The sequence below is a fragment of the Streptococcus downei MFe28 genome (assembly GCF_900459175.1).
Classification (GTDB): Bacteria; Bacillota; Bacilli; order Lactobacillales; family Streptococcaceae; genus Streptococcus; species Streptococcus downei.
Genome location: NZ_UHFA01000002.1, coordinates 864,071 through 1,325,443, shown reverse-complemented (window position 1 = coordinate 1,325,443; position 461,373 = coordinate 864,071). Strand labels below are relative to the sequence as shown.

Here is a 461,373-nt window from a genome sequence, read left to right as displayed (position 1 = left end):
AGAACTGGTACCTCAAGTTTTTTATTAGAAAAAAAGAGGTCATGTCCCCCTTTTTACTTATTTCACTTTTTCTTCCTGGTAGTCACAATCGCTGTTGCTACAGATGACCTGTTTGCCACCACCACGAACCTTCTTTTCGACCAGATAGTGGTCGCATTTAGGACAGTTGCGGCCAACTGGCAGATCCCAAGAGGTAAATTCGCAGTCAGGATAACGGTCACAGCCGTAGAAAATTCGATTGCGTTTAGTCTTGCGTTCAATAACTTGGCCCTTACCACAGGTTGGACAGGTCACGCCAATTTCCTTGGTGATGGCCTTGGTATTGCGACACTCAGGAAAATTGCTGCAGGCGTAGAATTTGCCATAGCGACCCAGTTTGATAACCATAGGGTGACCACAGAGGTCACAGTCAAAGCCAGCTGGCTCGTCCTTGATTTGGATTTTTTCGATTCCTGCTTCAGCCTTTTCCAATTCCTTTTCAAAAGGTTTGTAAAAGGCATCAATGACCTTCTGCCACTGCTCCTTGCCAACTTCAACCGCATCCAACTTGTCTTCCATCTCAGCCGTGAAGGCGACATCAACAATGTCAGGGAAGAATTCGACAATGAGATTATTGACAATTTCTCCCAGCTCAGTCGGTTCAAAGCGTTTGGCCACTAGTCGGACATAGTAACGTTTTTGGATGGTTTCCAGAGTTGGGGCATAGGTTGACGGTCGACCAACACCATTTTCTTCCAGAGTTTTAATCAAGGTCGCTTCGGAATAGCGAGCAGGGGGTTGGGTAAAGTGTTGCTCAGGATTGGTGGAAACCTTCTTAACCGTATCACCTTGGGCCATGTCTGGTAACATCTTATTCTTATCAGAGTCATTGTAGACGGCCAGATAACCATCAAATTTGACCTGGCTACCATTAGCTGTAAAGATGACACCGTTTTGATCTAGGGTTACTTTCATGGTATCAAAGACCGCCGCCGTCATCTGGCTGGCCACAAAGCGATTCCAAATCAGGGTATAAAGCTTGAGTTGGTCCTTGTTGAGGTATTTGGCGATGGATTCAGGCGTGTTAAAAACGCTGGATGGCCGAATGGCTTCGTGGGCATCTTGGGCACTAGAGCTATTGCGAACCTTGCTACCATGCTTAGAGTACTTGGCACCAAAGCGATCACTAATGAAATTAGCCGCATCATTTTGAGCGACTGGACTAATCCGAGTCGAGTCGGTCCGCATATAGGTAATGAGACCTTGCTGACCGCCCCGTCCCAGACTGATACCTTCATAAAGTTGCTGGGCCACCATCATGGTCTTACGCGTTCTAAAGTTTATCTTATTGGCCGCATCCTGTTGCATGGATGAGGTGGTGTAAGGCAGGGGAGCATTGCGACGACGCTCCTTCTTTTCTACCTTGTCAACCTTAAACTCATCGCTAGTAATCTTAGCCAGAACCTTTTTGACATCCTCATTGGTCTCTAGCTTCAACTTCTTGCCGTCTAGGCCATAAAAGCTGGCTTGGAACTTCTTATTGCCCTTCTTAAAGGCACCATCAATAGTCCAATACTCTTGGGGTTTAAAGGCCTTGATTTCATTTTCCCGGTCAATAATCAGCTTGAGGGCAACCGATTGCACCCGGCCAGCAGACAAGCCCTTCTTGACCTTCTTCCAGAGGAGAGGTGAAATCGAGTAACCCACAATTCGGTCCAAGACCCGGCGGGCTTGTTGAGCATCGACTAAATCCATATCAATGGCTCTGGGCTCGACAAAGGCGTTCTTAACGGCGTCCTTAGTAATTTCATTGAAGACAACCCGATTCTTGCCCTTTTCATCCAAGTCGAGAATATGGGCCAGGTGCCAGGAAATCGCCTCTCCTTCACGGTCCGGGTCACTTGCTAAATAGACTTGCTTGGCCTTCTTGGCCTCTTTTTTCAAATCATTGATGAGAGGACCCTTGCCACGAATGTTGATGTACTGAGGCTCATAGTTGTTTTCAAAATCAATGGACATGGAGGACTTCTTCAAATCTCGAATATGTCCGACCGAAGCCACAACCTTATAGCTCCGCCCTAGATATTTTTCAATGGTTTTCGCCTTGGCTGGCGACTCAACGATAACCAAGTTTTTCTTTGGGGTTGCTCGTTTTTTGCTCTTGGTCGTGGCCTTTTTACTAGTCGTTTTTTTACTTGTTTTGGCCTTAGTTGCTACTGCCATCAGCATCACTCCCTCAATCTTTCAAATAAACTCCTAGCATGATAACCCACTTTTTAGGGACTGTCAATAAAAAACTTTCTCCTATAGGAAAAAGCAAAAGGTCGAAAGTTAAAAATAAGTTAACAGAAGCCCATGAATTGGGCGTTTAAATGGAAATCGAAAAAATAAGCCCCTTTAAAAGTCGCTTGGATAAGTTGCAATAATCGGCTGACATTCGTAAAAACCAAGGTCAAATTGTTAGGTAGCATTTGTCAAAGAAAGTCTCAAACCCTGAACTATGAAAGGATTGGATTTCAACTCGGCCCTCATTCGTATTCGGCAAGTATATCCTGACCTGACAGGATACATTTTGCCCCTTCTTGAATCAAATGATGGCAACCATCAGACCTGCCATCCAGAATATTTCCAGGAATGGCGAAGACATCCCGTCCTTCTTCCATAGCTCGCTCACAAGTGATGAGACTACCCGAGCGTTGCTTGGCCTCAGCAACGACTGTCCCTCTTGAAAGGCCTGCGATAATCCGATTGCGCTCAGGAAAATGGAATTTCAGAGGTTGTTGGCCAGCTTCATATTCAGACAGGAGCAGATGATGTTTAGCCAAATATTCCTGCAAGTCCCGATTTTCCTTAGGATAAAAGACATCTAGTCCCGTCCCGACAACCGCAATCGTTTTACCACCATTTTTTAGGCAGGCAATGTGGGCTGCTGTGTCAATTCCCCTGGCCAGACCTGAGACAATGACAAACTGATTATCCAATTCCTTAATAATTTTTTGAAGGGACTTAGTTCCAGTTGTCGAACAATTTCGGGAGCCAACCATTGATAATTTTGGCGCATCCAAGAGAGTCAAATCGCCTTGATAAAAGAGGAGAACAGGAGGGTTATAGATATTGGCCAAATCACTAGGATATTCTTTGTCTAAAATCGAAAAAGAGGGAAAGCGATTAAATTGTTGGCGAAGCTCCTTCAGGTCTAGGTGCTTGTAGCTTTCCATAAAATGACCGGCCTTGCTAGTCTGAGAGACCACGGCCATATCCCTTAAGGATAAAGATTTGCCAACCTCTTTTTGATAGTCTAGAATATTGAGGATTTGCAAATTGGTCAAGCCAGCCTGCTTGAGCTTGAAGAGTTCAAAATTATTCATAAAATCACCTCTACCTATCTATACGAAAAGCCCTGCAAAAAATGCAGGACTCGACGAAAATATCTAGGATGATAAAGCAGAGGCAAGGACAAAATCAATTTGACGAAATCATGACTTCTGGTACGTAATCTTACAAGATTACAAGGTTTGTGGGTGGGGAGGAACTCCTCATGACTGCCTGTCTCGCTCTCAAATACCTATTTTCGATTAGTCATTAGATAGAGATAGGCACCAATTAGATTGGCCTTGTTGCCATTGGTCGCTGCCTCAATTTCCAACTGTTCGAAATGTTGGAAGGCTAAAACACTGGTAAAGAGCTTGTCGTATTGCTCAGCGATGGACTTGACCAAGAGAGGCTGGGCGCTAATGCCGCCACCGATGGCCAGATTTTCAACCTTGAGGAAGGTTTGCAAGTTTAGGATTAAATAGGCAATATCTCGGCAGTAGGTTTCAAAAAGCTCCTGTAGCTCCTCTGATGGCTCATTTTCCAGCGCTTTAAAAACTTTTTGGCCATCTGCTTCTTCCAAACCCAAGACTTGGCTGGCATCCTCTACAAATTTGACAGCGGATCCTGCATTGGAGAAGAGACTCTCTATACCGATACGATTAAGTTCCAAGGTGTGACTAATCTGCCGCCAGACCGATTGGTCGTTGGCTCTTAAGTCGGCAGTGCTGGGCCGTAGGTCTCGTGAGGGGAAGGTTACCAGGCGATTCTCTGAGACCACTCCTAGGCCGACGCCAGTTCCTAGCACCAAGATTGCTCCACAATGGCTGTCTTTGAGAACGCCCGATTTGGCTTCTGCTAAAGCTGCTGCATTGGCATCATTGAGAACACTCATCGGCATAGAAAATTGCTCAGACAGTTGCTTAGCTAGGGGAACATTCTTGAGGTAGGGGATAAGTCCGCCCCGATAAACACGGCCATTTTTACTGATTTCACCTGGACAGGAAATGGCAATGGCCTTAATTTTATCCTGATAGGATTCAACGATAGTCGTCAAACTAGTCCAAAATTCTGCCAAACTAGCTGGAGTTGGAACTTTACCTTCCTCGGTGACAACCAGGCGTTCATCAATTAAACCATACTTGATAGCGGACCCACCAATGTCAATGGTCAGACAGCTAGTCTCTGTTAAATCCTTAATGACCCGAGCTGGATTACCAGCCAGAACGACATTATCGCCAAAAGACTTGGTGACAACGGAGCCTGCTCCGACAACGACATTGTTCCCTAGGGTGACCCCAGGTAAAATAGTCGCACCAGCACCACACCAGACATTATCACCAATGGTAATAGGACTACCGTACTCCTTACCCCTGATACGTTCCTCAGCATCCAAGGGATGAAGGGCTGTCAAGAGTTGACAGTTAGGGCCAAACATGGCATTGTCGCCAATCCTTATCTCGCAGACATCCAAAAATGTACAGTCATAATTGGCATAGAAATTCTCACCGACATAGATATTGCTACCATAGTCGCAGACAAAGCGAGGATGGACGGTAATATTTTGTCCGGTTTTCCCAAAGAAGGTCTTAAGCAGGGCCTGAGCCTGCTCCTCATCTTCTTCAGCATTAAACATCCGCGTAATGACCCGAGCCTGTTGGCGAAGGTCGACTAATTCTGAATCGGAGGCATCGTAAAGAAGGCCTGCCAACATTTTTTCACGTTCTGTTACTTTTCCCATACGTTTTCCATTCTAGTTCAAAGGCTACCTGAGCCAGTTACTTATTCTTCTACGTCAATATTTTTAATCACATGAGCTGGTACCCCTCCAACGACTGTATTGGCTGGGACATCTTTTGTAACTACTGCTCCCGCAGCAATCACCGCTCCCTTACCAATGGTCACTCCCTGAGTCACGGTAGCATTGGAGCCAATCCAGACATCTTGACCAATTTTAATGGGAGCTAGGTGGAGACCCCCACGTTTTTGAGGGTTCAAATCATGATTGAGGGTGGCCAAGACGACATTGTGATCAATGAGGCAGTTATCGCCAATGCTAATGCCGGCCTGGCCTTGAAAGCGGCAGCCAGCATTAATGAAGACATTCTGACCAAATCTAGTATTGATAGCACAGTCTGTCGAAAAGGGCGGAAAAATTCGTAAATTATCAGGAACTTCCTATCCTGTCAACTCTCTCATAAGCCCAACAATTTCCTCCGGACTGTGATAACCTCCATTCATTTGACTGGTAATTTTCAGAGCCCTTTGGCTGTAAAAGTGAAACTGCTGGGCAAGTTCTGAGCCAGCTGGAATCATCGAGGTCTCGTTCAATGCCTGACGAAAGTCTTCTATTTTCACGATCTTTCCTCCTTAAACCTGGCTGACCAATCAGGACTTAACCATGGACTTTACAGGTTCAAAACTGCGCCGATGAATGGGGCTAACTCCCCATTTTTTCAAGCCTTCAAGATGGGATTTAGTGCCATAACCAGCATTGTGACTAAAGTCATAGCCCGGAAATTTTTCGTCATAATCAGCCATCAGCCGGTCCCTAGTTACCTTGGCTACAATAGAAGCTGCAGCGATGGATAAGCTAGAAGCATCCCCCTTGATGATAGAGGTCTGAGGAATTTCTAAATCTAGATCCATAGCATCAATCAGTAGGTGTTGCGGACGCAATGCCAACTGCCCTACTGCTTCTAGCATGGCTAACTTGGTTGCCTCATAGATATTGACGTGGTCGATGACCTCATTGGACTTAAGACCAATTCCGACCGCCAGAGCCTGGTCCATAACCTGATTATAGATGAGCCCATGCCTTTTCTTGGGAATCTTCTTGCTGTCATTGAGACCCTTGATTTTACAATCCTTAGGCAGGATGACCGCAGCTGCTACAACAGGACCAGCCAAGGGGCCACGCCCCACCTCATCAATTCCAGCGATTAGCTCAAGTCCATCAGCATAGAGGGCCTTTTCATAGGCTAACATGGCTTCCAAACGTTGGTCCTCCGCCAGTTCCGCCTGAATTTCTCGCTGACGTTTTTTGATTGCTGCCTGGACACCGGCCCGTCCATCACTAGCCAATTGGGCAAAGACAGGGCTGGCTAGCTCAGTCACATCGGCTAGTTGCTCCTTAATTTCCTTAATGGTTGCCATCTAAATCACTGACCTTATCTAGGGTGTAGCGACCCAGTTTGCCATCTCGGACGTCCTTGACAAAGAGATTGTAAAAGCGGTCATAATCATCGCGAAAGCCCAATTTTTGAGTTAAGTCCATGATGATTTCTGGCGCCTCCTCTTCCAAGTTAATTCCCTTGAAGCGCTCCATTAATCGCTGGGGATAATTTTCCTTAAAATAGTTGAGACCAAAGATGGTGACCTCATCCATAGGTAATAGATTATCTTTGATGGCCCCCGTCAGGGCTAATTTCAGGCCCACCTCTTGGTCCTCAAACTTAGGCCAAAGAATTCCTGGCGTATCCAGGATTTCCAAATCCTTATTGGACTTGAGCCATTGCTGTCCCTTGGTCACCCCTGGCTTATTGCCGACCACAGCGATTTTTTTACCAGCTAGACGGTTCATCAAGGTTGACTTGCCAGCATTGGGAATCCCAATAATCATCGTCCGTAGGCCTTCTTTTTGAATGCCTTTCTCCCTGAGACGCTCCAACTTGTCTGACATCAGGTTCTTGGCTGCATCGGTCAATTTCTTAACCGTTGACTGCTCCTTGGCATTGATAAGCAGGGTCTTGATTCCCTGCTTTTCAAAATATGCCTGCCAGTCCTTAATCAAAAGGGGATCGGCCAAATCGGCCTTGTTTAGAATTAGTAGCTTGGGTTTATCGCCAACAATCTTGGTCAACATAGGATTCTGACTGGATAAGGGTAGACGGGCATCAACCAAAACTGTCACAAAATCCACGAATTTAAGATTTTCCTGAACCTGTCGCCTGGCCTTCGACATATGACCAGGAAACCATTGAATACTTGCCATGACACTCCTCAACTAATTTCAAATATTACTACCATTATAGCATGGAATACCCCAAAAAAGCCCGACTAGTAACTTTAAAATCAGATTAAAAAAAGAAGTGACCCTTTAAATAATCACTTCTTCTGGATCCATGCCATCTCCTAAAATTTCCACTTGCCTTACTACAATTGGGACAAGGCAAATAAGATTTTGGAACTAAGTAGACTCTCCCACCTATCGATTTCCCCAAGCCTGCTTAAACATGCTAACAAATCTGGTATGGTAGTAAAGGAGGTAAACGACTAAGATAGAAATGACCAAGGCAAAGCCATCAAAGGGCAATTTCATCAAAGCCGTTAGCAGATTGGCATAGAGGAAGGACCGCCCCAAAAAGTAACCGAGCAGATTAAGAAGTCCACCCACAATCAGGGCTGTAAAAAATCTGGTCTTTGAGAGCTTTTCGTAGGCCTGTTTGACCAAGAGGCTGATGACCAAGACTTGTATACTATGGCTAATCAAGGTCACAAACATAGGTGCTGGATAAAAGAGAAAATCGCCGATGAAAGAACCAATCCCAGCAACGATGACACTCTCAGTTGGTGGAAAAAGCAGACCAACTAGACAGATGACAATCCCATTGATATAAAAATGCCCACCAGGAACTGGTACTGATAAATATGACGAGCTCAAGATAATGACCAGAGCCATAAAGAGAGCCGCTAGTGTTATTCTTTTAGTTGACATGAAAACCACCTCACTTATTTGGAAAAACCACATTCTCGTGATTTCCCTTATGGCTACCATTGTAAACCTGCTTAAAATAAGATACAATAGAGTCATCACAAAACTGTACGGGGACAGATTATGCCAAGTAAATTTCAAATGATTACTCAGAGTCTCACTCAAGCCATCCAAAAGGGACAGCTCAAAAAAGGAGAGAAACTACCGTCTGTTCGCCAGCTGAGCCAGGACTATAAGTGTAGCAAGGATACCGCCCAGCGTGCCCTCCTTGAACTCAAGTACAAAAAACTGGTTTACCCTGTCCCCAAGAGTGGCTACTATGTTTTAGAAGGCCAAGAACAAGAAGAGGAATCCCTTGTCATTAACCCAGAGTCCTATAATAAGTTAGCCTACCAGGACTTTAAAACCTGCCTATCAGAGACCCTAGTCGGAAGAGAAAACTTCCTCTTCAACTACTATCAGCAACAAGAAGGATTGAAACAGCTACTCAACTCCTTGCAGGCCCACCTCTTTGACCAGGATATCTATACTAAGGTGGAGAATCTGGTGGTCACATCGGGAACCCAACAAGCCCTCTATATTCTCTCACAGATGAGCTTCCCTAATCAAAAAACAAAGATTTTGCTGGAACAGCCCACTTATCACCGGATGAATAACTTGGTTCGCCAACAACAGCTCCCCTATTTAAGCATTGAGAGAGGCTTTTCTGGCCTTGACTTGGACCAGTTAGAAAAGCTCTTCAGGCAGGAAGCTATTAAATTCTTTTATACCATTCCTCGCCTCTCCAATCCTCTGGGTCTATCCTATAGTCCTCAGGAAAAAGAGGCTCTTGTTGATTTAGCCCAGCGTTATGACGTCTACATCATCGAGGATGACTATATGGGAGATTTTGCTAGATCGGACAACCTCCCCCTCCACTACTACGACACTCACGAGCGGGTCATTTATCTCAAATCGTTTTCAACTACCCTCTTTCCAGCCCTTAGATTGGGTCTTTCGCTACTTCCTCAGGATTTAGTAGCTGACTTTTTGGCCTACAAGAAATTGATGGATTACGATACTAGTCTGATCATGCAACAAGCCCTCTCCTTGTATTTAGATAACGGTATGTTCAAGAAGAATCTGAGCCAACTCCAGCACTTCTTCGACCAACGTCAAGAAAGTGCTAAAGAGCTTTGTCACAAGCTCCCCGACAAACTTAGTTATCAAGTCAGCCCCAAGAATCTTAGTATTCAACTACCAAGTCAAGTCAAATTGGGACCTTTTAGAGAAAGGGGGCTATCCCTCTTAGATACAGCCTGTCGAATAGACCAAGAGGAATCCGCCTATCTCCACCTGGCTAACGATCAGTCCTTGGCCAGAGAAATCAATAAAGTTAAGCGAGTTTTTGAAAATCTGGAAAAAATTAAGCAGTAAAAAAGAGCCGTTAAAGGAAGACAAATCCTCTTCCTTTAACGGCTCTTTGTCCTTATTTTAATTTTTCAAAACGCAGGTGGACAGCAATTTGATCACCATAACCATTACGTTCCAAATCTCTTTGCAGGCGATAGGAAATATAGTGCTCAGCAATGTTGATGTAACCAGCATCCATGAGACGATTTTCAACCTGAGATTGAACCATAGAAATGGTTGGTCGGTCGGCATGGGCCTCTTCCAGGTCAATAACAACCTTCTTTGTCACTTCTGCCAATTCTTGACGAAGCTTGTCATCCAGAACATAGACAGACTGTGCTGCCTTGAGGATAGCCTGATAAATTTTATCTGGATCAAATTCAACAACCTGACCACTACGTTTGGTAATTTGCATGTAATCGCCTCTTTTCTATTAGGATAGCTAGGCCCACCTAGGACTTTTGAAAAACTGAACATCTAACAGCTTGACTTTTTCCTTCTGATAGCTGGGCCTAAATCCTTTGCTTTATCTTTTCTTCTTTCATTATGCTGGCCACAAAGGGATTTGTCAAGCCAAGTGCCTGCTAGACTCTAATAATCTGGTCGGACAACACCTGTTACGGTCTGACGGGTAGCTTCAATATCTTCCTCTAGGACGACTTTGATAATACGTTTTTCTTCTTCAGGCGTGCAGGCTACCAATGGCAGTCGCAAAGGTCCAACTTCAAAGCCCAGATGGTTGAGAACAGCCTTGACAGGCGCTGGACTAGGAACTGAGAAGAGGGCATTGACCTTAGGAATAAACTTACGCTGGATACTGGCAGCCTTTTTAATATCATTGTCCGCAATAGCCTGTAACATCTGGTGCATTTCTTGGCCATTGGAATGACTGGCCACAGAAATAACACCGTCAGCCCCAATATTCATGGCATGGAAGGCCTCACCGTCTTCACCAGTATAAACTAAGAAATCATCTGGTTTATGCTCAATCAGATAGGCCATATTATCCAGACTGGTGCATTCCTTAACCCCGATGATATTAGGGTGCTCTGCCAAGCGGAGCATGGTATCTGGTGCCATCTCTACTACAACCCGTCCTGGGATGTTATAGATAATAATTGGCAAGTCACTAGCATCGGCGATAGCTTTGAAATGCTGATACATGCCTTCTTGAGATGGTTTATTGTAATAAGGAACAATGGCTAAGCCAGCTACGAAGCCACCAAAGGCGACCACTTCTTTGGCAAAATCAACAGAATCTCGAGTGTCATTGGTACCCACACCAGCAATCAAGGGAACACGCCCCTTAACAATCTCTTGAACAGCCTTAAATAGCTCCAATTCCTCATCATGGGTCAAGGTTGGACTTTCGGCCGTTGTACCAGCCAGAAGCAAACCTTGGGTGTGGTTGCTTAAGAGATGTTCCACCAAATCAGGCAGAGCATCAAAATTGATAGAACCATCTGGCTTAAAGGGTGTAATCATAGCCGTAATCAATTTGGCCTGACGCAGTTGTTGGATAGAATCTTGTGCAGTCATATTAACCTCCTAAAATCATTGTAGCAAGAACTGACATCATCACGCCATCCCAAGTGCCTAATACCAGTCCTGTGCAAGACTAGATAAACTCCTCAATGAGGGTCATCACTAGCCTCCCAATCTTCTCGACAAAAAGAAGGTTGGGACAAAAAGTCCTAGCCTCGTTACTTTTTCAACATTGGACACATTGACGCAGTGGTTGATTGGAAGTCCTTATCCCTTGCTAGGCAAGTGATAGCGGCCATCCTAATCAACTGTGCGGAGGCGGGACGACAAAATCGATTTCTGGGAAATCGCAATTTTTGTCCCGCTCTCTCCTCGTCGTAATCACTTATTTCAATTCAAATTTTAATTCTTTTGTAGATCGAACAAGCCCTTTTTCATGGAGGGTTTCTGCGATTTGAACAGAGTTCCAAGCAGCACCCTTGAGGAGGTTGTCAGAAACCACCCACATATGAAGACCCTTAGGCGCATCCAAGTCCTTACGAATTCGACCGACAAAGGTTTCCCGTTTACCGACAGCATTGACAGCTTGGGGATAAACTTGATGGACAACATCATCTTCTAGGACAGCACCTGGGAAATTGGCAATAGCTACCTTGACCTCATCAACTGGAGCCACTTCTTTGGTTTCAATGTAAACAGACTCTGAGTGGGCTAAGAGGACAGGAATCCGAACGCAGGTCGCTGAAACAGCGATGCTATCATCTTCCATAATTTTCTTGGTCTCATTGGTCATCTTCATTTCTTCATAGGTGTAGTCGTTATCGGTGAAGACATCAATTTGCGCTAGGGCGTTAAAGGCAATTGGGAAGTGCTTCTTATCACCACCTGCTGGCAAAATATCTGCCTGAACATCTTTAGGGTCCTTACCATCATTAAGGACTTCCTTAAGTTCACGCTGGGTTTCATTAATGGCAGATTGACCAGCACCAGAAACCGCCTGATAGGTCGAAACGATAATCCGTTCTAGGCCCCATTTTTGCCGAATAGGCTCCAGAGCCACCATCATCTGAATGGTTGAACAGTTAGGGCAAGAGACAATCCCATTATGGGCTTCCAAAGCATGAGCATTTACTTCGGGAACAACCAAAGGAACGTCAGGATTTTGCCGGAAGTAAGAGGTATTGTCCACCACAACTGCTCCTGCCTTAACGGCATAAGGCGCAAACTTGGCGGACACAGACCCCCCTGCAGAAAAGAGGGCAATGTCAACACCAGTAAAAGAATCCTCAGTTGTCAATTCAACGGTTACATCTTGACCCTTGTATTGGAGGACCTTGCCAGCTGAGCGACTGGATGACAAGAGGCGAACCTTGTCAATTGGCAGATTGGACTGCTCCAATTGTTGAATCATGCGAGTTCCGACGGCACCAGTGGCACCAACAACAGCGACTGTGTATCCCATAGCTTAGACCTTCCTTACAAAACTGTTCGTCAAAATTTTCTAAAAATTTATAATAGCTTCATTATACACTTTTTATAGAGGAATGAAAAGGTGAAATGAAAAGTTTTAACATTTAAGAATACCCTAGCAGCTTGATGATCCCTTTCTCGAGAATTCGGATTTCCAATCAAAATCCTATTTTTATTTTACACATTACGGAATGGCATACATAAGAAATGAATCATCATTTTTCCTTTATCTATTACGAGTTTAATATCTTCATCTTGAAATATGTAAGATTTCAAATAGTTGTATATTTTCTTGTTTCTGAGGTTTGTCAGCATAGAAAGTGAAAATGTTCTTTTTCCACTTATCGGGATTGTAACTAATGACTTTTCCTAACTCCTCTTCTTGGATTTTTTCATGAAGGGGAAAAGACTCTAAACTTTCTGTGGACGCTATGTCAATAACTTCTAAAGTTACAAATTTGCTGGCTTCAAAATTTTCTTTTAAAACGACTGAGGCGGTTACACCAATTTCGATAGGTCGCCAACCAAAGTCTCTTAGGATATTGTCGAAATAGCCATTAAAGATAAAATCAGTCATCCCCTTATCATCTTGCCAGACATAGAGGGGACAGTAACTATTGTGCTGCTCACCTTGTGCCTTTTCGCCGATTAAAAAAGCTTTAAAGAGCAGGCCGGGAAAGCCATCCATTAGATGGCCGGTTTGACCCACCCTTTGCCTGATAATCACCATATCATAATCAGATGGCAGAGTGATGTGATATTGCATCGCTTGCATCAGTTGTCCTCCTAAAAATTTGATATCCCCATAGTAACCTCTGGAAAGAATTTTGCATAGTACCAATTTATGATATACTTATCAAAAAAAGTGATAAGAGGTGGCGCATGAATCTTAATGACTTAAGTATATTTATCAATATTTATGAGACTGGTTCTTTAAATCAAAGCGCTAAAGCCTTGGGATATGCGCAATCCAATATCAGTGCCAGACTACAAGCTATCGAGAGGGAAATGGGCGTACAACTTTTTTCAAGAAAGTATACCGGTGTCGTGCCAACAGTAAATGGTCGAGAATTTTATCGATTTGCTACAGCAACACTCACGAATTTGAAGGCTCTTCAAGCCAATATGCATCCAACCAAAAAATCTGTGCTGATTTCAGAGCTTCTACTGGACTGGGATATTCACTATAAAAAAAGAGTGGACATAGGCAATGATGATATTGATATTTGCAAGAGTTCCGATATTTTTACTAGACTGCGAGAAAAAGAATTTGATAAAATTTTCTGCTATCAAGCCCTAACTAATTTAACAAATTATAGAGTTCAATCAAATAAAATTGTAGCCTCCTATCTATCCTTGGAAGAACCAGGATCTCAAGAGGAATTACCCCTGATTGTCAGTAAGGATAAGTCCTGTCCATTTAGGAAAAAATCTTTGATTGACTATCCAAGCTCAAAACAAATTATCGAACTGGACTCTTTTAAAAATATTATGAACTTAGTCGAGCAAGGGAGTGGTTTCGCTCTACTTCCTGAATGGATGGGGCAGACAAAGAATTTTAAGCGTTTCAATGACCAGATAATTGGAATCCCTTTTTATTTTTACGAAAAACTTTAAATCAAGAGATGAATAACAGTATGTCTGACCGTCCTCATCAATATCTATAAATCGTTGTCAAACAATAAAACTAGAGCTTGGGACAAAACCCATTTGCCCCCATAAAAACAGAGGATCGCTTGTTGGTGACCCTCTATTTTTTAGGTTCGGTTGCTTCTCCTGTTATATTTGATGAGATTATTGGCCATAAGGGCCAATCCCATGTCAATCTTGACCTGCCGTTTCCCCCGCAGATTACACCTTTTGTAACCCAAACAAGCCTTTATCTGCCCAAAGACAGGCTCCACATCAACCTTGCGTTGTGCGAAAACTTGACTGCCCTCAGGAGATAAAAGCGCTTGAGCTTCTTTTTGCTTTAAGTATTGGTACCGTTCATTGATGTAAAGCCCCTTTTGAGGAGCTAATTCAGGCTCCTCAGCCTGGTAGACCTTAATCTCTTGTTCAAAACCTGTTTGCGTTTTCTGGTGTTTGAGATGATGAAACACCTATTTCCAACCCTTTGGATGGGTGTAGCTATCCTCTTTTTCATTATAGTGCCAATTGGCTAGATTCTTGTCAGACTTTCTGTAGGTCCTCTTTTGTTCCTTATCAAACCTGCCATACTTAATCAAGTGATTAATTTCCTCTTGGTCAAGAGTTAGTAGGTTCTCTTCACTACCATAACCAGCACCTGCGACAATAGTCTTGGCGTCATGGGGATAGGAGTCTAAAAATGGTAAGAGGGTCTTGGTGTCTGTCGGATTTAGGAAGCTATCATAGTGGAGAACAAATTGATTCTCAGTAGCGATTTGGAGATTGTAGCCAGCCTTCAGTTGACCATTTCTCATGTGGTCGTCTTTCATCCGCATAAAAGTGGCGTCTGTATCTGTCTTTGAAAAACTATTGCGACCAGTGAAAGTGGCTTGATAGGTCTCATACTTTTGTGCACGGGCTGAAAAATCATCCCTTACCTTTCGAAGGACTTTCTTGAGTTTCCGACGCTTTGTTTGACGCTCATCCTTTCCTTTGACAGGATTTTCTTCGATGGCTTGGTTAACTGATTTCAATTCTTCCTCAAGGATTTGAGAAAACTCTGTCAATTGTTCAGAAGTTACAGGCTCTTGGTCATCTAAGAAAGACAATGGCCTCTTGAATCAAAGGATTAATTTCCTCTTGAAAATAGGTTTTTAGAGTCGCTTGAAGTTTGGCAGAAAATTTATCAACAGCCTTCCGCCAAACAAAACTGTACTTGTTAGCGTTAGCCTCAATCTTAGTCCCGTCAATAAACAAACACTCTAAGGACACTAATTCCTCCATTTTCAACTGAAGGTTGAGGTCAATAAAGAGATTACGAATCAGCTCCTCCATCCCAGGAGCCACACGAAAACGATTGATTGTCCGATAAGAAATCACCAGCTGACCTGTTAAGTATTGCATGGCAAGATTTTCCACCATCATTTTTTCTATCTTTCGTCCGGAAAAGATCCCTTGAGAATAAGCAAATAAAAGGGCTGCTAGGAGTAATTGGGGAGGGTAAGAAGGCCGCCCAACCTCATGATAAAAGTTTAGAAGGGCATTATCATCTAGTTTATTGACCACCTTTTCAATCGTAAAAACGAGATGGTTGTGGGGTAAGAATGCGCTTAATTCTAGTGGCAGAGTCGTTTGATTTGTGTTATAGTGACTGTACATGAGGTAGCCTTTCTATTATTTTTTTGTCAACGATATTTTATCAAGACTACCTATGTCAAGCAAAAAGCAACGGCATCAAAACCGTTGCTTTTTCGTTGGCTTAGGGATAGTTTTGTCCCAACCTCTTTTTTACGAAGAAAATTTTCTTGAAGCTATGTTAAAAAGCCTAGGTTTCCACCTAGGCTCAAGGGCACTTATAAAGTGTGATAGAAAGGTTCACACAGACTATCAAGGTCCGCTCCTGCGTTAATGACCTCCCAGCGAAAATGGTCTTAAAGACCAAATCGACTCATCGCATGCAATCATTCTAACATATAATCAGATTTAAAGCAAAGGAGCGACGGCCTTTACTACTGCTCCAATTGCTTTTTCTGAGAAAGGCAATTTCTTGAGGGTTTCTGGAGTAACCTGACGGCATTCTTCAAGGGTCGCCTGGAAATCCCGCTCAATCTTAGGAATTTCCGAAGAATGATAGAGATAAGTGGCACATTCAAAATGGTGATAAAGACTGCGATAATCCAAATTGATAGTACCGACAACGGCCCGACTATCATCAGCCACAAAGACCTTGGCATGAACAAAGCCAGGACTGTATTCGTAAATCTTGACACCAGATGCCAAGAGAGGTCTGTAATAGGTCTTGGCCAAGAAGTAAGGAACTTGCTTATCAGGAATTCCTGGCATAATGATTCTCACATCCACGCCCCGCTCAGCCGCAAACCTGAGAGCGTGCTCCATTTCACTATCCAAAATCAAATAAGGGGTCATGATATGGACATAATCACGGGCGTGATTAAGAATATCAATGTAGACGTTCTCTCCGACCTTTTCATTATCCAAGGGAGAATCCCCGTAAGGAATAACAAAGCCGTCAGTTGTCAATTTGTTTTCATGGTGACTCAGGTAGGCTTGAACTTCCTTGTGCTCATCCTTAATAGTCCCCCACATTTGCATGAAGAGAATCAAGAAGGTATCGACCGCCCGGCCACGCACCATGATGGCCGTATCCTTCCAATGACCAAAGCGTTCAATCTCGTTGATGTATTCATCCGCCAGATTAACACCACCAGTAAAGGCCACCTCACCATCAATGACCACAATCTTACGGTGGTCCCGATAGTTATAATAGGTTGATAGGAAGGGGGACAGAGGTGCGAAAGCCTTGGACTTAATCCCCAATCTTTCCAGCCGTTTGCTGTAATCAAAACTCAAGGTTGTCATCTCAATCATACCATCATACATGACCCGAACCTCAAGCCCTTCTGCTACCTTTTCTTCCAAGATAGAGAGAATTTCTCCCCACATCATGCCTTCATCAATGATGAAGTATTCCATAAAAATATAGTGTTTGGCCTGACGCAATTGCTTTTTAAGCTCGGCAAACTTGGCTTCGCCAGATGGAAAATAGGTAACCTGACTATTCTTATAGACCGGAAAATGATTATCGCCAAAGCTGAGGTACTTGGCCAAATTAAAGGCTGTGCTGTGGGAAGTCTTCAATTCTGCTAAGACCGAATCATTTTGATGGAGTAAAGGTGACGTTTTTTCGACATTGCCCATAATTTGCCGCTTCATGCCATTGTAGCCCCAGTCAATCTTGGTGTAGAGCAAGAAAAGTCCACCCAGGATAGGCATGGGCAAGACTACCAACATCCAAGTCAACTTGGCCGTACTATCCATGTCACTGTTAATCAAATAGAGGACCGAAGCACTGGCGATAATTAAGCCAGCCACTTGAATATGAATTTGGTATTGTTGGAACCAAATGTAACCGGCTGCAATTACATAAATTTGCAAAATTAAAAGCAAAACAATAACAGTCGTCCGGCTAAAAATCCCTCTCAGTAAGCTTCGACGCCCTCTTTTAAGGAGTCTAGTTGTTTTTCCTTCTTCGTCTATGATAATCTCCCCTCTCAGGTTAAATATATGCTCCTAATTATAACATAGAATCGAGACAAAAAAAGACGGAGAAAAATATTTTTTCCCTCAATAAAAAAATGGCTCAAAACTAAAAATAGAGACTCACCCAAAAGTGAACCTCTATTTTTTGAGCTGAAACTAGCTTTGTTTCAAACTCATCTTTTTTAAAAATTAAAAACATCATTAAGATTCTCAGCCATGGTCGGATGTGTAAAAATTTGCTGTTGAAAGTAAGTATAAGGAATACCATTATCCATAGCCAAAGTAATGAGATTAATCAGTTCATGCGCCTCTTGACCAAAGAGAGTTGCCCCTAAAATCTGCTGACTGTCTACATCAATAACCACCTTAAAAATACCGCGTAAGTCTCCATTGACATGTCCTCTTGGCATACCAGCAACCGGTAGGCTATTGGCCTTGTAATTGAGACCCTGTTTCTTGGCAGTTGCTTCATCAATTCCTACACGCGCCAGCGGCGGATTGATAAATGTCGTGTTTGGAACATGGTGGCGATTAGCTGCAGAATAAGATCGATCGCCATTAAGGTAATTCCAGACAATACGGAAGTCATCTAATGAGACATAGGTAAATTGAAGACCGCCATTAACATCACCAACGGCAAAGATATTTTCAACGCTGGTTTGACAAAAATCATCTACCTTTATAGCACCGCGGTCAGTAAGTGCAATGTCAGTATTTTCAAGACCAAGACTATCTGTATTTGCTCGCCGTCCAGTCGCATGAAGTACTGCATCAAACGAATAATCGCCATTCTGTGTGGTGATAATAACAGAGTCATCCTTATTAGATATTCGAGAGATATTAGAGTTAAGCTCAAAAGCCACCCCTGCTTCTTCCATGTATTCTTTGGCAAGTAAGGAGATTTCCTCTTCTTCACGTACAAAAATCCGAGACATAGGATCAAAGACAGTCACCTCTGAACCGAGTTTTGCGTAGAGACTAGCAAATTCTAAACCAATATTACCACCGCCAATAATGCCCAGACGTTTTGGCTGTTGCTCCAAATTTTGAATCTCTGTGCTATCGTAGACATGCTTGCTGTCTTTCAATCCAAGGATTGGCAATCTATTTGAAACTGCACCAGTATTGATGATAATAACTTGGGCTGATAACTGTTTGCTCTCACCGTTCGAAGTAATTTCAACTACTTTATTGGAAACAAATCTGGCAGTAGCATTGTATACATCAGCCGTTGGAGCCTTGTCTAGCATAGCAAAGTTTTTAGCACGCAGGCGCTCCGTTACTTTTTTACGCTCGGCCATTGCTTCTGAAAAGTTATGACCAGTTTCGGCTGAATGTATCAAGACTTTTGTAGGAATACAGCCAACATTTATACAAGTTCCACCGTACATATTAGCATCTTTCTCAATCATGGCCACCTTTTTACCCTGCGCTGCAGATTTTGCTGCGAAAGTTTTTCCAGCCTTGCCAAAACCGATAACAATAATATCATATAGTTCCATAAGAATCCCCTTTTTATTGATGTTCCAATTGTATCAAAGGATCAATAGTTGCGTCAATTAATTGCTATGAAGCCACTTCTCTGGCCAATGGATAATGATAACTAGCACTCCTCTACCTGTATCAATAGCTTTTTAGGTGTTGCCCATTCATCAATCTTGTCGGGAATTTCATTTTCCCATTTCGGTATTATACTCGATGAAAATCAAAAACAGGATGGAGCAAAGACCGCAACCACTAAAGTGGCAGTGCTCTAACGAGGCTGGGACAAAAGTCCTCACTTCATTACTTTTTCAACATCAACCACTTTGACCCAGTGGTCGATTTGTAATGAGTGACTTGATACTTCAGTGTTTAGTCACTCACATGCCAGTGAAACGGCGGTAAGGTCCTTATCTCCCTTGTTAAACCAGTGATAGCGGTCATCCTAATCAACTATGCGGGGGTGAGAAAGAAATAGTCTGGGAATAGACTATTTCTTATCGAATCTAAAAAATAAGAGAGTGAGTAAAATCGATTTGACGAAATCACGATTGTCTCACTCCCTAGCTCCCTTACTACCTTCACAATGTTAGTGAAATCGACCAACTTTATTCAGTATCGCCGAGCCGAAAGAGCATAAACAGTGCTTGGATAACTAGGCTAAAGTCAGCAAAGTGTGCTCATTGGATATTAGACTTCTTTCCTGCATAGCTGCGTGGGATAAACCAGAACAGAAGATACTCAGGCATAATTTCATAGCATTATAAAAAGCCAATCAAAGTTGGCTTTTTAAGTGATGATGTAGTATAACGCATTTTTGAAGATTAGAACAATCCAAGAGCCGTACCGTCTTCAGCAACATCCATCTTGAGAGCAGCTGGTTGCTTGGGCAGGCCAGGCATGGTCATGACATTGCCAGTCAGGGCAACGATGAAGCCAGCCCCTGTCTTAGGAACTAATTCACGGATGGTAATGGTGAAATCTTCTGGAGCCCCCAGCAAGTTTTGGTTGTCTGAAAAAGAATACTGGGTCTTGGCCATGCAGACCGGTAGCTTATCCCAGCCATTGGCCTGGAACTGCTTGATTTGCGTCTTGGCTTTGGCTGCAAACTCGACACCCTTACCACCGTAAATTCCTGTGACAATGGTCCTAATCTTATCTTCCAAACTTGCTTCATTATCATAGAGACGAGTATAATGGCTATCTTGACCTTCAACCAAGTTGACCAAGCTTTTAGCTAGGTCTTGACCACCGTCGGCTCCATGGGCCCAGACACTTGCTAGTTCAACTGGCACATCAATGTCAGCACAGAGTTCCTTGAGGGCTTGAATTTCTGCTGGTGTATCTGAGACAAACTCATTGATAGCCACGATAGCGGGAAGACCAAATTTCCGAACGTTTTCCACATGGCGTTTGAGGTTGGCAAAGCCGTCCTTGACTGCCTGAACATTTTCTTCAGTCAGGTCTGACTTGGCAACCCCACCGTGCATCTTGAGGGCCCGCAAGGTTGCTACAATAACTACTGCATCCGGTGCCTTGGGCAGACTTGGGGTCTTGATGTCAAGGAATTTCTCTGCTCCCAGATCCGCTCCGAATCCAGCCTCGGTAACCGCATACTCAGCCAAACCAAGGGCCGTTGTCGTCGCTAGGACAGAATTACAGCCGTGGGCAATATTAGCGAAAGGACCACCATGAACCAGGGCCGGCGTACCGTAGATAGTCTGAACCAAATTTGGCTTAATGGCATCCTTGAGAATTAGAGTCAGGGCACCTTCAACCTTGAGGTCACGCACATAAACGGGACTTCTATCATAGTGATAGCCAATAACAATTGAAGCCAGACGTTCCTTAAGGTCCTTGAGATCTGTTGCCAGACAGAGAATCGCCATAATTTCTGAAGCAACGGTGATGTCAAAGCCATCTTCGCGAGGAATCCCATTGACAGGGCTACCCAGACCAATGGTCACATGCCGCAAAGCCCGGTCATTGAGATCAAGGACCCGCTTCCAGATAATCCGACGTTGATCAATGCCTAGCTCATTACCTTGATGGAGATGATTATCAATCAGGGCTGATAGGGCATTATTAGCGGTGGTGATGGCGTGCATGTCTCCCGTAAAATGGAGGTTGATATCTTCCATAGGTAGAACTTGGGCATAGCCACCCCCTGCTGCTCCCCCCTTAATACCCATGACAGGCCCAAGTGAAGGTTCCCGCAGGGCAATCATAGTCTTCTTACCCAATTGATTGAGGGCATCTGCCAAACCGATAGTGACGGTTGACTTGCCTTCGCCAGCTGGTGTCGGATTGATAGCCGTGACTAAGATTAACTTACCAGGCTCATTGGCCTTACTGGATTTGATTTTATCAAGGGAAATCTTAGCCTTGTAGTTGCCATAGAGTTCCAAATCCTCGGCTTGGATACCTACTTTTTGAGCAATTTGGCTGATGGGTTGGAGCTCAACTTCCTGTGCAATTTCAATATCAGTCTTCATGGAATACCTCATTTAAAATAGAATAATCCCATTATAACAAAGATTATAGAAATGCGCACGTTTCCTTTTGTTTATTTTATATCGTTCGGATTTGAGACCTGCCGTCTACTGACTAAATCATCATTCCTTCCTAGCAAATCATTTACTAAGAAAGGACTTTTTAGTATAATTTTCCTATGAAAATCCTAATTACATCGGGCGGAACGTCCGAAAAAATTGACCAGGTTCGCTCAATTACCAACCACGCTTCAGGAAACTTAGGTAAGATTATGGCTGAGCTATTCTTGAAAAATGGCCACCAGGTTACCTTGGTGACCACCAAATCAGCTGTCAAACCGGATGCTCAAGCTGGCCTAAATATTAAGCTGGTCAGCGACGTTGCCAGCCTGCAGGAGACTTTAGAACCCTTGGTCAAGAGCCATCAAGTCCTCATCCATTCGATGGCGGTTTCTGACTACAGGCCAGTCTATATGACTGACCTAGCTGAACTTCAGACGACCAAGGACTTTTCCCAACTTCTCAATAAGAAAAATTCTGAGACAAAGATTTCCTCAGCCGCTGATAATCAGGTTCTCTTTCTCAAGAAAAACCCAAAAATTATCAGTTTAGTTAAAGAGTGGAATCCCGATATTCGTCTCATTGGCTTTAAACTCTTAGTCGATGTTCCCAAGGAAGAACTTTGGGAGGTTGCTAGAAGTAGCCTCAAGAGAAACCAAGCCGAGTTAATTGTCGCCAATGATTTGCTTGATATAAATGAAGACCAACATCTGGGCTACCTAGTTGACGAGAATACTCAGGAACCTGCCCGAACCAAGCAAGAAATTGCCCAAAAAATATATGAAAGGATTAGCAAGCATGACTAAAACCATTTTGCTGGCCGTCACCGGTTCCATCTCTGCTTACAAGGCCGCGGACTTAAGCAACCAGTTAAAAAAGTTAGGCTATAATATCCAGGTTATCATGTCCCAGGCGGCTAGTGAATTTATCACCCCCTTAACCTTGCAAGTTCTCTCAAAAAATCCTGTTTATCTGGATCTTATGACCGAGGACCAACCAGGACGTATCAATCATATTGATTTGGCTAAGGAGGCTGACCTCTTTATTGTCGCACCTGCTTCTGCCAATACGATTGCCAAGTTAGCCCACGGTATGGCGGACAACCTTGTAACTGCAACAGCTCTGGCCCTGCCAAGCGACACGCCTAAATTACTGGCACTAGCCATGAATACTAAGATGTATGACAATCCCCTAACCCAGCGAAATTTAATGACCTTAAAAGAAGTTGGTTATAAAGAAATTGAACCTCGCTCCGGTAAATTGGCCTGTGGAGATGTCGGTCGAGGCGCTTTAGCAGATTTACCTACCATCATCAAAACTATTGAGGAGACCCTAAATGAATCGCAGAAATAAGTCCCGTCAGGTCGCACAGATTGCCCTACTTTTAGCGACCATGGTCGTTGTTGAATTTGTCAGTCAGATGATTTTTTCAGCCGTTGTGCTCCCTATAAAACCAACTCTGACCATGATTCCTGTTATTGTGGCTTCCATCATCTATGGCCCTAAAATTGGAGCTGGTCTAGGAGCTTTTATGGGCCTCATGAGCGTAATCAGAAATTCCCTTGTCCTCCTACCAACCAGTTACCTCTTCTCGCCATTTGCTCCTAATGGTTCTTGGCGTTCCCTCATCATTGCCCTGATTCCAAGAATCCTGATTGGAGTTTTCCCTTATTTCATCTACAAACTCATGCATAATAAAGCAGGTCTGGCCCTCTCTGGAGTCGTCGGCTCACTAACCAATACAATTTTTGTATTCTTAGGTATCTATCTTCTTTTTTCTGGAGTCTATACCGGAAATGTCCAGCACCTTCTAGCTCTGGTCTTCACCAATAATGCTATCGCTGAAATGATTATTTCTGGTATTGTCATTCTAGCTCTGATTCCTGTTTTGGAAAGGATCAAAAGCTAGGTCTGATAAAAAGATTTTATAAGCTAAAAGAGCCTCTACATCAAGGATTAGGGGCTCTTTTTTGACCCTAGGCTTCGCTGTCTAACCTTGAAGCCGCCTTAATGATATGGTATAATGAAAGCGGTTAAAATATAGAGGAGGCAACTATGACTTATACAGAAAACTATCAACAATGGCTCAATTATAAGGATCTTCCTGACTATCTCCATGACGAGCTCGTTCAAATGGATGAGGCATCCAAGGAAGATGCTTTTTATACTAATCTTGAATTCGGAACCGCCGGTATGCGGGGGGTTATCGGAGCTGGTACCAATCGGATTAATATCTATGTAGTTCGTCAGGCCACCGAAGGTTTGGCAAAACTTTTTGAAACCAAGGATCAAGCAACCAAAGATCGTGGCGTAGCCATTGCCTATGACTCCCGCCACTTCTCTTCTGAATTCGCCTTTGAATCAGCTCAAGTCCTAGCTCAACACGGCATTAAGTCTTATGTTTTTGAAAGTCTGCGGCCTACACCAGAACTTTCCTTTGCCGTTCGTCATCTGGGGGCCTTTGCTGGTATCATGGTGACTGCCAGCCACAATCCTAAACAATTTAATGGTTACAAGGTTTATGGGGAAGATGGGGGACAAATGCCACCCCATGATGCCGATGCCCTGACCGACTTCATTCGTGCCATTGACAATCCTTTTGCCATCCAATTGGCTGACCTAGATCAAGCCAAGGCATCTGGACTGATTACTGTTGTCGGCGAAGATGTCGATAAGGAATACCTCAAGGAAGTTAAGGGTGTCAATATCAACCAAAAATTGATTGATGACTATGGTAAGGACATGAAGATTGTCTACACGCCACTTCACGGTACTGGGGAAATGCTTGCCCGCCGCGCCTTGGCTCAAGCTGGCTTTGACTCTGTCCAAGTTGTTGAAGCCCAAGCCGTTGCAGATCCTGACTTTTCAACCGTTAAGTCACCAAACCCAGAAAACCAATCAGCCTTTGCCCTCTCAGAAAAATTGGGACGGCAAGTGGATGCTGATGTTTTGGTAGCAACTGACCCCGATGCTGACCGTCTCGGTGTAGAAATCCGCCAACCCGATGGCTCTTATCTCAACCTCTCAGGTAACCAAATCGGCGCTCTTATTGCCAAGTATATCTTGGAAGCCCACAAGACAGCAGGCACTCTGCCTAGTAATGCAGCCCTATGTAAATCCATCGTTTCTACAGAGTTAGTGACCAAGATTGCTCAAAGTTACGGGGCAACCATGTTTAACGTCCTGACTGGTTTCAAATTCATCGCAGAAAAGATTCAAGAATTTGAAGACACAGACAACCACACCTATCTCTTTGGTTTTGAAGAAAGCTTTGGCTACCTGATTAAACCATTCGTTCGGGACAAGGATGCTGTTCAAGCCGTTCTGATTGTTGCCGAAATCGCTGCCTATTACCGCTCCCGAGGTATGACGCTGGCTGATGGTATCGCTGAAATCTACAAAGAATACGGCTACTATGCTGAAAAGACCATTTCTGTTACCCTATCAGGGGTTGATGGAGCTTCTGAAATTAAGAAGATTATGGACAAGTTCCGCAACAATGGTCCTAAAGACTTCAACAATACGCCTATTGTTAAGACTGAAGATTTCTTAGAATTGACAGCTACTAGCCAAGATGGTAGGGTTGAAAAATTGACCACTCCACCAAGTAACGTCCTTAAGTATCACCTGAGCGATGATTCTTGGATTGCCGTTCGCCCATCTGGAACCGAGCCAAAAATCAAGTTCTATATCGCTACAGTTGGTGATTCTGAAAGTCAAGCAAAGGATAAGATTACAGCTATCGAAGCCCAAATCAAGGACTTCATCAAATAGACTTCTACTCTAGACTAGACCTTGATTAGAAATCATGGAGCTGGGCAAAAACTCAAAATCTCACTAATTTTCTCAGATTTTAAAAATAAGAAATCGCATGAAATCAGCGTTTTTAAACGAAAGATTTCATGCGATTTTGTTAATTCAGGACTTTTTGCCCAGCCCCTTGTTCTGCGACTGTAATACTCAATAAAAATCAAAGATAGCCAAGGCAAGGAGCAAAGCTATCAGCCACTTTAGCGGCTTGATAGCTAACGGCAATCACTATAGCGATTGCCTAGCTCCCTTACTAACCTCACAAAGTTGGTGAAATCGACCAACTTTGCTCCGCATCGCACGAACTGAAGGTAGCTCAAAAGGTATGGTAGACCTTTTGAGGTTGGAAATAGGGAAAGCTTCGCTTTCCTCAGTAAGTACGGCAAAGTGAGTTAACGATGGATAGTTTTGATTTTTGAAGAGTATAAGTCGCTATTACCAGCCAGGACCAAAGGCCCACCGAAAAAAATCAGCTCCCAAAAATGAGGAGCTGATTTTTTCAATGAATTTGCAAGAAGAAACTGAGGCAACTATTACATAAGGAAAATTTATAAGGATAATTGATTGTAGGACCGATTAAAGGCCTCAATCATCTTTTGCGAAGCCTTGTCGTAAGAAACCTCTTCCTTATAGTTGGCAGAAACAATAATCCGATTAGTCGCTTCTGCATCATCACAGGTCACTAGGGTTAGATTTTTTGCCCCAGGAGTATCATTAATAACGGCGACATCAGATGGCTCTACTGTCTTAACTTCGGAAATGATATAGGTGTAGACCTTATTCTTGTCGGTCAGATAGATTTCCATCCCATTCTTAGCATTCTCTAGAGGGGAGAAGAGCATCTTGGAAGCACCGTTGACACCAAAGACATGGTGACTAGCCAAGGCATAATTGTTCTCGCCACCCATGACCTGGCTCTCCTTCATAGTGCCCGCCCCATAGGAAAGCTCCGTATTACCTAGGCCTTTAAAAATCGGCAGGTTAAGCTCCAAGTCTGGAATGGCAATACCTCCGATAACGGGTAGGTCTTGCGCATCCATCTGGGAACTGATAACGGATTGGGCTGATATGGACTTGACCGAGTCAAAATCGTAATTGACCTTGGCCTTTTTATTTTTCGTCAAGGTCTTTTTATCAACCTTAGAAACCTGATATTTATTCGTATTCCAAGCAATAACTGAATTACGGATTGAGCGGTTAAAAACCAGAGCCAAGCCGACTACCATCAAGAATAGGACAAGAATGGTCCGCAACCAGTGGTGCTTCTTTTTTGAAGACTCCTTTTCCTTTCGCCCTTTAGAATTTCGAGAGCTAGTTCTCTTCATTTACCCCTTGTCCCTTCTCTTCTTCATTTGCTTCAGCTTCCTCATCTGCTTCAGGCTCAGGCTCAATTAGCGCGAAGGTCACAATCTTGGCATTTTCATCCAAGCGCATAACCTTAACCCCCATGGTTGAACGTCCTGTTTGCGAAATGTTAGAAACACCAGTCCTGATAATGACGCCGGTGTCGGTCATAATCATAATATCCTCATGGCCATCAACTGTCACCAATCCAGCCAAAGAGCCATTTTTATCAGTGATATTGGCAGTCTTGATACCTTTACCACCACGCCCCTTGGTTGGGTACTCGCTGGCTAGGGTCCGTTTACCATAGCCCTTTTCGGTGATGACAAGAACTTCCTGGTCATCTCTAATGACAGACGCGCCAACAACCTGGTCAGCGTCACGCAAGGTAATCCCCTTGACCCCTGTCGCACCACGGCCCATATTACGAACCACTTCTTCCTTGAAGCGCACGGAGTATCCGAAATGGGTACCGATGATAATTTCATCTTGGCCAGTCGTTAAGAGCACATTAATGAGCTCGTCGCCGTCCTTGAGGTTGAGGGCCCGCAATCCATTTTGACGAATATTGGTGAATTCTGAAATGCTGGTCCTTTTAACCAGACCCTGTCTAGTCGTAAAGAAGAGAGATTTTTCATCAATCTCATTTTGGTTGAGACTGATGATGGTTTGAATGGTTTCCCCATCTGTTAACTTAAGGAGATTGACAACTGGCAGTCCCTTGGCCGTCCGGCCATACTCAGGAATCTCATAACCTTTGAGACGGTAAACCCGACCTTGATTGGTAAAGAAGAGGACCACATCGTGGGTGCTGGTCGAAACCAAATCCCTGACAAAGTCATCATCGTTGACCCCAGTACCTTGGACACCACGACCACCCCGCTTTTGAGAACGAAATTCATCTTGAGCCAAACGCTTGATGTAACCTTTATTGGAAAGGGTAATTAAGACATTTTCTTCTTCGATTAAATCCTCATCCTCCAGGGAGAGAACTTCCCCGACCATGAGCTCAGTCCGACGAGGGTCAGCATATTTACGCTTAATCTCATCCATCTCATCCTTGATGATGGTCACAACCCGTTCTGGCTTAGCTAGAATATCGGCTAAGTCAGCAATCAGGGCAAGTAGATCATTGTATTCATTTTGAATCTTGTCGCGTTCCAAACCAGTCAGACGGCGCAGACGCATATCCAAAATGGCCTGACTTTGGCGTTCTGACAGGTCGAAACGAGACATGAGTTGAGCCTGAGCCTCAGCATCGGTCTGACTACCACGAATAATGGCAATGACTTCGTCCAAGTGATCCAAGGCAATCAGCAAGCCCTCTAAAATATGAGCTCGTGCTTCTGCCTTTTCCTTGTCAAAACGCGTCCGACGAACGATAACTTCTTTTTGGTGCTCGATATAATTATCAATGATTTGTCGCAAGGACAAAATCTTGGGCACACCTTTTTCAATGGCCAACATATTGAAGCTAAAGTTGGTCTGCAGGCTAGTCAGTTTAAAAAGATTGTTGAGAATGACATTGGCTGAGGCATCTCGACGGACTTCAATGATGAAGCGCACACCTTCTCGACTGGACTCATCTCGAACTGCAGTAATACCTTCTACCCGCTTCTCTTGAGCTAGGCGAACAATATGCTCATGAACCTTAGTCTTATTAACCCCATATGGGAATTCCGTCACAACAATGCGTTCACGACCAGACTTGGTTGTTTCAATCTCGGTTCTGGAACGTAGAACGATGGAGCCCTTCCCCGTTTCATAAGCACGGTGAATACCTGATTTCCCCATGACTAGAGCACCAGTTGGAAAATCTGGCCCAGGCATAACTTCCATGATTTCCTTGGTGGTTGCCTCTGGCTTATCCATCACCAGTTTGACAGCATCAATGGCCTCACCTAGATTATGAGGGGGGATGTTGGTCGCCATCCCAACAGCAATCCCAGTCGCCCCATTAACCAAAAGATTGGGGAAACGAGATGGGAGTACCAAAGGTTCCTTCTCGCTACCATCGTAGTTATCTTGGAAGTCAACCGTATTTTTATTGATGTCCCGTAGCATGTCCAAGGCAATCTTGGACATGCGGGCTTCGGTATAACGTTGTGCCGCTGCCCCATCACCGTCCATGGAACCAAAATTTCCGTGACCATCAACTAGCATATGACGGTAGGACCACCATTGAGCCATCCGAACCATGGCTTCGTAGATTGAGGAGTCACCATGGGGGTGATACTTACCCATGACATCCCCTGTAATCCGCGCCGACTTCTTGTGAGGCTTGTCTGGCGTTACCCCCAATTCATTCATACCATAGAGAATACGACGGTGAACTGGTTTGAGACCGTCTCTGACGTCTGGTAGGGCCCGAGCGACAATGACACTCATGGCATAGTCAATGAAGCTGGTCTTCATTTCACTAGTCAGATTCACATTTACGAGATTTCTGTCTTGCATTAAATCTATCTCTTTCTTGTTTAAATATACCTTACTATTATAGCATATCAAGGGGATTATTTCAGCATTTTCGCCCGTGAAACCAAGCTTTCATTGATTTGCAAATCTTGCTTTTCCCTTGATTTATTAGTGACAATTCTATCAAAAGGTGGTAAGATAATACTGTATGGGCTTAGGCCTAAAAAAATTAAGGAGATGTTTAGACATGACTGCAACTAAACAACATAAAAAAGTCATCCTCGTTGGTGACGGTGCCGTAGGTTCATCTTACGCATTCTCACTTGTTAACCAAGGTATTGCTCAAGAACTTGGTATTATTGAAATCCCACAATTATTTGAAAAGGCTGTCGGTGATGCTCTTGACCTCAGCCACGCCCTTGCATTCACTTCTCCTAAGAAGATTTATGCTGCTAAATACGAAGACTGTGCGGATGCTGACCTCGTTGTTATCACTGCTGGTGCTCCTCAAAAACCAGGTGAAACTCGTTTGGACTTGGTTGGTAAAAACCTTGCCATCAACAAATCAATCGTCACTGAAGTTATTAAATCTGGCTTCAATGGTATCTTCTTGGTTGCGGCTAACCCAGTTGATGTCTTGACTTACGCTACTTGGAAATTCTCAGGCTTCCCTAAAGAACGTGTTATCGGTTCCGGTACTTCTCTGGACTCAGCTCGTTTCCGTCAAGCCCTGGCTGAAAAACTTGATGTCGATGCTCGTTCTGTCCACGCCTACATCATGGGTGAACACGGTGACTCAGAATTTGCTGTTTGGTCACACGCTAACGTAGCTGGTGTTAACCTTGAACAATACTTGGAAGAAAACCAAGGTCTCCAAGGTGACGAATTGGTTAGCTTGTTTGAAGGTGTTCGTGACGCTGCTTACACCATCATCAACAAGAAGGGTGCTACCTTCTATGGTATCGCTGCTGCCCTTGCTCGTATCACTAAGGCAATCTTGGATGATGAAAATGCTGTTCTGCCATTGTCAGTATTCCAAGAAGGTCAATACGAAGGCGTGACAGATTGCTACATCGGTCAACCTGCCATTGTCGGTGCTCATGGTATTGTTCGTCCTGTTAACATTCCTTTGAATGATGCGGAATTGCAAAAGATGCAGGCTTCTGCAACTGAATTGAAGGGAATCATTGACGAAGCCTTCAGGAACCCTGAATTCCAAGCTGCTTCTAAAAACTAAGCCACCGATAAACTAGTTAAAAGAGGCTGGGACATCCATGATGGCTGTCCCAGCCTCTTTTCGTTTCTCACAGAAACTCATCCCCCTTAAATCAGAGAATTTCATAATTACCAGTTTGCTTGACATTTTAGAGAAATAGCGAACGAAGTGAGCTTGATCTAATGGTTTCGCCCTACCGATTACCGTAGTTTATCAGTGATTAAAATCACTGATAAAGGGGATTTCATTGAGTATTAATGCTTTACTTCCATTTCATCCTCTCGGTTCTATTAAGGAAAGAGCAAACTCCCAAAAGCAGCTAACATATTTATTAGCTGCTTTTGTACTTTTTATTTCTCTGCTCCAAGAGCTGCCATGGTAATGTAATTGTAGGGTTTATTAAAATGAGGCAGGAAAAAGATATCCATCAAGGCTAATCTATCAATAGTAACACCTTCTTGAATAGCCAAGGAAAACATGTGAATTCCCATAGAGATATTTTCTTTAGATGCCATCTGAGCTCCCAGAACTCGACGATTGTCCTTATCATAGACAACCTTAAGTGTTACAGGCTCATTCTGTGTCTCCATAAATTCAGGTTTTTGCAAATCGGTAATTTCTGTCACATCGGCATTAAAGCCCAAGCGCCGTGCTTTTTCCAAAGTCAATCCTGTCGAAACCATATTAAGTCCATAAATAGAAATGCCATTAGAACCCTGTACCCCAATTCCTTCTAATTCATGACCAGCGGCATTATGAGCTGCAACAATACCGGTCCGAAGAGCGTTAGAGGCCAAAGCAATATAATTCGTCTCTCCAGTAGCATTATCATAGATAGTCGAACAATCACCGATAGCATAGACATCTTTTATATTGGTCTCTTGTTTCTTGTCAACAATCCAGGCCCCATTGCGAAAAGTTTTGAGTTTGCCTTCACCCAAGGCTGTATTAGGCCGAAAACCAACTGCCATAAGAACCATATCCACATCAAATTCGGCCTTATCAGTAATAATTTTTTCAACCTTACTCTGACCGGAAATTTCCTTAACTGTTTGGCCAAAGGCTAATTCAATACCATGATCTGAAAGATTTCTAGACATCAAGTCTGTTAGATCCTTATCATAATAGCCTGCCATACAGGTATCAGCTACATCAATAAGGACAACCTCTTTCCCTTTACGTTGGAAGGCTTCAGCTAATTCAACCCCTATATAACCAGCTCCCACAACAGCTACGCGATTGATATTTTTATCTTTAAGTCTTTCAATAACATCCTTAGCATTTTGATAAAGCTTTATAAATTGAAGATTATCCAGAGTTGATTCAAACTCTCTTGAGCCCTCTTTAATAGCAGCCCCTTTGATAGGAGGAAGAATAGGCTGAGACCCAGTAGCCAAAATCAATTTATCATAGGACTCCTGACGTTCCTTGCCATCAACAATGGCAGTGACAACCTTTTTGTCATAGTCAATATGAGTCACAGGTGAATTCATATAAACCTTAGCACCAAGGCTTTCGAGTTCTTCCTTGCTTGAATAAAATAGACCATCACCAGTTGAGATTTGGTTACCAATCCACAGGGCCATACCGCAGCCCAAGAATGAAATATTTGAGTTCTGATCAAAAGTAACAACTTCATTTTCAGAACCATAATGACTCAGAATCGTTTTAACAGCTGCTGTACCAGCATGATTGGTTCCGACAACAACAACTTTTGACATAGCTTATCCAACTTTCTATTAGTGTTACACTTGGAGTCTATCACAAAGTGCAAACGATTACAAAATATTTGCTCAAAGCCTTACACAAAGTAATGAAAAAAGTTTAAAAAATAGATCTTATAGATAAATAAGTTAATGCCATCCGATATTTTTACGACTTGCTTCCCCAATCTTTTACAACTGGACTAATCCAGACAGGTATAAACCAAATAACCCTTCCCTTCCCCTATTTCACAGGCTTCCCTACTACAAGTTACAATAGAGAGACAACGCCAAGAAGCAAGCCAAGAGCTGTTTATCCAGCTAAGTATGGACAGAAGCTCCTTTAGGTTCTAACAATCTTTGAATAAATCCCAAAGCTAAATCTGAAACGACAGCCATCAAAGCCGTTGGCAAAGACCCTGCTAAAATGATCGCTCCGCCATTTGTGGCATTTGTTCCTCGAACAATAATATCTCCCAAACCGCCACCGCCTACAAAGGCACCAATAGCAGTTATGCCTACTGCAATAACCAGTGCATTTCGGATACCTGCCATAATAACGGAAAGCGATAATGGGATTTCTACCATGAATAATCTTTGTAACTTTGTCATTCCCATACCTCTCGCTGCATCAACGAGATCATCGTTAACACTCCTGATGCCAGAATAAGTATTGCCAATGATAGGCAGTAAAGAGTATAAGAATACAGTTGCAACAACGGTTTTCATACCCAAGCCCAATCCCAACATAAGAATTGAAATCATAGCCAAGGACGGAATGGTCTGCAGAACATTGGCTATTCCCATAACAACACTTCTTAATCTGCTTCTTCGTGCGATCAAAATTCCCAAAGGAATACCGACAATTGCTGCTAACAGGACACCATATATGGAAATTAGAAAATGTCTAATAAATTGAGTAAAGACGTAATCGCCATTGTGACTGAAATAATAGAAAAACTGCTCCCACATAGTCATATCTTTCATTTAATCACCTGCCTCCCTAAAATAATTATGTTCCCTTAAAAAGTTATGGGCCACAACAGAAGGTTCCAATAATTTATCATCTACCTGATAGTTTAATTGCTGCATCATTTTCAAGTTAATCTTGCCATCTAGACGGTGTAAGACCTTCTTTAACTTGGGGTATTTTCTCAAGAGATTATTGTTAACAACCATTGAAGCTTCATAAGGAGGGAAGAAACGTTTATCATCCTCCAATATCGTTAAGTCATAGCTAGAAATGCGCCCATCAGTTGAATACCCCAGAACTGTCTGCATTTTATCGCTTTCCACTGCGTCATAAACCAGACCAATTTGCATAGGATAGATGCTTTTAAAATTAAAACCATAGGCTTTAGCAAAATCACGGTAGCCATCGCCCTCACGGTTCATCCAAGTGCTGTCCACTCCTACTTTTGCACTTGATTGAACTTTTTTTAAATCAGAAACAGTCTGGAGATTATATTTTTTTGCGTAATCCGATGTTACCATAAAGGCATAGGTATCAGAAAAACCATAAGTCGGGAACCAAGTTTGATCAAATCGCTTTTGAAACTCTTTTTTGACCGTCCTAGAAGCTTTTTGCGGATCCTTTTCCGCCGGCAATGATAAAGTTCCTGTTAAATCTGTCCCTGTATAGCGTATAGAAGCGATATCTGCATCTCCTCTCAAGAGAGCTTGATGCTGAACATTGGCAGAACCCAAGTTTGTAATCAGGGTAGTCTGATAGCCTAATTCATGATTAATTAACTCAGAAATCATATTAGCCATGATACTAGATTCCGTTGATGTCATAGAGGTTATTTTTATATCAACCCCTTGAGATTTTCTCATTGTCTTGTAGCCAACAAAAGACAGCAAAGGAACTAAGATGATAAGGACTAGGCCAATCAGTCGCCAAAACGTCTTTTTTCTTTTCATCACTGCAATGCCTTCCTTTCTTGTCTGGGAACAATATATTTCTCTAACAATCCCAATAAATAATCTGAAACAAGAGATAATAGGATAACTGGTAGTGTCCCACCAATAATCAGTTTAGGCTGAAAGAGATTTAAACCGCTGAAAATCAAATCTCCTAAACCTCCAGCACCTATATAAGAAGCCAAAGTTGCCCAAGCAATAACATAAATCGCTGACAGTCTAATCCCTGTCATGATAACCGGCATAGCCAAGGGCAATTCAACTTGAAGGATAGATTGAAGCGGAGCCATCCCCATTCCTTTGGCACTGTCCGTCAAACTAGGATCAACATTCTGAAGGCCGACATAGGTGTTTCTCAAAATAGGTAATAAAGAATAGATAAATAAAGCGGCAACAGCAGGAGCTTTTCCGACTCCAAAAAGAGGAATCATCATAGCCAAAAGTGCTAAGCTAGGAATTGTTTGCAACATTCCAGTGATACCGATAACTATTTTGGCTGTTTTCGGAAATCGTGTCAGAACTGTTCCTAAGGGAATGGCAATAAGAATCCCAAAGGCAAGCGCTAAGGCAGAAATATAAATCTGCTCCCAAGTTTTCACCAGTAATTGATGACCGTACTGCGCAAAAAAGTCATTCATCATTCCACCTCCGTCTCTTCTTCCTGAGTTCCCCAAATAATGTCATACAGCATATCTACCAGAGATGATCGTGTGACAATCCCTTTTAAATGATTTTCTGAATCAACAACCGGAGCGTAATCATGTCCACGTTTCAAGATTTTCTCAGCCGTATCACGAAGAAGATCATCTTCCTTAACATAAAAATTGATTGTAGAAATGACATCGGAAATAAGTAAGTTTTTCTGATAATGCTGCCCTAATGTTTCAATATCAATCCACCCCACCAACTTGTCATCTTCAGTGACCAATAGTGAGTCTACACGCTTTCGCCTCATCAATGCAATTGCTTCAGCAAATGTCTTATCAGGTGTAATAGAAACAGGATTTTTTAGCATCACGGATTTAACAGGAGTGATATCTGCTTGAGCATGCATCAGTCGCTCCTCACCAATCATTTTCTCGACAAATGATGTAGCTGGATGACGCAATAAGCCAGTTGGAGTATCTTTTTGGATCATTTTCCCTTCATTCATGACAACTATTCTGGTAGCCAATTTTAAGGCTTCATCCATATCGTGCGTCACTAGGACAATTGTTTTCCCCATTTTTTCCTGAAGCGATTTCACTAAATCCTGAATCCCTTCACGAGTAATCGGATCAAGAGCACCAAAAGGTTCATCCATTAAAATAATATCCTGATCAGCAGCAAGGGCCCTGATTACCCCGATACGCTGCTGCTGCCCTCCAGACAATTCAGACGGATAGCGTTCTAAAAATTCTTCAGGCAACTCTACCAGTTCAAGAAGTTCTTTAGCTTTAGCCCTTTTAGCTTTTTCGGACCACTTTAAAAGTTTGGGGACCAGTGTAATATTTTCGTAGATTGTCATATGAGGCATGAGGCCAATGTTTTGAATGACATAACCAATCTTGCGTCTTAATTCAACGGGATTGAAGTGGCTAATGTCTTCTCCTTTAAAGAAGATAGTTCCATTAGTGGGTCTTAACATACGGTTAATCATTCTCATCAAGGTCGTCTTCCCTGAACCACTTGTACCAATAAAGCAGATAAAATCACCCGGCATAACTTTTAGACTGACATTATCTACAGCTGTATTTCCACTGTAGACTTTACTAACATTTTGAAACTCAATAATAGGTGTATTGTCCATAGCTCCTCCTCATGCTTGAAAATTGAAAACTTGCAATATGCATATATTTTATATTAACATTTCTTCATTGCGTCAAAATGTCATCATTAAAAAAATGTATCATCTTTGTAATACAAACGATACACTGCTTCTATATCTTTCTGTTATGTAAACTTCTATATGATTTGCTAACCGTGTAAAAGTCCCACGAAATTGATAAAGACAAACAATATAATAGCTGCTATCCTATCGTCTGAAAGATTATGAAGACGCTGTAGGAGTAAAACTTTAAACGCCACCATAAAATTATAGTAAGGACGGTCAATCATCTTTTACTTGAAGCTTCAAAGTATTCGAGAAGATAGCCGTCAGGATTGGTTCGAATTGTAATATTATTCAAAAATCAGATAGTCTATAATTACCAGTTTGCTAGACATTTTAGAGGGGGAGCGAACGAAAGTAAGCTTGAAGTGATAGTTTCGCCGTAGGGATACGATTAGCAATCACTGTGCGGTTGCTAATCACGGAATTTTCGATCCCCTATTAAGGGGCTCATCATCAGCAAGGGAGCAAAGACATCAGCTACTAAAGCAGCAAATGTCGCAGTAGTTGACTGCTGTCTTGACACCACTTCAAGGTGCAGCGAAACAAGCTAGTCGCCCTTGCCGGGGTAATCAAATAGTCCGGTGGACTATTTTAGCCCGACACCTTGAAATTGGAAAGTGAGGGACCATGAAGGTTTTGACGACTGTCAAAGCTTTTTCTGTCTGACTCCCTAATGCCAATCTCTATAACGGTGGGCTAGCTCCCTCACTAACTCAATTAGGCCAGTAAAATTGACTGTCCTAACTTCGTGTCGCCATGAAACGCCTTTGGATTTAACAACCCCTTCTCCAAACAGTTTGTTCTTGCGTCCGCACGACTAACGCCATGGTGTTTTCAAAAACGATGCTCTATTTGAAAATGGAAGAGTCAGGCAGTTAGGTAAGTCTCCCTAGTGCTTACCGTAGCGTATCAGTGATTAAAAATCACTGATAAACTTGCTACGTTAGAAACTATCAAATTTTGAATTTGGTTAAGTATAAATGGTTTGTAAATACAGATTTCAAAAAACTTTGGCACTTTTGAAATCAAGATACTGCCTGCCCTGAACACTAAAAAAGAGAGAATCCATCCGATTCTCTCAACTATATTCTCTTATCACCCACTGTGTAGCTTACATTGTTAGGAAAAGTGGCAAAATCAACCGTACAGAAATAAGACCGTAAAAATGACAATCTTGTCATCACCATTGTCTCCAACTCTTCAAATGCTAAGCTTTTCAACCCACTACTTTTTTAGTTCCCAAATTTCTTTGGCGTATTGTTCGATGGTATCATCGGCAGTAAACTTGTGGGACTTGGCAATATTTGTCAAACTAATCCGAGCCCACTTCTTCTTATCACGATAGAGACGACCAATCTTCTCTTGAGCCTTAACGTAAGAATGGAAGTCTTCCAGCAGGAAGTATTCGTCATTGTGTTGAATCAAGGCTTCATAGATTTCCATACCTTCACTTTGAATGTTTGGAATGGTGCCATTAACAAAACTGTCAATTACTCGGTGGATGATTGGATCATTTTCATAGAGGTCACGTGAATGATAATCATTCAGGCGATAATGGTCATAGACGGCATCCTTATCCATACCAAAGATGACGATATTGTCATCCCCTACTTCATCCTTAATTTCAATATTAGCCCCGTCAAGAGTCGCTAGAGTAATGGCTCCTGTCATCATGAACTTCATATTTGAGGTCCCCGAAGCTTCCTTGGAAGCCAGAGAAATCTGCTCAGAGACATCGGCTGCTGGAATAATCAATTCAGCCAGGCTAACATTATAGTTTTCCAGGAAGAAAAGATGGAGCTTGCCTTGCAAACTGTCATCATTATTGATGAGGTTGGCCAGTTCATTGATAACCTTAATAACAGACTTGGCAAAATGGTAACCCGGTGCCGCCTTAGCCCCGAAAATAAAGACACGAGGAACCATATCCTTGTCTGGATTGTCTTTTAAATCCAGATAAAGTTTGATGATATGAAGAAGATTGAGAAGTTGGCGTTTATAGGCATGAAGTCGTTTGACCTGAACATCGAAGATAGCATCTGTTGATACTTGGAAACCAGTTGTTTCCTTAATATAATTAGCCAGACGCTCCTTGGCATCCTTCTTAACTTGATAGAAAGTTTCGAGGGCTTGTTGATCATCTAGGTAGGTCTCAAGACCACCCAAGGAGTGGATATGACTCCGCCAGTCGTCTCCGATAAACTGGTCAATAGCACTAGATAACTCTGGTGCTGCAATCTGGGTCCAGCGACGAGGGACAATCCCATTGGTCTTATTATTGAACTTTTCTGGATAGAGCTTATAGAAACTCCTCAGGGTATCTTCTTTTAGGAGCTCCGTATGCAATTTAGCAACCCCATTCACAGAGTGGCCACCAATAATAGCCAGATTGGCCATGTGAATTTGGTCATCTTTAACAATGCGGGTGTTGTTAACAAGGTGAGCATCGTAACCAGCCTTACCTAACTCAGCTACAAAACGGTTATCAATCTCCAAGATGATTTGATACACCCGAGGCAGAACCTTCTTAAAGAGCTCAGCATCCCATTTTTCTAGGGCTTCCGACATAATGGTATGGTTGGTGTAGCTCATGGTATTAACCGTCGCCTTCCAGGCGGCATCCCATTCTAGACCATAGTCATCAACCAAGAGCCGCATAAACTCGGCAGGCGCGACCGCAGGGTGGGTATCATTGATATGGACAGAAACCTTCTTATAAATGTCTTCCAGAGGCGTGCCTTGCTTGAGATAGTGTTTAATGATGGTTTGCAAGCCTGCACTAGTCATGAAATACTCTTGAATCAGGCGCAATTGCTTCCCTTCAAGAGTCGAATCATCCGGATAAAGGATGGCCGTAATATCCTGAATGGCACGGCGAGATTCTAGGCTTGGATAGAGAGTCTCCTGATCCTCAGGAATTTCGACATCCCAGAGACGCAAGTTATTAATCGTATCATTTTGGAAACCAATCTGAGGCACATCATAAGGGACAGCCCTGAGCACCTGGCTATTCTGATAGGTCGGTACCAGATTTCCTTCTTGATTTTGCTCCAGATAAACATCACCAAACAGGCGGACATCTACAGCATCATGCTCCTTGCGAATTTCCCAGACATTACCCAGACTACCAAACCAATCATCGGGCAATTCTACCTGATAACCATCAATAATCTTTTGTTTGAAGAGACCATAGCGATAACGAAGACCATTACCAAAACCTGGATAGCCAGTTGTCGCCAAAGAATCCATAAATGCCGCAGCCAAGCGACCAAGGCCACCATTCCCTAGGGCCATATCGTGTTCGGCATTCTTGACATTTTCAAAATCAACACCTAGTTCAGCAAAGCCTTCTTTAACGACATCCAAAATACCAAGATTAAGTAAGTTGGTCTCCAACATCCGTCCTGGCAAAAACTCAATAGAGAAGTAATAGGCAATCTTCTCCTTATTGGCTGTCAAACTACGATTACGCTCCAACCACAGGGGCGTGTAATATTTTCGAATGACCTTAGCCAGGGCTGCAAAGAGTTCGGTCGGTGTGGCATCTGAAACCTTAATCAACTGCTCTTCATGGAGGGTATCTTTAAAGTCGCGAATAAATTGGTCTTTACTTAGTGTCATTGTTAAACGCCTTCTTCACTATATATTAAGAATATAATTCGTGGTATAAATGGTCGTAAGCCCCACTAGCTGTGTCCCAAGAGAAGTCCTGAGACATAGCGTTCTTTTGGAGCATCTTCCAGTCATCCTGACGATTAAAGTATGTCTCTAAGGCATATTTTAGGGTATTGGTCATTAAATAACCTGAAAAACCATGGAAGGAAAAGCCGGTCCCACTATGATTGACTTCATCATAAGCTTGAACGGTATCTTTTAGTCCTCCAACTTCATGAACAAGAGGAAGACTACCATATCTCATGGCCATCATTTGTGAAAGGCCACAAGGCTCAAAGGCAGACGGCATGAGAAAGAGATCGCTTGCCCCATAGATCTGTTGTGCCAGACCCAGGTTAAAGGTTATGTTGGTGGAAATCTTATCAGGGTACTGGCCAGCAAACCAGGAGAAACCATTTTCATAGTCGGCATAACCAGTTCCAAGTACAACAATTTGTAAATCGAACTGCAGGATATGCTGAAGCTCACTAACGACCAAGGAGAAGCCCTTCTGATCAGTTAGGCGAGATACAATCCCAATCAAAGGGATATCATCCCTGACGGGCAAGCCCAGCCGTTCTTGCAACTTAGCCTTATTAACCGCCTTGCCTGATAAATCCTCAAGCGAAAATGGGGCATCCAAGTATTGGTCTGTCATTGGATCAAAGAGTTCAGCATCAATCCCATTGACGATACCAGAAATCTTGCCAGACTCCATCCGCATAATTTGATCCAGGCCCTTACCAAATTCTGGTGTCATAATTTCTTGGGCATAGGATGGAGAAACTGTCGTCACACGGTCGGCATAAAGGACTGCTGCCTTCATCCAGTTGAGGCAATCATTCCAGCGCAAGGTCCCATCGGCATAACGCTCATAACCGACGCCAAAGAGATCCCAGAGAATTCCTGAGTCAAACTGGCCTTGAAATTCAATATTATGAATAGTGAACACGGTCCGGATATTACGGTAGGCTTCAATCCAATGATACTTTTCCTTGAGGAGGAAAGGAATCATGGCTGTGTGATAATCGTGGACATGGAGAATATCAGGAATAAAGTCAATCTTTTCCATCAGTTCAAGGGCTGCCAATTGGAAGAAGGCAAAGCGTTCCCCATCATCCCAATCACCATAGACATGGCCACGGAAGAAATAGGACTGATTATCTAAGAAATAGAAGGCCACCCCATCTTTGACCAGTTTCTTGACACCGACATATTGGTGGCGCCAACCGACATTGGTAAAGTAATACATGACATCTTCGACGTGGTCACCAAACTTACTGTCTACCACATCATAATAGGGTAGGACAACCGCAACCTCATGCCCCTTTTTTACAAGTGACTTAGGTAGGGCTCCGATGACATCACCCAAGCCTCCGGTTTTTGCAAAAGGTGCTCCTTCTGCTGCTACAAACATGATTTTCATTGAATAATATCTCCAGTAACTTCCTGTCCCTTACCAATAACTAATGGATTATCCGCACTTCCCCGCAAGGTGACTCCTGCAGGAACTGTAACCGTCTTGTCAACAATAACGTGCTCCAGAACAGCTCCTTGACCAATCTTAACCTTAGGGAAAATAACCGAATCACTGACCTTGGCATTTTCATCAATATAGCAGGACCGAGAAACGATGGAATGTTGGACACTACCCTTGATGATTGAACCCGAGGCCAATTGGGAACGCTTAACGTCTGAGCTTGGTGCAAAGTAGCTGGCTTCTTCGTTTTTGACCTTAGTATAAACCTTTTGGTTACTATAGAAGAGAGCATAGAACTTTTGTGAATCCAGCATATCCATATTCGCATCATAATAGGACTTAACTGAGCTGATATTGGAGAGATAGCCTGTGTGTTCAAAGGCCAAGGCTCCTGCCTCAACTAAGAGATCACGTAAGAGGTAACGAATTTTTCTTGGACGTTCTTGCTTGGCTTCCTTTTCCAGTTGTTCAATCAACCAAGGTGTATTGACCACAAAGATGTCAGCAGACATAGGCACAGGCTCTTGGACATTGGCTAAGTCCAACTTTCCTGTCACATGGTCAGTCTCGTCAATTTGCAAGATTTCATTAGCCTCAGAGATATGGTCCTTAGGAACCTTTTTATAAACCACTGTCACTTCCTGATGATTGACATTGTGGAGATGGATAACCTGTTGCAGATTAATATTGCAGAGGATGTCACTTGACATATAAACAGTCTGGTCTGAGTTGGCTCGTTTGAGATAGGTTAAAATTTGACCATAATAATCTGAATCGGAAATATGGGTTTGATCATCATTTTCATAGAAACCAAGGAAATAATGACTCAAAAGAGTGTTGAGCCCCCACTCACGACCTGATCGAATATGGTCAAAAATGGAGCGGATATTTTGACCTCGGAAAATGCCATAAACACTACGGATACCTGCATTGGCTAAACTGGACAGCTGAAAGTCCAAGAGACGATATTTCCCGTCAAAGGGCAGACTAGCCAATGGCCGATTTTCAGTCAATTTACCCATATCATGGTAGCCAACTGCATTACCTAAAATGGCAGAATACTTATCAATCTTCATTTGGAACCCCCACTACTTCGTTATAACCCACTACTTGAACCTCATCGCTACCATCGATGACAACATTTTCGCCAATGACAGCTCCTTCACCGACAATGGCCCGAGTAATCTTAGCCCCCTTCTTAATGGTGGCACCACTCATGATGAAACTGTCCTTAATTTCAACACCTTCTTCGACCTTAACGCTGGTTGAAAGGATGGAGTGGTCAACCCTTCCGGAAACAACACAACCGTCAACAATTAAGGAATCTGCCACTTGAGCTTGTTCCGTAATGAAGTTCGGCGGAGCAATCAAATTCTTAGAATATATCTTCCAGCTACGGTCACGGCTATGGAGCGCATTATCTTCACCAATATACTCCATATTGGCTTCCCAAAGGGAGTCAATGGTTCCAACATCCTTCCAGTAGCCTGAAAAGTTGTAAGTATAAACAGGCTCACCTTGTTCTAAGTAAGCAGGAATAACATTCTTACCAAAGTCAGACATATCAATATCATTCTTTTGGGCATCTAGAAGCATTTCTCGTAATTTCTTCCAATCAAAAATGTAAATTCCCATTGACGCTTTGGTTGATTTAGGATGCTCAGGTTTCTCTTCAAATTCAACAATACGATCATTGGTATCAGTATTCATAATACCAAAACGGCTTGCTTCCTTAAGCGGAACATCAATGACAGCAACAGTCAAACTAGCTAAATTATCTTTATGGGTTTGCAACATGTCATCATAATCCATCTTATAGATATGGTCACCCGACAAAATTAAGACATATTCGGGATTCATGCTGTCAATGTAATCAATATTTTGATAGATAGCATGGCTAGTCCCTTGGAACCAGCGATTACCTTCCGTTGCTGAGTATGGCTGAAGGATAGTTGCACCACTGTCAATGCCATCCAATCCCCAAGCAGAACCATTACCAATATGGCTATTGAGGGCTAAGGGTTGGTACTGAGTGATGACACCAACATTATTGATACCGGAATTAGCACAGTTGGAAAGGGCAAAGTCGATAATTCGATAACGGCCCCCAAATTGGACAGCTGGCTTTGCAATACTTTGGGTCAACTTACCCAAACGTGTACCTTGACCGCCTGCCAAGATAAGTGCTAACATTTCATTTTTCATATAGAAAACTCCTTCCATTAATGATGATTAAATTATTTGAACCTACGACCATTGAGCAGGCCTCATATTATTAATCCGAATTTTTTCTTGCGTGTCTTTTCACGCGCCAAATACTAGCTCCTAACGCTGGCATAGTAAAGGTAAGGGTCTGCTGATAATCCTTCCAAAGTCCTGTTCGAGTCTTCGTTTCAGGATTTTTCTCCTTCCAGACACCGCCGAATTCCTCTAATTCAGTATTGAAAACTTCTTCATAGAGTCCAGATACAGGAACACCAATCGTAAATTCCTTGCGTTCAACCGGCGCCATATTGAAAACACAAACCAGAAGATTCCCCTTCTTATCACGCCTGATAAAGGAAAGAATAGATTCCGCTGTATTATCTGCATCAATAATTTCAATGCCGTCATAAGAATCATCAATCTGCCAAAGAGCTTTATAATCCTTGTAAAATTGATTCAACTCGGAAGTATAATGCTGCATTTGATGATTGAGCTTATCTTCTAAGTTTCCCCACTCAAGCTGATAGTCGTACTTCCATTCTAAAAACTGACCAAATTCAGACCCCATAAAGAGTAATTTCTTACCTGGATGGCACATCTGATAAGCATAAAGACACCGCAGACCAGCAAATTGATTGTAACGGTCTCCCCACATCTTGTGCATGAGGCTCTTCTTGCCATGAACTACTTCATCGTGAGAAAAAGGTAGAATAAAGTTCTCAGAAAAAGCATACATGAAGCTAAAGGTAATGAGATTAAAATCATACTGACGATAAATAGGATCCTCTTCAAAGAACTTGAGGGTATCATTCATCCAGCCCATATTCCACTTGTAGTCAAAGGAAAGGCCACCAGACTCTATTGGAGCTGTGATTGGGGTTGCAGCCGTGGACTCTTCTGCAATCATCATAACATTAGGATGATTGTAATGAATAACCCCGTTCAACTTTTGCAAGAAGTTGAAACCTTCTAGGTCTCGATTGCCACCAAAGACATTAGGAGTCCATGGGCCATCATCATAGTCACGATAGAGCATATTGCTAACGGCATCTACCCTTATTCCGTCAATATGGTACTGCTCAATCCAATACATGGCACTTGAAATCAAGAAGGATTGGACTTGATTCTTACCGAGGTCGAAATTGAGGGCGCCCCAACGGCGATTGTGGGCCCTGTCGCTATCCGCATATTCAAAGGTCGGTGTGCCATCAAAATAAGCCAGAGCATCATCATTCTGGGTGAAGTGACCTGGAACCCAGTCAACAATGACCCCAATATTATTGAGGTGACAAGCTTCGACAAAGTCTTGGAATTCCCCAGGCTTGCCATAGGTGTGCTCAAAGGCAAAATAACCCATCAATTGGTAACCCCATGACATTCCCAAGGGATGAGCCATCAAGGGCATGAATTCGACATGGGTATAGTTCATCTCAACCAGATAAGGAATTAGGTCCTTGGTTAAATCCTTGAAGGTTAAAAGCTGGCCATCAGGCCCTAATTTCCAAGAGCTAGAATGAACTTCATAGATATTGACAGGACGTTCCTTGAAGCCGAAGCGTTTGCGCCGTCCCATCCAGAGGCTATCCTTCCACTTCTTTTCCTCAAAGGTCTTGATAATAGCCCCTGTTCCTGGTCGATCTTCCAAATATAGGGCACAAGGGTCAATCTTCTCAACAAGCTGACCACCACGACGCTTAACCAAATATTTGTAGATTTGACCTTCTTCAGCCTTATCAGTTTCTGCCTCCCAGACACCAGCCTGATTCATGACCATATCTAGAGGGGCATCAAACCATCCTGTAAAATCCCCAATGACTTGGACGTGCTCAGCATGAGGAGCCCAGACCCTAAAACTGTAACCCCCATCCTTTTCTCGATGGACACCCAAGTAATCTTGTAGGTGAAAATTTTCACCAGTCCCGAATGTATAGAGTTCTAAATCTTTTGTCATCCTTTCACCCGCCTTTTGCTATTTCTGTATAAAAATAAAAGCAACCTCACAAAAAGGTTGCTTGAATTGTCAACGACCAAAAACTAACAAACGTAAAGATTATTAGCCTTTCAATTATTAACTTTATTTTAACATAAACAATTAACTTTGTCAGTAGGATTCGAAAGATTTTTCATGATTATTAAAGATAAAGCTAGTTTTTTCTGGTTTTTCAATAGAAACTTTAACAATTCCCGAACAATATCCGTTTTCTTCAATAGTTTCATTGTGAATTATATCTTCATACCGTGTTTGTGAAAGTAGTCGTCCGCTTTTTTTAAAACTAACAAGTTTTTTAATTTTTTTGATGAGATCCTGATGTTCGCTGACTAAGGACCAATCAAGACTGTTAACGCTATCTGGGGCATTATAGCTATTGCTAGCCCGCAAGTAATCTCCTTCGGTTATTTCTCCATTTTGACCAGTTGGGTAAAGCTTGCTTCGCATAAATTCTTGACCCAACTGCATAAAACACAGTCCCTGCATGGACAAATTTAGGGCATTAGCCAGATAGACTCTGGCCTTCCTATCTTCTTTACCGTCATCTGGGTGGAGAACCTTGAGCAGATCATGGAGGTTATAGTTGTCATGCGCTTCGATATAATTTAAGACCTGTCCAGGCATGAGGTAGGGAGCAAAGGCCTGACTGCCAATGAGAGCTTGAGAGACCTCCCATTCCAATGGAGCTCCTGAGACAAAACCTGCCTCAATATCCCCATAGACCTCACGCCCCTTGACGGCATCCCTTGCGTTATCATTGAAGAAGGCAATTCTCGGCATCTGGTCAGCATTGGCCTTGCTAGCCTTCTGCTTGAAGGGAAGGCCGACGCCCATATCCCAACCCTCACCGTAGACGAGAATTCTCGAATCAATGCCGTCCAAGGTATCGCGGATCAGGTTCATGGTGGCGACATCGTGGAGCCCCATTAAATCGAAACGAAAACCATCAATATTGAACTCCTCAACCCAGTAGAGAATTGAGTCCAACATATATTTACGGAACATCTCCTTCTCACTAGCCATCTCATTGCCACAACCAGAGCCATCTTGGAAGGAACCGTCATTATGCATCCGATAGTAATAATAAGGTGAGGAAAGTTGAAATGGTGAATTATAGGAGGAATAAGTGTGGTTATAGACCACATCCATGATCACCCCAATACCGGCATCATGATAGGTCTGCACCATCTCTTTAAATTCTAGGATGGGTGCCAGCGGGTCTTCTTGATCAAAGGCAAACTGGCGATCAGGAACATTGTAGTTTTCTGGGTCATAGCCCCAATTATAGAGAAGTTTTCCCTTATCGGAGTAGGTCTTATGGTGGTCAAATATGGGTTGCAACTGAACATATGAATAGCCCATGGACTTGATATAATCAATGCCTGTTGGATGACCTGCAGGGTTTAGACTATTGTGGCGACAGGCGCCTAAAAATGTTCCCCGCAAGGACTGCTCTAGGCCAGACGAAGCGTGGCTGGTAAAATCTCTGATATGCATCTCACAGATAACTGCGGAGCAGGCATTATCAGTCCGCCAGACGGCCTCCTTGTCCTGTTTTACAGAGAAACCTTCAGGTCGCATGGCTTGATTAGAAGCAATTAAGGACCTCTTGTTATCCAAGCTCAGAGCCCTACTATAGGGATCTCTGGTATCCTGGTAGAAATTTTCCTCGTGGTAGATGCGATACTGGTAAGACCAGCCATTCAAATCACCATCTACTGTGACAGACCAAACCCCCTGATTATTTAATTCATGGTGGTCGGTATTAACCCGATGTCCCCTTTTCATGGGGATAATCTTGGCAGGCTCCTGGTCATTTTGATAGAGCAAAAGGTAAATCCGATCGGCTAAGGGAGACCAAAGTTTAAATTTAGTCTTCTCCTTCTGGTAACGAAAACCTAGCCAACCTTGGTAGGCCCAGCGGTGGTCAAAATCATTGGCTCTGATTCCCATATCAAAGGCTGTATTATCCCTTCCATTATAAAAAGGGCTAGTCAGGGCCACCTGTTTGGAATAATAGACATTGCTGTCTCCCTCAATAATCCAAATATTATTGGGGGCATCCCCTAAAAAGCGTCTAACGGCATAGTCACAGGTTTGTGACGACCAATCGGTCGTTTTGACTAAAAGATTGACCTGTTGGACAAAGTTTTCCGAAGGGTAGTTGATTTGGCCAACCAAGCCAAAATCATCTTGACCACTAAAGAAGGCATCCTCTCCCCAGTAGCCATCCAACCACTTCCACATACTGTAATTCTGATAATGCTCATTTTTGGTATGAAAATGAACCGTAATTTGATTCTTCAACATTTATAAAAACTCCCAATTCTATAGATGCGTGATTCCTTTATCTCACCTATATTTTATCACAGTTAAAAGCTAAAAAATAGATGAAAAAAGCAAGAATATCACAAGAGAGCTTGGGATATTGTTCACCTAGGTCAGGCGATAAAATAAAGGGTCAAAAAATAGAGAGCCACTTCATGACTCTCTATTTTTGAGAAGAAACTAGGAAGTCCCAGCTTCCTCTCGGCTATCCTATTTGGATTTTATATAATTGACACCATCAGCCTTAGGGGCAACCGCCTTACCAAAGAAGGCTGCCAAAACTAGGATGGTAATGATGTAAGGAATGGTTTTCAGGTAAGGTCCAGGGATATGGGCCAAAAATGGAATTTGGCTGGTACTGTTGACCAGGGACTGAGGAAGCCCAAAGAAGAGACTGGACACCATGGCTCCGATTGGATTCCAGCGACCAAAAATCATGGCTGCCAGGGCGATAAAGCCAGGTCCAACGATGGTACCGATACTGAAATTATTTGAATTCAGTTGGACATAGGCAGCACCACCGACACCACCGAGGAAACCTGAAATCAGGACACCAGCATAACGCATTAGCGAAACATTGATTCCTAAGGTATCTGCAGCTTGGGGATGCTCACCGACAGACCGTAGGCGCAAACCAAAGCGAGTCTTAAAGATAATAAAGTAGGCCAAGAAAGAAAAGACAATGGCCACATAGGCTAGGAAGGGAATGTTGGTGAAGAAAATTCGACCTAGAACAGGAATATCTTTCAGAACTGGCACGGAGCTGGTACTGAAGTTGATCTTAATGGTTGGCGTTTGCCCATTACCATTGTAGAGGAAACGACAGAGAAAGACCGCCAGGGATGGCGCAATCAAATTAAGGACCGTACCTGAAACGACATGGTCTGCTCGGAAGTTAATGGTAGCCAGGGCATGGAGGCAGGAATAGACCAAACCAACTAGACCTGCAACCAAGCAAGCTATCCAAGGCGTAGCCTTCCCAAACTGGTCGGCGAAAGTTAGGTTAAAGACAACACCCGAGAAGGCTCCCATAACCATGATACCTTCTAGGCCGACATTAACGATACCACCTCGTTCGGAAAAAGTTCCTCCGATAGAAGTAAAAATCAAGGGGGTCGCATAACTAAGGGTTGAGGCCACAATTGTGGCAATAACTGCTATCATGATTTTCCTCCTTTGCTAGCTGCTTTTTGACGAGGTTTAATGTAGCGACGAATAATATAATTAGAACCAACAAAGAAGATAATCAAGGCAGAGACGACATCAATAACTTCTTGGGGAACATCCTGCATCCCGGTTTTCCCGATGGCTAAAATACCATAAAGCAAGGCCGCAAAAGGAATGGCAACCGGATTATTAGAAGCCAAGAGGGCCACCGCCATCCCATCCCAGCCAATTTGCAAGGAAGAATACTGTTCAAAGAAATTCTCGAAGTAACCCAGACCATAGACGGCCCCTCCCAGTCCAGAGAGGGCACCTGAGATGACCATGGAAAGCGCAATGGTCCGTTTGGCAGACATCCCAGCATATTGAGCGGCATCAGGGTTGAGCCCAACAGCCGTAATCTCATAGCCAGTCTTGGTCTTCTTCATGAGGAACCAGACAAGGACTACCGCAATCAAGGCCATAAAGAAGCCAAGATTGAAGTGGGAACCTCCCGTTAGATTTCTCAGAAGTTCTGTTTGATAGGAAGCTGATTGGGAAACCTTTTGGGTTGCTTCTGTTGTTCTCATAATTGATTTGGAGAAATTACCGATCAGCCCTTGGGTTACATAAAGAACGATGTAGTTCATCATGATGGTGACAATAACTTCGCTGGTTCCAAGATAGGCTCTTAAGATACCAGGGATGGCGCCAATAATCCCACCAGCTACCAAGGCAATGACTACCGTTGCAAGAAGGGACAAAGGTTTGGGCAAGTCTGGATGCATGAGAGCAAACCAAGCAGCCACGAACCAACCAGCCAGTGCTTGACCAGGTAGGCCGACATTAAAGAAACCAGCCTTAGAAGATACAGCAAAGCCAAGCGCAATAAGAATCAGCGGCCCTGTTTGCGCCAGTACTTCGCCGATATTCTTAACAGAAGAAAAGAGAGACGTATAAATCAAGTCATTGTAGGCAAAAAGGGGATTGTAGCCAAAGGCCAGCATGAGGATAGCTCCTGCTATCATCCCCAAAAAGACAGCAATCAGCGGAACTGTCCAATTCTGCATTTTACTAGACATGTGCTTCCTCCTTGTCTAATTGGCCACCTGCCATGAGAATACCAAGTTCCTGCTTATTGGTTTGACTAGGGTCTAAAATCCCTTGGATTTTACCATCGTGAATAACAGCAATCCGGTCAGATAAGTCCAAGATTTCATCCAATTCAAAGCTGACAACAAGTACAGCCTTGCCCTTGTCCCGTTCAGCTACCAGTCGCTTGCGGATATACTCAATGGCACCGACATCCAGGCCACGTGTTGGTTGACTAACGACCAGCAAGTCTGGGTCTCGATCAATTTCCCGAGCGATGACAGCCTTCTGCTGGTTCCCACCAGAAAGAGAGCCTGCAGAAACTAATTCACTAGCAGCTCGGACATCAAATTCCTCCATCAGGCGTCTCGCATTTTTGTTAATATAGTTATAATCCAAAACACCATGATGACTAAAGGGCTCTTTGTAGTAGGTTTGTAGGGCTAGATTTTCAGCTAGGGTCATCTCTAAAATCATACCATCGCGATGACGGTCTTCGGGAATATGACCAACACTCAATTCTGTAATCTGACGAGGACTGGCATCTGTGACTTCCTTGCCCTTAATTTTAATGGAGCCTGACTTAACCTTGCGCAATCCAGTAATGGCCTGAATCAATTCGGTCTGGCCATTACCATCAATCCCAGCGATACCAACAATTTCGCCCCCCTTGACATCAAGGGAAAGCCCCTTAACCGCAGGCACACCACGATTCTCATTGACATGCAGATCCTTGATGGCTAGGATGGTATCCTTGGGTTGGGCAGCCTTTTTGTCAGTCTTGAAAGAAACAGCTCGTCCTACCATCATCTCAGCCAGCTCCTTGCTGCTGGTTCCTTCTACTGAAACCGTCTCAATTGATTTTCCGCGACGAATTACGGTCACGCGGTCAGCAACAGCCCGAATTTCATCAAGTTTGTGGGTGATGAGGATGATGGATTTGCCTTCCTTGACGAGGTTGCGCATAATTTCCAGTAAATCAGCAATTTCAGCTGGTGTCAGAACAGCCGTAGGCTCGTCAAAAATCAAAATATCGGCCCCACGATAGAGGGTCTTAAGAATTTCCACCCGCTGTTGGGCACCAACAGAGATATCGGCAACTTTGGCATCAGGATCAACAAGCAGACCATATTTCTCCGAAAGCTCCTTAATCTCCTGACTAGCCTTCTTCAGGTCTAGCATGCCACCCTTAGTGACTTCACTACCAAGAATAATATTTTCGGTAACACTAAAAGCATCTACCAGCATAAAGTGTTGGTGAACCATGCCAATCCCTAAATTAGCAGACTTGGAAGGTGAATCCAACTTAACAGATTTTCCTTTGAGAAAAATCTCTCCCTCGGTTGGTTCCAGCAAGCCTGATAGCATATTCATCAGGGTTGATTTGCCCGCACCATTCTCACCGAGTAAGGCGTGAATTTCTCTAGACCTAACGTCAAGATTGATATGCTCATTGGCAGTAAAATCACCAAACTTTTTAGTGATATTTAGCATTTCAATGACAGTTTCTTGTGTCATAGATGTTCCCTTTCTTCTTAATTTTTAGGACAGTTAAGAGACCCATTGAAGTTATGATTTTAAAAAATTCATTTCTTATACTCTTCAAAAATCAAAACTATCCATCGTTAACTCACTTTGCCGTACCCAAGTACAGCCTGCAGTTCGTTGCCTTGACTATTTTTGATTTTTATTGAGTATTAATCCAGTCTCTTAACTGAGATAAAAATCTCAGCCTTACCCTGAAAAAGCGACCCATTAGGTCGCCCTTTCAAGACTAAGGAATTAGGAAGGAGCTAAATCCATTTGGCTCAGCCAGTGATTTTGCTCTCCTCTTTTTAATTCACTTATTTATTTTTGACACCGTCTTTAACGGTAACCTTACCGTCAATGATGTCCTTCTTAGCAGATTCAACAGCTTTTTTAGTCTTTTCTGGTAGGTTGTTGGTAACGATATCAACACCCTTGTCTTTCAAGCCATAAGTTGTTGTCTTAGCTTGGAATTTCTTACCATCCAATTCATCGTTGGCAATATCCTTAACAACCGTACCAACTTCTTTGATGGTAGAGGTCAAAACAAAGTTAGATTCTTTATCGCTAGCCTTGTAATTACCTTCATCTGTTTGGTCACGGTCAACACCGATTACCCAAACCTTGTCCTTGCTATCTGCAGAAAGTTTTTGGTCAATATCTTTAGCAGCGGTGAAGACACCTGTTCCTGAAGCACCAGCAGCGTGGTAAATGACATCTGCTCCACTTGAGTACATAGAGTCTGCGATACCCTTACCGTTGGTAGCATCATTGTAGGAACCAACATACTGGACGTCTACCTTGATATTTTTATCAACGGAAGCAACCCCTTCTTTGAAACCAACTTCAAAACGCGTAATGGTATCAGACTTAACCCCACCGACAAAACCAACGTGGTCAGTCTTGGTTTGCATAGCTGCTGCAATACCAGCTAGGTAGGCTCCTTCATTATCCGCAAAGAGGACACTAGCAACATTCTTTTGACCAGTAACTTCTGAGTCAATCAAAACATAATTCGTTTTTGGATTAGCCTTTGCTGCATCGTTGATAGCATCATGCAAGTTGTAACCAATACCAAAAACGAGGTTGTATCCCTTGTTTTGAGCAGCATCAAGGTTAGTAGCGTAGTCTGACTCACTCTTAGATTGGAAGTAAGTGTAGTCCGTCTTTTCTTTGAGCTTGTTTTCCTTACCCCAGGCCTTCATGCCTTCCCAAGCTGACTGGTTAAAGGACTTATCATCAACACCACCAGTATCTGTAACGATGGCAGCCTTCACCTTACTGGATGATGACTGAGACGAACGGCTACATGCACCAAGTGATAGGATGGCAACAGCTGCCAAACCTAAGCCAATAAGTTTTTTGTTCATCTTCATGAATGAACTCCTCCTTAAAAAGTCGCAACTAAGTTGCAAAATATCTTAAACCCGAAGGTCTAATCCAAATCTTTCGCAGGTCCTAATTCACGGCCCTGGAATGAGTATGGTAATAACTCACCGACTGTCATCTCGACTGTCGCACCATCTTTAGCAATTAAAGTCACTGGGCAAGCCAAGTCAAAAAACTCAGCCATTACCTGACGGCAAGCCCCACAAGGTGAAATTGGACGATCTGTCTGGCCATAAATAGCCAGTCCAGCGAAATCCCGATAGCCTTCAGAGATAGCCTTAAAAATAGCAGTCCTTTCGGCACAATTGGTTAAACCAAGGCTGGCATTTTCTATGTTACACCCCTCAAAAATCTGCCCGGATCTAGTCAGTAAGGCTGCTCCGACTGGAAAACCCGAATAGGGGACGTAGGCTCTTTGGCTTGCCTGCTTAGCCAGCTGGACTAGGTCTAGATTACTGGTCGCCACTTGCCTTTTCTCCTTCAACAATAGCGACACCTGCTGATGCCCCAATTCGACTGGCACCAGCCTCTACAAAAGCCTTGGCATCCTGGTAAGTCCTTGCCCCACCAGAAGCCTTGACACCGACCTGATCACCAACAGTCTGACGCATCAAGGTCACATCAGGAATGGTGGCCCCACCAGTTGAAAAGCCGGTTGAGGTCTTGACATAATCTGCACCAGCCTTAACGGCCAGTTGGCAGGCTCTGACCTTTTCTTGATCCGTCAAGAGACAAGTTTCAATGATGACCTTGAGCAGCTTGTTGCCACTTGCCTCAGCGAGAGCATGAATGTCTGCTTCTACTGCAGCATCATTTCCAGCCTTTAATTCACCGATATTGATGACCATATCAATTTCGTCTGCGCCATTAGCAATAGCTTCCTTGGCTTCAAAAACCTTAGTCGCTGTGGTATTGGCTCCCAGAGGAAAACCAATGACGGTACACACCTTAACATCTGAATCTTTCAGCACTTGAGCACAGTAGGCAACCCAATAGGGGTTGACACAGACCGAAGCGAAATCATATTCCTTGGCCTCAGCCAGCAATTTATCAATCCCTTCCTTGGTTGCATCTGGTTTTAACAAGGTATGGTCAATGTATTTATTAATTGCCATTTCTCTCCCCTAATCAATAATTTTTAATATCTCTTTTGTCTGCACTTTTTCGTTACTTATTGTAACATTTTTTGCGAATTCTGTAATCTTTTTTTGAGGAATTTCTTGATTTGAATAGATTTTTGCCAACAAATCTCCTTTTGTAACCGCATCCCCCAGTTTTTTATCGAACAAAATCCCAGCATCATAGTCTAAATGGTCGGTTTTTACCGAACGACCAGCTCCAATTTCCATGGCAAAATGACCAAAGTAGAGCGCAGGAAGTTTAGCTAGATAACCACCTTCATCAGCCCTGACTTCATAAACAAAAGCAGTCTCGACCGGCCGGTAAATATCCTGCACCTGGCCCCCTTGGGCAGCAATCAGCTCTTCAAACTTTTGTAAGGCCTGCCCCTGGGTCAAGTGCTCTTTGATTTCTCTCAGACTTATTCCTTTGCCACCAAGCTTTAACATGATTTGTGCCAGTTGACAGATGAAATCCCTTATATCCGAACGCCCCTGCCCCTTCATGATTTGAACCGCTTCAAGTATCTCTAGCCGGTTGCCAATGGCTTGCCCCAGTGGCTGACTCATATCGGTCATGACGGCAATGGTCTGACGTCCAACTTCTTTTCCTAGACTAACCATGGTTTTAGAGAGTTCTTCTGCTTGCTCCAGAGTCTTCATAAAGGCACCGTCACCAACTGTAACATCCAGCATAATAGCATCGGCGCCAGCAGCAATTTTCTTGGACATGACTGAGCTGGCAATCAGAGGCATGGTATCGACAGTAGCCGTCACATCGCGCAGAGCGTAGAGCATCTTATCCGCCTTGACCATTTGCTCCGACTGACCAATGACAGCAATCCCCTTTTCTTGCACCTGCCTGATGAAGTCAGCTTCTGGAACTTCAACCTTAAAACCCTTGATGGATTCTAACTTATCCAAGGTTCCACCAGTATGCCCCAGACCTCGCCCACTCATCTTAGCCACGGGCACTCCAAAACTAGCCACCAAGGGGGCTAAAATCAAAGTCACCTTATCTCCGACCCCACCGGTTGAATGCTTGTCCACCTTGATACCAGGAATTGCTGATAGATCTAGTTGATCTCCTGATTCGACCATGGCCATGGTTAAATCTCTGGTTTCCGCCAGGGTCATTCCCTTAAAATAGGTCGCCATGGCAAAGGCTGACATTTGATAATCAGGTACTTTTCCTGCCACATAGGCAGCAATCAGCCATTGGATTTCCTCAGTACTTAATTGGCCACCATCACGTTTTTTTTGAATTAAATCAACTGCTCTCATTCTTTAATGCTCCTCAAAATATAATATCCCTTGTCCTTCTTGACTACTTCGACATTTCCAAAAACCTGCGCCATCTTAGCTTTGGCACTGGGTGCCCCCTGCTTCTTTTGAATGACAGTGGTTAAGCTACCACCTGGCTTAAGATGATCGTAAGCTCCCTCTAAAATATCATGCACTACCCGCTTGCCAGCACGTATAGGGGGATTACTGATAATCTGATCAAACTGTCCCTTTACCTGGTCGTAAATATTGGACTGATAGGTGTCCACTTCAACCCCATTGCGCTTGGCATTCTTTTGGGCTAATTCCAAGGCACGCTGGTTAATATCAACCATGGTTACTTTTAAATTTTGAACCTTGGCCAAACTGATTCCCAGGGGACCATAGCCACAGCCAAGATCGAGCAAGCTTTGGCCAGCAGAAAAATTCAGGACGGACAAAAGGGCCTGACTGCCATAATCAATCATCTTCTTAGAAAAGACGCCGGCATCCGTATAGAAGTGAAAGTCTTCCCCTAGTAACTGGACTCTCAAATCATGAATATCGTGCTCGGCATCTGGATTTTCGGCGTAGTACATCTTGCCCATATTCTTTACTCACTCCATTTTTAAAGTCACTCCATTTTAACATAATTTGTGCTACAATAAGCCTATGTCTCATGAATTTATCAATTTCGAAGAAGTCAGCAGACAGACCTGGCAAGGACTGCACCAAGCTGAACAGGCCCTACTGACGCAAGCAGAGTTGGATTCCATCAAAAGTCTTAATGACAAGATCGATATTCAGGATGTGAGAGAAGTCTACCTGCCCCTCATTAGCCTGATTCAGATTTATAAAAATGCCCAAGAAAACCTCAGCTTCGCCAAGGGAATTTTCTTGCAGAAACAGGCTAAAAAGAGGCCCTTCATCATTGGCATTTCAGGCTCAGTTGCGGTCGGCAAATCCACCACTAGTCGTCTCCTTCAGCTACTCTTGGCCCGAACTTTCAAAAATAGCCAGGTCCAAATGGTGACAACAGACGGCTTTCTCTACCCCAACCAAGTTTTAAAACAAAAGGGGATTCTGGACAAGAAGGGATTTCCCGAAAGTTATGATATGGAAAGCCTCATCAACTTCTTGGATGGTGTAAAAAATGGTCAGACCATGTCCATCCCTGTCTACTCCCATGAAATTTATGATATTGTCCCACAGAAAAAAGAGACCATTGAGGCGGCAGACTTTCTCATTGTTGAAGGTATCAATGTTTTTCAAAACCAACAGAACCATCGTCTTTATATGAATGACTACTACGACTTCTCAATCTATATTGATGCAGAAGTCGCTCATATCGAGAAATGGTATCTGGAGCGTTTCCAAACCCTTTTGAAATTAGCCCAGGCGGATAAGAAAAACTACTACTATTCTTTGACAAAATTGAAGCTGGAAGATGCCCTGGCCTTTTCTAAAGAGACCTGGGAAAAAGTTAATTTGGTTAATTTGGAAAATTATATCGAGCCAACCCGTAATCGAGCTGAACTCATTCTTCACAAATCCCAAAATCATAGGATTGATAAAATTTACCTGAAAAAGTGATAAAGGCTTGTCAAACTTGGCTATTTCCTTTATAATGGAATGGTTAGTAAAAATGGAGGTGAAAACTTTGGCAAATATTAAATCAGCTATCAAGCGTGCTGAACTTAACGTTAAGCAAAACGAAAAGAACTCAGCTCAAAAATCAGCTTTGCGTACTGCAATCAAAGCTTTTGAAGCAAATCCATCTGAAGAACTTTTCCGTGCTGCTAGCTCAGCAATCGATAAAGCTCAATCTAAAGGATTGATTCACAAGAATAAAGCTAGCCGTGATAAAGCTCGTCTTGCAGCTAAACTTGGCTAAAATTCACCTCCTTCTGGAGGTTTTTTTATGGCTCAAAATCGGGATACTAGTGCGCAACAAAAATCGTCCTTGCTAATAATGGCACTACGCAGAAAAAAATTGGATAATCACTTACTGGTTCGCTAATAAATCCAATTGCTTGGTATAACTTTCAGGTTTTGAGTTTAAATCAGTATAAAAGGCCCTTCGCAAGCAATGGCGAAGAGGCCTTTTAAGCATTTAATTTAATTTCAAAAACCGTTCCCTTGGGGTCATTGTCTCGGACGCTAATCGTCCCCTTTAGGGCTTCGACAATCTGCTTAGCCAAGGAGAGTCCTAGACCAAAACCACCCGTTTGCCGGGTTCTGGCCTTATCAATCCGATAAAAGCGATCGAAAATCTTTGTCTTATCTTCTTCACTAATTCCTGAGCCATTGTCTGCGACCCTGATGACCAGCTTCCTATCACTACTAGCCACATCAATACTGATGGCACCATCGTCTCCAGTATACTTAACCGCATTATCAAAGAGGATGGTCATGACTTGTTTAATCAAGGTCTTATCAGACTTGATGGTCGTCTCTAAGCCATTGTGGCAGGATAAGTCTTTTCCATTTTTCTCAGCGATGAGGCCATAATTCTCAAAAATCTTATCAAAGAATTTTGGCTCAATTTCTTCAATCTCAGGATTAAGCAAATCATCCCGTCGGGCTAAATTTAGCAGGTTGGTGGTTAAAATCCGCATATTGCGGACTTCTTCCAAGCTTGAGGCCACTGTCTCGTAATTGTCTAAGATGGTTTCATCAGGCTTACGAAAGAGGCTCTCAAGCCGATTCTGGAGAACCGTCAGAGGCGTTCTCAACTCATGGCTGGCATCCTCAACAAAGTTCTTCTGCTTCTCATAGCTTTCTAAAATTGGCTTGCGAGACCAGTTAGCCAGATAAACACTAGCAAAGACAGATATGAGCCAGAAAACAATCATCACCGTAATGATAATAATTTGATAACGAGAATTGGCACTATCTAACTGGTTGACACTAATAGCAATAGTCGCATAGGCCACCTTGGGGAATTGCTTATCTTTAACCGCTACGGTCTTATAGCGGTAATGCTCCTTCTCACGAAAGCTACCACTAACACTAATCTCATTCACTTCGCCAAGCTCGCTCTTATCAATTTGTAGCTTGTTAAGACCTGAAAGAATCTCTGAGCTATTAAGAACCTTACCATTCTTATCGTAAATGATGGTTTCAATGGTGGCATTTAATTCCACATGGGATTTGTTGGAACTTTGATAGAGACCCGAATTGGCATTGCCCGGCAGGGTTGTCCCATTTCCCAAAAATTCATCACCGTCAGTAAAAACAGATAAGTCTGCATTATTCTTACCATCAAAGGCAGAGTAAAGACTGGCCCGATACATATTCATATAGACATAAGAATCAATGCTATCGACAGCCTTGTTGAGATTATCATCTACTGACGAGTAAATTCCTATCCGCATAATTTGCAGAATCAGGATAGTCATGACCAAGAAAATGACTGTGAAGACGGATAAAAAGTGAAGAAAAGTCGAGAAACCTTCAGAAAAGATTCTCTTCTTCAACCTATTTAACATCCTTTAGAATATACCCCACACTGCGTAGTGTTTGAAGACATTTTTCAAAATCAGTTCCCTTTAATTTTTTACGAATTTTAGAAACATAAACTTCGACAACGGATACGGTTGTATCACTATCAAAGCCCCAAATTCGGTCAAAAATTTGCGTTTTAGGCAAGATGACATTTTGATTTTGAAGGAAATAAACTAGAAGGTCAAATTCCTTACCCAAGAGTTCAACAACCTTACCGTTTACTTTAACAGTATTGGTTGATGTATCACATTCTAAATCACCGTAGGTCAGCAACTTATCGTTAATTTTACCTGAGCGCTTCAAGAGAGCTTGAATTCGCATCTTCAATTCTTCCAAATAGAAAGGCTTGGTCAAATAGTCATCCGCCCCAAGTTCGAAGCCATGCCCCTTGTCATCCAGAGCTTCTTTGGCTGTAGTAATCAAGACAGGGGTAACGACACCCTTATCGCGCAACTCCTTAAGGACGGTAAAGCCATCTTTTTCTGGCAACATCAAATCAAGCAAAATCAAGTCATAAACACCTGTTTCTGCTTCAAATAGACCTTCTTCTCCATCAAAAACTTGGGTGACTTCAGCAAAATCATCCAGGAAATCATAAACGGAATTTGAAAGGCTCAAATCATCTTCTACCAACAAAATTTTAATCATTGAACAATACTCCATTCTTCACTCTATCTTACCATATTTCTAAGAACTTGTCCCAGTCCATTGCGACTGAGAAAGATAAAATATCAGCCGAGATTGACTCCCAAATCCTAACAGGACTGGTAGAATTATCTCATTAAATTTTTGAGATTTGTTTCAGTCTAACAATACTAGCTGAAATAGGTCTAAAACCCTTACAAAAAAGGGCCTAGAAGACTTTCTAGACCCTCCTAATCTTATTTCGCAACTGCCATGTCAATAGCAACTTGAACGGCAGCCTTTTCTTTCTCAATTAAATCAACCCGAGCAGCAATTTCTTTAATCCCCATGGTGATGTTTCGGGAAATCGCCATATCGTCTAATTGAGGCTCAAAGAAATCCTTATAGTCCTGCAGGCTCTCCTGAGTCTTGAAGCTATTGGCTGGATAAATGACAAACTTGTCAAAGCTCATATCACCGCCGAGGGCCGCCTTAATCCATTCCCAATTCTCTTTGGCCCAAGTCCAAACCTTGGTCTGAGTGAAAGGATGTTGCAAGAAGTAAGCATACCAAGTCGATAGGTCTTGGGGTTTGACCGCATCCTTGTTTTGCCATTGTGTCAAAATATGGTCCAGACTGGCCCCATCCTTAGTATTGGCTAAGGCACTAGCAACTTGTCGTTTGAAAATACCATCAGAGCTTGCGACATAAGCATCCAAATACTCTTGAACAAGTTCAGGAGATTCGGCATGTTTCATCTCGTTGATGAGGACTGAGGCACGAATGGCAGCTGGAATGGACTCAAGTCTGCCTTCATAGCTTTGGAAAATCTCATGAGCCTGAGCTACTGCCTTTTCATCATCTGCCTTGAGTATGAGACGGATAGCCGCTTGGCGAACCATTTCATCCTCATCAGCTTCCCCTGCTTGTTTTTCAAAACCTAGACGGGCAAAGTTCTGCTCGGCAGCCCTTCTAATCAACTCCTTAAAATTGGCCTCACTATCAGAACCTTCATCAATGAAGCGATCCAAGCCTGAGATAATCTGCTCACCAGCCGCTGCAACCATATAAGAAGTTTGGTCAGACAGCATGGCTAACAGGGGGACCAAATCTGCGTAGGAAATTTCCCCACTTTCTGCCAAGAGGCGACGCTCCTGAAGGACCTGCAACTGGCTGGTCTTATCCAAACCAGCAAAGTCTGCCAGTAGGCTATCCAAAAGTTGCCCCTGATAATTGGTGATATAGTGGGCTGTATTATCGGTATTTAATCGAAGTGCCCCTTCATTTTTCGCTGCCAATTCGGAATAGTTAGGAATGCTAATGCTAGCTTCTGAAAGAGTGTCTGGCAGACCAGACCAATTACTATTGAGAGGGATTTGCCAGAGACGGTTTTTATCCTCATGCTCCCCAATAAAGAATTGCTTCTGGCTGAGAATAAGCGTATCATCCTGAACTTGCGCACTTACAAGGGGATAACCTGGTTGCTCCAACCAAGCATCCATAAAACTAGCGACATCCTTACCTGAACTTGCCGAGAGCGCATTCCAGAGATCCCGACCGATAGTATTACGATACTGGTGTTTCTCAAAGTAGGCCTTGAGGCCAGCCGCAAAATCTTTGTCCCCTAACCAGCGACGTAACATATGCATGAGGCGACTGCCCTTAGCATAGACGATAGCTGGATCAAAGAGGGTATTGATTTCATCGGGATGATTGACAGCAACATGGACGGATTGAACCCCATCGGTGGCATCGCGCTTGAGAGCCAAAGGAACCCCCGTCGTTTGGAAATCTTCAAAGATATTCCAGGATGGTTCTATGGCATCAACAGATACATATTCCATCATATTGGCAAAGGATTCATTGAGCCAGAGGTCATCCCACCACTTCATGGTAACCAAATTACCAAACCATTGATGGGCTAACTCGTGGGCAATGACGAGAGCAACCTGCTGGCGACTTTCAGCAGTTGAGTTCTCGTCCAGGACCAAATAGATTTCTCGGTAAGTAACCAGCCCCCAATTTTCCATAGCACCTGCTGAGAAGTCAGGCAGGGCCAAGTGATAGGAATGGGGAATAGGATAGGCTACCCCATAGTAATCTTCGTAGAAATCAATGACACGAACAGCAATATCCAAGGCAAAGTCCAAGGACGAGGCCTTGTGGGCTTTAGTGGCAAAGATAGCGACCTCTGTACCATTTTTGGTTGCAGCCTTTTTGGCTTGCAAATCCCCCAGAGCAAAAGCTAAGAGATATGAAGACATCCTTGGGGTCGTCTCAAAGGTCCAGACTCCAGTTTCCTGACGTAGGTCAACGTTGGTCTCTGGCATGTTGGAGATGACCACTTCACCTTCTTCTTGATCAAACTTAATGGCCAAGTCGAAGCTAGCCTTGGCTTCTGGTTCATCAATGGCAGGAAAGGCTTCGCGAGCAAAATGGCTTTCAAATTGGGTCGCAATGACTTCTTTCTTCACCCCATCAACCTTATAGTAGGAGGGATAAATACCTGTCATATTATCCGTGATATGACCAGAAAATTCCAGAACCAGGGTCATACTACCCGTTTCAGGTAACTTGAGGTCAACAGCTTCTCTGGCATCATCCTCTTCAAACTCGACGGGCTGATTATCCAAAAGGACGGAGGAAATGGTCAGATTTTTCTGGTGGAAAGAAACCTGGTCACTAAGGGCTTCACCACTGATAGCGACGTTACCTGAGAAGGTCTTCTCTTTGCGATTAATCTCTAGAAAAATATTGTAGTTTTCAGGTACAAACTTATCAATAAAGCGTTCTACTGAATTCATAAGACTCCTTAATTATTGATGATTATAATTTACACTCCTCAAATGACATCATAGAGACAGTTAGAATACCCCTAAGGCGGACCCTACCAGCTCAATCCCACTTTCTTGGCCAAAATTTGAAAAAAGTGATGGGGCTTGCTTGGATAGATTGTCTTCCTTTAGATGACATGAGGATTATCGGTACTGATAGGCCAAAAAAAGATTGGCCAAAACCAATCCCAATTATAACATATTCATTACTAAAGTTCGATAATTTTTCCTGTTTTGAGATAGACAACCCACTCACAGAGATTACGGGCATAATCACCGATTCGTTCTAAGTACATCAAAACTTGGAAATATTCCTTAGCCGCAAAAGCCGCATCAGGATTAGCCTTGATAGCTTCAACTGTCATATTTTGTGTCTCAACGAAGAGATTGTCAATATATTCATCATTAGCGGCCACTGTATAGGCAGCTCCTTCGTCTGCCTTGATATAGACATTCATAGCTTCTTCAACCATATCACGGACAGCCCGACCCATCTTATTGATAGACTCTTCTACTTCTTCAATCCGTTCTTCACCCTTCATCCGAATAGTTGCCTTAGCAATGGCTGAAGCGTGGTCACCCATACGCTCAACATCGCTGGAAGCCTTGAGCACTGTGACAACGGAACGTAAGTCTGTAGAAACTGGCTGTTGAAGGGCGATAATCTCTAAGGACTTCTTCTCCAACTTAGTTTCATAATTATTGACAATTTCATCAGACTCAATGACTTCCTTGGCCAACTGACGATCATGACTGATAAAGGCACGAACTGTCTTACTGATTTGAGAACTGACTTCCGTTCCCATCGCATAAAACTGATTATGCAACTTATCTAATTCATCTTCAAATTGTGTACGTAACATAAGCAAATTATTTCTTTCTATCTATTTAGTCGGTAGACACTAACCAAATTTACCGCTAATGTAATCCTCAGTTTCTTCATGAGCAGGATTGAGGAACATTTCTTTAGTTGAGTTAAATTCAACCAAATCTCCAGCAAGGAAAAAGCCAGTCTTATCAGAAATTCGCGAAGCCTGCTGCATCGAACGAGTTACAATTAACATGGTGTATTTATCTTTAAGCCCATATAGGGTTTCTTCAATTTTACCAGAAGAAATCGGATCAAGGGCTGAAGTTGGCTCGTCCATTAGAATAATTTTGGGACTGGTTGCTAAAACCCGGGCAATACATACCCGCTGCTGCTGGCCGCCTGAAAGCCCCAAGGCAGAATCATGGAGACGGTCCTTGACCTCATCCCAGATGGAAGCACCAATTAGGGAAGACTCAACGGCTTCATCGAGAACTGCCTTATCATGAACCCCCTTAATCCTAAGACCATAGGTCACATTTTCGTAGATGGTCATGGGGAAGGGATTCGGTTGCTGGAAGACCATCCCGATTTCCTTACGTAGGGCGACCGTATCCGTCCTAGGACCATATATGTTATGACCATTGTAGGTGATTGCTCCGGTCAAGGTAACCTCTGGATTGAGATCCCCCATCCGATTGATAGACCGCAACAAGGTAGACTTTCCCGAACCCGATGGCCCAATCAAAGTTGTAATTTCATTGGGCATGAAATCCATATTAATATTGTTCAGAGCTTTTTTCTTATTATAGTAAACAGATAAATCTCTGACCTGCAATATTGGTTCTGTCATAAGGTCCCTTTCTAACCAAAGCGTCCAGAAACGTAGTCGCTTGTTGACTGACATTGTGCATTTTGGAAGATATGTCTGGTCTTATCATACTCAATCAAGTCACCCAAATAAAAGAAGGCGGTATAATCACTGACACGAGCGGCCTGTTGCATATTGTGGGTCACAATGATGATGGAATAATCTTTCTTGAGCTCAGCCATGGTTTCCTCCAATTGCATGGTTGCGATGGGGTCAAGAGCTGAGGCTGGCTCGTCCATGAGTAAAATATCTGGTTTTACTGAGATTGCGCGAGCAATACATAGTCTTTGTTGCTGACCACCTGATAGGGTAAAGGCTGATTTGTGCAGGTCATCCTTGACCTGGTCCCAAAGGGCAGCCTGTTTTAGCGAGGTCTCAACAATCTCGTCCAAAACCTTCTTATCCTTCACTCCTGCTCTTTCATGGGCAAAGGTAATGTTTTTATAAATAGATTTGGCAAAGGGATTGGGTCTTTGGAAAACCATGCCGATATGCTTACGCATTTCGTAAACATTGATTTCTGGACGATTGATGTCAATTCCCTCATAGAGGATTTGACCGATTACCTTGGCAATATCAATGGTATCATTCATCCGGTTAAGGCTGCGTAAGAAGGTAGATTTTCCACATCCTGAAGGCCCAATAAAGGCCGTAATTTTATTTTTCTCGAACTGCATATCAATGCCTTTGATGGCCTCTTTGGAACCATAGTAGACATGAAGATCCTTGGTTTCTAGGGCCAAATCCTTGCCCTCAAAACTCATGATATAGCGTTCGTCCCAATTGTATTCAGTCATTAGTCATCCTCTTATTTTGCAGAAGTTAATCTAGCATGGAGTTTCTTTCCAAGATAGCGGGCGGATAGATTGAAAATCAAGATGAAAATCAAAAGCACAGCTCCACTACCAGCAGAAACCATGGTAGCATCTGGGATAGTCCCTTCACTATTAACCTTCCAAATATGAACAGCCAGGGTTTCCGACTGACGGAAAATTGAGATAGGGCTATTGATACTTAAAGGATTCCAATTGCTCCAATCAACCGCTGGTGCAGATTGTCCCGCTGTATAAATCAGGGCAGCAGCTTCACCAAAGATACGACCAGAAGCCAGAACGACCCCAGTAATAATACTTGGAATGGCTTCTGGAATCACCACATGAATAACAGTTTCCCAGCGCGATAGACCTAGAGCCAGTCCTGCTTCCCTTTGGGTATGGTGGATATTGCGAAGACTATCTTCAACCGTCCGAGTCATCTGCGGTAAGTTGAAAACGGTCAAAGCCAGGGCACCAGAAATAATGGAGAAGCCATAATGAAATTGGACAACAAAAATCAGATAACCAAAGAGACCAACAACTACCGATGGCAGAGAGGACAAGATTTCAATACAGGTCCTGACAAAGTTAATTAGGCGCCCCTTCTTGGCATACTCTGATAAATAGATTCCTGCCCCCATAGAAAGTGGGATGGAAATGATCAAAGTAATCAAGAGCAAAAAGAGAGAATTATAGAGCTGGATACCAATACCACCGCCAGCCTGATAGGCTGAGGATTTCCCTGTCAAAAAGTGCCAGCTTACATGAGGTAGTCCACGCACCAGAATATAAAGAATTAGGGCTGTTAAGACTGCCACGATGATCCCTGCAATGGCATAGAGACAGGCAGTCACCAGCTGATCAATTTTTTTAGCGTTCATAATTTACTTTTTTCTCCCTAGTGATGAACTTCATCAACATATTGAAGGCCAGACTCATAATCAAGAGAACCAAGGCAAGGGACCAGAGTACATTATTTTGCACCGTTCCCATGACCGTGTTTCCAATACCCATGGTCAAGACCGAAGTCAAGGTTGAGGCTGGTGTAATCAGAGAGGTTGGCATAACCGGTGAGTTTCCGACAACCATTTGAATGGCCAAGGCTTCACCAAAGGCTCTAGCCATACCAAAGACGACAGCTGTGAAAATACCAGGCTTGGCTGCTCTCAGAACAACCCGCCAGATAGTTTGCCAGCGGGTAGCTCCCATGGCCAGGCTCGCTTCCCGATAGTGACGGGGCACTGAGCGCAGGCTATCGGTTGTCATAAAGGTCACCGTTGGCAGAATCATGACAAAGAGGACAAAGACCCCTGAGAGAATCCCAAAACCAGTCCCACCAAAGAGGGTCCGAACAAAGGGCACAACAACCTGTAAACCGATAAAACCGTAAACAACGGATGGAATCCCTGTCAGCAATTCAATGGTTGGTTGCAGTAATCTAGCCCCACGTTTGGGCGAAATCTCTGTCATGAAGATGGCCGCCCCAATGGCAAAGGGAGTGGCAATCAAGGCGGACAAGATGGTAACAATAAAGGAACCCGTAATCATGGGCAAGGCGCCCATAATATAATTACCGTGGGCATCCTTAACCGTCGGTTGCCAATTTTTTCCAAAGAGGAAATCAAAGATATTGACCCCATTAACGAAGAAGGTCGAAAGGCCCTTCTGGGCAACAAAGATCAGAATCATAGCTACGATAAAGACGATCAAGATTAAGCATAGAAATGTGATGGTCTTTCCGAATTTTTCCAGCCGTGAATTTTTCGATGGCGAGGTCAGTTGCTTCGCCAAATCTTGTTTTTTCATGAAAACTCCTTAGAAGAGATGGTGGGCTATAAAAGCCTATTGGGTTGGCACTAACTCTTCAAAAATCAAAACTATCCATCGTTAACTCACTTTGCCGTACCCAAGTACTGCCTGCAGTTCGTTGCCTTGGCTATTTTTGATTTTTATTGAGTATATAATGTCACCCACTCATCGTCCAATCTAGACTTATTTGGGGGTTACCTTGCCTTGGGCATCCTTTTTGACCTTCATCTCATTAATTGAGATATAACCCATTTTCTTAACCACCCGTTTTTGAACCGTATCACTATAGACATAATCCAAAAACTCCTTGGTCAAGCCCTTAGCCGGGCCCTTGGTGTACATATGTTCGTAGGACCAAAGGGGCCAGTCATTCGTTGTGACGTTTTTAGCATTAGCTTCGTGGCCATTTAACTTGATGGTGGCAACGGAATTGTCAACATAGGCAAAGGCCAGATAAGAAATCGCTCCTGGCGTTTGAGCAACAATTGAGCGAACCATTCCATTTGAGTCCTGCTCCTGGCTCTGCTTGCTAGCCTTATCCTTCATAATGACACTATCAAAGGTCGAACGCGTTCCAGACCCTGCTGCCCTATTGATGATGGTAATCTCAAGGTCCTTACCACCCAGTTGTTTCCAGTTGGTGTATTGCCCACTGAAAATCTTCTGTAACTGCTGGCTGGTGATATTCTTCATGCCGACTTTCTTGTTGACAATCACCGCAATCCCAGCGACAGCAACCTGGTGGTCGACTAATTGACTAGCATCAATACCATCCTTTTCCTCGGCAAAAACATCGCTATTACCGATTTGGACTGCTCCAGACTGGACCTGAGAAAGGCCTGTACCAGAGCCACCCCCCTGGACATTGACGGTCTTCCCTTGGTTTTCCTCAGAGAAGATATCTGCTGCTCCTTCAACCATCGGTTGTAGGGCGGTGGAGCCAACGCTAGTGATATTCTCCCCTCGGTCAATCCAAGAGGCACAAGCCGATAGACAAAAAAGAGCTGCCCCCATCATGGTCAGGAAAAGAAGACGCTTTTTATTCCATTTTTTCATTTTTAAATCCTGTAATTGTTTTCAAAATCAAGCATAATCAGTCTGTTATTAGAAGCATCAAACTTCTTATCTAATCATATCATATTAGACTTATTTTTGATATATGGCACATCAATGTAACAAAACTGTTACATCAGGAGAAAAAGCGCAGGCCCTTGGGAAAATAATTCTTCAAGGTTCCATTGACCAGCTTGGCAAAGCCAAGGCCATTTCCCTCTACCAAAATCTGATACCAGCCATTGGCTAGATTGCTATCCACGGTCAGGGTATTACCAGAAACATAGGTTTTAAAATCTGTCTCAGTCAAGGTCAGACTATGTTTGACCTGGTCACTAGCAAGGGCTAAACCGAGGGCGAAGGCTGGCTCAAAGCGCTTCTTTTTAAAGGTTCCCAAATGCAGACCATTGCGAGCAATTTTAATCTTGGCCAAATCTGGCAGGCCCTCAGGCAAGCAATAGAGCTGGTCACCAAAGACCTGGAGTAGACCAGATAGTTCCACCAGAAGGTTCTCCTTAGCAAAGTCCTGCCAAAGCCTCTTTTGCTCGGGGGTCAAATTACTCCTAGCTGGTTTGAGCTTTTGTGGCTTGCTAGGAGTTGGTCGCCTATCCTGAAAGTGGGCAAGGAATTGTCCCTCGCCTTTAAAACGATGGGGATACATCCTTGCCACCTGGGGCATGCCTATGCCTCCAACCATGCCATTAAGTTTCTCAACAGGCAGGAGCTCAAGGTCTGGGTAGGTCTCTAGTAGCCAAGTCACTACGGCTTCGTTTTCTTCTGGGGACCAGGTACAGGTCGAATAAACTAAACGACCACCAGGCGCCAGCATGGTCATGGCCTCAGTCAAAATCTCTTTTTGGAGGCGAGCACATTGATCTGGATAGTCCCCACTCCAATACTGACAGGCATCTGGGTCCTTGCGAAACATCCCTTCACCTGAGCAAGGGGCATCTAAAACAATGAGATCAAAGTAATTTTTAAAGACCTTAGCTAGACCTTGTGGACTTTCATTGGTTACCACGACATTGCTTGCCCCGAAACGCTCGACATTCTCAACTAAAATCTTACTGCGTTTTTTGGAAATCTCGTTACTTATGAGAATCCCCGTATTATCCATATAGGAGAGCAAATGGGTCGTCTTCCCACCGGGGGCAGCAGCCAAATCCAAGACTCTCATACCTTTTTGCGGTGCTGCAACTTGAGCCACCATCTGAGCAGCTGGCTCCTGCGAATAAACCAGCCCAGTTACGTGCTCAATGGATTTGCCAGAGACCTTACCATAATGTCCCCAAAGACTATTGGGAATAGGCTGAGGAAAGGATTTTTGAGCTTTTTTCAAAGGGTTGGTTCGAAAGGCTGAGACTGCTTCTTGCTGGAAAGAGGCCAAAAAATCAGCCGCCTCATCACCTAGTAAGTCTTGATTATTTTCAATAAATTCCTTGGGCAAAGTCATAGTTTTATTATAACAAAAAGGCTAGAGGTTTACAGCCATCTAGCCTTTTTTACCTATTCTGGACAATAGATTTTTGTATTACTTCCTCTAAAAGAATATTTAGAATCGGAAGCCATTCCATCCAGAATAAAACCGATTAGTATAGTGTGATCGATAGGTTGGTCGTCGGTAACCGGTAAAGTCATTCCATCCAGAATAAAACCGATTAGTACAGTGTGATCGATAGGTTGGTCGTCGGTAACCGGTAAAGTCATTCCAGCTATATTCTCTGATTAAAACCCCTTTGTCATTGAAGTAATAGGATTTTCCATCAATAACATGGTAGCCTGTAACGGCTACACCATCTTGATCGAAATAAAATCTTTCGCCGTCCGAATTTTTGATAAATTGATTGGAAACCATGTTTCCGTACTTCTTGTCGAAATATCTCACTTTTCCATCTTCACCAGTAACAAAGTCTCCCTTGACCTGGATTCCTTGGGCATCATAGTACTGAGTATAAGTGTTAGCTTTGCCCTTAACTTTGGTTAGTCCAACGGCCATCACACCATTTTCAAAATGACGCCACTTGTCAACGCCAAAGGAGTAATACCCATTTTCTAGGCGTTTGCCGTCATTATTGAAGTAATAGCTCTTACCGGCTGCATCCGTATAGATACCGTTCTTCAAAGCCTTGCCATCTTTACCAAAGTAGTAGGTCGCCCCTTTTACCTTCTGCATACCTGTGACCATGTAACCAGTCTTACCGAAGTAATAGAGATTGCCCTTATCGGTAACTAAGCTGTCCTTGACCCGTTGACCAGTTGCCAAACGATAAATGTATCCCTTGCCATCGTAAGAAATACCCGCAGATTTTGTCGATGGCTTAGATGGTTGAGTAGGTTGGCTAGGAGTGGATGGCTGAGTAGTCGTCGTCGCATTACTCAACAAAGCAGTTGGCAAGTAAAGTTTACCACTAGTTAAATTGAAGTACTGCTTACCATCACTAAGGACATACTTAGCTCCGCGGCCCAAGATATTAGAACCATTGAAGTACTTAGCTGACCAGTTGGTAATCTTAACTGATGGATCAATTGCCTTGCCTGTTGAGATTTGCTTAGTCGTGAAGAGACTTGGGTAGAGCTTTTGCAACTCATCCAAGAATTTACCACCATACTGCTCTTGGTAGTCGCCATAAGTCCGAGTGTTGACCACGTAAGGGATCTTATTGATGGCTGCCCTTGCGGTTGTTTGACCATATTGGTTAACCCGAGTTGCCGTAACAACCTCTTTTCCTGGCAGGTTATACATTTGGTCTGGCACCCAATCAGACAGAACCTTGATACCTGCGGCATGCAAAGCCTTAATAGCATTGGCCAAGTCTTGCTTAGAGCCATACTTGTTATTCTTGCTCATGGCCAAATCATAGCGATCACTGAAGGCATAACCATTCAAAATAACGGAGTCGAGGAAGGTGCCATCTTCTGATGATACATACTGCGGCGCCATTTCAAATTGAGTGATTCCCCATGACTTGAAAAGATCTGCATGCTTAGCAATCACCGCATTGGTATATTGTTCAGGCGTTTGAGCAAAGGCTTGGAAGTTTGAGAAACCTTCGTAGATAACCTGAGAATCCAAGGCGTCAGATTGATGATAAATATTACCATCTTTAGTAGCACTGGTACTTGGCGCTGTGCGAACATCTTGGTTATCGGCTGCTCCTACTGGCACCCAGACTTGAATCATCCCTGAAACTTGGACATTAGCAACACTGCGCAGTTCAGAAGCACTAAAACTCAAACGGCCTTCGCTATCAGTATATTTATACTGATTACTGTTGACATCGCGATCGTTAAAATAGGTCGCAATGCCATCTTTAGTTGACAAAAGAAGAGGACGGTAGGCCTGACGCTTATGGGCTGCTCCCATACTCAGGGTTACCCCACTGGAAGCTTGGAAGTTAGGCATATTGTTAATCAAGACAGCCATACCAGACGTGCGGGTTTCGCTAGATCCACGGTCTGTAACGCTATCAGCTCCCTTACCATAACGAACAGATGTCAAGATTCCGCCATTCCATCCTTGATTATAGCCTGCTTGTTGACCACCGGCCACATATTTGATACGAGCTTTAAGCATGGTTTCAATGGCATTGTAGAATGGGGTTTTAGTTGCCATATACTGACCGTTGTCAGTATACATATCACCATAATAAACTCGAGTAACCGTATCCTTGTTTTGCAACATCCAAGTATAGGCCATAGGTAGGTTGTTGATATAATACTGCTTATCAACTGAGTACATATCCTGATTATAGATAGCAAAGGCTTTTTCCAAATCATCCAAAGTGATATTGGTCAAACCGTCAACATTACCCATTCCTAATCTTTCTCGAATAACAGTGGCAATACGTGTTTGAACTTCAGAATCATGAGCCCGAATAAAGACATAGTTAGGAATTGGATCCCCACTACTGTTTTTGCTGCGGTTTTTCAATCCAGCAGTCACAAGTCTACTCAAATTGCCACGGTAGGCAGAAGCATAGCCAAAAGCTTTCAGCATACCTGAACGTTGATCATTATCAATAGAGAGAGAAAAGTTGTTTTGATCCTTGACGTAATCATTATCATTGCCTGACCAAGCTTCCAAAATAGATAAGTGATCAATAGCATTCTTCTCATTTTTGTCAACACCGTATTTAGCCTTGTAGTAGTCGCGTTGAATTTGGAGGAGGTCGGCATCAACATTATCAACCGCATCGACACGGACACCATCAAAATTGGCATCCTTATCTCCCATAACGATTTCCCCCCAGTTCATGAGGTAGTGGAAATGATTGAGCTGCTCGGCTTGGACGATTGGATTCGAGTTGTCCACGTCATTGGCTAAGAGCAATTCATAACCACCATAAGATGATTTATGGTAGTTCACACGACCATTTTGTTGAGAGGGATTGCGATTGAGCAAACGCCAGTCTGAATTAGCATGCCCAGTATCCTTACTGTTTGAAAAGAGCAGGGCACCACCTTGCAAGTGGTCTTGGTTAGGATAACTTGTTGGATTTTCCGAATTGATATTCCATTGACTTTGTGATTGCACAAATTGAGTCATCTTGTTGCGCAACCAAGCCGTGTTTCCTTCAGTGGCAATTTTCTTTTCAATAGCGGTTTGAATAGCTTGAACCGCTGTATCTAAATTTCTTGCTGCTTGACTAGAAATCAGACCTTCCTTAGCCCAGAAATTGACATAGGCTGTCTTAGTGACTGTATCTGGCCACCATGACATCAGGACCGGTCGGAAATCACTCTCACTACTTGTAGTCCAAGTTTTTCCATCCTTCAGGATGGCCTTGGGCCGATACCAAGAATCTGCAGTCAGGTAATTATCGACGGTTTCAAAGCTTTCAGCCTGATTGCTGTAAGCTTGGTTATTCTTTGCAAAATTATTCTCTTGTGGCTGAACTACTGAATTTTTCAGATTAAGATTATTGAGATTTGTGCCAGTATTTTTAAAATCGGGCCTTGTCGTCACCAACCTACTTACTTCTGTTTTAACAACTTTTGGTTGAGCTTGAGCCTGCCTTGTCGCTGCTGTGGTTGCTGTATTAGTTGGAACCATGCGATTTACTTGAGTTCTAACAGCAGATGTTCGCACTTGGACTTTCTCATTAGAAGAGACAGCATCACTAGTTTGGACACTATTATCAGGGGTGACAGCAATGTCAACACTTTTGCCGACTTTAAGGTAATCTTGATCAGCTTGAATTGAAACAGCATCCGCTGTTGTTTCAACTGCAGGAGATACCTGATTATTAGTAGCTGTAATAGTTCCTTGGTTAGACTGATCGGTCGTAAGGCTTGTTTGATTGGCTACTGCTACACTGTCATCTGCACTCGCAGAGGGTGCTAACAATAGAGACATAGGTAGGGCGACCGTAGCAATCGCTACAGTTACCCATCTCTTTTTGACTTTACGCATTTTGTAGCGTAGTTTTGTTTCTCTCTCCATGAAAAACTCCTTTATGATTATTTATTCGATATGTGAAATTGTATCTCTCTTCAAATTATTTCAATATCCTAATCATAATAACATATTGTTCGAATTATTACTAGTTAATTATTTTAACTTTACGAAAATATATCTCATTTTTAAGATAATTTAATTTTCACAAAATACTTACCTCTCACGCTAAAAGCCTGTGAGTATTAAAAAAGAGCGGGATAGAGCTTACTACAGCAACACCGTCAAGTTCCCCCACACTTCTTAGTTTCAAGGCTCAAGGAAGGTAAGAGGGCAGTCGCCAGTATAACCTGCCTGCCTTCACTTACTAACTTCACAGGTAAACAAGCACCAAGTTTACCTGTGAAGTGTCGCGGGATTCAAGGTGCATTGCACCTTTTTATTTCCCACCCCACAGACTTACACTTGCCTAGCTTTCGAAAATACGGACACGACACGGCAATAAAATTATTATTATCGTTTTATCCTAGCTAGTAAGGGGACTAGGCAAGCATCACAGTGCCTTACCGTTAGTCATCAGCTGCTTTAGCAGCTAGATAACTTTGCTGTCTTGCAACCACTGCGTCCAAAGCGTTTGAGGTTGAAAAAGTAACGAGGCAAGGACTTTCGTCCCAGCCTCGTTAATCTTTATCCTTAGAAATTATCGTTTCCTGCTACCTAAGTAGGACTGGATTTTGTCAGACTCTGCTTGAGGAATAAACATTACAGCTTGGCGACTCTTGTAATCAAGAGGCTCTCCGGTCATGGTCAAGAGTTGGTAGCCCAACTTCTCTCCCATGATACTAGCCGCCGCATAATCCCAAGGAGAGATAGAGGAAAAATAGCCCAGTAGTTGGCCCTTTAGGACCCGACTCATACTAATACCGGCGCTCCCTAACACCCTGACTCCCAATAAATGACTGGCCAAGTTGGCTAATCCTCTATAGTTATTGGCATACATGCTACCATTTGCTCCGAGCAGTTGACGATTGAGAGGCCGTGGCTGGTAGGCTGGAAGAGGCTGACCATTGCAGGTCACTTGGAATGGACCACCCCCGCAGAAGAGTAAATCTGAGCTGACATCATAAATAAGGCCAAATTTACCGATGCCTTCCTCATAATAGGCCATCATAACAGCAAAATCCCGGCCTTGGGCAATGAAATTAACGGTTCCATCAATTGGGTCCAAGACCCAGACCCGACCTTCCTTGACATCATGGTAGAGGTCGTTTTCCTCACCCAAGATAAAATCATCAGGATAGGCCTCTTGAATCCGCCTAACCATCAGGTCTTGGGTATCCTTATCAATATTGGTCACTAAGTCATTGAAGCTGGATTTTTCTTCAATTTCTAAATCTTCTGTCATCCGCTTTTTGACGTAGGCCACAGCTTCACGGATGAGCATTTGGGCAAATTCAAATTTAGCTTGCAAGGGAAATCCACCCTTCTACTTTAGCTTTGGCAACCTGCAGGGCTCGATAGCTCGAATAGCCACTAACCTTCTCAAAGTCCCGGTCAATCTGTTTTTCCTGCATCTTGCTAGGAACGATCTCCTTAAAAGCCTCGTAGGCCTGCAAGAAGTTTTCAGCCTTGACCTTGGATTCGTAGGCAGCTTCTACACAATTCAAAAAAGAAAGCACTGATGAAATCTCCTCAGTGCTCCATGAAAAATCTAGCGGATAGGAATAATTCTTAGTCATGGTCACCCTCTAATTCTGCCCTAATCGTAGCCAGACGGAGTTCCTGTTCCCGATAGTGGCGAGGCAGGAAGGCCCGAATTTCATCTTCATTGAAACCAATCTGCATCCGCTTTTTATCCAAGATAATGGGCCGACGCAGGAGGCTGGGATTTTTTGCAATCAAATCAATCAGTTGCGAGATAGAGAGGTCATCAACGTCCACATCTAATTTTTGAAAGACCTTCGAACGGGTTGAAATGATGTCCTCAGTCCCGTTCTCCGTCAAAGCCAAGATAGCTCTGAGCTCCTCAGCCGATAGGGGACTGGTTATAATATTATGTTCCTGAAATGCCACCTCATGGTTGGTCAACCAAGCTCTTGCCTTTCGACAACTGGTGCATGACGGAGATAAGAATAGTGTAATCATAAAGTTGTTTTTAAAACCCTTTCACCCTGACATTATACACAAAAAACAATAAAAATGCTAGGTAGGTTTGAAGCGGCTATCGCTAGAAACTCTCAAAGGTTAACTCTCAGAGAAAGTTCCAACCCTCCTGTCAAATTGGATCGTAGTCTGAACGTTTCAGTAGCCTATTCTCTGTCAAGTAGCTAGACTAGCACTTAGACCCAACCTTGCTTGAAGACTCTCTTTAAAGGGCACCTCTAAATACTCAATAAAATTGCGATTTTGTCGTTACAATTGTTGCTAAATCAACACTTTAATTTAAAAGTTTGGGGTTTTTAGAGGTGCCCTAAAATTAGTTTAAATTCAAATGAAGAACTTTACAGTATTTGCGATTTTTATAGGTCTAAAGTTTCCACTCTTGAGCTATCTTTTGGTCCTTGTGGAGCTGGTCAACAAGTTCATCAATTCCATTGAATTTAACCATCTCACGAATCTTATCCAGCCAGATTAGCTCCAGTTGTTCGCCATAAATATCGCCAGAAAAATCGAAAAGATTGGCCTCCAAGCGAAGCTCGGTGCCACCAAAAGTGACATTCTTTCCGATACTTGTCATAGCCCGATAGCGCCTGCCCTTGAGCAAGACATCCGTAACGTAGACGCCATCTGCTGGTAGAAAGGTGGCATCAAGCGGGGCCAAATTGGCAGTTGGAAAGCCGATAGTCCGTCCCCTAGCATCTCCGTGAACTACGATTCCCCGAGTGGAAAATTCATAGCCTAGCAGTTGATTAACCTGGGCAATATTTCCTTGGGCGATGAGACCACGGATACGAGTGGAGGAAATCTTCTGACCGTCCTGGCTGACCTGGGGCACCGTCAGAACCTGACCAGGAAAATTTCTGACCAGATAATCTGCATCCGTTCGATTATGGCCAAATTTGTAATCAAAGCCAACCACCAGTGCTTTAGCCTTGAGCCCTCCAATGTAGTTCTTGATGAAATCATCTGAAGAAACTTTGGAAAAGGCCGAGGTAAAATTGGTCAGGTAGAGATAATCTACCCCATATTCAGCAAACTTCGCATAGCGCTTCTCTGGGTAGGTAATATGCTTGAGCAAATCAGGCTCAAAGCGAGAGAAAACCAGTTTGGGTGATTCGAAAAAGGTTAGAACAGCGATTTTTAAGTGCTTTTCTTTGGCAATTTCTTTGGCTCTATCAAAAAGAACCTTATGCCCCTGATGGAGGGCATCAAAATAGCCCAGAACAAGAACCGTCTCCTCCTCTTGCTCAATGGCTTGATAATTTTCTATCTCAATAATTTTCATCGTTTCTATACTAAAACCTTTCGCGGTTTATATAAGTGGCCCCTTCTTTCCAGAATGGCTTGGACCGCATCTCCATAGAATGCAGCCAAAAGGGGCTCCTGGGAGTCCAACTTAATAAAGCGACCAAAGGAAATCTCGGTCTTTTGTTCTTGATTTAGATCCACTCTGGGCAAATCTAGAACCCCGTATTCCAAGGGCAAGAAGAAACTAAAATCTTCTTTTACAACCCGATTAGCGATGTCTTCTAGGGTCAGAGCATCTTCCAAGACTAGGCCTGCTGAAGCTGTCCTTTTGAGGACTGACATATGGCTGGCCAAGCCCAATTTCTCCCCCAAATTAACGGCTAGGGTTCGAACATAGGTCCCCTTGCCACAGGCCACGCGGAAATCAAAGCGACAGAGTCCCTTGTCAAAGGTCAGAGGAGAAGTCCGAGTGAATTCTTTAATGGTTACCTGTCTTTGGGGGCGCTCAACAGTTTGGCCAGTCCTGGCATATTCGTAGAGCTTGCGACCATTGACCTTAACGGCCGAATACATGGGAGGAACCTGCGTGATTTCCCCTAAGAAAGTTGCCATAGTCTGGTCAACTTCTTCTTGGGTCAACTGCTCTTGGGAAATCGGTGTCTCAGACACGATTTCCCCACTAGCATCCTCTGTTGTGGTTGAATATCCCAGGGTAATTTGACCTTCATAGACCTTACCACTATCAGTCATGTATTCCAACACCCGAGTAGCCTTACCTAGGGCAATGGGTAAAACACCTGTAACATCAGGGTCCAGGGTCCCACCATGACCAATCTTCTTTTGGCCCAGAATTTTTCGCAGTTTAAAAACCGCATCATGACTAGTCATGCCAGCCTCTTTTTTGAGATTAATAATACCGTTCATCATTCTGCTATTATACCTTTTTTTAGACCTAAAAGAAAGAAGCCAAACCGGCAAGGCTTGACTTGAAGTCAGGAGTTTCCGTGTCCCTCGAGGGCTTATTCTGGTTAGAAAGTGGGAATAGTCGCTCCAAAATCAAAACATAACTTAGTCTGAGACAGAATCCTGTTGATTTACGGCTATTTTCTTAGACTTCTTTTCAGCTTCAAAACTCCCAGAAAAATCTGAGAATTTAGCGACTTTCTAGCACTTCTTGGCCAAATCAATCAAAAGTGACTTCCTTTGGCCTTTAATTTCCAAACTATGTTTCCCACTCAGCGAAAATCAAAGCCAACAATATGATGGGAATTAGGTAATATCCCTATGACTGTCCTCTTCTAAGTCAAAGAAGGGTTGAATATCTTGAACATATTCCAGGACACCTTGAAATTCTCCTGCTTGGTCTCGGACAGCCGCATAGGTCACATAGACGAACTTACCTTTCTTTTGTGATTTGAACCACATGGTCACCTTGTCCTTCTGGCCAGACTTTAAAACTTCAAAGACCTGCTTAACCTTATCAAGAACTCTTGGCGGATGGCAGAGCTCAACATTACGGCCAATCTGACTAGGCATTCGTTTAAAAATCATTTCCTTAGCTGGAACGCTATTGTTGTAGTATTGGAAAATATCATCCTTATTGACAAAAGTGATTTCCAAAGGGAGATGGTCCAAAATGAGATTAGCCTGGTCCAAGGAAAGATAGCCATTGGTAAATTGTTGTGGCTCTTGTCGATTTAGAGACTCTTTCTTTGGCTCAAAACTAATGGTAAATTGACCAGCTGGGGTCTCAATGACCTGCTCTCGCTTTTGGCTGGAAGCCCAGTCTAAGGAGCCCTGCCCAGTTGTTGGCTCTGACTTTTTGGACGCTTTCGGCTCTAGACTTGCCCCTGCTTTCGCTTGTGAATCCTCTGAGTCCAAGTCCGAACATGGCTCAAACTTCTCACGCTGAGGAATCCATTCCTTCTCAGGCTTAACAATAGCATAGCCGATAGCCTGACTTTCTTTGGCAATCTTGAGCCAGTCATCCTGGGTAAAAATTTCTAAGAGAATCATTAAAAGGATAGACTCTTCCTTGAAAATCATCTGTTCGAACTCATCCGCAAAGACCTCAAAAGACTCTTTGACAACTGCTAGCTCGACTTCTGGCAAGTCTTGGACCTTAGCTTGCAGGTCCTTAAAAAGCTGACGGATTTCATCGTCAACACCCCACATGACTCTGGGTGGAGAATCATGTCCATAGGACTCCATAATTGGAAAGAAGAGCTCTTCCTTGCGTTGGTAGTGGCGTTGAAATTGTCCTAAGAGTCTCATCTGATTTTTCAGGCCCTTAAGAAGTTCAGCCTGAAACTCCCTATTTTCTGGCTGGGCCAAATTATCCAGAATACGACGAATTCTTAAGAGGGCACCACGCAGGGCTAGGTTTTCCTGCTTAAAGACATAGACCGGATGCCCTGGCTGGTCGCTATCAGCCACTTCTACGCCCTGAACAGCATTCTTAAAGAGATTGGCATGGACATCGCAGAGCTCCATGACATCTTCAAAAGTCACGCCCGACTTTTCATCGGACATCAGTTCATGCTCCATGAGAGAAATTTCCAGTGCTGAAACGCCTTGGAAATGTTGATTAAAACGCTCCTGAACCGACTCCTGACTGGCACCGTGGTGAAGATCCACCAAAATGTTTTTTAGTATCTCAATCCTTTCCTCTGCCATCTCAATCCCCCTTAACCTCGTAGCCGTTAAATTCTAGTGTTTGCTTGATTTTCTCCAAAGGAATCTTGGCCAACTTGGAACCTGCCTTAAGGCTAGTCGCCTGACCCAAAGTTTTTAACATCAAAGGATTAGCCAGGGGTTTAAAGCCCAAATCAATCAGAATTTCCTTGAGCTCGGGATGCTCCTCCAAGGTCTTGGCAACCGGTTTGGATAAATCTATGGTATTGGTCATAACATGTGACTCACTTTCTCTAGTAATGTCTCCATTATATCAAAGGACAGGTCCTCGCGGGACAATCAGACTAAATCCGCAGACACAAAAAAAGGACCCCAAGCAGACTTGAGGTCACAATTTCGATTATTTAGCTTCCCAGTAACGGATGGTATAGTAGGTGGTCGTTGTGACATGGGTATTTTCATCATAGCTGGTTGACTGGCCAGATTCATCCCCTCGCCAATAATATTGGCTAAAGTCTGTCCCCTCTTCCTGAATAGGGTTGCCCTCAATGTCCATATTATGAACCTTGAAATCATATTGGCTCCGATAGAAATTAGGGTTCTGAGCCCGACCATAACGGTTGGTTTCTGTTAAACCGAGGGCAGAAACGCTGGAACCCGTTGCAAAAAGGGCAGCGACAAGGGCTGAGGTAAAGAGGGCTTTCTTAATTGGTGATTTCATTTCATTTTTCCTTTCAAAAAGTAAACTATCGCAAGGTTGTGAAACCTCGACCTCTCTAGTCTACTAGAGAGAGTAAGTCCTGTCTAGACACTTATCCGCAAATGTTTGGATACTATCCCGAAATGTACCTAACACTGTTTTTTTCAGCAAAAAGCGATTCATTAAGGAAGCTCCTTGTAGTCACCAATCTCTTGTTGGACTTTCTCAAAATTTAGCGATTTTACCTTCCCATTAGGCCACCTCTTATTACTTTCATGGCAAAAATATTTCTAGTAGAGGTCTGAGGTCTTTGTATACCTCTATAGTTAGCTATTATCTCCATTTTACCGCCCAACCTTAGCATATGGTCTAAAAAGGATTTAAGAGCCTCACTTTATATAAACCAAGTGAATTTTAGTCCAGATTCCATTTCTAATGTAATTCCTGATATAATATTGCTAAATCTGGTAAAAGGAGACAAAATATGAAAACAATCGGTTTAATCGGTGGCATGAGCCGGGAAAGTACTATTCCTTATTATCAATTGATTAACGAGACCGTTAAGGAAGAACTAGGAGGTCTCCATTCAGCTAAAATCATTCTTTTTAGTGTTGATTTTGATGAAATTGAAAAATGCCAAACTCAAGGTGACTGGGAGAAAAGCGGTGAGATCCTTGGTCGAGCTGCATAAAAGTTAGAAATGGCTGGCGCTGAGATGATTGTTATCTGCACCAATACCATGCATAAGGTCGTACCAAAAGTGACATCAATGATTAATATTCCTCTAGTTCACATTGCTGACGCTACAGCTGATGCCTTGGAAGAAGATAATATTGGAACAGTTGCTCTGCTTGGAACAAGATACACTATGAAACAAAAATTATTTGATAGAGGATTAACTGTTTTGATTCCAGAAGATGAACAAGTTGAAGAAGTTAATCGCATTATTTTCGAAAAACTCTGTTTAGGAGCTATCAAAGATGACTCACGCCAGTATTTTGCTAAAGTCATTAATCAACTAAAAGTAAAGGGAGCCCAAGCCGTCATCTTGGGATGCACGGAAATCGGTCTATTAATTTCTCAAGAAGATTCATCACTACCGGTTTTCGATACGACAGTCATCCATGCAAAACGTGCAGCTCAACTAGCTTTAGCAACTGATTAACCCTTGCAAAAGTAATTCAAGAGAAGCTTGAGTATACTTCGGAAGTTGTATAGGCTTCAATTTGTATCTATGGATTCCTTCTAATACTGAGTTAAAATCAAAGCCTGAAATCTATATAGAAAAGCTTTATCAAAAATTTAGGTTTACAAACAAACGAAGTAAGTCTAATTTGATTTTTGTTGAGTATAACTCCTCTTTTTCATATATCAAAAAAGAACCGAGCAGGCTCGATTCTTTTCTTTGCAGTCTGATAATCAGCCATAATGAACAGATGTCAGCTCACCAGTGTGAGCATCAAAGGTATAGCTGCGATTGCCAATTTTTACCGTAGTCCCTTTGGCCTGTGTTCCATCGGAATTGAAGTAAAGGTGTTGTCCCTTGATATCATGGAAACCTGTTACTGCAGATCCGTCATAACCAAAGAAATACCAATTTCCATTAACCAAAACAAATTGGTTTACAACACGACTGCCAGTAAAAGTATCATAGAAATACTTGCGACCATTGGCATCTGTCACTATAATTCCCTTAGCTTGTTGGCCAGTTTCAGCATCAAAATACATGTGCTGATTTTTTATGGTCTGGTTCCCCTTGACAGCATAACCATCTGCTCCCATGTAATACCATTGGTTAGAACCAGCCTTAGTTTCAAGGAAAGCGTTGGTTACCAAGGCACCTGTGTCAGCATCATAGTAACGAACCCCCTTGTCATCACGGATAAAGCGTCCCTTAGCTTGCTGACCTGTTTTTGTATCAAAGTAGAGCTTCTGACCTCTGATAGTCTTAGCTCCCTTAGCGACATGACCATTTTCATCGGCATAGAACCAAGCATTATTTCCTGTTGAGAAGAAATCACTTTGAACCATTTGACCACTATCACCACTATAGAAGGTCAGGTTGCCATCCTTGTCGGCAACAAAGTCACCCTTGACTTGGGCACCGGTCTTGGTGTCAAAGTAGAGTTTTTGACCCTTAATGGTTTGAGCCCCCTTGACCAGCAAGCCTTTATCATCAAGATAGTACCACTTGCCATCCTTATTGAGGAAGCGGTCCTTAACCAGATTACCAGAACCTTCGTCAAAGTAACGGGTTTGACCATCCTTATCAGTGACAAATTCGCCCTTAACTTGGAAGCCTTCTTCATCGTAATATTGAACACTACCATTGATGGTAACCAGTCCTACAGACATGATACCGAAGCGGTCAAAGTGACGGAAGCGTTGTTGACCCTTAGAGTCGGTCATGGCAAACCATTGAGATTTATCTGTCGCCTTGTACATGGTACCAGTTTTACCATAGTAAACCGAACGGCCCAACTCATCTTGCTTAATAGCATCCTTGAGCATTACCCCATTTGGCAGGAAGTAATAGAATTTGCTGTTAATCGTGTTTGGTCCTGTTACCATATAACCAGTATAGTCAAAGTAATAGGTATTTCCAGCTACGGTTACAAAGGCAGATTTAGCCTTGTTACCAGCCGTTGTATAGTAGGTCATTCCCTTACCATCATTGTAGAAACCAGTCTTGGCTTCCCTATCACCTGTCAGGGCTGCTGGTAGGAAGTCACCCTTTTCATTAACAGTGAAGTATTTGCCAGTTCCTTCATCGCTGAGGACATAGTCTGTACCACGACCCAGAACATTTGTTCCGTTCAAGTACTTAGCTGACCATTCCTTCAATTTGACAGATGGATCAATGGTTTTACCGGTTGAAATCATCTTAGCGGTAAACATTTCAGGGTATTGCTTTTGCAGGTCTTCTAAGAATTCACCACCATATTTAGCCTGGAAGTCTTTTCCTGAGCTCTTGGTATTGGCCAAGTAAAGTTTTTCAACCAATGGTTGGTCAATCTTAACACGGCCATAGTTATCAACACGACTTGCAGTTACCACTTCCTTACCTGGGAGTTGGTAAATTTGGTCTGGAACCCAGTCTGCGATAGCTTGGATACCAGCAGCGTGGAGGGCCTTAAGAGCATTGGCCAAGTCTTCCTTAGAACCGTACTTGTTGTTCTTGCTCATGGCAAGGTCATAACGGTCGGTGAAGGCATAACCATTTTCAATAATAGAATCCAGGAAGGTACCATCAGTTGCGGAAACGTATTGTGGCGCCATTTCAAATGAGGTCACGCCCCAGGCCTTAAAGAGGTCGGTATTTTCAGCAATCTTCTTATTGGTATATTGGGAGTCCTTCTTAACGAAATCTTGGAAGTTTGAGAAACCTTCGTAGATTAATTGTGATTCTAAGGCTTGACTAGCTGTATAAGTCTTGTCATCCTTACCATTAACCTTAGTTGAAGCTGCCACACGAATATCTTGATCTGCCTTTGCGCCGACTGGTACCCAAACAGAAAGGTAACCATTGACTTCAACCTGCTTGTAGCCCTTGATTTCACTGCCCTTGAAGGTGATATAACCATCCTTATCGGCAACCTTGGTCAGCTTAGTATCAGAATCATTGAGGTACTTTTGCAGACCCTTATCGGTTGTCAAAAGCAATGGACGGTAGGTTTGACCAGCATGAATCTTACCAACATTGACCCTGATTTCTTCATTGGCATCCAATTCTAATTCAGGGTTGTTGGAAATCAGGCTGAACATACCAGAGGTTTTAGCCAGCTTACCACCAGTCATATCGTCAGCAGACATCACATCTTGACCAAAACGAACAGAGACAAGAACTTCGCTGTTGCCAAGCACACTACCACTATCAGGATTTTTAGCTTTCATAGCTGCTGATGCCTTATAGGAATTGTGTTCCATGGTTTGACCACCAGCGGCGTAACGAATCCGGGCCCTAAGGAGGGTATTGATAGCATCGTAGTAAGGAGACTTGGTTTCCATGTATTGACCATCATCGGTAAAGAGGTCTCCATAGTAAACCCGAGTTACTGATTCCATGTTGGACAACATAACAGCGTAGGCTGCTGGAATATTGTAGTGGGTATAGTGCTTATCAACACTATTCATATCCTTATTGTAGATGTCAAAGGCCTGTTTCAATTGGTCCAAGGTGAAGGTAAAGCCATCAGTCGTTGGATCAATTTTTTTCTTGATGATTTGCGCAATAACGGTTTGCACTTCTGAGTCATGAGCCCGAACAAAGACATAGGATGGCTGAGTATCGCCATACTTGTCATCCTTGGTCCGGTCAGTCAAACCATATTGTGACTTAATCAAGGTTGACATACCAGGAGTCCGCTCATTAAGTGGACGTGTCAGGGTATAAAGCAGGGAGAAGCGTAGACCATTGTCCATAGCCAAGGCCGCACCATTGGTATCTTGGTTATAGTCATTATCATTATAAGACCAAGCTTCTAATACTGAAATGTGAGCTAGGGCTTGGGCTTCTGACTTGTTGACACCATAAACCGAATTAAAATAGTTAGTGTAGAGTTGCAGGGTATCCGCATTGACATTATCCACCGCATCCACACGGATACCATCAAAGTTGGCATCCTTGTCATTCATGACAATAGAGCCCCAGTTCATCAGGTAGTGGATTTGGTTGAGCATTTCCGCTTGAACGACTGGGTTGGAGTTATCCACGTCATTAGCCAAGAGGAATTCGTAACCACCGTATTCGTCAGCTTTAGAATAATGAGGCTTGCCATCCTGTCGGGTAGGGGTGCGGTTAAGCAAACGATAGTTAGAATCTGCCCATTGGGTCAATTTATTATTAGTATAAAGGAGAGCACCACCTTGCAAGTGGTCGTTTTTATCAAATTGCTCACTAGCGTAACTCCAACGAGACTGAGTCGCTACAAAAGCAGCCATAGCTTCACGAAGCCATTTGGTCCCTTGTTCCTTAGAAATACGAGCTTCAATCTTGGTTTGAATCAACTCAGCAGCTGTATTCAAGGTTGTTTGAGAGGTTTCTGTTGTAAACTCTTCCTTGCCACCAAGCGCCTTGGACATATAGTTGAGGTAGGCAACTTGGGTATCCTTGTTTGGCCACCAGCTCATGAGAACTGGACGAAGGTCAGTTTCTTTGGAGTCCACCCAGGTCTTGCCATTTTCAAGAATCTTAGCAGGACGGTACCAGCTTTCAGCTGTCAGGTAACCATCTACCAGTTCAAAACTCTTTTCAGAAGAATCGAAAGCCTTATTGTTGACTGAGAAATCAGAAACAATTGGTGTCAAACCTTGACTGAAAGAATAGGTAGAGGTTGAAGACAGGGCACCTGTTTTGGCATCAAAGTAAAGCATTTGCCCATCAACAGTAATGGCAAAGTTCTTCTTATAAGAGCCGTCTGCCATAACATAGTAATACTTTCCATCAATCTTCTTGATATTATCAAGCGAAAGAACTGCTGCTTCTTCTTTTTGGCTTAAGGCACCAGTTTCAGCTGTCTCACTTGCTTGATTGCTTGTCGCTGGTGCTTCTGAACTAGCTGTTTGGCTGTTTTTTGCACCAGTCTGTGGAGCTGGTGTCGCTGTCGCAGGAGCAGCTGCCTTTTCAGCCTTCTTTTCTTCTTGGGCTGGAACTTGGTTGGCTTCTGAACTAGTGTCCGAAGCTTGAGCAACTTCCTTCTCAGAGGTTGCTTTGGCACTGGTCGTGTCAACCTGATCAGAAACTACTTCTTCTTTTTCCTGATTGGCTGATGCCTTTTGCTCAGTCGCTGCCGCTTGGTCCTTAGCAAGATCGTCAGCAGAAACGGTTTGGCTCAAGGAGCCAGCACCGACTACGCTGGCCAAACCAGCAGAGGCGACAGCGATGGTCACCCACTGCTTCTTGACCTTGTGTAATTTGTAATGTAATTTTCTTTCCATGAAAATCATTCTCCCATAATATTTTTACTAGTAAAATAATCATGACCTGTAAATTATTTCACTTACCAAACTATAGTAGCACTTTTTCAAAAAAATTACTAGTTATTTACATTTCACTTACTCAAGAAAGCGTTTTTCTCCCAGAAACAGTCTAATTCTGGGGTTTTCTCCAGTCATCTTCCGTTACAGTTCTGTTACCTAGTCCCAAAGGGGCTCGGCTAGATATAAAAATAGCCCTCCTTCCCAAGCAAAGATTAGAAAACTAAGCTTGCTAGAAAGAGAGCTCTTTTAATATTTAGCGAGTATTAGGCTTACCACCTCGTGGCTAGGCCATTGCGGTTGAAGTAATACCAGTTTCCGTCAACGTTCTTCCAACGGTCCCGAAGCATATTACCTGAATCGGCATCAAAGTAACGCAGGTTGCCATTTTCATCCCAGACAGCCTTGCCCTTGGCCTGGATACCCTTGTCATCGAAATAGACCGTCTGACCATCAATGGTTTGTAAGCCTGTCAGAACTTGACCGGATTCATTGACATAGACCCAATTATCGTCGGAGGTTGAGTACCAGCCCTTGCCAACTTGGTGGCCCTGGTCACGGTCGTAGAAACGCAAGACACCTGAAGCATCTGTCGCAGTTCCACCTTTGACTTGGACGCCATTATCTTGGAAGAAGACCTTTTGACCATCAATAGTTTGCTCACCCGTCAAGAGTTGACCGTCCTTGCGGTAGCCCCACTGGTTATCTCCTAGGAGTTTCCAGCCTGCTTGACCCTGAGGAGCTGGATTGGCATTGTCTGTTTGGACCAAGTCACCCTGATCGGCATCAAAGGTATAGGACTTACCATTAATCGTCACGGTTTGTCCCTTGACTTGATAGCCATAGGCATCAAAGTAGAGGGTGCGATTATCTAGACTAACTAGTCCAATGGCGATAGTGCCATCACCATTGAAGTAACGCCACTTGTCTTGACCGTCAACTCTAAATTCAACGAAGCCCTTATTGGTCCACGTCCTACCATTATCATCATAATAGTAGGCCTTCTTACCATCATACCAGACACCTTCCTTAAGTTGTTTACCATTAGGCATAAAGAGGTAGGTATCATTGCCAATCTTCGTTTTTCCAGTAGCCATCTTACCGTCAGAATCGAAGTAATACCAGCTGCCAGAAATTTCCTTGAACCGATTCTTGACTTCCTGACCATTTTTATCAAGATAATGAATACCGCCATTCTTAGAAATAAAACCATTAGCCGATACTTGCGGCTGACCATAAGTATTATTGAGGACCGTTGGCAAGAAGAGCTTGCCATCAGCCAAGTTGAGATACTTATTGCCCTCACTCAGAACATACTTGGCACCACGCCCCAAAATATTGGAGCCATTGAAATACTTAGCCGACCAATTGGTAATCTTAACAGATGGATCAATTGGTTTGCCCGTTGAAATTTGCTTGGTGCTAAAGAGTCTTGGGTAGAGCTTTTGCAAGTCATCCAAGAATTTTCCACCGTACTGTTCTTGGTAGTCACCATAGGAACGGGTATTGGCCACATAAGGAGTCTTATTGATGGTCGCCCCTGATTTGGCTTGACCATATTGATTGACCCGGGTTGCCGTTACCACTTCTTTTCCAGGCAGATTATAAAGTTGGTCTGGTACCCAGTCTGACAAGACCTTGATACCTGCAGCATGAAGTCCTTTAATGGCATTGGCCAAATCCTGCTTGGAGCCATATTTATTATTCTTACTCATAGCCAGGTCATAGCGGTCTGAGAAGGCATAACCATTTAAAATAACGGAATCAAGGAAAGTTCCATCTTCTGATGACACGTACTGCGGAGCCATTTCAAATTGGGTAATGCCCCAAGACTTAAAGAGGTCGCCATTTTTAGCAATGACAGCATTGGTATATTGGTCAGGACTTTGGGCGAAGGCTTGGAAATTAGAGAAACCTTCATAGATGACTTGGGAATCTAGGGCGTCACTTTGATGATAGATATTGCCATCCTTGGTCGCTTGTGTACTTGGAGAAGTACGGACATCTTGGTTATCTGCCGCACCGACGGGTACCCAAACCTGAATCATACCTGAGACTTGGGCGTTAGCAACACTTTGCAGTTCAGAGGCACTAAAGCTTAAGTTCCCCTGACTATCGGTGTACTTGTATTGGCGAGAATCCACATCGCTATCATTAAGGTAGGTGGCAATGCCATCCTTGGTAGACAGCAAGAGAGGACGGTAGGCTTGGCTCTTATGGGCTGCCCCCATGTTCAAGGTCAAGTTCCGATAAGCCCTGAAGTTAGGTCGATTGTTAATCAGGAGGGCCATACCAGAATTGCGGGTTTCCGTGTTCCCAGCATCACTAGCCGAATTAGCTCCCTTACCATAGCGAACCGAGGTCAAAATTCCACTAGACCAATCTTGCTTGTAGGAGACCGCTTGACCACCAGCAACATACTTAATCCGGCCCTTAAGCAGGGTCTCAATAGCATTATAAAATGGGGTCTTGGTCGCCATATACTGGCCATTATCGGTGTACATATCACCATAGTAGACCCGAGTGACCGTATCCTTATTTTGCAGCATCCAAGCATAGGCCATCGGTAAATTATTAGGATAATAAACCTTATCGGTGGCATTCATATCCTGGTTGTAGATGTCAAAGGCCTTGTTTAAATCATCTAAGGTCAGATTGGTCAAACCATCAGCATTGGTCTTACCCAATTTCTCACGAATAATCTTAGCAATCCGTGTCTGTACCTCAGAGTCATGGGCACGAATAAAGACATAGTTTGGAACTGGGTCACTATCAGGATTTGCACTACGGTTTTTCAAGCCAGCAGTTGCGAGATTACTCAAATTACCACGATAGGCAGAAGCATAACCGAAAGCTTTCAACATACCACTGCGTTGATCATTGTCAATAGAGAGAGAAAAGTTGTTTTGGTCCTTGACGTAGTCATTGTCGTTGCCAGACCAGGCTTCTAGGATAGAGAGGTGGTCAATGGCATTTTTTTCATTTTGATCGGTGCCATATTTGGCCTTATAATAATCCCTCTGAATTTGTAGCAGGTCGGCATTGACATTATCAACCGCATCAACTCGGACACCATCAAAGTTAGCATCCTTATCCCCCATAACAATGTCACCCCAGTTCATAAGGTAGTGGAGGTGATTGAGCTGTTCGGCTTGGACGACCGGGTTAGAATTATCAACATCATTGGCTAAGAGCAATTCATAACCCGCATAGTTGGTTGTAAAATACTTTTGTTTACCAGTTTGGAAGGTTGGATTGCGGTTGAGCAGGCGCCAGTCTGAGTTAGCATGCTCGGTATCCTTACTGTTTGAAAAGAGCAGGGCCCCCCCTTGCATATGATCCTGATTAGGATAGACAGTCTCATTTTCAGAAGCAATACTCCACTGGTTTTGTGACTTGACGAATTGGGACATCTTGTCGCGCAACCAGTTGGTATTGCCTTCACTGGCAATCTTCTTTTCAATGGCAGATTGAATATTCTGGGTAGCCGCATCAAGATTGGCAGAATTTTGCCTGTAAGAACCTGAAATCAGGCCTTCTTTAGCCCAGAAGTTGGCATAGGCTGCCTTGGTGGCCGCATCTGGCCACCAGGTCATGAGAATAGGACGCAGGTCACCTTCTGAACTAGCCTGCCAGCTCTGGCCATTTTTCAAAATCTTGCGAGGGCGATACCAGGAATCCGCTGTCAGGTAATTATCAACTGTCTCAAAGCTAGAAGCCTCATTACTATAGGCTTGATTATTGGCCTGATAGCTATCGGGCACATTGTCTTGATTAGCTTGACCGGTCTTAGGCAAGTCGGTTTGCGCTTCGCCTGTCTGACCGTCAAAGTAATAGGTCTTGCCATCAATGACCATTGAATAGTTTTTCAACCGTTGACCATTGGCATCCACATAGTAAGTTTTGCCATCAACTGTTTCCAGATGACCTGGTTGGTCACTAGTCTGAGGTACAGCCTTACCATCTGTTGACGTATCAGCGGCCGATTGGCGATTAAGTGCTCCGGCATCAGTCGCTGGATTGGCCACATCTTGATTGGCCACATTAGCCGCAGGTTGATTAGCTGCTGGTGTCACCTGGTTATCAACCCTGCCATCTGTTGCTGGGCTAACTTGACTTGTAGCAGTTTGATCTGCTTGATTAGCAGCCTTAAACATAGCTTGAGCAAGTTGACCGTTTTGGGCTTGAGCGTCAAACTTGGGATCACTTGGCACCATTTTGTTGACCTGAACACTTGTCCCGTCATTATTGTTTGTGTCGGCTGCAACGACTTGGCCTCCAGCTAGAAAGCTAAGCGTTACGGTCGTCACACCAATGGCTACCCATTGCTTTTTAACCTTATGCAATTTGTAGCGCAAATTTTTTTCCATGAATATCATTCTCCTTATAAAAAAATTCGACAATTAAAACTTTAATAACCAAATAATTTTAATTATCAATTTATTTTAACATGTTATTTAAGTTTAATCTCAGAAATCCTAAATTTGTCATTAGATTGTAAAACAACATAAAAATCTCTTTAAATTTATTCTTTAAAGAGATTCATATTTATTGGAACAAATCAATAATTAACTTGATGTTCAAGATGGTGAGAATGACCGCTACTCCATAGGCCAGGGCCGTGTTCCAGATGGCATTCTTGTGTTCGCCCATCAATTTCTTACTAGAGGTGAAATAAATGAGGGGGAAGATCGAGAAAGGCAGAGCCAGTGAAAGGAAGACCTGGGAATAGACAATCAGTTGATCCAGAACCTTTTCCCTGCTGCCCCAAATCAAAGCAGCAAGAATCACTGGCAAGAGGGCTAGTAGCCTGGTCACCAAACGAATAAACCATTGAGGCAAGCGCAGATGGACAAAACCTTCCATAACGATTTGACCAGTCAGGGTTCCCGTAATGGTCGAATTCTGGCCGCTGGCCAGCAAGGCCACTGCAAAGAGGGTCGAGAGCAGGCCGCTAGCAACACTCCCAGCAATCTTGGGATCCGCTAAGGCGTTATACATTTGCGCAAAGGCAGAAATTTGACTGGCATGACCATAAAAGAGGGCCGCTCCCAAAATCAAAAGCAGGGAATTGACAACAAAGGCTAGGCTGAGTTGAATATTAGAGTCCCAGGTCATGAAACGAACCGCCCGACGAACGGATTCGGGATTGTCATAATCCACCCGTCTGGTCTGAGAAATGGAGGAATGGAGATAAAGATTGTGGGGCATAACCGTTGCCCCAATAATCCCCAGGGCCAGGGTCAGCTTGGTATTTCCTCCTCTTTGATGGAGATCAAAAATCGAGCCACTCGGAAGGAATCCCTTGAGGATACCTGAGATACTAGGCTGTGAGATGACTGTTAAATAAAGGAAAATCAGAAGGATGGTCATTATCAAGGTCGAAACCACTGCCTCAATCTTGCGAAAGCCCAACTTCATTAGACCTAGAAGGAGAAAGACATCCAGAACAGTAACAAATATGGACAACATGAGAGGCCAACCAAAAAGTAAATGGAGGGCAATCCCTGAACCAATAACCTCTGCCAAATCCGTCGCCATCAGGGCTAGCTCAATAATGACAAATAAAAGATAGCGGAGCCAACTGGGCAAATGGGTTGCCGTCGCTTGTGCCAAATCTTGACGGGTTACGATACCTAGCTTGCCGGCCATCTGTTGCAGCTGCATGGCCATGAGCGACGAAATCAAGACGATGGACAAGAGGAGGTACTTATAACTTGCGCCACCGACCACGCTGGTAATCCAATTGCCGGGATCCATGTAACCGACGGCTACCAGAGCTCCTGGCCCAATAAAGGCCTTGAGGGTGCGCCAAAAGGAGGTGGTCTCTGGCACCTCTACACTCTGGTTAACCTCACTCAAGGAAGCCCCTTTATCTATCTGCTGCTTCTTTTGCACTTCCAAAAGAATGCCTCTTTTCTAAGTTCTTAATTGCCTTCATTATAGCACAAAAGAAAAATTAAGCAAGCCTAAGAAATGAATAAACACAACTGAATTAAATTGAATCTTTCAATAGATTTTCTCATCTAACCGCCCATTTTACATCCGATAGAACGGCTGAAAAAAGAGGCAAGCCTGTTAGCTCACCTCTTCAGTATCCGTTTTTGCGCAATCTTATAAACTTCATTGTCACTACGTTTTTCGACTACGACAATTTCAATAATTTCTATTCCTGATGCTTTCTGTCTAAAGACAATCCGCAAGCCTAGCCGTTTATGCTTTAATTTACGACAACCAGATAATGCCCCATGTAAAGCCTGACCAGCTTCCATACCAAGCGTTTCTAGCTTAACAAGAGATTTACGAATCTGAATCCTCTGACTATTATCTAATCGCCTTAAGTCCTTGGCAGACTCTTTTGTAAATTCTACTTGATAGGTCATTCCCACTCATCCTCTACTGCATCAAGCCCTTCTCGCCAATCAGGCCCCAAAATCTCATCAGCAGTATAATGTGTCTTTTCGAGCGTCAAATCGAAAGGAATACCATTTTTTTGAATCACTTGATTAAGATAAATAGTGACAGCAGTCGTCATATCCAGTCCCAATTTAGAAAAGACTTGACTGGCCCTTTCTTTCACATCGGAATCAATATTGACATTTAATCTTACTTTAGACATTTTGGCACCTCACTTGTTTTTCATACACTCATTATACTCTTTTTAGGTGTATAAAACAATTCTCATAGATGCCTAAAGTTATTATTTCCTTCATGATTACCCCTGCCCCCCTTCGTGTGCGGGGAAAACTTAGCTTGACAACCTTTTTATCGCTAGCTACGTGGAAAATCGGTTGACGTTTTGACAATTCTCCTCCGGTTATGGTAAAATGCGGTAAACGAGGGAATAACGTTGGGCGACTGGTAACAGAGCGTTCAAAGGAATTAGAGTTTTCTAATTCAGGCATGGTACTGCCTTCAGCTTCGAGCTGTAAAGACCCCTTACTACCATTGGTCCCCTCATTCATGAGCTCTTGACTTCAGTCAAGGGCTATTTTTTGGTTTCCAAAAACACGTGTTTTATACAAGAGCTATAAACCCCAAAAAAGCCACCCTGCTTAGCAGGATGGCTTAGTTAAGTCTGGTTTAGCGTTAGCTCAATCAAGCTTATAGATTGGCTGCAGCGCCATCATTGCCGAAATAGATCCATTGATCACCGATACGGACGAAGCGATTCTTAGCCATGTTACCGGTGTCACCATCGAAGTAATAGCTACGACCATCAATAGAAATGAGTTGGCCCTTGACTTGCTTACCAGTTGCAGGATCAAAGTAGAGGTCTTGATTGTCAATAGACTTGCGACCCTTGGCTAGGTTGCCTTGGCTATCAGCATAGTACCAAGCATTGTCACCAGTTGTAAAGAAACCATTGACCTTCTTATCACCTGTATTGAGGTCATAATAAGAGGTGTTTCCTTGACCGTCTGTCACAAAGTCTCCCTTAACTTGGATACCTGAGTTGACGTCAAAGTAGAGGTTTTGACCATTGACTTGAACGGCTCCCTTGGCTTGGCGACCAGTTAGATCATCAAAGTAATACCAGTTACCCTCCATTTCTCTGAAGCCTTTGGCCACATTACCATTGGCGTCGGCATAGTACCAAGCGTTATTGCCAGTTGTAAAGAATCCGCCAGCAAGCTTGTTGCCGTTGTCGCCACGGTAGAAGCTGGTATTACCAGCATCATCGGTCACAAAGTCTCCCTTGACTTGAACACCAGAGTCCTTATCAAAGTAGAGATTTTGACCATTGACTTCTACTGCTCCCTTGGCTTGTTTACCGGTCGTTTGGTCGAAGTAATACCATTGGTCTTGGTTTTCTGCGACTTGTTTGAAGCCCTTGTAGACATAGCCATTTTCAGCATAGTACCAGTCATTACCATTTGGTGTGAAGAAGCCACTAAACTTGAGGGCACCAGAGTTTCCATCATAGTAAGAAATGCGACCTTGGGCATCTGTAATAAATTGTCCCTTAACTTGGACACCTGTTTCTGGATTGAAGTAAAGGATTTGATTGTCGACAGGGTATTGACCCTTGACAGCATTACCATTACCATCCATGTAGTACCAATCGTCACCAACATTGACAAATTTATTCTTAGCCATGGCACCATTATCTTCATCGAAATAATGGGTTCCCTTAGCGTCTGTCAGGAGTTCGCCCTTGGCTTGGTAACCATTTTCGTCAAAGTAGTAGGTTTGACCGTACATGTCCTTATAGCCGATAGCCATGACATTATTGGCATCAAAGTAACGGAAAACTGTCTTGTTGGAATTCTTAGGATCGGTAAATGGATACCAATTGTCCCCCTTGTAGAGGATACCTGTGCGACCATAGTAGTAACTATTGCCCTTGTCATCTTGGTAGATGGCATCACGCATTTGGATACCGTTTGGCAGGAAGTAATAGTCATTACCATCAGCAGCCTTGTAGCTACCAGTTACCATATGACCGTCTTTATCGAAGTAATAATAGTGGCCACCTTCATAAACAAAGCTGTCTACCGCCTTATTACCTGACGTTGAGTAATAGGTCATGCCGGTGCCATCATAGTAGAAACCAGTCTTAGCATTTTGGTCACCTGTGAAGCTGGCTGGCAGGAAGTCTCCATTTTCATTGACGGTGAAGTACTTACCAGTAGCATCATCGCTGAGGACATAGCCAGAACCCTTGCCTAGAACATTGGTACCATTGAAGTATTTAGCTTCCCATTGTTTTATCTTGGTTGATGAATCAATTGGCTTACCGGTTGAAATCATGTTGACATTGAACATGTCAGGATATTTAGCCTTGAGTTCATCCAAGAAGGCTCCACCATACTGGGCTTGATAGTCACTACCGCTACTCTTGGTATTGGCTGCATAGAGGGTGTTATTGATGAAGGCATCAAAGGTCGGCTTACCATAGCTATCAGTCCGTTTAGCGGTGACCACTTCTTCGCCTGGCAATTGATAAATTTGGTCTGGCACCCAGTCAGCAATGGCTTGAATACCATTAGCATGAAGGGCCTTGAGAGCGTTAGCCAAGTCGTCCTTAGAACCGTACTTATTGTTCTTACTCATGGCCAAGTCATAGCGATCCGAGAAGGCATAACCATTTTCAATGATGGAATCCAAGAAGCTACCGTCGGTTGCTGAGACGTATTGTGGTGCCATTTCAAAGGAGGTAATACCCAATTTCTTGAAGAAATCGGCATTTTCAGCAATCTTCTTGTTGGTGTATTGGGAGTCATTGTTGACAAAGTCTTGGAAGTTAGAGAAGCCTTCAAAGATAACTTGGGAATCCAGCGCAGCTGAGGTCTTGAGGAATTTACCATCGGTCTTTTGTGAACTATCTGCTGCTACACGGACATCTTGACCATCCTTAGCACCAACTGGTACCCAAACAGCTAGGTAACCACTCATATCAACAGTTGAGTAACCCTTGATATCATCAGCCGTAAAGGTCAGATTACCATTAGCATCGGTATATTTAACCAGATTGGTATCTGAGTCCTTGAGGTAGGATTGAACGCCGTCGCTGGTTCCCAAAAGCAATGGACGATAGGCTTGGTTGGCATGGGCCTTACCCACGTTAACGGTTAAACTATCGCTACCAAGGTTGAGGTTAGGATCATTGCTGACCAAGGTCACCATGCCAGAAGTACGACTGAGGTCGGTTCCTTGGGTATCATCAGCAGACATGAGGTCTTGACCATAGCGGACAGACGACAGAATTTGATTGTCGCCATTTAGCTTATGGACCTCTTCACTTTGACCACCTGAAACATAGGCAATCCGACCTTGCAACATGGTTGCAATGGCATCGTGGTAAGGAGACTTCTTAGCCATGTATTGGCCGTCATCGGTATAGAGGTCACCATAATAAACCCGTGGAACAGACTCCATATTGCTGAGAAGCAGGGCATAGGCCGCTGGAATATTGTAGTGGGTGTAGGTCTTATTGACCTTGTTCATGTCTTCGTTGTAGACCTTGAAGGCATCTTTCAGTTGGTCGAGGGTAAAGGTGTAACCATCTGAATTGTTATCAATCTTTTCCTTAACGATTTTAGCGATAACAGTTTGCACTTCTGAGTCATGAGCCCGAACGAAGGAATAAGTAGGAATGGTATCGCCGTAGGCCGTATCATTGGCGCGTTCCTTATTGGTAGACTCGCTAATCAGGTTTGAAAGGTCAATACGTTGACCAGGTTGTTTGGTCAAAACAGCCAGAGAAGTAAGACGTGATGAATTATCAATAGACAGGGCTGTACCATTGGTGTCTTCATTGTATTGATTGTCATTGCCCGACCAAGCTTCAAGGATTGAGATGTGAGCCAGGGCATTGGCTTCAGAATCAGTTACCTTGTAGTTGTCCTTGAAGTAGTTGCTGTAGACTTGCAACAAGTCAGCATTGACATTATCAACCGCATCGACCCGAACACCGTCAAAGTTGGCATTCTTGTCACCCATGACAATGTCACCCCAGTTCATCAGGTAGTGCAACTGGTTCAGTTGTTCTGCTTGAACGACAGGGTTTGAGTTATCAACGTCATTAGACAACAGGAATTCATAACCCCCTTCACCAGCTTCAGTAAAGTACTTCTTGGTGCCATCTTGTTGGGTTGGGGTGCGGTTAAGCAGACGGTAGTCAGAATTTGCCCAAGGAGTCAAGTCAGAATTAGTATAGAGCAGAGCTCCACCTTGTAAGTGGTCTCCCTTGTTGTAGTTTTCTGTGCTCATATTCCATTTTGGTTGGGTAGCCACGAAGGCTTCCATGGCTGTCCGCAACCACTGGGTGCTGTTATCAGCGGTGATCTTTTGCTCAATCTTGGTTTGAATAGATTGGGCTTCCTTATTGAGATCTGCTTGAGGGGTCTCATTGGTCACTTCTGTCTCGTTGGCACTTAGATACTTATTCATGTAGTTGACGTAAGCTACTTGAGTATCCTTATCTGGCCACCAGCTCATCAAGACTGGTCGCAAGTCATTTTCATTTGAAGCTTCCCAGGTTTGACCATTGCGCAGAATAGAAGCCGGACGGTACCATGAGTTAGCTGTCAAATAGCCATTGACCAATTCAAAACTCTTAGCGGTCGAATCGTAGGCCTTGTTATGGCTTGAAAAATCATCCACCAAATTGGTTGTTCCTTGTGAGAAGGAATAAGTTGAGGTTGATGAGAGGGCACCAGTATCCCCATCAAAGTAGAGCATTTGACCATTGACCGTAATGGCAAAGTTCTTCTTATAAGAACCATCAGCTTGGACGTAATAGTACTTACCATCAATCAACTTAACATTGTCAAGTGACAGGGCTGCTGATTTTTCTTGTTCAGAAGGGCCTGTTTGAGCCACTTGATCTGCCGCCGCAACATTAGCAGCATCGCGAGGTTGGACCCTGTTGCCTTCTGTAGCTTGATTCTTATCCGCTTGGTTGTCGCTTACCTGATTATCAGTAGTTTGATTGTTATTGCCTTGAGCTTGATCAGTGGTGGCGGAGTTTTGGCCAGCCTGTGCTTGATCAGTGGTCTGATTTTGAGTCGTTTGACCTTGATCTAGGGACTGGTCATTTGTGTTGGTATCACTAGATGTCGCCTGGTCCCCTTGATTCGTGTCGGCTGCTTGACTGGTTTGAGCAGCAGTATCGTTAGCCACCTTATCTTCTGCGGAAACGGTGCCAGCCCCTATGAGACTGACTAAACCAATTGAGGCTACTGCTATCGTAACCCAATGTTTTTTAACCTTGTGAAGCTTATAATGTAGCTTTTTTTCCATAAAAAAACACTCCTTTAGCTATGAGCTTAAAATTATTTAGTTATCAGCGGAGACCAGATGGTCCCCACTAAACCATGAATTATATGATAGCACTTTCATATTTACAAACTGAGAATCTAAAATAACAGTTATTTTGAATATTATTTCAAATTAGTAACATTACAAACAATTAACTTTCATGGCAGTTTCACATCAATAGGTGTTTGGTTTCACCTTCCCTATGCAAGTTTCAGTAACTTTCATTTTAAAAGAAAAGGGAGCGAGGCAAAAACTGGTACGGCAATTCCGTCAATTTTGTTGTCTCGCCCCCGCACAGTTGATTTTGGTTTCCTCCAAGGGTCTCCCAGACCCTTGGACCTATCCCTTGCCTAGCAAGGGATAAGGACCTTACCGCCACTTCGTTGGCATGTGATTGGCTAAATGCTGAAGCATAAAGCCAATCATCACAAATCAACCACTGCGCCAATGTGTCTGATGCTGAAAAAGTAAAAAGTTAAGGACTTTTGTCCCTAACTCTGGCTTAATATAAATTCTTGGCAACGTCTTGCTTGATGTGTTCCCACTCCTGCTGGGCCCTGGCCAATTTACGTTGGTAGTCGGCCTGTCCCTTGTAGGCATATTGAACTAAATAATTCTGCTTCACTAGGGGAATATGAGGAACAGGGATTTCTAAAAGTTGGGCTGTTGAGATATTCAAGACAGCCTTACCCTTATCAGTCCTATCAAGCAGGGCTTGACCTAGGTCAGATTCTAAAAATAATTTGAGGTAAAACCCACTCAATTCCTCGGTCGGTCTTAGGACTGTGATATTGGAGGAGGCGACAACGGGGAAATCCTGTGATTCGAATACAGCAACCTTTTTGACCGTCCCCTTGGAGGCCACCAAGACATCCCCAGTCTCTAGGAGGTACTTCTGCACCTTATCTAAATCTTCTGCGAAGGTCTTGAGATGGTCATAATCAATACCGAATTCTGTCATGTCCGACAGATTAATGTAGCTTATCCGACCAGGATCAGCCTTGCCAGATACAGCCTTACCCTTGAAAGCCCTTGCCAGCTGACCCAAGGGTAGTTTAGCTACTGGATTAGCAAGATAGTCTTCAATCAGCCTCATGGTCTGCCTCCTTCTCCCTCAACTTCCATGGAAATTCATGAAAATAGCTCATTCTTCTGCTCTATCATACCTTAAATTTTCAAGAAAATCAAAGGGAGCTAAAAAGAAGGTAAAATAACCAGAGATCCACAGCTACTTCTGGGTGTTAGTTTGATTTTCTTGTCCCACCAGAACAAATCAATTATTTTCTATAGATTTCAGCTCTCTCAACCTCTCCTGTTCAAACTTCAACATCTCTTCTTCCACCTTGCTCCATTTACCAAAGAGACAGTTTTGTAGAACGTCTCCTGCTGAAGCCTCATCAATTTCTGAATCGTAGATGCAAGTTCGATCTCTTTGATAAATTTGAATCTGGTCAAAGGGTTTGTCATTTTCTAACTCTCGCAAGTTATCAATCAAGTGGTTGACAATGCCATCATGATGTTCTTTTGGAGTGGCTCTAGCTTGGTTTGGATCTATGGCATGGAGTTCCTCGTAGCGTATGAGGGTGCTGAGGTATGACAATTCTGGTTTTGTGGCAATCAGCGATAATGATACTCGGTAATTCCTTGATTTCAAGAGCTGTGTTGTTTCCCTAGGAACTTCTGTCGTTCTCAAGGTCCCCTCAATTAACAGATGATAGCCTTGTTTACTGAGTTCATCGGCGAGGTGCTCAACCATTTTTCCCGCAAAAGATTTTGTGTAGTCCACACTATCTTTACCATATTTTTTCTGTAAGGAAAGATAATTGGGGTGCTGGGAACGGTAGCTATCGCCATCAATAATGATAATATTGCCTTGAAATTCCTTTTGCTTAATTCGGTGTATGGTTGTCTTTCCTGCTCCACTCTGCCCACCTAATAGGATAGCTCGGGGCTTGGCCAAGGCTACTTTTCCTCGACTTAGGGAACGAATGGTTCTCTTCAGGGCTAGGTCAAAATCTGCCTGGCTAAATTCTTCTAGCGACATTAGGCAACCACCTGGTGACTCGCCAACTCCAACATACGCTCAATGCCATCCAAATAACCATTATAGCGATCTAGCTCATCAAAACTAGCCACAAGATAAATCTTGCTATTGATAAGGTCAGACAAGTCATCACTCATTAAAATCCAAGGATTGCTCACATCGTCAAAATCAATCCCTTGACTATCCTGGTAACGATAAAGTTGGGATAAGATACCTGCGCCCCGCTCCTTGATAATTTCAATTTTTAAAGTCAGTTGATAGTCTTCCACAGGTCCTAGCATTTTTTCTTGACCCACAAGGTCAATATAAGAAACATTGAATTTCTGACAGATACGATCAAGGAGCTCTGTCGATACCGAGCTTGTCCCGTTTTCATAACGGCTCAGACTATTTCGAGAAATTCCAATCATTGCCGCAAATTCTGGTTGGGTCAAATGATGCGACTTTCGTAAAGCTTTTAGGTTATCTCCAATCATGGGCTTCCTCCTCTTATTTGCTTTTTAGTATAACATAAAAAAGCGGCTAACGCACCAAAATTGGTGCGTCGGCTACTTTCACTTCAGGTTTTCGAATCATCAGCGGAGCTTTTGATTATCTATTGTTTTCGAGGGCTTGAATCCGATAGAAAGTAAGCAAATCACGGGTTTGCTTACTTGTCTCTCTTTTTTTCTACAGGTCTTATAGGTATAAATTTAGATAGCCTTGACCGCCTCAATGGCCGCCTGGTAGTCTGGCTCGGCATTGATATTGTCCAGATATTGGGTGTAGGTGACTTGGTTCTGTTGGTCCAGGACTAGGACAGCCCGAGCTAACAGGTGCCACTCTTCCATCAGGACTCCATAGGCCTGACCAAAACCATTGTCATAGTAATCCGATAGCATGATAGCTTCATCCAATCCTTGCACCCCACACCATTTTTGCTGAGCAAAGGGGAGGTCGGCCGAAATGGTAATGACAACCGTATCCTCAAGGTTTGACAGTTCCTGATTGAAGGTTCGAGTCTGTGTTGAACAAAGTCCTGTATCAATGGAAGGTACAATACTAAGGATCTTCTTTTTACCAGCAAAGTCTGACAGGCTTTTTTGGCTCAAATCCGAAGCCATCAGGGTGAAATCTGGCGCTGTATCTCCTACTTGCAGCTGTTTATCTGCTGCTACCGTCACTGGTTTTCCTAAAAATGTTAGCATAGTATCTCGCTTTCTAGCCGTCACCTAACGGCACTTCATCATAACGCTTTTGAAAATAGATTTCTAAAATTTTGTTTTGGGCTCCCCAAAATTCGAAATAACCTTTTGAACTCAAAAGAGTAATATACCTCCTTTTATGAGTAGAAAATTGACTTTCATTAGGTCTAGCCTAGGCAAACTCGCCTAATCAAAAAGCCCAGAAGAGCTACTTCCAGGCTGGGTTTTAGCATATTAAAAAATTTATGAGCCCCAAACACTCACTTTTCTTGAAAGTTCTGAAAGAGTTCCAAAATTTTTGCTGCAACTGCTTGGCTGTCAGCTTCAACTTGGTCATCCGCATAAGTCTTCAAGTAAGGGTAGTGTCCCACCTGAACAGCGTAGAGAGCCTCCTTAAACATATTGATGTCATTTTTATCATTGCCAAAGGCGATATAAGGCTCCTTGATAACCTCCTTGATAGTAGAGGCTTTACTGATATTACTTGGATTGAGATAGAGACACTTTTCATTTTCGTGGTAGGTGATCTCAAACTTGTTCATTTCCTTAGTCCGATAGGTAATATCCGCCAGTAAATCTTCGTGGTTGCCCAGATAAACCACCATTTTGATAGGATTCTTTAGGTCGTCAGCGGAAACCTTCTGAGCTAAATTCAGAGGATCAACCATTTTTATAAAGGGAATATAGTCCTCAATTCCCGTTGCATAGTTAAAGGAATTGTCCACAAAGAAAGGCAAATTGTAATAGCGACAGTACTTAAGAGCTTCCTGGTAACCTTCGTAGTCCAGCTTGTGCTCCAGAATCAACTGGCCCTTTTCATAGACCAAGCCACCATTCAGTCCAAATACTCGTTCCTTGGCTAGGTCTTGACCTAACATATCAAGCGAATCACGATAAGAGCGAGCTGAAGCAAAATTGATTTTATGACCGTAGTTACTGGCCTGGGCTAGGACCTTCCTGCTTTTTTCATCAATACTAAGACCATCAAACGACAGAGTTCCATCCAGGTCAAAAATAAAATTCATAGCAAACTCCTAATTGAGTATAGCTCAGAAATGGCCATACCCACCATTATTAAAGCACTTACAATTATAGCAAAAAACTAGGCCGAAACCTAGCTTTTACTGGATATTTGTGGCCTGACTGCCACTTTCTTACGAATTTTCAGGTAGAGGAAAAAACAAACAGATGCATAAATGACTAAGGTCACCAAGCTTCCCTCAATACCAAATTTACCACCGGTTAAAAAGTCTGGTCCAGCCAACTTGAGCTTAATAATAGCTGACGGCAACACACCTAAACCAGAAACCTGAACACCAAAGATGGAACCCTGAAAACAGTTCCAAGCCGCATGAATACCAAAAGCTCCCCAAAGATTACCTTTCCAAATAAGGTAAAGACACATCATGAGACCAAAAAGAGTTGCATTGGCAAATGAAATCAGGGTCACATTAGGATTCAATAAATGCATGGCCGCAAACAGGACTGATACAATGGAGACGGCTGTTATCCTGCGGTGATGACTGGCTAAAACCGGCAATAACCAGCCCCTGGTCATCAATTCTTCACCAGCACTTTGGACCTGCCAAGCCAGGATAAAAAGAATGAGAAACCCTAGACTTGAGACCGTCAGATTTATTTTATCAATCTGAACAATACCAAAAAGACCAAGTAAGAAGATAATCAAAGTAAACATTGCTCCACCTAGGAGCCAACCTTTTAGCAATTCCACTCCTGCTCGATTCTTAAAGAGACCCATAGAGGAAATGGGACGCCTTTCAACCCATTTGACCCAGGCAAAGAAAACCAAGAAAACACCAAAATCATAGTTCAAAAAGGCCAACGCCGTTATAGCTGTCGTTTGGCTGGCCAAGCCAAGCAGGGATAAAATCTTGACAAAAATAGTTACGATACCAATTCCCAGCAATTGACCAACAATAAATAACAGAAGGCCAAGTGGGAGCACAAAAACAATAGGTCTAATAAGTCTACCTTTAGCAGTCTCTATAAAAATATTCTGCTTCATATTGTCACCTCCGCAAATTAGGTTTAATTATGTTGTACCATTTTGATATATATATATATATTTAATATATACTTTTTTAACATAACAGATTCTACCAAAATTTGCAAGGGTAATCAAAACAAAAAGGCACAGACTAAAACTGTACCTTAATATCTAAATAGGTATTTAACACCATTCATCAACAGCGGTTTGGGCTGCGATGCGGCCAAAGGTGAAGATGTCGGTCAGAGAGTTACCGCCTAGGCGGTTACCGGCATGGAGACCACCAGCAACTTCTCCTGCTGCATAGAGACCGGAAATTGGCTGAGCCTTTTCGTTGAGAACATGAGCCTGAGTATCAATTTTCAGACCACCCATGGTGTGGTGAACAGCTGGCTTACGAGGGGTCGCATAGAAAGGTGCTTTTTCAACCTTGAGGTCAAAGGCCCCCTTGTCAAATTCAGGGTCATGACCCGCATCTACATAGGAATTGTAGTTGTTAATGGTTTGGACAAAGACCTCTGGATTGACACCGATTTGTTTGGCCAGGCCTTCCAAGCTATCATCCCTAAAGAGGGTTCCAGCAGCCACCTGAGCATCAATCTTTTCTTGACTGGTATTATAGGCCGTTGCCTTGATATTGTCATCGGAAATCAAATAGAAGAGACCACCATTATCAATGGCTGCTTGAGCTAGTTTATCCCTGCTACCATATTCATCGACAAAGCGTTTACCCTCTTGATTGACCATGATAAAGTTAGCCGGTGGCACTTGCAGACCTGAGAATAGGGCACCAGTATTGGGGTCGGAAACTGGCATCATTTGGGTGAAGCCCATGCCGACAAGGTCTGCTCCTACCGATCGGCCTAGGATAATACCATCACCTGTAATGGCTGGTGAGTTAGAGGTCTTAATGTCATCATCAATTTCAGTCCAATAGGTATTGTACTTTTGGAGCATCTTGGTATTGGCACCAAAGCCACCTGATGCCAGAACAACAGCCTTGACATGAACTGTAATCGTCTGATCGTTGCGTCCGGTCGCGATGGCTCCCTTAACCTGACCGTTTTCGACGATTAGCTCCTTAACTGGGCTATCGGTCAAGATAAAACCACCTTGCTGGCGCACATAGTCGTCAAGGACAGAAATGTAGGCAAAGCCCAGCAGAAATTCATTCCCTGGCATAACGGTCGCATTAACCCCAGGAGCATCCAAAATTTGGCGCAGGTGGAGCTGGGCCCGTGAAGACCCCTGCTCAGAATAGGAAGCCCCAACAATCATAACTGGCTTGCCATCCAGCGGATGGATATTGAAAGACAGCCATTCCAAGAGACTATTGAGGCTGGAAGGAATGGTATGGTTGTGTTCGGGAGTCGCAATAATGACCCCGTCCGCTTGACTAATCTTTTGGTTGAAGGTCTGAATGACTGGGGAGTCTGTTTGATCATCAGTCTCATCAAACATAGAGACCTGGTCAATATCCAAGACTTCAATGTCGGCCTTTTTGGCAAAATGTTTGGCCATGAACTGCAATAATTTTCGATTATAGGAATGCTTGGCATTGGTTCCTGTAATAGCAACTAATTTCATGATTTCTCCCTTCTGTCCTAGTCCGCGGCTTCCCAAGCGAAGGCTTGCTTGCGTTTGGTATCAGCTTCCTTGACCAGTTGATTGGTCAGGCTGACAAATTCTAAGAACTCAGCAAAGCAATCTTCTAGCTCAGCCACCTTATCAGCATTGGTCAGCTCTCCCTCATCGGTCAAGACTTGTTCGGAATGACCCAGTAGAAATTCATTCCCTGGCATCAGCCTTGCCTTAAGTTCAGGCGCATCTAAAATCTGTCGCAAATGAGCCTGGGCACGTGAAGTTCCCAACAGCCCCAGCGAAGCCCCTACAATCATGACAGGCTTATTTATCAAAGGACGACTCGTATAGGCAATCCATTCCAAGGCTGAGGACAGCGGGGCTGGAATGGTGTGGTCGTATTCTGGTGTCGCAATAATGACCCCTTGAGCTTGGACAATTTTTTCAGTAAAGCTTGCCACGGCTTGAGGAGCTATCTTATCCTCTGGCTCATTAAAGGCTGGCAAATCCTTGATTTCAAGAATTTCAATGTCCGCCTGCTTGGCAAAATGCTTAGCCATGAACCTTAGTAATTTTCGGTTGGTTGACCGTTTGGAATTGGTTCCAACAATAGCAACTAATTTCATCTTGTTACCTCTTTCACACTTTTTCACCCTCATTGTACTACGCTCCAATTTTTTTGTAAACGCTCTCTTTTGATTTTTAAAACAAAAACATTTATTTATCGTACAATAGTATTGGTTTTTTGATAAATCCCGAATTTTTATCCAATAGCATTGACGGCGTTTTCAAAAGATAGTATACTTTGTGAAAACACAAACAAAGTCACAGAAAGGACTATTGCTATGACAAAATCTATCAATCGTTGGCATACCTTGGCCACCTCTGCTGCCATCTTACTCTGTACGGGTGCCATCTATGCCTTTAGTGTCTTCGCTGGACCTCTTAGTAAAGAGACTGGCTGGACCATGCCAGAGATCATGTTGGCCTTCACCATCAATAATGCCATCGGCTCCATTCCTATGATTCTTGGAGGTTATTTGGTCGACAAGGGTTATGTGAAATGGACAATCTCCCTGGGTGCCCTTTTATTTGCTGCTGGCTTTTGCCTCAGTGGCTTTGCAACCAGCCCTGGTATGCTCTATCTGACTTACGGCCTCATGGCTGGACTGGGACAGGGATTTGCAGCCGTTATCGCGTCTCCTATCGCCAATCTCTTAATTCAAAGTCACGATGCTAAATTTGCCTTTCGTATTTTGGGTCTGGCCTACATTATTGTTGTCCTTCTTGCCAGCCTCTTCATCAAAGCTGTTCCAGCAGGCTATAAGCCTGAAGGTTGGAACCCACCTCAACAAAAACAGGCTGGTTCCCGCAATATCAACTGGCTGGGTATGCTTAAATCACCGATTTTCTATGCGATTATTTCCATGTTCTTTGTCGGTTCATTCTCCGGCCTCATGATTGCTTCGCAAGCCGCCACAATCGGTCAGTCCATGTTCGGATTGTCAGCAGGCACCGCTGCCCTCAATGTTAGCCTCTATTCTATTTGTAATTCTAGCGGTCGCTTTATCTGGGGTACGGTTTCCGATAAACTGGGACGTAGCAAGACCTTGACTATTATTTATTCCGTTGTTGCCCTAGCCTTATTGGTTCTGACCTTCATCCCAGGCCAATTTGGTTTTGCCCTCGGCATTATTGGTCTAGGGATTTGCTTCGGTGGTGTTATGGGCGTCTTCCCATCCATGGTTATGGAAAATTATGGTCCCGCCAATCAAGGTACCAACTACGGTATCGTCTTTACTGGTTACTCTCTGGCAGCCTTCTTCGCTCCTCGTGTTGCTGTCCAAATAGCTGGTAGCAACCACGGTAATTATAGTTACGCCTTCTACGTAGCAATTGCCTTAGCCCTAATTGGTTTAGCTCTTAATTTTGTTTATGTGAAATTAAGCAAGAAAAATGCCTAATGATTAATGGAATAGAAATTTCCTTGCACTCCTTTTTTATCCCCAAATTTTTTAGTACTGATGGTTCCGTCTCAAGCAGAGGTAGAGGTATCATATTCAATAGCTTATATTATAATGAGCTTATAAGATTGATTAGAATGAGGCAGATTATGGTTCAAGAATCTTCTTATATCAAAGATAATCCATCCGGCTTTCCCTATAAATTTTATCAGACCCGCTTAGCCTATGGACAGCCAGGAATCATGTACCACTGGCATCCTGAATTGGAAGTTTCTTACATCAGCAAGGACAAAGGGACCTATCTCATAAATTATGAAGCTTTTGACTGTCAAACAGGGGATATCATGTTGATTCAACCCAATAGCATGCACTCTATTCAAGCAGCAGCCCAGCAAGAATTGATTAGTGATACCTTTAGTATTCATCTGGACAATCTCGGCCGCTCAATCATTGATAAATACGGCCAACGCTACTTACAGCCCCTGCACAATGCTCACTTTAAAATCATCCCTCGCATTCAACCAGGTATGTCTGGTTACCAAATCATTAAAGACTGTGTTTATTTGAGATTTTTGAATTAGTCAGGGTTCAATCTCTTTATTTTGATATGTTATTAAAATCAAAATGTCATGAATTTCTCTATCTACTCTTTAAATACCGCCATATTAATCGTCACTATACAGATAACACTTACCAAAATTATCAAAAACTCAGGGAATTAATTGACTATATTAATGACCATTATGCCGAACATCTGACTATCTCATTTTTAGCTGACTACTTCGGCTACAGTCGTACCCACTTCATGAGTATCTTTAAACAGCACACCGGCAGTAGCTGCCTTGAGTTCACCCTACAGTTGAGGCTCAACAAGGTCTGTGAACTGCTTGTGCAGACTAGCCTCACTATTCAGGACATTACGAGTCAAGTCGGCTTCTCCAACCAATCTAACTTTAATCGTCAGCTCAAGAAATACTATAAGCTGACTTCCAGACAATATCGGCAAGAGTTTTCAGGAAAAATTTTGCGAGAATAGTGTTCCACTCCAAAACAAGATTACTCTATTCTGGGAAAACACAAAAAGGCTCTATATATCCTAAAAGGGATAATGAGCCTTTTCTTATCAATACTATTTGAAAATCAAAATCAGATAATTTGTGCTTACTAGTTTGCTTGACATTTTTAGAGGAATAGCGAACGAAGTGAGCTTGAAATGATATCTTCGCCCTAGTGGTATGATTCACAACACCTGCGGGGTTGCGAATTACGGGAAATTGAGACCTTTAATAGAAGCTCATCATCAGCAAGGGAGTAAAGACATCAGCTGCTAAAGCAGCAAATGCCGCAGTAGTTGATTGCAGTCTTGGCACCACTTCAAGGTGCAGAAAGGACAGCTAGTCACCCTTACTGGGGTAGTAAAATAGTCCGGTGGACTATTTAGCTCAACACCTTGAAATTGGAAGTGAGGGACCACGAGGGTTTTGGAAGGTTTTGACGACTGTCAAAGCCCTTTCTGTCTGACTCCCTAATGCCAATCTCTATGACGATTGACTAGCTCCCCCACTAACTCAGTTAGGCCAGTAAAATTGACTGTCCTAACTTCGTGTCACCATGAAACGCTTTTGGATTTAACAACCCCTTCCTCAAACGGTTTGTTCTTGCGTCCACACTAGTTAAAGAAAGCATCCAGTGGCTGTTTTTTGCCTGAGCCTAGAAATGAAAAAGCGAAGGCTATCGAATTTTGAATTTGGTTAAGTATAAAAAGCTGTTATGGCATTACTACTGTCATCAAAGTCAGAGTGGTACTCAAAAATTATAAACCTTTCCTTTTATCGCATGACAATGCAGCTCCTTCAGCCTTACCATGATAGAATGGAGGCATAATGCTTTTTCTTAAGGAATACGATCAGCAGTATAGCTATCATCCGATAAAATACGGGACAGAAAACGACGTGTCCGCTCTTCTTTAGGCGCTGTGAAGAACTCCGGAGGAGGAGCTGATTCAATGATATGACCACCATCCATAAAAACGATATGACTGGCAACATCTCTTGCAAAACTCATTTCATGTGTCACTACAATCATGGTCACACCTTCCTCAGCCAGTTGCTTCATAACCCCTAAAACATCTCCAATCAATTCTGGATCCAATGCAGATGTTGGTTCATCAAAAAAGATAACATCAGGCTTCACTGCAATCGCACGCGCAATACCGATACGCTGCTGCTGACCACCAGACAACTGATTAGGATGATAATCTTTATAACTTAGCAGTCCTACCTTCTCTAAAGCTTTTAAAGCTACTGTTTCTGCTTGTTCCCTTGGAATTTTTCTAGCAATAACAAGACCTTCCAAAATATTTTCCAGGGCTGTTTTATTAGCAAAGAGATTATAATGTTGAAAGACAAAAGCTGTCTTCTTCCGAATAGTCAATATCTCTTTACGATTCAGGTCAGCTAGGTCATAAGACTGATTATCCAAAGTTAGCCGACCTTGATCGGCCTTTTCGAGATGATTGAGACAGCGCAATAAGGTTGTCTTCCCTGAACCACTAGGTCCCAGTATAACAATAACATCTCCTTTATTAACTTTTAAATCAACCTTGTCAAGGACAGTCTTATCTCCAAATTGCTTTGATAATTTTTTAACATCTAACATAGATCCTCCTTAAGAAAAGCGCTTCTCTAAGGCTGAGAAGCCCCATTGGATGAAACCGCAGATAATAATATAAATAATGAAAATTACCAAATAAGATTCAAAATATTGGTAACCGTGAGCTGCTTCTACCTTGGCAATCGCCGTTATATCCTTAACCGTCATCACAAACACCAATGATGTCCCCTTAACGATATTAATGACTAGATTACAGAGATTGGGCAGAGCGTTTCGTAAAGCCTGAGGAAAGACAACCCTAAAATAGCTCTGAGTAGTGGTTAAACCAATAGACTGAGCCGCCTCTAGCTGTCCTTTATCAACAGTTAAAATAGCCGCACGTAAAATTTCTGATAAAGTTCCCGTTGCCATTAAGCTAAAGATAATAAAAGCATAATAAATAGGATTAAGTTTAAAAATATCAAGGCCGCTTGATTTTAAAAACACATTTAAAACACTGGGTAAAAGACTGTAGAAAAATAAGATTAGGAGTATCGGCGGGGTTGCACGGATAAAGGCCAAATAGACTACCGAAAAAGCCGTCACACCTTTGATTTTATAAATTCTTCCTAATGCCAAAAAAAGGGCCGGTAAAAAACTTAATAGAAGCGAGACGACCATGATAGCTAAAGTAACAGGAACACCTTTTAAGGAGAGTAAAAAAGTATGAATAATATAGTTAAAATCCATAAGCCCTCCTAACTATTTTCTAGATCTAGATGATGCTCCAGCAGATGAGAAGCCACTGATAAAATCAAGGCGAGTCCCCAATAAATAAAGGCAACAGCTGTATAAGTTTCCAAGGAATAATTGCCCAGATTGCGGCTGATTAGTAAATTACCTGCTCCCATGACATCTACCAAACCAATCGTATAAGCTAAGGCAGCATCCTTCATCAAATTTAAAATAGCTGTTATAATATTGGGCAGGGCAATTTTAAAAATCTGCGGTAACAAAATTCGTCTAAAGGTCTGATAGCCTGTCAAACCAATACTGAGGCCAGCTTCCATTTGTCCCTTAGGTACCGCTAAATAAGCAGCTTTAAAAACTTCTGACACAGATGCAGCAAAGAGTAACACCATGGTTACAACAACAAAAATCGTTCGTGACCAACCATCAACATCCAAATGGAGCCACCATGTCAAAAATTGAGGCAATCCATAAAAAACCAGAAAAAGCAAGACAATCGGCGGAGTACACCTTAGTGTAAATACATAAGCCCTAGCAAAACCAGCTAAACCAGTATCAGAACCTACCTGTGCCCAAGTCAGACTAGCTCCCAAAAGTGTTCCTAAGAACACCGTTAAAGCAATAACCCACAAGGTCACAGGGAGGGCAGACAAAATAATTGGAAGAACCTTAAAAATATAAGACGGTGTATAAGGAACCATGGCTTCCCCCCTTTATTTTGTTACATAATTGAAAACATCTTCTCCAAAATATTTCTTTGATAGCTTAGCCAGAGTTCCATCATTTTTCACTTCTTTAATAGCTTTGGTATAGTCCTTAACAAATTTTTTGTTGGATGTATTGCGATGAATCAAAGGGTAAGTCTCAATTCCTTTATAGGGAACCCACGTCAGCTGATCAGCGTATTTATGGTAAGCACCGTCCTTATCCTTAACAGCTTGTTCAAATGACAGCTTTATATCAAAATAAGCATCATAGCGTCCCTCAAGTACCCAAGCATAGGCATCCGCCATGGTAAAGCTTTCAGCAGCTTTAAGGTCTATGGTATGTTCCTTGTGTTTCTTATTATAATCTTCAATTACGTTCCATTGGGCATTTTGAGGAGAAATAGGAACTAATTTGCCGCTTGATTGGGCAAAGGAATCAATATCTTTAAATTTTTCTTTATCGTCCTTGCGAATAGTAAAGCCAATAACACTGGCACCAATCGGATCATCAGGAATAATAAATTTCTGCGCCCGCTCCTTTGTATACCAAGCACCCTTAATCCCGATATCATATTTTCCAGATTCCAAACCAATTAGCAAATCTTCATCACTTGTACCGGTATAATCGAACTTATATTGAGGTAACTTCTTATCAATCGCTTTTAGAACCTCAACTTCATACCCCGTATGTTTTCCTTTATCATCAACATAATCATAAGGAGCATAATTCTGCGTATGGGCAATTTTTAAGGTTGTTACCTTATTGCTATTAACTCCTTGTCCTGCAAAATGACGGCCGATAAAGGTACCGCCAATAAGTAAAACAAGAATTCCGCCTGCTATGAACCATTTTTTTGTGTTATTTTTTTGTGCCATCCATTGACCTCCATTCTACCAAGCAGCTGCTTCTTTTACCCAAGCTATGCGCTCAGCGCCGATATTACTTGGAATCGTGCAGTCAGCACCAATAATAGTGGCTCTCGTACCTGCTTCTTGTAAAAGTTCTTTCACACGCGCTTGAACTTCCTCTTTACTGCCACTGTACAACACTCCCTCTTGAGTATTGACAAAACCACCTAAAACAGGTTTTCCGCCAAAGAGCTCTCGTCCCTTGGACAGACTAACTCCTTCAGGCTTTACTGCCCAGTTATATACCTGCGCTGGATAGTCTTTAAAGAAACCGATATTGTTAGTAGCACCCTCATAGCCACAAATGTGAAGCACACTCACCCCGTCTACCTGATGAGCTGCTTCAAGAATTTTTAAATCACTCGGAGCTATGTAATGGCGGTAATCTTCGTCAGAAACTCTATCATCTTGAATAGACTGCACACTGAGATAAATACCATCAATTTTAGCTTCAGTAATTATCTTTCTGACTAAAATGGCAATATCACCAGCAATCGTATTTAGCACCCTTTTCAATATTTGTGCATTTTCATGCAGAAAATCAGCAATAAAAGTATCTCCACTTGCTATCTGGCCAGCTAACTGCCATTTGAGATAAGTTACAGGAGCGAAAATATTATAAATCGCAACGATGTCCTCCGTAAAACTATTTTTAATAGCCTTAACCAGCTCTACCTGTTGCTCAAACCAAGGATGGTCTTCACCAATAGAACTGATTTCAGATAAGTCTTGAATAGAGGAGACTCCTGTAGTGATTAGAGGGTTGGGATAAGTGAAAAAGCCATCGCTCATAATCTTAATAAAGTCAGGATCTACTTCCTTAATAAATTTACGATGTCCTTCAAGGTTCTTCTGAAAAATAGTGTGGTTATTAAGCCCTTGACCTAATTCGTCTTCTGGCAAAAAATGGTACCAAAAACCGACCGGCACTCTATCCACAGATTCTCCATGAAAGGCTTTTATGACTCTCTCTTTTCTACTGATAACCATAGACTTCCTCCTATAACATCCATTGCTTTTCTAAAAATATAAGTGTATTGAAACACCTACAAAACTTATTTTCATTCTATCACCTTCTAAGAATCTGTCTAATCTATATTTTTTATTCTCCGCTATAAATTTTTCTTATAGATAGCGTCGTGAGGCTAAAGTATTTTCAAGCGAGAACTATTGAACCAGTCTCCAATCACAAGCATTCAAAGAAACCTGATCCCCTGTTAAATCAGACGCCAATAATTGTTACCTCACCTTGGTAAACTTGTTGTCTTCTATTTTTTTCTGCAACCTCAAACAGTGCTCCTAGACTGGCACAAAGCTAAGACTTTAGAGAGCCCCAATAATATTGACTTCCTTTGCTTTTATTCCTTCCTATTCCCCTGAAATGAAGCCCATTGAACAGGTTTGGGCGGAGATTCGTAAAGACGGCTTCAAACACAAGGTCTTTAAAAACCTTAGAGAATGTCATTAATCAGCTACAAGCGGCATCCAAGGACTTCATTGGCAGGATTTACAAACGATTGTCCACCAAAAGTGGACAGCCACTCTTTTCGAAAATATGACTTTCTTAAAGAGGAAAAAGATTTTCAGATTGTGATCTTATACTCTTTGAAAAACAAAATTAGCATTTGGGATATTTCTTAGGTTGTGCGGACGCAAGAACAAACAGTTTGGGGAACTGTTTGCTAAATCCAAAGGAGTTTCATTGCTAATTCTTGAGCTTAGGGTCTCAAAATTTCCGTTATTCGTAACAGCGCAACTGTTACGAATAATACCACAAGGGCGAAAGTATTCCAATTTGTCTATTCTGTTTACATAAACTGAGATGAGAACAGTGGATATTCTTTTGTAATAACTGCTATTTTTGAATTTAAATGAGTATTAACTAGAATCTTGGTTAAAATTTTTAAAAGGATGGTGGGGTTAGCTAATGACTATCTCAGTATCATGAGTATACATAAAAAGCCACTAGGAAACCTAGTAGCTCTTTTTATCCAAACTCAGCTACAAGCTTACTTTTTAAGGTTGTAGAATGAGTTAATACCTTTGTATTGAGCAACTTCACCAAGTTGATCTTCGATACGAAGCAATTGGTTGTATTTAGCCATACGGTCTGTACGTGACAGTGAGCCTGTCTTGATTTGACCAGCATTAGTTGCAACTGCGATGTCAGCGATTGTTGAATCTTCAGTTTCACCTGAACGGTGTGATACAACGGCAGTGTATCCAGCTTCCTTAGCCATTTCAATAGCTTCGAAAGTTTCTGTCAAAGTACCGATTTGGTTAACCTTAATAAGGATTGAGTTTGCGGCACCTTCCTTGATACCACGTGCAAGGTAGTCAGTGTTTGTAACGAAGAAGTCGTCACCAACCAATTGAACACGGTTACCAAGACGTTCTGTGAGGGCCTTCCAACCTTCCCAGTCGTTTTCATCCATAGCATCTTCGATTGTGATGATTGGGTATTTGTTTACCAAACCTTCGATGTAATCAATTTGTTCTGCTGCAGAACGTTTAGCACCTTTTTCACCTTCGAATTTAGTGTAGTCGTAAACGCCATCTTCGTAGAATTCAGATGAAGCACAGTCGAAACCAAGCATGATTCCGTTTTCACCAGCTTCATAACCAGCAGTTTCGATAGCCTTAAGGATAGTTTCTACACCATCTTCAATTCCGTCGAAACGAGGTGCGAATCCACCTTCATCACCAACGGCTGTTTCAAGACCACGTTCTTTAAGGATTTTCTTCAAAGCATGGAATACTTCAGCACCCCAACGAAGACCTTCCTTGAATGTTGGTGCGCCAACAGGCATAATCATGAATTCTTGGAAAGCAATTGGAGCGTCAGAGTGAGAACCACCGTTGACGATGTTCATCATTGGCGTTGGAAGAACTTTAGTGTTGAATCCGCCAAGGTAGCTGTAAAGTGGGATTTCAAGGTAGTCAGCGGCTGCGCGTGCTGCAGCGATAGACACACCAAGGATGGCATTAGCACCCAATTTACCTTTGTTAGGAGTACCATCAAGAGCGATCATTGCACGGTCGATTGCTTGTTGGTCGCGTACATCGCAACCGATGATAGCTTCTGCGATGATGTTGTTTACGTTGTCAACAGCTTTTTGAGTACCAAGTCCGCCGTAACGAGATTTGTCACCATCACGAAGTTCAACTGCTTCGTGTTCACCAGTAGAAGCTCCTGAAGGAACCATACCACGTCCGAAAGCACCTGATTCAGTATAAACTTCTACTTCAAGTGTTGGGTTACCGCGTGAGTCAAGGACTTCGCGTGCGTAAACATCAGTAATAATTGACATTACAATACTCTCCTTATGAGTTTAATTTTTTTACACCATAATAGTAACACAAACTTTGTTAATTCGCAAACAAGAACCGTATCATATAAGAACTAAAACTGCCTAGCCATAAAGGTTCGTTGCAAAAGGAAAACCGATTATATATCCCACCTTCTCTGACACAAACAAGTCTTAGTAATTCACTTATCTTCAAATTCCAAGAACTAAAAACTAATAAGACTATTTTTCAAAATTTCTAAGCTCCTATTTCAAACTGGCTTAAGGCGATCTAGCCATTCTCTCCTATCTTATGGTAGAATGAGTCTACGAGGTAATCTATGGACAATATAGAAAAGAAATTAATGGCTGCTGCTTCTGGGGAAACCAGACTCAAGCCTGATGAACAACGCCAGTACATTGGTACTTTTAGAGAGCGTGTCCTCTTAACTATTGATAAAAATATGGGCAACCGTGACGATGTCAAAACCGCCTTCCCCAAAATCTTAGAAGATTTAAAAGCAAAGCATCCCGTCCTTAAAATTAAATCCTGTTCCAATCTGACCCAGACCAACCAGGTCATCTACATGAAAATGGCTCAGACAGCTGGCATCAGCTTCACCAATGTCAACGAAGGTGGCGACCATCCCTTTGATTTACTGATTCACACAGACCAGGCCGTCCACCAAGAAGAAACCGATATTTTTAAACTTTATCCCCAATTCTTTGAATCAGACAAGGAGGAAACGACTGAGAAAAAGGGATTCTGGAAAAACTTATTTAAGTAAGAGCCAAGATTAAAATAGGAAATGGAAGGAAATTCCAATTTTCCTTAAGCTCTAGAGTGCGCTCAATGAAGTAGGTCAAGTGGCCTACTTTTTCTCTGGTCAAAAGAAGCTAGGCTGACCTTTTCCTGACCGCCACACTCAAGTTATAGTTATTAGCTATACCATTGGCGGTGAATTAACTATTTTTCAAATGAGGAGTGACAGTTTACAATAGTTAGTATAACAATTCTTAAGAAAAGAGGTTCGATGAATGTCACAAGCAAAATTCCAATTGGTTGGTTCACTCCTACGTCCGGCTAATCTCCGTCAATATAAAACGCAAATCGAAGAGCGTGATGATATTTCCTACCCCTTCTACGATGCCCTACCAGGCTATCAAGAGACTGAAACTACCGACATCAAAGCAATCGTGGCAGAACAAAAGGCTCACGGTATTTCTCCCTTGACTGACGGCGAATTTGGTCGCTCCATGTGGCACCTTGACTTTGTCTGGGGTTTAAAGGGGATTGAGCGTTACATCGCCCAACAAGGCTATACCTTCCAAGACCATGAAGAAGGGGATTTTGAGACTCGCAAGGATATCGGTATTCGGATTACCGAGCCCCTCTCTGGTAAAAATCATCACTTCCTTGATATTTACAAATTGGTTAAAGAGGAGGCTGGTGACCAAGCTACTAAGCAGACCATTTGGGGACCTGCCCATGCCTATACTGAACTAGCTATTTTTGATGAGTTAGCTGGTCCTAACCAAGTCTACAAGACTAATGAAGAGTTAAAGGTAGGACTCATTGGCGCCTATAAGGAATTCTTGACTGAATACAAGGAGGCCGGTGGCCAAATCGTCCAATTTGACGACTGCCTCTGGGAACTCTTCGATGCCAGCAATCCCCTAACCCCATTTGCTGGTCTCAGTAATGAGCAACTAGCTGGTTTGGCAGATGACTTTATTGCCATCAATAACGAGGTGGCTGACTATGGCCACCAAATTGGGCTCAAGGTCTGGACCCATAACTGTCGCGGAAACTACGAAAGTCGTTCAGCAACCGGTGGAACCTATGAGGCCATCGCTAAGAAATTCCTGGCCAACCAGCACTACGACCGCTTCTTCCTAGAATGGGATAGCGACACTTCTGGTGATATTAAGGCTCTGGAGGCCTTGAAGGACAAAGATGCAGAGGTTGTTCTGGGACTGCTGTCTTCTAAGACAACTGAACTAGACGATGAAGATCGTGTCTACAAGCTCTTGGAAGAGGCTAGCCAAATTCTCCCTAAGGAAAGGCTCTTCCTCTCCCACCAATGTGGCTTTGCTTCCTGTGATTCAGGGAATGAATTAACCATTCCTCAACAATGGAAAAAGATTGAACAAGGCCAAAAAATCGCAGAAAATTTCTGGAAATAATTTTCAAAAATCCAATCTGGGACTTGATTTCAGATTGGATTTTTTCGGTCTTTTGTCTTATGCTAATGATAGTCTAATGATGAGGAGCCAAAAGATGCAAAAGGATTATCTTCATAAAATAGAGGTTTTTGAAAACTATCAACTGGTGACTTTTGACTACGGCCATGTGGTTGTCAGGAGTGACATTGTTTTATCTTCTCTGAATTACTATGGCCAGGCCCACGGGGGCTACCTCTTTGCCATGTGTGACCAGATCAGTGGCCTAACTGCCATTTCGACTGGCTACGATGCGGTCACTTTGCAAGCCAATATCAATTACCTAAAAGCTGGAAATTTGGGAGACCAACTGACCATCGAAGGAACTTGTAGTCATGACGGTCGCTCCACCAAGGTCATCGATGTCCTTATCAAAAATCAAGCTGAGGACCTGCTTGCCAAGGCCTGCTTCACCATGTATGTGACAGGTGAGCACCAAGAGGACGTTAGCGATCAGTAAATAACTGCCTGTATGAGGATAGTCAGATTCTCTGTTAGTTTTGAAATGGTGTCTACTTCTATCTTAATCATCAAAAAAGTCTCGAAAATCCTTCTGAATAAAAGTAATATCGGGGTGGCTTCTGGCCACCCCGTTTTTGGCCTTGTCTATCCAGATAATCTTCTTGGGGACTTGCTGTAAAACCAAGCCTGCTAGAGGATAGACTTCCAAGGTCGATCCGATAACAAGCAGGCAATCGCTGGATTCGGTCCAGTCAACTGCCAGTTCCAAATTAGCTGGTTTTATGGCATCCCCATAGAGGACAATCTCGGTATCCGCATGGTCTGCCAAAATGTGTAGAGGTTCTGTGGTGAGTAAGCCATGGGAGTGCTCCAAAACAGCCTGATCATCTCGCAGGTCTATCTCCCCAAAGCAAACTTGGCAGAGGGCTTTGTCGGCTTTTCCATGAAATTCAATGACTGCTTTAGAACCTGCCAAACGGTGGAGGCCATCAATGTTTTGTGTTAAAACAGGGATAGCCTGCTTGGCAATCCAGCGGTGAACCTTATTGGGCTTAAGATTTTGCAAGAACTGTTGCTGATGCCACCGCCAAAATTCTCGAGGATAGGTTTGGAAAAAGGGCCGTGATAAAATTTGCCGAGCTTGAAAATAACGGCCCTCAACCTTGGTTCCTTTCATGGTTGTGTAATCGGGTACCCCCGAAAGGGTAGAGACACCGGCTCCTGTCACAATAATCGGATTTCTTGCCTTTTGAATAATTCCTTCAAGTTCTTTTTGATTCATAGCAACCTCCCATCTATTACCTCCATTATACTCCTTAATTCACTCATTCTTCCAAACAAAGGGCCAGTTAGCAATAAAGAAGGCAGACGCTTACATGAGAAGCAAGCATTTTCGTTTGCTAGAAACTGCTATCCTAGGCCCATCTGGCTAAGCGCAAGTGAAAAGTCTCAGGTAACTTTCACTTGAGGCTTTCCTTGGTCTTTCTTTTCTGGCTAGATTGTTGGACCAGCTCCTTAAAAGCATCCACCTGATCCTTGACTACCTGGTAGCGACTCTTCCCCTTGAAGGCAAAGTAACCATTTTCATTGAAATAACTGTCTATCCACTTTCTCTTAGCTGTTTCTGAGCCTTCATCCCTCAAGGTATTTGGAATCTTGTAGGTTTTAATGACCTTCTTGCGGAAAGACGGATCTAATTTTTGGGCGGGTTTAATGTCTAAAATTTGATGACTGTCGCTATTGGCTTGGGCATAATTAAAGCTGGCACCGTTAGCTATCCCATTTTCACTTTTGCCTTCTTTGTCTAATTCATTCACAAAATGGCCATTTTCGTCTAGGATAAACTCCGTATGAAAATGCATGACCAACTTAAATTGGATATGAAGAGATTGGTCCATTGGCTGGTTTTGGCCAGCCTCTGGCTCTCCTTCAAGGTCTCGCAGGGGAATTTTATTATGGAGGCGAGCAGACTCGTCCGAGCTATAATCGTAGTAATAGTCAGAATTATCCACGCCAATCTCCTCAAGAAAGGTATTGCTCTCGTCTAAGTCGCTAACATAGTCCGCTAGGGCCTGGGCATCGGTCCAGCCCTTTCTTTTATGGTGGCGACGAATATAATCCGCCTGCTGGGCAGAAATCACATAGCGTAACTGATGAACCTGACGGTAGAAGGCCTTCTTTTTGGACAAGCCTTTGGGGAAGGTATACTGAACCCAGAGGGCCAATTGGCGCCAGTAAGGCGAATCTGGTTCTAGATCTTCATCAAAATGTCCCAGTAACTGACTCGTTTCCGTCTGACTTCCTGATAGATTGGAAGGCATGGAAATAGTTTTCAGGGCGATTTTCAAGAGATGGCTGGCTCGCTTTTGCTGGTTCGAAAATTCTGGGTTTTTAGATTTTTCTTGTCGCATCAGGGCGATTTCCTTATCTAGAAACCGATTGTAGGTGGGGCTAGCCAACTTTTCTTTCTCTAGATTCATGGTCTTGATTTCTTGGTCACGTTTCTTGGCATCCCACTCCTTTTCAAGGGGTTGCAGATAGGCGTAGTAGATAACGGAATCCGACCAACCAATCTGTCGGAGCTTAGCCACCCCTGCCCTGACCTGGGCCATGGCCTTGTCTGCCTGGGGTTTCAGACTTTGCAGGTCTACTTGCATTTGGTAGAGGTCCAGTTTTTTATTAAGGTCAACCGCCTTAATTTTTTCCTCCTGGAATCGGTATTGCGTCTTGCCACTATATAGGGTCATGTCCTGTCGCTCTATTAAATTAGCAGCCAGACCCAAGCCAATCAAAAAGTAGGCCAGACTAAATAAGATTAACCATCGTCTTCTCATGTTTCCATTATAGCAAAAGCTCCCTTAAAACAATAGGAAGGATTAGGATTAGTCCACCCTAGCAGAGCAAAAATTGGAAAAAAATAAAAAGAGGTCCACGGATGAGCGAACCCCTAAGTTACTAACTAGTGTTATTTTCTATCCTAGCTCCGAGAGTGACAGCCTGCTCCTGCTTCATCTGCTCAGACTTCTTAGACTTCTTAAGCCTTATTTTGAAAAGGGGAGGTGTTCTTTGGTAAAAACAACCTGCTCTTCAGTCAGTCCAGTCAAGTCTAAAAATTTAGCCTTGAAATCTTCCAGGGAATCCTCGGAATGACCGTACCACTCATCTCCACTAGTGATATACCACTTAGCGAGAGATTGGATTGCTGGAGTGACTTGAGGAATAGCCGACTTATCTTTAAAGGTAACCATATAGACAATTTCAAAAGCAGCTGCCATGGTTTTATTTTTTAGGGCTTTTAGTTTTTCTAACATAAAGTTTACCGGCTTTCTAAAGAATACTGATTGTAAAGGACTTTAGATCGGTTTGACCAGGCTTGACCCAGCTAACGTTTCGCTTATCCTCAAAATAGTCCGATTCATCCAAGGAGGTGGAAAGACCACTCCAGGGCTCCAGAGCGATAAAAGGGCCTTGATTAGTTGTTGACCAGAGGACTAAGTAAGGAAAATCTTCAAAATCTAATTGAATACCCTTGTCATGCTTATGGGAGTGCAAGCTGATTGAGCGCGATTTGAGTTGATCTAGGGTGATAGCATCTTGGTCAAATAAATCATGACTCAAGTTTAAGGTCTTTTGCTTCTGTAAGAAGGGCTTGCGATCCTGCAGGTCTAAGAGACCTGTGTCTGGGAAAGATTTGGGGACTGAGCAAGTTTCCTCTTGTGCAAACTCTAAATAATAATCCTCGTAGTCCTCGTCAGCTAGCAGGGGACAATTAAAGCCTGGATGGCCACCGATGAAGTAGGGCATATTCTTTTCAGCCTCGTTGTTGGTGACCAAATAATCAACCCTAATCATCTTACCTGTTAGAGTATATCTGATGTCTAACTGGAACTGATAAGGGTAGGCCTTGAGCATAGCCTCGCTTGCTTTGATGCGGAAGGTCACTGAAGTTTCAGTCACTTCTTCTAGAGTAAAATTCTCTTTTCTAACCAAACCATGACGGGGCATGGAGCCTGTGAAATGAGGTCGCTCAGCTGGCCGATAAACCGTCCAGTTAAGCCTTAGACTACCGCAGATAGGAAAGAGAACTGGTGCTTGACCTGACCAATAATCAGGATTCCCCTGCCATAGATATTCTATCCCATCATTATCTTTAATGGAAGTCAAAGCGCCACCCAGTTGGCTAAATTGAACTTCCAGATTATCATTTTTTAGATGGATTACCATAAACTCCTCCATAGACTTAAGAGGCCGAACTCACCTAGCTCAAGCCTCTTAATACGTTCATTTCTAAGTAGCTGTGCCTCACTCAATTTGCTGAGTTTGGGCTAGCTTCTTGTACCAGTAGGCGCTCTTCTTAGGATAGCGTTCCTGCGTGTCAAAATCGACATAGAAGAGGCCGTAGCGTTTCTCATAACCATTGGACCAGGAGAAGACATCCATCAGCGACCAAATAAAGTATCCCTTGACATTGGCGCCGCCAGAAATGGCATCTGAGAGGACCTCCAGATGTTGCTTGACGTAGTTAATCCGGGCATCATCATAGACCGTATTGTCGACAAATTCATCCTTATAACCTAGACCATTTTCGGTGATATAGATTTTCTTGTAGTTGGGGTAATCCCGCTTAACCCGCATGATTTGGTCATAGAGTCCTTGAGGGTAGATAATCCAATCCCAGTCAGTTTTTGGAACATTGGTCGGAGCGACTCTTTCACCAACACCCTTGATTTGGTATTTAGAACTGTCTTTCTCTCCCTTACCATTGTGAACAATCTCAGTTTCACCATCAAAGGCAGCCATCCAATCACTCATATAATAGTTAATTCCTAAGAAATCATTCAAGTCTTTGGCAGCCTCCAAAGCTTGGAAATCTTCTGAGCGCAGGTCCAATTCTCCTCCATTAACAGCTAGAATATGATTGACCCCGTCCATGGTCTTGTCGGAATAATGCCCCAGATAGGTGGCATCAAGAATAAATTTATTATGAATAATATCTTCCAACTCGGCAGCACGCACATCGGCCGGATTATCAGGATCAAGAGGATACTTGGTTGGCAGGGCATGGACTACGCCAATTTCTCCTGAATAGCCAGCATCCTTGAAGAGTTTGACGGCACGCGCGTGAGCTACCATCATATTATGATGAGATTGGAAAACCTTGGCCAGATCGTATTTAATGCCCGGAGGAAATTTACCAACCAAGTACTGACCATCACCGATAGGACCAATTTCGTTGAAGGTCGTCCAATAGTTGACCTCAGGGAATTCCTTAAAACAGAAGGCTGCATAATCCACGAAATGGTCGATATTTTCCCGATTGAGAAAGTCACCATTGGAATGGAGAGCTGCAGGTGTATCGAAATGGTGGAGGGTCACAAAGGGCTCAACATGTCGCTTGTGACATTCGGCAAAGAGTTTATGATAGAACTCTACCCCTTTTGGATTGACCTGACCATAGCCGGTCGGGAAAATACGGGACCAGGCAATAGAAATCCGAATCCCATTAACCCCAAACTCCTCAGCCAATTTCAAATCAACTGGATATTTATGATAGAAATCACTAGCCGGTTCAGCCGTGTACCAGTAGTTATCTTCTAGATACTTATCCCAAGCCACAGGACCTTTACCATCCGTCTTGGTTGCCCCTTCCGCTTGGTAGGCCGCCGTCGCCCCACCAAAAATAAAGTCTTTTGGTAAAGTTTTCATTTTCAAACCACTCCTTAATCTTTAAACTGTTCTTCTACGAAGGCCAAGGCTCCTTTACCATCACGAGTCAATTTAATATATTGGGCCCCTTCTGTTTTGGCTAACTTAATACCCAACTTGTCGGTTTCAGCCTTCATATCGTCGTAGTTGGATGCCACTTGAGGGGCTAGAACAACCAATTGATACTGAGGTAGAATTTCACGGTGAGCCCCATAGCTACCAGCGGCTGCCTTAACCGGTACATTGTATTCAGCTGCTGCCTTATTGAGAGCATTAGCCAAGAGTCCACTCGTACCACCACCAGCACAGAGAACTAGTACATTGGTTTCTTCTTGAATGTTTCCACTTCCGCCATTAGACTTGGCTTCTGAATTTTCTAAGATAGCATCAGCCTTCTTAGTATCAAAGTTGGCAGCGACCTTTTCCTTGAGAGAGTCTGCTACATCTCCATCTGCTGCTTCTTCCGCTAAAATTTGTTCATCATAAACCTTAAGGAATGGATAATAGATAGCAATATCAACAACAATCAAGAGAGCAGCAAGAGCAAATGATAAAGTTGCAAAACCTGTCCCCATAACAATTCCCAAAGGACCCGGAGTTGTCCAGGGTAGGTTGACACTAAAACTATTCATGCCCAGAGTATCAACAAAGAACTTGAACAACCAAACATTAACAATTGGTGTTAGAACAAATGGAATAAAGAAGACAGGATTTAAAACGATAGGTGCTCCAAAGAGAATTGGCTCATTAACCCCAAAGAAAGTTGGAACAACTGAGGCACGCCCGATGGCCCTGTTTCGTTTCGACTTAGTCAACCACATGAACATAAATGGTACAACCAGAGTTGCCCCTGTACCACCCATCGTAGCAATGAACATTTGAGTACCGGAGGTGATTACCTTGTCAGCATGTTGGACAGCCTGCAATAATTGGTAGTTAGTTTCGACATTGGCATAAGAAATTGCAGCAATCGCTGGTTCAACAATAGATGGACCATGGATGCCAACAAACCAGAAGAGAGCATAGGCACCAAAAATAATGGTAATTCCAAGATAACCATCTGCTGCCGAGAACAAGGGAGCCAAAAGGGTTCCAATTGATTCCGCTACATTTACACCGATAAGGGTGTGCACCACTAATTGAATGGCATAGAGAATAATGATTGAGAAGGCAAAAGGGAAAATATCTTTAAAGACTTGAGAGATATTTGGTGGAACCTCCTCAGGCATCCGAATGGTAACATTGTGTTTGACACAGAATTTATAAACATTAACGGTAATAAAGGCTGCAATGAAGGCAGTTAAAAGTCCCTTTGTCCCCATAAAGGCACTAAGGAAGCCACCTTCTTTGGCAGGATCTGCCGCCATAATCAGGAAGCCCGCCATTGAGGCCAACATGGTCGAAATAAAGTTAATTTGATTGGTGCTTTCCAAACGACGATTCATAGAATCTGTCAGAGATTTTGCCGTCGTTCCAGCAACCAAGAATCCGATAATTCCCATAGTGTAATTGTAGGGCGTCATCAGACCATTTTCAATAGTCTTAGGCCAGGTGAAGCCAAAGATATTTGGAACATAGGCAATCAAAAGGAAGATACTCGAAAACAGGATAACCGGCATAGCAGAAATAAATCCATCCCGAATAGCCCGTAAGTAAATATTTCGAGATACCTTCTCAAAGAAGGGTTTTCCCTTTTCTATTTGAGCAATCAAGGTGTTCATAATCAGTTTCCTCTCTTATACAATTCGACAATATGGGTAATCAAATCCTTGATGACCATGGTTGTCATCAGGTGATCCTGACCGTGCATCATGGTCACGCTAAAAGCAATGTCATCGCCCGATGCTTCTTTTTGTAGCAAACTTGTTTGAGCATTGTGGGCATCAACTAGGCAGGCATCTGCCTCTTCAATCAGCTTTTCAGTTTTTTTATAGTCTCCCGCTTGCGCCGCTTTTAGAGCTTCTAGTAGTTTTGAGCGAGCATCACCCGCATAGGCAACAATTTCAAAACCTAATAAGGTCGTTTCTTCTCTATTCATTTTTTCCTCCTTCTAAATGAACTTATAACAAGCGCTGTATATGTAGTGCGATATAAAATCGTTCACTTGGATATGAGTCTACCCCTGTTTCGATTATGATAATCCGATAGATTTCATCAGCAATTTGATAAGCTCTTGGATATGTCTGCTTTATCTGATCTTCCATTTCTAGCAAAGACAAATTATCGTCTCGACTTCTATCCAAGTATTCAATGAAATAAGTCAAATGAACCATCAAGCGGTCATAGAAATTGACATTAGTCTTAGTCCGTTTAATATCATATTGTTCCAGAATCTTTTGAACTTGTTCTAGAATCGTTTTCGCCGTACGGACCTTTAATTTTTTATCATCCACTTTTAAGCTCTTAGCATTAATAAAGTGCAGAGCAATTTTTCCAATCTCATCATCAGGAAAGTCAGCCAAGAGCTTACTTCTAAAGATTGCTAAAGCTTCTGTAGCCATCTGATACTCTTCTTGGTATTCTTGCGATAATTGACGAATATCACTCTTTTGATAGGTATTATCCAAGATAGCCTTGTATGAGCAGTAAATATGGTCAGTCAGGGTTACATACAGATATTCTTGAACAGGGTAATGATATTTGCTGGATAAGCTGTCAATTACATCATAGGTGACCGTAATAAAATCAAGAGGGACATCCCTTAAGAGTGTCAAGAAATTTTCTTTGGACTCTGAGCTCTTTAGTGAAAATACTTTCTCAATTTTGTCGCTAACAATTAAGTCGCCTTTGGACTTCTTATATGTAATTCCCAACCCCATAACAACTGCTTGCTCTCCGTATTTATCTTTTACAAGGGCTACGTTATTATTCAGGGCCTGAACAATCCGATACATGGTTTTCCTCCTTTCTAATTTCAAACAAAAAGGGACCACAAACAAACCCAAGAAATTTACTAATTCTCCGATTCATTTGTAGTCTCGCCTAGTCTGATTAGTTACGATCCACCCTATTCAATTATGTACTTATATTAACATAAACAAGGAAAAATGTAAACCCTTACTTTTCATGATATTTTCAAAGATAATTTCAAGTAACCTTAGAAATACAATGCTTATCATTAAATGCCAGGCACTTCTCTTTCTCTAAACACAAATCACTTATCTACTGCTTTTAAGCCTTTTCCTGCCAAGAGGTGGCTGTTGCTTGTAGGATCTTGTTCAATTGGTCAATGTTTTGGAAACCTGTGGTCCGCAACCACTGACGGGCTGCTTCAGGACCATTTTCAATATAATCTTTAACGCTACCTGCCCAAGTGGCACGGCCACAGAGAACCCCGTTGAAATTAGCTCCAGACTCATGAGCAAAGACCAAGGTGTCTTGGAAGAGTTTAGCTGAAACACCTGCACTGAGGTAGATATAAGGCAGGTTGGTTGCTGCTTCTTGTTGTTTGAAGTAGTCAGCAGCTTCTTCCTTACTGTAGACAACCTCTCCATCACCAAAGCCTTGGACAAAGTTCATATTAACTGGAACTTCAACCTTGAGCACATCAATGTTAAAGCGGGCTTCTGAGAAAACCTTCATAGCCCCTAGAACCTTGTGCGGTTTAACTTTAGCAAACTCTGCACTCTTGGTATCCGCAATCTTTTCATCATAGGCCAGAATTTCCAAGAAGAAAGGAATATCTTCGGCAAGGCATTCAGAGCCAACCCGTTCAATATAGGCTTGCTTTTGCTGATTGAGCTCTTCGCTACTATCCACATCATAGTAAAGCAAAAATTTAACAGCATCAGCTCCCTGCTCTTTCAAACGTTTTGCCGACCAGACATCCAAACAATCTGGCAGACGCTTGGTACTAGTAGTATCATAGCCCGTTTTTTCGTATGCTAAGAGAAGACCAGCATTTTTATCTAAAACCTTGGTCGCTGGCAGGCCATATTCAGGGTCCAAGAGCATGGATGAAGCATAGGGTGTTAATTCTTCTGCCACCAACACTTTCAACTCTTCCATTTGGGCAACGCTTGGCTCAGCATCTTGGTACTGAGCCATCAATCGCTTGAGGGCCCCCCTTTGGTCAAAAGCCAAGGCCGAAATGATGCCCTTGTCATCACTTAATTTTTCCATGTATTTGCGTTTTCCTTCAGTCAATACCATTTTACTTCCTCACAATATTTGAATTTTTCGTAACAACTAGGTTTATGGTCAAAATTATGGTCAATGAAAATCAAAAACAGACACGGGACTCACTAGAGAGGCAAGCTAACGATGCGATATTCTTGATTTTCCAAAATCATTAATCGTGGTATTCGCCACGGTTCCACTTATCAAGGAATTCCTTGAAGAAATCTGGGTCAGTCTGGTCTTTATTGGCTGTTTGCAAATGTTCGATTTTAGCAATCAGCTTCTTATTTTCTGGCGTTTCCTTATAATCGGCATTGATAAAGGCATCAATAATATCATTCATCAGGAGGCCACCCGTGATCTTGCCACCAAAACCAATTACATTGGCATTGAGTTCTTCCTTAGCATAGAGGGCTGTTGTCATATCTCTTACTAGGGCTGAGCGGATACCTAGAACCTTGTTGACAGCATTGTTGATACCAACACCAGTTCCACAGATACAAACACCTAAGTCGGCTTGACCACTAGCAACAGCCTCGCCAACCCGTTTACCATAGATAGGATAATGAGTCCGAACATGGTCATAGGTCCCGAAGTCAAGAACTTCATGTCCCTTTGACTTTAAAAATTCAGAGACCGCCATCTTTTCATCCGTTACGATATGGTCACAACCAATAGCAATTTTCATTTTATTTCCTCCAATTCAAACAACTGTCTAGCACATCTTGTTCAGCATATCGACACGAATTTGGTGACGGCCACCATCATAGTGCCCTTCAACAAAGCCCTTGGCGATATTCTTTGCCAATTCATCACCAACAATTTCTGCCCCCATAGTAATCATGCGAGCATTATTGTGGGCCCGGGTCATGTAGGCTGAGCGTTCGTCAGAAACTTCCGCTGCCACCATACCTTTAATTTTGGTTGCTACCATGAAGGGGCCTGCCCCATAGGCATCCACCACAATCCCAAGATTGCCTTCTGTAGCATTGACCTCCTTAGCCACAGCCAAGGTCACATCTACAAAATCTTCTTGGGAATCATCAGTAACATCGAGGACTTCCAGTCCTTTTTCATTCAGATAAGCCTTAATAAGGTCTTTGAGTCTTTTACCTGCCTGATCGGCACCAAGTACAATAGCCATTTTCGTTCTCCTTTGTTTGCTTTTGTTTGCTACGAGATTATAATAAACCCAAACAAACATTTTGTCAAGATAAAATTGAATGTTTTTGTTTGTTTTAAAAAACACGCTGCAAACCCTTTCGAATTAATACTTCTCGACTTTCTTTACAAAAATCTTCGAAAATTTTTATAAAAGTTTCTTGTGACTTTTTGTTCGTAAATGTGTTTTTCATCTTCTTTATATGATATAATGGCATCATAAATGAGGACAGGAGTCATTAAATGATCAAGAAAGAACGCTTAAATTGGATATTGGACCAGCTGTCCCAGCAATCTATCATCAGGGTCACTGACATCATGGAGGCCTTGCAGGTCTCGGATATGACAGTCCGTCGCGACTTGGCCCAATTAGAAAAAGAGCACCGTTTAATCCGTATTCACGGTGGTGCTCAAAGTCTCAGTCCCATAAACCGCCAGGAAAAGACGAATTTAGAAAAGCAATCCCAACAGGTTGCTGAAAAACGACAAATTGCTGCCTATACGGCTAAACGGATTCAAGATGGGGAAACAATTTTTATCGGACCAGGAACCACTCTAGAATTTCTAGCTCAAGAACTGGTTGAGCGCAAACTTAGAATTATTACCAATAGTCTACCTATCTTTGAGATCTTACAGGAAAGCCCTAGCGTTGACCTTCTTCTGATTGGGGGTGAATACCGCCCCGTTACTGGGGCCTTCGTTGGCTCTCTGGCCAGCAATAATATTGATAGTCTGGTTTTTTCCAAGGCCTTCATCGGGGCTAATGCCATCTATAAGGATGCTGTGGCCACCTACAATGAGTCTGAAGGGACCATTCAAGAGCTAGCCCTCAATAAGGCTATTGAGAAATACCTCTTGGTAGACCACAAAAAATTTAACGCCTACGACTTCTTCATCTTCTATAAGACTAGCGACTTCAACTATGTCATCACCGATAGCAAACTGAGCGACGATATCAAGGCCCAGTATGAGACCCTGACTCATGTACTAAGGGCCGATGAAGAATAAGCTTGTTCTAAAGACCCCATCAGGTTGAATCCTGGCGGGTTTGAAATTTGACTAAGTGTAAGCTTTAGTATATACGAAATGATACAACTGGGTTAGAATAAACTTAAGAAAGAACTGGAGGTTAAGCCATGCCATTAAGCGCCAAGGTACTTTTTGAAAAGGGATGAAGATTTCAAATTTCTTGACAGAATAGATTTAAGACGATATCCTTTTTAATCACTAAGGTAGTGCTCATTGCAACACCAAAGCCCCAAGGAATGCCGGTTCCTTGAGGCTTTTTTTACCTTCTTTTCAGATTAAGGGGTGCTTGAGGCTGACAATGCTAATTGTCCTTACCATCCAACCATTTGTCAATGAAGTAGAGCAGAATACCGGATACCACATTCACTCCGATGGTAAGTAAGACGTCTAAGGTGCGCCCATTTGCAAGGCCTCCTTTCCAGCAATGGAGTTGCTCAAAGAAAGCATGACATTTTCATTAGCTCGTAAAGAGGATTTTTGTTCATTTTATTACTTTCTTTAGTAAATCTAGAGAGGAGAATTATAGACCTCCCTACTCCTCCTCACCAGCTTGGAAGTCGGTGGAGTGGGAAGCCTTCCATTCTTTGATATAGTTAAGGCGGTCTTTGATGCGACCCTCATTTCCCTGGTCGGTCGGTTGATAATAGACATGATCTACCACGCTTTGAGGGCGAGTTGGCATGGTGGTCAATTTATCATCATAGAAATGGGCTAGCTGGTAGCCCTTGCCATAACCCACTTCTTTCATCAGCTTGATTGTCGCATTTCTCAGATGCAGGGGAACCGGTTCGTTGAGGGTCTTTTTGATGTCCTTTTGAGAGGCGACACGAGCCTTGTAAGTAGCATTGGATTTTGGTGCTAAGGAGAGGTAAATCACGCACTGGGTCAGATGGACATCACATTCAGGTAAACCAATAAATCGGCAGGCTTGAAAAACATTGATAGCTAGGTTGAGGGCATTATTATCAGCCAAACCAATATCTTCACTAGCAAAACGCACCAGGCGACGAGCAATATAGACGGGGTCCTCACCACCTGCCAGCATTCGGCCCAGCCAGTAGACGGCGGAGTCGGCATCGCTATTGCGCATAGACTTATGTAGAGCCGAGATAATATTATAGTGATCTTCGCCATCCTTATCATACTGGAGGGTCTTAGTGCCAAGGAGGTCCGTCAGCAGTTCTTCCCTAATTGTGACCTTATCGTCTTCCTTATCACTATTTAATACCAACATTTCCAATGTATTGAGGGCAGTTCTAGCATCTCCATCGGCATAGGCCGCAAGTCTTTCCAAGAGCTCGTCAGAAATTTCGACCATGATACCAGGAAAGGCATCCTCTGAGCGAAGGACTCGCTTGAGGAGATTTAAAATGTCTCCCTTGGCCAAGGGCTTAAGGACGAAGACCCGCGCCCTAGATAGGAGGGCGGAATTGACCTCAAAGGAAGGATTTTCTGTCGTGGCTCCAATCAGGATGATGCTACCCTTTTCAACATAAGGTAAGAAAGCATCCTGCTGGGCCTTGTTAAAGCGATGAATTTCATCAATAAAGACAATGGTCTTCTCACCAAAACTGCGATTTTCTTCGGCTTCATTCATAATGGTCCGGATTTCCTTGATGCCATTCATAACAGCACTAAAGGTGATAAATTTAGCATTGGTCTTCTTGGCAATGATTTCTGCCAAGGTCGTCTTACCAACCCCTGGTGGCCCCCAGAAAATCATGGAATACACCTGGTCTTTCTCAATCATTTCTCGCAGAAACTTTCCTTGACCGACCAGATGTTCCTGACCAACGAAGTCATCCAGACTTTGGGGGCGCATACGACTGGCCAGGGGAGCAGACTTTTGCATATCTGCATCAAAAAGCGAAGTTTGAGGCATGGGACTTCCTCCTAATTTTACGCTACTTACCAATGACTAAGCGACGGGTGTAAACGGCTTGACCTGAATGCATGACGATGTCATCTACTGTTGAAACAAGCCTAACTCCTCGGGTAACCGCAGGTGTCCAGTTGCGGTCGATAATGTCGGCTAGACTGGCTTCATCCAATTGGGCAAAGTAAGTCTTGGTCCGCTCCATAGTTGCTTGTAAATAGTCCTTGAGAAGCTCTTTATCAAAAACGACTACCTTGGCCGCTTCTTGAGGAGTGTGGCACCAGTCTTGCGTATCATCGGGCAGGTCAAGATTAAATCTTTCTTTAAAGCCAGCAGCCTCATAGAGTTGTGGCAGGCCTGCCAGAGGGGAGATTTGATAATCCAAAACTCGACTCGAATGCCAAATAAGCCAAGTAACTGATTTAATCAAGGGCTTGGGCATGGTATTGGCTTCTGCTACTGTCATTTGGTCTAGGGTTTCTAAAAAACGTTCTTGAGCCCGTTCTAGGGTGCTAAATGATAATTCTAAAGGTGACATAATAACCTCTTTCTATGAGAGCAAGCTGAATGGCCATGGACAGGAAATTCCCATATAAATCCAGCTGCTCTCTCTACTATTCCACCAGGCAGATATCCCTAGTGGTTATCGCTAACCTTAGCCTACTACTGCCGAAAGCTTTTTGCAAGTCTTTACTAGAAAGAAAACCAGGCGACTCATTTGTCGTCTGGTTCTTTTGGGGGTGTGAGGATTATCATAGCTGGAGCCAGCTAGGAGATTTATCAGGTCTTCTTTGAGTGAAGAAGAACAATTTTCCTTCAGTTTTTTTAAATTCTATGCTCCTAAGGCTAGTCAGTCAGTTTGAGACAGAAGGCATCCCAAGGTTGGAGCTTGCGATCACTCAGGGCTTTTGCAACATCAGTATTGGTGATGAGGCTTTCCTTGAAAGAGTCTGGCCAAGAAAAATCTTGCGTTTGGCCAGAGAAATTGGTCACAATCAGATAGCTTTCTGAGCCCCAGCTACGCTTATAGGCAAAGACCTTATCGGCTGTTTCTAGAAGCTCAAAATCAGCATCAATCAACCATTCATTGTCCTTACGGAGCTTAATCAACTTCTGATAGGTATAGAAAATGGAGTCAGGGTCTGCTAGAGCAGCTTGGACATTGATGGTTTCATAATTGGGATTTACAGGAAGCCAGGTCTTGTCTGCACTTGAGAAACCAGCTTGATGAGAGCTGTCCCACTGCATAGGTGTTCTAGCATTGTCTCGGCCAATCATTCGGATGCTATCCATGATGGCATCTAGGCTTTGGCCTTCTTCCAAAGCCTCGTGTGCAAAATTCAAGGACTCAATGTCGTTGATTTCCTCAAGGCCAGCAAAAGGATAGTTGGTCATGCCGATTTCCTCGCCCTGATAGATGTAAGGCGTCCCTCGCATGAGATGGAGCAAAATAGCCAAGGCCTTAGCTGATTTGACTCGGTAGCTTCCTGTGTCGCCCCAGATCGAGAGAACCCGAGGCAGGTCATGGTTGTTCCAGAATAGGGAATTCCAGCCCTGACCCAGCTCCAAGTCAGTCTGCCACTTGTTAAAAATGGCCTTGAGAGCAGGTACATCCAGCTCCTTGGCATAGTCCCACTTAGGAGCATTCGGTTGATGTTGGAGACCAATATGTTCAAATTGGAAGACCATAGACAGCTCCTGATGGTCTGGATTAGAATACTGCTTGGCAATCTCAGGACTGGCTCCCCAAGTTTCCCCCACAGTCATCAGGTCATGCTGACCAAAAGTGGCTGCATTCATTTCTTTTAGGTAATCATGCAACTTGGGGCCATTAGTGGAAATCCCTTGGTCAGGGATTTTGCCAATCATATCGATAACATCCATGCGGAATCCACCGATGCCTTTGGCAATCCAGAAATTCATCATGTCATAAATCTTCTGGCGGAGCTGGTCATTTTCCCAATTCAAATCGGGCTGCTTCTTGCTGAAAAAGTGGAGGTAATATTGTCCCGATTTCTGGTCATACTGCCAGGCTGAACCTCCAAAAATAGACTGCAAATCATTGGGCTGATCCCGCCAGATGTAGAAATCTCGCTCTGGGCTAGTGGGATTCTCCCTGGCTTCAATAAACCAAGCATGTTCATCTGACGTATGGTTGACCACTAGGTCCATAACAATCTTGATATTTCGTTGATTGGCCTGGTCAAGTAGCTCGTCCATGTCAGCCATACTACCAAAGATGTCGGCAATGCCCTCGTAATCAGAAATATCATAGCCATTGTCATCCATGGGACTCTGGTAAACAGGAGAGAGCCATAGAGCTGTTACGCCAAGCTTTTGCAGGTAATCCAATTTACTGATGATACCTTGCAGGTCACCGACCCCATCGCCATTAGAGTCTTTAAAGGACTTGGGATAAATCTGATAGACGGTTGCCTTGTGCCACCAATGTTTTTCCATTGCTCTTTCCTCGCTTTTTAGAAATCGTTTTCACACCCACTACTATACCGTTTTTAAGTAAGTTAGACAAGAGAATTCGCAAATTTTATCGTTAGTCGTATCATCCCAGTCGTTAGTAATTGATGCCTAGGGGAAGGCAAAAAAGCCAGTCTAGTTCTATTAGAATTTTAGAAAGCTTGGCGATTAAAAAACTCCTCAGCCGCACAAAGTGGCTCAGGAGTTTTTATAGTCTTTAGGTTAGTCCCTATCATCATAGCCCTTGGGATGACTGGAATGCCAAGCCCAGGCGCTTGTGATGATTTTTTCGATATTGTCAAATTCTGGTGCCCACCCCAAGACTTCTCTAGCCTTAGTTGAATCAGCAACCAGTGTATCAGGGTCGCCAGGTCGGCGATCAGCCTTCTCAGCAGGAATTTCCTTACCTGTTACCTTGCGGGCAGCTTCTAAGATTTGCAGATTAGAAAATCCTGTTGCAGACCCCAGATTGAAGGCCGTTGAAGGATTGCCTTGACGCAGATAGTCAAGAGCTAAAAGATGGGCTGAGGCCAGGTCAAAAGGATGGACATAATCACGTACGTTGGTGCCATCTGGCGTCTTGTAGTCATCGCCAAAAATCATGATTTTTTCCCGAACCCCTTGCGCTACTTGAAGGATAATGGGCAGTAGGTGGGTTTCTGGACCATGGTCCTCACCAATTGATCCATCTGGTTTAGCCCCAGCTACATTGAAGTAACGTAAGGGCACGAACTTAATCCCATAAGCCTGGTCGGACCACTTCATGATGGTCTCCATCATGAGCTTGCTTTCACCATAGGGATTAATCGGTTTTTGCGGGGTTGTTTCCTTAATAGGGATTTCTTCAGGGATACCGTAGGTCGCTGCGGTTGATGAAAAGACAAAGTGCTTGATGTTAAACTCATTCATGACTTCCAAGAGCTTAATCATACCAGCGGTATTGTTATCAAAATACTTGAGCGGTTTTTCCATAGATTCGGCCACCAAAGAAAAGGCCGCAAAATGGATAACAGCATCCAAGTCAGGATTTTCACTGAAAACCTGACGCATAAAGGTTTGATCAGCTAAATCACCTTGGTAAAACTTGGCAGATGGATGGACAGCCGCTCGGTGACCAGTCACCAGACTGTCAACAACGACCACCTCTTCTTGGCCCTTTTGGACCAGATAATCCACCATATGGGAGCCGATATAGCCAGCCCCTCCCAAAACTAGAATTGCCATCTTTTCAGATACACTAGGGCCTAAGCCCTTCCTTTCTCTCTTTATTGCATGAAACCCAGCCTCATGAAAACCTCTTAGAATGTAAGAGTTCTTTTTCACGAGAGCAAGTCTTTAATTCGCCCCTCCTTTTAATAAAATCAGGAGAAGGACCTTTTCTGCATTTATTCAATCCCAACTGTCTCTAGAAAACGTTTAAAAGCAGCTTGACCTTCTGGGGTTCGCTTATAGACCCCGGCATCTTCCAAAACTCGGACAAAGACCTGACCAATAGCCTCTTGGACAAGCTGATGAACATTATCTGGATTGATGACCAAGGACTTTTTCAAGTCACCCGCCCAGTCCTTATGATAGTCAGCTATTTCATTATACTGGTTTGTCAGGTAGTTTTCAACCTCTGCTAGCTCTTCTTTTAAACGAGGAGGGAGGATTGCCAAGCCCATGACCTCAATCAAGCCAATATTTTCCTTTTTGATATGCTGAACATCGGCGTGAGGATGGTAGACCCCGTCAGGAAATTGCTCAGAGGTATGGTTATCCCGTAAGACGATGTCCAACTCGAATTGCCCTTGACGTTTTCTGGCAATAGGGATCACCGTGTGATGAGGCTCCTCTTGGCTAAAGGCAAGAATATCCACCTCTGGATCGCTATAATTCCTCCAGGCCTGACGAATCACTTCTGCCAAGGCAACGAGTTGCTCCTTAGGGTTTCTGCCCCTGTACCACACCCATATGAACTGATAAAAGCCCTATTCATCCGAACAGGACTAGTCTTGTTTATGGTAAATATTTTCCAGCAGCCAGATAGAGTTCATACCAATCGTGGTGGGAAAGGTTAACTTTACCAGCCTGAGCGGCTTCCTCAATGTGCTGTGGATTCATACTGCCAATAATAACCTGCATCTTGGCTGGGTGGCGTAAAATCCAGGCTAAAGCGATAGCAGCCTTTGTCATCCCTTCACGCTGAGCAAATTTTTCCAAGACTGTATTTAATTCTGGAAATTTCGGATTATCAAGGAAGGTTCCTTTAAAGAAACCAGATTGAAGCGGAGACCAAGCCTGAATGGTGATGTCGTGCAAGCGACAATAGTCTAGTGCATCACCATCACGATTGATAGACATATCAGTCTCCTTATTATTCATATAAAGTGGCTGATCAATCAATTGAGACTGCTCCAAAGAAAGCTGTAGTTGGTTAAAAATAAGGGGCTACTTAACGTACTTTTTAAGGAGTTCAATTTGCAGAGGCATTAAGTTGCTAACACCAAAATAACGGACCTTCCCTGTACGTTCTAACTCATCAAAGGCTTGGGCTACTTCTTTTGGATCAAAGATAAGATCCGGTCTGTGAAGCAATAGGGAATCCAGATAACCGGTTTGCAGATGTTCCAAACTTTCATCCACACTAGCTAAAATATTTTCCTTGGTCCAATCGAATTCCTGACGTTCAAAACGTAAGCCACATTTTGATTGTAGGAAAATATCTTCTCGCTTGAGGCCAGTTAGCTTAAAGGCTTGACCAAATTTACGTTCATCAGCCCCATCTTCTCCATAACAAGTGGCATGATCAAAGAAGGTAATACCAGCTTCATAGGCTGTTTTAATAACTTGAGCAGCATCTTGATCGCTTAAATCAGGCATGCGCATGCATCCTTGTACAATTTCTGGAACAGCTTGTGGATCATTGACAATAGAAATAGTTTGCATAAATCCTACTTCCTTTCTAGAATTGTTTATCGTAGGTTACGCTAGAGACTAGGACAGACACCTATGATGACTTTGCCCTCACCCATAAAAATGTGTAATCTTGGAAGATTACGTATAAAAAGACCAATAGACAATCTCTTGATTTCTAATCCACAGTCTTTCAAGATAGTAGTTGGGGAGAAAAGCAAAACCTTCATGGGGGCCTGCCCCAGACTCAACCCCAACTAGTTAGCAAGTGTTTGCAAAATATTCTTAACGATAGTATCCACACTAAGGCCATTTTTAGCCATCAGCTCTTGACGGTCATAGCGGTCGTGGAAATGCTTATCAATACCATAATTTTGGACCTTAATATCAGTATTACCCAGATAACTGGCAATGGTTTGACCGTAGCCACCTTCCAAGAGACCATCCTCCAAGGTTACCACCAGTTGATGCTTGGCGGATAGAGAATCTAGAAGCCCCTTGTCCAGACCCGTGATAAATTTAGGATTGACTAGGGTAGCCTTGATTCCATGCTGGTCTTCCAGAGTCTTGGCCACTTCTTGGGCAAGACCGTAGAAATTCCCTAGACCAAAAATAGCAACTTGGGAGCCCTCTTGGGTGACCTGATTCTTATTTAAAATAGAATAATCTGTCTGGTCGGGTTGACCAGTTTCCTCAAGGGGACCGACAGGTACCCGAATGGCAACGGGATGGTCCTTTTGTTCAATGGCCCAATCCAACATGGCTAGGTGCTCTTCCTTATTGGTTGGAGCCAGATAGACTATATTAGGGATATGGCTGAGGAAGGGAATATCAAAGAAGCCCAGGTGACTTTCATCGTTCATAGCATTGACCGAGGCCGAGTGAACCAGAACCGTTACTGACTGATTATTGAGGGCAATATCGTGCCACCATTGGTCATAGGTCCTTTGCATAAAGGTGGAAGCCACGTACCAGACAGGCTTGGCCCCATTTTTGGCCAGACCCGTTGACATGGTCGCTGCTTCTTGTTCCGCAATTCCGACATTAACAAATTGTTGGCCAGCTTCTTGCCTTTGCTCCTGAGAAAAGAGGAACATAGGGGTTCCAGCATTGACCGCAATGACAGTTGGATCCTCCTTCATCTTCTTGAGCAGGAAGTCGCCTGTGATAGAATTGTAATTCGGTCCTGAATTACCTCTTAGGTATTGGCCCGTTTCAGGATTGAAGGGACCGCCAGCATGGAAGGCTTCCCGATTTTCTTCCATAAAGGTAACGCCGTGACCCTTCTGGGTATGAATATGGAGGAGAACAGGGTGGTCACTATCTTTGACCTCTTGGAAGAGGGCAATCAGAGAGGCTAAGTCATTTCCCTTATCCAAATAGTAATAATCAAAACCTAGGGCCTTAAAGAGATTATCCTGGGCTTGTCCATTTGTCTCCCGCAAGGTCCGCAGGGCTGTGTAGATACCACCTTTAGGATTTACAGCGATGGACTGGTCATTATCGTTGACGATAACGATGGTATTGGTCCCAGTTGTGGCGATTTGATTGAGACCCTCGTAGGCCTGACCACCTGACAGGGAACCATCACCGATGATGGCGACAACATTGGACTTTTGACCCTTGAGATCCCTAGCCTTGGCCACGCCTGATGCTAAAGCCAAAGAGGTTGAGGTATGGCCGATGGTGAAGAGGTCGTGCTCGCTTTCCCTGGGATTGGTATAACCTGATACATCATCATAGTGATCAGGATCCAAGAAGGCTTGAGCCCGTCCCGTCAACATCTTATGAACATAAGATTGGTGGGAGACGTCAAAAATGAACTTGTCACGAGGGGAGTCAAAAACATAGTGGAGAGCCACGGTCATTTCAACCACACCAAAGTTGGGTCCATTGTGTCCACCGTGGTGACTGGTTTTCTCCAAGAGGGCCTGTCTAGCCTCCACCACTACTTCTTCTAATTGGTCTTGAGAGAGTTTTTTCAAGTCTGCCGGGGATTGGATTTTTTCTAACATAGATTCTTCCTTTCAATCTTGGTCGTCGGATTAGAGAAATGAGGCTGTCCAACCTTGGCTGTCCAGCTTCAGTTTAGGACTTTAGGCCCAGGTTTGCAACCAGCTAGCAATTGAAGCATCGCTAGAGAGGACACGGCCTGGAAGCAGATTTTTTCCTACTTCCTGAGTCAGAAGCTCCTGGGATTGGGCATAGATGGAACCACCCGAGGTGGCAAAGCTAGCGATTGTCTTGCCAGTTAAATTCAGTTTATCAAGAACCGTCTGAATAATCCTTGGAGGAATGCCCCACCAGATGGGATGGCCAATAATAATGGTATCATAGCCAGAAAGATCAGGGAGGGAACCTGCAAAGGCGGGCCGACTCTTAGGATCATTTTGTTCCTGGTTGGCTCGACAAGTATCATTGGTCCAGGTCAAATCAGCCTGACTGTAGGGTACTTGAGCCTGGATTTCATAGGTATCGGCCTGTAGACGATGGGCAATTTTTTGTGCCACCCGTTTGGTATTTCCAGTCATGGAAAAATAAAGCACTAAAGTTTTTGACATAAGATTCTCCTTTCAGACAAAAAACTCTTAGACTTCTACTTGAGAGAAGGACTAAGAGCTTGGTTTTATAGCATAAAAACAGAGTAGTGGGAACTAAGCCGAGTCACCTTGAGGCCGAGCAACTTAAGGGTCAGCCAATCAAGCTTGGCCAGTAAGCGACTCAAGACAGGGATAGGGGGCAAGCTAGAGCCAGCAAATTGTCGTGTTGATTTTTACAGTTTACTAGGCTTGGCCTTCCCAGCCACCTTTGGTGTCAACTCCTGATGCTGTAGCCAGGTTTTCCAAGTGGTCGACTTCTTCCTGGTTCAACTGAATGGCCGAGACTTGAGCTGCATCTTCCACTTGAGCAACCTTAGTCATCCCTAAGATTGGGGTTGTCCCCTTATCAATGGCCCAGGCTGTCGCAATTTGAGCTGGAGAGTCATGGTACTTGTCAGCAATCTCTTTTAAGCCAGCTAGGAGGTCTTTTAGAGCTGGAAAGAGGGGATTGTAGGTTTTACCACGGTTAGAATCAGCTGGTAGAAGGTGATTTTCATCGTATTTACCAGAAAGGGCCCCTTGTTCCAAGACCATGTAGGAAAAGAATTGGATGTCATTTTCCAGACAGTAGTCCAGAAGGCCATCATCAATGGATGTCCGATAAAGGAGGCTGAAATGGTTTTGCACAGCTGAAATTTTGAGACCAGCAGGTGCTAGAATTTCCTGAACCCGTTTGACCTGAGCCAGACTGTGATTAGAAACCCCAATCCGACCAATTTTACCAGTCTTAACCGAATCTACCAAAAGGGGTGTCCAGCGCTCAACATCAGCTGCATTATGAATCCAGTAAATATCAATAAAATCGGTCCCTAAACGTTCCAAGGAACCCTCCAGCATCTCAATGACAGGATTTTCTACCTCATCGTTTTGCATACCAGGCGTAAATTTATCAGAAATTAAGACCTTATCCCGACCGACTTGGGCGATTAACTCTCCCAAGATTCTTTCCGATTGGCCATTGGCATAGGCATAAGCCGTATCAAAGAGATTGAGGCCTGAAGCGATTGCCTGATTGAAGACCTCTTGCAGGTCTTGGGTGTCTAATTGATTGCCAAAAACGGCATCACCACCGGCGAAACCACCGACTCCCCAGGACCAGGTCCCAACTGTAATCTTCGGCGTTTGATGATTTGTCCTTTTTACTATTATTCCTTTTCTATTTTACTAGGGCCCTCACCAGATGATAAATTAAATTATAGACAGAATGGGGCTTAAAGGGTACCCCCGCCTTTTCAACCGCCATTTTCTGCTTGGCTGTGGCTTGGGTATAGGGGTAGAGGCCAAAGAGATAGGGAAAAAAACTATAGATAAAGTCTTCCCGCCGACTCTCAGACCAGTCGGGCAGAACCTGGCTTAAGGCTTGGTCCATGGCCAGCAGGGTTTGGCCATAAGCTGCCTTAAAGCTAATAATTCGCTCATCGCGACTATTGTCCTCAAAATCGGCCATATTATTAGCAATGAGCTTGACCATCAAAGGACGGTCAGCCAGGCTCTGGGCTAAGTTCTGAGCTAGTCCTTCCTTACTTAATTCTGGCTCCTTGGCCAGAGTCAGAAGTTCTTGAGCCCAACAACGGTACTCCTCTTCCAACAAAGTTAGGAAGATTTCCTCCTTGGTCTTAAAGTAATTGTAGATGGAGGGCCGACTGATGGAAGTCACCTGACTGATAGCCTTGAGATTAATATCTCGATAGGGGATGGTTTCATAAAGTTTAGCCGTAGCTGAGAGGATTTCCTGACGACGGCCTTGTTGCTTATCTTTCACAAAAAACTACTTTCTTTAACTTACTGTCCGCGAAAATCTGTCAACTGGTCGGCAATCAGGTTAGCTGTGAATTCGCTAACCTCATAGTCCGCAAGCCCTTCAGCGTAATAGGCATCTTTAGCCAGTAGGTCTTCCAGGGCCTGACGACTCTCAGCTTGGGCAAGGACTAAACCAGCCATGCCCCTATTTTTATAAGGACCGACCAGTAGGAAGTGATCCTGGTCAAACTGCTCCTTGAACCAGGCCCTATGGCCAGCCAAGAGCTGATCCGCACGATTTTCGGGAACCTGCTCCGCCTTTATAGTGATATTGATTAAATACATGGTATCTCCTTCTATTTTTGACCCAAATGCTCTAGATGGTCTTGACAGGCCTTTACTAAGTCCTCATCATTGATAGACATGGCACCAGGAACAGCAAAATAGGGTAGGAAGACTAGATTAGTATGATACTGGATAGTCTCCAAGGGCTTGAGCAATTCTTTAGTCGTCGTATGAAAGCGCCCATCAGTTGTGTAGTCTTCTGGATTGGCACCCTGACTGAAGGCTAGGATGATTTCCTTGCCACGCAGGGCATTGCCTTGACTGCCATAGGCCCAACCATACTCTAGAACTCGGTCCAACCACTCCTTGAGCAGGGCTGGCGTGCTATACCAATACATGGGAAATTGGAGGACTATTCGGTCAGTTGCTTCAAGAACCCTCTGTTCTTCTGCCACATCAATCTGAAAATCTGGATAGAGGGCATAGAGATCACGCACATCAAAGCCAGCTTCTTGGGCTGTCTTGGCCAAGGCCTGATTGACCCTAGAGACTCCTTTTAAATTCGGGTGAAAAGCAAAAATTGTTGTTGTCATATTAATCTTCTTTCTATTTGTCGTCAAACCAGGCGTTAAAGCTAGACATTCCAGCCAAAGAGGCCCTTTTCTTCATCCATCTGCCGAAGAGTTTCTATATCTTGTGGACTGAGCTCAAAGTCGAAGATGGCAAAATTTTCCGCCATCTGCTCTGGATGAATGGATTTGGGAATGGCGACTACCCCTTCTTGGGTAATAAAGCGTAGGATGACTTGGGCGACTGTCTTTCCATACTTGTCACCGATAGCCTTGACTGGGGGATTGGTAAAGATGTCCCTCTTGCCCTCTCCAAAAGGAGCCCAAGATTCAAACTGAATCTGATTTTCCTTTGTAAAAGCATGCAGAGCCTTTTGTTGGTGCAGGAGGTGCATCTCGTTTTGAAGACCGCTGGCTGTACAGCAAATGTCTCTTTGATTTCTTGAATCTGGTCCTGATTAAAATTGGACAGGCCGATTGCCTTCAATTTCCCTTCCTGATAGGCTTCTTCCAAGGCTTCATAGGTGCCTTGATAATCGGCCATAACCCAATGAACCAGCATCAAATCAATATAGTTAGTCTGGAGGTCCCTGAGAGCCTGAGCAATCTGCTTCTTGGTCACCCTGTAGCCAGAAGTTCCCACCTTGGTCGTTATAAAAAATTCTGAGCAAGGCAGACCAGATTCCTTGATAGCCTGACCAACCTGAGCCTCATTGCGGTAATATTGGGCTGTATCAATGGCGGTAGCCAATCTTAATGGCCTGACTAACGGCTTCTACCGCCTTACTCTGGGGAATTTGATAAACCCCAAAGCCCAAAATAGGTATTTTTGCTCCCGTATTTAAGGTGACATAATCCATAGCTCAAACCTCCTTATAAGTGGTCGAAAGGATACTGCGATGAAGGACCAATGAATTCCAACCAAAGTCTGGTCGGCCTTTTCTAATAGGACCAGCACTCCTTTATTAGAAACTTCCAGTTTTTCTGACACTGTGTCAATAATATTTACATTTTCATTTTAGCAGATTCTGACACAGTGTCAAGAATTTGCTATCAAAAAAAAGAGGAAAGGACTGTCCTCTCCTCTTATGGTAATAAATTTTTACAGTCACTCCTGCAAGAACCCCTTGCTAATCAGCCGACCATCCTCAAAAACTAGTAAGTCCTTATCTTGAACCAGCTCAGCCGTCCGCTCAAGATAGGTTTGAAAATGTGGGGTCAAACGATGGTGATTATAGGCCTCTTCATCTGCATAGACTTCAAAGAAATACCAGACAGTAGGGGCAGCCTGGTCTCGACCTGCCAGCAAAGCCAAGACACCGGTCTCTTTTTCAAGAGCGGCCTGCATTTCCTCAGCCACAATTTCCTTGAAGACAGGGGTATCTTGGGCTTTTACTTCTAGTCTTGCCAGTCGAAGATGAGGAGCTTGCCCAGTTAGATAGGTCTTTTTACTGGCCTTTTCTAATAAGACCTCTGGTTGCAGACCAATGACCTGGCGGTCTGAAAAGCCCTCCCTAGCAAATTCGGCAAACCGTTGAAAGTGTCCCGAGGCGACATGTTCCTCATAAGCTTTTTGATGGGCGTAAATTTCAAAAACAACCTTGCTCGTCGGCTGGCCCTGCTTATTGCCCGAGACCATAAAGAGTGTACCTGCTTCCAGATTTTGGGATTATTGAAAATTATCTAAACCTACCTGAGCAAACTCTCCTAACTTTTCTGGCTTGGCCTCCAAGAAAAAGAGTCGCATTAAAAAATCATGGGCCATTTTTCTACCACCTTACTTGCTTTCTTGGACTCATTATAGCAAAAATCCAAACCTGAGGGTCTGGATTCCTTTAGCTTTCCAATAGTTTGGACTAACCCTTAAGGGCCTCCCAATCAATCTGATGGTCCTTAAAATAATAGGTCCTATCCCGATCAGAAATTGGTCAAAGGACTCGACAGGGACTGCCGACAGCCACAACATTGGCTGGCAAATCCTTAGTCACCAGACTACCAGCCCCGACAACCGTATTATCCCCAATGGTAACACCAGGCAGGACGGTCACATTAGCGCCTAGCCAACAGTTCTGACCAATCCGAACTGGACTGTTGTACTGGTAGCCCTGGCGTCGAAGCTGGGGTAAAATTGGATGACCTGCTGTCGCTATGGTCACATTGGGACCAACCATGGTGCGGTCGCCAACATAAATATGGGTATCATCCACCAAGGTCAGATTAAAGTTGGCATAGACCCCATAACCAAAATGGACATGGTGCCCAGCCCAATTAGAATGAAAAGGGGGGTCGATATAGCAGTGCTCTCCGATTTCAGCAAACATTTCTTTTAAGAGGGCTTGTCGTTTAGAAACTTCGCAATGGCGGGTCTGATTGAAATCATAGAGCTTCTCTAAACAGGCCGTCTGTTCCTCTATGATGGCTGCATCCATAGGCAGATAGAGTTCTTCTTTGTGTTGTTTGTCTTTTTGGGACATGGACTACCTCCAAGGTTTTAAAGCTCATCCTCCTCTTGGAAACGGTGATTTTCCAAGAGACGCAGGAAGTGGTCATCTGGCACTTGACCACCGTGGTACTTGCTATAGACCTCCTTGACCGAATTGCGATGCTTCTCATAAAGAGCCTTGCGCCGTTGGAATTGTTCCTTACGGAAATCTTGGGTTTCTAATTTATTCTTGGTCAAAACAGCTCGCATCTCCTCTCGCTCTTGAGGGTCATGGATGCTATCCAGACCCCAGGCAATCCGCTTAGCCGCATAATCACGATACTGCTGAGCTCTTTCTCGCTCCCGCTCAAAGTGACGATGGATAATAGCTGAAACGTCCTTGGGCGAATGGAAAATTTCCCGCACAGCTGAAATAGGCTCAATGTCAACTACCGTATAGGTCAAAGCTCCCAAGTAAGGCATGAGAAAGACGGTTATGGCCCCAGCCGCAATCAGGACTGAAGCAATATCGCTGGACATAAACTTATCATTAACCGCAATCCCTGTAATCCCTACAATCAGAGGGAGGGCTGTCGTACAGTAAAAGGCCACTGAAAAACGATTGTGCAAATCCAGACGTTGATCGGGATCCTTTTCTAGGGACAAGGAAATCACTATAGGAATAGCTCGAATTAAAATCAAGGCCAAGATGAAGGTGACTAAAAGCCCAGGCTGTTTGGCCACAGCCATCAGATTGATGCCACAACCGGACATGACAAAGAAGAGGGGAATGAGAAAACCGTGGGCAATCCCATTGAGCTTCTTCTCCAGCATATGGCTGTCCTCAGGAATAACAAAGCGCAGAACAAAGCCCGCCGCAAAGGCTCCTAGGACAATATCCAGTTCAAAAATGGAGGAGAAGGCAACCAAGACAATCATCAAAAGGATGGTCACCCGCACGGTCATCTGGGAATTGGTATCCGCCTTGGAATGCAGAAACTGGTACATGGCGCCACCGCGCTGAACCGCCTTATTGCCCAAGGTAGCCAGCCAGATACAAATGACCAGCATGCCACCGAGGATAACAGCTGTCTTCCAAGTTGACCGGGCTGAGAGCAGGATGGCCATGGCAATGACCGTTGCCACTTCTCCCCAGGTCCCATAGGCGATAATAGTATTACCAATCTGAGTCCCTGTCAGCCCCCTCTCCTCAAGAATGGGCATGAGGGTTCCCAAAGCGGTTGTCGTAAAGAGTAGGGCCGTCGCAATCAAGCCCTGTTTACCCGAAGCAATGTCAGGCATAAAGAAGGCAACAGCTAGACCAATGGCCAGGGTCACCACCCAGGTCCAAAAGCCTTTCTTCCCCTCCTTACCGACGATGACCTTGGGGTCAATTTCATAACCTGCTAAGAGGAAAAGAAAGGCACAGCCCAAGTCAGACAAAAGTTTGAGGGCTTCACTATCCGAATTGATAAAATTCAAGGCGTGAGGACCAAATATCGCCCCTGCCGCAATCAAAATAACCGTTTCAGGCACAACCTGCCTTGGAATTAAACGTGCCACCATCGGTGTCACCACAGCTATAAAGGTAATGAGTGTCAAAGAAATAAAAGTTCCTGTCATAGAATACTCCTAACATCAAAGGGAGTGGGAAGATGTCATCAACGGTACTGTCATACCTATTGCTTTCCCTTTCCCGGACATTTAGATAACATTATACCATTTTCAGCCGTCAGCTGACATGTTTTCATCTCCTATCCCTTTTCATTGAGTCTCACATAGAAAAACCTGCGGCTTAACTATAGCTGCAGGTTCTTGTCTATTAGGGAAACACTGGAATTGCCTTTCAGCACGGCAACCTCAAACCTTTTATGATTGGGCTAACCTCTAAGAAAGGCGACACTCTAAAAGAGCAATAAGTCTAAACATGTTAAGCCATTAACGAGACATTCTCTGGCTTGACTTCAGGAGTTTAATCCCCATATAGAGGAGCAAAACACATACCAGGAAGGTTGTGCCGCCGAGCAATTCTTTTGAGAAGCGCTGATCAGACTGGTTTGACAGCAACATAACTCGCTCTAGGGTAAGAAACGAAGCCAGCGCATCTGAAAAACTGACCAGACGAAGCGTCTGCCAAAAGAGACTTTGCCGCTTATGGGAGACAACAACATTGTAAATGGCAATGCCCAGCTTGCTAAAAGTATACAAGGCGCTGGGAATAATCATATACCCCCTTATCGTCTGAACAGCCTTGTTGGCCATTCCGGTCATATGAGATGCCATTAGAAGCATGACCAAAAAGATGAGGAGGTAGGCAATTCTTTGGACAACTTGAACAAGTGCTTCTTATTCTAATTTGAAGCCATAACTCAAAAGCAGTACACCAGTACACGCATGGCAGCAAGAATACCATAGTAAAGGGCCAGATCATAAAATCCTAAGCTGGAGCTGAATTGACCGACCAAGAGATTATAGAGGATAAAGAGGATATTAAAGGCAAAGCCTAGACTTATAAAGAGAAAAGCGCGCAGCCTCTTATTGCGAATCAGAAGACTTGCGATTTGTTCCCAGATCAGTCTTTCCAAAATCCTCTCTAATCGCTGCCGATACTTAGTTAACATCTGTAAAGCTCCTTTAATCATTTTCTAGCTTACTATTAAGGGGCATCGTCTCAATAATCATTCCCACATCATAGCAAACGGTAAAACCAGCTGCTGCCAGCTTAGTCTACAGTCTAGAGTGGACCAGCTTTAACCAGTGCTATGGATATAATTCTATATCCGTGGTGCTAGTTAAAAAGTTACGAAAAAACCCATGTGGACTTACTGCCAGTGACAAAACGAACAGGAAGTCACCCAAATGAGCCACTTACAATATACCGCTAAATCTCATCACTTACAATGTCAGGGGAAACAATTGCCCAAAAGAGGAATGGCTGGCCTATAAGTTATGCTTGGACAAATCATTCTCTCCTGTAACTTAAGTTATCTGGATATCAACTAGCACAAGGGATAATTTATATTTTTAACTATCACGAATATTTCAGGTAATAGTGCGGTGGTTAACACTATGACTGATTTTTTAACAAAATTTAAAGAGAAATTACCGATGATGCGTCAAGCTAATCTGGCCATCGTTAATAAGCAAAAACAGGACAACCAAACGATTGCTATCCTGTTAAGAATGGCGAGATTGAGCTTTACCTGCATAAAGCCAGTCGTAAAACAAGAGTCGTCGTTGAGTTTCATGGGGATGGCTCGCCCTCATTTTTTACACCTTCACCTGTCGGTAGTCATCCCAGCGTTTGCAAGGATGTCTTTTATCTCCTTCTCAAATTTATCAGCCCTGACCAATGCTAGTCCTTCCTTTTCATCTCCAAGGATGACCAATTTGCACCCGCCGGTCAGGCCGAACAAGTCCCGCACCTCTTTCGGAATCACGATCTGGCCACGCTCACTTATTGCTGCAGTTCCGAAGATATGCTTGCCTTCCGGAGCTGGTGCCATAGGCGTATCCTCTACACGGTACTCGCGGATCAAACTGTCAATGGTGACTCCGTAAACCTCGGCCAGCAAGGCACACTTTTCTATATTGGGTATTGTTTCGCCACTCTCCCATTTCCCGTATGCCTGACGGGAAATAGCTATCTTCTCTGCTATTTTCTCCTGCGAAAAGCCTTTCAGCTTCCGTAGCATGATCAGATTCTCTTTCAGCACATCAAATTCCTCATTTCTGTAATGCATTAACCGACTGGATATAAAAATCACGATGAAGGGTATGTATGACGTGATCACTTGTATCCGTTTCCACCAGCCTGCCATTATCGCCGATGTAGGAAACGGCACGGTCAGCCTGCTCACGGGAAGCCGCACAAAGATATGTCCCGTTCTTAGCCACCTGTTCCTTGGCATGAATGTAGACGCATGGAACTTCAATATCCGACAGGATATCCTCATGCCTTAAGCCATGATTCCAGCTCAGGTCATAGAAGCGCTCTCCATAGGCAAAATCATACTCTCTCGCATATTCAAACACATACCAGATGGAAGAAGGAAGGAAGCCAATCTTTACGGCCTCATCAGGATGCTTGTCGTGATAGTTCTGAGCATAATCAGCTATACCCGGCATAGCGTTTTTCATAAAGAGCTGTCCCCAGTAACAGCGGCGGAGGTAATAAGCTTCCCAGCACTCTGTCTTGTCTGATTTGTTGTAATCATGCAAAGGTTTAAACGTATCCTTGTAGGCAAAACTATCTTCCCAGCCTTCTCCCTCTGTCGAAAATATCGGAGGATCTTCAAGCACTACGCCTGAAATGTTATTACCGCCGTAAGCCGCGACATAGGCTGCTGTAATGGCTCCGTTAGAATGTCCGGAAACAACTGTAGGCTTGCCAATAACATTATTGATAAACCAGATCAGATCATTACCATTCACATCGAGATAATAGAGGTTTTCGTCGTGTGATGATTCGCCGTGTCCATATACATCGACAGCGTAGATATGCCATTTTTTACTGAGCTCAGGCATGACAAGCGCATAGTCTTCCCAGATACTCATCTGTCCGTGGATCAGGAGAAGCGGCGGTTTATCATTCTCGACTTCTCCGTAATTGATGGTGCTGCCAGTCGGTAATGTCACCTGCTTTTCTGCAGCGTGAACCTCCGTCAAAGCTTCCTCATATTTGTCATACCAATGGATGTTACGATACCAATAGATCCCGAATGCTGCAGCTCCTATGGCAACAATTATCAGAACAATGATTAAAATGATTTTTACCACTTTCATGTCGCACCCTCCTTCGATAATTTCTAGACTAATTTTACCCGAGGGTGTGCCTAATTTCCACCAACCAAAGACGGCATATTTATAGGTTTTTTGTAATCTTTAGTTGCATGATAGCGGGATAGAACTCATTGGGTCGTCAAATGACCTTGATAGCCCCGCCTTCCTATTTTCAGACTTGAGGAAGCAAAACGGTAACCACTAGAGGCGATTTACCTATTCCGATTATGTGGACTGACAGTTTTTCTGATGAGCCTTTAACTTTTTCATTGCCCAATCATAATGACTTGCAGTCGCACTCACAAAATAGGAACCCAGCGTACTCCCTCCAACCCATTTATATACACCTTTTGAAAAAAATTCTTCGTTTGTAAAGGTTTCAGCCAACTGTAAAACATCGCTATGGGATTTATGAAATATTTTAGTTGCATTTTCAAGAGAAGTATTTTGATGTTTCTTCCAAAACTCCACATTCATCTCTCCATAAGTTTTCCAGTTATATGGTTCAGGCAAAAATGGTTTTGCTTCTCCCTTTTGATTGGAAGGTACCCAATTCAAAATAAGCTGATGCCATTCATAGAGATGGATTAAAACATCTCTTAAATTCTTATCTCTTTTCCAGTGGACTTCCTTCTTATTTTCATCTCTTGAAAAATCAAACGGCGTACTTAAGGCTTCCTCTGTCATCTTTGAAATAAGTAAATTTAAGTTTTCATAGTTTTCTTTGGCAGCAGTTATTAAATCATTTTTTGTCCTTGGTATGGGAGACCTTTGAAGCGGCTTGCCGAGAAACAAAAAGCAAGCCGACCACTTCACGGTTGAGTTCAAATCCGGCATCAGCATCGATATTACAGAATAAGAGCAAGTCACCCTTGGGATTTTCCTATAGGGTGGCTTGCTCTCTTTTGTTGTCGGTTTTAATTTGTATTTTCCTTCGCTCACTTTCTGAAAATCTGCATTTCCGAGAATAGATTGTGTAGCCTCTGCGCAGAGAACGGCAGATATTCCGCAATCGTGAATCCAACGATGTCGGCATGATCCTCGATCAGTTTCAGTACATCAGCCAGTTTTTCCATCGTCATCCTGCCGCCTTCGGCACCGTCTCCGACCAGCTCCGGATTGGCAAAGTATGTATCACTGAAAAGCGCTGCATTCAGCACATCAATATCCAGATGCACAAGAATATGCTCAAAGCCGCTCATAAAGGCAATGATTCCCTCATCTGAAAGGAAATCCGTATCCTGCACTTTGAAGCGTACTCCGCTGTTCTTCAGAAATTTTTCCTGATAATCATGCAGTCCCTGCAGACCAATATAGAGCACTTCCTATGGTTTGAACTTCGGACTCTTCATCAGTCCGGACAGTTTTTCATCCCCGCCGCCCAGCAGATTACCGAGCACCATCGCATGTGCGTATGGGTAGCCGTCTGCCGGTGTTGAAACATCCGGATGCGCATCAATCCAAATAATACCGACATTATCATATTTGCCATGTAGATAGTCGAACGGTGCCTGTGATACAAGACAATTGCCACCGATGGTGATGACTCTGTCCGGAGCTGCATCTTCGAGCAGCTTCCCGCCCTGTATGATATTTGTCTCCACAGTCTCTCTGGCGTAGATGCCATCTGTCACTTCATATTCCTTCGTTCCGGGAGGATCAATCTGAACCGTTAGAGTTTCCTGCTCTGCATTTTTCGGGATGATGCAGCTCATCAATTTCGATCCGAGATAATAAGTATCAAGTCCTCTCGACTGATAGTCCGGGTAAATCAGTCTTACTGTTTTACTCATCTTCATTCCTCCAAAAAAATCAAGTTCATTAGCAGGTTTGGATTTTCTTCTCTACAAAACGAAATTCTATAATTCTTTTCTCATATAAACTACGTCATCCATAGGATTATGGTAGTAAGGCTCACATTCAGCAAATCCATGTTTTTTATACAGATGAATCGCCGCCTGTAAAGGTGTGATCGTATCAAGCACCATTTCTTTATAGCCCGCATTCTTTGCATGTTGCAGGATTTCTTCTACCAGCTTGTCTCCCATGTGTGTGCCTCTTTTCTCCGGCAGGACATACAACCGCTTCATTTCGCATCTTTCATTGGTATGCCTGTGATATGCAACCATACCTACAACTTTTCCATTATCAACTGCAGCAAGCAATTCTCCTTCCGGAGCCGTATACTTATGAGCCGGATCTTTCAATTCTTCATCAAGATTCTGAAATGACAGATCTCTACCCAGCCATTTTGTATATTGAATAATCAGATCCTTTATCTGGTCTATATAATCTTTTCCGTCTACTATTTCCATATTTACCATCCAATTCTGACTTGTCGATCTCCTGCTTCAGCAGAAAAACAAAGTATTTCTCATTAAGACCCTCTCACAGAAAGTCCTATTATCAAGCCTTCCCGGCTTTGACATCTAATCCGCAGCCACAACCTACCCAGCATCTAATCTGGCAACTCAACCCTATCACATTTTTGCCAAAAAATCGCTTGAATAAGTTACCGCAGAGCGTTCGTCCACCCGGCCACTTTCGAAGCTGGCGGAAGCCGAAAAGTGCCTGAAATCAAGGGCTTTCGAGCCCTATCATGTGTCTCTCCTTGACATCAATACTACGGTCTCGACGTGGTGCGTTTGTGGAAACAAATCAACCGGCTGCACCTTTGTCAGTTTGAAGCCCAATTCTTCATATAGCTTGATGTCACGCGCCATGGTTGCTGGGTTACAAGAGATGTAGGTGATTTTCTTGGGCTGCATGGCGGCGCTAGCCTTGATGAAACTTTCAGTCAAACCTTTTCTCGGCGGGTCAACTAGGACAGCACTAGGTTTAATACCTGCCTTGCTCCAAGCTACCATGGCTTTCTCGGCAGGAGCACAGACATAGTCAGCATTGCTGACCCCGTTAGCTCTAGCATTTTCCATGGCATCCTCGACGGCCTTTTCCACCACTTCAACCCCATAAACCTGCTTGACCTCTTGAGCTAAAGATAGACCGATGGTTCCAATACCTGAGTAGGCGTCGATAACCACAGCCTCTGCAGTTAAATTTGAGAAATCAATGGCTGTTTGATAGAGCTTCTCAGCCATGAGGGTATTGACCTGATAGAAGGATTGGGCAGAAATCCTGTAGGTCTTGCCTAGGAGGCTATCGCTAATGGTATCCTTGCCGTAGAGGGTGCGAAATTCTGGCCCGAAGACGACATTGGTATTTTTGTCATTGATATTTTGTATGATGGAAACGACTTCTGGGAAGGCCTGAGTGATTTGCTGAATGATCTGCTCAATGCGGAAAATCTTTGGTCGTGTGGTTACTAGGACCAGCATAGTTTCACCAGTATAGTGCCCCCGACGGACCACCAAATTGCGAATGAGGCCCGTTTGTTCCTTCTCATCATAGGGTTTGAGGTCAAAGCGTCGCAGGAGATCACGCACAAATATGATGAGCTTATCAATCTCCTTGTCCTGAATATAAAAATCCTCAATCGGTACTAGGTCGTGGGAATTTTTACGGAAGAAGCCGGTTTCCAGCTGTCCATTGACACGACGAACAGGGACCTGGGCCTTATTACGATAGGCGTAGGGGTGATCCATTCCAATAGTAGGCAGAACCTCAATATTTGTAAGACCAGCGATCTTGCTCAGATTATTGACCACCTGCTTCCGCTTGAATTCCAACTGTTTTTCGTAACTAAAGTGACCAAAATCAGCAATCCCAGTTCTCAGGTAACTAGCATCTAAATCCGTCACTCGGTCTGGTGAGACCTCCAAATAATCTTTAACCTTACCATAGCCAATTTTCTTTTTAACCTTAAGAACCCGCATGCGAATTTTCTCACCTGGTAGGGCATTATCGACAAAGAAAACCAGACCGTCTACTTTGGCAACCCCCTGACCCTGGTGGCTTAAATCAAGGATTTCAACGTCAATCACATCATTTTTATTTAGCATAGCTTCTCTTTTCTAGCAAAATTTATCCAACCCACAAAAAAAGGAGAGGACTCAATCCTCTCAATTATATCACAGTTAAAGAAATCACCGCATACCCATCTTTTTCAGTTGGGAGCGATAATGGTCAAAGTCGATGGAGAGACCAGAACCACCATACATATCAAAATCGTCAACCCAGTCACCATTTTCTGGCATGGTCTTTTGCTGAATCCCCTTAGAGGCATCTGATAGAACAGAGACTCCGTTTGACAGAAGGAAACTGTAGGGCATATTGGTTGAAGTCAAGGCAAAGACCTTGCCGATGGCTTCTGAGCCAGTAAAGAGCTTGGTCGGATTCTTGACCTGACTGATGATGGTCTTCATGACCTGTTGTTGCCGCTTGGTTCGGCCAAAGTCGCCCTCATCATCGTGACGAAAACGCGCATAATTAAGAAGCGTTCGGCCATCCATCTTTTGTTTTCCAACCTTGATGGTCTGTTGCGGAGTCACTCCATCTTTAGCATTGAGGTCATCTGGCACATCAACCTGATCCACCTCTTGGCCATCAACGGTCGCAAACTTGGCATTAATTTCAACCCCACTTGGGAAAAGCGTGTCTACCGCTTCCGCAAAGGTTTCAAAGTCCAGCATGACATAGTATTTAATCTTGAGACCGAAATTATCTTTCAGAGCCTGCCGCATATACTCGGCTCCCTGATTTCCATCCTGTTCCCCTAGATTAAAGGCCGTATTGAGCTTTTGGTCCTGAGAATAACTATCCGCACTAACCCCATCAATATTAATCAGAGTGTCTCGCATGAAGCTGACCATTTTGACCTTATGATCACTGTTGCCTACATTGACCACCATGATGGAGTCGGTTCTAGCATCAGTAGAGCCTTGCGTGACCCGCTTATCGCTCCCCAAAATCAAGATGTTAGTGCCATCTTCCGTATCTTCCCCATTAAATTTTTCCTTAATGGCGGGCTTATACTTGCTATTTGCCCCATTGACGGCTGAAATACCCTTATAGAACTTATAACCCATACCAGCTGCTACGACTAGCATTAAGGCGAGGAGTGCTAGAAGTGTTCTTTTAACCCAACGACGTTTACGCTTGGGCTTCTTGGGCCTCGCCTCTTTGGGCTCAAGATTTTGAGCGACTGCTTGAGCTTCTTTTTCAGCACGCTTCCTCGAGCGTCGGCTCTGATAGGCAGACCGTCCGTCATTATAAAGTGGCAACCCTTGAGCCGTATATTGCCTGCCATCTTCCTCATCAGCGTCTTCATAATCTGGATTATCATAGCTATAGTCTTCATCTGGATAATAATCCTGAGACCAGGACGGGGCATCGTCAGTTTCCTGATAGCTAGAGCTATCTTGATTATAATAGGGACTTCTATTGCGCTGGGCTTGGTTGAAGGCCTCAACCTTGGCCTGTAAATAATTGAACTCTTCCTGCTCCTTAGGCGACAGGTAGGAGTAATTGCGCATCAAATAGTTGTAGCGTAGCTCTTCGTGATGCGTCAAATTGTGATTTGCCATAGTCTTTACTTATTTTCCAATCATTTATTAGAGTCAAATCGGATAGACCTTGTACTCTCCTAGAATTTTATAATTAATCCCCAAAGTCTTGAGTTCCTCCAGGGCAAAGTCAACCAGCTCACTTTCCTGGTTGTCCAAATCAATAATGAAGAAATACTCACCCAGAACCGTCTTCAGGGGGCGACTCTCAATCTTGGTCATGTCAATCCCACGCCAGGCGAAGACCGACATGGCCTTGTAGAGGGCACCAGGAAGATTGTCGGGTAGGGTCAGGGCCAAGGAAATCTTGCTAGACTGCACTGGCAAGGTCAACTTGGGAGCTTTTTCCCCCAGAACCCAGAAACGGGTATAGTTTTCATCAATTTCTTGAATATCCTGGGCAATAATCTTCAAGCCATATTCCAGAGCTGCCACACTGGGAGCAATGGCGGCATAGGGTTGGTCAGGATGCTCAGCCACATGGCGAGCTGCATAAGCGGTACTCGCCGTTACCTCAATTTGAGCCTGAGGGTAGTGCTGACGAATATAAGCCTTACCTTGGGCTAGAGCTTGGGGATGAGAAAAAATTTTTTCAATTTTTCTATCTGCCTGACAGACCATCAACTGTTGTTGAATGGGCTGGACAATCTCCGCCACAGCGCAGATATCTGCCTGGTGAAAAAGATAGTCCAGGGTCTCATGAACCGATCCCTCTATGGAATTTTCCACCGGAATAAGGGCAAAATCAACCTGAGCATTTTCATAGGCCTTAATAACATCAGTAATATTAGCATAGGGCACCAATTCTTGCTCGGGAAAAGCCTTAAGGGCCGCATTATGAGTGAAAGAGCCGCTGGGGCCTAAGTAGGCAATCTTCATCCGATTTCCTCAACGATTTCTTCTGGTGTTTTGTTGGTGACATCAATAACGATATTAGCAGCATCTTCGTAAAATCTCTGCCGTCCATCAAAGATAGCCTGGAAGTCCTCCTTGCTATTGTTAACAAAGAGGGGACGAACATTGGTCTCATCCTTGGCTATCCGGTCATAGAGGGTGTCAAAGTCTGCTTTTAAATAAATGGTTTCAGGATTAGTAGCCAAAATCTCCCGATTGGCTGGACTGGTAACTACTCCGCCTCCTGTGGCGATAACTTGGTCGCTATCAGCCAGTTCTGCCAGGGTCTGGGCCTCGATTGCGCGAAAGGCCTCCTCTCCCTTAGTCGCAAAGAAATCTGCAATCGGCATCCCAATCTTTTGCGTAATCAGGCTATCCATATCAACAAAATTCTCATCAAGGAGGCGAGCAATGGTGGACTTACCAGAGCCCATAAAGCCAATTAAGATCTTAGCCATTGATTAATCCTTTCATATCCTCAAAGAAGCTTGGGTAGCTAGTATTGATTGCCTCTGCACGTTCCAAGTCTACTTCACCTTCCTTGACCAATAGGGCAGCGATAGCCACCATCATGCCGATGCGGTGGTCACCAAGCGTATTGACCTTAGCCCCATGCAGGGCGGTCTTGCCTTGAATAATCATGCCGTCGGCTGTTGGCTCAATATCAGCTCCCATGCTATTGAGGGCATCTGCAACCACCTGAATTCGGTCGGTTTCCTTGACCTTGAGCTCTTCGGCATCCGCAATTACGGTCTGCCCTTGCGCTTGAGTCGCCAAAAGAGCAATGATGGGAAGTTCATCAATTAAGCGAGGGATAATATCCCCAGCAATTCTAGTTCCGTGAAGCTCTGAGCTTTCAACAGTAATGGTTGCAGACTTTGCCCCCTCATCAATCTGACTGAGGCTGATTTTTCCACCCATGGCCTTGATGACATCCAGAATACCTGTTCGGGTCTCATTGATGCCAACATTTTCTAAAATAATCTTAGAATCAGGCATAATCAAGCCTGCTACCAACCAGAAGGCAGCACTAGAAATATCACCTGGAACAACAACTTCTTGTCCTGTCAGGATTTGACCTCCTTGAACATGGATTTCCTTGCCAGAAATTTCCAAGTGACCACCAAACTGCTCAATCATATCCTCGGTATGGTTACGGGTCTTCTCCTTTTCGATAATGATCGACTCGCCATTGGCCTGCAGAGCCGCAAAAATCAGAGCAGACTTAACCTGGGCTGAGGCTATAGGCAAGTGATAATGAATAGGTTTGAGGGACCGACTGCCATGGATATTTAAAGGAGGAAGATCTTTTTCACTGCGACCAGCAATCTCAACCCCCATCTGACGAAGAGGGATAGAAATCCGATCCATGGGACGCTTGGACAGACTATCATCACCATACATCTGAACAGAAAAATCTTGACCCGCTAGGACACCAGAAATCAGCCGAATGGAAGTCCCTGAATTTCCAATGTTGAGAGGCTTTTGGGGAGGACGGAGGCCTTGGAAGCCGACACCCTCAATCCGAATGACGTCCCCATCATCCTCAATGTTAACCCCCATATCTCGAAAGGCCTGCATGGTTGAGAGAACATCCTCTCCTCGCAAAATATCACGAATAAGAGTTTGACCTTGAGCCAGACTACCAAACATGATAGAACGATGACTGATGGATTTATCCCCAGGAACTCTTAAGTTCCCTTGAAGCTGTTGAACATTGGTGATTAGTTTCATGAAGGCCTCCCTAATTAGGCTAATAGTTACTAGTATTTTACCATAAAAAATACCTATTTTTCAGGCAAAATCCTGATTTTTAGGTCGGTCTCAAGGCGGAATTTGGTTGATTGAGCGGACAAGTCTTTACTCAAGGTCTGTATTTCACAAGTAGCTTTACATAAAAATAAAACCTGAGTAACGCTACCAGGTTCTATCTTCTTTTACACATACCCATAAAGCTTGCTGACGGTGACAAATTCATAACCTTGGGAGCTCAGGTAATCTAGGACAGCAGGCAGGGCATCTACCGTTGTCTGATGAATATCGTGCATTAGAATGACACTTCCATCTTGGACTTGCGACTTGACCTGATTGAGGATGGACTGGGTTGTGCGGTTCTTCCAGTCGTAGGTATCCACATCCCAGAGGACCTGATAGAGGTCTGTCAGACTACGAACGGTTGGATTAGTAGCCCCGTATGGAGGGCGCAGCAAAATCGGTGCCTTCCCCGTGGCTCCTTCAAGGGCTTGACTGGTTTGATTAATCTCTTGACTGGCCTGACTAGGCGTTAGCTTATTGAGCTGAGGGTGATCCCAGGTATGGTTACCAATTTCATGGCCAGCCGCCAATTCGTCCTTGAGAATCTGCTCATTACCAGCAATTGATTTTCCAACAACGAAGAAGGTAGCCTTGGCCTTGTACTTCTTGAGAATTTTCAAAACCTGAGGAGTCGTGTCAGGATTGGGACCATCGTCAAAGGTTAAAGCCACCACATGACCGGACATTTTCTCCAATCGCCCATCTCCCTGCTTATAGCTCTTATAGGCCTCTAAGTCATCTCCCTTGAGATAACTAGGGTTCAGGATGTTATAAAGGGCTGTTAGGGGGAGATTAATGGTCTTGCCGGCCAGCTTGAAAGTCACTTGGTTATTAGCATAATCAAAAGCCAGATGGGATAACTTAGTCTTTTTGAGACTGGCCAAAACCTTCTCGACTTCCTTATGGTTGAGGGATTGATCTTGACCAATTCGAGTCTCTAAATCAGCCTTTAGATCTGTTGTTCGTGATAGAAAATCTGGCAGATCTAGTCTCTCATGCTCAGAGGTCACAAAGAAGCTTGCCAAGTCCTTAGCCTTACCCTTTTTCAAGGAAGAAAGTCCCTTATAATAGGTATGCTGATAGACCTGAGCGTGTTTAACCTCATTCAGATTGGAATCCGAATAGCGAAGGCCAATAAAGCGATAATCACCGCCCTTGGCCTCCTTGGCCAGCTTGTCTAGCTCCTTTTTTACCCCACCATGAAGTTTGCCCTCGTCACTGCTGGGATAATAGACATAGGTCGACCCCTTTCGAACCAGAGTCACAGCACCCTGTCTTTGACCATAGGCCAACTCGCTTTTTGCCACCTTTGAAAGATCCTTTTTGATGACCTCATATTGAACGATTAAAATACCAAGCAGAACTATGGCACAAATAATAGCTGCACAGAGAAGGTAAAATTGTTTTCTCACATTAGCCTTCCTTTCCTAATTTAGCTCTATTATAATGGAAAAGTATCCAGGCTTCAATATTCTCCAGAAAAATAGTCATCTGAAACTAATAAAACCGAACCTTTTTTAGGGAGCCCAATACTTAATAAAAATCAATCTAGCCAAGGCAACGAACTGCAGGCAGTACTTGGGTACGGCAAAGTGAGTTAACGATGGATAGTTTTGATTTGTGAAGTGTATAAGGGCCTTCTGCTAAATTTAAAAATCAGCACCTGATTGTCAACTCTTTCAGAGATTAATCAGCACTCAAAATGGCAATAAAAAAAGAGGTTGGGACTTTTTGTCCCCACCTCATCTATCTTACTTCTTACTTTCCAAGTTTTGCCTTGGCTGCGTCTGCAAGAGCTGTGAAAGCTGCCGCATCATTGACAGCCAAGTCAGCCAACATTTTACGGTTAACTTCAATTTCTGCCAATTTCAAACCATGCATCAATTGTGAGTAAGACAAACCATTCATACGAGCTGCCGCATTGATACGAGTAATCCACAATTTGCGGAAGTCACGCTTACGTTGACGACGGTCACGGTAAGCATAGTAGTATGAGTTCATCACTTGTTCTTTTGCAGTACGGAACAAGATATGCTTAGCACCATAGTAACCTTTAGCTAATTTAAGTACACGTTTACGACGTTTGCGTGCAACAACGCCACCTTTAACACGAGCCATTTATATTTTCCTCCAAATATTCTTCTTGATTAATCTTGCAATCGTTATCTTATTTCATTTGTGACAACATAGCTTTAATACGCTTGAAGTCTCCAGAATGCACCATAGCTGCTTTACGAAGATGACGACGTTGCTTTTTAGTCTTACCATGGAAACGGTGGGAAGTATAAGCGCGGAAGCGTTTCAATCCACCCTTACCTGTACGTTTAAAACGTTTTGCTGATGCACGGTGAGTTTTTTGTTTTGGCATTTTAATTTCTCCTCTTAAATTTTATGGTAACCAATCCTATTTTTTCTTGTCAGGGATTGGTGCCAACTGCATAAACATTTGACGGCCATCCATCTTAGCACGTTGCTCGATGATAGCGATATCCTGAGTCGCTTCAGCGAAGTCCGCCAAGACTTGGGCTCCAATATCCTTGTGAGTAATCATCCGTCCACGAAAACGGATAGAAACCTTGACCTTATTGCCCTTTTGCAAGAACTTACGGCCATTGCGAAGTTTGGTCTCAAAGTCGCCCTTATCAATAACAGGACTGAGACGAATCTCCTTAACCGTTACAGTGCTTTGCTTTTTGCGCTGTTCCTTTTGTTTCTTTTGATACTCAAACTTGAACTTTCCATAGTCCATAATCTTAGCAACTGGTGGGGTCGCTTGCGGTTGGATCAAGACTAGGTCAACATTGGCATCATCTGCTACTGCCTGAGCTTCAGACAGAGGCTTAATGCCCAGTTGTTCTCCCTCAAGCCCCACAAGACGAACTTCCCGAACGCGAATTTCATCATTTATGAATAAATCTTTTTTTGCGATGATTTTCACCTCTTCATTTTTTTAGAGAAAAACGAAAGCGGACTTGCCAACGCAAGCCCGCACTACAGTAATATTTCATAAAATGAAACTTGACATGTAGAGCCAGACAACGTTAGTCGCAAGGCGAGAAGCTCTCACTTCTGCTTTTCTCATTGTTAGTAGTATAACACGCCCACTAGCCTCTGTCAATAATTTTCTTCGCTTTTTCTAAAATGAAGTCAACCACACCCTGAATCGAAACTCCAGTTGTATCAAGGGTGATGGCATCATCCGCTGCCTTAAGGGGAGAAAACTTACGATGGCTATCTTTGTAATCCCGATCCGCAATTTCCTGCTTGAGGGTCTCAAAGTCGCTAGTAATTCCTTTTTCTTGGTTTTCCTTGAAGCGACGCTCGGCTCTCTCTTCGACAGAAGCCACCAAGAAAATCTTAAGTTCCGCATCAGGGAGGACAACGGTTCCAATATCCCGGCCATCCATGATAATACCACTATCAGCAGCAATTCGTCTCTGTTCATCAACCAGCTTTTCTCGCACCTCCGGGATAGCTGAGATAGCCGAAACATTGTTGGTGACATCATTTTGCCGAATGGCAAGGGTAACATCTTGACCAGCCAGGCTGACTATTTGACTACCGTCAGCGGCCTTGCCAAAGTTGATGGGATTTTCTTCAATCAAGGTCAAGAGGGTATCGACCTGACTGGCATCTAAACCATTTTGAAGAGCCAAATAGGTGGCACAGCGGTACATAGCCCCAGTATCCAAATAGGTGTAGCCCAGCTTCTTTGCCAAAATCTTGGCTACCGTACTCTTACCGCTAGAAGCTGGTCCGTCAATCGCAATTCTAATTGTTTTCATCTTAGTTAATGTGAACCTCGTCACCTGGGTTAGCGTACCAGTAACCTTGGGTCATGTGATCAGGGTTAAGCTCCCTGAGTTTTTCAACAGAAATACCAGCTCGGGCAGCAATGGCTGCTTCCCCTTCACCTTGTTGAACGGTAATCGTATCGCCATCAGCAGAGGATGAAGAAGACTCGTCAGTTGATGAAGAGTCAGAAGTGGCCTCCGAGTCAGATTCAGAGCTTGTAGAAGCTTCCTGGCTACTACTTGACTCTTGCTTAGCGCTGGACTTAGAGGCTCCGTAGAAGCTTGAGGTTGCCTTGGTTTCATTACTTCCACCGTTAGAGGTGTAGAAGACGAAAAAGAGAATGGTAACCACAACCACAAAGAAGACGCTTAGTAAAATAGTCAGAACCGGGGTGCTGACAAAAGAGCCACGACTTTGACCAGCCTTGGAGCGACTGGTCGCTGAATGACGTCTACCAATGATAATGTCATCGTCATCATCAACTTCATCTTCATCTAATTGGTCTTGAAGAAGCTCTTGTTCCGCTACTTTTTCGGTTTCATCAGGAGCAAGCTCCTCTTGCTCCTCTAAATCGTCAAACTTCTCAACCTCTTCAATCTTTTCCTCATCTCTTTCTTCGATTGGCGTTTCCCATGGTTTTTTCGACATACTGTCCTCCCTTGTAAAATTAATAAAAGCGTACTAAAATAATACTATGAAAGTCTCTATTATTCCAGAAAAATGTATTGCTTGCGGTCTCTGCCAGACTTATTCTGATGCCTTTGATTATCACGATGATGGCATTGTCAAATTTTCAAACAGTGACCAGCTTAGACAAATTCTTCCAGATAGCCCAGCTAATCGCTTAGCTGTTAAATCTTGTCCAACGAAAGCCCTCAGAAGTGATTCCTAAGTGAGGGCTTTTCTTTTTTGTCGTTTTGATACAGTTTAAAGTAATCCAAGCTTTCTGAATGGTCTAAGAGTTCAACGTCTCCCTTAAAGGCCGAATTGAGGGCCAAGTCATCCAAGAAATACTTTTTGGGCCACTTGCGCATATAAAAGAGACGTGATTTCCCGTTGGTGAAAATCAAGGCCAAGGTAGACTTGGTGACTTCAACTCGCTTGATGCTAGCAATATCGACCTTGAGTGGCCTAAAAATATTGAAGGAAATAATCCAGAGCTTGTTATCCTCGCTAATGATGAAATAACGATGGAAACCTAGGCCAACAAAAGTCATAAAGATTGCAATAAAGGTTAAGCCCACCCAAGGAACCGAAACTTGCTCACGAAACATAGACATGGCAATAAAAATCGGAATAAAGGTAATGGACCAGTACATGATGGACCAAGACAATTCCGGTTGCCAATGGTATCTAACTTTGCCAAATATTTTTATCATTGAGCCCCTCCATACCAACATATTCTACCATAAAAAGCAGAGATTTCCTATCTAAACTGAAAAAACATCTTTTTCGGAATCCATAGCTAAACAAAAAGGTCAGAATTGTCTTCCAACCTATTTCTTTTATTTAAGACAGGCGACCGCTGTAGTCAATACTTTGGTCGACATTAGCGCCTAGGGCTTTCGAAACGCTGGTGTACTGCCAAGCGGCAGCATTATTATAATAATTATAGTTGGCCGCTTCGTCTTCAGACATTTCACTATAACCCTTGACATAATGGGCAATCCACATATTTTCTATACCAACCTGGCTGGTTGAGAAACTTCCGCCTCGGGTGTCCAACCAGTTGGCCATGGTGTAGTAGAGCAGATTATTGTAGCCTAGACTCTTCATGGTCTGGGTCCAGACCGAGGTATTGCTGTTGACATTGCTCAAGACATCGCTGTGCTCAATGTCATCTACCATGGCTGTGCTGGAGTCCAAGCCATAGGACTTGGCAACATTGACAAAGTAAGCGGCTTCGCTTCTGGCCTCGTCAGCATTTTTATAACGAGCAAAATGGTAGGCAGAGACCTTGAGTCCAGCAGCCTTAGCATTGGCAATTTGGCTAGCTGCATAAGGATTGATGTAGGAATTTCCTTCGGTCAATTTTACGACAACCCCTGTAATCCCACGCGATTTGAGCGCACGGTAACTATCTACAGAAATATTGTAGTTATAGCTGCTGACATCAATGAAGTAGCCATTGGCTCTTTCCTTATTTAAGTCGTATTGACCTAGGTTAAAGCCAGTCCGGCTACCATCTTGATAGTTGACATAGACATGGATAGTGTAGCTACCAGAAATCATGCCATGGTACTGCTCATCAACTTGAACGCTAGCCTTACCATTTTGCACATCCGCACTATACCAATGAATATTAGCCTGATTTTCTTCTGACCAGACAGCTACATCCATACTCTTGGCCTTTTTGGAAGTATCGGTCTCGTTGAGGACAACTCGGAGACTACCAGCAGCAGGATTATGATCCGCTACGCTCGGCCAAACCACAGCAGGCGTGACGGTAGCCGTTACGGTGAAATCAGTCGCTCCTAGGCCAACCAAACGTCCCCCTTCTAAACTAGAATAACCGTAGAGATGGACCAGGTATTTTCCAGATTCAAAGTTATGATCTTTCAACTTGATGGTGGCGCTATAACTGCCATCGCTCTGCTTACTTGCAGGGTACCAAACGATATCATCTTGGTCATTTTTTTGTGTCCAGACAGGAACTAGGACCGAGGTGATATAACTTGAAACCTTGTCAATCTTGACATTATAAGTGGCATCGTCTTGCTTGCTAATTTTAGCTGAAGCGCTCGGTGACGGAACCTCTATGCTGGTGGTATTGATTCCTACAAACTTGCTATTTTTATTGGCATAGGTATGAATATGATAGGTTCCGTAGCCTGAGTGATTGCTGTAAGGCGCCAAGGCTGAAAGTGACCCATCAGCAGGATACCAGTGGATGTCATCTTGATCACCAACCTGGGACCAAACTGCAAAGTAAATATTAGAGAGGTCAGCGGCTTCATTTGTATCTAAATGAAGTTGAATGCCATTGGCACCTAGACTTGCCCTGACCTTATTTTGGGGAGCAACCTTGCTGCTAGAAGCCGTTTCCTTGCGCTCAAAGCCAGGTGTTGCACTCAGGCCAATCAGACCTCTCGTAATCGAACTTTGGCCATAGATATGAACGCTGTAGTGGTCAAAATCATTGTGGTGATTAGCTGGCTTAATGGTCAGTGAATAGGTATTGGCATTCACCTTGTCCGCATGGTACCAAATCATGTCATCCTGGTCGTTTTTATCCGACCAGACTGGCACAAAAACTTCCGTTATATCGCTAGAAACATTGCCAACAGTCAGCTTGTAATCGCCATTTGAGGTCGCTTCAATTTTGCTGGAAATCTTTGGTGGGTTAACCATAATGCTGGTGGCATTGCGACCAATATTTTGACCATTAATGACGGAATAAGTATGAATAATATATTTTCCATAAAAACGGTGCTTAGATAAATCAATGTAGGCAGCACCTTGAGCATTGGCCTGATACCAAACCATATCATCTTGGTCATTTTCCTCAGTCCAAACCGCAAAATAAAGGGCTTCATTGCTTGCAATGGAGCGGTTGTAATGGATGATCAAGGTCTTGCCAGATACAGAGGCGCTGGTGACTTCCGAGCTGGATTGACCAGCTGCAGTAGCGCGCGCAACTGTCGCCCCAGCACTGGCTCGAAGAACTCTTGAACCTTCATTGATGGTTTGATCTGCTACTTGCAGCTGGTCTTCCTCATCTGAAGGGTCTACTTGATTAGTTGAGGCAGGTGCTTGTATCTGAGCTTCTGAATCTCTTTGACTGGATTGGACCTCCGAAGCTGATTGGTTATCAGTTTCCCAATCGCTGATGGTTTCAGAACCTGCTGGTTCTGACTGACTGGACTGGCTGGTTTCATCAACCAATTGGTTTTGCCCTTCTTGGCTGCTGTCATCAAGGGTGCTTGTCGAAGCAGGCTGACTAGTATTTTCTACAGACTTAGGCGAATCTTGCGTATCAGTCGCCGTCACCGATGGATCCGTCGAAACCGAGGCAAGCTCCCTACTTGCCCCCGTTTGCGGATAGCTCTGCTCATCAGCAGCTACTAGACCGCTGGTCCCCAATACTGTTAAAGCGGCCGCACTAGCAATGACCCAGTGCTTTTTGACCTTGTACATTTTTTTTCGCATTCTCTCTCATCCTTTTTACTTAATCGAATTCGCCTACAAGTCTTTGAAAAAAGATAAAATCTTCTCCTTGCTTAGATTTTGGGCAATTCTTAGATTTTCCTATTTTTCTACGACTTGCTTAAGAGTTACATATCTTGACATTTAATTTGTCAATCCTATCCATCATAAAGTTTTCGGGTTAATAATGACTTAAACCAGAATTTCATATCCCTGGGTCGCTAAAAGATGGATAGCCCGTTCAAATTGGTCTGCCTTAGTCAATAGATAGTCTGTATTGTAGGTTGACAAGGCAAAGATGCTAATTTGATTTTCGGCCAAAATGTTGGAAATCTTTGCTAAAATGCCAATCAAGGAAAAATCCAGCACCCCTTTAATTCGAAAGGCTCGCCAGCTAGGGTCAACCTTGCTGACATTATCAGGAACTAAAGCCTCTGGACAGACTAAGGACTTCTCCTGGTCTGTCTGAGCGAGAAAAACAAAGGGAGAAGCGAAATCAACTTGGGAAAAGTCTGCCAATTGACAGACGGCAAAATTTTCTTTCAGTGCTTTTATTTGCATTGGGTCCTCCTTATGAGAAAGGGCCGGCTACGCTTGCCGACCCAATTATCATGACCTATTAAAGACAGGCCAGTTGCCACCAACTTTTGATTAATAGTTAACTAGCCAAGGCTTGCTTGACTGAACCTCCTCGCTCTTCAATTTTAATCATCTTCGTCCATGGACAAGACAGATAGGAAGGCCTCTTGAGGCACTTCGACTGATCCAATGGCCTTCATGCGTTTTTTACCAGCCTTTTGTTTTTCCAAGAGTTTACGTTTTCGAGAAACGTCACCGCCGTAACACTTGGCCAGGACATTCTTACGCAGGGCCTTGATGTCGGAACGAGCGACAATCTTTTGCCCAATGGCAGCCTGGATAGGCACTTCAAACTGTTGACGGGGGATGATTTTCTTGAGCTTTTCAACAATTAACTTGCCTCGCTCATAGGCAAATTCACTGTGGACAATGAAGCTGAGGGCATCAACCTTGTCGCCATTGAGGAGGATATCCATCTTAACCAATTTGGAACTGCGATACTCAGAAATTTCATAGTCAAAGCTAGCATAACCACGTGTCGAAGACTTGAGCTTATCAAAGAAATCAAAGACGATTTCTGCTAGAGGAATCTGGTAGATAACATTGACCCGATTGTCATCAATGTATTCCATAGTGACGAAATCGCCCCGCTTGCGCTGGCAGAGTTCCATAACCGCCCCGACATATTCCTGAGGAACCATAATCTGAGCCTTAACAAAGGGCTCTTCAATGGAATCGACCTTGGTTAGGTCAGGAAATTCAGAAGGGTTGGAAACTTCCAAAAGTTCACCATCGGTTGTATTGACATGATAGACAACCGAAGGCGCCGTCATGATGAGGTCGATATTGAACTCCCGCTCCAAGCGTTCCTGGATAACATCCATATGGAGGAGGCCCAAGAAACCTGCCCGAAAGCCAAAACCTAGGGCTTGCGAAGTTTCGGGTTCAAATTGTAGACTGGCATCATTGAGCTGGAGCTTCTCTAGTGCTTCCCGCAGGTCATTATACTTATTGGACTCAACCGGATAAAGGCCAGCAAAGACCATAGAATTCATCTGCTTGTAACCATGCAAGGCCTGGTCTGCTGGTCGGTCAGCTAGGGTAATGGTATCCCCGACCCGAGTGTCGGCCACAGTCTTGATGGAAGCTGCAATATAGCCAACATCACCGGTCGCCAAATAGTCACGGCCGACAGCCTTAGGCGTGAAAATTCCCACCTCAGTCACATCAAAGGTCTTACCGTTAGACATGAGCTGGATTTTATCCCCTGGTTTGACCATACCATTGACAATCCGCACCTGGAGGATAACCCCACGGTAGGCATCGTAAACCGAGTCAAAGATTAGGGCCTGTAGGGGCGCTTCCACATCCCCTGCTGGGGCAGGCACCTTGTCAACAATCTGCTCAAGGATTTCTTCAATACCAATACCAGCCTTGGCAGAAGCCAAAACCGCCTCACTAGCATCTAGACCGATAACATCTTCGATTTCCTGGCGAACCCGCTCTGGATCCGCTGCTGGCAGGTCAATTTTATTGATGACGGGCAGGATTTCCAGATCATTATCCAAGGCCAGATAGACATTGGCCAAGGTTTGAGCTTCAATCCCCTGAGCCGCATCCACCACCAAGACGGCTCCTTCACAGGCAGCTAAAGAGCGTGAGACTTCGTAGGTGAAATCGACATGCCCCGGCGTGTCAATCAGGTGGAAAATATAGGTCTCCCCATCCTTAGCGGTGTAATTGAGCTGGACGGCATTGAGCTTGATGGTGATACCACGCTCGCGCTCCAAGTCCATGCTATCCAATAGCTGAGCCTGCATTTCCCGGTCAGAAACCGTCTCCGTCTGTTCCAAAATGCGATCGGCCAGGGTTGATTTCCCATGGTCAATATGGGCAATGATGGAGAAGTTACGAATCTTCTCCTGCCGTTCTTTAAGTTCTTGAATGTTCATGATTGTTCCTTATTGGCGAATTTAGTCACTCTATTATACCAAAAAATCAGCCTAGGCATAGGACTGATTTCTAGGATTTTTTTTAATAAAAACAAGGTAGGACAGATATTTTTACACAGTCACTCCTCTGGAGAGCAACCCAACTTATCCTGCCTCAAAGATAAATCACTGATCAAACCAGATGGCAACTTCCCTCTGGGCTGACTCTAAAGAATCAGAACCGTGGGCGATATTTTTAATAGCCTGACCAGGTAAGGCAGCAAGGGCAAAGTCACCCCGAATGGTGCCAGCTTGAGCCTGGCTAGGGTCGGTTGCCCCCAACATATCTCGCCAAGCTTGCACCGCACCTACTCCTGCCAAAGTCCCAATCAGGACAGGACCACTGGTCATAAAGTCACAAATAGTTGGAAAGAAGGGCTTATCTACCAAGTCCGCATAGTGCTTTTCCAAGGTAGGACGGTCAATCTGGCGCATCTCCATACGAGTGATTTTCAAACCACGCCCTTCTGCTCGCTCTAAAACTCGACCAACCAGGCCCCGCTCCAAACAATCTGGCTTTAAGATAAAAAAGGTTTCTTCCATGATAAACTCCTCAAAGACTTGTAATAGTTTAGGTTGTGAAAACTATTATAACAAGTTTTTCAGAAAATATCATGAAACTCATTTCAAAAAACTTTCCAAAGAGATACTGATATTCGAAGTTTTATCTGTCTATCTAGCAACCCTAACTCAGGCCCTGAAATTATGCTGATGACTTCTTCCGATAAGCTCTCCAGCTTCTTCTGCTCAACCAGAGACAGCCCAGCATGATGATTTCATAGAGAACAAAGAAGAGAATAAAGCAATGGAGAAAATAATCCTCGGGCAGGACCCAGATGATAGGGTCGGTGTAGGGATTAAAGAGCCAGTTGGTTGCGCCTGGAAAAAGTAGCTGATGAAAAAGGGTAAAGAACTGGTCAAATCCGATAAGAAAGGCCACAAGTCCCAGCAAAACTGGTAGAATAGCTAAAGCTGCAAAGAACCGACTGGCCAGCCAAAGGGATTTGGTTCGCAACTGGCGCTTGAAATAGAACCAAGAAGGTAGAAGGCTAATTAGAAAGACCAACTGATCTAGATGAAAGAGGTGCTTAACATCGCGAAAATGGGCCAGTCCCTCGGCCGATGAGGGAAAGTCAGCCATCTTGAGCTCAGCCACCCAAGGCAGGGTCAAATAGCTCATCAGCTGGTGAAAATTATAGAGCAACTGGTGGTTAGTCAGTCCTCTAAGTTTAGCTAGGTGTAGCCAATGATTTTCTAAAGGATAGAGGACCCAGGCCAAATAAATAGTTAACAAAATGGCTAGACTTAAGAGCCAGAAGGCAAAGCCAGCCAATTTTACTTTTTCTTTCATTTAGAGCTCCCAATCATCTAGGCTATCGACAACATGGCTAGGTTTAACGGGTAGACCTGGGACATCTTCTGGCTTGGTGAAGCCTGTCAAGACCAAGAGGGTATCCACATCATTTTTGATCCCTGCCATGATATCGGTCATATAATTGTCCCCGACCATAACTGCCTGATCTCGGCTCAAGCCCAGCCTATCCAAGGCTTTATTGATAATGACCGCCTCTGGTTTACCGATAATAACAGGCTTAACCCGAGTCGCTGACTCCAGGAGATTTTGAATGGCGCCAGCTCCTGGCTCTTGACCGCGCTCGGTTGGAATATTGAGGTCAGGATTGGTCCCGATAAAGAGAGCTCCTTTTTGGATAGCCAGAGTCGCGGTTACCAACATTTCATAGGTCAGTCCACGATCAAGACCAACCACAACATAGGCTGGGTTATCCTTATCCTCCATATAACCGGCCTCAGCAATAGCTGACTTGAGGCCAACTTCTCCGATAACGTAGGCAGTCTTGCCTCGCTTCATATCATTCATATAATCAACAGTTGCCAAAGTCGCGGTGTAGATGGTTTCTAGCGGTGTTTCCACATTAAAATTCTTAGCCAACATTTTCTGCACCATCTGCGGGGTCCGCATAGTATTGTTGGTCACCAAGGTGTAGGGAATTTTTTGCTCCTGCAGGCGTTTGATAAAGCGCTCACCAGCTGGAATCCGTTCCTTCCCTCGGTAAATGGTCCCGTCTAAATCAATTAAATAACCTTTGTAAGTCATGCTTGCTCCTAATCATAAGTCTTTCTCGGGGGGCATGTCTAGTCCCTTCCTGTATCAAGAGAGTCACCTTGTTTTTTTCATGGCTGCTAAGCAACTTCTGCCATAAAATGCCTTTCTTATTGCTGTTCACGCTCCCGCCACTCTATCTGGGCTTGGGCGTGGAGGCCTTGGTCGGTCTTAATCTCGTGCTGGCTAGTCAGGCCATCTTGGTGCATCCGAGTGATGATGTCTTTGCCGTAATGGATTTCCTTGAGGTATTTGAGGTGGATTTTCTTAGGGACATGGCTCTTGAGAAAATCAAGGTCCATGGCTTCATACATCCACTCCAGATACTTGCTGTTGTTGACATGGCCGTTCATATCCAAGTCCAAATAACGAACATGAAAACGGGCTTCTTGCGCCTCTTCCAGAGGCTTGTATTTTGGTCCCCGAAGTAATTTTTTTATCTTCTCAGATTCATAGGGGGCAACAATTTCATCCTTGACCGTCACCACCTTGCGGCTATCATAATCCATGAGAACAAAGGTGGAGGAAATCTCAATAATCTGCTGGCCATCTTGACCGTATATATAGAACTTCCGATAACAAAAGAGCTTGTTATAGGCGATAGCTTCAGTCTCCACCTCAATGGTTTCGGCATAGCGGGGCAGTCGCTTGATATCCAGCTCATAGTCTGTAATAACCCAGACTAGATTAAAATGCTCCAAAAGCCAATCGTCGGTATTACCCAGGCTTTCTGACTGCAGGCCTGATACTTGCAGGGCGAAAGACAGCAGGTGGGGGAGTTTTATCTGATGATTGATGTCGCTTTCGTAAAACGGAACTTGATAAGTCACCTTAAATTTTTTTCCCATGAATGCTCCTTTTAATGTTTGCCAGATGTTTCAAAAAGTCTGGCCATTCACCTTATACTCTTCGAAAATCAAAATTTTCCCACGGATAAAGTCACTCTATAATTTCTCATTAGAGTGACTACGAAAACTACAATTGTAGTTTTCTATATCCCTGACTAATTTCATAAAAACTGTAATAGTGACAGTTTTTACTCCATGTCGCATCGTTAACTCACCTTGCCGTACTTACTGAAGAAAGCGAAGATTTCCCTATGTCCAATCTCAAAAGGTCTCCCAGACCTTTTGAGCTACCTGCAGTTTGTGCGATGCCTCACAAAGTTGGTCGATTTCACCAACTTTGTGAGGTTAGTAAGGAAGCTAGGCAATCGCTATAGAGAGTGCCATTAGCTATCAAGCCACTAAAGTGGCTGATAGCTTTGCTCCTTGCCTCGGGTCTTTCGATTTTCATTGAGTATTAGTCAATGAAAAATTTTTCAGCCACCGTGTCACCTAAAAACAGGCCTCGCTTGGTCATGCGGATCTGGTCGCCTTGAGTTTGAAGGAGACCGTCAGCCAGCAAGTCGGCCACAATCTGACCATAGCGTTGTTGGAAGTCTTCTTGAAATTTTTCCTGAAAACGATTGATAGAAATGCCTGATTTCTTGCGAAGGCCTAAGAAAATTTCCTCTTCCATCTGCTCGGACTTGGTCAATTTTTCCTCATGCAAGCGAGCATGACCGGCTTGCGCAACGGCCTTGAGGTAGTGCTGAATAGGGCCACGATTGCGGTAGCGGACACCATCCAGATAGCCTGAAGCCCCTGCTCCTAGGCCGTAATACTCGACATTATCCCAGTAGACCAGATTGTGCCGGCTCTCGTAGCCTGGCTTGGTGAAATTGGAAATCTCGTAGTGCTCAAAGCCGTGTTTCTCCAGCTCGTCAATAATATAGGTGAACATGTCGCTCTCGACATCTTCATTGGGCAGGTGGAGCCGACCACGACGCATCTTATTCATAAAGACCGTGTGATTCTCCAGAATCAGACTGTAGAGACTGAGGTGGGGAATATCCAGAGCCAGAGCCTTTTTGACATTGGTCTTGACCTGATCCATGGTTTGCCCTGGCAGGGCGTAGATGAGGTCGATGGAAATATTGTCAAAACCAGCCTGCTTGAGGGCTGAGACCGACTGGTAAATTTGAGCCTCATTGTGACTGCGGCCGATGCGCTTGAGCTCCTTATCATCAAAGGTCTGCACGCCCAGAGAGACTCGGTTGACGGCTGATTTTTGCAAAACTTCAACCTTATCTGCCGTCAAATCACCGGGATTGGCTTCAATGGTGAATTCTTCCAGAGCCGACAAATCCAAACTCTCCTGTAAGCCCAACAGAAGGACCTCCAACTGCGAGGCTGACAGGGCGGTCGGGGTCCCGCCACCAATATAGAGGGTTCGCAAATTTTTTATATCATAAAAACGAAACTCCTCCAGCAAGGCCTGCAAATAATCATCCACCGGCTGGTTCTTGATGAAGACCTTGGAAAAATCGCAATAGTAGCAAATCTGCGTGCAAAAAGGGATGTGCACATAGGCAGAGGTCGGTTTAGTAAACATGGCCCTATTATAGCATTTTCAGAAGGAGAAATTAAGGGAGGGGATTGATGGAAAGAAAAAGCCCCCGACTATGGAAAGCGGGGAGCTTAAGGAATACAATATAAAATCTAATAATATACTATTTATCGCAAAATATTCTCTCAAAACATAATAAGCATAAGTTCTAAAAAAACTAATATTTTTTTATAGCGAAGTATCGTAATATGAGAAAAGAATCAGCAAACTACAATCTGCTTAATCCACTTTCAAATATTTTTGTATCTTTCTCAAATCCTATATATTTCCTATGAAGCTCTTTGGCTGCCAATAGAGTTGTAGCACTACCTGCAAATGGATCCAAAATAACTTGCCCCTCTACTGTAACAAGCTCCACTAATAGCTTCATTAAATTAATCGGCTTCTGTGTAGTATGGTATTTCCTATCATCTGGTTGAAACTCAACCTTTATCATATTAGACTGATTTGACATGTCTTGATTAATATTCCATTTTTTCAAGGCATCTTCATACCATGCACCTACGCCATTTTCTAAGACATTATTTGCAATTGTACCTCCTGTTTTATAAGGCTTTTGTAACCATAATATTGGCTCAAATAATGGTCTTAAATTTGCAACTCGCCAACCCTCCCAATTTTTTTGATTTTCATAATCTCCTCTACGTTCATAAATCTTCGACAGACGTTGTGCTCTATGCGGAGCCTTATCTCTCTCCCAACTCAACATATCTTTAAATGTGAATCCAGCTTCTTCAAGAGCAATTATGACTCTGTGTGAATATTTCCTTCCAGCAAAAACAAAAGCACTGCCCCCTGGCTTTAAAACCCGGAACCATTCTTTGGACCAAGAAGAAACCCAATTTTGATATTCTAGTGGTCTTTGTTTGTCCGCTTCAGACCAACCATTCAATGGTTTTCCTCTTCTTTTGAAAAGTTTATTTTTAGTTTGTGAAAGAGAACTACCACCCAATCCACTATTCGTATTAGAATGAAGAACATCCCACTCATCATAATCGATACCGTACGGAATGTCTGAAATAATAGAATGAATTGAATTGGTAGGAATCCTACTTAAACCTACTATGCTATCTTCATTATAAAAACAATCGATCTTCATTTTCTAGCCCCTCAACAAATTTATTAATAGTGTTTAATTTTGCAGAGATATTAATTTCTTTCAAAAGCTCTTCTATGGCTTCATCTTTAGTCAATGATTTTACTCTTTCAATCTCCTGTTTCCAGTGATCACTTTCATCATTTGATCTTAGTTTAATGTTCAATATCTCTTCTTGTAGTAACTCATGAAGTCGACTTCTTTCCAATTTAAATAGTTCAATAAAGTAATTATTAAACTCTGTCATAAAATTACTTTCGGAACTATAAACTGTCGTCTTTTTGCTATGCTTCAATGGAAAATTCCAAAGCTGTTCAAGGGTAAATGTGGAAGTTTCTGTAATATCTAATTGTAGTAAAACCGATAAATGTTCCCAACTAAAGAGCAAAACATTCTCATCCAAAGACTGTTTAAAAATCTGACTATTTTTGGTTGGATATTGAAAAAATGGTGCTACTAGGACGGCATAGTCCTTATCTCCTCTCCACTCACTAAGGGCTTTTACTTTAAAATCTTTCTGATTTTTCGCCGTACGGCTCAACCTAAATGATTTCGCATCTGCCACTAATCCATAATTGTATTCAACGGATTGTGCGACAACATCACCAGCATTTCCCCTCTCTTCTAAGGGCTTAGCATTCAAATTCAATAGTTGTAAAGCTCTCGAAAGAACAATATCCCCAGCTTTTGAGAAAAGTTTTTCTTGGGAAGAACTTGTTTTTATTGCTTCTGGTAAAATTCCAATGGAACGAACCAACTCAACCATACCTTTATTGGACTGTTGATTAATAAAACTTTCCAATTGTTCACTTGACTTTTTAAAATCCAAACTAGAAGTTGATAATTCGTGAATTAGGCAAAGTAATTTTTGAAAAGTAGATTTTTCTATATTTTTATCCTCTTTTTTATTCATCGTTATTCTCCTTTCAGACACAAAAAGCAGAACACACTAATAGAGTGTGCTCTGCTATATTTTTTGTATCATAAAAAGAGGTTAACGAATTAACCTTGACTAAGTGCTGTGCTGTGCTGTGCTGTGCTGTGCTGTGCTGTGCTGTGCTGTGCTGTGCTGTGCTGTGCTGTGCTAATGATTGTAGCATGGCATTCTCCTCATGACATAATATTTTTTTAAAAAAAGAATTTTTTCTCTCGTCAAATTAACTTTCAAAGCTCAAAAACTTATCTTTCTTAACTAGCTTTTTTATTATATCATACTTAAATAAAACTAGATGACACTATATTTCTCATTAATCATATAAAAAAGCAACCCAATTTGGATTGCTTTTTTCATCTTTAATCTGGCTAATCTGCTGGAGTTTCCCTTTCCACGGTCTTGGGCTCTAGGTCAACAGAAGGTTGCTCGACTGAGTCATCTTGCTCGGAGTCTTCTAGTTCCACATCTTCAAGGTTAGGAGCCGAATACTCTACCACTTGTTCATCGTCTAGAGAAACCTCCTGAGATAAATCAAAGGTGTAGGTGTTTTCTTCATCTTTGAGGAGGGTGGAGACCTGCTCCTGGATGGATGGCTCCTCTTGGTCAGCTGGCAAGTCTTGCCCTAGGACAAACTCTTGCGCCTCAAGGTTTGGGACTGCTTGAGTGTCAGCCATCTCTGGATTTAGCGAAAGGTCTAGCTTAAGATTTCGGTTGGCTTGGTCATCTGCCTCATCTGTTTGAAGATATGTGGGGGCTTCTTCAAGGGCTGGACTAGCCATTGTTTCTTGTAAAGACTCTTTGGCTTCAAGGGATGGATTTTGGCCAGTTTGGACCGATTGCTCTTCCTCTCCTAGCTCTAACCCATCTGTGCCCACTTCCTCAACTGGGGGAATCTGACCAGCTTCAAGAGGTCCTTCTTGGTTCTCAGGGGTCGGTTGATCTCCTAGAGCCTCGCTTTGCCTTTCAGGTGACTGGGGAGTTCCACCACTTGCTTTCTGATTATCAGGGGATAAGGTTTGTCCGGCTGGTTTCTCCTGATTGACAGGGGTTTGCCCAGCTTCTGGGGCTACTCCATGGGTCTCAAGAGTTTGGTCAACTTGCGCATCTTCTTGAGTTGGGAAATCTTCTTTTTCTTGACTTTCAGGAGATGGATTGGTTGGGACAACTGTCTCTTGGACTTGGGACTTGGCTTCTGCGACTGGTCTTGGGGCAGGCTCTCCCAGCTCCCGACGGTAGTCTGCTGGCAAGGCTAGGTTGGCTGCCTTGTATTGGGCCTGGAGATCCAGGGTAATTGCTGCTCGATTGCCCAGTACATTGCGGAGCTTATCTCTAAAGCTAGCATAATTGCCCAGGTCAAAGAAGAACTCTGGTGCCGAGTAGCGTGGATTGTGCATCCGCTCCTTAAAGCCCATAATCAACTGGCGACTTTCAAAGGCTGTCCGAATGGCCGAAAGAATCTCATTGCCCTGGTTGATGTCCAGATAGATATCCGAACGACCAAAGAGCTGGCGGACCGTCATATTGGTCACATTAGGATAGAGGTGGACATTGCTGAAGCGCCCCAGACTGAGGAGCCTGCTGGACATTTCCGTAATGGCCGCAATATGCAGGGTCATGTCCGGGAAATCTTCAATGATATTTTCTACATAATCCAACTGGTCAGAATTGGTCAAAATCAAGGCTTCCTTGCGGGCCTGATTATCCCTTTGGAAAGGATAGAGGAGGCCGACATAGGTGAAGGCTTCCCTTTGCTCTGGGGTCACCATCCTCAAGATTTTCTCGTAGGTATTGGCATCCTGGACGATAATCTTGGTTTTGCGCTCTGCATCTGGCTTGAGGAGGAGCTGCATATTATAAGGCAGGCTATCGCCAATGGGCTCCTGCCAGAAAAGGACGTCATCGCCTTCTTGGTGGAGTTGGTATTTGACTAGGAAGGGAAGACCCAAGGTGTTAAAAATGATTCGGTCCAAATCGTAACCTGAAGCCTGGATATAGTAGGTGACAAAATCAGCCTTGGACTTGAAGATATAAATCTTGCCTTCGTGCTCCAAAACCAAATCGCCAGTCACATAGTTTTCCATCAGAACTTCCTTGCCAGACTTGTCGTAATAGGACTTCTGAACGGCTTGACTATCACGATTGTAGATGGTTTGGGCAAAACGGTAACCGTACTTATTGTAGTGGTCGGTCGAGCGAATCTTGCCCGCCTCGTCCAGCCAGTCAACCGATTGGACAAAGCGATTGTGAGTTGGCTTAGAGAAATGGATGTTGGCCCGTTTTTTATTGAGGTCAAAAATTTGACCGCTGGAATTGGTGGCCTTGATTTCCCAAAACTTAGGCACAGGAATCTCATTGAAATGCAGAGGCTTGCCTGTGGCATTGACAAAGCCGGTGAAAAAGAGGAAGGGAGAGGTCACATCATCAGGCAGGAAACCATTGTCGTTGATGGCAATGGTAGTATTTTGATAGCCCGACAGGATGAGGGAATAATGGAGGTCCCAGCTGTCTTGATTATAATTTTCAAAAAGGTTAATCATTGCTCAAGCTCCTTCTCTTTGGTCGGGTCGGTCTCATCCTTTTGGTCCTTATCCTGGGACTGACTGGCCTCAGCAGTCTGACTCTTGTCTAGGGCCGAAGGCTGTGGCTGAATCAGGTCTGCAATCAGTTGCTGCCACTTGGCTTCGACCTTGTCGGTTAGATAGTTCTTGGCTAGGTCGTAAGATACTCGGTGCATGCTGTCCAGATTGGCCAAGGTGAAAATTTGGACAATCTTGGTACTGAGGCTTTCGACAATTTCCTGGTCGGTATCCAATTCTGAAATGGGAATCAGGTAGCCATTTTCTTCGTCCTTAATAAAGTTCTGATTACCGTAGCGGGCATCAAAGCCAATCAGAGGAAGACCGGAACCAATAGCCTCCATCAGGGTCAGGCCAAAACCTTCACTCTTGGAGCCCGAGAGATAGACCTCGTGGTGCATATAGGTGTGGCTCAAATCCTGGTGACCCAGAAGCTGGATATAGTCCTTGGCCCCCTTTTCTTCAATGATTTGCCGCAACTTGGCTTCTTCACTACCAGAACCATAAATGTCAAAGTTAATATCTGGTACCACTTCATGGGCTTCAACGACAGCTTCAATCAGCCAGTCAACATGTTTTTCGGTAGCCAAACGAGAGGCTGTCATGACCGAGAAAGGAATCCGTGGACTCTTAGGCTCCTTGATTTCATCAAGAGAACCGACCGGAATAGTAACAATCCTAGGCTCCTGATGCTTATAAATCAGGAACTGTTGACTGAGGATTTCTTTTTGGCGGTCAGTAGCCACGATAAAGACATCGACACTATCAGCATTGGTAAACTGGAAGTCATAGTAGTTATTCCAAAGGACCGAGTTGGCATTGGTGCCATTTTCACTATAGTGCTCGGCATGAACCACCACGCCCAGCTTGGCTGGCTTAACCTGACGAAAGACTGCTTGTCCGATACCGGTTGAGCGGTCAAGAAGGACCAAGTCATCAGCGCTCAGGGCCAATTTTTCCATAAAGTAGGCGACCAATTCTTCCTTGGAGTAGAGAATCCGATTGGGAAAGCGATAGAAAGGCTGGTCCCCATCGGTAATCTCATCATAGGCCACACTACCGTTGAGATTGTAAAAGGTCCGCTTGTAGAGCTTGGCCGCATTATCCTTGGGGGCGTAAAATTCTGTAAAGGACAAGGTCTTGCCATTATTGTAGAAATCCTTGCGAACCAGATTCCCATTGGAAACGAATTCAATTCGATGGATGATTTCCTTGCTGTGGCGACAATAATAGGCCGTGGCAAAATCGCGATTGCCAAAATAGAAACGAACCAGCTTGTCTTCACGGTCAACCTTGGTAATTTCTCTGGTAAACTGAGCCTTGAGGTCGCTTTCGGTCAGGGTGGTCGGTGCTGGCTCTTGGTCGGTAAAGTAACTATAGAGCCAGATAATCTGGTCATCACTAAAACCGACATTGCGGGTCATGTCAACGATATTATCCTGGCTGAAAAAATCGGTAAAGACAAACTTGGCATCCAGTCCAAGATTTTTAAAGACTTTGGAGCGGTAGGCCTGGGCATACTCAACCCCGCTGGAGGCCCAGCCAATTCCTAAATTGATATTATAAATTGTCATGGTGACCTTTCTAATGGGCTTGGGACAATTCATCGAGCCTAGAGTTTCTCCAGGATCGATCGGCTCAGGACTTGACCTGAACCTCAGCTTTTGTCACAAGCAGGCTTTTTTCTGACTAGCTAGGCTAGATGGAAAAGCAAAAGATGGGCAAAACTTGGCCTTAAGAGGGCCTCTATTCAGCTTTTCCTTTGCTTTTCTCTGCACCCTTCATCATACCATAATTCTAATAATTTCGCCTTGGTCTGCCAAGGAGATACTTAGGGACTCTGGATGCTAGAGCAAATTAGTGCCGGTTTCAATCCAACCGCTCGACCAGAACCTCGTCTCCGCCCAGTAAAATTAAGTACTTGTCGACCCTAAGCTCATCAAAGGATTTATGGAGGGCTCGGGCGTAGAGATCCATTTGGTCCTTGTAACGTCGCACCAGCTGGGCTGGATCTTGATAACGGTCGGTCTTGTAGTCAAAGAGGACAATGTGGTCGGCATAGCGGATATAACCATCCACAATCCCACGAATGACCATATCTTCATGTGAGTCCCGGTCTTCAAAGAGCATGGCGAAGGGAGCTTCTCTGACCAACTTGTCACCCTGACTCATGATTTCCTGTCCCAAAGGATGATGGCGGAAGAATTTCAGGAGCTTGTCCAGCTTGAGTCGCTTTTTGACGGCAGGCTCTGCCTGCACCAGCTTCAAGGCTTCCCGCAGGTCAGCCAAGCTGATGTCAGGTCTGATAGGCAGTCGCTGCATGAGCTCATGGGTGGCAGAACCGATTGCTGCTCCTGTCACCCGCGACTCTTTTCCAAAGCTTGGCAGGTCAAATTTAGGCTCCAGAATCCGTTTTTCCATAATATCCAGGCCCTGATCCTCCATGACAGGCTGGTAGAATTTCTTAATTTGGCTGGGTGTTCGAACGGTTGGCAGATTGATAGCCGCCTGGTATCGATGATTGAGCTCTTCAACAGCTTCCAAGGCATCTAGGGCCTGCTTGATGTTATCCGATTGGCGATTATGAGCCTGATCGTCCACATCCATGGGCAAACTAGCCTCAAGAGGGCTTAGATCTTGCAAATCTTCTGGACCGACAAATCTTAGCTCAAAGGATAAGTCATCTTCTGGGAAACTTTCTTTCAGGGCCAGGAACCAATCTTGGAAATTAGTCCACTGCTCCCGTCCAGCCAGGGCTAGGCGTTCTTGGTCGCGATAATCTTCATACTTGCCCTTTAATTTTTCCTGACTGCCCTGACCAACCAGATAAAGTCTGGTCTCGGCCCTTGTCATAGCCACATAGAGTTTGCGCATCTGTTCAGATAAATCAGCTCGATGGAGGGCCTGCTGATTGAGAATAAAAGGGAAGGTATCAAAAGAAAGCTTGACCTGCTGATACTGCTCTTGAGGAAAGCGCTCAGCCAGATTGGCCACGTAACGAATGCCCAGACCACACTCCCGATTGAGAACAGCCTTCTTTTGCTCATCTTGCTTATTGAAAGATTTGTGCAGATTCAGGACAAAGACATAAGGAAACTCCAGCCCCTTACTCTGGTGGATGGTCAAGAGTTGGACGGCATCCTTGGGGAGCGCCACCTCAACGTCAGCCAAATCCTTGTCATTGGCCAGCGTCCGATCAATCATATTGATGAAGCGCGGTAGGCCCTTAAAGCCCGACTGCTCAAACTGGTCAGCCCGCAAGGTCAGGGCAAAGAGGTTAGCCTGCCTTTGTTGGCCATCGCTGAGGGCACCAACATAATCATAGTAAAACTTATCCTCGTAAATCTTCCAAATCAAATCGTGGAGACTGCTGCTTTTGGCAAACTTACGCCAGGATCTTAGGACCTGATCAAAGGCCTCGATTTTTTCACGAGACTGGCTATTAATCACTTGGGGGTTGTCCCCAGTTCCGTCCAAGGCTAAGAGGAGCTTGTCATAAAAATTGCCAAACTTAGCCTGGAGAGCAATTCTCGTCAAGAGGTCCTCTCCAAAGTTAAACATGGGCGACTTGAGTAGGGCAACTAGAGACTGGTCTTGCAAAGGATTATTGATGGTTCTCAGGGTCTCCAGCATAACCATGACTTCCAGGGCCTGGAGATAGTGGCCTCCTGTGTCTTCTGAAACAACAGGAATGCCGTAGGTCTTGAGAGTCGAGAGAATTTGGTCGTTTCTGGTTCTGGCAGAGACCAAGAGGGCAATCTGGTCAAAGGCCACGCCCTCCTCGCGATGGAGACGGATAATTTCTTGGGCAACCAGCCTGATGTCGCCTGGATCTTGAATGTCTGTCTCTTCATCTGGTTCAGCCTGAGTCTCATCATAGATGAGGACCTGGGTTTGATTTTCAGGGATAGGGCTTGATTTCTGGGCATTGCCTGCCTTGAGGAAGTGACTCTGGTCATAGACTAATTCACCAATATCTTGGTCCATGAGGCGACTAAAGACGGCATTGCTGGTCTCCAAAACTTCCAGATGGCTGCGGAAATTTTCCTTGAGCAAGACTAGGAGCCCCTGGCTCTTGTCAGCTTGGAAGTTGTCTATTTGGTCATAGGCTGCAAACTTGGCCTGAAAAATATTGGGGTCAGCCTGGCGAAAGCGATAGATGGATTGCTTAACATCCCCTACCATAAAGCGATTGTGGCCATTCGATAGGAGATCCAGCAGGCGCTCTTGCATATGGTTGTTGTCTTGGTATTCATCGACCATGATTTCCTGGTATCTAGCCTGGTAGAGCTGGCAAATTTCAGGACTGGCTTCCAGGATTTCGATGGCCAGATGGGCAATATCGGAGAATTCAAAGGCAGCCTCGGCCTTCTTTTTTTCCAGATACTGTTGCCCATAATCAAGGACAAAATCACGCAGAAGTTCCAGTAGCTCAAGCAGGTCTGGCTGAAATTCTGTCAACAAGTCTAGGGGATTGAGAAGCTGCTCTAGCTTCAAAAACGGTTCTAGGAATCGCTTGCGCTCCTCATTATAGGCCTTGGCAAAGGTCTTCCAATTTTCATCCTTGCCAGCAGCAGACAGGGTCAGCTTACGACCCTCGCTAATGGTTTTTAAGGCTGCTAAATCCTGGCGGGATCGCTCTAGGTCACCCTTAAGGTCCATTCTCGCCAGAATCTCAAGCAAAGTCGCCATATTGTCTGTCGCCTTTGTCTTCTTCTGGAATTCTCCTTGGGCAATCTCTAGCTGATTTTTGAAAAATTTCTCAGCCTGGTCAAGCTTGACCATCAGGCCCTGGCCCTTGATATAGGAAGCTAGAAAACGATTAGCCTGACTGGGGACGTCTTCCTGATAAGACTTAAGTAGAACGTCTTCTAACCAGTTCTTTGGATTAGCGGTAGACTGGCTAAATTGGTAGATACTGTCCACTAGGCTACGAAAGCCTTTGGAGTCCTTGCCCCTACCGATAAAATTGCGGACCAGCCTCCTAAAGGTCTGACCCTCAGTACCTGCCATGTAGGAGGCAAAGAGGTCATCATAGACTTCTTTTTTCAAACTGGCCTGCTCGCTTTGGTCCTGCAGGATACGAAAATTGGGTGAAATTCCCAGGCTATAGCCATAGGTGTTGACTAACTTCTGACTAAAGGCATCCATGGTTCCAATATCGGCCGTGGCTAGATTGGCCAGCTGCTCTGATAAATGTTGTTTCAAGGTCAGGTCGGAAGTGGCCGCAATTTCTTGCGTCAGCTTCTTTTCCAGTCTTTCCTTGAGCTCTCCTGCCGCCTTGACCGTAAAGGTCGAAATGAAGAGCTGATTGATGCTGTCTCCCCGTTTGAGACGATCGAGGATGCGCTCAACCATGACGAAGGTCTTCCCAGACCCGGCTGAAGCAGAAACCAGAATATTCGTCCCATTGCTGTAGATGGCCTGAATTTGTTCAGGGGTTCGAGGCAGACGCTCCTGCTCCTTGGCCAACTCGGGCTCTTGCTCTTTTAGTTTCTCAATTTCCGCAAAACTTAAAAATGCTGGAAAGCCCATCAGGCCTCACCTCCTTGCTCTTTCATTCTTTCTAAAAGTTGGTCACGACTATCCTTGACCAACGCTCTAGCATAGCGCATATGACGATCGGCCTCAAAGCCGGTAATGGTCTTAAATTGCTGTCCCTCAACCGAGCGACGATCCTTGGTGTAGGGATTGATGGCAAAACGACCTGACAGGATGGTCCTGGCTGCCTCCTGATAGAGGACCTTGGTATAGTCCAAAAGCAGATCCATTTCCTCCCGACTAAAGACCTTGCTGGCATGCGTATTGAAGTAGGGCTTGAGCTGACTAGCCACCTCTTTGGCATAAAGCCCCTGATAGCGAAAGGCCTTATCAAACTTGTCCAGACTCTGACCCAAACTAGCGACTTCACTAAATTTAAGTTCAGGATTTTGCAAATGCAGGTAACCTGCTCCAAATACCTGGGCCTGATAATCCTGGGGCATGGATTCCCTGATGGCCAAGATATAGGTTAAAAGTTGCGGACTAAGGCCGTTGTAGAATTCTTCTAGGCTAAATTTCTTGTCCCCAGACTTGTAGTCAACCACACCTAGATTAGGACTTTCTGAGCTACTGAGTTGGTCCAGACGGTCAATCTGGCCGCGGATTTCCAATTTTCGCTCCTGCCCTAGAGGAAGCTGGAGATTAAAACCCAATTCCAGAGCCTTCTGCTGGGCAGGTGTTTTCTGCCAATTCCTCTGGCCCAAATAATGCCTGGCCTGAGCCTTGTCCAGGACCTGGACCAAGTGATTATCGCGCAAGATATGAGTCATGGCCTGGGCAATACCTTCAAGAATTTCCCGAGAAAATTGGGCCTCTTGGTCATAGGAATATACCTGTTGGAAGGCCTCTTCTTGGTTGACCTGGCTTAGTGTTCGACTCAAGAGTTGGTCAAAATTGGAACTGTCATCCAGTTTACTCATCAGTCTTTCAAAGACTCGGTGCAGATAAATCCCGTGTTGGCGGAAATCAGGATGGATGGAATCCTCCTCCTGCAAATTCAAAACCTTCTGTAAGAAATAGCCATATTGGTTGTTATAGAAGGTCGTTAGACTGGAAGCGGACAATTTTAAGGGCTGGTCGGCAGGATAAAGCAAATCCAAGGTCTCCTGAGAAAGAGGCTCAACCGTCAAGTCCTGGCTGATAGTTGGGATAGCTAGGTCAACTTCTTTTAGCTTCTGGCGCAAGCGCCTAACCATGACCGACCAGAAAGTCGTCTGTTCCTTATCCAGGTCTTGATTCTGACTGAGCTGGTTGGCCTCAATAATCCTTGACAGGAGAGCCTTGTAGGTCCCTAAATCCGTTGGTTGGGAGGCAAATCCGGCTGGCTTCTTAAGAATTGGTTCAAAGCCCAAGTCCACCAGGTCTTGCAAGTAGGGCGATAGCTGGTCCTGACTATCGGCAGAGATTTGTGGAGCCGATAGGACCAAGGACTGGCTAGCCGAATTGACCAAGGAAATCATAACGGCATGGAACTTCTTGACTTCCTCCTGGCCACTAATTTCAAAATGGCCTTGACGGTCTTGGCTAGCTAGGGTTTCATTAATCTGCTGGCGTTCCTCATCAGTCAACAAACCAGTCGTCTGACTGAGACGAGGAAAGTTACTAGCAGTCATCCCTAAGGCAAAGACATAGGGGCTAGAGTGGGGCTCAATCAGCTTATAGTCCTTGATATTAACCACATCCAAGGTCGCTGGTACCAGCTTGAAATTGGCAGCCATCATGCCTTGCCCCAGAAGGGCTAAAAAGTCATCCAGGGATAGTTTGGTCCCTCCAAAGATGTCATCCATCTGCTCTAAGAGATCACAAAAGGACTGCCAAACCTCTTCTTCTCTTTCCAGTCCCGCTTGATTTTGGCCCTTGGCCAGTTGGGCCATATTAGCTGGTAGGTCAATAGCCTCTAAGAAGGGCAGAAACTTCTTGGTCAAAAGGCTGCTTCCCAACAGGGAGCGGCTGGAAAAAAGCTCTAGCAAGGGTGTCATCACAGCTCGCCGAATTTGATTGAGCCTTACCAGGTCATACTTTTCAATGACCTGACCCTCGTCATCAAGACCTGCCTCCCGATTGACCGTGAAGTCCTTGCTAAATTTGGCCTGTCCCTTGATGTCGGCGAACCTGACATATTGTTCGAATTTATCAATGTCCAAATTCATCAAATCCTTGAAGAGACCTGATTTGAGCAAATTCAGCAAGTCTTTGGCTCGAAAATTATAGCGCTTAATCCGCATTAAACTCTCAACAAAATTAACCAGGGGGTGATGACTCATGGCCTCTTCCTTCCCCAGATAGTAGGGAATCTCGTACTTGGAGAAGGTCTTGGCAATCTGCAATTGATAGGCCTCTACATCTCCCAACAAAAGGAGAATGTCCTTATAGCGGACCCCTTGATTGAGCAGATTGCGAATGGAGCGGGCGACTGCTTCAACCTCTTCCTTCTGGTTAACAACCTCCCAGATAGTCAGGGCCTGCTTGTCCTCTTGGGAAATTTCAGGGAGGTCGCTTGAGAAATCTCGCTTAGCCTCCAGAAGGGCCGACAAACGACTTAGGCTGTCCTCTTGCCTTTCCCCCAGGACCTGAGCTCTAACGGCAAATTTTTGCCCCAAATCTAGGAGAAATTCGACATTGGCCTGATAGAGATTGCCGGCTAGAAAACTGGATTTAAAGGCCTTTTGACTGGCATAGGTGCCGATGACAATTTCCACCTCTCTGTCATGCAGAGCGGTCACCAAGGCTTCTTCTTCAGCAGAAAAGCGGCTAAAGCCATCGACAATAACCACAAGATTTTGCAAATCCTGGTCCAATTGTCCACTATTGACATGCTCTAAAAATTGGGCAATCTTGGTTTGCGATTCAAAATTGTCCTCTTGAAGAAGCTGATAAAAGGCAGAAAAAATGGTCAAGAGATCCTGATACTTGACCTCCGACTCCAAATCCGCCAAGTCACTAATGGTCAGATTTGACCTTTGCATTTCCTGGTAGAGGTCCACCAATTGCTGAATAAAATTCGGGTCTTTGGCAAGACTGCCGTAAATTTTCAAGTCCCCCTCTTTAAACTGAGACAGGACCCGAAAGAAAATCATGGCCAGACCTGTCTCGGTCACAGGCTTTTTATCAGACACATCATTGAGGACAAAATAGCGGGCCATCTGGGCAAAGCGGGTGATGGTAATATTGAAGGAGGCCTTATCCTTTAGGGTCTCCAAAACACGGCGCTCCTTTTCAAAAGAGAGGGAATTTGGAGCAATATAAAAAACACGGTGGCCAGCCCGAGCATAGTCTTGCGCCAGCCCGGCCAGTTGGTCTGTCAAATGATTTCGAATATCGGTATAAAGTAGTCGCATACCTTCCTCCAAAAAAGGATTTACTAGTTATTATTATAACATAGTGAGTAACATAAAAAGAGGCTTGAGCACAGGCTCTGCCTCTACAATTCTATATTCAAGTTCGCAAGACAAATCAAAGTTATGAGTCAAGTTCGCCTTGTCCCAGAGCCGGCCTTCCAATTAACACTCCCTAATACTCAATAAAAATCAAAAATAGCCAAGGCAACGAACTGCAGGCAGTACTTGGGTACGGCAAGGTGAGTTAACGATGGATAGTTTTGATTTTTGAAGAGTATAACCAGCCCGTTCTCCGAGCTGGCTTCTATCTATTCAAAAAAGGCATAGTAGTCGCTGAGGGCCATTTGGCTCTTAGCCTCTTGGTCCAAATCTTGGATGATTTGGCCGTCCTTCATGACAATCAGACGATTGCCATACTTGAGCGCATCCTCCATATGGTGGGTAATCATGAGCCCAGTCAAGCGGTCCCGCTCCATGATTTTGTCGGTCAGCGCCATCAAGGACTGGCTGGTCTTGGGGTCCAGGGCTGCAGTGTGCTCGTCCAAGAGGAGCAAATCAGGCCGTTTGACAGTAGCCATCAGGAGGCTGAGGGCCTGGCGTTGCCCACCTGAGAGAAAGCCTGTTGGGGTATCTAGATGCTTATCCAAACCATTACCAATCTGAGCAATCAGCTTCTGGAAATCATCTCGGAAGTCATGAATCTTGCGCGGAACCAGACCCCGACTTTCGCCACGGTACTTGGCAATGAGAAGATTCTCAGCCACAGTCATCCGCGGAGCCGTACCCATTTTAGGGTCTTGAAAAACCCGAGCCAGATATTTGGCCCGTTTTTGAGCAGGAAGGTGGGTCACATCCTCGCCTAAGATATGGATGAAACCTGAGGTCAGCATGAGGGTTCCCGCAATCACATTAAAGAGGGTGGATTTCCCAGCCCCATTACCGCCAAGGATGGTGATGAAATCGTGCTCGTAAATGTCCAGATTGACCGCATCCAATATGGTCTTGTCAGCATCGTAACCATTGCTGACGGTGACGGTGGCATCTTTTAATTCTACAATTTTTGTCATCGTGATAACCTAACCCCCTTGAAGAATTTTTCCTTGAACCTTGGCACAATTAGGAAGATGGCCAAAATCAGCGCACTAAAGAGCTTGAGGTAGTTGGTGTTGAAACCAAGAGCCACCACTGCCCAAATCAGAATTTGATAGAGGACCGAGCCAATCATGATAGCGATAAAACGCTCCAACATGGTCAAATTGGCAAACATGACCTCACCGATGATGATGCTGGCCAGGCCGATGACAATGACCCCAATTCCCTTGGAGACATCGGCGTAGCCATCCTGCTGGCTGACCAGGGCACCAGATAGGGCGATAATGCCATTGGAAACGACCAGCCCCATCAACTCCATATTATCCGTGTTAATGCCGAAGCTCCGAGCCATTTCCCGATTGTCCCCTGTGGCAATATAGGCCTGACCCAGACGGGTATTGAGAAAGAAGATAATCAAGAGAATGACCAAAATAACTACCATCGTCCCTAAAATGAGAAGATTTAGCTCCTTGCTAAAGGGTAGGAAATCCTGGAGAAGCTTACGATTGAGGAGCCCCAGATTTGAGCGCCCCATAACCATAAGCATAATTGAGTTACAGGAGGTCATGACCAGAATCCCCGCCAAAATCGTCGGAATCTTGCCCCTAGTATAGAGGAGACCCGTTGCGAACCCAGCCAGACAGCCAGCTCCCACCGCTGCTAAAGTAGCTAGGAAGGGATTAATTCCCTGAGTTATCAGGGTAACCGCTACCGCTCCCCCCAAAGGGAAGCTCCCTTCTGTTGTCATATCGGGGAAATCAAGAATCCTAAAGGTCAGGTAAATCCCAATCCCCAGAACAGCCCACAAGAGGCCTTGTGAAATTGTTGAAACCATATATTTTCTCCTTGTCATTGCGACGTTTATATTGGTCGGTCGATACTAGTAACCTAGAGAACACCTAAGTTCGGTGGCGACACGAAGCTAAAGCAATCGATGACATTGCTTTAGCGGAGTTAGTCAGGAACATAGAAAACTTCAATAGAAGTTTTCGTAGTCACTCTAAGAAAAAAATCATAGAGTGACTTTGTCCGTGGTATCTTGTTAATTGAGCACGGGCTAAAAGCCTAGTGAAAAAGATGAATATCCTAGAAAATCCTGATTTTCTGTCCCTTCCCTATTTTCATACGGCTTTTTTAACACCCTTTGCATCTTTATTTAATCACCAATCCAGATTTCTTAGCATCCTTGAGGACCGAATCTGGAATCGTCACGCCTAATTGTTGAGCCACCTTGAGGTTGACAGCTGGACTGCCAGTATCGACAACCTTGACCGGAATGTCGGCTACCTTTTTGCCCTTAAGAATTTGCACGGCAATCTTACCGGTCTCCACACCTAATTGATGCTGACTTTGATAAACCGAAGCCAGGCCACCTTCCTTGAGCATGGTATCGACACTTGGATAAATAGGTAACTTATTACTATTAGCAATGGAAACGACGGTCGTAAAGGCCGAAGCGATGGTATTGTCCTGAGGAATCCAGAGGGCATCCACTTCCTTACTGATGACATTCATGGTCGTGGTAATCTCATTGGTCGATGGGACGGCATAAGTCTTAACCTTGAGGCCTGCTTTTTGAGCCGCCTTACTGAAATTCTTGACCTGGGAAACCGAATTATCCTCACTGCTGGCGTAGAGAATGCCAACGGTCTTGGTCTGCGGTGTGACGGTCTGAATTAATTTCACAGCATCAGCGATGGGCACCTGATTGGAGGTACCTGTAACATTACCAGTCGGATGCTTGAGATTGGTGACCAGCTTGGCACCAATTGGGTCACTGATAGCACCCATAACTACTGGGGTATCCTTGCTGGCATTGGCCAGACCCTGAGCTGCTGGCGTTGCAATTCCAATCAGAACATCATTGTGGCCATCAGCCAATTGCTTACTCATGGTCGCAATCTTGGATTGGTCGCCTTCGGCATTGAGAAATTGAATCTTCACTCGGTCACCAGAATAGCCTTCCTTAGCCAATTCATCCTTGATGCCAGCATAGATTTCATCCAAGGCTTCGTGGGTCACATATTGGAGCACCCCGACCTTGACCGTGCGATTGCCTTGGCTTTTTTGTCCCAAATGCCATTGGTCATGACCCACACAGGCCAGGGTGAAGATAATTAAGAGGGACAAAACTGCCCACAAACGCTTGTTTTTCATAGGAAACCTCCTCGAGATTAAAGTAGAAAACAAAAAGTAAGCTGGTGAAGACAAGTGACCTGACCGCAAGCCCAGAAATTGGCTGGACCACCAAGAGTAAGAAGCTCTTGAGCCCCCTTTCAGAAATAGGGGAAAACTCGTCCTAGCTTTCGTCTCTCTCCTTCTGTCAAGACTTGCCAACCTATTCTATTGATAATCAGCAAGTGAAAACACTGATTAAACCCAGCCAAGGCTCTGAGGTTAGCAGAAAAAAGCCCCCACATTCCCAAAGGAATGTGAGGGCGTAGTCCACGCGGTGCCACCTCATTTGAAAAGACTAAGACAACCGTCTTTTCATCTCTAGATCGTCTAACAACGATTAGCAGGATACGGTGTGCTAAACCCGAGGACTATTGCTTATCCTCAATTCTTGACTGGTCAACTCAAGTGGCAAGTCCTTCAAACAGCCCAATTTCAGAAAGCCCCGACTGCTTGTTTCCAATAACCACAAGCTCCCTGAAAGTCCGAGCCACTTACTTTTCTGTTTAGTAATATTATACCCGTTTTGCAAGGGCTGTCAAGATAAATTTTCAGAAAATTTGACAAAGTGGCAAAATCTTTTAGCTAGGCTCCAAAGTAAGCCAAGGGTCAGGTCTAGCTAGCATCCGACTCCACCTCTATCTCATCCACCTTCATCTCTATCCGGCTGGAACCATCGCTCCTCTTTTCAATCAGGACCTGCTGCTGAATGGTCTCTTTCATTTCCTTGACGTGGCTGATGACACCGACCAGGCGATTTTGACCAATCTGCTCCAGAACAGTGATGGCCTTGTCCAGGGTCTCCTCGTCCAAGGAACCGAAACCTTCATCAATAAGGAGGGTTTCCACTAGGGCCCCATTACTAGTATTTTGCACAACTTCCGATAAGGAGAGGGCAATAGCTAGGGAGGCAATAAAGGTCTCACCGCCTGATAGGGAGGAGGCGGGCAATTCTTTATTGTTGGCCCTGTCGTAAATGTTAATTTCCAGACCCGACTGGCTGTTACCAGCCCCTTCTTTGCCAATTAAAAATTCAAACTGCTGGTTGCTGAGAAGACCGATATAGTGGTCATTGGCATAGGTCAGAATCTCTTCCAGGTAGGCCTGAATGACATAGGTCTCCAGCTTGAGACGCTGACGGCCGGTCTCCGTTCCGCTAATAATGTTTTTGAGCTGGGTCAGCTGGCTAAATTCTTCCAAATGGTGACCAGCCTCAGTCAGAAGCTCCTCAATTTTAGCTACCAGCTGGCTAACCTGATGGAGCTGACGCTGTGCCAGGGCCTCTTGATTGGAGGCCTGGGTCAGGGCCAAGTCTGCTTCTTCCTTTTGCTGGGTCAGAGCCATCAGGTCTGGCTCTTCTTGCCCAAGCAAGACTTGGTTAAGCTCAGCTAAACTGGAGTCCAGAAACTCCTTATTTTGCTGATACTTGGTTAGCCAGGTTTGTAGCGCTACTGCTTGACCAGTCGCTAAGTCAGCCAACCAGTCATCAAGTTCAGAGCGCTCATGGGTCAGAGCTTCAGGGGCAGCCAGACTGGCTTTAAGTTTCCCGCTCAAAATTTCCAAGTCTGACTGATTGGCCTGCAAGCTTTCAGTCTGACTGGCTAAGCGACCTTGAAGACTAGACAAGACTTCCTTGCCAGCTGCCACTTGCTTCTGACAACTTTCAAACTCCTGACGGAAGGCCTGATAGGAAGCCTTGCATTGGGCTATCTCCCTCTCATAATAGGCTGGCTCCTCGAGGATTGGATTGGCCTCAAGAATCTGGCCTTGACTCTGTTCCAGTGTTTTAAATTGACCTGATAAACTAGCCATCTTCTCTTGGCCATTTTGCTGGTCCTGCTCTAATTTGGCCAAGTCATGGGACAGTTCTTCCAGCTTTTGGTCCTGCTGACTTCTTTGGTCAAAACGCTCTTGATAGACGTGAGCCAGCTTTTCCTTTACGCCCTGACCGATTTGATGCGAATAAGATTTTTCCCAGATGAAGCCACTCAAGTAGGTGGCGGTCACATCCTGTAGGCTCTGGTAATCGGTTTCTAGGAGCTCTCTTTGCTCTTGGCTAGCCTTTTCCTTGTCAGCTAATTGACTAGCTATTTGGCTAACCTCAACTTGCTGGGTTTGGAAGGCTTCCTGCTGGCTAGCAAGTTTGGTCTCTAATTCCTCTACTTCCTGGGAGAGGTTGACCAGAGCACTTTCATCAACCAGCTCAGCCTTGCTTCCTGGATGATCCAAGGAGCCACAGACAGGGCAGGGACTACCTTCTTCTAATTCGGCTTGGAGCTTGGCCACCATCAATTTGAGCTGGTCCCGCTTGATTTCCTTCAGCCGAGCCTGGAGGTCAGCTAGGTCTGCTTCAAGTCCTGCTAAATGCTCAAGGCTGGCCTCCCTTTGGTCAGAAAGCTCTTGCCTGTCTGCCTGCAGGTCCACCAATTTTTGCAAACCTTTTGTCAGGTCACTATCAACTAGGTCTTGAACTTTCTGGAGAAGTTTTTTCAAATCTAATAATTCCCGGTCAGAAACCAGATCAGCTTCAATCTGAGTCCGAGCCTGCTTGACTTCCTGCTCCCGCTCAGACAAGCCTGCTTGGTCTCTGGCTAATTTTTCCAGGCTGGCCTTAGTTGTTTTTAAATCAGCCTGGACCTTAGCGAGGGTTTGAGCACTATTTAGGGACAGGGTCAGATTTTCAATGTCTTCCTGAGCCTTTTCCTGCTGACTTTCTTGAGCCTGCAAGTGACTCAGTCGCTTTTCAAGTGGTGCCTGCTTTTCTTGACGCTCAGCCAAGTCATCCTGCAAGTCGGCTATCCTTTTTTCTAGGTCCCCTACAGCCGCTTGCTTGGCCAGCTCTTCCTTGACCAAATCGGCCAGGCTGTTCGCAAAATCTAATTGGGCCAGTTTTTCTTGCTTTTGCTGGTAAGCTTCAGCCTGTTCCAAAATTTCGGTTTGATAACGGGCCTCCTGGGCCTGGCGCTCCTGAAACTGACCATCCAGCTTTTGGGCTGTCTGGTAGGCTTGGTCTGCTTGTCTGGTCGCTTTTTCAGCCTCAGTCTTTTCCTGCTTGGCTTTGGCTAAAGCATCTTGATAATACTGGTGTCTTTCTTGGGCCAATGCCAGTCGCTGGTCACTCGTTGCCTCAGTAAAGGCCTCTCTTTCTTCCTCTGTCCAAATTTGACTAGTGAAGTGGCCATCCAATTTCGCTTGTAATTGGCTTTGCTCCTGCCTAGCTTGGGACCATTTCTGAGCCAAATCATCCTCAAATTTAGCAAAGACCTGGGTGCCAAAAATCTGTCGCAGAATTGGAATTTTCTCACTGGTCGGCGACTTGAGAAACTGGCTGAACTGGTATTGTGGCAACAAAATAATCTGTTTAAACTGCTCACTAGTCAGACCCAGAAGATCAACAACGGCCTGGTTGGTCTCCTTGGGCTTGCCAGCTAATTTATCCAGCTCTATCCCGTCAACCTTATCAACAACGGACAGGCTGGCCTTGCTGGTCCCAATTCCCTTGCCCCGATCCAGACCCTTTCGGGGTTTCAAATCCAATTCTCGCTCCAAGCGGTAGAGCTGGTTGTGGTGTTCAAAATAGAAAACTACCCTAGTTCTAGGATCCTTGAGGCTAGCAAAGGTTGAGCGCAACTCATTAACAGGTCGGTCGCTGGAAGTCTTGTCGTAGAGGGCGTAGGTCATAGCATCAAAAATACTGGACTTACCTGCTCCCGTTCGGCCACTAATTAGAAAAAGGTTAGACTCATCAAGCCTAGAAAAATCTAAGATCTCCTGACGGTAGGGGCCAAAATTGGTCATTTCAATCCGAATGGGTCTCATCAGGCTTCCCCCTTTCCTAATAGTTCCTCGACCAGAGATTTTTGATAGGCCGTCAACTGGTCTCCTCCTGTCATCTCTGAAAAGAAGTCTGCAATCAACTGGTCCTCGGCTAGTTGCGACTGACTAGAATTAAAGCTAGCTCGTTTCATCTTCGGCTTGGCCTTGGTTTCCTTAATTCGCAAATCAATGATTTCTTGTCCATAGATTTCCTCCAATTGGAATCGAACATTGATGCCCTCCAAATCCTTTCGCTCCTCCACTAGAATATCAAAGGCAAAACGCGCTTTTTTCCTTGGGTATTTGTCATAAAAAACCTGCTGCAAAAGCTCCTGATAGGGAGCCTCCAAAACGTAAAAGTCCTTGTAGGGCTTGAGGGGATGGAAGGTCTTTTGGATGGCCCCATCCGAAATGTCCAGCAGGTAGACCCCCTTAACGTCCTTGCGCTTGGCTTCATCCTTGTTGAAAATCAAGGGACTGCCACTATAGGCAACCGTCTCGGTCGGTGAAGCATAGCGGGTGTGAATATGGCCTAGGGCCACGTAAGCAAAATCCGCGAAGAGATCACTAGTCAGAGTTGTCAAACCGCCAACCATCCGAGTCGTTTCCGACAGCATCTTCTGGCGCAAATCACTATCGTCCGCCCCCTTACTAACTGCAAAATGGGTGACTAGAATCTGTTTTTTAGCGGGATTAAACTGCTCTTTCATATCGGCGATAATCCGTCGCATCACCCCATCCATGGTCGAAAGATCGCTATCCTGATAGTAAACCCTAGCATCAATGGGGTCAATAAAAGGAAGAAGAAAAATCTGCAACCCCTCCAGCTCGATAGGTTGAAAACTATCTGCCAGCCTTGAAACTAAATGAAAGCCCTGGCGCCTGAAAAATTCCTGACCAAACTCCAAGCGCTTGGCCGAATCGTGGTTTCCCGTAATAGCGTAGACAGGAATTCCCGCCTCAAAGAGCAGACGGTTGAGGGTCTGGTTGAAGAGGCTGACAGCCTCAACAGGCGGTAACCCTCGATCATAGAGGTCACCAGCGATAATGACCCCATCGACGGCTTCCTTCTTGGCCAAGTCGATGATTTGCTCCAAAACATAAGTCTGGTCATCCAAGAGGCTGATGCCATTAGAATTAAGCTGACGACCGATGTGCCAGTCAGCAGTATGTAAAAGTTTCATTGCACTACTCCAATTTCTACTAAAGTCATTATAACAAAGAAATGGAAGTTTTTAAACTAACAACTGTCATTTCTGTTAGTAATCTCAATGAAAATCGAAATTAGCCGAGGCAAGGAGCAATGACATCAAGTCACTAAAGTGACTGATGTCAAACGACATTCTCCATAGCAATTGCCTAACTCCCTTACTAACCTCACAAAGTTGGTGAAATTGACCAACTTTGTGAGGTGTCGCACGAACTGCAGGCAGCTCAAAAGGTCTGGGAGACCTTTTGAGGTTGGAAATAGGAAAGCTTTGCTTTCCTCAGTAAGTACAGCAAAGTGAGTTAACGACGGTAAATTTTGGTTTTCGAAGAGTATAATTTCAAAAATGAAGACTGGCCTCATGCTAGGACGTGCCCTAATGGTGGTTCTGTGGGCCTTCTATGCTATAATAAGGGAAGCACATTTCAAGAAAAGATGAGGAAACCAAGACATGTCATTCGATGGCTTTTTCTTACATTATTTAACCCAAGAACTGCGCGAAGAAATTCTTTACGGGCGCATTCAGAAGGTCAATCAGCCCTTTGAAAGGGAGCTGGTTCTGACCATCCGCAACAATCGTCAGAATTATAAGCTCCTCCTCTCAGCCCACCCTGTTTTTGGCCGAGTTCAGGTAACCAAGGCCGATTTTCAAAATCCGCAGAATCCCAACACCTATACCATGATTATGCGCAAATACCTGCAGGGGGCTGTGATTGAAGGACTCAAGCAAGTGGAAAATGACCGCATTTTAGAGCTGACCATTTCCAATAAAAATGAAATTGGTGACCAAATCAAGGTGGCCCTCATGGTCGAAATCATGGGTAAGCATAGCAATATTATTCTTCTGGACAAGTCTGAGGGCAAGATTATTGAGTCCATCAAGCATGTCGGCTTTTCGCAAAATAGCTATCGGACCATCTTGCCTGGCTCGACCTATGTCGCCCCACCCAAGACCGACGCCCTCAATCCCTTTGAAGCTCAGGAAGGTCGTCTCTTTGAAATCCTGCAAACGCAAGACCTCAGTCCCAAAAGCCTGCAAAAACTCTTTCAAGGTTTGGGACGGGATACCGCTCAAGAGTTAGCTAGCCATCTACAAGCAGATAGGCTCAAAAACTTCCGAGCCTTCTTTAATCAATCCTGCCAGCCCAGCCTAACAGAGAAAAGTTTCGCTCCTGTCGCCTTTAGTGACAGCCAGAAGGACTTTGCCAGCCTGTCTGAGCTTATGGACTTCTACTATCAGGACAAGGCCGAGCGAGACCGTGTCGCCCAACAGGCCAGCGACCTCATCCACCGTGTCCAAAACGACCTGGAAAAAAATAAAAAGAAGCTAGTCAAGCAAGAAAAAGAACTGGCTGCAACTGAAAAGGCTGAAAGCTTCCGCCAGAAGGGCGAACTCCTAACCACCTACCTCAATCTGGTTCCCAACAATAAGGACCAGGTTCAGCTGGACAATTACTACACAGGAGAAAAACTGACCATCGCCCTGGATGTCAGCCTCAGCCCCAGTCAAAATGCTCAGAAGTATTTCAAAAAATACCAAAAACTCAAGGAGGCTGTCAAACACCTCAAGGGCTTGATTGAAGAGACCAAGCAAACCATTTCCTACCTAGAGTCGGTGGAAACCGCCCTCTCTCAAGCCTCTCTGGATGAAATTGCAGAAATCCGTGAAGAGTTGGTGGAGACTGGCTTTATTCGGCGGCGCAAGCAGGATAAACGCCAGAAACGTAAGAAACCCGAGCAGTATCTGGCTAGCGATGGCAAGACCATCATCATGGTTGGCCGCAACAATCTGCAAAATGAGGAGCTGACCTTCAAGATGGCCAAAAAGGGGGAACTCTGGTTTCACGCCAAGGACATTCCTGGCAGTCATGTCATCATCAAGGACAACCTAGAACCTTCCGACCAAGTCAAGACCGATGCCGCCGAACTGGCCGCCTACTATTCCAAGGCTAGGCTCTCCAATTTGGTTCAGGTCGATATGATTGATAATAAGAAGCTCCACAAACCCAGCGGGGCCAAGCCTGGCTTCGTTACCTACACCGGTCAGAAGACCCTACGCGTAACCCCTGACGAGGAAAAAATCCAAGGCATGAAAATTAAGTAAACTAAGGCATCTCAACCAAGGAAAAGTTTCCAAAGGGCAAACTGAAATCATCTAACTTCCTAACCAGAAAACCAAAACTATGCCAAAGTCAGTTGGCCTTTCTTCAGTCTTCCAGACAAGTTGGCTCAGTCTAAAAGCAACCGCCACTTTCGGGTGGTCTCCTAATCTTCAAAACTTTAAAAAACAATGACAAACTACCAAACCATTATTTTTGACCTAGATGGAACCTTGACAGATTCCCAAGTTGGTATCATTAACAGCCTGACCTATGCTTTCCAGCAAATGGGACTCCCCCTGCCAGCCAAGAGCCTCCTTAAGAAATTCATCGGCCCACCTCTGAGCCAATCCTTCCAAGAATTCTGTGGGCTCTCGCAATCGCAGAGTCAGGAAGCTATTGGCTACTATCGTCACTATTTCGCCGATAAAGGCTGGAAGGAAAATCAAGTCCTGCCAGGTGTTAGCGACCTCCTCAGCGACCTTAAGACCGTTGGAAAGACCCTTCTGGTTGCCTCTTCCAAGCCTGAAATCTTCGTCAAAAAGATTCTAGATTACTTTGGACTCAGCACCTACTTTACCGTCATTGCTGGGGCTAGCCTAGACGACAGTCGGGCACAAAAGTCCCAAGTTATCGCCCACGCTCTGAAAAGTGCAGACATCAGCGACCCTAAGACCTGTGTCATGGTTGGCGACCGCAAGCATGATGTAGAAGGTGCCAAAGCCAACGGCCTTCCCGCTATTGGTCTGTTGCTCGGCTTTAGCAGTCGCAAGGAATTGGAAGAAGCTGGCGCCCTAGCCATCGCCAAGGATTTCAAGGCATTAAAGAAAATTCTTTTAGATTAAAATTATCTAAGAGGCCCATACCTCGCCTCCAAAAATCTATTATTTTAAAAGAGCCCCTATAAAATTTCCAAGTCACAAAAAGTTCCGACTTTCTGTGGCTTTTTAGACATCAATCAAAACTCCCTAATTTATTGACTTCGGATCGCCTGATACTTTACTGTCGGTACTTGCCACTTCGTCCATATTAATTTTCTCTGCATCTTAGTTCCTATCCATCCAAGAGTTGCAATTCTCAAGGATTAGGACTAAAATAAAGGCAATTAGGAGGTATACTATGAAATACGCAAGTAAAGAAGCTTTTGACAAGGCCAATGCCTTTGGCCTAGGAGATAGTAACGAGGCCTTTGCCCAGTTCTTCATCGGTCAATCCTACCTCAAAAATCTTGGGGCAACTGAGGACGGAGGTCTGGCCTTCCACAATGTTACCTTTGAACCTGGCTGCCGCAACAACTGGCATGTCCACAAGGCGACTCAAGGAGGTGGCCAAGTCCTCATCTGTACCGCTGGTGAAGGTTGGTATCAAGAAGATGGCAAAGATCCTGTCGAGCTCAAAGAAGGTTCCCTAGTTATCATTCCAGCCAATGTCAAGCACTGGCATGGAGCCAAGGCCGATTCTTGGTTCAGCCACATTGCCATCGCTGTCCCTGGTCAAGATACGGAAAATGTCTGGCTGGAAGAAGTTCCAGATAAGGACTATCAGGCTCTCAGTCAATTCGAAAAATAGAGGAGGCACTTATGACCATTAAACAAACTGCTGGGCGTGACCGCTTGGGAGATTTCGCTCCCGACTTTGCCCATTTCAATGATGATATTCTTTTTGGTGAAAATTGGAATATTGAGGCCATTGACCTCAAAACCCGTTGTCTCCTAACCGTGACAACCCTGATTGCTTCTGGCATCACCGATTCATCCCTTATCTACCATCTGCAAAATGCCAAGAACAATGGGGTAACCAAGGAAGAAATCGCCGCTAGCATCACGCACATCGCCTTCTATGCTGGTTGGCCCAAAGCTTGGGCAGCCTTCAATTTGGCCAAGGATGTCTGGACAGACTAGCCAAGGCTGATAATCAATTAGCTAGGTCTGCTTATACTCTTCAAAAATCAAAACTATCCATCGTTAACTCACTTTGCCGTACCCGAGTACTGTCTGCAGTTCGTGCGATGCAGAGCAAAGTTGGTCGATTTCCCCAACTTTGTGAGGTTAGTAAGGGAGCTAGGCAATCGCCATGGAGATTGCCGTTAGCTATCAAGCCACTAAAGTGGCTGATAGCTTTGCTCCTTGCCTTGGCTACTTTTGATTTTTATTGAGTATTAACCAATCAGGATAGAAAATGAACATATAAAAACTTCGCTGGCAAAAGCTGGCGAAGTTTTTAAATAAGTGAAACGGGACCCTCCTGACAAAGGGGTGACTTTGAAAGGATAATTGGAGCAGATTTACAAGGAACTTGATAGGTCTGCCCTTCAAGTCACGCTTAAAGGTAATCCTTTCAAAAACAGGGGTTAAATAATTCTGCTAGCGATTGGACGACTTTTATTTCCATGTGAAAGAGCCAGAAGGTTGCCGACATTGCAGGCTGTGCGTTCCAGATTCTGGGAAGCAGATGCCAGGGTATTTTCCAAACTATCCAGCTGAGGAATAATCGGAAAGGCCGCCACAATATTTTCGACAGGAAAATCGGGCGAATCATCTTTGAGACTGCCACAGATGGCAATGACAGGGATTCCTGCAGGTGTCCGCCTAGCCACACCAATCGGGGCCTTGCCAGCCAAAGACTGGCCATCCATGCGCCCTTCTCCGACAAGGACCAAATCCACCTGCTTGACCTTCTGGTCAAAATCCAAGAGGTCCAAAATGGCATCAATTCCTGAAACCAGCTGACCGCCCGCAAAGGTCACTAGCCCTGCTGCCATACCTCCCCCAGCACCGGCGCCAGCTAAATCAAAGATGGCTGGATTAGCCAACTGATAAAAGGCCTGCATGGCTTGGTTAACCCTGGCGAAGTCAGCCTCTGGCAGACCCTTCTGCCCAGCAAAAACATAGGTCGCCCCCTGAGGGCCACATAGGGGATTAGTCACATCGGTAATAAGGGTAAGCTCGAGTTCCTTAATCTGATTAGGCACCGCAGCATCTGAAATCCTTGCCACCTTCTCCAGATTACTACCAAGGGGCTGGAGCTTGTGACCAGAGATATCAAAAAATTCATAGCCGAGACCTGCTGCCATGCCAAGGCCACCATCATTGGAGGCAGAACCTCCAACCCCAACCATGACCCGTTTATAACCGGCCTCAGCCAGGTGGACCAAAAGCTGACCAAGTCCAAAGGTAGAAACCCTTAGGGGATTTCTCTGGTCAAGGGGAATCTTTGCCAGACCGACCAGCTCTGCCATTTCAACCAAAGCCAGGTCATCCTTGACCGCATAGGTCAATTGACAAGGCTGGCCAAAGGGGCCGGTAACCTCTAGATCCTGGTAGGTCATTCCCAGACTAGCCACTAGAGCAGCAACTGTCCCTTCTCCTCCATCACCAAGGGGCAGGGAGACCAACTGACAGTCCAGTTGGCTCTTTTCAAAACCACGCGCCAAGGCCTCTGCTACTCCTTGGGCCGACAGGCTCTCCTTAAAGGAATCCGGTGCCAATAAAATCCGCATGACATCACCTTCAATCACATTTTCCTTGCCCCTATTATAGCGCAAAAGCTAGGAAAAAAGAAGTTGAGATAGAGCCTCAGTAAAGAGCGAACACCTAATGACCATTCCTTCAAGGGATTGCAAAAAGCGCCAGTATCCAAGAAACATACCTCATAAGTCCTAGAAAAAAGTCACTAACTAGTGGCAACTAGTTAGTGACCTTCTGCAAACTATCCGAATCAGTCTTTCTTAACAGGGACGAATTTCCAGGCTTGGGATTTGGTGTTATTGCGAGCATAGAGCTGTACTTTTGTTTCTGGACTCGCCTTGGCACCTGTAACATCTAGTACCTGATTCTTACGTTTAGAGACGATTTCAAAGAAACCATTGATGGCACTGGCTCTAATAATCCATTGTTGGCTCTCAGAACCATTAGGAGTAATAATGGAAACTTTATTACCATTAAAGGCTCCATTACCAGTATCATCAATCATCTTATTTGTTGTCTTAGTCGTAATTGAATAATAACCATTGTTAAGGTACTTGACTTTAAATACCTGATTATCATTTTGATCGGTTTTCTTTGTAAAAATCTGAACTTGGGTATTATCCTCAGAAGTATTATAGGGAACATCTAAAACCATATTGTCATCTAAGGCCGAAACAATATGATAATCACCATCAGCAATCGTACGTTTGGCATCGTTATCCAAAGAAATAAATCTAAATTGCTGAGCTCCACTAGTAGTTTTCTCATAAAGCTCAATATTTGTTCCGTTAGAAATATTTCTTTCGGTAATATCTACATTCAACCCACTTTTCTTAGAAATTATTTCAAAAGAATTAGAGTTCCAACTTGGCTTGATAATCCATTTTTGATAGTCACTACCGTTATCATCATAAAGTTGAATATTAGCACCATTTTTGCTACCACCATCACCTGCATCAACAGCTTTTCCACTCTTCTTATGAATAATCTTGTAGTAGCCGTCGCCTAAATAGTGAATATTAAAGATAGCTCTAGAGTCTGAAATATTGTTTGACAGTTGCACATTAGACCCGTTTTGGAAATTTGAATCATTGATATCAAGTCCAAAATTTGTGTCCAAGGTAGATGCAATAACGTAATCCCCGTCTGATAAAGTCCTATCAGTTGCGGGTGCTAAACTTTCTACATCGTATCTTCCATCACTTGGTTTTGAGACTACCGCCAAATCCTTAAAATGAATATAACCTGTGAAAGCACTCTTATGAGCTACCCGTCTGTGATAATTATGGGTATAGCCATAATTATATTCCTCAATTTCAACGTTATCACCCATGACATTTGAAATCCAAGCAACATGTCCATAGGAACCATCATCTAGCCATCCAACAGAACCAATGGCAGGATTGTTGTCAACACGATAACCTTCCCGTCGTGCCCGATAGCCCCATTGGCCACCATTACCATAAGCTCCAGGAATAGTGAAACCATTGACCGATTGCAAACGCCAAGCAGTAAACGAGGTGCATTCACGATTGTAAAGTCTCCACGGATCAATCACACTATCGGGAGCTGCATTTTTAAGGTAAGCTGGATAGTCATCGCCTCTCGCAGCTGATACTGTATTAGCCGTTTTTCTTTCTACAACAGCAACTACCGAAGCTCGCTTAACGGTCGAATTTTCTTGACCCGCCTCCTTATTTACTTCCGTTTCAATCGGAGTAACCTGAGTCGGATCAGTTTCGGATTCAGCTTGAACGCCTGTTCCCGAGATTTCATGAGATTCAAGGCCTGTTTGACTTTCATCTGTCGAACTTTGACCCACTTGGTTACCTGTTGCTTGAGCCTGTTCTTTGTTCTCTGCTTGAACTTGATTGTCTGTAGTATCCCGAGCTTGTTCCTGGTTTTCAGGGTTTGATTGAATATCTGAAATAGTCTGATTTGCTTCCTGCCCTGTAACCAAGCTGACATCAGATGATGGGTTGCTTGACGATACCTGCTCATCAGCCTGAACATAGCCCGATGACAGAGCAACAGCTCCCACAGCCATAGTCGTGAGACCAGCTAGAAAGGCTTGTTTCTTGAGTTCATGCTTGCGCATCTTCCTTTTGTTTCGTGTCATAAGAAACCTCCAAAAAAATAATCTGAAAGAAAGCGAAACTTCCTTACACCTATATATTCGTATTAATAATAAAAATTTTGAACATTACTCAAAAATTTGGTTAAAATCAAAACCACCCGTCAAACGGGTGGTTTGTACACCGCCTATAAGGCGTTAACTGCCAGCCGCGTCTAAAGACGCTTGCTGAACTTTGTTCAGATCATGCTTAATTACTTGACTAACGCCCGTATCAACGGGCTTCTATCGTGAACGAAATCCTCCATCTGAGAATGGATCTTCATATTCCTTAACACTCAATTTATCTAGGGCTATGTCATCCTTCTCTTGCTCTCGAATATATTTCGCTACTGTTTTCTCGTTCAATCCAACAGTACTGACGTAGTATCCCCTCGCCCAAAACTTACGATTTCCATACTTGTATTTCAAGTTCGCATGCTTATCAAATATCATCAACGAACTTTTGTTCTTTAAATATCCCATAAAATCAGAAATCGATAGTTTTGGAGGAATCAGAATTAACATATGGACATGTTCTGGCATCATGTGCCCTTCTATAATTTCCACACCTTTATACTTACAAAGATGTCACATGATATCTATTAAATCTGACCTTACTTTATAATATATTTCTTTACGATGATATTTAGGTGTGAATACAATATGATATTTGCACATCCATTTCGTATGTGATAAACTGAAACTAGTTTTTGCCATTTATTTTTCCTCCTTATCTAACCTGAATAATGAGATTATACAGGAAAAATAAATGGAAGCTCAAAGCCTTATTAGCCGCCAGCTTAGCTGGTGGTTTATTTGTTTCTCACAAAGTGAAAAACTGGCTGGAAGCCATAATAAAAAAGAAAATCAAAAGCGATTTTCGGCTCTATAATTTCTGTAGTGGGTAATTCCCACCGCAGGACTTATAGGGCTTTTTGAGTACAAAAAAAGTCCCATAAGACTTATAATGAAAAGCGCTAACCACACCATTAGAAAGTCGATTATGGAACAAATTAATAATACCACAGATCTCATCGGATTTGGAGATAAAAACATCATTATTGAGACAGCTTTTGACTGTGAGTCGCATTACGTTATCTATGCTAAGCTTGATTACAAAGCACCTTCCTGCCTTCATTGCCAAGGAAAGATGATTAAGTACGACTTCCAAAAACGCTCTAAAATCCCAGTGCCTGATAATAACTTTATGCCAACAGTTCTTAAACTAAAGAAACGTTGTTCCCAGTGCAAAGACTGCAGGCGTGTCGTGGTCTCTGAGACACCTCTTGTGAGAAATCTCTGAGCCTATTTGGAAACGTATCACAAAGGCTCATACAAAAAAGATGACCAACTCAGACATCTCTGAAATGGTCCACGTCTCAGTCTCTTCTGTCCAAAGAAAACTAGCTCAATTTACCTTCAAAGAGGACTTTTCAAAACTCCCTGAAGTCCTTTCCTGGGATGAATTTTCAAGAAATAAAGGAAAACTTGCCTTCATCGCTCAAGATTATCACACCAGAAAAATTATAACTGTCCTTGATAATAACCGTCAGACCACCATCAAAAACTATTTCTATAAGTACTCTAGTGAGGCTAGAAATGCCGTCAAAGTCGTTACGGTAGACATGTCGGGTGCTTACATTCCCATTATCAAGCAGCTATTCCAAAAAGCTCAGATAATCCTTGATCGTTTTCACATCATCCAGCACCTCAGTCGTGCTATGATGACAACCAGAATTGCCATCGTGAAACAGTTCGATAAGCAGGAACTACCTTATCGACTCATGAAGAATCACTGGCGACTTTTAGCCGCAAACTCTCTGATAACCTCTTTTATTCACGCACGCTACGTGAAACTAGAACGCCTAAAGAAGTCGTTAAAAAAACACTTGAATTCTCAGATAAGCTCAGATACTACTACGACCTTTATCAGCTCTTACTTTTCCATTTCCAAGAAAAGAACAGTAAACACTTTTTCTCACTTATCGAAGATAACATAAAACTGGTTAACCCCGCTTTTGTCAAAGTCTTCCGAACCTTCCTACGCTACAAGACATACATTACCAATGCTTTAGAAATGCCTTTCTCAAACGCCAAACTAGAAGCTACTAACAAGCTCATTAAAGACATCAAGCGTCTGGCATTTGGATTTAGGAACTTTGACAACTTCAAAACGAAAATTCTCATCACCTTGAACATTCAAAAAGAGAAGACCAATTTGGTCCTCTCTCGCGTTTAGTTATATGTCACCCACTACAGTTGACAATGAGCCCGATTTTCTTGATATTAGTAGATTTCCCATAAAATTAACCGTATTAGAACAAAATTCCCTATTGAATCTAATCAGAAATTTATTTAGTGGAGTCATTAGCCCTTTCTTTATTGTACTCATCCATATCAACACCAGTGATTGAATTTTTTCCATAATAGACAGACATCCAACGGTTAAACCATTGTTTCGGAAATGGAGTCACGTATTGGGAAGAATTGTATGCATTATATTCATTATTTGGTGGCGTTAAAATTGGTATAGAAACATCACTTTCAGAAGGAGCTTTTTCTAAAATTTCATTCTGTATCATCAACTCATTATAAGTACTCTTAATATTTTTGTGAACATCTGAGTAACTAAAGAGAAAAGTGATACTTGTTATCAATGTCAAAGCATAAAGAATGGGCTTAAATAGCTTTTCAGATAAAATATTAAAAAGTGCAAATAAAAGAATTCCTAAAAAAAGAACAGAGCTAAATAGAGTCCGCTTATGAATTTCAGGGGATAAGACTAATACATAAGCAGAAATTACATGTCCTAAAGCTAATATAACAAAGAAAAGGAAATGCTCCTTATCAATTCTAATCCTCATGATGATAATTAAGATAATCAATAAGGCTAGAGTATAATAAAGCCAGTGATAGTTATATTTTAAAAGGTTAGCAATTTGCTCATAGTTATTATGGAGAAAGCTAGCAGTATGCTTAATAGAACCCCTTTTTTGAGAACCTGGTGAAGACATCATTAAGATGAAACCCAGCCCACCAAATATTAAACTAGAAAAGACAATCCAATTCCAGTCTTTTTGAAACAGGTAATGTCCAAGCTGAAATATAAAAATCAAGAGTAAAATAGTCGGTGACGAATTCTCATTACATGCGCCTGCTAAAAAGCCTAAAAAAACTATAGGGAGTTGAAATTTCCAGTTAACTAAAGTTGGCTTACTTGCTAATTTAATAGCTAAGTAAAAATATGATAAGTAGATTAGACTAGTCCACAGGTAATTACCTGAACCTGATACCCATAAAACCGAGTTGCCGATATCGGGTAAAAAGAACCAAATGAAGATAAAGCCTAAGAGATAAGTGAAGGGTTTTATTTCTTTATTTGAGTTAATTAAACTTAAAGAAAGAACTATTGTATTAAGAAGGACTATAGCAGCACTGTTAAAGATATCATAATAACCCTTATCAAATTGTAAGAAAAACTGAACAATTGTATGTGCGACAAAACGCCCATTCCATAGACGCCAGTGATTAATCTGTGACTGAATAAGCGAGAAAAAGCCATGGACCCGTTCTGGATATCTACCCGGCATATATCCTTTATAGACATAATGATATGTGAAATCATCTGAGGTAAAAAGAGTCAGACGATTCAATTTTAAGAACAAGGAGAAAAAAATGATGGTAATAATCAGATACCAAATATTTTTAAAAATAACCTCTTTAGAAACCTTCATTAATTAACTTACCTATTTATATAAAAATACTGTATGTACTGATAAATATTTTTTATTGTGAATTAATCTAAAATATCTTAAACTTTCAAAATTCTCATCTATTAAATTTATCAGTCTTATCAATATAAAGCACAACTTTTTAATTGCTACGTTCCTTAACAATGTATACAGGACGTCTTTTGGTCTCCACAAAAATCTTAGCAATATACTTTCCTAGAATTCCAACCGTCATTAATTGGATACCACCAATCAAAAGAATGATTGTGACCGTACTTGCCCAACCTGATACAGGGTCACCCCAAACTAACTTTTTAATCACAATAAAAATTATCGCTAAAATAGAAATGATAAAAGATCCGATACCTGTCCAAGTTGCCAAATTTAATGGAGCTTCAGAGAAATTAATAAAACCATCCATGGAGTAAACCATCCATGGAGTACTTCAAAAGACTCCAGAAATTCCAAGAAGTCTCTCCTGCAACCCGCTCACGATTTTCGTAACTAATATAAGTAACATCAAAACCAACCCAAGAAAATAGCCCCTTTGAAAAGCGGTTAACCTCTTGTAACTCAAGAATACTGTCAACGACTTGTCGGGTCATGAGACGAAAGTCTCTAGCACCATCTACCATCTGAGTCTCAGAAATTCGATTAATAATGCGGTAAAAAGCCTTGGCAAAGAAGGAGCGAACGACTGGCTCACCTTTTCTATCAGCCCGTCTAGTTCCAACGACATCATGACCTTCCTTGATTTTATTGTACATCTCAATCAAAAGCTCAGGTGGATCCTGTAAATCAGCATCCATAACGGTGATAAAATCGCCTTTCGCTTCTTCGAGACCAGCTAGCAGACCTGCTTCTTTTCCAAAATTTCGAGAAAAAGAAAGGTAGTGAACATTGGAGTAGCTTTGAGCTACTTCTCTTAATACCTCTAATGTTTTATCCTTAGAACCATCATTAACAAAAATGTACTCAAACTCTAGCTCCGTGGCCAATTCCCTTTCAACCTTTTGGCTTTCTTCTAAAAAGGGTAAAATTGTTTCTTCCTCGTTGTAACAGGGTACAACTACTGATAATTTCTTTACCATGCTAGTCCTATTACTTTAAATACTTACCGCTCAGAGACTCTATTTAGAAACTTGGACAAGCCCAATGATGATATGGTTACAATTGCGGGGAAAAATTGGAGTAGGTATCTACTTCGGCCTCCTTCAAATATCATCAAAAATAACAGACCTCCAAAAATCGTAATTTGATAAAATAAACCATAGCTTTCTAATGAAAAATTGAATGAATAATACATCAGTCCAAAAGCAACGATTATCCATACTAACTGAATAAAGAGGCCATACAGTTGATAGTTTTGTCCAACGTAAACGTAACTTCTAATAAAGGACATAAGCTTATTATTCTGAATTCGTTTTAGAAATGGAATACTTAATCGCTGACTTTCACTGAGTACTCTTTCTTGGAACCATCCAAAATTCCCTTCCCCGGTTATCCAATAAAATTTATAAAAAATGTGGCCGGTGAACGAGGCAAATGTATAATCCTTTATCCGCCTTTTTATATCCTTTAAGGCCTCTTTATTTCTATCCTTCCCCTTTGAAGTCAAAACAGCTTCGGGAAGCTGTGCATGCTCATTACCAGTATATGTCAACCCCAAGTCGACATAGTACAGGAGAGTCCTTGATTTTCCATTATCATATGCAACAAAAGTTTGATTATTTAAGTAAACCTTAGAGCAAGCATTGAACAAAATAAAAGTAACAAACACGGGTAAAACCATTTTTAATACTTTTTTGAAATTCTCTTTCTTTTTTACAAGTCTGTTCACGATAACTATCCCACCAGCAATAACATAGATGATTACGGTCGGTCTGAGACCGTAAGCGATTGCAAGTAAAAATCCTAGCAAAATACCTAATGGAAGGCTTTTTGAATTTAAATATTTGATTAAATAAAATAGTAGCAGACTTAGCACAAATAGAGTAATTGAATCAGAATATGTGTAAATATATTGAGGTGATATTCCTAACCAAAGTATTGAAATCAACCAAGTAATATTCGCTATCCTATTTGAAAATATCTGCTGATTTGTCCGATAAACTAAAATAATTGAAAAGTCAATAAAGAAGATATTCCACAATCCCAAGAAAAACACGAATTGATTTTTAAAAATAAAATAATTCAATTTAAACCAGATTAGAAGTAGAAAATTATTGGGATTTAATGAAATATAATCAGTTGAACTTGCAAAATTTTTATTAGTCGTAATTTGATAAACGATTGTTGTGTCTGCTGAAGCTAATGCAATACTCGAAAAAAATATTAGCAATTGGAAAACTAGTAAAGCAGCAAAAACTTGCTTCTTATGACTAAAAATAAAGCTAACATTTTTTTTAAAATAGACTACCGTCCTATCTTTAATAAAAAATAGTATTATAGAAAGCACAAGAGCAACCACTAACAAAAGTGCTGTAATAGTTGTTAAGTTTGTAAAATCAATATTTAGAAATTGAAACAAAAAATTTACTGAAAAATATAATGTTAAAAATCCCATCAAGAAAAAGAATGTATTACCAATTCGGAACAATAACTTCATGAGGCACTCCTTAATTTAGTACTCAAAAAATGCTTTATTATTAATATAATCTTTACCAACCGAAATATCGTACTGAACAAGCTTTAAATCATTAGCAATCTTTTGCTGTTCTTTCGTTAATCCTTTTTTATCTACTGATGCATTATGTAAGACATCAGTCAATAGTGCATAATAAGGAGTCACTTTCGAATCAGTCTGTTCCAACAACTCAGCTGTAAAATCACTTGAATTAACCAATGGATAGTTCATTTTCTTATTATCTTTATTTGACCAAATGAAATAATCCGTCTGATACTGACTATCAGGATCAGACTTAAAGGTGCTAGTAGGATAGAGCCCAGGAAGATGGTCTCCATAAAATACAACCGTAACCTTTTTATCTAGCTTAGATAAAGATTTTAAGAAGTCATCTACACTATCATCAGAATAATGAAGGAGTCTTGCATATTCAGTTAATGAACCATTTGCCTGACTATTAAATCCTTTACCTCTTCCTGTTATATCTTCTGGTTTACCGACAGACCAAGGTACATGATTCTGCATGGTAATAACAGAAAAGAATTGATTATCTTTATTCTCGATTTTATCAAGAACATTATCAAAGACGGTCTTATCACTGACACTGACACCAACCTTTTTAGAATTCTTGAATTTTTCGTTTCCATCAGTATCAAAAATTAAATGCTTAAAATCCAACTCTGAATAAATACCTTTACGATTGTAATTAAATGCTCCAGAAGGATGCATAACATAACGATTTTTGCTAGCAAAAGCATTACTGATTGATGGGAAATATTGCATTTTTGGAACCACTTCTGTATAAAGGGTAGAAACCGAGGAAGAGTAATTATAATATGGTAAACCAGTTAAAGTTTGAAATTCCATGTTAGCTGTTCCACCGCCATAGCCATCGGATTTCATTAAGCCACTAGTCGTTGAATTCTTTATTCCCTTCACTTTTGGTATAATATCTTGACTTAGACTTACATTTGGAACTCTAGTTGGATCAGAAAAACTTTCATTTAAAATATAAATCACGGTTTGATCAGAAATATTTTGGTCTCTAGTTTTATTAATTTCTTTAGCACGAGATTCGTATTTTTTAACTAATTTATCCATTGTTGACTTACTATAATTAGATGGTTTCTTCATTACAGTCGTAGTTAACTGCCGAGTCCAAACATAGATAACAGACTTATACCGGGCATTTACATCAAAGCCCATCCACTCAGTATTATATGAATTGTTTAATTTAGAAATTACTGGAATATTAGAGATAACCTTATTATCTTTTGCAGCACTAAACGTTGAGAAAACACCAATCATAAATAGCAAAACTAATAAGGCCGAAACTATTCTAACTGAAATTTTATCATAAATCTGACCGATTACCAACTTATGCCTAAGTAAGATGTAAAGCATAATTGGTATAACAAAAATTATAGTGATAATAATTATTAATTTTAGATTTATTAGAGTAAGTAAAAAGTCAACATGGCTTAACCAAGAGAAATCCGTTACCAAAAGAGGTTCATTTCGCATGTTGTTTTTTAAAATATTAACGATGGAAATGGTTGTTCCTAAAACAATATCTACCAGAACACTTGGAAGATAGCGATTGAAAATCAAGTAAGGGATGAAGAGTAAAACGCTCAACATGACAATTTGAAAAAGCGTAGCACCTGGCATTATGTAGTAACCAAGTAACTGGCCACTGTCTTTAACACCAAATTGAAGAGTATAGTTAAGAACCACTGCAGAGAAAATACTAGTTGTTAAAGCCAAAGAAACGCTTGCACGATTTTTTCTAATGTCCTCCCATCCCTGGGTTATCCAAAAACCGACTGCTAATAGAATGACTAAGACAATAGCTGAAGTGATGAAAAAACTGGTCTCAAACTCACCGATTTTTTTCAATTTAATTAAATTTCCCATACTAGAATAGAGGGCTTCTAAGACTTGGGAGTGATTCGAAATTAAAATGGCAAAAAATAAACTTAAGTAACTTCTGTCTGACTTATAATCCTCAAAAATAGTATAGATAAAATTCAGTTTCTCAGGGCGAAATTTATTCATGACAAATTTTAGGATTATACTCAAAACAATAACTATACTAATGGGTACTACCGCATTGAATTGGAAAAAGTCATTTTTTTCTAGGCTCCAAAACTTAAACTTATTGTTATTCAAGTTCCTTGTGACAATAACAAAATAAGAAACAACTAAATAAACCACATAACCAGCTAAAAATTTCAGAACCGTCTTCGTCTTAATAGAAGTTGAAAAATAGAAGGATAAGACTAAGACTGAGATAAACGCAATGACATTCAAAAATGTAGCAAAAGATTGAATCGCTGTAGTCTTTATACCATCAAAACTTGTAAAAAATAGTTGAGAGGCTTCATTAATGAATATAGCAGCAATGATAATAATTAGACGGTGCATCCAAGTTATCCAGTCAATCTCACTAAAAATTGCCTTATACTTTTGGACTATTTTTTTATTCTGATTATCCATTGTATTAATGTTTAACCTTTCCTTGAAGCCTCTTCAGAATATATTTCACCGCCCGTGCTGGTCCGATGATAATATACTTCAAAGCTCCCTTAATTCCTCCCATATAGGTAAAATCTACGTAGGTGTTGGGGCTACTATTGGCCCTAGTATTGAGCTGTTTATTCTCAATGAAGGGGGTCATCGTGATTGGGCTTGGGGATATGCGATAATCGTAGTGCTTATCCCAAGCAATATAAATTAAGAGTCGCTCAATAGCATGGAGAATGGAGTTCTGGGGCAGAGGTTCTGCCGGAACATACTCATCTGTTAAGTCCAAATCAAAGAGCGGACTTAGGGCATCATACTTGAACCAGGCATAGGTCCCATAGCTCATGACGAAGGTATCCATAGCCTTGAAATCAATGGATTTCTTCAAGCTCATCTTTTCCCAAAGTTCTTCCATTTCTGGAGCAATGAGATTTTCATTCCAAGCTACGACAATTTTGTTAAATCTAAAGAAGCTTGGCATATCCGCAATAACAATACCTAGCCTATCATTCTTAGCCATTTGAGCTAAAATCTGGTTGGCTGGCTTAACCAGCATGGCAATCAATTCCTGCCGCCAGGATTGGCCAGCCCAGTAGTCGGCTTCCTTAGACTTCTTGGTATGGAAATGACCGATATAGTCATAACCCTTGAGCTGGTCCTTCAATTTTAGCATAGGCAGGACATCTCGACCAATATTTCCTGTAACAAAGATTTGCGCTAGAACTTGATTTTGCTCCAAGATGGCCTGAATTTCAGCCCGCTTTTCTTCCTTATCCGTTGTGATAAAGAGGTCATAGGCAAAATGGAAGGTCTTGAAGGCATCAAGGAATTCCTGCAAGAGATCCACATAAAAAACATGGAGATGAACCGCAACCTTGCTTTCTGCAGGAAGCTCTTCCGCTTCTGCCTGCTCCAAGTACTTGCGTGCTAGGAGATAGGGGAGGTCAGGCTGACCAATATTAGTCATATGACTGACGATGAGGCCAACCGGATAGTCCGAAGTTGCCTCAATCTGATTAAGAATGTAGGGCGTGATGGACTGATTGGCGTCAATTGTTTTAACCTTGATAAAGGGCACCCTAGCATTGAGGATAGCTGTCGGATTATAGTAGCTAAAATCAGGATGGAGCATACCGTCCGTCGAGGCGTCTAAGGTATTAAAAACAGCATCATACTTGAAACCAACATCTGTCAGAGCAGTTGTTACCCGCGTTTCGTACTGGCCGATAACCTCTTGGACATCAGTAAAATCTTCAACTCCTTGCCAAAACTCTTGAAAGGCGGATGACGTCACTACCTTTTGACTAAAGCTGATAAAGTAGCTTTGAATATGCTCAGGAAAACTCTTGGTTTTGCGGTGATTGGTCAAGCCCCAGAAATCGACATTGGGGTCAGCCTCGAATTTTTGGTAGCTTGCTTCCAAGTCCCACAAGGGACCAAAACAAGTATCATTCATAGTGGTCACTGAGTTGTAATTCGCTAGATTTTCCCAGCCGACCTGGGCCATACCATCCCGCCAAGCCGCAAAATCAAAACCGCTATTTTGCCGCTGGATAAAATCATCAATCAGCCCTTGCTCCTCAAGCCTAGCCTGATCTCCCAGTTTAAAGTCACTATTAGAAATGAAGACCACCTTACTGTAGAGTGGACGCAACTTCTCCAATTGATAGACAACGTGCAAGCTCAGGCGATTAAATTTATTAAAATGCACATATAAAAGCAAACGCTTCATCTTCTATTTTCTCCTAAAGAAATTGATGATTTTTGTTGGGATGGTCCAACGTTTAGAATGAATAACCTTTTGGTATTCTGATTGCCAGTAGCTTTTTTCAGCCTGCTCCTCTTCCAGGAGTTTATGGGCTTTCAAGCTAGAATTCACTTCCTGATTAAGCAGACTATGTGTGTTTTGAACTTCTTCATTAAGTTGGGCAATCTCATCTCTTTGCTGATGAATTTCTCGACTGAGGTAATAGATACGTTTTTCCTGCTTAGCATCCTGTCGAACAAGAATATCAGTCATCTCAGCCATGTCTTGGTCAGGATATTTTTTTAAATAGTCTAGCTGGGTCTTCAAGAGGCCATCGATACGATGAATCATTTTTTCTTCCGACTGGGGACGAGAATCTGAATTACTGGTCATCCGATAGGCAACTGTAGGTTCAGGCAGAAAAGATAAAGAAGTTTTTTCAAAAAGTTCTAACTGAACATTGAAAGTATCATCTACTGCTTGCTTATCAATATTATCATTGATAGTTTGCATTAAGTCAGTTTCAACTAGCCAAGAAGATGGTAGGGTCATCCCCTTGGTTGCCAGCATCTTTTCGTAGGTATTAGCATAGGCGATGGGACCGTTTTTAAAGACATCCTCAGCTGTCACTTGATTATTTTCATCAACGATATTAAAACTAGTATTGCACCATTTAGAGTCAGGGTTGGCTTCTAACAAATCCACTTGTTTCTGCAATTTTTTAGAATCAATCCAGTAATCATCAGCATCGCAACGAGCAATGTATTTTCCCCTAGCTTCCTTACAGATGTCAATCCAAGTCCTCGTAATCCCTTTATTTTTTTCATTTAGGAAAACTCGGATTAAGTCAGGGTGGCTCTTAGCGTATGATGCAATAATCTCTCTAGACTTATCGGTCGAGCAATCGTCCACTAAAATTATCTCGTAGGGGAAATCAAACTCTTGAGCAAGAAAACTCTCAATTGCTGTTCCAATAAAATCGGCATAGTTGTAACTCGTACAGATGATTGATACCATCATGCTCGGCATAAGCTAGCCTCCTATCTAGTCAACGATCAGTTAGACAAAATTTCCCAATTTCCATTTCTTTTTACAATACCTGATGCCGAATCCATGGCTGATAAATCATCAAGCTTAATATCATCTCGGTTCAACACAATAACAGGCGCATTATTATTGTTGGCAAAGGCCAACATTTCTTTTGATTTTCCTAGAATAGTGACCTGTAATTTTAGTTTAATATCATTCAAACTAGAAATGCTACAAGAATAACGGTAACTCTTATGTCCCCTTCCTTTAGTCGGATAATCTAAAGCATTATCATTATAAATCCAGATATTGCGGTCAATGTCCGTCAATGAGAAGACAATATGAGTTTCCGTATCATCCAAGACATCGTAGGAAATTTCAAACTCAATTTTTTCATCTTGAGTCATCTGCTGATTTGACAGTAACTTAACCTCAAGATTATCAACATGTTTAATATCTTCAGTTTTAGTCTCACTACTGTCACTCTCAGCCTCAGGTTGCACCGCATTATCCAAACTGTATTGGTTGGCAACGTCATCTGGATCGCCGTAGGCCTTAATCAGACCATCTTCAATAAGGACAGCCTTGTTACAATATTTTTTTACCGCTCCCATATCGTGGGTGACCAGGATTGTAGTCTTACCACTTTCCTTGCGCTCCATGAAGTAGTCGTTACACTTACGCTGGAAGGCTTCGTCACCGACGGCTAGGACTTCGTCCAGGATTAGGATATCCCCTTGGGCCTTGATAGCAACTGAGAAGGCCAAGCGAACCTGCATCCCACTGGAATAGTTTTTGAGCTTTTGGTTCATAAATTCCTTGAGCTCCGCAAATTCCACGATATCGTCGTACATGGCATCCACTTCTTCAGTTGAGAACCCCAGCATGGCCCCGTTCATATAGACATTTTCCCGACCTGTCAACTCAGGGTTAAAGCCGACCCCCAACTCGATGAAGGAAACCAGCTTTCCATCAATGGTCACCGCTCCTTTTTCTGGGACATAAATCTGAGAAATAATTTTCAAAAGCGTTGATTTTCCAGAGCCATTACGGCCGACGATACCGAAGAAATCGCCTTTTTCCACTTCAAAGTTAATGTCTCGCAGAACGTGTTGTTCCTTGTACCCCTTGATACCCTTGAAGCGATTGACCACCGTGGTCCTTAGACTATTGGATGCTTCAACAGGTAATTTGAAATATTTGCTGACATGGTCAACTTTTACTGCAATATTATTTTCTGTCGTCATTATAGAATCTCCGCAAATCTCTTAGAACTTCGATTAAATACCGTCAAGCCAATAGCAAAAATGACAAATGGCAAGATATAAGGAATGGAGTAATACCACCAGTGATTAATCAAATTCCAGATGGTGAGATTGGCCTTATCAATCAAAAGATAACGCAAGTCTTGAATCATCTGTGCTAGAGGATTGAGCATGATAATTTTACCAGCCAGAACACCCTTGGCCCCCTGATTGGTAATGAAAGTCAAGGGATAAATAATGGGAGTGGCATACATGCCGGCTTGGAGGAAGACTTCCCAAATTTGACCAATATCACGGAATTTAACATAGAGGGTTGCTAAAAGCAAGGCCACGCCCCAAGCCATGATAAAGAGTTCAAGGAAGAGGGGAATGGCAAAGATAGCGTCCCAGCCAATATGAACACCATTGATCAGGGAAAAAATCAAAACAACAATCAGGTTGATTCCAAAGTTGATTAAAGCTCCACAGACCGATGACAGTACAATGATGGACTTGGAGAAATTGAGCTTACGCAAGAGGTCCCCTCTAGTTACGATGGAGATCATTCCCATACTGGTTGCTTCCGTGAAGAAAGACCAGATAACATTGGCCAAAAGCAGGGCCACCGCAAAGTGAGGCACATCGCCGCCCAGACGCAGGAAGCGAATGAAGACCAGATACATAATCATAAAGAGCATGAGGGGCTTGAGGATTGACCAGAGATAGCCAATCACACTGCCCTGATAGCGCAGTTTAAAGTCTGTTTTTATGAGTTCTTTTAGTAGGATACGATTCTTCTTACTAAGTAGATCCATGAGATTCTCCTATGCTTGATAGCCGTGCTTTTGATAGTGGCTATAGCCGATTTTCGTTAGAATTAAAGTTTTAAAAACAAAGGTATGAAAGGGACGATTTTTAGCGAAGCCATAGTCTTTCAAGGTCTTTCGCCTCTGGGACCATGACTGATTCAACAAGTCAACATAGGCCCCAACCAAATCCTTTTCTTCTTGAGCTAGGCTCAAATCCAGCAAGAGACTAGCTTGTTTCTGACTGGCATCAATCAACCACCAGTACTTAGCTAAGAGTTTGTGGGGCCTCAGCCAATACTTAAGTCGCTTGGACCAGGTTCTAGCTCCTAAAACATTACTGTCATGCTGACGGTAGAGCTCAGTTGGCTGGTCAATGTAGACCAGATTTCCCTTGGCTGCTGCTACTAGCGCCAAAAACCAATCATGCATAATAAGTTTGTCCAAATTTTGAGCCTGCCAGTTTTTCGCTGTCGCTTCATTAATCATGGCAACGCCACCGGTAACGGTATTTTCCGTCAATTCCTGCAAAAGCGTGGTGTTGGCATGGCCTGACTGGGTGCGAATCATGCTGGGATGTTGCACCTCAAGATCTTGATTGACCACCTTGAGGTCGGTATAGACCAAGAGGGGCTTATCGGCAGGATACTTCCGACCTTCCTGGATGCAGAGCTCCAACTTCTCCGGCAACCAAACATCATCTTGGTCGCAGAAGAAATAAAAGTCGGCCTCTTGGTATTTGAGCAAGGTGTAGAAATTCTTGATGACACCAAGATTGTCCCGCTGGTCTGGATTGATAAAGACAATCCTTGTGTCTTTCTGAGCATAATCCGCAATGATTTCAGGGGTCCTATCACTAGAGCCGTCATCGCGAATCAAGAGAGTCCAATCCTTGTAGGTCTGCTCTAAAATGCTGTCCAGCTGTTGAGCAAGAAAACGCTCCCCATTGTAGGTGGACATGAGAATATTAACTTTCATGCAAAAACAACTCCTCGTACTCGCCTACAATTTTTGGCCAAGTATAATTTTCAGCCATGAGCTGGTGGGCTTCCCGTCCCAATTGGACAAAATCAACTTGACCGTCCACTTCATTAATCAGGCTTGCTAGGTTACCATGTCCCTTGTCCCAATAGCGGGCTGTCTGCTTCGCTACTTTTTTATTGAAGTCAACACCCAGCACCAGATTCAAATCGGTATGGGCTAGTGCTTCTAGCAGACCGGGATTGGTCCCACCAACCTCATGCCCATGGATATAGGCAAAGGCAGCCTGCCGAATATAGGTTAGCAGGTCACGATCATAGACGGTCCCGACAAATTTAACACGGGGGTCTTGGTCAAAACCAGTCTTTTGCCGCAATTCCTCAAAATAGGGATTACCAGCCTGATTGCAGATGATGATCAAGTTTCGCTTGGTCTTAGAGGCCATAAATTCTCGAATAGCGGTCTCATAGTTATTCTCTGGGACGAAGCGACCCACAATCAAATAGTAACCCTTCTCTTGGGTCTGCCACTTAGTGAAAAAGTCCTGGACCTTTGGCGACTGAGCCGTCAGACTAGAAGCGGTCAAGTCCGTCCCATAGGCGATAAAAGTAGTCTTAGACCAAGGGTAACTGGACTGGATGTAGCTTTCAATGCCTTGATTATCAGAAATAATCAGGTCAGCCTTCTTGGTCATGACCTTCTCAGCATACTTGAGGTAGGCTTGAACAGGTCTTGACCACTTGGAGCGCTTCCACTCGAGACCATCGGGATTGACAAAGAGCTGACCACCCAGCTTGTGAATCTTACGGGCAAAGGGAGCAATAAAGGCTCCGATGGTATTGCCTAGGATATAAAAGATGGGACTTTCAATCGCCTGCTCCTTAATCAATTTCAGAGCGTAGTTGATGGCCTGCATGTCATAGGCAATCACTCGGGCAGGACCCAGTTTGGGAGGATTGACTGTAAAGCAATCGGCCCCCATGTAGCTAGAGTGTTGACCTGTCTTCTCATCTGAGAGGCAGGCAACATGATAGGTCAGGTCATCAGATTGACGATGCTTAACCAACTCTTGGACGAAGGTCTCAAAACCTCCGTACTTGGCCGGCAAGCCTCGACTGCCAATGATAAAAACGTGTTGCATACACAAGGTCTCCATTCTAGCAATACAATCACTCTATTATACCATAAACCCAGCCATCATTTCAGAGATAAAGCGAATTTCTCAAGCTATTGAGACAGTTTGAAGCCTTAAGCTTCCTTGAGATTTTAAGGACTTTTCCTTCTTTGAAGCCTTTTCCAAGTCATCAAGCCTGAGAATAACTTTCGCTCTTGCTTTCTATGCTATTAGATAAAAGTCCAGAGACAGTCCAAACCTAATTAGTACGACTGACCAAGACCGTCAAACCAAGACCGTCAAACGAATTCTGTATCGGTCCGATGAGCCCAAAAAAGCCTGACCCTCTTGGAGAGAATCAAGCTTCATCTGACTATTTCTTTTCTTGTTTATAAAATTCCTGCAGAGCTTCCTGCCAAGTTGGAATGACAAAACCAGTAGCCTTGGCTTTAGCTAAACTCATAGTAGAATTCAGGGGCCGTTTAGCCTTAGCTGGGAATTGGCTGGAGTCAACTGGCGCTACTTCAACATCGGTATCCTTGAGGATTTCCTTGGCAAAATCGTACCAGGTCGTATCCTCTGTCGCATCATTGGAGAGATGATAGTAACCAAAATTCTTTTGATTTTCAGTGACATAAGTCATAAATTCAGCCAAGGTACGGGTCCAGGTTGGTCGACCATGCTGGTCATTGACAACCGTTAAACGCGGATGAGTCTTGGCGAGATTTTGCATGGTGAAAACAAAATTCTTTCCATAATTTCCGAAAACCCAGGCCGTCCGAATGATATAGTAATGATCCAAATATTTTTCTACCGCTTCTTCACCCAGACGTTTGGTGCGACCGTATTCCGTCTGTGGATCTGGCTGATCTGTTTCCAACCATTCTTGACCAACAGGCTTTTGGCCATCGAAAACATAATCAGTAGAAATGTAGACCAGAGTTGCTCCATATTTGGCCGCAGCCTTGGCGATATTTTCAGTCCCAGTTACATTGATGGCGTAGTCCAATTCCTTACCTTCATCTTCAGCGGCATCAACAGCCGTGTAGGCGGCACAGTGATAGACCAAGCTTGGTTTAACTTGAGCAAAGACCTCATCTACTTTGGCAGCATCTGTGATATCCATTTCTGCCACATCAACAGCTACGTATTCTTCATTTCTTTCATCCAGCAAATAGCGCAATTCTGTTCCCAATTGGCCCTTGCTTCCAGTAATTAAAATCATTGATTTCTCCTTTGATAAGGCAGGGATGACCAGTCGTCAAAATCGCTTGTGCCAAAACCCCACCAGACTTCATTCCACCTTATTCTAACAAAAAAAGAGCCTAATTTCACCCTTTTTCTTTCACAATATAGACTGGTCGCTTCTTGGTTTCTAGGAAAATTTTGGCGATGTACTTGCCAATTATTCCCAGAGCCAAGAGTTGCAGACCGCCCAGGAACATAATAATGGAAATGGTTGAAGCCCAGCCACTGACGGGATCACCAAAGATTAGACGCCGAATAACGACGAAGATAATGGCAAAAATTGACAGAATAAAGCTAGCTAAGCCTGCCCAGGTTGCCAGATTGAGGGGTGCCTCTGAAAAATTGATAAATCCATCTATGGAATAGCGTAGGAGAGACCAGAAATTCCAAGAAGTATCGCCAGCTACCCGTTCACGATTTTCGTAAGGAAGGTAGGTGACATCATAGCCGACCCAGGAAAAGAGGCCCTTGGAAAAGCGGTTGACTTCACCTAATTCCAAAATGCTGTCAACCACCTGACGGGTCATGAGACGAAAATCCCTTGCGCCATCAACCATTTCGGTATCAGAAATCTTATTTACCAGCCAGTAAAAACTTCTGGCAAAGAAGGAGCGTAAGACCGGTTCCCCCTTGCGGTCAGACCGACGGGTACCGACGACATCGAAACCTTCCTCAACCTTTGCATACATCTCCTGCAAGAGTTCAGGCGGGTCCTGCAAATCGGCATCCATAACCGTTATCAAATCGCCATCTGCAGCTTCTAGCCCTGCTAGAAGGGCAGCTTCCTTTCCAAAATTACGGGAAAAGGACAGATAATGGACATTAGCAAACTGCCGACTGACCTCTCGCAGAACCTGCAGGGTCTGATCCTTAGAACCATCATTGACAAAAAGATAATCAAATGACAGCTGACCAGCCATAGCCTGCTCAACCTTTTGGGTCTCGGCTAAAAAAGGATGGATGGTCGCCTCCTCATTATAGCAAGGAACAACAATACTCAACTTTTTCATAGTCAAATTTCCTATCTAACGAATTCCTAAAGCGATGCGAGCATAGCGACTCATGCGGTCAACCGTCCAAGCCGGTGTCCAAACTAGCTTGACCTCAACCTTGGTCACCTCTTTCACCTCGCGAATAACGTCATGAATTTGGTCAGTCAGAAGGTCGGCTAGGGGACAACCCATGGTGGTCAGGGTCATGTCAATTTCTGTATAACCACTGTCTTCAAAACGAATCTCATAGATGAGGCCGAGATTGACAATATCGATACCCAATTCGGGGTCAATGACCATTTCTAGAACTTCCAGAATGTGGTCCTTGATTTTTTCGACTTCTGCTTCTGTGTATTTCTTTTCTGACATCTGCTTTCTCCTTTTTGAGGATGACTAGATTTGATTCTTGATTACTAGGAATAACCACTTCAAGTATAGGTCGAGGGCACTCGCTGTTTATAACTTACTTGCGAAAAAATTCTCAGAGGAGCGTCTCCCTGATACTGTCTCCCAGACTTACCTCGCTCTTTTTTTCTAGGCTTGACGGTGACTTACGAGAATTGCTAGGGCAACTTCCCTGTCACCCTCACTAATTTCGCTTGGATAATAATATCGATTATCCAAGCTTCATGTCGCGGTTAAAACAGTCCGCAGGACTGTCACCCTCCTCTTATTTCCCGAGGGTGACCTGAGTTAGGGACAAAAGTCCTTAACTCCTTACTTTTTACCATCAAACACCTTGACGCAGTGGTTGATTTGTGATGATTGGCTTTATGCTTCAGCATTTAGCCAATCACATGCCAACGAAGTGGAGATAAAGTCCTTATCCCTTGCTAGGCAGGGATAGGTCCAAGGGTCTGGGAGACCCTTGGAGAAAACCAAAATTAACTGTGCGGAGGCGGGACGACAAAATCGATTTCGTTGAAATCACAATTTTTGTCCCGCTCTCAATCCTCCATAAAGTCTTTGAGTTGTTTGCTGCGGCTGGGGTGACGGAGTTTGCGGAGAGCCTTGGCTTCGATTTGGCGAATCCGTTCACGGGTTACGTTAAAGACCTTACCGACATCTTCCAGGGTCCGCATCTTGCCATCATCAAGGCCAAAACGCAGGCGAAGAACGTTTTCTTCACGGTCGGTCAAGGTATCCAAAACTTCATTAAGCTGTTCTCGCAAGACAATCCGAGTGGTGTAATCAACGGGATTTTCAATGACTTCATCTTCAATAAAATCACCCAGATGGCTATCATCTTCTTCACCGATAGGGGTTTCCAAGGAAACTGGTTCTTGGGCAATCTTGAGGATTTCTCGAACCTTGTCAGGGGTCATGTCCATCCGTTCAGCAATTTGCTCTGGGGTTGGGTCTTGACCCAATTCCTGCAAGAGATTGCGTTGCTCCCGCACCAATTTATTGATGGTTTCAACCATGTGGACTGGAATCCGAATGGTCCGAGCTTGGTCGGCGATGGCCCTAGTGATGGCTTGACGAATCCACCAGGTAGCATAGGTTGAGAATTTGAAACCTTTGGAGTAGTCAAATTTATCAACGGCCTTCATCAGCCCCATGTTCCCTTCTTGAATCAAATCCAGGAACTGCATGCCACGCCCAACATAGCGTTTGGCAATAGAAACCACCAAACGTAGGTTGGCTTCTGCTAAACGTTGTTTAGCCATCAAGTCGCCTTCTGCTGCTGCGATGGCCAACTCTTTTTCTTCTTCATTAGTCAAGAGGGGCACGATCCCGATTTCTTTGAGGTACATGCGGACAGGGTCATTAACCTTGGCAGAATTGCTACCTAGCAACTCTTCATCTGTCAATTCTTCTGGCTTGGGAGCCTCAACCACATACTTACTAGAAGGATTACCTTCCTTGTCCGTAATTGAAATCCCACCATCAGTCAAGCGTTCCAAGAGGTCATCAATCTGGTCGGCATCAAGGACGAAGGGAATGACCAATTTTTCAGTCACTTCATCATCAATAGCTGTCCCTGCTTTCTTATGATTGCGGATAAAGTCTGCTACTTGTACGTTAAAGGTTGTATTTGTTTTTTTACTTGCCATTGTTTCCTCTATTCCATATTTCTTTTTTGAGCAATGAAGGCCTGCAATTCCATAATAGCCCGCTCGTCATCACCGTGATTGCTGCTATCACGGATAATTTTACTGCGTTTGCGTAATTCTTCTTCCTGGCGGTATCTGGCAATTCGCTCTTCCAAACCGCTTATCTCACCTTCAGACATCTCTTGGGGTAAATTCTCTTCTTGGACACTATAGTAGGCCTGTCGCAAATCATCTGTCATCTCAGCTAAATCCAAGTCTGAAATTTCGCCCTTTTGACGCAGGAGCTGAAAGAGAGCCTCTAGTTGGGGACTTTCAAAGGCAAAATCCTCCCGATTGCGAAAGTCATTTAGCAAGTAGTCATACTGGAGCAGGCGATAAAAGAGCTGATTCTCTGCCCGTTGAACAGCCGACAGAGTTTTGCTGACCGGAAGCTCCGTCAAAATGGGTCTCGAAGCCTGACCATATGGGTCAGATTGGGTATTCCCAGCATTGGCTCGTAGCTTCAAACGCTCATTATTAACCGATTGCTCTACCTGAAAATAGTCGAAATCCGGCAAATCCTCAGCCACCCTGTTGATGTAGGTATTCTGAGCGGTAATGGAGGTTACGCCAGCGATAATCTTAGCAATCCGCTCAACATAAGCAATCTCCGTTTGCAGGTTATCAACATTTTCCGGTCGCAGGTATTGAATCCAAAACTCAGTACTGGAAATCCGCGACTGGGTTAAAAGCTTGGCTAATTCGTCAGCCGAATTGGCCTTGATAAATTCATCAGGGTCCATCTGGTTGGGAATTCGAACAATCTCAACCGTCAAATCCTGCAAGATATCCAGCGACTTAGCGATAGCATTCTGACCAGCCTTGTCACCATCGTAGGTCAAGATAACCTTCTTGGTGAATTTTTTCAGGTGCTTGACGTGCTCAGGAGTCAGGGCTGTCCCCATGGAGGCCACGGCATTTTCAATACCCGCTCGATAGGCGGCGATAACATCCATAAAGCCTTCCATCAGATAAACCTCATGACTCTTAGCCATAACCGGTCTAGCCTTGTCTAGATGATAGAGCTCATAAGATTTATTGAAAATAGTGGTGGCCCGGGTATTCTTATACTTGGCCTCTTTACGGTCTTGATCAGCCTGGGTCCAAATTCGACCAGAAAAACCAATCACATGGCCATTTTCATCCGTCAGCGGGAAAATAATCCGATTGCGAAAGCTATCAAAGATAGAACCCGCCTCTGAGAGATTAAAAAGGCCCGAGTTAAGAATGGTATCCTCGTCATAGCGAGGGGAGAGACTTTGATAGAGATAATTAGACTCATCAGGAGCCAGACCAATATTGAAATAATCAATCATCTGGTCATCCAGCCCTCTCTGGTAGAGATAGTTGCGAGCCACTTCTCCCACCTTGGTGGTTTTCAAGACTGCCTGGTAGAATTTACTAGCATCCTGGTTGATGTCAAAGAGCTTTTGATGGGGATTTTGTTTGGCCTGGGTCTGATTGGGAACTTCCAGGGCTAGATCCATTCCGATTCTTTCAGAAAGAATCTTGACGCTCTCCATAAAGGTGATTTGTCGATACTCCTCTAGGAACTTAAAGACATCCCCAGACTTACCACAGCCAAAACAATGGAAGAACTGTTTGTCCTCGATAACATTAAAGGACGGGGTCTTCTCTTGGTGGAAGGGACAAAGGCCTAGGTAGTTTCGACCAGACTTGGTCAGCTTGACGACTTCGCCGATAACATCAACGATATTGACACTATTTTTAATCTCAGAAATCAGTGATTTATCAAAAGCCAAACCATCACCTCCCAACAGGAAAAACCATTTTAGTTTTACCTCTTATTATAGCATGTTTTACTAGTGATTGTAAAATAAGGCAACGAAACTTCATGCCAGTCATAACAGGAAGATTAAATACTTATAACAATCAAAGTTTCTGGTCAAAAGCCTTGACTTGTCTACGCTTTTTCCGTTATACTGGGAAAGTAGTAAATTTGAAAGGGATTCATTTTTAAAATGATCAAAGAACTTAAAGAATTTTTGTTTAAGGGCGATGTCCTTGACTTAGCCGTTGCCGTAGTTATCGGGGCTGCTTTTAACGCTATCGTTACCTCTTTGGTATCCGATGTTATCACCCCAGTCATCCTCAACCCAATCGTTAATGCGCTTGGCGTTAAGAACATTGCAGAACTTTCATGGAATGGTATCGCCTACGGTAGCTTCCTGGCAGCTGTCCTCAACTTCCTCATCGTCGGCACAACCCTCTTCTTCGTTGTAAAAGCTGCGAATACAGCTATGAAACGTGGCAAGAAGGAGGAAGTGGAAGAAGCTCCTGTTGCTCCAACTCAAGAAGAATTGTTGGCTGAAATCCGTGACCTCCTGGCCAAGGAAAAATAAGCTGATCGAAGGACCTCAACCGAGGCCCTTTTTCTTTGCCCGATTTATAGCTTTTTAGTAATACTGGTAGACTAGAAAGTGAAAAACAAGAGGGAACTTGAGCCAATCCTTCAGCTCCTCTCCTTGCTTGCTGTCTCGTTTGCTTTGATTTCGACTTAGCATCAAGCATCAAGGGTTTGACCCCACAAAAAAAATAGAGAACTCCTGCCTTTCAAGCTCTCCTTCTTGAAACCATAAAAAGAGGTTGGGACAAAACTATCCCTCAGCCAACGAAAAAGCAACGGTTTTGATGCCGTTGCTTTTTGCTTGACATAGGTAGTCTTGATAAAATATCGTTGACAAAAAAATAATAGAAAGGCTACCTCATGTACAGTCACTATAACACAAATCAAACGACTCTGCCACTAGAATTAAGCGCATTCTTACCCCACAACCATCTCGTTTTTACGATTGAAAAGGTGGTCAATAAACTAGATGATAATGCCCTTCTAAACTTTTATCATGAGGTTGGGCGGCCTTCTTACCCTCCCCAATTACTCCTAGCAGCCCTTTTATTTGCTTATTCTCAAGGGATCTTTTCCGGACGAAAGATAGAAAAAATGATGGTGGAAAATCTTGCCATGCAATACTTAACAGGTCAGCTGGTGATTTCTTATCGGACAATCAATCGTTTTCGTGTGGCTCCTGGGATGGAGGAGCTGATTCGTAATCTCTTTATTGACCTCAACCTTCAGTTGAAAATGGAGGAATTAGTGTCCTTAGAGTGTTTGTTTATTGACGGGACTAAGATTGAGGCTAACGCTAACAGGTACAGTTTTGTTTGGCGGAAGGCTGTTGATAAATTTTCTGCCAAACTTCAAGCGACTCTAAAAACCTATTTTCAAGAGGAAATTAATCCTTTGATTCAAGAGGCCATTGTCTTAGATGACCAAGAGCCTGTAACTTCTGAACAATTGACAGAGTTTTCTCAAATCCTTGAGGAAGAATGGAAATCAGTTAACCAAGCCATCGAAGAAAATCCTGTCAAAGGAAAGGATGAGCGTCAAACAAAGCGTCGGAAACTCAAGAAAGTCCTTCGAAAGGTAAGGGAGGATTTTTCAGCCCGTGCACAAAAGTACGAGACCTATCAAGCTACTTTCACTGGTCGCAATAGTTTTTCAAAGACAGATACAGACGCCACTTTTATGCGGATGAAAGACGACCACATGAGAAATGGTCAACTGAAGGCTGGCTACAATCTCCAAATCGCTACTGAGAATCAATTTGTTCTCCACTATGATATCTTCCCAAATCCGACAGACACCAAGACCCTCTTACCATTTTTAGACTCCTATCCCCATGACGCCAAGACTATTGTCGCAGATGCTGGTTATGGGAGTGAAGAGAACCTACTAACTCTTGACCAAGAGGAAATTGATCACCTGATTAAGTATGGCAGGTTTGATAAGGAACAAAAGAGGACCTACAGAAAGTCTGACAAGAATCTAGCCAATTGGCACTATAATGAAAAAGAGGATAGCTACACCCATCCAGAGGGTTGGAAATAGGTGTTTCATCATCTCAAACACCAGAAAACGCAAACAGGTTTTGAACAAGAGATTAAGGTCTACCAGGCTGAGGAGCCTGAATTAGCTCCTCAAAAGGGGCTATATATCAACGAGCGGTACCAATACTTAAAGCAAAAAGAAGCTCAAGCGCTTTTATCTCCTGAGGGCAGTCAAGTTTTCGCACAACGCAAGGTTGATGTGGAGCCTGTCTTTGGGCAGATAAAGGCTTGTTTGGGTTACAAAAGGTGTAATCTGCGGGGGAAACGACAGGTCAAGATTGACATGGGATTGGCCCTTATGGCTAATAATCTCATCAAATATAACAGGAGAAGTAACCGAACCTAAAAAATAGAGGGTCACCAACAAGTGATCCTCTGTTTTTATGGGGGCAAATGGGTTTTGTCCCAGGCTCTTTCTTTTTTTACATCAACTCACTTAGAATTTTTTACGTTTGCGAGCTGCTTCTGATTTACGTTTACGTTTTACAGAAGGTTTTTCATAGTGTTCACGTTTACGAGCTTCTTGAAGAGTTCCCGCTTTTGTGACTGAACGCTTGAAACGACGAAGAGCATCGTCAAGTGATTCATTTTTACGTACCACTGTTTTTGCCATGGATTTCACCTCCTCAAGAAAAATGTAACGTTTTTTACGTTCCTTACTAGAGTAACGAATTTTACTAGGAATGTCAAGGTATAGGACAAATTTAAAGAAAAAAGCTGAGAAACTTCGTTCTCAACTTCTAGAAACCTACTTCCCAGCTTCTGACTCCTGATTTGCCTTTTCAACATAGTCATCAATCTTGCCTTCTTTTTTCAGCCTGGTGATGATGCTATTGAGCTTATTTCTCAGGGCGATGGAACCTTTAGGAAGGGCAATGGCGTAGGAGGAACCATCAACCTTTTTAAGGGTAATCTTAGCAAGGGTCAAGTCCTTGTTGCTGTTAATGTAGCCTTGGGCAATGGCGCTCTCCATAACAATCCCTTGAATTTTACCACTCTTGAGTTCATTGACCCCTTCACTATTTTGCGTCAGGGAGACAGCTGATGCTTTAGGAATCTGGTCGGCTAAGACGCCTTCTTGAATGGTTCCCTTTTGGGCTGAGACAGATTTCCCTGCAAAGCTATCGACAGAGGTATATTTGGCTAGGTCAGCCTTACGGATGACCACAACATTTTTAGATTCAAAGTAGGGCTCGGTAAATTCAAAGGAATTTTTCCGATCTTCTGTCACCGATATACCAGAAATACCATAATCCGCCTTACCAATGGCCACACTGCCCAGTACATTGGTGAAGGAAACGGTTAAAAAGTGGATTTTGACATGAAGTTCCTTGGCAATTTCCTTGGACAATTCCACATCGACACCTGCCACAGTATCGCGACCATTGACCAGCCGTTTGAACTCAAATGGAGCAAAATCAGGGCTGGTCGCTACAACCAAGGTTCCCCGCTTTTGAACATCTGACAGGGAGCTATCCGTCTTAGTTGATTTTGCAGAATTGGAACAGGCCACTAGGCTGACTGAGAGCAGGACTAGGAGGACGGCCGTAACGATTTTTTTGATTGACATAGATTTCTTCCTTAGTGATGGGCTTTAGCAAGACCTGAGAAGGAACGAGCGGTCTCTAACCACCCAAATTCTCTAGCAGGGCTAAGCACTAGGTTCTCTTAATTTTTATACTATTCTAGCTTATAAAAATACATCTGTCAAGCTGAATTTCCGCCTAATACCAAAAGAAAACTGCATAATATCGCAGGTTTAGTAGAACTTCTTCTGCCATTGACCATCACGCTTATCCTGGTAGAAATACTCAGACAGCTCTGGCTCATCAAAGACTCTCAGCAGGGCCAACATATCATAGGCCAAAGCCATCTGAGGCAAGTCCCGACGATTGACCCAGAGGACTTGACCTTCCTGAGAGGACCGAAGCTGACCAGAATAAGACCCAGCCTTATAGAGAAAAACGATATAGCGATAGCCTTGATCCGTGTGCCAATCCTTGAGGCCGACCAGTTGAGGATCTTTTATGGTCAGACCGGTCTCTTCATAAATTTCACGCACAACCGAATCATGGATGGACTCCTTTCCTTCCACGTGGCCACCTGGCAGGGCAGCCCCCGACCAGGAATAACGCTTGGGGTCACGAATTTGCATGACGATATTGCCTTTATTATCTTCAATTAGGCACATATTGGTTAAGATTACGGGTGTGGCACGAGACATGTTTTTCTCCTATAAGAAGGGCAAGACGACAGACATCCAGAGCCAACTGATGGGCATAACCAGAATCATGGCCGGAATCATATCAGCGGTTGGAAACATTTTGACCTGAATAATCCGAAAACCTGTTGCCACCATGAGAAAGCCACCGCAGGCTGTGAAGTCCCCGATAATTTTGGCATTGGTCAGGGGAACAATGACACCAGCCAAGTAAAATAAGATGGAAAAGATGACAAATTGAGGGAGGGCAATGGCTGAGACCACGAAGCCTAAGTTGCAGGCAAAGATAGCGGCTGTAAAGAAGTCCAAAATTGATTTGGAAATCAATATAGAGGCATCACCAGTCATCCCATTAACTAGACTCCCATAGATACCGGTCCCGCTGGCACAAAAGAGAACAATGACCGTCACCAAATCGTTTAGGAATTGTTTTCTGGGCATGTCGGGTCTGGAGGGAAAAATTTTCGACATGTAGCGTTGCATGATGAAGCCGCCCTTGAAGATCTTACGGTCAAAATCAAGCAGAAGACCAACAACGGTCCCTAAGACGACCGCAAAAATAACAGCCGGCATATAGGACATTTTCATGATTGAAGAAATCCCCATTCCCATAGAGCAGACACCGAATATCATATTCATCTTTTCTTTAAAACTATCATTGAGATGGTGGCCAAAGAAACCGCCCAAGAGTCCTCCAAAAACAATAGCAAAACTATTAACAAGCACACCGACTGGCATTAAAACACTTCCTTTTTATGATTGAGCCAATAGGAAAAAGGCGACCAAGCGTCAACCTTTCCCTACTCCTCTTATTGATTGCTTTTATTCTAGCACTATCCTTTCCAAAAATAAAGCTAGCCTGAAAGACTAGCTCAATCTCTTTCCATGGTTGAATGCAGCCCTCAACCTAATCCAGTGCCTTGAGTTCCAGCACCATGTCACGGATTTGGGCGGCCAATTCAAAGTCAAGCAGTTCGGCAGCTTCTTGCATCTGCTTCTGCAACTTCTTGATGGTTTCCTGCCGTTCCTTCTTGGACATGGTGGAGACATCTACTTCTTCTGCTACCTGACTATCCTGGCTAGTCTTGGTGATAGCAATCAAGTCGCGGATTTCCTTCTTAATGGTCTGCGGAACAATGCCATGCTCCTCATTGTAGGCCATTTGAATTTCTCGCCGACGAGCTGTCTCATCCATAGCCTTCTGCATAGAGTCGGTCACAGTATCTGCATACATGATAACATGACCCTGACTATTGCGGGCAGCCCGACCGATGGTCTGAATAAGACCTCGTTCATTGCGAAGAAAGCCTTCCTTGTCCGCATCCAAGATGGCAATCAGACTAACTTCGGGAACATCGATACCTTCTCGCAAGAGGTTAATCCCAATCAGGACATCAAAAACGCCCAGACGCAGGTCGCGGATAATCTCGGTCCGCTCCAAGGTCTTAATATCACTATGCATATACTTGACCTTGACCCCCATCTCCTTGAGATAGTCGGTTAGGTCCTCCGCCATCTTCTTGGTTAGGGTGGTGATAAAGGTCCGCTCACCCTTTTCAACACGGTCATTGATTTCACCAAGCAGATCATCCATCTGCCCCATGGTTGGTCGGACTTCAACCTCGGGGTCCAGCAGACCGGTTGGTCGAATGATTTGCTCAATTACCGTATCAGTCTGCTCCATCTCATAATCACCTGGAGTCGCTGAGACATAGACAATCTGATGGACATGGCTTTCGAATTCCTCTCGGCGCAGGGGCCGATTGTCCAGAGCCGAGGGCAGGCGGAAACCATAATTGACCAGCATCTCCTTACGAGAGCGGTCACCATTGTACATCCCCTTGATTTGGCCCATGGTCATGTGGCTTTCATCAATCATAATCAGGAAGTCCTCGGGGAAGAAATCTAAGAGGGTATAGGGCGGTTCCCCCTCACTCCTGCCATCCATATGACGAGAGTAGTTTTCAACCCCGCTGGTGTAGCCCATTTCTCGCAGCATTTCGATGTCATAATCTGTCCGCTGTTTGAGTCTTTGGGCTTCTAGGAGCTTGCCTTCTGATTCAAAAAGCTGGAGCTGTTGCTGGAGTTCAGCCTGAATTCTTGAAATGGCGACCTCCATGTGTTCGTCATTGGTCATAAAGTGAGTGGCTGGGAAAATTGCCAGATGGTCCACTTCGCCAAGATTGTGGCCCGTCAGAGCATCAATCTCACGAATTCGGTCAATTTCATCGCCGAAAAATTCTACCCGAAAGGCATGCTGGTCCCGGCTGGCTGGGAAGACTTCGACAACGTCGCCTCTTACTCGGAATCGTCCCCGTTGGAAATCAATGTCATTGCGTTCAAACTGGATATCAACCAAATCATTGAGGAGCTGGTCCCGAAAAATCTCTTGACCTGGCCGCAGACTAACCACGCTATCGGCATATTCCTTGGGGGAACCCAGACCGTAGATACAGGAAACGGAAGCAACAACGATGACATCATTGCGCTCCAGAAGGGCTGAGGTGGCCGAGTGACGGAGCTTATCAATTTCATCATTGACTGAGCTGTCCTTCTCAATATAGGTATCAGATGAAGGAACATAGGCCTCTGGTTGGTAGTAATCGTAGTAGGAAACAAAGTACTCGACCGCATTGTCAGGGAAGAACTCCTTGAATTCCCCATAGAGCTGACCGGCCAGGGTTTTGTTGTGGGCGATGACCAAGGTTGGCTTGTTGACCTTGCTGATGACCTGGCTCATGGTATAGGTCTTACCTGTACCCGTTGCCCCTAGCAGAATCTGGGCCTTTTCGCCCCCCTCAATATTGTCAACTAGCTGTTCGATAGCCTGGGGCTGGTCACCCGCTGGCTGGTATTTGGAAACCAAGTGAAATTGGTTATCATTTGTACGATCAATCATTTAGGTCACTTCTTTTCTTCTAGACTTTTGCTTCTATTTTAGCACAGATTATCAGCTAGCTCAGGAAATTTATTTATATGTGATGTTAGATTTTCTAACATGAAATTCAAAAAAATTTGCCTGGGACCTAATTTTCTGATAAAATAAAGAAGCAATTTTACATTAAGGAGACAAACATGAAGAAAAAACTTCTGGCACTTATGCTAAGTGTCTTGTCCGCTTTCTTTATTTTCTCTGGGAAGGCCCAGGCCGCAGAAAAGATTTCCATCGTTTCTGACACGGCCTATGCGCCCTTTGAATTTAAGGATAGTGACCAAACCTATAAAGGTATCGACGTTGATATCATCAAGGAGGTTGCCAAACGCTCAGGTTGGGACTATAAGCAGACCTACCCTGGCTTTGATGCAGCTGTCAATGCTGTCCAATCCGGACAGGCAAGTGGCCTTATGGCCGGTACCACGGTTACTGATGCCCGCAAGAAGGTCTTTGATTTTTCTGATACCTACTATGACACCTCAATCGTCGTCTACACTAAGTCAGGAACAACCAGTGTCACCAGCTATGACCAACTCAAGGGTAAAACTGTCGGTGTCAAGAATGGTACCGCCGCTCAGGACTGGCTGGACCAACACGCTGACCAGTACGGCTATAGCGTAAAGACCTTTGATACTAGCGACCTGATGAACAATAGCCTGGATCAAGGAGCTGTTGATGCTGCCATGGATGACAAGCCCGTTGTCCAATACGCCATCCAACAAGGTAAGCAATACGACATGAGCATGGAGGGCGAATCCGTTGGTAGCTTCGCCTTTGGGGTCAAAAAAGGTGGTAAGAATGAATACCTGATCAAGGACTTCAACAAGGCTCTCGCTGCGATGAAGAAGGACGGCACCTACGATAAAATCATGAAAAAGTGGTTGGGTGACTCGGTCAATGAAAATTCGAAAACACCATCAGCTAGCCTGCATTTGACTGGAGATGCTAACAAGAAGGCGACCCCAGTCAAGGATAGCTACACCATTGTTCTCGATTCTTCCTTTGCTCCTTTTGAATTTCAAAATAGCTCTGGTGGCTACACCGGTATTGATGTTGAACTGATTAAGGCTATCGCTAAGGAACAAGGCTTCAAGGTCAAATTGCAATACCCCGGTTTCGATGCTGCCCTCAATGCTGTCCAATCCAGTCAGGCAGACGGGGTTATCGCCGGTATGACCATTACCGATGAGCGCAAGGCTACTTTTGACTTTTCCGATCCCTACTACTCTGCTAACACCATCTTGGCTGTCCCAGCTGACTCCAAGGTCAGCAAGTACGCTGACCTCAAGGGTAAGACCGTTGGTGCTAAAAAAGGGACTGCTTCCTATGACTGGTTGACCCAACGCGCTGGCCAATATGGCTATACGGTCAGAGCCTATGATGATGGATCTACCCTCTACGATAGCCTACAAAACGGCTCTGTTGATGCCATGATGGACGATGAAGCCGTCCTCAAATACGCTATCAAGCAAGGTCGCAAGTTCAAAACCCCAATCAAGGGTGAAAAGTCAGGCGATGTTGGCTTCGCCGTTAAGAAGGGCTCCAATCCTGAACTGGTACAAATGTTCAACAACGGCCTAGCTTCCCTGGTTAAGTCTGGCAAGTATGACAAGATTGTCAACAAGTACCTGGCCGAAAACAAGGAAAGCAAGCAAAAGAAGGCTGATGAAACAACCATTGTCGGTCTCATCCAAAACAACTACAAGCAACTGCTGCAAGGTCTCTGGATTACTGTTGCCCTGACCCTGCTCTCCTTTGCTATTGCCATGGTTATCGGTATTATCTTTGGTATGATGGCTGTTGCCCCTAATAAGATCCTCCAAGGGATTGCCAAGGTCTTTGTCGATGTGGTTCGGGGTATCCCGCTGATGATTGTTGCAGCCTTCATCTACTGGGGTATTCCAAACCTGATTGAGTCCATCACCGGTCATCAATCGCCAATCAATGACTTCGTCGCTGCTACTATTGCCCTCTCCCTCAACGCCGCTGCCTATATCGCTGAAATTGTCCGTGGCGGTATTGAGGCCGTGCCTAAAGGGCAAATGGAAGCCAGTCGGAGCTTGGGTATTCCATATGGTAAGACCATGCGCAAGGTCATCCTGCCACAGGCCGTTCGGGTTATGTTGCCAAACTTCATCAACCAGTTCGTCATCTCGCTCAAGGATACCACCATTGTCTCGGCTATCGGCCTGGTTGAACTTTTCCAAACTGGTAAAATTATCATCGCCCGCAACTACCAATCCTTCCGGATGTATGCTATCTTAGCCATCATCTATCTGGTCATCATTACCCTCTTGACCCGCTTGGCCAAACGATTAGAAAGGAAGCTGAAATAATGGCAGACTTGAAAATTGATGTACAAGACCTCCATAAATCCTATGGCGACAATGAAGTCTTGAAGGGCATTGATGCCCAATTTAAGGAAGGCGATGTCGTTTGTATCATTGGACCTTCTGGTTCTGGAAAATCAACCTTCCTGCGGACCCTCAATCTCCTAGAATCAATCACTAGTGGTAAGGTCATCGTTGATGGCTATGAGCTGTCCGACCCTAAGACCAATGTTGATAAGGTTCGGGAAAACATTGGCATGGTTTTCCAACACTTCAATCTCTTCCCTCATATGTCGGTTCTGGAAAATATTACCTTTGCACCTGTTGAGCTGGGTAAGTATTCTAAGGAAAAAGCTGAAAAAATTGGCATGGAGTTGCTAGAAAAAGTCGGCCTCTCCGATAAGCGAGACGTCAGCCCCGAAAGTCTTTCAGGGGGACAAAAACAGCGGGTGGCTATCGCTCGTAGTCTAGCTATGAATCCTGACATCATGCTCTTTGACGAGCCAACATCTGCCCTAGACCCAGAAATGGTTGGTGATGTTCTCAATGTCATGCGGGACCTAGCCGAACAGGGCATGACCACGCTGATTGTCACTCACGAGATGGGCTTCGCCAGAAAGGTGGCCAATCGTGTCATCTTCACCGATGGTGGTGAATTCCTCGAAGATGGCACACCCGAGCAAATCTTTGATAATCCCCAACATCCTCGTCTTAAGGAATTCTTGGACAAGGTTCTCAATGCCTAATAAATATGGAACGCCACGACAGTTGTCATGGCGTTTTCTCGTTTGCCAATCATTCCTTGCTTTTCCCCAATCTTATGATACAATAAGAGCAAATAATCAGGAGGTAAGAGTGCATTGAAAAATTAATTTTCTTCTTGTCTGATTTGACTTCTTCACGATACTTCGTTAGTTATCCTCGACATACTCCAGTATTGTCTTCTTCCAACTGCCTAGTCTCGTTTTGAATCAAATCGCCAAAGTTCAATACTTTATCTGGAAGAAGATTTTTTGATGTGTACTTTATATTCAATGGCTGGCTAGATACTAGTCTTTTTGTGCAAGCAAACAAGTTCTACTAGATAAGGTAGAGCTTGTTTTTTTGATACCCCAAGGAGGTTTCTATGCTACAAATACAGTATTTAACTATTGTTCAAGATAAGGATTTGCACACTCTGATTGAAAAACTTAACGCCACTATTAACACAGGTGACAAGGTGGCGATTATCGGGGAGGAAGGTACTGGTAAATCAACCCTGCTCCAATACATTTATCAGCCAGAACTGATTACAGGCTATGCTAGTGTAACCGGTAAGATTGTCAATCATTTCAAGTCTATGGCCTATCTTCCTCAGATTCTCCCCAAAGAAGACAGCCAACTGTCCATTCCAGACTATCTCTACAAGAATATAGATTATGAACTATTTGATTTCAATTTGCTCTATCAACTAGCTGCTAGGCTCCATTTCGATAGCCAGCGTTTTGAGGATGACAAACAAAAGGTCGGTCAACTTTCGGGTGGTGAAAAAATCAAACTTCAACTCTTGAAACTCTTAGCACACCAGCCTGACCTACTCCTCTTGGATGAGCCTTCTAGCGACTTGGACATCGAGACCTTGACTTGGCTGGAGGATTTCATTGCAAAAAGTCCTTTGACGATTGTATTCATCTCCCACGATGAATCTCTGCTAGGTAAGACTGCTAATCACATCATCCATCTAGAACAAATCAAAAAGGGCAGTCAAGCGCGCTCAACCAGCAAGGCACTTGACTACCAGTCTTATATACAAGAAAGACAAAGTTCTCGTATCAAGCAAGAACGCCTTGCCAATAAGGAACGTGAAGAACAGCAGGAACACATGGAAAAACTCAATCGTACCAAGTCAGCTGTGCGACACGGACTTGTGACTACCAAAGATTCTACCGCTGGTCGCTTGCTGGCCAAAAAGATGAAAAATTTACTGTCACGGGAAAAGCGCTTTGAAAGAGAATCAGACAATTTCACAGAACTACCTGATAATCCAGATAAAATCGGACTATTTTTCTCCCATATCCATGCTCTACCAGCCCAGAAAGTTCTCCTAGCTTACCATGCTGAAAAGTTAGCGACTGGACAAGTCATTAATTTCACCTTCAAAGGACAGGAAAAAGTTGCCCTCATCGGTCGCAATGGCATCGGCAAATCCATGTTAATACGAAAAATCTATCAAGATTTGCAAGGCAAGACTGGTATCTCCGTGGGCTACATGCCACAAGATTACGCAGAAACTATTGACCAAAATGTAACAGCACTCTACTTTCTCAGTCAGCCCGGTCGTGAGGAAGAGGCACGCAACTTGCTGGCCAGCCTCAAATTCACACGAAATGAGATACTACACCCCATCAGCAATTTATCGGGTGGACAAAAAGCTAAACTATTTCTAGCTAAAATGGTTTTTGACTGCAATAATGTCCTTCTACTTGACGAACCAACTCGTCACTTCTCTCCGACTTCTCAGCCCGAAATCAGAAGATTATTACAAGACTATCCCGGTGCTATTCTCACCATTTCGCACGACCGCAACTTTATCCAGCAGATAACTCAAGTAAGCTATCAACTAACCGAAGATAAACTGATTAAATTGATATAAAGAAGGCCAGTCCTTATTTGGACTGACCTTCTTTTTTATCTTCGGCAGCTTGGGCTGCTTCCTTCTTCTCTCGCTCTAAACGCAACTTGCGATTAGGATTGAGCTTGTTAAAAAGCTCCTCCAGCTTGTCCGCATTCCAAACATCAGCTGCCGACACAAAATTACCATCCTTATCACGGAAGGATATAGGTTTGTCTCCCATTAAATCACCTCTTTCAGGCTTAGAATTTCTATATTAGTTTTTGACCGATAAACTATTCATCGGAGCAATTTTTTATACGTAATCTTCCAAGATTACACATTTTTGTGAGTGAGGGCAAAGCCATCATGAGCGTTTGTCCTACTTTTTACAGTCTATCAATCTGTCAGAGCGTCTGACCTAGAATTCCCACGACTTTAGTCACTCACAATTCTTAACTAGTCAACAAATTCAAACTCAAACTTACCGATACGCACTAGGTCGCCATCCTTGGCACCCCGTTCACGCAAGGCTTGGTCAACTCCCATTCCCCGTAATTGGCGGGCAAATTTCATGATGGATTCCTCCCGCTCTAGATTGGTCATGACAAAGAGTTTTTCCAGCTTCTCACCTGACAGAACCCAAGTAGCATCATCGTCACGACTGATTTCAAAGGGATTTTGTTCCTCATCAAAGCCATAGTAGGCTTCCTCTTGAGCTAGCTCATCCTCGCTATAAATCAGGAACTCGTCCGTCTTATCCAAGAGTTCTGCCGTCGCTTCAAGGAGATTTTCCAAGCCTCGGTGGGCCAGACTGGAAATAGGAAAAATCATTGGCAGGTCGTCAAACTCATCGTAGTCTGCTGCCATTTTTTCCTTAAAGACCTTGAGATTTTCCTTGGCCTCTGGCATGTCCATCTTATTAGCCACAATAATCTGAGGCCGCTCCAACAAACGGAGATTGTAAGTTTCCAATTCCTTATTGATGGACAGGTAGTCCTCATAGGGGTCACGCCCTTCTGCCGCTGACATATCAATGACATGGAGGATGACCCGAGTCCGCTCAATGTGGCGCAGGAACTGGGTTCCCAGCCCAACGCCCTGACTGGCTCCTTCAATCAAACCAGGTAGGTCAGCCATGGCAAAACTCTCACCAGACTTGGTACGAACCATACCGATGTTGGGCACAATCGTCGTAAAGTGGTAGGCCCCAATTTTGGGCTTGGCTGCAGAGACAACGCTGAGCAGGGTCGATTTCCCAACAGATGGGAAGCCAACCAGACCGACGTCGGCCAAAATCTTCAGTTCCAACTGGAGGTCACGCTCTTGACCGGGCTCTCCATTTTCGGAAATCTCAGGAGCAGGATTGCGAGGAGTGGCAAAGCGAATATTACCACGGCCACCGCGACCACCCTTGGCGGCCACAAATTCTTGACCATTTTCAACCAAATCGGTCAGTACCTTGCCAGTCTCAGCATCCCGGACCGTTGTTCCAGGTGGGATAGCAACAATGAGGTCTTCGGCACCACGACCGTGCATGCCCTTGGTCATGCCCTTCTCCCCATTTTTGGCCCTAAACTTGCGATTATAGCGGAAGTCCATCAGGGTCCGAAGCCCCTCGTCTACCTTAAAGATGACCGAGCCACCCTTACCGCCATCACCTCCCCAAGGACCACCATTGGGGACGTATTTTTCACGGCGAAAGGCCACCATGCCATCACCGCCACGACCTGCTTTAACGTTAATCTTGGCCGTATCTAAAAACATACTCATACTATTTCCCTATCTTTTGACATTCTAAAAGAGGTTGGGTAAACCTCCGACCTCTTCACCGTTTTAATGTAATCCTGTCTCCTTGGGACTCCAGACTCAGTTGTAAAAGATGAGTATCCAGAAATCCAAGAGTCTGGCGGAACTAAAAGCAAAACCCAGTCCAACCAACTAAAGCCAATAGAGCCTTGCAATGCTGTCAACTCTCCTTAGAAGGCGGTGAGGGCTCCCAGTACAATTGCTCCGACAGTAATGATAACCATCAATAAGACTACCCACATGGTCAAGTGTTCAAAAAACGTTTTCTTGCGTGGACCATTTTCTCCAAAAGCCATAATATATCTACCTCTTCATTGCATTATTCTAATCTATCTTACCATGATTACCCCTACAAATCAACATGGAACCCTGATAAATCAGCCAGTTCTTGAGCACTTAAGCGACGATAGTGGCCTTCGGACAAATCATGGGGCAAATGCAAAGGCCCCATACTTATCCGCTTGAGCTCAAGGACTTTTTTTCCTCGGCTGGCGACCATCCGTTTGACCTGATGAAACTTTCCTTCTGCAATCTCAATTTGCACCAGACAGCTTCCTTGAGCCTGGTCACTTTCTAGAATCTGAAGTTGGGCGGGCCGGCAGACAAAATCCTTGAGTCTAATACCTTGCCCAAAGGCGACCACATCCTCGTCTGTCATTAAGCCTTCCACCTTGGCCTGATAGACCTTGGCGACGTGTTTCTTGGGTGATAACATAGCATGTGCTAGGGGGCCATTATTGGTCAGCAGTAAAAGGCCAGTCGTATCGATGTCCAGACGACCAACAGGAAAGACCTGCTTTTGATGAGCCAGCTCATCCAATAAATCCAGGACCGTTTGGTGCTGGCTATCCTCCGTCGCTGAAACAACCCCTTGAGGCTTATTGAGCAAGTAATAGACAAAGGTCTCATGCTTAAGAAGCTGACCTGCAAGGGTGACCCTATCCTTCTTCTCGTCAATCTGACGCTTGGGGGAGCTTTCTATCTGGCCATTGACCTGGACCTCTTTCTTCTTCAAAATTGCCTTGACCTGACTGCGACTACCAACAGCACAGTCCACCAAAAATTTATCCAAGCGCATATTTCCAACTTCTGCTCATCGTCAATTTCTCTCATTATATCATAAAGGGCCTGGCCTCCAGGGCCAAGCCAATCTGTTAATTGATGCCAAGTTTATACTCAATGAAAATCGAAGGCCCGAGACAAGGAGCAAGGTCATCAAGTCACTAAAGTAACTGATGTCGCAGGAGGTGGCTGTTACCTTTGCGCCTCTTTGTGACACAGCAGACAGCTGTCACTTTAATGAGAAATCATAGAGTGACTTGATCCGTGGGAAAATCTTGATTTTCGAAGAGTATTAATCCAAACCTATCTTTTCTTGGACAACCTTGGCAATGGTATCGACGTAGTAGTCAACTTCTTCTGTCGTTGGAGCCTCGGCCATCACTCGCAGGAGGGGTTCTGTACCGCTAGGCCGGACCAGAATCCGACCATTACCAGCTATCTCTGCTTCCATCTTCTCAATGACTTGGGCAATGACCGGAACGTCCATGGCCTTATCCTTCATACTGTTTTCCACTCGGATATTGACCAATTTTTGCGGATAGATAGTCACTTCACTAGCCAAGTCCGACAAGGTTTTACCTGTTTCCTTGAGGACCTTGGTTAATTGGATAGCGGTCAGTTGGCCATCCCCTGTCGTATTGTAGTCCATAATAATGACATGGCCAGATTGCTCACCACCAAGATTGTAGCCATTTTTACGCATTTCTTCAACGACATAGCGGTCACCAACGGCTGTGACAACCTTGTTAATGCCTTGGGCATCAAGGGCCTTATGGAAACCAAGGTTGGACATGACAGTTGTGACAATAGTATTTTGAGCTAGTTTACCTTGCTCAGACAGGTGTTTTCCGATGATGAACATAATCCGGTCACCATCCACAATCTGCCCATTCTCATCAACCGCAATCAGGCGGTCGCTATCACCATCAAAGGCCAGACCAATTTCTGCTCCTGCTTCTTTAACGGCTTCCTGCAGTTGTTCAGGGTGGGTTGAACCAACACCATCATTAATATTGAGGCCATCAGGATTCTCACCAATAACAGTAATATCAGCATTCAAATCAAGAAAGACGTCTCGAGCAGAAACTGATGCCGCCCCATTAGCTGTATCAAGGACGATTTTCATCCCTTCCAAGTCAATTCCTGAGTCCACTAGGAACTTCTCATACTTGCGCAGACCCTCTGGATAATCAACTAGAGTTCCCAGGCCTTGGGCCGATGGCCGAGGGAGCTCATCTGCTGGCGCATCAAGAAGGGCCTCTATTTCGGCCTCACGGTCATCATCCAACTTAAAGCCATCGCCACCAAAGAACTTGATGCCGTTATCTTGAGCTGGATTGTGACTGGCTGAAATCATAACACCAGCGCTGGCTTTTTCTGTCCGAACAAGGTAAGAAACGCCTGGGGTCGCTAGGACCCCCAACTTGTAGACTTCAATTCCTACCGACAGCAAGCCAGCAATCAGGGCCGACTCCAGCATTTCTCCAGAAATACGCGTATCTCTGGCCACGAAAACACGAGGACGTTCGGTTTCATGTTGGCTGAGCACATAGCCACCAAAGCGACCTAATTTAAAGGCCAACTCAGGTGTCAATTCCACATTAGCTTCACCACGGACCCCGTCCGTTCCAAAATAATTTCCCATAGTATTCTAGTGCTAGGCACTTTCCTCCATTCTTAATCGTCACAATCAGATTTTATTTCTTAGTCGTTGTCAACTTCACTTCAACTTCAGATGGATCTACAACCACTCCTTCTGGAGCCGCTAGCTTGACCGTTTTAGTCGTATTTCCTTTGACATTTGAAATATCAACCTTGGCCGTCAATTCACTAATACTATTTAGACTAGCCTGATCCCCTTGGATAAGGGCTGTTGAAGTATCAAGGCTATAGCTGATATTGGACAAGGAACTATCCATATCTCCAGTTAGCTCAACCTTAATCGGCACCTTTTTGGTCATGGTTGAAACATTTACCGATAGATTGGCTGTTTCAGGACTGATAGTCGCTGCTAGGACATTGCCACTAGCATCCACGGCCTGAAGATTAACCTTGCCCTCATAATCATCACTCAAAGCTGGCTCATCGTCTGGCAGGCTAGCTCGAATATGGTCTATCTGGGCAATGGTCGCTTCGTTACTGGTCACCTTAACCTCATCAACATCCAAATCTGTTGATTTCACCTTGTAACCCTTAGCCACCTGACTATTAGAAATCTCTGCCTTAACCGCAAAGGTCTTGGTCCTCTTTTTCCCGATGGTAACCGTTGCTGTATTCGGTGCAATCTTGGCCGTCATCCCAGCCGGCAAATTATGGACATCTAGTTGAACCTTGGAAGTCCCCTCCTTAAGATTGGTCAAATCTGCCGTCACTTGGAAATTGCGGGTTGACTTGTTGGTCTCTGTCGTTAAATTAACACGATTGGATGAACTCAGGGTCACCGTAACCGTTGAAGCGTAGCCCGAAATATAATACTCGCTACTGTCGTACTTAAAATTGATAGGAACATTTTCTACAGTATCACTAAAGCTGGACGAATTGGCCCCGCTGGAGTTTCCCTTATTGGTTCCATCACCACTAACAATCGTCATAAAGATGAAGATGGCTATAAATAAGGAAGCTATAGCCGTACCAAACTGGCGAATCATGTGGCGTTTTTGAAACCATCTTAATCTATTATTTTTCATGCCGACGACCTCCCCTCCATTGATTGAGAAGGTTAACCCGCTTAGGCTCAGCCTTAATCAACTTATCCCTCAAAAAGGCTTCCAAGTCTTCTCGACTTAAATCATGTAGGAACTCACCCTTATAGGTAACAGAGAGGCCACCAGTTTCTTCGGAAACAACCAGGGTCAATGCATCAGAGTTTTCGGAAAGACCGATAGCCGCCCGGTGTCTGGTCCCAAATTCCTTAGAGATGTTGCCAGATTCTGACAAGGGCAGGTAGGAACAGGCTGTTGCAATCTTATTTCCGCGAATAATGACCGCCCCATCATGCAAGGGGGTATTGGGGATAAAAATATTAATCAGAAGCTGGCTAGTCACATCAGCATCGAGAACAATCCCCGTTGAAATATACTCTTGTAAGGTCTGCGTCCCCTCAATAGCAATCAGGGCCCCAATCTTACGGGGACTCATATAGGCAACAGCCTTCATCAGGGCATCAATCAGTTGCTCATCCTCAGTCATATTATTGGTTTGGATAAAGGCCTGAGGAGTCCGACCAAACTTCTCAAGTCCTGTCCGAATCTCGGGTGCAAAGATAACAACCGCTGCGATAACCCCATAAGTGATGACTTGATTCATTAGGTAACTAACCGTCGTTAGACCAATAATCTGAGCCAAGATACGCAAGAGAACAAAGAGGATGACCCCTTGTACCAGAGACATGATTTTCGTTCCTGCTAAAGCTTTAATAAACTTATAGATGAGGTAGGCAACGATTAATATATCTAGGATATTGACAATGATGGACCAGGGTGAATCAAAGATGGACCGCCAAAAGTCAGGATCTAAATTGATTAAATCGTTCATGTATTCCTCTCTTCTTATTTTTCTACTGTGAAAATCAGCGCCTTCTATTATAACACTTTTTAACAGGTTTTTCCTTACCTGGCAAAGAAGATTATCCAGTGTTAGAACCACAGATTCTTTAGGCCTAGTCATTTAATTTCAGACAAAACAGTCATCCACTAGACTCCTTTATCAATTACAATCTTGGCAAAAGTGGATCAGTCAAACTATTCCAATTTCAGCTCATCCATTTTTGGATTTTGCCAAAAACTAGGAAATTGGGTACAATAGCAATAAATTAATTAAAAGAGGTAAGATTATGATTGGAGCTATTATTGTGGGAGCAATTATCGGAATGGTTGCAGCTGGTATCACCAGAAAGAGCGACTCCATGGGCTGTTTTGCCAATATTATTGCAGGTTTAATCGGTTCCTTTGTTGGACAGTCCCTCTTTGGTTACTGGGGACCGTCGCTAGCTGGCATGGCCCTGATTCCTTCCATCGCAGGGGCTGTCATCGTCATTGCAGTCGTTTCATTTTTATTGGATTAAGGCTATAGAAAATGCTAGATTGATTTAATCTAGCACTTTTTTATATCCAAAATGAAAACTAGGGAGGCAGCCATTGCTCAATAAGGAAAGCAAATTCCTCCAGATACTAGTTTTGCCTACTTCCATGCTTTCAGATGCAGTATACGGCTATCCTATAGATAAACCATCTTCTCCCTATCCCCAACGGAAAACTTTAATCGCAATGGCATAAATAATGAGCGCAAACAAAGCAATCAGTCCAATTTGTGGCAAGACTTGTACTAAAGAATAATCTTCTGTGATGATAAGGCGGATACCGTCATTTACAGGTGTCAATGGAATATAGTCTGTTAACTTTTGAATGAATTCCGGCATCATAAAGCGAGGGAAGAGGATACCAGAAAGGAACATGAGTGGGAACATGACCAGAGTGGATAGGCCAGAAGCCTGCTTATCATCCTTGGCCCAACCACCAACTGCTAAGCCAAGACTAAAGAGCATAACCAAACTCAGCAGAGCAAACACAATCAAATTAAGCCAGCTACCAACCATTTGCCAATTGAAAAGATAGGTCGCAATAGCAAACATAATTGGAAAGGCAATGGCTGCCAAACCTACGAAAGCGAGCATGTAGGAGAACATATACTGGGCCGGTGAAACTGGGCTGGCGTGAATTCTCTTAAGAGCGCCTGTTTTCTTATCTTCTGGTAAGGCATTAGATAAGCCCATAAGTCCAAAACTCATCAGCGTATAAGCTAACATCCCCGCAAAAAGGTAATCAAATTGCCTGAGACCTCTTTTATTACTTTCAACTGTCTTAACTGTCAAATTTGCGGACTCTCGTCCCAACTTTGTGTCCAGCTTAGTTACAAATTTATCTAGTACACTGGCTGCAACAGCCCCACTTTGACTAGCAGACCGATAAAGAATCTTGATTTGACCACTTGGACGCTTATTCGTCTGAGAAATTTGACCGAAGTCTTCAGGAAAAGTGACAATAACATCAATTTCACCACGGGCTAGTTTCTCTTCAGCAGCTTTCCTATCTTTTACCTTGATTTCTTTGAAAAAGCCTTTCTTATTGCTCTTTGTTTTCAGAGTATATTTTAATATCTGCTTACTGAGTTCCTTACCGGCAGGAGTTGCCGTATTATTTTCGATGGCAACATTCCAACTACTGACACTTTCACGGTTATAGACGGTTCCAAAAACCAGCAAGAAAATGACCGGCAGGCCAATCATGAAGAAGAGGTAAATCTTATCCCGCATCGAGCGCTTAAAGAGGGAGAGGGATAGAACCCCAGTTGTTTTGATAAAGTTCATTAGTCTCTCAGCTCCTTTCCGGTTAGATCGATAAAGACATCCTCTAAGTCAGCTTCCTGAATGACTTTTGTTTTCTTGAAACCACGGTCCAGCAAGGCCTGAATAAGATTTTTAGGACTATCAATGACCTTAATTTCTCCTTCATCCATGATGGCTAAGCGGTCGCAAAGTAACTCCGCTTCTTCCATGTAATGTGTCGTCAAAACGACAGTAATTCCGCGTTTTTTGATATCTTGCACCAGTTCCCACAAGTTTCGGCGAGCCTGGGGGTCCAGCCCAGTTGTTGGCTCATCCAAAAAGAGAACACGGGGCGTATTGACCAGAGCGCTGGCAATAGCGAAACGCTGGCGTTGACCACCCGATAGCTGCTCAGGATATTTCTTAGCATGCTCCAGAAGGTTAACGCTTTCCAAGAGAGCACGGGTATTGATGCTAACACCATAAAAACTTGCGAACATCCTCAACTGTTCATTTAGATTAAGCTTCTCCATAAAGGCAGTGTTTTGCAACTGAATCCCGATGATCTTCTTGACTTTTTTGGGATCTTTAGCAACATCAATGCCATCAAGAGTTACCTTTCCACTGTCAATTTTGCGCAGGGTTTCAATCATTTCCAGAATAGTTGATTTACCTGCACCGTTGGGACCGAGAATACCGAAAATCTCGCCCTCCATCACGTCAAAGGAAACACCATTAACAACATTCTTGCCACTGTAAGTTTTCACAAGTTTTTCAACTTGTATAATAGATGTATTTTTCATATTTTTATACTATCAAGTTTCTTAAAAAAAGTAAATAGAAAACGCTATCTTTTTAGTTTTTTTCAGCTTTGTGTAAATTTCAATCTACTAGCCGAATATAATTGAGATAAAGGACTTGATATTTCGGTAGTTAGCCCTTCTTATGCTAGTAAAGCGAGGAGCTGTTAAATTTTTTTTCAGTTTATGAAGATTTTTCGGGGGTGGGAAGACGAAGTCAAATTCTCCGAATTCGTGACTTCTTTCCCATTCCCTTTTATGATAAAATATTCTTATGAAATTACAAACGTTATTAGGGGTGACGGCGGGGAAGTCGGCTCATTTTGTTCTTAGCAAGATGGGGCGGGGTTCCACTCTGCCTGGTAAATTAGCCCTAAAATTTGATAAGGATATTTTAGACAGCATCGCTAAGGACTACGAAATCGTTGTCGTGACAGGAACCAATGGCAAAACCCTGACAACAGCTCTGACTGTCGGTATTCTCAAGGAAGCTTTCGGAGAGGTTGTGACTAATCCTAGTGGTGCCAATATGATAACCGGTATCACTTCAACCTTTTTAACAGCCAAAAAGGCCAAGTCCGGCAAAAAGATTGCGGTGCTGGAAATTGATGAAGCCAGCCTGCCTAAGATTACGGACTACATCACTCCTAGTCTCTTTGTTTTTACCAATATCTTCCGCGACCAGATGGACCGCTACGGGGAAATCTATACCACCTATCAGATGATTCTGGATGGTGCTGCCAAGACACCTCAGGCAACTATTTTAGCCAATGGTGACAGCCCCCTCTTTAATTCCAAGGAAGTTGTCAACCCTGTAAAATTCTACGGCTTTGATACGGAGAAATCTGAGCCAAAACAGGCTCACTACAATACGGAAGGGATTCTCTGCCCCAAGTGTCAGCATATCTTAGAGTACCGCCTCAATACCTATGCCAATCTGGGAGACTATTCTTGTCCTAATTGTGGTTTTGAGCGACCAAAGTTGGATTATGCCTTGACCGAACTGACCGAAATTACCAACAAAACTTCCCAGTTCATCATTGACGGTCAGGATTATAAAATCAACGTCGGCGGTCTCTACAACATCTATAATGCCCTAGCTGCTGTAGCCGTTGCCGAATTCTTCGGAGTTCAACCCAGCCAAATCAAGGCTGGCTTTGATAAGAGTCGGGCCGTCTTTGGTCGACAAGAAACCTTTAAAATCGGTGACAAGTCCTGCACCCTGGTTCTGATTAAGAATCCTGTCGGTGCTAGTCAGGCCCTGGACATGATTAAGTTAGCCCCTTACCCATTCAGTCTGTCAGTTTTGCTTAATGCCAACTATGCCGATGGCATTGATACCAGCTGGATTTGGGATGCTAATTTTGAGGCTATCTTAGAGATGGATATTCCAGAAATCAATGCTGGTGGTGTCCGCCATTCTGAAATTGCTAGGCGTTTGCGGGTGACTGGTTATCCAGAAGATAAAATCACCCAAGCTGAGATCCTCAAGGACATTATGACCTTGATTGAAAATCAAGAAGAAGAGCACGCCTATATTCTGGCTACCTATACAGCCATGCTGGAATTCAGAGAAATCTTGGCCAGTCGCCGTGCTGTCAGAAAGGAGATGCGCTAATGGTTTATACTTCCCTAGAGTCTCCAAATAATCGGGACTATGATTACGAGCTTCACCTTGCCCATCTCTATGGCAATCTCATGAATACCTACGGCGACAACGGCAATGTCCTCATGCTCAAATATGTAGCTGAAAAGCTGGGGGCCAAGGTCACCGTTGACATTGTTTCCCTAGATGATGATTTTGATGACAATTATTACGACCTAGTCTTCTTTGGAGGTGGTCAGGATTATGAACAATCCATCGTTGCCCAAAACCTGCCTCGCATCAAGGAAGCCATTGGACGTTATATTGAAAATGACGGTGTCCTTCTAGCCATCTGCGGGGGCTTCCAATTATTGGGCCAATATTATGTCCAAGCAAATGGCCAAAGAATTGAGGGCATCGGCGTCATGGGCCACTACACCCTCAACCAAGAAAACAACCGCTACATTGGCGACATCAAGATTCACAACGAGGAATTTGATGAGACCTACTATGGCTTTGAAAATCACCAGGGGCGAACCTTCTTGGCAGACGATGAAAAACCACTGGGTATCTGCCTCTATGGAAATGGCAATAACAAGGAAGATAAGACCGAAGGAGTCCACTACAAAAATGTTTTTGGCTCCTACTTCCACGGCCCTATCCTCTCTCGCAATGCCAACCTAGCCTACCGCCTGGTCACTACAGCCCTGCGAAATAAGTACGGCCAGGACCTGAACCTGGCCAGCTATGATGACATCTTATCCCAAGAAGTCCCTGAGGAATATGCCGATGTTAAAAGTAAGGCCGAGTTTGAAAAATGAGACCAAGCTTAGCAAACTTGATATTAAATTCAGATACGCGTAAAAGCCCAAGAAATCCTAGGGCTTTTACCTTTCCAACAGAAGCCCGCCCTAGCATTCCTTTTCTGATGACACGAAAAAACTTCCACCTCACATGAGATGGAAGTTTTAATAATCTAACTTAAGTCATCCTCTACTACTACTTCTATTAGGTTTACTTAGTCTTCGTTTTGGTCCATTTTACGGCTACCAAGTAAGGTAAGGGTAGCATAGAGAACGATTCCAGCACCAAAGGCTACTAGACCGTAACCATTTGAATCACCAGTTTGTGGCAGGGTTGCTTGTTTTTGGACTGGAGCAGGTTTTGGTTCAACCATCTTAACTGGGATTGGAGTTGTTGGAGTTTGTGGTTTTGGTTGAGGTTTTGGACGTTCAACCGTTGTTGTCGTTTGAGGAATAACTGGCTTAACCGGAATTTTTACTTCTTTTACGATATTTTCATGCCAAGTTACTGTCATTGTTGTTGGCGCAAGAGGCTTCTTGGGATCCTCAGCCGGTTGTGGCTTTTCAGGAGCTTGACCTGGATCTTTTGGCACGGAAACAACTGAGTTAGCTGAGAACCAAATCGTTGTTGGTAGGAACTGATTGTTTCCACCAGCAGTAACTGTGAAAGGTTGTCCCTTATAGGTCATGGCACCAGCACCGTAGAAGGCTGTTTTAGAGCGTGGAGTCCCATCATCATTGATAGAATCCCAACCATCTTCACCATCACCATTGAAGACTGCACCATGACTCTTGTATTGGTTGTCTTTTTCAGAGTAAGCCACACCATTGTGATTCTGAACAGAAGAACCTGGGATTTGGATATACTCATTGTCTCCCACTTCTACTGTCTCCACGTGATCACCATATTCAGTAATCCAGTGGTTGAGGGAAGACAGACCCATGATGGCCTTGTTGTTACTCAAATCAACTTGGTTACCATCTAGGTCAAAGAAGATTGGGTGGATAGTAATACTAATCTTATCACCACGACCTTCCTTAGAAGTTTGGGCACCAATAAAGATGGTCTTGGTTGGATCATGGAAAAGTTTAACCAAGGCATCATTATCGTTATTGGTTGTGCTATTAAGCCTATAGTTGATGATAACCTTACTTAATTTCTTACCATCATAGTAGGAATTTTCTAGTCCGGTATAGGTTGCTGTTACAGTTTGACCAACTTGAATGCGGAACCAAACATCTTCTTTACCATTGGTTGGATTTTGGTCGGTAAATTCATCGGCATTATAGTGGCCATCGGTTTGGTACTTATCCGTATTGAATTGGTCCAGAATACCATCTGTATGGTGCTTAGCAACCGCTTCATTGGTCAAGTATTGGCTAACACCTTCTAAAGAGATAGAAGCATTCGGTTCATTTTGGTAAATCAAACCTTGGGCTTTCTCAATACGACCAGCATCAACACCCTGAGCAATTAACTTTTGGTATTCATCATAGGCAACTTTTGCTGCTTTGTATTCTTTCATATCTTCTTCATACTTAAGCAGGGCTTCTTGATATTTCTTTTCAAGTTCAGGCTTCTGAGCAAGACTTTCCTCATACTTTGCCAGTTCAGTCTTATACTGGTCAATCTTAGCCTTCTGAGAGCTTAAAGCAGCTTCAATATCCTTAGCTTGGGCTTGGTTATCAGCGTGGGCAGCTTCCACACTTGCTTGTTCCTGCGTTTCTCCCTTGACAAGAGTTACAGCAGGATTAACAACGTCCTTATTTTCTTGGTTGAATGTAGAAACATCTTCCTTAGCCTTTTCCAAATCTTGAGAAGTCACTTCAGATGTTACTGTTGAAGTTCCGTCACCATTATCTTGCTTGCTAATTTCCGTAACTGTTGGATCAGTAACAGCTGCTTCTTGGTTGGCAGCAGCATCGTTGCCGTTTTGAGCATCTTGTGCTCCAGCTTGATTGCCATCATTTGCTTGATTTTCAGTTGCTGGCGCTGTCTGCTCTTGTGACGGATTTGGTTGATTAGCTTGATCGTTATTAGCAACATCTTCAGCAAAGGCTGTGTTGGTTGCAAAAACGGTCGCTAAAAAGAGGCTACTAAATAACGTGTAGCGCCTGAATTTTTTTGTTGTCATGTTATTATCCTCCTAATGATAATAAAAAATGTTATTTATTCGATGAGTTCCCATTAATCATTCAATACTCTCACACATTGAATCGTTATCTCACCGTCAAATATAGTAATACCTCGTAATTTATTTGTCAACTATTTTGTTCATTAAAATTATTTCAATCTTGAAACTAAACCAAAGTAGCAAAAAAACAGCCCGCAAATGGACTGTCTTCACTAGATTTTTTAAAAATTATGCTTTTTCATCTTGGCTTCGAAGATACCATTGATGATGCCCGACAATTCTTGAGCCAAATCCTCAGGAAGGTCCCCATCTTCTTGTGCTCTAGCATAAAGATCTGGATGCTATTGGGCAATTTCTTAAGGGTCGCCTTGGTAGCTTGACCACGGAACATTTTTGGAATTCTGTCCATGTAGCCTAGTTTAACCAGGGCTAAAATTTTTTCATCTGCTGTCATTATAATAACCTCCCATCTCTTTTTTTGACCTAGTCTATCACTTTTCTAGCAAAATAGGAAATCAAAAAGCTTCCAGCAGAATACTGAAAGCTTGACGATAAGGAGTGAGGGCAGCTGAACTATAAGCCCAGCACTAGGATTTTCTCCAGTTGATGACGGCCCCTATCTAGTCCTCTTTTCGCTTAGCGGTAGCCAGGGTGGTTGCTAGGGTAAAGGCTAGGATACCCGCACCGAAGGCAGCAAGGCCATAGCTAGGTCTGTCACCGGTTTCTGGAAGGCTAGCACTCTTAGTAGCTGGTTGGCTAGCTTGAGGGCCGCTAGTCTTCATTTCCCATACTTGGGCTGGTTTTTGTGGCTGAGCCTTTTCTAGAGTCTGCGGCTTTTGAGGAGCTTCCTGTGCTACAGTCACCAGGTTCTTGTGCCAGGTAACCTTAGGTCCCTTGAGACTTGGTGCTTGCGGTTCAAGCGGTGGTTGACCTGGATCCTGAGGAACATTGACAACAGAGTTAGCTGAGAACCAAATATTGGTTGGTAGGCTCTTGCCAGATTCAACAGCATTATTTCCCCCGACTGTGATGATAAAGGGTTGTCCCTTATAGGTCATGGCTCCTGAACCATAGTAGGCCGTTTTCGAGCGAGGACTACCATCTTCGGCAATGTTATCCCAACCATCGTCACCTTCGCCATTGAAGGTTGCCCCATTAGTCTTGTTTTGATTCTCCTGGGCGGAATAGGCCTGACCATCGTGATTTTGCACTGAAGAGCCAGGAATCTGGATGTAGTCATTACCACCCACAGTAACCTTTTCAACGTGGTCCCCAAACTCTGTCGTCCAGTGGTTGAGCGAGGACAGTCCCATGATAGCCTTATTGTCGCTTAAATCAACGGGATTTCCAGCATCGTCATAGAAGGTTGGCTGGATGGTCACGCTGATATTGTTATCAGGCCCAGTCTTAACCGTTTGCGCTCCGATGACGATAGTCTTGGTCGGATCATGGAAGAGCTGAACAATAGCATCGTTTTCATTATTGGTCGAATTATTAAGCTTATAGGTTACGACAACCTTACTCAATTTCTTACCATCATAGTAAGAATTCTCAAGGCCTGTGTAGGTCGCTGTTACTGTATCGCCTGCCTTCATCTTGAAGCGGACATCTTCCTTGCCAGAATAAGGGTTATTCTTGGTAAATTCCTCCGCCTTGTAGGTGTCAGTCGCTGGGTCCTTGTATTTATCGGTATTGAACTGATCCAAGAAACCATCAGAACTATGGGCTTCAACTGCTTCCTTGGTTAGGTATTGATCAACACCTTCAAGGCTAATTAGGGCATTGGGCTCACTCTTATAAATCAAGCCCTGAGCTTTCTCAATTTTACCTGCATCAACGCCAGCCTCGACCTGCTTCTTGTAGTCATCATAGGCAGCCTTTTGCGCCTGGTATTCAGTCTGCTTATCCTTGTAGGCAGCCAAGTCTTTTTGGTACTGATCCTGCTTAGCTGGAAGGCCGTCAACCTCTGACTGATAGGCGGTCAACTGCTCCTGGATAGCCTTGGCTTGAGCCTTGTTATCTTGGTCAGCAGCTGTAACGGATGGCTGATTCTGAGCCTGACCTTCTTCAACAGTCACGGCTTGGTACCCGCTCAACTTGTTTTTCTGATTGAAGCTGTCCACACTAGCTAGGGCATCGGTCAATTCCTTGCTCGTCACCTGGTAGGTCGTGTCTGCCGTTTGATTTCCTGCTTGATTAGGAACTGGCGTCACTTGAGTTTGTTCAGATGAAACCTGACCAGAGTTTTGGTCCTGGCTAGACTGATTCTGCTTAGCCTGGGCTTGGTTGGACTGGCCTCCTTGAACCTGATTTTGGTCAGGATTAGGAGTTCTTGCCTGATTTTCATCCGCAAAAGCTGGGTTGGCAATCAGAGCAGTCGCCAGTAAAAGCCCACTAAAAAGTGTATAAGATTTTAGTTTTTTTGACATGAAAATTCTCCTTTTTCTTCCTAATTGCTTTAGTTAACTTACGAATTTCTTAATGAAATCGCTAACACCTGTATTATAGCAGAAAAGCTTGTCTTATTTCTCATTGTCATAAAATGTAAATTTAACTTAAGGAGTTATCAAGACCTTGTCACATATTGCAAATGTTCTGTTATTTTAAGTATCAAACTAATACTCAATGAAAATCGAAATTAGCCGAGGCAAGGAGCAATGACATCAAGTCACTAAAGTGACTGATGTCGCAGTAGGTGTCTGCTATCTTTGTGCCACTTTGTGGCACAGCAGGCAGCTAGTCACCCTTCTGTCTTACTCCCAAACGGCAATCTTCATAGCGGTTGCCTAGCTCTCTTACTAACCTCACAAAGTTGGTGAAATCGACCAACTTTGCTCCGCATCGCACAAACTGAAGATAGCTCAAAAGGTCTGGAAGACCTTTTGAGGTTGAAAATGGGGAAAACTTCGCTTTCCTCAGTAGGTACGGCAAGATGAGTTAACGACGATAAATTTTGATTTTCGAAGAGTATAAATTCCTTATCAAGGCAGGTCAAATTAGTCCAAGCGTCTACAAAACAATATTGATTTTGGTTTCGTTTACAAGCATGGAAATGATTTACCAGCCCCTCATAATCTCAACTTGTCCACATAAAAAGACCTGTCATCCAAGCGATGAGCAGGTCTTTACGTATTTTATCAAATTAAGGAAAAGTCTTCCTTAGTCTTCTTTACGCTTCATGCTTCCAAGAAGGGTCAAAGTAGAGAAGGCAACGATTCCTGCACCGAAGACTGCGACACCGTAACTGTTAGCATCGCCTGTTTGTGGAAGTGCTTGGGCTTGTTGAGCCGGTTGAGCTGCAGGTTGTGGAGCTTGAGCCTTAGGCGCTACTTCCTTAGAAGTTGATGGTGCCTGTGGCTTAGCTGGAGTGCTAGGCTTTTCTGGTGTTGGAGTCGTAGTCTTAGGAGTCTCCGGAGTTGAAGGCTCTTCAGGAGTTGGATTCTCTGGCTTCGTTGGTGTGTTAGGCGTTGTTGGAGTTTCTGGAGTTGGTTCTTCAGGTTTTGGAACTTCGTTATCAGCCGTTTGCTTAACTTGAGCATTGTTAACAACGATCTTAGAAGCACTCAACTTAGGCATTTCTGGAGCTACAGGAGCTTCACCTGGTTTTTGAACCGCTAGGGAGTTAACAGCAAACCAGATAGCTGTTGGGATTTCAGCATTGTTACCTGAAGCTGAGATAGAGAATGGTTCACCATTGTAGGTCATAGCAGCTGCACCGTAGGTAGATGAAGCTGTACGCTTTTCACCGTCTGGGTTAATCTTATCCCAACCATCTTCACCATCACTATTGAGGGCTGCGCCATTGTTAACAAATTCATTATCGTTTGGTGAGTAGATAGCACCATCAGCATTGAGTTTGATTGAAGAATCGTTGAAGGCAACAAACTTGTTATTACCAATATTGAGAACTTTTTCAACATGATCGCCATATTGGGTTGTCCAGTGGTTAAGTGAAGCCAAGCTGATAACTGAGTTATCACCATTGATATTAATCAAGTTACCATTTTCATCGTAGAACTTAACTTGTATGTCCGCCTTGATAGCTTTAGATGGATCATCTGAAGTTTGGGCACCAATGAAGATAGTCTTGGTTGGGTCATGGTAGAGTTTTACAATAGCTGAACCATCGTTGCTGGTTGAATCAGTCAACTTGTAAGTTGTAACAACTTTACCAATCTTAGTTCCGAGATATTCAGCATTTCCAAGATTTGTATATGTTGCAGTAACAGTATCACCAACATTCATCTTGAACCATGAGTCTTCGTTAGGCGCATATGGATTTTCTGAAGTGAAATCAGAATCTGAGTACTTATCAGTATTGAATTGTTGAAGAATTTCGTCTTGAACGTGCTTACCTTGAGCTTCTTTGGTAACGTATTGTTTAACACCATCAACAGAAACTACAGCATTTGGTTCATTGTTGAAGACAAGTCCCTTAGCAACTTCTGCATTTTCAGGGTTTGTCAAATCTTTAACCTTAGCTTGGTAGTCATTGTAGGCTTTAACCTTTTCATCATATGCAGCCTTAGCAGCAACATATTCTTCATTTGCCTTGTTGTAATTAGCTAATTTTTCTTTATAGTCAGCAACATCTTTTTGGTACTGAGCCAAAGTGTTTTGAATTTCTTGGGCTTGTGCCTTATTGGCAGCATCTGCTTCTTCAACCGTAGCATAAGTCTTGGTTTCACCTTGAGAGATTGTCACTGGTGGAACAACAACGTTTGATTGCGTTGTGTTAGCATCTTGTGCACCACTCTTGTCAGTATCACCCTTGTTAGTGTTGTCAGTTGATGGTGTGTTAGCTTGATTGAAGCTATTAACATCATTAACGGCTTGTGTCAGTTCAGGTGATGTAACTTCAGATGTTGTTGTTGTTTTGTTGCCTTCAGTTTGTTGATCAATAACCTTAACTTGAGGTCCTGTAGTTGAAACTTGTGAAGCCTGGTTATCAGTTGCTGTGTTAGCACTTGTGTCTGTAGCTTCATCCGCAAGTACTTGCTGACCTGCAGCTAGTGTAGTCAATACCAAACCACTAAGAAGTGAGTATTGCGTCAATTTCTTCTTTCCCATTTTGTAACCCTTCTAGATTATAAAGATTTAGCAATTGTTACAACAATATTTTTCATGTAAACGTCTTGCTATGTCAATTAGTGTAACAAAATGGTTATCAAAAATCAAACTCATACGCCCTTTAAGAATATTTTATAAAAAAATTCAATGTTCTTGTGTTTTTTATGTAATATTTGTTAATTTAAAGTAATTTTTCTTTCAAAGCAATGTTACATACCGCAAAAAGTTACGAGGCAACGATAGCTTTTGCGACTTCTTCTTGACTAATCCCTGAGAAGTAGTGACTAATATCAAGGGCCTTGAGATGCTCCAATACATCGCTGTATTCATAGTGGCTGCCAAGCAAGGCCCGCTCAACGTCGCTAACATCTAAAACGCCGAAAAAGTCCCCATAGATTTTAATCCCCTTAATAACAGAGTTCTCGACCTTAGCAAAGGTATTAATTTTTCCGGCTGTATAGCGGACATTGCGTTCGACAGTATATTCGGGGGCCTGTCCATAGGTCCAGTCCCAGGTGTTGAATTGTTCTCGGTACAACTGGTCAATTCTAGCTAAGTCTGCTTCATTAAGTTGGTACTCTGTCATGCCAGGGTAGAGCTCCTTCATCTTGTCCAAGATCTTATCGGAAAATTCTTCTACGCTAATCTTTTCCGGCAATTGGCTGAGGATATTGGTCACCCTTGCCTTGACAGACTTGACCCCCTTGGATTCGATCTTGTCCTTGCTGACCTTGAGTGCCTTAGCCAAGACTGACATATCAACATCAAAGAGGAGGCATCCGTGGTGCATCATGCGCCCCTTATAATAAGCTTGGGCATTGCCACAGATTTTCTTACCTGCAATTTCTAGGTCATTGCGTCCAGAAAATTCGGCCTTGACACCTAGGTCCGCTAAGGTTTCGATAACAGGTTTGGAGAAGGTCTTGAAGTCAAAGGCCCCTTCATCAGACTTGTTTGAGATAATGGTGTAGTTAAGATTATTGAGGTCATGATAAACCGCCCCACCCCCTGATAGGCGACGGACTACATGGATGCCGTGACCATCGGTATATTCCTTATTAATCTCTTGAATAGCATTTTGGTGGCGACCGATGATGATAGCTGGCTCATTAATCCAGAGGATAAAGAGTTCATCCTCATCAACTAGCTCACGAAAGGCATAGGCCTCTAAGGCAACATTGTAGGCAGGATTGTGGGAATGATTGACGATATACTTCATGGATTTTCCTTCCTTCTATATTAATTGAAGATTGGCATATTCATTCTGAAAAACTTAAAAGAAAAGAGTCCGATTGGGGTACTCTTTTCCTATTAAATAGCTTGGGTTCCTATTTACGTTTTGGGGGATTGTGGATGGCTTCTCCCAGAACATCTGCAAAGGCTTCATAGAGGACTTCTGAGAAGGTTGGGTGGCCGTGGATAGAGAGTAAAAGTTCATCAACGGTCAATTCATTTTCCATGATGGTGGCAGCTTCATTAATCATCTCAGCAGCTGACGGTCCGATGATATGGACACCGAGGATTTCATGATATTTGCTATCAGCGATGACCTTGACAAAGCCTTGAGCCTCATTAGAGGCTAGAGCCCGGCCATTACCTGTGAAGCTGACCTTACCAATCAAGACACTACCATACTTTTGACGCGCAGCATCCTCGGTAAGCCCACACATGGCCACTTCTGGATGGGTGTAGACAGCCGCTGGTGTATAGTCAAGATGGGCCTTGCGGACATTACCCCAAACCGCATTTTCTGCTGCTACTTCACCCATCCGATAGGCCGCATGGGCCAGCATCCGACGGCCATTGACATCACCAGGGGCGTAGATACCAGGAATAGAGGTTTCTTGGTAGTCATTGACCTTGATGCGTCCACGGTCCAAGTCCAGGTTGAGATTTTCCAAACCATTGAGCTGAGGCACCCGTCCGATAGAGAGAAGGGCGCGTTCAGCAATAACTTCTTGGCCATCATTGAGTTTGAGGGTCAACTGATTATTAGCTTCGACGATTTCGGCCACGCCTACTTGGGTCTTGATAATCATGCCCTTCTTGGTCAGGATTTTTTCTAACTCCTTGGAGACCTCTTGGTCCATGGCCGGAATAATTCGGTCGGCCATTTCGACAACCGTAACTTGAACGCCGTAGGAGGCAAAAACCAAGCCCAGTTCAATTCCGACAACACCGCCCCCCATAACAGCCAGGGTTTTAGGAAGTTCTCGCATATCAAGGATATCATCAGAAGTCATGACCAGAGAGGAGTTAATGCCAGGAATGTTAATCCTAGAAGCCTTAGAACCGGTCGCTAAAATAATACTGTGGCCCTTAATGGTCGTAGAGCCGATTGAGACAGTCTTGTCGGGATTGACAGTTCCTAGGCCGTTGAAAATAGCTACCTTATTGGCCTTGAGCAAACCTCTCACCCCATTGGTCAGGGTCTTAACAACGGAATTTTTGAAATCAACCGTCTTGTCCATGTCAATACTGTAGTTGGTTGAAGCCAGATTGATACCGCGGCCAGCAGCAATTTTCAGGTCATCAAGAATCTCAGCATTCTTGAGGTAGGTCTTGGTTGGAATACATCCTTTATTGAGGCAGGTTCCGCCAAACTCTGACTTCTCGACAATGGCTACATTGGCCCCCAATTGGGCGCCCCGAATTGCAGCGTAGTAGCCAGCAGGACCGCCACCGACAACGACCATGTCGTATTCATCTTCAGCTAGGGCAGGTTTGTCTGCTACTGCTTGACTAGTTTCCTTTGTACCTGATGCCGGCGGAACTTGAAGCCCAGCTGCTTGCAAGTCAGCCCTGACTTGAGCGACTTGACTGGACTCAGCAGAAGCCTGTCTGGTGGAAGCCTCATCCACTACTTCTCCCTGAGCCCCAATATAACCGATGACCTGGGTAACAGGGACAGTATCACCAGCTGGGTGAAGGATTTTCAGAAGGACACCAGACTCCTCAGCTTCCAATTCCATATTGGTCTTGTCAGACATAATTTCCAGGAGGATGTCCCCTTCTTGGACGCTGTCTCCTTCCTGTTTTTTCCACTCGATGATTTCGCCCTCGGACATATCAACACCGAGTTTGGGCATAATAATTTCTACTGCCATTTTTTAGATACCAAAAGCGAAAAGAAAGCAACTATAAATAGGAAATCGTCAAAAACCTCGATTATTAAACGATTTACTTTTTCCGAACTTTCCGCTCGGGTTCAGTTACAAATGCGATAAGCTTCCTTTCCGTCCTTTTCCTTTCTTTCATTCTTAATTTTCAAATTTATCAGGTTCCCCTGCTACCAAATCAGCAATTCCATTGGATTTTCTAGAAGGTGCTTGAGGTCTACCATAAACTTAGCTCCATTCATCCCATCAACAATTCGGTGGTCAATGGTCAAGCAGAGTTGCATGATGGGCCTAATGGTAATTTCCCCATCAAGAACTGTCGGCGTTTGCACCGTAGCGCAGACACCCAGAATTGCTGAGTTAGGCTGATTGATAATGGGATTGAAGGACTTGGTGCCAAACATTCCCAGATTGGTGATGGAAAAGGTCGAACCTGACATTTCAGCTGCTTTTAACTTACCAGTTTGAGCCTTTTTGATAACAGTCTTGGAGGCTACGACAAACTCTGACAGGCTCATTTGGTCAGCCCCCTGAACTACTGGAACAATCAGGCCATCATCCAAACCAACAGCGATACCCAGATTAACAAAGCGGTGAAGCTCAATATCCTTGGCATCATTGATGAGGGAAGCATTGAGATACTCATGCTCAGGCTTCATCAAGGTTCTAACGACTGCTAGACCGATCAAATCGGTAAAGGTCACCTTGAAGCCTGTCTTATCCATGATGGGATCAATGACCTGCTTACGTAGGGCTATCAGGTTGGTCATGTCAATGTCATAGTTGAGCGTGAAGGTTGGTGCTGTCAGATAGGACTTGGTCATTCCCTTGGCAATGGCCTTGCGCATGGCCGACATAGGCTTAATTTCTACACCCTCTGGCAGAGGAGCTGGCTCTGGAAGGTCCTCTTGAGATTGACTGGTTTGAGGTTGACTGAGAGCCAAAATGTCTTCCTTGGTAATTTTTCCAAAGGCACCACTTCCCTTGACCTGACTCAGGTCAATTCCCAAATCTAAAGCCATCTTGCGAGCCAGAGGAGTCACCTTAGGTTGGGCAATCCGATAATTTTCAACGTCTTCACGGTGGATGCGACCCTTGGGACCTGTACCAGAAATTTGACTCAAATCTAAACCTAAATCGCAGGCCAATTTTCGGGCTGCTGGGGTCGCTCTAATCTTGCCCGATTCTTGTAGTTCAGGCACCACTTGGGTCTGGGCACTTGCTGACACAGGCTCAGGACTCGGTGTTGAAGCGCCGGTGCTTGCTGGTGTTTCTGCCTTGTTTTCTTTTGGGGCTGGTGCTAGATCTTCAACGACCTCTCCCTGCTCGCCAATATAGCCGATAACCTCGGTTACAGGAACAGTATCGCCAGCAGGATGGACAATCTTTAAAAGTATTCCTGAGGCTTCTGCTTCCAATTCCATATTGGTTTTATCGGACATGATTTCCAGCAGGATGTCGCCTTCTTGAACACCATCGCCCTCCTCTTTTTTCCACTCGATGATTTCGCCTTCTGACATATCAACACCGAGTTTGGGCATAATGATTTCTACTGCCATAATATCTTCTTAGAACTTCAGCCAGTTTGCCAGTACAATGGTGGCAAGTTAGACTGAGGCTTCCTTATCCCTTTCTAACTGAATAGGACTTGAGCCGACAAAAAGTTGAAAGTCTCAGAAAACCAGAAGTTTTCTGTCCCTTTCTATTCTTTTTTGCGGCGGTTAAGCCCTTTATAGCTTATCTTGTCTAATCAAATTCTCAATCATTATCAATTGCCTTTGTTGACCATTTTAATAATGCTAGCCTTGATTTTTTCGACATCTGGTAAAATAGCTTGTTCCAAAACTCTAGCATAAGGAACAGGTACGTCTTCACTGGCTAAGCGAACAATGGGGTGATCAAGATAATCAAAGGCTTCGCTTTCCGTGACCATGGCTGCAATTTCCCCAATGAAACCACCTGTCTTATAGGCGTCATTGACCAGCATCAACTTACCAGTCTTCTTGACCGAATTGATAATCAACTCCTTATCCAGAGGCATAAGAGTGCGAGGATCAACTACCTCAACAGAAATGCCCTGAGCAGCGACCTCATCAGCAGCCTGGAGGACACGCTCCAACATGCGACCATAAGAAAGAATAGTCAGATCAGTTCCCTCACGCTTAATATCTCCCTTACCCAGGGGAATATAAAAGTCAGGATCTAGGCTAACTTCAGCCTTCTTGCCATAAAGAGCCTTGGGCTCCATAAAGACAACGATATTATTATCTTGAATGGCCGATTTCAAAAGCCCCTTGGCTTCATTAACATCACCAGGAGCGACGACCTTTATTCCTGGAATATGGGTCAACCAGGCTTCCAAGGTTTGGGAGTGCTGGGCTGCCGATCCAATACCAGAACCACTGGCCACTCGGAAGGTCACAGGAGTCTTAACCCCACCACCAAGCATATAATTATTCTTAGCCCCTTGGTTGACAATGGCATCCATGGCAATGGTCAAGAAATCCATAAAGGTGACATCAACAATAGGGCGCAGACCTGTCATGGCTGCTCCGATTGCCGAACCAGCGATGGCTGCTTCAGAAATTGGTGTATCCTTGATGCGCTCAGGTCCGAACTCTTCAAACATACCAACAGAGGTCCCAAAATCACCGCCATAGATTCCGACATCTTCTCCCATTAGGAAGATGGCATCATCCTTTCGCATCTCTTCTGTCATGGCCAGGTTGACGGCTTCCCGCAAGGCCATTTTCTTTGTTTCTGTCATAACACTTTCCTTATCTATAACATCTATATCTATATTGATTTAGAAGCCCTCAAATCCTTTGTCTTTACTCAAGCAGGACTTTCACCCTTTAAGTTATTAAGGATGAACCTTTTCAAGTTTCTAGGATGGGCCCTAAAAATTTTTTTAAGTCTGAAATTATGTGGCTGAGAAAAAAATCTCTAGCTAACTAGCTTTTGAAGGCTATGGCTTAATCTAATCTACCCAGATGTCTTCAAAAGCGACGGATAGGTCTGGATCTGGACTGTTTTTGGCAAAGTCATAGGCCTGATCAATTTCTGCCACTACCTGCTCATGAACTTCGTCCAAATCGGCCTCGGTCAAGTCGGTTTCCTTTAGGGCAAAATCACGAAACTTAAGCAGGGGATCCTTCTTCTTCCAAGTATCCACTTCTTCCTTGCTACGATACTTACCTGCATCAGCCGTTGAATGACCAAACCAGCGGTAAGACTCTACCTCAATCAGGGCAGGACCTTTACCAGCTCGGACATCAGCAACCACTTTTTTCATCTGGTCGTAAACTGCCATCACATCATTGCCATCTTGAACATAGTAGCCTGGAATGCCGTAAGCATCAGCCCGAGTGTAAAGATGGGGGGTATGGGTCGCCTTGGTAATGTCCATGGAGATACCATAGCGATTATTGATGATGAAGAAAATCACAGGTAATTGCCAGGCCGAAGCCAGATTGACAGACTCGTGGAAAGAACCTTCATTGGTCGCCCCATCTCCTGAGAAGGCCACGACAATGTTGTTGGTCTTCTTATACTGTTGGGTCAGAGCGGCTCCGACAGCCAAGGCATAGCCACCACCAACGATACCGTTAGTCCCATAATTACCCTTCTCAAAGTCAGCTAGGTGCATGGAACCTCCACGCCCCTTGGAAACTCCAGTCGCCTTACCAGCCAGCTCAGCCATCATCCCTTTCAAATCCATATCCTTGGCAATGGATTGACCGTGCCCTCTGTGATTAGAAAAAATAATATCATCGTAGGTCAGGGGAGCCATAGCTCCAACACTAGCGGCCTCTTCACCAACGGAAAAATGGGTCATCCCTTGAACGAAGCCCCGGCGAACCAGCTTGTTAATCCGCATATCAAATTCGCGGATTCGCTCCATCTTCCGGTATAAATCTATATATTGGTCTTTAGATAAGTTTGCCATAGTAACCTCCTAATTTTTCTTGTTACACCATCATTCTACCCAAATATTTCACAAACTTCAAACAATCGGTTTCTGATTTTATCAAGGAAGAAAAGGATTGCAAGAACTATTTTGAATGATTTTTCACAAACTCAAAAAGACCTCGTTAGTATCATACTGATGAGGTTCGTGACCGACTTGTTTCTACTTTTTTGAAATCTCGAGATGACCATCTTTTTGTGGAAAGGCGAGAAAACTTTAACAGAATCACAATTTTTCTGGAGATTAAAAAGACAGCCCAGTGGACTGTTTTTCCCCGAGCCTTGAAACAAGAAAGCGAGGCTGGCTGCCTCGATCATCACCCCTTTGTCTCTTAGCCAGTCACAAGGATAGATAAACTGCTTGAGATTGAAAAGAGAGTCGAAACAGCCCCCTGCTAAATTTTAGACTTGGTCTAACTGCAGATTTTCCAAGGCCTGGCTGACTTCTTCCCACTCCTCCATCAGCTGGTCTTGTTTGTGGGTCAGTTGATCTAGCTCAGCCTGAAGCTTTATCAACTCCTCGGTAGCATTGGTCTGAGTCATGGCTTGCGAGACCTCTGCCTCTTTTTGCTCCAGCTGGTCAAGATCCTGCTCAATTTGCTCGATACGACGGGTCAACTTACGGGCTTCCTTTTGATTGGCCTTTTGTGTCTGGTAATCTTGACTTGCAGGATGGGAGTTTTTTTCTTCCTGACTGGTCTGACAAATCTCTGACTGCTTCAATTGACTTAGAGCCTCTTCCTCAGCTTTTTTCTCCAGATAATAATCATAGTCACCCAGATAGAGCTTGGAACCATTTGGCGAAATTTCCAAGACCTTAGTCGCGACCCGATTGATAAAATAGCGGTCGTGGCTGACAAAGAGCAGACTCCCATCGAAATCAATCAAGGCATCTTCCAACACTTCCTTGCTATCAATATCTAGGTGGTTGGTCGGTTCGTCCAGAATGAGGAAGTTGTTATTCTCCATGGAGAGCTTGGCCAAAAGCAGTCGAGCCCTTTCCCCTCCAGAAAGCATGGAAACAGACTTTTTGACATCATCACCTGAGAAGAGAAAGGCCCCCAATCGGTTGCGAATTTCCACCTCTGGTGTGGTCGAAAAATCATTCCAGAGCTCGTCCAGAACCGTATTGGTCCTTGTCAGATTGGACTGGGTCTGGTCATAATAGCCGACCTGAACATTAGCGCCATAATGGCTTTGACCCTCAACAAAAGGAATCTGGCCAACGATGGATTTGACCAAGGTTGACTTGCCAATACCATTGGGACCGACAATGGCAATGGCATCAAATTTGCGGACATCTAAATCAATAGGCTGGGAAAGCACCTGCCCATCATAGCCGATAGCGGCCTGGGAAACCGTCAGGACAACATTGCCAGAAGGCTTGTCGGCATGAAAGGTCATATGAGCTGATTTAGCCTGAGCTTGAGGCTTATCTAGTCGCTCAATTTTTTCCAACTGCTTACGACGGGCCTGGGCCCGCTTGGTTGTGGAGGCGCGGACGATATTTCTCTGGACAAAATCTTCTAGCTTGGCGATTTCCTTGGCTTGTTTTTCATAGGCCTTTTCCTGGCTAGCTAACTTCTGGACCTTGGCATCCATAAAGTTAGAATAATTACCCACATAGCGATCCAGCGAATGAGGCGTTAAGTCATAGGTAACAGTGGCCACCTTGTCCAAGAAATAGCGGTCGTGGCTGACAATAATCAAGGCTCCCTGATAGTTGGCCAGGTAATTCTCCAACCAAGCGATGGTCTCAATATCCAAGTGGTTGGTCGGCTCATCCAGAACCAGCAGCTGAGGTTTCTCCAGAAGCATTTTCGCCAGAGCTAGGCGAGTATTCTGCCCCCCAGACAGGTCAGAAATGGGCATTTGCCAAGTGCTTTCATCAAATTGAAAACCGTTGAGAATAGCCTTAATATCAGCTTCGTAGGTAAAGCCACCTTGGGCTCGAAATTCCTCTGAAAGACGGTCATAATCCTGCATCAACTTGTCTAAGTCAGCTCCAGAAAGGTCAGCCATCTTCATCTCCATGGCCCTAAGGGCCCCTTCTTGCTGACGCAAATCCTCAAAGACTCGCAACATGCCATCATAAATCGTATCATCCGATTCAAAACGGCTATCTTGAGCCAGATAGGACAGGCTCAAATCTTTCTTGCTATTAACTTGCCCGGATGTTGGAGCTTCTTCTCCTACTAGAATCTTCAGCAGGGTTGACTTGCCGGCTCCATTGCGACCGACGAGAGCAATCCGATCGCGCTCATCAACCTGAATATTGATATTATCAAAGAGGACATCTCCTGAAAAAGAGCGCTCAATTTTATTTCCCTGTAAAATAATCATAGAACCATTATAACAAAAATCACCCCGCTCGGTATAGCTCGCTGAACACCTAGTCAAGAAAAAATAGCCCATACTCCCAAAAATTTCTAGTGCTAGTCATTAAAAAAAGCAACCCCAGACGGAGTTGCTTTGACAACTATTAGCCTGGGAGTTGTCCCAAAATAGTCTGATGGCGGTAGACCAGATAGATGCCCACTCCCACTATCACTAGAAAGAGCAGAAATTTTACCAGTCCCTTGATAAAGCGCAGGACTAGCGTCAAAATCATGGAGATAATCAACCAAGTCAGAGCCGTATGGCCAAAGAAACCTTGAAGTCCCGATAGGCTGTTGTGACTCAGATTAATCAGCCAGTTAGGAATATGGACCGCATGATCCCAACCTAGGGCCAATTTATTGGAAATAGCCGAACCAGCCATACGCAACCAAACAAAGACCCCACTATTAAAAATCAAGAGAAAGGCTTGCTCAGGATAGCGATGAGCCCAATTTTTTAGCATGGATAACATAAATCCCCTAATTGGCATAAAGTTTTTGCAGGGCGGCAATATCAGTCGCTTGAATACTGTAATAAGAACCAGCTGACTGCATAACCGAGGCCTGACTATCATTGTGATCTAGTCCCATGGCATGACCCAGCTCATGCTCAGCTGTATTGACAATCCGCTCCTGGCTGTAGCCGTAAGCATCGTTGAGCAGGTAGTAGGAATTGAGGTAGACATCGGCATGGGTGATACGGTTGGTTAGTGCATCGGTCGTTGTCTTGGTTTCACCTGCTGCCTGACTGGAATTGTCGGACTGATTGGTCAATATAATATTGGCAGACTCCTTATCTGACACTAGATTAAGGGTAAAGGCACCCGTATTATTCCAAGCAGTAATAGCCTCCTGATAAGCTGAAACAAAGGTCGAATCGGTTGATGCGATATAAACCGTAGCCGAATTGGTCTGCCAACGCGCTCCTTGTCCTTGGTGGTCAGAAGCGGCATCGGTCACCAACTTTTTGAGATTTTGTCGCAGATTTTCCTTAGGGGAAAATTGGCTGGTCACATTGGCCAGACCCGTCCGAACCGTTTGCGCAAGGGGGGACTGACTATGGTTGGCATACCAGGCTAGGGCAAAAATAATCAGGGCAAAAACCGCCAGAGTTCTGATAAAGCCCCAGAAAAAGTGCCAGGCAAAGCTGAGGATAGCCTTAGGAATGGCCCACAATAATTTAAAGAAAGACCTCATAAAATCACTCCCCCCCCTAATCAAAAATCTTAGTGTTTCCAAGTATAGCAAGCCAGCTCTTAAAATACAAGTTTTAGGCTAGCTGTCACCGATTTGTTAAGGGGCCGACAAACTTATGATAAGCGTTCTTCTTCATGGTAATCTAAGGGCAACCAGCGCAAGAAGGCTTCTAATTGTTTTTCCCAATAGTACCACTCGTGCCGACCTGGTGAACTGGAGTAGGTCACATCCAGACCTTGTTTTTTAAAGTCGGCGATAGCCTCCTCATTGAGGGGAAAGAGAGAATCTTCCTGACCACACCAGGCAAAGAATTTAGTTTGCCTGTCATGCTCGACCACCATAGAGCTCAGCTGATATTTATCAATATCCTCAGCCTCTAAATCTCCAAAGACCCCCTGCCAATACTCAAGATTGGCATCCACATTGTCCTTGAGATTAGCCACATCCAGCTTGAGGGCCCCCGAGAAAGAGCCCGCATAGCCATATTGATTGGTCAAGAGAGCAATTTTATAGGCGCCGTAGCCTCCCATGGAAAGTCCAGCAATGTAGGTTTTTTCCCGTTTGGTCGTCATATTGGGAAAAAAGCGTCGCATAACTTGGGGTAATTCTTTGGCAATGGCGTCAAAGTACCTCAGGCCATAATTCGTATTGGTGTACCAAGCCAGGTCGCTGGAAGGCATGACCACAATCAGATTAGTGTGGCGCAGTAGGCGCTCAATACTGGTTCGCTTCTGCCAAGAATTTTGATTGCCTCCCATGCCATGCAGGAGGTAGAGAACAGGAATATCCTGACTATCTGCTTCTGGCTGAGTCAACTCAAAACTATCAGGGTAGATAACATTGGCCTGCCGCTCGAAACCAAGAACCTTTGAATGATACTCAATTTGAAAAAAAGCCATAATCAATCTCCTTTAGGAAAGAGAAGAACGGGACAAATCGTGATTTCTCAGAAATCGATTTTGTCGCCCCGCTCTCCTCTTATCTTTCATAACTGTTCTATATCTAAGCGCTTAGCGCACTTCCATGATGACGGGCAAAACGGCCGGCCGACGTTTGGTTTGGTCGAAAAGGAACTTGCCCAATTCGTCACGAACAGAGCCCTTTAATTCACCCCAGTCAAAGCCTTCCGTTGCCAGATAGTCCGCTACGGTCTTATTAACCAAGTCAGCACTTTCACGCAGAATATCCCGACTCTTGCGAACATAGACGAAGCCACGGGTGTGAACCTTAGCCTTGGAAACAATGGTCCGCTTCTTCTTGTTGACCGTAATGACCACAATGAAGATACCATCTTCAGAGAGAATCTTACGATCGCGCAGGACGATATTGCCAACATCACCGATGGCATTACCATCAATCATGACATCACTAGCTGGGACCCCACCTTCATGCAGGAAGCCCTGGTCACTAAGAACCATAATATCCCCACGCTTCATGATGTAGATGTTTTCTGGTAGCATGCCAATTTCTTCAGCCAAATCAGCATGGGCCTGCAATTCCCGATATTCCCCTTGAATTGGGAAAAGGTATTTGGGACTTAGAATATTCATCAAGAGCTGCAAGTCACGCCCATTAGCATGCCCTGATACCCGTAGATTCTGGGTAATCAATTTGACCGAGCCGCTAGCCTTGTAAATCATGTTTTCCACACGAGCGACAACCGCTTCCTTGGCAACGCTTGGAGTCGTTACGATATAGACCAAATCACCGTCTTTAATTTCCACATAGCGGTGACGACCGATAGCCATCTTGCGAAGCCCTTCAATGGGTTCCCCCATCCGACCAGCTTCCAAGATAATCAGCTCATGGTCTTCAAAGCGGTTCATATCTTTAGGTTTAACGATTAGTTTTTCATCAGCAATACTGAGTTTTTTCAGACGAATGGCAGTGCGGACAATATTTTCCACATCAAACCCCGTCAGAACGACCCGACGACCATACTTAGCAGCTGCATCAAAGACCTGTTGAATCCGAGAGAGGTTGCTGGCTACGGCCGCAACAATAATACGACCTTGGGCATCAGAAATGACATCATCCATTTCTTCGCCGACTTCTGCTTCGCTGGCTACCTGAACCTTGCTGTCAGCATTGGCTGAGTCTGCCAGGAGCGCCAAGACACCATCGCGACCAATTTCTGCCAGACGGCCATAATCCGTCTGATAACCTAAGCTAGCCGCCTGGTCAAACTTAAAGTCCCCTGTGTAAACAATATTTCCTTGGTCAGTTCCCAAGACGATTCCCAGACTTTCTGGAATGGAGTGGGTCGTGCTAAAGAAGGAAACGACTGCATCCTTAAACTCAATCTCTGTTTGGGCATCAACCACATGGAAGTTGTTGAATTTCTTGACCTGAGAATTGTTCTTAACCACCAACTTGGCCAATTCAATGGTCAATTCAGAACCAAAGACAGGCACCCGCACATCCTGCAAGAGGTAGGGCAGGGCTCCGATAGCATCAGCGTGACCGTGAGTCAAAAAGACCCCTTGAACGCGGTCTCGATTTTCAATCAGATAGTCCATATTAGGGATGACCACATCAACCCCCAGCTGCTCATTTTCAGGGTACTTAAGCCCAGCATCCAAAACAAAGATGGACTCGTTAATTTCCGCCAGGTAGAGGTTTTTCCCGTTTTCACGTACCCCACCCAGGGCAATAATTTTAATATCACTCATGGTGACAAACTCCTTTATAGTATTTAGTTTCGTGATGACCAAGCTGTCATCTTATGTTTCACTCTAGAAAAATCAAAGCTAATCCGCCTAGCAAATAGCGAGGCCGCAAGCCGACCCTACTGACAGGCCTGTTTAGTTTTCTAAAGCCATTCCCAACGGTCCTTAGCTGATCAATTTCTATGACTGACCTAGCTAAGTCGAATTACAGTCCTCTATATTATAGCATAAATAAGGCGTTTTCGCGGATAAGAAAAAAGAGCTCTAAGCTCTCTTCAACCGCCTAAAGCCCAGTTCCGTCAGAACCAAGGCTAGACTCAGAACACTAGAGACAACCAAATAATTAAACCAGACATTGCTATTATCAATAAAGGGCGTTTCTCGCAAAATACCGTAATTTCCACCTGTCAGATGATTGACCCCAAGCATAAAGAGGTCGAGAATAAAGGTGTAGCTGATAATCTTGAGCAAACTGAGATGGTCCTTTTGGAAGTGGTTGAGTAAGTAAACCAGGCTGTTCACCAAGAGGGCGAAATGCCCTACTAAGAAAGACAGGCCTGTGATGTGGGAAAAGGCGTATGGATCCATAACAGGATAGCCCAGGGCAAAAAAGGCTCCACTAAAACCCATGATGGCGACATACTGCTTAAAGGGCCAGCGGTCGGGTAAGAAGACCAACCCAATCATGGCCAAGCGACAATGATAAAAGGGCAGACTGTTCATCAGCGGAATTTGACAGCTAATATACCAGCCATAAAGGGAAAGTAACTGCAGGAGTTGAATGCCCTTAAAGAGGCGAATAAAGCCGAGTCGCTTATGGTAGCGGACGGTCAGCCAAATGAAAAAAAACAAGTCCAAAAGAATCATGCCATACCAGAAGCCAGAAATGGTCGGGACCTGGGTCTGCTGGGTCGTGAAAAAATGCTGCCAAAATCTTGCGTTCACTCTGTCTATCTCCTCTAGTTTTCTAAGGCCTCAAGCACCTTGTCCAGTTGCATGGAATTAGACCCCTTGAGCAAAATTTGGTCGGCAGGTTGCAAGATAGTCTGAACCTGCTTGACCAAATCTGCAAACTGGTCTTCCTCAGCCGTTTTCTTGAAATAATAAACCTTGCCCATTGGGAACACCTGACTGGCCAATTGAGCCAGCTCAGCAATATCCTCCCCGTAGCAAATCAGGGTATCCAAATCCTCTGGATTGAGGGCCCTAATCATTTGGCTGTGCATCTGAACCGAATCCTTGCCCAGCTCCTTCATATCCGCCAAGAGGGCAATTTTCTTACCACCTTCATTGGCTGGCAAGGTCAGAAAAGTTTCCAAAATCAGCTTCATAGCTGTCGGATTGGCATTGTAGACATCAGCCAAAATGTCCGCCCCATTACTAGCCTTTTTCCACTCGGTCCGATTTTTGGTCAAGACTAGATTTTTCAAGGCTGAACGAATGGCTTCATCCGCCACACCTTCTAGCTGACCAACATAGGTTGCCAGCATGGCATTGGTCGCATTGTATTTTCCAGTCACAGGAAGCTCTATCAAGCCGTCCATAAAATTGACCGCAAAGCTCAGACTATCTTTTCGCTCTACCAACTCGGTCAAGAAAATATCTTGGTCTGGACCAAAGCGGACAACCTTCTGATTGTCAGGCAGGTAGTCATTGATAATCTTATCAGCTGGGACAATCAAGGTTCCATCCTTTGCCATGCCATTTGCAATCTGCATTTTCCCTTGAGCAATCTTCTCACGGCTGCCAAAGAATTCCAGATGAGCTTCACCGATTAAAGTCACGATGCCAATCTTAGGCTGAGCAATCTTGGACAGCAAGTCAATATCACCCAGATGATCCTGCCCCATCTCAAGGACCAGTTTTTGAGTGCTATCCGGCATATGCAAAACCGTATAAGGTAGACCAATTTCATTGTTATAGTTGCCCTGGGTCTTGTAGATCTTGTAGGTGGTCGCTAGGACATCGTGAATCATGTCCTTGGTCGTGGTCTTACCATTGGAGCCCGTCACCGCAATCACATCGACAGCCATCTTCTCCAAATAGTATTTGGCCAAAGTCTGAAAGGCAGCCAGAGGGTCCTTGACTAAAATGTAGGGAACATCATCTAGCTCAATCCGAGAGAAGGTCGCCACAGCCCCATTTTCAAAGGCCGTCGGAATAAATTCGTGTCCGTCACGAGTCCCTTTGAGGGGCAAAAAGAGGTCGCCAGAAGAAATCTTGCGACTGTCAAATTCGATAGCCTGGATGGGGACATCTTCAAACTGGGAAACATCATTGAGGGCTCCCACCACATCAGCAATTTCATGTAACGATAATTTCATTGGTCTTCCTTATTTTTACGATTTTAAAATCTTTCCTGAAGAATTATACCACAAAAGGCTAGCCCAAAGTAGGCTTAGTAAATGAAAGTCCCTCAGAAAAATACGAACAATATTCGTGAAATTCTTTGAAAACCTTTGAAAAACTCTAAAACCGTGTTAAACTAGGCCTGTATTCCAAATACAGAGTAAGTGATTTGCGTTAAGTGTATGTGAATGGGATGTTGTCACATAAGGAACAAAGTGCGGTAAATCACTGCATCCGCTGTTTTTAATCGCCACCTCAGCATAGGGCTGAAAAAATCCGATACTGAGGCCACATTTTAAGCAGCTCCCTCAATAGAACAGGAGCTTTTTTATGTTTTCTAAACCCTTTTTTCCAAAACTTTCAACCAGACAGCTGGTCACTTTGGCCATGCTCATGGCCCTCTCGGTCGTTGTCAGCAAATTTTCCATCCCCATTATTCCTGGCCAACTGACCATCAGCCTGACCTTCATCATCGGAGCAATGATTGGTGCCATCGGCGGTCCGGCCTACGGCTTTATCGCCTTGGCCTTGATTGATATCATCGATAGCCTGACTGGTGGGACTGCCAACTTCATCATCTGGTGGACTCTGATGGAGGGCGCTCAAGGTGCCTTCTACGGCCTCTTCTTTTATGGAAAGTCCCTAAAATGGGCTTCCAAACTGGATTGGTGCTATGTTAGCCTAGCTACTCTGGTCATTATGCTAATCGGAACCTTTATCTTCACGCCCCTCCTAATCCAAATCTATTTTAAAGTTCCCATCGCTACCCAATATCTTGCAGGCCGTTGGCTAAAAATCTTTGAAATCCCCATACGGGTTATCCTCACCATGCTGGTCCTGACCCAGCTTCAAAGATTGCGAGATTGGCGCCAATTAACTGGGGTCGAGAAATGAGAGAGTCACTGGCCAAACTCTTCGTCTAATCCTCACAATAGATCAAACCTCCCCGCCTTCAGACGGGGATTTTTCGGCTCATTGTCAACTGTAGTGGGTGACCTACAATGAAACCCTAGAGAGAATCAGATTGGTTCTCTCTTTTATGATTTTTCATGTAGAAAAAAACTTCACCAAGACTGATGAAGTTTCGAGTTCCTTTAGTTTTCTTGCGCTACCGAGCCTTCCTTGGAATGATTCTTCCACCAGGATGACAGGATAGAACCTGAAATATTGTGCCAGATAGAGAAGATTGTTGAAGGGATGGCCGCCTGTGGCGCAAAGTATTTGATAGCCAAGGTAGCTCCCAAGCTAGAGTCCTGCATCCCAACTTCAAAGGTAATAGCCTTTTGTTGGGGTTCTTTTAATCTGAGTAATTTTGAAAAGGCAAAACCGAGACCGTAACCACAGAGATTATGGAGCATGACAACAGGAATGACTAAGGCTGTCGCAGCCGTAAAGATATTGGCATGATTGGCAGAAACGACCGCTCCAATAATCAAGAGGATAGCAACTTGGGAAATCAGAGGCATGATCTTAATAATCCCATCAATCTTGTGTCGCAAAAGCATATGGACCAAGACCCCTAAAATAATTGGGACAACGACAATTTGCAGCGTTGACATAAAGAGTTTGCTGGCTGGAACCGCAATGAACTGCCCCGCTAAAATGGACAAGAGGGTTGGAATCATCAGCGGTGCTAAGAGAGTTGAGAGCACTTCAATAGAGACATCAAGGGCAACATCCCCGCCAGCCAAGAAGGCCATAACACTAGAAGAGGTTCCACTTGGACAAGAACCGACCAAGATGACCCCTGCAGCAGTCGCTCCCTTGAGGTGGAAAATCAAGCAAAGTAACCAAGCCAAACCAGGCATGATGATGTAATGGGCCACTGTCCCCAAAACAACAGGAATTGGTCGCTTAGAAATCCGAACAAAGTCATCCGTCGTCAAGGTCAAACCCATCCCAAAGAGAATAATTCCCAGCAAGTAGGACGTATTTGGAATGACCCAGGTACTGGTGTGGGGCAGAGCGTAGTTAACAGCTGCCCAAATAATAACAATCAGGGTGAACCACTTACTGATCCAGGATGAAAAATTGACAACTTTTTGCATAATGAAACCTCCTTGAAAATTGAACGACTCTATTGTACTCCTGTTTATTGCAATTTTCAAAATATTTTTTAAATTATTTTCGTCGATTTTCAATTTCAACCAGAAAATGTTTTGAAAATGCTTCAAAAGAGATCACCTTCAAGTCTTATACTCAATGAAAATCAGAATTAGCCAAGGCAAGGAGCAATGACATCAAGTCACTAAAGTGACTGATGTCGCAGTAGGTGTCTGCTATCTTTGCGCCACTTTGTGGCACAGCAGACAGCTAGTCACCCTTGCTGGGGAAAGACAACGAAGGTTTTGACATCTGTCAAAGCCCTTCTGTCTTACTCCCAAACGGCACAATCTTCATAGCGATTGCCTAACTCCTTTACTAACCTCACAAAGTTGGTGAAATCGACCGACTTTGCTCCGCATCGCACGGACTGAAGACAGCTCAAAAGGTCTGGTAGACCTTTTGAGGATGGAGATGCAGAAAGCTTCGCTTTCCTCAGTAAGTACGGCAAGGTGAGTTAACGACGCGACATGGAGTAAAAACTGTCAATGTTACAGTTTTTATGAAATTAGTCAGGGATATAGAAAACTACAATCGTAGTTTTCGTAGTCACTCTAATGAGAAATTATAGAGTGACTTTATCCGTGAGAAAATTTTGATTTTCAAAGAGTATTATCCTAACAAAAAAGCGAAGCCAAAGAACTCCGCTTCTATTTATTAAATTACAAGAGATGACTTTCTCGTTTGTCAAACATTTCCTGAGCCAGACCAGCCAGCTCAGTTATCAAATCCTTATAAGGCAGACCCATATTTTCCCAAAGGAGGGGATACATCGACCACTGGGTGAAACCAGGCATGGTATTAAGTTCGTTGAGGTAGATCTCACCGCTTTCAGTCAGGAAGAAATCACAGCGGGAAAGGCCACAGCCACCGATTGCTCGAAAGGCCGTCTCAGCATAGGTCCGCATCTTATCCATGACTTCTTCTGGCACCTGGGCTGGAATAGCCATGCTAATCTTGTTATCAATATACTTGGCTTCGTAATCGTAGAAGGCCACATCCTTGACAACCTCGCCTGGTTGAGTTGTTTTGACCTGACTATTGCCCAAGATGCCGACTTCAATTTCGCGGGCCACCACGCCCTGCTCGATTAAAATCCGACTGTCATATTTGAGGGCTAATTCAAGGGCCTCACGCAATTCCCCATCAGTTTCAGCCTTAGAAATGCCGACAGAGGAACCCATATTAGCTGGCTTGACAAAGACTGGGTAGGTCAGCTTCTGACTAGCTCTTGCAATAGCCTCTGCCATGTCTTGACCTTCCATATAGGTTACATATGCTACCTGAGGGACACCAGTTGATTCCAAAACGTGCTTAGTTGTAATCTTGTCCATAGCAACACTAGAGGAGAGGACATTGGTCCCCACGTAGGGCAGACGCAGGACTTCTAAGAAACCTTGAATGGAACCATCCTCGCCCATTGGCCCGTGGAGAACAGGGAAAACGATGGCATTTTCTTGATAAATATCGCTGGGCTTAACGGCCTGACTGGCATCCACCGTCGCATTGGTCATCAGCTTTTCGCTCTCACTAGGTTGACTAGTAAATTCTTGGGCCTTGATGAAATCACCCGCTTGAGTGATGAAGTAAGTCTTGACATTAAACTTATCATAGTCCACCGCCCGCATGACACTCTCAGCTGACAGAACAGACACCTCACGCTCAGCCGAGCGACCACCATATAATAAAATCAGAGTTTTCTTAGACATGATTTCCCTTTTCTAGCAAATTATTCGTCCCTTATTATAGCATAAATCCTAGGGAGAATGGAACTGACGTCTAAAGCCACTCCCATCATCTCAGACAACTATGAAAATGTGTTCCAGAGTAAAATCTCAAATCAAAATAGAAAAATTTGAACTCACAAGTACTTCTTGAAAAATTCAACCGTAGCTTGCCAAGACTTCACGCTATCATATAAGACCTTTTGCCAGGCGAATTTTTGATAACGACTGTTTGGCTGGTAAGCAACTGTCAGCATATGACCGCTATCTTTTAGAATTAGTTTTTCCAAGTGATAAGTGGAAGCTTCCCTTCGTTGCCACCGCTTCTCAATTTTTCCAGTAGATTCATAAGCTGGCCAAATTTCATCCTGCTTTGCTCCTATCAGCAAGAGATATCCCTGAATTTTCTCGACAGGAATATAGCTAGCATCTTGATAAGAAATTTTAGGTCTCCTTGAGAGCTTACTCAAAAGAAAATCTCTGATAGAAAATTTGGTAAACGGCAACTCCTCTCCCTGATACAACCAAGAAGAGTGCCCCGACGTACGATATCCTTTCATTCCCTCTAGGACAGCGCAGGATGGTGAATTGACAACAATGCAAGAGAGATTCGGAAAAAGTGAAGCTGCTGTCAAGGCTAATTCAGCCCCCTTGGACCGTCCATAAATCCCAATTCTATCTTTATCAACTTGAGAGAGCGAACTCAGATATCTTAGGACTTCTTTCATAAAGTCTAGGTCAATCCTATCCAAATATTTAGGTAGCCCTTCCAAACCAAAATAGGCAAGGGCTAGGGTGACAAATCCCTGACTGGCTAGTAGTTGGGCAATATTTTGTGCTTTTTCAATCCGACCATCACTACCACTTAAAACAAGGATGGTTGGGAGATTCTTAGCTCTTTCAGGATAAAAGAGACGAACTCGGGCCTTGGAAAACCTTAAATCTTGATGCTTGATTTGAGGAGCCTGATAATAGCGTGTAAAGCTAGTCTGTCCAAGTTGCTTTTTACCCTTGAAGACTTCAACTGTAACCTCAAAACTCTCATGAAGTGGAATATTATCTAAATCGGAAGTCAAGCCAACCTTCTTATCTTTAAGAGGAAAACTATTAAAAAAGAGCCCCATCTCAACCTGACCTTGATAGGATCCCGCTTGACAACAGCTCTGATTGATTGAAATTTGTCCCAACTCGTCTGAAATGTATGTCCCTTGAGCTTGCCAAGGAACAGTTGGATCTAGATTCATAGGAACATTGATATTATAATAATTAGTCAAGGTCATCCGAATGACATAGACGGTTTTAGCTTTCAAGCCTGTCACAAATATATCAAAGGGACTATCCGCCAGCAGGTCCTGACTTCGTAAATCAATCTTCATCTACCAGCCCTCCTTGTTTCTTTTGGCTAAGCTTTCCCAAACGGCTTCAACATCGGTCATGAGTTGAGTGACATTTGACAAGAAGTCCTTTGGATAGGTTTGCAAAACTTCCGTCAATTGCTGATTGAGAAAGTCATGCTGTTGCTGATGACATAAATAGACCTTTTGTCCAGCTTGTGTTAAAACTAAATTGTAGGCACTTTTCTTTTGACCTGAAATTTCCTTTTTCAAGTAGCCTTTTTTCACCAACCGATTAACCATCTGAGTCACCGCACTACGAGAAATCTGTCGTCGCTCGGCCAACTGAGAAAGATTCATTCGCTCACCCTTTGCCAGTAAAACTAACAAATGGACTTCTGCTATGGTCAAATCATGGTCTGGAATAGAGTGCTGCTCCTTCTCCAGCCTCTGGTAGCTTGCCAGAAATTCTTGGAGTTTTTGATTAAGGTTCAACAATTCATCTGTCATTGGTATTACTCGATTCTATTTGTTAAGTCGCTTAATAAATTAGCAAAAATTAAATAAGAAGTCAAGAGTCCACCTGAATCAGAAGACACACAGTCAACTACCAAGACGTCCGTCCTATCCTATTTATCTATAGATCTGTAATTGTTTACCAATTCATGTTTCAATAACTATTATCACCCAAAAGCACCACCTGCGAAAGGGGTGTGTAGGCAATACGGTCACTACTGTTTCAAACAATCATTGCCCCACGGTTGGGATTCCTCGCACTACCTTCTTGGTGGTCTGACAAAGAAAGAAAATGACTAAGTGTCACTAATTCGTTATCAGTCACAGATGGCGTGAAAAAAACCTCAGCAAGGCTATGCTGGGGCTTCTTACATCACCTCATCGTGAGGTCCTTATTATTTCATTTCGAAATCGTCATAGCATTTGAGGCTAATCTTGCTCTCTAAGCGAGGGTAAAATTTTAGCCTGCTTCTCACTAGAAACCAGTTGAAAAAAGAATTCATCCAGTGGTTTTCTAGTTTTTAGGCTAGTATCGGAAGTATTAGCCAAAACTAGGGCATCACGGAAATACTGGGCATTGTCCGCAAAGGGACGGTTATCCACCCAGAAACCTTTGGAACGAAGGTAAAGGACTGTAAAAACGGCAGTCGTCCGAGTGTTACCTTCTGGGAAGGGATGAATTTGCCAAAGGCCTGAGATAAACCCTTCAACTGCCATGAGTTTCTCAATAGCCGTCATTTTTGAATAGTCCTTATTCAATTCCTGCTCAAAATCCCATTGCAAGGTTTCAGCTAACTGTAACCAGGGGGCATAGATAACTGATTGGCCTTTTAGGACAGGCTCCTGCTTGGAGATATTATAGGTCCGATATTCCCCAGCCTTCATACCGACAGACATGATTCCCTTAAAGAGGAAGGCATGAATATTTTTTAAACTATAGGGAGTCGGCTTAAAACCTAAGCTAGCTTCTTCCAAATATTCAACAATCCTAGCAGAAACAAGGTCAGCCTCTTTACTTCTAGGAGGCAACTTATCCGATTGGTTCTGATAATACTTCTCTACTTCCGAATAAATTTGCGGAAAATCAATCTCCTGAGCAATATGTTGCCGGGCCAAATTCTTCATGTAGCTAGAAGGCTGAAGCCCATCAGTTTCCTGCAGGCCAAAGGCCACCTGCCAATACTGACTGCGGTTACCTTCATCAGCCTCAATCTTATCATAGGATATATCCATAAGATGCCTCCTTCCTTGTCAATCATAAGTCTAGTATAGCAACAAAAGAAGGTTTGGACAATAAAAAGAGATGATATTCAAATACTTCATCCCTCTGAAGGGATTGGTGTATAAGAATTACCGTCTCTTTTATAACAACACAGCTCTAAAACAGCTAAGAGGTAAAAACTATCTAAGTCAAGTTTTGGAACCATTCGAAACAACACAGCTCTAAAACAGTGACAAGTCAATGATTGAGGCTTTTCTTGTTTTGGAACCATTCGAAACAACACAGCTCTAAAACAGACCAGAAATAGCTACAATTTTCAACCAAGTTTTGGAACCATTCGAAACAACACAGCTCTAAAACCTCGTGGACCAATTTTTCTCACGAAATTTCGTAATCGCACTATTCATCTCAGCCAGACTTCAGTTTCGAATAGAATTCCAATTATATTAGTTTAAAGCTAGCTCAATTATACCCTAGAAACTAGTTTAATTCAACAATTACCAGCTTCGTTGTACTTAAATTGGAAAGTATAATAATCTAATTCCTTGAGGTTCTTATCGTCGGTGAACTTTGTAGCACAGGTTCGGTTTAAGCTCTAAAAAACCTAAGACAACTTATTCAGCTTTAACACCACTATCAAGCAACAAGCAAAAATCTTCATCTAAAACATATTGTTGAAAACCTTCAATCTTTCTTGGTTCTATAAAAAGTACTCTAAGATTGGAAAGCTGAATATATTCAATCAGTCTCTCAATCTCACTCTTTTTAAAATAAGACAGACTATTAACAAATACTAGTAATTTCTTTTTTACCAGATATTGATAAACTTGCAGTATTTCAAACATTTTTTCGAATAGAGTGTCACAAGCTACCTCAATTTTTATACCAAGAAGTTTGAAAAGGCTATTAAGTTCAAAGCTTCCATATTCTAGGTCTAAGTCGCTTTCTAGACATTCTTGACCAATTAAGTCAGTTACTCTATTTAATAAATTTTCAATCTCAGCCTTAGCTTCCAAGTTATCATTTAACTGTTTTTCTAGATCATTATAAACTAATTTCAAAACAGCAGTTGAATTAAGATTATAGCCAAGAATATCAGTAACTATCATAAATTCAGAAGGCTTTAGGGACTTTAGCTTTCCATCAAACAGCTTTAGCCTACTCTCATCAGAGTAGTAATAAAATTCTCTGACTAAGGAAGCAAAAACCTCAATGCTTTCTACTGACAAAATGGTGGAATGTTCAAGAGAAATAGGTTCATCAAGTATTGGAAAGTTAATCTTCATCACAATAATCCTCTCCCAGAAAAACAACTCGCTTATCAGAATTTGCAATAGAGTTATCTCTTTCACCATGTAAATAAATCATACGTGCGAACTGTTTTTCGGTAACTGTCAATAAGGTGATAGTTCCTTTCTTCGGGTTATTTGCTTGTAATCTTTCTCTCATAGCCTTGTTAGCAGAATTATTGAGTAATAGTCTACTGTAGATAGAAAATTGGTGCATAATAAAGCCCTCGCTTAGCAAAAACTTTCTGAACTTTCGATAGGCCTTCCTCTCTTCTGCTGTTTCAGTCGGCATATCAAACATTAAAATCATCCGCATATAACGATAACTCATATCCTAAATTCAGGAACTCCCTTTCCTTCACTATTAAGCGCCTTGACAACCTTCTTGGTATAATCACTGACTATATTTGATAAATACATATCTTTATTATTGTAAGAATAGGTATCAGAAAACATGTTAAACAATTCCCTTTTCATTTTCACAAAACTAGCCTCTCTATTTTCATAAATAATTCTATCGACAATCGGACGAAAAGGCTCCATAAGGTCACTTGCAAAATTAAATTGGTTAAATTGATTAGCGTGTTTTAAACCAAATTGTGTCATACAACCAGATACCACTAGCTCCCGGGCAAACATACTTAATAACAGGGCGTAACCGTAATCCAAACCCGCATTGATATTGTTATCCTGTTCTCTGTTAAAATCGTTACCAAAGAGGGTATTGAAATAAATCCGTGCAGAATGTCCTTCACGATTACTGGGATCAAATAGTTCTAGTCCATTATACAAATCCATAATAGACTGAGACTTTTCAAAGAAGGAGCACTCTCCTAGGTAGAGACTCTGGTTTAGAATTTTCTGAGCAATAATATTTGTCCAAACATCTGCCTTAACTTCCTCCGTCCAAGTCACTTGCTTAGAGAGTTGCAAACTAGAGTCGTGCCGAGCATAATAGGGCATGAGCATGGCTGTTAGCAATCGCTTATCATCACAAAAGATAACTAAGATATTCTCATCAATCAAACGCTTAACCAACATTGTGGTCAGGACAATATCAGTCGTTTCCAATAACAAAATATCAATTTCAGACAAATGAATAAGCTCGGTTTGATAAGCGTCTTTGAAAATTAAATGATTATTTTTATGAGACAACTTGGAATGTGTATTCACTACAACTGTCCGCCAGCCCACTAATCTTCACCTAACTTTCCTAAATCAATGCGTGTTTCATAAAGGCCCGTAATAGATTGACGGATTAGGGTAGCATTCGCTTCCCCAGTTTTTGAATCAGGTTTAAGCTCTCCTGTACCCTGATATCTAAATCCGAGTGGCTTATCTCCCTTCTCCGAAAAGAAATCAGTTGTAGATCCACCTTTTGTTGTGAGTGCAGAGAGTAATTTTCTAAATTCAATATGAACAGCACAGATGGAAGAAAATCTAGCGTCTGAAAAAGCTTTATCATAATAGTTTTTCTGCAAAGTCTCTGAATATGATATCTTTTTATCCTTAAAAGTTTTGTCAAGGCAATTCCTCTTCATAAAGGAAATACAATATTCTAAAAGCCCCTCATACATTTTCTCTACATTAACTCCTCCTAGTTCCTCTCGAATATTACTATCGTCTGACACACCCTTCTCAATCATTTTGTCCATTTTATACATGAACTTCCAATACCTTTTTGGCAACCTAAATTGGCATGCAGGGTGTAATTCTCTAGCACTAACTAAATATCTTCGATACCCTTTTTTAAATTCTAGCAATGAATATTTTGGAAGCTCAACATAATCCTCAAAATTAGGATATTTTTCTTTCAAATAAGCTTTGGGATTTTCTTCGAACTTATTTCTGTCAAAGATAGGGATATTTTCAATTTTTGATTTGCCCTTTTTACCTGTCTCAAAAATCAAGATAGTAAATGAAGTTACTAAGCCCTGATAACCGCCGTACTTTTCAACGTCTAACTTTTTACCATGTAATTTTTCTTTAATTGGAATACTAGCCACAAATTTTTCACCAGACTCTTTAGCATGTTTATTATTTTTGGTAATTGTTTCTTTAAATAGCCCGTAATTCCTTTTTGCTTTTTTATCAATTCCTTGAGTAGATTTTTCTGTCTTACGAACAACATTAACTTGCCCTTTGTCAAGGAAATCTCTAATCACCTTTAAATCAGACTGCTTTCGCCATAGGATTTCCTTATTATCTTGTGATCTTTTTTCTTCTTTGTCAAAAAATTTCATGATTGCATCATAAAACTGAACACGTTGTTCCGCTTTATCCGAAGAAAGTTTCTCTATAAAACTTTCTTTTCTGTATTTACCATAGACAAGCTCATTCTCAATTTTAGGATAAACATTTAGCAGTTTGGTAGCAATAACAGCAACTAAATATGCATCGTGTGCATGATGTAAATCATTTAGTTCTCTAAATTTATATAAGCCATTCCGCTTCCTAAATTTAGTTACCATATTCGCCTTTAAGGTCACAATTCTAACATCATCCTTCTCATATAAAGCATTAAGCAACCTTGAAACATGTTTGGTGATTTGTCTTGTCTCTACTAACTAACGATTAATGAAACCAAACTTATCTTCATTAGATAATCCACCTTGCTCGATTTTTGTAAGAAAAGAAAACTTTTTCTTCGAAATTGCTCCTTTTTTCATCAGATAAAGCCAAAAGTTCTTCATTTCGTATACGGTAGCCTCATCCGGAACATCTTTATCCTTAATTTTGTTATTGGTTGACTCTGTTAAAACAATATTATCTAGAGGGTTCCCCGAGTATAGGCTTTGGGGTATAATATGATCAATATGATACTTCCCAGTAGAATTTTTCACGTCATAGAAATTAATCTCCTTAGGTTGCCTGTGCCCTTCTCTTGTTTCAGTACCATACATATCTTTACCCTCTTGAAGGAAATACAGATATACTTCTAATTCTTTAAACAAGTTTTCGTCTTTTTTGACTTCATCAAAAATTTCACTGACTTTACTTATTCCAAAATTCAAAGCATCTGCATCATTTTCAGTTTCTTTAATTAGTTTTTTTATTCGCTCCTTCCTAGTCTTCGGACTATCAGATACTTCATTAGTTCTTGCCATCTCAATTACTATGTTTTTAGGCATTCTACCCATCACACCAATAATCTCATCTACCGTATAAAGACTTTGCAATATTGCGCGCCTAATTGCCGGACTTCCAGGAATATCTTCAACTAATGATGGATAATCTTTTTTGACATCAATCTTATAAGATTCATCTAATTTTCTTGCAAAATCCAAACTTTTATCTGTAATGAGTTGTGCAAAATTTCTATTCAAAGATTTTTGCACTTTCGTTGAGAAAGCATCATTATTTGGAATATCGTCATCTTTCAAATAATCTAGAATTGTCTTTTTAAATCCTCTAGACCGATCTGCAATTCCATCAATCAGTTGTCTAGAAACATTTGCCCATCCTTTGTAATGTTTCTTACAAAGTTTTTCAATATCCACGTTCGCAGGTAGATTTAACTTTTCAAGTTGCTTGGTTCGCATTTTCTTATCTTCAAAAACTGTTAGAATTCGAATAATTTCTTCAACTAAGTCCAACTGTGTGTCATCATCCAAAAGTTCTTTTAAGCCGCTTATCTCTGATAAATCAGCATAAGTCGAATAACTACTGTTGAATTTCTTTTTTATTCCTTCAATTTGTATATCCTCTTTTTCTGAAAGACATTGATCGTTCTTAATATAATTCTTTAAATCTACTACAGTTACACACCCTAATTTATTTTTCTTAAAGAGGGAATTAAAAATTTCTTCTTTTGTTTCACTATCAAAATTTCTTGACGGCCCATCTTTTATTTGATAGGAAACTTTCGTCAATTCATTAAAAATTAAAAATTGTTGATAAATAATACTTCTCTTTGGAAGCACCTTTTCGCCAAAGAGAAACTGATCATTTGAAATTAATTTTTCAATAAACTTCGTAGCACTTTTTTCCTCATCAACTATTTCACTAAAGTTCCAAGGTTTAATATGATCCTCCGACTTTCTCACTAACCAATTAAATCTAGGATTAATATATTTTGTTTGAGCTAAAGGACCAACAAAATATGGAATCCTAAAGGTCAATAATTTTTCCAGCTTCTCCTCGATTTCATGTAAAAATGGATAATATTCTGACTGATTCTCTATAATTATTTTCAATTCCTTGAGGTGAAGTTGGTAAGGAATCAAACCATTTTCTTTGGTTCTTTGTTTTTTTAGAAAACTTTTTTGCTCAATCTTTAGAATAAATTTTTGAACAGCTGGTAATTCATAAATTCTAGAATCAGAAAGTATCCCTGAAATTTTACCCTTTTCTCCCTCATGATAAAGATAGTCATAAAATTTCTTTTCAGGCATTTTATTTGGATTTCTGATATAAGCTGTATAGCCTGTTTTTGAGTGTTCTCCAAATACTTCCTCATATTTTTCTGGAATGAAATGCTTAACAATTCCTTTTAAATTTGCCAAATCTCCCTTATGCTCGTTATATCGTTTCACCATAGAGGCGGATAAGGGGGTATTCGACTCACCTGTATCAGTACTAATTATTTTAGCTAAGGCGACTGTACTGTATAGAGACTGACAGAGATTAATAATATCTAAATAATCTTCACCTATAATGCTAATAAGTTCTTCTTTTTCATCCTCCACTTCGTCTGAACTAAATACGAGTTTGCCTGAGTGAGAGGACGATTCAAGTTCGTCTTTAAAAAATTTGTTGAAATCCCCTTGATTCCCAACGATAAGCTTCAAGAAGACTTGAAAAATAGTATTTTTTTCAGAGGGATAAAGAGAAAGAGTAGACTCAATTTTAACTGAATTACTGGAATCGCTCATCAAGATTTCTGAAAATTTTGCTTCGCTCCTCAAATCTTTATCAAATAATTCATTATACTCCACTATAAAGTCATTCAGCCTTTTTTCCACTGAAACCGAGGCATCGGGATCAAACGTTTCATCAAGAAAATGTCCACGATATTTTATAATGTGTGCTAATGCTAGATATACTAGTCTCAAGTCAAACTTCTTCGAAGAATTCTTACCAATCTCATTTCTTAAATGGAATACAGTTGGATAGTTATTATGAAATTTTTTCTCTTCTTTTAAATTCCCGAATAACGGATGCTTATCGAATTCTTTATCGTTCCAATTGAAAAACGAATCCTCTTTAATCCTGTGAAAAAAGTTAGGATCGATTTTCTCAATCTCTTTCTCAAATAATTTTTTTAATTCTAACAATCTAAAATTACGTCGAGTATACCTTCTTCGACTTGTCCTTTTAGTTCTGGCTCCTTTAGCGGGATTGGCTTCATCAAAGATAAGAACCGAGGACATATTTTTCTTTATAGTTTTGATGACATTTCCATTTATATCTCTAACTTTAAAACGTTTTTGCGGGACAGTCAAATCATTATTTATGACAGCACTACCAACAGAAGCAGTCCCTATGTCAAGACCAATTGAATATGGTTCTTGATGAGTAATTCTTTGTCTTTTCCCTCGTTGGTTTTCCATGTACATTTTCCTTCTTCCCCTTGATTTTTACAATATTCGTGATATACTAACTGTGTTGGGACTTTTCGAAACAACACAGCAAAGAGTTTATGCTCTTTAGTTAAAATAAGGTATATCCGTACATTATTATTAAATGCGTCCTGAGTTCGACGCTTTTTTTATACCGTAATTATATCACGTCATTTAAAAAAAATGCACTAATTTTTAGTACATAAACTTACTTTTTTACTGTACAAACAAAATTTATTATAACTCAAAACGTAAACGAGAACAGACTTTCCTGCTTAATATATGCGATCTCAATTCCATTGATAATTTTTGGAAAGCTATTTCAAACTGCTGGATTATTACAACAATAAGCGAAACTAATTTGACTCCATACTATCTACAATGAGGAATTACTCCTATGATAGATAGATAGATAGATGGAGCCATTTTTATATCATGATTATGTTCACTAAACGTGGCACTTTAGATTCTGTCAATCTTTCTCTTGACAGATAAAAGCAGACAGTGTATACTTACCCTATATTTAAAAGGTAGTCATTGTCTACTTTCTCCAAAAAATAAAAATCACTGCTATCAAAAAAGGAAGCCTATGAAAAGAGATACGGAAAAACTCAAACAGAAACTGATTGCGACTGGGGTGGCTGAGATTGAGAAAAAGGGGATTGACCAGCTCTCCATTCGGATGGTTGCTCAAAAGTGCGGGGTTAGTCATGGGGCTCCCTACCGCCACTTTGGTAGTAAGGAGGGCTATCTCAAGGTCGTCCTAGCAGAGATTTCTCTCAGACTTGCCAAGGCCAGTCTTGAGGGGTTGAGCGAGCGACTTCCCGCTCGCCAGCAACTATCCCTGATGGGAGCTAATCTGATTAACTTCGCCAAGACCTCCCCCTATTTCTTTGAGGTCCTGCTGGTTAAATATCCTTTTAGCTATCTGGAAATTTTGGAAGATCAGGTTGAGCTAGACTGTGATTTACCAGGTTTTCAAGCCTTTCAAAAACTGGTTAAAGATTTCAGGAATGAGGAAAATCTGCTGGTCTCCGAGAATGACTGCCTCTTTCATCTCTGGTCTTATATCGCCGGTCTGGCTATTTTAGCCCAGAGTCAAAATGGTCAAGACCTAAGCCAGGCCAATATTCAAAAAAATATCGATACCATGTTAACCATATACATCAAAGGAGGCAAAGCATGAATATCTTAATCATTACCGCCCACCCTAAAGAAGCCAGCCTAAACGGAGAAATTCTTAAACGGGTCCAAGCCAACCTGCCAAAATCTCACAGCATCAAAGTCCTTGACCTCTACCAAGAAAATTTTGACCCCGTCCTTCACTACGAACGCAGACGAGATATGAAGGATGACCCCAGCGCAGAAAAGTATCGACAACTGATCACTTGGGCTGACCAACTCATCTTTATCTTTCCAATCTGGTGGGGTGGTATGCCAGCAATTCTCAAGGGCTTTATTGACCGTGTCTTTGCGGCAGGCTTCGCTTATTCCTACAAGGGGATTATGCCAGTGGGCCACCTCAAGGGCAAAAAAGCTTGGATTATCACAACCCATGATACACCAGTTATCTTTGCTAAACTTTTCCAGCAAGACTATGGTCATATCCTCAAAAAACAGGTTCTGGCTATGTGTGGCATCAAACCGACAAAATTGACAGCTATCCCTTACGTGCGGGGAACTTCCGACGATATACTTAGTAAGCAATTAGACAAGATTGGTCTACTGGCACAAAAAATTTAAGCAGCTAAAAAGCAATCACATTTGGATTGCTTTTTATGATCCTTATTGTTCAGGTTCCCTCTTAAACGCCCCCGCTTGAGTATATAAAAGCAAAGCTAGAGCAATGGTAATCGTCGCAAAAATGAAAATCCCAGAGAAACCGCTAAAGATGGTAAAGAGAATGCCACCTACAACACCAGCAATCGTTTCACCTAGGTACATAGCTGCATTTGACAATGATGAAATTGTACTTCGAGCATTTTCGACAGTTCCTTGTAAAGTTGTCATAAACAAAGGAAAAATAAAACCGTTAGTCAAATAAATTATCGTCAATAAAATTTCTGCCATCCAAAAGTTTTGAGCAAAGGGTAAAAGTAAATAGAGAATGACCAAGGTTATTAACTCTGTTCTAAAGGTCTTTTGCATGCCATACCGTTTAACAATTTGACTGCCAAATAGAGAGCCAATTAAGTTACCAGCACCTATTGCAATGATAGCTGTACTTATATTGGCCAAAGTCATATTAAAGCTATGAGTGTACCAAGTTGAAATAAATGTGATAGCCGTAAACGAGCCTGTTTGGAAGACAAAATAGGCGACAAGATAACTTACCGATTTGCGGTTAGTCAAAACATTCCTATAAGCATCCAAAAAGGAGATTCGATTAGCCTGACTGACCTCAAGTTTCGGTAAGTAAAAAAGAATCAAGGCAAGCAACACTAAGGAAGCAATTGAAATGGTAAAGAAAGGTGTTTGCCAAGAGACACTAGCCAAATAGCCACCAATAGGGACACCTGCCATTTGAGAAACTGATAAACCTGCTGTTGCATAGCCCATGACCTGAACAATATATTGTTTTTCTACAACGACAGGAATTGAAGCCCAAACCTGAGGTGTCACAAAGGATGCACTAATACCGGCTAAAAATCGAAAGGCCAACATTAAAGGAAAAGAAGTCGCAAAACCACATAAAAAGGTCGATACAGCAAACGCCAGCAAGCCATAAATCATGACTCTTTTTCTATCCCGACCATCAGAAATTGGTCCTGAAACTAAGGCAAATAAGGCGTATCCAATAGCATAAGCACTAACCATCCAACCAGAAGTTGAAATATCAACGTTATAAAGTTTGCTTAGTGTCGGCAACAAGGGAGATACAAGGAAGGTATCCGTACCAATGATAAACATAGTCAGGAAAAATAAAATTGAATATTTTTTCATAGCCATCACGCTTTCTAAATCCTTTTATAGTTAAATAGTATTTGAACTATTCAACAAAAGAATAGCACCCATTATTTCCCTTGTCAACGATAATGAACAATTCAAATTGACTTTTAAAAATAGCAATAGTACAATGCTTTTATGACTATTAAATCAACGAACAAAGATGATGAAGTTAGAGTAAAAATCTTTAAAGCTCTTGCTGACCCCATTAGACTACAAATTATCCGAATACTATATCAAAAACAGGATGAACTATCTTGTGGTGAAATTGGTGATTTACTAAATATGAGTAAATCTGCGGCTTCCTATCACTTTAAAACTCTTCGTGAAGCAGGATTAACCATAACCCGAAAAGCGGGACAGAATAAATTTGTTCGACTTAATGAAGGGATCTTCAGAACCATACTTCCCACATTTTTAGAAACATTAAAAAACTAGACCAGCTTTCAAGCCAATCTAGTTTTTTATAATTCCGTTCGATTTTCAATAGCCCGAAGAAGGGTGACTTCATCGGTGTATTCAATGTCGCTGCCGACTGCTAGACCGCGTGCTAGGCGAGTAACCTTGATGCCAGCGGGTTTAAGCACCCGTGAGATGTACATGGCAGTCGCTTCTCCATCAGCTGTGGCGTTGGTGGCTACAATAACTTCATTGATTTGACTATCCATGAGCCGGTTGATAAGGGACTTGAGGTTGATGTCGTCAGGTCCGACTCCATTCATGGGTGAAATGAGACCGTGGAGGACATGATAGAGACCATGATAGTCCTGAATTTTCTCCATGGCCGTCACGTCCTTGCTCTCCTCAACAACCAGAAGAACCGATTTGTCCCTGGTTTTATCTCTACAGATAGCACAGGGATCCTCATCGGTCAGATTGCCGCAGACCGAACAGTAAGTCAGCTCCCGCTTAGCTGCCAAGAGGTTTTTGGCAAAGTCATTAACATCTCCATCAGACATGCCGATGGTATAAAAAGCCAGTCTAGTCGCTGTCTTGGTTCCGATACCGGGCAATTTGGAAAAACTATCTATCAATTTTGCAATCGGGGTTGGATAAAGCACTTCTCTCTCCTTTTAGACATTATAAAAAGGTCTGGAAATTTCTTCCAGCCTTTTTATTATAACTTTTATTGACATTAATGGCCACCACCATACATGGATTGGTAGAGGTTTAGAATATCACGGGCAATGTATTGGTGGGCCTTGGTATCTGAATTGCTAGCGTGTGGATACATCACCGCAACGGCTACCTTAGTGCCATCATTGGCGGTCGCATAGGCAACAACATTAAGGTTAACCGTTGTAACGCTATTGCCATTGGCCGTTGTCGCAAAGGTTTCGGCTGTACCAGTCTTACCAGAAATGGAAATTGAGGAGCTTTGCATACCCTTACCTGTTGCATAACTATCAGAGCTATTGACTACGGCATAGAAACCTTGTTGAATCAGGCTCATCTGGTCATCAGAAATGTTAACCTTATTGAGGACATTGGTATCAATAGCTTTGGTTTGATCACCTAGACCACCATCAGCATTATTATTGTAAATACCTTGGACCAAGTGAGGGGCAATTCGATTGCCACCGTTAGCAACAGTCGCAGCATATTGAGCCAACTGCATAGGGGTATAGCTATCGAACTGACCAAAGGCTTCGGTCAGGACATTACCAGGCTTATAATCATTTGTCGTATAGCCAGCCGATTCATTTGGCAGGTCAATACCTGTTGTCGTTCCCATTCCGTATTCGGCGTAGGTTTTGCGCAGATTTGTCATCGTATCGTCCACGCCCGAATCGCTGAGGGTCATCCCTGGATAATAGTCTTGTCCCATCATCTTGAGGGCAACCTGAACCATGTAGGTATTGGAAGAATATTCCAAGGCCTGGGTCGCTGAAATGGAGCGACTACCTTGGTCGGTAAACCAAGATTTAATAGCATTTGACCCGTTAACACTGATGGTCTGGTCGGTCAGAACCTGATTGCCGGAAATGGCACCAGTCTCCCAGCCAGCTGTCAGGGTTGCCCCCTTGACAACAGATCCTGGTACAAAGACGCTAGTCACATTTCCCAAGGCATCAGAGGTTAATTGGCCACTATCCTTGTCGTGATCCAGCCCTGCCATAGCCAAAACGGCACCCGTATCTGCATTGAGGGCGACGGCATAGACACCTTCGGAATTGGCCGCATTCCCAGAGGAAACTTCCGAACCATAGTACTGATTGAGGATTCCTTCAACACCATTTTGAAAACCGAGGTCAATGGTTAATTTTAGATTATTACCTTTGGTTCCCTTAGAGGTCTGCTTGGTCTTGACCACATTACCGTCATTATCAACACTAATTTTCGTCGTGGTCCTAGTGCCTTGGAGGACATCCTCGTACTGCTTTTGCAGGTAGGAGGTGCCGACCCGGTCATTGAGAGAATAACCCTTGGCCAGATATTCCTTGGCGGTTTCTTCGGGCAGACCCGTCTTTTCACTAGAGAGGGTTCCGATAATATCGGACAGAGAAGATGATGAGGTTGTGACTTCCTGATTCCAGTCTGTACCAATACTGATACCACGCAGTCTTGACTTATTGGCCGTAATATAGGCGATTTGGTCATCCGTCAGGTCGCCCGTCGTTAAATTCACCGTACTGAAATTTGAAGCACTATTCATTTGATTGAAAATATAGACCTTCTTGAGGGTCTCATCAGAATAATCAATCTTACTCTTAGGCACCGCTTTAACTGCATTTTTGTAGATTTGGGCTTCGGTCAAGCGATTGCCGTAATTATCAAATTTTTCCTTATCGGGTAGCTTTTCGTAGATGGCCTCATAATGCTTCTTGTCGGCCAAATAGTAGTCCCGTTTTTGCCGATCCGAGACCTTGGTTTCTATCAGATTGACCATTTTGGCCAAGTCATTAGCATTTTTGAGAATATCCGCTGCTGTCGCCTTATTGCTACGAGTATAGGTGACAACGGTTTTCTTCTCATTGTCAACCAGGGGCTGACCAGTGGCATCATAGATTTGGCCACGCTCAGATGACTGCTTAACCGTATAGGTGGTCTGCTTATTTAATTTGCCCAAATAAAAGGACCGATGACTAATTTGCATATAGGCCAGACGCCCAATCAGCACCGTCAGCAGGGTCAAGACTAGGGCAAAGATAATGTAGAGACGGCTGGTTAAGCTAGACAGGAAGCCCGTTCGCCTCCGCAACTTCTTCCGCATCGTCCTAGCCAAGGCCTTATTATCGCCCTTCTTTTCAGATTTTTCCTTAACTTTTTTATCTCTTTTAAACGGATTTTTCAGGTCCATAATCTCCTCATTTCGATAACGTTTAGTGGTTTTATTTTATCACAAATCAGGCAAAAAAACTTGGCTTCTTGCTAAGGAATTTTTAAAATTTCCCCAGTCCTGTCTCATCAAAGGCCCAGAGAATCCACAAAGAATTTGGTCCAGAAATCTGAGCTAACTGACCTTTTCCAGAGATAGGATAGCTTTCTAAGAGGATAGGTCGCCTGCCGTCGGACTTAAGTCAGCCATTGTTGTAAGGAGACAAAAAAGTGGGATAAAGAGGGCCGTTCAGCTCATACCCTGATACTCGGTTTTTCTAACTTCATTTTCGTTAGTAGGAAAGTTTAAGCAAACTTACCAAAATGACAAAAAAGGTACTAGAAAATCAGTGTTTTCTGGTACCTCTCTATAGTTACTTAGTATTTTGACTTATTTACCCAAGTAGTATTCTTTGGTAACGTTGAGTTTTTCGTCAAATTCGAATACCAATGGTGGGAAGTTAGGGATTTCAACACCCATGATTTCATCATCACCTAGGTGTTTGATATGTTTTACCAAGGCACGGATTGAGTTACCGTGAGCACCGATAAAGACATTTTTACCATCTTTAAGGGCCGGAGCGATTTTATCTTCCCAGAATGGAAGGGCACGTTCCAAGGTAACCTTCAAGTTTTCAGCATCTGGAATAACAGAGTCATCCAGAGAAGCGTAACGACGGTCAGTGTGAGCTGAATATTGGTCATCCTTAGCCATAGCTGGTGGCAAGACATCGTAAGAACGACGCCAGATGTGAACCTGATCATCACCCCATTTTTCAGCAGCTTCTGCCTTGTTTTGGCCAGTCAAACCACCGTAGTGACGTTCGTTCAAACGCCAAGATTTTTCAACTGGTACCCAGAGTTGATCCGCAGCTTCAAGGGCAAGGTTAGTTGTCTTGATAGCACGTTTCAAAACAGAGGTGAAGGCAAGGTCAAATTCGATACCAGCTTCTTTAATCAAGTTACCAGCATCAATTGCTTGTTGTGTTCCTTTTTCTGAAAGGTCAACATCTGCCCAACCTGTGAAAAGGTTAGCTTTGTTCCATTCTGACTCACCGTGGCGAGCGAAAACTAATTTTACCATTAGTCATTCTCCTTTTTATACACCATAAAATCAAGGATAGACAGGCTAAGGACCTCTAGGCCTATTGGGTTAGACCTAACCAGCCCAGGCTCCATCCGCTTGATTTTGGAAGGGTATTATTTTGGCTTAAAGCCATTTACTCCTACTATTCTACCCAAAAAGGCCTAAAAAATCTAGTCTATTTTGGATTAAATTGCTCGGATGCCCAATTCGTTTGCCCTTGAATTCAGCTTAGTCTCAATGTCCGCATGGCATTGAAGACAGCAAGAACAGTAACCCCGACATCAGCAAAGATAGCCAGCCACATATTGGCTAGTCCCAAACTTGCTAGAAGGAGGACCAAAATTTTGATGGCGATGGAGAAGATGGCATTCTCACGGGCAATCATTACAGTTCTCTTGGCAATTCTGATAGCCTGGGCCAGCTTGGTCAGCTGGTCATTCATAATGACCACATCGGCTGCTTCAATGGCAGCATCACTGCCTAGACCACCCATGGCAATACCGACATCAGCGCGAGCGAGGACTGGGGCATCATTGACCCCATCGCCGACAAATCCAACTGTATGTTTGCTTGATTTTTGCGCGAGATAGCCTTCCAGACAGGCCACCTTGTCAGCTGGCAAGAGACCAGCATGATGAGAACTGAGTCCCAAGTCTTGAGCCACAGTCTTGGCAACCGACTCTTTATCCCCAGTGACCATGACGGTTTGAGTGATGCCTTCCTGCTTAAATTCTTCCAAGGCTGTCTTGGTATCGGGCTTGATGCGGTCAGAAATCACGATATGGCCCACATAAAGGCCATCAATGGCGATGTGGACAATTGTTCCAATTTTCTGGCAGGGCTCCCAGCTAATTCCCAAATCTGTCATGAATCTTTCGTTTCCAACAGCCACGACCTCCTGATTGACCTTTGCCTTAATACCACGACCAGCCACTTCGACCAGGTCTGAAATGGTGCAGTCGTCAGCCTCCTTCTTATAGGCTCTACGTAGAGAGAGGGCAATGGGGTGACTGGAAAATCGCTCAACATGACTAGCTAGGTGCAAGAGGCGCTTCTCATCAACCCGCTTGGGATGAAGGGCGGTCACTTCAAATACTCCCTGGGTCAAGGTTCCTGTCTTGTCAAAGAGCAGGGTTTCCAAATGGGCCAGGTTTTCTAAATAGTTGGAGCCCTTAATCAAAACACCGGCCCTTGAGGCAGCCCCCAGGCCACCAAAGAATGACAGGGGGATAGAAATGACTAGGGCACAGGGACAGGAAATGACCAGAAAGGTCAGGCCTCGGCTTAGCCAATCGGGAAAGGTAGCTACAAAGTTTCCCGATAAAATGGGTGGAATCAGCGATAAAAGCAAGGCTGCTAGGACGACTAAGGGGGTATAGAAATTGGCAAATTTGGTCATAAAGCTTTCACTCTTGGACTTATGACTGGCTGAATTTTCCATCAGGTCAAGAATCTTGGTCAGGGTTGACTCAGCTAACTCCCGAGTAACCTTGACGCGTATCAAGCCCGTTTGATTGATGGTCCCTGATAAGACTTGGTCGCCGACCTCCACCTTCTTAGGCAAATTTTCACCTGTCAAAGCTGCTGTGTCAATCTGTGTGACGCCTTCAAGCAAGAGACCATCCACCGGTACCTTTTCACCTGGGCGGATTTCGATAACATCCCCTTGCTTAAGCTCACTCGGGGAAAGGTCAAGGGTTTGATTGTCCTTTGCCAGATGAGCTTGTTCAGGTCGTAAATCCAGAAGAGCTGCGATAGACCTCTCACTACTACCTTCTGCCAAATGCTCAAAGAGCTCACCCACTTGGTAAAAGGCCATCACAAAGACGGCTTCGGCAAATTCTGGCTGCCCTGTCATGAAAGAAAGGGCAAAGGCTCCCAAAGTTGCCAAGGACATGAGGAAATGCTCACTAAAGATCTGTCCTTTGAGAATTTTTCGGCCAGCCTTCAGCAAAACACCATGTCCCACTAAAAGATAGGGAAGGGCATAAAGGAGGGCCTGCCAGATCAAGGGAAGGGCTAGCATCTCATTTAAGACATAAAGCAAAAGGAGTAAGAGGCCTGTTACCATAATGCTTATGAGAGATTTCTTATCTTTTTGACGCATGGCTAATCCTCCTGATAGTGCTCAAGGACGGCCTGCATGATGCGAGAGATATGGTCGTCAGCCAACTGGTAGAGCCTAGTCTTGCCCTTCTTTTTGACCTTGACGATTTTTAATTGCTTAAGAAGGGTCAATTGGTGAGAAATAGCTGAGGGGGTCATTTCTTGAGCCTCTGCCAATTGGCCAGAGCTCTTTTCACCCTGACTGAGGCACCAAATAATTTGCAGACGGGTATCATTGCCCAGGGCCTTGAAAAAATCTGCTGCTTCTCTTAAAAGCTCTTCTTCTAGTAATTCCTTATCAGGCATGCTTGTCCTTTCTTTTTATCATTTAAATAAATGTTCAAATATTCTACACTTAAATTCTACCATACTTCTGATAACTGTCAAGGAAAAGCGTGATTGCTACTGGTCAGAAAAATCCTGATTGGGAGGCGGTGCATTTCCATTTTTGACTTATTCCTTGCCAGCTTTAGTGTCTCCTATTTTCAGGTCAGGCTCTGCATTTTTTAAGTCGCCGGAACGGTCTTGCCATTACTAACCTTGCTTGCCAAGTCGCAAGCCAAATAGTAAAATGAAGTCGTAAAAAGCTCGTTGTGCCCACTATTATGGAGGATTATTATGGTTTCTACAGCAACACATATTGGCGACTTCACCTTTGACAACTGCCTGATGAATGCGGCAGGAGTTTATTGCATGACCAAGGAAGAATTAGCAGACATAGAGGCCTCTGCTGCAGGCTCCTTTGTCACCAAGACGGGAACCCTGGAAGCACGCCTTGGTAATCCAGAGCCTCGCTATGCCGACACCCAACTGGGGTCTATCAACTCCATGGGCCTGCCCAACCAAGGCTTCCACTACTATCTGGACTATGTCACTGAGCTCCAAAAGGCACCCGATAGCAAGAACCATTTCTTGTCTCTAGTTGGTATGAGCCAGGAAGAAACCCACACCATCTTAAAAACAGTCCAAGAGAGCGACTATGAGGACTTGGTGGAGCTCAATCTCTCCTGCCCCAACGTTCCAGGAAAACCTCAGATTGCCTATGATTTTGAGACGACTGATCAGATTTTGAGTCAGGTCTTCTCTTATTTCACTAAACCCCTGGGCATCAAGCTACCACCATATTTTGACATTGCCCACTTCGACCTGGCGGCTGCGATTTTCAATAAATACCCTCTAACCTTCGTCAACTGCATCAATTCGGTCGGTAATGGCCTGGTCATTGAGGATGAAACTGTGGTCATCAAGCCCAAGAATGGCTTTGGCGGTATCGGAGGTGACTATGTCAAGCCGACGGCTCTGGCTAATGTTCACGCCTTCTACCAACGCCTCAACCCGTCCATCCAGATTATCGGAACTGGCGGAGTCAAATCTGGCCGTGATGCCTTTGAACATATCCTCTGCGGAGCCAGCATGGTCCAAATTGGAACAGCCCTCCATCAAGAAGGACCAGCTGTCTTCGAGCGTATTACCAAGGAACTGCAAGCTATCATGGTAGAAAAAGGTTATCAAACCCTAGAAGACTTCCGCGGTAAACTCAATTACATTGACTAGATTAGGGTGTCAGCAGGCTGGGCTGTGCCTCTCAAAGCTAACTTTCTTGAAGCTGCTTTAGATGGTCGGCTGGCTGGGTCAACTTGTTAGAGACCGGTAGAGTCAGGCACCCTTTAGCCTTTAGCCACAATCATCAGTTGGTATCCTAAATAAGGGCTAAATGGCCTTTCTGATAAAGAAAAACGCATGGAAACTGTCATAAGTTGCTTTCCATGCGTTTTATTTGACTGAAGACGGGCTTAAAGGCCCCGAAATTGAGAGAGCCTGTCGTTTTAACTTGATTCAAGGGAGAGCTGAGACTGCCCGAGGATGTCTATCCCGAAAATTAGGATTTTTATCCAGTCCCTAAAGTCATAGATTTTTTTGAGGCCTTTGTATCTTCAACTTATCTCGAATTTCCTTCCGACTAGGGCTACTTTTACTGGTTCGGTCCTTGCAAGCCAGCCCATAAGCAGGGCCAAATTGAGACTAGGTCAAATCCTCAAAGTCCTCGTCCTCATCCTCACCATCTACTTCCCTGTCAAAGGCCTGCTTTTCTTCATCGGTCATCTCCTTGGGCTTAAACAGTTTAAAGAAATAGCCCAGAAGGAGAAACTTGGTGACCATAAAAACGAGGAGGACAGCCAGAATGATTAAAAATGTTGTTTTCGTCATTATCCTTACTTTTCTAAAAAGAGGCTAGGACAAGTCCCAGCCTCTTTTGATATTAAGAAATCTTTCTTATTTAACAGCGTCTTTAAGAGCTTTACCAGCCTTGAATGCTGGAACTTTTGAAGCTGCGATTTTGATTTCAGCACCAGTTTGTGGGTTGCGACCTTTACGAGCTGCACGTTCACGAACTTCAAAGTTACCGAAACCGATCAATTGAACTTTTTCACCTTTTGAAAGGAAACCTTCAATTGATGAGAAGACTGCATCAACTGCTGCAGCTGAATCTTTTTTAGTCAATTCTGTTGCTTCAGCAACCTTTGCGATCAAATCTTGTTTATTAGCCATTTAACTAATCCTCCAAATATTATTAAGCCCAAAGTCGAAACTAACGGCTTTAACAAAGACTATCATATCTGATTTTCCCCCCTAGGTCAAGTATAAAACGTCATTTTAAGCCAGATTAGCCAATAAAATAGCCCTTTTTTGCGAAAAAGTATGAAAGTAAAAGAAAATCCCCAAAATTCTTGTCAATCTTGGGGAGAACAGGCTTTTGGAGTTTCATCAGGAGCCTGCTAAACGATGTCTTATTTTTTGTCTTAGACTCGATTGAAAATAAGTTACTGAACTCAAATACTCCTTTCAGAAAAAGAGATAGAGATTTTTAAGGGCACCTCTAAATACTCAATAAAATTGCGATTTTGTCGTTACAATTGTTGCTAAATCAACACTTTAATTTAAAAGTTTGGGGTTTTTAGAGGTGCCCTTAATTTATTAAATTTAGTGGGAGGTGAACGAAGCGAATCCAGAAGATACTTTCGCTGTATTTGAGGCAGATTTAGTCCAAATGACTAAATCTGCCTGAGCTTGAAAACGCAAAATCGAAAGGGCTCAAAAAATAGGAATGGAACGCCAACGACGGTCGCTTCCGTCCGCACTACCTAAGAAAGTATCAAAATAATAGAATTGACTTTAGCCAAGTACACTTCCAAAGCAAGTCTCCTATTTTTTCTTGTAGACATCAAAACTAATTTTATCATTGACCAGGTCAAAGTCGGTTGCCTTGGCATAGAGCCCCACCTTATTATCCATTTTTGGCAGGTTAAGAACGAGGGTCCCCTTCTTGCTGTCAACTTCCACAAATTTTGGAAGCTTGTAATTGGCATCAATAAACTTCAAAACTTCAGACACCGGCAATGACAAGGTTCCAGCAGAGACAGAGTCAACATTGAGCTGGATACTGCCATCACCTAGGACGACTGGCGTGAAATAAACATAGAGGGGAACCTTATAACCTAGGACGGTATAGGTTCCTTCAAACATAACATTTTTTGAAGTGGCCTTGAAACTATAGGAATAGGTCTTGGTCTGGTACTGCTTGAGGTAGGCTTGAACGGTATCATTGAGCTGGTCTCGCGAGCTCTTGAAGGTACCAATCTTGACATCTTCTTGCGAGACCGTTTGACTGATGTGAGAGCTGGGCTCCCTAAAGGTGCCAAGCCGCAGGGCCAGAATCCCCACAAAGGCAATATTAAAGGCCAGAAGTGTCAAAAAGCCCCATTTCCAGAGGTTGTGTTTACCAGTCTTTTTTTGTTTCATTTACTTTCTCCAAAACAGCATTGGCCATGATTTGATAGCCGGTATTATTAGGGTGGAAATGGTCTTTCTCATAGAGGACATCATTCCTTTTGTCAGCCTTGTTGGAACCATCGCCTGACTCAGTAATGCCCTCCTTGCCATCAATTCCCTTATAGAGGCGGTCATTGATTTCGACAAAATAGACCTTGTCATATTCTTGCGTGACCTGCTTGGTTCCTTCATTCCAATTATCAACGACCTCCTGCATTTGGGTCATATCAGGAAAATTCAGGTAGTAAGGGTTATAAATTCCTAGGACATAGATGGGCAGGCCCTTATTTCCCTTGCGAGCCAGCTCAATAATCTTTCGCAGATGCTTTTGATAGTCTTGGGCAGGCTTGGTGAAGCTGTCCAAGGTCAAATCGGAAATATTTTTACGCAGAACAGCCATGACATCATTGCCACCCAGGGTCAGGGTCAGCAAATCAGCCTTCTGCATATCTTTTTTTAGGTCTTTCTTTTCTTCTAACCTGGTTAAGATCTGCTGGCTGGTATTGCCAGATACCCCGTAATTTTTAGCCGTCACCTGATAGCGGTAATCAGACTCCAGTTGTCTGGATAGGATAGGGATAAAGCCCCCTTGGTTGGTGGTATCCCCAACACCCTGGGTCAGGGAATCCCCTAGGGCCACATAGTTAAAGGCAGTTGACTTGTTGTGGTGCTTGAAATCAGCATCCGTCAAACGACTATCCGCCTTGGGTAAAAGAAAATTGATGGCCAGGCCAAAGACCAGCAAGGCCAGGATAAAAAAGCCAGGGGCTGTTAAAAACTTTTTATTCATAGCGCACCATGACCGCAAAGGCACCCTCACCCGTATGGGTCTGGATAATGGAGCCTGTTTCTAAGACAGAGATATGCTCACCAGCCACCAGCACTTCCAGCTTATCCTTCATGGTATTGGCCCAGTCAGGACTGCCAGAATAAGAGATGCCAATTTCAGCGACCTGACGCTCCTGGGCATGGGCGATGAAGCTATCCAGCCACTTGTTAAAGGTCTTTTGTCCCCGTCCTTTAGCAACTGGGTTGAGGGTAGAGTCCTTGAGCTCCATGACTACTCGGATATTGAGGAGGGAGGAAATCATTCCAGAAACACGGCCAATCCGACCACCCTTAACCAGATTTTCCAAGGTAGACACGCCAATAAAGAGTTCGGATTTTTGCCGTACTTCTTCTATCTTAGCCAAAACCTCATCCAGGCTAGCTCCTTGTTCGGCTAGAATGGCGGCTTGTACCACCTGATGCTTCATGGACTGATCGGTGAAGGTTGAGTCGATAACCGTCACATCCAGACCAGCAATTGTCGCTCCCTGGCGGGCAGCTTCTACCGTTCCAGACAGGCTAGAGGTGATATGGATGGAAACAATTTGCTCGGCACCTTCATTAGCCAACTTCTCGTAGACTTCCGCAAAAACACCAACAGGCGGTTGGCTGGTCTTGGGCAGTTCCTTGCTGGCGCGCATGAGGTTGAGGAATTTGCCCTCTTCCTTCAAATCGTTATCGCTATAGATGACCCCATCAATCATGACTGAGAGTGGGACAACCGTGATGTCCAAGCTCTCCACCAATTCGGGCTCAATGGTGATTGAGGAGTCCGTTACAATCTTAATTTTAGACATTGCTAATTCCTACTTCATTCTTTCTAATAAAACACTTTCATTATATCAAAATTCTTAGCTTTTTTGGGGCCTTCTGCCCAATTTAGGGCTAAGGTCCCAGGTCCAGAAAGTTGCCATAAAGACTAAAAAAAAAGCGATAAATGTAAAAAAGCAGGGGGTCCAGCTGGAAAAGGACGAGCCCTGCGATTTTTTACGGTAGCAAATTTTAAGAACGACTTAGCCCATGGGCCAGTCTGCAGTTATCTGATGCTGTTTTTTTGTGCGAGCAAAACTAGGAATCTTGTGGGAGGCGACTGAGATTAAAACGGATAAAGATAAGGCTCATGACCAAGGTTACCAGAAATAGGAGAACTATGAGAAGCTGACCTTGATTGATAAAGAGCCCGCTGAGACCAAATCCTAGAAGGGTAGGGGAAAACATTCCTAGTGCCAAGCGGTTAGTGAACTTATGACTGTCCTTCTTCAGTTCAATGGACTGAATATCATCATTCTTGATGAAGTAATACTTATCCTTAAGCAGTTTATTGGTGGCCTTGCTGCGTTGAATCAGGAGAAGACCACCTTGTTCAAAGGATAAATTATAGAAGGTTCTGGCAAAGATAATCAGCCAGTAGGAAAATAGGGCCGCGCTATTGCCTGGTCCCGTGAAGACTGTTAGATTGAGGCTATTGGGACTGTAGCCCAGTTCTGCCTTGGTTTGGTTAATCGTGTTTAAATCATATGCTTTCATGACAACTCTTAACCTCATTTTCTTAAATATGCCTTAAGTCTATCACAAACTTTAGAAAAGACAAGCTTAATGACCATATTTATTGAGAAAGTGAAAAGAAGTTAATTTTTCTGACAATATCCCCAAACTTAAAATCTCTAACCTAAAATTTTTAAAGTCAAAATTTTGCCACCTAGTCAGAAAAGCTTATAAGATCAAGCTTTCTAGCCTGTCTAGTTACATTTGAGACCTTTGTAACAAAGACGACATGATTTTTTAATTTTTAGCCTAGTTAGTAATTTTTTAGAAGCCAAAAATCAAAATTGGGCTTTAAGCATGGGGGATTTTACTCTAGCAATCATTTTGTCTTATTTGTCCGAAAACGATTACAAAGACCCCTTTCTCCTCTTGAGGCTTATTGCTTAATCCTTCATCTATGTTAGAATACTTTACTGTCAAATAAAATTATTAGATAGGAACTACTATGCAGAAGAACACATTCAGCAAACGTAAAACTAAATTCGCCGGTCTCTGTGGAGCCATCCTGGCTACGACTACCATTGCCATGGGTGTCGGTGCAACTGTCCATGCCGATGAAGCCAGTGCATCAGCAACAACAGATACAGCTACTCAAACCAAGGAGACAGCTGGTAGCAAGCAAGAGCAAGTAAGTTTTGAAAATACAACTGTCGATACCAGCACTCAAAATCAAGAGACAGCTGTGACCACCCCAGTAGCTCAAGTTACACAAACGAATGAAGCTACACCAGTAGCACCAAGTCAAGATACTGCTAGTGCCGCTCCTGTCCAAGATGCCGCTACGACAACCGTCCAACCAGCTACTGCTGCGGGCCAAGGAACTAACAATAATGGCAATGAACAAGCACAAGGTGTCACACCAAAATCTACAGCCAGTCAACAGCCTGCACCCGCTGTAACCACCAAGCCAGAAGATACTACTGAATACGGTAGTGTTGACTTTGATAAGACATTAACAGCCACAGCAAAAACGGCTCCTGTTACCGATGTCAATTATGATGGTTCTCAGGATGTTTACATCACTATCGATGACCCAAGCCAAGCTTATACACCAAATGCTGACAACATTGCCAAATATTTAAACGAATACTTGACCCAATTGCGTCAAATCAATGGTATCAATGTTCCCGTTCCAGATGCTAACGACTTGATGAAGAACTGGGCACAAAGCCGTGCTGATGAAGAGGCCCAAGAGTCTGATAGCATTGACCATGAGACTAAATTAGCCTATCCTTCTGGCGTACAAATTTATTCCGAAGATGGCCATGAAGATTCCCTTAGCACTATTACACCAACTAAAGATGGTAAAAACTTGGGGTCTGACCAAGCAACAGCCTATTACCTGGCCCTCAACTGGTTCGCCGATTACTTTAATATTGCAGGTAGCAAGGATGATGCAAATGGTATGAGTTCATTTGGCCACGCTATTTCCATCCTCTCTAACAGCGGTGACGGTATGGCCCTAGGTATCGCTAATGGTACCGGTAAAGAAACTGGTGGCTTCTACGCTATGCTGGAAATTGGTAGCAATTCCAATGTCAAAAATGAAGATGGTTTCGCTGCTACTACCAAGGATGCTAACGGCAACTGGATCTTGACCTATAATGGTAAACGAGTCATGTTCTTGCCTAAGACCATTTTCCACTATGTGACCAAGGATCCTAATGCTAAGCCAGACCAAAAGACTGGCGATCAGGCCAAGGATCCTGCTGCAGGAAACGGTCAAGGCTCTGCCGGTAACGGCCAAGGCTCTGCCGGTAACGGCCAAGCTAGTCCTCTAGCTCCTAAGACGGTTCAAGCCACAAGCCAAGGAGCTGGCATGGGTAGTGCTTCTGCCACTGCTAGCAAGGAAGACAAGAACCTGCCATCTACAGGTGACTCAGCTCAAAGTGCTGTAACAGCTATCGGTGCTGTTATGGTCATGGCTGGACTTGGTTTGGCTGGTGCAGGCAAACTTAAAAAAGAAGACTAAGCTATAAAGATCACAAAAGGATGAGACCTTCTATTTTAGGGGGTTCATCTTTTTTTGACTACTTTTTCTTCTGCCTGAGCATAAAATGGTGTCAAAACTTGAAAATTCCTTCGTTTTACCTAAAGCTTGCAATCTTACCTAACTATGGTAAAATAACAATAGAAAAAGGGCCTTGCGACCAACAAGACCCCATGTAAAGCCGTTAAACGGTGGTCACATTTGATTAATTTATTTATTAACCGTCATGTATCCAAAGCGATGACGGTTATTTTTTACTATTTTTGAAGATTTGGTAACAAAGACTGATTAGGGCTATAGTAAACATAGCAAAACCTAAAATCGTCTCTACCACTTCAAAAGCAGTCAAAGAGTTACCTCCCTTCCACAAGATACCACGGACAAGGCAAGTCAATTGTTAATATTTAGACTTGCTACGAAAACTTCTACCGAAGTTTTCTATGTCCCTGACTAACTCCGCTAAAGCATTGTTATCAACTGTTTTAGCTTCGTGTCGCAGAGCCGTCAAGCACCACAAAGGATTAAAAAGGTCTGGGAGACCTTTTTAACCCGAACCTAACAATAAAAATGTGAGGTAGAAAATCGGGTGATAGAGCATCAAGCTCCAAGCCCGATTTGCACCTCAAGGTAGTCTTGGCTGTAATTGACTAAAGTCAAAACAGCCACCTCTCTTTTTCCACAGTGGTGTAGGCGAGTTCAATTCTGTTAGATTTCGATGAGTACCGCATAGGCATCACCTCACTTTCAGAAATAGGATTGTAACCACCGTCTTCACTTCTTTACGAGGCCATTATAACACAAAATTAGTCTTATTACTAACAATAATTTACTACCAAAAACAGCCTTCTATTCAATGATGGATAGAAGGCTGTTGCTTATTTTTAGGTTCTTGGACTTTAAAAGAAAGAGCAAGGCTATTGGCCAGGTAATGGGAATGTAGCCACAAATCTTTACCATTTGTTTAATCCATCATCCCTGCTTGGAGCTGATACATGCGGTGGTAGGTGCCCTGCTGGGCTAGGAGTTGCTCGTGGGTGCCCGATTCGATGATGCGGCCCTTGTCTAGGACATAGATGCAGTTGGCATCTTGGATAGTCGAGAGGCGGTGGGCGATGGCGATGGTGGTTCTGCCTTGTCGCATCTTCTTGAGGGAATTTTGGATGACGTCCTCGGTCTCCGAGTCAATATTAGCCGTCGCTTCGTCTAGAATCAAGACCTTAGGTTGGCTGGCCACCGTTCTAGCAAAGGCTAGGAGCTGACGCTGACCCGTTGAAAAAGTGGAGCCTCGCTCGGTCACGGGTTCATCATAGCCCTGGGGTAGTTTTTCAATAAAGTCGCTGGCATCAACAAAGTCTGCTGCTGCTTTGACTTCCTGGTCGGAAATATCCTGATACATGCGGATATTGGAGGAAATGGTCCCATGATAGAGGAAGGGATCCTGCAAGACCAGTCCCACAGAGGAACGAAGTTCTGCCTGTGAATAGTCTCTGATGTCATGGCCGTCTAGGAGGACTTGCCCCGAGCCAAATTCATAGAAACGCATAAAGACATTGATGATGGAGGACTTGCCAGAACCTGTCGGTCCAACAAAGGCAATGGTCTGCCCTTTTTGGACCTTGAAGCTAATATTATCCAGAATCTGACGCTTGCCATCATAGGAAAAGCTGACATTTTTAAATTCGATATTGCCCTGGGTCACCTGCAGGTCCTGATTGGCCTGCTGGGGCTCGTAGTCCCTGCGGTCAATGAGTTTAAAGACCCGCCCAGCCGAAACCATAGAGGTCTGGAGGGTAGAAAAATTCTGGGTGACCGAAATCAGGGGGTCAAAAAGCCGATTGATGTACTGGATAAAGGCATACATGAGACCTGCCGTAATGCCGAAGGTCTTCCAGGTCAGGCCAAAGTAGGCCATGAGTACGGCATAGCCCAAAAGTTTGAGCAGGGACATGGCCGGTCTGAGAAAGACTGAATCTAGGAGAACCGAGCGGTTGGCGTAGACCAGGTGGCTCTGGTTGATTTCCTCAAATTCTTCTTTTAGGCGATTTTCTTGGCGAAAGGCCTGAATGACCCTGATGCCTTCAATAGACTCGGACAACTTGGTGTTGATGTCGCTGAGCCGGGCCCTAGTTGCTTCGATGACCGTCATGGATTTCTTGCGGTAGAGGTCAACTAGAACAAAGATAAAGGGCAGGAAGAAGGCTACCAAAATTGTCAGACGGACATCAAGGACAATCATGGTATAGAGGGTGGTCGCAAAGATAAAGATAGCCGAGATGAAGCTGGACAGAATTCCGGTAAACATCTGGCTAATGGCTTCGGTATCGTTGGTCAGGCGAGAAACGATGGAGCCCGCAGGGGTCTGGTCAAAATAAGCCATGCCCAGTTTTTGGATATTGTCAAAAGCATCTTGACGAATATCGCGAACGATGGCATAGGCCACCTTGGCAAAGAGGTAATTCCCCACGTAGGAAAAAATCATCTGCAGGACATAGAGCAGGAAGTAACCAGCCAGGACCGTGAGGGCCAGCTGACTGACCTGTTGGATATAGTGGTCAATAAAATAGCGAGCCACCAAGGGAATAACCGTCTGCACCACTGAGGTCAAAAGCAGGAAGGCTAGAGCCAGGGAGGTCAGCCACTTATAGGTTTTGAGATAGGCCAGCAGGCGTCTAAAGACCTGCCATTGGCCCATGATTTGGGTCTCATTCTCCATGGTCTCCTCCTTCCATTTCTAATTGTTGGGAAGCGTAGGTCCTGGCATACCAGCCACCTTGAGCCAGCAAGTCATCATGACGACCACGCTCAACGATACGGCCATCTTGCATGACCAGAATTAAATCGCTGTGAACGACGGCACTGAGGCGATGGGCAGTAATCAGGGTCGTCTTGCCCTGACGGGTTTCCTTGAGGTGCTCGATGATAGCATTTTCTGTCTTGGCATCAACAGCCGAGAGGGAGTCGTCCAGAATCAGAATCTCTGGGTCCATAATCATGGCCCGAGCCATGGCAATCCGTTGTTTCTGACCACCAGAGAGGGAGACCCCTTTTTCACTAATCAGGGTTTCAAAGCCCTCTGGCATGGCGACAATGTCATCGTAGACCTGGGCTAGCTTAGCTGCCTCTTGGACTTGGTCCAAGGTCAAAGCTGGATTGGAAAAACGGATATTTTCTAGAATGGACATGGCAAAGAGAAATTGGTCCTGGGGGACATAGCCCATGAGACTGCGGAGGTCAGAAAGCTTGTAGTCCTTGATATTGTGACCATTGAGTTTGATATCACCCTCTTGGACATCATATTCTCGCAGGAGTAATTTCAGGAGACTGGTTTTGCCTGAACCCGTTTGGCCGACCAGACCTAGGGTTTGGCCTTTTTCCAGTTGGAAATGGATATTGGAGAGGGTCGCTTCGTCCTCATAGGCAAAGCGGTCAATATCGTAGCTGATTGGGCCATTTTCAATCTCAGCTAGGGGATAGTCTGTTTCTTGAACATCACTTTCTTCAGCCAGAAGTTTGGAAATCCGATCATAGGAAACATTACCCCGCTGGCTAATATTAAAGAGGAAGCCAATGGCCTGCAAGGGCCAAACCAGCATATCCAGATAGGTAATGAAGGTAACCAGACTTCCGACTGTGAGCTGACCTGCCGAAATCAGGTAGGCCCCCACCAAGAGCGTCAGGACATAGGAGGAGCCGACAAAAATCATGGTAACAGGGGTAAACATGGAGTTGTAGCGCATGCTGATCAGGTTCTTGCGAAAATTAGCCTGGTTGGTTTGCGCAAAACTAGCAGACTCATCGGCCTGGTAGCCAAAGGACTTGGTCACCTTGATCCCTGAGATACTTTCTTGAACCTTATTATTGAGGTCAGAAAATGAGGCCAGGGCTGCCTTGAAGGATTCATGATTCTTGCGTCCCAGCCAAGAAGTGGTCCAGGCCATAAGTGGCAGAGGGAGGATAGCAATCAGGGTCATCTTCCAGGAAATGGTCAAAAGCATGGTCAAGAGGGTGACCAAGGCTGTAATGGAAGCATCGACAGCCGACATGACTCCTGCTCCTGCCAACATGGTCAAGGAGTTGATGTCATTGGTGGCGTGGGCCATCAGGTCCCCTGTCCGATACTTTTGGAAAAAAGAAGGCGACATCTGAGTGAAATGCTCAAAGAGGCGACTACGAAGAATGGTCCCCAAACGATAAGAGGTCCCTAAAAGATAAACCCGCCAAATCAGGCGCAAGAGGTACATGCCTAAAGCAGCTAGCAAGAGGATAACCAGCTTAATTAAAAGGGAATTCAGGGTCAGGTTCTTGGCATCAATAGAGTCAATAACCTTCCCCATGACCTTGGGCGGAATCAGATTGAGGACACTAACCAGGCTCAAGGACAGAATCCCAATTAAATAGCGCCGTTTTTCCTGCCGGAAAAACCACCAGAGTTTTTTGATAATCATAATAGTTCCTTGAAAAATGTGATAGATAGAATAAGAGAGAGGTTCTGGGTGACTGAGTTACCCGCTTTAGTTAGACATCTGACTTAGATAGTCCCTCCTTGGCAACTCTAAGCATACCCCTCAATAATTTAATCACAACAAGAGAGAGTGGGACAGAAATCAGTATTTCGTCAAATTGATTTCGTTGTCCCACCTCCGCACAGTTGATTAGGATGGCCGCTATCACTTGCCCAGCAAGGGATAAGGACTTCCAATCAACCACTGCGTCAAGCGTTTAATACTGCATAAATAAACTAAGCTGAGACATTACGTCCCAGCCTCTTGTTTATTTATATAAAGCATTGGGAGCAAACACCTGTGGGGATGAGCTCCTCCAAATGTCTTATAGGTAATTTCCCCAAGAGTTGATAGTCTCGTGGATGAAGATAAAGTCCTCGTGGGGGGCTATTCCATCCTAAGTTTTTTTGATTTTCCTTACTAGAAATTTTACCACAGGGACCAAGCCTAGGGCAAGCAATCCGCCCAGACTATTAAAGATGAGGTCATCAACTTCAAAGACCCGATTGGCATTGAAGAGCCAGTCAAGAATAACCTGGGTCGTTTCGATACCTAGGCTCATGCCAAAACTCATGGCAAGTACCAAAGGCCAGCGTCGCCAAGTCGGCTTCAGGGCCAAAATCCCTAGGACCAGAGGGGTCAAAAGGAGCAAGTTTGAAAAATTCTGACCGATGACCCAGAAAAGTTTTTTGAAGGTATCTAACTTGCCGATGGAGACAAAGGAGTTGAAGGGAACCAAGAGATAGGGGACCTGTCCCCAATAATGAATATTAGGGGTATCAACATCTTTCAACCCAATCGGTTGGGGAGAAAAGCAGAGATAGAGAAGGCAAAGGCTGTAACCTGCTATGAGAAAATAGACTAGGCGACGGCCAGTTGCTGTCAGCTCTGCTTCTGCAGCAAAACACTTCTCGACTAGCTTAGCCATTTTTCTCTGCCTTAGCTAGGGCCTTTTGTCGGTCCCGCTTCATGGTGTTGGAGCGCAATTGACCACAGGCTGCATCAATGTCTGTCCCGTGCTCTTGACGGACCACGCAGTTGACGCCATTTTTCTTGAGAACATCATAGAAGGCATCCACGCGCTCCTTGGTCGAACGGCTGTATTGGTCATGCTCAGAAACTGCATTGTAAGGAATGAGGTTAACATAAGAGAGCTTGCGGATGGACTTGGTCAAGTCTGCCAGCTCCTGGGCATTCTCAGGATAATCATTGACTTCGTTGAGCATGATATACTCAAAGGTGACCCGACGGTTGGTCGTCTGGATATAGTACTCAATCGCATCAAAGAGCTTTTCCAGAGGGAAGGAACGATTGATGCGCATGATGCTGGAGCGTAGCTCGTTATTGGGAGCATGAAGGGAAACGGCCAGATTGACCTGAATGCCTTCATTGGCAAATTCACGGATTTTGTGGGCTAGGCCTGAGGTGGAAACCGTGATATGACGGGCTCCGATAGCCAGACCATTGTCGTCATTGATGGTCCGTAAGAAACGGATGACATTGTCATAATTATCAAAGGGCTCGCCAATACCCATGACCACCACATGGCTGACCCGTTCCCCATTTCCTTGGTCGTCCAGGTACTTTTGCACCAGCATGATTTGAGCTGTGATTTCACCGTTGTTTAGGTCCCGTTGCTTTTTAATCAGACCGCTGGCGCAGAAGGTACAACCGATATTACAGCCGACTTGAGTGGTGACACAAACCGACAAGCCGTAGTGCTGCCGCATGAGCACCGTTTCAATCAGCATCCCATCGGGTAATTCAAAGAGGTACTTGATGGTGCCATCAGCCGACTCCTGGACAATCCGTTGCTTGAGGGGATTGAAATCAAAATTTTCCTTGAGCAGGGCGATGAAGTCCTTGGAAATATTGGTCATCTCATCAAAGGATTGGACCCTTTTCTTATAAAGCCAATCCCAGATTTGGCTAGCCCGAAATTTCTTTTGACCGTGTTCAAGGGACCAATCAATCAACTGGTCCCGAGTCAGGCTATAAATGGATGGTTTCAAGTCTGGATTTTCTTGCTTTGTCTTACTTCTTGGCATCTTACTTGCCCTTCTTTCTTATGGTAAAGTGCTGGTTTTGATTCTTATCGTCAAAGCGTCTGCTGTCTGGCTTTGGCTGGTGGCGTTTGGGCTTAGACTTCTTGGTAAATTTGTCTCGCTCTCCTAGCTTGAAATCTCTCCTGTCCTGCCCCTTTTTTCTATAGCCCCAGTCCTCTTGGTCAGCCATCTTGAAATCCTGCCGAGATTTCTGATGGGGACGACGCTTGCGATTGTCCCGTTTGCGACGAGGACGTTCTTCTTCCTCACGCTGGGGCTCTTGAGGCTGAGGATTTTCCAAAAGAAAGTAGGCACAACCAAAGTTGCAGTATTCCTTGAGGTAGTCATCCAAGCGACCAATCTTGCTGTCATTTTTGACGACCCGCTCATCCTTGTAGAAGCCCCGCAGGCGTAGCTCATCACTGGACCAATCCCCGAGGATATAGTCATATTTGAGGAGGAGGTCAGAAAATCGCTGTTGGAAATTCTCCAGCTTGAAGCCATCTTTATAATTATCAACCAGCTCCAACTCAATCCCTTCCGAGCGAACTTGTCGGTCAAAATGGACAAACTTGGGCCCCGGAAATTTGTTGTAATTGAGCATATCAGGGGTTATATCTTTTCGCATGGGGCTCCTTTCTTATTAATAATGATTTTAACGAGTTTAGAACCTTTATATTATACACTATTTTGGCCATTTTGTAAGCCTGAGATAATGGCCTGAGCTTGACACATAGGATACCTAAGTCCTCAAAGTAAGTTCCAGTCAGGTGACAAAACTGGAAGTTAGTCTGAAACGTGTTTTTGTGGTGGAATTAAGTCTGAGACTTTTTCTGTTAGGTGGAGGTTGGCACACGCCACCACCGAATGATGCCGATGATGGCCACCAATGGTAATTTGGCAACTGGCTTGCTCACTATGTTGGCTTGGTGATAACCTAGTCGTTTTTGAACCAGCCTGATAGTTTTGACCAGAAAAACAACTGTCCAATCTGGAACAGCTGCTTTGACTTATTTTCTTGTCCAGGCCAAGTCAATCATACTTGGCCAGTCGTCAGGGAGATGAAAGGCCAGATTTGAAATACTATTTGGACCTTACTGCTAGAATCAAAACTAAGACTTGACCCAGCTATACTGCAACACTTCTGCTTAAACAAAAACAACTGCTCCTTCTTTGAACAGTTGTTTCATCTTATTTGGTTTTCTTGAGGTAGTCAATAGCATCTTGAGCCGTTTTGACAGGGACGATTTTCATCTTACTATCCAGCTTTTTGGCCATTTTCTTAGCTTCCTGGTAGTTGTTGCCCTTGGGATAATATTTCTTGTTGGCCTTAGAAACAGGATTGTCAGGAACAAAGAAAATTTGGGCTCCCGATTTGTCGGCAGAAACGACCTTTTGTGACACACCGCCGATGTCCCCAACTGAGCCATCAGGCTCGATGGTGCCTGTGCCAGCAATCATCCGTCCCTTGAGCAGGTCTTCATTATTGAGCTGGTCATAGATGGACAGGGTAAACATTAGACCAGCACTTGGTCCCCCCACGCCCTGGGTGGAGAATTTAACCTTGTCGGCCGAGTTGACCTCTGTGTGGTCGGTCAAAGTAATACCGATACCATTTTTACCATTCTTGAGTTTGATGACCTTACCCTTGGCAGACTGTTTCTTCCCCTTGCTAGTGTATTGGACTGAAACAGCGGAACCTCTTTTGAGGCTACCTGCGTATTTAACTAGGTCCTTAGAAGACTTAAAGCTCTTGCCATTGATGCCTGTTAGGGTATCAGCGATATTGAGCTTACCCTTAAAGGTCGAATTGTCGGCGACATTAAGGACATAAACGCCCTTGTAGTCCAGCTTGGCTTTCTTACCCGCCAAGTTGAGGGCCTGATAAATAGCCATGTTCTGGGAAGTTTCCATATAGTACTGGTTAATCAGTTCGTAGTCCCTGTTGCTGGCTCCTCCCGTCAATTCCTTCTTGGAAACAATCTGGGTCGAATCAGGATTGAGCCAAGAATAAGCCAGATTAAAGACCGTTCCTGGTCGTATCTCAACCGCTACAAAATTGTAGGATCCCTTGTCCTTATTGGTCTTGTTATTAACAGTCATAACCTGGTTGATGTCATAAGCCCCACCTGGAGCTTCAACATAATAGGGCAAGGGTACAATAAAGCAAAAGACCAAGGCCAAGAGGGCAAAGCCTCCAAGAAACCACCACTTAAAGCGTTTAAGAAAGCTGATAATTCCTTTTGGGGAATTAGGCTGACTCGGCTCACTCTTTGTCATGTCTCTTCTCCAATTCTAAGGCCACAACTTCTGGGACATAGGGCCGAATATCCGCACCAAAATGGGTCAACTCACGTACCCTTGATGAAGCGATATAAGACAAGTCTGGTTTGGCCAAGAGATAGATGGTCTCTAGGTCTTGAGCCAAGTCCTGATTGAAATGGTCCATGCTAGCCTCGTAGGTCAAATCCTGACCATTGCGAAGACCTCTGACCAAGACACTGGCACCCAAGTCTTTGGCCACAGTAACAGCCAACTGGTCGTGGGAAGTGATGACAGAAACATTGGGGAGGTCTTTGACAACCTCTTCCAGCAGGGCTTGGCGCCTAGATAGGGGCAGAAAGCCTTCCTTGTTCTGATTGTAAAAAATACCAACATAGAGCTGATCCAGCACCTGACTGGCTCGTTTAATCAGATCTAGGTGGCCATTGGTCACAGGGTCAAAGGACCCTGCGAATAAGCCGATTTTATTTGACATAAACCGTCACCTTACTAATTCCATATTGCTTTTGCTTCCAAATTTTCAAGTCATGAATGGTATCTGGTAGCTCAACTGCCTTATCAGTTTCACAGACAATCATAACCTCTGGCGATAGTAAATCATGATCTTGAAGTTGCTTAATGGTCTTGACAATCTCCTCCTTGGCATAGGGAGGATCCAAGAGGACCAGATCAAACTGGCCTGTCAAGGTTGGCAAAACCTGCCTGGCATCTCGCTTCAGCAAGTGAAATTGGTCAGGAGCCTGGGTCATTTGGATATTAGCCTCAATGACCGCTTGTGCCCGCCTATCTCGCTCGACCAAAACCGCCTGCTCCATGCCCCGAGAAATAGCCTCAATAGAGAGACCACCACTACCAGCATAGAGGTCCAAGACTCGGCCACCAGAAAAAAAGGGGCCAATCATGCTGTAAATAGACCCTCTGACCTTATCAGATGTCGGCCGAGTGGTCTTGCCCTCCAAGGTTTTCAGAGGACGACCACCAAAATTCCCTGCAATAATTCTCATAATGGATATTATAGCAAATTTTCCCAATCAAGAAAGGAAATTGGCAGGCTGGGTTCAAGGAGCTGTTTTTCTCAGACTAACTGGGCTTCTTTTTTCAGAAAAGCCGACTGACTAGGAGGGCGAAGCAAACTAAAAGCCAACTAAAAGGCCTTTGGAGGTTTTTCACGAGAGAGAAGCTCACTCTGTGAGGCAGCAGATATGACTACCCACAGAATATAGAGATTGAACCGCAGGTAGCTCAGCTAGACCAACCACCCAGGGCAATCAAGACTAGCTATAAGATTTCTAAAGCTGGGGCTTGATGGCTTCTAGCCGTCTTTAGGGCGGGGCCTTGCCCTAGTCGCTTTTAAGCAGAGACATCATTTCTCCCTTGCCCTAGTCACTTTTAAGCAGAACCATGGTTTCTTCCTCACCCTAATCGTCTTTGAGGTGGGGCTTAATCTGCTCAATCAAGTCCTTGGTCATGCGTCTGGGACCACGCACCGCCTTGACACCAGCTTCTTTGAGAGTGCTCAGTGGGAAGTCGTCATCGGAAAAGGTCTTAAGACGCTTGACGGTCATGAGTTCTTTGATGCCTGGATGATCTCGCAGACCCTTGTTGGGCAGATGGCTTTCTAGAACTTGGCAGACATAACGGACCGCCTGAATAGGGCTGGTCATATAGATGAAGACCCAATCGCCTTTTTTTATCTGGGCCTTCTGGGTCCATTGGATGGTATCTGTCTCAACAAATTCGGCATCAATATCGTAATACTTAGGATTGGCAGGAATCAGCCAATAATCTGGCCCCGACTCTGCCTTAAAGGACTTGGGGCCAACCAAAGCCCGACTGGTTTCCACCAAGTCAAAAACGTCCTGGTCGGATAGACAGTCATCCATGACCAGGGAAACCCAAGACTGCTTGTTCATATGATAGCTGGGATAGATTCCTGGTTTTTTTAGAAGCTGGTCAAGATTTCTTTTATCAATCTTGATGTTGATAACCTCGGCCTCGCGCTCCAAGTCTGACTTAGCCAGGGGCTTGGTCTCACTATCTAACTTGTCCAACTTAAGGGGGAAGACCAGGGCATACCATTTGTTATTAGCAGGATGACGAAAGGAAGCATATTTGGGATATTTGACAAAGGGATGGTCGAAATCATCACCAAATTTTTCCTTAAGATGATTGGCCAAGCGGTTGGTCTGGGGCAAGTCAAAAGGTGTCTCTTCAAAACAGGCCTCTGCTATTTCTCTCAGGACTGCCCCATAGGCTTCTCTGACCTGACCCAAGTAGGAACCTGTCTGACTCTCGACATGAATGGCCGTGTATTCCTCGTCAAGATCCTTATCGATCAGGCGGCCAACTACCTGGCCACTATTACTTACCTCAATCTGGGCCTGAAAATCCCCAGCCATAATTTCCTTATCATAGCAATAGCCAGATTTTGTCTTTGTAAAGCCAAAATCCAATAATTTCTGAGAACTCAGAGTTTTTCGCTTAAAAAATTGCTCTTCAAATGCCAAATCACTTCTCCCTTCTTATCTTATCAACCATAGTAGAAGCTAGGTCTAGCCTGGTCCGATTACAGAGCCAGCTTCCAACTCATTTCCCTAGGCACTATAGAAAAAACAAGTGGACTGACTGGGCCCACTCGCTTTTGCTTTTATAGAATGTTATCAAAGTCTTTTCTGACTTGGTCTGGCCAAACGCTGGATTGGACTTCGCCAATGTGTTTCTTACGCAAGAGGAACATGGCCATCCGTGATTGCCCGATACCACCACCGATGGTCAAGGGGAAGAGACCGTTGAGGAGGGACTTGTGCCACTCCAGATTGAGGCGGTCTTGGTCGCCAGTGATTTCGACCTGACGTTTGAGGGCATCTTCATCAACCCGAATTCCCATAGAAGAGAGCTCAAAGGCATGACCCAGACTTTCATTCCAAACGATAATATCACCATTGAGACCATGGTAACCAGCCTCGGATTCGCTGGTCCAGTCATCGTAGTCAGGTGCCCGACCGTCATGAGGTTTGCCATCCGCTAGAACTCCACCGATACCAATGAGGAAGACAGCGCCGTATTCCTTAGCAATCGCATCTTCGCGTTCCTTAGGAGTCAAATCAGGGTACTGCTCCACCAAGTCCTCAGTATGGATGAAGGTAATTTTCTTAGGTAGAACCGCATCAACATCGAAACGAGCTTCAACCGCCAATTCAGTCAAGCGGATGGCCTTGTAGACCTTCTCTACTGTTTCCTTGAGATAGGTAAGGTCCCGTCTACCATCTGGAATAACCTTTTCCCAGTCCCATTGGTCAACGTAGACTGAGTGAATTTGGTCCAAGGAATCTTCGTCAGGACGTAGGGCCTTCATATGAACAAAAAGGCCTTCTCCTTCATTGAAACCAAAACGAGCCAGAGTATGACGTTTCCACTTGGCTAGGGAATGAACAACCTCATAAGTTTCATCAGGAATTTGGAGGACATTCACCCGCACAGGATTTTCCACCCCACTCAAATTATCTTGCATACCGTCCCCGACCTTACTCAAAATAGGTCCTTGCACTTCGACGATATCAAGCTTATCAATCAAGTATTGGGTGAAGGTATTCTTAACAAAAGAAATCTCCTGCTGTTGGTGAATAAAGCTCTTCTTCATAGGCTTTCCCTCCTTAAAAATTAAATATGAAGCTATTATACTCCCATTCTGGCAAAAAATAAATAGCTTGAGGCATAAAAGTTTAGGATTTCCATAAAAAATAAGGACTAAAAGGAAAAAATCAACAATTTCCGAAAATTCGGTTTAAAATTTGGTAAAAAAATAGCAATTTACAGACAAACTTTCCTATCAAAACTGGCTCTATAATTTCTGTAGTGGGTAAAACCACTGTAGGAATTATGGAGTCTATTTTGTTGTAGAAAAAAGCCCCATAAGACCTATAATGAAAAAGTGACCAAACCCTCATTAGAAAGAATCTTATGGAACAATTAAATTTTATCACAAACATACTTGGAATTAATGACAAAAATATTATTATCTTAGATTATCTTGATGCTGGAACGCATAAAGAAGTCATTGCTAAGCTCGATTATCCTGCCTCTAAATGTCACAACTGTCAAGGACAAATGGCTAAATATGACTTTCAAAAAGAATCCAAAATCCCCTACCTCAAATGTGCTGGCTACAAGACTCTCATTCGATTGAGAAAACGCCGTTTCCGCTGTAAAGACTGTGGAAAATAGCCGTCGCAGAGACTTCCTTAGTCAAGAAGAATCACCAGATCGCAACCATCGTCAAACAGAAAATCACTCAAAAATTGATTGAGAAAGTCCCTATGACAGCTATCTCCGAAAGTTTATCTGTCTCCACTTCGACAGTCATTCGTCAGTTACATAAATTCAAATTTAAGACTGATCTTAACCACCTTCCAGAACACTTGAGTTGGGATGTGGAAACAGTCAGGGAAGTGACTGTTTCAATCGGCAGATAGAGATGAGCTTTATTGCACAGGACTACGATACAAGAAAGATCCTAGCTATCCTAGATGGACGGACTCAAGCAACTATTCGCAATCATTTCCTTCGGTATTCTAGACAGGTAAGAAGTCGCGTGAAAGTCATTACCATGGACATGTTTAGTCCCTACTACGATATTGCTAGAAAATTTTTTCCAAATGCTAAAATCGTTCTCGATCGCTTTCATATTGTCCATCATCTCAGTCGAGCAATGAATCGCGTACGCATCAAAATTATGAATCAGTTTGATAGGAGATCGCACGAATATAAAGCACTGAAACGTTACTGGAAACTCATTCAACAGGATAACTATACGCTGAGCAGTAAACGATTTTATCATCCAACATTTGAGGCGCATTTAACCAATAAAGAGATTCTCGAAAAACTTCTCTCTTACTCTCAAGATCTTAGAGATCACTATGAACTCTATCAGCTTTTACTCTTTCATTTTCAAGAGAAGCACGCTGACTATTTCTTTGAATTGATCACAGAGTCCATTTCTTCTGTGAATCCTATCTTCCAGACCATTTTTAGAACCTTTTTGAGGGATCAGGATAAGATCATTAATGCACTTGAACTTCCCTACTCAAACGCAAAACTTGAGGCCACAAATAACCTCATCAAAGTCATTAAGCGAAATGCTTTTGACTTCCGGAACTTTGAAAATTTTAAAACGAGAATTCTCATTGCTTTGAATATCAAAAAGGAGAGAACCAATTTGGTCCTCTCCAGGTTGTAACTTTTTATCAACCCACTACAGTTGACAAAGAGCCGAAAAAATCCGCTAGAATATCTAGCGAATCTCTCATTCAATCATTCTTTTCTATTCGTCGCATAAGATGCCGTATTCTGATATTGTCCTACCAAATAAAAGGGAAAATTCGATATTTAACCTTGCTACAATAATCTTGATAGGCTTGCCCGAAATGCTCTCCTAGGACCTTCTCCTCAACTCGTAAGCGAATAACGTAGCCAACAACCAAAACTAAGAGAGACAAGAGAAAACTGTAGAGATTCAGTGTGATGAGAGACAAACCTAGCAGGGACAAGATGCTGCCTGTATAGGCAGGATTTCTCACAATCGCATAAGGTCCGCTATCTACCAGCTTTTGCTGGTCTATCGTCTGCACCGCTAAGGTAAAAGCCTTGCCCAGGTAGTTGACCGCGTACAGACGCAAGGCTATGGCAAAGATAGCCAAAGCAAAACCTAGAAAAAGAAAAATGCTTGGTAGTTTCACACGAAAAACTGCTAGATTGTCAAGATTAACCGATAGCAAGGACAAGACGACGCTGGCGATAATCACATAGCGTGTTCCGTCATCAGCTGAATGTTCAGCCTTATTCTTTTTAGTGTGATGTTTAATATATATTTCTGATAGCACAATAAGAGCAAATATAAGATAGATAAAAATTGTTTGTATTGTAGACATTTTTTGCCCTCCTCCCTTATTCTACTCTTTTCAACTGGGAAAATCTAGTGAAAGTCTAAAGAAGTATTTTCAAAAAAAGCTCCTTTCCTAAGAAAAGAGTGTAAACTTAAAATTCAATGATACCAGGCTCCACTGCCGTATCGTGGTTGGCAATGACTTGCAGGCAGTTGGAGTCTTGGCTCTCTTCCTTGACCCACTCTTCTTCTTTGGCTTTCCACTTATCCTGAATGCTCTTGTCAAAGATGTCTGGATATTTCATAACCATTTGGTCAATATGCCAGACAGACCAGTACCAAGACTTACCGTCGTATTTTTCAGAGCGATTCTTAGTCTTTTTACGAAGCCGTACAGCTTTAGGTAAATCAATGGCCTTAATAGCTAGCAATCCTTGATGACTATAGTTGTAAAGGGTTTTGGTACTTGGAACGATTTCACTTGGGTGTTCCTCTTTATAAGCATAAACGAAGCTGTCTACACTATGAACTCTGGGAGAGGCCTTCATGGCTTCTTCAAAGGCCTTTAGAAAGTGCTCAGATACCTTTTCGAGTTTGAGGTAGTAAATTCCTTGTCGCCCTTCAACGTAACGCCTTTGAGCTAGGTCAGCGAAGTAGTAGTCAAAGTAGATCTTTTTACCATTTACCTGCTTGACTTGTTTTGTCGTCCCACGCTTGATTTCACGTGAAATGGTGGAGCGATTTCTTCCCAAACGTCTAGCAATCTCAGCTGGTTTCAACCCTTCTGATAGGAAGGCCTCAATTTTTCCTCGTTCTACCTCTGAGAGGTGGCAATAGGGTTGTTTTGTGGTACAATTTGTGGTGGACATGCTTATCTCTTTCCTTATACTTTGTTTCGCAACTTTAGTATATCAGATAAGCTTGTCTTTTTTTGTTGCACCTCATTTTACAACGGGGCAAAAAATAAGGACTAAAAGGAAAAAAATCAACAATTTCCGAAAATTCGGTTCAAAATTTGGTAAAAAAATAGCAATTTACAGACAAACTTTCCTATCAAAACTCTGTAAAAAAGCCAGCCGCAGGGACTGGCTAAAGATTAAAAAATAGCTAATTGTTTCCTTTGGTGAAAGTGCCCAACTCAGTTAATTTGTAAGTTTCAGGGTCAAAGTCGGAATTATAAGGACCGGTCCATTCAATATAGGTAATAGAACCGTCATCATTGAATCGAACCCCTAGTTCCATATCAAAGCCTGCTCCTCCAATACCAAAGGAAGGGATAGCGCTGGCAAGTTCAGCACCAGCGGCAAACCGATAGAGACCAGTTGAAACTTTCTCCACCTTTGTTAGGGTTGTCGTTGTTGTTTTACCATCAACTTTTTTTGTAACTTTACCATCTTTAGTGTAAGTCATGGTCTGTTTCACGTTCTGGGCTTTCCCAGACCATGTTCCAACTAAATTAGCAGGCACAACTCCATCATCCGACGACTCGGTAGTATTCTCATTATCAGTATTGGAAGCATACTTGCTGATGGCATCAGAATAGGCCTTCTGCATATCGTCTGATGCTTCTTCGTAGACATAGTCGGCCAGAGACTTGGATGGCTTAAACCAGTAGTCCTTGACGTAATAGACCTTACCATCAGTGGCTAGAACGATTTGGTAGCTAGCCTTAGATTGGTCGACGAAATTCTTATAGAAGTAATCATAGCCAATATTTTCAGCCATGCTTTGGTGTTCCAAGGGGATATTCATACTCCCTAGAAGCTGAGATTCTTCATCTTCGGACTTGGCGTAATATTTATGTTTCTTATCCTTGAGAATGTAGAGCCTGAAACTGGCTGTTGACTGGAAGTCTTCGGCAGCATCACTTGATAAGTCATTACCCAACATGGTAACCTTGAACTTATTCTTGTAATTGATGAGGTCTTGGCCGTTGCCTTGTTTGCCATCAACGTAAGCCGGACGATCCAAATCTTTCAAGTCACCTCCGGAATAGCCAATCAATCGTGTCAAAATCTCTGTATCATCTGAAGTTTTAATCTTCCAAAAAACTGCATCTGTCGCAGATGCTCCTAGGTTGTCAAAAATTTTCCCCCGCGTCACGACGGCATCCTTGCCGTAGTCGCTCTGGTAAAGCCAGTCGCCAAAGTCGCTGACGACCTTGTCTTCCTGATCCTTGCTCAGGGAAACGATTTGTTTCCTTATGTCGTCCTGCGAAACGGTAGTTCCATCTTCGGCCGGCTTGGCAGGGCTAACCGTTGAGGAGCCTTCAATCTGTTCATACCTGTCCGAGTTTTCCATTTGAACCGTTGGCTGACGGAAAGGATTGAGACCTTGTCGGATGACAATGTCCCCCTGGCGCTTAGGCAGGCTGATAAGCAGATAGTTGCCTTCCTCTTTTTTGGCTTTGGTCTCATAAATCTGACCGGACTTGGTATTCTTGACTCGGTAGCGGTGCTTCTTGGTCTGCTGGATTTCAAACTTAACTGTTTGGCCCGTTTTCTTATCCTTGACCTCGACAGTATAGAGGACATCTGCACTAGCAAGGGCGGTTGATTGCTTATATTTTCCCAGAGCTAAAAAAGCTAGGAAAACAACAAGAGCCAGGGCAATAAATTTCTTTTGTTTTTGCATTTCCAATCCTCCCTAAGCAAATAAGAAGCCGACCACATAACCAAAGAAGGCTAAGAGGAGCAAGAGGAATAGTTTAAAGAAAAATTTGCCATCAAACTTGGGCCGAGGGAATTTTGCAACCTTCTTGCCAGTCTGACTCAAGTTGACGGTCTGATAGCCATCTATAGCTCCTTGGGCCTCTTCCAGCTCTGTTGGCTGACGCCCATGCAGGACCTGAAATTCAACTAACCATTCTTCTTTTGTCATCCTACTTCTCCTTCTTAAAACGCAGAACCAGCCAAAAGAGAAGACCATAGACAAGGGCGTGAGTGAAGAGGATTAGAAAATCCTGCACCATGTCTCCTCGGCTGAGTTGGAAATGCTTAAGGGCTGTTTTCTCAATAGGAACATGATACTTGGCCATCATGCCAGGAATCTCTCGCAATTTGTTGGTAGCCCCAAAAACCTTGTGCCCATAGCCCAGAAAGATAAAGTCCTGGACTTTTTCAATGGACTTGGGCAACTGAAGAATAGTTCCAGATAAGGAAAATTGGGCAATACCCACAATGACCGCCAAGATGACTGAGCTAATTTCACTCTCACCGACCAGGGCCGAAATTAATAAAGCCATATAGTGAGAAGCTAAGAAGAGTAAGAAACTGACCAGGATGACTTCAAAAGTGAAGCTATGGAAGACCAGCCCCTTGCTGGGTAAATCCTTGTCAAACCACTGACTCAAGCCCTGGTAAGCCAGAGTGAAGACCATGGATTCCACAAGGGCATAGCCAGCATTGAAGAGGAGGCTAGCTAGGGCAAAGCCTGTTCGGCTGAGAATGGAAAAGAAGTCCCGCTCTAAAATGGCCCTTTCCTTGCTGATATAAATGGAATTTTGAACCAGCACCAAAAGGCTGGACGAGAAAATCAAGAGAAAAAGAGCCATCCGTGTCGTCTCAAAGACGGACAAAAAGCCCTTCTTCTCAATAAAGAGAATCAGAACTTCAAAAATGACTATTCCCACTAGGACCTTAAGAAAGTCCTTGAGGGAGTGACGGCATTTGTACCAACTTAAACGTAAAGCTGCAAGCATAGGGCCTCCTAAATCCTGTAGATTCGACCTGAGGTCTGCACTTCTTGATAAACTTCCGCCAGGCTCAAGTCCAAGTACTTACTGATTTCGTACTCATCGGTCGTTTGAAATTCCTTCAACAGATCTTCAAAGCTACCGACAAATTTGGGTAGACCCTTAGAGAGAAAAATTAGCTTATCAAAAATTGCTAGATTTTCAGTATTATGGGTAATAACAACAATGGCTTTGTTGGCTGTCTGAGCGAGGATTTTCAGGGTCCTTAGCAGGTTGCGATCACTAAGGGCATCTAGACCGCTGGAAGGCTCATCCAGGACAAAGTAGGGAGAGTCACTCAGCAGTTCAATACCAATGCTGACCCGCCGTTTTTGACCACCGCTCAATTCAGAAATTTTCTTATTCCAAAATTCGCTCAAGCCTAGGTCTCTGGCGATCTCCAGAGGAAGGGACTGGCGTTCAGCCTTGGAATGGTGCTTCAAATTCCCATCAGCATAGACCTTGAAAATTTCCTTGACCTTGAGGTAGTCCCGCAAGAGGTTCTGTTGGGGGACATAGCTCCACCGATTTTTTTCTGGCCTTTGGGGTTGGCCATCCTCTAAGATTTGAAATTCCTGACAGGTAGGCTTGAGACGCTCGAGAAGAATTTCTGTCAGGGTCGTTTTGCCACTACCAGAAGAGCCCAGAATACCAACCAGCTCACCTGTTTTTAGGGTCAGGTCCAAATCATGAAAAAGGAGGTCCTGGTTCCCCTTGTATTTGAAACAAATATGTTTAAAAGTAATTTGGTGCACTTGATTCATAAAATTCCTCAATCATCTAACAAAAGTCGTAAGCAGACAATAATAGCCAGGATGATGCCTAGGACAGACAGGGGCCATTGAAAATAGAGAAAAACTAGGGCCAGGAGCCAGCCAACGACGATGGTCAAGAGCCAGCTGAGCCAGACTCGGTTAGCTCGCGAATTTTGGACAGGTTCATCCTCATCTTCGGTCCAATCCCAATCTTCCAAAGAAGGGAGGGGACTCTTAATCTGACTGGAGCTATCTGAGCTAGGCTCCTGATTGGCTAAACCAACCTGACTGGTTGGGGTCAGTTGACGGTCATAACGCTGCTTGCTGTCTTCGTTTAAAAAGCAACGCTTGGCCTTCTCCAAGGCCTCAAGCAAGGCCTTATCATCGGGTCTGGAGCGATTTAGGGCCTCACGGCTTCCCAGCTCTTCAACCAGCTGTTCGACAGCCCGATAATTGGCATTAGCAGACCGACTGGGGCTTATCTTGCGACTGAGTTCAGCTAAATAAGGGAGGGTCTGACCAGTCTCCCTATCAATTCCACGATAAAAATCAATCATTGAACAAATTTATCATAAACTGCCTTGAGTTCCGACAGATCATCCTCAACAAAGTGACTTTCACTTTCAACCTCGGTATTAATCCGATAGCGGTTAATCAATTGACCAGTTAGGCCGTCAAAAACACCGATATGAACCATCTGTTCGGTATCGAAAGCAAAACGGATTTGGGCAATTTTTTCGCCTTTACGCCGAGGATGAGCCAGCTGCTCCCTGATTTCCAGGATAGGCTTAACGCTCAGAGGATTCTCATAATTGCCTTCGGTAATGCGGACACGAAAGGTATCCTGACCATCAGAAACCGCATAAATATCATAGTTCTTTAGGGTCGGAATCGGGGTGTTGCGGGCTACGACCACCTTATTGAAGAAATCGCCGACAAAGGGATAGTCTTTTTGGGGAGACTTCCTTAGGAGCATGCCCAAACCTTGGGAGGTAATATCCCTAATGACCATTTTCCCAGCTTGGGTTTCAGTCGACTGGCCGTCTGTTTCTTCTTCAAAACTGACAGCATCATTGGCGATGAGGTTGGCAATAATGCTGGCCCCTTCTGCAACGATGGTATCGGGATTGATACTGTAGGTTGGCTGTTGGCCAGACATGGCTTCGATAGCCTCACGCACTAGGGGCATTCTGGTCGAACCACCAACCAAGAGAATATGGTCCAATTCATCCCAATTAATTTTGGCTGCCGTCATGGTTGACTGTACCTTAATCATGGTATCCTTGAGCAGGTCAGCAATCTGTTGGCGGAATTCCTCCCGACTGATTTCCACACCAAAGGCCCCTTGGTCTGTATAGGTTTCATAAAAGGCCGTTTCATCTACCGAGAGGGCAATTTTAATCTTTTCCGCCTGATAACGTAGCTGGAACTTCTCCTTGGCAGACAACATGGTCATATTGAGCCCCTGCTCTTCAAGCTTAGACTCAATAAATTTGACCAGGCGTTTGTCAAAGTCTATTCCTCCCAGACGGTGGTTACCATCCGTTGCTAGAATATTGTAGTGATGATTGTCAACATCCATGACGGTGACATCAAAGGTTCCACCTCCTAAGTCATAGACCAGAACCTTACCACTAACACCCTTCTCATGGGCATAGGAAATAGCTGCTGCGGTCGGTTCATTAATAATCCGCAGGATATTAAGACCAGCCAAGCGACCGGCATTCTTGGTGGCCCTTCTTTGCTCAGAGGTGAAATAGGCTGGCACCGTGATAACAGCATCGTGGATAAGGTCCACCCCTAACTCCATAGAGACAATATCCGAGCGTTTCTTGAATTCATTAAGAATCAGAGCCGACAGGATAATGGAATTGACCCTGACATGGTTAGGGGCTTCGCTTTCGACATCCCGTGCAATATCCCGCTTAAAATCCTGTTTAAAGTAGTCAATAATTCCTGAATTAAGACCACGATTAACAGCCGATGAGCCAAAAAAGACCCGAGATTTTCCATTGATGTCGGAAAAATAAAGGGCCGATTGTAAAAGGGACTCATCATTAGCCCCCATCGGTATAATTTCCGGCTTTTGCTCGGGATTTTTAACAATGGCCATAACCGAATTGGTCGTTCCAAGATCGATTCCTAAAGCGTACTTCACTATGAACCTCTTTTCTGCTAGCTAGTTTACGATTTATAGCCACAGCTAGCTTAAAATTTCATTAGTTTATTATAACACGAAAAATGGCTAGAAGGGAATGCCTTCCAACCACTTTATCTTATTTTACGGTATCCTCACGACTAACATTCTGAGAAGTCCCATTTTTTCCTGTGATGATGTAATCTGAATAGCTGGAATAGCTATCATAATCGTTATCACTAGAGCTTGAGCTAGACTTGCTTCCTTGATAATCAACCTTGGCTGACCAGGAGACCTTATCCTTAATATCGCCAGATGACTTATGGTCTGAATCATAGGAATAATAGAAGTCACAAACAACCGTGAAATTAACGGTATAGGACTTGGCAGAGGTCTGGGTCACACTAGTTACATCAACATCGTTGAAGGTGATACTATCGGCCTTACGAACCTTAGCATTAATCGTATTAGTGTCAATCATATCTTTGACATCCTTATACATGCTATTATCAGTACCACCTTGGAAGATGTCGGTCAGGTTATCTGGCGTCGTATTGTCCACCGCATAGGTCTGCATCTTGCTATAGGCCGCTGTGATCAAATCATCCGCTGTATCGCGGTCCAAGATACCATCGGCATCCAGGTTGAGACTGTCGCCATCGCTGATGTCTTCAATGGAGGTCGTTTCTGATTTGACACTAGTCCCATCGCTAAATTTCTTCTGAACATAGACCGAGGCGCTATCGGTTACTGCCAGCTTAGAAGCCGAATATTGGCCATTCTTCATGCTACCAATCTTCTTACTACCAACATAGACATCCCCATCTGTCAGGTTACTATTGAGGGTGAAGCTGAGATACTTCACATTGAGGGTAACCTCCTGAGAACCTTTAGAATTGTTAGAAGAGCTAGAACCACTTAGGGGAAATTTCTTTTGCGAGCTGACTTCTAGCTTTTGGCCATTAACCTTACCAGAAGCAACAAAATCATAAGTACCAGGATAGAGGCGTTTCAAGGTCGCACTATACTTATCACTATCAGAAGTCTTGAATTCGACATCATTGATGGTGATTTTAAGGTCCTTGGTATTGGTCGAAATTTCTGCCGACGCCGGCTTAACGGCTACCTTCCACTTAGGAAAGAGCAGGTATTGGCGACCGACCTGCACCATGTTTGAACCCTTGAGTAAATCCGACTTATTGGTGTTGGCTAGCACCTTGGACTTGTTGGTGTACTTCAAATCCGCATTGGAAATGGCTTTTTTATTGTCAGCCCAAACTTCATAGTCCAACTGCTTATTAAAATCCTTGCCCGCCACCTGCAAATAACGGTCGGCTACTGATTCCCTCGAATAGTAGTGACTGCCATAGATAATGACACTAATCAAGGCAATAACCAGTAAGCTAGTAAAAGCAATGGTAAATTTCTTCCAGCGAGCCATGGGTGGCTTAAGAGGCTTGGGACTGGAATTTAAGAACTGATTGATACTGGTTAAATTAAAAGCAGCCGCCTTACCAATTAGAAATTCTTCAGGTCGTGGCTGACGACCAACGTATTTTTGAAAGGCTGAAATCCAGGCATCTTCTTGAGATTGGTCCAAACCATCTTCGGCTAAGGTGTCTGGATGGGCTAGATGGTTAGCTGAAGCATTGGACCTGGCTTGAGAGTCCCCTTTTTCATCATCAGCTGACTGGGTGACAGCCTGGGCGCTAGCAAGTGCGCCGTCAGCATTTTCAATCCCAGCAATCCGCCGAATCTCCTTGGGTGAAAAGCCGCTTTCCTTCCCAGCCATAAATTCCTGCGGGTTGGGCTTACGACCGACCACATCTTCAAATAATTCTGTCCATCTTTCTTTTGTAGCCATAGATTTTCCTATTCTATTTTTTAGTCGTCATAGTAACTGTCATCATCGTCATAGTCGCTACTGCTATCTGAATGGAAAACATCATGAACAGAGTCAAACCCAGAACGGAAGGTTGCAGAAACCGTCTTGTTGAAACCAACCATAAGCAGAGAAAAGAGCAGGGTAACTGCTAGGGTCACATAGAAACTATTGACCTTACCGAGGTTAAAGTCAAGATTCTTAACTAGTGACAAGAGAATCATAGCAAAACCAATTACGAAAAGGGTCAACATAATAATCGCAATAATATGAACTGAACCAAAGGCATTCGCGTAATACCCCTTTTGACCAAGTTGAGTCAAAACATTCAGAGGTCGCAAGTTCTTATCTACACCATACTCATAGAACACGGAGGCAGCCTTCTTCGTAACTTTACCAGGGATAAACCAGGTAACAACAAAGGCTAAGAAGTTAAGCACAAAAATAATTGGTGTATATGAGAAATACTGACCAAGCTTAGTAAAGAATCCCTTGCTCTTATCTTTATTAAATAGTACAGGTACAGCTGTCAGAACTGTATAGAATACAAAGAAGATCAGGAGGACAAGTAAGGTCTTCAAGATACCAAAATGGCTTGAAACCGCTTGATGGTATGTGTCTTTAAAGTTATCACTACGGTATGATGGGAGCGAATAGGCCATCAATATTCTGTGGAAGAAATTAACCAAGCCCCAAGCAGCAAACCAAGAAGCCAAGCCAATAGTAATCAAACCAAAGATAGGGTGTCCTTCTTGCGCTTTAGCTTCTGGCTTAACAAAGGCTTTGCCGAACCAAGAGAAATAACCTGAAAAGCCTTTTTTGAATGCTTCCGCTTGTGGATTTGGTTGTTTAGGTACTGGTGCCATTACGGCTTGAATTTGACCGTCAGGACCCTGTTGGTAATAGACCTGTTGTTGGCCTGGCGCTGCTTGACCAGCTTGGGCAAATTGACCAGCCTGATTTGGTTCAGCCTGTCCTGAAGCCGCTTGAGCAAACTGATTTGCTTGGGGAGTTACCTGCTGAGCCGCTCCTTGTGCTCCTGCAGCCGCTTGAGCATTTGCCGCTTCTGCTTGGACTTGTTCAGGAGCTGGTGCAGCTTGAGGTGCTTCTTCCTTAGCTGCTGCTACTTGAGCCGATGCTAGTTCTTGCGCTGGAGCCTGAGGCGCTTCTTCCTTAGCTGCTGCTACTTGAGCCGAACTAGCTTCCTGAGCACTTGCTTGCAGGGAGTCTGCTTGAGTCGGTGCTTCTGAAACCGGTTGGGCCACAGGCGCGTCCGCAACATCCTCAGCAGCGAAATCACCTGTTGCGAGAGCTTGGGCAATTTCTGCTTCCGAAGGGGTCCGACCATTGATGGCTTCAAAATATTCAATCCAATCCTGTTTGTTCATGTGATTCTCCTTATCAATTTAAACTGTAAAATCTTGCTGGTCCAGGCTTGATGGTTAAATGATGGTGATTAACTACAGGTCCTAGAAAAACTTTGATTATTCAGTTTTCTTTTAGAATACTTTTCCATTGTACTATAAATTTCCTCATATCACAATATCAATTTTGAATAAAAAGCCTTGATACATCAAGCTTTTTGGCCCGATGACTTGAAGACATCCCACTATGAGAAATCTATCAAAAATTACCAAAAAAATGAGTGACCTTGAGGGACAAGAGATAGCCGTCCTTGTCCAGAAGCACTTTAAAATCTGAGACCAGGAGAAGGAGAGCATGCCCAAATAATACTCAATAAAAATCAAAAATAGCCAAGGCAAGGAGCAATGACATCAAGTCACTAAAGTGACTGATGTCAAACGGCAATCTCCATAGCGATTGCCTAGCTCCCTTACTAACCTCACAAAGTTGGTGCGACCAACTTTGCTCCGCATCGCACGAACTGCAGGTAGCTTAAAAGGTCTGGAAGACCTTTTGAGGTTGGAAAGAGGGAAAGCTTCGCTTTCCTCAGTAAGTACGGCAAAGTGAGTGAACGATGGATAGTTTTGATTTTTGAAGAGTATAAGTAGATTAGTTAGAAAGAAAAGCCCTGCTAGCCTAGCTTTGAAAATGTTGAGAAAAACAAACAGGAGCTCGCTAAATCCATGAAAAAAAGGAGCTGACACTGCTCCTCTTTTGGAATTAGATGGGCTTTTAATCAGGCCTTCAAATACCTGCGGATAGAAATCATGGAACCAATAGAACCGATGACAATACCGACAAGGAAGATCCCGCCAATCAAGTAATAGAGATAGGGATTGATAGGATAAAGGCCAAGATTTTCTGCGGCTAAGTTTGGATTAATGCGGGTCCAGGCCAAATTGTAGAGATAATAAATAATCAAGGAAGGCAAGATGGCTCCCAAAACGCCAAACCAAGCTCCTTCGAAGAAGAAAGGAGTCCGAATGTAGGAATTCTTGGCCCCAACCAAACGCATGATGATGATATCATCCTTACGGGACATGATGGTAATCCGAATGGTATTAGAAATTAGGAAGATAGCCACCAGAATAAAGACAGCCGCTCCTACTAAGCCCCATAATCGAATTTGCCCAGAAACAGCCGTCAAGCGGTCCGTATCAACGCCACCATATCGGGCATCATTAACGCCTTTGATGCGCTTCATTTCTTCGGAGATACTCTTCATCTCTTTAGCCGATTTAACCTTGACGATATAGGCATCAAAGAGGGGGTTGGAAGATTCATCATAGGTCCAGGCATTCCCATATTGCTTTTGCAAATCTGCTAATTGATCATTCTTACTAGAGAATTTAATAGAGGCCACACCATTAATTTGCTCAATCTGTTTATAGATGGCATGGTAGTCATCATTGGGTGTTCCATCAGCCTTAGTCTGAGAGTTATCAAAAACATTAGTATCCATATAGACATTAATGGTCAAATTGTGCTCTAAATCTTCGCTCAGTTTGCTGACGTTGAGCAAGATACCAATGACAATTCCAACAAGAGTCAATGTAATCGTCACTGATGAAACCGCTGCGAAGGTCATCCAGCCTTGACGCTTAAGACTGACAAAGGATTCTTTTAAGTGACGGAAAAAAGTTCTAATCATCGTAACCGTACTCTCCTTCCTCTTCATCACGGACCAGACGGCCATCCTCGATAGCTAAGACACGGTGTCGGTGGCTATTGACGATGCTACTATTGTGGGTCGCCATCAAAACAGTTGTTCCATCTTGGTTGATACGTTCCAGAAGTCGCATAATTTCTTCAGAAATTTCAGGGTCCAAGTTACCAGTTGGTTCATCCGCAATCAAGACCTTGGGATTATTGACCAAGGCCCGAGCAATGGCTACCCGCTGCTGTTCACCACCAGAAAGTTGGTTTGGGAAAGAACGCTCTTTATACTTGAGCCCTACCAGCCCCAGAACCTCCTTGACTCGTTTTTTGATGTAACGAGGCCGTTCACCAATAACTTCCATGGCGAAAGCGACATTTTCATAAACGGTCTTATGGTTGAGCAATTTGTAGTCCTGAAAGACTACACCAATAGAGCGACGCAGGATAGGAATTTGCCGCTTCTTAATCTTGTTAAGGCGGAATTGCCCCACCTTAATGGAGCCCCGACTGGCTTCTTCTTCACGGTAGAGCATCCGAATCAGGGTTGATTTCCCCGCCCCTGATGGTCCAACGATATAGACGAATTCACCATTTCTGACATCAAGACTAATGTCACGCAGGGCAGTCGAACCATGAGAGTACTTCTTTGAGACTCGTTTTAGTTCAATAAGTGCCATTTCATTTCCTTTCAAAAATCAAGCTATAAAGTCCACAAAAGGCCAAGTAATCTAGGTAACCAAAGAAAATCTTGTTTTTCTATGCGATTGATCTTTTTTACAAAGCCTCTAGGGCGTGTTTCATTGCTAAGATAAGCTAGTTTAGCCTCGCTCTTTTACTTTCCAGTTTGAGAGCGGGACATCGGAAGTTGTTATTAGCAAGGCCGCTTTTCTTCCTTATTATTTTCACAAGTAAACCTATTTTTGTGTTTACTTGTTCCCTGTGTAGCTGGATAAAAAGGTCCACTGGACCTTCCTCGCTTCCACGTTTCTAGGCTTAAGGGAGGTAGACAAGCACTAGAGTGTCTTGTCTACCTCCCTTACTAACTCCATTTGACTAGTAACATTGACTAGTCAAACTTCGTGTCGTGGGATAAGAGTGGGACAGACACTCATTCTTCTAATCGCCATTTGAGGTAGGCATCGATGAAACCATCAATATCTCCGTCCATGACCTTGTCAACCTGGGCAACTTCGTAGCCGGTTCTATGATCCTTGACCATGGTGTAGGGGGTGAAGACATAGGATCGAATCTGCGAGCCCCAGGTGATTTCTTTTTTATCACCCTTGAGGGCAGAAACTTCCTGCGCCTTCTTCTCCTGCTCCAATTGATAGAGCTTGGCCTGCAACATCTTCATAGCTCGGTCGCGGTTACCATACTGGGTCCGGTCAACCGTTGAAGCCACGACAATCCCTGTCGGAATATGGGTCAGACGAACACCGGTTGAAACCTTGTTGACATTTTGTCCACCGGCTCCACCAGAGCGGAAGGTATCCATTTTCAGATCGTCATCACGAATTTCCACTTCAATGGTATCATCCAATTCGGGCATGACTTCAATCGAGGTAAAGGAGGTATGACGACGCTTGGCCGAATCAAAGGGGGAAATCCGCACCAGCCGGTGAACCCCCATCTCAGACTTAAGCAAGCCATAGGCATGGGGTCCTTCAAAGGAGAGGGTGACCGACTTAATCCCAGCTTCATCTCCTGCCTGATAATCCAACACTTCCACCTTGAAGCCTTTGGCATTCCCATAGCGCTGGTACATCCGCAAAAGCATATCGCCCCAGTCTTGGGCCTCGGTACCACCAGAGCCTGGATGGATTTCCAAGATGGCATTGTTATTATCATAGGGTTCGGATAAGAGCAGGGTCATCTCATAGCTGGTCATCATCTTGTCCAGCTTGGCTAGGGTCTCCTCCAAGTCTCCTTGGACGCTAGCATCCTCTTCCAGCATTTCTAGATAGAGCTCAGACTCTTCGGAGAGCTCCTCCATTTGATTAAAGGTGTCGTAGGTCTGCTTGAGCTCGTTGAGCTCCTGAGAAGTCTTTTGGGCGGTGATGTTATCGTCCCAAAAGTCAGGCTCGGTCATCTTATTTTCCAGAAGGGCAATGTCTTCCTCTAGACGATCGAGGTCAAAGAGACCTCCTGAAGCTAGTCAACTTCTCTTGATTTTCTACTATTTTTTGGCGGATTTCAGCCACTTCCATAAGTTCTCTCCAATCTTTAAAATTAGGTCTAGACTCCTTTGACAAAGCTTAGTCAGAGTTCTTTTTATTCTACCATAAAGCCCTTAAATTTGCCATTTGTCACAAACCAGTTGCCATTCCTGCTTGGCCGCCTCCTCCTGAGGAGCCAAATCCCGCATATAATCCTTGATAGCCTGGTCTGGTTTTTTGACAATTTCCCCCAGAGCCCAGATGGCTGTTGCTGTGTGAATAGGATTGTTATTCTTGTCAATAATTTCCATGAGCTTAACGACGGCATTGCGATCATGGGCATTGGCTAGGGCAATAATGGCATTGCGCTGGAGAATATTTTTGCCCCGCCAAGAGCCAGCAATCTGACCAAATTTTTTCTTGAAATCGCTATTGGATAAGTCCAGAAAAGGCAAGAGTTCAGGCCAGGCCAGGTCTGGGTCAATTGGGGTTGCTAGAGGGTTTTGAATTCCCTTATTGTAGGGACAGCAGATTTGGCAGATGTCACAGCCGTAGATGACCGTCTTGATTTTCTTACGAAATTCCATGGCCATCATGCCCTTGTCCTGGGTCTGAAAAGACAGACAACGCTTGGCATCCATGGATCCATTGCCAAGCAGGCAGGAGGTGGGACAGGCATCCAGACAGCGACGGCAATCACCACAGCCATAGTCAACAGGACTGTCAGGCTCAATTTCCAGATTGGTAATCAGCTCACCTAGAAACATGTAGGAGCCATATTCCCTAGAGATAACCAGACCATTCTTGCCAATAAAACCGATACCAGCCCGCTGGGCGACCGCCGTGTCTACCAAGGCACCAGTATCCACCATGCCCTTGTGCTCCAGAGGAAAGTCGGCACAGAGCTCTTCAATGCCCTTTGCTAAGCGATTTAGCTTATCGTTGAGAACATGATGGTAGTCCAGGCCCCAGGAATTCGGAGTAATCTTGCCCCGCTTGTATTGGGTCTTGGGCGGCTGAGTTGGTAATTGCCGAGGATAGGCCACAGCGATTGAGATGATGGTCTTTGCCGAGGCTAGACTGAGCTTAGGGTCAATCCGCTCCTCAATATTTTTATGCTCAAAACCAGAATTTCTCCCTTCTTCGACCGAAGCCCTCAGGGATTTTTCCAAATAAGCAAAATCATCGGCTGTCGTAAATCCGATTTTTGAAATGCCAATCTCCTTGGCCAATTTTTGAATGTCTGCCTTAATATCCATAGGTCTATCATAATGCAAAAAAGGCCAGCTTTCAAGGCTCAGATTCAGTAAATAGGTAGGGAACGTTAGAAAGTAGAATGACCGAAATTCCACCCTGTCCTATCCTATTAGTCCTACTAATAGCAAAAGGTTATCATGCTCTTCTTTTGATACTTAGGGGAGGGGTCAATCATATCCCATCCTAATCCTAGCTATTTTCTGCTAGAATAGAGCTATGACAAAATTAGCCATTATGAGTGACCTCCACATTGACCTTAATCAATTTGGAGACTTTGAAAAAGACAGCCTACTTGAGACCTTGCAAGAGACAGGGATTTCCCACCTCCACCTAGCAGGGGACATTTCCAACCACCATCAGGACATTTCCCTTCCCTTCATCCAAGAACTAGAAAAGTCTCTCAAGGTCACCTACAATTTAGGCAATCATGATATGCTGGATTTGACGGACAAGGAGATTGACCAACTGGACTTTCAGGTCTATAGCATAGGAAAGCGCCAGCTCCTTGCCTTTCACGGCTGGTATGATTACTCCTTTAGCCAAGAGCCGACTGATAAGGTGCTCAGGCGCAAGAAGACCTTCTGGTTTGACCGCAGGCTCAATCGTCAAGCATCTGACCCTGAAATTACAGACAAGGTCTTCCTTAAGCTGGAGGAGCAACTCAAGCGTTTGGATACCAACAGACTCATCCTTGCCATGCACTTCGTGCCCCATCAGGATTTCACCATGACCCATCCCAAGTTTTCCCCCTTTAATGCCTTTTTAGGAAGCCAACGCTTTCACCAGCTCTTTGTTAAGTACGGTGTTAAGGATGTGGTCTTTGGTCACGAGCACCGCTCATACGGTCGAGTCACCCTTGATGGGGTTCATTATCATTCCCATCCTCTGGGCTATATTAGAGAATGGGATCTGACTATTGATTTTGTTTCCAACCATCCCGAGCTCAATCCCAGCGGAACCTGGAACCTGTCCAAACGTTACAACCTAGTCCGAAAGAAACCAGCCTACCAAGCCTACAAAAAAGAGCAGTTCAAAAACGAGCTCATCAAGTCCATGACCCTATTTGATTGTTAGGAGGCTGGGGGAAGTTTGCCTTCAGACATTCTTAGACTCTTCGAAAATCAAAATTTTCCCACGGATAAAGTCACTCTATAATTTCTCATTAGAGTGACTACGAAAACTACAATTGTAGTTTTCTATATCCCTGACTAATTTCATAAAAACTGTAATAGTGACAGTTTTTACTCCATGTCGCATCGTTAACTCACCTTGACGTACTTACTGAAGAAAGCGAGGCTTTCTACATCCCCAACCTCAAAAGGTCTCCCAGACCTTTTGAGCTGTCTTCATTTCGTGCGATGCGGAGCAAAGTTGGTCGATTTCACCAACTTTGTGAGGTTAGTAAGGGAGCTAGGCAATCGCTATAAAGATTGCCGTTAACTATCAAGCCGCTAAAGTGGCTGATAGCTTTGCCTCTTGCCTCAGCTAATTTCGATTTTCATTGAGTATTAATGACCAGATATCATAAATAATTAAAAAACGAACAAGCTGACCTTTCTGAAGGTAAGACTACTAACTCTGTTCGTTTTTTTATTTTATGCTGATTTATAATCATAGCCTGAATGTTGCATCAAACCATTGGATTTATTAACGAGCCAAATAAGCCTACTCTGATGTTTGTTGACTATTAGCCTGGGCTTGGTCCAAAGCCATTTTATGCTTGCCAGATTAGCCGGTCCTCGGTTTCCTTCATAGTTTATGCTACAATAGCACTAGTTATTACTCACGAAAGGAAAGACCATGTCACCATCCTTTAGAAGCCTTTTAAAAGAATCCTGGCGGAATTTACGAGAGAACTTTTGGACCTACCTGCTGACTGCCCTTATCTTGCAGATTTTTCTGGCTTATTTGGCTAAGGGGCTCCTGTCCTTTGTCTTTAATCGGGTTGTCGGTTTTGCAGGGATAGTCAGTCTGACCCCCAGCACTTGGTCTGCCATCGCTAGTCATCCGCTAGCTCTGGTCTTTTTCTTGCTCTACCTGCTCATTCTGGCAGGGGTCATTTATCTGGAATTTGCCATCCTAACAATTACTGTGGCCAAGACCTACAGACCCTTATCAGTCCGCCAGGTGATTAAAGGTCTTCCTAAAAAAATGGCTGGCCTCTGTGGCCCTCAACTTTTGGTTTTCTTATTCTACCTGATTTTGATGGTTCCCTTGGCCAACTATGGTCTTCGGTCCAGCCTGCTGGCCCACTTCAAAATTCCTGACTTTATTGCAGATGAGTTGATGAAATCAAGTGCTGGAAAATGGGTTTACTTTATTAGCTTGGCTAGCATTGCCTACCTCAACCTCCGCTTTATTTATTTCCTTCCCCTCTATACGATTAGCGAGCTCAAACCCAGTCAAATTTTTAGACAATCTTGGCAACTGACCAAGGGACGACAGCTAAAGGTTCTAGCCCTCTTTGGCTTTTATAGCCTGATAGCCAGTCTCCTTCTTGTCATTATCTACAGCGGAGCTGTCTTAGTTTTTGGTGGCCTTGACCAATCGGGTAATAATCTTCTGCTAGAAACAAGCCTCTATAGCCTAGTGAAAGCAGTCAACTTCGCCTTTATTGTTAGTCTCAAATTTATCCTCATCATTGTCTTGACCAGCCATCTTTTGAGCCTGGAAAAATATCAGCAAGAGCTCACTTATCTCTCTAAGACCAATCAAAGCTGGCACTTACCCAAGTGGTCTAGACTCCTTCTCCCCCTTACGCTCTTAGTCTGGTTGATTTCAAATGGCCTAAGCCTTTATCTCCTGAAAACCAATCCCAAGGCAATCATGATTGCCCATCGGGGGGACGTTAACCAGGGTGTCGAAAATTCCATCACCGCCATGCGGGCGGCCCATAAGGCTGGGGCTGATTATTCAGAAATGGATGTTGTCATGACCAAGGATCATCAGTTCGTGGTCAGTCACGACAATAACCTCAAACGCCTAACTGGCCTTGACTGGAATATTTCCGATATGACCCTGGCCCAAGTCACCAAGCTTAAGACACATCAAAATGGTTATAGCGACCATATTGCCTCCCTAGATGAATTTATGAAGGCGGCCCAGGCCTGCCACCAAAAGATTGCTATTGAATTAAAGCCTTACGGCCATGAATCCAGCAACTATGTTGACTTATTTATTAAGAAACTCAAGGTCTTAAAGGCGGTGAAAGGCAATAAAATTATGTCTCTAAAACTCCCTGTCATCGAGGAAGTTGAGCGCAAGCTCCCCCAAGCGAATACTGGCTATCTAGTTTCCCTCCAATTTGGCCCCTTTGCTCCTCACAAGGTAGATTTTTACGCTATTGAAGAGTTCTCCTACAATGAGGTTGTTGCCTATTCTGCTTACCAGCAGAAAAAAGAACTCTATGTCTGGACCATCAATGATGATAGCCAACTGCTACGCTTCTTGCACAGCCCAGTCAATGGCATCATCACCGATAGACTGAAAGACTTCCAAGCCAATAAAAAGGACATCAACTCCTCTAACTCCTACTACGACCGTGTCATCCGACTCTTGGATATTGAATTGGCCAATAATTGACAAGGATTTTGGCATTAGAAAACGACCTTTTAAGCCGAGGTCGTTTTTCTATTTCAGTAACTTTAGCCCCTTTCGCTCCAAAGGTGCGAAAGCAATCATAACTCCCCGTCAAACGAAGGGAGATGATTTTGGGAAACTAATCATACCCCCTAGTTGGGGTTAAGGGGCTTGGTCGGGTCGTCCTTAAGCTTGGCGAGTTCTTCTATTTTGAGCATTGAGCCAATCAAAGACATCGTTGTAGCTCTTGCCATTATAAACTGCTTGGGAGTCACCGCCGTTGGTGGCATTGGTGGCCACCATACCTGTTAGGCCAGACCAGGTCTTGGCATTCTCGGTATTTTGGACACCGGTAACTTCATCATTGAGGAAGTAGACCCAAGACCAGTGGCCATTGTAGGTCGGATGATTGTCAAATTCACCAACGTTGGTTTCAAAGTAAGACAACCACTTATTTTGGCTACCGGCTTGTAAAAGATCCTTGTAGAATGGCAGGACATGGTTATCCACATTTAAGGTCGTATCGGCACGGGTCGAAATCATCCACATTGGTTGATTCCTCAAGGCACTAAGGGCGGTCGCATCAATGGTTTCATTGTTATTGCTGAGGTAGGTATCATAAGGAGCTGAGATTGGCACAAGGGCAGCGAAGTATCTTGGATAAGCCACGCCCATAGCTAGGGTCATGCCACCTCCATTTGAAACACCTGAAAGGTAAATCCGACTGGTGTCAATATCAGGATGAGCAGCAACATAGGAACGAATGGCTGCCATCAACTTGCTGGTATCATCCTTAGTCCAAGCTGTTGGACTTTGCAAGGCCAAGACATAGGCTCCTTTTTGAGCACCTGTACCTGTTGAAGTGAAGTGATTTTGAATAGAATCTTTAGTCAAATTAACCACACCACTAGCAAGGAGTGGAATATCAATATCTGTACCAACTTCACCGATACCATGAAGCCAGATAATTAATGGGTTCTTTTCACCAGCTTTGGCCTGACTTGGAGTGTATGCAGCGTATTGGTATTGCCCCAAGGTTCCACGCTCTGAGAAACGATCCGTATCTGGCAGAAGGCGATTATTGATAGCTTCCTGTTCAGAGTCAATAACCTGCTGGTTGTCTGAACCGTCAGCTTGAACCTGCAGACCTTCAACCTTAACCTTGTAGCTAGATAGCCATTGGTTGCGGTAGCTGGCAAGGTCAAAGGTGAAAGGTGAAGCATTCTTACTAGCATCCTCGCTATCATAAGGAACCGCTAATTCTAGGGTTACATAGTTACTGCTATCAAAATAGACAACATGACCGGACTCATCAGAAACATAGGAGTTGGTAATTTGTCTTTCAACTCCATTGGTCCAAATTTTCGCCCCACTATGGATAACCGCTGGCGTAACCTTCTTATCAAATTGTAGGATGACCTTAGAAACCGATGGTCCAAATTCATAACTGCTTACGACAATGCTGGACTTGACCGTCTCAACCTTATCAAGGGCCACAGCAACCCCGTCATCATCAAATTGATAGGTGATACCATTGATAACACGGCTGGTATTCTTGACCAAATCACCTGTGTCAGCTTCATAGTAATGATTGGCACCATCAAATTCGGCAAAACCTCCCTTGAGCTGGCTACCATCTTCATTAAAGTAGAGGTCTTGACCATTAATCTCTTGAGCACCCGTCACGGGAACACCATCTGAATCCAGGTAGTACCACTTGCCAGAAACTTGGACAAAACGGTTTTCCCATTGGGCACCGCTGTCCTTATCATAATAATGGTGCTTGCCATTATTATCGGCCGCAAAAACACCTTTAGCCTGTTTGCCAGTTTCAGGGTCAAAGTAGAGGTTTTGACCATTGATTTCTTGAAGGCCTGCGACACGAGCACCGTCTCCACCATAATAGAACCAAGTCTGATCATCTTGGCCCATACGGAAGCGGTTAACCCACATATCCCCAGTATCACCGTCAAAATAGTAAACCTTGCCATCAATTGTGGCTTCCTGGCCCTTGACCTGCTTACCGTCTTGAGCAAAGTAGAGCTCCTGACCATTGATAGATTGGCGACCAGTCACATTGTTTCCATTATCATCAAGATAATACCAATTACCTTGGCCGTCATCCACAAAGGTATTGCGATAAGTAGGCTCGCTGGTTGCTGACTTAGCCAGAGCTAGTTTGGCTGGACTAGCTGAAGCATTGGCCTTGGTCGCAAGCTTGGAGTCTGACAATTCCGAATCAGAATTTGCCCCCGAACTAGCTTGGTCAGTGTTTAAGTTAGTTGTCCCTTGGCTAGCATCAGTAGCTTGAGCCAAATCCGCTTGGTTATTCGCATTAACCTCACTGGTTCCTGCCGAAGTAGTCTGATCTTGCTGACCTTCTCCTTCACTTGAAGCAAGGGCACTCTGAGCACTATTGGCTTGGTTACTATCAACTTGGACCTGATTAGCATCCGCCTGAGTCTGGTTGACCTCTTGCTTGTTGTCCTGACTGGTCAGCTGATTGCCATCTCCTTGTTCCGTGCTACTGGTCTCATCAGCCTGAGCAAGACCGGCAGTACCCGTCAGAAAGGCGGCAAGGGCAACAGAGGCCAAGCCAAATTTTAACTTACGAAAACTGTAACGTTGGTGTTTTTCCAATGGCATAGAATCATACCTCCTTGTAATTCCTGTCATTTTAGCATATTTTACCAGTTTTAACAATTTTTAAGAGAGATTTAAGCGATTTTTTCATCTACTTTCAAAGCCCTTACAATTTTTCTGACTTATGACAAGTTAGTAATAATCCCTGCTGAGTTTTCTTGGCAAACCTTTCAAGGAACTAGCACTCAAGAAGGAAGTTGGTAGAAACGCAACTTACAGCTGCTAAGAGAGAAGGTCGTTCACCCTATCATCAAGATGATCATTACTAATCCCTAGCCTTTAGCTGAACTTTGCCTAGCCTATTAAAAAAAAAGCCGAGCAGAAATCTCGGCTCAGACCTTTTGGCCATGTCTCCGATAATAGAGATAGGAAGCAATGATGGGCAGGGTCACCATGACAAAGACCGTGCCAAAGAAAACCCAGACAAAGGCCAGGTTAAAGAAGCCGTCAATCAAAATGACCAAGCCACCTAAAACCCAGAGAAAGCCTGCCAGACGACGACCATAGTTCCAGGCTCCATTATCATTCAGGTTCCAAGGAAAACGCAAATCACCCCTAGAATTTTGGCGAATCTTTGGTAGGTAGTTGCCTATCACGATGAAGAAAAAACCAAAGGCTAAGCCAATAGTCAAGGCTGTATTAACGGGATATCCTAGATTTTTTCTGTACATATAGACCGCAAAAAAGGTCGAAATAAAGGGAACAATAGCATAGGTTAGGTATCTTATTTTGAGACTAGTTATTTGTGCCTTAGGATCGCGGTTAGTTAGGAAGATAGCCAAGAGGTGGGGCCCCAGTAAAAATAAGGGAATGATGAAGATGACAAAAGGCTTTGAAGCCCACCTATCCGCCTGAACAGTTGGACCAAAGTGAGTGGCCATTCGATTGGGCAGGTCTTGCCAAGCATAAAGACCAAATAAGATGGGTAAGAGGATAATAGAGCTACTTGCAGCTAGCAATTTTTTATTAACTTTCATGATGATCTCCTTTCAAATCAGCCAACCAAACCATGACCTCTTCTAAGACGGAAGCATTGAGGTCATAGTAGATAAAATTCTTCTCCTTGGTCTCGACAATCAAGTCTGCCTCTCGTAAGACCTTGAGGTGGTTAGAAATGGTGGCCCCTGTCACCTCGAAATGGGCAGAGATCTCACCAGCCGACAGGCGCCCCTTTTTTAAAAGATTGAGAATCTCTCGTCGAAGCGGACTGGACAGGGCCTTAAAAGTATCAGCGAAGCCCATAGGCGGTCCTCCTTTCTTTGTTTAGAAGGTAAATGGCTAAGACAAGTAGAGGAAGGCAACTAATCAGGCCATTTAGGAAAGGACCAAGAATAAGATGATTGGCCTTTAGGGCAAAGAGAGTGGTAAAGGAGGCCCAGCCATTCAGAGAACCATGCAAAAGGGCAGCTGACCAGATTGAACCGGTCTTTTCGACAAGATAGCTCAGGCAAACACTTAGACCGAAACAAAATAGAAACATGGCTAGGATTCCCAGCCACGGCTGATCAGCATAGGCTAAGCCGTAATTATAGCCTTGTAAGTTGATGGGCAAATGCCAAAGGCTCCAAATCAAGCCGATCAAGAGATGAGCTGACCAAGGACTGAACTGCTGTTTTAAAGTGGGAAAAAGATAACCCCGCCAACCGATTTCTTCTCCAATAGCCACAAAAGTATTGATAAGGGGCCCAAGGGTTAAAACACGAAAAAGACTGCTGAGAATGATTAGGGAAGCTGGTACTCCGGCTTTTTTAGCAAGGCTAAAGACAGACGAACTGAGAACAAACTCTTTCGGAAAAGCCAGAAAATAGAGCAAATAAGCCAAAACGGTCAGTATAGCTGGTCCCCACAAGGCTAAGAGAAAATAACCCCAAGATTCTCTGAGATGCAAACGAAAGTCTGCACCCAATTCAACCTGTCCCTTGCTAAATATTCTTAAAACTAAAAAAGCCAAGGCTGGAGCAAACATAGCTAAAACTAAAACCAGAACGTTCAAGCCTCTTCCCATGAGATAGGCTATTAACCAAATTCCCCAAGCTAGGCCATAAGTCAAACCTATAAATATTAAGATTTTTTTCATAGCAAACACTTCACTTCTATTTAGATTTATTTCTAAATAGATTATATAACGCCGGCTCAGAAAAAACAAGAACTATTTAGAAAAAAATCAAAACAGTTCCTGCTTTTAGAATTTTTGAAGTCCTTAATCATTTAAGAGATGGGACCTAGTTTCCTTTATCTGCACAAGACTGGTTTCCAAATCCACTGGAATTTCCTGACCAGTTTTAGGATTTTTAGCAAGCAGCAAATAAACCTTGTCACCCTCCTTGAGTTTGAAGAAAGATGTTGGCAGATGATTATCATTGACCAACTCCCAAGTGTCAAAATCATCAAGAACTAGGCGGTAATTTGTTTTATCATAGCCAGATCCCCCTTCATCACTCATATGGACCTTGTAGGACTCCCGCCTTGTCAAAGTCGCCTCACGAATCTCGTAGGAACTCGTCTTGGAAAGACGGAGAATCTGGAATTGATAGCCAAGGTTTTTCGTTGTGGTAATTCCAACAACTAAAAATATAAGGCCACTAGCCAGACCAATCATTAGGAGAATCAGTCTCTTATACCACTTATTCTGACCTAGAAACGAGTGACTCTTAAAAATTTGCCTCAATAACCAAGGAAAATAAATAAGGCCAGAGGAGCAAAGAAGGAAGATTGACAAAAAATAAGAGGTGAGATTACCCAAGTAATAAGCCCTGGTATAGCTAACTCCAAAGGTTATTGCATGGGGCAGCTTGAAGCGACCATCAAAGGCCAGCCCATTCAAATAGCTGGCTAAGGGACCAGTGTACCCCTTGGAAAGCCAGGACCCCAAGAAATGAATCAAGATAAAAAGATAGAGGGAGAGCGAATAGAGGAAGAAAAATAGATGGAGCAAAATTTGCCTTACTTTTTTAGTCCCTTGAGCCATCTTAATAGCTCTAGCTATCTCTCTCAGATTAGAAAAAGGATTAAACAAAGAACGAAGAAAAATTTCCCAAGTCATGATAGGCAACCTTTCATTGATAAGGACCAAGAATCTCAAACTCTGATATGAAACACATAGGTCGATTATAGCATAAGTGGGGAGCTTGTAAGAAGGGAAAACTAGGATTTTCGGCCACCCTAGTGGGGCCGACACTAAGAAGTAGCTAGCTACCGTTATCCACCAGGACACAGGAAAAGGACGACCGAAAATGTCGTCCTTTGGGAGTTAGTGAGGGAGCTAGTCAATTCGCCAAATCAATTGACGTTCGCCACCAAGTTCTTTAGAACTTAGGTGAAAAAAGAGTACAACACGGAGCCAAAGCAATCGATAACATTGCTTTGGTGGAGTTAGTAAGGGGATTAGGTAGTCACCATAGAGACTACCATAGTGGAACTGGCACAAAACGTGCCTAGTGCCACTTATCGCGTTACATCTTCTCTTCCAATTTCACATCTGGATACTTGTCGGCAAACCAGCGGAGGGCAAAGTCGTTTTCAAAGAGAAAGACGGGTTGGTCAAAGCGGTCCTTGGCTAGGATATTGCGACTGGATGACATCCGTTCATCCAAGTCCTCTGGCTTAATCCAGCGAACCGTCTTGGAGCCCATAGGCGTCATGACCACTTCTGCATTGTACTCGCCTTCCATCCGATGTTTAAAGACCTCAAATTGCAGCTGACCAACAGCCCCCAGCATGTATTCACCTGTTTGGTAGTTGGTATAGAGCTGAATGGCTCCTTCTTGCACCAATTGCTCAATTCCCTTGTGGAAGGATTTTTGCTTCATGACATTTTTAGCGGCCACCTTCATGAAGAGCTCTGGGGTAAAGGTCGGCAGGGGTTCGAATTCAAACTTATTCTTACCGACCGTCAGGGTATCGCCAACCTGATAGGTACCCGTATCATAAACCCCAATAATATCGCCAGCGACCGCATTTTCAACATTTTCACGGGACTCAGCCATAAACTGGGTGACATTAGAGAGCTTGGCTCCCTTGCCAGTTCTGGTCAGATTGACTGACATACCTCGCTGAAATTCACCCGAAACAATCCGCACGAAGGCAATCCGGTCCCGATGGCGGGGATCCATATTGGCTTGAATTTTAAAGACAAAGCCTGAAAAATCCTTATCCAGAGGATCAATTTCTTGTCCATCTGTGGTCTTGTGTCCATGCGGTTCTGGGGCAAACTCCAAGAAGGTATCTAGGAAGGTTTGTACACCAAAATTGGTCAGGGCAGAGCCGAAAAAGACGGGGGTCAGTTGACCCTCTAAAATAGCTTCCTGCGAGAATTCATTCCCAGCTTCAGTCAGGAGTTCAATATCCTCCTTGGCTTGCTCATAGAAGGGATTGTTGACAAAGAGACTATCACCATCAGCAAGCTCAGCAAAGCGCTCCTGACCCTTGTAGAGCTCCAACCTCTGGTTGTGAAGGTCATAGAGACCTTCAAAGGCCCGTCCCATCCCAATTGGCCAGTTCATGGGATAAGAGGCGATACCAAGCACTTCTTCTAATTCTTCTAGAAGGTCAAGGGGTTCACGCCCATCTCGGTCCAGCTTATTGATAAAGGTAAAAACAGGAATGCCACGGTGCTTGACAACTTCAAAGAGCTTCTTGGTTTGTGCTTCAATCCCCTTAGCCGAATCGACAACCATGACTGCCGCATCAACAGCCATCAGGGTCCGATAGGTATCCTCGGAGAAGTCCTCATGCCCTGGGGTATCTAGGATATTAACCCGTTTACCAGCATAGTCAAACTGCATGACCGAGGAAGTTACCGAGATTCCCCTTTGCTTTTCAATATCCATCCAGTCAGACTTGGCAAAGGTCCCTGTCTTCTTCCCTTTGACAGTTCCAGCCTCGCGAATTTCACCGCCAAAGTAGAGCAACTGCTCGGTGATGGTCGTTTTCCCAGCATCGGGGTGGGAGATAATGGCAAAGGTCCGCCGTTTTTTAATCTCGTCTTGTAAGGTCATTGTTTTTCCAATCTCTTTATCTTGAATTTGCAGAGCCAGCCACTAGAGACAAGCCCCAGAAGCAACGCCCCGCACAGCCCTTCCATTATAGCTAAAAAGGAGGCTGAAAGCAACCAAGCGCAAAGGCAAGGCAAGGACACCAAGCGCAAAGGCAAGGCACTACTGAAGATTCTGGGTTATAGTCATTGTACAACGTTCCAGCCAGCAAGAGTCTTTCGACGGTCAGCAATAGATACCAGGCTAGGTTCAGTCCACACCAGAGAAGTATTCTATTCCAGAACGTTAAAGAAGTCCCAGTCAACTAGATAAAATAAGAGGAGCTTCTGCCCCTCTTATGACTTTTTCTTATTTTTAGCTACTGTACTTAGAAGTTAGGTTATAGGTTTTACCTTTATCGCTAGAAATAAAGGAGAGGCCGACATAGTCAAGATGGGAATCATCCGATTCATAGTCTGCATAGCTTACGTGTAAGCCATAAATAATGTCCTCTTCACCATAGAAATATAGGGTATAGTAGGCTGTAGATAGCTTGGGATGCTTGCTTTTGACGTCTGTCCACTTTGTACCACCTTGGCCTGTTTGACTGTCACCTTCCTTCAAAGCATCATAGTCTTCTTTTTTCCAGTCAGACTTATAGTCGCTTGAGGTGCTAATATCATCAGCATCAAAGTTACCCGTACCGCTGGATAGAATAAACTTCCCATTATACTGCTTTTCAAAGCTCAGAGTTACTCTATTATTACTTCCTTTTTTACTATCTTTATAGACCATACGTAAACCGTCACCAGTAATCTGTGCTTCACTAGCTTTACCATGTTTTTTAATGACATCGGCAACGGAGTCTGATTTAGCCTTCAAATCCTTAAACTGACTTTGTTTCCAATCAAATTTATAATTTTTATCAATGTAATCATTGACGTCAGTACTATCGTCCTTAACTTTTTCCTCTTTTTTACTACTTGCAGGGCTATGATTGCTGGACGGCTTTTCTGCTACCTTAGTGAAAACCGCAACACTGCTGACAATAAGGGCTAAAAGAGCCAAGGCTGTCGCAATAATAGACAGGATCTTCTTTCCCTTAAAGTTCACAAACATTAAGATGGCAGCGAAAACCAATCCTAAAACAGAGAAAATTAGGAAGTAGGGAGCCGAGATGAAGAAGCCCAAAATCATAAAGGTGAGGGACAAGACCATTGAAACAATAGGTAAAATCAGGCTTAGGACAAGACCGGATCCACTTGACTTAGCGGCTCCTGGCTGACTAGGCTGACCTTGAGGAAAGTTAGGGCTGGACTGGAAAGCAGGCTGACCTGGCTGAGGTATTTGCACTTGATTATTGAAGGCAGAAGGTTCTTGAGCGACTTGAGCTTGCCCCGGGTTGACCTGGGCTTGACTTAACCCTTTATCCAAAGGGACTTGGGTCGGTTCAAGAGCCGAACCAGCTCCTGCTTGAAGTTGAGCAAGTTGCTGTGACGTTTGGGCCTGATTAGAAGACTGCTCACCCACAGATGGTCCTTGGGCCTCATTATTGAGGATTGAAGCAATCTGGGTCCTATCGAAGTTAGTGGCCTTTCCTTTCATAAATTCATCCGCAGAGGGTTTACGACCAGCCACCGACTCAAATAATTTCATCCAATTCTCACGGTTGTCAGCCGGATTAGACTTGGCCTCTCCAACCGCTGCTTCTTGGTGGGCTGGACCTGGTGTTGGAGCCACTGAGAAAGCGGAAAGGTCAAAACCATTTGCCATAGCCTGGCTATATTCAGCTGCTGTTGGCTTGCGCCCCATCGCCGCTTCGAAGGACTTTACCCATTCTTCTTTGGTTGCCATATTACGTTGTCTCCTTAAGCATTTTTAGTTCCTAACTCCTAGGCAAGCTTTTAATAAAATTCTAGCCAGCTCAGATGTCAGCTACTTCTTATAATAGCCCTATTTTAGCACGTTTTCTCTCTCCTTGTAAAGTTCTCTTAATGGAAATTTAATCTGATGTCTCAGTCAGAAAGGAGATTTCAAGCCCAAACAAGCCGACCTGACTAACATCAAGAGGCGAAAAAATTGATGACAGCCAAATATCACTTTTTGAAGCCTCAAAAAATTTTCGAAAGCTGTCCATCCCCCTAGACTCAGGTTGTTTGCTCATAAGTGATGAAACTGATTTTTTTGATGAGACTTGAAAATTAAAAACTCAAGCTTTAGAATATTAGGAAGAATCCGTAACCCCTTACAAAATTTCTAGACCAGCTAGGAGGGCCCAAAAATGTTAATGATTTTACTCTTTCAACGATTAGGAATTATCATGATTTTAGCCTTTCTTTTGGTTAATAATAGCTATTTCCGCCAGCTAATTGTCGAGCGCTCTAGGCGCGAGACCTTGGCCCTAATCATCATCTTTGGCATCTTCGTCATTATTTCCAACCTGACTGGTATCGAAATCAGAGGTGACAAAAGTTTAATCGAGCATCCCATTTTAACAACCATCTCCCATTCGGACTCCTTAGCCAATACCAGAACCTTAGTCATTACTACAGCCAGCCTCGTTGGTGGCCCTCTGGTTGGAACCATTGTCGGTATTATTGGTGGTGTTCACCGCTTCTTCCAGGGAAATTTCTCGGGACTCTTTTATATTTTTAGCTCTGCCTTGGTTGGCTATATCAGCGGACGCTTGGGAGATTACTTCAAGGGAGTAAAGCTCTACCCTTCAACGTCAAAGATCATCCTCATCAGTCTCATCGCTGAGTCCATTCAGATGGTCTTTGTGGGGTACTTTTCTGGTTGGGACTTGGTCAGATTGATTATACTTCCCATGATGCTCCTCAATAGTCTGGGGTCAACGATTTTCTTGACCATCCTCAAAACCTACCTCTCCAATGAAAGCCAACTCAAGGCGGTACAAACAAGAGATGTTCTGGATTTGACACAAAAGACCCTTCCCTACCTGCGTCAAGGTCTAAATCGGTTCTCAGCTACCAAGGTTTGTGAGATTATCAATGAGCATACTAATTTTGATGCTGTCGGCCTGACCGACCAGACTAATGTCTTGGCCCATATTGGTGTTGGTCAGGACCACCACATTTCAGGCCAGCCGGTCAAGACCGACCTCTCCAAGGCGGTTATCCAGACTGGTCAGCCCCAAATTGCCCTTGACCGTGGAGCAATTTCTTGTCCAGAGCCTGGTTGCTTGCTCAATTCCGCCGTTGTTGTCCCCTTAAAAATTAACGATAAGACTATCGGCGCACTCAAGATGTATTTTGCTGGCAATAAGAAAGTGAGTGAGGTTGAGAAAAATTTGGCCCTGGGTCTAGCTCAGATTTTCTCTGGCCAGCTAGCCATTGGTATCGCTGAGGAGCAAAATAAATTGGCCAGCATGGCTGAAATCAAGGCTCTACAGGCTCAGATCAACCCCCACTTCTTCTTCAATGCCATCAACACCATTAGCGCCCTCCTGCGTATCAATGCCGATAAGGCTCGCTATGCCCTCATGCAACTCAGCACCTTCTTTAGAACCAGTCTCCAGGGAGGGCAGGAAAGAGAAATTACACTCGAGCAAGAAAAGTCTCATGTTGATGCCTATATGAATCTGGAAAAACTCCGCTTCCCAGACAAATATCAGCTGGATTATCAGATTTCTGTTCCCGAAAAAATCAAACTTCCCCCCTTTGGACTCCAGGTTCTAGTTGAAAATGCCGTCCGCCATGCTTTTAAGGATCGTAAAAAGGACAATCGCATTAGTATTGAAGTCAAAGAAGAAAATAAGGGCTACAGGGTCTCTGTCAGCGACAACGGTCAAGGCATCTCACCAAAGATTATTGATAAATTGGGGCAAGAGATTGTTTCTGAATCTAGTGGCAGTGGGACGGCCCTGGTTAATCTCAATAATCGCCTCAGCCTACTCTATGGCAGTGACAGTCAGCTCCATTTTGATTGCGATAAGACTGGGACAAGGGTCTGGTATTTAATTCCTAAGAGAATAGGAGATAATGATGATGAAAATTCTAATCCTTGATGATGAAGTGCTGGCAAGACAAGAACTAGCTTACCTCATTGAACACAGTCAGGTCCTGGAAAATCCGGAGATCTTTCAGGCAGAAGACATTGCCGGGGCCGAAAAAATTCTCTTTCGCCAAACCATAGATATCCTCTTCCTTGATATTTCACTCAGTGAGGAAAATGGTTTTAGCCTGGTCCAGCGCCTGCAAAAGTTAGCCCACCCTCCTTTTCTCATTTTTGCGACAGCCTATGATAACTACGCTGTCAAGGCCTTCGAAACCAATGCAGCAGATTATATTCTTAAGCCTTTTGAACAAGAACGCATTGACCAAAGTCTGAAGAAAGTTCAAAATATCCGCCAGCTAACACAAAAGCCAGAAAAGACTGTTGAGAAAAAGACTGTTGAGCTCCTGAGCTTGGCCCTAGCCGATCGCAGTGTCGTTCTTAAAGTACAAGAAATTGTTTCAGCCAACATTGAGGACGGCCTCCTCAGCGTTAGCACCGAAAGCCATAGTTACCAGGTCAAGAAAACTCTCAACTGGTTTAAACAAAGAGTCACGACAGGTAACTTCCTCCAAATTCATCGCAATACCGTTGTCAATCTGGAGATGATTCACGAAGTCCAACCCTGGTTTAATCACACCCTTCTTCTGGTGATGAAAAATGGTCAAAAATTCCCAGTCGGTCGTTCATATCTCAAAGAACTCAATGCCCATCTCACCCTCTAATTTTTGAAATTCATCAGTTGGTCCAAATCATACTCTTCAAAAATCAAAACTATCCAGCGTTAACTCACTTTGCCGTACCCAAGTACTGCCTGCAGTTCGTTGCCTTGACTATTTTTGATTTTTATTGAGTATCATTTGTCATTCGGAAGTTGAAATTTGCTTTTCAGCTTCTTTTTTTTGCATTCCAAGTAATTTTTGGAAACGCTTCCTAAAAATAGCGTTAAAATATACTTGTCAATAAAAAGAAGCTATTAGCAAGTAGGAGGAAAGCAATTATGAAAAATAGTCAAAAAACAGAGCAAAAAAAATCGGCACCAATTTTTATTCAGTTGTCCATCTATGCCACCATCTTATTGGTTTCGCAACTGATTTCTGATTTGCTCCCTAAATCGTTGCCAATTCCTTCTACGGTAATTGGTTTAATCCTTATGTACCTACTCCTGACCAGCCACCTAATTAAGCTAGAGTGGGTTGACTCGCTAGCCAGCCTACTGATTAGTATGATTGGCTTTATGTTTGTTCCCTCTGGAATTTCATTAGCCGCTAACCTAGGTATTATGAAGGCAGAGGGCCTCCAACTGGTCATCGTCATCTGCCTGTCAACCATCATCATGCTGGTAGTAGTGACCTATGTGACCTCCCTTATTTTAAATTTGGAAGGGCATAAATCAAAATCCCTAACGACGAGCTTTAAACTCCGTCATTCTCACTCGGCTAAATGATTAAGAAAGGTTAGGAAAAGAAAATGGAATTACTCAAATCCCCCATCTTTGGCATCTGTTTCTCGCTAATCCTCTATACTCTGGGAACCTATCTTTTTAAGAGGACCGGAGGTTTCTTCCTCCTACAACCCCTCTTTTTCTCAATGGTCTTGGGTATCGTCCTCCTTTACCTAATGGCAAAAGGACTAGGTACCGATATAAAGACACTCTATACCCAAAACTACAAACCAGGGGGTGACTTAATCTTCTGGTTCCTAAATCCGGCTACTATTGCCTTTGCCATTCCCCTCTACAAGAAGAATAAAGTCGTCAAAAAGTATTGGCGCGAAATTATGAGTAGTCTAGTCCTTGGGATGGTATTCTCGGTCCTTACCATCATGGCCATTTCAAAATTATTCGGTCTTAGTTCTGCTGGGACAGCCTCCATGTTGCCACAGGCTGCCACTACTGCTATCGCCCTACCTATCGCCCATGCTATTGGAGGCAATACTGCCATTACAGCCATGGCCTGCATCCTCAATGCCGTTATCATCTATGCCCTTGGTCACAAGCTAGTCAACTTCTTCCGTCTTGACCGCAGTGAAATTGGGGTTGGACTTGGCCTAGGAACATCTGGCCATACCGTTGGTGCTGCCTTTGCCCTAGAATTGGGTGAAATCCAAGGAGCTATGGCCGCTATTTCAGTCGTCATTATCGGTCTAGTCGTTGACCTTGTGGTACCAATCCTTGGCCATTTCATGATTTAAGTCAATCAAAAATCCATGCTTGATACTTAATACTCAATGAAAATCAAAATTGGCCAAGGCAAGGAGCAATGACATCAAGTCACTAATGTGACTGATGTCGCAGTAGGTGTCTGCTGCGCCACTTCGTGGCACAGCAGACAGCTAGTCACCCTTGCTGGGGTAGTAAGACAGTCCGGTGGACTGTCTTAGCCGACACCTTAAAATAAAAAGGTGTGAGGTGACGAAGGGTTTTGACAGCTGTCAAAGACCTTCTGTCTTACTCCCAAACGGCAATCGCTATGGAGATTGCCTAGCTCCCTTACTAACCTCACAAAGTTGGTGAAATCGACCAACTTTGCTCCGCGTCGCACGAACTGCAGGTAGCTCAAAAGGTCTGGGAGACCTTTTGAGGTTGGAAATAGGGAAAGCTTCGCTTTCCTCAGTAAGTACGGCAAGGTGAGTTAAGGATGCGACATGGAGTAAAAACTATCAATGTTACAGTTTTTATGAAATTAGTCAGGGATATAGAAAACTACACGTAGTTTTCGTAGTCACTCTAATGAGAAATCATAGAGTGACTTAATCCGTGGGATAGTTTTGATTTTTGAAGAGTATAACCTATTGGAAATCTTTAAAAGCCTTATGGATTTTTGAACTAATAAAAAGCGAATGATAGGAGCCTTTAACAAGAACTTCTATCATTCGCTTTTTCTTTTTATCAGATGCTTCTTCCAAAGTCCACTAGAGGGAGCTACTGATTAGGGGCTTGATCATCATTGGTCTGGTCCGAATTCTCGGTTTGCGAGGCATTAGCATCCTCAGCCTGGTTTTGGTCCTGACCCTGATTAGAATCTTGATTTTGATTGGCATCCTGATTTTGGTTATTATCTTGATTCTCCTCACCGGACGGATTAGAGTCCTGGTCGGAAGAGACTTCTGAACTATTGTCGCTGGTCTGAGCGTTATCACTCGTCGCAAAAATTCCCACTTCCATGTCGACAATTTTATTGTCCTTGAGACTTCCCTTAATCTTATCGTAGTAAGGGAGCTTCTTGTCAATTTGTGACAGGGGAACTCGGACCGTATTGCCATCTTGCATTTCTAGATTGAGCAAGTCAGGAGTTGTCTTCGAATCCGCCAAGGTGATAACCTTAATCTCTGAAATCAAGGCTTTATCCATCTTGGTCAATTTTTTAATCAGACTGGACAGATACTTGCCATTTTTTAGATTGATGGTGGTAAATTTGTCAGGTAAGTCTGTAGCTTCAACACTATCAAGACGGGTTCCACTCTCTAAAATTGGCACATAGCCCTGGTCAGTCTGGGCATAGGCGACAATACTATATTCCTTAACCTTGATGGTGAAGGTGAAAGGAAAACGGTAATCCACCTGGGCTGACTTGACCCAGACATCATTTTTACTAACGGACTGGGCCAATTTCGAGCGATTAAAAATTGTCGCCAGGGTATAATCACTGTCTTTGAGACCAGAAGCCTTTAGAACCGACTGGCTATTGGTGCGATTGGCCCCATCCACCGTCACCTGCTTAATCTTACTCAAAGGCGTCAGCATGTAAATGGCTAAGAGAATCCCCAGGAAAGCAGGTAGCAAGATACTGGTCATCCGTCGCTTAAACTTGGTTGACTTAGTCTTAGGCTTTCTCTTCTTAGGAAGAGGCTTGACCGGAGGCTGCTTGACGGACTTGCCCTTCTTGTTGGAGATGGTCTTGCTTGAGTTAGCCTTCTTCTTTGGGGAGTTCTTCTCCCTTTCAAACCCATCCTCTCTTTTAGTAGAATTGGCCTGGAGACGAGCTCGCTTTTTATCTGCCAGCTCTTTTTTGAGCTTCTCCTGCTCCTTTTTCTCTTTTTCCCTTTGCTTCAAAAAGTCAAGATTGCGTTTCTGCCACTCGGTCAGAGGAGCTTGCTCTTGCTTTTGATTTTTTTTATCTTTTGATTTTTTCGCCAAGATTTTCTCCTTTTAGACAAAAACGAACTGGGAGTCTTGATTATTTTTTGGGGGCAATAGCCGAGCTTAATAGTTGATAGAACTCATCAGGTGATTTGAGTTCTGTCGTCTCGGCCATGGCAGACCGGTAAGTGTCTTTCTTGGCCAAGACCTGATCAAGTTTAGCTTCCAGATTTTCCAGAGTCAAATCAGGTTCCAAGAGTTGGACAGCATATCCCTTCTTTTCAAAATAGGCTGCATTTTCCAACTGATCGCCCCGACTGGCTTCCCTGCCCAGAGGAACAATAATGTGGAGCTTTTGCATGGCCAGCAGTTCAAAAATCGTATTGGAACCACCGCGAGTGATAACCACATCCGCCAAGTTCATCAGGGGTTGGTAGAGGTCAGTCACGTAATCAATACGGTAGAGATTTTGGCTGAGACCGTTGAGACTCTTATCCCCAGAAATATTGATAACATTGTAGGACTTAGTCAGATTGGGATTATTGCTGATAAAGTCATTGAAGACCTTAGCCCCAGCAGACCCCCCAATAAAGAGCAGGGTTCGCAAATTTGGATCAAAGGCAGCTTTAACTTTCTCGATTTCTTCTGGTTCTGTGTCTTCTTGCTTGGACTGATTGACCTTGGTAATGGCCCCCACATGCTGGGCCTTGGTCAAACTTTTGCCCTGGTCAAAGGTAGTAAACATCCTTGTCGCAAATTTGTAGGCAATCCGATTGGCCAGCCCCATGGAGAGGTCTGATTCATGAACGAAGACCGGTACTCTTAACAACTTAGCTGCCACAACAGGAGGAACCGAGACAAAGCCTCCCTTAGAAAAGAGGGCCTGGGGTCTGATTTTGGCAATGATTGCCAAAGATTGCAGGACACCCCAAGCAACCTTGAAGACGTCTAACATATTCTGAAAAGAAAAGTAGCGGCGCAATTTTCCTGTAGCAATGCTATGGAATTTGACATCCAAGCCTGACTTGGTCAGTTCCTGATGCTCAATGCCATGTTTGTCACCAATATAGTGGACTTCCCAGCCATCTTTTAAAAACTTAGGAATGAGAATGAGGTTAAGGGTGACATGGCCAACGGTCCCACCACCAGTAAAGACGATTTTTTTAGCCATGCTTACTCTCCCTTTAAGCCTTCAAAGGCTGCGATAAAGTCATCGCCCCGCACTTCAAAATTCTTATACATATCCCAGGAAGCGTTGGCAGGGCTGAGGAGTACAACATCGCCAGATGCGGCCTCTTCAAAGGCAATCCGAGTAGCCTCCTTGACATCCTTAGCCTCCAGATAGGGAACGCCAGCCTTATCCGCTGCCCGTTTCAACCGTGGAGCTGATTGGCCCAAAATGACCATTTTCTTCAGCCCAGTGATATCTGGCACTAATTCGTCAAATTCATTGCCTCGATCCAAGCCACCAGCAATCAGGATGACCTTGCTATTGTCAAAGCCAGATAGAGCCTTTTGGGTGGCCAGGATATTAGTGGATTTAGAATCATTGTAGAAGGCAACGCCCTGGACTTGCCCTAAGGATTGCAAACGGTGCTTAACCCCACCAAAACTTGCCAAGGTCTCAGCAATCACTTCATTAGCAATTCCAGACAGCTTAGCAACGGCAATGGTTGCTAGGGCATTTTCAACATTGTGACTGCCTGGCACGCCGATAGAATCAGCCGCCATGACCTGTTCACCTTTGAAGTAGAGATAGCCTTCCTTGAGATAGGCCCCGTCCACCTCTTCCTGGGTTGAAAATGGGACAACTGTCGCCTGGGTCTTAGTCGCCAAGTCTTTGGCTAAGTCCTGATTAAAATTAAGAATTAGGTAGTCATCAGCAGTCATCTGATCTTGCAGGTGCCACTTGGCTGCCACGTATTCCTCAAAAGTTCCATGGTAGTCAATATGGGTTGGCATAAGATTGGTAATGACAGCCATATGGGGATGGAAGGTCTCAACTCCCATCAGTTGGAAGGAAGACAGTTCCATAACCAGCGTATCCTGGTCTGTCGCCGTCATGGCTACTTCTGAAGCTGGAAAACCAATATTTCCTGATAGGAGGGCTGATTGGCCTCCTGCATTCAAGACATCAGCAATCATGGTTGTTGTTGTTGTTTTCCCGTTGGACCCTGAGATACCAATAATGGGACTTTCAGAAATCCGGTAGGCCAACTCTACCTCGGTGTAGACTGGGATACCTTTTTCCAAGGCCCTTTTTACCATGGGGTTATCATAGCGAATCCCTGGGTTCTTAATCATAACCGCAAAATCTTCGTCAAGGAGTTCAAGGGGGTGGTGACCACAGATAACCTTGATACCTTCTTCAAGAAGTGCTTGGGCCGAAGGATTTTCCTCAAAAGGCTTGCCATCATTAACAGTCACAATAGCTCCTAATTTTGATAAGAGGCGAGCTGCAGCCTCGCCTGAACGGGCTAGTCCCAAGACCAGCACCTTCTTGTTTTCAAAGTCTTTAATCGCTTTCATATAAGTCCACTTCCAACTAGTATAGTTCCCTTTATTTTACCCTTAATCAGCCTCTTTTTCAAGCCTAGCATTAGGGTGAGGTGACCCCTAAGTGCTAATGCACTTGGAGCTAAATACCAGCCTCCAAAGTGAACTGGCTTTCTCCTCCACTAGTGCAAAGGGGCTGGCAAAATCGAACAAGCTATTGCTATGCCATAGCAGACAAGGTCGACCAGCTTTTCCCTTCAAAGCGGGAATAAAATCTACTAGAAGAGATTTCTAGGTCCCAAACTAAGTCTTAAATTTAGAGCTCTAAAAAAGAAGCCCTGAGGCTCCTTTTTAGGCTCTAAAATGATTGACAAGGTAATCCTTTAAACCAACCAGAAGTTTGCGGTGCTTGTTGGGCCGGCTTGAGAGGTCTAGGACATCCCGCAGGCTAAAATAAGCTAGTCCCAGCATAGCTAAGGCCACAAAGACTTCGGGAGGCGATTGAATCAATTTAACAAAACCAAGAATCGACATGACCAGCAGAACTGCAATTATTCCCATGGTCGAAATCATATTCATGGTATTTTTTACGGTCTTAGGAGCCGCAAAGAAATAATAGATGGCAATCAAGATGGCCACAAATAAGTAAAACATTGCTTGACCCTCCTAAGGAAAAATTGACTAGGACTTGGAACTGGCAAACCTCGGTCTAAGACTCTTAGCGATTAAGCAAAAGCTAGCTAGTCAAGGGCCGTTAAGTCACCTAGCACAGGCCTGCTAGTCTATGCCTTATTCAGCCGCTGCCGCTTTTTTCTTTTTGTTGGCCTTATCGCGGGCTGCCTTGTTCAGGATTTGCTTACGCAAACGGATAGATTCTGGCGTTACTTCCATATATTCATCATCGTTGAGGAATTCCAGAGACTCTTCCAAGGTCAAAATCCGAGGTGTCTTGATAACAGCCGTTTGGTCCTTGGTTGCGGAACGGACATTGGTCATCTGCTTAGCTGTTGTAATATTAACCCCAAGGTCATTGTCGCGGGCATTTTCCCCAACAATCATTCCTTCATAAACTTCGGTACCTGGGTTGACGAAAATAGTTCCCCGTTCTTCAATCCGCATGATGGAATAGGTGGTTGCCTTACCATTATCGATAGAAACCAAAGCCCCACGGTGGCGACCAGAAATTTCGCCAGGAACAACTGGCAGGTATTGGTCAAAGGTATGGTTCATAATACCGTAACCACGAGTCATGGAAAGGAATTCTGTTGAGTAACCAATCAAGCCACGGGCTGGAATCAGGAATACCAGACGGGTTTGGCCATTGCCAACCATTTGCATATCCAACATATCACCCTTACGCTCAGAAAGGGATTGGATGATAGACCCTTGGTATTCTTCAGGCGTATCAATTTGGACACGTTCGAAAGGCTCGCACTTGACCCCATCAATTTCCTTGATGATAACTTCGGGACGAGAAACTTGCAATTCATAGCCTTCCCGACGCATGGTTTCAATCAGGATGGACAGGTGCAATTCTCCCCGACCAGAAACAATCCATTTATCAGGGGAATCTGTTGGGTCAACTCGCAAGGAAACATCGGTCTGCAATTCAGCCAAGAGACGTTCTTCAACCTTACGAGAGGTTACCCATTTTCCTTCACGACCAGCAAATGGAGAGTTATTAGCCAAGAAGGTCATTTGCAGGGTTGGCTCGTCAATGTGCAGAATTGGCAGAGGTTCAACCGCATCGGTTGGGGTGATGGTTTCACCGACGAAGATATCTTCCATACCAGACACGGCAATCAAATCACCGGCCTTAGCTTCCTCGATTTCCCGACGTTCAAGACCGAAGAAACCAAAGAGCTTGGTAACACGGAAGTTCTTGGTGGTTCCGTCCAATTTAGACAGGGTAACTTGGTCACCGACCTTGATTTTACCGCGGAAGACACGGCCGATACCAATCCGACCAACGAAGTCATTGTAGTCCAAAAGTGAGACTTGGAATTGCAGGGGTTCGTCAGAATTATCTACTGGAGCTGGAATGTGGTCAACAATGGTATCAAAGACGGGAGCCATAGTGTGCTCTTGATCCGCTGGATTGTCGGACAGAGATGAGGTTCCATTGATAGCTGAGGCGTAAACTACTGGGAAGTCCAATTGCTCGTCATCAGCACCCAACTCAATGAAAAGTTCCAGTACTTCGTCAACAACTTCTGCTGGACGAGCAGCTGGCTTGTCAATTTTATTAACCACCACGATTGGGGTCAGGTTTTGTTCCAAGGCCTTCTTCAAAACAAAACGGGTCTGGGGCATGGTTCCTTCGTAGGCATCTACGACCAAGACAACCCCATCAACCATCTTCATAATCCGCTCAACTTCACCACCGAAGTCGGCGTGTCCTGGGGTATCCATGATATTGATACGGGTACCATTGTAGGCCACAGCTGTATTTTTAGCCAAGATAGTGATGCCACGTTCTTTTTCCAAATCATTGGAGTCCATAGCTCGCTCTTGCAACTCCTTACGCTCATCCAAGGTGTGGGATTGCTTCAAGAGTTCATCAACAAGAGTCGTTTTCCCATGGTCAACGTGGGCGATAATAGCAACATTACGAATATCTTCTCTAAGTTTAATCATGTTTTCCTCGATTACATTTATAATATTTCAACCTTTTTATTATAGCATGAATTCCCCTAAAAATCAGGCCCTAAGCCATGTAAACGTTTTTAGAAAACCTGATGAAATTTTATTTTTAAAGATTAAAAGAAAGTCAAAATCTTGACCCTCTCTGCTAGCAATTTGTCGAATAGGAAGATTAATCAGGATAAACCCATTTAAGATTAGGAGCTAGCTTAGAAATTTCAGCATACAAGTCGTTGAAATTAGCACCTGCAACTCGGCTGAGTGAAATACTCGTAATTTCCTTGTCTTGGAGGTCGTCAAAATAGAGAAACTTCCTCAGACGAACCCCTCTAGTAAAACTATATAAACTATTTTCATAACCTGGGATAACCTGGGATAATTTGAATGTCATATCGAATCTGCTTAAGTGAACTATAGGGAATACTGATGGGCTTACTAAAAAGTCTGGGTTTAATCTCAATAAATCCTGGGTTAAGTCTGAGTGAAAAAGGCTCTCGATAATGAGCCCAGGCCAATCCAATAGACAAGAAAAACAAAAATCCAAAAGCTATAGTCATTTGGCCAAAGTCCTGATTTGCTTTAGCTAGTCTTTCTTGCCTAGATTTTTCAAACCAAGTTTTTTCGTTCTCAATACTGCTATTATAGGTATCAACTACTTGTTGAGCATCCTCTTCTTTTCCCCCCATTGACTTAATTAAACCCTTAGTGGCGGAGTCTGCTGACATCTTGGGACGTTTACTGACCCACTCTTCATCGGGACTTCTATAATTTTGATTGCTCTGTTGGATAAAATTTAACTGAGCTAACCCGAAGAGTCCTACAACTAGAAGTATCCCACAAAGAAAGAGTTCTCGCATGTAACTTACTTTATAAACCTTCATATCCTTCTCCTAATCATACCTTCCTTTTTTTCTCACTTTTCTAATCCTTATGCACACCCTTTTTGACTAGGATCTCTAGTTCTTCCAGGCGCTTGGCGAAGACCTGAAAGGCTGCCTCTAGGTAGTCGGGTTGGGTCATATCCACTCCCGCCTTGACAATGACTTCCAAGGGATAGGCTGAACTGCCAGCCTTGAGGTAGTCCAGATAGCGGTCCTTATTGGTCTGGTCACCATGAACAATTTTCTCAGCCAGACAGCTGGCTGCCGCAAAGCCTGTCGCATATTGATAGACATAGAAATTGTAGTAAAAATGGGGAATTCGAGCCCATTCGTACTGAATCTCTGGATTGTCTTCCTTAGCTAGACCATAGTAGGTCTGATTGAGGTCGGCATAGAGGCCATTGAGATACTGGCTGGTCAAAACTTCCCCTTTAGCATCGGCCACATGGATGGCCTGCTCAAATTCCGCAAACTGGGCCTGACGAAAAACCGTCCCCTTGAAACTGTCCAGATAATAATTGAGCAGGGCAAAGCGTTCCTTGTCGTCCTTGGCTTCCTTAAGCAGGGTCTCGGTCATGATATTTTCATTGGTCGTCGAAGCAATCTCAGCCAAGAAGATAGAATAATCTCCGTAGACATAGGGCTGATTTTCTCGGGTAAAGGTCGAATGCATACTGTGGCCCATCTCATGGACCAGGGTGTAGAGATTGTCCAGGGTATCCTGCCAGTTGAGCAGGATAAAAGCCTTGGTATCATAGGCCCCACCTGAATAGGCTCCTGATCGTTTTCCCTTGTTAGCCTCAACATCAATCCAGCGCTGGGTTAGAATCTGGTCTACTCGTTCTTCATAGGCAGGACCAAAAATTGATAAGACCTGCTTGGCCTTGGCCTTAGCCTCTTCGTAGCTATAGGTCATGTCTAACCTTGAAAGGGGCGTGTAGACATCGTACATCCTTAAGTCATCTAGTCCCAAAATCTCCTGACGGACTTTCATATAACGCTGCAAAAGTGGCAGATACTTGTGAACCGTCTTAAGTAGGGTTTCATAAACCGCTTGGGAAATGTGATTGGCTTCCATGGCAGCCTGGCGAGCAGACGAATAGTGACGAACCTTGGCTGAAAAATTATGGCTCTTAACAGTTGTCGCCAGGGTCTTGGCATAGGTGTGTTGAAACTGCTGATAGATACTATAGTAGGCCTTATAAGCCTCTTGACGAACCCTTCTGTCTTTTGATTCCATCAGAGTGATAAAGTTGCCGTGAGTCAGCTCAACTTCCGCTCCTTCCTCGTTCAAGACACTTGGAAAGGACACATCCGCATTATCCAAAATTTCATAAGTCTCAGCTGCCGCCCCCAAAACCTCTTGGGCATTGGCTAGGAGTTCTTCTTTTTCTTGACTGAGAACATGAGCCTGTTGAGAAAAAAGCTCATCAAAGAAGTGCTCATAGGTAGAAAGCTGGGGCTCCTCCTGCAAGAATTCAGCAAACCTACTCTCACCTAAAGCCAGAACTTCTGGCTCATAGAAGGCAAAGACCTGACTGTATTTGGCAGATAGACTAGTGGCCTTGGCAGCTAATTCCTGGTAGGTTGCTAGGGTCGTGTCCTGGTCATTTTTCATAGAAGCATAGACATAGACCTTCTCCAGACGGCGGGCCAAATTCAAATAAGTCTGGGTTACCACCAATAAATTATGGGCTGACTGAGCCAAACGCCCTGATAGGCCTTGAGCCTGTTTGATCGCCTCAGCTAAATCCTGATATTCAGTTTCCCAGTCTTGGTCGCTGGCAAAAACACTGGTCAAATCCCATTTATATTTTTCGTCAATATGAGCACGATTATCTACCATTTTTTGCTATCTGTCGCTGAGTACTGTCCCCTGCAACAAGATTCTCCTTCTTTATTTTTTCTCCTATTTTATCATAAAAAATTGGTGAATAAAGAACCTGCACTGCCTTATTTTCAGCAAGCTGATAGTAGGCCAAAAACTTTTTCTCAAAAGCCGCCAAATCTCCTTCAATTTGGCAAAAAGAACCCTTAGGAGGCCTAAGCTGGGGATAATAATCAGCCAGGGACCGAGCCAGAAGATTTTCCCCTTGCTCATAGGCCTGGGCTTGACGCTTGAGCCACTTGGGATTTCTGCCATAAAGCTGGCGCTGAATATAGGTCAACAGGTTCTGGTCCATCTCAACCTCGTAGGAAGCTAGCCCCTGTCTGACATAGGGCTGGCGCAGAAAAGCCAAGCAGTTGCCAGAAAAGGGACATTCCTTGACCAAATAATGAACCCTTCCATGCCAGTCCTCATAAATCAGGTACTTGAGCCGTAAACAAAGCCTCTCCAAATCCAACTCCCAGAGATGAAAACCCATATTGGCGGAGAAATAAAGGAAATCCTTTTGCAGGGCGGTTAAAGACTTGCCCAGCCAGAGCTTTTTACCCAGAAGCCAACGGACCTGAAAACCATGGGAGCGATAAGCCTTGGTCCGATCTGCCAACTTCTCTTTAGACAAGGAGGAACATTGAACTTCTAGAGCCAACTTATCATTGACCAGAAGGTCAGCCACCTGTTGCAGGTCTGGAAGAACCACTTCCACCCTGACCTGACAGACCGGCTTGAGCGAGCGATAAAGAGCTGCCTTGAGACCTAGATGCTCCTGGCCCTCATTCTCCCAGAAAAATTGACAGTCTGCTAAAGACAAATGTGCAAAATAGGGTCGCTTGATTTTCCCCTTTCTCAAAGTCACCTGTCCCCCACAACCAGGACAGCAAAAAGGCCCCTGACCATCCTCGGGCAGACCTTCCAAAAGTGATATCAAATTTCCTTTCCTATCTCGAGCAAGCAGCATAGACCATTCCTCCTTTTGAAAAGAATCTCATCTATTTGTTCGGGAAAGGAAATTAAAAAAACATCGCCAGCAACGATGTTTCAACAATTTTATCATTTTTAAAATTTTACTAACCCAACCGCTCTTTGAGCTTTTCCACAAAAAGATAGGCAGCGGGGCAAATCAAGGTATTCTGGATGGTCAGGTGGTTGATTTGATAAATCTTCTTGCGGTCGGTATGAGGAAATTCTCGACAGGCCTTGGGGCGCATTTCATAAATGGAGCAGAGATTATCCTTCCCTAAGAAAGGACAGGGCATGGACTGAAAAACCTTGTCCCCATCCTCATCAGTCCGTAGGTAGGTGCCTTCAAAAACCGACAGTTTCATCCGAAAAGCCTTGGAAATCCGCTCAATATCAGCCTCGGTAAAGAGTGGACCCAAGCTCTTACAACAGTTGGCACACTGCCTACAGTCAATTTCCTCAAAGACCTCAGTATGAATCTCCTGAACCAGCTTATCCAAATTCTTGGGAGCCTTCTTTTTCAAGCTGGCCAAAAACTTACGGTGCTCCTTTTGCTTTTGCTGAGCCAAATCTTTATAGTGTTCAATGTCAATTACCATGCTTATCGCCTCGACTTTCTTGCTTTTATTATAGCAAATCTCAACTAGCCTTTGAAAGGTTGAATCAGTACTGGCATTTGACTTTTTTTAGGGGATATTGTAAACTATCTATGACTATTTTTATAAATTTGGTCACAGATATTTTTCAAAGGAGAAAATATGGGAAAAAAGTTTTCAACCAAACAACAAAACGACATCCGCCAAAAACTGATAAACATTTTTGAAGAAAGGTTGCGAGAGGGACGTCCCAACAAAATCACCATTGACAATTTGGTCAAAGAGGCTGGCATCGCAAAGGGGAGCTTCTACCACTTCTTTCCTTCTAAGGAAATGCTCTTTGTTGCGGTCACCAATCAAGAACAAGAAAGGATTCTCAAGAAGGCCCAGAAAATAAGTAAGCTAGGAGGAACTTCTGAAAAAGAGAAGCTTAAAAAAATTCTCTTCATCATCATAAAGGAAATTAAAACCCACCCTTGGTTGCAGAATCTATCAGGTCCAGAATTTGAGCAAATGATTCAGCGTCTCCCCCAGAACTTACAAGCCAAGCTATTAAACGAGGATAAATTAGCTCTCAAAAGACTTTTAAAAGACTTGGTGCTGAGCCCCAAGCTTCCTCTTGATGACCTCCTTGTCAGCATCGAAATCATCCTAGCCTCGGCCAGTCACGCAGAAGACTTTGGCCGCCACTATGACCGAGCGGTCAAAACCATGATTAACGGTTTAGTTGACACCTTCTTTGATGAAAGGAAAGACTATGAATAAATTATTGCGGTTCAATTTTATCCTCATGATTGTGGCCATGCTAGGGGCTGGTCTCCTACAATTCTTCAGACCCGACCTTCTGGGTTCCCAATCAGCCTTTGGTCTGGCTCCAGACTGGCAGAGAGAAATTGCTTTTTGGAATTTAGCAGTTATTCCTATCTTTATGGCGACCCTCTACAAGAAAGACTATTTCTTTACAAAAGTTTGTGCCGACTCAGCTATCATCGGTGGACTGGGCTTTGCCAGCAATCACCTAATCGGATGGCTGGCCCAACCTTCGGCTACTGGCAACCTAGTCGGTAGCCTAGAAAATTTTGCCTTTGTCCTGCTCTGGCTGATTGGCTTGGGCATCGAAATTAAAAAGCACAAAAACTCTGAACAAAAATAGTTCAGAGTTCTTCATTTTCCAGATATTTCAGCTTATCCCAGAAGGTAAGATAGGCTTGATTAAAGTTTGGGGCAGGAATCTCCTTTTTTTTCCCCAGGTCAAAGAATTTTTGACAGATAAAAAGGAGATCAGGCAGATTGCTGTGCAGGGACATAATCTTGCGACTCAAGAGGTTCTTGGCAAATAGCCTCTTCATCAAGCGAGAGGATAAGCAGATGGGCATACGATAAATCCATATCTCCTTGCCGTAATTTTTCAGATTCACTCCCTTAGCTTCTGCTATGGTTAGTGTTTCTCGAATACATCTGACAGCCTGAGCCAGCAGCTTCCTCGAATCCATCAAATTTTCTGCTATCGCCTTACCCTCACCCGTTCTAGCAGAACTAGCCACTACTGCAATAACACCGGCATTGATGGCCATGTGTAACCAAATCCATTCCAGCATATCATCAGGCACTTCTAGTTTAATCTGACAGTCATCAAAGACTTGAACCAATTGCTGATAATTTGAAAGCTTAGATTTTTCTTCAGATTCCAGCATAAAATGATCAAAAAGGCAGAAGGTCAGGCAATTTTCAATCAAATTCCCACCTGCAACTGGATAGCCCAAAATATAATCGTGATTACCCAAGTCTTGATCCAACTCAGCCCTTGTTTGCCAGATCCCACAGGCTAAAATCAAGCTTCCTGTGATAGCCAGACGGTCAAGGTCGTCAATAACATCCCCGACCTGACCCTTAGCAACACTAACAAAGATAAAATCATAGTCTTTTTGGTTACAAGGCTTAATTTGATAAGTATCCTTGAAAGCTCGTCCTTGCTTATCTTGTCGGCCATCCAAGACCTGAACCGACAAACTAGTCAGTGATCGCTTGGGACTGTCCTCACGCAGGAGGTGCTGGACCTCATGTCCTGCCTTTTGAAAGAGGTAACCATAGCTAGTCCCAATAACGCCTAAGCCGACTACTAATATTTTCATTTTGTCTCCTTTATAATTTTTACCGACTATCTCTTTTCTTCATCAAATACCAGAAAAGAACCAACATAAAAGAAATGCCCTGTGCAATACTAATTCTGACAAACATCAACTGATCAGTTCCTGTCTGAGATTGAACATGCAAAATATTGACAATAAAATCATTGAAATAATGGTTGGCCATAGCCATATAGAGACTTCCTGTCAACCTAGTCATAAGGACAAATTTAAAACCAATAAGAAATGAGGTTCCTACCATCATCAGACTATAGAGGACAAAACCTCCGCTAGTCATTTCCCCATCAAGATAATTCCTCAAAGGTCCCATTAAATGCCAAAGGCCAAAGAGAAATGACGATAAGATTCCTGCCCAAATAAAAGAGTAAGCTCCCTCCAGTACCTTTTGAAAGAGGCCACGAAAAGTACCTTCTTCCATCAAAACATTGATAATATTACCTATTATGCAAATCAGAAAGAAAATCAGGCTCGTCTCTCGCCCAACATTTTTGTCCACTGCAAAAGAAGAGACATAGATTTCTAGACTCTCAAATTTTCCTTGACTAATTAAGAGACTCACTTCAACGGCATATGCCAGAAGGAAGGTCAAAATTCCCAAAAACAAACCTTGAGAGAAGCTTTTCCAAAATCCCCTTCTAGAAAAGCCCAAGTCCTGTAAGCTGAAGCTACAAGTTTTAGCTATCCCAAAAAGAATTACCAGGCCGATTACTTTATGAATAAAGGCTTCACCCCAGAAAGTCTGGTCGGTCCGTAAAACCAGATACTCAAAAATACGACAGACATAAGAAAGACCGTAGACAAGGAAAATTATGAACCAAAGTCTAGACCTCAAACCTTTAACCATAGGCTTCCTCCAAAATTTTAATGGCCTTGTCGCTTTTGAATTAGCTGATTAATTTCCTTAGCTTCTCGCCTAAATGACAATAAGTCTAGGGCTTGAGAAAGCAGGTAAGTCATCAGCCCAATCAAAAATAAGCTTCCCATCTGGTTCCAATGAAAAATTAAAGCAAGCAGAAAGACAAGACCTTCACAAAGTAACAATTCCAAGCCAACCCGAAGAATGGTTGGCAGTTCAAATTTTCTCACTAGATTGACAAGCACATGAATGAGAATATTCGTAAGTAATATCTGAAAAATTGAGACCAGATAAAGAAAAGGTGCTCGCAAAAAGAGAGCGACTAGGGCAGTCAGTAGGAGAGAAATCCCCGTTGTCGCAAAGATATTGGTGACTAGTTTTTTCATCATCCCTCTCCTTTCAGGGCCTCTTTGACAGCCTTTAGGTAACTGCGGTTGATAATAAGCTTCTCGCCATTGGTCAACTTTGCTTCCATCCGGCTGTTAAAAATTGAGCGAATACTGTCCAAAACATTGATATTGAGAATGCAGGATTTACTAATCTGCACAAAACCATTTCTGGCAAGTTCCTCAGCCAGTTGATAAAGTCGCCAATCGGTCTGATAAATGGCCTCCTTCAAATAAACAAAGGTCTTTTTATCAACACTCTCAATATAATAAATATCTAAAACATTGACCTGATAGGCTTGTTTTCCTTGATAACAGGCCAATTGTTTATCTACTGTTTCTAAAAAATTGATTACTCTTGCAACCAAGTCAGTCTTCTGACCATAGGTCACAGAAACTTCTAATTCTTGCTTGGCAGGGTCTTGCTTAATCCTTACTTTCATAATGATTCCTCGCCAGTCAGTATAACATACCCTAGGCTAAGGTAAAGTCCTTTCTTCCTCAACTACAAAAAGAGGAAACCATCTTACAGGATTCCTCTCCTTTCCAATCTCCTATTTACTTGAGTAAACTCGTTGCCGCTTCATCAAGAATGACTGTGACATCTGGGTGCTCTTGTAAAACGCTAGCCGGTAACTCAGTCGTCAGAGGTCCTTGAACCATAGCAGCGATAGCCTCAGCTTTCTCCGCCCCATAGGCAAAGAGAATAATGGATTTGGCCGACATAATGGAGGCAATCCCCATAGATAGAGCCTGGGTCGGCACATCCTCCTTCCTGTCAAAGAAGCGACTGTTGGCTTCAATAGTACTAGGGGTCAAATTGACGACATGGGTTTGACTGGAAAAATCAGTCCCTGGCTCATTAAAGCCAATATGGCCGTTGCGTCCAATCCCCAAAATCTGCAGGTCAATACCATGCTGTTCAATCAAGTGGTCGTAATCCTTGGCAGCCTTCTCCAAATCGCGAGCCTGCCCATCTGGTAAAAAATGAGCCTTCATGGCCTTATGCTTAAAAAGATGTTGTTCCATAAAATAATGATAGGACTGAGGGTTTTCTTTGGACAGACCGACATACTCATCCAGATTGATGGAAGCGACCTGGGTTAGGTCAATATTACTAGCTACAAGAGCCCGATAGAAGGCTTCTGGTGAACTTCCTGTTGCTAGGCCTAAGGTCTTAGCTCCCTCGGCCAGCTTATCCTTTAAAATATCTAGGGCAACCTCTGCTCCTTGGAATTGATTGTTAACGGTAATGATTTTCATGACAAGCACCTCTTTTTTGGTCTATACCGATTTTTTACCTTTATTATATGGTATAGACCAATTTATGTCAAGCTTTTTGTGATATAATAGGTCAGGATTATTCGTCAAGAAAATTAAAAGGGTAAGCCTCTTCTAAAACCATGTATCAACCCTAGCTAGGGTGACAGTAGTAGAAACCGTCAATCTTACGGGCACCTCTAAATACTCAATAAAATTGCGATTTTGTCGTTACAATTGTTGCTAAATCAACACTTTAATTTAAAAGTTTGGGGTTTTTAGAGGTGCCCTTACAATTTGTACAGACTTGCTCTGGGAGATAAAGAGAAGCTCACTAGCTGACTGGCTTTATCCCTTAATTTTCATAGACTATAAGGAAGATATAGAGGAAAACAATTGAACACAGAAGATTTTAACTTTCATTTACCAGAAGACTTGATTGCCCAAACGCCTTTAGAAAAGCGCGATAGCTCCAAGCTCCTGGTCATTGACCACAATAAGCACACCATGCTGGATAGCCACTTTGACCATATTTTGGAGGAGTTGAACCCCGGTGATGCCTTGGTCATGAACAACACTAGGGTCCTACCAGCCAGGCTACATGGAGAAAAGCCAGAGACGCATGGCCATGTGGAATTTCTTCTCTTGAAAAATACCCAAGGTGACCAGTGGGAAGTCCTAGCCAAGCCAGCTAAACGCCTGCACGTCGGAACCGAGGTCAGCTTTGGCGATGGTCGCTTGAGGGCTACGGTCCTCGAAGAATTGGAGCACGGTGGACGGATTGTCCAATTTCACTATGAGGGTATCTTCCTCGAGGTTCTGGAAAGCCTAGGCGAAATGCCCCTGCCTCCCTATATTCATGAAAAGTTAGAAGACCAGGAACGCTATCAAACAGTCTACGCCAAGGAGAATGGATCGGCGGCTGCACCGACAGCTGGCCTCCACTTCACCCAAGAGCTTCTGGAAAAGATTGAAGCCAAGGGAGTCAAGCTGGTCTATCTGACCCTCCATGTTGGTCTAGGAACCTTCCGCCCCGTTTCCGTTGACAATATCGAGGACCATGAAATGCACTCAGAATTTTATCAGTTCTCCGAGGAGGCCGCTCAGACACTCCGTCAGGTCAAGGCCTCTGGCGGTCGTATTGTCGCTGTCGGTACCACCTCCATTCGCACCCTAGAAACTATCGGGAATAAATTTAATGGTCAGATTCAGGCCGATTCTGGCTGGACCAATATCTTCATCAAGCCTGGTTATCAGTTCAAACTTGTCGATGCCTTCTCGACCAACTTCCACCTGCCAAAATCGACCCTCGTCATGCTGGTCTCAGCCTTCGCTGGACGGGACTTTGTCCTTGAGGCTTACAAGCACGCTGTCGAAGAGCACTACCGCTTCTTTAGTTTCGGCGATGCCATGTTTGTCAAATAGGTTGACTGAATGCACTAATCATAACCACCCGTCAATGGGTGGTTTATTTGTTTCGCACCTGCGGAGCCAAACGGACCAAGAGTATTAAGTCACCAAAACTTCAAAAGTCCTAGAGAAGCTCATTTCTCTAGGACTTTTATCAATTAGAGCTGGTAGTGCTAGGACTAGTCATCTACCAATGAAAAAGGCTCCCAAATAGTAGAAGTTCTGTCTAGCATTCGGGGGCCTCTTTAGCTTATGGGGTATTATACTCAATGAAAATCAAAATTAGCCGAGGCAAGGAGCAATGACATCAAGTCACTAAAGTGACTGATGTCGAACGGCAATCTCCATCGCGATTGCCTAGCTGCCTTACTAACCTCACAAAGTTGGTGAAATCGACCAACTTTGCTCCTCATCGCACGAACTGATGATAGCTCAAAAGGTCTGGGAGACCTTTTGAGGTTGGAGATACAGAAAGCCTTGCTTTCCTCAGTAAGTACGGCAAGGTGAGTTAACGACGGAAAATTTGGATTTTCGAAGAGCATTATTTTATTTTTTTCAAGCTAGCCTTAGATTTTTCCACTACAAAGAGGGACTTTTCTGCTTGGGCGACTTGCTTGTAGAGCTTCTTGGCTTGGTCCTTCTTACCTGCCAACCGAGCATTCTCAGCCAGGAAGTAATCTCGCAGAACTTCCTCAAGCTTATTGCTGGCTTGGATTTCTTCAAGATCTTCCAGAGCCTCTTTTTGACCAAGAACTTTCTCAATCAGGGGAAGCATGTTCTGGGTGTAGGTCTTCTGAGCCGTCTCAGCCTCATTTTGCACAACCAAGTCATTGACAGCTGCAAGACTGGATTCCAAATCATAATCCTGTTCCTCATGGACCTTATTGGCAAAATCAACCAAGTAATAGGTCAAAAGGAGAGGAGTTCTTTCCTTGGGTGATAGTTGAACCATTAAAGGGTTAACCATCTCAATAAATTCGGCTGACTTCTCAAATTTCCCACGGAGGAAGGCCAACTGAGCTTGGCGAATAATGGTGCGGTCCCAATTAGTTTTGAGTGACGCTTGAGATTCGTATTCTAAAACTTCTTCATACTTGTCTAAATCCAAATCCTGGGTTAAAATTTGCAAGGAATCTCGGCGGTAAATATTCTTTTCCCGAACATATTGGACAAGAACAGCCAGAAGAGGCAAAAGACTAGCCAAGCTAAAGGCTGCCCCCATGATGTTTCTGGGGTTTAAGAACCAATAAACCAGGGAGGCCACAAATAGGAGGCAGAAGAATAAAACCCAATTGCGCACCACCGTTAGGAAGGTGTACATTCTATTCTTAATATCGTCTATTTGACCGTCACGGTATGATGTCAGCATAATTTCTCCTTCTAATCATTGATACTAAGCTGGAGCCCCAAGACAGGACCTTGGTCAGCTTCAGTCAATCCAGCTTAAACCAACTATGAATGAAATTTCAAAATTGTTTCTATTATAGCACAATCTTCCCTAAGTTGAAAAAAATCTTTGAAGAGGGGCAACGATAAAGGAACTGACCCTATAGAACAGCCACTTGGTCTATGCTTCTCCTTGGCTAATACTCAATGAAAATCGAAATTAGCCGAGACAAGGAACCGAAGACAGTACTGGAGTACGGCAAGGTGAGTTAACAACGGAAAATTTGGATTTTCGAAGAGTATAAGGCAGTTTCCTTATCATTTTAGTCGTTCTAGTCTCCAAAAATTAATTCATATTGACCCGATGCCATTCATTGATAACATAGGTCAGCATGGCCAACTGGCTATAGCCCAGGCCGTTAATTTCTGTGCTGCTTTCGCCCGAACCGCCCAGATAGCGAGTGTAGATAGCAATCAGATAGGGGCTATCTTCCATGACGATGGCATCAACATTGAGGGCCTCGCGCACATAACCTGGCTTTTGATAGATGGTCAAATCTTCTGGCAAATAGGTCTTATAATATTCATCTGGGAAGGATTCACCAATATATTCCAGCAGGTCCTTATACTTATCCTGATGTTTAAAGAGGTAGTCCAGAACCTGAATGTAATAGGAAGTGGTTGTCTTGTTGCCTTCGTACTGAAATGCTGGTACATCAGGGTTGTTGGACTTGCCATAGCGACTATATTGACTGTAGGCCTTCTCCATTCCTCCTAAGAGACTGGCTAAGCCATAGGCTGGAGTATTTTCCGAAACCACTAAAGAACCATACTGCATTTGGGGAATGGTCATGCTGCCACCATAGTTAGTGACATAGGCATCGTGCTCCCCTGAATATTCATAATCCAGATTGGTGATATCCACCTTTTGGTCATAGTTGAATTTCCCTTCTTCGACGCCATCAACCACCAACATATTAAGAGGGAGCTTATAGGTGGATCCAGCCGTCATCAACTGGGTATCGTTCATAGAAAAGGTCTCATTGGTTCGGGTGTTTTTATAGGAAAAGGCAACCTGAGACTGGTCAATCCCTTGTTCGGCTAGAAAAGCATTGACTGTGTCGTTGAGGCTCATATTAGCATAATCATAGTAGAGACCCAGCGAATTCATCCGCTCACTATCAGCCTCCATGACTGCCTGCTTTTCCTCAGCCGACTTGTTTCTGGGCGTTACCAATTCCTTAGAGTCCTTTTTAGCTTGTCCTGATTGCTCAGTCTGCTGGGCCCTTTGTTTTTGGCTTACCTTTTGTCCTTGCTGTAAATAAAAACTGCCCAAGATACCTAGGACAATAGCAAGGATAATAGCCAAAATAACCGTAATTCTTCTTGACATAATTTCTCCTCATTATTATTTTAAGGAAAAATTGAATTTTTGCAAGTACCACTACCAATATTTTTTGCTATTGTTCGCCTTTTTGAGGATAAATGACTAAGCTTCAAGTCAAGTAATACTCAATGAAAATCAAAATTAGCCGAGGTAAGGAGCAAAGCTATCAGCCACTTTAGTGGCTTGATAGCTAACGGCAATCTCTATAGTGATTGCCTAGCTCCCTTACTAACCTCACAAAGTTGGTGAAATCGACCAACTTTGCTCCGCATCGCACGAACTGAAGATAGCTCAAAAGGTCTGGGAGACCTTTTGAGGTTGGAAATAGAGAAAGCCTCGCTTTCCTCAGCAGGTATGGCAAGGTGAGTTAACGACGCGACATGGAGTAAAAACTGTCAATATTACAATTTTTATGAAATTAGTCAGGGATATAGAAAACTACAATCGTAGTTTTCGTAGTCACCCTAACGAGAAATCATAGAGTGACTTTATCCGTGGGAAAATTTTGATTTTCGAAGAGTAAAAAAGCCAAACTTCTATGAAAGAAGAATGGCCTTAGACAATTTCCTATAAAATCAACTATTTCACAGCCGCAGCGTAGAGTTCCGCTACCTTGTTCCAGTTGATGATTTCAAAGAAGGCTTTGATGTAGTTAGGGCGAACATTGCGATAGCTTAGATAGTAAGCGTGTTCCCAAACATCGAGAGCCAAGATTGGCTTTTTGTCTTCCATAATTGGGGTATCTTGGTTGGCTGTTGAGGTAACTTCAAGTTTACCCTCCTTATTGACAACTAACCAAGCCCAACCAGAACCGAAGCGACCCGTTGCAGCTGCTGTGAAGGCTTCCTTGAAAGCATCAAAGGAGCCAAAGGCTTCATCAATAGCCTCTGCCACTTCTTTGGTAATCTGAGGCTTGTCTGGTGACAGGAGCTCCCAGAAGAGAGCATGGTTGAGATGACCGCCACCGTTGTTAATCAAGGCTTGACGGATGTCAGCTGGAATTTTTTCCACATCTGACAAGAGGGCTTCTAAGTCTTCCCCAATTTCAGGGTGCTTTTCCAAAGCAGCGTTAGCATTAGCCACATAGGTAGCGTGGTGCTTATCGTGGTGAAGGGTCATGGTTTCCGCATCAATATATGGTTCCAAAGCATCGTAAGCATAAGGAAGATCTGGTAATGTAATGGCCATAAAGGTTACCTCATTTCTTTTCTAATAATCGAACTTGCCAGATTGGCATAGCCTAGCCGTTTAGGGTTCTCGACCCTTAAACACCTCCATTGTAAAGAAAAATGATAGGGTTTTCAAGGAATTTGATTAGGAGTTCATAGGGAGGAACTTCTAGTCATAGAGTTTTAAACAAGCAGTCATTTTATCCTACCATTTACTATTTCTGATGATGAGTTATTGGCTTTTCTAATTATTGAACACAATGACCTGTTTTTCAACATTTACTTCTGCCTCAACACCAAATGGAATGATACATCTAGGTGTTGCGTGTCCAATATTGACATTATAGACAAGGGGTAACTCTTTTTCCGCAAGCTCTTCCAGTAGGATTGACTTGTAGTCATCATAATAGGTTTCATCTTGTGGTTTACCGACCAACACCCCTGCAAGCACATCAAATATTCCATAATTTTTTAAGGCTTGAATCATTCTTCTATAGGCTTGAGGAGTTGGCTTCTCTTCGCTGGTTTCTAACAGGAGGATTTTCCCTTTCCAGTCTTCTAAGTCTGGAAAAAGCTTGTAGTGTGCACAAAGGGAAACAGTATCTGCAAATCTGGAGTTATCAAAAATATCGTACATTGACTCTAAGCAGCCACCTAAAATTTCTCCCTTAAATATTGGTTCCCCTTTTAATAATTCAAAGCCCTTATTCTGATAGCTGTTCATCTCTATACCGACAGCATCCTTACTGAAATCTTCTCTTTCCTGATACCAGACCTTACTAGGACGAATTTCCTTAATTTTCCCTGTATTAATCAATTCTTCAAAATATTGCCTGGTGTATGGCAACATCTCATTAGAAAGCTCACAGACATCTGGCAGGAATGCTTGTCCATAAAAGGTTTTAATTCCAAGCTTATTTAACATAAAATGATTCATGGTGGTGTCGGAGAAACCTAAAAAGATTTTCTGCCTAACCACTTTTTCTAAGGCCTGATTTTCAAAAAGGTAAGGTAGTAATCGATAAGTATCCTCACCACCAATCGCACACAAAATCATATCAATGGAATCATCCTCAAAGGCTGCTAATAAATCGTGAGCCCTGGATTCAGGATGATTTTTTATAAAGTCAAGCCCCTTAAGGGCGTGGGGTAAAAACTGGACCTCAAGGTCATATTGCTTTAATCTGTCCAAGCCAATGTTTAGCTCGTGCTGGACAAATTTTTCCCCCATAATGCCACTAGATAGACTGACAATCCCGATTTTTTTAACGCTCATATTTTACTCCTTTATACTGGGGGTCTGCTTTCAATTTTGGCTGAAGTTCTATGCTACTTGTAGGAGGTAACTATTGTTTATTTTGGACTTAAGATAATACAAAAATTTCACTTAGGCATCCTTAACACTAGCAATCTTAAGGAGGGCCAGATCAAAGAGGTAGGCCTTATCAAGCTTGCCTTGCTTGATTTGGTAATCGGTCTCAATCAAGATGACCATGGCTTGCTTCAAGAAGTTTAGGGCAAGAGGACGACTATCACGGAGGGCAAATTTGACCTGGTAGGGATTGATTTTTCGGCCTAGTAATTCTGAGAGCTGGGCTACCATGGCCGACTCTGTTTTACCAGCCTGGGCCAAGATTTTCACTTGGGTAAAGAGGCGAAACTGGCCGAGCATAATGGCAATGAGTTTTATCTCATCCTCTCCTTGCAAGCGCAAATCTCTCACCAAATCACGAGCCTGGTCAATTTTCCCCTGCAAAATATACTGGGTCAAATCAAAAATATTATCCTGGAGGGTTTTGGGAATGGCTTGGTCAATGTCTGTCTGGTCAATCCGGCCATCTGCTTTATAGGCCTTGAGAAAGGCCAAATTTTTCTGAATCTCACTGAAATCAAAATTGGACTTAATCAGGAGTTGCTCAAAAGCCCCCTTGGCAAAGACTAAACCGGCTTGGTGGGCCACCTTTTGAAAATGGGTTCGTAAATCAGCTTCCTTGAGCTGGCTGGCTTCAAAAATTTTTCCTTCTCGCTTAAGCAGTTTGACCAGTCGGCGCTTGCCGTCTAATTTGCCAGGTGCAAAGATAACCAGCCTGGTGGTCTCCACCGGATTGGTCAAATAAGCCTCTAAGCTCTTGGCATCCCTATCGTCCAAATAAGACTTCTTAGCTGTTGTCAAATCCAAGAGATTATCAAAAATGACGACCTTTTCATCTGAGAAAAAAGGCAGGCTTTCCAAATCCATCTGGGCATCAACAAAACTATTTTCGGGAAAATCAAAATAGGAATAAGCCAAGTCACTTGGGTCAAAAGCTACCCGCTCCAAAAAGAGCTGTTTAAGCTGGCTATACTGGCCCAAATCGTCCCCTGTCACCACGGTAATCAGAGGGAGCTTTTCCTTGCTCAAAGCATCAACTTCTTCAATCGCAATCATAGCCCCATTATACCATAAAAGGCCAAGGGCTCTGATTCAAATTTCATGAGCAGCTAGCCCATACAAGAGTGGCATCCTAATAACTGAAAACCACAAATGAAGAGCTCTATCAAGCATTCTGGTTTAGTAACCAACAAAGTGACTTTAATCTGATTTTCATTGAGTCTTTGCTATCTCTTTCTTAGAAGAGCAGCAAAAAACATCCCAGAGGAAGCTCTAGACTGCGGTCTATTCTATCTTGATTCTTTAGGCTCCTAAGCCAGCTTTGCTAAATGAGCTAGCTGTCTGACTAGGGACTTACCAACTAATACCAGGCTTGGTCAGAGGTTCTTTCTGCCTGATAGGTTATTGTCTGGAGGGCATTATTCAAGGCCCTAAAATTTTCCTCTCTTGCTGAACCCATGATGAGAAACAAATCAACAATATGCCAAATAAATCCACCAATTCCAATCGTGAAAATTGTCACACAGAGTTTACCGATGCCCAGCCCAACCTGGCCCAGGTAAAAGCGATCCACGCCCCAGGCACCAAGAAAGATTGACAGGAGCAGGGCAACCGTAGGATCCTTTAGGGGCAGCCCATAGAGGCGATTGATCTGTTGGTCATTCAAAGTTGCCAGCCTTTGGCGGATTCCTGGCAAGGTATCTGGTGGGAAATTTCCCATATTAGCGGCGATAAAACTTTCTGAAAAATTTGACATAAGAACTCCTTAATTTTGTATCTGGTAATGGACTCAGGCAAGCGAAATCATCTGAATAAGAGACAAGGCTTACGATACCCCTCTATCCCTAATAAGCCTTATCCAAAAGTCACTTACTTGCCCTTAGGGAAATTACAAGGACAAAGAGCTTAGCAAGCAGGAGGAGGGCCAAGCTAATGCCTAAGAAGATTAGGCTGGCATCCAAGAGTCGCATGGAATGTAGCATAAAGACTGGCTCAAATGTCAGGAAGGTCGCCAATAATACGATCAGTCCTGGAACCAAGCGCAGAAAAAACCAAGACCAATGCAGGCCTGAATCCCTTAAACAACGAACTAGCAGGGCGTATCTGGGAGAAAAATTAGGGCACCTCTAAATACTCAATAAAATTGCGATTTTGTCATTACAATTGTTGCTAAATCAACACTTTAATTTAAAAGTTTGGTGTTTTTAGAGGTGCCCATTAGCCAATTTCCAAAAGAAACTGAGCCACAATAGACCTAAGGTCCCTCTTGAATAATGGACAAGAAAGTCTAAAACAGGGAATAGCTTGGCATGAAAGGGTGCGCTGTCTCTAACATTAGAATAGTAGGTGTCTTTGAAATTTTCCCAGACTTCTCTTAAATGTTGATGATCAAGGGCAATCAAAAACCTGATAATGACGACAGAAAGAAGCAAACAAAAGGCAAGTGTCATTATCGTGTTAAGAAGAAATACCCACCAGTAATCTGGACGGGTACTTTTTCCACCAAAATTGACATATTGCTTCCAATATTTGAGGTAAGCTTTTAGCATTTTAAATCCTTTTATTGTTGAGGCTGGTTAAATGGATTAGCCTGCTGATTGGGCTGTGCTGGAGTTCCCTGAGGAGCAACTGGTCCTGCCGGATTTACAGGACTTCCTTGAGGGTTTTGTCCAGCGCCATTAGCAACTTGGCCTGGCCGAGCAACATTAGGATATTGGTTTTGAGGCGCTGGTGCTTGGCCTTGATTAGGAAATTGCCCTTGTCCCTGAGCCATGAATGGAGCCCCTTGAGACTGAGGATTCAGAGGTTGGGCCGGAACTCCTTGAGCTTGTGGGTTAAAGGACTGACCTGGACCAGCTTGAGAAGCAACTGGATTGCTTGGAGCTTGGAAAACAACTGGAGCTTGAGGGGCAACAAATTGAGGCATCGCTGCCTTTGGGACTTTTGGCTTCTTCTCCCGACTTGGGAATATCCAGAGGACAATACTAGCAATGGTCAAACCTGCTGCAAGCACCAAGGCAAGAACTTGAAAGAGTCCAGGCAGGGGAAGGGCTGACAGAAAGACTGCAACACCGTACATAAAGATGAAGGACCAATGAAAGGCTGCATCACGAAAGCGCCGAACACCGATAGCCAGGCTTGGTAGCAGAATGGCTAATTCAAACAGGATCCAGAGGATAATGATGACAACCATAATGGGCGAAATATGAGACCAAATCGTGAAATTGTCCGTTGGAAGAGCGCTGTCCTTCATCAATTTGAGTTCTTGACTATAGGGAAGCAACAAATCAATAAAAACAATCAGATAAAATGCCAGACGAATGAGATTGTTGAAGAGAAAAGGCCACCAAAACTCTGAGCGTTTGGTGCGTCCTTTAAAATCAATATAGTGTTTCCAAAAACTTGCATAAGCTTTAAACATGAGCCATCTCCTAAATAAATTTGATACCTATTAGAATAGCATATTTTAAGCTAAAATTCAAACTTGGCAAGACCTTGAGCAGGTCCATAGATTGCCCCATAGATTGCCCAAATTTGGCCTAAATACTAGCCTTGAGTCGGCAAAAGTCTGAAATTCCTCTGCAATTTTTCTTTCCTAACGGACGGTCGTCACATGCCAATCCCAGAAGCCTCGATAGGAGATTGCCCCTTCCTGATCGGTCCGATAGACCTTGATGCCTTGGTCCTTGAAACGCTCCAAGGTTTCCTTATGAGGATGCTTATACCGGTTGTTTTGCCCAGCCGAGATTAGGGCCACCTCTGGCTGAATATGCCTCAAAAATTCTGGGCTGGAGGAACCTTTAGACCCGTGGTGCCCTGCCTTAAGCACTTGGATATCCAAACGAGGATAGGTTGCCAACAAGTCTTCTTCACCTTCCTTCTCCAAATCTCCAGTAAAGAGAAAGGTCTTATTTAATAACTGTCCATAGAGAACCAGGGAGTCATTGTTATCGCCCTGACCGACCCTTCTAGGATAAAGGACGTGCAGATGACTTCCCATAATTTCTAAGCTCGCCCCCACCTCAACTGCTCTGACTTTGATTTTTAGGGTCTTCAGTCTTTTGACAAAGCTAGGCTTGGTTAAGCTCCCTGGACTTACTAAAACTTCACCGATGGCAAAATTCCTAGCGACTGCTTCTAAATCACCAATATGGTCCCTATCGGTATGGGTGAGGACCAGCTGGTCAATCTTGCCCACCCCCCGACTCTTGAGGTAAGGGATGACTGTCTTATCAGCATTGCTATCCGAATGGCCCTTCTGCCAGGCTTCTTTTTGGCCAAAGGTCACCTTTCCTCCTGTATCAATCAAGATAGTCTTCCCCCAGCTATCTCGCAAAAAAATACTATCGCCTTGACCAACATCAATCATAGTTACCTCATTAGTCAAGGGATGCTTGACCAAACCGGCCAAAATCAGAAAAGTCAAAATCAGCAGGCGGCGGATTTTCTTGAATTTCCAATAGTCATGCAAGAAGGCTAAGAGGATTAAAAGACTAATTAAAAGTCCCAAACTAGGACTACCAAAAACAGGAGGACGGCCAATTAACTGTTGGGTCCAAGTGACGATTTGCTCTAGGAGACTAAAAAAAGGATTGACCCAGCTTAGCCTAAGCAGCGGGCTGAGCAAAAAGGCTAAACTCAAAAATGGGAGCAAGAGATAATCAAAAATTAGGGAAAAAGCGAGAGTCAATAAAAGCGACAAGGGTTGGAAAACACCAAATAAGTAGGTCAACAAGGGAAAGGCACCCAAGGTCAAACTCAAACCTTGGGAAAGGACTTCCCTGAATCTACTTAATCCTTTAAAATCAATGACCGCTAAAATAAAGGCATAGGCAAAGCTCAGCAAGCCCCCAGTTGTCAGTAGAAAATTTGGTCTTATGAGGAAGGTCGAAAAGATAGTAAGGGCTAAATTATCCAAGCGCCTCAACCCAAGGTTCTCCCAAAAAGATTGAAGTAGGCTCCTCATCACCGAAACCGCATAACCCGTCATTCCCGCATAAAAAAGCGAGAAAGGAACTTGTAAAATATCTACCCAATCTCGCCTGATGCCTAAACGCAGGAGAAATCTCCGATAAAAGCCGATAAAGAAATCGACCTGCATACCAGAAAGAGCAAAAAGATGGATAATCCCTAGGCTGGTATAGATGTCTTCCATCTGGCTAAAATCCTTATCTAAATAACCAAAAAGCAGGCCCGTCATATAGTGGTTCATGGGGCTGGGAAATTTCTGCTGACAAGTGACAATCGCCTCTCGCCTCAGGTCATGCAGGCGATCAAAAAGGGTCTCCTGCCTAACTGGCTCCAGCTTCTTAACTTTCTCTATAGTGACCAGCCGGTAGATCCCCTCATGCTTGAGGTAGGCTCGATAGTTAAAGCCCTGAAAATTCCTCTGGGCTGGGGCTTGGCTTAACTTGGCCGAGACTGATATCTGGATCTTATGGGTTAGATGTTGATAAAAGTCTTTTTCTTCTGCCGATTTTAAACGATAAAAAACCTGATAGGTCCGTCCCTGATTCTTGGCTCGAAAACTCAGCTGGTCACCATTAATCGAAATGGTGTCTGGAATTAAGTCTAGCTCTTGCAGTTGGCTTGGAGCGGTCCCGTAGTCCTTATTAACCTTTGCTTGATAGGCAAAAATGGCCAAACCAGATACTGCTAAAATTATTAAGACCTGGCCGACTTTTTTAGCCTCATGGTGACGAGCCAGCTGAATCAGACTAAAGAGAAGGACTAGACCGACCAACCAGTAATAGGAATCAAGAAAATAGGCTAATAAGACTAGCAAAAAAGCCAAGTAAATTGGCCTGACGGGAAAATACTTGGTCATACGGTCACCTCTGGAGCAATTTTTTCATAGGTCTTCTCCCCGATACCCGAGATATTTTTCAATTCTTCAACAGACTTAAAGCCTCCGTGCTCCTGGCGGTAATCAATAATATCTTGGGCTCGCTTCTCACCTATCCCTGAAATGGTCTGGAGTTCCTCTTTACTGGCTGAGTTGAGGTTAACCTTAGCTTGACTACTGCTGGCTGACCCTGCCTGATTATCTGATGCAGGGCTAGAACCAGCTACTTCCTGGGTGCTTTCTCCTTGAGCGGCTACATAAACAACCGCCTCATCTTGCAGTTTCTGCGCCAGATTGACCGAATTTTTATTAGCATTATCAGCGAAGCCACCAGCCTTCTGGATGGCATCGGTCACCCTGCTACCAGCTGGCAGTTCATAGACCCCTTCTTTTTTTACCGCCCCCTTGACATCTACCACAATAGTAGCGGACTTATCACTAGATGAAGAGGCCTGACCAGACTTAAGCGACTGAGCGCTCTTGGCCACTTGGGGAAAGTCTGAGTGAGCTGGCTTTGACTTTTTCTGAACGAGATTAAGAGCCAAAAGCGAGGCTAGTAGAACTATCGAAAGAACTAACCCTAGAACCAATTTATTTTCTTTTATCTTTTCCAGCCATTCCTTAATCATAAGACTCCTTCCGCAAGATACTCAGCCACACAAGAATATCACCAATCATAAAACCAGAGCTAATAGATGAGACTCTTCAACACTCAAAATATATCAAAGAGGTGACTCTTGATTTTCATTGAGTATGAATATGAAGGGCCACGCTTTCATAGGAGCTCTTACTTATTTGTTCGAAAATAAAAAAATAAAGCTGAAGAAAACTTCAACTTTATCATCAACTTATTCTATAAGACTTGGAAATTAGGGAGCTAGTCCAAAGGTTCCAGACTAATACTCTTCAAAAATCAAAATTATCCCACGGATAAAGTCACTCTATGATTTCTCATTAGAGTGACTACGAAAACTACAATCGTAGTTTTCTATATCCCTGGCTAACTCTGTTTAAACTGTGGCAACGACAGTTTATCCCTCGTGTTGCATCGTTAACTCACTTTGCCGTACCCAAGTACTGCCTGCAGTTCGTTGCCTTGGCTAGATTGATTTTTATTGAGTATAATAGCCCTTATTTAAGGTGTTTTTCTGGTGTCCAGACAAAGCTGGCAACATAACTGAAGGCCATGGTCAAAAGAACGAGAATAAAGGCAATGAGGCCCAGAGGAATCCGATAGATATAGGTCAGGGGATTGAGCTTCTTATGATTATTGTAGGTCTCATTTTGCTCATCTAGCTGGTCAAATGCATCATGAACCCTTTTAGCAACCGTTTCAATCCCTTGGTCATTGAGACGCTTAATATCTGAGACATCAATGGCTGGCCCAAAGTTCATATCAATTCTTTCCCCCTTGAGAAGACCTGAGAATTTTCTCGGACCACCATAAACGACTGGCTGAATCTTAACCTTGGCCATCTTGGCAATAACCGCGACACCACCCTTGACATCCGTTGAGTGTCGACTACCACTTGGAAACATAATCAAAGACCGTTGGCTCTTCTTGAGCATCTTAACAGGGTACTTGATGGCTTCCTGACTAGGATTATCCCGATCAATTGGGAAGGAACCACACATGCGAATCCACCAGCCAAATATGCGATTATTAAAGAGTTCCTTCTTGGCCATAAAAATGAACTGCTTGGGCTTGGTCGCAAAGGCCAGGTAAATGGGATCCCACCAGGTCCGATGGGGGGCCACTAAAATATAATTTTCCTTAGGGTCTAGTAGGTTTTCGCGATTATGGTAGTGGGCATTGCCGTTGACCACCCAAACTAGGAAAGAAACCAACCAGCGTAAATATGCGTAAAACATGTCAACCTCCTATTATCATAAGTGATTTAAGAAGCCTCTCTAGTCACACAAGTCGACTATAGATCTCCTTAGGTTTCATTCAAGAAATTCGATAAGAATCCCAAAAATCACTCACGTCTTCATATCCTTTTCGTATCTATTTAACTAAGTCTGGATCAAAGTCGTAGAAACCAGTGTCCAAATCCCGATTGGCAGGGTGGAGCTTACGGATTTCTTCATCGAAAAGATAGGCCTGGTCGCTGGACCATTGACCAGCTTCTAATAAATCTCTGGCTTTGATAAAGTAGTCTACAATCTTCGTAAAATTCTCACCAGGACAATAGATGCCATCCAGCTTCCAATGATTGTAGCCATGTTCCACCAGTTCAGATAACTTGATCATCAAGTCAATATCATTGTTGGCGAAAATATGAGTCCCGTGGTTATCCTCATAGATAGAGTAGTGGGAATCCTTATCACTAGGTTCTGCCAAAAAGAGATCCCGTTGCCGTGTTTTTTCATCATCAATGTGGGTGAAATTGTAGTAATTTTGCAAAAGAGGACGCTTGGAATGGTGGATAACGCTAGCACCATAAACCAAAATTTCAGCAGGGATTTCCAGATTTTCCGACATCTTAAAGAGTTCCGCCGAAGGGATTTCCCTAGCCAAAACAGCTTCTGAAACGCCCCCTGTCTTGCCCCAGAAATTGACCTGGCGACTCGAAGTCACCATGGTTGAAGCATCATAAATCAACTTAAAGGGGCGCTGATCTCTTTGACAGATATAGATGACCCCGGCATCACCAACTGTGATATAATCAGCCCCAAATTCTTCCAGAAAATCAAGGTATGCTGGCAGAGCATCCATCATCCCTTGGTGCATAAGAGCATTGACAGCGACTGTCATTTCCTTACCAGCTTCATGAACCAGCTGGGCAATTTTTCGTAAATCCTTATCAGAGAAGGTCTTGGGTAGGCGAAGGCCAAAGGCCTTATCACCCACATAAATCCGATCCACACCGATTTTCACTAGGGCCTCAGCCTGCTCCAAGCTCTCTGCCGTTGCAGTAATAATAATTTTTTCCATAGCCTTATTATTATATCAAATTTTCTAAGAAAATCTGGGAGGTTTTGAATTTATAATCCTGTCCTTCTCTTTTTCCTTGTTAAAGCAAGCTTAAGCCTAGGACAATCCAACCAAATTTCTATGACAATTTTAATAATTTATGATAGAATGTTACCTAAGTAACAAGGTTACACCACTACTCCAGTGGAAAGGAGAAAGCTATGGTAGCCCAACGCCAAGATGATTTTGATTATTACCCTAATCAAGAATCACAAAACCAATCCAATCAAAGCAAACAAAACCAACCAAAATATCAAGAATTTTACCAAGTCGATACACAGAGCGCTAAATTACGAGAACTTCTATTTTTCGCACGAATTGCTCTCTTTTCTATCTCTTCAGTCCTTCTAACCTTCCTCTTTTTAACCATGGGGATGGGAACACTAGTAGCTTTCAGTCTGGCTGTTCTACTAGGTATTGCAATTACATCGACCATCTCAACCTTTATTCTATCTATGAAGAAGAAATAGCCCGATTCATGAATCGGACTATTTTTTTATCGGAAATTTTACTTGCTTAAAATCAAATTTGATACTTTCCGAGGCGACTGTTAACTAACATCGGAAAATTCTTGATTATCATTGATATTATTAGAAGCATCACTACTATCAGGTGTATCATCACTGACATCGCTAGGGGCATCGAATTTAGATTGGCTAACCTTATTCCATTTAGAATACTTAGACTCAACCTCAATGGATATTCGGCTCCTCCGTGACTTGCTGACCATTTTAAGCTCAAAGGCTTTCAGCCGAAAATTCTCCTTATCAAAGGTTTTCTTCATACTTGACTGACTATAACCTGTGAGGGATAAGTTTAACTCATCTTCAAAGAGGGACAATAAATCCACATTTTGGCTCTTGAGCTCCACAGTATAATTGTCGCCATCATCTTTTAGCTTGAGGTCATCCTTCATAGAATAAACAATGTCCAGAAAGTCAAAGTAATCTGGGTCAACATCGTAATCGGTCAAATCTTTATAGGTCCAACTTGCTCCTTTGTCATCTCTAAAATAAGCTCCATCACCTGGTAGGATAAACTCTTGATAATTGCTTGCGCCTCCCTGTATAGTTTTAATTTCTCCACTCACCTTCTCCAGATTATCAGACGCCTTACCATAATCAAGGTCGGCCTTCATGGTCTGACTCTTTTTCTTTCCAAGAGAATTGGTCACTAGAGACATATCAAAATGAACCGTTTCAACCTTCTTATTTGCTGTCTTAGCCTTTTTTATCAACTGACTAACCGTCATATTCTGATCAGTTTTTTGCTTATTGGTCAGCTTGCTATGACAGGCTCCTAAAAATAGGAGACTAAGGAATATAAGAATGGCAATTTTTTTAGACTTTTTCATCAAATCGTCCTCCTTCCAGTTGAGCTAGTTCCAATAACCTAAGTTTAACATAAAATGAAAGCCCTTTCATTACCAGTTAGCCTTTTTAACAAAATTTAAAAGAATCAAAATAGTCGCCTTATTCTCATTTTACTTTCAATTGAGAATAAAAAAACAAGATGAAGCTGGGACAGGATGTCTCAGCTTCATCTTATTTTTATGCCGTATTAAACGCTTGACGCAGTGGTTGATTTGTGATGATTAGCTTTATGCTTTAGCATTTAACCAATCACATACCAACGAAGTGGCGGTGAGGTCCTTATCCCTTGCTATGCAAGAGATAGCAGCCATCCTAATCAACTGTGCGGAGGTGGGAAAGAAATAGTCTATCCCCAGACTATTTCTTTCCGAACCTTGAAATTAAAGAGTGAGGTAAATCAATTTCTCCGAAATACTGATTTCTGTCCCACTCTCACCTTATTTTTCTTATTCTTCAGTTGTTTGGTCAGGGTAGTCAATCACAATGTCATCTACCTCAGCCCTGGTTTCGGTCGCTGAGGCAGCTTTAGCCTTGGCAATCTTGTCACGGAAGGCGACGACTTGGTCGTTGGCAAATTCAGTTGCCTGGACGGCCTTTTCCTTGGCAACATCTAGGACGTCTTCCTTGGTCAACTCGCCTGTTTCAAATTTTTCCTTATAATCATTAAAAGTGTTAACCGCCACATCCTTGTACTGACTGGCCTTTTCTTTGGCAGCTTGATTATAGGCCTCAGGATTTTCCTTGTAGTCATTAGCAAAATCTAAAGCCTTATCCTTTAATTCCTTTCCCTTTTTGGTGGTCAGGAAATAACCAACTGCCGCACCAACAGCGGCACTAGAAACCAAGGTTTTTAAAAATTTTCCCATTATTCTTCCTCCTTCTTTCGACTCTTAAATAACTTGCTAGCAAAGCGAAGGGCTGTCGCTGCTGTCCCGGCCTTGGCTACATTAGAACCGACATTGCTGGCCTTCTTGCCCAAGACTCGGGCCTGATTGTTAAGATCAGACACGCTTAGGGATAGGTCTGCCACGGCATCAAAGAGTGGATCAATAGTCGCCACCTTACCGTTGATATCATCTACCAAAACATTGGCCTTGGCAATTAAATCATTGGTCTGATGAAGGGTAACATCCACATCTGCTGTCAGAACCGTCAGAGTCCGTTTCGTTTCATCAACTGTCCCTGCTACCTTATGTAAAACGATGGCCAAATAGATGACCAAGGCTACAAAGGCCAGGGCGATAATTAACATTGCATATCCTACCATTTTTTACTCCTATTTTTCTCCTACTTATTCGTATTTAATTCTTCACTTGTTGATAATCGGGTTGACCAGCCTTCTTTCGGCCATAATAGGTCATGACTAGTCCCAGGATAACTAGGACTAAGGACAACCATTGGGAAACTCGCAGGCTTCCTAACATCAGACTGTCCGTTCGCAAGCCTTCAATGACAAAACGACCGCAACCATACCATACCAGATAAAACCAGGCTACCTCACCACGTTTTAAAAGTCCTTGACGATGGCGCAGGCTGATAATGATGGCAAACCCTAAGAGATTCCAAAGGGATTCATACAGAAAAGTTGGTACCCGATAGCTCCCTTCAATATACATCTGGTCTCGAATAAATTTTGGCAGATAGTTGAGTTGAGCAACTGCCTTGCCATAAGCCTCCTGGTTGAAGAAATTTCCCCAACGTCCAAAACTCTGAGCCAGCATAACTCCCGGTGCTGCGATATCCAGAAAGTCATAGGCATTGATTTTACGCCGATAGGAAAAAACCAAAAGTACTAGAGCACCAGCTAAGAGAGCACCGTAGATGGCGATACCACCATTCCAGATGGCAATAATCTCATCTGGGTGCTGGCTGTAATAGAACCACTGAAAGACGACATAGTAGAGTCGGGCACCAAGAATCGCAATAGGAAAGGCTAAGAGGATGAAATCCATAATGTCATCTGATGTCATGCCTTTACGAGGTGCTTCTTTTATAGCCAGCCAGACAGCCAAGACCATCCCTGTTACGATACAAATGGCATACCAATGAATCTCTAGTGGGCCGAATCGAAAGGCAATGGGATTAAGTGCTGCCATCAATCTGCACCATTTTCTGAAATCAGATTGGTCAGGCGGTCCTCAAAGGTCTTGGTGGCATCAAAGCCCATCTGCTTTGCCCGATGGTTCATGGCTGCCGCTTCGATAACGACGGAGACATTTCGACCAGTCTTGACCGGAATGCGAATTCGAGGAATCCTTACTCCCTGCAATTCGATTTCTTCATTGCCATTACCCAGACGGTCGAATTCCTTGCCCTGTTCGAAGTTTTCCAAATAAATAGAAAGCTGTACCTGAGATGAATTCCGAACAGCACTGGCGCCATAAAGACTCATAACATCAATGATACCAACTCCACGGATTTCTAAGAGGTGGCGAAGAATCTCAGCTGGCTCTCCCCAGAGGGTCTCTTCATCCTTAGCATAAATATCCACACGGTCATCCGCAACCAGGCGGTGCCCCCGCTTGACCAACTCGAGACCAGTTTCGCTCTTACCAATACCAGAGTCCCCCTGAATCAGCACGCCCATGCCATAGATATCAATCAAGACACCATGGACACTGGTCCGCTCTGCCAGACAGGAATTGAGGTACCAGGAAATTTCACCAGAGACACTGGAGGTTGCCTGATGAGCCTGAAAAATCGGCGTATCCCCTTCCTTGGCCGCCTTAATCATCTCCTCAGGTATTTCCAAGTCCCGAGCGACAATAAGGGCTGGTGTCTCCGATTTGAACATGGTCTTTAGGACAGAATAGCGGTTGTGGGCAGTCATGGTCATCATATAGGACCACTCCTTCATCCCCATCAACTGAACCCGTTCAGGCGAATAGTAGTCAAAGTAACCAGCTAACTCCAGCCCTGGACGGGAAATATCGGAAGTCGTAATTTCCTTGTCTAGAAGCTCTGGTCTGGTATAAACTGGCTCCAATTTTATCTTCTTGGCCAGCATATCAACAGTAACTGTCATAGGCTTTCTCGTTTCTATTTAATGCTAACATTATACCACAAAAAAGCCCTAGCTTAAGCAAGCCAAGGCAAAAATGAGACTCACCAGAACCACTTGTCATCATCAATGACTTCCGCATCCTTGCGACGACGTGGCCCAGTGCCGTATTTATCACGTTCTTCATCTTCCTTGTAGGGAAGCAAGACAGCTAAGAGGATGTAGAGAAAGACACCAAAACCAAATGAAAAGTAAGTAAAAATACCATAAAGAATGCGAGCTAAGGTAAGATCCCAACCGAACTTATCAGCCAGTCCAGCTAGAACCCCAGCCAAAAATCGACCCTGTCTTTTCTTATACAAAACACTCATCTTGGTTTCCTCACTTCCTAAGACTGGATGACTGAAATTCCTGTTCTATTTCAGAGCATCCCTCAGCTTACAGGGCTATTATACCCCAGCCAGAAGAAAATAAAATCAGCCCTAAGGCCGATTTATCAAAGTTAGTCTAAAAAAAATTAGGATGACTCAAGCAAGACCAGTTTCCCACGGCACTTTCCACAGCGAAACTTGCTGGTATTGACTCGCCTTTGTCTAGGATAGAGTTGACCGCAGGTCTGGCATCGATAGAGATAGCGGGGCGGCTTTACCTCTAGCTTGGGGGCATAGCGCAGGCCACCGACCTCAGCCAAGAGCACCTTAAAATCCGCATCCCCATGCTTATAACCCCTGCCTGCATAATATAGATGGTAGTGGCAGAGTTCGTGGCGAACGATTTTTCTAAAGGTCAACTCGTCTACAGCCTCATACATTTTGGGGTTAAACTCTAAGTGCCCATCTTTGGGAAAGAAACGGCCACCTGTCGTCCGCAGTCGCTGATTCCAAAAGGCCTCATGCTTGAAAACTAGTCCAAAATCTTCTAGTGAGACTTGTCTGACATAATCAGTTAGATTCACTTGGAGCCACCAGAGATAGATTGAGTTTTTCTCGGTTTAGGTCAACCTTGGAAACCCATACCGTCACGATGTCCCCAACGGAAACTACCTGACTCGGGTGTTTGACAAAGTTCTTGGACATCTCTGAGATATGAATGAGTCCGTCCTCGTGAACACCGACATCAACAAAGGCACCAAAGTCAACCACGTTGCGGACGGTTCCTTCTAATTTCTGACCAACTTCTAGATCTTTGAGTTCCAAGACGTCTTGGCGAAGAGTCGGTGCTTCAAAATCATCCCGCAGGTCACGACCAGGCTTAAGCAAATCTGCAATGATATCTTTGAGAGTTTCAGCACCAAGGCCCAAATCTCCAGCCATTTGTGCCACATCAAGAGCTTGTAATTTTTCTTGGGCATCCTCATCTAACTGACTAATCTCCAATCGACTAAAGAGCTCTTGAACAGCTGGATAGGACTCAGGGTGAACACCAGTATTGTCAAGGATATTGTCGCCATTAGGAATCCGCAAGAAGCCTGCCGCCTGCTCAAAGGCCTTGTCTCCCAAGCGAGGGACTTCCCTAATCTGAGCCCTAGAAGTCAAACGGCCCTTTTCTTCGCGGAATTTCACAATATTATCTGAAATGGTCTTATTGAGACCCGCCACATGGGAAAGCAAGGCAGGGCTAGCCGTATTGACATTGACCCCAACCTGGTTAACCACCGTTTCCACGACAAAATCCAGATTCTCACTCAACTTCTTCTGACTAACATCATGCTGGTATTGACCAACTCCGATGGATTTAGGATCAATCTTGACCAGCTCAGCCAGAGGATCTTGGAGGCGACGAGCGATTGAAATAGCAGAGCGTTTTTCAACCGTCAAATCGGGAAATTCTTGCCGAGCCAATTGGGAAGCAGAATAAACTGAGGCTCCACTCTCGTTGACAATAACATAGGAAACCTCTGGGAAATCCTTCAAAATGTCAGCAACAAAGGCTTCACTTTCCCGACTGGCTGTTCCATTACCGATAGCAATGATTTCCACCTGATAGGTCCGTAAAAGCTCAGCTAGCTCCTCCTTGCTCTTAACAATCTTAGCCTGACTAGCAGGGGCCACAGGATAAATGACATGAGTGGTCAAGAGTTTCCCAGTCTGATCAACCACAGCCAACTTAGCCCCCGTCCGAAAGGCTGGATCAAAACCGAGCACGACCTTGCCCTTGAGGGGGGAGACCAAAAGCAGGTGACGAAGATTATCAGAAAAGAGGGAGATGGCGCCATCTTCTGCTGCTTCGGTCAATTCACTACGGATACGTCTTTCCATGGCTGGAATAATCTTGGTCTTGGCAGCCTTGCTAATAGCCTCATCAATATAGGCATTCCTAATTTTAAAGCGAGCCTCATAAAAGCGAATAATCTTATCTAGGTGGTGCTCAAAATTAACCTTGAGCACACCTAGTTTTTCTCCACGATTGAGGGCCAGAACGCGATAGCCCTGGAGGTCTTTAACTTTTTCTGAGAAGTCATAGTAAATTTGGAAAACCTGCTTATCATCTAGGCTAGGGTCCTTGAGACTGGAAACCAGCAGGCTGTAGTTCCAGATTTCATTGTAGGTCCAAGAACGTAGGCGATTATCTTCTGAGAGGACCTCAATCAAAATATCAACCGCCCCCGCTAGGGCTTTATCAGTGCTAGGGAAGCCTTGGTTGATAAAGTTAGAAGCTTGAGCTTCCAAGTCAGGAACATTCTGCAACATTAAGCGAGTTAAATCAGCCAGACCAGCTTCACGAGCAAGAGTCGCCTTCGTCCGGCGCTTTTCCTTGTAGGGTAGGTAGAGTTCTTCCACCTCAGCCAACTTGTCAGCAGTTTGGATGGCCTGCTTCAATTCAGGCGTCAGCTTACCCTGCTCTTCAATCTTGGCCAAAACCGTTTCCTTACGCTCAGCCAGGGCCCTCAAGGATTTATCCTTATCAATAATAGCCTTGATAGCCACTTCATCAAGGTTGCCTGTTTTCTCCTTGCGATAACGGGCGATAAAGGGAATCGTGTTCCCTTCTTGTGTTAGATCCAAAACCGCTTGAATCTGTGATGCTTTAATCCCAAGTTCTTGGGCAATTACTTTTATTGTTGAAATTTCCATAACGTTACTATTATACCACATTGCCTAGAATAGGCTGATGGGACTGACTTGAGATACTAGTCTTGGCTAAATTAGAAATTTATGAACACAGGCCTGGACCTCATTAAGATAAGCGACACTAAAAAGAGAACGAGCCTCTTGGCCTCAGTCCTCCTGCAAAAATTCTTCTACCGCATGCTCAATGACCTGCTCAAAATTAGGGTCGGAAATCTCGTAAAATTTGACGTCCATCCGATTTCTAAACCAGGTTAGCTGACGTTTGGCAAAGCGGCGAGTATTGCGCTTAAGCTTCTCGGTCGCTGTCTGTAAATCTTCTTCTCCTTTGAAATAAGGAAAGAATTCCTTGTAGCCAATAGCCCTCGTTGCCTGAGCCTTCGGGTAATGGTCAAATAGCCAAGCAGCCTCATCAAGCAGACCCTGATCCATCATAGCATCAACACGCTGGTTAATTCGCTCATAAAGCTTTGAGCGCTCATCGGTGAGGCCAATTAGTAAGGGCCTATAGTTGGATTCCTGATTGACTAGATTTCTTCCAAATTTGGCCAACTCCAGGGCGCGAATCAGGCGTCTGCGATTGGGCTGGTCAATAGTCTCTATCAAATCCTGCGCCCTAATAAAAAGCTCTTGATCCGAAAGTTGTTCCAGCTCTCGACGATAGGTTAGGACTTTTTCTTGGTCAACCTGGCCACCCAAATGATAGCCTTCTAAGAGACTCTGGAGATAGAGGCCTGTCCCCCCAACGATAATGGGTAACTTCCCCCGATCATGCAAATCAGAAATAGTCTTCCTAGCCTCCTGAACAAAGTCATAGACTGAATAGGTCTGATCGGCCTCCCGCACATCAATCAGGTGATGGAGGGCTGCAGCTTGTTCAGCTGGACTGGCCTTAGCCGTTCCAATATCCAGTTTACGATAGACCTGCTGACTATCTCCGCTGATGATTTCACCACCAAATTTTTGGGCTAGTTTAATCCCTAGAGCAGTCTTGCCGACCGCCGTCGGACCAGCCACGACGATTACTTTTGTTTTCATCTTTTTCCTTGAAATATATCTAAATTTTAGCTAGTATATATTATAACATAAGAAAAAAGGAGAAACGATTATGGCTAAAAAACACGCTTTCGCCCGTGGCCTTGCTACTGGTGTCGTTGGAACTGCTGCTACAGTCGCAGGTGCTGTCTTTGCTGTTAAAAAGACAATCATTGAACCTGAAGAAAAGAAAGCAGCTTTCATCGAAGAAAATCGTAAAAAAGCAGCTCGCAAGCGTATTGCCCGCTAATAAGTCAAACGGCCCTAAGGCTGTTTTTTTTTATGCTCTTTTTGCCTATTATTGAAAATCTCTCTGAAAACGTTTACTTATCTTTCAAAAAATAGTAAGATAGGGATAAGATAAATATACCAAAGGAGAAAGACATGAAAAAGACTTTTCGCCTATTTTCTGCCAGCCTAGTCCTAGCTCTGTGCCTAGGAATGACGGCCTGTCAGTCCAGTCAGCACAAGACAAGTACGAAGTCCAGCACCAAGACCCAGATGACCAGCAAGTCTAGCCAGAAAAAATCGTCTAGTCAATCGTCCAAGGGCCAAGAAAAGAATTCCTCCTCTTCATCATCAGCAAGCTCATCCAGTCAAGCTGACAAAAAGCAAGAACCTGAGCAAAAGCAGGATGGAAAATCATCAGAAAACTCATCGCTTAACTTGGATGCACTCACCCAGGGGGATTATAGCTCTATTGCCGGAACTTGGACTGATGCCAGCGGTCGTGTCATCGTCATTTCTCCTCAAGGTCGCATTAGTGTCCTTGGGACTAGAGGCACCATGACAATCGGGCGTGACGGTAAGGGAGAAGCCCTCATGACTGTCACCTACGATGATGGTAGCAGCTTTGGCATCCTTATCTATGGAGCTGGACAAGCCATTCCTGAACGCCATTTTCAAAGTGGCCAAGCCGACCCTTCAGATACTAGCAAGGATCGCCTCGTTACAGCCTATAGCGACATTTTAGACCAAGGCGGAAGCGAGCAATTTAAGAACCAGGTCCTCTATAAGTCTTCGAACGATTACAGTAGCCTCAGCCAATAAGACTAATTCCAGCACCCCAAAGCGGGTGCTTTTTATTTACAGCCTAGCTTACTTCCTTGATTTTCTAGGTATTCAAACCCTTATGCCTCTTATAGCTAGCAAGTAGCTCCGCAAATCCAGCTTTCAGAATTTGTAGAACCTGGTTCTGGCTTTACTCAAACTGCATCAAGGCTAAAAATTCAGCTTGGCCACTCTGGATTGCTATATTAAGAGTAATAGAAAAAGCAACTGACGAGTAGTCAATTGCTTTTAAACTTTCACTAGTTACGACGGCCAAAGATATTCAAGATACTCAAGAAGAGGTTAATGAAGTCTAGGTAAAGACTGAGGGCCATTGAAATGGCCCAGCCATCGGTAACTTGACCACGGGTTTGGCCATAAACTCGCTTAATCATTTGATTTTCATAGGCTATCAAACCAGAGAAAATCACAACTGTAACAAGGCTAATTAAGAGAGAAATCATGCCAGAGCCTAGGAAAAGATTGACCAGACCGGCGATAATAATCCCAATCAAGCCTGCTATCAAGGCTTTAGCCATACCCGACAAATCCTTCTTAATGGTCGCACCCACTGCCGCCATGATAAAAAAGACCGCTGCTGAGCTAACAAAGGCTCCAATAACTTCAGCTCCCGTGTAGGCTGCAATGACAAAACTTAAGGTGAAGCCATTCATCGCCGAGTAAATCAGGAAAAGGGGCAGAGCCCAAGGGGTATTTCTACGAGCGGCACTTGAAGCCACAAAGACCAAGGCAATCTCAAGAAAGATGGCTCCCAGATAAATCATCCGTCCACCAGACCTGATCGCATACATGTTTTCTGGAAAGACAAAAATCATGAGGGCTGAGATGATAGCTGAAAGGCCAATGCCCATCCCAACCAAGCCGTATATCTTAGCGAAGAAACGACTAAGGCCAGCATCAGCCTGTGTAATGACGGGACTTGGTCCCATTTGATTCATATCCATTTAAGGTATCCTCCAAATTCTTTTTCAAGTTCTTCTATTTTAGCAAAAATTAATGGTTATGAGAACCTAACTGTTTGCGCTTAAAGAGCTTACGATTCTTGAAGCGCTGGCGCATCGGGTAGGTTCCCTCCTTAATGGCCCAATATTTATCGACAAAGGTGACAATATAAGATTCCTTATAGCGAGGGGGTGCAATGGTCGCCCCCCACATATGCTTGAGAATAATATCCTTTTCTTTTTTATTGAGGTCAATCAATTTTCTAGCATTCTTGACCGCAATCCTTGGGTGCACCCAAGCATGGCTCTTATTAAACTTGGTATCGTGCCAATCGTAATAAAAGAAATCATGCAGGAGGCCACCTCGGGCTGTTGACTTGGCATCCCAGCCAAATTTCTTGGCAACCTTATAGCTGGTATAGGCCACATTGATAGAATGCTTCATCCGTGTTGAATAATGGTGATGGGTAATGTCATCTAAACGTTGGAATCTAGGATTATCAATCAAATGTCCAACGATTTCCATAAATTCTTTATCTTTCTGATAGGGTTTCATCCTGTCCCCTCCTTTGCTAATCGCTAGCAGGAACTTTCCTAAATAAGATTAAACATCATAATTCCAGCTGCTACTGCCACATTGAGACTCTCAGCTTGACCTGGCATGTCAATATGAAGCAAGTCGTCAGCTTTTTTGGCTGTTTGCTCAGAAATACCCTGACCTTCATTGCCCATAACTAAGGCAAAACTTTCTGGCCTCTCTATTTTACGGTAGTCTATTGAGCCTTCTGCCAAGGTCGTTGCTAGGATACGAACACCGGCCTGCTTGAAACCGGCTAAAAAATCTGCCATGGAACCACGGTAAATAGGGAGATGAAAATGGCTCCCTTGCATGGAACGAAGGGTTTTGGAATTATAAATATCCGCAGACTTGTCGGAAATAAAGACCGCTTGGTAAGCAGCTGCATCAGCTGTTCGAATCATGGTTCCAAGATTACCTGGATCCTGAATATCCTCCAAAACCAGGTAGGGACCCTGCCAAGTCTCGGGTAGAGAGGACTGGTCCATCTGGACCTCTGCTACAATCCCTTGGGAACTTGGACTATCCGATAATTCCTTGAGTACCTCAGGTGTCACTACAACCACCTTTTCTTGATTAGGTAACCTCTCAAGAAAATCCTCAAGAACGAAAATATGCTCAAAGACGGCACCATTGGCACTAGCTTCTTCAAAGAGGTGCCAGCCCTCAATCAGGTAAGTGCTCTTTCGGTGCTTCTTTTGCAATAATTTTTTTGTCTTTTTGATGAGATTATTGGCTTTTGAGGTTATAATAATCATATAAATATTATAGCACATCTTGGAAAGAGCCAGCTCAGTCCCAAGGAGGAATTTTATATGAAAAAAGTTAAAATGATTGTTTCTGGCCGTGTTCAGGGGGTGGGCTTTCGCTATTCTACCTTCATCCTAGCCAAAGACATTGGTGACATTTATGGACGGGTTTGGAATAATGATGATGGTACCGTCGAAATTCTGGCCCAGTCAGAGGATTCAGCCAAAATGGCCAAGTTCATCCAAGAAGTTCGCAAAGGCCCATCCCCTTGGTCCAAGGTCACTTATGTCGATGTCACTATGGCCAATTTTGAAGACTTTACAGATTTTCGCATGGCCAACTAAGGTAGGTTCGTAAGTAGGTCAGAGTGCCCATAATTTTAGAAACTGAAAAGAGATGATTTTTAAGATAGCTTTCTTAATCACCCGCGTTTCCCGCTAGGTATTTAAGTGGTTGAAGAGAGGGGGACAGACAGTCCTAGACTCGTTACTTTTTTCAGCATCAGGCACATTGACGTAGTGGTTGATTGGAGGCGGGACGACAAAATCGATTTCTGGGAAATCGCGATTTTTGTCCCGCTCTCCAGATGACATGGTTAACGACGGAATTTTCAAGGGCATAACTAGTACTCGATAGATTAAAAAATCCTACTTGGGAACTATTGAGTATTTGTCTAAAAAAAAGTAAAATAGAACAGTATTACTAAAAATAGAGGAACTTAATGTGAAAAAAACTTCAAAGCGTCTACTATTATCAGGGTTCGCCCTGTCGCTCTTAATATTCTTATCCGGTTGTGTCCGTCAGGTTAATGGGAAACCGACTGGAACGGTCTGGAACCTCCTAGGAAAACCCATGTCAAACCTCATCACCTATTTTGCTCAAAATCTAGGTCTAGGCTATGGATGGGGACTGGTGATTGTTATTGTTTTGGTACGTCTGCTCATCCTGCCACTTGGTCTTCACCAATCACGCAGCGCTGCCTACCAAGCAGCCAAAAGGGAGCATCTAGCGCCAATCTTTGAACCCATCAATAAAAAGTTAAAGGAAGCCACCACCCAAGAAGAAAAGATGGCAGCTCAGACAGAGCTGATGCAGGCCAATCGGGATAATGGCATTAGCATGCTAGGGGGCATGGGCTGCCTCCCACTTTTAATCCAGTTTCCTTTCTTCTCAGCCATGTACTGGGCTGCCCGTTATACACCAGGTATTCTGAAATCCAATTTCCTTTGGTTCAATTTGGGAAATCGGGATATTCCAATTGTGGCTATCATCGCTATCCTATATTTGATTCAGGCCTGGTTAGGTGCCCAACAAATGCCTGAGGAACAGCGTAAACAAGCTGGTATGACCATGTATATGACACCGATTATCATGGTAATTTTCGGCTTTAGTCAACCATCCGCCGTCGTCATCTATTGGTTTGTCGGTGGTATCTTCTCCATCATTCAACAACTGATTGCCAATTATATTTTCAAACCAAGGCTTAGAAAACAGGTTGAAGAAGAATTCAAGAAGAACCCTCCTAAAGCACCAAAGGTTAGCAAATCAGCCCCTAAGGATGTCACTCCAAAAGGCCCAAGCAAACCTACTCCCGCTATTACCAGCAAAAAGAAAAACCGCAATGCTGGCAAACAAAACCGTAAGAAAAACTAGGATAATGTCAAACCCCATCTCAGACTCTTGAGATGGGGTTTACTGTACCTTTCTAAGTGTTTAGCTTTTATATTTAACAAAAATCAAAATCTGAAATTTTCTAAAGTACTATCTGTCTGCTGTGGCGCAAAGATAGCAGACACCTACTGAGACCTCAGCTACTTTAGGGGCCTAATATTTTTGCTTCTGAGCTCCTCACTTTCAAGCTTTTTAGTTATCAAATTCCTCCTTTGGCTCATCTTTATGCTGGGTAAGATGTGGCTTGAACAGATCCAAACGATAGCAATAATCTACTCGCACAGTCCCTAAAAGTTTCTGAGCTTCCTTACTCTGCAAATCTGATAGGGACTTTTGTTGGCTTCTCTGCCTGTATTCTTCTTTATAAGGATAAATTAAGTCGCTTTTACTGATTACTAGGGTTTCATCCTTTTCATTCTTTTCACTACTTGGTTTATTTTTTTCCAAGCTGAACCAAAAATATAGGGTCTCTTTGCTGTTAACTCTAGCCTGACCAATAAAGTCGTAGGGGACATCCCTGCATTCATCATTATAGTTTGCATCCACAAGGCGATCCACCCTGATAATGTCAACTGTCTTAACAGACGGATTTGCTTTCTTCAATCGATAAACAAAGAGTTTCTGATAGGCTAGGGATACATCCTTAATTTGATAGCTAAGGTGATGGTGGCGATCTGAAATATTTGTTATCGTATAAACCCCAAAGAGATTCATTGATAAGAGGTAGGTAAAAACTAAGGTAAGAACCGCTATTCCAGTAAATTTACTTTTTAACCAGGCAAAAACTCTCTCTTCTTCTTTAAAAAAATGTAGAGACGCAAAAGGGCTAAGACAAGAAAAACTAAGAGTAGCCTTAAGCTATGTTCCCAGACATAATGGCCAGTAACCATAACTAATAAGTAGAAGAGCAGAGCCATGACTAGGCCTTGAAGCAGGGTCATAACCAGTCCAAAAATAAGACGGTGTCTCTGAAAAAATTTGTGACCGATAAATTCAGGTAAGTGCAAAACCATTAGAAAAACCAGAATCAGTTTAACCAAGGCCCAATCCCAATAAAACATAAACCTTTCCTTTCAAAAATTAAAAAAATGGGTTATTAAAATTGCTCAATTTCTTACGCTAACCACTAATCTGGCTTGCCAAACTTCTCACTAAACTAGGTAGTGTAAAAATAGTATGGCATCTTTAATCTTCACTTCATAAGTCTATCATAACATTTACCTTTCTTAAAATAAACCAAAACTTTGCATCAAAAAAAGGCCTTCGCTTGGGGCCTTTCATTCACTTATTTTGTTTTTTCGACGCTAACAATTTCAACGTCATAACTGCCAGCTGGGGACTCAATGGTGGTCTTGTCGCCAACCTTTTTACCAATCAAGGCTTGAGCGATAGGACTTTCGTTGGAGATTTTACCAGCGAAGACATCAGCTCCTGCTGCCCCAACGATGGAGTAGGTATCTTGATCCTTAGTGCCGACTTCTTGAACGACAACGGTTTTACCGATGGCTACTTCATCAGAAGCAACAGCATCGCTGTCAATAATTTCAGCATAACGGATCTTGGTTTCAATGATTTGGATTTGGCCTTCCACAAATGCTTGTTCGTCCTTAGCCGCATCGTACTCAGAGTTTTCTGAAAGGTCACCATAGGAACGGGCAATCTTAATGCGTTCAATAACCTCTGGACGACGGACGAGTTTCAAATCCTCTAGTTCTTGTTCCAGTTGTTCTTTTTCTGCTTGGGTCATTGGATATGTTTTTTCTGCCATGATAATCTCTTTTCTATTTTTTATTTTTGGGATTAACACAGAAACAGAAGTCTGGAAACTCTCGTCACAGACTCCTGTTTGTGTTTGAAGTGGGACAATGCTAAGTCGGTTACTTTTTCTCGCTACTGTCTGAGGTCTTCTTGTTGACATAGGTCTCAACATTCTTTTCATGTTCCTCATAGGTTTCGGAATAATAAACCTTACCGGTTTCGACGTCAGCAACAAAGTAGAGATACTTGGTATCCGCAGGGTTGACAACCGCCTCAATGGCTGACAGGCTTGGACTGTCAACCGGACCTGGCATCAAGCCCTTATTTTTATAATCATTGTAAGGCGAGTCAACATCGGTATCAATGTTGGCATCCTCCTCGAGGGTAGTCTTTTGGCCAAGTTTGCCAAGGGCATAAAGCACAGCGATATTTGATTGCAAAGGCATATCAGCATCTAGACGATTATAGAAAACACTCGCAATCTTAGCTCGGTCTTCATCTGCCTGGCCCTCTTTTTCAACCAAGGATGCCAAGGCCAAAATCACATTGATATTGTACTTGGACTGACTAATTTTATCATAGTATTGGCTGAGGTAGGAGTCCATGGTTCCTAACATTTGGTCCGCTAAGTCCTCAAGGCTAGTATCCTTAGTATAATCGTAGGTCGCTGGGAAGAGATAGCCTTCCAGCTGATATTTAGCCTTATTAGAATCGGGTAAGTCTGCCAAGAGTTTGGGATATTTTTCCTTCATCTTCTTGATGAAGTCCTTATCCTTCATCAACTTGAGGAAATTCTTAGAGCTATAAGGTGTCTTATCACCCTTCACCTTGGTGTTGGCATTGTCTTCAATGGCCTTAGCAATCTGCTCCAAGGTGTAGCCCTCAGGGATAACAATTTTACCGCTACTAGGCTCCGTAGGCTGGGCTGTCCCCCCTGCTTGCAACTCCTTGATAATTTCATCAGTAGACATGCTGGCCTTTAAGTTATAGTAACCGCTCTTGAGGTCGCTATAATTTTTGAACTTGGTATAGTAATTAAAGACGGTCGCATCCTTAATCAGCCCCTTCTTTTGCAGGATTTGGCCAATTTGCTTGCTACCAGCACCCTCAGGGATCTCAACAGTCACATATTTTTGGGACTTGGAATCTAATGGCGCTAAACTTGAGTTCACATAGTAGTAGCCATAACCACCCCCCGCTAAGATAGCTATTAAGATCAGGCTAATAATCCAACCGGTAATCCGACGGGCCAGTCGCTTTTTCTTCTTTTGCTTTTGCTTGCGCTGTTTGGCCTTACGACGGGAGGACTTAGTTTCTTCTTCCTCATCTTCATCATCGTCTTGCTCCCAATCAGGGTCATCCTTATCATCCAAATCAGAATCAAGGTCTGAAAATTCCTCGGCTTCTGCCAGGTCCTCATGCAAGTCAAAAGAAGGCTCCTCTGGCTCAGATACTTGGTCAGTTTCTGATCCTTCTGAGCTAAAGCTTTCGGGACTAGCCGAATGAATATCCTGAATCGGGATGGGGATGGTAAAGCCCGAAAGGTCAACATCAGAAATTTCTGGTGCAAGGGTCTCAGAGGCCATGGTTGGAATAGGGCTAGAATAAGCGCTACTTTCTTCCGAAGGCTCGGCCTCCTCAAGCTCTTCTCCAAAGGAGTTGAGCTCTCTGAGATGTTCTTCCTCTTGAATTTTCTTAATGGCTTGGGCTTCTTTTAAGGCACGCTCTTGCTCTTTTTCGGCTGACTTGGCTGCAGCTTCCTGCTGTTCTTTTAGCTTGGCCGCAGCTTCTTGCCAATTAAAATCAGAATCGATTTCTCGCTTGCTTGTGGTGTCAAGATTGTCAACGATGGACTTAATAGTCCCGTCATCTTGGATACCCTTTAAGCGATTGGCTTCTTCTAATTCATTCAAAATCTGGTCCTTGAAGCTTTTGCCCCCAGAAGCAGCTTTTGACTTATCATCCTTAAAATCAGTCAAAGCTTGTCCTCCTCATAGTTATCAGTCGCCATTATATCTTAAATTAATGGTAAATGCAAATTTAACAAGGTTTGTCACCAATTTAAGAAGACCTGTCACTGGGTCGTAACACTAATGGAGTCTACTTATACTCTTCAAAAATCAAAACTACCTATCGTTAACTCACTTTGCCGTACTTACTGAGGAAAGCGAAGGTTTCTGCATCTCCAACCTCAAAAGGTCTACCAGACCTTTTGAGCTACCTGCAGTTCATGCGACGCATAGCAAAGTTGGTCGATTTTACCAACTTTGTGAGGTTAGTAAGGAAGCTAGACAATCGCTATGGAGATTGCCGTTCGACATCAGTCACTTTAGTGTCTTGATGTCATTACTCCTTGCCTTGGCTAGATTGATTTTTATTGAGTAGTACTTTCCCAGACCATATTATACCAAAGGTTTCCACCGTGTTTGGAGTCTGAAGGGCCTTCATCACTGAAACCATTCATTTCGTAATAAGAAATAAGCTCCCCGTGACAGGTTAGACCGATGCCCTTACGCCCTTGGGCCAGGGCTAAATCTTTTAGGGCTGCTAAAAGGGCTGTACCGATTCCCTGTCCTGCAAATTTGGGTGCTACTGAAAGAGATTGAATTTGGATAAAGCCACCCCTTGCTGGATTTCTAGTAACATGTTCAAAGAGTTCGTCATTCAAGTAGCGCTCCTGACTGACAGTACCAACCAGATAGGCCACAATTCGGCCAGCAATTTCAGCCACTAGGAAGGTATCAGGGATTTCCTCGATTCTCTCTTTCATAGCCGCAAGACTGGCCGCCTCTTCCTGCGAAAAATTGACCTCTTCAATATCCATTATCTCCCCCAAATCCTGGGGGTTCACTTGTCTAATCAGCATAACTGTCTCCTAAATGAAAAACTGGGAGGTCCCAGTTTTTAGCATTAATTCTACTTATACTCTTCGAAAATCAAAACTACCCCACGGATAAAGTCACTCTATTATTTTTCATTAGAGTGACTACGAAAACTACGATTATAGTTTTCTATATCCCTGACTAATTTCATAAAAACTGTAACATTGACAGTTTTTACTCCATGTCGCGTCGTTAACTCACCTTGCCGTACTTACTGAGGAAAGCGAAGCTTTCCTTATTTCCAACCCCAAAAGGTCTATCAGACCTTTTGAGCCACCTGCAGTTCGTGCGATGCGGAGCAAAGTTGGTCGATTTCACCAACTTTGTGAGGTTAGTAAGGGAGCTAGGCAATCACTATAGAGATTGCCGTTTGGGAGTAAGACAGAAGGAATTTGACAGATGTCAAAACCCTTCGTCACCTCACACCTTTTTATTTTAAGGTGTCGGCTAAGACAGTCCACCGGACTGTCTTACTACCCCAGCAAGGGTGACTAGCTGTCTGCTGTGCCACAAAGTGGCGCAAAGATAGCAGGCACCTACTGCGACATCAGTTGCTTTAGTGACTTGAAGTCATTGCTCCTTTCCTTGGCCAATTTCGATTTTCGTTGAGTATTATTGTGTATTGCTAGCTAGACTAGCAACTAATTCCTCAAAGGAACGCTCGTAAAGCTGGATATCACCAGCTCCCATAAAGACATAGACCGCATTGTCATGATCAAGCAGAGGAGAAACATTTTCAACTGTCACAACCCTAGCAGGCTTTTTAATCTTAGCAGCGAGGTCCTCAACCTTAACCTGACCATTATCTCGCTCGCGAGCTGACCCATAAATTTGTGCCAGATAAACGCTGTCGGCCTCGTTGAGAGCCAAGGCAAATTCATCCAAGAGGGCAATGGTACGCGTGAAGGTGTGGGGCTGGAAGATAGCCACAATTTCCTTGGAAGGATACTTCTGACGGGCCGCATCCAGAGTGGCAACAATTTCTGTAGGATGATGGGCAAAATCATCAATGATAACGGTATCGTTGACGATTTTTTCTGTAAAACGACGTTTAACACCATTAAAGGTCTTGAGGTGTTCAGTCACCAAATCCATGTTGAAACCAGCAATATAGAGATTGGCAATAACGGCTGTTGCATTCAAAATGTTATGGCGACCAAAGGCTGGAACATGGAAGTTGCCTAAAACCTCTCCATCATGCTTAACCTTGAAGTCTGAACCATGTGTAGTTCGGACAATGTCATAAGCCACAAAGTCATCATTTTCTTCAAAGCCATAATAATAAATTGGCGCTGAACTAGTGATTTTTCGCAGATAGGGGTCTTCCCCATAAACAAAGAGACCTTTTTGTACCTGTTTAGCATAGTCATTGAAGGCCGAGAAGACATCATCAATAGAAGTAAAATAATCCGGGTGGTCAAAATCGACATTGGTAATGATGGAATAGGCCGGATGGTAGGGCATGAAGTGGCGTTCATATTCATCAGCTTCAAAGACAAAGTATTGGCTGTTTTTTGACCCACGCCCTGTCCCATCACCAATCAAGAAAGAGGTATCGGTGATATTACGTAAAACATGGGATAAAAGGCCTGTGGTTGAGGTCTTACCGTGGGCCCCAGCGACTCCCAGGCTAATAAATTGATTCATAAATTCACCAAGGAATTCATGATAGCGTTTGAAAGCCAAACCATTTTGGATGGCGTAGGCCACCTCTACATTATTATCTTCACGAAAGGCATTTCCAGCAATGAGCTCAACATCAGCAGTAATATTTTTGGCATCAAAAGGTAAAATCTTGATGCCTGCCTGCTCCAGCCCCCTTTGGGTAAAATAATACTTGTCAACATCTGAGCCCTGAACCTGATAGCCCATTTGATGCAACATCAGGGCTAGGGCACTCATTCCTGAGCCTTTAATTCCAATAAAATGATAGGTTTTTGACATGGTTTCTCCTTAAAAATAAGAGGGGCACCAGACCGAGCGCTTAAGCTAGCCTAGATAACCCCAGTTTGTCTACGCCTTTTAAGGCAAGCATAAAATTTCAAATAAATTAAGAGGCAAAAGCTCCCATTGTCAGTTGGTAGCTGACAAGTAGCCGTCACTCATCATCTACCATCAGGTTTAATTCCTTGGCTAGTTGATGGGTTCTTTGCTGTCTTATCTCGTCTTGATTATAGATTTGCGAGCGTTTTAAAAAGTCATAATTATTTTTCTTAACCCTTTGCTGGCTTGGATTGCTAGGCTCCTTATAAACCTTTGGCAACTCAGCCAAAATATAATGATCCTGATGCAAATTCTTACTGAAGCGGGCCAGTTCATTGCCTGGTAGGTCCTCACTAGAATTAGCCGTCTTGCCATTAAAGAAGAGGGTTGGCTTGGCAGGGGTCGACATGATTTGTGACTGACTAATCTTTTCCCGACGCTGGAAATTTGTCTTACTTTGGATTTTAGCTTCTTTACTGATAAAGGACTGACGCTTGCGCTTCAAGTCTTGACGGGCCTCTTCCCTAGCCAATTCCGCATAAGTTTTTCCAGCCCTAAGGGCATTGTCTTGAGCTAAATAAGATGACGAGCCAAGATTAGCAGCTGTTTCCAAATCATTGACTTGATTCAAATAAGGCTTGTCATGGTAGTCCCCATGAATGTTATTGATTAAATCCTCATTATCATAAAGTTGCATTTGCGGTGCTGCTGCTATTACTGTTTCATCGTCTCCAACCAGTGGAAACTGTCGTTTCTTTCTAGCCATAGGTCTATCTTCCCCCAATTTATTCGAGCCTGACTCTAACATTTCTATTATACCCTAAATAGGTGGCATGTCAAAATCTTATTGGCCATTCAAGCCCAAGATTTCCTTAATGTCCTCAATGGTCATATTGGCACGGCTCTCATTACCGTCAAGAACCGTCGTTACTAGATTTCGCTTGGAATCCTGCAGTTCTAAGATTTTCTCTTCAATAGTCCCCCTAGTAATCAGGCGATAAACCTCAACACTTTCCTTTTGTCCTAGTCGGTGGGCCCGACTGATGGCCTGCATTTCTACTGCTGGGTTCCACCAAAGGTCAATCAGGATAACCGTATCTGCCCCTGTCAGGTTAAGACCGACTCCCCCTGCCTTGAGGGAGACCAGAAAAACATCCTTACTACCATTATTAAAGGCCTTGGTCATCTCCTGTCTGGTCTCAGCCGGGGTTGAGCCAGTAATCTTATAACTGGTCATTCCCAGTTGGGCTACTAGGTCTTCAGCTATATCCAACATCTGACGAAATTGCGAGAAAATTAAGGTTCGATGGCCGCTTTCTTGAATCTGGCTCAACAATTGATGCAGGCTATCAATTTTACCACTACTTCCTCCATAGTCCATAAAGAGAGCTGGGGTATCACAAATTTGTCGCAAGCGAGTTATGCCAGACAATATTTGAATTTTTTGACGGTTAAGCTCGGCATCACTCGACTGGCGCACGCTATCTTGAATCTGACGAAGCTGGGCTAGATAGATGGCCTTTTGCTTATCATCCAATTCATTGTAGTAGGTGGTCTCTGTCAGTTCAGGAAGCTCTGGCAGAACATCCTCCTTCTTTCGCCGCATGATGAAGGGTTTAATATATTGGGCAACCTGATTAGCCTCTAGCTTAGTGAATTCCTTTTTCCCCGGCAGGAGGCCTGGGAGGACGATTTGAAAGATGGACCAGATTTCCAACAATTTATTTTCTATAGGAGTCCCTGACAGGGCGAAACAATTCCCGACTTCAAACTCTCTCAGGTATTGGGCAATCTTGGTCTGGGTGTTCTTCATCACCTGGGCCTCATCAAGAATCAAATAATCATAATGGCCAGCTTGATAACTATCGAAATCTTGACGAAAGGAAGCATAAGAGGTAATGGTTATTTGGTGCTCCTCAGCAATCAAGGCCAGACGATCCTGCTTATGACCATAGGAAACCACCACATCCAGACTGGGAGCAAATTTACTAAATTCATCCTTCCAATTATAAATCAGACTGGAGGGAGATAAAATCAAAACCTTAGACCTCTTGGTTAATTTACCAGTCAAAAAGGCAATGGTCTGCAGGGTCTTTCCCAGTCCCATATCATCTGCTAAAATCCCACCGAAGCCATACTTATCCAACATGGAGAGCCATTTTATTCCAGTTAGCTGATAGTCTCGTAGATTGGCTTGGACGAAAAGTTCTGGAAGTTCAAATGCTTCGGGGTGGCGTAAATCATCAGCCAGGCCCTGAAATTCCTGAGAAAAGTTAACCCGTGAAGAATCTCCAAAGAGCTCAGAGACTTGGAAGGCTGCTAAATTGTCCAGCTGGAGATGGCCATTTTCTAAAGACTTGGCCCGTAATTTTTTCAGAGCCCGACTAATTTTTTGGGTCTCTTCATCAAAGACAACTAACTTGCCCTGTTCACTAATGTAATAGGCATCATTTTTAAAGAGGGCCTTGAGGGCTTGATTAATATCCCCTTCGTAGATAGAGGAAAAGTCAAAGGACACATCCAGAAGCCCTTCATTTCTAGCTACCTTAATCTGAGGGCGCTCATATGTCCTCAAGTCGTCTAAATCTTGGCTGAGATGGACCTGGCCCAAACGCTCTAAGTGGGGAAGTGTTTCTGTGAAGAAACTATAAAGTTCTTGACCATGAAGAGGCAGGTGGCGGGCAGAAAAATGACCCATAAAGCCTTCCTTGGCCAGAACTTGAGCAAGGCGTTCTTCTCGCTTAAAGTTGCTAGTGAAGGGAAGGTCTTGGAGTTCCTCCTTATTTTTGACCAAAAGTCCATCGTAATCATAGACCAGATTTAAGAGTATTTCCTGATTTTGCGACAAGGACAAATTAAAAATGGGGCGAAAATCCTTAATCGCAAAGGATTTGGGTGCCTCGACGCGGCCAATCTCAGAAAAATCCAAGAGGCTAGCTGCTAATTTGCCCTGATCCTCAAGGTTGAAATGAACGTGTTTCTTTAAATCTTGGTCAATCATCAGGCTTCTAATGGCCTTGACCAATTTTCTTTGCTTGTCGCTGAGATGGTAAAAGGTCTGCCGCAAAAGTAGATAGGTCTGATCAAAGTAGGACTGACTAGCCTTTTCGGAAATGACCAACTCTAGAGATTGGCGGTGGACAAGGACCTTGAAATCAAAGAGCCCATCTTCTCCCGTCAGTTCCTTAAAATAGATTTCCTTATAGTCATTGTTGCCAAGACTTAGATGAAAATCATAGAGCCCCTGCATCAGCTGAATGCCCTCTTCAAAGAATCCCCTAGGCAATTGCAAGTTGCGACCGCGATTGGGGAGAAGAAATTCTATATGGGCCAGGTCTTCATCTGGAATCAAACGCCAGAGAAAGTCTAGAAATTCCTGACTGGCCTCATCAAATTGCAAGTAGGAGATGGACTCAAAGTAGTTCTTGCCGATTTGGTAGGCCTCTTCTCGCTTGAGAATCTGTAGGAAATTCTTAATATCACGAATAATATAGGAGCGCTCGTCGGGCAGGCGGTTAATATGCAGGGTCCACCAGATAGCAGAGGAATACAAATTCTGCTCACCCGAAACCGACAGCCGGTACTTGAGACTGTCATCCTCATTAACTGCTAGGCCATCCAAAAAGAGGCTACCGAAGGAATGTAGCTTTTCCTGCTGTTTTTGCCCAGCCTCCTCATTCTCCAGCTGCTCAACCAAGTCTTTTCCAGCTGGATCATTTTTCAGATAGAATTCAACTGCCGCCAAGTGGGGACAGTAATTCTTTTGGGCAAACATGGGACAAGAACAGCTGACCTGATCATCATCAAAGGAAAACTGGATGTCAACGCCATCCACCCTAGCCTTAATAATCTTGTCAACACTTGATAAAATCGTGATTTTCCCGGCTTGTGATAGGGCAATCCCCTCATTACGAACCCGGCCTGGAATCAATCTCGCCATAATTTTCCATGTCCAATCTAAATTAACTTATCCTCACATTATAGCAAAATGAGAGGGCATTTTCAGAAAAAATAGTTTCCTTTCAAGACTTGTGCTATACTGAAGGAAAAGGAGGAACTTCCCATGTCTATTATCATTCGCAATACCAAGAAAACTGACCTGTCGCAACTCCTAGCTATCTATGCTCCCTATATTGAAAAAACAGCTATCAGCTTTGAGTACGAGGTGCCAAGTTTACAGGAATTTGAGCAACGCTGGCAAGGCATCGTCCAAACTTATCCCTACCTAGTCCTTGAACAGGAGGGGCAGATTCTGGGTTACGCCTACGCCTCTGCCTTCCATCCTCGTGAAGCCTATCAATGGTTAGCAGAAGTCTCCATCTATCTAGCACCTCAGGCTCAGGGCAAGGGACTGGGAAAGCTCTTCTATCAAAAGTTAGAGGCCTGCCTCAAGGCCCAAGGGGTATTGAGCGCTCTAGCCTGTATCGCCACAACCGACCAGCCTAATGACTACCTAAGCAATAATAGCTTTGACTTCCACAAGCATCTGGGATTTAGAGAAGTCGGCCATTTTAAAAAATCCGGCTATAAATTTGGACACTGGTATGATATGAAATGGCTAGAAAAGGACTTAGACGAGAAAAAGAAAAAGGTCCAGCCAATTAAAGCTTTTAAGGAGACTGAACTTTTTAAGGACTATGAAGTCATAAACTCTTGATTTTCGAAATGTATAAAAATCCACCCCATTTTGAGTCGCTCTCTGTCAAGTTGACGGGGAGTGATTCAAAACGGGGTGGATTTTAAGTTATTTCCGCTTTCTGGCAATCAGGTGAATGGGGGTTCCTTCAAAGACGAAGGCTTCCCGAATCTGATTTTCCAAGAAACGTAGGTAAGAAAAGTGCATGAGTTCTTCTTCATTAACAAAGATAACGAAGGTTGGTGGCTTAACCGCAACCTGGGTGGCATAGAAAATCTTCAACCGTCTTCCCTTATCGGTAGGGGTCGGATTGATGGCCACCGCATCCATGATTACATCATTGAGGACGCTGGAAGGTATTCTGGTGTTTTGACTCTGGCTAATGCGCTTAATCAGTTCAGGCAACTTGTGCAACCTTTGCTTGGTCTGGGCTGAGACGAAGACGATTGGTGCATAGCTGAGGAATTGGAAATTATCACGGATATCTTCTTCCCACTTGCTAGTCGTGTGGTTATCCTTCTTGATGGTATCCCATTTGTTGACCACGATAACGATACCCTTGCCTGCCTCATGGGCAAAGCCAGCAATCCGCTTGTCGTAGTCTCGGATACCTTCCTCAGCATTGATAACCATGAGGACCACATCCGAGCGGTCAATAGCCCGCATAGAGCGCATAATCGAGTACTTCTCGGTGTTTTCATACACCTTACCAGATTTCCGCATACCTGCGGTGTCAATCATGGTATACTCCTGCCCTTCTTCATCAACAAAGTCGGTATCAATGGCATCCCGAGTTGTCCCCGCTACTGGGCTGGCAATAACTCGGTCCTCACCCAGCAGGGCATTGATGAGACTGGACTTGCCGACATTGGGGCGACCAATCAGACTAAACTTGATGATATCTGGATTGTCATCATCTTCTTGTTTCGGTAGATTTTCAACAATAGCATCAAGGACATCTCCCGTGCCAATCCCGTGAGTTGAAGAAACAGGATAGGGATCCCCCAGGCCTAGGGCGTAGAAATCATAGATGTCATTGCGCATCTCAGGATTATCAACCTTATTAACGGCGAGGATAACAGGCTTGTGCGTCCGGTAGAGGATTTTAGCCACGTATTCATCTGCGTCTGTCACGCCTTCCTTACCAGAAACGACAAAGACGATGACATCACTTTCTGTCATGGCAATATCTGCCTGGTGCTTAATTTGTTCCATAAAGGGGGCATCTACATCATCAATACCACCCGTATCAATCAGCGAGAACTGGCGGTTGAGCCACTCTGCCTTGGTATAAATACGATCACGAGTCACACCCTCCACATCTTCAACAATGGAGATGCGCTCTCCCGCAATCCGATTAAAAAGGGTCGATTTCCCAACATTAGGACGACCCACAATAGCCACAGTAGGTAAGGCCATTTGTTTTCCTTTCTTTTTTTGTCTAAGGTAAAGTTGGTTACTTGCCTTGACTCTGCCAAACTATTTTTTCTTACGAAAAGCTAAATAATAAAATAAAATTGGAACCCCAACTCGTGCAAGCACCTGCCCCCAAACAAAGGCAGGATCCCCTCCCACAAGGGGTCTGGTTAGATTAAGTAGGGTAAAAATAATGGCTAGAATTAAGCAGAGTATTCGGCCAAAACTCATAGATAGTCTCTTAACAACTTATTGTTACTAATAGCAGATCGCGAGCGAACAGATCTTTTCTTGATGACTTGACTGAAAGTCAGAACTAGCGCCGATTTTCACCTAAGAGGTGGACATCCTCGGCTAGGTAACGGATTCTTTCCATAACTCGTTTGGCCTGCCAAGATTCATCAGCCCCCTTAATGTTACCAAACTTAGCTTCCAAATTAGCTAGGCTATAGTTAGAGGTAAAGAAGGTTGGTAGTTCTTCTAGCATCCGATGTTGCAGGATAACCTGGAGGATTTCGTCTCGAACCCAAGATGTGGTCTGCTCAGCGCCAATATCATCTAAAATGAGGACTGGCACAGACTTGACAGCATCAATTTCTTCCTTGACCTTGCCCGAATTGATAGCATTTTTAATATCAATGACAAAGCTGGGATAGTGAAGCATGGTGGTCTCGACAGCCTTCTTCTCTGATAATTCATGAGCCATGGCTGCCAGCATAAAGGACTTGCCAATGCCCATATCCCCATATAGGTATAAGCCCTTTTGATTTGGGCTGGGATATTGGTCAACAAAATTCACTAGATACTGGAAAACCTGGGACCGCGAACCTGTGATATCCACCTCTTGAAAGCTGATATTTTTATAGGATTTAGGGAGGCTGACCACATGGATCCGATCTTCAATAGCTTTTTGCGCTTGAGCCTGTTTGAGGGCCTTGGTTTCCTTGTAGGAGACATCGGCATAGCCCTCATTCATAATCAAAATTGGCTCGTAACCCTTGGCCAAATAACTAGAGTCGTCCGTTTGAAATTTCTGGCGCTCAAGCAGGTATTGGTTGAATTTGGGCAAGCTGCGTTTGATTTCTGCCTGACTCAGCTGATGGTCTGAAATAAAACTGGCCACCGCCTGGTCCGCCATAATCCGATTGGTCAGATCATCTAGGTTAACCCGACTTGCATGTCCCGTCCGATTTAAGGCTTGTCCAATACTTTCCATCTAGTCACCTCCTCTTTCCAATTTACTCAGCATTTGTTTCTTCAGTTCATCCAGTCTGGCTTGTTCTTCAGGGCTGGTCTCTTCCTTATAGTTTGGATTAGACCAATCCGGCACACTAGAACTGGTCTGCTTGGCTTGTTCTCGCCTCTTCCCCTTAGAATAGGCTTGGCTATGCTGGCTGAGCACCCTCAGAGCGGCCTCCGCACTAGTTGCCTTGCTGGAAGAGACGATATTTGCCAAACTCATCATGGCATTTCGTCCCAAGGTTGCCGACTGGTTGCATTTGAAATAATAGACCACCATGATATTGATGACCTCGTCAAGGAAGTCCATTTCTACCAAATCCGCTAAAATCTTCTTTTCCTTGGCGGTCGTCGTCACCGCTCCCAAACCTGTCTTGACCTTAGCCAAGAAAGTTTCTGGAGTAGACTGCTTGGCCTCACGGATAATGACCCCTTCTTCCCTACTAAAGTCCTCAGCATCTGCCTCTTGCGGTTGCTGGAGCTTGACAAGCATGCGCTTAGGGAGAATCTTATGATGGCTAGCAGTCTCTTTAGCCAATTGATAGGCATCAAACCAGGTCAACTGGAACTTCTCGCAAAGATTATTGAGGGCAATGACATCCTGCTTTTCATGGCCAAAATAAAGGCCATCCAGGGTCATCCGTTGTTTGAAGCTCTCAAGATCAAAATTGGTTTTACTTTGTAGCGGTTGCAGGTCCACCTCACCCTTATCTGAAAAGACTTGAGAAAATTTCTTAGAGAGATTGCGAAGCTGACTGAGATCTGCCATCTCTAGATCGGCCACAGCAACATCGCCAATATGACTTTCCAAGAGGCGACGATAGACAGGATTAGCTAGAAAAGTTTGAGGACTCAAGGGCTCTCTCAGCTCAATCACGTAGTGGGACAAATCCTGATAGAAAGCGACCAGGTCGATGCCGGTTAGAATGGCTAGCGCCTCCTCAAAACGAGGTAAGTCAAAAAGGGTATGGTTAAGAATTTCCGCAAACTTGTGCTTCTTTTGTCCACCATCATAAAAACTAGTCAGATACTGGTAGACCACTACAGCATCGCTACCGACAATGGGAAGGTAGAGCCTGATTAAATTGGTCATGTCCTTGCTGACCTGATTATTCTTCACATAGGAAAAATCATCAATTGGTTTCATCGTTTACCCTATTTTCCTTGTTTTTACTGCGGACGCGATTGGTAATTTGTTGTAGCAGGTTTTCAATTTCATCGACATCCTTGAAGGAGCGATAGACACTAGCAAAACGGACATAGGTAATTTCATCCAAATCGGCCAATTCATCCATGACCAGATTGCCAATGACCTCGCTTGTGACTTCGGAATCGTACTCACTACGAATTTTCTGCTCAATCCGACTGATGACATTTTCAATATCCGTACTAGAAACTGGCCGCTTCTGAGCACTCTGGATAATCCCATTGAGAATCTTGTCACGAGAGAACTGTTCCCTAGTCCCATCCTTCTTCACAACCAAGAGGGGCACTTCTTCAATACGCTCAAAGGTCGTGAAACGAGCGCCGCAGTTGTCGCATTCACGACGGCGGCGAATGGTATTGCCATCTTCGGCCTGACGACTGTCAATAACGCTGGATTTATTATTATTACATCTTGGACAACGCATAGAAACACCCCAATTCTATCATAATTTAGTAATACTTTATTTTACCATACTTTTAGCTATAAAAAAAGGATTGACTCCCCCTGTCAAACCTTGTCTTATCCCTAGCCCCAAGCTGTTTGTTCTTCCATTCCCAGCCTATTTTTGCCCTAATGCTCACGAATCACATAGCCCAGACCTCGTACGGTCTGGATATAAGATTCTTGGCCAGGAATATCAATTTTCCCACGGAGGTAGCGGACATAAACGTCCACAACATTGGTCTCAATGGTACCATCGCTATAACTCCAGACATAATCCAATAATTCTTCTCGCGTCATTACCGTATTGATGTGGCGTAAAAGCGTTGATAGCAGGGCAAATTCCCTTTTCGTCAGGGCAATGGACTCTCCCTTACGGATAACCGAGCGATTGGCCTCATCTAAAATGAGATCCTGATAGGTCGTCCGACTGGATGAGGGCTTGCGCCTTTTCAAATCCTTACGTTGGAAGGTCTCATCAACCTTATCAAGCAGTTCTTCCACCGCAAAGGGCTTAATCAAATAATCATCAGCCAACTTATCTGTCTTGGGTAGAATTTCTGCAACATCTTCACGGTCAACCATCAAGACGACTGGTACCGATTTTTGCTTTTGTAGCTCTTGCATCAATTCCAAACCACCCTTGTCTGGTAGTTTCAAATCAATAAAGATAAGTTCAAAGTCCTTCTCCAAGGCTGTTTTTAGTCCTGATTCTCCATCTTGACTAACGAGTGCCTGATAACCCTTTTCTTGTAGTTTTAAGGACACTAACCGTGATAAACTTTTTTCGCCTTCAATTAATAGAATGCGCTTTGCCATTTCATTACCTCCACATTTTTTGAAAGAAGCTCATCATCCTATACTTCTTCCAGTTTCTTTCTATTCCTCGTCAAATAATCCATTCAGACTGGCAAAAGGATTATTGGCTGCCTGCTTTTCTTCCTGTAGGGCCTGATACTGAGATTCGGTCATAACTGACCAATCATGTCCTGATGGTAAGCTATCATCGACCTTCTCAGCTGCCGTCAATACTTGTAGCGGAATATTCAGCAAAATATTATCCACAACACTCTCTTGCAAATCGATAGTATCGTCCGCTAAGACTAAGACCAATTGTTCATCCACCAAGTCCTTTTTAGCTTCTACCTGGCTAGCTTCAATGAAGACCTCCGATACAAAGGTTCTTTGGTCAAGCTCAACAGGGGCCATGGAACGACTGGAAGGCAGGGTTAAAAGATAGGACAAATCATAATTGAGAAGGAAAAGCCCCTCTTCATAACCGACCAGTCCCTTAGCTCGGACACTCTTTATATCTATAATTTCGGGATTACGATTGATAAGAGCCTCTTTCACATCCAGCTCTTGGTCGAAATGTATACCTTCGGGATTCTTTTTTAAGTCCGCAATATTAAACATAGGTCTCCTTAATCCTAAGTTCTTGAGCTTTAACCTAGGAAAATAAAATACTAACTTAGAACATCAGCTCATGCGACTTGGCTGGGCTCTATGGTGACTAACTCGCTAATTATTCTATATTTCATGGTTGATTTTATTTTCTAAAATCATTAGAAAAACCAGTCTGCCATCGGCCTTGGCCAAGGAACTTGACTAGGTTCTCTTAGAAAATCAATTGTTATTAATATAACAGAAATAGTTTTCATTCTCTTTACAAGAAAACAAAAATCGCCCAACAGAAATGGGCGATTAAGCTTATCGTATTCTTCCAACCCTGGACGATTAGGCTGACTAAGCAGACTCCAGACGGGCAATTCGGTCTGCAATTGGTGGATGGGTAAAGAAGAGAGCCTTCATGCCACCCTTCTTCTGGGGGTCATTGATATAAAGAGCCGCACTAGCATCATCAACATGCTGCTGCATGGGTTGCGATTGATCCAGCCTCCTCAAGGCATTGATGAGCCCCTGCGGATTTCTGGTCAATTCTACCGAACTGGCATCAGCCAGGTATTCGCGTTGACGAGAAATGGCCAACTGGACCAGACTAGCAGCCAAGGGAGCCAAAATTAGGGCCACCAAGGAAAAGATGAGTAAAATGACTCCTAGGCCTCCACTATCGCGATCATTGGAGCGACGACTACGGCCACCGCCCCACCACATCATGCGACCACCAATGCTAGAAATCAAGGTAACAGCAGAAGCTAGGGCTACTGCTATCGTTGAAATCCGAATATCATAGTTGCGAATGTGGCTGATTTCGTGACCAATAACCCCCTCTAATTCTTCACGATTAAGAACCGCCAGAATACCAGAGGTAGCAGCAACAGCCGCATTCTCTGGAGAAGAGCCCGTTGCAAAGGCATTGAGGGATGGATCGTCGACAACGAAGACTCTCGGCATGGGTACTTGGGCTACCATAGCCATGTCTTCGACAACATGGTAGTAATCGGGATAGTCCTGCTCCGTGACCTCACGAGCATTATTCATGGACATAACCACATTAGTGGATTGAAAAATCATGGAAAAGGCATAGATGATCCCGATAATTAGGGCAATGATAGCCCCAGCCAACAGGCTATCCAACCAGAGGTAGCCGACGGCTGCCCCAATCACTCCTAGGAGGGTGAAAAAGAGAGCCAGCAAGACATAGGTCCGTCGCTTATTTGAAGCAATCTGTTGATACAACATAGGCTATCCTTAGAAATTAAAGTCAACCTTTGAAACAGCCTTTTCACTTTCAGCTGTTTCCAAAAATTGAGCCGGCTTAAAGCCAAAGATTCCAGCCACAAGATTGCTTGGGAAAACTTGCAACTTGGCATTGTAATTACCAGTTGTGCTGTTATAGAGCTGACGAGAATAAGAAATCTTATTTTCAGTATTAGTCAACTCCTCCTGCAATTTCACAAAGCTGGCATTGGCTTTCAAATCTGGATAGTTTTCAGCCACCGCAAAGATTCCTGAGACCTGCTTGGTCAAAGCATCGCTGGCCTGCATGGTTTCGGCAGGTGATTTTGCTTGAGCGACCTGTGCCCGCAGTTCTGAAATCTTGGTCAAGGTTTTTTCTTCATAGGCTGCATAGCCCTTAACCGTTTCAATCAGGTTAGGAATCAAGTCATTCCGACGCTTGAGTTGCACATCAATTTGACTCCAAGCTTCCTGAGTCTGCATCCGCAGACGCACCAAGCCATTGTAGCTAACAATGACCAAAAGTACTAAGATTGCCACAAGGGCAAGAATAATCCAAGGCATAAATTGTCCTCCCAATAAAAAGTTAAGTAGGTAAACTCTAAATGAGTCTCCTAAAGGAAAAAGTTTTTTCTAGTTTCTCCTATTATAGCAGAAAGCAGAGAAAAGTCATCTAAGACCTCAGTCTAGTTTTTGCCCTAAACTAAAAAGTACGAGCCAGATAAGTCAAAACCAATGAACCTGATACTCTTTGAAAAACAAAATTAGCATTTGGGATATTTTCTAACCTAGCAAGTTTATCAGCCATTTCAATCCCTGATAAACTACGGTAAGCGCTATGGCGACTTACCTAGCTAGCTTACTAACTCCATTTTCAAAATAAGATCGATTTTGAAAATTCCATGTCGTTAAGTAGTGCGGACGCAAGCAACCTCCTCCGGAGTTTCATTGCTAATTTTTGAGCCTAAGGTCTCAAAATTTCCGTTATTCGTAACAGCGCAACTGTTACGAATAATACCACAAGGGCGAAAGTATCCCAATTTGTCTATTCTGTTTACATAAACTGAGATTAGAACAGTGGATATTCTTTGTAATAACTGCTATTTTTGAATTTAAATGAGTATGATTTGGCAGAAGCAGCAACAAGAGAACATTAAGATAGGGCGCTAGATTTTAGGGATGAGATAAACAAGTATCCCAAAGAGAACGTAGTCTGAACAGGCTTTGGAATTAAGAATTCCTGACGATTTTAATCGGTTCGCTATAAGGACAAGCTACTTATACGCCATTAACATCAAGGTCTCTTTTTGACATTTGTTGCCTATAAGTCAGCCGCTTTGATCAGGTCTTAACTCTCAAAACCATCTATCTGGCTCATCTAATAAGCATCATCCTTTGTCAAGTAATCGCCCACATGCCCCTTACAAGGAGTCTAAGAAAACTACTTGTCCCTCTTGGTAAAAACGTGATAGAATAGAGCTATTAAAAAATTGAGGATAAAACATGACGCCCCAGGAATTTTATCAGCTTCTGGCCCAAGAGGGCTTTGAACTTTCTGACAAACAAAAGCAAGATTTTGAAAGCTATTTTAGACTCTTGGTCGATTGGAACCAGAAGATTAATTTAACCGCTATTACCGATAAGGACGAGGTCTACCTCAAACACTTCTACGATTCCGTCGCACCAGTCTTACAAGGTCTAATCAGCAACAATACTATCAAGCTTCTCGACATCGGTGCTGGGGCTGGCTTTCCTAGTCTTCCTATGAAGATTCTATGTCCCCAACTTGAGGTCACCATTATTGATTCCCTTAAGAAGCGCATCAATTTCCTCGAGCAAGTCGCTAAAGAGCTAGGGATGACAGGGGTTCACTTCTACCACGGTCGGGCTGAAGACTTAGGCCAAGACAAGGCCTTCCGGGCTAACTACGACCTTGTCACAGCTAGGGCCGTGGCAAGAATGCAGGTTCTTTCAGAATTAACTATTCCCTTCCTGAAAGTTGGTGCTCGTCTCTTGGCTCTCAAGGCCGCAGCAGCGGATAAAGAGTTAAGCCAGGCACAAACCGCCTTGAAACTTTTATTTGCCAAGGTCATCGAAAACAGAAGCTATCAATTGCCCAATGGTGACCAGAGAAGCCTTACCATCGTTGAGAAGAAAAAGGAAACTCCTAACAAGTACCCCCGTCGGGCTGGACTTCCTAACAAGAAACCACTTTAATCGGAGATTAGATCGCCCATGTTATCCTTTGTAAAAAATCTATCTATCGCTCAACGTATTAGTGGGAGCTTTATCTCAGTCATCTTGATAGGCAGTCTGCTTCTCTCACTTCCTATCATGCACTACAGCAATGCTCCTGCCACCACTTATTTTGATCACCTCTTTAACACGGTATCCATGGTTTGCGTGACAGGACTCTCGGTTTTTTCTGTTGGGGCTGTCTATAATGGTCTCGGTCAGTTCATTGTCATGTGCCTCATGCAAATTGGTGGTTTGGGCTTGGTTAGCCTGATTTCCATCAGTTATTACAGCATCAATCGGCGCATGTCCCTCAAGCAACAAGAAATTCTCCAATCCTCCATCGGTAATAACTCCATCGCCGATTTGAAGCACTATCTCTTTCGTATATACAAAATCACCTTTGCCATCGAATTGCTGGTTGCCCTCATCCTGATGACGGATTTTATTCCTAGATTTGGTTGGTCAAATGGGATTTTTAATAGCTTCTTTTTAGCTGTTTCAGCCTTTTGTAATGCAGGTTTTGACAATTTGGGGAATAACAGCCTCATCAACTACAAGCTCAATTGGACGGTTAACCTAGCTGTTGCCTTTTCGATTATCTCAGGGGGACTGGGTTTTCGAAATCTCATGGCCATCATTGACTTGTGCAAGGACTGGTTGCAGCAGAGTCCTCATAAAATAAATCTACTTAAAAGAAAACTCACCGTCCAAACGCGACTGGTCCTGACGACAACTGCCCTGATTTTGCTAATTGGAACCTGCAGCGCGTGGATTCTTGAATTTAAAAACCCCAATACAATTGGTCGATTAAATATCTTCCACCAGGGTCTGGTCAGCTTTTTTCAAACCGTCACTATGCGGACGGCAGGCTTTGCTACGATTGATTACACCAAGGCTGGAAACTCGGTTAATTTTATCTTCATGATTCAGATGCTAATTGGGGGCGCTCCTGGCGGTACGGCCGGCGGTCTCAAGCTTATTGTCGCAGCCATTACCTTCTTAATTTTCCGGGCAGAATTCCGAGGTGAAAGGCGGGTTAGTGTCTATCATCGGATGATTCCAACCCAACTGATTAAGCGAACCTTTACCATCCTAGTTTTCTTCTTCACCATCTTGGTCATTGGCTATATTGGCCTCCTAGAATTTGAACCGACTATTTCCCCCTTTCGATTGCTCTTTGAGGCTTGCAGTGCCCTAGCAACAGTTGGGGTCTCTATGGATGTCACCACCCATTTGACCACCGGTGGGAGAATCATTATTATGGCCCTCATGTTCTTTGGCCGTGTCGGACCAATTACAGTCTTACTTAGTCTGCGGCAACGCTCGAAGAAAACAATTGATTATGCAAGAACTGACCTAACCTTAGGTTAAAGAGAAAGGAAAATTATGTCAGAAAAAATTATTGGTGTCCTAGGATTGGGAATTTTCGGAACCACTTTGGCTGAAAAGCTGGCTAAGTTTGGTGAGGAAGTTATCGCCATTGACAACAAACCCAACCATGTACAAGACATTGCCGATTCCGTCAGCAAGGCTATTCTTGGGGATATTACCAATATCGAGACCCTCAAGGAGGCTGGAATTGATCAGTGCCAGCAAGTCATCATCGCTACTGGGAACAATCTGGAAAGTTCGGTTTTAGCGATTATGCACTGTAAAAAACTTGGCGTCCCCTATATTGCTGCCAAGGCCAAAAATGCGACCTTCGAGGAAGTTCTCTACGAAATCGGAGCCAACCGTGTTATCTCCCCCGAACGCGAATCGGGACGTAGCCTGGCATCAACCTTGATGAGACACCGAATTCACAACATCTTCTACTTGGAAGAAGGTGTTTCCATTATTGAATTCGAATTGCCAGAAAGCTGGCAGGGAAAAGAATTGAATAAATTAAAACTTCGGGATAAGTATGACCTCAACGTCATTGGTTATCGGCTGAGAAAAAACGCCTCTTTAACCACGGATATTCAGTACAATACTATCTTCCCTGAGCAGGCCACCATCGTTGCCGTCGCCAGCTCAGATACCTTTGAAAAGTACGACTACCTCAACTATTTGAAATAAAAAGATGAACAGCACTAAAGTAGCCCCGACCTTTTCTGGTCAAGGCTACTTTTTATATTTTACAACTTTCTTGTCTTCCTTTAAACGATTGACTAGGCCCAGGGATTATAAAAGCGTCCCTGATTTAACAAGATTAAGCCGATGCTAATCAATAAAATAATTAGGGCTATAGCTAAGACCAAGTAGTCCTTTCCCCTTGCAGGTTGAGCCTGATACCAGGTTCTTTTTTTATACTTGCCAAAACGGCGCAATTCCATGGCAGTCGCTATGGTATCAATTCGCTCAAGGGAACCAAAAATCAAAGGAGTGACAATTTGTAGATTTCCCTTAATGCGACTGACTAAGCTAGCCTTCTTAGACAACTCCAGGCCCCTTGCCTCCTGGGATAACTTTATCATGCTAAATTCCTCTTGAACATCAGGAATATAGCGCAGGGTCAAACTAACCGAATAGGCCAATTTATAGGAAAGACCAATGCGATTGAGACTGGCAGCGAACTGGCTGGGATGGGTGGTCATCAAAAAAAGGATAGCCAAGGGAACAGTGCAGAAATACTTAAGTATCAGATTTAAAAGATAAAAGACTTCCTGACTAGTAATATAAAATCGTCCCCAACCAGCAAATAATAGTGTTTTAGTCCCATAAATCTCCTCTCCATAGGAGGGAGCAAAGAGGTAAACCATAAGCAGATTAAAGAGAGCAATCAAAAAGACAATCGTCATTGCAAAGGAGATATCCACCCACTTAATCTTAGCCCAGCGAAAGAGAATCACTGAACAAAGACTGAGTCCCAAAATAAAGCGAGTATCATAGCTAACCATGGCCGCAAGAGACACTAAAATGAAAAAAATCATCTTGCTACTACCAGAAAGTTGGTAGAGGAAGCCATGCCCTTGACGATAGCCGATAAATTTATTTGCCATTAGCAAGCTCCTCCTTTTTCTGACGGTAAAATTGACTGAGTGTCAGAGGGCTCACCCCCATTTTTTCAGCCAGCTGGAAGATACTGGTTTCCTTTAGGTTAGCCATCTCTAAGAGTTCCTTATCTGACAGTACCTCCATTGGGGATTTATCGGCCACAACTTTACCATCTACTAGGACTATACAACGGTCTGAGTAATCCAACATCAATTGCATGTCATGGGTAATCATGACAATGGTTTGCCCAGATTGATTGAGCTCATCGAGAAAGTTCATAATTTCTGTATAATGTTGCATATCTTGACCAGCCGTTGGCTCATCTAAGAGGATGATGTCTGGCTCTAAAACAAGGATAGAAGCAATGGTTACCCGCTTCTTCTGCCCATATGACAAAGCTGAGATGGGCCACTGTCGAAATTCATGGAGACCACAAGTTTTTAAAGTTGCCAAAACTTTTTCTTTTACCGCTTCTTCCTCCAAACCACGTAAGCGAAGCCCCTTGGCAACTTCGTCAAAAATCATGGTCTGACTAATCATTTGATTGGGGTTCTGGAGGACATAGCCAATGCGACTGGCCCTCTCCTTAATAGAATCCTCCGAAATGTCTTGATTTTGCCAAAATAGCTGACCATCTGCTTCGATAAACTTGGTCAGGGCCTTGGCTAGGGTAGACTTACCCGCCCCATTCTTACCAACAATAGCTATCCGTTCACCTTTTGATATTTCCAGGGAAATATCTTCCAAAATTGGCTTTTCTGGACTATAGCTAAAATTTAAATGGCTGACATTAAGTAAGGACTGCTTAGGCTGGAAAGAAGGAGTGGAAAGTTGCCCACTAAAGTCAATTCGGGGAAGATACAGGTTGGCCAAATCTGATAGAGGAGACAGGTCGGCGATTTCCAATCCAAGTTGACGTAAAACCGAGATATAGAGGGGTTCTCGGATACCATTCTGACTGAGTAAATTCGATGCTAAGAGCTGATCTGGGCTTCCATCAAAAAGAATACACCCATCATTGAGCAGAATAATCTTATCTACGGGCCGATATAGGACATCTTCCAAACGGTGCTCAATGATTAGCGTTGTAGCCCCAGCTTCTTTATGAAGCTGGTCAATAAGGGCAATAGTGTCCTGACCGGACTTAGGATCCAAGTTGGCCAAGGGTTCATCAAAGAGTAAAATCGGACTTTCATCAATCAAGACCCCAGCTAGACTGACTCTTTGTTTCTGACCTCCAGATAAATCCTGCGGTCGGTGATTTAAGAGCTCTAAGAGATCTAGCTTATCAGCCCAGTTATGAACGGTCTTAACCATTTCTTCCTGTGGCTCGCAGTCATTTTCCAAGGCAAATGCCAAATCTTCCGCAACGGACAAACCAATGAACTGGCCATCCGTATCCTGCAGGACTGTACTGACCAAGTGAGATTTGTCATAGATGGACAAATCAAAGGCCGACTGACCATTGATTAGTAGGTCGCCCTGACACTCCCCCTGAAAGGTATTGGGAATAATTCCATTAATTGTCTGGGCCAGAGTTGATTTGCCACAGCCCGATGGGCCGATAATCAAGACCTTCTGGCCTTTCTCAATCTTAAGATTAAGAGACTTTAGTGTTGGTTCCTTCTGTGCATCATATTTGAAGGAAAAATTTTTAAATTCAATAAATGGTTTCATTATTAATCTTTGGAGAGGCTAGACGATTGCACTTGGGTTTTAGCGTAAATACTCAATAAAATGGTACCCCCTATTGCAATGGTTAGCACATTAGCCGTTCCTGCTATAAACCCTTGGGCAAAGAGATAGGACCAAGCTTGCTTATACATCAGACGATCCCCCAGTGGGCAGATCAGCCCATAGGAAATATAAACTGTAATGATTTGCACCAGATTAAACCAAATCACTTGCTTAAGAGAAAATTTTCCCTTACTAACATCGTACAATTTTCGAAAAAGGCCAATTCCTAAACCAATTAGACCACTAGCCAGCACCCAGGCCCAAGAAATACTACCATACTGAATCCCATCTTTTAGGGCGTGTCCAATAAAGCCTATAAAAAAACCAGCTATAGGACCAAAAATAATGGAAAAGAGAGCCTGAACCGCATATTGTAATTGGACGCTGGTGTTCCCAAAAATTGGGATATTAATAAACATCCCGATGATAACGAAGAGAGCGGCTCCGATTCCCGTTGCGACAACAGTTTTAATAGAATTATTTTTTGTCATCCTTTTCTCCTTAATTTAAATTTTCTTAATTTCGATATGCCACTGAGGCCCGACTCCAACATTGTAAGCCTTGGCGAAGGAACCCTGATTAATTGCTAAGCCAACACGATAGAGGGAGTTAATATAGATAATCGGCTGTCCTATCCGTACATCGGCGAATGACCTGCCATAGGTAACCTGATTTTGATAGACCAGCATGTCATTATTGAAAATGGTGACTTCAAAACGTTCACCAAACTTAGGAGACAGAGCATTGAAGTCGTCATTTTTAATAGAAGTCCAAAGTGAACCAAACCTAACATCTAGGATATCAACTGCACCCCGAACCTGATTGTCCTCAATCTGGGTCTCTACAACCGGCAGTTCAATGATTTCCTCAACCGAAAGCTCTGGTCCAACCTCTTCAAAAGTAAGATGGCCAGAGGCCAACTTAGCACCCGTAAAAGCATAGATATCCCTGCCATGGAAGGTGTAGGAAAGTTCCGTATTTTCACGACGATTTTTCAGCTCAGAGATTTCACGAACAGCCTTAATACCGATATGCTTCTTAATGTAAGACAAGGTTCCATTATCTGGAGTAACGATATACTGATTCCTCTCAGTCAGGGCAACGACACTCTTGCGATCAGAACCAACCCCAGGATCAACCACAGAGACAAAGGTCGTCCCTTGTGGCCAGTACTCCACCGTTTGAAAGAGGCGATAGGAACCCTCAAAAATATTATAAGGAGTGATATCATGTGTTAGGTGGTGAATCTTCAGATTACTATCTTCCTGCAAAGCAACTCCGACCATGGCCGAAACGGCCCCATCAACAAGACCAAAATCCGACTGCAAGACTAATAAGTTATCGGCCATAGAAACCCTACTTTCATTCGTTTTGACCTTCATTATAGCATATTTGCCCCTTCTCCTAAGTTAGCTTTTTTCTATAACTAGTTATAGAGGCCTAAGTGGCCAAGCCACCATCGTTGCCGTCGCCAGCTCAGACACCTTTGAGAAATACGACTACCTCAACTATTTGAAATAAGAAGATGAACAGCACTAAAGTAGCCCTGACCAGAACGGTCAAGGCTACTTTTCTGAATTTATTTTCCCAAGGATTTTTTCTTACCCCAAGCTGAAAATTCTGCTACAGCTGTAAAGAGGACATCGGTTGAAGAGTTGAGGGCTGTTTCACAGGAGTCTTGGACAACACCAACAATGAAACCTGCGCCAACAACCTGCATAGCAGTATCATTGCTAATTCCAAAGAGACTACAAGCAACAGGAATCAAGAGGAGCGAACCTCCAGCCACACCCGAGGCACCACAAGCAGAGATGGCTGCGACAACACTTAAAATTAAGGACGTTGCAAAATCAACCTGAATTCCCAAGGTTGAGGTGGCTGCCAGAGTCAAGACATTGATGGTGACAGCAGCCCCTGCCATATTGATGGTTGAGCCCAGAGGAATGGAAACCGAGTAAGTATCAGGGTCTAAACCTAAGTCCTCACACAATTTCATATTAACGGGAATATTAGCGGCAGACGACCGCGTAAAGAAGGCTGTAACACCAGATTCTCGGATACAGCGCAGAACCAAAGGATAAGGATTCTTGCGCATCATGACAAAAGCAATGATTGGATTCACGACCAAAGCGACAAAAAGCATGGTTCCCACTAAAACAAGAATCAGAAGACCATATTTAGAGAGGACACTAATCCCATTCTCGGAAATGGTTGTAAAAACCAAACCAAGAATACCAAAAGGAGCCAGATTAATAATCCAACGCACAATCTGTGAGGTCACTTCTGCAATCGTTGTCAACAACTCCTTGGTATGTTGGCTAGCTGTCCGCATGGCAAAGCCGAAGACCACTGCCCAAACCAGAACCCCAATATAATTGGCCTCAACAAGGGCGTGAATCGGGTTATCAACCATCTTAAGTAGGAGAGATTGGAAGACATCGCCCACTCCCTGAGGGGATTGCGAGACATTAGCCGCGGCCTTAGTCGCCGCACTGGATAAGGTCAACTTAATCGGAAATAGGTAATGGGAAATAACTGCTGTCAGGGCTGCCGCAAAGGTCCCAAACATATAGAGTCCGATAACCGTGGTCATGTTGGATTTTTGGCCCTCACGGGTTTGCGAAAGGGCATTAGCAACCAGGGCAAAGACTAGGAGTGGAGCAATGGCCTTGAGAGCTCCAACAAATAATTTTCCCAAAAGACCAATGATGGAAACTTTAGGAATGGCTAAGCCCAAAATAAGACCAAGGACAACACCGATAGCAATCCGCTTCAGCAAACTCGTCCGATTCCAAGTTGATAAAATCCGCTTCACTCTTTTACCTCTTCGTTTCAAAATGAATTTTTTAATATGATGTATGAAACCATCTTAATACAAAAGCCCCCAATCGTCAATATGAGTCAAGGGGGCAACAAGAAGAAGACGCGAACTGAGACTAGTGATGCCCCGCTATTAAAAGCATGCTAGGGGAAGTTTACAAGTCTTTTCTTCAACAAGTGGGATCCATAAATCTACATCTTATGGTCTCCCTTTGATTAACTCCATAAATTCTTGAGCCAGCTCCCAACTCTCTAGCCTAAGAAGAACTCCTTCTTCTTTCTGATAATTCCCTAGGATGTCCAAATTACCATACCAGACGATGGAACTATCGATAATCAGAAGATTGGTGGAAACTAATTCATCGGCTGCGTCAATCTGGATATCACCACTTAAGCCGGCCTTTTCCAACTTAGACTTTTCTTTTAGAGGCAGTTTTAATTCTAAGCTTACCCCTTTTACTTGTGCTAAAAATTCATAAAGTCTTTGCTTATTTAGCTTAGGGGTCTGCAAGAAAATTTTCTTATTGGCTCTTGATAAATCGGCAAACAAAGCTTTTTGATAGTTGCTTACCGAATAAAGTGTCTGAGCTACCTTGCCCTCTTTTAGTTGGTAGTTCATTTTCCGATAAGCGACTTGCCGTTTGTGAAACATTTTCTCTAAATATGGTACATGGATATCAATATAATCAATGATTTTCACAAAATCTTTACCTGGAAAATCTCGGTGGAGACGACCGGCATATTGAATAAGATTATTTTTCCAAGACAGAGGCGCTGCCAATACAAGGGTATCTAATTGAGGGAGATCAAAACCTTCACCAATATAACTCCCTGTGGAAATCAAAATAAAGGCCTCCTTCTCATCCAGCTTATTCAGCTGCTCTAGTATATCTTGCCTTTCCTTCTTCTTGCTCTGACCACTGAGAGCAAAGACCTTTTTGATGCCTTGCGCTTGGAATTGATGAACCAGGTTGTCAATATGGTCTCGTCGTCTGGTCAGTACTAGAATTTTCCGTCCTTCTTCAAGAGCAAGTTTACAATCTTTTAGAATTAATTGATTGCGATCCTTATCTTTAGCAATCCACTCCATTAGATCAGTGAATTGACTTGACTTGCTTTTTTTCAAATCAAATTTACCAAAACCGGTAAATTTTAATTCCAACTGCTTATTAAAACCAACTTGACGAGCACCAGCTTGATGTAAGATTGGTCCAATCCTTTGAAATACAATTGGTTCGTGACCATTTTTTCGCTCCGGTGTCGCTGTGAATCCATAAAGATAAGGACCTGCAAAGGCTGCAACAACCTTTTCGAACATTTTGGCGCTCGTGTGATGACACTCGTCAACGAGTAACATATCATAATCATTAACCAGTTCGCTAACTGAATCTAGCTTAGATAAAGACTGAATCATAGCGACATCCACCAAGCGACTCCGCCACTTCTTGGCACCATAATATTGTCCAATGTGACCCATTTTCTTTTTTCGCCCACTAGGGGTGTAGCGAACAGGTACCTCCTCTTCAAAGGTTAAAAACTGTGATAGTCTATCTAGCCACTGCTCCAAAAGCTGCTGATTGTGAACTAAGATAAGTGTTCTTCTTTGGCGTTTTCCAATGAGGGCTGCTCCAAGAACAGTTTTTCCAAAGCCCGTTTCAGCGGACAAGAGACCGTTATCCTTGACTAACAAATCTTCAAGAGCTGAGTCTTGGTCAAATCTTAGTTCCCCCGTAAAGGTTACGCCTATCCTACCTCTGTCTAAGCAATGATTATTAATTTCTGCCTTTGGAAAATCTCTCAAAATCTCGTCAAGGAGGCCCCTAGGAATCCTTAGTTTGGTATCGGTCTCTTCATAAAGATAGAGGCGTTCTGGTACATTGTAGGTTGGTTGACGGCTGGCTTGTTTTATGTAAAATTCCGGATTGGCAAAAGAAGCTAATTTTTTTAAATAGTGGGTCTCTGCTGACGAGAGGTCTGCTTTTTCAAAGTCTATAACATTAGAAAGGTTAGCCCTTAAGGTTGACTTGCAACTTAAATCCGGTGAAATTGAGACCTCTAGAAATTGACTGAGTTTTTCCCTGCTAATTTTCTTTAAACCAGCCAAGTAATCCCACTGGTTAGGGTAAGGTTTAAACTCCTTATCAACAAAAACACTGTGTCCAGGCTATAGGCCTGTCCCTGTAGGGGAAGGGCAATCAGATTGCCAAAGCCACCTTTTGGTAGTAAATCTTGGTTAGGGAAAAAACGATCAAAAGAAGAGAAGGACAAGGATTGTGATTTTTGCATGGCTAACTCTAGAAGTTTTCGGCCGAATTGCCTCGCTTGCGAACAAAGAATCTCATCTTGGAAAAAGAACCAAAGATGCGCCCCCTTACCAGACCTTGAAATTTCAACGGATACTTCAAGATTATAATAGTCCGCAGTCTCCCGAATCGCTAGGCTAGCTGCTTGCCAATCCTTCTTATCCAGATCAATAGCTAGTAGTTTACAGGTGTCCTTGAGAGACATGGGAAAGAGTCCAATACTGGTTTCTCCTTTTAAATGCGAAACCAAAACGTCTTGAGTTAGTGGCTGACAAGTGCGCTTTTCCTTGGGAAGTTGCCGCCAGCCATAATGATAGGAAGGATAATACTGGATTTTTCCTTGATCATTGATGAAGCTTTTAGCATAGACATCCCGCCGCCCCTGAAACAAGGATAGATAAAGGTCCAATTTTGCCTGCCTTGTCCATTTGCTTTCTGGCACAGTGAAATATTTTTTAAAGTCCTCCTCACTTATTAGACAGCGATCGTTATTATCAAGAAATTCTAGTAAATATAGGGACCTCTTTACACCATAATAAGGGACCTGTTCAAGAATTTGTACCCGTCGCCCATTCGACTTTGCCTGAAATATTTTCATCAATTCCGCTCTTCCTCTCTAAATCTTGCACCCAGTATAGCAAAAACTTATCATAAGAAATCTTCAGGCGGATTAAAACCATATGACAAGCAAAAGAGACCGAGTTGGATTCACCACACTCGGTCTCTTGTCTTATTTCTTTATCGCAGGGCGTATTTCATCCGAAGTACTCGTTCTTGTTGCTTGGTCAAGCGCAGAAGGATAACCACCTTGTCTACACTCATATTGCTTTCGAGAAGGCGTTCAGCAGCCATCATCAGACCATTTTCAATCCCCATCTTGAGAACAGGGTTTTCCTTATCATTAGCATCAAAGAAGAATTTACTATTTGGCAGGTCAAAGAGAATCTTAACCGCCCCAAAAAGTTGCTCGAAGCTATCAATGGCGACATCGTAGACAGGCTTGGTGCCTGGCTTAAGCGAGCGACCGCGGTGATTGAACCACATTGCCTGCCAGCCACTAGCCTTAGCACCAACCACATCATTGTCATAGGAGTCCCCCACATAAAGGGTGGTTGCAGGATTCATACCGAATTGCTCAGCAGCCAGATTGAAAATTTCTTTCTCAGGCTTTTGAAAACCTGTTGCCTGACTGACCAAGACGTGTCCTGGTTCAACATAGTCATAAAGGCCTAATTTGTGTACCTTTTTGAGTTGGTGTTCGGTTGGTCCATTGGTGATGACACCCATGGAAACACCTTTTTCCTTAAGGAACTCCAAGGTCATCCGCATTTCATCCAACATGGTAATATTTTCTAGCTCTTCTTCATAGACTTCTTGAAAATGCCGACCTGTTTCCTCATCAATCTCACAATAACCAAACTCTAGCAGGGTCTCCTTGCAGCGCCAGAAACGAAAATATTCCGTCGTCCACTCACCAGCCATGACCCGAGGAAAGCCAACATCTGAGTAGTGGCGAAAACGGATATAGGCTTGATTGATTTGACTCATATCAAAGTCAGAAAAGCACTTCTCTACAGCCAAGCGGTAGGGTGCCTGTTGATCATAGATGGTATCATCAACATCAAAAACAATAGAAGTAATCATGATAGGCCTTTCGAGTTTATTCCCAAAAAATTATACTATCTTTTAGTAAGAATGACAAACGCCAATCGAGCTACATAACTTGGGTTACGCTAATCAAGCATCAATAATTTGGGTATGGCTCCCCAGAAACAATCTTATCAAACTCTTCCTTGAGAGCTCGATTATCGGTCTCTGTAACGGTGTACTTGCTACCGCTACTATCATGGGAATAAAGAACCTTGCCCTGACCGGAAGAATTAATGACAAAAATATAACGATGGACATTATCGTCCCCATACCAATATTCATAACCAGCAACAATAATCTCATCCCGTGAGAGTTCACTCCCACCCTTCCAGTAGACAGGGAGGTCAATGGAAATCTCCTTATAATCTGGTTGACTCATTTTTTCTCCCCAAGCAGCCATATAATTAGCCAGACTTGTGGCCTTATTAGAATTCCAATATTTGGACTTTCTTTCCTGATTATAAACCTCAGAAGAGCCAGAAGATTTCTCCCAATCTTTCTTACTAATGGATGAAGAAGAGGATGAGCTTGTTGTTGAGCTTGATGCTTGCTTTTTCTTGGTCTCAACCACTTTACGGGATTGGGCTAACTCCTTTTTACTCTCGCGCAACTGGAAGATTAAAACCGTCAGAGCGACCATTAAGAAAAAGATGACTGCTGTAATCAAAATCTTACTAAGATTCGACAGGCCACCCCGTTTTTTTCTTAGAGCCTTTCTCCTTTTGGCAAAGGCCACTCGCATCTCTTTAGTGGTCGGAGGCCGATGATTAATTTCCTCAAAAAGCCTCACCCATTCTAATTCTTTAGGACTTAGTTTTTTCATCCCTAGCTTCCCTTCATCTTCCTACTTCTATTGTAGCATAGTTTAATAGCAATTATCTTTCTATTTTTCACTTGGAAGAATTGAGTGATAAGAAAATTTCTTTTGCTGCTAAAAGGATTCACACCTTCGTTTGCTAGGTTCTGTCTATATAGAAGGATTATCTAGGAGCTTGAGACCTCTAGGGCAGTAAAAAAGACCTAGTCCCCTTATAGAACTAAATCTCTTTTGTAGATGCCTCTTCAATTTTGACAAGCTCATCCTTGTTTATCGCTTATCGTTTAACTAATCAATTTGCTTAAAGGTCATCTTTTGTTTAACCTGACCCTGACCAGCTTTGGCAATCTGGTAGGTAAAATTGCTGGAGCTGAAATGTTTCCCAAAGGCTAAGACACTATTATATTGCCATTGAGAGAGCTGCTTGTTTTCAACTTTTCCCAAGGTCACCTTGTTACCACTAGCCTTGTATTTCCAACTAGCGGTCTTACTCTGGGCTTTATAGACTTTTTCAAATTGCTCTTCACTTTGACCAGCTTTTAAGGCTTCTGATTTGTCCTGAGTCACGATAGCCTTATCGCTATTTTCCGAAAAAGCAACGTACATGCTTCGGCTATTATCTTTACCCTTGAGATTGCTGGAGTACTGGTAGACATGTCCTGGAATCATTTTAACCACGTGATGGCTGGCATAATAGTAAAAACTACCGCCTGCTACGACACAGGCCAGAAGCACCGCCGCCACAATAGATACTATCTTACGTTTAGTCATTATCTCTCCCTCTCCTATTTATTAATCGTTATATTCTGCATTAGAATCAAAGCTTTCTGTCTGGCTAGAGTCCGAATAGGAGTCGCTTGATGAATCAGAGCTATCCTTACTGTTATCGGAATATTCTCTACTGTCATCCGAGCTACTGCTACTTGATGAGCTTTCTTCTGTTGACTCCTTGGTTTCATTATAGACTGTCACATTAAACTCGATTTCTGATTTGTCAACAATGCTGACACTGAGTTTGGCTTTCAGAGCATCAGTCAAGTCACTAAGTTTGCCATCTTCCTGCAATTTTTTGTAGATAGCCTTAGCAGCAGCCTTAGCTCCATCTTGCGTAGAAGCCATGTTTTTAACGTCCAGACTTTCGTCACGAGTGTAGAGGTCTTTTTCGGTCAGCTCATTCACCTGGCTAGCATCTTCAGAAGTGTGTGGAAGGAAATTGACCTTGGCTTGATTATCTTCTTCTAGTAATGTATTGAGCTCATCTTGAACAGCATCTTGGTAGGCATCGGCCTCTAGTGTAGTAGTTTCAGAGCCACTGTCAGTATCTGTGGACTTCCCATTTGACGAAGGCCTTTCGCTATCCCCATCATTTGAAGTTGACTGTCCTTTTTCTGGGCCGGATGGCAGGCTATCGCTAATTGAGCTACCGGCCTTGGCATCTTGTCTTGGATAGTTATTGTGCTCAATATGGTTGTCTTCATAGAAAGAGGTATTGTTTACAATAACGATCGTGTTATTTTCTTGGTAGGTGTAGTTAATGTTAATGGAGGTTTGGGCAACATTGCGTCCAGAACCCTTATAACTATAATCTCTTGGCACCTGACCGTCACGCTTGAGAATCAGGACATCGCCAGCATAGATTAAGTCAACATTGGCGATATGGTTGTCATAGGCTAGCTTCTGAACGGAGATACCTGTCGCCTGAGAGATTCCCCAAAGAGTATCCCCCCATTGAATGACGTAGCGCTCACCATCCAAATGATTGACATTGATCTTTTGCGATGAGATATTTTGGCTAATTTGAGCGGGGGTACTGGCCACCCAGTTGGTGATATCCGCCCGTTGAGCATTGGTTTGATTGTCATAAAAGCTATTGGCCGCAGCTTTGGCTTCAAATGTCAGGGGCAAAACGAGGGCACTCATCATTAGAGCACAACCCAGAACTTCTTTTTTACGCATTGATAATCCTCCCAAAAATTATCCTATCCTCTTTGTAACTGAGGAAAAAGCAAATTTAATAAGTGTTAGAAATATTTCTATTTCATTACAGTTATTATACTAAAATTTCGGAAGTGTTGTCAATTCATTTTGAATTTTTTTTGCATCCTATCGAACCAATCTTCTGCAAGTGTTTAAGAGACTGGACTTTTCCTCTATTCACCTGTACCATATGTTTCTAATTTATGATAGAATAGAAAGGACTAACTAGTGGAGGAAAAACATGTCTCAGGAACCTAATCAAGAATTGAATGACCAACAGATTGTTCGCCGTGAAAAAATGGCGGCCTTATCCCAAGCAGGAATTGACCCCTTTGGTAAACGCTTTGAACGGACAGCTAATTCTGCTGAGCTCAAAGCAAAATATGATGACAAAACCAAAGAAGAATTACATGAGTTGGATGAAAAAGCTACTATCGCTGGCCGACTGATGACCAAACGGGGTAAGGGTAAGGTTGGCTTTGCCCACCTGCAGGATCGCGAAGGGCAAATTCAAATCTATGTCCGTAAGGATGAAGTTGGCGAAGAAAACTACCAGATTTTCAAGAAGGCTGACATTGGTGATTTCTTGGGAGTTGAAGGTCAAGTCATGCGGACCGATATGGGTGAGTTGTCCATTAAGGCAACCCACTTAACTCATCTCTCCAAGGCTCTACGTCCTCTGCCTGAAAAATTCCACGGTCTGACTGATGTGGAAACCAAGTACCGCAAGCGTTATTTGGATTTGATTACCAACCGTGACAGCTTCGATCGCTTCGTGACCCGTTCAAAAATCATTTCTGAAATTCGCCGTTATCTGGATGGTCTAGGTTTCTTGGAAGTTGAAACCCCTGTCCTCCACAATGAGGCTGGTGGTGCTGCCGCTAAACCCTTTGTGACCCATCACAATGCTCAAGATATGGATATGGTCTTGCGAATTGCGACTGAGCTCCACCTCAAACGTCTGATTGTCGGTGGCATGGAAAGGGTCTATGAAATTGGTCGTATCTTCCGAAATGAAGGGATGGATGCAACCCACAATCCTGAGTTTACTTCTATCGAAGTTTACCAGGCCTATGCCGATTTCAATGATATTATGGATTTGACGGAAGGCATCATTCAACATGCGACTAAGGCCGTTAAGGGCGATGGACCAGTCATTTACCAAGAGACTGAAATCAAAATCAACGAGCCTTTCAAGCGGGTTCACATGGTGGATGCCATCAAGGAAGTAACTGGGGTTGATTTCTGGCCACAAATGAGCTTAGATGAAGCCAAGGCTCTGGCTCAGGAAAAGAATGTTCCTCTGGAAAAACACTTCACTTCTGTCGGTCATGTCATCAATGCCTTCTTTGAGGAATTTGTCGAAGAGACCTTGATTCAACCGACCTTTGTCTATGGTCATCCAGTTGAAGTCTCACCCCTAGCTAAGAAGAACGCCGATGACCCTCGCTTTACTGACCGTTTCGAGCTCTTCATTATGAACCACGAATACGGCAATGCCTTCACCGAGCTCAATGATCCAATTGACCAGCTAGAACGCTTCAAAGCTCAAGCAGCCGCTAAAGAACTTGGTGACGATGAGGCAACCGGTATCGACTACGACTACATCGAAGCCCTTGAATACGGCATGCCACCAACGGGAGGTCTAGGAATCGGTATTGACCGCCTAGTCATGCTTCTGACTGACACCACTACCATCCGCGATGTCTTACTTTTCCCTACGATGAAATAAATCCACTATTATGAGCTCCGACCTAAGCCTAGGTCGGAGTTCTTTTCTTTCTCGATGATTTCAGGTAAAAATAATACAATGTATATCAAAGAAGGAGGGATATTATGGCTTTAGCATTAAGAAAATGGGGAAACAGTACCGCAGTCAGAATCCCTAGTAAGGTGCTTGAGGAACTTCATTGGGAGGTTGGCGAAGAACTGGACTTTTCTGTCAGTGATGATGGTCTGACCTTGAGGTCTTCTAAAAAGCAAACTATCCAAGATTTATTTGCCGACTTCGATGGCCGGATATCAGGACAAGAAGTCGATTGGGGTAAATCAGTCGGTCAAGAGGTATGGTAATGACTTTAAAACAAGGATCAATCATTAAGGTTAACTTCAATCCTCAAGTCGGACACGAGCAAGCTGGCTATCGGCCAGGAATGGTTGTCAGTAATAGTTTTTTTAATCGTATTTCCGACCTTATTTTAGTAGTTCCTACCCGTTGTGCTAGTTAACACTAGCCAAAATAAAAAACTTTGCCTATCATAAACTCAGAACAACCACGAAATGAGGGAATGATAGGCAAAGCCAAGACTATTGTCTCGCAAATCCACATCAAACACAAGATATTTTTTCAGTTTTGCTAACAAAAGTGAGTACACTTTATGACCGGTTCGTTCCCTACTGCGTGAGGCATCGGCGAAACGTTCACTCACAGAAGCAACCAGATGTCGTTATTATAGCTAGTTATCTCTGGGCCATTCAAGAGGGGTGCCGAACAGCCAGCTCAATTTATCGAGCCATTCGTCATAGCCTTTTTCCTAATGACTTTCCAGAACGTTCCCGCTTTTGTCGGATTTGTCAAAACCTTTCCCAAAGCATCCAACGCATGCGCTACTTTATGGTATCCTCCCTTTGTGAAACCTCTTCATTGGGCCTGATTGACAGTTTTCCCTGTGACTTATGTCATCCCATCCGTAAATCTAAGAGCTAGCCTTTTATCAGAAGTCGCTAACATCGGATACAACGCCACGAAGAAGATTCACTACTACGGGGTGACGTTCTCCGTTTTAGTCAGCGATAGGGGCTTTCCTTTGGATTATGTAGTAACGTCAGCCTCTGTTTACGATAGCCAAGTGGCTTTTGAATTACTGGAACACAGCTCTATTCCACTGATTTATGGAGACAAGGGCTATATTGACAAGCAGGTTAAGAAAGAGTTGGCCAATTGTGGTATCACCTTAATTTCTCAACTCAGGAAAAATATGGCAGACTATTCTTGGTTTGAGAACTATAAAATTAGCCGATTGCGCAAACCGATTGAAACCGTCTTTTCGAGCTTAGAACAGTTTGGCATTGAGAATTTACGCTGTCGAAACCTTCGGGCATTACAGTTTAGAGTAGAAGCTATTTTACTCATCTATTCACTCATGCTGGAAAATGGTCAAAATGGATTTGGGCTGAGTTTGAAATATTCTAAGGCTTATGCCTGATTAACTAGCACAACGGGTAGGTATCTAATATTAACTATAATTTGTGCTCTATTGTTAGGAATTGGCATTTCAAATTTCTTATTTTTGGAGTAAAGTATGGAAGAAAGATTAATTTTAAAGAACCGTCTAAAGGAGGCCCGCAAAGAAGAAAAGCTCTCTCAGGGAGCTTTAGCAAAACTGGTCGGGGTCTCACGCAATACAATATCTTCTATTGAAACAGGCCAGTATAGCCCAACGGCCAAGTTAGCGCCGGTCATTTGTATTGCCTTGGATAAAAAATTTGAAGACCTCTTCTACTTCTAAAAGGGGACACTAAAAAGGCAGCTCAGCTGCCTTTTACAGTTATTAAACCGTTGTCTTGACCATACCACCATCAACATTGAGGGGCGTACCTGTGATATAGTGGCCAGGTACAGAAGCTAGATAGACTGCTGCATTGGCGATTTCTTCCGGTTCAGCAAATCTTTGCATGGGAATATTGGTTTGGGCAAACCACTTGATGGATTCTTCAACACTCTTACCTGTTACAGCTGCCAACTGATCTCCTAGTTGGCCTTTTTCGTACCAAAGTGGGGTGGCAACAGGGCCAGGACAGACAGAATTAACATTGACATTGAATGGGGCACAGTAATTGGAGTAATCCTTATTAATCATAATGTCTGCGGCCTTGATGGCATCATAACTGAGCAGGCCACCTGGTTGCTTACCAAACATTGAAGCCATGGTCACGATAGAGCCCCAACCATTTTCCTTGAAATGAGGAATACAGAGATTCATCAAGCGAATTGGTGCATACATCATCAGGTCCGCATGCTTTCTAAAGACCTCTTCCGGGAAGGTCAGGAGGTCCCCCATCATTCCGGTCCCTGCATTATTGCAGAGGACATCAATCCGACCGAATTCCTTGGCAACATTAGCGACAAACTCTTCGCAGGCCTTAGCATCGGTAATATCAACCTGTTCAACATAGACCTTGACGTTCTTAATACTGTCCTTCATAGCCTCTAGGCCAGCCTGATTTAAATCAGCCAAAGCCAGATTAGCTCCTTATGCTACAAAAGCTTGGGCAGTAGCCTTACCGATACCACTGGCACCACCAGTAATAATAACCGTTCTTCCTTTAAGTCCCAAATCCATAAGATAATCCTCCTAATTAGTAATACAGTTTTATTATACAAGTTTTCGGGCGTTAACGCTTACATTTACTAGCTTTTAACCCATGAAAAAACTGTCCATCATAAGATGAACAGCCTTATTACTAATGTTTTCCCACCCAGACGGTCGTTCCTTGGCCTGCTTGGCTGGTGACTTGGATGGAAAGTCCCAGACTATCAAGGATTTGTTTGGTCATATAAAGACCCAGGCCAGTAGACTTCTGGTGTTCATGACCATTGTAGCCCGTAAAGCCTTCATCAAACAGTCTCGGTAGGTCTTCTGGAAGAATCCCCAGGCCTTGGTCGCTAAGAGCCAGACCTGTCTCGCTCATAAAAACCGTGATGCTGCCAGATTGCTTGGAGTATTTGATGGCATTGTCCAAAATTTGCGACAGGGCAAAGGTCAGCCACTTCTTATCGGTCTTAACCTGCCAGTCTCCCTCAATCTCAACGGACAGCTCCTTGGCCAGGCAGGCGACCCGATAGGTCTTGATTAAGTTGACCATGACCTCTCTGGCAGAGATTGCTTCAAAGCGGAAATCATCTTGGTGTTGACTGAATTTGAAGTAGGCCAGGAGAGTTGAGAGATAATTCTGCAAGCGGAGTAGCTGCTGCCTGACCTCCTGTTTGTCCAAATTATCAGTCTGAGCCATGAGGGATAGAGCCGAAATGGGTACCTTCATCTGGTGGGACCACATCTTGACCATGGCCTCCAACTGCTTGATTTGGCTGGTGGCCTGCAACTGACTGTCTGCTTCCTTGGCCTCCAATTCAGCAATAATGGCTAGGTAGGCTTGGTCACTGGGAAGAAGGGACTCCTCTAGGCCTAAATCAGCGGTATAGGTTTCTAAGTCAAGCATTTTTCTGCGAAATCTCAAAAAAAACCAGACCGTCATGCCTAGGAGAATCAGGAGATTGAGGGCTAGGCTATTGACAAAGTAGACGATAGGTAAATGGTAGAGCCAGAAGGTCAGGAGAAAGAGCCCCATCATGAGACCATACAGAAGATACCAAACGCCGTATTCTTGCAGATATTTTCTAATCATTTGAGTAGATAGCCAACTCCTCTCACGGTGTGAATATGCTCAAAGCCCAGTGGGCTGACCTTCTTTCTTAAGCGAGTCATATTGACACTGAGGGTATTCTGGTCAATAAAATTTTCATTTTCCCAGAGCTTTTCCAAGAGTTCCTCCTTAGAAACCACCTGATTTTGATGGGAAAGAAGAATAATCAAAATCTTATTTTCCGTTGGCGACAGGCTGACTTGACCTGAACCATTTGAGAGAACTCCTTCTCGGCTAAGAGTAAAATCTTCCAAATGAAAATCATCGCTGGTAAAGAGCTGGACCCGACGGAGAAAGGCTTGAATCTTAGCATCCAGAAGAGGCAGGGAGAAGGGTTTAGAAATAAAGTCATCACCGCCCATATTGAGAGCCATGACCATATCCATCTCATCATCGCTGGAGGAGATAAAAATGATGGGTAGGGTCATGGTCTTACGAATCTCTGTTGTCCAATAAAAGCCATTGAAATAAGGCAGCGTAATATCCATCAAGATCAAATCCGCTTGGCTGGCTTCGACCTCTCTGCGGACATCCCGAAAATTTTGACTGGCTTCCACCTGATAGTCGATAGACAGGTGGTCCTTAAGCAGCTTGACGATGGTTGGATCATCTTCGACAATAAAAATTTTCCCTTGATGTGCCATGACTGTCCTTTCTTTCTGGTTGGTGCTCTTTTCGGATCATCACTGCTATTTTACCAAAAAGGCCCTCATTTGAGAGCCTTTTTCTGTAAATTTTGCCTTCCAGCAGAGCTAACGTTCGATAATTCGGTAGTAGGTTCGACTGGTTAGGCGATAGATGATGAAATAAATCAAACCGATGGCCACAATGGTCAGTCCGCTGACCAGATAAACCAGATTTGAACTTGTCACTCCAAAGAGCAAGAGCATCTGCTTAAGCATGGGAATAGCAAAGAGAAAGTGAATGGTGGCGATGGCCAGAGGCATGAAGAAGACAAAGATGACTTGGGAGTTGATGGTCTTTCTAACCTGCTTGGAGCTCATGCCAACCTCCTGCAGAATCTTGTAGGACTTCTTGTCCTCGTGTCCTTCGGAGTATTGCTTGTAGTAAACAATCAAGGCGACACCTAGGAGGAAGGAAATTCCCAGCAAGAAACCGGTAAAGAGGAGGCCACCGAAGAGTTTGTAACCATCTGACAAGTAGGCCTGCTTGGTATTAATAACCCCGACCTGTTTTCCTTGACCGACTGTTAGGCCATCAGGAGAAATTTCCTTGAGCTCCTTATCGGATAAGTCTAGATAGGCTGTATAGGTTTGACCTATGGTAGTGATCTTAGAAAGATAGGGCTTATAGGCATCCTCAATTGATTGAACCTGGTCTTGATTTGCTAGAACTAGCACCCCTACATTATAGGTTACAACCGTTTCTGGTAAATGAACTTGTTTAAAATTCTTACGGATTTGGTATTTATTTCCAAATATAGTTAACTGATCTAATTGAGTCTTACCTCCATCCCCATAAAAGGCAGCTTGGTTATCTTTCAACTTAGGCAAATCATTGCCTAACTTACGGAAATCATCCTGAGTGATGAGATAGACAAAACTTGTTTTTGAGGCAGACATCTTCAAGACATTTGAAGCATCCACATTTATTTCTTTTTCTTTACCGATTGGTGTGGCAATCACACTAGTCGTATAATCAACAACTCCGTCATCTGACTTTCCTAATTTATCCAAAACATCATGCTTGAAGAGCTTGGGACCTTCATCGCCTTTTGTATGATAAGAAATGCGAATTTCCTTTGGATAATATCTATCCGCTACTGACTGGGTATTGCTGTAGAGGGAGACCGTTGTGCCGATGGTCACCAAGGCCATGACGGCCAGAAGGGTGATACTAGCGAGACCGCTGGCATTTTGCTTCATCCGAAAAATCATCTGCGAAGTGGAAACAAAGTGTTGAGGCTGGTAAAAATAGGCCTTGTTTTTGCGACGATGTTTGAGATACCAGGTCATAAAGCTGATGTAGAAAAGATACGTTCCTGCTATGACCAGGAGAACGGCCCAGAAGAAGCGAAAGAGGACAGTCAAGGCAGCAGAATCTTTGGAAGAGACGGCTAGATAATAGGCATAAGCTAAGGCCCCAACGCCCAAACCGGCTAGAATCAGATTACCCCGAGGTTCTTTTTCACCTTGTTCCTGCTTGGAAAAGAGATTCAAGGGAGAGGATTTTCGGATATGCCAGAGGGCCGTCAAATCCAAGACAAAAAAAATCAGAGCAAATATGACGAAGGTTAGAACAAAGGGCAACACGGTCAATTTCAGATTGAGCTTGTCGTAGTTGATAATGTTGACAAAGATCAGGTAGAGAAACTTGGAGAAAACTGAGCTGAAAATGATACCAAAGACCATAAGGCCAAGAAAAATTAGACCTAGCTCTATAGTCGCTATCCAACCGACCTGACGCTTATTCATGCCCAAGATATTGTAGAGACCAAATTCTCGACTCCTTTGCTTGAGCAGGATCTTATAGCTATAACGCTCCATAATCAGGGAGAAAATAGAGAGGACAATTGCACCCAGTACCAAGGTCATGGCACCTATGCTCATTCCCTCCCCCATGGGACTGAGTAAAATCAAGAGGGTTGAGCAGGTCAAAGAAAAGAGGAGGAGGCTGGCCAGCATAAAGGGACCATATTGGCCAAGGGAGTTTTTCAGATTACGTATTGCTAGTTTGAGATAGAACATCCTAATCACCTCCTAACAAGGCTGACACGGCCAAGGAAATTTCCTTACTAAAATCCTGATTGGTCTTCTCCCCACGATAAAATTGGTGAAAAATGCGACCATCCTTGATGAAAAGGACACGCTTGGCATGGCTGGCTGCAATTGCTGAGTGGGTAACCATGAGAATGATCTGCCCTTGCTGATTAATGGTTTCAAAAAGGTTGAGCAGGTCTTCTGAATTGCGAAAATCTAGAGCTGCTGTCGGTTCATCTGCTAGCAGAATCTGTGGATTGGTAATCAGACTCCTAGCGATAGCCACCCGCTGCTTCTGACCACCAGATAGCTCAAAGGGGCGCTTATCCAGCAAATCTCCAATCCGCAAAAGAGGCGCCAAATCCTGCAAACGATGGGACATCTCCTGGTAACCCTTGCGGTCCAGCACCAAGGGAAGAAAGATATTATCCCGAACCGAGAGGGTGTCTAGAAGGTTAAACTCCTGGAAGACGAAGCCTAAATTTTTCAACCGATAGTTGGCTAACTTGCCTTCCTTGATTTTGGTAATGTCCTGACCGTTGAGAATAACCGAGCCCTTGCTTGGTTTCTCCAAGGTTGCCAGAATGTTGAGCAGGGTGGTTTTCCCAGAGCCCGACTCTCCCATAATAGCGATAAATTCCCCATCATCAACCTTAAAGTCAACATCCTGTAGCGCCCTAGTCTCTTCCTTAGAAAAGCGGGTGCGAAAAACCTTCTCCAAATGATTGATTTCTAGTAACATAGCAAACCTCTTTCTAACTATTATAGCCTAAAGTCGATGGATTTTATTTCTTGAATTTGCCCAGTGAGTATTAAATCTTATAGAGCAGACCCACATCAAATGGTGACCATCCTTTTAAATTTATAGGGGCTCTTATACTCCAAAAAAATCAAAAATAGTCGAGGCAAGGAGCAATGACATCAAGTCACTAAAGTGACTGATGTCGCAGTAGGTGTCTGCTATCTTTGCGCCACTTTGTGGCACAGCAGACAGCTAGTCACCCTTGCTGGGGAAAGACAACGAAGGTTTTGACATCTGTCAAAGCCCTTCTGTCTTACTCCCAAACGGCACAATCTTCATAGCGATTGCCTAACTCCTTTACTAACCTCACAAAGTTGGTGAAATCGACCAACTTTGCTCTGCATCGCACGAACTGCAGGTAGCTCAAAAGGTCTAGTAGACCTTTTGAGGTTGGAAATAGGGAAAGCTTTGCTTTCCTCAGTAAGCACGGCAAAATGAGTTAACGATGCGATATGGAGTAAGGACTGTCAATGATACAGTTTTTATGAAATTAGTCAGGGATATAGAAAACTACAATCGTAGTTTTCGTAGTCACTCTAATGAGAAACCATAGAGTGACTTTATCCGTGGGATAGTTTTGATTTTTGAAGAGTATTACCAACAAATCCCTTTAACTTTTCTACCTCTAGTTTATCGAAAATGACCAGTCTCACCCTTACAATTCTAGTCAGGAAACTTACAATTTTGTAAGGAAGCGAGAGAAAATTGCTAGAGCAGGGCTGTCAGTTTTCTCGCCTCGCCCCCTTCTCTAACAGTCTCCCAGACTGTTGGATCCATCTCTTGACTAATACTCAATAAAAATCAAAAGTAGCCAAGGCAACGAACCGAAGACAGTACCGGGGTATGGCAAGGTGAGTTAACGACGATAAATTTTGATTTTCGAAGAGTATTAACAGTTTCTTTCCTACCATGATGTCGTTTACACGAAAAAAGCACCCCGGAATAGCTTGACCAAGCTCTGGAGTGCTTTGGGAATTTATCTTGATTATTTATGGCTGAGCTTTCTCGTTAAGAAATCACCAGTAAATTGGATAATAAAAATCAGGAGGAGGATAAAGACGGTTGCCACAATGGTCACATCTGTTTCAAAGATATTAAATCCCTTATTAATAGCCATATCTCCGAGGCCACCGGCACCAACAGCACCTGCCATAGCGGTTTCACCAACCAGGGAAATCAAGGTCACAGTGGCCACCCGAATCAATTCTGGCAGACCCTCAGTCAAGTAAATCTTGATGATGTCCCAGAGGGTGGCACCACTGGCTTGACCAGCCTCAATGACACCACGGTCCATATCCGAAAAGACCACCTGAACCTGACGAGCAAAGAAGGGGAAGGTCGCTGCGGACAGAGGGACCAAGGCTGCCGTTGTCCCAATTTGTTGACCGACCAAAAATTTGGTAAAGCCAGACAAAATAGCCAGCAAAATAATGAAAGGGAAGGCCCGGAAAATGGAAACTAACTTATCCAAAACCCAGAAAACATAGCGGTTCGCGATAATCCCACCTGGCCCTGTCAGAACTAGGAAGAGACCAAGGACCAGACCTAGAGCGCCCCCAATCAGGAAGCTCCAGAAGGTCATATAAATAGTAGCCACGATGGCAGCCCACCAACCATAATCACCGGTCCAGCCTAAGGAATGGGCATTGGGAAAATATTGCTGAAGTAAATCAATCATGCTTGACCTCCCTTCAAAATAGAAACAGAAACACCTGCCGCTTCAATGGCTTCTAAAGCCTGAGCAACTCTTTGGCCTGACAGAACAACAACCATCTCACCAACCGGAGTATCGTCTAAGATTTCGATATTAGCATAAAGAATATTAGCTAAGACTTCATATTCCTTGTAAATGGTGTTGAGGAGGGGTTCATCTGTTGAAGAACCTGCGTAACGCAGGAGAACAATCTGATTGCCGGGCTTCAAATTCGCGACAACGTCCTGACGGTTAATCTTTACCAGAGCATCATCAATACCTGTAGCCGTTTTGATGAAGTCCTGGGTCAATTCTTCCTTAGGATTTGAGAAAATATCCAGAACCGTTCCTTCTTCAATCAGGGAGCCATTTTGCATGACAGCCACTCGGTTACAGATATCCTTAACAATCTGCATCTCGTGGGTGATCATGACCACCGTCAGCCCCAGCTTCTTATTTAGATCCTGCAGGAGGGCCAAAATCTGCTTGGTCGTCTTAGGGTCCAAGGCAGAGGTCGATTCATCAGAAATCAGAATCTTGGGGTCATTGGCTAGGGCACGCGCAATGGCCACCCGCTGCTTCTGACCACCAGACAACTGGGCTGGGTAGTTTTCAGCCCTGTCTGCTAAACCGACCAAATCCAAGAGTTCCTCAACCTTCTTGGCCTTGGCTTCCTTAGACAGGTCGCTGTGCTTGAGGGCAAAGGCGACATTTTGTCGAGCCGTCTTTTGGGCCATCAGGTTAAAATGTTGGAAAATCATGCCGATTTCTCGTCTTTTCTGCCTTAGCTCATTGGACTTTAATTGAACCTGACCCTCTTTAAAAAGGTCCTGTCCAGCCACCTTGACCGATCCTGAATTTGGTGTCTGTAAGAGATTGATCACTCGGACTAAGGTAGACTTACCCGCTCCCGAATAACCAACGATTCCATAAATGTCACCTTGGTTAATATGGACGGTCACATCCTTAACAGCCTGAATCTCCTTCTTTTTTTGATGGAAGGTAATATCAATATGATCCAGTTGAATTAATGCATCACTCATATTCTTCTCCTCTATAAAACAAGGAAAGCTGAAAGCTCGGTGCTCTCAGCCCCTTTTCTATAAACTAATACTCAATAAAAATCAATCTAGCCAAGGTAGGGAGCAATGACATCAAGTCACTAAAGTGACTGATATCGCAGTAGGTGTCTGCTATCTTTGCGCCACTTTGTGGCACAGCAGACAGCTAGTCACCCTTGCTGGGGTAAGACGACGAAGGTTTTGGCATCTGTCAAAGCCCTTCTGTCTTACTCCCAAACGGCAATCTCTATAGCGATTGCCTAGCTCCCTTACTAACCTCACAAAGTTGGTGAAATCGACCAACTTTGCTCCGCATCGCACGAACTGCAGGTAGCTCAAAAGGTCTGGCAGACCTTTTGAGGTTGGAAATAGGGAAAGCTTTGCTTTCCTCAGTAAATACAGCAAAGTGAGTTAACGATGCGACACGAGGTACAAACTGTCGTTGCCACAGTTTATACAGAGTTAGTCAGGGATATAGAAAACTACGATTGTAGTTTTCGTAGTCACTCTAATGAAAAACTATAGAGTGACTTTATCCGTGAGATAGTTTTGATTTTTGAAGAGTATAAGTAATTGCTTATTTGGCTGACTTAAACTCAGGGGCACCCTTCCAGACAGCTTGGTCAACACCCTTGGTTGCCTTGTTGATCGTTTTAGCCGTCTTATCGGTTTGGTAAACCTTGAGCAAAGTCTTAATGGCATCAGCCTTCTTGGACTTCTTCCAGTCTGACTTAGCCGCAATGACATTATACCATTGTTTAGCATTGCTTCCTGAAACGTCTTCTTTATAGATGGCCGTATCATAAGAAATCTTGGCCGATTGGACAAAGGAATTATTAACAACTGCAGCATCAACATCGCCAGACTTGACTTCTCTTGCCGTTTGACTAGCATCTACTTCCTTGAAATCCAAGTCCTTAGGATTTTCAGTCACATCCTTGAGAGTAGCTAGGCCACCTTCTTTAGTCGACAGCTTAATCAAGCCAGCTGATTGAAGTAAGAAGAGAGAGCGACTTTCATTAGTGGCATCATTAGGAACCAGGACCTTGGCACCCTCTGGCAGGTCTTTCACATCAGCATATTCAGGCTTGCCATTAGATTTAGCCTTGGAGAAGAAACGAATTGGGCTGATGTAGGTGTCTCCGACAACAACCAAGTTGGATTTTGCTTTTTTATTCCAGTTATCAAGGAAATAATGGTGTTGGAAGGCATTGACATCAACATCACCACTTTGGAGGGCCTTATTGGGTTGGTTATAGTCTGAGAATTGAACCAGCTTGATGGTCACACCCTTCTTAGCCATATCCTTCTTGACCTGATCCCAGATTGGCTTACTAGAATCATCTAGCGTCATGACCCCAATCTTCAGTTCATTTTTACTGCTGGATTTAGAGCCGCAGGCTGTCAAGAAGAAGGCTGCTGCAGCCACTACCGCGAGAATTCCAATTATCTTTTTCCACTTCATATCAGAGGACCTCTTTTCTAATTATCGTGAGTCTATTATCCCATAAGGACAGTAGGCTTTCAAATTGTTTATTATTGTATGATCATATAGCTAATAACTATAAGTTCTAGCCTTGGACCAGCAAAAAAGGGCCTTGCGCCCTTCTCGGCTATTTATTAGAAGGCACCTTCATGTCCTTAGCTGTTGGCACATAATCCTTGTTGCCCAGATATTTCTCAGCTAACCTAGAAAGAGTTCCGTCCTTTTGCAGTTTTTCCAAACGCTTGTTGACAAACTTTTGCAGATCCTTTTGGTCATTAGAGAAGACAAAGTAGATGAATGGCTTTTGGTCAGATGGCACATCAATAGTCTTCAAGTTTGAGAGATTCTGACTCTTGATAACCGCATTAACAGTTGGTGCATCAAAGAGTTTAAAGTCAAACTTACCATCGTTCAAACTCCGCAGAATTTGTGGAATATCTTCTTCTGTGTAATTGATTTTAACCTGATTATCAGAGTGCTTCTTATTGTAGTCTTCCAATTGCTTGGCGGTTGTTGTCCCTTGAACGACTTGGGTTGAGTGGCCACCAATATCATCAAAAGATTGAATATCGCTGTCCTTACCAACGGTCAAGACCGTTGGCGTTGTCCCTGTAGGCTCAGAGTAGAGGTAGCGTTTGGCCCGATCCTTATCATAGGAGATATTGTTTCCGGCCATCTGGTATTTTCCAGAACCAAGGCCATCAAAAACAGATGACCATTCGGTCTTTTTGAATTTAACCTCGTACTTTTTAGAACCCTTGAAAACAGCCTTGGCCACTTCAATATCGTAACCAGTCAGGTTGCTATCCTTGTCCTCATAAGAGAAGGGATTGGTCGTCCCAACCGTGGCAAAGTTAACCGTTTCTTTGCCGGAAGATTTGGAGCCACAGGCTGCTAAAATAGCGACAGAAGCCACCGCAACGGCACCCAATTTCACAATATTTTTAAGTTTCATAAAAAACTCCTAACCTTTTTAAGTATAAAATTATCTTACCACCTTTGATGAAGGCAAACAAATATTTAAAACCAATCAAGTGATAGGCAATTCTTATCACGTCTTAAACCTTCTTTATCAGCTACAAGTCTGCACGTTTTCTACTCCCCCATTACCCCTCAAGGCAGGAGAAAACAACCCCAGATTTCTATCAAAAAAGCTAGGCTATTAGCCCAGCTCCTTATACTCAATAAAAATCAAAAGTGGCCAAGGCAACGAAATGCAGGCAGCTCAAAAGGTCTGGGAGACCTTTTGAGGTTGGAAATAGGGAAAGCTTCGCTTTCCTCAGCAGGTACGGCAAAGTGAGTTAACGATGGATAGTTTTGATTTTTGAAGAGTATTACTTATTTCAGAACTTCTGTCCCACTTGAATCCTGCTTAATTTTGCCGGCCTTCATGAGCCCACCCAAAGCTTTTTTGAATTGGCCCTTAGAGATACCAAAGGTAGCCTTGATTTCTGCTGGCGATGACTTATCATTGAGGGTCATAAACCCGCCCTGGCCTTCTAAATAGGTCAAAATCATCTGGGCATCAGCTTCCAACATTTCAAAAGAACGGGGCTTGAGCGAGAGATTGAGAGTGCGGTCAACCTGGCGGTAACCAATGACACGGGCTTCCAGCTCCTGTCCTAAACGAGGTTCTGTGTAACGCTCGCTGGGATGAATGAAGCCCAACATATTATTATCAGGCAAATAGACAAAAGTACCTGACAATTTGAGACGGTAGACGATGGCCCGCAGTTTCTCATTTTGCATATTATCGTAGGCGGGACCAGCTAGCTTTTGAAAGACCTCTGCTGGAGCAGGAAGGGCCCAGATACGGTCCTTCTTGTCAACCTCCAAGGACACGTAGAGCTTATCACCCTTCTTAGGCCAAAGCTCCTTAATCTCTGGCAGAACGTCCAGAGAAACGACGACTTGCTTATCAGGAAGGCCTGTATCCAGAAAGACTCCCAGGTCCCGACGGACCTCGGTCACTACACCCCAGCCATGGCTGTCGCGAGTAGCTGAAATTGGCAGGGTGGTCAGGCGAAGCTTTTGGTGCAGGTCACTATAGGCAAAGCCCTGGACCAGCTGCCCCAGTTGATGGTCTCCTTCTTTCTTATCCAGGGCCAGGGTCACTCCATCCTTTTGCACAAAATAATAGTGCTCATTTTGGTCAGTCACCATAGCTGTAATGGTTTTTGCTAGTATATTATTCATTGGATTTCCTCATTGAACAGGAAAGGTCTGAGACGCTCCAGTCCCAGACCCTCTCTGCTTGCTTTTAAACGGTTAGCAATTCTTTTTCTTTTTCATTAGTCATGCTATCAATCTTCTTGACAGCATCGTCTGTAGCCTTTTGGATATCCTTTTCCAAAGACTTGAGCTCGTCTTCCGTAATTTCTTTGTCTTTTTCTTGCTTCTTGGCATCATCCATGGCATCGCGACGGATATTGCGGATAGCAACCTTGGCATTTTCACCAAGTTTCTTCACTTCCTTGGCCAAGTCCTTACGCGTTTCTTCGGTCAAGGCTGGAATTACCAGGCGAATGACAGAACCATCGTTGGCTGGGTTGATACCCAGGTCTGATTCGTTGATAGCTCGTTCAATTTCCTTGATAGAGTTTTTATCAAATGGGGAAATTAAGAGAACTCGAGCTTCCGGAACGGTGATAGAAGCCAATTGATTAAGGGGAGTTGGAGCTCCATAATAGTCCACTTCAATGCGGTCTAAAAGGCTAGCATTTGCACGGCCAGCACGGATAGCAGAAAATTCACGTCCCAAGGCTTCGTGAGAATGTTTAAAACGTTCGTTTGCTTTATCAATAATTGGATTTGCCATAATCAATTCCTTTTCTTTTTAGTGAGAAGATTTATTTGAAACAGTTGTTCCGATTGGTTCACCGAAGACGACCCGTCTGATATTACCAGGCTCATTCATGTTGAAGACAACCAGGTCAATATCATTATCCATAGACATAGTCGCAGCCGTTGCATCCATAATCTTAAGGCCACGTTTGATAACTTCCACATGGGTCAATTCATCAAACTTAACAGCATCGGCATTCTTACGAGGGTCATCATTATAGACACCATCGACACCGTTCTTGGCCATGAGAATAGCATCAGCTTCAACTTCGGCTGCCCGAAGCGCTGCTGTCGTATCGGTTGAAAAATAAGGAGAGCCAATACCAGCACCAAAGATAACAATCCGACCCTTTTCAAGGTGACGCAGGGCCCGACCACGAATGTAAGGCTCGGCAACAGATTGCATGGCAATGGCTGTCTGCACCCGGGTGTCAACACCAACCTGCTTGAGGCTGTCTGCCATAACCAAGGCATTCATGACGGTCCCCAACATGCCGGTGTAGTCGGCCTGAACACGGTCCATACCAGCCTGAGCAGCTGGCTCTCCCCGCCAGAGGTTACCACCACCGATAACCAAGGCAATTTGCACGCCCAGCTCATGAACCTCAGCAATCTCCTTGGCTATAGTTTGAACAGTTGGCAAGTCAATCCCAACGCCCTTAGCCCCTGCCAAAGCTTCACCAGAGAGTTTAATCAAAACACGTTTGTACTTTGGTTCTACCATCAATCTATCTCCTCTTCAATTCGAACTCATCCTAATTATTTTATCATAAATGAAGTCTTTCTCCTAGCAGTTTAAAAAATAAATTTCCCAAGCAAATAAGTTAAAAACCAGGGCAAAGAAAAAGACCGGTCCAGCCGGTCTTTTATTTATCCTATTCAAACGATTAAAGTGAGTTGCTATCAACCTTGATACCAACACCTTGGGTTGTTGAAATAGAAAGGTTAGTGATGTAAGCACCTTTAACCGTCGCTGGTTTAGCTTTGGCGATAACATCGTTGAAAGCCTTGAAGTTTTCAACCAGCTTGTCAGCCTCGAAGGATACCTTACCGATGATAGTTTGCACGTTACCAGCCTTGTCAGCACGGTAAGTGATTTTACCACCCTTAGATTCTTCAACAGCCTTGGCAACATCCATAGTTACTGTACCAGTCTTAGGGTTTGGCATAAGGTTACGTGGGCCGAGGACACGTCCAAGACGACCAACGATTGCCATCATATCAGGTGTTGCGATAACAACATCGAAGTCCAACCAACCATCGTTGATTTTAGTAACGAGGTCATCTTCCCCAACGAAGTCTGCACCAGCAGCCTTAGCTTCTTCAGCTTTAGCACCACGAGCGAAAACAAGAACTCGTTGAATTTTACCAGTACCGTTTGGCAAGACCATTGCCCCACGGATTTGTTGGTCAGCCTTCTTAACATCAATGTTAAGGTTGTAGGCAACTTCTACAGTTGCATCAAATTTTGCGAAGTTTGTTTCTTTTGCGAGTGCAACAGCTTCTTCAACGCTGTATGCTTTAGAAGTATCTACCTTCTCAAGAGCAGCACGCATTTGTTTGCTTTTTTTAGCCATGTTATTCTTTCTCCTTGTGTAATGTGGTCCTATCGACTTTCATCTTCCACACCTTCACCGGCAAGCGATGAATGCGGGTGTCTTAGAATTCCTATTAGTCAGTAACAGTGAATCCCATTGAACGAGCAGTACCTTCGATCATGCGCATAGCAGATTCGATGTTTGCAGCGTTCAGGTCAGGCATCTTAGTTTCAGCGATTTCTTGTACTTGTGCACGAGTAACGCTAGCAACCTTAGTTTTGTTTGGTTCACCTGAACCCTTGTCGACACCGGCAGCCTTTTTCAAAAGAACAGCAGCTGGTGGAGTTTTTGTGATGAAATCAAATGATTTATCTTCATACACAGAGATAACAACTGGGATCAGCATACCTGCTTGGTCAGCAGTACGAGCGTTAAACTCTTTGGTGAATCCCATGATGTTGATTCCGGCTTGACCAAGAGCAGGTCCAACCGGTGGAGCTGGAGTCGCTTTACCAGCAGGAATTTGAAGTTTTACGACATTTTCGACTTTTTTAGCCATTTGTAATTTCCTCCTTTGTGGTTTTGGCGGTAAGAATAGATTTTACTCAAGAGAAAACAAGGGAGAGACCAGTCAAGGCGCTACAGATAGGACTCGAGTCCAGCAAAACGCATTAACGAAGTATCTGCTTATTTTATAAAGAGTAGTTACCTCCCACAGGCATGCCTGGGGTACCAGACACACCCTTAATATTATACAGGAATAGGCTGATTTTGCAAGGATTTTTCACTTTTTCCTCAGAATAAGTTTACTTTATTCTCTAATCAGGATAAAATAGTCTTATGATATACATTTTCGCAGTTCTCTACTTCTTTATCATCCCCTTTTTGGCCCAATCCCTGGTCCGCTATTTTGATCTCAAACGCTTTAGCATCAAATTTCCTGACCTCTCCCTACCCTTCTTAGCGGTAGCCATCATTTATATCTCGGGGCGCTACTTCACCCATAATTTTTTCCCGCAGTACCTCCTGATGATGTGCCTGCTAGCTATCGCCACCTGCCTCTTCATCTTGCGCAAGGCCGGGAAGATTAGGATCTTCTCCTACAAACGTTTCTTCAAGCTCTTCTGGCGAATGGGCTACCTACTGACAGCCATCTTCTATATTGTCACCCTAATCCTCATCGCCTTACGATAAAAAATCGGACATCCACATGGATATCCGATTTTTTTATTGTCTTAAAAACTTAAGCCTTAACCAATATTACCCGTCAGCCAAGCCACAATAAAGAAGATGGCAAAACCAAAGAGGTAAATGAGACCAGCGATAGAAAGCCATTTGAGCCAAGGGGCAATCTTATGACCATCATTATCAACCAGTTTGTAGTTGAGATAGGCAAAGAATGGTGTGGTAATGAAGGAAGCAATCATGGAGAAACGAACCATATTAGCGACATTACCAGCGAAGAAATAAACAACAATCAAGCCAATACCAGCCGTAACGGTCATCCAAATATTGAGGGCTTTTTGCGATGTTTCATCCTTATCTAAAATCAGACGCAGGGTTTCATTATTGGCCCGAGAATAACCATCAATAACGGTAATGACGGTTCCAAAGATACACAAGAAGGCAATCAGGGCAATCAGGAAGCGAGCCCAGTCTCCCAAGACGGAAGTATACATCTTAATGAACTGAGCGATGTAGGGTGCTGAAGCCCCTTGAATAGCCTTACCTGAACCAAATTGAATAAGAGCACCTAGGGCGAGGAAAATCAGGGCCAGAACTGCTGTTCCAATATAACCAACATTGAAATCAAAGAGACCATCCAGATAAGACATCTTAACGATCTTACGTTTTTCAGCTGACCACATGGAGTTGATGGCTGAAATTTCAATCGGTGCTGGCATCCAACCCATAAGAGAAACGATAAAGGGTAGGGCCGCTAGACGCCAAGGAGTTGGAGCAACAAAGTTGGGAGCATATTCCCGATGCTTAAAAAGGGCAATCACTACTGCTGCTACAGTCGCCAAAGTCAAGGCGGTCATGACCCACTTGGCCAGACCATCAAGGAACTTATAGCCACCAATCAAAAGCATGGCCCAGATTAAAACGATTAGAATAGTCGTCAACTGGGAAATACTGAGACCAAAGCCATCGGGAAAGATATTGTAGAGAATGGCTGCACAAAGAATCCCTACAGCAGCCGTGTTTACAATAGCTGAAAAAACATTGAGGATGAAGAAAACCCAGAGGGTGACCTTGCCACGCTCGGCATAACCTTCAATCAAGGTCTTCCCCGTCTGCATAGTATATTCAGACCCAAAACGAAAGAATGGGTACTTAAAAACGTTAATCAAAAGGATGATAATGGCCAATTGCCAACCATAGATGGCACCAGCCTGGGTCGATGAGACGATGTGGGAACCACCGACGGCTGCGGAAGCCATGAGGATTCCGGGTCCCATAGCCCTGAGTTTTGTTCGCCAAGTGGATGTTGCTTCTTCTGTCATAAAGCTACCTCTTTTATCTATAATTTTCTGACTTTTCTGTCAAATGTGACATCCATTATAAGCCCTGAAAAACCGACTGTCAAGACTATTTTGGAAATTTTCTGGAAATTTAGCGGATTTTTTCCAAGTGATTTTCTCCGAAAAGAATTTTGCCAGCCGTCACGATGGCCAGCTAAATCTTCCACGGACTAGTAGCCAATTTGTTATAATGGAGGAAACTTGATAGAAAAAGGATAGACTTATGAAACTCATTTCTTGGAATATAGATTCACTCAATGCTGCCCTGACTAGTGATTCAGCCAGGGCCCAGCTCTCACGTCAGGTTATTGACAGTCTGGTCGAGCAAGATGCCGATATTATCGCCATCCAGGAAACCAAACTCTCTGCCAAGGGACCGACAAAGAAGCACCTAGCCCTACTGGAAGATTATTTCCCCGACTACCAGATTGCTTGGCGTTCCTCAGTTGAGCCTGCTCGCAAGGGCTATGCTGGCACCATGTTTCTCTATAAGAACAGCCTACCAGAGCCAACCATCACCTATCCAGAAATCGACGCTCCCTCAACCATGGATGATGAGGGACGCATCATCACCCTAGAATTTGACAAGTTCTTTGTCACCCAGGTCTATACCCCTAACGCTGGCGATGGCCTCCGTCGCCTTGAGGAGCGTCAAATCTGGGATCAAAAATATGCCGACTACCTTGTTGGCTTGGACCAGCAAAAACCTGTCCTAGCTAGCGGGGACTACAATGTTGCTCACAAGGAAATCGACCTGGCCAATCCAACTAGCAACCGTCGCTCTCCCGGCTTTACCGATGAAGAGCGTCAAGGCTTCACCAACCTCTTGGATAAGGGCTTCACCGATACCTTCCGCTACATGCACGGCGACATTCCTAATGTTTACTCCTGGTGGGCTCAACGCAGCAAGACCAGCAAGATTAACAACACCGGCTGGCGGATTGACTACTGGCTGACCAGCAACCGCATTGCCGATAAAATCAGCAAATCCGACATGATTGACTCCGGCAGCCGCCAAGACCATGGGCCAATTCTTCTAGAGATTGATATTTAATGTCACGAGGCTAATTGGCTGATCTGGGTAGGTGCTAGCTAGGCCCACAGCTCCACTATAAAAAAATTCCTGCTCAATGAGTAGGAATTTTTTTATCTACTAGAAATGATACTTTTTAAGCATCGTAATTCTAGAAAGGGATATCCCGATTGTCATCCAAACTATATTAATAATTAGAAAAAGAGCAAGTTCAGAAAAGGACATATTTTCATATGAACGAACTCTCATTCCAACAGCAATCTGAGAGTAGGGATAGAGATTAAAAATCGTGGGTCCCATTAATAAGGTTACAAAATTACCTAATCCTAGAATTAATGCAAAAATCAGTGATGTAAATTGACTAAACCTAATAGAAACAAAGAATTGTAGAGCAATAATTGAAAGGCTACCGCTCCACCCCAGTAGCCCCCAAAAAATTAAAGTAGCTGGATTGACATGTGCTAATGGGAAATGAGCCAAGCTAGCAATTAGGTAGTATAAAATAATCAACAAAGTTTGGCTAAGTAGAGAATAAAAAGAAGCAATAATAACCTTTGCCATTAGGAGATTACCTCCTCTTATCGGTAGCAACGATGGCAGGTACCAACTATTTCTATCTAACTCCCGATACCAGATAGCATTGACAATAATGGCAATTAGTAATGGGAAAAATAACTGGGCATAAAATAGACCAATTTCACCCCATAAAGCTAGCCATTGTGTTTGGTCTTTACTAAAGACTTGTTGGTTCATAAAATATAGAAAAGAGCCAAGAAAAACAGCGACAATAATAAAACAAAGTAAAATAATTGGGAGAAAGGTATGCTGTTGTTTCTTAAGCTCCCATTTGATTAACTGATTATTCATGGATAATCCTTTCTTTTAATACTAACCAGATTGAGGCAATTAATAGAAGTAGATGGATAATAAGCACTAGACTAAAATAGAATGGATAATTAGTTAAGGAGTGAATCCCACTATTATTAATAGTGTAAGGGCTCAAAGTTGAAAGATACTCCCAAGGAATAAAAATAGTAACCTGCTTTTGCAATACTCCTGAAGTAAGCATACTCAAAAAGCTACCAGCAAGACCGATAACTATAGGAACAATTGATGACTTAATCACAAAAGAAAGCAGAAGTTGAATAAGTAATATTGTCCCGCTTCCTAACAGCATGGCAATAATAAATAGGATTAACTCATTGTTATTAATGGTTGTATGATATTGCTTACTTGAGATAACTGTGAAGACAAGCTGACATACAAAACCAATTAAAAGTATTAGAAGTCCTAGGATATATTTACTTAGAAATAAGCCAATCTCATTTCCACCGTTGGTAAATAATACGCTATACATACGGTTTTTTCTATCTACTAATACCATGCGAGAAGCCAGTAGAGCTGCACTAAAGGGAATAATTAAATTATTAATAGTGTAGAGGTTAAAGATTAAGGTCTGAAAAATATTAGATGAATTTTTATTAATCTGGAGGTTATTACTAACCGAACACCAATAAATCGAAAATAAAAATAGGCCTAAAATTGGTAACCAAAGTTTGTTACGCTTATATTTTTGGATTTCGCTACGTAGCTGTTTCATGATTAATCACTCCTTAGTTATGTCTAGAAAGACTGATTCCAAAGTCTTTTTCACCCCATAAAATTCATACAATTGAAGTTCGTTATAAACTAATTGAGCGACTATGTCCGGAATAAACACATGATCAGGCAACGATATTAAGAGGGTGTCATCATCCTCTTTTGTAAGAGTAATCTTATCATCAAAATCTTGAATGATACGAGCTGCCTTTTCTAAGTTGTTTCCCCTTAGCCTGTACTTCTTTTCTTGGTTAAGTAATTGATTAATACCACCTTCATAAATAAGGTTTCCATCTTTAATAATGCCAACTGTATCAGCCAGATTTTCAATTTCTGAAAGAATATGGCTTGAAATTAAAACCGTCATATTAAATTTTTGCGGCAATGAACGAATCAATTGTCGCATTTGATGGATTCCATCAGGGTCTAGCCCGTTTGTCGGTTCATCTAAGATAAGAATTTTAGGAAACTTAATCAATGCCATGGAAATACCAAGCCGTTGTTTCATCCCTAAAGAATAGTTTCGTACTAATTTATCTTTAGCATAGTAAATGCCAGTAGCTTCCATAGCAACTTTTATGTTTTCTTTTGGTAAGCTAGCTAATTCTTGAATCATTTGCAAGTTTTCGTAGCCAGTTAGGTTGGGATAAAAGGAAGGTTCTTCAATTAAGGCCCCAATCTCATGTAAGACCTGGCTTCGATTCTGAGGTAAAGAGTGACCTAGGGCAACAATTTCGCCCTTATCTTTAGGAAGTAGCCCTAAAATAATCTTCATGGCAGTTGACTTACCTGCTCCATTAACCCCTAAGAAACCATAAATCTCACCCGGGGTAATTTCCATATTAAGATGTTCCAACACCTTTTGGTCTCCAAATGATTTGGATAAATTTTTAATTGATAATATTGGTTTTGTCATTATTTTCTCCTTTGTTAATACCAATAAATTGTTTATACTCAAGATTGTTATTCCTTAATTCTTCATCACTTCCAATATCTATTTGACCATTTGAATGAATGAATATAATCCGATCCATATATTTAACACAATCAGTATGATGGCTAGATAAAATTAAGGTTTTATCATTATATAGTGACGAATTCAGGATATTATTGTAAATTTTTTCTCGGTTAAGATTATCCAAATTACTGAATGGTTCATCCCAAACTAGCAATTTACTATCATTTAGAAGGGATTTAGCAACTAATAATCTTTGAATTTGTCCACCAGAGAGATTCTTCCCATTCTGGAAAAGATTTGAAAAAATCTTTTTTGGTAATTGATCAATAGTTTCCGTCATATTAACTGCGTTTATAGCATCAGTCACCTCGTTTAAAACCTTAGGAGCAATTTTTGAGTTACCAATTAAATTTTTAATAAGTGGACCGCTAGTTAAATTCATATTTTGAGTAACAACACCAAGTTTCTTCCTAAAATCTTTAATCCCGTAATATATATCCCCTTGGTAGTTGTACAAGCCTAAGAGAACATTAAGTAAGGTGGTCTTGCCAGACCCTGATTCACCTAAAATGACAATTTTTTCACCTGGTCGGATAGTTAAATTAAAGTCTTTAATTACTTGCTTATTTCCATAGTAACTAAATGAGACATTTTTTGTTTTAAGTATGTAGTAATCAAATGAATTATGAATATTAGGAAATTTAGTACGAATTTCATCTAATATTATTCCAGTAAGCACATAGTGCTTAGTGAAATACTTATATCTTTCCTCCAGGGTTAGTCCGATTAAAGATTGGTTTTCTCGTTTTTCATTTATTAAGTAAACAAGAGCCTTAGCGAACAATTTAAAAATACTTAAATCAATAAAATCTTCACTATAAAAGGACATTGACTTTTTTATAATCAAATCATTTTCTTTTATGTAAGATAAGAATTCAGGAAATAACGAGGTATTCATAAATTTCTCCTTTTTTATTGGAAATCACCCTAGTGGGCGAAGAACCCCACAATCAGTTTCTGTACGAGACCCATTACTTCTCTTTTGGGTTAATAGGATTTCAACTTATCATTGTAATTTAATTTTATAAGAAAGCACCCCAATTGTTAGATGCTTTATCTAACTTTTGGGGTGCAGTTGAATTTTTAATTCATTAACAACATGTGAAAACATGTTGGAATGAATTCATATTACATTCATGTGAAACCGTTGGTACAACGCCTTGCCACCAACGACTACCCCCAAAAATAGTATCTAATTCAGAATCAGAAACTTCATTCAAAGATATCACTGCATTATGGTTTAAATTTTCCACGATAAAATACCTATAATGTTTAAAGTGTAAAATTTTGATCAAATATTTTACATGAATAGTATGTCACCATGTTTATTACTTTTTAGAAATTCGCAAATCTGACTTTTTTTAAATTATTATTTTCATATTTGCGAATTTCTCATTTTACTCCTTTTTACTAGTAAAATATAAAATAAAGATAAGGAGGATAAATTAATATGCTTAAAAAACTAATTACGCTTTTGTCGTGTTTTCCTTTTTTGTTGTTACCATTCCTATAATCAAGAAAGCGAAAGATAATACTTTACTTTCTTGTTTCACTTCTCCCAAAAGGAGCTCTGGGTCAACACTCAGAGCTCCTTTCTTTTTTTAAACTAATTTTCTTTTATAATCTGTTTCAAATTCATCCTCAAAAACATGACCAGTATAGGATTATCAAAACTTTCAACCAGACTAATATAAGCCTCTACCTCTGATAAATCGGTTGTTTCACCCTTAATATAGTTCATTAATTTTTTTAAAAAAATCAAGACTACCCTAGCAAACATATCTTGATAAGATAATAGTGCTTCAAGTTTTTCAATAAAGTAAGAAGCATGGTAAATATTACGATGTTCTACCAAAATTAAAATAAGATTGATTAAGACAAGCTCAGCCCTCTTCTTATGCTCCGGAAGCTCTCTATATAATTCATCTCGTTCGACAAATGCTTTACCTAAGAAGATCAAATCATCATCCGATAAGATAAATAGGGTATTACCAAAAAGATAGAGTTCATACTCCGTCCACTCTTCGATAGCATAGAGGTACGAAGTTAGAAATTCCTTTTCTTCGCTAGTAATTTCTAAATTAGAATCTAAACTATAGATAGTAGCTTTAATAACTAGTCTGTTAAGTTGATTATAGACCTCGTAAGTCTCTTCATTGTGATAGTCTGCTAAAATTTTCTTTAAGCTATCAATATCCTTTTTAGCCTGAAACTCCACTAGTTTCTTACCCATTTTAAATAAATCAGATTCCTGATATTGAGTCAATGCATAGCTGAACTCGGAGAAAGTCATATGAATTCCCTGGATAGCTAAAAGAAGTTTGTCAGCTGCTAACATAGACTGTCCGTTTTCAAACTTTGATAATTGGGAGACAGATAAATTATCCCTAGCAACATCTCTTTGCTTTAACCCTCTAGCTATCCGTAATTCTCTATAAAGTTCACCTAGTTCAAGTGATTTGCCAAGCATTATAGTTCCTCCTAACTATTCATTAGAACAATCGTATCATATTTTTCAGGTTTGTAACTAAGGTAATATAAAAACTTAGAAAAAGATAATAACGCGTACTAATTCTAAAAATTTAATTTAGTTCCAACTCCTTATAAGACTTACGATGTCCGACTTGCAGGAGGTTGCCGTCCTTAACTAGGAGGGAACCACGCCATCGGCTACTAGGAGGTCTAAGCCAGACCTTGGCCTTAACCGCATTAATAACGCGACCCTTATATCGCTTCTCGCCTCATTTTGCTAAAAGCTATTAAAAATTCCTGCCCCAATTTGGGCTGAGTTTGAAATATTCTAAGGTTTATGCCTGATTAACTGGCACAACGGGTAAATACCCATCTCAGTTTAGCCGAGATGGGCTTATTTATTTCAACCCCAACTCCCTATACGACTTCCGATGGCCAACTTGGAGGAGTTTACCATCCTTGACCAGGAGGGGACGCTTGATGAGCATGCCATCGGCAGCTAGGAGGTTCAGGGCTTCTTCCCTGGTCAGACTGGCAAATTTATCTTTGAGACCAAGGGCCCGATAGCTGTTGCCGCTGGTGTTAAAGAGCTGTTTAAGACTATAATCAGACGAATCTAGGAGCTCACCTAAGATTTTGGCCGTCGGTGGATTTTCTTTGAGGTCAATGGCCTGGTAGCTGATACCTAATTGGTCAAGCTCCTTCTTGGCTCTTTGGCAGGTTGTGCATTTTGGATAATGGTAAAAGGTGAACATTTTCTTTCCTTTCATAAGATACAGAGGCGTTAAGCACCACAAAGAAAAATAGGAAATCAGTCGCAGAAGCTAATCAAGCTTCAAGACGGATTTGTCTTTTTCCACAGTGGTGTAGCCGAGTTCAGTTTCAATCAGTTAAGGAAATAGGCCATTAAAATGCCTCTATTTCCTACGGCAAGCACTGATGTGGCTTGCCTAAACTTTTTACTAAGTCAGACAATCGAGCATTATCGGCTCTATTATCTGGCTGTCGCTTAATTTCTTTATTTAATTGTCAGTCCTTCGTGTCGTAGCAACCAGGCCTTCTTGTCCAGCCCAGCAGCATAGCCAGTCAGCTGGCCTTGGCTGCCTAGAACACGGTGGCAGGGGATAAAAATACTGATGGGATTTTTTCCGACGGCGGAGCCAACGGCTTGGGCAGACCGACAGTCTACTATCCTAGCAATCTGGCCGTAGGTCAGACTGGAACCAGCCGGAATGGTCTTGAGAACCTGCCAAACCCGCTCTTGAAAAGCCGTCCCATTCGGAGCCAGGTAATCAGCGGGCCGGGGATTTTTACCAGAAAAATAGGCATCCAGCCAAGCTTGGGCATGGTCTAGAATCGTTGACTTTTTCTCAAGCACCGTCTCCGCTTCAAAGTCTCGCTCAAAATACTTCTGCCCCAAAAACCAGCAGCCAAGAAGGTGCTCTTCATCAGCTAGCAGGGAGATTGGCCCCAGAGGTGACTGGTAGATTTGCTTATAAATCATAGCTCCCCATTGCGCCACTTTTCATTGATTTTAGGGGTTCCATCAGGATTGATGAGTGGGGTTAGGCTACCGCCACCCATGCCAACAAATAGATATTCAATACCCGTTTCCCTGTCCACATATAAGACGGTCGCTCCGATAGCGCCAGTCCCTTGCGCCACCCTAAAACCAAAAGCGTAAAAGCGTTGCCCCAAGTCTTTCTGATAGTCTTTTAGTGCTTGTTTATCCATGGCGTATCCTCCTTATTCTTTCCTATTGTATCAAAAACAGCATCTTTGTGGGGATGCTGCTTTTTACGCTATTTATGAGCTTGAATCAAGCGAACCTTGATGATGTTCTCACTAGCCTCAAAGGCTGCCACCAAGGCATCAATCTTATCTTTATCTGTTTCATCCAAGTCCAAGAGGGTATAGGCGTAGTCGCCCTTGGAGCGGTTAAGGATATTGGCAATATTAATATTGGCCTCAGAAACCGCTGTTGAAATCCGAGCGACGATATTTGGGACATTGCGGTTAATCAAGGTAATGCGATATGGAGCTTCTAAGGCTTGGTGCATATTGGGGAAATTGACCGAGTTGGTGATTTCGCCTGTTTCCATGAACTGACGAATTTCCTGACTGGCCATCTTGGCACAGTTGAGCTCGGCTTCGGCTGTCGAACCGCCGACATGTGGGAAAACGGTGATACCGTCCTTATTGAGAAGGTCCTGGCTAGCAAAGTCGGTAATATAACGTTTGACCACGCCCGTCTCAATGGCTTCAAAAAGGTCTTGATGGTTGACCAATTCACCCCGAGCAAAGTTGATGACGGTGGTGCCCTTATTCATCAGGGCAAAAGCCTCAGCATTAAAGGTCTCACGGGTAGCATCCGTCAAGGGCACGTGAATGGTAATGTAGTCGGCATTGGCAAAGATTTCCTTGATGTCTTGCACCCGTTTGACATGGTGGGAAATATTCCAGGCTGCTTCAATAGAGACATAGGGGTCGTAACCCATAACCGACATACCTAGACGGCGGGCATCATTGGCAATCCGAGCTCCGATAGCACCGAGACCGATAACACCCAAGGTCTTGCCACGGATTTCACTTCCAGCAAACTGCTTCTTGCCTGCTTCGACCTGCTTAGCCACATCATCACCAGAAAGTCCGTTGACCCAGGCGTTGGCAGCGATATAATCACGGGCTGACAAGAGTAAGGAAGCCGTCACCGCTTCCTTAACGGCGTTGGCATTGGCTCCTGGGGTATTGAAGACGACAATCCCTTTTTGGGTCGCCTCATCAATAGGGATATTGTTGGTCCCTGCGCCAGCACGGGCAATGGCCTTGAGGTTGCTTGGGAAGTCAGTATTGTGCAGGTTTTGACTGCGGATAATAAAGGCATCGGGATTTTCTGCCAAATCACCGTCTACCTGAAACTTATTGCCCAATTCCTTGAGGCCCAGTTGATTAATATTGTTAAAGGTTTTGACACTATAAACCATATTTTCTCCTTTTTAATTGAAAAATTCTACACTTATTAAAAATCAAAAGTCATTTTTTGATATTTTCTGAGGTAGTGCGGACGGAAGCGACCGCCATTGGCGTTCCATTCCTATTTTTTGAGCCTAAGGTCTCAAAAAATCCGTTATTAGCAACAAGACTTTTGTTGCTAATAATGCCACTACGGCGAAAATATCAGGTTTTCCTCACTTCGTTAGACTTAATTCCAAAAACAATTGATTTTCCTTAAATAGACTTTCAGTTTTGATGCTTATCTAGAATTCTATGAAAATAGCTATCCTCATTTGGAATTGGATAGCTATTTCTGCCTGATTAGATGGCGTGGTGGTCGGCCTCATCCACTTCTTGATAGAAGCCTTTTTCGGCCTTGGATTTGATTTTTTGGTAGGCTAAGCGTTCGCCTTCGTAGACGACCTTGCCACAGTAGTGAAAGCCTAGTTTTTCTAAAATATGTTGCATGGCCTTATTTTTTTCGTGGGTATCACAACGAAAATCCGGGCCATCGTGGCCTTCAATCAAGCCCTGCAAGAAGGTCAGCGCTAGCCCCTGACCTCGGGCAGAGTCTGCTAGGGCCAGGCGATGAAAGGTGAGATAGCGATGATTATTGTGATCCCACTTGCCATCGTAGATGGCATCATAGGCTGGTTCATGGCCATCAATCACAGCAGCGTAGGCCAACAGTTGACCATCTTGGAGGCCAACCCAGCCCCGTCCTTGGAGAACATCCTCAAAAATGGTCTCTTTATTGGGATAGTCAGACTGCCATTGGTCGCTACCAGACTGGGCCAGATAGCTTCTGGCTTCCTCGATAATGGTCATGATGTCTTCTACTTCATTAGGGAAAGCTAAACGAATTTCCATGCTTGTCTCCTCTTAAACTAAGGACTGCTCTTGCCCTCTTATTTATGGCGAGCTTCAAAATCCTTCATAAAGTCAATTAGGTCCAAGACACCCTGTCTAGGAAAGGCATTGTAGAGACTAGCTCGCATGCCACCGACACTACGGTGTCCCTTGATATTCTTGAAGCCTAACTTATCAGCCTCGGCGACAAACTCGGCATCCAAGTCCTTACTTGGCGTGACAAAAGGAATATTAGTAACCGAGCGGTCCTTGACCTTCTTGACAGGACTGGTATAGAAGTCCGATTGCTCAATATAATCATAGAGCAGGCCAGATTTTTCACGATTAATCTCAGCCATCTTATCAACACCGCCGATAGTATTTTTCACCCATTCAAAGACCAGTTTGGCAATGTAGATATTATAAGCTGGTGGGGTGTTGTAGAGAGATCCCGCATCGGCCTGAATCTGATAGTCCAACATGGCTGACAGCTGGGGTTGGTCATTGAGAAAATCTTCTCTGACGATAACCACGGTGACCCCTGCTGGACCAATATTCTTTTGCGCTCCTGCATAAATCAGGGCAAAATCTTCAACATTATAGCGGGCAGCCAAAATATTAGAAGACATATCGGCCACGATTGGCACACCATTGGTATCGGGCAGGTCATAGATAGAGGTCCCTTCAATGGTGTTGTTGGTGGTGATGTGGACATAGGCTGCATCCTTATCAATGCTAGCTGGGTCAAAATCAGGAATATGGTCGTAGACCGTGTCTTCTGAAGAAGCTAGAAGGATGGGTTCAAATGGAACGGTCTTAGACAAAAGCACCGCTGCATTATAGGCCTTCTTGCCCCAAGAACCACCGACCAGATAATAGGCCTTCTTGCCCTGAGCTAGGTTGAGGGGCACCATGGTAAATTGCAGAGAGCCTCCACCTGGTAAGAAAAGAACCTTGTAATTATCTGGAATTGCCATCAGCTCTCGCAAGAGTTTTTCTGCATCTTTAATAATCTTGTCAAATTCTGGAGAGCGATGGGACATTTCTAGCACGGACATTCCGGAACCTTGATAATCCAGTAGCTCATCACGAGCCTGCTCCAGGACTGGCTTAGGTAGGGTAGCAGGTCCTGCCGAGAAATTGTAAACAGTCATAAGGACACCTCCAAAAATTTAATGTTCTTATTGTAGCATAATTGTCTGAATTTTGTAAAGATTTCCATGAAAACGATTGTTTATATTAGCTAAAATCCGAACTTTTTAAATAAAAAACACCCCAGATATCTGTTTTTCCTGACGGACTGAATTTAGAGCTCTCTAGGGTGAACTTTTAAAAACCAGGGCTGTTCGGCCTCCCATCGATAGAGAAGGCTCGGTTAGGTAGACCAAAAGGCCCCACCCAGTCCAAGTCATTGACCTGAGCGGTTGGGCAGGGTCTTTATTTCTGACTCAGAGCTTGTCAATCAGGCACTGGGCAAAGTCGCTAGTTGAAAGGGGTGCTACTCCCATTGCAGAGGCAAAATCGGCTGTGACCTGCTTATTGCCAATGCAGGCCTCAATGGCAGAACTTATCCTCTGCCCTGCTTCTTGCCAGCCTAGGTAGTCCAGCATCATGACGGCTGATAAAAGGAGGGAGCAAGGATTGGCCTTGTCCTGACCAGCGATATCTGGGGCTGTCCCATGGGTGGCCTCAAAGATGGCATGGCCTGTTTGGTAGTTGATATTAGCGCCAGGAGAGATACCAATACCACCAACCTGAGCCGCTAGGGCATCGCTGGCATAGTCCCCGTTGAGATTGGTCAGAGCCACCACTTGAAAGTTTTCAGGGTGAAGGAGAATCTGTTGCAAGAAATTGTCGGCGATGATGTCATTGATGACTAGTCGGCCATCTGCCAAGGCATCCGCATATTCTCGTTGAGCCAATTGGTAGCCCCATTTGCAAAAACCACCTTCGGTGAATTTCTGAATATTGCCCTTGTGGACTAGGGTGACCCTTTTGAGACCTTTTTTCAGGGCATAATCAATGGCCGAGCGAATCAGGCGCTCACTTCCCTGAATGGAAATCGGTTTTATGCCGATGGCCGAGGTCTCAGGAAAGCGAATTTTTTGGACGGCCATTTCTTCCTGCAAGAAATCGATGACCTTTTTGACTTGGGGACTACCTGCTTCCCATTCGATTCCGGCATAGATATCCTCGGTATTTTCCCGAAAAATCGTGATATTGGTTTTCTCGGGCTCCTTGAGGGGACTGGGCACGCCCTTAAAGTAACGGACCGGTCGGACACAAGCAAAGAGGTCTAATTCTTGGCGCAGGGCTACATTAAGGGAGCGCCTGCCCTGACCGACTGGTGTTCCAAGAGGGCCCTTGATGGCAATGAGGCCCTCCTTGATAGCAGACAGGGTCTGGCCTGGCAGGGCTTGACCTGTTTTTTCAAGGGCCTTTTCACCAGCTAGAACTTCCTCCCAGTCAATCTGGCGCTTCCCAGCATAGGTCTTAGTTACCGCGACATCAACAATCCGGCGGACTGCCGGCCAAATATCCTGACCAACACCATCTCCTTCAATATAGGAAATAATAGGAACATCAGGGACCTGCAGTCGGCCATTTTTTAGGCTAATTTTTTCAGACATAGGGCTACCTCCTGTTAATGGGGATATAGGTCAAGTTTTGGAGACCGACATAATTAGAGCGCGGGCGAATGAGCTTATTGTTCTTCCTTTGCTCTTGAACATGGGCAATCCAGCCTGACATCCGACTCATGGCAAAGATGAGGGTAAAGATATCACTATCAATTCCTAGAGCATGGTAGAGGGTTGCCGAGTAGAAATCGACATTTGGGATCAAGCCCTTCTTTTCACGGATAAAGCTTTCTACCTCTTGGGAGAGTTGATAGAGGTCGGCATCATCTGTACCTTGCGTCAGGGCTTGGGCCATTTCCTTGAGGTACTTCTGCCTAGGGTCAACCTTCTGATAGACCCGATGACCAAAGCCCATAATTTTTTCCTTGGAATCTAATTTCGCTTGCAGATAGCCATGGGTATCTCCTGAGCGGCGAATGTCCATGAGCATGTCAAAAACTCGCTCGTTGGCCCCGCCATGGAGCTTACCCTTGAGGGTCCCAATGGCCGTAGTGATACAGGAGTAGAGATCCGTCAAGGTCGAAGCTGTCACACGAGCCGCAAAGGTTGAGGCATTGAACTCATGGTCGGCATGGAGAATGAGGGCCTTGTTAAAAGCCTGCACTTCCAATTCCCTTGGCTCTTGCCCCTTTAACATATAAAGAAAGTTAGCCGCAAAGGACAAATCTTCCCGAGGTTCAATTGGCGTTAGGCCCCGACGCAGGCGAGCAAAACTGGCAATGATGGTTGGCACCTTGGCCATAATCTGAATGGATTGGTCATAGATGTCCTCCCAATCATCTTCCTCCGCATGAACATTGTAAACCCCCAAAAGAGAGACCGTCGAGCGCAGAACACTCATGGGATGAAGGTGGGGGCGGGATTGGATTAGAATACATTGCTCCACCGCATCGGAAATTTTATATTGGGCTCGCAGGCGTTTTTCAAACTGCGAGAGCTCTACTCGAGTGGGGAGATGGAGGTTCCACAGGAGATAGATAATCTCTTCAAAACTCGCATTATTGTCCATAAACTCGGAAATATTGTAGCCAGCATAGGAGAGCTCATCGTGCTCAATGGCGGAAATCCGCGTATTACTGGCTATCATATTTTTCATTCCCATACTGTCTGTCATTTTTTCCTCCTTTATGATTCTTATTTGGAGCTAGGTCAAACCTATTTCCACAACCTAGGCTTCTTCTAATTTTTTCTTGACAACCATCGGCA

Annotated in this window: 381 protein-coding genes, 27 pseudogenes, 1 riboswitch and 1 other annotated feature (1 of these 410 running past the window's edge); of the genes and pseudogenes, 65 read left to right on the top strand and 343 right to left on the bottom strand. The window is 43.6% G+C overall.

The genetic code is table 11. The annotated features are described in order from the left end of the window. Window positions 1–57 precede the first annotated feature (57 nt). From topA to DYE66_RS06230, 7 genes and pseudogenes are all read right to left on the bottom strand, one after another. Window positions 58–2,202, bottom strand: a complete 2,145-nt coding sequence (gene topA / locus DYE66_RS06260) for a type I DNA topoisomerase (protein ID WP_002997891.1) — start codon at window positions 2,200–2,202, stop codon at window positions 58–60. Between the two features lie 305 nt (window positions 2,203–2,507). After that, entirely contained in the window at window positions 2,508–3,347 is an 840-nt protein-coding gene (gene dprA, locus DYE66_RS06255) for a DNA-processing protein DprA (protein ID WP_002997949.1), read from the bottom strand. A 197-nt stretch (window positions 3,348–3,544) separates the two neighbouring features. After that, entirely contained in the window at window positions 3,545–5,032 is a 1,488-nt protein-coding gene (locus DYE66_RS06250) for an ROK family protein (RefSeq protein WP_115325043.1), read from the bottom strand. A gap of 41 nt (window positions 5,033–5,073) precedes the next feature. Then, window positions 5,074–5,607, bottom strand: a pseudogene (locus DYE66_RS06245) (DapH/DapD/GlmU-related protein). A gap of 72 nt (window positions 5,608–5,679) precedes the next feature. Next, window positions 5,680–6,447 (bottom strand): ribonuclease HII, encoded by a 768-nt coding sequence (locus DYE66_RS06240; RefSeq protein WP_002998325.1) that lies wholly within the window; start codon window positions 6,445–6,447, stop codon window positions 5,680–5,682. Further along, on the bottom strand, window positions 6,434–7,285 hold the full coding sequence (gene ylqF / locus DYE66_RS06235; RefSeq protein WP_002998137.1) for a ribosome biogenesis GTPase YlqF: 852 nt from the start codon (window positions 7,283–7,285) through the stop codon (window positions 6,434–6,436). The genes DYE66_RS06240 and ylqF overlap by 14 nt, the downstream gene beginning before the upstream one ends. A gap of 213 nt (window positions 7,286–7,498) precedes the next feature. Beyond that, window positions 7,499–8,008 (bottom strand): ECF transporter S component, encoded by a 510-nt coding sequence (locus tag DYE66_RS06230; RefSeq protein WP_115325042.1) that lies wholly within the window; start codon window positions 8,006–8,008, stop codon window positions 7,499–7,501. Window positions 8,009–8,128: 120 nt separating this feature from the next. On the opposite strand from DYE66_RS06230, the gene DYE66_RS06225 reads away from it, so the two are divergent. Beyond that, entirely contained in the window at window positions 8,129–9,421 is a 1,293-nt protein-coding gene (locus tag DYE66_RS06225) for an aminotransferase-like domain-containing protein (RefSeq protein WP_115325041.1), read from the top strand. Between the two features lie 52 nt (window positions 9,422–9,473). Here DYE66_RS06225 and DYE66_RS06220 read toward each other — a convergent pair whose 3' ends face one another. The 4 genes from DYE66_RS06220 to DYE66_RS06205 form a co-directional block, all read right to left on the bottom strand. Then, window positions 9,474–9,812: an ATP cone domain-containing protein gene (locus DYE66_RS06220; RefSeq protein WP_002998329.1), complete on the bottom strand. Its 339-nt coding sequence runs from the start codon at window positions 9,810–9,812 to the stop codon at window positions 9,474–9,476. A gap of 176 nt (window positions 9,813–9,988) precedes the next feature. After that, window positions 9,989–10,936, bottom strand: a complete 948-nt coding sequence (gene dapA / locus DYE66_RS06215) for a 4-hydroxy-tetrahydrodipicolinate synthase (protein ID WP_002997915.1) — start codon at window positions 10,934–10,936, stop codon at window positions 9,989–9,991. A gap of 331 nt (window positions 10,937–11,267) precedes the next feature. Next, the gene (locus DYE66_RS06210; protein WP_002998100.1) at window positions 11,268–12,344 is read right to left on the bottom strand and encodes an aspartate-semialdehyde dehydrogenase; all 1,077 of its coding nucleotides are present in this window, start codon (window positions 12,342–12,344) and stop codon (window positions 11,268–11,270) included. 258 nt (window positions 12,345–12,602) lie between these two features. Continuing rightward, window positions 12,603–13,127, bottom strand: a complete 525-nt coding sequence (locus DYE66_RS06205; protein WP_002997856.1) for a DUF4865 family protein — start codon at window positions 13,125–13,127, stop codon at window positions 12,603–12,605. Between the two features lie 107 nt (window positions 13,128–13,234). Here DYE66_RS06205 and DYE66_RS06200 point away from each other — a divergent pair, with 107 nt between their 5' ends. Beyond that, the gene (locus DYE66_RS06200; RefSeq protein WP_002998495.1) at window positions 13,235–13,969 is read left to right on the top strand and encodes a LysR family transcriptional regulator; all 735 of its coding nucleotides are present in this window, start codon (window positions 13,235–13,237) and stop codon (window positions 13,967–13,969) included. A gap of 140 nt (window positions 13,970–14,109) precedes the next feature. On the opposite strand, the pseudogene DYE66_RS06195 reads toward DYE66_RS06200, so the two are convergent. The 4 genes and pseudogenes from DYE66_RS06195 to DYE66_RS06180 all read right to left on the bottom strand — a co-directional run bounded on the left by DYE66_RS06195 (window position 14,110) and on the right by DYE66_RS06180 (window position 21,519). After that, window positions 14,110–15,640: pseudogene (locus DYE66_RS06195) on the bottom strand (IS1182 family transposase). Window positions 15,641–15,964: 324 nt separating this feature from the next. Beyond that, complete coding sequence (gene cls, locus DYE66_RS06190) at window positions 15,965–17,485, bottom strand: cardiolipin synthase (protein ID WP_044123761.1); 1,521 nt, start codon at window positions 17,483–17,485, stop codon at window positions 15,965–15,967. A gap of 239 nt (window positions 17,486–17,724) precedes the next feature. Continuing rightward, window positions 17,725–19,044, bottom strand: a complete 1,320-nt coding sequence (locus tag DYE66_RS06185; RefSeq protein WP_002997967.1) for an FAD-containing oxidoreductase — start codon at window positions 19,042–19,044, stop codon at window positions 17,725–17,727. A gap of 804 nt (window positions 19,045–19,848) precedes the next feature. Continuing rightward, on the bottom strand, window positions 19,849–21,519 hold the full coding sequence (locus DYE66_RS06180; protein WP_002997715.1) for a formate--tetrahydrofolate ligase: 1,671 nt from the start codon (window positions 21,517–21,519) through the stop codon (window positions 19,849–19,851). Window positions 21,520–21,695: 176 nt separating this feature from the next. Between DYE66_RS06180 and DYE66_RS06175 the strand changes: the two genes are divergently transcribed. From DYE66_RS06175 to DYE66_RS06160, 4 genes are all read left to right on the top strand, one after another. Further along, window positions 21,696–22,382, top strand: a complete 687-nt coding sequence (locus DYE66_RS06175) for a phosphopantothenate--cysteine ligase (RefSeq protein ID WP_002998529.1) — start codon at window positions 21,696–21,698, stop codon at window positions 22,380–22,382. After that, window positions 22,375–22,929, top strand: coding sequence for a phosphopantothenoylcysteine decarboxylase (coaC, locus tag DYE66_RS06170; protein WP_002997825.1), 555 nt, complete (start codon window positions 22,375–22,377; stop codon window positions 22,927–22,929). The genes DYE66_RS06175 and coaC overlap by 8 nt, the downstream gene beginning before the upstream one ends. Then, complete coding sequence (locus DYE66_RS06165) at window positions 22,913–23,485, top strand: ECF transporter S component (protein ID WP_002997879.1); 573 nt, start codon at window positions 22,913–22,915, stop codon at window positions 23,483–23,485. Before coaC ends, DYE66_RS06165 begins: the two co-directional genes overlap by 17 nt. 146 nt (window positions 23,486–23,631) lie before the next feature. Continuing rightward, window positions 23,632–25,350, top strand: coding sequence for a phospho-sugar mutase (locus tag DYE66_RS06160; RefSeq protein ID WP_115325040.1), 1,719 nt, complete (start codon window positions 23,632–23,634; stop codon window positions 25,348–25,350). Between the two features lie 584 nt (window positions 25,351–25,934). On the opposite strand, the gene DYE66_RS06155 is transcribed toward DYE66_RS06160, so the two are convergent. Continuing rightward, window positions 25,935–26,711, bottom strand: a complete 777-nt coding sequence (locus DYE66_RS06155) for a class A sortase (RefSeq protein WP_002997922.1) — start codon at window positions 26,709–26,711, stop codon at window positions 25,935–25,937. Next, window positions 26,698–29,187, bottom strand: coding sequence for a DNA gyrase subunit A (gene gyrA, locus DYE66_RS06150; RefSeq protein WP_002998211.1), 2,490 nt, complete (start codon window positions 29,185–29,187; stop codon window positions 26,698–26,700). The genes DYE66_RS06155 and gyrA overlap by 14 nt, the downstream gene beginning before the upstream one ends. Before the next feature lie 205 nt (window positions 29,188–29,392). On the opposite strand from gyrA, the gene DYE66_RS06145 reads away from it, so the two are divergent. Then, window positions 29,393–30,382, top strand: coding sequence for an L-lactate dehydrogenase (locus tag DYE66_RS06145; protein WP_002997908.1), 990 nt, complete (start codon window positions 29,393–29,395; stop codon window positions 30,380–30,382). Window positions 30,383–30,711: 329 nt separating this feature from the next. Here the strand turns inward: DYE66_RS06145 and nox are convergent, their stop codons facing one another. From nox to DYE66_RS06050, 19 genes are all read right to left on the bottom strand, one after another. After that, window positions 30,712–32,082, bottom strand: a complete 1,371-nt coding sequence (gene nox, locus DYE66_RS06140; RefSeq protein ID WP_002998194.1) for a H2O-forming NADH oxidase — start codon at window positions 32,080–32,082, stop codon at window positions 30,712–30,714. Between the two features lie 303 nt (window positions 32,083–32,385). After that, on the bottom strand, window positions 32,386–33,051 hold the full coding sequence (locus DYE66_RS06135) for an ABC transporter permease (RefSeq protein WP_002997993.1): 666 nt from the start codon (window positions 33,049–33,051) through the stop codon (window positions 32,386–32,388). Then, window positions 33,052–33,987, bottom strand: a complete 936-nt coding sequence (locus tag DYE66_RS06130) for an osmoprotectant ABC transporter substrate-binding protein (RefSeq protein WP_002960611.1) — start codon at window positions 33,985–33,987, stop codon at window positions 33,052–33,054. Then, window positions 33,987–34,625, bottom strand: a complete 639-nt coding sequence (locus tag DYE66_RS06125; protein ID WP_002998362.1) for an ABC transporter permease — start codon at window positions 34,623–34,625, stop codon at window positions 33,987–33,989. The genes DYE66_RS06130 and DYE66_RS06125 overlap by 1 nt, the downstream gene beginning before the upstream one ends. After that, entirely contained in the window at window positions 34,625–35,776 is a 1,152-nt protein-coding gene (locus DYE66_RS06120) for a betaine/proline/choline family ABC transporter ATP-binding protein (protein ID WP_002960606.1), read from the bottom strand. The genes DYE66_RS06125 and DYE66_RS06120 overlap by 1 nt, the downstream gene beginning before the upstream one ends. Window positions 35,777–37,084: 1,308 nt before the next feature. Next, window positions 37,085–39,481 (bottom strand): glycogen/starch/alpha-glucan phosphorylase, encoded by a 2,397-nt coding sequence (locus tag DYE66_RS06115; protein WP_003000243.1) that lies wholly within the window; start codon window positions 39,479–39,481, stop codon window positions 37,085–37,087. 25 nt (window positions 39,482–39,506) lie between these two features. Beyond that, on the bottom strand, window positions 39,507–40,940 hold the full coding sequence (gene glgA / locus DYE66_RS06110; RefSeq protein ID WP_003000112.1) for a glycogen synthase GlgA: 1,434 nt from the start codon (window positions 40,938–40,940) through the stop codon (window positions 39,507–39,509). Next, window positions 40,937–42,070 carry a glucose-1-phosphate adenylyltransferase subunit GlgD gene (glgD, locus tag DYE66_RS06105; protein ID WP_003000320.1) on the bottom strand — a complete coding sequence of 378 codons (1,134 nt, stop codon included), beginning with the start codon at window positions 42,068–42,070 and terminating at the stop codon, window positions 40,937–40,939. The genes glgA and glgD overlap by 4 nt, the downstream gene beginning before the upstream one ends. Next, window positions 42,060–43,199: a glucose-1-phosphate adenylyltransferase gene (locus DYE66_RS06100; RefSeq protein WP_003000514.1), complete on the bottom strand. Its 1,140-nt coding sequence runs from the start codon at window positions 43,197–43,199 to the stop codon at window positions 42,060–42,062. The genes glgD and DYE66_RS06100 overlap by 11 nt, the downstream gene beginning before the upstream one ends. A 70-nt stretch (window positions 43,200–43,269) precedes the next feature. Next, complete coding sequence (gene glgB / locus DYE66_RS06095; RefSeq protein WP_002999894.1) at window positions 43,270–45,150, bottom strand: 1,4-alpha-glucan branching protein GlgB; 1,881 nt, start codon at window positions 45,148–45,150, stop codon at window positions 43,270–43,272. A 150-nt stretch (window positions 45,151–45,300) separates the two neighbouring features. Continuing rightward, on the bottom strand, window positions 45,301–47,499 hold the full coding sequence (gene pulA / locus DYE66_RS06090) for a type I pullulanase (protein ID WP_019788360.1): 2,199 nt from the start codon (window positions 47,497–47,499) through the stop codon (window positions 45,301–45,303). Between the two features lie 228 nt (window positions 47,500–47,727). Then, the gene (locus DYE66_RS06085; RefSeq protein ID WP_115325039.1) at window positions 47,728–48,681 is read right to left on the bottom strand and encodes an ABC transporter permease; all 954 of its coding nucleotides are present in this window, start codon (window positions 48,679–48,681) and stop codon (window positions 47,728–47,730) included. Further along, a complete protein-coding gene (locus tag DYE66_RS06080; protein WP_003000289.1) occupies window positions 48,678–49,742 on the bottom strand; it encodes an ABC transporter permease in 1,065 nt (354 codons plus the stop codon). The genes DYE66_RS06085 and DYE66_RS06080 overlap by 4 nt, the downstream gene beginning before the upstream one ends. Next, the gene (locus DYE66_RS06075; RefSeq protein ID WP_002999829.1) at window positions 49,735–51,270 is read right to left on the bottom strand and encodes an ABC transporter ATP-binding protein; all 1,536 of its coding nucleotides are present in this window, start codon (window positions 51,268–51,270) and stop codon (window positions 49,735–49,737) included. Before DYE66_RS06075 ends, DYE66_RS06080 begins: the two co-directional genes overlap by 8 nt. Before the next feature lie 326 nt (window positions 51,271–51,596). Then, entirely contained in the window at window positions 51,597–52,649 is a 1,053-nt protein-coding gene (locus DYE66_RS06070; RefSeq protein ID WP_164785580.1) for a BMP family lipoprotein, read from the bottom strand. A 65-nt stretch (window positions 52,650–52,714) separates the two neighbouring features. Next, a complete protein-coding gene (locus DYE66_RS06065) occupies window positions 52,715–53,134 on the bottom strand; it encodes a cytidine deaminase (RefSeq protein WP_003000209.1) in 420 nt (139 codons plus the stop codon). Beyond that, on the bottom strand, window positions 53,121–53,783 hold the full coding sequence (deoC, locus tag DYE66_RS06060; RefSeq protein WP_003000531.1) for a deoxyribose-phosphate aldolase: 663 nt from the start codon (window positions 53,781–53,783) through the stop codon (window positions 53,121–53,123). Before deoC ends, DYE66_RS06065 begins: the two co-directional genes overlap by 14 nt. Before the next feature lie 9 nt (window positions 53,784–53,792). Next, entirely contained in the window at window positions 53,793–55,070 is a 1,278-nt protein-coding gene (locus DYE66_RS06055; protein WP_115325038.1) for a pyrimidine-nucleoside phosphorylase, read from the bottom strand. Then, the gene (locus DYE66_RS06050; RefSeq protein ID WP_003000150.1) at window positions 55,067–55,657 is read right to left on the bottom strand and encodes a class I SAM-dependent methyltransferase; all 591 of its coding nucleotides are present in this window, start codon (window positions 55,655–55,657) and stop codon (window positions 55,067–55,069) included. The genes DYE66_RS06055 and DYE66_RS06050 overlap by 4 nt, the downstream gene beginning before the upstream one ends. Window positions 55,658–55,721: 64 nt before the next feature. Here DYE66_RS06050 and coaA point away from each other — a divergent pair, with 64 nt between their 5' ends. Both coaA and rpsT read left to right on the top strand, forming a co-directional pair. Beyond that, window positions 55,722–56,642, top strand: a complete 921-nt coding sequence (gene coaA, locus DYE66_RS06045) for a type I pantothenate kinase (protein WP_003000552.1) — start codon at window positions 55,722–55,724, stop codon at window positions 56,640–56,642. A gap of 52 nt (window positions 56,643–56,694) precedes the next feature. Further along, a complete protein-coding gene (rpsT, locus tag DYE66_RS06040) occupies window positions 56,695–56,943 on the top strand; it encodes a 30S ribosomal protein S20 (RefSeq protein ID WP_019782614.1) in 249 nt (82 codons plus the stop codon). 211 nt (window positions 56,944–57,154) lie between these two features. Here the strand turns inward: rpsT and DYE66_RS06035 are convergent, their stop codons facing one another. The 19 genes and pseudogenes from DYE66_RS06035 to DYE66_RS05945 all read right to left on the bottom strand — a co-directional run bounded on the left by DYE66_RS06035 (window position 57,155) and on the right by DYE66_RS05945 (window position 79,528). Next, window positions 57,155–58,540, bottom strand: coding sequence for a sensor histidine kinase (locus tag DYE66_RS06035; RefSeq protein WP_044124002.1), 1,386 nt, complete (start codon window positions 58,538–58,540; stop codon window positions 57,155–57,157). Next, on the bottom strand, window positions 58,530–59,204 hold the full coding sequence (locus DYE66_RS06030) for a response regulator transcription factor (RefSeq protein ID WP_003000322.1): 675 nt from the start codon (window positions 59,202–59,204) through the stop codon (window positions 58,530–58,532). The genes DYE66_RS06035 and DYE66_RS06030 overlap by 11 nt, the downstream gene beginning before the upstream one ends. A gap of 233 nt (window positions 59,205–59,437) precedes the next feature. Then, entirely contained in the window at window positions 59,438–61,984 is a 2,547-nt protein-coding gene (locus DYE66_RS06025; protein WP_003000585.1) for a M1 family metallopeptidase, read from the bottom strand. A gap of 239 nt (window positions 61,985–62,223) precedes the next feature. Further along, the gene (gene phoU / locus DYE66_RS06020) at window positions 62,224–62,877 is read right to left on the bottom strand and encodes a phosphate signaling complex protein PhoU (RefSeq protein WP_002999777.1); all 654 of its coding nucleotides are present in this window, start codon (window positions 62,875–62,877) and stop codon (window positions 62,224–62,226) included. Window positions 62,878–62,916: 39 nt separating this feature from the next. Next, entirely contained in the window at window positions 62,917–63,675 is a 759-nt protein-coding gene (gene pstB / locus DYE66_RS06015) for a phosphate ABC transporter ATP-binding protein PstB (protein ID WP_115325037.1), read from the bottom strand. Between the two features lie 11 nt (window positions 63,676–63,686). Beyond that, window positions 63,687–64,490: a phosphate ABC transporter ATP-binding protein PstB gene (gene pstB / locus DYE66_RS06010; RefSeq protein WP_115325036.1), complete on the bottom strand. Its 804-nt coding sequence runs from the start codon at window positions 64,488–64,490 to the stop codon at window positions 63,687–63,689. A gap of 11 nt (window positions 64,491–64,501) precedes the next feature. Beyond that, window positions 64,502–65,389, bottom strand: a complete 888-nt coding sequence (gene pstA, locus DYE66_RS06005) for a phosphate ABC transporter permease PstA (protein WP_003000336.1) — start codon at window positions 65,387–65,389, stop codon at window positions 64,502–64,504. Beyond that, the gene (gene pstC, locus DYE66_RS06000; protein ID WP_003000490.1) at window positions 65,379–66,314 is read right to left on the bottom strand and encodes a phosphate ABC transporter permease subunit PstC; all 936 of its coding nucleotides are present in this window, start codon (window positions 66,312–66,314) and stop codon (window positions 65,379–65,381) included. The genes pstA and pstC overlap by 11 nt, the downstream gene beginning before the upstream one ends. A 186-nt stretch (window positions 66,315–66,500) precedes the next feature. Continuing rightward, window positions 66,501–67,373, bottom strand: coding sequence for a phosphate ABC transporter substrate-binding protein PstS family protein (locus tag DYE66_RS05995; RefSeq protein ID WP_115325035.1), 873 nt, complete (start codon window positions 67,371–67,373; stop codon window positions 66,501–66,503). A gap of 133 nt (window positions 67,374–67,506) precedes the next feature. Further along, window positions 67,507–68,823 (bottom strand): RsmF rRNA methyltransferase first C-terminal domain-containing protein, encoded by a 1,317-nt coding sequence (locus DYE66_RS05990; protein WP_115325034.1) that lies wholly within the window; start codon window positions 68,821–68,823, stop codon window positions 67,507–67,509. A gap of 282 nt (window positions 68,824–69,105) precedes the next feature. Next, a pseudogene (locus DYE66_RS05985) lies at window positions 69,106–72,813 on the bottom strand (glycoside hydrolase family 70 protein); the annotation flags it as partial. Window positions 72,814–73,465: 652 nt separating this feature from the next. Beyond that, the gene (locus DYE66_RS05980; RefSeq protein WP_002999998.1) at window positions 73,466–74,236 is read right to left on the bottom strand and encodes an inositol monophosphatase family protein; all 771 of its coding nucleotides are present in this window, start codon (window positions 74,234–74,236) and stop codon (window positions 73,466–73,468) included. Next, complete coding sequence (locus DYE66_RS05975) at window positions 74,226–74,504, bottom strand: UPF0223 family protein (protein ID WP_029236776.1); 279 nt, start codon at window positions 74,502–74,504, stop codon at window positions 74,226–74,228. The genes DYE66_RS05980 and DYE66_RS05975 overlap by 11 nt, the downstream gene beginning before the upstream one ends. Then, entirely contained in the window at window positions 74,497–74,910 is a 414-nt protein-coding gene (locus tag DYE66_RS05970; RefSeq protein ID WP_003000383.1) for a Spx/MgsR family RNA polymerase-binding regulatory protein, read from the bottom strand. Before DYE66_RS05970 ends, DYE66_RS05975 begins: the two co-directional genes overlap by 8 nt. 382 nt (window positions 74,911–75,292) lie before the next feature. Continuing rightward, window positions 75,293–76,210: a bifunctional riboflavin kinase/FAD synthetase gene (locus DYE66_RS05965; RefSeq protein ID WP_003000517.1), complete on the bottom strand. Its 918-nt coding sequence runs from the start codon at window positions 76,208–76,210 to the stop codon at window positions 75,293–75,295. Window positions 76,211–76,215: 5 nt separating this feature from the next. Beyond that, window positions 76,216–77,100 (bottom strand): tRNA pseudouridine(55) synthase TruB, encoded by an 885-nt coding sequence (gene truB / locus DYE66_RS05960; RefSeq protein ID WP_044124000.1) that lies wholly within the window; start codon window positions 77,098–77,100, stop codon window positions 76,216–76,218. A 342-nt stretch (window positions 77,101–77,442) separates the two neighbouring features. Further along, on the bottom strand, window positions 77,443–78,849 hold the full coding sequence (locus DYE66_RS05955) for a DUF438 domain-containing protein (RefSeq protein WP_003000537.1): 1,407 nt from the start codon (window positions 78,847–78,849) through the stop codon (window positions 77,443–77,445). Window position 78,850: 1 nt separating this feature from the next. Further along, window positions 78,851–79,081: a DUF1858 domain-containing protein gene (locus DYE66_RS05950; RefSeq protein WP_019782682.1), complete on the bottom strand. Its 231-nt coding sequence runs from the start codon at window positions 79,079–79,081 to the stop codon at window positions 78,851–78,853. Between the two features lie 126 nt (window positions 79,082–79,207). Then, entirely contained in the window at window positions 79,208–79,528 is a 321-nt protein-coding gene (locus DYE66_RS05945) for a hypothetical protein (RefSeq protein WP_019782681.1), read from the bottom strand. A 463-nt stretch (window positions 79,529–79,991) separates the two neighbouring features. On the opposite strand from DYE66_RS05945, the pseudogene DYE66_RS05935 reads away from it, so the two are divergent. After that, window positions 79,992–80,672: pseudogene (locus tag DYE66_RS05935) on the top strand (aspartate/glutamate racemase family protein). A 254-nt stretch (window positions 80,673–80,926) separates the two neighbouring features. Here DYE66_RS05935 and DYE66_RS05930 read toward each other — a convergent pair. From DYE66_RS05930 to DYE66_RS05860, 14 genes are all read right to left on the bottom strand, one after another. Beyond that, on the bottom strand, window positions 80,927–85,444 hold the full coding sequence (locus tag DYE66_RS05930; protein WP_115325032.1) for a glycoside hydrolase family 70 protein: 4,518 nt from the start codon (window positions 85,442–85,444) through the stop codon (window positions 80,927–80,929). Between the two features lie 311 nt (window positions 85,445–85,755). Continuing rightward, entirely contained in the window at window positions 85,756–89,853 is a 4,098-nt protein-coding gene (locus DYE66_RS05925) for a glycoside hydrolase family 70 protein (protein ID WP_115325031.1), read from the bottom strand. Window positions 89,854–90,031: 178 nt separating this feature from the next. Further along, a complete protein-coding gene (locus DYE66_RS05920) occupies window positions 90,032–91,387 on the bottom strand; it encodes an Nramp family divalent metal transporter (RefSeq protein WP_003000293.1) in 1,356 nt (451 codons plus the stop codon). Window positions 91,388–91,566: 179 nt separating this feature from the next. Then, a complete protein-coding gene (locus DYE66_RS05915) occupies window positions 91,567–91,866 on the bottom strand; it encodes a type II toxin-antitoxin system RelE family toxin (protein WP_003000034.1) in 300 nt (99 codons plus the stop codon). Next, window positions 91,863–92,102 carry a type II toxin-antitoxin system RelB/DinJ family antitoxin gene (locus DYE66_RS05910; protein ID WP_002999832.1) on the bottom strand — a complete coding sequence of 80 codons (240 nt, stop codon included), beginning with the start codon at window positions 92,100–92,102 and terminating at the stop codon, window positions 91,863–91,865. Before DYE66_RS05910 ends, DYE66_RS05915 begins: the two co-directional genes overlap by 4 nt. A gap of 485 nt (window positions 92,103–92,587) precedes the next feature. Next, window positions 92,588–97,231 (bottom strand): glycoside hydrolase family 70 protein, encoded by a 4,644-nt coding sequence (locus DYE66_RS05900; protein ID WP_003000273.1) that lies wholly within the window; start codon window positions 97,229–97,231, stop codon window positions 92,588–92,590. Window positions 97,232–97,751: 520 nt separating this feature from the next. Next, window positions 97,752–98,345, bottom strand: coding sequence for a restriction endonuclease subunit S (locus tag DYE66_RS05895; RefSeq protein WP_003000123.1), 594 nt, complete (start codon window positions 98,343–98,345; stop codon window positions 97,752–97,754). A 177-nt stretch (window positions 98,346–98,522) separates the two neighbouring features. Then, window positions 98,523–99,293 carry a type II toxin-antitoxin system toxin PezT gene (pezT, locus tag DYE66_RS05890; RefSeq protein ID WP_002999890.1) on the bottom strand — a complete coding sequence of 257 codons (771 nt, stop codon included), beginning with the start codon at window positions 99,291–99,293 and terminating at the stop codon, window positions 98,523–98,525. Further along, window positions 99,293–99,769 carry a type II toxin-antitoxin system antitoxin PezA gene (gene pezA / locus DYE66_RS05885; RefSeq protein WP_002999986.1) on the bottom strand — a complete coding sequence of 159 codons (477 nt, stop codon included), beginning with the start codon at window positions 99,767–99,769 and terminating at the stop codon, window positions 99,293–99,295. Before pezA ends, pezT begins: the two co-directional genes overlap by 1 nt. A 216-nt stretch (window positions 99,770–99,985) precedes the next feature. Further along, window positions 99,986–100,480 (bottom strand): thiol peroxidase, encoded by a 495-nt coding sequence (gene tpx / locus DYE66_RS05880; protein ID WP_019782489.1) that lies wholly within the window; start codon window positions 100,478–100,480, stop codon window positions 99,986–99,988. Window positions 100,481–100,737: 257 nt separating this feature from the next. Then, entirely contained in the window at window positions 100,738–101,502 is a 765-nt protein-coding gene (locus tag DYE66_RS05875) for an HAD-IIB family hydrolase (RefSeq protein ID WP_003000443.1), read from the bottom strand. Between the two features lie 89 nt (window positions 101,503–101,591). Then, a complete protein-coding gene (locus DYE66_RS05870) occupies window positions 101,592–102,503 on the bottom strand; it encodes a CPBP family intramembrane glutamic endopeptidase (protein WP_002999774.1) in 912 nt (303 codons plus the stop codon). A gap of 165 nt (window positions 102,504–102,668) precedes the next feature. Next, entirely contained in the window at window positions 102,669–104,072 is a 1,404-nt protein-coding gene (locus DYE66_RS05865) for an FAD-binding protein (RefSeq protein WP_003000534.1), read from the bottom strand. 17 nt (window positions 104,073–104,089) lie between these two features. Continuing rightward, window positions 104,090–104,692 (bottom strand): NADPH-dependent FMN reductase, encoded by a 603-nt coding sequence (locus DYE66_RS05860; protein WP_003000236.1) that lies wholly within the window; start codon window positions 104,690–104,692, stop codon window positions 104,090–104,092. Between the two features lie 219 nt (window positions 104,693–104,911). Here DYE66_RS05860 and DYE66_RS05855 point away from each other — a divergent pair, with 219 nt between their 5' ends. Beyond that, window positions 104,912–106,030 carry an OFA family MFS transporter gene (locus tag DYE66_RS05855; RefSeq protein WP_019787940.1) on the top strand — a complete coding sequence of 373 codons (1,119 nt, stop codon included), beginning with the start codon at window positions 104,912–104,914 and terminating at the stop codon, window positions 106,028–106,030. Between the two features lie 149 nt (window positions 106,031–106,179). Continuing rightward, window positions 106,180–107,066: pseudogene (locus DYE66_RS05850) on the top strand (AraC family transcriptional regulator). An 857-nt stretch (window positions 107,067–107,923) separates the two neighbouring features. Here the strand turns inward: DYE66_RS05850 and DYE66_RS05845 are convergent. Genes DYE66_RS05845 through DYE66_RS05825 form a run of 5 tightly spaced genes read right to left on the bottom strand, consistent with a single transcriptional unit; the run spans window position 107,924 to window position 111,978 of the window. After that, window positions 107,924–108,688, bottom strand: a complete 765-nt coding sequence (locus tag DYE66_RS05845; RefSeq protein WP_003000233.1) for an amino acid ABC transporter ATP-binding protein — start codon at window positions 108,686–108,688, stop codon at window positions 107,924–107,926. Window positions 108,689–108,697: 9 nt separating this feature from the next. Then, window positions 108,698–109,372, bottom strand: coding sequence for an amino acid ABC transporter permease (locus DYE66_RS05840; RefSeq protein WP_115325029.1), 675 nt, complete (start codon window positions 109,370–109,372; stop codon window positions 108,698–108,700). 8 nt (window positions 109,373–109,380) lie between these two features. Then, window positions 109,381–110,073 (bottom strand): amino acid ABC transporter permease, encoded by a 693-nt coding sequence (locus DYE66_RS05835; protein ID WP_002999756.1) that lies wholly within the window; start codon window positions 110,071–110,073, stop codon window positions 109,381–109,383. Between the two features lie 12 nt (window positions 110,074–110,085). Beyond that, window positions 110,086–110,955, bottom strand: coding sequence for a transporter substrate-binding domain-containing protein (locus DYE66_RS05830; protein WP_115325028.1), 870 nt, complete (start codon window positions 110,953–110,955; stop codon window positions 110,086–110,088). 15 nt (window positions 110,956–110,970) lie between these two features. Continuing rightward, window positions 110,971–111,978 carry a uroporphyrinogen decarboxylase family protein gene (locus DYE66_RS05825; RefSeq protein WP_115325027.1) on the bottom strand — a complete coding sequence of 336 codons (1,008 nt, stop codon included), beginning with the start codon at window positions 111,976–111,978 and terminating at the stop codon, window positions 110,971–110,973. 315 nt (window positions 111,979–112,293) lie between these two features. Here DYE66_RS05825 and DYE66_RS10995 point away from each other — a divergent pair. Beyond that, window positions 112,294–112,582 (top strand): annotated as a pseudogene (locus DYE66_RS10995) (hypothetical protein); the annotation flags it as partial. Window positions 112,583–112,997: 415 nt separating this feature from the next. Here the strand turns inward: DYE66_RS10995 and eno are convergent. Continuing rightward, window positions 112,998–114,299, bottom strand: coding sequence for a surface-displayed alpha-enolase (gene eno / locus DYE66_RS05820; protein ID WP_115325026.1), 1,302 nt, complete (start codon window positions 114,297–114,299; stop codon window positions 112,998–113,000). 317 nt (window positions 114,300–114,616) lie between these two features. Between eno and DYE66_RS05815 the strand changes: the two genes are divergently transcribed. The 3 genes from DYE66_RS05815 to DYE66_RS05805 all read left to right on the top strand — a co-directional run bounded on the left by DYE66_RS05815 (window position 114,617) and on the right by DYE66_RS05805 (window position 116,958). Then, on the top strand, window positions 114,617–115,063 hold the full coding sequence (locus DYE66_RS05815; protein WP_115325025.1) for a DUF1694 domain-containing protein: 447 nt from the start codon (window positions 114,617–114,619) through the stop codon (window positions 115,061–115,063). A 250-nt stretch (window positions 115,064–115,313) separates the two neighbouring features. Beyond that, window positions 115,314–116,462, top strand: coding sequence for a cobalamin-independent methionine synthase II family protein (locus DYE66_RS05810; protein ID WP_019787943.1), 1,149 nt, complete (start codon window positions 115,314–115,316; stop codon window positions 116,460–116,462). Window positions 116,463–116,556: 94 nt separating this feature from the next. Beyond that, window positions 116,557–116,958, top strand: a complete 402-nt coding sequence (locus tag DYE66_RS05805) for a PaaI family thioesterase (protein ID WP_019784384.1) — start codon at window positions 116,557–116,559, stop codon at window positions 116,956–116,958. A gap of 63 nt (window positions 116,959–117,021) precedes the next feature. Here the strand turns inward: DYE66_RS05805 and DYE66_RS05800 are convergent, their stop codons facing one another. The 11 genes from DYE66_RS05800 to lacA form a co-directional block, all read right to left on the bottom strand. Beyond that, window positions 117,022–117,741, bottom strand: a complete 720-nt coding sequence (locus DYE66_RS05800; protein WP_019787944.1) for a Sir2 family NAD-dependent protein deacetylase — start codon at window positions 117,739–117,741, stop codon at window positions 117,022–117,024. Window positions 117,742–117,919: 178 nt separating this feature from the next. Next, window positions 117,920–119,293 (bottom strand): DUF3114 domain-containing protein, encoded by a 1,374-nt coding sequence (locus DYE66_RS05795; protein ID WP_115325024.1) that lies wholly within the window; start codon window positions 119,291–119,293, stop codon window positions 117,920–117,922. Window positions 119,294–119,500: 207 nt separating this feature from the next. Continuing rightward, the gene (locus tag DYE66_RS05790) at window positions 119,501–119,770 is read right to left on the bottom strand and encodes a DUF3884 family protein (protein ID WP_115325023.1); all 270 of its coding nucleotides are present in this window, start codon (window positions 119,768–119,770) and stop codon (window positions 119,501–119,503) included. Window positions 119,771–119,786: 16 nt separating this feature from the next. Beyond that, entirely contained in the window at window positions 119,787–120,683 is an 897-nt protein-coding gene (locus DYE66_RS05785; protein ID WP_003000528.1) for an aldose 1-epimerase family protein, read from the bottom strand. Window positions 120,684–120,761: 78 nt separating this feature from the next. Beyond that, on the bottom strand, window positions 120,762–122,165 hold the full coding sequence (gene lacG, locus DYE66_RS05780; RefSeq protein WP_115325021.1) for a 6-phospho-beta-galactosidase: 1,404 nt from the start codon (window positions 122,163–122,165) through the stop codon (window positions 120,762–120,764). Window positions 122,166–122,179: 14 nt separating this feature from the next. Then, window positions 122,180–123,886, bottom strand: a complete 1,707-nt coding sequence (locus DYE66_RS05775; RefSeq protein WP_003000031.1) for a lactose-specific PTS transporter subunit EIIC — start codon at window positions 123,884–123,886, stop codon at window positions 122,180–122,182. 2 nt (window positions 123,887–123,888) lie between these two features. Next, window positions 123,889–124,203 carry a PTS lactose/cellobiose transporter subunit IIA gene (locus DYE66_RS05770; protein WP_002999763.1) on the bottom strand — a complete coding sequence of 105 codons (315 nt, stop codon included), beginning with the start codon at window positions 124,201–124,203 and terminating at the stop codon, window positions 123,889–123,891. A gap of 22 nt (window positions 124,204–124,225) precedes the next feature. Next, window positions 124,226–125,059: a PRD domain-containing protein gene (locus tag DYE66_RS05765; RefSeq protein WP_115325020.1), complete on the bottom strand. Its 834-nt coding sequence runs from the start codon at window positions 125,057–125,059 to the stop codon at window positions 124,226–124,228. Between the two features lie 277 nt (window positions 125,060–125,336). Then, complete coding sequence (lacD, locus tag DYE66_RS05760) at window positions 125,337–126,317, bottom strand: tagatose-bisphosphate aldolase (RefSeq protein WP_002959735.1); 981 nt, start codon at window positions 126,315–126,317, stop codon at window positions 125,337–125,339. A 139-nt stretch (window positions 126,318–126,456) separates the two neighbouring features. Further along, entirely contained in the window at window positions 126,457–126,972 is a 516-nt protein-coding gene (lacB, locus tag DYE66_RS05755) for a galactose-6-phosphate isomerase subunit LacB (protein ID WP_002999861.1), read from the bottom strand. A gap of 27 nt (window positions 126,973–126,999) precedes the next feature. Then, window positions 127,000–127,428, bottom strand: a complete 429-nt coding sequence (gene lacA / locus DYE66_RS05750; protein WP_002999915.1) for a galactose-6-phosphate isomerase subunit LacA — start codon at window positions 127,426–127,428, stop codon at window positions 127,000–127,002. A 260-nt stretch (window positions 127,429–127,688) separates the two neighbouring features. Here lacA and DYE66_RS05745 point away from each other — a divergent pair, with 260 nt between their 5' ends. Further along, on the top strand, window positions 127,689–128,453 hold the full coding sequence (locus DYE66_RS05745; RefSeq protein ID WP_003000587.1) for a DeoR/GlpR family DNA-binding transcription regulator: 765 nt from the start codon (window positions 127,689–127,691) through the stop codon (window positions 128,451–128,453). Window positions 128,454–129,006: 553 nt separating this feature from the next. Here the strand turns inward: DYE66_RS05745 and DYE66_RS05740 are convergent. From DYE66_RS05740 to DYE66_RS05560, 36 genes and pseudogenes are all read right to left on the bottom strand, one after another. Then, window positions 129,007–130,356 carry a replication-associated recombination protein A gene (locus tag DYE66_RS05740; RefSeq protein WP_115325019.1) on the bottom strand — a complete coding sequence of 450 codons (1,350 nt, stop codon included), beginning with the start codon at window positions 130,354–130,356 and terminating at the stop codon, window positions 129,007–129,009. A gap of 22 nt (window positions 130,357–130,378) precedes the next feature. Continuing rightward, window positions 130,379–130,888, bottom strand: a complete 510-nt coding sequence (locus DYE66_RS05735) for a DinB family protein (RefSeq protein WP_019783446.1) — start codon at window positions 130,886–130,888, stop codon at window positions 130,379–130,381. Window positions 130,889–131,196: 308 nt separating this feature from the next. After that, window positions 131,197–132,810, bottom strand: a complete 1,614-nt coding sequence (gene dexB, locus DYE66_RS05730) for a glucan 1,6-alpha-glucosidase DexB (protein ID WP_115325018.1) — start codon at window positions 132,808–132,810, stop codon at window positions 131,197–131,199. Between the two features lie 237 nt (window positions 132,811–133,047). Continuing rightward, entirely contained in the window at window positions 133,048–134,049 is a 1,002-nt protein-coding gene (galE, locus tag DYE66_RS05725; protein ID WP_115325017.1) for a UDP-glucose 4-epimerase GalE, read from the bottom strand. Between the two features lie 161 nt (window positions 134,050–134,210). Further along, window positions 134,211–134,750 (bottom strand): annotated as a pseudogene (locus DYE66_RS05720) (UTP--hexose-1-phosphate uridylyltransferase); the annotation flags it as partial. A gap of 73 nt (window positions 134,751–134,823) precedes the next feature. Next, window positions 134,824–135,753 (bottom strand): annotated as a pseudogene (locus tag DYE66_RS05715) (aldo/keto reductase). Window positions 135,754–135,977: 224 nt separating this feature from the next. Then, a complete protein-coding gene (locus DYE66_RS05710; RefSeq protein WP_115325016.1) occupies window positions 135,978–137,735 on the bottom strand; it encodes a 1-deoxy-D-xylulose-5-phosphate synthase in 1,758 nt (585 codons plus the stop codon). Window positions 137,736–137,816: 81 nt separating this feature from the next. Then, window positions 137,817–138,281 carry a flavodoxin gene (locus DYE66_RS05705; protein WP_003000275.1) on the bottom strand — a complete coding sequence of 155 codons (465 nt, stop codon included), beginning with the start codon at window positions 138,279–138,281 and terminating at the stop codon, window positions 137,817–137,819. 222 nt (window positions 138,282–138,503) lie between these two features. After that, on the bottom strand, window positions 138,504–139,466 hold the full coding sequence (locus DYE66_RS05700) for an aldo/keto reductase (protein ID WP_044123995.1): 963 nt from the start codon (window positions 139,464–139,466) through the stop codon (window positions 138,504–138,506). A 10-nt stretch (window positions 139,467–139,476) separates the two neighbouring features. Then, the gene (locus DYE66_RS05695; RefSeq protein ID WP_115325014.1) at window positions 139,477–140,082 is read right to left on the bottom strand and encodes a TetR/AcrR family transcriptional regulator; all 606 of its coding nucleotides are present in this window, start codon (window positions 140,080–140,082) and stop codon (window positions 139,477–139,479) included. A gap of 20 nt (window positions 140,083–140,102) precedes the next feature. Next, a complete protein-coding gene (locus DYE66_RS05690) occupies window positions 140,103–140,405 on the bottom strand; it encodes a YciI family protein (RefSeq protein ID WP_003000309.1) in 303 nt (100 codons plus the stop codon). Window positions 140,406–140,416: 11 nt separating this feature from the next. Next, window positions 140,417–140,938: an NAD(P)H-dependent oxidoreductase gene (locus DYE66_RS05685; RefSeq protein WP_003000129.1), complete on the bottom strand. Its 522-nt coding sequence runs from the start codon at window positions 140,936–140,938 to the stop codon at window positions 140,417–140,419. Between the two features lie 41 nt (window positions 140,939–140,979). Next, window positions 140,980–141,665 (bottom strand): annotated as a pseudogene (locus tag DYE66_RS10990) (aldo/keto reductase). Next, a complete protein-coding gene (locus DYE66_RS05670; RefSeq protein ID WP_003000299.1) occupies window positions 141,649–141,774 on the bottom strand; it encodes a hypothetical protein in 126 nt (41 codons plus the stop codon). Before DYE66_RS05670 ends, DYE66_RS10990 begins: the two are co-directional and overlap by 17 nt. A 248-nt stretch (window positions 141,775–142,022) precedes the next feature. Beyond that, window positions 142,023–142,553, bottom strand: a complete 531-nt coding sequence (locus DYE66_RS05665; RefSeq protein WP_244914166.1) for a putative quinol monooxygenase — start codon at window positions 142,551–142,553, stop codon at window positions 142,023–142,025. Window positions 142,554–142,842: 289 nt separating this feature from the next. Continuing rightward, window positions 142,843–143,388 carry a sugar O-acetyltransferase gene (locus DYE66_RS05660; protein WP_002999836.1) on the bottom strand — a complete coding sequence of 182 codons (546 nt, stop codon included), beginning with the start codon at window positions 143,386–143,388 and terminating at the stop codon, window positions 142,843–142,845. A 17-nt stretch (window positions 143,389–143,405) separates the two neighbouring features. Beyond that, window positions 143,406–144,959: a cation:proton antiporter gene (locus tag DYE66_RS05655; protein ID WP_003000190.1), complete on the bottom strand. Its 1,554-nt coding sequence runs from the start codon at window positions 144,957–144,959 to the stop codon at window positions 143,406–143,408. A gap of 315 nt (window positions 144,960–145,274) precedes the next feature. Further along, window positions 145,275–145,562: a hypothetical protein gene (locus tag DYE66_RS05650; RefSeq protein WP_003000009.1), complete on the bottom strand. Its 288-nt coding sequence runs from the start codon at window positions 145,560–145,562 to the stop codon at window positions 145,275–145,277. A 143-nt stretch (window positions 145,563–145,705) separates the two neighbouring features. Then, complete coding sequence (locus DYE66_RS05645; protein WP_002999770.1) at window positions 145,706–145,957, bottom strand: hypothetical protein; 252 nt, start codon at window positions 145,955–145,957, stop codon at window positions 145,706–145,708. A 657-nt stretch (window positions 145,958–146,614) separates the two neighbouring features. Further along, window positions 146,615–147,052: a helix-turn-helix domain-containing protein gene (locus DYE66_RS05640; protein ID WP_241208461.1), complete on the bottom strand. Its 438-nt coding sequence runs from the start codon at window positions 147,050–147,052 to the stop codon at window positions 146,615–146,617. Window positions 147,053–147,062: 10 nt separating this feature from the next. After that, window positions 147,063–148,121, bottom strand: coding sequence for an alpha/beta fold hydrolase (locus DYE66_RS05635; protein ID WP_003000096.1), 1,059 nt, complete (start codon window positions 148,119–148,121; stop codon window positions 147,063–147,065). Between the two features lie 222 nt (window positions 148,122–148,343). Beyond that, entirely contained in the window at window positions 148,344–148,913 is a 570-nt protein-coding gene (locus DYE66_RS05630; RefSeq protein WP_044124010.1) for a ClbS/DfsB family four-helix bundle protein, read from the bottom strand. Between the two features lie 143 nt (window positions 148,914–149,056). Then, entirely contained in the window at window positions 149,057–149,440 is a 384-nt protein-coding gene (locus DYE66_RS05625; RefSeq protein WP_019782881.1) for an arginase family protein, read from the bottom strand. Between the two features lie 3 nt (window positions 149,441–149,443). Next, window positions 149,444–149,911: an arginase family protein gene (locus DYE66_RS05620; RefSeq protein WP_019782880.1), complete on the bottom strand. Its 468-nt coding sequence runs from the start codon at window positions 149,909–149,911 to the stop codon at window positions 149,444–149,446. Between the two features lie 66 nt (window positions 149,912–149,977). Further along, window positions 149,978–150,433, bottom strand: a complete 456-nt coding sequence (locus DYE66_RS05615; protein ID WP_044123982.1) for a GNAT family N-acetyltransferase — start codon at window positions 150,431–150,433, stop codon at window positions 149,978–149,980. Window positions 150,434–150,715: 282 nt separating this feature from the next. Next, window positions 150,716–152,077 (bottom strand): 23S rRNA (uracil(1939)-C(5))-methyltransferase RlmD, encoded by a 1,362-nt coding sequence (gene rlmD, locus DYE66_RS05610; RefSeq protein WP_115325013.1) that lies wholly within the window; start codon window positions 152,075–152,077, stop codon window positions 150,716–150,718. Window positions 152,078–152,161: 84 nt separating this feature from the next. Further along, window positions 152,162–153,601, bottom strand: a complete 1,440-nt coding sequence (locus tag DYE66_RS05605) for an LCP family protein (protein WP_019782877.1) — start codon at window positions 153,599–153,601, stop codon at window positions 152,162–152,164. 33 nt (window positions 153,602–153,634) lie between these two features. Then, entirely contained in the window at window positions 153,635–154,459 is an 825-nt protein-coding gene (gene pheA / locus DYE66_RS05600; RefSeq protein ID WP_003000310.1) for a prephenate dehydratase, read from the bottom strand. Next, a complete protein-coding gene (locus tag DYE66_RS05595) occupies window positions 154,456–154,932 on the bottom strand; it encodes a shikimate kinase (RefSeq protein ID WP_003000567.1) in 477 nt (158 codons plus the stop codon). Before DYE66_RS05595 ends, pheA begins: the two co-directional genes overlap by 4 nt. After that, the gene (gene aroA, locus DYE66_RS05590) at window positions 154,925–156,208 is read right to left on the bottom strand and encodes a 3-phosphoshikimate 1-carboxyvinyltransferase (protein WP_002999955.1); all 1,284 of its coding nucleotides are present in this window, start codon (window positions 156,206–156,208) and stop codon (window positions 154,925–154,927) included. Before aroA ends, DYE66_RS05595 begins: the two co-directional genes overlap by 8 nt. Before the next feature lie 203 nt (window positions 156,209–156,411). Beyond that, window positions 156,412–157,701: a polysaccharide deacetylase family protein gene (locus tag DYE66_RS05585; protein WP_003000259.1), complete on the bottom strand. Its 1,290-nt coding sequence runs from the start codon at window positions 157,699–157,701 to the stop codon at window positions 156,412–156,414. A 346-nt stretch (window positions 157,702–158,047) separates the two neighbouring features. Further along, window positions 158,048–158,407: a 50S ribosomal protein L20 gene (rplT, locus tag DYE66_RS05580; protein WP_002962764.1), complete on the bottom strand. Its 360-nt coding sequence runs from the start codon at window positions 158,405–158,407 to the stop codon at window positions 158,048–158,050. 49 nt (window positions 158,408–158,456) lie between these two features. Continuing rightward, a complete protein-coding gene (rpmI, locus tag DYE66_RS05575; protein WP_002962762.1) occupies window positions 158,457–158,657 on the bottom strand; it encodes a 50S ribosomal protein L35 in 201 nt (66 codons plus the stop codon). A gap of 36 nt (window positions 158,658–158,693) precedes the next feature. After that, the gene (gene infC / locus DYE66_RS05570) at window positions 158,694–159,227 is read right to left on the bottom strand and encodes a translation initiation factor IF-3 (RefSeq protein ID WP_029237140.1); all 534 of its coding nucleotides are present in this window, start codon (window positions 159,225–159,227) and stop codon (window positions 158,694–158,696) included. A gap of 14 nt (window positions 159,228–159,241) precedes the next feature. Beyond that, window positions 159,242–159,370 (bottom strand) — a sequence feature (ribosomal protein L20 leader region). A gap of 23 nt (window positions 159,371–159,393) precedes the next feature. After that, complete coding sequence (gene cmk, locus DYE66_RS05565) at window positions 159,394–160,074, bottom strand: (d)CMP kinase (protein ID WP_003000367.1); 681 nt, start codon at window positions 160,072–160,074, stop codon at window positions 159,394–159,396. 1 nt (window position 160,075) lies between these two features. After that, entirely contained in the window at window positions 160,076–160,549 is a 474-nt protein-coding gene (locus tag DYE66_RS05560; RefSeq protein WP_420893814.1) for an SAG1386/EF1546 family surface-associated protein, read from the bottom strand. Window positions 160,550–160,778: 229 nt separating this feature from the next. On the opposite strand from DYE66_RS05560, the gene DYE66_RS05555 reads away from it, so the two are divergent. Further along, window positions 160,779–160,976, top strand: a complete 198-nt coding sequence (locus DYE66_RS05555; RefSeq protein WP_002999943.1) for a ferredoxin — start codon at window positions 160,779–160,781, stop codon at window positions 160,974–160,976. Here the strand turns inward: DYE66_RS05555 and DYE66_RS05550 are convergent. From DYE66_RS05550 to DYE66_RS05455, 20 genes are all read right to left on the bottom strand, one after another. Next, window positions 160,960–161,463, bottom strand: coding sequence for an EbsA family protein (locus DYE66_RS05550; protein ID WP_003000179.1), 504 nt, complete (start codon window positions 161,461–161,463; stop codon window positions 160,960–160,962). The two genes, DYE66_RS05555 and DYE66_RS05550, sit on opposite strands and share 17 nt — an antisense overlap. Window positions 161,464–161,593: 130 nt before the next feature. Continuing rightward, entirely contained in the window at window positions 161,594–164,233 is a 2,640-nt protein-coding gene (locus DYE66_RS05545; protein ID WP_003000151.1) for a GBS Bsp-like repeat-containing protein, read from the bottom strand. 189 nt (window positions 164,234–164,422) lie between these two features. After that, window positions 164,423–164,791 (bottom strand): ACT domain-containing protein, encoded by a 369-nt coding sequence (locus DYE66_RS05540; RefSeq protein WP_003000462.1) that lies wholly within the window; start codon window positions 164,789–164,791, stop codon window positions 164,423–164,425. Window positions 164,792–164,934: 143 nt separating this feature from the next. Then, window positions 164,935–166,761, bottom strand: coding sequence for a translation elongation factor 4 (lepA, locus tag DYE66_RS05535; RefSeq protein WP_002999844.1), 1,827 nt, complete (start codon window positions 166,759–166,761; stop codon window positions 164,935–164,937). Between the two features lie 165 nt (window positions 166,762–166,926). Continuing rightward, window positions 166,927–167,343 carry a nucleoside-diphosphate kinase gene (gene ndk, locus DYE66_RS05530; protein ID WP_002999932.1) on the bottom strand — a complete coding sequence of 139 codons (417 nt, stop codon included), beginning with the start codon at window positions 167,341–167,343 and terminating at the stop codon, window positions 166,927–166,929. Window positions 167,344–167,503: 160 nt separating this feature from the next. Further along, window positions 167,504–168,151, bottom strand: a complete 648-nt coding sequence (locus tag DYE66_RS05525; protein ID WP_003000283.1) for a TIGR01906 family membrane protein — start codon at window positions 168,149–168,151, stop codon at window positions 167,504–167,506. Further along, window positions 168,152–168,916, bottom strand: a complete 765-nt coding sequence (locus tag DYE66_RS05520) for a TIGR01457 family HAD-type hydrolase (RefSeq protein ID WP_003000064.1) — start codon at window positions 168,914–168,916, stop codon at window positions 168,152–168,154. 116 nt (window positions 168,917–169,032) lie between these two features. After that, window positions 169,033–169,770 carry an acyl-ACP thioesterase domain-containing protein gene (locus DYE66_RS05515; RefSeq protein ID WP_003000465.1) on the bottom strand — a complete coding sequence of 246 codons (738 nt, stop codon included), beginning with the start codon at window positions 169,768–169,770 and terminating at the stop codon, window positions 169,033–169,035. A gap of 454 nt (window positions 169,771–170,224) precedes the next feature. After that, a complete protein-coding gene (gene hemW, locus DYE66_RS05510) occupies window positions 170,225–171,358 on the bottom strand; it encodes a radical SAM family heme chaperone HemW (protein WP_003000522.1) in 1,134 nt (377 codons plus the stop codon). Window positions 171,359–171,581: 223 nt separating this feature from the next. Further along, on the bottom strand, window positions 171,582–172,472 hold the full coding sequence (locus DYE66_RS05505) for a DNA-methyltransferase (protein WP_003000263.1): 891 nt from the start codon (window positions 172,470–172,472) through the stop codon (window positions 171,582–171,584). Then, complete coding sequence (locus tag DYE66_RS05500) at window positions 172,450–173,382, bottom strand: HindIII family type II restriction endonuclease (protein ID WP_002999751.1); 933 nt, start codon at window positions 173,380–173,382, stop codon at window positions 172,450–172,452. The genes DYE66_RS05505 and DYE66_RS05500 overlap by 23 nt, the downstream gene beginning before the upstream one ends. Window positions 173,383–173,771: 389 nt before the next feature. After that, window positions 173,772–175,940 carry an accessory Sec system glycosylation chaperone GtfB gene (gene gtfB, locus DYE66_RS05495; protein ID WP_003000434.1) on the bottom strand — a complete coding sequence of 723 codons (2,169 nt, stop codon included), beginning with the start codon at window positions 175,938–175,940 and terminating at the stop codon, window positions 173,772–173,774. Continuing rightward, complete coding sequence (gtfA, locus tag DYE66_RS05490) at window positions 175,937–177,553, bottom strand: accessory Sec system glycosyltransferase GtfA (protein ID WP_003000147.1); 1,617 nt, start codon at window positions 177,551–177,553, stop codon at window positions 175,937–175,939. Before gtfA ends, gtfB begins: the two co-directional genes overlap by 4 nt. 295 nt (window positions 177,554–177,848) lie before the next feature. Next, window positions 177,849–181,514 (bottom strand): helicase-exonuclease AddAB subunit AddA, encoded by a 3,666-nt coding sequence (addA, locus tag DYE66_RS05485; RefSeq protein ID WP_115325012.1) that lies wholly within the window; start codon window positions 181,512–181,514, stop codon window positions 177,849–177,851. After that, window positions 181,514–184,858, bottom strand: a complete 3,345-nt coding sequence (rexB, locus tag DYE66_RS05480) for an ATP-dependent nuclease subunit B (RefSeq protein ID WP_002999884.1) — start codon at window positions 184,856–184,858, stop codon at window positions 181,514–181,516. Before rexB ends, addA begins: the two co-directional genes overlap by 1 nt. Before the next feature lie 308 nt (window positions 184,859–185,166). Then, window positions 185,167–185,925, bottom strand: a complete 759-nt coding sequence (locus tag DYE66_RS05475; protein WP_115325011.1) for an ABC transporter ATP-binding protein — start codon at window positions 185,923–185,925, stop codon at window positions 185,167–185,169. Beyond that, window positions 185,922–186,785, bottom strand: a complete 864-nt coding sequence (locus tag DYE66_RS05470) for an ABC transporter permease (protein ID WP_003000227.1) — start codon at window positions 186,783–186,785, stop codon at window positions 185,922–185,924. The genes DYE66_RS05475 and DYE66_RS05470 overlap by 4 nt, the downstream gene beginning before the upstream one ends. Before the next feature lie 317 nt (window positions 186,786–187,102). Continuing rightward, on the bottom strand, window positions 187,103–188,107 hold the full coding sequence (gene trpX / locus DYE66_RS05465; protein ID WP_003000104.1) for a tryptophan ABC transporter substrate-binding protein: 1,005 nt from the start codon (window positions 188,105–188,107) through the stop codon (window positions 187,103–187,105). Between the two features lie 633 nt (window positions 188,108–188,740). Beyond that, window positions 188,741–191,944: an AAA family ATPase gene (locus DYE66_RS05460; protein WP_115325010.1), complete on the bottom strand. Its 3,204-nt coding sequence runs from the start codon at window positions 191,942–191,944 to the stop codon at window positions 188,741–188,743. Next, the gene (locus DYE66_RS05455) at window positions 191,944–193,125 is read right to left on the bottom strand and encodes a metallophosphoesterase family protein (protein WP_003000324.1); all 1,182 of its coding nucleotides are present in this window, start codon (window positions 193,123–193,125) and stop codon (window positions 191,944–191,946) included. Before DYE66_RS05455 ends, DYE66_RS05460 begins: the two co-directional genes overlap by 1 nt. A gap of 474 nt (window positions 193,126–193,599) precedes the next feature. On the opposite strand from DYE66_RS05455, the gene DYE66_RS05450 reads away from it, so the two are divergent. The 4 genes from DYE66_RS05450 to DYE66_RS05435 all read left to right on the top strand — a co-directional run bounded on the left by DYE66_RS05450 (window position 193,600) and on the right by DYE66_RS05435 (window position 197,148). Then, complete coding sequence (locus DYE66_RS05450) at window positions 193,600–195,252, top strand: Rqc2 family fibronectin-binding protein (protein ID WP_003000267.1); 1,653 nt, start codon at window positions 193,600–193,602, stop codon at window positions 195,250–195,252. Window positions 195,253–195,438: 186 nt separating this feature from the next. Next, on the top strand, window positions 195,439–196,092 hold the full coding sequence (locus DYE66_RS05445) for an HAD family hydrolase (protein WP_003000087.1): 654 nt from the start codon (window positions 195,439–195,441) through the stop codon (window positions 196,090–196,092). A 274-nt stretch (window positions 196,093–196,366) separates the two neighbouring features. Beyond that, on the top strand, window positions 196,367–196,816 hold the full coding sequence (locus DYE66_RS05440) for a cupin domain-containing protein (RefSeq protein ID WP_002999974.1): 450 nt from the start codon (window positions 196,367–196,369) through the stop codon (window positions 196,814–196,816). 11 nt (window positions 196,817–196,827) lie between these two features. Then, window positions 196,828–197,148 carry a carboxymuconolactone decarboxylase family protein gene (locus tag DYE66_RS05435; protein WP_003000589.1) on the top strand — a complete coding sequence of 107 codons (321 nt, stop codon included), beginning with the start codon at window positions 196,828–196,830 and terminating at the stop codon, window positions 197,146–197,148. A 449-nt stretch (window positions 197,149–197,597) separates the two neighbouring features. Here the strand turns inward: DYE66_RS05435 and DYE66_RS05430 are convergent, their stop codons facing one another. The 3 genes and pseudogenes from DYE66_RS05430 to tnpA all read right to left on the bottom strand — a co-directional run bounded on the left by DYE66_RS05430 (window position 197,598) and on the right by tnpA (window position 201,547). Then, window positions 197,598–198,746, bottom strand: coding sequence for a glycerate kinase family protein (locus DYE66_RS05430; protein WP_167410119.1), 1,149 nt, complete (start codon window positions 198,744–198,746; stop codon window positions 197,598–197,600). Window positions 198,747–198,964: 218 nt separating this feature from the next. After that, on the bottom strand, window positions 198,965–200,833 hold the full coding sequence (locus tag DYE66_RS05425) for an RICIN domain-containing protein (protein ID WP_003000153.1): 1,869 nt from the start codon (window positions 200,831–200,833) through the stop codon (window positions 198,965–198,967). Between the two features lie 240 nt (window positions 200,834–201,073). Then, window positions 201,074–201,547, bottom strand: a pseudogene (gene tnpA / locus DYE66_RS05420) (IS200/IS605 family transposase). A gap of 52 nt (window positions 201,548–201,599) precedes the next feature. Here tnpA and DYE66_RS11085 point away from each other — a divergent pair. Together DYE66_RS11085 and DYE66_RS05415 are read left to right on the top strand one after the other, a co-directional pair. Next, the gene (locus DYE66_RS11085) at window positions 201,600–201,722 is read left to right on the top strand and encodes a hypothetical protein (RefSeq protein WP_280523159.1); all 123 of its coding nucleotides are present in this window, start codon (window positions 201,600–201,602) and stop codon (window positions 201,720–201,722) included. A gap of 111 nt (window positions 201,723–201,833) precedes the next feature. After that, window positions 201,834–203,069: pseudogene (locus DYE66_RS05415) on the top strand (ISL3 family transposase). Between the two features lie 112 nt (window positions 203,070–203,181). Here the strand turns inward: DYE66_RS05415 and DYE66_RS05410 are convergent. The 15 genes and pseudogenes from DYE66_RS05410 to dnaG all read right to left on the bottom strand — a co-directional run bounded on the left by DYE66_RS05410 (window position 203,182) and on the right by dnaG (window position 222,748). Further along, entirely contained in the window at window positions 203,182–204,564 is a 1,383-nt protein-coding gene (locus DYE66_RS05410; RefSeq protein ID WP_115325008.1) for a DUF3329 domain-containing protein, read from the bottom strand. A 139-nt stretch (window positions 204,565–204,703) separates the two neighbouring features. After that, a pseudogene (locus DYE66_RS05405) lies at window positions 204,704–205,652 on the bottom strand (glycosyltransferase family 2 protein). Window positions 205,653–205,675: 23 nt separating this feature from the next. Then, window positions 205,676–207,169, bottom strand: coding sequence for a glycosyltransferase family protein (locus tag DYE66_RS05400; RefSeq protein WP_003000582.1), 1,494 nt, complete (start codon window positions 207,167–207,169; stop codon window positions 205,676–205,678). A 15-nt stretch (window positions 207,170–207,184) separates the two neighbouring features. Next, a complete protein-coding gene (locus DYE66_RS05395; RefSeq protein WP_115325007.1) occupies window positions 207,185–209,686 on the bottom strand; it encodes an LTA synthase family protein in 2,502 nt (833 codons plus the stop codon). A gap of 4 nt (window positions 209,687–209,690) precedes the next feature. Further along, a complete protein-coding gene (locus tag DYE66_RS05390; protein ID WP_003000140.1) occupies window positions 209,691–211,445 on the bottom strand; it encodes a rhamnan synthesis F family protein in 1,755 nt (584 codons plus the stop codon). 3 nt (window positions 211,446–211,448) lie between these two features. Continuing rightward, window positions 211,449–212,489: a glycosyltransferase family 2 protein gene (locus DYE66_RS05385; protein WP_115325006.1), complete on the bottom strand. Its 1,041-nt coding sequence runs from the start codon at window positions 212,487–212,489 to the stop codon at window positions 211,449–211,451. 26 nt (window positions 212,490–212,515) lie between these two features. Then, entirely contained in the window at window positions 212,516–213,736 is a 1,221-nt protein-coding gene (locus DYE66_RS05380; protein ID WP_002999800.1) for an ABC transporter ATP-binding protein, read from the bottom strand. Then, a complete protein-coding gene (locus tag DYE66_RS05375) occupies window positions 213,736–214,548 on the bottom strand; it encodes an ABC transporter permease (RefSeq protein ID WP_003000361.1) in 813 nt (270 codons plus the stop codon). Before DYE66_RS05375 ends, DYE66_RS05380 begins: the two co-directional genes overlap by 1 nt. Before the next feature lie 9 nt (window positions 214,549–214,557). Further along, a complete protein-coding gene (locus DYE66_RS05370; protein ID WP_003000555.1) occupies window positions 214,558–215,517 on the bottom strand; it encodes a glycosyltransferase family 2 protein in 960 nt (319 codons plus the stop codon). Then, entirely contained in the window at window positions 215,507–216,661 is a 1,155-nt protein-coding gene (gene cps2T / locus DYE66_RS05365) for a beta 1-4 rhamnosyltransferase Cps2T (protein ID WP_003000410.1), read from the bottom strand. The genes DYE66_RS05370 and cps2T overlap by 11 nt, the downstream gene beginning before the upstream one ends. A gap of 346 nt (window positions 216,662–217,007) precedes the next feature. Continuing rightward, window positions 217,008–217,859 (bottom strand): dTDP-4-dehydrorhamnose reductase, encoded by an 852-nt coding sequence (gene rfbD / locus DYE66_RS05360; protein WP_002999785.1) that lies wholly within the window; start codon window positions 217,857–217,859, stop codon window positions 217,008–217,010. Between the two features lie 106 nt (window positions 217,860–217,965). Further along, window positions 217,966–218,892, bottom strand: a complete 927-nt coding sequence (locus DYE66_RS05355; protein ID WP_003000083.1) for a glycosyltransferase family 2 protein — start codon at window positions 218,890–218,892, stop codon at window positions 217,966–217,968. A gap of 15 nt (window positions 218,893–218,907) precedes the next feature. Further along, window positions 218,908–219,243, bottom strand: coding sequence for a metal-sulfur cluster assembly factor (locus DYE66_RS05350; protein WP_003000200.1), 336 nt, complete (start codon window positions 219,241–219,243; stop codon window positions 218,908–218,910). 578 nt (window positions 219,244–219,821) lie between these two features. After that, on the bottom strand, window positions 219,822–220,931 hold the full coding sequence (rpoD, locus tag DYE66_RS05340) for an RNA polymerase sigma factor RpoD (RefSeq protein WP_019787874.1): 1,110 nt from the start codon (window positions 220,929–220,931) through the stop codon (window positions 219,822–219,824). A gap of 8 nt (window positions 220,932–220,939) precedes the next feature. Then, the gene (gene dnaG, locus DYE66_RS05335) at window positions 220,940–222,748 is read right to left on the bottom strand and encodes a DNA primase (protein WP_115325005.1); all 1,809 of its coding nucleotides are present in this window, start codon (window positions 222,746–222,748) and stop codon (window positions 220,940–220,942) included. A gap of 204 nt (window positions 222,749–222,952) precedes the next feature. Here dnaG and mscL point away from each other — a divergent pair, with 204 nt between their 5' ends. Both mscL and DYE66_RS05325 read left to right on the top strand, forming a co-directional pair. Next, window positions 222,953–223,333, top strand: coding sequence for a large conductance mechanosensitive channel protein MscL (mscL, locus tag DYE66_RS05330; protein ID WP_003000334.1), 381 nt, complete (start codon window positions 222,953–222,955; stop codon window positions 223,331–223,333). A 365-nt stretch (window positions 223,334–223,698) separates the two neighbouring features. Next, window positions 223,699–225,225: pseudogene (locus tag DYE66_RS05325) on the top strand (IS1182 family transposase). A gap of 90 nt (window positions 225,226–225,315) precedes the next feature. Here the strand turns inward: DYE66_RS05325 and rpsU are convergent. From rpsU to uvrB, 5 genes are all read right to left on the bottom strand, one after another. Continuing rightward, window positions 225,316–225,492 (bottom strand): 30S ribosomal protein S21, encoded by a 177-nt coding sequence (gene rpsU / locus DYE66_RS05320; RefSeq protein WP_002963309.1) that lies wholly within the window; start codon window positions 225,490–225,492, stop codon window positions 225,316–225,318. Window positions 225,493–225,627: 135 nt separating this feature from the next. Next, window positions 225,628–226,449, bottom strand: coding sequence for a transporter substrate-binding domain-containing protein (locus DYE66_RS05315; protein ID WP_002999906.1), 822 nt, complete (start codon window positions 226,447–226,449; stop codon window positions 225,628–225,630). Between the two features lie 189 nt (window positions 226,450–226,638). Further along, on the bottom strand, window positions 226,639–227,103 hold the full coding sequence (locus DYE66_RS05305; RefSeq protein ID WP_003000166.1) for an 8-oxo-dGTP diphosphatase: 465 nt from the start codon (window positions 227,101–227,103) through the stop codon (window positions 226,639–226,641). A 9-nt stretch (window positions 227,104–227,112) separates the two neighbouring features. After that, the gene (locus DYE66_RS05300; protein ID WP_003000396.1) at window positions 227,113–227,838 is read right to left on the bottom strand and encodes a DUF554 domain-containing protein; all 726 of its coding nucleotides are present in this window, start codon (window positions 227,836–227,838) and stop codon (window positions 227,113–227,115) included. 169 nt (window positions 227,839–228,007) lie between these two features. Next, the gene (uvrB, locus tag DYE66_RS05295) at window positions 228,008–229,999 is read right to left on the bottom strand and encodes an excinuclease ABC subunit UvrB (RefSeq protein ID WP_003000549.1); all 1,992 of its coding nucleotides are present in this window, start codon (window positions 229,997–229,999) and stop codon (window positions 228,008–228,010) included. A gap of 176 nt (window positions 230,000–230,175) precedes the next feature. Here uvrB and DYE66_RS05290 point away from each other — a divergent pair, with 176 nt between their 5' ends. The 3 genes from DYE66_RS05290 to DYE66_RS05280 all read left to right on the top strand — a co-directional run bounded on the left by DYE66_RS05290 (window position 230,176) and on the right by DYE66_RS05280 (window position 234,997). After that, window positions 230,176–232,371 carry an ABC transporter substrate-binding protein/permease gene (locus tag DYE66_RS05290; protein WP_002999989.1) on the top strand — a complete coding sequence of 732 codons (2,196 nt, stop codon included), beginning with the start codon at window positions 230,176–230,178 and terminating at the stop codon, window positions 232,369–232,371. Then, window positions 232,371–233,111, top strand: a complete 741-nt coding sequence (locus DYE66_RS05285) for an amino acid ABC transporter ATP-binding protein (RefSeq protein WP_115325004.1) — start codon at window positions 232,371–232,373, stop codon at window positions 233,109–233,111. Before DYE66_RS05290 ends, DYE66_RS05285 begins: the two co-directional genes overlap by 1 nt. 380 nt (window positions 233,112–233,491) lie before the next feature. Continuing rightward, window positions 233,492–234,997: an ATP-binding cassette domain-containing protein gene (locus DYE66_RS05280; protein ID WP_115325003.1), complete on the top strand. Its 1,506-nt coding sequence runs from the start codon at window positions 233,492–233,494 to the stop codon at window positions 234,995–234,997. Window positions 234,998–235,010: 13 nt separating this feature from the next. Here DYE66_RS05280 and DYE66_RS05275 read toward each other — a convergent pair whose 3' ends face one another. From DYE66_RS05275 to cdaA, 7 genes are all read right to left on the bottom strand, one after another. Then, window positions 235,011–235,199, bottom strand: coding sequence for a hypothetical protein (locus tag DYE66_RS05275; protein ID WP_002999803.1), 189 nt, complete (start codon window positions 235,197–235,199; stop codon window positions 235,011–235,013). Window positions 235,200–235,414: 215 nt separating this feature from the next. Next, the gene (obgE, locus tag DYE66_RS05270) at window positions 235,415–236,728 is read right to left on the bottom strand and encodes a GTPase ObgE (RefSeq protein ID WP_115325002.1); all 1,314 of its coding nucleotides are present in this window, start codon (window positions 236,726–236,728) and stop codon (window positions 235,415–235,417) included. A gap of 206 nt (window positions 236,729–236,934) precedes the next feature. Continuing rightward, a complete protein-coding gene (locus DYE66_RS05265) occupies window positions 236,935–237,060 on the bottom strand; it encodes a DUF4044 domain-containing protein (RefSeq protein WP_003000369.1) in 126 nt (41 codons plus the stop codon). 53 nt (window positions 237,061–237,113) lie between these two features. Then, complete coding sequence (locus DYE66_RS05260; RefSeq protein WP_115325001.1) at window positions 237,114–237,842, bottom strand: pseudouridine synthase; 729 nt, start codon at window positions 237,840–237,842, stop codon at window positions 237,114–237,116. Between the two features lie 276 nt (window positions 237,843–238,118). Beyond that, the gene (gene glmM, locus DYE66_RS05255) at window positions 238,119–239,471 is read right to left on the bottom strand and encodes a phosphoglucosamine mutase (RefSeq protein WP_115325000.1); all 1,353 of its coding nucleotides are present in this window, start codon (window positions 239,469–239,471) and stop codon (window positions 238,119–238,121) included. A 52-nt stretch (window positions 239,472–239,523) separates the two neighbouring features. Next, window positions 239,524–240,513 (bottom strand): CdaR family protein, encoded by a 990-nt coding sequence (locus DYE66_RS05250; RefSeq protein ID WP_002999872.1) that lies wholly within the window; start codon window positions 240,511–240,513, stop codon window positions 239,524–239,526. Further along, on the bottom strand, window positions 240,503–241,360 hold the full coding sequence (gene cdaA, locus DYE66_RS05245) for a diadenylate cyclase CdaA (protein WP_003000181.1): 858 nt from the start codon (window positions 241,358–241,360) through the stop codon (window positions 240,503–240,505). Before cdaA ends, DYE66_RS05250 begins: the two co-directional genes overlap by 11 nt. 298 nt (window positions 241,361–241,658) lie before the next feature. On the opposite strand from cdaA, the gene DYE66_RS05240 reads away from it, so the two are divergent. Further along, the gene (locus DYE66_RS05240) at window positions 241,659–241,889 is read left to right on the top strand and encodes a GlsB/YeaQ/YmgE family stress response membrane protein (protein WP_003000306.1); all 231 of its coding nucleotides are present in this window, start codon (window positions 241,659–241,661) and stop codon (window positions 241,887–241,889) included. A 174-nt stretch (window positions 241,890–242,063) separates the two neighbouring features. Here the strand turns inward: DYE66_RS05240 and DYE66_RS05235 are convergent, their stop codons facing one another. Both DYE66_RS05235 and DYE66_RS05230 read right to left on the bottom strand, forming a co-directional pair. Then, entirely contained in the window at window positions 242,064–243,191 is a 1,128-nt protein-coding gene (locus tag DYE66_RS05235; protein WP_003000183.1) for an ABC-2 transporter permease, read from the bottom strand. Then, window positions 243,191–243,952, bottom strand: coding sequence for an ABC transporter ATP-binding protein (locus DYE66_RS05230; RefSeq protein WP_003000136.1), 762 nt, complete (start codon window positions 243,950–243,952; stop codon window positions 243,191–243,193). The genes DYE66_RS05235 and DYE66_RS05230 overlap by 1 nt, the downstream gene beginning before the upstream one ends. 271 nt (window positions 243,953–244,223) lie before the next feature. Between DYE66_RS05230 and murT the strand changes: the two genes are divergently transcribed. Both murT and gatD read left to right on the top strand, forming a co-directional pair. Beyond that, window positions 244,224–245,567 (top strand): lipid II isoglutaminyl synthase subunit MurT, encoded by a 1,344-nt coding sequence (gene murT, locus DYE66_RS05225; RefSeq protein ID WP_003000208.1) that lies wholly within the window; start codon window positions 244,224–244,226, stop codon window positions 245,565–245,567. Further along, the gene (gatD, locus tag DYE66_RS05220) at window positions 245,567–246,355 is read left to right on the top strand and encodes a lipid II isoglutaminyl synthase subunit GatD (protein WP_003000500.1); all 789 of its coding nucleotides are present in this window, start codon (window positions 245,567–245,569) and stop codon (window positions 246,353–246,355) included. The genes murT and gatD overlap by 1 nt, the downstream gene beginning before the upstream one ends. A 197-nt stretch (window positions 246,356–246,552) precedes the next feature. On the opposite strand, the gene DYE66_RS05215 is transcribed toward gatD, so the two are convergent. From DYE66_RS05215 to DYE66_RS05140, 17 genes and pseudogenes are all read right to left on the bottom strand, one after another. Beyond that, window positions 246,553–248,472 carry a GbpC/Spa domain-containing protein gene (locus DYE66_RS05215; protein WP_002999754.1) on the bottom strand — a complete coding sequence of 640 codons (1,920 nt, stop codon included), beginning with the start codon at window positions 248,470–248,472 and terminating at the stop codon, window positions 246,553–246,555. Window positions 248,473–248,693: 221 nt separating this feature from the next. Next, a pseudogene (locus tag DYE66_RS05210) lies at window positions 248,694–248,926 on the bottom strand (hypothetical protein). A 166-nt stretch (window positions 248,927–249,092) separates the two neighbouring features. After that, complete coding sequence (locus tag DYE66_RS05205; protein ID WP_003000419.1) at window positions 249,093–250,901, bottom strand: GbpC/Spa domain-containing protein; 1,809 nt, start codon at window positions 250,899–250,901, stop codon at window positions 249,093–249,095. Between the two features lie 730 nt (window positions 250,902–251,631). Further along, a complete protein-coding gene (locus DYE66_RS05200) occupies window positions 251,632–253,542 on the bottom strand; it encodes a GbpC/Spa domain-containing protein (protein ID WP_002999839.1) in 1,911 nt (636 codons plus the stop codon). 226 nt (window positions 253,543–253,768) lie between these two features. Continuing rightward, a complete protein-coding gene (lplA, locus tag DYE66_RS05195; RefSeq protein ID WP_002999880.1) occupies window positions 253,769–254,761 on the bottom strand; it encodes a lipoate--protein ligase in 993 nt (330 codons plus the stop codon). Between the two features lie 109 nt (window positions 254,762–254,870). Continuing rightward, the gene (lpdA, locus tag DYE66_RS05190) at window positions 254,871–256,649 is read right to left on the bottom strand and encodes a dihydrolipoyl dehydrogenase (protein WP_044123970.1); all 1,779 of its coding nucleotides are present in this window, start codon (window positions 256,647–256,649) and stop codon (window positions 254,871–254,873) included. 182 nt (window positions 256,650–256,831) lie between these two features. Further along, window positions 256,832–257,842 (bottom strand): annotated as a pseudogene (locus tag DYE66_RS05185) (dihydrolipoamide acetyltransferase); the annotation flags it as partial. A gap of 210 nt (window positions 257,843–258,052) precedes the next feature. Continuing rightward, window positions 258,053–258,181, bottom strand: a pseudogene (locus tag DYE66_RS11180) (biotin/lipoyl-containing protein); the annotation flags it as partial. A gap of 248 nt (window positions 258,182–258,429) precedes the next feature. Beyond that, window positions 258,430–259,428 carry an alpha-ketoacid dehydrogenase subunit beta gene (locus DYE66_RS05180; RefSeq protein ID WP_002999937.1) on the bottom strand — a complete coding sequence of 333 codons (999 nt, stop codon included), beginning with the start codon at window positions 259,426–259,428 and terminating at the stop codon, window positions 258,430–258,432. A gap of 213 nt (window positions 259,429–259,641) precedes the next feature. Then, entirely contained in the window at window positions 259,642–260,610 is a 969-nt protein-coding gene (locus tag DYE66_RS05175) for a thiamine pyrophosphate-dependent dehydrogenase E1 component subunit alpha (protein ID WP_003000511.1), read from the bottom strand. Window positions 260,611–261,032: 422 nt separating this feature from the next. Next, entirely contained in the window at window positions 261,033–262,973 is a 1,941-nt protein-coding gene (locus DYE66_RS05170; RefSeq protein ID WP_003000327.1) for an ABC-F family ATP-binding cassette domain-containing protein, read from the bottom strand. Between the two features lie 139 nt (window positions 262,974–263,112). Beyond that, a complete protein-coding gene (locus DYE66_RS05165) occupies window positions 263,113–263,481 on the bottom strand; it encodes a hypothetical protein (protein WP_002999779.1) in 369 nt (122 codons plus the stop codon). 7 nt (window positions 263,482–263,488) lie between these two features. After that, window positions 263,489–264,205, bottom strand: a complete 717-nt coding sequence (locus DYE66_RS05160; RefSeq protein ID WP_003000177.1) for a matrixin family metalloprotease — start codon at window positions 264,203–264,205, stop codon at window positions 263,489–263,491. A 113-nt stretch (window positions 264,206–264,318) separates the two neighbouring features. Next, window positions 264,319–265,104, bottom strand: a complete 786-nt coding sequence (locus DYE66_RS05155) for an alpha/beta hydrolase (protein ID WP_003000220.1) — start codon at window positions 265,102–265,104, stop codon at window positions 264,319–264,321. A gap of 111 nt (window positions 265,105–265,215) precedes the next feature. Continuing rightward, window positions 265,216–266,877: a ribonuclease J gene (locus DYE66_RS05150; protein ID WP_115324999.1), complete on the bottom strand. Its 1,662-nt coding sequence runs from the start codon at window positions 266,875–266,877 to the stop codon at window positions 265,216–265,218. A gap of 261 nt (window positions 266,878–267,138) precedes the next feature. Continuing rightward, a complete protein-coding gene (locus DYE66_RS05145; protein WP_115324998.1) occupies window positions 267,139–267,819 on the bottom strand; it encodes a YwaF family protein in 681 nt (226 codons plus the stop codon). A 14-nt stretch (window positions 267,820–267,833) separates the two neighbouring features. Next, a complete protein-coding gene (locus DYE66_RS05140; protein WP_115324997.1) occupies window positions 267,834–269,198 on the bottom strand; it encodes a UDP-N-acetylmuramoyl-tripeptide--D-alanyl-D-alanine ligase in 1,365 nt (454 codons plus the stop codon). Between the two features lie 179 nt (window positions 269,199–269,377). Next, window positions 269,378–269,465: riboswitch (THF riboswitch) on the top strand. An 88-nt stretch (window positions 269,466–269,553) separates the two neighbouring features. Between DYE66_RS05140 and DYE66_RS05135 the strand changes: the two genes are divergently transcribed. Beyond that, window positions 269,554–270,117 (top strand): folate family ECF transporter S component, encoded by a 564-nt coding sequence (locus tag DYE66_RS05135; RefSeq protein ID WP_115324996.1) that lies wholly within the window; start codon window positions 269,554–269,556, stop codon window positions 270,115–270,117. 200 nt (window positions 270,118–270,317) lie between these two features. On the opposite strand, the gene DYE66_RS05130 is transcribed toward DYE66_RS05135, so the two are convergent. The 9 genes and pseudogenes from DYE66_RS05130 to cas9 all read right to left on the bottom strand — a co-directional run bounded on the left by DYE66_RS05130 (window position 270,318) and on the right by cas9 (window position 282,963). Then, complete coding sequence (locus DYE66_RS05130; protein WP_115324995.1) at window positions 270,318–271,271, bottom strand: bile acid:sodium symporter family protein; 954 nt, start codon at window positions 271,269–271,271, stop codon at window positions 270,318–270,320. Between the two features lie 717 nt (window positions 271,272–271,988). After that, window positions 271,989–273,035, bottom strand: a complete 1,047-nt coding sequence (locus DYE66_RS05125) for a D-alanine--D-alanine ligase (protein ID WP_003000231.1) — start codon at window positions 273,033–273,035, stop codon at window positions 271,989–271,991. 152 nt (window positions 273,036–273,187) lie between these two features. After that, complete coding sequence (locus DYE66_RS05120; protein WP_115324994.1) at window positions 273,188–274,426, bottom strand: acyl-CoA thioesterase/bile acid-CoA:amino acid N-acyltransferase family protein; 1,239 nt, start codon at window positions 274,424–274,426, stop codon at window positions 273,188–273,190. Beyond that, window positions 274,427–274,894, bottom strand: a complete 468-nt coding sequence (locus tag DYE66_RS05115; protein WP_002999918.1) for a MarR family winged helix-turn-helix transcriptional regulator — start codon at window positions 274,892–274,894, stop codon at window positions 274,427–274,429. It abuts the gene before it with no gap. A 435-nt stretch (window positions 274,895–275,329) separates the two neighbouring features. Continuing rightward, entirely contained in the window at window positions 275,330–276,133 is an 804-nt protein-coding gene (locus DYE66_RS05110) for a Fic family protein (protein WP_003000036.1), read from the bottom strand. 603 nt (window positions 276,134–276,736) lie between these two features. Beyond that, the gene (csn2, locus tag DYE66_RS05105) at window positions 276,737–277,408 is read right to left on the bottom strand and encodes a type II-A CRISPR-associated protein Csn2 (RefSeq protein ID WP_003000216.1); all 672 of its coding nucleotides are present in this window, start codon (window positions 277,406–277,408) and stop codon (window positions 276,737–276,739) included. After that, on the bottom strand, window positions 277,398–277,742 hold the full coding sequence (gene cas2 / locus DYE66_RS05100; protein WP_044123967.1) for a CRISPR-associated endonuclease Cas2: 345 nt from the start codon (window positions 277,740–277,742) through the stop codon (window positions 277,398–277,400). Before cas2 ends, csn2 begins: the two co-directional genes overlap by 11 nt. Further along, entirely contained in the window at window positions 277,739–278,605 is an 867-nt protein-coding gene (gene cas1 / locus DYE66_RS05095) for a type II CRISPR-associated endonuclease Cas1 (protein WP_003000172.1), read from the bottom strand. Before cas1 ends, cas2 begins: the two co-directional genes overlap by 4 nt. Beyond that, window positions 278,605–282,963, bottom strand: a pseudogene (gene cas9, locus DYE66_RS05090) (type II CRISPR RNA-guided endonuclease Cas9). Before cas9 ends, cas1 begins: the two are co-directional and overlap by 1 nt. Before the next feature lie 598 nt (window positions 282,964–283,561). Between cas9 and DYE66_RS05085 the strand changes: the two are divergent. Next, complete coding sequence (locus DYE66_RS05085; RefSeq protein ID WP_115324993.1) at window positions 283,562–284,158, top strand: TetR/AcrR family transcriptional regulator; 597 nt, start codon at window positions 283,562–283,564, stop codon at window positions 284,156–284,158. After that, complete coding sequence (locus DYE66_RS05080) at window positions 284,155–284,715, top strand: NAD(P)H-dependent oxidoreductase (RefSeq protein ID WP_003000265.1); 561 nt, start codon at window positions 284,155–284,157, stop codon at window positions 284,713–284,715. The genes DYE66_RS05085 and DYE66_RS05080 overlap by 4 nt, the downstream gene beginning before the upstream one ends. A 42-nt stretch (window positions 284,716–284,757) precedes the next feature. On the opposite strand, the gene DYE66_RS05075 is transcribed toward DYE66_RS05080, so the two are convergent. Then, window positions 284,758–285,921, bottom strand: coding sequence for an MFS transporter (locus tag DYE66_RS05075; protein ID WP_003000546.1), 1,164 nt, complete (start codon window positions 285,919–285,921; stop codon window positions 284,758–284,760). A gap of 135 nt (window positions 285,922–286,056) precedes the next feature. Here DYE66_RS05075 and DYE66_RS05070 point away from each other — a divergent pair, with 135 nt between their 5' ends. Beyond that, window positions 286,057–286,356, top strand: coding sequence for an ArsR/SmtB family transcription factor (locus tag DYE66_RS05070; protein ID WP_115324992.1), 300 nt, complete (start codon window positions 286,057–286,059; stop codon window positions 286,354–286,356). A 26-nt stretch (window positions 286,357–286,382) separates the two neighbouring features. Here the strand turns inward: DYE66_RS05070 and recR are convergent, their stop codons facing one another. The 5 genes from recR to DYE66_RS05045 all read right to left on the bottom strand — a co-directional run bounded on the left by recR (window position 286,383) and on the right by DYE66_RS05045 (window position 292,735). Continuing rightward, window positions 286,383–286,979: a recombination mediator RecR gene (gene recR / locus DYE66_RS05065; protein ID WP_115324991.1), complete on the bottom strand. Its 597-nt coding sequence runs from the start codon at window positions 286,977–286,979 to the stop codon at window positions 286,383–286,385. A 74-nt stretch (window positions 286,980–287,053) separates the two neighbouring features. After that, window positions 287,054–289,219: a penicillin-binding protein PBP2B gene (gene pbp2b, locus DYE66_RS05060; RefSeq protein ID WP_019787969.1), complete on the bottom strand. Its 2,166-nt coding sequence runs from the start codon at window positions 289,217–289,219 to the stop codon at window positions 287,054–287,056. Window positions 289,220–289,627: 408 nt separating this feature from the next. Next, window positions 289,628–290,320 (bottom strand): phosphoglycerate mutase, encoded by a 693-nt coding sequence (locus DYE66_RS05055; RefSeq protein ID WP_019782449.1) that lies wholly within the window; start codon window positions 290,318–290,320, stop codon window positions 289,628–289,630. A 226-nt stretch (window positions 290,321–290,546) separates the two neighbouring features. Beyond that, window positions 290,547–292,430 carry a heavy metal translocating P-type ATPase gene (locus tag DYE66_RS05050; RefSeq protein WP_021673736.1) on the bottom strand — a complete coding sequence of 628 codons (1,884 nt, stop codon included), beginning with the start codon at window positions 292,428–292,430 and terminating at the stop codon, window positions 290,547–290,549. Between the two features lie 2 nt (window positions 292,431–292,432). Further along, window positions 292,433–292,735 carry an ArsR/SmtB family transcription factor gene (locus DYE66_RS05045; RefSeq protein ID WP_019782451.1) on the bottom strand — a complete coding sequence of 101 codons (303 nt, stop codon included), beginning with the start codon at window positions 292,733–292,735 and terminating at the stop codon, window positions 292,433–292,435. Between the two features lie 312 nt (window positions 292,736–293,047). Here DYE66_RS05045 and DYE66_RS05040 point away from each other — a divergent pair, with 312 nt between their 5' ends. Beyond that, the gene (locus DYE66_RS05040; RefSeq protein ID WP_003000212.1) at window positions 293,048–293,983 is read left to right on the top strand and encodes a dihydroorotate oxidase; all 936 of its coding nucleotides are present in this window, start codon (window positions 293,048–293,050) and stop codon (window positions 293,981–293,983) included. A gap of 468 nt (window positions 293,984–294,451) precedes the next feature. Here the strand turns inward: DYE66_RS05040 and DYE66_RS05035 are convergent, their stop codons facing one another. The 6 genes from DYE66_RS05035 to DYE66_RS05010 all read right to left on the bottom strand — a co-directional run bounded on the left by DYE66_RS05035 (window position 294,452) and on the right by DYE66_RS05010 (window position 298,615). After that, on the bottom strand, window positions 294,452–294,637 hold the full coding sequence (locus DYE66_RS05035; protein WP_003000081.1) for a hypothetical protein: 186 nt from the start codon (window positions 294,635–294,637) through the stop codon (window positions 294,452–294,454). Between the two features lie 66 nt (window positions 294,638–294,703). Further along, window positions 294,704–294,979, bottom strand: a complete 276-nt coding sequence (locus tag DYE66_RS05030) for an HU family DNA-binding protein (RefSeq protein WP_002962273.1) — start codon at window positions 294,977–294,979, stop codon at window positions 294,704–294,706. 654 nt (window positions 294,980–295,633) lie between these two features. Next, entirely contained in the window at window positions 295,634–296,230 is a 597-nt protein-coding gene (locus tag DYE66_RS05025) for a YpmS family protein (protein ID WP_003000155.1), read from the bottom strand. Then, entirely contained in the window at window positions 296,208–297,050 is an 843-nt protein-coding gene (locus DYE66_RS05020; RefSeq protein ID WP_115324990.1) for an SGNH/GDSL hydrolase family protein, read from the bottom strand. The genes DYE66_RS05025 and DYE66_RS05020 overlap by 23 nt, the downstream gene beginning before the upstream one ends. Beyond that, window positions 297,043–297,885 carry a DegV family protein gene (locus DYE66_RS05015; protein WP_115324989.1) on the bottom strand — a complete coding sequence of 281 codons (843 nt, stop codon included), beginning with the start codon at window positions 297,883–297,885 and terminating at the stop codon, window positions 297,043–297,045. Before DYE66_RS05015 ends, DYE66_RS05020 begins: the two co-directional genes overlap by 8 nt. Window positions 297,886–298,156: 271 nt before the next feature. Continuing rightward, a complete protein-coding gene (locus DYE66_RS05010; protein WP_115324988.1) occupies window positions 298,157–298,615 on the bottom strand; it encodes a hypothetical protein in 459 nt (152 codons plus the stop codon). 463 nt (window positions 298,616–299,078) lie between these two features. On the opposite strand from DYE66_RS05010, the gene DYE66_RS05005 reads away from it, so the two are divergent. After that, window positions 299,079–300,605, top strand: coding sequence for a putative cross-wall-targeting lipoprotein signal domain-containing protein (locus DYE66_RS05005; RefSeq protein ID WP_003000021.1), 1,527 nt, complete (start codon window positions 299,079–299,081; stop codon window positions 300,603–300,605). Between the two features lie 265 nt (window positions 300,606–300,870). Here DYE66_RS05005 and DYE66_RS05000 read toward each other — a convergent pair whose 3' ends face one another. The 11 genes from DYE66_RS05000 to asnA all read right to left on the bottom strand — a co-directional run bounded on the left by DYE66_RS05000 (window position 300,871) and on the right by asnA (window position 313,093). Then, window positions 300,871–300,996 (bottom strand): putative holin-like toxin, encoded by a 126-nt coding sequence (locus DYE66_RS05000; protein ID WP_303740608.1) that lies wholly within the window; start codon window positions 300,994–300,996, stop codon window positions 300,871–300,873. A gap of 588 nt (window positions 300,997–301,584) precedes the next feature. Then, window positions 301,585–303,336, bottom strand: coding sequence for an ABC transporter ATP-binding protein (locus DYE66_RS04995; protein WP_115324987.1), 1,752 nt, complete (start codon window positions 303,334–303,336; stop codon window positions 301,585–301,587). Continuing rightward, a complete protein-coding gene (locus DYE66_RS04990; protein WP_115324986.1) occupies window positions 303,326–305,068 on the bottom strand; it encodes an ABC transporter ATP-binding protein in 1,743 nt (580 codons plus the stop codon). The genes DYE66_RS04995 and DYE66_RS04990 overlap by 11 nt, the downstream gene beginning before the upstream one ends. A gap of 454 nt (window positions 305,069–305,522) precedes the next feature. Beyond that, window positions 305,523–306,053, bottom strand: a complete 531-nt coding sequence (locus tag DYE66_RS04985; RefSeq protein WP_003000358.1) for a VanZ family protein — start codon at window positions 306,051–306,053, stop codon at window positions 305,523–305,525. Further along, window positions 306,046–307,173, bottom strand: a complete 1,128-nt coding sequence (gene rlmN / locus DYE66_RS04980; protein WP_003000261.1) for a dual-specificity RNA methyltransferase RlmN — start codon at window positions 307,171–307,173, stop codon at window positions 306,046–306,048. The genes DYE66_RS04985 and rlmN overlap by 8 nt, the downstream gene beginning before the upstream one ends. Before the next feature lies 1 nt (window position 307,174). Next, window positions 307,175–307,798 carry a YutD family protein gene (locus DYE66_RS04975; RefSeq protein WP_003000385.1) on the bottom strand — a complete coding sequence of 208 codons (624 nt, stop codon included), beginning with the start codon at window positions 307,796–307,798 and terminating at the stop codon, window positions 307,175–307,177. A 563-nt stretch (window positions 307,799–308,361) separates the two neighbouring features. Beyond that, entirely contained in the window at window positions 308,362–309,450 is a 1,089-nt protein-coding gene (locus DYE66_RS04970) for a SepM family pheromone-processing serine protease (protein ID WP_003000018.1), read from the bottom strand. Further along, the gene (gene coaD / locus DYE66_RS04965; protein ID WP_002999809.1) at window positions 309,437–309,928 is read right to left on the bottom strand and encodes a pantetheine-phosphate adenylyltransferase; all 492 of its coding nucleotides are present in this window, start codon (window positions 309,926–309,928) and stop codon (window positions 309,437–309,439) included. The genes DYE66_RS04970 and coaD overlap by 14 nt, the downstream gene beginning before the upstream one ends. Further along, window positions 309,918–310,457, bottom strand: coding sequence for a 16S rRNA (guanine(966)-N(2))-methyltransferase RsmD (gene rsmD, locus DYE66_RS04960; protein ID WP_003000255.1), 540 nt, complete (start codon window positions 310,455–310,457; stop codon window positions 309,918–309,920). Before rsmD ends, coaD begins: the two co-directional genes overlap by 11 nt. 414 nt (window positions 310,458–310,871) lie before the next feature. After that, a complete protein-coding gene (locus tag DYE66_RS04955; RefSeq protein ID WP_003000580.1) occupies window positions 310,872–311,960 on the bottom strand; it encodes an MmcQ/YjbR family DNA-binding protein in 1,089 nt (362 codons plus the stop codon). A gap of 140 nt (window positions 311,961–312,100) precedes the next feature. Continuing rightward, window positions 312,101–313,093, bottom strand: coding sequence for an aspartate--ammonia ligase (gene asnA / locus DYE66_RS04950; protein ID WP_002999921.1), 993 nt, complete (start codon window positions 313,091–313,093; stop codon window positions 312,101–312,103). A 320-nt stretch (window positions 313,094–313,413) separates the two neighbouring features. Here asnA and DYE66_RS04940 point away from each other — a divergent pair. Beyond that, window positions 313,414–314,689: pseudogene (locus DYE66_RS04940) on the top strand (ISL3 family transposase). A 121-nt stretch (window positions 314,690–314,810) separates the two neighbouring features. On the opposite strand, the gene DYE66_RS04935 reads toward DYE66_RS04940, so the two are convergent. From DYE66_RS04935 to queG, 14 genes are all read right to left on the bottom strand, one after another. Then, the gene (locus tag DYE66_RS04935) at window positions 314,811–315,380 is read right to left on the bottom strand and encodes a methyltransferase family protein (protein WP_003000332.1); all 570 of its coding nucleotides are present in this window, start codon (window positions 315,378–315,380) and stop codon (window positions 314,811–314,813) included. A 106-nt stretch (window positions 315,381–315,486) separates the two neighbouring features. Next, window positions 315,487–316,203: a helix-turn-helix domain-containing protein gene (locus DYE66_RS04930; protein ID WP_115324984.1), complete on the bottom strand. Its 717-nt coding sequence runs from the start codon at window positions 316,201–316,203 to the stop codon at window positions 315,487–315,489. A gap of 238 nt (window positions 316,204–316,441) precedes the next feature. Further along, window positions 316,442–317,968, bottom strand: coding sequence for a hypothetical protein (locus tag DYE66_RS04920; protein WP_003000040.1), 1,527 nt, complete (start codon window positions 317,966–317,968; stop codon window positions 316,442–316,444). 12 nt (window positions 317,969–317,980) lie between these two features. Further along, window positions 317,981–318,214 carry a hypothetical protein gene (locus DYE66_RS04915; RefSeq protein WP_003000254.1) on the bottom strand — a complete coding sequence of 78 codons (234 nt, stop codon included), beginning with the start codon at window positions 318,212–318,214 and terminating at the stop codon, window positions 317,981–317,983. A 1-nt stretch (window position 318,215) separates the two neighbouring features. After that, on the bottom strand, window positions 318,216–319,034 hold the full coding sequence (locus DYE66_RS04910; protein WP_003000456.1) for an ABC transporter permease: 819 nt from the start codon (window positions 319,032–319,034) through the stop codon (window positions 318,216–318,218). Between the two features lie 8 nt (window positions 319,035–319,042). Further along, window positions 319,043–319,831 carry an ATP-binding cassette domain-containing protein gene (locus tag DYE66_RS04905; protein ID WP_003000337.1) on the bottom strand — a complete coding sequence of 263 codons (789 nt, stop codon included), beginning with the start codon at window positions 319,829–319,831 and terminating at the stop codon, window positions 319,043–319,045. An 8-nt stretch (window positions 319,832–319,839) separates the two neighbouring features. Beyond that, complete coding sequence (locus DYE66_RS04900; protein WP_002999812.1) at window positions 319,840–320,379, bottom strand: hypothetical protein; 540 nt, start codon at window positions 320,377–320,379, stop codon at window positions 319,840–319,842. Next, a complete protein-coding gene (locus DYE66_RS04895; protein ID WP_003000046.1) occupies window positions 320,376–321,980 on the bottom strand; it encodes an Hsp70 family protein in 1,605 nt (534 codons plus the stop codon). Before DYE66_RS04895 ends, DYE66_RS04900 begins: the two co-directional genes overlap by 4 nt. 118 nt (window positions 321,981–322,098) lie before the next feature. Beyond that, window positions 322,099–323,823 (bottom strand): zinc ribbon domain-containing protein, encoded by a 1,725-nt coding sequence (locus DYE66_RS04890; protein ID WP_003000206.1) that lies wholly within the window; start codon window positions 323,821–323,823, stop codon window positions 322,099–322,101. A 20-nt stretch (window positions 323,824–323,843) separates the two neighbouring features. Continuing rightward, the gene (locus DYE66_RS04885; protein WP_115324983.1) at window positions 323,844–325,229 is read right to left on the bottom strand and encodes a hypothetical protein; all 1,386 of its coding nucleotides are present in this window, start codon (window positions 325,227–325,229) and stop codon (window positions 323,844–323,846) included. A 752-nt stretch (window positions 325,230–325,981) separates the two neighbouring features. After that, window positions 325,982–326,896, bottom strand: coding sequence for a permease-like cell division protein FtsX (gene ftsX / locus DYE66_RS04875; protein ID WP_002999900.1), 915 nt, complete (start codon window positions 326,894–326,896; stop codon window positions 325,982–325,984). Continuing rightward, complete coding sequence (ftsE, locus tag DYE66_RS04870) at window positions 326,889–327,581, bottom strand: cell division ATP-binding protein FtsE (protein WP_003000493.1); 693 nt, start codon at window positions 327,579–327,581, stop codon at window positions 326,889–326,891. Before ftsE ends, ftsX begins: the two co-directional genes overlap by 8 nt. A gap of 431 nt (window positions 327,582–328,012) precedes the next feature. Beyond that, window positions 328,013–329,111 (bottom strand): peptide chain release factor 2 gene (prfB, locus tag DYE66_RS04865; protein WP_100207097.1). Its coding sequence is split into 2 segments (ribosomal slippage): window positions 328,013–329,038 and window positions 329,040–329,111, totalling 1,098 coding nucleotides; the frame shifts between segments, so codons are not numbered across the junction. A gap of 83 nt (window positions 329,112–329,194) precedes the next feature. Beyond that, the gene (queG, locus tag DYE66_RS04860; RefSeq protein WP_003000486.1) at window positions 329,195–330,319 is read right to left on the bottom strand and encodes a tRNA epoxyqueuosine(34) reductase QueG; all 1,125 of its coding nucleotides are present in this window, start codon (window positions 330,317–330,319) and stop codon (window positions 329,195–329,197) included. Between the two features lie 214 nt (window positions 330,320–330,533). Between queG and DYE66_RS04855 the strand changes: the two genes are divergently transcribed. After that, on the top strand, window positions 330,534–331,391 hold the full coding sequence (locus DYE66_RS04855) for a metallophosphoesterase (RefSeq protein ID WP_002999787.1): 858 nt from the start codon (window positions 330,534–330,536) through the stop codon (window positions 331,389–331,391). A 726-nt stretch (window positions 331,392–332,117) separates the two neighbouring features. After that, entirely contained in the window at window positions 332,118–333,899 is a 1,782-nt protein-coding gene (locus DYE66_RS04850) for a glycerophosphoryl diester phosphodiesterase membrane domain-containing protein (protein WP_115324981.1), read from the top strand. A 183-nt stretch (window positions 333,900–334,082) separates the two neighbouring features. Here DYE66_RS04850 and DYE66_RS04845 read toward each other — a convergent pair. From DYE66_RS04845 to DYE66_RS04815, 8 genes and pseudogenes are all read right to left on the bottom strand, one after another. Then, window positions 334,083–336,035, bottom strand: a pseudogene (locus DYE66_RS04845) (prolyl oligopeptidase family serine peptidase); the annotation flags it as partial. 408 nt (window positions 336,036–336,443) lie between these two features. Further along, window positions 336,444–336,542: pseudogene (locus tag DYE66_RS11175) on the bottom strand (YSIRK-type signal peptide-containing protein); the annotation flags it as partial. Between the two features lie 329 nt (window positions 336,543–336,871). Next, the gene (locus tag DYE66_RS04840) at window positions 336,872–337,516 is read right to left on the bottom strand and encodes an SdpI family protein (RefSeq protein ID WP_019788349.1); all 645 of its coding nucleotides are present in this window, start codon (window positions 337,514–337,516) and stop codon (window positions 336,872–336,874) included. Further along, entirely contained in the window at window positions 337,506–337,781 is a 276-nt protein-coding gene (locus tag DYE66_RS04835; RefSeq protein ID WP_115324979.1) for an autorepressor SdpR family transcription factor, read from the bottom strand. The genes DYE66_RS04840 and DYE66_RS04835 overlap by 11 nt, the downstream gene beginning before the upstream one ends. Then, window positions 337,768–338,616, bottom strand: coding sequence for a type II CAAX endopeptidase family protein (locus DYE66_RS04830; protein WP_167410113.1), 849 nt, complete (start codon window positions 338,614–338,616; stop codon window positions 337,768–337,770). The genes DYE66_RS04835 and DYE66_RS04830 overlap by 14 nt, the downstream gene beginning before the upstream one ends. Window positions 338,617–338,739: 123 nt before the next feature. After that, window positions 338,740–339,582, bottom strand: a complete 843-nt coding sequence (locus DYE66_RS04825; RefSeq protein ID WP_115324978.1) for a hypothetical protein — start codon at window positions 339,580–339,582, stop codon at window positions 338,740–338,742. Window positions 339,583–339,991: 409 nt separating this feature from the next. After that, window positions 339,992–341,536, bottom strand: coding sequence for a peptide chain release factor 3 (locus DYE66_RS04820; RefSeq protein ID WP_019788009.1), 1,545 nt, complete (start codon window positions 341,534–341,536; stop codon window positions 339,992–339,994). A 351-nt stretch (window positions 341,537–341,887) separates the two neighbouring features. Continuing rightward, window positions 341,888–343,366, bottom strand: coding sequence for a hypothetical protein (locus tag DYE66_RS04815; protein ID WP_115324977.1), 1,479 nt, complete (start codon window positions 343,364–343,366; stop codon window positions 341,888–341,890). 427 nt (window positions 343,367–343,793) lie between these two features. Here DYE66_RS04815 and DYE66_RS04810 point away from each other — a divergent pair, with 427 nt between their 5' ends. The 4 genes from DYE66_RS04810 (at window position 343,794) to lrgB (ending at window position 347,719) form a co-directional block, all read left to right on the top strand. After that, window positions 343,794–345,539, top strand: coding sequence for a LytS/YhcK type 5TM receptor domain-containing protein (locus tag DYE66_RS04810; RefSeq protein ID WP_115324976.1), 1,746 nt, complete (start codon window positions 343,794–343,796; stop codon window positions 345,537–345,539). Continuing rightward, window positions 345,520–346,251 carry a LytTR family transcriptional regulator DNA-binding domain-containing protein gene (locus DYE66_RS04805; RefSeq protein ID WP_115324975.1) on the top strand — a complete coding sequence of 244 codons (732 nt, stop codon included), beginning with the start codon at window positions 345,520–345,522 and terminating at the stop codon, window positions 346,249–346,251. The genes DYE66_RS04810 and DYE66_RS04805 overlap by 20 nt, the downstream gene beginning before the upstream one ends. A gap of 275 nt (window positions 346,252–346,526) precedes the next feature. Beyond that, window positions 346,527–346,973 carry a CidA/LrgA family protein gene (locus tag DYE66_RS04800; RefSeq protein WP_115324974.1) on the top strand — a complete coding sequence of 149 codons (447 nt, stop codon included), beginning with the start codon at window positions 346,527–346,529 and terminating at the stop codon, window positions 346,971–346,973. Window positions 346,974–346,996: 23 nt separating this feature from the next. Then, on the top strand, window positions 346,997–347,719 hold the full coding sequence (lrgB, locus tag DYE66_RS04795; RefSeq protein WP_115324973.1) for an antiholin-like protein LrgB: 723 nt from the start codon (window positions 346,997–346,999) through the stop codon (window positions 347,717–347,719). Between the two features lie 730 nt (window positions 347,720–348,449). On the opposite strand, the gene DYE66_RS04790 is transcribed toward lrgB, so the two are convergent. From DYE66_RS04790 to DYE66_RS04750, 10 genes are all read right to left on the bottom strand, one after another. Next, window positions 348,450–349,664, bottom strand: coding sequence for a cell division protein FtsQ/DivIB (locus DYE66_RS04790; RefSeq protein WP_019788193.1), 1,215 nt, complete (start codon window positions 349,662–349,664; stop codon window positions 348,450–348,452). Between the two features lie 40 nt (window positions 349,665–349,704). Next, window positions 349,705–350,778: a UDP-N-acetylglucosamine--N-acetylmuramyl-(pentapeptide) pyrophosphoryl-undecaprenol N-acetylglucosamine transferase gene (locus tag DYE66_RS04785; RefSeq protein WP_115324972.1), complete on the bottom strand. Its 1,074-nt coding sequence runs from the start codon at window positions 350,776–350,778 to the stop codon at window positions 349,705–349,707. 2 nt (window positions 350,779–350,780) lie between these two features. Next, complete coding sequence (gene murD, locus DYE66_RS04780) at window positions 350,781–352,136, bottom strand: UDP-N-acetylmuramoyl-L-alanine--D-glutamate ligase (RefSeq protein WP_115324971.1); 1,356 nt, start codon at window positions 352,134–352,136, stop codon at window positions 350,781–350,783. A gap of 318 nt (window positions 352,137–352,454) precedes the next feature. Further along, on the bottom strand, window positions 352,455–352,757 hold the full coding sequence (locus DYE66_RS04775) for a DUF3165 family protein (protein ID WP_115324970.1): 303 nt from the start codon (window positions 352,755–352,757) through the stop codon (window positions 352,455–352,457). Window positions 352,758–352,892: 135 nt separating this feature from the next. After that, window positions 352,893–354,740, bottom strand: coding sequence for a translational GTPase TypA (gene typA, locus DYE66_RS04770; RefSeq protein WP_115324969.1), 1,848 nt, complete (start codon window positions 354,738–354,740; stop codon window positions 352,893–352,895). Between the two features lie 178 nt (window positions 354,741–354,918). Then, window positions 354,919–355,137, bottom strand: a complete 219-nt coding sequence (locus DYE66_RS10980; RefSeq protein ID WP_244914165.1) for a hypothetical protein — start codon at window positions 355,135–355,137, stop codon at window positions 354,919–354,921. Further along, window positions 355,100–355,627, bottom strand: coding sequence for a hypothetical protein (locus DYE66_RS10975; protein ID WP_244914164.1), 528 nt, complete (start codon window positions 355,625–355,627; stop codon window positions 355,100–355,102). Before DYE66_RS10975 ends, DYE66_RS10980 begins: the two co-directional genes overlap by 38 nt. A gap of 40 nt (window positions 355,628–355,667) precedes the next feature. Beyond that, window positions 355,668–357,473 (bottom strand): oligoendopeptidase F, encoded by a 1,806-nt coding sequence (gene pepF / locus DYE66_RS04760; RefSeq protein ID WP_115324968.1) that lies wholly within the window; start codon window positions 357,471–357,473, stop codon window positions 355,668–355,670. Next, window positions 357,463–358,470, bottom strand: coding sequence for a competence protein CoiA (locus tag DYE66_RS04755; protein ID WP_115324967.1), 1,008 nt, complete (start codon window positions 358,468–358,470; stop codon window positions 357,463–357,465). The genes pepF and DYE66_RS04755 overlap by 11 nt, the downstream gene beginning before the upstream one ends. Before the next feature lie 109 nt (window positions 358,471–358,579). After that, the gene (locus tag DYE66_RS04750; protein WP_002999820.1) at window positions 358,580–359,071 is read right to left on the bottom strand and encodes a YkgJ family cysteine cluster protein; all 492 of its coding nucleotides are present in this window, start codon (window positions 359,069–359,071) and stop codon (window positions 358,580–358,582) included. A 159-nt stretch (window positions 359,072–359,230) separates the two neighbouring features. On the opposite strand from DYE66_RS04750, the gene DYE66_RS04745 reads away from it, so the two are divergent. Together DYE66_RS04745 and DYE66_RS04740 are read left to right on the top strand one after the other, a co-directional pair. Beyond that, window positions 359,231–359,833 (top strand): TetR/AcrR family transcriptional regulator, encoded by a 603-nt coding sequence (locus DYE66_RS04745; protein ID WP_115324966.1) that lies wholly within the window; start codon window positions 359,231–359,233, stop codon window positions 359,831–359,833. Then, window positions 359,826–360,221, top strand: a complete 396-nt coding sequence (locus DYE66_RS04740) for a hypothetical protein (protein ID WP_115324965.1) — start codon at window positions 359,826–359,828, stop codon at window positions 360,219–360,221. Before DYE66_RS04745 ends, DYE66_RS04740 begins: the two co-directional genes overlap by 8 nt. A 1-nt stretch (window position 360,222) precedes the next feature. On the opposite strand, the gene DYE66_RS04735 is transcribed toward DYE66_RS04740, so the two are convergent. The 5 genes from DYE66_RS04735 to nagB all read right to left on the bottom strand — a co-directional run bounded on the left by DYE66_RS04735 (window position 360,223) and on the right by nagB (window position 363,720). Next, entirely contained in the window at window positions 360,223–361,200 is a 978-nt protein-coding gene (locus tag DYE66_RS04735; RefSeq protein WP_002960133.1) for a ketopantoate reductase family protein, read from the bottom strand. A 19-nt stretch (window positions 361,201–361,219) separates the two neighbouring features. Beyond that, on the bottom strand, window positions 361,220–362,059 hold the full coding sequence (locus DYE66_RS04730; protein ID WP_002960130.1) for a CPBP family intramembrane glutamic endopeptidase: 840 nt from the start codon (window positions 362,057–362,059) through the stop codon (window positions 361,220–361,222). 17 nt (window positions 362,060–362,076) lie between these two features. Beyond that, entirely contained in the window at window positions 362,077–362,457 is a 381-nt protein-coding gene (locus tag DYE66_RS04725) for a hypothetical protein (protein WP_002960128.1), read from the bottom strand. Next, a complete protein-coding gene (locus tag DYE66_RS04720) occupies window positions 362,457–362,900 on the bottom strand; it encodes a LytTR family DNA-binding domain-containing protein (RefSeq protein ID WP_115324964.1) in 444 nt (147 codons plus the stop codon). Before DYE66_RS04720 ends, DYE66_RS04725 begins: the two co-directional genes overlap by 1 nt. Before the next feature lie 115 nt (window positions 362,901–363,015). Continuing rightward, a complete protein-coding gene (gene nagB / locus DYE66_RS04715; RefSeq protein ID WP_002999772.1) occupies window positions 363,016–363,720 on the bottom strand; it encodes a glucosamine-6-phosphate deaminase in 705 nt (234 codons plus the stop codon). 393 nt (window positions 363,721–364,113) lie between these two features. Between nagB and queA the strand changes: the two genes are divergently transcribed. Continuing rightward, window positions 364,114–365,142 carry a tRNA preQ1(34) S-adenosylmethionine ribosyltransferase-isomerase QueA gene (gene queA / locus DYE66_RS04710; protein WP_019788802.1) on the top strand — a complete coding sequence of 343 codons (1,029 nt, stop codon included), beginning with the start codon at window positions 364,114–364,116 and terminating at the stop codon, window positions 365,140–365,142. Between the two features lie 526 nt (window positions 365,143–365,668). Here the strand turns inward: queA and DYE66_RS04705 are convergent. The 13 genes and pseudogenes from DYE66_RS04705 to DYE66_RS04645 all read right to left on the bottom strand — a co-directional run bounded on the left by DYE66_RS04705 (window position 365,669) and on the right by DYE66_RS04645 (window position 379,224). After that, window positions 365,669–366,496 carry a hypothetical protein gene (locus tag DYE66_RS04705; protein ID WP_115324963.1) on the bottom strand — a complete coding sequence of 276 codons (828 nt, stop codon included), beginning with the start codon at window positions 366,494–366,496 and terminating at the stop codon, window positions 365,669–365,671. 363 nt (window positions 366,497–366,859) lie between these two features. Next, window positions 366,860–367,906, bottom strand: coding sequence for a serine hydrolase (locus DYE66_RS04700; protein WP_003000558.1), 1,047 nt, complete (start codon window positions 367,904–367,906; stop codon window positions 366,860–366,862). A 573-nt stretch (window positions 367,907–368,479) separates the two neighbouring features. Beyond that, on the bottom strand, window positions 368,480–369,088 hold the full coding sequence (sodA, locus tag DYE66_RS04695) for a superoxide dismutase SodA (RefSeq protein ID WP_002999952.1): 609 nt from the start codon (window positions 369,086–369,088) through the stop codon (window positions 368,480–368,482). Window positions 369,089–369,313: 225 nt separating this feature from the next. Then, window positions 369,314–370,345: a S66 family peptidase gene (locus DYE66_RS04690; protein WP_003000303.1), complete on the bottom strand. Its 1,032-nt coding sequence runs from the start codon at window positions 370,343–370,345 to the stop codon at window positions 369,314–369,316. A gap of 111 nt (window positions 370,346–370,456) precedes the next feature. Then, window positions 370,457–371,497, bottom strand: a complete 1,041-nt coding sequence (gene holA / locus DYE66_RS04685) for a DNA polymerase III subunit delta (protein ID WP_003000583.1) — start codon at window positions 371,495–371,497, stop codon at window positions 370,457–370,459. 304 nt (window positions 371,498–371,801) lie between these two features. After that, the gene (locus DYE66_RS04680; protein WP_003000340.1) at window positions 371,802–372,197 is read right to left on the bottom strand and encodes a TM2 domain-containing protein; all 396 of its coding nucleotides are present in this window, start codon (window positions 372,195–372,197) and stop codon (window positions 371,802–371,804) included. A 109-nt stretch (window positions 372,198–372,306) separates the two neighbouring features. Continuing rightward, window positions 372,307–372,558: pseudogene (locus DYE66_RS10970) on the bottom strand (DUF805 domain-containing protein); the annotation flags it as partial. 87 nt (window positions 372,559–372,645) lie between these two features. Further along, window positions 372,646–372,990: a hypothetical protein gene (locus tag DYE66_RS04670; RefSeq protein ID WP_241208459.1), complete on the bottom strand. Its 345-nt coding sequence runs from the start codon at window positions 372,988–372,990 to the stop codon at window positions 372,646–372,648. A gap of 11 nt (window positions 372,991–373,001) precedes the next feature. Then, window positions 373,002–373,862 (bottom strand): DUF805 domain-containing protein, encoded by an 861-nt coding sequence (locus DYE66_RS04665; RefSeq protein ID WP_003000084.1) that lies wholly within the window; start codon window positions 373,860–373,862, stop codon window positions 373,002–373,004. 174 nt (window positions 373,863–374,036) lie between these two features. Further along, complete coding sequence (locus tag DYE66_RS04660) at window positions 374,037–376,268, bottom strand: DNA internalization-related competence protein ComEC/Rec2 (RefSeq protein WP_003000026.1); 2,232 nt, start codon at window positions 376,266–376,268, stop codon at window positions 374,037–374,039. Next, window positions 376,265–376,915 (bottom strand): helix-hairpin-helix domain-containing protein, encoded by a 651-nt coding sequence (locus DYE66_RS04655; RefSeq protein WP_115324962.1) that lies wholly within the window; start codon window positions 376,913–376,915, stop codon window positions 376,265–376,267. The genes DYE66_RS04660 and DYE66_RS04655 overlap by 4 nt, the downstream gene beginning before the upstream one ends. 502 nt (window positions 376,916–377,417) lie before the next feature. After that, entirely contained in the window at window positions 377,418–378,158 is a 741-nt protein-coding gene (locus DYE66_RS04650) for a lysophospholipid acyltransferase family protein (protein ID WP_003000012.1), read from the bottom strand. A 136-nt stretch (window positions 378,159–378,294) separates the two neighbouring features. Continuing rightward, entirely contained in the window at window positions 378,295–379,224 is a 930-nt protein-coding gene (locus DYE66_RS04645; RefSeq protein WP_003000142.1) for a peptidase U32 family protein, read from the bottom strand. Window positions 379,225–379,424: 200 nt separating this feature from the next. On the opposite strand from DYE66_RS04645, the gene DYE66_RS04640 reads away from it, so the two are divergent. Further along, window positions 379,425–379,733 carry a DUF3270 family protein gene (locus DYE66_RS04640; RefSeq protein ID WP_002999854.1) on the top strand — a complete coding sequence of 103 codons (309 nt, stop codon included), beginning with the start codon at window positions 379,425–379,427 and terminating at the stop codon, window positions 379,731–379,733. 80 nt (window positions 379,734–379,813) lie between these two features. Here DYE66_RS04640 and DYE66_RS04635 read toward each other — a convergent pair whose 3' ends face one another. The 9 genes from DYE66_RS04635 to miaA all read right to left on the bottom strand — a co-directional run bounded on the left by DYE66_RS04635 (window position 379,814) and on the right by miaA (window position 387,743). After that, on the bottom strand, window positions 379,814–380,617 hold the full coding sequence (locus tag DYE66_RS04635; protein ID WP_003000052.1) for a DUF6612 family protein: 804 nt from the start codon (window positions 380,615–380,617) through the stop codon (window positions 379,814–379,816). A gap of 465 nt (window positions 380,618–381,082) precedes the next feature. Then, a complete protein-coding gene (locus DYE66_RS04630) occupies window positions 381,083–381,502 on the bottom strand; it encodes a YtxH domain-containing protein (RefSeq protein WP_002999761.1) in 420 nt (139 codons plus the stop codon). Next, on the bottom strand, window positions 381,502–381,903 hold the full coding sequence (locus DYE66_RS04625; RefSeq protein ID WP_115324961.1) for a DUF948 domain-containing protein: 402 nt from the start codon (window positions 381,901–381,903) through the stop codon (window positions 381,502–381,504). Before DYE66_RS04625 ends, DYE66_RS04630 begins: the two co-directional genes overlap by 1 nt. Before the next feature lie 34 nt (window positions 381,904–381,937). Next, entirely contained in the window at window positions 381,938–382,732 is a 795-nt protein-coding gene (lgt, locus tag DYE66_RS04620; RefSeq protein WP_003000504.1) for a prolipoprotein diacylglyceryl transferase, read from the bottom strand. After that, window positions 382,732–383,661 (bottom strand): HPr(Ser) kinase/phosphatase, encoded by a 930-nt coding sequence (gene hprK / locus DYE66_RS04615; protein ID WP_003000214.1) that lies wholly within the window; start codon window positions 383,659–383,661, stop codon window positions 382,732–382,734. Before hprK ends, lgt begins: the two co-directional genes overlap by 1 nt. Before the next feature lie 80 nt (window positions 383,662–383,741). After that, the gene (locus DYE66_RS04610; RefSeq protein WP_019782745.1) at window positions 383,742–384,008 is read right to left on the bottom strand and encodes a PspC domain-containing protein; all 267 of its coding nucleotides are present in this window, start codon (window positions 384,006–384,008) and stop codon (window positions 383,742–383,744) included. 146 nt (window positions 384,009–384,154) lie between these two features. Then, window positions 384,155–384,592, bottom strand: a complete 438-nt coding sequence (locus DYE66_RS04605) for a SprT family protein (protein ID WP_019782744.1) — start codon at window positions 384,590–384,592, stop codon at window positions 384,155–384,157. Beyond that, window positions 384,579–386,711 carry a Tex family protein gene (locus tag DYE66_RS04600; RefSeq protein WP_115324960.1) on the bottom strand — a complete coding sequence of 711 codons (2,133 nt, stop codon included), beginning with the start codon at window positions 386,709–386,711 and terminating at the stop codon, window positions 384,579–384,581. The genes DYE66_RS04605 and DYE66_RS04600 overlap by 14 nt, the downstream gene beginning before the upstream one ends. A gap of 144 nt (window positions 386,712–386,855) precedes the next feature. Beyond that, entirely contained in the window at window positions 386,856–387,743 is an 888-nt protein-coding gene (gene miaA / locus DYE66_RS04595) for a tRNA (adenosine(37)-N6)-dimethylallyltransferase MiaA (protein ID WP_115324959.1), read from the bottom strand. Window positions 387,744–387,813: 70 nt separating this feature from the next. Here miaA and DYE66_RS04590 point away from each other — a divergent pair, with 70 nt between their 5' ends. After that, the gene (locus DYE66_RS04590; RefSeq protein WP_115324958.1) at window positions 387,814–387,990 is read left to right on the top strand and encodes a DUF3042 family protein; all 177 of its coding nucleotides are present in this window, start codon (window positions 387,814–387,816) and stop codon (window positions 387,988–387,990) included. A gap of 134 nt (window positions 387,991–388,124) precedes the next feature. Beyond that, the gene (locus tag DYE66_RS04585) at window positions 388,125–388,790 is read left to right on the top strand and encodes a DUF6287 domain-containing protein (RefSeq protein WP_003000364.1); all 666 of its coding nucleotides are present in this window, start codon (window positions 388,125–388,127) and stop codon (window positions 388,788–388,790) included. A 260-nt stretch (window positions 388,791–389,050) separates the two neighbouring features. Here DYE66_RS04585 and DYE66_RS04580 read toward each other — a convergent pair whose 3' ends face one another. The 3 genes from DYE66_RS04580 to DYE66_RS04570 are packed head-to-tail and all read right to left on the bottom strand — an operon-like array spanning window position 389,051 to window position 391,087. Then, on the bottom strand, window positions 389,051–389,755 hold the full coding sequence (locus DYE66_RS04580; protein WP_115324957.1) for a Bax inhibitor-1/YccA family protein: 705 nt from the start codon (window positions 389,753–389,755) through the stop codon (window positions 389,051–389,053). A 49-nt stretch (window positions 389,756–389,804) separates the two neighbouring features. Next, window positions 389,805–390,308: an HDIG domain-containing metalloprotein gene (locus DYE66_RS04575; RefSeq protein ID WP_019782739.1), complete on the bottom strand. Its 504-nt coding sequence runs from the start codon at window positions 390,306–390,308 to the stop codon at window positions 389,805–389,807. 38 nt (window positions 390,309–390,346) lie between these two features. Then, complete coding sequence (locus DYE66_RS04570; RefSeq protein ID WP_115324956.1) at window positions 390,347–391,087, bottom strand: TrmH family RNA methyltransferase; 741 nt, start codon at window positions 391,085–391,087, stop codon at window positions 390,347–390,349. Window positions 391,088–391,144: 57 nt separating this feature from the next. On the opposite strand from DYE66_RS04570, the gene DYE66_RS04565 reads away from it, so the two are divergent. Further along, window positions 391,145–391,423, top strand: coding sequence for an acylphosphatase (locus tag DYE66_RS04565; protein WP_002999768.1), 279 nt, complete (start codon window positions 391,145–391,147; stop codon window positions 391,421–391,423). Window positions 391,424–391,802: 379 nt separating this feature from the next. Continuing rightward, on the top strand, window positions 391,803–392,732 hold the full coding sequence (gene yidC / locus DYE66_RS04560) for a membrane protein insertase YidC (protein ID WP_115324955.1): 930 nt from the start codon (window positions 391,803–391,805) through the stop codon (window positions 392,730–392,732). 210 nt (window positions 392,733–392,942) lie between these two features. Here yidC and DYE66_RS04555 read toward each other — a convergent pair whose 3' ends face one another. From DYE66_RS04555 to DYE66_RS04520, 9 genes and pseudogenes are all read right to left on the bottom strand, one after another. Further along, a complete protein-coding gene (locus DYE66_RS04555; RefSeq protein ID WP_244914163.1) occupies window positions 392,943–393,296 on the bottom strand; it encodes a hypothetical protein in 354 nt (117 codons plus the stop codon). A 224-nt stretch (window positions 393,297–393,520) separates the two neighbouring features. Further along, window positions 393,521–393,811, bottom strand: a complete 291-nt coding sequence (locus DYE66_RS04550) for a hypothetical protein (RefSeq protein WP_003000162.1) — start codon at window positions 393,809–393,811, stop codon at window positions 393,521–393,523. 224 nt (window positions 393,812–394,035) lie between these two features. Continuing rightward, window positions 394,036–394,518, bottom strand: a complete 483-nt coding sequence (gene greA, locus DYE66_RS04545) for a transcription elongation factor GreA (RefSeq protein WP_003000328.1) — start codon at window positions 394,516–394,518, stop codon at window positions 394,036–394,038. Window positions 394,519–394,627: 109 nt separating this feature from the next. Then, a pseudogene (gene mltG, locus DYE66_RS04540) lies at window positions 394,628–395,857 on the bottom strand (endolytic transglycosylase MltG); the annotation flags it as partial. An 80-nt stretch (window positions 395,858–395,937) separates the two neighbouring features. Then, window positions 395,938–396,487 (bottom strand): annotated as a pseudogene (locus DYE66_RS11200) (endolytic transglycosylase MltG); the annotation flags it as partial. A gap of 395 nt (window positions 396,488–396,882) precedes the next feature. Further along, window positions 396,883–397,374: a GNAT family N-acetyltransferase gene (locus tag DYE66_RS04535; RefSeq protein ID WP_002999976.1), complete on the bottom strand. Its 492-nt coding sequence runs from the start codon at window positions 397,372–397,374 to the stop codon at window positions 396,883–396,885. Between the two features lie 628 nt (window positions 397,375–398,002). Further along, window positions 398,003–399,334, bottom strand: coding sequence for a UDP-N-acetylmuramate--L-alanine ligase (murC, locus tag DYE66_RS04530; protein WP_003000055.1), 1,332 nt, complete (start codon window positions 399,332–399,334; stop codon window positions 398,003–398,005). A 154-nt stretch (window positions 399,335–399,488) separates the two neighbouring features. After that, window positions 399,489–400,139 carry a divisome accessory protein ZapJ gene (gene zapJ, locus DYE66_RS04525; protein ID WP_003000004.1) on the bottom strand — a complete coding sequence of 217 codons (651 nt, stop codon included), beginning with the start codon at window positions 400,137–400,139 and terminating at the stop codon, window positions 399,489–399,491. A 78-nt stretch (window positions 400,140–400,217) separates the two neighbouring features. Next, window positions 400,218–403,313: a pilus expression-regulating Snf2 family helicase gene (locus tag DYE66_RS04520; protein WP_115324953.1), complete on the bottom strand. Its 3,096-nt coding sequence runs from the start codon at window positions 403,311–403,313 to the stop codon at window positions 400,218–400,220. A gap of 123 nt (window positions 403,314–403,436) precedes the next feature. On the opposite strand from DYE66_RS04520, the gene DYE66_RS04515 reads away from it, so the two are divergent. Next, window positions 403,437–404,030: a GNAT family N-acetyltransferase gene (locus DYE66_RS04515; RefSeq protein WP_003000778.1), complete on the top strand. Its 594-nt coding sequence runs from the start codon at window positions 403,437–403,439 to the stop codon at window positions 404,028–404,030. An 87-nt stretch (window positions 404,031–404,117) separates the two neighbouring features. Here the strand turns inward: DYE66_RS04515 and der are convergent, their stop codons facing one another. The 8 genes from der to DYE66_RS04475 all read right to left on the bottom strand — a co-directional run bounded on the left by der (window position 404,118) and on the right by DYE66_RS04475 (window position 411,516). Then, window positions 404,118–405,428: a ribosome biogenesis GTPase Der gene (der, locus tag DYE66_RS04510; RefSeq protein ID WP_003001128.1), complete on the bottom strand. Its 1,311-nt coding sequence runs from the start codon at window positions 405,426–405,428 to the stop codon at window positions 404,118–404,120. A 313-nt stretch (window positions 405,429–405,741) separates the two neighbouring features. Then, the gene (gene dnaI / locus DYE66_RS04505) at window positions 405,742–406,641 is read right to left on the bottom strand and encodes a primosomal protein DnaI (RefSeq protein ID WP_004219413.1); all 900 of its coding nucleotides are present in this window, start codon (window positions 406,639–406,641) and stop codon (window positions 405,742–405,744) included. Beyond that, window positions 406,642–407,811, bottom strand: a complete 1,170-nt coding sequence (locus DYE66_RS04500; RefSeq protein WP_115324952.1) for a replication initiation and membrane attachment family protein — start codon at window positions 407,809–407,811, stop codon at window positions 406,642–406,644. Beyond that, entirely contained in the window at window positions 407,798–408,295 is a 498-nt protein-coding gene (gene nrdR, locus DYE66_RS04495) for a transcriptional regulator NrdR (protein ID WP_003000863.1), read from the bottom strand. Before nrdR ends, DYE66_RS04500 begins: the two co-directional genes overlap by 14 nt. Before the next feature lie 146 nt (window positions 408,296–408,441). After that, on the bottom strand, window positions 408,442–409,131 hold the full coding sequence (locus DYE66_RS04490; protein WP_003001150.1) for a response regulator transcription factor: 690 nt from the start codon (window positions 409,129–409,131) through the stop codon (window positions 408,442–408,444). A gap of 60 nt (window positions 409,132–409,191) precedes the next feature. After that, entirely contained in the window at window positions 409,192–409,728 is a 537-nt protein-coding gene (locus tag DYE66_RS04485) for a YceD family protein (RefSeq protein ID WP_003001185.1), read from the bottom strand. Window positions 409,729–410,058: 330 nt separating this feature from the next. Beyond that, entirely contained in the window at window positions 410,059–410,955 is an 897-nt protein-coding gene (gene htpX, locus DYE66_RS04480) for a zinc metalloprotease HtpX (RefSeq protein ID WP_003000923.1), read from the bottom strand. Between the two features lie 9 nt (window positions 410,956–410,964). Then, complete coding sequence (locus tag DYE66_RS04475) at window positions 410,965–411,516, bottom strand: LemA family protein (RefSeq protein WP_004219418.1); 552 nt, start codon at window positions 411,514–411,516, stop codon at window positions 410,965–410,967. Between the two features lie 939 nt (window positions 411,517–412,455). Between DYE66_RS04475 and rsmG the strand changes: the two genes are divergently transcribed. The 3 genes from rsmG to DYE66_RS04455 are packed head-to-tail and all read left to right on the top strand — an operon-like array spanning window position 412,456 to window position 415,248. Beyond that, window positions 412,456–413,169: a 16S rRNA (guanine(527)-N(7))-methyltransferase RsmG gene (gene rsmG, locus DYE66_RS04465; RefSeq protein WP_003001049.1), complete on the top strand. Its 714-nt coding sequence runs from the start codon at window positions 412,456–412,458 to the stop codon at window positions 413,167–413,169. An 18-nt stretch (window positions 413,170–413,187) separates the two neighbouring features. After that, entirely contained in the window at window positions 413,188–414,561 is a 1,374-nt protein-coding gene (locus DYE66_RS04460) for a TrkH family potassium uptake protein (protein WP_003001029.1), read from the top strand. Between the two features lie 15 nt (window positions 414,562–414,576). Further along, window positions 414,577–415,248: a potassium channel family protein gene (locus DYE66_RS04455; protein ID WP_004219360.1), complete on the top strand. Its 672-nt coding sequence runs from the start codon at window positions 414,577–414,579 to the stop codon at window positions 415,246–415,248. A gap of 92 nt (window positions 415,249–415,340) precedes the next feature. On the opposite strand, the gene DYE66_RS04450 is transcribed toward DYE66_RS04455, so the two are convergent. From DYE66_RS04450 to DYE66_RS04435, 4 genes are read right to left on the bottom strand one after another with little or no spacing between them, the layout of a single operon-like run. Continuing rightward, window positions 415,341–416,171 (bottom strand): energy-coupling factor transporter transmembrane component T family protein, encoded by an 831-nt coding sequence (locus DYE66_RS04450; RefSeq protein ID WP_003001166.1) that lies wholly within the window; start codon window positions 416,169–416,171, stop codon window positions 415,341–415,343. Next, window positions 416,161–417,843, bottom strand: coding sequence for an ABC transporter ATP-binding protein (locus DYE66_RS04445; RefSeq protein WP_003000869.1), 1,683 nt, complete (start codon window positions 417,841–417,843; stop codon window positions 416,161–416,163). Before DYE66_RS04445 ends, DYE66_RS04450 begins: the two co-directional genes overlap by 11 nt. A gap of 2 nt (window positions 417,844–417,845) precedes the next feature. Next, window positions 417,846–418,394 carry an ECF-type riboflavin transporter substrate-binding protein gene (locus DYE66_RS04440; protein WP_004219406.1) on the bottom strand — a complete coding sequence of 183 codons (549 nt, stop codon included), beginning with the start codon at window positions 418,392–418,394 and terminating at the stop codon, window positions 417,846–417,848. A 15-nt stretch (window positions 418,395–418,409) separates the two neighbouring features. Beyond that, the gene (locus DYE66_RS04435) at window positions 418,410–419,252 is read right to left on the bottom strand and encodes an SAM hydrolase/SAM-dependent halogenase family protein (RefSeq protein WP_003001216.1); all 843 of its coding nucleotides are present in this window, start codon (window positions 419,250–419,252) and stop codon (window positions 418,410–418,412) included. A gap of 100 nt (window positions 419,253–419,352) precedes the next feature. Between DYE66_RS04435 and DYE66_RS04430 the strand changes: the two are divergent. Next, window positions 419,353–419,424, top strand: a pseudogene (locus DYE66_RS04430) (TrkA family potassium uptake protein); the annotation flags it as partial. Between the two features lie 58 nt (window positions 419,425–419,482). Here the strand turns inward: DYE66_RS04430 and sstT are convergent. The 6 genes and pseudogenes from sstT to DYE66_RS04400 form a co-directional block, all read right to left on the bottom strand. After that, entirely contained in the window at window positions 419,483–420,718 is a 1,236-nt protein-coding gene (gene sstT / locus DYE66_RS04425) for a serine/threonine transporter SstT (protein ID WP_003001116.1), read from the bottom strand. Between the two features lie 204 nt (window positions 420,719–420,922). Continuing rightward, window positions 420,923–423,468, bottom strand: a pseudogene (locus DYE66_RS04420) (TOTE conflict system archaeo-eukaryotic primase domain-containing protein). Window positions 423,469–423,764: 296 nt separating this feature from the next. Then, complete coding sequence (locus DYE66_RS04415) at window positions 423,765–424,670, bottom strand: HAD family hydrolase (RefSeq protein ID WP_003000781.1); 906 nt, start codon at window positions 424,668–424,670, stop codon at window positions 423,765–423,767. Between the two features lie 100 nt (window positions 424,671–424,770). Continuing rightward, window positions 424,771–425,499, bottom strand: coding sequence for a hypothetical protein (locus DYE66_RS04410; protein ID WP_019787825.1), 729 nt, complete (start codon window positions 425,497–425,499; stop codon window positions 424,771–424,773). 282 nt (window positions 425,500–425,781) lie between these two features. Continuing rightward, a complete protein-coding gene (locus DYE66_RS04405; RefSeq protein ID WP_003000887.1) occupies window positions 425,782–426,264 on the bottom strand; it encodes a hypothetical protein in 483 nt (160 codons plus the stop codon). Window positions 426,265–426,285: 21 nt separating this feature from the next. Next, window positions 426,286–427,449 (bottom strand): LysM peptidoglycan-binding domain-containing protein, encoded by a 1,164-nt coding sequence (locus tag DYE66_RS04400; protein ID WP_003001138.1) that lies wholly within the window; start codon window positions 427,447–427,449, stop codon window positions 426,286–426,288. 262 nt (window positions 427,450–427,711) lie between these two features. Here DYE66_RS04400 and lysS point away from each other — a divergent pair, with 262 nt between their 5' ends. The 5 genes and pseudogenes from lysS (at window position 427,712) to DYE66_RS04375 (ending at window position 430,979) form a co-directional block, all read left to right on the top strand. Continuing rightward, window positions 427,712–429,202 (top strand): lysine--tRNA ligase, encoded by a 1,491-nt coding sequence (gene lysS, locus DYE66_RS04395; protein ID WP_003001063.1) that lies wholly within the window; start codon window positions 427,712–427,714, stop codon window positions 429,200–429,202. A 104-nt stretch (window positions 429,203–429,306) separates the two neighbouring features. Further along, complete coding sequence (locus DYE66_RS04390) at window positions 429,307–429,543, top strand: AbrB/MazE/SpoVT family DNA-binding domain-containing protein (RefSeq protein WP_003001090.1); 237 nt, start codon at window positions 429,307–429,309, stop codon at window positions 429,541–429,543. Then, entirely contained in the window at window positions 429,543–429,698 is a 156-nt protein-coding gene (locus DYE66_RS04385; RefSeq protein WP_115324951.1) for a type II toxin-antitoxin system PemK/MazF family toxin, read from the top strand. Before DYE66_RS04390 ends, DYE66_RS04385 begins: the two co-directional genes overlap by 1 nt. A gap of 113 nt (window positions 429,699–429,811) precedes the next feature. Then, a pseudogene (locus tag DYE66_RS11170) lies at window positions 429,812–430,676 on the top strand (IS982 family transposase). Between the two features lie 96 nt (window positions 430,677–430,772). Further along, window positions 430,773–430,979, top strand: coding sequence for a helix-turn-helix transcriptional regulator (locus DYE66_RS04375; protein ID WP_003000852.1), 207 nt, complete (start codon window positions 430,773–430,775; stop codon window positions 430,977–430,979). Between the two features lie 42 nt (window positions 430,980–431,021). On the opposite strand, the gene DYE66_RS04370 is transcribed toward DYE66_RS04375, so the two are convergent. The 14 genes from DYE66_RS04370 to rplK all read right to left on the bottom strand — a co-directional run bounded on the left by DYE66_RS04370 (window position 431,022) and on the right by rplK (window position 445,597). Next, the gene (locus tag DYE66_RS04370) at window positions 431,022–431,714 is read right to left on the bottom strand and encodes an SDR family NAD(P)-dependent oxidoreductase (RefSeq protein ID WP_338131519.1); all 693 of its coding nucleotides are present in this window, start codon (window positions 431,712–431,714) and stop codon (window positions 431,022–431,024) included. 220 nt (window positions 431,715–431,934) lie between these two features. Further along, the gene (locus DYE66_RS04365; protein ID WP_115324950.1) at window positions 431,935–432,876 is read right to left on the bottom strand and encodes a sensor histidine kinase; all 942 of its coding nucleotides are present in this window, start codon (window positions 432,874–432,876) and stop codon (window positions 431,935–431,937) included. Further along, window positions 432,873–433,538, bottom strand: coding sequence for a response regulator transcription factor (locus DYE66_RS04360; RefSeq protein WP_004219419.1), 666 nt, complete (start codon window positions 433,536–433,538; stop codon window positions 432,873–432,875). The genes DYE66_RS04365 and DYE66_RS04360 overlap by 4 nt, the downstream gene beginning before the upstream one ends. A 108-nt stretch (window positions 433,539–433,646) precedes the next feature. Further along, window positions 433,647–435,602, bottom strand: a complete 1,956-nt coding sequence (locus tag DYE66_RS04355) for an ABC transporter permease (RefSeq protein ID WP_003000969.1) — start codon at window positions 435,600–435,602, stop codon at window positions 433,647–433,649. A 1-nt stretch (window position 435,603) separates the two neighbouring features. Further along, window positions 435,604–436,356, bottom strand: a complete 753-nt coding sequence (locus tag DYE66_RS04350) for an ABC transporter ATP-binding protein (protein ID WP_115324949.1) — start codon at window positions 436,354–436,356, stop codon at window positions 435,604–435,606. Window positions 436,357–437,401: 1,045 nt separating this feature from the next. Then, the gene (locus DYE66_RS04345) at window positions 437,402–438,094 is read right to left on the bottom strand and encodes a methionine ABC transporter permease (protein WP_003000914.1); all 693 of its coding nucleotides are present in this window, start codon (window positions 438,092–438,094) and stop codon (window positions 437,402–437,404) included. Next, on the bottom strand, window positions 438,091–439,152 hold the full coding sequence (locus DYE66_RS04340) for a methionine ABC transporter ATP-binding protein (protein ID WP_003000809.1): 1,062 nt from the start codon (window positions 439,150–439,152) through the stop codon (window positions 438,091–438,093). The genes DYE66_RS04345 and DYE66_RS04340 overlap by 4 nt, the downstream gene beginning before the upstream one ends. 595 nt (window positions 439,153–439,747) lie before the next feature. Further along, window positions 439,748–440,635 (bottom strand): MetQ/NlpA family ABC transporter substrate-binding protein, encoded by an 888-nt coding sequence (locus tag DYE66_RS04335; RefSeq protein ID WP_003000917.1) that lies wholly within the window; start codon window positions 440,633–440,635, stop codon window positions 439,748–439,750. Between the two features lie 148 nt (window positions 440,636–440,783). Then, on the bottom strand, window positions 440,784–441,611 hold the full coding sequence (locus DYE66_RS04330) for an amino acid ABC transporter substrate-binding protein (RefSeq protein WP_003000942.1): 828 nt from the start codon (window positions 441,609–441,611) through the stop codon (window positions 440,784–440,786). Between the two features lie 383 nt (window positions 441,612–441,994). Then, window positions 441,995–442,852, bottom strand: a complete 858-nt coding sequence (locus DYE66_RS04325; protein ID WP_003000951.1) for a CvfB family protein — start codon at window positions 442,850–442,852, stop codon at window positions 441,995–441,997. A gap of 64 nt (window positions 442,853–442,916) precedes the next feature. Then, window positions 442,917–443,474 carry a ribosome recycling factor gene (gene frr / locus DYE66_RS04320; protein ID WP_004219361.1) on the bottom strand — a complete coding sequence of 186 codons (558 nt, stop codon included), beginning with the start codon at window positions 443,472–443,474 and terminating at the stop codon, window positions 442,917–442,919. Between the two features lie 18 nt (window positions 443,475–443,492). Continuing rightward, on the bottom strand, window positions 443,493–444,224 hold the full coding sequence (pyrH, locus tag DYE66_RS04315) for a UMP kinase (protein WP_003001144.1): 732 nt from the start codon (window positions 444,222–444,224) through the stop codon (window positions 443,493–443,495). 163 nt (window positions 444,225–444,387) lie between these two features. Beyond that, window positions 444,388–445,077, bottom strand: coding sequence for a 50S ribosomal protein L1 (gene rplA / locus DYE66_RS04310; protein WP_004219368.1), 690 nt, complete (start codon window positions 445,075–445,077; stop codon window positions 444,388–444,390). A gap of 94 nt (window positions 445,078–445,171) precedes the next feature. Beyond that, the gene (gene rplK / locus DYE66_RS04305) at window positions 445,172–445,597 is read right to left on the bottom strand and encodes a 50S ribosomal protein L11 (protein ID WP_003001222.1); all 426 of its coding nucleotides are present in this window, start codon (window positions 445,595–445,597) and stop codon (window positions 445,172–445,174) included. Between the two features lie 281 nt (window positions 445,598–445,878). Between rplK and DYE66_RS04300 the strand changes: the two genes are divergently transcribed. After that, the gene (locus DYE66_RS04300) at window positions 445,879–446,232 is read left to right on the top strand and encodes a DUF3397 domain-containing protein (protein ID WP_004219410.1); all 354 of its coding nucleotides are present in this window, start codon (window positions 445,879–445,881) and stop codon (window positions 446,230–446,232) included. 56 nt (window positions 446,233–446,288) lie between these two features. On the opposite strand, the gene DYE66_RS04295 is transcribed toward DYE66_RS04300, so the two are convergent. Continuing rightward, on the bottom strand, window positions 446,289–447,545 hold the full coding sequence (locus DYE66_RS04295; RefSeq protein WP_003000943.1) for an NRAMP family divalent metal transporter: 1,257 nt from the start codon (window positions 447,543–447,545) through the stop codon (window positions 446,289–446,291). Window positions 447,546–447,786: 241 nt separating this feature from the next. On the opposite strand from DYE66_RS04295, the gene DYE66_RS04290 reads away from it, so the two are divergent. After that, entirely contained in the window at window positions 447,787–448,617 is an 831-nt protein-coding gene (locus DYE66_RS04290; RefSeq protein WP_003001021.1) for an exodeoxyribonuclease III, read from the top strand. 99 nt (window positions 448,618–448,716) lie between these two features. Here the strand turns inward: DYE66_RS04290 and DYE66_RS04285 are convergent, their stop codons facing one another. The 16 genes and pseudogenes from DYE66_RS04285 to acnA all read right to left on the bottom strand — a co-directional run. Then, the gene (locus DYE66_RS04285; RefSeq protein WP_004219370.1) at window positions 448,717–449,463 is read right to left on the bottom strand and encodes an ABC transporter permease; all 747 of its coding nucleotides are present in this window, start codon (window positions 449,461–449,463) and stop codon (window positions 448,717–448,719) included. Continuing rightward, window positions 449,456–450,196 carry an ABC transporter permease gene (locus DYE66_RS04280; RefSeq protein WP_003001059.1) on the bottom strand — a complete coding sequence of 247 codons (741 nt, stop codon included), beginning with the start codon at window positions 450,194–450,196 and terminating at the stop codon, window positions 449,456–449,458. The genes DYE66_RS04285 and DYE66_RS04280 overlap by 8 nt, the downstream gene beginning before the upstream one ends. A 6-nt stretch (window positions 450,197–450,202) precedes the next feature. Continuing rightward, a complete protein-coding gene (locus DYE66_RS04275) occupies window positions 450,203–451,111 on the bottom strand; it encodes an ABC transporter ATP-binding protein (RefSeq protein WP_003001234.1) in 909 nt (302 codons plus the stop codon). Continuing rightward, entirely contained in the window at window positions 451,086–452,111 is a 1,026-nt protein-coding gene (locus tag DYE66_RS04270; RefSeq protein ID WP_003001037.1) for an ATP-binding cassette domain-containing protein, read from the bottom strand. The genes DYE66_RS04275 and DYE66_RS04270 overlap by 26 nt, the downstream gene beginning before the upstream one ends. 193 nt (window positions 452,112–452,304) lie before the next feature. After that, window positions 452,305–452,466, bottom strand: coding sequence for a lacticin 481 family lantibiotic (locus tag DYE66_RS04265; RefSeq protein ID WP_080567926.1), 162 nt, complete (start codon window positions 452,464–452,466; stop codon window positions 452,305–452,307). Between the two features lie 353 nt (window positions 452,467–452,819). Next, window positions 452,820–453,683 (bottom strand): helix-turn-helix domain-containing protein, encoded by an 864-nt coding sequence (locus DYE66_RS04260; RefSeq protein ID WP_003001207.1) that lies wholly within the window; start codon window positions 453,681–453,683, stop codon window positions 452,820–452,822. 112 nt (window positions 453,684–453,795) lie between these two features. Continuing rightward, window positions 453,796–453,902, bottom strand: a pseudogene (locus DYE66_RS04255) (arsenate reductase family protein); the annotation flags it as partial. A gap of 181 nt (window positions 453,903–454,083) precedes the next feature. Continuing rightward, window positions 454,084–454,440: an arsenate reductase family protein gene (locus DYE66_RS04250; protein WP_003000935.1), complete on the bottom strand. Its 357-nt coding sequence runs from the start codon at window positions 454,438–454,440 to the stop codon at window positions 454,084–454,086. A 263-nt stretch (window positions 454,441–454,703) separates the two neighbouring features. Beyond that, window positions 454,704–455,189, bottom strand: coding sequence for a methylated-DNA--[protein]-cysteine S-methyltransferase (locus DYE66_RS04240; protein ID WP_003000890.1), 486 nt, complete (start codon window positions 455,187–455,189; stop codon window positions 454,704–454,706). Next, a complete protein-coding gene (locus DYE66_RS04235; RefSeq protein ID WP_003001007.1) occupies window positions 455,186–455,419 on the bottom strand; it encodes a DUF6440 family protein in 234 nt (77 codons plus the stop codon). The genes DYE66_RS04240 and DYE66_RS04235 overlap by 4 nt, the downstream gene beginning before the upstream one ends. Window positions 455,420–455,487: 68 nt before the next feature. Next, entirely contained in the window at window positions 455,488–456,669 is a 1,182-nt protein-coding gene (locus tag DYE66_RS04230) for a phosphoglycerate dehydrogenase (protein WP_019787576.1), read from the bottom strand. Between the two features lie 331 nt (window positions 456,670–457,000). Continuing rightward, entirely contained in the window at window positions 457,001–457,549 is a 549-nt protein-coding gene (locus DYE66_RS04225) for a GNAT family N-acetyltransferase (protein WP_003000994.1), read from the bottom strand. A 38-nt stretch (window positions 457,550–457,587) separates the two neighbouring features. Further along, complete coding sequence (serC, locus tag DYE66_RS04220; RefSeq protein WP_003000826.1) at window positions 457,588–458,682, bottom strand: 3-phosphoserine/phosphohydroxythreonine transaminase; 1,095 nt, start codon at window positions 458,680–458,682, stop codon at window positions 457,588–457,590. 294 nt (window positions 458,683–458,976) lie between these two features. Beyond that, window positions 458,977–460,158, bottom strand: a complete 1,182-nt coding sequence (gene icd / locus DYE66_RS04215; RefSeq protein WP_004219397.1) for an NADP-dependent isocitrate dehydrogenase — start codon at window positions 460,156–460,158, stop codon at window positions 458,977–458,979. A 4-nt stretch (window positions 460,159–460,162) separates the two neighbouring features. Continuing rightward, complete coding sequence (locus DYE66_RS04210) at window positions 460,163–461,281, bottom strand: citrate synthase (protein ID WP_003001066.1); 1,119 nt, start codon at window positions 461,279–461,281, stop codon at window positions 460,163–460,165. A 54-nt stretch (window positions 461,282–461,335) separates the two neighbouring features. Further along, window positions 461,336–461,373 carry the 3' end of an aconitate hydratase AcnA gene (gene acnA / locus DYE66_RS04205; RefSeq protein WP_115324948.1) on the bottom strand. The gene runs 2,629 nt beyond the window's last position, so 38 of the gene's 2,667 nt are visible here — the last part of the coding sequence; its start codon lies beyond the right edge, outside the window; it ends in the stop codon at window positions 461,336–461,338.

Coding starts and splice junctions, on each gene's coding strand:
- topA (WP_002997891.1), bottom strand. CDS start 2,202: ATGGCAGTAGCAACTAAGGCCAAAACAAGTAAAAAAACGACTAGTAAA.
- dprA (WP_002997949.1), bottom strand. CDS start 3,347: ATGAATAATTTTGAACTCTTCAAGCTCAAGCAGGCTGGCTTGACCAAT.
- DYE66_RS06250 (WP_115325043.1), bottom strand. CDS start 5,032: ATGGGAAAAGTAACAGAACGTGAAAAAATGTTGGCAGGCCTTCTTTAC.
- DYE66_RS06240 (WP_002998325.1), bottom strand. CDS start 6,447: ATGGCAACCATTAAGGAAATTAAGGAGCAACTAGCCGATGTGACTGAG.
- ylqF (WP_002998137.1), bottom strand. CDS start 7,285: ATGGCAAGTATTCAATGGTTTCCTGGTCATATGTCGAAGGCCAGGCGA.
- DYE66_RS06230 (WP_115325042.1), bottom strand. CDS start 8,008: ATGTCAACTAAAAGAATAACACTAGCGGCTCTCTTTATGGCTCTGGTC.
- DYE66_RS06225 (WP_115325041.1), top strand. CDS start 8,129: ATGCCAAGTAAATTTCAAATGATTACTCAGAGTCTCACTCAAGCCATC.
- DYE66_RS06220 (WP_002998329.1), bottom strand. CDS start 9,812: ATGCAAATTACCAAACGTAGTGGTCAGGTTGTTGAATTTGATCCAGAT.
- dapA (WP_002997915.1), bottom strand. CDS start 10,936: ATGACTGCACAAGATTCTATCCAACAACTGCGTCAGGCCAAATTGATT.
- DYE66_RS06210 (WP_002998100.1), bottom strand. CDS start 12,344: ATGGGATACACAGTCGCTGTTGTTGGTGCCACTGGTGCCGTCGGAACT.
- DYE66_RS06205 (WP_002997856.1), bottom strand. CDS start 13,127: ATGCAAGCGATGCAATATCACATCACTCTGCCATCTGATTATGATATG.
- DYE66_RS06200 (WP_002998495.1), top strand. CDS start 13,235: ATGAATCTTAATGACTTAAGTATATTTATCAATATTTATGAGACTGGT.
- DYE66_RS06185 (WP_002997967.1), bottom strand. CDS start 19,044: ATGGAACTATATGATATTATTGTTATCGGTTTTGGCAAGGCTGGAAAA.
- DYE66_RS06180 (WP_002997715.1), bottom strand. CDS start 21,519: ATGAAGACTGATATTGAAATTGCACAGGAAGTTGAGCTCCAACCCATC.
- DYE66_RS06175 (WP_002998529.1), top strand. CDS start 21,696: ATGAAAATCCTAATTACATCGGGCGGAACGTCCGAAAAAATTGACCAG.
- coaC (WP_002997825.1), top strand. CDS start 22,375: ATGACTAAAACCATTTTGCTGGCCGTCACCGGTTCCATCTCTGCTTAC.
- DYE66_RS06165 (WP_002997879.1), top strand. CDS start 22,913: ATGAATCGCAGAAATAAGTCCCGTCAGGTCGCACAGATTGCCCTACTT.
- DYE66_RS06160 (WP_115325040.1), top strand. CDS start 23,632: ATGACTTATACAGAAAACTATCAACAATGGCTCAATTATAAGGATCTT.
- DYE66_RS06155 (WP_002997922.1), bottom strand. CDS start 26,711: ATGAAGAGAACTAGCTCTCGAAATTCTAAAGGGCGAAAGGAAAAGGAG.
- gyrA (WP_002998211.1), bottom strand. CDS start 29,187: ATGCAAGACAGAAATCTCGTAAATGTGAATCTGACTAGTGAAATGAAG.
- DYE66_RS06145 (WP_002997908.1), top strand. CDS start 29,393: ATGACTGCAACTAAACAACATAAAAAAGTCATCCTCGTTGGTGACGGT.
- nox (WP_002998194.1), bottom strand. CDS start 32,082: ATGTCAAAAGTTGTTGTTGTCGGAACCAATCATGCTGGTACAGCAGCT.
- DYE66_RS06135 (WP_002997993.1), bottom strand. CDS start 33,051: ATGAAAGATATGACTATGTGGGAGCAGTTTTTCTATTATTTCAGTCAC.
- DYE66_RS06130 (WP_002960611.1), bottom strand. CDS start 33,987: ATGAAAAGAAAAAAGACGTTTTGGCGACTGATTGGCCTAGTCCTTATC.
- DYE66_RS06125 (WP_002998362.1), bottom strand. CDS start 34,625: ATGAATGACTTTTTTGCGCAGTACGGTCATCAATTACTGGTGAAAACT.
- DYE66_RS06120 (WP_002960606.1), bottom strand. CDS start 35,776: ATGGACAATACACCTATTATTGAGTTTCAAAATGTTAGTAAAGTCTAC.
- DYE66_RS06115 (WP_003000243.1), bottom strand. CDS start 39,481: ATGACACTAAGTAAAGACCAATTTATTCGCGACTTTAAAGATACCCTC.
- glgA (WP_003000112.1), bottom strand. CDS start 40,940: ATGAAAATCATGTTTGTAGCAGCAGAAGGAGCACCTTTTGCAAAAACC.
- glgD (WP_003000320.1), bottom strand. CDS start 42,070: ATGAAGATTGATAAGTATTCTGCCATTTTAGGTAATGCAGTTGGCTAC.
- DYE66_RS06100 (WP_003000514.1), bottom strand. CDS start 43,199: ATGAAAAATGAAATGTTAGCACTTATCTTGGCAGGCGGTCAAGGTACA.
- glgB (WP_002999894.1), bottom strand. CDS start 45,150: ATGACAAAAGATTTAGAACTCTATACATTCGGGACTGGTGAAAATTTT.
- pulA (WP_019788360.1), bottom strand. CDS start 47,499: ATGTTGAAGAATCAAATTACGGTTCATTTTCATACCAAAAATGAGCAT.
- DYE66_RS06085 (WP_115325039.1), bottom strand. CDS start 48,681: ATGATAGCAGTTATTGCCACAATTGTGGCCTCAACCCTTAGTTATGCG.
- DYE66_RS06080 (WP_003000289.1), bottom strand. CDS start 49,742: ATGTCTAGTAAAATGCAGAATTGGACAGTTCCGCTGATTGCTGTCTTT.
- DYE66_RS06075 (WP_002999829.1), bottom strand. CDS start 51,270: ATGACACAAGAAACTGTCATTGAAATGCTAAATATCACTAAAAAGTTT.
- DYE66_RS06070 (WP_164785580.1), bottom strand. CDS start 52,649: ATGAACAAAAAACTTATTGGCTTAGGTTTGGCAGCTGTTGCCATCCTA.
- deoC (WP_003000531.1), bottom strand. CDS start 53,783: ATGGCAATTAATAAATACATTGACCATACCTTGTTAAAACCAGATGCA.
- DYE66_RS06055 (WP_115325038.1), bottom strand. CDS start 55,070: ATGAGAGCAGTTGATTTAATTCAAAAAAAACGTGATGGTGGCCAATTA.
- DYE66_RS06050 (WP_003000150.1), bottom strand. CDS start 55,657: ATGGGCAAGATGTACTACGCCGAAAATCCAGATGCCGAGCACGATATT.
- coaA (WP_003000552.1), top strand. CDS start 55,722: ATGTCTCATGAATTTATCAATTTCGAAGAAGTCAGCAGACAGACCTGG.
- rpsT (WP_019782614.1), top strand. CDS start 56,695: ATGGAGGTGAAAACTTTGGCAAATATTAAATCAGCTATCAAGCGTGCT.
- DYE66_RS06035 (WP_044124002.1), bottom strand. CDS start 58,540: ATGTTAAATAGGTTGAAGAAGAGAATCTTTTCTGAAGGTTTCTCGACT.
- DYE66_RS06030 (WP_003000322.1), bottom strand. CDS start 59,204: ATGATTAAAATTTTGTTGGTAGAAGATGATTTGAGCCTTTCAAATTCC.
- DYE66_RS06025 (WP_003000585.1), bottom strand. CDS start 61,984: ATGAATTCAGTAGAACGCTTTATTGATAAGTTTGTACCTGAAAACTAC.
- phoU (WP_002999777.1), bottom strand. CDS start 62,877: ATGTTACGTACACAATTTGAAGATGAATTAGATAAGTTGCATAATCAG.
- pstB (WP_115325037.1), bottom strand. CDS start 63,675: ATGACAGAACCAATATTGCAGGTCAGAGATTTATCTGTTTACTATAAT.
- pstB (WP_115325036.1), bottom strand. CDS start 64,490: ATGACTGAATACAATTGGGACGAACGCTATATCATGAGTTTTGAGGGC.
- pstA (WP_003000336.1), bottom strand. CDS start 65,389: ATGAACGCTAAAAAAATTGATCAGCTGGTGACTGCCTGTCTCTATGCC.
- pstC (WP_003000490.1), bottom strand. CDS start 66,314: ATGAAAAAACAAGATTTGGCGAAGCAACTGACCTCGCCATCGAAAAAT.
- DYE66_RS05995 (WP_115325035.1), bottom strand. CDS start 67,373: ATGAAAAAATGGAATAAAAAGCGTCTTCTTTTCCTGACCATGATGGGG.
- DYE66_RS05990 (WP_115325034.1), bottom strand. CDS start 68,823: ATGACTTTGCCCAAGGAATTTATTGAAAATAATCAAGACTTACTAGGT.
- DYE66_RS05975 (WP_029236776.1), bottom strand. CDS start 74,504: ATGACTAAGAATTATTCCTATCCGCTAGATTTTTCATGGAGCACTGAG.
- DYE66_RS05970 (WP_003000383.1), bottom strand. CDS start 74,910: ATGATTACACTATTCTTATCTCCGTCATGCACCAGTTGTCGAAAGGCA.
- DYE66_RS05965 (WP_003000517.1), bottom strand. CDS start 76,210: ATGAAAATTATTGAGATAGAAAATTATCAAGCCATTGAGCAAGAGGAG.
- truB (WP_044124000.1), bottom strand. CDS start 77,100: ATGATGAACGGTATTATTAATCTCAAAAAAGAGGCTGGCATGACTAGT.
- DYE66_RS05955 (WP_003000537.1), bottom strand. CDS start 78,849: ATGGCAGAGGAAAGGATTGAGATACTAAAAAACATTTTGGTGGATCTT.
- DYE66_RS05950 (WP_019782682.1), bottom strand. CDS start 79,081: ATGACCAATACCATAGATTTATCCAAACCGGTTGCCAAGACCTTGGAG.
- DYE66_RS05945 (WP_019782681.1), bottom strand. CDS start 79,528: ATGAAATCACCAATTAAGAAAGCCCTCTTTACCTCAGCCCTTGTCGCT.
- DYE66_RS05930 (WP_115325032.1), bottom strand. CDS start 85,444: ATGGAAAGAAAATTACATTACAAATTACACAAGGTCAAGAAGCAGTGG.
- DYE66_RS05925 (WP_115325031.1), bottom strand. CDS start 89,853: ATGGAAAAAAATTTGCGCTACAAATTGCATAAGGTTAAAAAGCAATGG.
- DYE66_RS05915 (WP_003000034.1), bottom strand. CDS start 91,866: ATGACCTATCAAGTAGAATTTACAAAAGAGTCTGCCAAGGACTTAAGG.
- DYE66_RS05910 (WP_002999832.1), bottom strand. CDS start 92,102: ATGTCTAAAGTAAGATTAAATGTCAATATTGATTCCGATGTGAAAGAA.
- DYE66_RS05900 (WP_003000273.1), bottom strand. CDS start 97,231: ATGGAAAAAAAGCTACATTATAAGCTTCACAAGGTTAAAAAACATTGG.
- DYE66_RS05895 (WP_003000123.1), bottom strand. CDS start 98,345: ATGAGGCTGATTGAAGACTATCTTGCTAATCCAGTAGCTAAACTACCC.
- pezT (WP_002999890.1), bottom strand. CDS start 99,293: ATGTCGCTAGAAGAATTTAGCCAGGCAGATTTTGACCTAGCCCTGAAG.
- pezA (WP_002999986.1), bottom strand. CDS start 99,769: ATGATTGGAGATAACCTAAAAGCTTTACGAAAGTCGCATCATTTGACC.
- tpx (WP_019782489.1), bottom strand. CDS start 100,480: ATGCTAACATTTTTAGGAAAACCAGTGACGGTAGCAGCAGATAAACAG.
- DYE66_RS05875 (WP_003000443.1), bottom strand. CDS start 101,502: ATGAATTTTATTTTTGACCTGGATGGAACTCTGTCGTTTGATGGTCTT.
- DYE66_RS05870 (WP_002999774.1), bottom strand. CDS start 102,503: ATGAAGCAGAATATTTTTATAGAGACTGCTAAAGGTAGACTTATTAGA.
- DYE66_RS05865 (WP_003000534.1), bottom strand. CDS start 104,072: ATGAAATTAGTTGCTATTACAGGAACCAATGCCAAGCATTCCTATAAT.
- DYE66_RS05860 (WP_003000236.1), bottom strand. CDS start 104,692: ATGAAATTAGTTGCTATTGTTGGAACCAATTCCAAACGGTCAACCAAC.
- DYE66_RS05855 (WP_019787940.1), top strand. CDS start 104,912: ATGACAAAATCTATCAATCGTTGGCATACCTTGGCCACCTCTGCTGCC.
- DYE66_RS05845 (WP_003000233.1), bottom strand. CDS start 108,688: ATGTTAGATGTTAAAAAATTATCAAAGCAATTTGGAGATAAGACTGTC.
- DYE66_RS05840 (WP_115325029.1), bottom strand. CDS start 109,372: ATGGATTTTAACTATATTATTCATACTTTTTTACTCTCCTTAAAAGGT.
- DYE66_RS05835 (WP_002999756.1), bottom strand. CDS start 110,073: ATGGTTCCTTATACACCGTCTTATATTTTTAAGGTTCTTCCAATTATT.
- DYE66_RS05830 (WP_115325028.1), bottom strand. CDS start 110,955: ATGGCACAAAAAAATAACACAAAAAAATGGTTCATAGCAGGCGGAATT.
- DYE66_RS05825 (WP_115325027.1), bottom strand. CDS start 111,978: ATGGTTATCAGTAGAAAAGAGAGAGTCATAAAAGCCTTTCATGGAGAA.
- eno (WP_115325026.1), bottom strand. CDS start 114,299: ATGTCAATTATTACTGATGTTTACGCACGCGAAGTCCTTGACTCACGC.
- DYE66_RS05815 (WP_115325025.1), top strand. CDS start 114,617: ATGGACAATATAGAAAAGAAATTAATGGCTGCTGCTTCTGGGGAAACC.
- DYE66_RS05810 (WP_019787943.1), top strand. CDS start 115,314: ATGTCACAAGCAAAATTCCAATTGGTTGGTTCACTCCTACGTCCGGCT.
- DYE66_RS05805 (WP_019784384.1), top strand. CDS start 116,557: ATGCAAAAGGATTATCTTCATAAAATAGAGGTTTTTGAAAACTATCAA.
- DYE66_RS05800 (WP_019787944.1), bottom strand. CDS start 117,741: ATGAATCAAAAAGAACTTGAAGGAATTATTCAAAAGGCAAGAAATCCG.
- DYE66_RS05795 (WP_115325024.1), bottom strand. CDS start 119,293: ATGAGAAGACGATGGTTAATCTTATTTAGTCTGGCCTACTTTTTGATT.
- DYE66_RS05790 (WP_115325023.1), bottom strand. CDS start 119,770: ATGTTAGAAAAACTAAAAGCCCTAAAAAATAAAACCATGGCAGCTGCT.
- DYE66_RS05785 (WP_003000528.1), bottom strand. CDS start 120,683: ATGGTAATCCATCTAAAAAATGATAATCTGGAAGTTCAATTTAGCCAA.
- lacG (WP_115325021.1), bottom strand. CDS start 122,165: ATGAAAACTTTACCAAAAGACTTTATTTTTGGTGGGGCGACGGCGGCC.
- DYE66_RS05775 (WP_003000031.1), bottom strand. CDS start 123,886: ATGAACACCTTGATTGCTCAAATAGAAAAGGGAAAACCCTTCTTTGAG.
- DYE66_RS05770 (WP_002999763.1), bottom strand. CDS start 124,203: ATGAATAGAGAAGAAACGACCTTATTAGGTTTTGAAATTGTTGCCTAT.
- DYE66_RS05765 (WP_115325020.1), bottom strand. CDS start 125,059: ATGTATCGGATTGTTCAGGCCCTGAATAATAACGTAGCCCTTGTAAAA.
- lacD (WP_002959735.1), bottom strand. CDS start 126,317: ATGGTATTGACTGAAGGAAAACGCAAATACATGGAAAAATTAAGTGAT.
- lacB (WP_002999861.1), bottom strand. CDS start 126,972: ATGAAAATTGCTATTGGTTGTGACCATATCGTAACGGATGAAAAGATG.
- lacA (WP_002999915.1), bottom strand. CDS start 127,428: ATGGCTATTGTACTTGGTGCCGATCAGGCAGGTAAAAGACTCAAAGAC.
- DYE66_RS05745 (WP_003000587.1), top strand. CDS start 127,689: ATGATCAAGAAAGAACGCTTAAATTGGATATTGGACCAGCTGTCCCAG.
- DYE66_RS05740 (WP_115325019.1), bottom strand. CDS start 130,356: ATGCCTCAAACTTCGCTTTTTGATGCAGATATGCAAAAGTCTGCTCCC.
- DYE66_RS05735 (WP_019783446.1), bottom strand. CDS start 130,888: ATGTCACCTTTAGAATTATCATTTAGCACCCTAGAACGGGCTCAAGAA.
- dexB (WP_115325018.1), bottom strand. CDS start 132,810: ATGGAAAAACATTGGTGGCACAAGGCAACCGTCTATCAGATTTATCCC.
- galE (WP_115325017.1), bottom strand. CDS start 134,049: ATGGCAATTCTAGTTTTGGGAGGGGCTGGCTATATCGGCTCCCATATG.
- DYE66_RS05710 (WP_115325016.1), bottom strand. CDS start 137,735: ATGTTAGAAAAAATCCAATCCCCGGCAGACTTGAAAAAACTCTCTCAA.
- DYE66_RS05705 (WP_003000275.1), bottom strand. CDS start 138,281: ATGTCAAAAACTTTAGTGCTTTATTTTTCCATGACTGGAAATACCAAA.
- DYE66_RS05690 (WP_003000309.1), bottom strand. CDS start 140,405: ATGTATTTAATCAATATCACTATAAAGGCGGAGCAGGTTCCCGAAAAT.
- DYE66_RS05685 (WP_003000129.1), bottom strand. CDS start 140,938: ATGACAACAACAATTTTTGCTTTTCACCCGAATTTAAAAGGAGTCTCT.
- DYE66_RS05670 (WP_003000299.1), bottom strand. CDS start 141,774: ATGGATTATGTCACCTTAAATACGGGAGCAAAAATACCTATTTTGGGC.
- DYE66_RS05665 (WP_244914166.1), bottom strand. CDS start 142,553: ATGGTCTCGGGCAATAAGCAGGGCCAGCCGACGAGCAAGGTTGTTTTT.
- DYE66_RS05660 (WP_002999836.1), bottom strand. CDS start 143,388: ATGTCCCAAAAAGACAAACAACACAAAGAAGAACTCTATCTGCCTATG.
- DYE66_RS05655 (WP_003000190.1), bottom strand. CDS start 144,959: ATGACAGGAACTTTTATTTCTTTGACACTCATTACCTTTATAGCTGTG.
- DYE66_RS05650 (WP_003000009.1), bottom strand. CDS start 145,562: ATGATTATTCCCAGCGCCTTGTATACTTTTAGCAAGCTGGGCATTGCC.
- DYE66_RS05645 (WP_002999770.1), bottom strand. CDS start 145,957: ATGTTAACTAAGTATCGGCAGCGATTAGAGAGGATTTTGGAAAGACTG.
- DYE66_RS05635 (WP_003000096.1), bottom strand. CDS start 148,121: ATGAAAGTGGTAAAAATCATTTTAATCATTGTTCTGATAATTGTTGCC.
- DYE66_RS05620 (WP_019782880.1), bottom strand. CDS start 149,911: ATGAGTAAAACAGTAAGACTGATTTACCCGGACTATCAGTCGAGAGGA.
- DYE66_RS05615 (WP_044123982.1), bottom strand. CDS start 150,433: ATGGAAATAGTAGACGGAAAAGATTATATAGACCAGATAAAGGATCTG.
- rlmD (WP_115325013.1), bottom strand. CDS start 152,077: ATGCTAAATAAAAATGATGTGATTGACGTTGAAATCCTTGATTTAAGC.
- DYE66_RS05605 (WP_019782877.1), bottom strand. CDS start 153,601: ATGGCAAATCACAATTTGACGCATCACGAAGAGCTACGCTACAACTAT.
- pheA (WP_003000310.1), bottom strand. CDS start 154,459: ATGAAGATTGCCTACTTAGGCCCCAGCGGCTCTTTCACTCATAATGCG.
- DYE66_RS05595 (WP_003000567.1), bottom strand. CDS start 154,932: ATGGCTAAGATCTTAATTGGCTTTATGGGCTCTGGTAAGTCCACCATT.
- aroA (WP_002999955.1), bottom strand. CDS start 156,208: ATGAAACTAATCACCAATGTTCAACAGCTTCAAGGGAACTTAAGAGTT.
- rplT (WP_002962764.1), bottom strand. CDS start 158,407: ATGGCTCGTGTTAAAGGTGGCGTTGTTGCACGCAAACGTCGTAAACGT.
- rpmI (WP_002962762.1), bottom strand. CDS start 158,657: ATGCCAAAACAAAAAACTCACCGTGCATCAGCAAAACGTTTTAAACGT.
- cmk (WP_003000367.1), bottom strand. CDS start 160,074: ATGAAAACAATTAGAATTGCGATTGACGGACCAGCTTCTAGCGGTAAG.
- DYE66_RS05555 (WP_002999943.1), top strand. CDS start 160,779: ATGAAAGTCTCTATTATTCCAGAAAAATGTATTGCTTGCGGTCTCTGC.
- DYE66_RS05550 (WP_003000179.1), bottom strand. CDS start 161,463: ATGATAAAAATATTTGGCAAAGTTAGATACCATTGGCAACCGGAATTG.
- DYE66_RS05545 (WP_003000151.1), bottom strand. CDS start 164,233: ATGCGAAAAAAAATGTACAAGGTCAAAAAGCACTGGGTCATTGCTAGT.
- DYE66_RS05540 (WP_003000462.1), bottom strand. CDS start 164,791: ATGCAAATAAAAGCACTGAAAGAAAATTTTGCCGTCTGTCAATTGGCA.
- lepA (WP_002999844.1), bottom strand. CDS start 166,761: ATGAACATTCAAGAACTTAAAGAACGGCAGGAGAAGATTCGTAACTTC.
- ndk (WP_002999932.1), bottom strand. CDS start 167,343: ATGGAAGAAACCTTTTTTATCTTAAAGCCAGATTGTTTGGAGCGGGGC.
- DYE66_RS05525 (WP_003000283.1), bottom strand. CDS start 168,151: ATGAAAGAAAAAGTAAAATTGGCTGGCTTTGCCTTCTGGCTCTTAAGT.
- DYE66_RS05520 (WP_003000064.1), bottom strand. CDS start 168,916: ATGACTTACAAAGGTTATTTAATTGATTTAGACGGGACCATTTACCGA.
- DYE66_RS05515 (WP_003000465.1), bottom strand. CDS start 169,770: ATGGGAAAAAAATTTAAGGTGACTTATCAAGTTCCGTTTTACGAAAGC.
- hemW (WP_003000522.1), bottom strand. CDS start 171,358: ATGTTTACTAAACCGACCTCTGCCTATGTGCACATCCCTTTTTGCACG.
- DYE66_RS05505 (WP_003000263.1), bottom strand. CDS start 172,472: ATGAAGATCGATTGTTTTTATAATGAAGATAGCATAGTAGGTTTAAGT.
- DYE66_RS05500 (WP_002999751.1), bottom strand. CDS start 173,382: ATGAATAAAAAAGAGGATAAAAATATAGAAAAATCTACTTTTCAAAAA.
- gtfB (WP_003000434.1), bottom strand. CDS start 175,940: ATGATTAACCTTTTTGAAAATTATAATCAAGACAGCTGGGACCTCCAT.
- gtfA (WP_003000147.1), bottom strand. CDS start 177,553: ATGACAATTTATAATATCAATTTAGGAATTGGCTGGGCCTCCAGCGGG.
- addA (WP_115325012.1), bottom strand. CDS start 181,514: ATGGGCTTTCCAGCATTTTTAAGTTTTGCGGAAATTGAGAAACTAAAA.
- rexB (WP_002999884.1), bottom strand. CDS start 184,858: ATGCGACTACTTTATACCGATATTCGAAATCATTTGACAGACCAACTG.
- DYE66_RS05475 (WP_115325011.1), bottom strand. CDS start 185,925: ATGACAAAAATTGTAGAATTAAAAGATGCCACCGTCACCGTCAGCAAT.
- DYE66_RS05470 (WP_003000227.1), bottom strand. CDS start 186,785: ATGGTTTCAACAATTTCACAAGGCCTCTTGTGGGCTGTTCTGGGGATT.
- trpX (WP_003000104.1), bottom strand. CDS start 188,107: ATGAAAAACAAGCGTTTGTGGGCAGTTTTGTCCCTCTTAATTATCTTC.
- DYE66_RS05460 (WP_115325010.1), bottom strand. CDS start 191,944: ATGAGACCCATTCGGATTGAAATGACCAATTTTGGCCCCTACCGTCAG.
- DYE66_RS05455 (WP_003000324.1), bottom strand. CDS start 193,125: ATGAAACTTTTACATACTGCTGACTGGCACATCGGTCGTCAGCTTAAT.
- DYE66_RS05450 (WP_003000267.1), top strand. CDS start 193,600: ATGTCATTCGATGGCTTTTTCTTACATTATTTAACCCAAGAACTGCGC.
- DYE66_RS05445 (WP_003000087.1), top strand. CDS start 195,439: ATGACAAACTACCAAACCATTATTTTTGACCTAGATGGAACCTTGACA.
- DYE66_RS05440 (WP_002999974.1), top strand. CDS start 196,367: ATGAAATACGCAAGTAAAGAAGCTTTTGACAAGGCCAATGCCTTTGGC.
- DYE66_RS05435 (WP_003000589.1), top strand. CDS start 196,828: ATGACCATTAAACAAACTGCTGGGCGTGACCGCTTGGGAGATTTCGCT.
- DYE66_RS05430 (WP_167410119.1), bottom strand. CDS start 198,746: ATGCGGATTTTATTGGCACCGGATTCCTTTAAGGAGAGCCTGTCGGCC.
- DYE66_RS05425 (WP_003000153.1), bottom strand. CDS start 200,833: ATGACACGAAACAAAAGGAAGATGCGCAAGCATGAACTCAAGAAACAA.
- DYE66_RS11085 (WP_280523159.1), top strand. CDS start 201,600: ATGGAAGCTCAAAGCCTTATTAGCCGCCAGCTTAGCTGGTGGTTTATT.
- DYE66_RS05410 (WP_115325008.1), bottom strand. CDS start 204,564: ATGAAGGTTTCTAAAGAGGTTATTTTTAAAAATATTTGGTATCTGATT.
- DYE66_RS05400 (WP_003000582.1), bottom strand. CDS start 207,169: ATGAAGTTATTGTTCCGAATTGGTAATACATTCTTTTTCTTGATGGGA.
- DYE66_RS05395 (WP_115325007.1), bottom strand. CDS start 209,686: ATGGATAATCAGAATAAAAAAATAGTCCAAAAGTATAAGGCAATTTTT.
- DYE66_RS05390 (WP_003000140.1), bottom strand. CDS start 211,445: ATGAAGCGTTTGCTTTTATATGTGCATTTTAATAAATTTAATCGCCTG.
- DYE66_RS05385 (WP_115325006.1), bottom strand. CDS start 212,489: ATGCCGAGCATGATGGTATCAATCATCTGTACGAGTTACAACTATGCC.
- DYE66_RS05380 (WP_002999800.1), bottom strand. CDS start 213,736: ATGACGACAGAAAATAATATTGCAGTAAAAGTTGACCATGTCAGCAAA.
- DYE66_RS05375 (WP_003000361.1), bottom strand. CDS start 214,548: ATGGATCTACTTAGTAAGAAGAATCGTATCCTACTAAAAGAACTCATA.
- DYE66_RS05370 (WP_003000555.1), bottom strand. CDS start 215,517: ATGAAAGTTAATATTCTCATGTCCACCTACAATGGGGAGCGTTTTCTT.
- cps2T (WP_003000410.1), bottom strand. CDS start 216,661: ATGCAACACGTTTTTATCATTGGCAGTCGAGGCTTGCCGGCCAAGTAC.
- rfbD (WP_002999785.1), bottom strand. CDS start 217,859: ATGATTTTAATTACTGGAAGCAAGGGCCAATTGGGAACAGAATTGCGC.
- DYE66_RS05355 (WP_003000083.1), bottom strand. CDS start 218,892: ATGAAAAAGTTGAGTATTGTTGTTCCTTGCTATAATGAGGAGGCGACC.
- DYE66_RS05350 (WP_003000200.1), bottom strand. CDS start 219,243: ATGTCAGAAAAGAAATACACAGAAGCAGAAGTCGAAAAAATCAAGGAC.
- rpoD (WP_019787874.1), bottom strand. CDS start 220,931: ATGGCAAGTAAAAAAACAAATACAACCTTTAACGTACAAGTAGCAGAC.
- mscL (WP_003000334.1), top strand. CDS start 222,953: ATGATCAAAGAACTTAAAGAATTTTTGTTTAAGGGCGATGTCCTTGAC.
- rpsU (WP_002963309.1), bottom strand. CDS start 225,492: ATGGCAAAAACAGTGGTACGTAAAAATGAATCACTTGACGATGCTCTT.
- DYE66_RS05315 (WP_002999906.1), bottom strand. CDS start 226,449: ATGTCAATCAAAAAAATCGTTACGGCCGTCCTCCTAGTCCTGCTCTCA.
- DYE66_RS05305 (WP_003000166.1), bottom strand. CDS start 227,103: ATGTCTCGTGCCACACCCGTAATCTTAACCAATATGTGCCTAATTGAA.
- DYE66_RS05300 (WP_003000396.1), bottom strand. CDS start 227,838: ATGCCAGTCGGTGTGCTTGTTAATAGTTTTGCTATTGTTTTTGGAGGA.
- uvrB (WP_003000549.1), bottom strand. CDS start 229,999: ATGATTGATCGTACAAATGATAACCAATTTCACTTGGTTTCCAAATAC.
- DYE66_RS05290 (WP_002999989.1), top strand. CDS start 230,176: ATGAAGAAAAAACTTCTGGCACTTATGCTAAGTGTCTTGTCCGCTTTC.
- DYE66_RS05285 (WP_115325004.1), top strand. CDS start 232,371: ATGGCAGACTTGAAAATTGATGTACAAGACCTCCATAAATCCTATGGC.
- DYE66_RS05280 (WP_115325003.1), top strand. CDS start 233,492: ATGCTACAAATACAGTATTTAACTATTGTTCAAGATAAGGATTTGCAC.
- DYE66_RS05275 (WP_002999803.1), bottom strand. CDS start 235,199: ATGGGAGACAAACCTATATCCTTCCGTGATAAGGATGGTAATTTTGTG.
- obgE (WP_115325002.1), bottom strand. CDS start 236,728: ATGAGTATGTTTTTAGATACGGCCAAGATTAACGTTAAAGCAGGTCGT.
- DYE66_RS05265 (WP_003000369.1), bottom strand. CDS start 237,060: ATGGCTTTTGGAGAAAATGGTCCACGCAAGAAAACGTTTTTTGAACAC.
- DYE66_RS05260 (WP_115325001.1), bottom strand. CDS start 237,842: ATGCGCTTGGATAAATTTTTGGTGGACTGTGCTGTTGGTAGTCGCAGT.
- glmM (WP_115325000.1), bottom strand. CDS start 239,471: ATGGGAAATTATTTTGGAACGGACGGGGTCCGTGGTGAAGCTAATGTG.
- DYE66_RS05250 (WP_002999872.1), bottom strand. CDS start 240,513: ATGAAAAATAATAGATTAAGATGGTTTCAAAAACGCCACATGATTCGC.
- cdaA (WP_003000181.1), bottom strand. CDS start 241,360: ATGAACGATTTAATCAATTTAGATCCTGACTTTTGGCGGTCCATCTTT.
- DYE66_RS05240 (WP_003000306.1), top strand. CDS start 241,659: ATGATTGGAGCTATTATTGTGGGAGCAATTATCGGAATGGTTGCAGCT.
- DYE66_RS05235 (WP_003000183.1), bottom strand. CDS start 243,191: ATGAACTTTATCAAAACAACTGGGGTTCTATCCCTCTCCCTCTTTAAG.
- DYE66_RS05230 (WP_003000136.1), bottom strand. CDS start 243,952: ATGAAAAATACATCTATTATACAAGTTGAAAAACTTGTGAAAACTTAC.
- murT (WP_003000208.1), top strand. CDS start 244,224: ATGAAATTACAAACGTTATTAGGGGTGACGGCGGGGAAGTCGGCTCAT.
- gatD (WP_003000500.1), top strand. CDS start 245,567: ATGGTTTATACTTCCCTAGAGTCTCCAAATAATCGGGACTATGATTAC.
- DYE66_RS05215 (WP_002999754.1), bottom strand. CDS start 248,472: ATGACAACAAAAAAATTCAGGCGCTACACGTTATTTAGTAGCCTCTTT.
- DYE66_RS05205 (WP_003000419.1), bottom strand. CDS start 250,901: ATGTCAAAAAAACTAAAATCTTATACACTTTTTAGTGGGCTTTTACTG.
- DYE66_RS05200 (WP_002999839.1), bottom strand. CDS start 253,542: ATGGGAAAGAAGAAATTGACGCAATACTCACTTCTTAGTGGTTTGGTA.
- lplA (WP_002999880.1), bottom strand. CDS start 254,761: ATGAAGTATATCGTCAATCATTCCCACAATCCTGCCTACAATGTTGCC.
- lpdA (WP_044123970.1), bottom strand. CDS start 256,649: ATGGCAGTAGAAATTATTATGCCCAAACTCGGTGTTGATATGTCCGAG.
- DYE66_RS05180 (WP_002999937.1), bottom strand. CDS start 259,428: ATGACAGAAACAAAGAAAATGGCCTTGCGGGAAGCCGTCAACCTGGCC.
- DYE66_RS05175 (WP_003000511.1), bottom strand. CDS start 260,610: ATGGCAAACTTATCTAAAGACCAATATATAGATTTATACCGGAAGATG.
- DYE66_RS05170 (WP_003000327.1), bottom strand. CDS start 262,973: ATGATTATTTTACAGGGAAATAAAATTGAGCGCTCTTTTTCAGGAGAT.
- DYE66_RS05165 (WP_002999779.1), bottom strand. CDS start 263,481: ATGTTATCCATGCTAAAAAATTGGGCTCATCGCTATCCTGAGCAAGCC.
- DYE66_RS05160 (WP_003000177.1), bottom strand. CDS start 264,205: ATGAGGTCTTTCTTTAAATTATTGTGGGCCATTCCTAAGGCTATCCTC.
- DYE66_RS05155 (WP_003000220.1), bottom strand. CDS start 265,104: ATGGCTTTTTTTCAAATTGAGTATCATTCAAAGGTTCTTGGTTTCGAG.
- DYE66_RS05150 (WP_115324999.1), bottom strand. CDS start 266,877: ATGAGTGATATTAAAATTATTGCCCTGGGTGGGGTACGTGAAAACGGG.
- DYE66_RS05140 (WP_115324997.1), bottom strand. CDS start 269,198: ATGAAATTATCGTTACATGAAATTGCTGATGTGGTGGGAGCCCTCAAT.
- DYE66_RS05135 (WP_115324996.1), top strand. CDS start 269,554: ATGTTTTCTAAACCCTTTTTTCCAAAACTTTCAACCAGACAGCTGGTC.
- DYE66_RS05130 (WP_115324995.1), bottom strand. CDS start 271,271: ATGCAAAAAGTTGTCAATTTTTCATCCTGGATCAGTAAGTGGTTCACC.
- DYE66_RS05125 (WP_003000231.1), bottom strand. CDS start 273,035: ATGTCTAAGAAAACTCTGATTTTATTATATGGTGGTCGCTCGGCTGAG.
- DYE66_RS05120 (WP_115324994.1), bottom strand. CDS start 274,426: ATGAAGATTGATTTACGAAGTCAGGACCTGCTGGCGGATAGTCCCTTT.
- DYE66_RS05115 (WP_002999918.1), bottom strand. CDS start 274,894: ATGACAGATGAATTGTTGAACCTTAATCAAAAACTCCAAGAATTTCTG.
- DYE66_RS05110 (WP_003000036.1), bottom strand. CDS start 276,133: ATGGATATATCCTATGATAAGATTGAGGCTGATGAAGGTAACCGCAGT.
- csn2 (WP_003000216.1), bottom strand. CDS start 277,408: ATGAAGATTAACTTTCCAATACTTGATGAACCTATTTCTCTTGAACAT.
- cas2 (WP_044123967.1), bottom strand. CDS start 277,742: ATGAGTTATCGTTATATGCGGATGATTTTAATGTTTGATATGCCGACT.
- DYE66_RS05085 (WP_115324993.1), top strand. CDS start 283,562: ATGAAAAGAGATACGGAAAAACTCAAACAGAAACTGATTGCGACTGGG.
- DYE66_RS05080 (WP_003000265.1), top strand. CDS start 284,155: ATGAATATCTTAATCATTACCGCCCACCCTAAAGAAGCCAGCCTAAAC.
- DYE66_RS05075 (WP_003000546.1), bottom strand. CDS start 285,921: ATGGCTATGAAAAAATATTCAATTTTATTTTTCCTGACTATGTTTATC.
- DYE66_RS05070 (WP_115324992.1), top strand. CDS start 286,057: ATGACTATTAAATCAACGAACAAAGATGATGAAGTTAGAGTAAAAATC.
- pbp2b (WP_019787969.1), bottom strand. CDS start 289,219: ATGGACCTGAAAAATCCGTTTAAAAGAGATAAAAAAGTTAAGGAAAAA.
- DYE66_RS05055 (WP_019782449.1), bottom strand. CDS start 290,320: ATGGTAAAATTAGTTTTCGCTCGCCACGGTGAGTCAGAATGGAACAAA.
- DYE66_RS05050 (WP_021673736.1), bottom strand. CDS start 292,430: ATGCGTCAAAAAGATAAGAAATCTCTCATAAGCATTATGGTAACAGGC.
- DYE66_RS05045 (WP_019782451.1), bottom strand. CDS start 292,735: ATGCCTGATAAGGAATTACTAGAAGAAGAGCTTTTAAGAGAAGCAGCA.
- DYE66_RS05040 (WP_003000212.1), top strand. CDS start 293,048: ATGGTTTCTACAGCAACACATATTGGCGACTTCACCTTTGACAACTGC.
- DYE66_RS05035 (WP_003000081.1), bottom strand. CDS start 294,637: ATGACGAAAACAACATTTTTAATCATTCTGGCTGTCCTCCTCGTTTTT.
- DYE66_RS05030 (WP_002962273.1), bottom strand. CDS start 294,979: ATGGCTAATAAACAAGATTTGATCGCAAAGGTTGCTGAAGCAACAGAA.
- DYE66_RS05025 (WP_003000155.1), bottom strand. CDS start 296,230: ATGAAACAAAAAAAGACTGGTAAACACAACCTCTGGAAATGGGGCTTT.
- DYE66_RS05020 (WP_115324990.1), bottom strand. CDS start 297,050: ATGAATAAAAAGTTTTTAACAGCCCCTGGCTTTTTTATCCTGGCCTTG.
- DYE66_RS05015 (WP_115324989.1), bottom strand. CDS start 297,885: ATGTCTAAAATTAAGATTGTAACGGACTCCTCAATCACCATTGAGCCC.
- DYE66_RS05010 (WP_115324988.1), bottom strand. CDS start 298,615: ATGAAAGCATATGATTTAAACACGATTAACCAAACCAAGGCAGAACTG.
- DYE66_RS05005 (WP_003000021.1), top strand. CDS start 299,079: ATGCAGAAGAACACATTCAGCAAACGTAAAACTAAATTCGCCGGTCTC.
- DYE66_RS04995 (WP_115324987.1), bottom strand. CDS start 303,336: ATGGAGAATGAGACCCAAATCATGGGCCAATGGCAGGTCTTTAGACGC.
- DYE66_RS04990 (WP_115324986.1), bottom strand. CDS start 305,068: ATGATTATCAAAAAACTCTGGTGGTTTTTCCGGCAGGAAAAACGGCGC.
- DYE66_RS04985 (WP_003000358.1), bottom strand. CDS start 306,053: ATGGCTAAGCTAGTCGAGAAGTGTTTTGCTGCAGAAGCAGAGCTGACA.
- rlmN (WP_003000261.1), bottom strand. CDS start 307,173: ATGCCAAGAAGTAAGACAAAGCAAGAAAATCCAGACTTGAAACCATCC.
- DYE66_RS04975 (WP_003000385.1), bottom strand. CDS start 307,798: ATGCGAAAAGATATAACCCCTGATATGCTCAATTACAACAAATTTCCG.
- DYE66_RS04970 (WP_003000018.1), bottom strand. CDS start 309,450: ATGACAAAGAGTGAGCCGAGTCAGCCTAATTCCCCAAAAGGAATTATC.
- coaD (WP_002999809.1), bottom strand. CDS start 309,928: ATGTCAAATAAAATCGGCTTATTCGCAGGGTCCTTTGACCCTGTGACC.
- rsmD (WP_003000255.1), bottom strand. CDS start 310,457: ATGAGAATTATTGCAGGGAATTTTGGTGGTCGTCCTCTGAAAACCTTG.
- asnA (WP_002999921.1), bottom strand. CDS start 313,093: ATGAAGAAGAGCTTTATTCACCAACAGCAGGAGATTTCTTTTGTTAAG.
- DYE66_RS04935 (WP_003000332.1), bottom strand. CDS start 315,380: ATGTCTACAATACAAACAATTTTTATCTATCTTATATTTGCTCTTATT.
- DYE66_RS04930 (WP_115324984.1), bottom strand. CDS start 316,203: ATGTCCACCACAAATTGTACCACAAAACAACCCTATTGCCACCTCTCA.
- DYE66_RS04920 (WP_003000040.1), bottom strand. CDS start 317,968: ATGCAAAAACAAAAGAAATTTATTGCCCTGGCTCTTGTTGTTTTCCTA.
- DYE66_RS04915 (WP_003000254.1), bottom strand. CDS start 318,214: ATGACAAAAGAAGAATGGTTAGTTGAATTTCAGGTCCTGCATGGGCGT.
- DYE66_RS04910 (WP_003000456.1), bottom strand. CDS start 319,034: ATGCTTGCAGCTTTACGTTTAAGTTGGTACAAATGCCGTCACTCCCTC.
- DYE66_RS04905 (WP_003000337.1), bottom strand. CDS start 319,831: ATGAATCAAGTGCACCAAATTACTTTTAAACATATTTGTTTCAAATAC.
- DYE66_RS04900 (WP_002999812.1), bottom strand. CDS start 320,379: ATGATTGATTTTTATCGTGGAATTGATAGGGAGACTGGTCAGACCCTC.
- DYE66_RS04890 (WP_003000206.1), bottom strand. CDS start 323,823: ATGGCTACAAAAGAAAGATGGACAGAATTATTTGAAGATGTGGTCGGT.
- DYE66_RS04885 (WP_115324983.1), bottom strand. CDS start 325,229: ATGAACAAACAGGATTGGATTGAATATTTTGAAGCCATCAATGGTCGG.
- ftsX (WP_002999900.1), bottom strand. CDS start 326,896: ATGATTAGAACTTTTTTCCGTCACTTAAAAGAATCCTTTGTCAGTCTT.
- ftsE (WP_003000493.1), bottom strand. CDS start 327,581: ATGGCACTTATTGAACTAAAACGAGTCTCAAAGAAGTACTCTCATGGT.
- queG (WP_003000486.1), bottom strand. CDS start 330,319: ATGGATATTAAGGCAGACATTCAAAAATTGGCCAAGGAGATTGGCATT.
- DYE66_RS04855 (WP_002999787.1), top strand. CDS start 330,534: ATGACAAAATTAGCCATTATGAGTGACCTCCACATTGACCTTAATCAA.
- DYE66_RS04850 (WP_115324981.1), top strand. CDS start 332,118: ATGTCACCATCCTTTAGAAGCCTTTTAAAAGAATCCTGGCGGAATTTA.
- DYE66_RS04840 (WP_019788349.1), bottom strand. CDS start 337,516: ATGAAAGTTAATAAAAAATTGCTAGCTGCAAGTAGCTCTATTATCCTC.
- DYE66_RS04835 (WP_115324979.1), bottom strand. CDS start 337,781: ATGGGCTTCGCTGATACTTTTAAGGCCCTGTCCAGTCCGCTTCGACGA.
- DYE66_RS04830 (WP_167410113.1), bottom strand. CDS start 338,616: ATGAAAAAAATCTTAATATTTATAGGTTTGACTTATGGCCTAGCTTGG.
- DYE66_RS04825 (WP_115324978.1), bottom strand. CDS start 339,582: ATGACTTGGGAAATTTTTCTTCGTTCTTTGTTTAATCCTTTTTCTAAT.
- DYE66_RS04820 (WP_019788009.1), bottom strand. CDS start 341,536: ATGACCTTACAAGACGAGATTAAAAAACGGCGGACCTTTGCCATTATC.
- DYE66_RS04815 (WP_115324977.1), bottom strand. CDS start 343,366: ATGGCAACCAAAGAAGAATGGGTAAAGTCCTTCGAAGCGGCGATGGGG.
- DYE66_RS04810 (WP_115324976.1), top strand. CDS start 343,794: ATGTTAATGATTTTACTCTTTCAACGATTAGGAATTATCATGATTTTA.
- DYE66_RS04805 (WP_115324975.1), top strand. CDS start 345,520: ATGAAAATTCTAATCCTTGATGATGAAGTGCTGGCAAGACAAGAACTA.
- DYE66_RS04800 (WP_115324974.1), top strand. CDS start 346,527: ATGAAAAATAGTCAAAAAACAGAGCAAAAAAAATCGGCACCAATTTTT.
- lrgB (WP_115324973.1), top strand. CDS start 346,997: ATGGAATTACTCAAATCCCCCATCTTTGGCATCTGTTTCTCGCTAATC.
- DYE66_RS04785 (WP_115324972.1), bottom strand. CDS start 350,778: ATGGCTAAAAAAATCGTCTTTACTGGTGGTGGGACCGTTGGCCATGTC.
- murD (WP_115324971.1), bottom strand. CDS start 352,136: ATGAAAGCGATTAAAGACTTTGAAAACAAGAAGGTGCTGGTCTTGGGA.
- DYE66_RS04775 (WP_115324970.1), bottom strand. CDS start 352,757: ATGTTTTACTTATTTGTGGCCATCTTGATTGCCATCTATTATTTCTTT.
- typA (WP_115324969.1), bottom strand. CDS start 354,740: ATGATTAAACTTAGAGAAGATATTCGTAATGTTGCTATTATCGCCCAC.
- DYE66_RS10980 (WP_244914165.1), bottom strand. CDS start 355,137: ATGACATTCAAATTATCCCAGGTTATCCCAGGTTATGAAAATAGTTTA.
- DYE66_RS10975 (WP_244914164.1), bottom strand. CDS start 355,627: ATGAAGGTTTATAAAGTAAGTTACATGCGAGAACTCTTTCTTTGTGGG.
- pepF (WP_115324968.1), bottom strand. CDS start 357,473: ATGGTAGATAATCGTGCTCATATTGACGAAAAATATAAATGGGATTTG.
- DYE66_RS04755 (WP_115324967.1), bottom strand. CDS start 358,470: ATGCTGCTTGCTCGAGATAGGAAAGGAAATTTGATATCACTTTTGGAA.
- DYE66_RS04750 (WP_002999820.1), bottom strand. CDS start 359,071: ATGGTAATTGACATTGAACACTATAAAGATTTGGCTCAGCAAAAGCAA.
- DYE66_RS04745 (WP_115324966.1), top strand. CDS start 359,231: ATGGGAAAAAAGTTTTCAACCAAACAACAAAACGACATCCGCCAAAAA.
- DYE66_RS04740 (WP_115324965.1), top strand. CDS start 359,826: ATGAATAAATTATTGCGGTTCAATTTTATCCTCATGATTGTGGCCATG.
- DYE66_RS04735 (WP_002960133.1), bottom strand. CDS start 361,200: ATGAAAATATTAGTAGTCGGCTTAGGCGTTATTGGGACTAGCTATGGT.
- DYE66_RS04730 (WP_002960130.1), bottom strand. CDS start 362,059: ATGGTTAAAGGTTTGAGGTCTAGACTTTGGTTCATAATTTTCCTTGTC.
- DYE66_RS04725 (WP_002960128.1), bottom strand. CDS start 362,457: ATGAAAAAACTAGTCACCAATATCTTTGCGACAACGGGGATTTCTCTC.
- DYE66_RS04720 (WP_115324964.1), bottom strand. CDS start 362,900: ATGAAAGTAAGGATTAAGCAAGACCCTGCCAAGCAAGAATTAGAAGTT.
- nagB (WP_002999772.1), bottom strand. CDS start 363,720: ATGAAAATCATTACCGTTAACAATCAATTCCAAGGAGCAGAGGTTGCC.
- DYE66_RS04705 (WP_115324963.1), bottom strand. CDS start 366,496: ATGCTGACATCATACCGTGACGGTCAAATAGACGATATTAAGAATAGA.
- DYE66_RS04700 (WP_003000558.1), bottom strand. CDS start 367,906: ATGTCAAGAAGAATTACGGTTATTTTGGCTATTATCCTTGCTATTGTC.
- sodA (WP_002999952.1), bottom strand. CDS start 369,088: ATGGCCATTACATTACCAGATCTTCCTTATGCTTACGATGCTTTGGAA.
- DYE66_RS04690 (WP_003000303.1), bottom strand. CDS start 370,345: ATGAGCGTTAAAAAAATCGGGATTGTCAGTCTATCTAGTGGCATTATG.
- holA (WP_003000583.1), bottom strand. CDS start 371,497: ATGATTGCGATTGAAGAAGTTGATGCTTTGAGCAAGGAAAAGCTCCCT.
- DYE66_RS04680 (WP_003000340.1), bottom strand. CDS start 372,197: ATGTCAAATTTTTCAGAAAGTTTTATCGCCGCTAATATGGGAAATTTC.
- DYE66_RS04670 (WP_241208459.1), bottom strand. CDS start 372,990: ATGCTAAAAGCTTACCTCAAATATTGGAAGCAATATGTCAATTTTGGT.
- DYE66_RS04665 (WP_003000084.1), bottom strand. CDS start 373,862: ATGTTTAAAGCTTATGCAAGTTTTTGGAAACACTATATTGATTTTAAA.
- DYE66_RS04660 (WP_003000026.1), bottom strand. CDS start 376,268: ATGACCAAGTATTTTCCCGTCAGGCCAATTTACTTGGCTTTTTTGCTA.
- DYE66_RS04655 (WP_115324962.1), bottom strand. CDS start 376,915: ATGATTAAGGAATGGCTGGAAAAGATAAAAGAAAATAAATTGGTTCTA.
- DYE66_RS04650 (WP_003000012.1), bottom strand. CDS start 378,158: ATGTTTTACGCATATTTACGCTGGTTGGTTTCTTTCCTAGTTTGGGTG.
- DYE66_RS04645 (WP_003000142.1), bottom strand. CDS start 379,224: ATGGAAAAAATTATTATTACTGCAACGGCAGAGAGCTTGGAGCAGGCT.
- DYE66_RS04640 (WP_002999854.1), top strand. CDS start 379,425: ATGGTAGCCCAACGCCAAGATGATTTTGATTATTACCCTAATCAAGAA.
- DYE66_RS04635 (WP_003000052.1), bottom strand. CDS start 380,617: ATGAAAAAGTCTAAAAAAATTGCCATTCTTATATTCCTTAGTCTCCTA.
- DYE66_RS04630 (WP_002999761.1), bottom strand. CDS start 381,502: ATGGGAAAATTTTTAAAAACCTTGGTTTCTAGTGCCGCTGTTGGTGCG.
- DYE66_RS04625 (WP_115324961.1), bottom strand. CDS start 381,903: ATGGTAGGATATGCAATGTTAATTATCGCCCTGGCCTTTGTAGCCTTG.
- lgt (WP_003000504.1), bottom strand. CDS start 382,732: ATGGCAGCACTTAATCCCATTGCCTTTCGATTCGGCCCACTAGAGATT.
- hprK (WP_003000214.1), bottom strand. CDS start 383,661: ATGACAGTTACTGTTGATATGCTGGCCAAGAAGATAAAATTGGAGCCA.
- DYE66_RS04610 (WP_019782745.1), bottom strand. CDS start 384,008: ATGAGTGTTTTGTATAAGAAAAGACAGGGTCGATTTTTGGCTGGGGTT.
- DYE66_RS04600 (WP_115324960.1), bottom strand. CDS start 386,711: ATGGAAATTTCAACAATAAAAGTAATTGCCCAAGAACTTGGGATTAAA.
- miaA (WP_115324959.1), bottom strand. CDS start 387,743: ATGAAAACAAAAGTAATCGTCGTGGCTGGTCCGACGGCGGTCGGCAAG.
- DYE66_RS04590 (WP_115324958.1), top strand. CDS start 387,814: ATGGCTAAAAAACACGCTTTCGCCCGTGGCCTTGCTACTGGTGTCGTT.
- DYE66_RS04585 (WP_003000364.1), top strand. CDS start 388,125: ATGAAAAAGACTTTTCGCCTATTTTCTGCCAGCCTAGTCCTAGCTCTG.
- DYE66_RS04580 (WP_115324957.1), bottom strand. CDS start 389,755: ATGGATATGAATCAAATGGGACCAAGTCCCGTCATTACACAGGCTGAT.
- DYE66_RS04575 (WP_019782739.1), bottom strand. CDS start 390,308: ATGAAACCCTATCAGAAAGATAAAGAATTTATGGAAATCGTTGGACAT.
- DYE66_RS04570 (WP_115324956.1), bottom strand. CDS start 391,087: ATGATTATTATAACCTCAAAAGCCAATAATCTCATCAAAAAGACAAAA.
- DYE66_RS04565 (WP_002999768.1), top strand. CDS start 391,145: ATGAAAAAAGTTAAAATGATTGTTTCTGGCCGTGTTCAGGGGGTGGGC.
- DYE66_RS04550 (WP_003000162.1), bottom strand. CDS start 393,811: ATGTTTTATTGGGATTGGGCCTTGGTTAAACTGATTCTGGTTTTTCTA.
- greA (WP_003000328.1), bottom strand. CDS start 394,518: ATGGCAGAAAAAACATATCCAATGACCCAAGCAGAAAAAGAACAACTG.
- DYE66_RS04535 (WP_002999976.1), bottom strand. CDS start 397,374: ATGCTGATTAGACAAGTGAACCCCCAGGATTTGGGGGAGATAATGGAT.
- murC (WP_003000055.1), bottom strand. CDS start 399,334: ATGTCAAAAACCTATCATTTTATTGGAATTAAAGGCTCAGGAATGAGT.
- zapJ (WP_003000004.1), bottom strand. CDS start 400,139: ATGGCTAGAAAGAAACGACAGTTTCCACTGGTTGGAGACGATGAAACA.
- DYE66_RS04520 (WP_115324953.1), bottom strand. CDS start 403,313: ATGGCGAGATTGATTCCAGGCCGGGTTCGTAATGAGGGGATTGCCCTA.
- DYE66_RS04515 (WP_003000778.1), top strand. CDS start 403,437: ATGTCTATTATCATTCGCAATACCAAGAAAACTGACCTGTCGCAACTC.
- der (WP_003001128.1), bottom strand. CDS start 405,428: ATGGCCTTACCTACTGTGGCTATTGTGGGTCGTCCTAATGTTGGGAAA.
- dnaI (WP_004219413.1), bottom strand. CDS start 406,641: ATGGAAAGTATTGGACAAGCCTTAAATCGGACGGGACATGCAAGTCGG.
- DYE66_RS04500 (WP_115324952.1), bottom strand. CDS start 407,811: ATGAAACCAATTGATGATTTTTCCTATGTGAAGAATAATCAGGTCAGC.
- nrdR (WP_003000863.1), bottom strand. CDS start 408,295: ATGCGTTGTCCAAGATGTAATAATAATAAATCCAGCGTTATTGACAGT.
- DYE66_RS04490 (WP_003001150.1), bottom strand. CDS start 409,131: ATGGCAAAGCGCATTCTATTAATTGAAGGCGAAAAAAGTTTATCACGG.
- DYE66_RS04485 (WP_003001185.1), bottom strand. CDS start 409,728: ATGTTTAATATTGCGGACTTAAAAAAGAATCCCGAAGGTATACATTTC.
- htpX (WP_003000923.1), bottom strand. CDS start 410,955: ATGTTGTATCAACAGATTGCTTCAAATAAGCGACGGACCTATGTCTTG.
- DYE66_RS04475 (WP_004219418.1), bottom strand. CDS start 411,516: ATGCCTTGGATTATTCTTGCCCTTGTGGCAATCTTAGTACTTTTGGTC.
- rsmG (WP_003001049.1), top strand. CDS start 412,456: ATGACGCCCCAGGAATTTTATCAGCTTCTGGCCCAAGAGGGCTTTGAA.
- DYE66_RS04460 (WP_003001029.1), top strand. CDS start 413,188: ATGTTATCCTTTGTAAAAAATCTATCTATCGCTCAACGTATTAGTGGG.
- DYE66_RS04455 (WP_004219360.1), top strand. CDS start 414,577: ATGTCAGAAAAAATTATTGGTGTCCTAGGATTGGGAATTTTCGGAACC.
- DYE66_RS04450 (WP_003001166.1), bottom strand. CDS start 416,171: ATGGCAAATAAATTTATCGGCTATCGTCAAGGGCATGGCTTCCTCTAC.
- DYE66_RS04445 (WP_003000869.1), bottom strand. CDS start 417,843: ATGAAACCATTTATTGAATTTAAAAATTTTTCCTTCAAATATGATGCA.
- DYE66_RS04440 (WP_004219406.1), bottom strand. CDS start 418,394: ATGACAAAAAATAATTCTATTAAAACTGTTGTCGCAACGGGAATCGGA.
- DYE66_RS04435 (WP_003001216.1), bottom strand. CDS start 419,252: ATGGCCGATAACTTATTAGTCTTGCAGTCGGATTTTGGTCTTGTTGAT.
- DYE66_RS04415 (WP_003000781.1), bottom strand. CDS start 424,670: ATGATTACTTCTATTGTTTTTGATGTTGATGATACCATCTATGATCAA.
- DYE66_RS04410 (WP_019787825.1), bottom strand. CDS start 425,499: ATGAAAAAACTAAGTCCTAAAGAATTAGAATGGGTGAGGCTTTTTGAG.
- DYE66_RS04405 (WP_003000887.1), bottom strand. CDS start 426,264: ATGACTAAACGTAAGATAGTATCTATTGTGGCGGCGGTGCTTCTGGCC.
- DYE66_RS04400 (WP_003001138.1), bottom strand. CDS start 427,449: ATGCGTAAAAAAGAAGTTCTGGGTTGTGCTCTAATGATGAGTGCCCTC.
- lysS (WP_003001063.1), top strand. CDS start 427,712: ATGTCTCAGGAACCTAATCAAGAATTGAATGACCAACAGATTGTTCGC.
- DYE66_RS04390 (WP_003001090.1), top strand. CDS start 429,307: ATGGCTTTAGCATTAAGAAAATGGGGAAACAGTACCGCAGTCAGAATC.
- DYE66_RS04385 (WP_115324951.1), top strand. CDS start 429,543: ATGACTTTAAAACAAGGATCAATCATTAAGGTTAACTTCAATCCTCAA.
- DYE66_RS04375 (WP_003000852.1), top strand. CDS start 430,773: ATGGAAGAAAGATTAATTTTAAAGAACCGTCTAAAGGAGGCCCGCAAA.
- DYE66_RS04365 (WP_115324950.1), bottom strand. CDS start 432,876: ATGATTAGAAAATATCTGCAAGAATACGGCGTTTGGTATCTTCTGTAT.
- DYE66_RS04360 (WP_004219419.1), bottom strand. CDS start 433,538: ATGGCACATCAAGGGAAAATTTTTATTGTCGAAGATGATCCAACCATC.
- DYE66_RS04355 (WP_003000969.1), bottom strand. CDS start 435,602: ATGTTCTATCTCAAACTAGCAATACGTAATCTGAAAAACTCCCTTGGC.
- DYE66_RS04350 (WP_115324949.1), bottom strand. CDS start 436,356: ATGTTACTAGAAATCAATCATTTGGAGAAGGTTTTTCGCACCCGCTTT.
- DYE66_RS04345 (WP_003000914.1), bottom strand. CDS start 438,094: ATGATTGATTTACTTCAGCAATATTTTCCCAATGCCCATTCCTTAGGC.
- DYE66_RS04340 (WP_003000809.1), bottom strand. CDS start 439,152: ATGAGTGATGCATTAATTCAACTGGATCATATTGATATTACCTTCCAT.
- DYE66_RS04335 (WP_003000917.1), bottom strand. CDS start 440,635: ATGAAGTGGAAAAAGATAATTGGAATTCTCGCGGTAGTGGCTGCAGCA.
- DYE66_RS04330 (WP_003000942.1), bottom strand. CDS start 441,611: ATGAAACTTAAAAATATTGTGAAATTGGGTGCCGTTGCGGTGGCTTCT.
- DYE66_RS04325 (WP_003000951.1), bottom strand. CDS start 442,852: ATGAATAATATACTAGCAAAAACCATTACAGCTATGGTGACTGACCAA.
- frr (WP_004219361.1), bottom strand. CDS start 443,474: ATGGCAAATCCAATTATTGATAAAGCAAACGAACGTTTTAAACATTCT.
- pyrH (WP_003001144.1), bottom strand. CDS start 444,224: ATGGTAGAACCAAAGTACAAACGTGTTTTGATTAAACTCTCTGGTGAA.
- rplA (WP_004219368.1), bottom strand. CDS start 445,077: ATGGCTAAAAAAAGCAAACAAATGCGTGCTGCTCTTGAGAAGGTAGAT.
- rplK (WP_003001222.1), bottom strand. CDS start 445,597: ATGGCTAAAAAAGTCGAAAATGTCGTAAAACTTCAAATTCCTGCTGGT.
- DYE66_RS04300 (WP_004219410.1), top strand. CDS start 445,879: ATGATATACATTTTCGCAGTTCTCTACTTCTTTATCATCCCCTTTTTG.
- DYE66_RS04295 (WP_003000943.1), bottom strand. CDS start 447,545: ATGACAGAAGAAGCAACATCCACTTGGCGAACAAAACTCAGGGCTATG.
- DYE66_RS04290 (WP_003001021.1), top strand. CDS start 447,787: ATGAAACTCATTTCTTGGAATATAGATTCACTCAATGCTGCCCTGACT.
- DYE66_RS04285 (WP_004219370.1), bottom strand. CDS start 449,463: ATGAATAATCAGTTAATCAAATGGGAGCTTAAGAAACAACAGCATACC.
- DYE66_RS04280 (WP_003001059.1), bottom strand. CDS start 450,196: ATGAAACAGCTACGTAGCGAAATCCAAAAATATAAGCGTAACAAACTT.
- DYE66_RS04275 (WP_003001234.1), bottom strand. CDS start 451,111: ATGACAAAACCAATATTATCAATTAAAAATTTATCCAAATCATTTGGA.
- DYE66_RS04270 (WP_003001037.1), bottom strand. CDS start 452,111: ATGAATACCTCGTTATTTCCTGAATTCTTATCTTACATAAAAGAAAAT.
- DYE66_RS04260 (WP_003001207.1), bottom strand. CDS start 453,683: ATGCTTGGCAAATCACTTGAACTAGGTGAACTTTATAGAGAATTACGG.
- DYE66_RS04250 (WP_003000935.1), bottom strand. CDS start 454,440: ATGTTCACCTTTTACCATTATCCAAAATGCACAACCTGCCAAAGAGCC.
- DYE66_RS04240 (WP_003000890.1), bottom strand. CDS start 455,189: ATGATTTATAAGCAAATCTACCAGTCACCTCTGGGGCCAATCTCCCTG.
- DYE66_RS04235 (WP_003001007.1), bottom strand. CDS start 455,419: ATGGATAAACAAGCACTAAAAGACTATCAGAAAGACTTGGGGCAACGC.
- DYE66_RS04230 (WP_019787576.1), bottom strand. CDS start 456,669: ATGGTTTATAGTGTCAAAACCTTTAACAATATTAATCAACTGGGCCTC.
- DYE66_RS04225 (WP_003000994.1), bottom strand. CDS start 457,549: ATGGAAATTCGTTTAGCTTTCCCTAATGAAGTAGAAGACATCATGACC.
- serC (WP_003000826.1), bottom strand. CDS start 458,682: ATGACTGTTTACAATTTCTCGGCAGGACCTGCTACCCTACCTAAGCCA.
- icd (WP_004219397.1), bottom strand. CDS start 460,158: ATGTCTGAAAAAATTAGCCTAAAAAATGGCCGACTGCAGGTCCCTGAT.
- DYE66_RS04210 (WP_003001066.1), bottom strand. CDS start 461,281: ATGACAGACAGTATGGGAATGAAAAATATGATAGCCAGTAATACGCGG.